Source organism: Neobacillus vireti, from assembly GCF_036962345.1.
In the GTDB taxonomy this organism is placed as follows: Bacteria; Bacillota; Bacilli; order Bacillales; family Cytobacillaceae; genus Neobacillus; species Neobacillus vireti_A.
The window spans coordinates 57,672-483,815 of the sequence record NZ_JBALNB010000005.1; the positions used below are offsets into that span (position 1 = coordinate 57,672).

The window sequence follows — 426,144 nt, forward strand, 5'->3', positions numbered from 1 at the left end:
TCATTTAGCACGTTTGGAAAGCAAAGGACTAATTCGAAGAGATCCAACAAAACCAAGAGCAATTGAAATACTAGAATCGGATGCAATTGCAAATATCCCAAGAAATAATGTTGTTAACGTGCCGATTGTAGGTAAAGTTACTGCCGGACTTCCTATTACCGCTATTGAGAATGTAGAAGAGTTCTTTCCGCTACCTGAGAGTCTAGCACCAGCAGATGAACAAGTTTTTATGCTAGAAATCATGGGTGAGAGTATGATAGAAGCCGGAATTCTCGATGGAGATTACGTAATCGTGAGACAGCAGCAAACTGCGAACAATGGAGATATCGTTGTCGCCATGACAGAAGAAGACGAAGCGACATGTAAGAGATTCTTCAAAGAAAAAGATTTCATTCGCTTGCAGCCTGAAAATTCTACAATGGATCCGATAATTTTGAGAAATGTATCTATTCTGGGGAAAGTTATTGGGGTTTATCGTCATATACATTAATCATTTGGGAGCAGCCACGTTTGTGGCTGCTCTTTTTTATTTGGTGTTGTTATTGATTATTAAGACGGGAATTAATAAGAGACCTCCAGTTGTATAGGCCACAATCTCGAGGTGATTCTTACCTTAATTGTAAATTTCCAGTTTTACGGGCACAATCATGGCGTGATTCTTACCTTAATTGAAGAATATCACTTTTACGGGGCACAATGGTGAAACAATCCACTTACATTAACAAAAAACAACCCAGTATGGACTATATCCACACTGGGTTTGAGTATTTTAGTACATGCTCAAATACTGGTCGCGTTCCCAAGGGTGTACTACTGTGCGGAACATATCCCACTCAATCTCTTTTGCTTCAACAAAGTGTTCGAAGATGTGCTCTCCTAAACCTGCAACAATCACTTCATCAGCCTTTAATTGTTCTAAAGCTTCTGCTAGAGTTGCTGGAAGATCGAGGATCCCTTCTTCAATTCTTTCTTCCTTACTCATTACATAGATGTTACGGTCAACTGGAGCAGGAGGAGTCATTTTATTTTTAATTCCATCTAAACCAGCTTTTAATAGTACAGCCATCGCCAGGTATGGGTTAGCGGCTGGGTCAACGCTTCTTACTTCTACACGAGTGCTTAATCCGCGAGAAGATGGAATACGAATTAATGGTGAACGGTTTCTAGCAGACCAAGCAACATAGCAAGGTGCTTCATAGCCAGGAACCAGACGCTTATAAGAGTTTACTGTCGGATTGGTAATAGCTGTAAAGTTCGGTGAATGCTTAAGGATACCAGCGATAAATTGACGAGCTGTATCACTCATTTCAAGGTCGCCTGTTGGCTCATAGAATGCGTTTTTGCCATTGGTAAATAATGAAAGATTCATGTGCATTCCAGATCCATTCACTCCGTATAATGGTTTTGGCATGAACGTCGCATGTAAGCCGTGTTTACGAGCAATTGTTTTAACTACTAATTTGAATGTTTGAATTTGGTCACATGCTGTTAAAGCATCAGCATACTTAAAGTCGATTTCGTGCTGACCTGGTGCTACTTCATGGTGAGAAGCTTCAATTTCAAAGCCCATTTCTTCTAACTCTAGTACGATATCACGACGGCAGTTTTCACCTAAATCAGTTGGAGCTAGATCGAAGTATCCGCCTTGGTCGTTCAATTCTAATGAAGGCTCACCTTTTTCGTCTAATTTAAATAAGAAGAATTCAGGCTCAGGTCCTAAGTTAAAGTCTGTAAATCCTAGTTCTTCCATTTCTTTTAATACTCTTCTTAAGTTACTTCGTGGATCGCCATCAAATGGTTTTCCTTCTGGAGTGTAGATATCACAGATTAAACGAGCAACTTTTCCTTTTTCAGCTGTCCACGGGAATACTACCCAAGTATTTAAATCAGGAACAAGGTGCATATCAGATTCTTCAATACGCACAAATCCTTCGATAGATGAACCATCAAACATCATTTTATTATCTAATGCCTTTTCTAATTGGCTGACTGGAATCTCTACATTTTTAATCGTTCCTAAAATATCAGTAAACTGCAACCGAATAAACTTAACATTTTCTTCTTGTGCTAACTGCTTAATATCTTCTCTTGTATACTTTGCCATCCTTATTACCTCCAAAATTTAATTTTAACTTAATGGAAAAATCGTGACATATCTCCTTGTCTGAGCGACGAACGATTGAATCTTCCAGAATGTTGTAATTCGTGTCGGAGCAAATTTCGCAACTGATCGTCTGTTAACTCCTGCTTGGCTTTTTCGGCCTGTTGCTGAATCACATTGGACTGTTGATCTTTTATGAAGATAAGCTGTTTAATTCCAGCCATATTCACACCTTGATCAATGAGATCCTTAATTTCTAATAGTCTATCAATATCGTTTAAACTAAAGAGTCTTCTATTCCCATCAGTTCTAGCTGGAGAAATCAATTGGTGCTCTTCGTAATATCGAATTTGTCTGGCAGTTAGTTCAGTCAGCTGCATAACAGTTCCAATTGGGAATAAAGGCATCGAGCGGCGTATTTCTTTTCCACTCATTCAATTTCTCCTCTCCTCTTACTGATTTATATTGTTATTATATTTCGTGTAAGAAAAGATGTCAATCTTATGTAAGGTTTTCTAACATGGTTTTTTCAAAAAGAAAGAATAACTACGTTAGTTATTCTTTACTTCCATTACTATTTCAATTCAAATTAGATTTTTTTGTATTAAAGAGTCTACAGCAATACAAACGGCCATTTTGACATGTGCATAGGTTAGCCCGCCTTGAACATAAGCTACATAAGGAGGTCTTATTGGTCCGTCTGCTGTCAACTCGATACTTGCACCTTGGATGAATGTTCCCGCAGCCATGATCACATCATCCTCATATCCTGGCATGTACGCTGGATAGGCTGTTACATGAGAATTAATCGGCGAAGCAAATTGAATAGCCTGACAAAAAGCTATCATTTTATCTTTATCATCAAATTGAACCGATTGAATTAAATCCGTACGGTAAGAATCCCATTTAGGAGAAGAATTCATCCCTAATTTTTCTAGAAATGCTGCTGTAAAAACAGCTCCTTTTAAGGCTTGACCAACAACATGCGGTGCTAAAAAGAAACCTTGATACATTTCTTGAAGGCTGTAAATGGAAGCACCAGCCTCAGCACCGATGCCTGGCGAAGTCATTCGGTAAGAACAGGCTTCAACATATTGTTTCTTCCCTACAATATACCCACCAGTCTTCACAATTCCTCCGCCAGGATTTTTAATTAATGAACCTGCCATCAAATCGGCTCCCACGTGACACGGTTCCAATTCCTCAACGAATTCTCCGTAGCAATTATCTACAAAAACCACGACATCTTCTTTTATTTCCTTTACAAACGAAATCATCTCTTTGATTTCAGCAATCGTAAAGGAAGGACGGGTTGCATAGCCCTTTGAGCGTTGGATGCCGATCATTTTGGTATTACTTTTGATTTTGTCAGCAACCTGATTCCAGTCAATCGATCCCTTATCCGACAGCTCCACACTATCATAGGAAATTCCAAACTCCTTTAACGACCCCACTCCATTGCCGCGAATTCCAACAATCTCCTCAAGCGTGTCATACGGTTTGCCTGTTATATAAAGAAGTTCATCGCCAGGGCGAAGGATACCAAACAAAGAGATTGATATTGCATGCGTCCCTGAGATAATTTGCGGACGAACTAGACCTGCTTCTGCACCAAATACATCTGCATAAATAAGTTCTAATGTATCTCTGCCGATATCATCATAGCCATAACCCGTTGAAGGAATAAAGTGAGAATCGCTGACTCGGTGCTCTTGATAACTTTTCAAAACTCGAAATTGATTGCTTTCAATTCTTTCATCTATCTCTTTATGTACGTCACCAATTTGTTGTTCTACACCACGTACAATTTGTTGAAGCTTTTCCCCATTTTTTAACTGTTGAAACATACTGTTACTCCATTCTCGTTTTGTATTTCAGTAATTGTCCGGAAATTTGATGATCTGGCAATGCAAATCCTCTGCATTGATAAAGCTCATTTTCTTCATCAAAAACCAGTTCTCTTACAATTGTCTCATTCTTTAATTGTGCAATCAGCTTCCCTTCTGTTGAAGGAATCCTGACTTGATACTGATCCATCATTTCAATCATTACTTTTTCAATTTTTCTTTTTAATTCATTGCGGTCCTCTTTGTCGAAGGCACTTACGAAAATAAGAGGATGGTTCGTTGTTGGTACAAAATCAGGATGTTTAATATCTCTCTTATTATAAACCGTTATCTGAGGGATGTCCTTCACTTCTAAGTCCTCAAGCAGCTTATTTACTGTTTTTTCATGCTGAAAGTAGTCCGCATTTGACATATCAACGACATGTAAAAGCAGATCTGCTTCTTTTACTTCTTCCAGAGTCGAACGAAATGCTGCAATAAGTGCAGTTGGAAGGTCTTGAATGAAACCTACAGTATCGGTAACTAAGGTTTGAAAACCACTCGGTAATACCAACTTTCTTGTCATCGGATCCAAGGTAGCAAATAATTGATTCTCCTCATAGGAATCCGCTTCGGATAGACGATTAAAAAGAGTTGATTTACCTGCGTTCGTATAGCCGACAATCGCAATTTGGAATGTTTTGTTTTTCTTCCTTCTTTCACGGTAACGATCCCGATGTTGAACAATGACCGCCAATTGATTCTTAATTTCATCAATTCTACGTCGGATATGACGACGGTCCGATTCTAATTTTGATTCCCCAGGTCCTCTCGTCCCAATACCAGCTCCCAATCGAGATAACGCGGTCCCTTGACCAGCAAGACGCGGCAATAAGTATTGAAGCTGGGCCAATTCAACCTGGAGCTTACCCTCTTTAGACCTTGCTCTTTGAGCAAAGATATCTAATATTAACTGCGTCCGGTCAATAATACGGGCATCTAATTCAGAAGCAAGATTTCGTTTTTGGCTTGGTGATAATTCATCATTAAAAATGACTATATCCGCTTCTACCTCTTCTACAAGCGCTTTTAGTTCTTCAACTTTACCTTTTCCTATGTATAGCGCTGAGTGGACGCGCTCTCGTTTTTGAACCACAGTCATTAGAACTTCACCTTTAGCTGTTTCTGTTAAGGATGCAAGTTCTTCCATCGAATACTGGAATCGACTATCGTCTTCTGTTTGCGTTTGGCAGCCAACTAAGATTGCTTTTTCTAAGCTTACTTCTTGTTCCATACCAACACCTGCTTTCATAAATTTCCTTACACTATCATACCAAAAAAGTGGTCAACACCATAATTTCATCATTTTTTAGAATTAATAGGAGAAAATACGCTCGGAGGGAGTAATAAACTCCCATAGTGAATTATACTCACGCATAGCGAAAATTACTCACGCATAACAAATAATACTCACATTGAAAAATCGGCGGTATCCATATCCGCCGATTTTTTTATTGATCTTCTTCAAAAATTAAATCGTTACTTCTTAATGTCATTAATTCATGTTTGTCAAAGCTATTTTGTAGCAGCAGCCTCATGGCCTGGGCACGTATTGATTTTTCAATAATATTTCGAACATACCGTCCATTTGAAAAGCTATTCGGACTCAAGACAGCCTTGACCCAAATTAAATGGTCTTTCAGCTTTTTTTCCGCCTCATGACTTAAACTATATTCTCTTTCATCGAGCATTCGGCCGGCAATCTCCATTAATTGATCAATCGTATAATTAGGAAAATCAATGACTAATGGAAAACGGGAGTGCAGCCCTGGATTCAAAGTTAGGAAATATTCCATTTCACGTGAATACCCCGCAAGAATAAGTATAAATTCATGCTGTTTATCCTCCATATGCTTTACAAGTGTATCAATCGCCTCTTTCCCAAAATCCTTTTCTCCGCCGCGCCCTAATGAGTAGGCCTCATCAATAAACAAAATTCCACCCTGTGCTTTTTTGATTAAATCACGCGTTTTCTGTGCGGTATGGCCAATATATTCCCCAACAAGGTCGGCCCGTTCCGCTTCAATTAAGTGGCCCTTAGAAAGGACATTCATCTTTAAGAACAGCTTGCCAATCAATCTAGCTACCGTTGTTTTCCCTGTCCCAGGGTTGCCCTTAAACATCATATGAAGCGCTTGCTTTCTCGCCTTCATCCCCACTTCTTCCCGTTTCTTATTCACAAAAATCCACGCATAAATTTCTTTTATCATTCGTTTCATTTCTTCCATACCCACTAATGCCCCGAGCTCGTCTTCTATTTCCTTTAATGCCGCGTGCTCCGGGGGAATTTCCTTTGGAACAACTTGAGGAATTGGAAGCTCTTTCGAAAGCGTCTTCCTCTTATGCGAGTTAAGCGAAACAGTTATCTGTCCATTACTTTTCATGCGAATCGGTTGATCCAAAGCCTTCACCTCTCATTCTGCAAACATTATACGTTAAGCAGCTTTATTCGCTACTGAGAAATAATTTACCATTCTGACAAATAGCGAGAGGAAATCGCAAATTCAATTACTTGTTGCTTTTCACGCGTTTTCCATAACAATACTCCTTCATTTATGTGTATTCATTTAATAATCATTTCATTATTAAAAATAAAAAAGAGTCCATGGATGATGGACTCAGGGTAGTTATAAGATTATTGGGCATCCAGGTCAAGCTGAACATTTCTTTGCGGTGCAAAGGTTGAAATGGCATGCTTGTAAACCAATTGTTGCTTTCCTTCTGATTCGAAAAGTACTGTGAAATTATCAAAGCCTTTGATTTGGCCTCGTAATTGGAACCCGTTTAATAAGAATACCGTTACATGGGTATTATCCTTACGACACTGGTTTAAAAATTGGTCCTGAATGTTGATGGTGGTTTTCATTTGTATATCCTCCTCTTTTATCTCTACTAATATGTATTCGATTTTACTTGTAGCTTTCCTTCAATGTAATGAGAAATTTCGGTTATTTTTTTTGACAAATTTGAGACATCGGTTACATCAAACCACTCAACGTCCATTTTGTTCCGAAACCAGGTTAATTGTCTTTTTGCATATCGGCGAGAATTTTGTTTTAAATTTTCTACCGCGTTTTGAAAGCTAACCTTCCCATCAAGAAAATCATAAATTTCTTTGTAGCCTATTGCTTGAATCGATTGGCAATCACGAATATTTCGCTTATGTAAATCGCTCACTTCTTCGATAAGCCCTTCTGACATCATCATCTCAACACGGATGTTAATCCGTTCGTATAGCTTTTCCCTCTCCATCGTTAAACCAATTAAAGCTGTATCGTAAAGAAGGTCGGGCTGTTGAGCATTTTGATATTCACTCATAATCTTACCAGTACAGTGAAAAATTTCAAGTGCTCGAATCACCCTTCTCACATTATTGTGATGAATTTGGCTTGCACTCTCAGGGTCCACCTTTTTTAATTCATCGTGCAGCGCTTCATTTCCAATTTCTTTTGCCCTATCTTCAAGGTGCAGGCGAAATACTTCATCTGCAGGTGCCTCAGAAAACTGATAATCATAGATGACGGCCTGAATATAAAGCCCAGTCCCGCCAACAATGATTGGAAGTTTTCCTTTCGAGGTGATTTCAGATATTTTGGCCCGAACAAGTTGTTGAAATTCAGCTACTGAAAAACCTTCATCCGGCTCCTTAATATCAATCAAATGATGGGGAATTCCTTCCATTTCTTCATTTTTTATTTTGGCAGTCCCGATATCCATTCCACGATAAATCTGCATAGAATCACCGCTAATAATTTCGCCATTATACCGTTTAGCCAGCTCAATGCTTAACTTTGTTTTTCCAACGGCTGTTGGACCAATAATGACTAATAATTTCTGTTTTGAATCCACTAATTTCACACTGCCCTTTTTTCATTTTTACGTGATGGCAGGAACCAATTCACATTTACATCCTATCATATATTTTTAAAGCAGTTGAACATCAACTAAGTATAATCAAAAAATATCTTTTCTATGCATTTCTTGGATATAGAATTTATTATCCATTTATTATCCAAAATCATTACATTCCGATAACGTTTCATTTACAAACCGCCTTTTCCCCCAAGTTCATGGTAGGCTTAATCGTAGCATATTTTGTATGAAATTAGGGAAATGTGGTGAAAGTTATGTTTTCAAACTTTGAAATTGGAATTGATTTGGGGACTGCAAATATATTAGTTTATAGTAAAAATAAAGGGATCGCAGTAAATGAACCTTCCGTGGTGGCCATTGACACCGATACAAAAAAGGTTGTGGCTTTTGGAACGGAAGCAAAAGAAATGATAGGAAAAACTCCTGAAAAAATTATTGCGATCCGTCCCTTGAAAGATGGGGTCATAGCCGATTATGACCTTACAACTGAGCTTCTGAAGCATATTATGCATAAGGCTTCAAAATCTGTCGGCTTTGCCGTTCGTAAGCCAAATGTTGTCATCTGTACACCTTCTGGTTCAACAAGCGTTGAAAGACGAGCGATTCATGACGCTGTGAGAAATGCCGGCGCAAAAAAAATCCAATTAATTGAAGAACCAGTTGCCGCTGCTATTGGCGCCGGAATGCCTGTGGACGAGCCGGTAGCCAATGTGGTGGTCGATATTGGCGGCGGTAATACAGAGGTAGCGATTATATCTTTCGGTGGTGTTGTTTCCTGCCATTCTATTAAAATTGGCGGTGATCGCCTTGATGAAGAAATTATTCAGCATGTCCGTAAAGAATATAATGTTTTGATTGGTGAAAGAACAGCAGAGAAGGTCAAAATCGAAATTGGTTATGCGTTGGTGGATCACGAAGAGCTTACCATGGAAGTTCGAGGTCGTGATCTTGTGACAGGTTTGCCAAAAACTGTTACATTATCATCCTATGAAATTCGCAATGCTTTGAAAGAATCATTATCCCATATATTAGAAGCAATTCGTGCAACCCTTGAGGACTGCCCTGCAGAATTAAGTGGTGATATCGTCGATCGGGGTGTGATTCTAACAGGTGGCGGTGCCTTAATGAAGGGAATGGAAGAATGGTTGAGTAACGAGATCTTTGTTCCAGTTCAACTTGCTGAGGAGCCTTTAGAATCCGTAGCAATTGGAACAGGAAAAGCCCTTAAATACATGCATAAACTGCCAGCTACAGTGAAATAAGTTCTAAAGAGCAATTAAAGACAAGGTAAAGAGTTCTAATTATATATAAAATAAACTGGCTCAGTCCACTTTACTGAGCCAGTTGCTCATTTAACTCATGATTATAATTCTTTATTTATGTCGTTTATAATGGATTATTAACGTTTAACTTTATATCACCTATCGTTTCGATATGGACCTTTTCTTCCTTAAGAGTTTCTATAACTTGTTTTAGTTCTTCATATTGGTTCTTATATATTTCTACATCCTCAAGGAGAGTTGGATGTAAGGTAACCTCAATACGATCTTCCCTTAAAGGAATACGAATCGTTTCAATATTTTCATCCGTATTTCCTTCTGAATTAAGTATCTTTTTCTCAATGATTAACTCCTCACGGCGAACAGGAACGATAATTTGCTTCTCTTCCGTATAATTTTTCTTATAAACCTTAACGTTAGCTGTTTCAATCCTCTTTTTACTTACCTGCAACTCTTCCTTATGTAATTTGATTGTTACATCATCAATGTGGTTATTTGTCTTTTTAGGATGCTCAGGCACCTTAATCCTCCTCCACGGAAAAAGATTGAAAACACCTTTTCATTAAGAAGGATGAAAAGGTGTTTTTATTTTTTAGCTGTTATTTATATCTTCAAAACCCGTTGTATCGGAAACAAAGTCTACACTTCCAGTTGTATTCACATTAGCCGTTTCATGTTTAAGAGTTTCCTGAACTTGCTGTGTTTCCTCAACTTGGCGTTTGGAAGCAGAGACTTCCTCCGTTGTTACCGTGTATTTGTTTACCTGAACTTGCTCCTGACTGACAGGAATATGAATGGTCTCCTCAGCACTTATCGATGCATTACTACGTTCGTTCACTGGCGTTCTCTTTATTACAACTTCCTCATGCATAACAGGAACTTCTACGTTTTTTTGTTCTTCGACAACCTCTTTTGAAAGGACAACTTCACCAGCATCGACTTTATTTTTGGTAATGTCTAGCTCTTCCTTATGAAGTTCTAAGGAACCATTAGTTTGAGTATCTTGGGTACTTGAGGTAGTGCTATTTCCTTGAGATCCTGAATTATTTTTGCTATCTTGATTATTATTATTTTGTGAATTGTCATCATCACCAAACAAATTAAAAATGTTACCCATAAGAATTCCTCCCCGCAAATTGATTTAAAGTAATGCCTTTATATAATCTACTTAAAAGGTATTTTTATTCTTTATGTATTAATAAACCTTTTCCAACCATATTTGTTAAAAAACTGAAAATATCGTCCAACAAACTCACTGGTGCAATTCATTTTTGATTACACTTTTACGGAACTAAAATGCCTACCAAATTTTTTATTAAGACTGGCCAAAGTTCCCTAAAAATTGCAATATTCAATAAAAAAATGACTATCGTTTTAAATGCATTTTGATAGTCATTTCCTTTATTTTATTATGTTTGGAATATATAACTAAACCTGTTTAGTAATAGGGATACTCTATTTAATCCTATCTCCTCTAAATTTCACTTTGTCGTTTCCTCATATTGTTGAAATAAAGGAAAATCGGAAGTGGAATGACGATAAATCCTAGGCTTTTAATAATTTGGTTTTTTGCATTTTCTCTTGCACGATTCTTTTCATCTTTTACCATTTGATCATATCTTTGACGAATCTCATCATCAGATAATTTTTGACTTTCTTGCGGTGGAACTTTTCCGTCATGGTAAACTTGCTTAAAATCTTCAAAATTTTGATAATAGCCTGGCGGACTTACTAAATCTGCTGCAGCCATAAAGATTGAAATCCCCCCGCCAATTACCATCATTAGCGTTGCAAACAAGACTAAATACGTATACAAATGACGAATCACTACTTCATCCCCCTTCTCTTTGTTTTTCGCAGCGTAAACGACCACAAAAATTATAATGACGATCGGTAAAAACATACTTAAGAGCCCAAAAGACACCACAGCCTCACCTCCTGAAAATCTCCCTTATAGTGTAATTTTACACGATAATTCGATCGGATATAAGCCCTCTAAGAACATTTATACAAAAAAAGAATGTTCTCTTTTTAAAAGAAAACATTCTACATCACGCGTTTAAACATTTTTTCCATCTCGTAAGACGAATAATGGACAATTATCGGCCTGCCATGTGGACAGGTGAACGGATCTGAAGCTTTTCTTAGGTCGTCTAGTAACGTCTGAATTTCATCATTACGCAAATGACGATTCGCTTTAATGGAAGCCTTACAACTCATCATAATCGCTGCTTCTTCACGAAGTTTTTTAATATCGACTTTTTTCATCGCAAGAAGCTGTTCAATCATTTCTTCAATGAGCTGTTTCTCCTCGCCTTTTGGAAACCATTGTGGATGGGAGCGAACGATATAGCTGTTCATTCCAAATTCCTCAAGGAAAACACCGACCTTTTCCAATTCCAAACGGTTTTCATTTATTTTTAGATATTCATCCGTAGAATAATCCAGTGTAATTGGAACGAGTAATTCCTGAAGCTCAGCATGAACCTGCCCCACCTTTTCACGGAAATACTCGTATTTTAGTCGTTCCTGGGCAGCGTGCTGGTCAATAATGTATAAACCATTTTCATTTTGTGCAAAGATATACGTTCCATGCATTTGCCCAATTGGATATAGTCGAGGTATTCTGCTTTCAATTTTGTCATCCTCCAGCGTTCTCGCTGTTTCATCCTCTTGCTCTGTTGGTTCAGTTTCAGGTTCTTCGAATTTCCATTCTCGACCTTGGTTCTCCACTTCTACTTTTGACTGATAATTAGGTTCGAAATTTACCTTCAAAGGCTCCGCCTTTTCTTGTATAGTCGTGCTAGAAAAGGATGGCCGCTCCCATTCCATTTCTTTTCTAACCGGTATATCATTGGTTCTTTCATCAAGAACCAATGTAGTCTGTTCCGATTTAGCTACCTCGCGTTTTTCCTGGGTATAAGCTGATGGAATCAATATCTTTGATTTAAACGCATTTTTGATGATATCTGTAACCAATTCATATAGTTCTACTTCTTTACTGATACGAACCTCCATTTTTGATGGGTGTACATTGACATCCACCAATAATGGGTCCATGTCGATATTGAGGAGAACAATTGGAAATCTTCCTATAGGAAGTAACGTATGGTATCCTTCCTGGATTGCTTTTGCTAAGGCATAATTTTTAATGAAACGGCCATTAATCATCGTAGAAATATAGTTTCTTGACGCTCTCGTTACCTCAGGCATCGAGGCATAGCCGCTAATTTTGTAATCCAACGATTCCCCTGAAATCGGTACAAGCTGTTTAGCAATTGCCATTCCATAGATGGAAGCCAGCACTTGGCGGACATCACCATTTCCATTCGTTTGCAACAGCTTACGCTCGTTATGAATGAGTCGGATGGCTACCTCTGGATGAGAAAGCGCCAACCGGTTTACAACATCGGTAATATTTCCGAGCTCTGTATGGATGGTTTTCATATACTTCAAACGTGCAGGGGTGTTATAAAACAGATCACTAATGGTTATATCCGTTCCGCGTCTGCTTGAAGCTTTCTCAAAAACTTCAACCTTGCCGCCTTCAATCACCACTCGATTTCCTGCACCTTCACCTGTTGATGTCTTCATCTCCAGCCTCGAAACAGAAGCAATACTTGGAAGAGCTTCACCCCGAAATCCAAGTGTGCGAATCCGGAATAAGTCATTTTCATTCTTAATTTTACTCGTCGCATGACGATGGAAAGCGAGTAAGACGTCTTCCTCCTCAATTCCATTTCCATTATCGGTGATCCGAATTTTCGCCAGCCCGGCCTCTTCCACTTCAATTTCAATTACTGTACTGCCAGCGTCAATCGCATTCTCGACCAATTCTTTTACAACCGAAGCAGGACGTTCTACTACTTCCCCTGCGGCAATTTTATTGGATAGCATATCATCTAATTGGATAATCTTACCCATTTGTGTCACCTCCTAGCTTTTTAACTTTTTCTGAAGCTCGTACAAAAGATTAATCGCTTGAAGCGGTGTGATATCAAGTAGATCAATTTCCTTCATCTTATCTAAAACTCTTTTTTCTTTAGAGGAAAATTCTTGTTTTTTCCGCTCTTTCGGCTCATCGAAGAAAGAGAGCTGTGCCGGCTGCTCATTAATTTTCTTTTCTTCCTGTTTAACAGAAGATGTTTGTGTCTCAGGTTTTTCAAGAGAAGATAAGATTTCATTGGCACGATTGATTAATTCCTTCGGCAGCTCTGCTAATTGAGCAACGTGGATTCCGTAACTCTTATCCGTCGGACCTTCTTTGATTTTATGAAGAAATACAAGTTTTCCATTATGTTCAATCGCACTAACATGAATGTTCTTTAACTTATCAAGTTCTCCGTCCAGGACAGTCAATTCATGATAATGAGTGGAAAACAGTGTCTTGGCACCTATATGTTTATGAATATATTCAATAATCGCCTGTGCTAAAGCCATCCCGTCGTATGTTGACGTTCCGCGGCCAATTTCATCAAATAAAATCAAGCTGTTTTGCGTGGCGTTGGCCAAGGCATTCCTTGCTTCAAGCATTTCAACCATGAACGTACTCTGACCAGAAATCAAGTCGTCAGCTGCCCCAATTCTTGTAAACACTTGGTCAAAAATAGGCAGCACCGCTTCATCTGCAGGTACATAACAGCCAATTTGGGCTAAAATAGCTGTTAACGCAATTTGGCGCATATACGTACTTTTACCGCTCATATTCGGACCAGTTATCAGAAGAACCTCTCGCTCACTATCCATAAAGCAGTCGTTTGGTACGTATTCCTGTGCATTGAGCACTTTTTCAACCACCGGGTGTCTGCCTTCTTTCAAGACAACTTTGCGTTCAGTTGAAAACTTCGGTTTTACATACCGACGCTCTTCACTCACCTGGGCGAAGCATTGGAGAACGTCTAACTCACTAACCGCTTTAGCTGCTGCCTGCAAGCGTGGTATATGTTCTTTTACAATCTCACGGATTTCGGTAAATAGTTGATATTCTAATTCACCGCAGTTTTCTTCCGCCTGTAAAATTAATGCTTCCTTCTCTTTTAATTCGGGTGTAATAAAGCGCTCAGCATTTGATAATGTCTGTTTTCGCTCATACTGTCCTTCTGTTAAAAGATGAAGGTTCGCTCTTGTTACTTCAATAAAGTAACCAAATACTCGATTATAGCCTACTTTCAAGGATTTAATCCCTGTCTTTTCCCTCTCCTCGCGTTCAAGCTGGGCAATCCAGGTCTTGCCGTTGCGGCTCGCATCTCGGTATTGATCCAACTGGGCATTATACCCGTCACGAATGATATTCCCTTCTTTTATAGAAATGGGCGGATTTTCAACAATGGCTTGCTCTAATAAATCGGTAATTTCCTCACACGGATCCAGAGAGTCGGCAATTTTATTGACTTCTTCATGTCCCATCTCCTGGAGAATTTGTTGTAAAAAAGGAATTTGCTTTAAGGAGCTTTTTAATTGGACTAAATCACGGGCATTCACATTTCCAAAGGCAACACGCCCTGCAAGCCGCTCCAAATCATACACTTCGGTTAACTTTTCCCGAAGCTCCTGGCGTTCGAAATACTTGTTCATTAAAACTTCTACAATGGTTTGACGATGCTCAATTTGCTCACGGGAAAGCAATGGTCGATCAATCCATGTTTTCAGCATTCTGCCGCCCATCGCGGTAATCGTTTCATCTAATAGCCACAGCAACGAACCTTTCTTCCCTTTTGAACGAATCGTCTCCGTCAACTCAAGGTTTCGTTTGGAATAGTAATCAATTTTCATATACTGATGTATTTGATAAGTAGTTACTGGCTGAAGGTGGTCAAGACTGCGCTTTTGGGAGCGATACAAATAGTTAAAAAGTCTTGCAGTACTTTGTTTTAATTTATCTTGATTAAGATTTTCCAAGAGATGTGAAAAATTCATTTCTATTGAACTATTATCTTCAAATGAAATCGCCAGTACGTCACGCTCGCGCAGTTTCTTCTGTAATTCACCATCAAACTCACTTGCCACAACAACCTCTTTTGAGCTTAGTACCGCAATCTCATTTAACACATCATCAAAATTAGAGGAAAGCTGTGTAACCTTACTCTCACCAGTAGAAATATCCGTATAGACAAATCCAAAGGTATGGTCATCGAAATAAGAAATTGAAGCGATATAATTATTTTCCTTATCTGTTAACGATTTACCTTCCATGACGGTACCAGGGGTGATTAGTTGGACAACTTCCCTTCTAACCATGCCCTTTGTTTGTTTTGCATCTTCCATTTGTTCACATATTGCTACCTTGTAGCCTTTTGAAATCAACTGTTCAATATAATTAGGGGCAGAATGATAAGGAACCCCGCACATTGGTATTCGATCCTCACTACCGCCTTCGCGGCTCGTTAAGGTTATCTCTAATTCCTGAGATGCTTTAATAGCATCATCAAAAAACATTTCATAAAAATCGCCTAAGCGAAAAAATAAAAAGGCATCTTGATAGTCTGCCTTCACGGTTAAGTATTGCTGTATCATCGGCGTATAACCAGCCATAATGACCTCCATATGTTTAATCATTTCGAGTATCTTCGACAAACTATTATACCATAAATCAGGTAAACTTAGATTAGGTAGAAATTTCTTTTATCAAATAATGGTCGTTGATGATACATGCCTGCATATAATTTATAGTATTAAATAGAAATGGGTGGTCCATTGTGGGATGGTTTGGAGGTAATTACGAGGAATATGATTTTGAAATGTTTTCTTTCAGCCATTTTGTGATTATCGCCATCCTAGTTATCGTCTCAATAGTTATTTATAAATTTAGAGAGAAACTCAAAATTTATAAATGGAGACGGGCAGAGATTGGACTAGCACTTTCATTGATCTTGTTAGAGTCCTGTTATCATATTTGGATGTATGTAAACGGCGATTGGGATGTTAGCCATGCAATTCCATTAGAATTATGCAGCATCAGCTTAATTTTAACCGTCCTCTTATTGTTAACGCGCAAGAAGATTATATATGAAATCTTATTATTTACGGCTTTATTGGGGGCGTCACAAGCATTAATTACCCCATTATTAAATTTTGACTTCCCGCATTTTCGCTATTTCCATTTCTTCTATACTCATCTGATGATGATATGGGTTGTCCTTTATTTTACTTGGGTTCATGCTTATCGACCAACAATTTGGTCAGTCTTAAAACTTTTTATCTTCTTAAACGTTTTAATGCCGATTATTATGCTTATCAATAAGGCATTTGATGGAAATTATATGTTTTTGAGTTATAAACCCAAAAGTCCCAGCCTGCTAGACCTATTAGGTCCCTATCCCTGGTACATCCTTTCAATGGAGTTTTTATTGATCACTTTGAGTCTAATCGTGTGGTTAATTTTTAGAAATAAGAGGCACAAAAGTTAAATTTTATTGACCTTTTACCTTTAACTAATTATAATAAATAACGTTCCCTATAAAAGTGTCCCGATAGCTCAGCAGGATAGAGCAACAGTTTCCTAAACTGTAGGTCGGAGGTTCGAATCCTCTTCGGGACGTACAAAAGCCTTGATTTTTCAAGGCTTTTTCCATTTTTATTAAAAATAATTAGAGCAAGCGCTAGACAATAGCCTCCTCCTGCTGCAAATCCATGGACAGCGGAAATGACTAATTTATCCGTCCTTACCCCACAGCCATCAAGTAAAGATAAATTACTGGATTAATTTTGTATTTTAATAGCTTCCTTCCATAGGAATTAAATTATGATAGAGTGATCTCCTTGTGAATCAAATCTTAAAAGCCCCCTTTATTATGCCGGATGTTTGAACCCCTTCGGGACGTCAAAAAGCCTGATTTTTTTCAAGGCTTCTTTTGTTTGTATGAAAATCAAATGGCTCTTGCCGAAAAATTATTGAAGACCTAGTGGTTTATCTCCTTTTTGAAAGGATACAGATCAATAAACGACTGAGGATGCTTTTCTCTGTACTTTTTTGGTGTACATAATTTTATCTTTACAAAGTTGCGATTGAATGACCGTACGCTTTCATATCCACAAAGGAAAGCTATTTCTGTCATATTTTTTTCTGTATGGGTTAAAAGATAGCAAGCATAGTTTACTCTGGTTTCGTTTAAAAAATCCACAAAAGACATGCTAATATGAGTATTAAAATATTTCGATAAATAATTATAACTATAACCTAATGTACCAGCGATACTTCTTAAAGAAATAGATTCTGTAAAATGGTCATGTATATAGGTTAACAACTTATGGAGCAACTCTGGATCCTGTTTTTCACCTTTCATTAAACTCGTTTGATTCATTAGCTCTGACAATATTAAATAGAGACAGGCTTTTTGTTCTAGCAGATTTGAGTTATCTTTGAAAAGTTTCCTAGAAATTAGTGTATTAGCTTCCACAGATAGGGTGAAAACTGGATGTTCAAGTGAGCTATTTTCTATCATCTTTTGAAATGTTGGAACATAATCTGGCGAAAAAATACAAATTTTTGCTTGAGAATGGGATTTCGTAATAAACGAGTGAATTTCATACGGCAAAATAAGTAAAAATTGTCCAGTATTCACATGGTAACTTTTCTGACTAATAATGACTTCCATTTCCCCATCAACAAGGAATAATAATTCAAAACCACGATGGAGATGACTTGGAAAGTTTAAGTCCAATGTATGATAGTTTGATATGTAATCAAAATGGTGTGCCTCATATATTAACATCCTAAGAACATCCCCAGTAGAGAGTAAATTTTGTCTAGGATTATATAAGTTTTTACTTGTTGTGTCAAACCTATAAATGATAGATTTATTGATATTAGAGTTATCTTGATGACATAAAAAAAAGGAGATACGATATGGAAAAACTTAGAATTGGAATGGTCGGCTATAAATTTATGGGTAAAGCACACAGTCATGCATACCGGGATCTTCCACTCTTTTTCCCGAACACTGTTCATCCTGAGATGAAGGTTATTTGCGGCCGTGACCTAAACGGTGTGACTGTTGCAGCCAAGCAATTTGGCTGGGAGGAATATACAACGGACTGGAAAAGCCTGTTAGTAAGAAATGACATCGATTTAATCGATATTAATGCACCTAGTGATGTACATAAAGAAATTACCATTGCTGCTGCTCAAGCTGGCATACATGTTTTTTGCGAAAAACCGTTAGCGCTTACATTAAAGGACTCTAGGGAAATGCTTGAGGTTGTTGAGACTGCTGGGGTCAAACATATGGTTGGATTTAACTATCGCTTCGCCCCTGCTGTTATGCTTGCTAAAAAGCTAATTGACGAAGGAAGGTTAGGCGATATCTATCATTTCCGTGCCTGGTTTTTACAGGATTGGCTCGTGGATCCAAACTTCCCGCTAGCCTGGAGACTTCAGAAAGAAATTGCAGGTTCAGGCTCACACGGAGACCTCGGGGCTCATTTAATTGATCTATCGCACTATCTAATCGGCGATATTACCGAGGTAATTGGTATGAACGAAACGTTTATTAAAGAACGGCCAATTCCTTCTCAAATGACGGGCTTAACAGCAAAAGGCAGTAATAGTAATGAAAAAGGCGAAGTGACAGTCGATGACGCTACCCTATTTTTAGCTCGGTTTGCCAACGGAGCGTTAGGTAGCTTTGAAGCCACTCGCTTTGCTGCTGGACACCGCTGTACGAATTCATTTGAAATCAATGGCAGTAAGGGCAGTGTGATCTTTGATTTTGAGCGGATGAATGAACTCCAAGTTTATTTCGTTGATGACAGGGACGATGTCCAAGGCTTCCGCCGCGTCTTAGCAACAGACCCTGCGCACGCATATGCCGAAAACTGGTGGCCGCCAGGACATACGATTGGTTATGAACATACGTTTATTCATGAAATGGTCGAACTTATGGAGTCTTTCCGGGAAAATCGACAGCCTATTCCAAACTTCCGTGATGGCGTAAAGTGCCAGGAAGTCTTAGAAGCGGTGGATTTATCAATTGAAAAACGCAAATGGATCCGTATTTCTGAAGTATAAAAAAAGGAGTGCTTTTACCATGAAAAAAAGTGCATTGATTGTTTGGGGCGGATGGGATGGCCATCAGCCCGATCAGGTAGCTGAAATCTTTAAAGGGATCCTGGAGGAAGAAAACTTCGAAGTAGAGGTTTCCAATTCGCTCGATTCCTATACCGACAAGGAAAAACTAAAGCAATTGGATTTAATCGTTCCCCACTGGACGATGGGTGAGATTGAAAAAAAATATGTCCTTAATATCTCCGAAGCAGTCGCTGCAGGTGTTGGTTTAGCTGGATGCCATGGTGGAATGTGTGATTCTTTTCGAAATAATGTAGACTGGCAATTTATGACCGGGGGGAATTGGGTCGCCCACCCTGGAAATGATGGGATAGAATACATGGTCAATATCAAGCATTCTTCTAGCCCATTATTAGAGGGTATCTCTGATTTTAAAGTAGTGAGTGAACAGTACTACCTTCATTACGATCCGGCAGTTGAAGTGTTAGCTTCCACTCGATTCCCGGTTTTTCACGGACCGCACGCGCTTAATAAAGCAGTGGATATGCCTGTTGTTTGGACAAAACGATGGGGCTTTGGGAATGTGTTTTATAGTTCATTAGGACATCAAGCGAATATTGTCGCTATGCCTGAAGTTTCGCTAATCATGCGACGCGGATTTTTGTGGGCAGCTGAAGGAAAGAAACGGGCCAAAGAATGTGACGTTGCTTCTATTTATGGAAATGTACGAACCTATACTGGCATGGGAGATAGCCAATAAGGAAAGCGGAAAGAAAGCTAAGCCCGTAAAAATAAACTGGAGGTTCCTATGAAGAAACTAAAAATTGGTATTATTGGTTGTGGAAATATTAGTTCTATTTATATGGAAAATTGTCAGAAGTTCCCTCACCTCGAGCTGATTGCCTGTGCGGACTTAGATATACAGCGAGCACACTTACAAGCTGAAAAGTTCGCTGTCCCTAGGGCTTGTTCGGTAGAAGAGCTACTGTCTGACCCAGCGATAGAACTCGTCATAAATCTAACCATTCCTAAAGCACATGCCCCAGTATGTATCCAGGCACTTGAAGCAGGAAAGCATGTCTATACAGAAAAACCACTTGCTGTAACACGCGAGGAAGGAAGACAAATTTTAGAAACCGCTAAGAAGAAAAAACTTCTAGTCGGAAGTGCACCAGACACCTTCTTAGGTGCTGGTATTCAAACTGCTATTAATCTAATCGAACAAGGTGAAATTGGAGTTCCGATTGGTGTATCTGCCTTCATGATTTGCCGCGGGCACGAACATTGGCATCCAGACCCTGCCTTTTATTATGATACTGGCGGCGGGCCAATGTTTGATATGGGACCTTATTACTTAACAGCCTTAGTGTCTCTTTTAGGACCGATCAAACGAATTTCTGGTTCCACTCGAATCAGCTATCAGGAGAGAACAGTGCTTAGCACACCGAAAGCAGGTGCAAAAATTAAGGTATCAACCCCTACACATATCACAGGTGTGATCGATTTTGCTTCGGGTGTAATTGGAAGTATTACCACAAGCTTCGATGCCTTTGGCGGCACATCGCTGCCTCCTATTGAAATTTATGGCAGTGAAGGAACTTTACTTGTCCCTGATCCCAATACATTCGGCGGATCTGTAAAAATAAGGAGACGAGACGAAACAGAATTTAAAGAGGTTCCTCTTGCATATGGATATTCCCAAAACTATAGAGGGTTAGGTGTTGCCGATATGGCAAGAGCCATCCTCGAAGGCGGGAAATATCGAGCAAATAGCGAATTAGCGTATCACGTGTTAGAAGCAATGCATGGCTTCCATGATTCCTCAGATAGCGGTAAACATTATATAATGGAAAGTACATGTGAGCGTCCTGAATCTGTGTCTTTAGAATTACTTGCTTAAGGAATTTCGATTCTTATTGTAAGATATAATACTTCCAATACGATATAGAAAAATATTAGGGCTCCTTATTTTTGGAAAGCCCTTTTTATAATTAATTTGCATATAAATATTATATTTTAATAGCATTACTCTTTCACGTGGCCTTATTGTCTCAAGACGAAGAATTGGCCGAAATACGAAAGAACAGGGTCTAATATCTAGATACACTGTGGGATTACAGCGCTGGACCGAACAAGGATGCTTTACTAATCTACCGAGCAATGGCCTCAATCAAGGTTGATCTTAACAAGGTACAGATATTTCATACAGACAGAGGGATTGAGTATAAAATCAAGCTGATAAACGTAGCATTTGTATTTATGGAATACACCGTTATACACATAAAGATAAACCTTAGGTGTAGAACCCTAAGGTTTTACCTAGATCTATTTATTTAGCAAAAGCAAAAACGATTACTGCTATCACTCGATACAACCAATTGATTTCTACCATTCGATTTTGCCTTGTATAAAGCTTGGTCTGTTTTTTCAATAAATTGTTCAACTTTTTCTGATTTGTATTCGGTTAGTCCTAAACTAATTGTGATAGGTATTTGTTGTTTATTGTAAATAAACTTGGACTCTTCCACAGCCTCACGGACACGTTCTGCAATTTCACTACCTTCTTCTAAACTCGTTTCTTGCAGAAGAATCGCAAATTCCTCTCCTCCCATTCTAATAACCACGTCTGCCTCTCTAACGTTACTTTTAATAACGTCTGTAATATGCTTAAGTGCATAATCACCACATAGGTGACCATAAGTGTCATTAACTCTTTTGAAATGGTCTATATCAAACATGACTAGAATCAAAGACTTACTCATCCTTTTACTTAATGGGATTGCTTGTTCAATATAAAAATCAAAATACCTTCGGTTGTATACTCCTGTTAATGGATCCGTAATAGTCATTTCTTCAACTTTCCGTACCAACTTTTCAGTTTTTATTCGTAAGTATCCGACTGTTAAAAGGATCGACCAATTAACTATTATGCCTAGAACAAGGGTTATTACATCTAGAGCAAATTGAGTGAAGCCCTCTTGATTGAACTCAATTGTTAGTTCAAATAGGCTGTAAAAGATTGCTGTTCCGATTACTACACTCCAATTCGGGTACTTAAAGATAATAATGATACTTGGAATTAAAGTTATTGACCATATAAAAGGATCGTGGCTCCCATAGTCATCTGCAATGGTATCGATAATAATTGGTAAAACAGTCCCAACCAAAATAATTATCCAATTTATATATTTGTATTTCATAGGCTTCTTCTCCTTTAGTATCCATTACACTAACGTATCTTAATTGTAATTACAGTCCGGGACATTTGTATAGTACCAATCATTCTCAATTTACAATACATAATAACCTAGGAACAATAGGAATAGATTCCTATTGTTCCTAACTTATATTTAAAAATTTGAAAAATAAGCTATTCTGTAATAAATCTTCAACTTTTCTGAAGGTTTTTTCTTGTGTAACAGCATTCATACCAACTAAATATTCATAGAGACTATGATTATCCTGTTTAAAAATTGATTTGGGGGCTTTTCTTCCAATTTACTGCATAGAATGGAGACAAGCGTATGTGATCTCTCAATGAAAATAGTGAACCTGGAGGGAATAACCGAATGCATTTTATTGAAGATGTTAAAGAAGTGAAATTCAGTTTTTTGGAAAAGCCGCCGGCGTCGTCTATGACACATGCATTTGTTTATGTGAATCAACACAACGAATACTATGCAATTAAAAATGGAGAGCGTTTGTCACGTAGTGAACTGAGGATTGGTAAATATAAAAAGGTTTATACAATCAATATGCAACAGCACACTATCACCTACAAGGAGGAAGTCCCATCGGCAACACGAGGAAGAAGGTTTTCTGTCAATTTATCTATCGATATTGCCGTTGAACATCCCGAACGGTTAGTTCAACAAAACGCAGGAGAAATTAACACCATTTTTAACAATAACCTCCCCTTCTGGGTGGAGTCGGAAGCAAGATTTTATCCTATCGATGAGGATATGAGCTTTGCCCGGCACATTGAAGAGTTTTTTCAAACGTCGAAATTGTCCAAGGTGTTGAGAGAAGCTGGTATTGTCGTTCGAAATGTTCGTGTGTTGATCCGGCAAGGGATTCGCGACCAACGTCATGATGAGGAGATTGCCGATTTAGACCGGAACGCCGAACTATCTGCTTATCAAGAGGCACTGGACTTGGAGGAAGCCCGTCGGATATCAGCATCAATTAAAGAAGCACTGCAAGCAGGTGATTTTATCACTGCTGGGAAACTTGGAGAAAAGAATGAAATGGCAAAGCGGTTAGTCGAATCGGAATTTAGCCAAAATCAAGCCTTCAAATCTGAGGTAAACAAACAACTTTTTATCTTGATCAACGATCACTCTATTGACTCGTTTGAGGCAGAACAAAGATTGGCCAAGCTAAAAAAGCTATTCCCCTATCTCCCAGTCAACCTGGAAAACAGCAATGAAAAAAAACAGATATCTGGTCCACGGAGAGAACTTTCATCCTATTTTAATAAAGGAGACTAGTTATCGTGGAATCAATTTTAAATCAGATGTTTAGCTTCTGGTCACTTCTTTCTGTCCTGCCGGAATGGATGGGTATATTTTTGGCTCTTTTTGTGCTCCTGCAGCTCGCAAGGCTGATTTTGTTGTACTTTGTTCCTCCCTTCTTAAACTTGATATGCCGTTTGTTGAAAAAAATGCTTCAGCTTCTTTCTTACCCAATCATGGTACTTCTTTGCACGATGCAAAGAAGGCGGAGAGAAGCAGGAAAAGCTGACATACCTGTCTGGATTGATATCATCGAAGGAATGTTTGCCCTGTGGGAAAGATTTTTCAACAAAATGATTCAGCTTTTCATGAAACGGAAAAGGAGTAATAAAAGGATTAAAAGATGGACCTTCCATGCTGCCACAGCTATAGTGATCTTGCTTACTGCTGCCATCATGAACAATCCAAATGAGTGGTATACACAAAAATGGAAGATAGCTGAATTATGGTTAAGCAAAGATCAGATTCACATACAAGCATCTCAGATTTCACAGGATCAAAAAGAATTCATTTTAAATAAGAATTATGAAGATGGCGGAAATATCCGTGAAGCACCCGCACTAACTGCTCCCCATCTATACACGATTACAAATGGAGAAATCATGCACTTTTTGAATCAAGAACAAGTAGATTCCAAAGGGATCAAGTGGCTAAAAGTTCAAACACCAAACGGAATTGAAGGCTGGATTTCATCCTTAATTGTGGAGGAAAAATAATAAGTAGAGGGTATATTGCCCCTCTACTTATTTAACCCTCTTCCTAATTGGTATTAATTCATATAACGGTATTCTCTCAGACTATTCAAGATAGAGATTTCCTGTAATAATTTCTCTCCAACATTCGTTTCTCTAACCTTTTTTCTCTTTAACTCTTCATCTACCACTCTTTTTATTGATAAAACGTCTGTTCCGTTACGTAAAACATCTTCTTTTGAATTAAAATGCTTATGGGCGACCAGTTGCATACCGAAGGAATTATATAGTAAGGTATATCCTGCTATTCCTGTTGTGGATTGATAAGCTTTGGAGAAACCTCCATCGATCACGATCATCTTACCATTTGCTTTAATTGGATCTTCTCCCTCAATTTCTTTAACTGGTGTATGCCCATTGATAATATGACCCTGGTCAGGATTCAGATCAAATTCTGTTAGGATTTTGCAGCAAATCTCTTCATTTTCACGTAAATAGTAGTATGGGTTCTTTCTCTCTTTATGAGTTGCCTTGTCCTTTATAAAGTACCTCTCAAAAGTAGTCATTTCTCTTTTTCCAAAGAGTGATGAATATTCTCCTGTCCATAAATACCAGACCATGTCCGTCGCAAGATCATCTGACACTTCAGGGTGTGCAAAAGCATGCCGTAAATACCGTTCAAAAACATCGAGTAATTCACGTCCTGAAAAGGTATTATTTTCAATAACCATTTTTTCCATATTCCCGTCTTCATCTAAAGGAATACAACCATGAATTAATAGATTCCCGTTATATTTTAAATAAAGACTCCCTTTCTTCAAAAGAAAATTCATATGTCTGGCCAGCTTTTCTGAATGCTGCACTGAAAATAATAATCTTTCCATAACCTGCTTTTCTTCTTCTAATAATTGATCAGGCTGCTCTGGATTTACCGTTGCAAAACAAGTATTTTCTAGAGGGTAGGTTTTCCCATAAATCGTTATCTCGTTCTTATCATAATCAATTTTCTCCAGTAAAAGCCTTTCTGACATATTAAAATACGGGCGTCTCTTTATTATAGGCATTTCGAGTTTGAACTGGATCATCGCTATGGCTTGGTGAATTTTTGTTATTTGTAATATTTCATGATCAGGCTGCTTCTTATCTGAATGTACCTTAGGTCTGAAGGCCGGATTGTCCTGATAGTATTTTTCTGCAAGATTCAGGAGTGGCCTAAGATTGATTCCATATACATCTTCAATAATATCCAAATTGTCATATCTTGCACAGATACGAATGATATTAGCAAGACAAACCATTGAACCAGCAAAAGCACCTATCCATAGTACATCATGGTTTCCCCACTGAATATCAACGGAATGATAATTAATTAGAGTATCCATGATTTTATCAGGTTCGGGCCCACGATCATAAATGTCCCCCACTACATGAAGATGATCGACAACCAGTCTCTGAGTTGTATACGCAAGCCCTGTTATGAGTTTATCAGCCTGGCCTAAAGAGATAATCTGCTCGACAATTTCTTTATAATACTGCTCCTTATTTTCTGATTGATTGGTTTTGTATAATAGCTCTTCTATAACAAACACAAACTGACTCGGCAATGCTTTTCGTAGTTTCGAACGTGTATATTTGGAGGAAGCATGAGAAATTAGCCTTATCATCCGCTCAATGATTACGATATACCATTGGTTTAATTCTTGTTCATTGCCAAAATGACTTTTTATTAATTTTAATTTTTCTTCAGGATAATACACTAATGTCGCAAAATCATTTATTTCTTTTTCAAATAAAACATCTTGAAACAAGTCTCGAATTCTCTTTTTTACATTCCCTGAACCATTTCTTAGCACATGTTGAAATGCTTGATACTCGCCATGCAAATCACTGACAAAATGTTCTGTCCCCTTTGGTAGATTAAGAATGGCTTCCAGTTTGATAATTTCAGTTACCACTTTTTCTTCACTATCATATTTTTGGAGGAGTAAATCTAGATATTTTGAATTCAATACTATGTATCCCCTTTCAAAATTCACCATTTATTTTCTATGTAATAGTTTGGGATTAATTATGTATTATATCAGAAAAGACAAATAATCGTTATTGTAAAATTTAGAATTTGATAGATTTGACACACTAGTAAACTAATTATCAATGCGTCACATCTAGCATTATGTATTCTCATATAACTGCACCATACACTTATTAAAAATGCCCGGAGAAAATTTTTACCCCCGGGCAATGCAACATTAAAGCTAGCTATGAAGCATTTTCAAACTGACTATTGTAAAGCTCCGCATAAAAACCATTTTTCTGCAGTAATTCTTCGTGATTTCCACTTTCAATGATGTCTCCATCTTTCATAACTAAAATCAAGTCAGCATTTTTAATAGTTGAAAGTCTGTGAGCAATCACAAATGAAGTTTTGCCGACTGTCAGTTTATCCATGGCCTTCTGAATCAATACTTCCGTACGGGTATCCACTGAACTAGTTGCTTCATCTAAAATAAGTAATGGTTTATGCTCAATCATCGCTCTAGCAATGGTAATCAACTGTTTTTGACCGGCGGAAAGATTTGCTTTATCATCAAGAATCGTATCATAGCCTTTTGGCAGTGTTTTAATGAAGTGGTGAAGGCCCACTGCTTTACAGGCTTCTTCAATTTCATCTTCGTTTACTCCCTGTCTGGAATAGACAATATTCTCGCGAATGGTGCCTTCAAACAACCATGTATCCTGAAGAACCATACTGAACAGGTCGTGAATGTTTGCCCTGGTTAGGTTATTTGTTGATACACCGTCAATCAAAATCTCCCCGCCATTTACTTCATAGAATCGCATCAAAAGGTTGACCAATGTTGTTTTACCGGCACCGGTCGGACCAACAATCGCCACTTTTTGACCTGACTTCGCCGCAGCTGAAAAGTCATTGATTACTATTTTGTCCTCACTATAGCCGAAGCGTACATTTTTAAACTCCACATCCCCAATAGCGGTTTCAAGTCTTTCCATTTTTCCGCTCTCGTCTTTAAGTTCTTCTTCAGCAAGGAATTCAAAAACACGTTCACTGGCTGCAGCTGTAGACTGAAGGTTGGTAGCCGCCTGGGCAATCTGTGTAAGAGGCTGCGTAAAAAGTCGGATATAAATCATAAAGGCAACAATTACACCAAATGAAATGACATCATTCACGGCAAGAACAGCACCGACGATACTTACAACCACATAACCAAAATTACCAACAAACATCATTAAAGGCATCATCAGCCCTGACATAAATTGAGATTTCCAGGCGCTATCATAGAGTCTTGTGTTGATTTCATGGAAGGTTTCCTTCGCATTTTTTTCTCCATTATAAACCTTCACAACATGGTGACCAGAATAGATTTCTTCGATATGACCATTTAATTTACCAAGCTCTTTTTGCTGCTGAGCGAAGTACTTTTGCGACTTTGAGATGATGAAAGTCATCATAGCAAACCCAAAAAAAGTGGATAGTATGGCTGAGATCGCCATGATCCAGTTTGTATAAAACATCATAATCAAAGAGCCAAGGAACATGGTGACGGCCGAAACTAGTGCCCCTAAGCTTTGATTCATTGTCTGTCCAATCATATCCACATCATTCGTTATCCGGCTTAATACATCTCCGGTACTGGTCTTGTCAAAGTATTTCAACGGCAAACGATTGATTTTAGTTGAGATATCGGTACGTAAATTTTTGGACACACGCTGTGTAACGGTGGCCATAATGTACCCTTGAATAAAGTTGAACAAAGCACCTAAGCCATATAGAAAAGCTAGAATGGCTGCTACATTAACTACTGCATCAAGATCGATGCTGGTCATCATTCCTTCCGTAATCAAATCGGTAATCTGATTCAGGAACTCTGGTCCAATGATGTTGAAAATGGCACCTGCCATTGCTAGTAACAAGGCTATGATAATTAGTGGTAAAAAGACTTTGCAATAAGATATCAGCTGCCTAAACGTTTTCTTAAAATCTTTTGGTTTTGCGCCTGGACCACGAGGGCCTCCTCCACGCAGCGGGCCTGGTGGTGTCATTCTATTCTGTTCCTGACGATTTTCAGCCAATTTCAAGTTCCTCCTTTGACAACTGAGAATAAGCAATTTCCTGGTAAACTTCACAATCCCTCAAGAGTTCATGATGGGTGCCAATACCAACCACTTCACCATCATCGAGTACAACAATTCGATCTGCATCCTTAATGGTACCAATCCGTTGTGCAACAATTAATGTAGTCGCATCTTGCGTTTCTTTTTTTAGAACAGACCGCAATGTTCTATCTGTCTTATAATCTAGTGCTGAAAATGAATCATCGAAAATATAGATTTCGGGTTGTCTATACACCGCACGAGCGATCGATAGTCTTTGCTTCTGTCCGCCTGAGATATTGGTACCACCTTGAGCAATGGAAGCGTCATACTGGTTTTCCATTTTCTCAACAAATTCTGTACCTTGGGCTATTTCCACTGCCTTCATAATATGAGCCTTTGCTGAATTTTTGCCACTTTCTCCATAAGCTACATTGGAAGAAACGGTACCGCTGAACAATACGGCTTTTTGGGATACATAGCCAAGCTTATTCCGTAATGCTTCCTGCTGAAAATATTTCACATTGACACCATCAACCAATACTTCCCCTTCTGTTGCATCAAAATATCGAGGAATGAGGTTAAGCAGTGTACTCTTCCCACTGCCGGTGGAACCGATAAACGCCACTGTTTCTCCTTTGTGTGCTGTAAAGCTAACATTCCGAAGGATATAATCGGAAGCTTCTGGATATTTAAAACTCACATTCCTGAATTCAACCTCGCCAGTGTGATCTTTCTTTCCTTCTGTTTCAGTCCCATCAATGATAGTTGCCTCCGTATCGAGGACTTCATTAATTCGTCTCGCGGAAACCGATGCCCTTGGAAGCATGATAAACACGAAGCTAAGCATCATAAATGCCATAATTACCTGCATAGCATAAGAAGAGAAAACCACCATATCTGAGAACAAAGATAATCGATTGGGCAGAGCTGCATCATTAATCAAGTACGCACCAATCCAGTAGATGGCTAGACTCATACCTGACATAATGATACCCATTGTCGGCATGATGATGGCCATTGTCCGGCTGGTAAAAAGGTTCGTCTTCGTCAGTTCGTCGTTTGCTTTTTCAAATTTCGCTTCCTGGTACTTCTCGGCGTTGTAGGCATGAACCACCCTGATACCAGACAAGTTTTCTCTTGAAACAGTATTCAAATTATCTGTTAAACTCTGAATCACCTTAAATTTCGGCATGGCAACAAAAATAAGGATCGTTAACATGAGAATCAGGATGGCAACGGCAATCCCGGTAGTTGCCGTCCATTGCCAGCTTTTCCCCATAATTTTAAAGATTGCCCACACAGCTAAAATCGGTGCTTTGATTACTACCTGTAGTCCCATTGCAATCAGCATTTGAATCTGTGTGATATCATTTGTGGAGCGTGTAATCAAACTAGGTGTTGAAAAGCCATTGATTTCTTCCATTGAAAAAGACATGGTCTTCTCAAATACCATCGCACGCAGCCGAACGGAAAAACCAGCAGCTACTTTTGCTGCAAAGAACCCCACAATCATAGCCGCTACCATACTGCCCACAGCACATAAAATCATATAACCACCATTAAGGAGAACTTCGCTCATATTACTTCCTTCTGTCTGGACGAGTATGGTGACTTCGCGCATATAATCAGGCAGCTTTAAATCGAGATACACCTGGGTTACAATGAAAATTAAACTGCAAAAGATTAGTAGCCAATCCTTTTTCTCAAGATATTTAAAAATTTTCAGCATGTAATGTAAACCCTCCTAGGGATCGAATAAGAATAAACCTAATACTGTTAGATAACTTTCAAAAAAATACTATCTTACATGGCTACATAAAAAATCATCCATCATCCGTTGAAAATTCTGTAATTCTTTTTAAAATACGAACAAATTCTTTTGCATCTTTTTCGCCTAATTTTTGCAGTGTTTTCTCAAGCATGGATAATGCTTCTTCATATTCTTCCATAACATAGCTATGTCCAGCTTCTGTGATGGTGACGATGACAATTCGTTTGTCATGTTCATCCCTATTTCGTTCGATAAATCCTTTTTTGGATAAACTATTGAGGGCAGAGGCCACACGCGGAGTGCTGAGATACAGTTTTTCACTAATTTCGCCTGATGTCACTCCTTTTTTCCAAAGAGCTAGATGACCTAATATCCTCTTTTCTCCATTAGAAAGATCGTCTACTTTTTTCTGAAACGGCATTTTGGGATTTTTCGTCATATTAATAATCAGTTCATTTGCTAACGCTCTGTAATCCATGAAATTCACCTTTCGAATTATCTAATACTATTAGATAATATATTATGTGGGGAGTACCGTGTCAAGTTCTTTGGTTGGGGTTGACATGATTGCTGAAAATTTGCCGAAAAACTCAGTAAATGCATATTTATTTAATTGTTTTTGATTGAACGTAATTATCAAAAAAGCTTGAAAAATCAACAGATTTAATAAAAATTTAGTTACACAAAGACAAATTTCATACTTTTCCTAAACTGTTGATCGGAGGTTCTAATCCTCTTCGGGACGTAGAAAAACCCTTTGCCACAGCAAGGGTTTTTCTGTATTTTTCTTTTATATTCATACTTAATTTACAGCTATTAGTCTTTTATAAAAGTTAAAATATGATCAATGAACGGCTCTGTTTTTTCAATTTGAGTCCAATGACCACATTCATTAAATACATGTAATTCTGCATGCGGTAATAATTGAATTAATCGATAGCTTGTTTGTTCGATTGGGATTACTTGGTCATTTAATCCATGAAAAATTAATGTTTGAGTCTCAATTTCTTTAATTTGCTCATCCTCTAACGCCATTTCATCTAATTTCTTTTGGCGGGGTGCTGGAAACATTGCAGAAAAAGCCTCTTTTATATCAGGTCGAATACTCGCCTCATACCGCAAACGAACAAGCTCCTCATTGTTTGCTGCTTCTTGATTATAGGAGAATAATTTAATCAGATTTCTCATTGAATCCAGACTTGGCTCATAACCCCATACTGCTTCTAAACCTTCAGAAATAGGATGTTTTGTGCCAACACTACCCATCAAGATTAATTTTTTCACTAAATCTGGTCTGCGATAGGCAATTTGAAGAGATAATGCACCACCGAATGAATTACCAACTAAATAAACTGGTTCGTTGGAAACTGCTTCGATAAAACTAATTAAATGTCCTACCCATAAGTTAATATGATAATTATGATCTGATAATTTGTCTGTTTCACCGAAGCCAATAATATCTGGTGCAAAAACCTGATACGATTCACTTAAACGTGGAATGACTAAACGCCAGTTTGCAAATGCTGATACTCCTGGACCTGATCCATGTATTAAGATGATTTTTTCATTACCAGAACCCTCTTCATGATAATGTGTATTTATCCCATTAATATTTATATATTTTGAACGAATTTGCAAAACAATCTCTCCTTTTATTTCTCAACGAGTACATCAGACTTAACAGGTGTACCATATTTAAAGAATTCTTGAGGTAAGTTAGATCCATGCCAGATAATGGCCTTTTCTAAATCTTTACCTTTCCACTCAATTGTTCTCCAAGCAGGATCGAAAATCTGATAGCCTGGATCTCCGAATAATTCAACACGATTACCACCTGGCTCGACAACATATAAGAAGGCAGCTTGTGTTACACCGTGTTTTCCTGGACCAGCTTCAATTACATAGCCGCTTTCAATTAGTAAGTCTGCTACATCTGATAAATGTTGAGGATAACCATACCAGTAGCAAATATGGTGCAGACGGCCAGTTTCACCCAGTGCATCACCCATAATGGCAATGTCGTGTACTAAGTTGCTTACACTTAGCCAAGCAGCGATGTCAGAATTATCGTCAGCTAAAATACGCTCGCGTACTTTAAATCCTAGTACTTCCTCTAAAAACTCAACATTTTTGTTCGTTTCCTTTGCTAATACGTTGATATGATCTAAACGACGTACAGGTACTCCACGACTTGGACGCCTTTGCGGACGATTTAATAATGGAGTTTTTTGATCTTCAGGAGCCTCATAATACTCGACATCCCATAAAATTTCCATTTTGTGGCCATCTGGTGATGTGAATTGGTAAGCACGTCCGTGACCAATATCACCGTCAATCCAGCCAATGCCGCGTCCTGATTGTTCAATTGCAGCTACACGACGTTCTAATGCTTGAGGAGATGTTGCCCTCCAACCAATATGACCCAAGCCGGCTTCATTATTTTCAGTGATGATTAACGTGTTATGATAGTGATCTTCATAAGCGCGCATATAAACGGATTTTCCTTGACGATAGATCTCATCCATGCCTAGGATATTTTTAAAAAACGCTACAGACTGCTCTAATTTTGGGCTATAAATTTCAATGTGGGCAAGCTGAGCCACATCTAAAATAGGTTCTTTTGTCATTTGATCATTCCTCCAATTTTTTGTTTAAGAAAAGAGCCTTTAATTACCACGTTGCGTGACCTTTAAATCCGAGAATAGTTCTTCCGTAACCCGCCATTGCATCCTCGTATTGATGTGTTGGATGAGCTGCAACTGCAAGAATATCCCGAACGAATCTCTCACTTCCATCGCTTTTGTATACTGAATTACCACCGAGTGTAATCAAAATACGAGTGGCCATTTCTGAGGCTGTTTTCGCTGTATATCCACGAATCGCAAACAGCAATTCACGCTCTTCTTCCTCTAATACTCGGATACTGTTATCTTGATAATAATGTAATCGATCCGCATACTCTTTTGCTAATGCCTTTAATGCTGTTAACTGAATGTTTAATTCCGCAAGTGTACGTTGAGCAGACCCTGCATCTTTTTCGCTCGTATTGTTATTGAAGATTCGAATGCGATTTTCAGTTTTTTCTTTAAAGTTGCGAATCAACCGTTCAACTGCTCCAATTGCAATGTGTTGGAAGCCAGCCAAGAAGAATGCAAGATAGGGGACATTGAAAATTTGATAATCCTCTTCATAGTTGCCATCCTGTGCAGTAGCTCCATTCAGTACTCTTGTTAATGGGAAAACATAATGTGGTGGAACATATACGTTATCTACCTTAACTCCGTTACTGCCTGTACCGCGTAATCCAATCGTATCCCAGTTCTCAATAATTTCTGTATCTTTTTTATGAACAATAAATAAGCTAAACTCTGGTTCTGTACCGTCCTGCATTTTATGAACAGCGCCTAATGCAATCCATTCACATCCAGATACCCCGCTGCAGAAATTCCATTGACCTGACAACCGATATCCTTCACCGTCATCAACTACTTTTCCAATTGGTGCAAAAACATCAGCCATTAAAGCACCGCTATTGTATAACTCTTCACGGCCTTGTTTAGGTAGAAACGCTGGCCAAGTTTCATGGATAATTGCGAAGTATGTTAGCCATGCTGCCGAAACATTGTAGTTAGCTACAGTTCGAATAATATCTCCAAATGTATAGAAGTCTAAATTTTGACCACCATATTCTTTGGGTCTAAGTAACTTTTGAAAGCCAGCTTCTTTAATTTTTTCAAATACCTCATCTGGAAGTCTCGCATCTTGATCGGCTTGTGCAGCATGTTTCTCTGCCAGCTCTCCAACCTCTTTTGCTTTTTGAAGTAGCTCTTCTCGATTAATCGTTTTTTCAAGAACTGCTAAAGAATTAACTGCCATTTCAATTCCTCCCTCTTGTAAGCGTCATCACAATAATCAGCATGACCTGATTGAATTTTATTTTAATCGTCTGTAATGATTAAAAATAGCTACACAGGCTACCAAAAAACAGTTGTTTTTAGAATATTTAGACTAATTTGTTTTTTGGAATATTATAGAAAGTGCATGGTTACTGCTATTACCCGGTATTTACCCTATGAACATAGTGAAAATTATTTTCTTAGAAAAATAAAAAAACCTTAGAAAATAGTCTCATAAAAACTAGGTTTTAAGGTTTTTATCTATATTAATTGTTTTTCGGGGTTACTTAGACGTCAATTTTACCCTGTGCTTTTAAAATCTTTAATGCCATATAAATTGAAAAAATACGTTTTGTATCATCTAAATCAATATTTATAATCTCGCTAATTTTAGACATACGATATCTTAGTCCACTAATAGACATTGAAAGTACTTTGGATGTATTATTCAGATTATTTCCATTCTCGATATATGCGTATAAAGTCTTTGTTAAATCAAAATCCCTATCTGCTTCTATCAATCTACCTACCTGCTGATTTACAAAACGATCAATTAATATTTCATCTTGTATTTGAAATAAGACACTTTCAATCTCCAAATCCTCATAGTAATAAATATGCTTTTTCGGATTTTTTGCCTTTAAAGCAGCTAATGATTCATTATATAAAATAGTCAGCTGGGTGATATTTTCAACTACCGAGCTCGCACCTATATAAAATGCATATTTTACAAAACGGCGTAAACAATGCTTTAATAACTGATTTATGAATGTTTGTCGTTCTGTACATAACGATTTAAATGTTGAATATTCAATTAAAATAATAATTTTATCTGCTTTTTGGGATACAATGGCATTTATATTTCTTTCTTTTAAAAACAAATTAATATGTCTTATTAATTTTTCATTTACTTCAATCTCACGATTAATCTCGGATTGGTTAATCGTTCTTTCCAAGGTAAGCATCCAATAAGATTCGTCAGGAGGAAAATTAAGATAATAAGCAATTTGATAAGTTTCTTTTTGCTCTAATCGTCCTTCTAAAACATCACTTAAAAAACTGCGTTTTACATTTTGCTCGGTGTTAATCTTAATATTTTCATTTAGTAATATGACAGATACCGTTAATGAGGCTTTATCGATAATCATGTACTCCAAATCAGTCGGCTCGTTACGTCCTAAATAGAGAAATGAACAGTATCCCTTCACTTCTCTCTCAAATAAAATAGGTGTTCTAAGGATACCGATTTCAGGAGAAATACGGACAAATTCTGTATTCTTAGAATTTATTTTTTCTAAATCAACGTTCATCGACACATTCTTAGATTTCGCTATAATTTTGTTATATTCATTCTCTATAAAGGTTGGTAGTCCTGTTGTTTCAAATAATAGATCTACAATTCTGTGCAATCCTTGTTTTGCAAGTAATTCATGGGTCAATTTTTGTTGGACCTCATTTGCTTGCTTTAAATAATCACGTTCAATTTTTAGCTTTGCTGTTACCTCATCTAATTCTTGAATCATACTTGTTGATTGGTAATAGCTATATTCATTTTCTAGTTCTTCTCCCCAGTTTTCAATTGGCATACAAATGGCTTTACATTCCTTATACCCCATTGCACGACATTCAATTTCTTTTACCAGAATTGACTTTTGCAAAACAGTGGATAAATAGCCGCTTGCATATCCGCATAGTGTATGACAAATAGGTTTATTACTAAAAGCCCCATCCTTTAAAAATTCCTCTGCCTCAAATGAGTTAGTCCAATCTACATCAATTTTTTTTAATTGATTTTTTTCGTCATACTGAATATCTGTTATTTTCACATCCTCTAGGTACCCATGTAAAATATGAAATTTTGGTCCGCTATTAATTAATTCCAGTTCATTTTCCCATTGATATGTCATTGCCTTTTCCGCATCACTAACACCGCAGTGCCAGCCATATCGAACAAAAACTCCTTTCGTACGATCTTCCCCTATAGTTGTCACGAGTTCTTTTTTTAATGATGTTCTTGCAGTAAGGGGAATAGAAATCATCCGTTCATAAAATACTTTTAAAGCCTCGTCTTTAGGCAATTGAAAAACATCAATTATATTTGTTTGTCTTATATCCATCTGCATACTCATCCACCCCAATAATGAATTTTCTATTCTAAAAAACACTACTCGAATAAAACTTTTAAACTTTTGATAGACTATTTCAGGAGATTGGATTCAAACTACAAATAGTTTCATAGAACTGAAGTGTTAATCACAATAATTACCATATTTACGCTTATTATACAGAATACTATAACATCTAATGGAAAAGAGGTAAATAAATATGTAAGGGTTTTCAAACCAGGTGGTCATTATGGAAACCGCGGATAGAAGAAGTGTTTATACTGTTTATAAATCCAATACTGTAGTTGGAGGTTCGAATCCTCTTCTGGACGTCAAAAAGCCTTGATTTTTACAAGGCTTTTTATTTTATTAAACTTTTATTTACATTATCAAATTAAGAAGTTTGATGGGATAGGTTACTCTATTTCAACTAAAGAAACTTGCCTTTTTAATTATTACTTCCGGTACCTTTTAACCCGATTTTATCACCATCAGTGATAGACCTGATAACCCTACATGGTACACCTGCTGCAATCACATTTGCAGGTATATCTTTTGTTACAACACTCCCAGCACCAATAATTGTATTATCACCTATCGTCACTCCTGGAACAATCGTAACTGAACCACTTATCCAAACGTTATCTCCTATATTTATTGGAAGTGAACGCTCATAACCTTCTTTACGCTCATCTGCATTCACTGCGTGATTTGGTGTATACAAACTAACATTCGGACCGATTAACACATTGTTTCCAATGGTAACTTTGGCACAATCCAAAATTGTACAATTTGTATTTGCGTAGAAGTTATCCCCAACTGTAATATTATAACCATAATCACAGTTAAATGGTGATTCAATCCATGCATTCTCTCCTATAGAATGAAATAGTTTTTGAATAATTTGATTTCTTTCATAGCGTTTTGATGGTTTAAAATTATTAAACTCAAATAATAAATCCTTGGCTCTTTCTCTTTCTTCGACTAGCTCTTTGTCCCAACTTATATAGTATTCTTGATTTAACATTTTATCTTTTTCACTCATAGTATCTTCTCCTCTTTTCTTTAATTAATGATAGTATAAGAATAGTTTTAAAGAAAACTTTTATCTTACTTAGCTATTTGAGATTGAGTTGACCTAACTTCCAAGCCGGCTGTGTGTTTATCCATTACCTGGTGAATCAATACTTCCGTACGGTATCCACCGAACTTGTTACATCATCCAAACACGACAGGTATAATTTTTCCGGTCATGTTTTACATTACAAAAATATTTATTTAAAAAACTCTATAGCAGCTTTTTCGATTACAAGCCCCATGGTATAGCGATTCATAAATTGCTCAAATCCTGCTACATCCCTTGGATCAGGGGTCAACGTCATTCCAAGTTCACCTGCAAATACTTTGCGGCCTAAATAATCTTCCAACTTTTCATTATTTTCATATAAGATGCAAGTAAAGCAATTCCCCATGCTCCGCCTTCTCCTGCTGTTTCCATAACGGAAACAGGTACATTGAGTGCAGCAGCCATAATGCTTTGACCTACACCTTTGGTCTTAAATAGTCCACCGTGGGCCAGGATTTCATCCAGTTTCACATTTTCTTGTTTGAGGAGAATATCCATCCCAATTTTCAGTGCTCCCAATGCTGTAAATAAATGAACACGCATGAAATTAGCCAGGTTAAAATGGCTGTCAGCTGAACGAACAATGGGCGACCTTCATCAAAGTGGGTCATATGTTCGCCGGAAAGATAGCCATAAGCAAGTAAGCCTCCGCAATCCGGGTCACCTTGAAGAGCTAAATGATAAAGGGTACTATACAATTTATCCTTGTCAACTTCCAAACCCATTGCTTTTGAAAATTCGGCAAACATTCCCATCCATGCATTCAGGTCTGAAGAACAGTTATTGGAGTGCGCCATCGCTACCAAATTTCCAGTAGGTGTGGTAACTAGGTCAATCTCGGAGTAAACTTTGGAGAGTTCCTTTTCGAGTACAACCATTGCAAAAACAGAAGTTCCAGCCGAAACATTCCCCGTACGCTTTGCAACACTGTTTGTTGCGACCATTCCCGTTCCTGCATCCCCTTCTGGAGGACAAAGTGGAATACCAGCCTGCAGCTCTCCGGTTATATCCAGAAGCTTTGCCCCTTCTTCTGTAAGGACTCCGCCGTTTTCACCCGCTAGCAAAACTGTCGGCAAAATCTGTTCAAGTTTCCAGGGTAGATGGTAAGGGGCAATCAGTACATTGAATTGATCAATCATGGTTTGATTATAGTTCTTCGTATTCACGTCAATAGGAAACACACCAGAGGCTTCTCCAACTCCCAGAACCTTTTGTTCAATGGTGTCAGCACATCATTGGCATGTTCATTTAGGATGCCGATTTTCCTTGCAATAAAACCCAGCATCGCTATTCCGTAAAGGACAAGCATTTCTTGTAAAAAAAAGTCTGAAGACTGCATAACTACCCCTCCTAAATTAATCGTATGAACGAGAAACCTATAAGGTTAATAAAGATGAGGAAGGAATGGTTTTGATGGAAAATGCCTCCGTTTCTAAGCAATGTGAACGTTTTGAGGGTAAAAAAACAAGATATTGAAATTGCTTTTTTGTAATAATAATATAATGATTTTGGAGGTTAAATGTGGATGATAGAAAACACAATCGACTATTCGCAAAACGATAATGGGGATATTCTCATTAATTTACCAGGAGATTTTGATTTAAAAGCGAATCTCAGCTATTTAGAGCGGAATAAAAATGAATGTATGTTTGAAGTCGAAAACGGAATTATCACAAAGGTCATTTCTGCAGGAGAAATTAGATCCTTAGTACAAATAAACGTTAATAGCATTAATCAGATAATCGTACATTTTTTAAAAGACTCCAGTCCCCGTAAACAGTCAGATCGTGAGAAGGTCATCGGTTACATTCGTGAATGGTTTGATCTTGATCGTGAATTAACACCATTTTATGAAATGGCCACAGCGGACCCGCTCCTAAAGAAACCAATCCAAGAATTCTCCGGATTACGTTTGATTGGCGTTCCCGATTTATTTGAGGCCCTCTGCTGGGGGATTTTAGGACAGCAAATCAACTTAGCATTCGCCTATAAGCTAAAACGCCAATTCGTTGAAAAATTTGGCGATTCCATCGAGTCGAATGGCAAGAACTATTGGGTTTTTCCTTCCTTTGATCAAATTGCAATATTAACACCAGAAGACCTAGCAGATATTAAAATGACCAGGAAAAAAAGTGAATATATTATCGGAATCGCCAAATTGATGGTCAGCGGGGATTTATCAAAGGAGAAATTATTGAGAATGGACAGCCTTAAAGAAGCTGAGAAGAGTTTAGTTAAAATCCGCGGTATAGGTCCATGGACAGCAAATTATGTCCTAATGCGCTGCTTACGCTATCCCTCAGCCTTTCCGATTGATGACGTCGGGCTGCATAACGCGATCAAACTTCTAACCGGCGCAGAGAAAAAACCTACGAAGGATGAGCTAATGAAATTATCACTAAAATGGATGAATTGGCAAGCATATGCCACATTTTATTTATGGCGGGTTCTTTATTAAAAAATGTGGAACTTAAAAGGTATGAAGGTCATTTCTGTTTCCATCCATTCATTAATACCTTAAAAACATATTTTTAGAAAAATGGAACAGAATAGTGATGGAGGTGAAAAAAATGGATGAGAATACAAAAAGCTATCCTAACGTATCTTTAGGCGGAAAAAAGTCTAATGAAAAAGGTGAAGGTGATTCTGGTCATATGCGCTATGGCCAAGGTAACAAAGGTGAAAGCAAAGGTAACAATAAATAAGCTATTTTAAAATAAAGGCTCGTAATATAAAAAATTAAAATGTCTTAACAATAAAGAACAGGCACGCTCACACTCGAGCGTGCTCGTTCTTTCTATTGACGAAATGCTGGGTTTTGATAGTTCTGGAACTGCTGTGTTTGTAAGGCAGGATTTACAAAAGTTTGAGGTTGAAATCCAACCGACCCCACCTGGCCGGAAAGTTCACGCTCCAGCTGATTACACTGTGCAATGACTTCTTGGCATCTTTGAATCGCTAATTCATGCCCCTGGAGGCTTTGCTGAATCGTTTGAACTGCCAAACGTTCTTTTTGTATCATCTGCTCAAGCACTTGCGCATTTTGCTGCTCATTTTGCAGCATTTGCTGGTATTGATGGTTAGCCATTTGAGTTTGCTGAATTAATTGCTGAGCAAGCTGACGGCATTGTTGTACATGAGTAATAGAATGAGTTGTATTCATGCGAATATCCCTCCAGTTTTAGGATTCAAATTAGGTATTAAAGATTGAGGTATTCAACCCCTTACTAAATCCACATCTTGGTACCCTTTCATTCAATAAATACTTTGAATACGAATAAAAGACTTACCACAAAAGAAAGGAATCGCTAAGATTCCCTTCTTAAGGTTGGTTATTTTCCTATAAACATTTGTGTCCAGTGGTTTCCGGATTTTTCGTACCCAACTCCAATATGAGTGAAGTTAGCACTTAAAATGTTTTTCCTATGCCCTTCACTGTTCATCCATGCATTCACGACTTCTTGAGGCGTACGTTGTCCTTGAGCGATATTTTCACCTGCTGATTTATACGTCACACCGAAGTCCCTCATCATGTCAAATGGCGAACCGTAGGTTGGGCTTGTATGTGAAAAGTAATTGTTTTGCTGCATATCAACACTTTTCTTTTGTGCAACCCCGCTTAATTTTGCATCAGCTTTTAAAGCTGGTAACCCATTTTTAGTACGTTGAGCATTTGTTAAATCTATAACCTGCTGTACATATTGACTAACATCACCAGTAGTTGGCGCTGGTGCTGCTTGTTTTGGTGCTGGTGCTGCTGGCTTTGGTGCAGCCGGTGCTGGTGCAGCTGGCGCTGGTGCAGCCGGTGCTGGTGCAGCCGGTGCTGGTGCAGCCGGTGCTGGTGTAGCCGGCGCTGGTGCAGTTGGTGCTGGCGCATTTGGTGCTGGCGCATTTGGTGCTGGTGCCGGTACAATTGGAACTTGTTGTTGCCCTGGCGTTTGTCCTTGTTGATTTCCTTGGTACCATTGAACAGAACCAAATGGTATATATCTATACTGAGCATGTTGAATCAAGATCGCTTTAGTATGTGGGTAACTCTTACTATCCAAATTTGTACGGTCTGCCGATATATTTAGCGCGTCATTATTTGTATTCATGTTACGATTGTTATTGTAATTCACATTTCGATTATCAAAAATATGTCGATCTGTGTTACGGTTATTATTTACATTTAAACGGTTGTTGTTCACATTTCTATTATTGTTATTTCTAGTTCGATCATTATTTACATTTGTTATGTTACGGTCATTATAGTCTCGATCCCAATCCGGGTCATTATTGTCGTTATTGGTGTAATCTTCTGTTAACAAACCATTATGATCAATTCCATCATCCCTGTTATTACCGACATTCAAAGTTGAATTGTCTCTATCTATCCTGCTTGTACGGACTTCGTCAGCTGCATTATTGTTATTACATGCAGCCAGACCGATTGTTAACACCCCTGATAGCAATAAACCTAATGGCTTTTTTATCAAATTTATTACCCCCTTGCAAAAGTTAATGTTTTTGCCTTCTTATTATTGATTATTTCTAAAATAATATTGATGGAAATTACAGTGTATTTTTACATTAAAAAAACCGTATGGTAATGTAACCAAACGGTTTTTTCTTATTAATAAGGGCATATTACAATCAAAGCTTTTAAAAAAGAAAAATCCAAACTCAAACGATGAGGGATTTTTTAAATAACGTCTCCGATACTTAGACAAGTACCTTTTTCAGTTTTTCCGTTAGTGCTTGAATGACCGTTTTATAATCTGCTACAACACCAATATTGGCCCGTTTAAAGATAGGTGCTTCTGGGTCTGTGTTGATAGCAACCACCGTCTTTGCATTGGTGATTCCTGCAAGGTGCTGACTGGCACCAGAAATCCCAACTGCGATATAAAGATCAGGTGCAACCACTGCACCTGTCTGCCCGACCTGCAGATTTGAAGGAACCCATCCTGCATCACAAGCAGCACGCGAGGCACCAACTGTACCTCCTAGAAGATTTGCAAGCACATGAAGGTCATTAAAACCTTCCGGACCCTCGATTCCTCGACCACCGGAAATGATAATTCGTGCATCCTCCAGCCGAATATCAGATAATGCAGCTTGAATTTTTACTACCAGCTTGGTTACAATCATATCTTCTGATGGAGTATAGTTAACCTCAATAATTTCACCTATACGTGTCTCATCCGTAACATCTACATTCTGGCTCTTTTTACGGATACCAACTACTGCTTTAGAACGAGTTGTTGTATATTCCCCGAACGCCTTATCACCATAAATTGGACGAATCCAAGTTAATTTGTCACTGTTGGAATTGTAATCAACTACTTCTGTAATAGCAGATGCACCAGTACGCGCAGCTAGCCTGCCCACAAGGTCTTTCCCGATTCTGTCGAAAGAAAGGATAAGGATATCTGCTCCCGACTGTTGAAATACAGTTTCGATGCAGTTTACATAGAGTTCAACATCGTATTCAGTAAGAATTGGATTCGAAATGGTGTATGCAATGCCCGCCCCAAGGGAGATTGATTCCTTAGCCCCAGCCGCTGCTAAAGGTCCAAGCGAGACAGAACAAACTTCACCACCAGTGGAACTAGCCAAGCGGCTGCCAAAGAAAAGAGCTTCTTTAGCACCTGAACTCAAGCCTTCTTCCTGTTGATTTGTGAATACAAGAATTCTTGACATGGTTGTCTCCCCCTATAAAATCTTGAGAGCCACTAGCCTGCCCGCTAATTCACCAGCAAGGTCCACACCATCATTTCCAGGCAGTACCTCACAAGCGACTTCCCGATTCAGGACGTAAGCCCGCTCCAGCTTGACACCGGGCTGACAGCGCTCACTATCAAGATTAAGATCTTCTGATTCTAAAACCGTAATCGGTTTACTTCTTGCAAGTCGAATATCCTTTACCTTTGGCAGCCTAGGAACGTTCGTTTCAGCACTAATAATTGTGAAAATGGACGGAGTTGGTACACTTACAACTGCATAGCCGCCTTCAACTTCAAGCGTAGCTTTCACATTTCCCTCTTCCACCTCAAGGTCTGAAACGAGTGTTAAGCAAGGAACCCCTAATTCCTCAGCCATAACAGGTCCAACGAGACCTTCCTCGATATCACTGGCTTGGTAGCCTGTCAGGATAAGTTGTGCTCCACCCAATGATTTAATGGCTTGTGCAAGTATATGCCCAACAGCCTGACCGTCTAGATTTTCCCACTCATCATCCCATACCCTGACTGCCGCATTTGCTGTAAAAGCAAGTGCTCTCCGAAGGACATCCTCTGACTCCTCATCCCCTAGGCAGAGAGCGGTTACACTCGCTCCAGGTATTTTATCTCGAATTTGAATGGCCAGTTCAAGTGCGTTTTCAGCAAACGAGTCTAGTACCAAATCGGAGTCACTAATATCTGGACGATTTGTTTCAGGATCGATGTTAAAATATTTTGGTGTAATTTCAGGATCAATAACTTGTTTAAGGCAAACAACGATGTGCATATTTATTTCACCTCACGATTGTTAACGATGTTTGATTTCTTTTGATTCCCTTTAATGAGCTTTTTTGTATGTGAAGGGCATCAAAGACCTCCTTTGATTCCCTTTAGCGAGCCTTTTCCTATCTGAAGGGCACCAAAAATCTTCTTTGATTCCCTTAACTGTGCTCTTTCCTATCTGAAGGGCACCAAAGACTTCTTTTGATTCCCTTCAGTGAGCTTTTCCCTTTGCGAAGGGATCCATCAATTTTTAACTCCTACTCCCTTAACTGACAATCCATTATCATCCTTAGGATTTGGAGAAGGAATAAGTCCGTACATTTCCCTCAGTCTTTCCACTGCTTCAACAGGCGGCTTTGCATTATAGTAACCGCGCCGTGTCATGTAGACACCAGAGTTTTTGCGAAGATCTACTAGTGACTCACACATTTTTATTCCGGCTGCAAAGGAGTCAACCACTGGTACATCACCAATTCGAGAAATTCCCTGGGTTGCTAAAAAGACGTTCATCGGGCCCTCTCCCGGAATGATGACATCTGCACCATCTGCAATCGCCAGCTCTGCAGCTTTTTTGAAGGATTCAATAATCGGTTCTGGATCATTAAATCCAGCCATAATATCATCAAAGCCCGCTTCTGTCTGAACAATAGGTCCAAGCTTTCCTCCTAAACCATATTTATCAGCATTTTGACGAAGCTCATCTGCCAGCGGCGCCAAAAAATTCACCACGCCAATCCGGTCCCCAAGCATCGAAGCCATGTGAAAGGAGGCTTGACCATATCCCACTACAGGAATATCAACCAATGTTCTTGCCTCTAAAAGACCTACATCTGGAATAGTTGCTATGAACATCGCGTCATATCCAGCCTTTTCAGCTGTTAGGGCAGCCCGTATAAACTGTTCCCGGTGAAGGTTTTGTAAATAGGAATGAGTTATAAATATACCTGGGTAATGAGAAGGATATGTTTCTTCTGACACACCATGTAAAACAACCTCCACATCCGGGCGGGCGATCCTGCTTACATGTTTAATAATCGCATCCCGATAATGTGGAACTCGGTCAATGGTGGTAAGGCTTTGATGCCAGATTTTCATAGAATGACCTCCTTTTTTCGATTATTTATAAAATAGAACTTACCTCAATTTGCTTTCCGCCAGTTTTTCCGGCCATCTGCCAGATACAACCGGTTCCGATTAAACTACCGCATTCTCAGAAACCGCAGACTGTACAGCAATCCGTCCAAATACGGCTGCCTTTCCCAGCGAACTTCCTGTCATATAGCCAGCCCCGTGGAATCCGCCTGTTACTTCCCCCGCTGCATACAAACCTGGAATGGGCTCGCCGTAAGAATTCACAACCTGTGCATTTGCATTTACAGAAATACCTGCATAGGTAGCAAGCATGGCGACTGTTGATTCAAATGCATAGAAAGGCGCTGTTTCAATTGCTGTTGGTTTTCCGTAGTTATGTGTCAAAGACCTTCTGCCAAAATCAGGATCTTCCCCATTTTGAACGCCTTGATTGTATCTAGAAATGGTATCTTCTAGTACTTCTACTGGTACGTCAATACAGTCCGCCAGTTCTTCTAACGTATCTGCTTTGTACAGAAGTCTGCGCTTCTTTAGCAATTCAAAATCATAGAGGGGATCATCTAACACACCCTTTTTCATTACGGTCTGATCCCAAACTTGATAGCTGATCTGTTCAGGCTGTTCGAATGCCGCCTTACCTAAAAGTTTATACGAAATAGACTCATTCACGAACCGCTTCCCAAATTGGTTAACCATTATGGCCCCTTTATAAAATGCCAATCCCTGCGACTTTAACTTCCCGGCTGCACTTGGATGAAATCCATATGTTCCATTCAAATATGGGAGGTCCTTCACCCATGCACCATGCTCCCAGGCCATCCGAATCCCGTCTCCTTGATTGCCAGCACCGCCAATTCTTAAGGCACCTTTTAATTGTGGAGCAAACTGGCCAAGCAGCTCTTCACTTTTAGCAAAACCTCCAGAAGCAATTAACACTCCTTTACTAGCAACAGCCTTTCTTTCTTCCCCAGACGCCTCATATAAAACTGTATCAATTCTCCCTTCATCATTCTTCAGCAGTCTTCGTGCAGGAGCATTAAAATAAATCGTCACGTTCGCTAGCTGCTTCACTCTCCTGTAAAGAGACTGGATTGCCTGATGAGGATCGATAATATGTCCGCGTGGAACGCTATGACCACTTACTGCTTCCAATGATCTAAACTCGACATCGTGGTCAACCAGCCATTGATATGTCTCCAATTGATATCTGCCATATTCAGCTACCAATGTTGAATCATTTACCCCACCGCCAACCTCCGTCATATCAGCCAATAGAGATTCAGTAGAATCAGTTATTCCTGCTCGTTCCTGCATATCTGTACCCGCAAATGCCATATAACCTGAGCTGAGGACTGTACTGCCGCCCAGTTCATCCTGCTTTTCCAAGAGCAGGACATTAACACCCTGCTCCCCAGCCTCAACGGCAGCACACATACCCGCAAGCCCGCCGCCTAGAATGATCAAATCATAGCTTTCCATTATTCTCACTCCTCAGATTCAAAAGCTTTTAACACTTCTAACGCTGCTTCACATACCTGCATGTCGTGTGAATAATGACCTCCGCTTACTCCAATTCCACCAATTAGCTCATTATTGATTTTGATTGGATATCCACCGCCAAAAATAACTAATCTAGGCGTGTGAACAATGCCATGCAATAATGGAGGATCGTCTTTTAACCTGTCATACCATTCATGTGTTGCGCGGTTATAGGCTGCAGCCGAAAACGCCTTATTTTGAGCGATTTCAAGGCTAAGTACTGGTGCACCATCCATTGCATAAAATGCTTTTAAGTTACCAGGTTTGTCCACAATTGCAATACTGAATGGAATTCCTAGTTCTTGCCCCTTTGCTAATGCGGCTTCTAACATTTTATTTGCTAACGCTAGGCTAATATTTTTTGATTCAATTGCTGTTGTAAAGTTTTCCATTTTATTTCCCCTTTTCTATCAACAAATTAGTTTATAAATTTACTGGTCTTCCATTCCCAAATGCTTCAATTACTGTCGCGGATACGGCTTTCATTTTTGGCAGACACATGTCAACAATTACATTTGCCATGTCAATTGGATGCAGCCAATTATCTTTGTTAACATCCGGAGCAATATCTTCCATCATCTTTGTGTCAACTGGGCCTGGGCAGACCGCATTTACTCTAACATTGAATGGTTTTAGCTCTTCTCCTAATGCTTTTGTAAATCCAATTACTGCCCATTTAGAGGTAATATAGGCACTTCTGTCCGGACCGCCTTTTGTTCCCCAAATCGATGATACATTGATAATGACACCATTTCTTTTCTCTTTCATTTGCGGTACTACTGCATTCGCACATAAAAACACACCGCGGGTATTGATTTCTTGGACAAAGTCCCACTCTTCAACACTCGTTTCATCGAATGGCTTTAGTAGCATAACACCAGCATTATTAATTAAAATATCAATACTGCCGAGTTTTTCTACCGTCTCCTGAATTGCTTTGTTCACATCTTCCTCAGAGCGTACATCACCAGCAAGAGCGATTGCTTCGCCATCTAGTTCCTCCCTAATATAAGCAGCCGTTTCCGATATTTCTGCTAAACTACGAGAAAATACAGCTACTTTTGCCCCCTGTTTTGCTAAAAGCAAGCAGGTTTCCCTGCCAATCCCTCTGCCGCCGCCAGTTACAAACGCAACTTTATTTTTTAAATCCAAAAATCATCACCCCTTCATTACACCTCAAGTTTTTTATCACTACTAACGTAAGAAGCTGCATGCTCACCTGCACGTTTACCAAACACCAAGCCGCGAAGTACGGATGTGCCGCCAGGATATTTTCCATAGTATAGACCTGCAGTTTCACCTGCGACATACAATCCAGGAATTACATCATCATCCTGCGATAAAACCCTTCCTTTTGTATCAGAAGCTATGCCTCCATTCGTGAAAACATTGGAGCAGACTATAGGGTAGGCAATATATGGCGCCTTATCAATAGTTATGGCCCAATTTGATTTTGGCGGATAAATTCCAACAGCCTGTTTTCCGTCCTTCTTATCCCAGTGGAATTCTCCTGGCTGTACAGCAGCATTAAAGGATTCTACTGTTGCAATTAAATGATCTGCAGGCACCCCAATTTTCACAGCTAATTCCTCTAGTGTATCGGCCTCAATCGCCGGTTTATCCGTTTCGATTGCCCGTTCATAATTCGGAATTTCGTACATTTTTTGGTCACTGATCATATAGGCGATATGGTCAGGGAGGTCGTAGAAGATTTTGCGGGCTACTGCTTCATATTGCTCGTCAACCGTGGAAATTCCTTCATCGACAAAACGGTTGCCATTTTTATCAACCAAAATTGCATAAGGGTAGGTCATAACGGCTGCTTCTTCCCGCTTACTTCTAGGGTCAACTGGTTCAGCATGAAAGGCATCGAACTGACCCGCTCCTTTCGCCCCTATTTCCATTGCCATCCGAATACCTTCCCCTTTGTTATAAAGGCCGCCTTCGGCTACTGTACGAATCTTATGCGCATCTCTTCCGACATACTGTGCCATCATTTCTTGATTTCCTTGGAATCCTCCAGCTGCAAGAACAACAGCGCCGACTTTCAGCTGAAGAGAATTTCCACCCTTAACACGAACCATGAGTCCATTTATCGCACCTTCATCATCAAGGAGTAATTTCCAAGCAGTCGCTTCATAAATAATCTCGACACCAAGTCCGCCAGCACGGCGCGATAATGTATCAATGATTGCCCGGCCTCCGCCAACTGGGAGAAGCCGCGGTTTTGAAGAAGTTAAAAACATCGTTGGCAGGTAATCGAAATCTACCCCTTTTTCCTCGACCCAGCGCAGCGTACTTCCAGCGTTTTCTGCGAGAGTTTCTATGTACTCCCTATCGGAGAAATCATCTGAGAATGCCATCATATCTTCTACAAAGTTGTCTGCGATTTCATCAATATTCTTCATTCGCATGTAAGAGGCTGTCCATCTGGAATTTCCGCCCCGATGATCGTAATCCGTGCGTTCTAAGATCGCAATTCGTAAATTTCTTCCTTCCTTCTTGGCACTTTCCGCAGCGGACAAAGCTGCTGCTGTTCCTGCCACACCACAGCCAATTACTACAATGTCATAATCCAATTCTCTCTCCACTTTCGTAACCTCCTAGATTAATTATTATTTAAATACTTCTTTTCCCACTCTTTGATTTGATCTAGTTTGAAAAGTGATTGTCTTTCCTCCCAGGTACAAATTAAAGGTAATAAATTTTCCTGAGAGCCTTCTTCTTTTAAAATTCTTAAAGATTCAGTGATTCCTTTAATAGCGGAACGAAGTGCAGTATTTGCACACAGCATGATTTTAAAACCTATTTCTTCTGCTTCTTTTAAAGAAATAAGTGGGGTTTTGCCGCCCTCTACTAAGTTAATAACCTGTGGGATTCCTTTTAGTGAACTAGTAATTTTCCGTAATTCTTCAATGGTATTTGGTGCTTCGACAAAAATAATATCTGCACCCGCTTCGTAATAAGCAAAAGCCCTGTCTATGGCGTCTTCAAGGCCATTTGTAGCAATTGCATCAGTCCGTGCCATTATTGCCAGATTTTCATCTTTTCGGGCATCTAAGGCAGCCTTAATTTTTCCTACCATTTCTTCTTTCGAAATGACATCTTTTCCGTTAAAATGACCGCATTTCTTTGGTGATACCTGATCCTCCATCTGAATGGCAGCGACACCCGCACGTTCAAACTCTTTTACCGTCCGAATCACATTGATAGCATTTCCGAACCCAGTATCTCCATCTACTACGATCGGAACATTGGTAACATCGGCCATTCTGGCAACGATATCAACCACTTCCTTAAGAGAGGTAAGTCCTACGTCAGCCCAGCCAAGCTGTGCATTAGATATTCCAGCTCCCGTAGCATAAATCGCCTTAAAGCCAGTTTCTTCTATTAACTTTGCTGACATCGCATCATAGGCACCAGGAAGGATAAAGGAACCTGGTTCACGAAGCAGTTTTTGAAAAACTTGACATTTATTCATAGAGTTAATCCTCCAACTTTTAAAATAGGACGAGAAGAGGGAGCCTCCTCAGAGATACGATGATGCCAAACAACCGATAGCCTCCCAAACATATATAGCGGCAGTTCTGTAACAGGTTTAAGAGATTTTTCTACCACATTCACTTCTGTAAGCATTGATAAATTTCCTATATTAATGCTTGCCGCATACTTTCCGGGTGCAGGAAGTGTATAGTATGGATTCAGCTTGAATGTTTGACCATCCCACATTCCTTCTACTTCATAGCAGCAGCCAAGAAAATCTGGCAGTTCCTCTACATTGCCTGCAGCTAATCTTTCACGAATGCAGGTAGAGCTTATTTTCTCGCCGCGGCATGCTACTTTTTCCACTTTTGTCACATCAATGATTCCCCCTGAATCATTCATCAAACGCTCTAAATTTCCGATTCCCCTAGAACCATAAGTAAAATCAAAACCGGCGACTGCATGGATAACCCCAAGATTGACCAGATAATCTTTAACATATTGTTCAGGTGAAAGAGCGGCAAATTCCCTAGTGAATTCAACAATATAAAACGTATCAACACCAAGCCCCCGAAGAATTTTTTCCTTAACAGAAAGGGGGATTAAGTAATCAACTTGTTTTTCCCCATTGGACAAGACAGACTTTGGATGTGGAAAGAAACTCATAACAGCAAGCTGCACACCCTTTTCTTTCGCTATCCGTAAAGCCGTTTTAATTACTTCTCGATGTCCGTAATGGAGTCCATCAAAAAAACCAAGGGCCATTACACATGCATTTGCTTTTCCCTGCCAATCTGCCAAATTATCATGGTTAATATAAATCTTTTCCATACAGTCTCCTTTCTTCTTGATTAAGAATTTTTTGATAGATTAGGAGTATCCTAATATCTTAGTGCATTTGATTCTAGGCCTGCTAAAACGCGGCCATAATTTTCTTTGGTGATTAACGGTGAAATCGTTCTGTGTGAATAGAGCGTCCAAAAATCACGGAAAATTCTTTGCAGCGGGTGACCTTCATATACATAACCAGAACCGCTGGCTAGAATTAAAATATCGAGTGCTTCCTTACTTACTTGATTGGCATAACCGATATCTGCTAATGCCTTTACTCGTGCTGGCTTATCCATGAATTTACCGCTGGCAGCCCATGCATCTAGCTCATCCGCCACACGGTAATAATGCATGGAAGCGGTATCAATTTTCAAAGCAGCATCCGAAAGTAATGCATGGAGAGTCGGTGAATCAATTAAATTTTCTACACCAATATGGGCAGCTTTTCGATTAGGCAGCACTTGCTGGAAAAATTCTAACGCTGCCTTTACCAAACCTAAGCCCGGTAATGCCAAAGACAATGCTAAAGCTGGAAAAAGTGCCGTATTATAGAGCGGGATATCGCGTAAATGATCTGATTTAAATTGTCCATTTAGCACTTCTGCAAAAGAAACCACTCGGTGTTCTGGGATAAATACGTTTGTCATTTTCACACTGTTACTCCCTGTACCCTTCAAGCCCATAACATGCCAATCATCCATAATCTCAACTTCTTCAAATGGCACTGTCATTAAGGCTTGATCCACAAGGTTTCCTTCATCATCTCTGATTACCATACCGAAGTATCCCCAAGTCGCATGGAGCGAACCCGAGCAGAACATCCAGAACCCTTCTTCGATTAAATATCCACCGTCCACTTTTCGGGCAATACATTTTCTAGGTTCGTATACACCTGCAAAAAGGACATTATCTTCATTCTCTCCAAAGATTTCTTGGTGCGTTTTTTCTGTAAATGATTCCGCTACCATAAGTTCCCGAATTGCACAAAGCGAGAGAATCCAGCCCGTAGAAGCACAGCCGCGTGAAATTTCCACAATACAATCTGAATAGGTTCTCATACTTGTTTGATAACCGCCATAAATACTTGGGCGCAACAGCTTAAAAAGCCCCGCTTCTTTTAATTCATTGATCGTCGCCTCAGGTATTCGACGGATTTCTTCCGTTTCTTTTGCTCTTTCCTTTAGTTTTGGAACAAGAGATTTGGCTTTTTCTACAAGAAAAGTATCACTATGAGCAACATTTATCATTTGAAATTCTCCTTTTCAACTTTATTATTCCTCTTATTCGATTTAGATCTTAGTTAAATTTTAGAAAATTATAAAATTAATTTAAAGGGTAAAAACCTTTCAAGTTTGAAACATTTTCAGATAACTTTTATTGGTTTTCTAAACATAAATCTGCCGTTTTGTCCCAAAGAATAGAAATTAGTAAAGTTTTTTTACGAATTTATCGTTTCCTTTGTTTTGATAAAATGAGCTGCATGTTCACCTGCCAATTTTCCGAATACGGATCCTGCCATTAACCCTGCACCACCCGGGTAATTAAAATAAAATAGACCCCCTACCGCCTCACCAGCAGCATATAGTCCCGGAATGGACTCGGATAACACATTCTGAACCTCCGTTGCAGTATTAATTTTCAAACCGCCAAACGTAAAGGTTATACCGCAGGTAACCGCATAGGCCTCAAACGGGCCATCTTCCAATGTGTTCGCCCAATTTGACTTCTTGATTGCTAACCCTTCTGTGCATCTGCCGTCCTTGATATTTGGATTAAACGGGATATCTTTACGGACAGATGCATTGTATTCTTTAACATTTTGTAAAAAACCATCCGCGTCAACACCTTCAAGTTTTTCCGCTAATTCCTCTAACGTAGCGGCTTTTACTTTAGTCACTTGTCTGCCTTTATATTCCTCGCGAAGCAAATGAGAAACCTTTTGATCGAAAATCTGCCAAGCGAATTGTCCAGGCTGATCCAAAATTAATCTTCCATATTTCGCGTAGGTGTAATTGCGGAAATCAGCACCTTCATCGACAAAGCGTTTACCATCAGCGTTTACCATGATTCCAAAGGGATAACTTAATTTTTGAAAGCCTTCCGTAAAATCTGGCAGATAACGGTCGCCTCCGACTGAATGGCAGCCTGACCAGTTGCCAGCGGAAAGTGCACCAATATTTAGCGCCATTTGAATACCCTCTCCTGTGTTAAAACGGCTTCCCCTTGCATGGGCCAAGTCCCATTTTGGTCCTAAGTACCGGGTCCTCATTTCAGGGTTCGCATGAAAGCCGCCAGAAGCCAATATAACGGCTTTCGCAAGGATCTTTGTACTCTTGCCATTATGTTTAAAAATCACACCGTGTACACCATTGTCATCATGGATCAGTTCCACCGCCATCGCATCAAACAGAATCTGAACCCCTAAAGAGGACGCTTCTTTATGAAGCGCTTCGACCAATCCCGGCCCCCCGCCTACTGATTCAACAATCATTCCGCCCCAAAACTTAAATTTACCGTCTACTTTAAAGGCTTGCCGACCATATATAGGCACCCACCTTACCTTGTGGCCTGTAAGCCATTTCATGGTTTCAAAACTTTTTTCGGTAAGAATGGAGGCTAATTCTGGGTCAGTCCGAAACGAAGTAACCCGGCACATATCATCATAGAATTGTTCTTCGCTATAGACCCCAAAATCCGAAGAATCAATATCTTCTTGTGAAAGGTCGGGCATTATTTCTTTTAAATCTTCGACACCGTTATAGGCAAACCGAATCGAACCATGGGTGAAGGTGCTGTTCCCTCCTTTTTCAGCCTCAGGTGCCTTTTCAAGCACGAGGACATCGGCTCCATTTTCCCTTGCAGAAATGGCTGCGCTCATCGCAGCATTTCCTGCACCAATTACCACAATATCTGTCTCATAAATTTTGATGTCACTCATTCTATCTGCCTCTCTTCCCAAAAAATTCTTTTAAAAAAGCTGACTCGTTTACTTTTGAGTCAGCTTTCTCCAAATAAGTAAGTATAATTTTTGAACATAGATTACTGTCCAGCTCCAGCGCCCTAGCGGCTAGTGTCCTTCGCTCTCCGCGAGTAAAAATCCCTTCAGGATTTTTACCTACCTACGATAAGTCAAGCACGAATGCGTCTCCGGCTCTTCGTGTTTCCTTTATCTCAGTTGGAGCGCTCCAGGCCATACGCCGCTGACCAGGGCGCTTCCGCTTTTCTTTATGCCTCGATTGTTGGTTTGTTCATTTCCTTATCCATTACAGAGTCACCCCAATAGGTGTTGGCTATTGAATGATCCTCTTCTGTCCACTCAACAGGCTCCCAGTCAGGTTCAAAAATTAAATAAGAATTACTAAACAATTCAACACGGCAGCCGCTTCCAGGATCAATCACATATAGGTATAGAGCTTGAGAAACGCCATGTTTACCTGGGCCAATAAACTTAATGCCTTCTTCGCTTAAAATATCTGCTGCCCGTAAGACATCCTGTGCATTATCGAGCCAATATGAAATATGGTGAAGCTGGTTCGGTGTTTTTGCCTGTGGTCTCGTGATCACTGCTATATCGTGAACCAGCGGCGTAACACTCATCCAGCCCGCTAGGGTTTTTTCTTTGTTATATCGCACATATTCACGCAGTTTAAAGCCTAATTGAGCTCCTAGGTAATCAAGGATTTCTTGGACATCCATTGAAGTAGCAATATTTACATGGTCAAATCTTCTAGGTGAACAGCCACGGGCCCAAGCCTTGTATGTTTGGTTTTTCAAAACTGAACGTCTTTTTTCATCCGCTTGTGGTTTTTCTACATCATAATAGATTTCGAAGGAATGCTGACTTGGCAGTTTAAAACGAATTGCCCGCCCTTGACCCGCTTCTTCACCTGCTTCTATCCATTTTACTTCCGTTCCCGCTTTTTCGAGAAGCTGGGCAAAACCCTCTACATCTTCAGGGCGCTTCGTTCTCCAGCCGATGTGATCAACATACCCTCTATCCCCTGGAGTTAATGATAGGGAGTGATGTTCAAAATCACCCCAAGCACGTAAATAATACGTACCGTTTACCTCTTCCGTTACTTCTAGCCCAATCACATCACGGAAAAACCATAGTGATTTTTCAAGATCAGGTGTTACGAGTGCGACATGCCCTAACTTTGCAATTTCAGGTAAAGTCATTTTTTATTCCTCCTCAGATTATTAGATTTTATTAGAAAAATAGTTTTGAATTAAATGATTAAAGCTTTCCTGCTTTTCAATTTGTGTCCAATGTCCACAATTACCGTATACATGCAGTTGTGAATTCGGAATATGTGATAGAAAATAATAGCTGGACTCCACAGAGCAAACCATATCATCCCGTCCATGCACTAGCAGTACTGGATGTTGAATTCTTCTTAGGGCGGTCACAGGTACAGGGACAGCAGCTGTTGCGAAAATAGAATCATTGGAAATACGAACATCTGGTTTCATCGCTGTTTCATAGCGATAATCCGTTATCGCATCAATGATTGGGGCCATGGCCTCCGCATCATATACAAACCAGCTCATGATTTGACGTAATTTCTCTGGTGATGGATTATTATAAAACCCTTTGGCACGGGCAAGCTCAGCGCTTAATTTGGTATTTGGTGTTCCTCCAGGTCCCATCAACACCACGCGGTCAAATCGCTCTGGATGTTCTAATAAAAGTTCTAATGCAATCGAACATCCCAATGAATTCCCAACTAAATGAGCCTTTTGAACATCCAATTCATCTAAAAGCTCCATCAGTTGTTTGACCCATAAGTCCATCCATTCCTGTCTGTTTTTTGGCAGTGTCTCTGGATGGCTGCTGTTTCCAAAACCTAAAAGATCCGGTGCCAGACAGTCATACGTTTCGCTGCAGTCATTTAAGGCATAGCGCCAATTGGCGAAGGATGTAACACCTGGTCCAGAGCCATGTAGAAATAAAATCACTTCTGAATTCCCTTTTCCAGCTCGATTTAAAAATGTTTCAAAATTAGAAGTTTTAATAGATTGTTGAGTAATGTTTGTCAATTTATCATTCTCCTCCTTGTAAATAAAAATTTTTCTGCAAATCCCCCACGGATGAAATCCCTTACATTTTTTTTAATTAAACATTCGTACTTAGATAACTACTTTTTCATTATCTATGTATCTAGTGATGTTTATCTGTTACTGAAATTTTAGAAAATTTATTCACTAATTTCTAGAATAAAATCATTTGATTTTTAGATTTTTTTTAGTAGTTTTTTGTTGGATTTTTGACAGATTAACATTGAAATTCAAGTGAACTTGAGTGTATTTTCATAAAATACAGCCAGTATGGGTCCAAATAATTTTGGATTCGATGACTTATTACTTGAAGTCAATTCGGAATCTTTACTGCTCCCTGATCGACTATATCATTCTGGTCATTCTTCACTAATCCTAGGGTAAATAGAGTTACTAGACTGACAAGTAAACACCCAGCAATGATAAACATTGCTTGTTTAAATTCAAAAATACCCATTAACATTGGACCCAAGAAACCGCCAAGCGAAGAAAGTGTACTTACTAAAGCTATCCCAGCGGGTGCCGTAGATTCAGAAAAGAAAAACGTGATATAGGCATAGAATGTTCCGGATATCCCATAAAGTCCTGCTGAAGTAATCGACAGCATTAATACCATCAGCGGTACGGTTGAAACGGATGCACAACCAATGAATCCAATCATTGCTATCGTCACACATGCACCTAAATGCAATTTATGTGCTCCAGTTCTATCTGCATTCCATCCCGTAAAAAGTATGGCTGGAATTGCAATAATAGATGGAATCATAGCCAGCCAGCCAATTTGCAAATTAGTTGTAGCAGACGATGATAGTGATTTAATGATTGTAGGCATCCAATACGAGAGTGCATTCACCGCAACAAAACCAGCAATGTTAAATAAAGCTAATTTCCAAACCTTCGATTCCTTTAACATACCAAGATGTGATGATTTATTTAATTTTGCACTTAATTTTCTTTCTTTTATAAGCTCATCTTCAAGCCATGTTTTTTCCTTTTCTGTTAACCATTTGGCGTTAACAGGACGGTCAGTTAAGTAAAACAAAACCACAATTCCTAATAGAAATGCAGGTATACCTTCTAAAATAAACATCCACCTCCACCCCGCTAATCCTCCCCAAGACACTGTATCCATGATCCAGGTAGAAAGAGGCGCACCTATTAAAGCACTTAATGGCAAGGCAACGAAAAAGAGTGCAGTTGCCTTGCCTCTTTCACGGGCTCTAAACCAATAAGTTAAATATAGAATAATCCCTGGGACAAATCCTGCTTCTGCCGCCCCCAATAAAAAGCGTAAAATATATAAGTGGGTGGCTGATTGTATAAACCCAGTTAATACGACGACAATACCCCAAGTAATCATAATACGGGCAATCCAAAGCCGTGCACCAACTTTGTGCAAAATAAGGTTACTTGGGACTTCAAAGAGGAAATAACTGATAAAGAATAATCCAGACAATAATCCAAACGCCTCCGCCGTTAAGGCTAAATCGGCATTCATCTCTAAAGCTGCATATCCCAAATTCACCCGATCCAAGAAAGCAACGACATAGAGTATTAAAATAAATGGCAGTATTCTTTTCATTGTTTTCTTTACAGTACTTCTTTCAACAGTATTAATAGCAGTAGCCTGATTCAAAAAAATCCCTCCTAGATTCTTGCATTAAAGGGAAAACCCTTACAATTATAAATTTTAGAAAATTACAAATATATAAACCAGAGTAAAAAACATTGGACTTTCTACTATTTTCAACTAATTTATATTGGTTTTTGATATTTTCTCAGAAGAAAAGAGCAATCAAAACATGAATGCTCAACCAACAAAACTCTCTATTTTTATATCTCTAGCTCCCCTAAAGCTAAAAGTGAATCTAGAATCAGCAGTAACTGATAACTTTGTGATGAATCTCGTAAATCTTTATTGATTAATGTTTCAATCTTGTTAATTCGATACATCAGTCCACTCATTGATAAGGACAAATCATCCATAGTTTGTTGGAGTTTTCCGCCGTTTGATAAAAAAACATAAAGTGTTTTCAATAATTCTTTTTGTTTGCTCTCTCCCAATTTATAAAGAGGCCCTAATTCCTGTTTCGCAATTTTCTTTATCCCGCTGACATTTTTCGAATTAATTAGGATACCGACAATCCCTAAATCTGTAAAATGAATAATTTTCTTTTCCGTGGACATTCTCAGGCTGATTAGTGATTCATCCAAATTCTCCAAAACATTTTCAATTTCCTCCGATTTGTCACTAATCCCAATTTTATAATTGTAAGAGGAATGGGTGGTTTCAATATGTTTTAAGATTTTTTCCATATTTGGTAATATGTTGGACGACTCTGGTATCAGCATGATGATTTTACCTTCATATTGCCCGATTAGCGCCTTATATCCCTGAATGTCTAGGTACTTAGCAATAGATTCTAACATTTGGTCATAATGATCGGTGCTGTCTTTGGCACTCTTACCATTTCCTTTATAGTCGATGGCTGCAATAAAAAACGGAGTTTCAAGGTCAACCCCCATATAACGGCCGCGATTTATGATTTCCTCTCTAGAAGAATATTGACCCTTTAGAATTTGTTCCAAAAAATACCCTTTCATTTTTTCAAGCGCTTCAAAGCTGGTCTTTTCATTTAATAGGTATAAGGAGGCTGCATTGGCTACCCTCTCAATAAACATAATATTATTCTCAGAGCTTTTCTCTGCATCTTTTAAATATATAAATGTACAATATCCAATGATCTTTTTTTGAACGATGATTGGAGTGACCAGTCGTTCCTGGTTTTCTGTTATTAACCTTGTTGTTTCTTTAAATTGAGGAAGTGGTTTGTTGCTTTTTCGATTTTTTCGAATTAAACTTTCTTTCAATTCTTTACTCAAGACTCTATACTCGGCCTCTTCCATTCCCGAGAAAACAATTTTTTGAAAGCTCAAATCCTCGATTGATATTGGTATTTTTAATAATCCAAATGTAGAATCGGCAATATCCTGCAAATTGCTTCCATTTGATATACTTTCTGTTAATTTCTTATGAAATTTGGATACCTTATCGATATAATTGCGCTGCTCTAACAATTGTTCGTAGGTATACTCTAATTCTTCAATAATGTTTGATTCATGATAGAATTTTAGCTCTTCTTGAATCTCCATTCCCCAATCCTCTTTGAGCTTCATCTCGAAACGGCATTCTGGGTCCCCTTTGGCGATGCAGCTTATTTCCTTTACAATTACACTCTTTTTACAAATCGTAGACATATAGCCGCTTGCATAGCCTGTTAGAGTATGACATATAGGTGTATCTGATTTTCCATGATGTTTAAGATGCTCAAGTGCTTCAAATGAATTAATCCACTTTCCCTTTGCTCTGATTGTTTTAATATTTTCTGAATCAACCAATTCAATAAATCTTTCAGTCTGGACATCTCCAATATGCCCTGTACCTAAATGGAGAACCGAGGCTTGTTTAATTAGATATTCTATTGCGGTACTCGTTACCATTGCTTCTTCTGCATCACTGACGCCCAAGCTCCAACCATAACGAAGTAAAAACCCCTTGGCTCTCTTTGACCCTAAGTTCTCTATTATTCCCTTACGTAAAAGTCCAAAGGCTCCAGCAGTGGTTAGAATTTTTTTATTTCCATCTTCTATGTAGTTTGGTTCCAGTAGATTGCCTGAGTTATCCTTCATAAACTCACCTTTTTCCCCATTAAAGATTAAGTATTAATAAGATTGATTTCATATTGTTTGTTAATTAAATAAAGACTCCTTACATTTTACATACAAGGAGTCCTCATTTTTATACATGTTATTTCATTTCAGCACCATTTTCTGAAGAATTTGGATTAGATGGATTTAATATGTGTTAATTATACGGTTACAGCCTTTTCTTCGGCTAATGATCGGTACTTGCCACTGTAAAAAATTAGAGGTTCAGCATCTTCTAAATGAATATCTGTTACTCGTCCAATGAATAGCGTGTGATCGCCTTCAAGATGTTCAGCAGATACCTCACAAGCAATTTGTGCAACTGCACCCTTTAGAACCGGTTTTCCATCAAGACGGTCAAACTCCACTTCGCGGTGTTCCTTCAATTGTCCAGCAAAAATCATAGATAGCTCTTGCTGGTCTGCTGCTAAAATATTGACTGAAAACGTTTTGCTTTGTTTAATCTTTTCAAGAATCCGAGCTTTTTCACCAATTGAGATTACCACTAATTTTGGATCAAGTGAAACGGACATGAAGGCATTTGCTGTCATACCATGTACATCCCCATCCAACTCTGTTGCAATAACCGTTACACCTGTAGCAAATTTACCCATTGCAGTTCGAAATTGACGATCATCCATATATAGTACCTCTTTTCTGTTTAGTAGTTTTCTAGACACTTACCAATCTATTAAGCTTCAATCGTTGGATTATTTTCTGGTAAGGTGTCAGTTTGATCTCCCCAGAACGTAAAACCAACATCCATTTCATCTAAAGTCCAGACAATTGGCTCCCAATCTGGTTCAAAGATTAAATAACCATTCGTGAATAATTCTACGCGTACCCCACTGCCTGGGTCGACAACGTATATATACATCGCTTGGGAAATACCGTGCTTACCAGGACCTTTAAACTTGAGTCCATGCTCACTTAAGATATCTGCAGCTCGTAGAAGGTCTTGGGCATTGTCAAGCCAGTAAGACAAGTGATGAATCTGATGCGTTGATGGTGAGAACGGGTCATGGCTGACTGCAATATCATGAACAAGAGGTGTTACACTTAACCAAGCACCAAGCAAGGAATCATCTGGAGCCTGAACACATTCTCTCATTTTAAATCCAAGTTTCTCCATTAAGTAATCTGAAATAACATTCGCCTTTAATGATGATAGAATATTAACATGGTCAATTCTTCGCGGTGAACAGCCTTTTGCCCAAGATTTATAGGTCTGATTCTTTAACACTGATCGCTTAGAAGGTTCTGCTAATGTTTTTTCCATATCATAATAAAGTTCAAAGCGATGTTCGCTAGGTAATTTAAAACGAATGGCCCTGCCCTGACCAGCTTCTTCTCCAGCTTCTACCCACTTAACTTCTGTACCAGCTTGTTTGAGAAGGCTGGCAAATTGCTCTACATCTTCCGGACGTTTCGTTCTCCAAGCGATATGATCCACATGAGATTTTTCTCCAGCAGTAATGGAGAGTGTGTGGTGTTCAAAATCTCCCCAAGCACGTAAATAGTGAGTGCCATTTACTACCTCAGTTTCTTCTAAACCGATTAATTCCTTAAAAAACCAAAGGGACTTTTCAAGATCTGCTGAAACTAACGCTACGTGACCTAACTTTGCGATTTCTGGTAAACTCATGTTTACCCCTCCTATATATTGTTTTTTAAATATTTAGAAACTAGAAAGCCCTTTCATTTTGAATAATACGTAATTAAACAAAATAAGTATTTGGCTCTTGACCGCATAAGACTCTTCCATATGTTTCAATCAAACTCGAAGGTGTAATAAAACCATGTAAATGCATTGCAAAAAAATCACGATAAACTAACTGTAAAGGATTATTATGATAGGTAAACATGGAGCCGACTCCTGCAACTAAAAGATCGATTGCTTCTTTACATAATTGATTTACATACCCAAAATCTGCCTTCACCTTTACAATTTCAGCAGTATCCATAACCTCCCCGCGTTCAGCATAGCTATCAATTTTATCCACAGCACGATATAAATGCATTTCAGCGGAATCGATTTTCAACTGAGCTTGGGCAACTTGGTGATGTGTAATAGGTGCCTCATTTTGTTTAGCATAGAAGGTGTTTCCAATTCCAGCCTTCGGAAGCCTTTCCATATAGATATCCATAGCAGCCTTCGCGAGCCCTAATGCTGGCCCTACAATTGATAGTGTAAGGGAAGGTACAAAGGAGGATCTATATAATGAAACATCTTTTAGCGGATCAATTAGATAATGACCTTTGCTCGCTAACCGGTCCAGTGATACACGATGTTCTGGAACAAAAACATTTTGTATTCTGCAGCTATTACTGCCAGATCCTTTTAATCCCATAACATGCCAATCATCAATAATTTCTAATTCCTCGCGTGGTATGACCATAATGGCCATTTCCATACCGCCATTTTCATCTGCTAATGGAAAACCAAAGTAGCACCAGTCTGCATGAGGGCTTCCAGAAACAAATGGCCACTGGGCGTCCTCAACAAAATATCCGCCCTCAACCTTTTTGATATTGCACTTAATAGGCTTAAAGTTTCCAGCCAACACGGGGTCTTTGCCACCATTATAGATTTCATTTAAGGCTTTATCACCAAAGGTATAGGAAATCATATAATCACGAATATTACTGAGACATACGAACCAGCCTGCTGAGCCATTGCCGCGGGAAATTTCTGTAACCACCTCGGTAAACGCCCTCATGTTTGTCTGATAGCCGCCAAACATATGCGGCCGAAGTACTTTCAAGAGTCCATTGTTTTTCAAGTCCTCAACAATCTCATCTGGTATTCTACTATTTTTATCAATATCTTGACTAAACTCACGCAGTTTAGGAATAAGAGCCCTTGCTCTATCCACTAATTCATTTTTCGTTTCCAATACACTTTGGTTCATAAAAAGACCTCCCGTAAAATGGTTTGTCACACCAGGTTAACTTTCGTTAACCACTTCCTCAGTCGAATCCATTCTCTGATATTTCACGCTGACACTTTCTGCAATTCGCATTAAATGCTTTTCCGTTAGCTTTTTTGCTAGTTTAGTATCGCCCTCTTTTAAGCAATAATAAATTAACCAGTGCTCCGCCTGTGATTGTTTTCTACGATCACGTGTAAATAACATTTCTGGATTCCCAACATAATTTAAGTAATCCCATAACTGATTTGCAAGATTAAACGTAAACGACAACTTAGCGGCCCTATAAATGATTGAATGAAATTCTATGTTGAGGTTGGCGTACTCTTCTTCGGAGATTTCTAGATTATCCATCTTTGTCAATGTTTGAAACAATTGAGAAAGTTCCTGGTCGGTAATTTTTTTTGCAGCATGTTCTGTCAATAAGGCATCCAAATTCGCACAAACCAATAATCGTTCCAGTACTTCTTCCGTTTCTGGTCTTTTTACAAACACGCCAACTTGGGGAATGATAGATAAAAAGCCTTCCTCCGAAAGTTTTGTCAAAGCCTTGTGTACAGGGGTTCTACTCATTTTTAAATACTCGGTCACTTCATTGACATTGATTACGGTTTCAGGTTTCCAAACTCCATCAATAATTTGTCTTTTAATATAGCGATATGCCTGATCTATTTTCATCTAAATACACCCTTCAATTCTCAATTTGTTTTGTTACCCCTATAATATTAGTATTTACTCAGTGAGTCTACCATATTATAGGAGAAAAGTGAGATCAACGGTGTATCACCTTTTAACTTTCATTTAATGAACTATTTTTAAATTTCACCGCTGAAAAAATCATATGTTAGTTTGATAAATCTTTCCTTTTGCTCTACTTGTGCCCAGTGTCCACAACGCTTGAAAATATGTAGCTGTGCATTTGGTAAATAGTCCATTACGTAAAGACTGCTTTCAATCGGTACAAATCGATCCTGGTGACCATGAATGAGCAGCATTTCATTTTCCATTTGCTTAAGTGCAGAAGGAGGTACGAGCATATCAGATAAATGTGATTTTGAGAAATTTTCTAAATAAGATTTGCGCACATCAGGTCTTAAGAATAGTTCTAAACGTTCTGCAACGATTTTCTCCAATTTATCTTCTAGAATACTCTTATCATATAAGAACCAGCTCAATAAATTTTTAAATGCAACAGGGTTAGGATCTTTATGGAAATTTGCTAATTTAGCAAGTTCTGGGGTAGGTTCTTTCAAACCGCCTCCTGCTCCCATTAAAACTACGCGGTCGAATCTTTCTGGTGCGTACATGAGAAGGTGAAGTGCAATCACACCGCCTAAGGAATTTCCAACTAAATGGGCTTTTTTAACTTCTAATGCATCCATTAATGAAAGCACTTGGTTAACCCGAATATTCATCCACTCTGCGCCATTTTGTGGATATTCTTCAGGATGATCTGTATTTCCAAAACCAAAAATATCTGGTGCTACCACATGGAATTTCTCTTGAAAACGAGGTAAGATCTCTTTCCAATTCGACTCTCCGCTTACTCCTGGCCCACTGCCGTGTAGAAATATAATGGTTTCTGATGATCTACTATCTCCAGCTTCATTAATAAGAGTTTGATAGTTTCCGGTTTGAATTTTTCTTTTTATAACTTCAGCCATTTTTCATTACCCTCTCTTTCTAAAATGAATTTTTAACTAAAATTTCCCAACTAAAATTTTAGTCTCTTCATTTACACCATCTAAACAGTGTTAAACTATTAAAAAAGCGTTTTCATTAATCTACTGTAATTTTACCTGCCGTTTTCTATTTTGTCAATTAATTCTAAATATTTTTTATTTCGTTTTTTACTCCAGTTAAATCTTTTAAATCTGATTTTTTGAATGGATCATCTTTTAACAATAAGCGGTCTTTTTATGACCTCCATAACTTCAGCGGCAGGCAAACCATTTTCAATTAGTTGTACCATTACCTTCATATATCTATGAATATGGTGGAAGTATTTTTTGTAACCTGCACACAAGTAGTTTAACCCTGGTTCACCATCGGGTGTTAATAGGAAGCGTTGTTTTAGGCATTCTCCATTGCAAGCGAAACGAACTTCACAGGTTTGGCAGTATTTTGGAAGTGATGTTTTCTTATTTTCTCCGAACGCCAGTTGCTTATTTGAATCAATCATCTCATTAAACGTGTCATCAAAAATATTGCCCAGCTTATATTCTGGATACATAAAGTGATCACAGGGATAAACATCACCATTGTGTTCAACAATTCCTGCCCTTCCACATGTTTCAGCAAAAAAACATGTGGAAGGGCAGGAAGTCCTAACCATGAGGTTATAGCGTGCTCAAAGTTCATTACATGGATTTTACCAACATCTTTTCTGACCCACTCATCGAAAATAGCAATAAGAAAGTCTCCATATTTTTCTGATTCTACGGTCCAGCTGGAAACCTCTTTCTGGGCTTCTTCCTGTTTTACAGAAGGTGGGGCGGCATGACGGAGCCCAAGTCTTATCGCCTCAATAAGCTTCTTTTTCTGTATAAAAGCAGTACTGGCAATCGAGGTTACAAATAGGGCCAGATGGTTTCGCTAGAATATGAAAGCCTTTTGTTTGGGTTTTCGTTATCTCCATTTTTTCAACCCTCGTTTCTTTAAAATAAAAGCCAGTAACACAGATGGATGTTACTGGCTTTTTTACTTTTCCTGGACCCTAAATTTTTTATTTTAGTTCGTAAACCACTTTTTCGAGTTCCCCCGAAAATTTAAATTCCCCTTCATTTTCATAAGCTGGACTCACAGGATAATGTGTATCTCTACCGATGTCCAATCCTTCAAAACTTATTTTAAATTTATGAGTTTGATCGATCGTGACTTCTCCTGTTTTCTCCCCGTTAATATAAAGACTGCCTGTTCCTTTGTGAAGTCCGGTAGGGGTAAACTCATATTTAATGGTTGATTGGCCATTAGGAGCAACAGCTTCAATCCGATAAACTTTTGTCCCTATGTTATACTCATAAACTAGTTTGTTATCTTTAATATAAAGGGTATAACCGCCCTCATAGTTTCCTAGTGCCACTAGTACCCCTTCATTAGAAGAGCTTTCCCGATTAATTGGAACTGTAATCGAATATGGACGGTTTATGATAAAGGGTGCTGCCCCTTCTGGCAGCAGTGACATGCCGGGATAGAAGGTGAAGGTATTACGATTACGATTAGAATCACTAGGCATAACTAAAAACCCGTCACCCATTATGTCAGTCATCGGGATAACATCATATTTCTTTGCCTCTTTATCCCATAAATTTTGAAGTTCTTTTAATTTTTTTGGCTCTTTTGCTGCCAGGTTATTTGTTTCAGAAGGGTCTTCAGCTAAATGATAAAGTTCCCAAACATCATTTTCGTACGGCTGTCCTTTTGTATGACGAGCGATTGCTTTCCAGCCATCATGGTACATGGCACGCTGCCCATTGTTTTCGAAATATTGGGTTTTCTTACCAGGAGCTTTTGCATTTTCAAATGTTTCAGCAAAACTCTCACCTTGAAGCGGTATTTGTTTTACTCCCTTTATTTCTTGCGGCAATTCTATTCCGGCTATATCATAGACAGTCGGCGTGATATCACTTACGTGAACATACTGATCTCGGATTTCCCCTTTATCCTTAATGCCTTTCGGATAATATACAATCAGCGGTGTTCTGATTCCAGCTTCATACATTGTTGACTTATATAATTTAAATGGAGTGTTACTTACCTGAGCCCAGCCAGCCGGAAATTCAACTTTTGCTTTATCCGTTCCAAAATTATCAATATTTTCGACCACATAGTCGAGTGTTTCCGGCATATCGTTGTAGGCCATTGTATGATTTATCGAACCTGTAGCCTTGCCCATTGAACTTGCTCCATTATCGGATAAAAAGACAATCATCGTATTATCCAATTCTCCAACAGAACGCAGATTATCAATAAATCGGCCAATTTGTTCATCTGTATGCGTTAAAAAACCAGCATAAGTTTCCTGGAATCGTGTGAACGTTTCTTTTTCGACTTCCGTAAGTTGGTCCCATGGTTTCACTCCTGGGTTAAGCGGTGCAAGCACGGCATCTTCTGGAATAATTCCTAGTTCTTTTTGCTTCTTAAACCTTTGTTCCCGGATTTTATCCCAGCCTTCATCGTATTTTCCATTGTACATATCAATGTATTTCTGCGGCACCTGAACAGGCTGATGCTGGGCGCCAAACGCTAAATTCAAGAAAAAGGGCATTTCTGGGTTCACAGATGCATGATCGGTAACATACTGATTGGCTTTGTTAACGATATCCTCCGAGAAATGATAGTTCTCCTTTTCCGGGACATCAATAAAACTATTATCCTGAACAAGCTCTGGCCTATATTGATCACTAGAGTCTTCTAGTATTCCGTAGAACCGATCAAAGCCTTTCCCAAGCGGCCAGTTTTCATATGGACCGGCAGGAGTTAACTGATGAGATGGTGCTAGGTGCCATTTCCCTAATGTATAGCTATTGTAGCCTTCCTCTTTAAGTACCTCGGCTATTGTGCCAGCCTCAGGATAGATTCGTCCTCGTTTATTCGGATATTCTGGACCCATATCAAAATTGGCCACAGTAGACATTCCAATATCATGAGGATTGCGCCCTGTTAATAAAGCAGCACGGGTTGGTGAACAAACTGGTGTAACATGAGAATTGTTGTAGCGCAGCCCGTTCTCCGCTAACCAATCTAGATTGGGTGTTTGGATTTCGGAACCATAACTTCCAAGGTCGGAAAACCCTGAATCATCTAATACAATATAAACGATATTTGGTTTCGAAGAGTCTTCCCCCTCCTTCTGCGTCCCTTTATTATTCTGTACATTTGTTTTATTTGTTTCTGCTTTTACTTCCTGCTCCATAAAGTTCTTATATGAACATCCTGATAATAATGCCAAGGCAGACGCCAATACGGTTAACTTTTGAAATGGAGATTTATTCAATACTTTTAATCGGTTATCCAACGTGTTTCCCCCTCTATTCAGTAAGTCTAGCACCAGCCATAGTGCCGCCATCAATTACTAATTCGGAGCCCGTCACAAATGCAGATTCGTCTGAAGCCAGCTATAAAACACCGTATCCAACATCCTCTACCTTCCCAAATCTTTGTAGTGGAAGTTGATCCATTAGATTCTTTCTAACAGCTTCATTTGCAAGCGCAACTTCTACAGGCCCGGTAATGATTGCTACCTTTCCTTTTAATCTAGTCACTATCATTCTTCTTTTCTATCAAATGCTTCGTTAAAATGTTACATATATCCAAGTCTTACTATTTATTCACTTGTTTATTTTCATCTGATGAAAGGAAAGTAGAATTATGTGAAATGATGTTCCCCATACCTCCGCCAACATTAATTTTCTGGCCGGTTACATAATCAGATAAACTAGATGCTAAAAACAAACAGACTCCTGCAATATCTTCAGGCGTCCCCATTCTTTGCATTGGAACTTCTTTTTTAGAAAGAGCATCCGTAAACTGATCTCTCTCTGGACCCGGCGGCATGAGTTCATCCCAAAATGGAGTCATAATAGGCCCAGGTGATATCACGTTTACATGAATACCAAGTGGGGCTAGTTCGAATGCAAGATTATGAGTTAAACTCTCGACCGCGCCTTTTGCAGCATGATAGTGCAATACCACTGTATAGGCATTAAAGGCTCCCATAGAGGAAAAGTTTACGATTTTTCCATAGTTTTGTTTTTTCATATGCGGTAAAACTTCCATAATCGGGTTTAAGGTGCCATTTAGATTTAACTCGATTGTTTTATTCCAATCTTTCATATTAATATTCTCACTGGTACCGTTTGCGCCAAAGGTTCCACCCGCACAATTAATTAATATATCAATTCTTCCAAATTCCTCAATTGTTGCATCGGCCACACCCTTAATCGTGGCAGTGTCCGTTACATCAACTTGATTGTAGGCACGTGCTTGGCCACCCAACGAATTAATGTTAGAAGCAACTTTCATCGCAAGCTCAAAATCAAGGTCAGCTATAATAACCCTGGCACCTTGCTCAGCAAATCTTATACATATCGCTTCACCCATACCCTTTGCACCACCAGTAACAATCGCAACCTTATCTTTTAATAACATCTTCATTCCCCCATATTTTGTTTGTTAGATTCCTCTCACACCGCCGTCAGAAACGATGGACGTACCTGTCATATAGGAAGACTCATCAGATACAAGGAATAATAACGTTTTAGCTTGTTCCTCAGGGGTTGACATTCTGCCCATTGGAATAATTTTTTCCATATTCGGTGTATTTGGATTATCCGCAATCATATCCGTATATACGACCCCTGGTAATAAGGAGTTCACTCTAATGCCTTTACCTGCATATTCCGCTGCCACTACCTTCGACATATGCGTTACTCCTGCTTTCACAAAACTATAGAGAGCATGGGTTGGCATGACAGCTAAAGCCGCTAAAGACGTTACATTCACAATATTTCCAGTCTTCCTGCTCTCCATATGAGGGAGTACAAGCTGCATTGTACGGAAATAGGAGTATGCATCTAGTGTAACGAATTCATTCCAATCATTTTTTGTAAATTCTACAAATGGTTTTTCAATAATTCTCCCAGCGTTATTTACCAGAATATCAATTTGGCCATATGTTTCTAAAGTTGCCGCCACAAGGTTTTCAATTTGTTCATCCTCCATCATATCTGCGTGAATAAAAATGGCTTCTCCACCCTGTCTATGTATGGCTTCAACCACTTTTTCTCCTTTTTCTTTCCTTCTTCCTGATACAACAACTTTAGCTCCTTGAGCTGCAAATAGTTTAGCAGTTGCTTCACCTATTCCAGAAGTACTGCCAGTAACAATAGCAACTTTATTTTTAAGTCGTTTTATAATACTTTCCACCTTAATCTCCCCTTTCTCTTTAAAAATAGAGACACCTCTTTCAATTAATTAATAGTGAATAAATTAATTCACTAAAGTAAAAAGAATGAGATGTCTTCAATTTTAAATAGTTGTTTATGAGTTTAACGTAACCTCTAAATCCCTGTTCGGTTTCTTTACGGTTACCGCCCAAATCAGGGCCAAAATAATTAATCCTACTGCACTAATGGCTAATGGGAATCGACCAATATCTTGATTGAAAATATTCTGGACAACTTGAAATCCAAATGGTCCTAAGATACCGCCTAATCCCTGACCTACTACAACTAAACCTACTTGCGGAGGTGCACCGACAGGAGTAAGTTCCGAAACTTTAGTAAAAACACCAGGAATTCCAATTCCCATTGCAAAGCCGCCGATAACACTACCAATAAAAATCATGGTTAATGTTGGTGAATAATAACAGATGGCCATACCTAAACCAGTCACTAAAACTCCGACTGGAAGGTAGAAGTTTGGTAGTGCATGTTTAATTTTTCCAAACGCCATCCCAGCCAACAGTGTTCCAAATGTGAATACCGATATAGCCAAACCAGCCTCAGTCGCATTGCCTAATTGATCACCTTGAATAACAACAGAAATGTTTGTAACATAACCAAAAATTAGCCCTGAATAAAATACCTGTCCTAAGCATACCCAATAGATTGCTTTAGGCAGCTTAACCTTAGCGTTAGTTTTTGCTTCTGTTTGCTGTTTCTTCTTAGGTTCAGGTAGATATAACATGGTAATCGCCAGTATCCAAATTGGGAAAAGGTAAGTTAGGAATCCATATTGCCAGCCAAAGGAATCTGCTAATATACCACCGCCTAATTGGAAGAAAATCGCTCCAATACAAGCAATCGTGGAAGTTCCAAACCCGATGAGGAAATCTCTTTCCCTGCCCTCAAAGAAATCCGTGATAACATCTATCGATAATGGCATTGTTATCCCTACACCAAGCCCAAGAAGTCCTCTCATTGCAATAATTAATGGTAAGCTATCAATAAATGTAGGGAGGGTTCCCCCAACAATAAATAAAGTCAAACCAACCAATAATAGTGTTTTCTTTTTAAACGCTTTTGTAAGTTTTCCATAAAAAAGTGCTGGGACAATTTGAATTAATCCTGGGAAAGTAGCAACCAGCATGACAATCGTGGGATCGTACTCAGGAAATGCTTTAATAATATCCGCCATGATAGAACCGGCTACACCTGCAGCTACATCCTGGAAAGCTAGAATGACGACCAAAAATTTAAGCATATTTTTACTGATATTTTTTGTCATTTTTTATCCTCCCCTTATTTTGTATTAACATCTTTATTTAAACCGAGTAAATAAGATGCGTGAAACCGTTTTTATTTACAATTGAATAATTTCTTTGTTGCCATTGTGGCCAGCAATAACAACATGCTAAAATTTTAGTTTAATAAGTACTAAAATTTTAATTTTCTACTTTTTACGTTTTTACCGGTGAAAACCGTAAAAAGAGCGCTTTCTTTTGCTAACTGTAATTCTACAATTGCAAAATATGCTTGTCAATATTTTCATAATATTTTTTAAATTCCGAATAATTATTGATACATTATCCTTAATAAAACAAAAAAAACATTGGAATTCCAACGTTTTTTAGCTAATTTTTTGGATTCATCAAATTGTGAAGGTCAGATTGTATTCGTAATCTGTAATTTTATTATCAAGTATAGCGATACACTATATCAAAATAATAAAATAGACAAAGTGGCGTTTTGTTTAGAATGTAAACGCATTCAATAAAATACGTAAAAAACATTAATTTTTTTTACGTATTCTCATTTAAAATAATAGAAAATATGTTATATTCTAATAAATGAAATTTAGGAGTGAGAAAATGAATTCACTTATACAGCGCGCATACAATTTTAATGCCGGTCCTTCTGCTCTTCCACTTGCTGTTCTAGAAAAAGCGAATCAGGAATTAATTGATTTCCGCGGTACTGGTATGTCTATCATGGAGCTGAGCCACCGTAGTGCAGCCTATGAAGAAGTACATAATCATGCTATTGCACTTCTTAAAGAACTGTTATCAATTCCTGAGAATTATGAGGTACTTTTTCTGCAAGGAGGAGGCAGTCTTCAGTTTTCAATGGTTCCAATGAACTTTTTAAAACCAGGAGAAAAAGCAGGTTACATTATGACTGGTTCTTGGTCTGAAAAAGCATTTGATGAAGCTAAATTATTTGGGAATCCGTATCATGTTGCCAGCACCAAGGATGGTCAATATCGCAAAATTCCTCAATTTGATGAATTACAATACAATCCGACTGATGCCTATATCCATCTTACATCCAATAATACTATTTATGGTACTCAATGGAAGGACTTCCCGGATACAGGGGATGTACCACTAATCGCGGATATGTCTAGTGATATCTTGTCTAAGCCGTTTGATGTCAGCAAATTTTCCTTAATTTATGCAGGAGCTCAAAAGAACCTTGGACCTTCTGGTGTTACAGTTGCAATTATTCGGAAGGATTTAATTGAAAAAGGAAATCCAGCAATTCCAACTATGTTAAAATACAGCACTCATTCAAAAAACAACTCTTTATATAATACTCCTCCGACATTTGGCATTTATATGCTTGGTGAAGTTTTAAGCTGGATTAAAGAGTTAGGCGGAATAAATGCTCTTACCAATCGAAATGAAGAAAAAGCAAAAGTTATCTATGACGCGATTGACCAAAGCAATGGATTTTATGTTGGTCATGCTGAGGTTGAGAGCCGTTCTCTTATGAATATTACCTTCCGGGTAAGTAATGAGGAATTGGAGAAGAAATTCTTAGCAGAAGCGAAGAAGGAAGGTTTTGTTGGTGTAAACGGTCATCGATCCGTTGGTGGCTGCCGGGCATCCACCTACAATGCTGTACCGTACGAAACGTGTAAGGCTTTTAGTGAATTTATGATACAATTTCAAAATGCTAATCAATAAGGAACGAAAAAAGGGAAGAATATAATTTTATATACTTCCCTTTTTTATTTTTCTAAACAAACGATATCCTCTTCTTACATTGTTAACGATAAAGAATGGAATAGAAATATTATATTTATAGATAAAAGGTAAATAAAATTTGTAATAAGCCTTTTTTAAGTCATCCCACTTTTTGCATTTACCCTGTTTATAAAAATCTGAAACATCGACGATATACCCTCTCCCATTGCTCATCACTACATTTTTCCCGTGTACATCAAATGGGTTTAATCCAACCGACCTTGCATAGGCAATCCCCTCATCCACATCGTGTATAACCGACTCTGGAATACGGATTCCTTTTACGACAGCATCGAACAGATTCACACCATCTATCCGTTTTAAAATCAAATAATTATCTCCATAATCAATTAAAGAAGAAAAGGATGGATGACTCCCTAGTTTTTTATAAACCTCAACTTCTTTTTTTAAATCCTCGGGTTTTCTTCCATACACCTTCACAACCCACTTGGGGTTTGACCGATGTAAAAATACACCTGCATAATTCCCGCTTCCTATTGTTTTCCAGCTATCTGAGGAATTTTTTACAATAATGGGTTCAAATGGACCTTCTGTTGAAAGTTGGATATTAGGCAGTAATTCGGTTCCAATTAATTTCGTATATTTCTCAATTTTCATGCGCACCCCTCAAAACAAACACAAATAATTCTTACTTTCCTTTTAGTATACATCTCATATACACTAAGAATAGAGAAAATATTCTTTTTTTACTAAAAGTATATTACCTACTTAAGAAGAGGTGTTTAGTATGGTAGTTCCAATTTTAGAAACAAAGCGATTAAAGTTAATTGAAATTACTCGAAAACATGCTGAAAGCTTATTTGAAATTTTATCATTAGATGAGGTTATCAGATATTACGGTACTGACAGATTGACTTCTATCGAGGATGCTAAAAAGTTAATTGACTTGTTCCAGAAAAACATTTACGAAAAACGTGCTATGCGATGGGGAATCGTCATCAAGGAAAATAACCAATTTATCGGAACCTTAGGTTTAAATGGATTACAGCTTAAAAATAAAAAAGCTGAAATTGGCTATGAAATCCATCCCTCATATTGGAGAAAAGGCTACACTACTGAAGCTATAAAAGAAGTTTTGCGGTATAGCTATCTTGAGTTAGAATTAAACCGCATCGGTGCTGTGGTATATCTAGAAAATGAGGCTTCAAGTAATCTTCTTGAAAAGTTAGGATTCAAAAAAGAAGGGGTATTGCGTGATTATTTGCTTCAAAACAACTCCTTTCATACAACGAGTATGTTTTCTTTACTTAAGGGTGAATGGGAACTGCTTACAGCTGAATCTTTAGGTGTAGAAGTCCATTAAAAAAGCCAGGTAGATCCTGGCTTTATTCTTCAAAATAATCTCTAAAGGCTTTTGGATTACTTGTTTCTTTTCCTTGGTAATAAGGGTTGTTTTCTGTTGAATCCTGTGGGTCAAGGTTTGTCTTGATAATTAAACGAGGTTCCGAGGACTCTTCAGCAATTATTCTGTCGTTTAATTGTTGAAAATCAGGCATTTTATTATTTCCAGGTTGTCTTGGCTCCATTTCGATGACACCTCCTAAAAATAGGTTGCTGATTTTTGTTTTGTATCATACATCTTTTCATTCTAGTTCCATTATAAAAGAAACAAAAAGAAAAAACTAGGAAGTAAAGACTTCCTAGTGTGTTTATTCTTCTTCAACTCCGAGTAAGAAATCTGGGTTTAATTCCTCAAATTCTTCGTCGTCTACATCCATTCCCCAATCATTGTCATCATCATGGCAACCCTTTGGATTAACGGCGACACATACCTTTGTTTCACCAATGACCTCCACTAAGAATTCCTTTTCAACATGAACAATGATGCGATTTCCATTTGGGGAGATAACTGCTTCACAACAATTAGGCTGCTGCACCACTTTCGCACAGATTTCATTGTCATCCAAGCAATCATGATCTCGATATTTTAACTTGATGACATCTGTATATTGTACACGTTCTGTTACGACTTCTGTTCTGGTATTATCATTATATGAGTACCAAACATTGATATCATAAGAGCCGTGTATTTCAACAGTTTTGCCGACTTTTTTCGCGTTGTATTTATGGTTGATAATCCAACAGCCTAGTATACTGGTTGGACTATGTGCCGGGCTGATCGTATGATTGGAATTGGTGAATTTACGCCCTTTCGCTACTACGGCCTTTACAATTATCTCTCTGTATTCTCCCATTTCGCGCGAACCCTCCTCATTCATTTTCATTTCATCCTATGCTAGATTTTTGACCAGTGTGAGAAATATTTCTGTGAATACTGGTTAAAAGTTTAGTCATAATTCATTTTATGCGGAAGTTTAAGGTAGGTTCCAATTAGGCATGTACTTTACGCAAACGAGGATTAATTAATGAAGACAACAAAAAAGCCAGGCCTTTAACAGCCCAGCTTCCTTTTATTAATGCTCGTGGTCATGATCATGATTTCCACAAGATCCGCCATTTTGTAGACTTGCACCCGTCTCGCCCCTTAATACATCGCCGCCAGTTGATTCAATAATGACATCTGTTACTTTATTTGAGATTGTAGTGGCAATTAACTGAAGTAACTCATTTACTTCAATTTGAGATTGTTTAAATTCTTGAACAACTGGAATTTCATCGAGTTCCTGCTCAATAGAGGAAATTTTGTTTTCTACTTTTTTCAATGCCTCTGGTTTTCCATAATGCTGTAGATTAACGGCTTGCTTTTGTAATCCCTTAATATCCGAAATTAACGTACTTACCTTTTGATTGGCGTGAATTTGCGCTTCTGCGCGTTTAAAGAAATCAACCTCTTCTGTTTCTGCAATCATATGTGCAAGTTCTTGTGCACGACTGATAATATCGTCTTTTGTATATTTAGCCAACTTATTTCACCTCAACTGTTTCTACTTCTTCCACCATTTCACCGTTTAATGACCAAGTTTTAGCGTCAGTAATTTTCACCTTAACAATTTTACCAATGGCTGATTTAGGAGCGACAAAATTAACCAGCTTATTTCTAGATGTATATCCGGCAAGAACATCAGGATTGTTCTTGCTTTCCCCTTCGACTAGAACTTCGACAATTTGACCTTTGTGCTTTTTCATTGCTTCGGCAGACATTTCGTTAACCAATGCATTCAAACGCTGTAAACGTTCCTTCTTTACCTCCATAGGCACGTTATCCTCCATTTTTGCAGCAGGTGTACCTTCACGTGGAGAGTAAATAAACGTATAAGCTAGTTCATATCCCACTTCACGGTAAAGTGATAATGTTTCTTCAAATTGTTCATCTGTTTCATTTGGATATCCTACGATAATATCTGTAGTTAATGCTACATTCGGTATCGCGGCTTTAATTTTAGACACTAGCTCTAAATATTGTTCTCTTGTATATTTACGAGCCATAATCTTTAACACATCTGTTGAACCAGATTGAACTGGTAAATGGATGTGATCCATTAGATTGCCGCCCTTAGCAAGGACTTCAATAAGGTGATCATCGAAGTCACGTGGATGACTCGTTGTAAAACGAATACGCGGGATATCTATTTTGCGCAACTCATCCATTAGATCGCCAAGACCGTACTTCACGTCTTCAAAGTCTTTCCCATAGGCATTTACGTTTTGACCTAGAAGAGTGACTTCCTGATACCCTTGTGCAGCTAAATGACGTACTTCCTGGATAATATCTTCAGGTCGGCGGCTTCGCTCTTTTCCGCGTGTAAATGGAACAATACAATAGGTACAGAACTTGTCACAGCCATACATAATGTTAACCCATGCCTTAATATTACCACGTCGTACCTTCGGAAGGTTTTCGATGACGTCACCTTCTTTAGACCACACTTCAACAACCATTTCTTTAGACATGTAGGCTTCATTTAAGATATTTGGCAGCCGGTGAATGTTATGTGTACCAAATATCATATCGACTTGGTTATAGGTTTTTAAGATTTTATTGACCACAGATTCTTCCTGTGACATACATCCACATACTCCTAGTAGTAAGTCTGGCTTTTCTAACTTTAAATGTTTTAAATGTCCTAGTTCACCGAACACCTTGTTTTCAGCATTCTCACGGATTGCACATGTATTTAAAAGTATAACATTGGCTTCCTCTGTCTTATCTGTTGGCTCGTATCCTAAAGCCAGGAAGATCCCCGCCATTACTTCTGTATCATGTTCATTCATTTGACAGCCATATGTGCGGATATAGAATTTGCGCCCTTCTCCCATACCACGAAACTCTTCTGGAATGGAGAAATCGTTATGGTATTTCACTTCTTCTTTACCACGTTTTTTTGCATCTTTTAGGGAAGGAGCAGTAATTACCTGCTCAAAGTACTTGCTGTAATCCTTGGCGGATTTTTTGTCCGAAGAATTAGCAGTATCAATTTGTTGAGCTTCTAACCGTTGTTTTTCGTTCATGTGTATTTAAATCTCCTTTCGACCAAGTTGAATATTTGTCTATGAAAAGTAAATCTTTTCCTGTACTAGTGAATGAGGAACTACCCTAACACACTTCTGCACATTATAATAGTATAACGCTTAAAAGGCTTGAAAACAATAGAAAATCCCGTAGTCATCTGCTACGGGATACTCTATTTACTATTACATGAATTCGCCAACTAGTTTATCAAAATATTCTTGGTCAAGATTTAAATCAGCCTGCGATAAAGGAGTTTCAGAGAAACCATTGATTAATTCCTGATAAGATTGACGTTCTGTGTTTTGATAAATTAAACCAGTTACTAATCCATTATGCTTCATTAATGTTTGCATAGCCTCTTCACGATTTGAAGGGTCATATCCTTCAATATCGCTTAACTTAGTTAGATTTTCTTTAAACCAGTCATAAGTATTAACTTTGTTATAAGTTACACAAGGACTGTATACGTTAATTAAAGAGAATCCCTTATGTTTAATACCTGCTTCTATTAATGCAGTTAAATCTTTAAGATCAGTTGAGAAGCTTTGGGCAACAAATGTTGCACCTGCAGTTAAAGCCATCTCCATAGGTGAAATTGCTTGTTCAATCGAACCAAGTGGAGTAGATTTTGTTTTGAAACCTGCAGCTGAACGTGGTGACGTTTGTCCCTTCGTCAAGCCATAGATTTGGTTATCCATAACAACATAAGTAATGTCGATATTTCTACGAATCGCATGGATTGTATGGCCCATACCAATAGCAAAGCCGTCTCCATCACCACCAGAAGCGATAACAGTCAAATCACGGTTTGCCATTTTTACACCTTGTGCGATTGGTAATGAACGTCCATGAATGCCATGGAAGCCATATGAATTAATGTATCCAGAGATACGGCCTGAACATCCGATACCAGAAATAACAGCTAAGTTTTCAGGCTCTAGACCTACATTTGCTGCTGCACGTTGCATTGCCGCTTGTACAGAGAAGTCGCCACAGCCAGGGCACCAGTTCGGTTTTACATTATTTCTAAAGTCTTTAAAAGTGGCCATGTTTAGAACAACTCCTTACATTTTGTATATACTTCGTGTGGTAGGAACGGATTACCGTCATATTTTAAATGTTTAATAATCTTTTCAGCATGACCAACATTCATTTTCATAATGTTTGCCAATTGTCCAGTAGCATTATTCTCAACAACAACTACTTTCTTTGCTGAGCGAACAAGTGGTAATACTTCGTCTGATGGGAATGGGTGAATCAAACGAATATGAGCGTGATTTACCTTGATTCCTTCATTTTCTAAGCGAACCATAGCTTCTTCAATAACACCTCTAGTTGAATTAAAACCAACTAGTAAAATGTCAGCTTCTTCGTGCTTAACATTTTTATACACTGGTGTGTTAAAACGAATATTTTCAATTTTACGGAATCGCTTGTCCATTTGAGCGTTCCTGTTTACAGCTGATTCAGAAGGCTTTCCTGTTTCATCATGTTCAACACCCGTTACATGGTGAATACCATTTTTCATACCAGGAATAACACGTGGTGAAACACCATCTTGCGTGACTTCATAACGTTTGAAATACCCTTTATTTTCATTCTCAGGAATTTCACCTGTAACAAGCTTTCCACGTCTGATTTCCACTTTATCCATACCTAAAGGTTCAACTGTTTGCTTACCTAAAGATAATTGAAGGTCTGTTAAAAGAATTACAGGGCATTGATATTCTTCAGCAAGGTTAAATGCTTCAGTTGTATCATAGAAAGCCTCTTCCACAGTACTTGGAGCAATAACGATTTTTGGAATTTCTCCATGTGTGCCATAGATCATAGCCATTAAATCTGACTGTTCTTGCTTTGTTGGTAATCCTGTAGATGGACCGCCACGCTGAGTATCAACAACAACAAGTGGAGTTTCAGTAATACCTGAAAGACCAATTGCTTCCATCTTTAATGATAGTCCTGGACCAGCAGATGCCGTAATAGTACGAACACCAGCATAGTTAGCACCGATTGCCATTGTACACGCAGCAATTTCATCTTCCGTTTGAATAACCGTACCACCAAGAGCAGGAAGCTTCTTAATTAAATATTCCATTATTTCAGAAGCAGGTGTTATTGGGTATGCAGCCATAAAACGGCATCCAGCTGCAACGGCACCTAATGCAATAGCGTCATTTCCAATCATGAACATACGCTTCTTGCCGTCAGCCTTTTCAAGTTCCATTATTTCAACACCATCAACAAGCTGTTTCTTCATATAATCAAATCCAGCTTTAATGGCATCCATGTTTTTAGCTACAACCTGTGCACCTTTTTTACCGAAAATCTCTTGAACTACTTCTTCAAACACCTGAATATCAAGGTTCAAAACAGCTGAAGTTGCACCAATAGCTACCATGTTTTTCATTAAGGACGTACCTAACTCAGTAGCAATCTCAGTGAATGGAACCGCATACAATGAAGCTTCAGTATCTTCCGGCTTCTTTGGAGTGAATTTCGCATCGGCAAGGATTACACCTTTGCTATGCAGTTCTTTGTAATTTAAATCGATTGTTTCTTGGTCAAAAGCTACAAGAACATCTAGATCATCGGAGATAGAACGAACCTCAGTTGTGCTAACTCTAATCTTGTTGTTTGTATGACCGCCTTTAATACGAGATGAAAAGTGACGATAACCATACAAGTAATACCCGAGGCGATTCAATGCAATAGCAAATATTTCCCCTGTACTTTCAATACCTTCCCCTTGTTGTCCGCCAACTTTCCACGAAAGTTGATTGATCATGTCTTACACCCCTTTGGATATGTAAAAAATAGGTTTTTTTTATGAATCATTATTAGTGTAGCACTTTTCCAAGTCATTCACTAGAATTTAGCCTATTAAAGTCTAAAAGACTAAATAATATGAATTTAGAATGTACTAAACGCTTACAATTCTAGACCTCAAAACAAAAAATTGCAACCCTTTCAGTTAAAATATTGTCTAAAATATGAATATTTTTTTATAATTTAAAATTTGACATTTAATGGATTTAATAAGCAGGCGTCTAAACTGCATGGATACGCACTTTTTTTGATTATTCACCCACTATTTGTTTGTTTTTATTATATCATGGAAAACGTTTTCATCTATGCTAGAATAGTATTTATTTAAATTTAGAGCATAAAAATACCTGCTTTTGTGAAAGCAGGTAAACGTCTGTTTTTTTCATTTGTCTCACATTTTTGATTCTATCTCTTTCATCTTGGCTCAACAATAAGCTTAATAGCAGTGCGTTCTTCACCATCAATCTGAATATCAGTGAACGCAGGGATGCAAATCAAATCAACTCCGCTAGGTGCTACAAATCCTCTTGCAATCGCTACTGCCTTAACAGCTTGATTCAATGCACCTGCACCAATCGCCTGTATTTCTGCTGCACCTCTTTCACGCAGAACTCCAGCAAGTGCACCAGCTACAGAATTAGGATTAGATTTTGCTGAAACCTTTAATATTTCCATTCCTAGCTCCCCCTTGTATAATCCCGATCCTGGCATGAGCAGTTTCATGAGCAAATCAGGTATATAAGTTTCCACTGCTACTATATTCATTCTACAAATGACATATTCCGGCTTGGACAAAAAAAGTGCAATAAAAATAGAAAAGCGGAAGCGCCTTGTCCAGGAAAAATGCAGTTCAACTTTTCCTAGGGGCGACAGGCATAAGATAAGCCGACGAGAAGGTTGGTCTTTACCTTCTTGACGGTTTATCTTATGACCCCGAGTCCCTAGGCGCTGAAGCTGGACAAAAGAAAAACCTTCCAAGATTGGAAGGTTATGAATACCAAGGATTATCTTCATTTATTAAAATTCTTTCCATCTTTTTGCATTTTCCCGTTTTTCTATCTAGTTCCAAATAAACACCGCTTAGTTGGTTTTGACCGGATTTTGAAACTTCAAACCTCACCGGCAGGCTTGTCAAAAACTTGGTGATGACAGCTTCTCTCTCCATACCCAGAATTCCATCATATGGACCTGTCATCCCAACATCGGTTAAATAGCCCGTACCGTTTGGCAGAACACGACTATCTGCAGTTTGTACGTGTGTGTGTGTTCCTACGACAGCAGAAACTCTCCCATCAAGATACCAGCCCATTGCTTGTTTTTCACTTGTAGCCTCTGCATGAAAGTCCACAAAGATAAAAGGTGTTCGCTCTTGTGCGATTTCGACTAATTCATCTGCTTTTTTAAATGGACAATCTAATGGGGGCATAAAGGTTCGCCCCTGCAAATTGATGACAGCAACTTCCAAATCATTCACCTTAAAAAAAGCTAACCCTTTTCCGGGAGTACCTTCTGGAAAGTTTGCAGGACGTACCATATTTTTTGCTGTTTCGATAAATTCAAAAATCTCCTTGTTATCCCACGCGTGGTTTCCTAGGGTTACAGCCTGAGCACCGCTGCTTAAAAACTCTCGGTAAATCTTTTCTGTAATTCCCCGTCCTCCAGCTGCATTTTCACCATTAATAATCGTAAAATTAGGGCGATATTTTTCCTTAATTTTTGGTACATACTCTTTCACCATATCACGGCCTGGCGAGCCTACTACATCTCCAATAAATAATAAGTTCATTTGTTTTCCTTTCGCAAAGCTTATATTTAATAAGGCTCTTTTCTTAAAATATGTTGATTTTTGGAACAAACTTTATTAAGAAAAGAGCCTATAAACTAAATTCTAAAGGACAAAATAGATATTTCCACGTTAAAATCGGCATTAAGATTTTAACAACAATCTTTAGAATACAGCCTTTAATCATAATTGTATCACATTTTTATTTTATTTAATCGTAAGCTTACTTTTTCAAAGGCTGTATTGAATTAGGCTGTTGATTTCAACTGTGTAAGAAAAATAAACGGAAAAACTCCGGCTAAATTTGAAAATACCCCTATTTGCTTAAAAATAAGCGGAGTTTTTCCGGTTATTTTATCCAAATCATTGAATTTTGTCATATTTAGAGCAGTTAACCGGAATATCTCCGCTTATATCTGATCCTTCTGCTTCCCCATATACATTAGACGGAAATTCTCCGCCTATGAATTCTCATACCTTCACTAATAACAACAATGAATAATAACATGGCCAAAAAAATAGAGCGATGCTTAAGCATCGCTCTATTTTGCGTATTCTACAGCCCGTGTTTCACGGATAACTGTTACTTTAATATGTCCTGGATAGTCAAGCTCTTCTTCTATTCGTTTCCGAATATCTCTAGCCAAACGGTGTGCAGCTAAATCATCAACGGCATCAGGTCTTACAATAATTCGGACTTCACGTCCAGCCTGAATTGCAAAGGATTTCTCAACACCATCATAGGACTCAGAAATTTCCTCCAGCTTTTCTAAACGGCGGATATAGTTTTCTAAAGTCTCACTGCGTGCACCTGGTCTTGCAGCTGATAATGCGTCAGCAGCAGCTACCAGAACAGCAATAATCGATGTTGGTTCTGTATCACCATGGTGTGAAGCAATACTGTTGATTACAACAGCATGTTCCTTGTATTTTGTCGCAAGTTCGACTCCAATCTCAACATGGCTGCCTTCTACTTCGTGATCAATCGCTTTTCCAATATCGTGTAAAAGACCTGCACGACGGGCAAGCGTTTCATCCTCACCAAGTTCCGCTGCTAGTAAGCCCGAAAGCTGTGCAACTTCCATTGAATGTTTTAAGACATTTTGACCATAACTTGTACGGAACTTTAAACGTCCAAGGATTTTGATTAGATCTGGATGTAATCCATGAACTCCAACTTCAAAAGTCGTTTGTTCACCCACTTCACGGATATACTCATCCACTTCTCGACGAGATTTCTCAACCATTTCCTCAATGCGTGCGGGATGGATACGTCCATCTTGGACTAACTTTTCAAGTGCCAATCGGGCAGTTTCTCGACGAATTGGATCAAATCCTGAAAGAATTACAGCCTCTGGTGTATCATCGATAATCAAGTCAATTCCCGTAAGTGTCTCTAGAGTACGGATATTTCTTCCTTCACGGCCAATAATACGACCTTTCATTTCATCATTTGGAAGGTTGACTACAGATACAGTCGTTTCCGCAACATGGTCAGCAGCGCAACGCTGGATTGCTAGCGATAAAATTTCCTTTGCTTTCTTGTCTGCTTCTTCTTTCGCTCGGTTTTCACTTTCCTTAATCATTATCGCGGTGTCATAGGTTAATTCCTGTTCCATTTTATCGATAATGATGGTCTTTGCTTCCTCACGAGTCAAACTCGAAATACGCTCGAGTTCAGTTTGTTGTGTTCGTACCAGCTCGTCCACTTTGCTTTCCATCTGTTCAATATGCTGTTGTCTTTGGTTTAGAGAATCATCCTTCTTTTCTAATAGAACTTCTCGTTTATTTAACGATTCATCCTTTCGATCTAAATTCTCTTCTCTTTGCAGTAAACGGTTTTCTTGTTTTTGCAGTTCATTTCTTCGTTCACGAACCTCACGTTCGGCTTCAGTACGAAGCTTGTGAATTTCATCCTTTGCTTCTAGCAAAGCTTCTTTTTTCAATGAATCAGCATCACGCTTTGCATCTTCAAGAATCTGCTCTGCAGCATTCTTTGCTCCTGCTATTTTTGCCTCAGCAATGGATTTACGAACAAAATAGCCAACAACGGCACCGACGATAATGCCAAGCAAAATGGAGATGATAGTAATAGGTTCCATCGTTACACCTCCTCTTGCTATGAACTTTTTTCTTACACTTTTTTTAAGTGTCGGCATGTACATTGGTTTGGTTCAATATACAGCAAGCACCAAGCTTTTCATTGTAATATTAACAAAAATGTAAAATATACATTTTAATTGTAAATGTGTGTATATTCATTGTCAAGGGTAACTCCTGTTAGCTTTTTCAAATATTTGGACTTTGTTCAAATTTTAACAATTTGGAAATTTTGCATACCGCGAATTAAAATACAATTTAATGGATAAATATAAAGTTTTTTCAAAAAAAGAGCAAAACCTAAACAGGCTTTGCTCCTATTTCTTAGTCTATTAATTCAAACTGCTCATCATCATCAGCGGATTCTGTCACGACTTTTTCGCCATCTAATCCGAAATGTTCACGGATTTTTTGTTGAATTTCAAGACGAACACTTGGATTTTCTCGTAAGAATTGCTTGGCATTTTCGCGTCCTTGACCAATTCTTTCTTCATTATATGAATACCAAGAACCACTCTTTTGAACGATATCTAATTCGGAGCCAATGTCAACAATTTCCCCTTCCTTAGAAATACCTTCTCCATACATAATATCCACTTCAGCTGTACGGAACGGTGGCGCAACTTTATTCTTAACAATTTTAATTTTTGTTTTGTTTCCTACCACGTCTGTTCCTTGCTTTATCGCTTCTGCACGACGTACTTCAACACGGATAGTGGAGTAGAATTTCAATGCTCGTCCACCTGGAGTTGTCTCTGGGTTTCCAAACATGACCCCAATCTTTTCACGAACCTGGTTAATAAAGATTGCAATTGTCTTAGATTTATTGATGGCACCAGATAGTTTTCTGAGTGCTTGGGACATTAAGCGAGCTTGAAGACCCATGTGAGAATCTCCCATTTCACCTTCAATTTCTGCTTTTGGAACTAGTGCTGCAACAGAGTCGACTACAAGAATATCAATTGCGCCGCTTCGAACAAGTGCTTCAGCGATTTCAAGTGCTTGTTCCCCTGTATCAGGCTGGGATAGCAATAGTTCATCAATATTTACTCCCAGTTTTTGAGCATATGCTGGATCCAGCGCATGCTCGGCGTCGATAAACGCTGCTTGTCCGCCTGCTGCTTGAACTTCTGCAATTGCATGAAGGGCAACAGTTGTTTTACCAGAGCTCTCAGGTCCATAAATTTCAATAATTCTTCCTCTTGGATATCCACCCACTCCAAGTGCGGCATCAAGTGCCAACGAGCCACTTGGACTAGTTAAAATCCTTGTATCAGTTTTTTCGCCCATTTTCATAATGGAGCCTTTTCCAAATTGCTTTTCAATCTGTTTTAGCGCCATTTCTAAGGCAGCTTTACGATCACTCACTACTAGTTCCTCCCTTATATATAAACCAAAAAGTTAATAGCCAAAATCTATTTAATTAAATCCTATTAATAATATAACCTCTTTTAAGACTTTTGTCGAGTAAAAAATCGAACATTCATTCGACTTTTTTAGAGCAATAAGTCATGTAAAAAAAGGTAATTCACCCAGACATTTATCTTCTTTCCATTCGTTTTTTTCTCCAATTTATGATTTTGTCTCATTTTCAGACAATATCATTGGATAAAAAAATCACAGAGAGCTTAGTTAGCTCTCTGTGATTCCTTCAAATGCTTTATTAAATAATAACATCCAAATTTTACCGAACGGCTCCGGATTGCTTCCCTTGAACCGCCTAGTTCCAGTTTTTCCACCACTGTAGGCTTTCCCTTTATTGAAATCCCAATGAAAACTGTACCCACAGGTTTTCCTTCAAGCTCATCAGGCCCAGCAACTCCAGTAAAACTAATTCCTATATCAGCTGAAACCAATGCTGCAACATTCTCAGCCAGTTCTCTTGCACACTCTTTACTTACAACCCCATATTTTTCAATCGTTTCATGTTTAACTTTTAAAACATTCTTTTTAACCTCATTCGTGTAGCAAACAACTCCGCCCTTAAAGACTGCACTCACACCGGGGAAACTAGTAAGTTCCTCTTGAAACAATCCCCCTGTTAAACTCTCTGCTGCTGATGTCGTAACATTTTTTTCTTTTAACACCTTCATCAGTTCCGCTACTAACGAAGTATTGTTATACCCATATAAAAACTGCCCTACGCGAGAATTAATATTAGCCTCTACTTCGTCCAGCATTAACTCTGCTGTATCCAAATCCCGGTGCTTCGCTGTAAGGCGTAAGGTACATTCCCCATCCGCCGCAAGCGGGGCAATGGTTGGATTTGTTTGCTGCTCGATAAGATCATCGATTTCCGTTTCTAAAGCCGCCTCACCAATTCCAAAGAACCTTAAAACTCTAGAAACGATTTTCTCCTCTGTTTTTACTTGTTTTGACAAAGCAGCCGTCCCGAATTTAGAAAACATTGGTTCCATTTCTTTTGGCGGGCCGGGTAAAAGCATATAAAGACAATCTCCATTCCCGATCATCATGCCCGGTGCCATGCCGTGATGGTTTGGCAGAATCGTAGAGCCCTCAATAACAAGAGCCTGTTTCTTATTATTTTCAGTCATTACCCTATTTCCCTTTTTAAAATAGAGTTCAATAGATTCTAGTGCCTCTTGGTCCATGACAAGTGTTTTCCCGATATGCCGAGCAATCGTTTCCTTCGTTAAATCATCTTTTGTCGGTCCTAGCCCGCCGGTAAAAATGATCAAATTTGAACGCTTTTCCGCAATCTCAATCGCAGAACTTAACCGGTCAGGATTATCTCCAACTACTGTATGAAAAAAAACATTAATCCCCAGCTCGGCAAGTTGTTGCGAAATAAATCGAGCATTGCTATTAACAATTTGACCCAGCAGTAATTCAGAACCAACAGCAATTATTTCTGCATTCATTATCTATTACCCCAAATTCTATTTAGAATTTTTAAAAACATGCATATTCTTCGAGAAATAATCCCAGCCAGACCAGATAGTAAAAATTAATGCTACCCATAATGCTACATCATCAAACGGAAATCCTATCATTTCAAAAATAATATTATGTAATAAAAGTGCTGATATTGCGATAATCTGTGCCCAAGTTTTAATTTTTCCGAGGTTATTAGCAGCTACCACTTCTCCACCCTCTACCAATAAAAGCCGGAGACCGGTGACAGCGAATTCCCTGCTTATGATTGTAATCACAATCCAAGACGGTGCAAAGCCAAGCTCCACAAGGACAACCAGCGCTGCAGAAACTAGTAATTTATCGGCAAGCGGGTCGAGGAATTTCCCCATATTTGTAACAAGATTATATTTCCTAGCGTAATAGCCATCTACCCAATCTGTAGAAGCAGCAAAAATAAAGATTAATGCTCCAACAAAATGTGTTACTGGCAGGTCCGTCCCTAGTAAATGCATGGTTCCCCAATCAAAGGGTACAAGCATAATAATCAAGAAAAGTGGAATTAATAGTATTCTTGATATCGTTATTTTATTTGGTACATTCATATTCTTGCCTCCAGGTAATATTAATGCTCTTTTCTTAAACTTTGTTGCTATTTGAAACAAAATCAAATGATTGTGCTAAGTTTCCACAGAAAATAGAATAAATTTAATAAGAAAAGAGCCTGCAAACTAAATTCTAAAGCACAAAATAACTATGTCCACGTTAAAATCGGCTTTAAGATTTTAACACAATCGTTAGGTAAACTACCATTATTAAGAACGAAAAATAGTCATCACTCGATGACTATCCGTTCTTCGGAACATATTGAATCGTAATGTTCTGTTGAACCACATCAGCAGGTGCGATTGCATACTCAAGCTTTTGGTCATTTACGTAAATTTCAGTATCGACCGCTCTACCAACAACAATGACTGCTTTGGTGTCGCCTGTTAAATCTACTTCTGTACTTTGGGTACCAGTGGTTGATAATAGACCCTGAAACAAGGATTTACCACTGCTATTTTTAACATTAACCCATGTTTGCCCTGTTGAAACCAGTTTTACGACAAATTTATCTGTATTTTTCAAATCATACGTAGAGTTTTTTCCACTGTTTTGAACAGCTGTTAATTCTTGTTTTGGCGTTTCTACAGGATTTTCCTCAACAGTCTTTTCTTCTTCGTTCTGATTTTCTTCATCGTTTTGTTCTTTGTCGTTTTCTTTTTCTGAATCCTTTTCGGTCTCTTCCGCTTTTTCTAGATTTTCAGAGCGGATAAATTTTACTGGCTCATTCTCTTTATTAATCGCGTTATTTCCATTGCCTCCAACGTTATTAACAAAGAAGTAATATAATAGCCCGGCTGCACCTATAACAAAGACCCCAATTAAGACTTTGGGAATAATATCAAAAATTTTCGAGGAGCCTTCAGTAACAGTTTTTCGTGTTTTTACTCTTGATAATTGTTCGGGTAAATCCTCGTTATGTGTTGCTGGAATTTCATTCTTATATGTTTCAAAGATTTCTTCGGGATTAAGCTGAAGCGCTTCTGCATATTGTTTCACAAAAGCCCTGACATAAAAATTACCTGGCATACTAGAATAATTGCCTTCTTCGATCCCTATCAGATATCGTTTTTGAATCTTCGTGATAGATTGTAAATCCTCCAAGCTTAGTCCTTTGGCTAATCGCGCTTCTTTTAGTCGATTACCTAATTCTGTCACCTTTTAACACCTTCCAATTAATTAAAATCCAAAATCTCCAAAATCAGAGCCAGAGAATAAGTTATTTTGGTCAACAATGTCATATGTAATTTCTTCGTCTGCGTGGCTTCTCAACTCGATAATATAATCAAAGTCATCAAGAGTATACTCTGAATTTTGCACAAATATATCAGGATGCTCCACCACTTTAACGGCCGGTAAACGCATAATTTCACGTACCAGCTGCCAATGACGTTCACTTGCACGCTTTGTAGAAACTATACCATCAAGAATGAATAAATTATTTTCGTTGTATTCATCTTGAATCAGCTGATTCCGTATCGTTTGCTTTAGAAGAGTGGAAGATACAAATAACCATCTTTTATTTGCACATACACTGGCAGCTACTACAGACTCCGTTTTACCCACCCTTGGCATGCCACGAATCCCTATTAGTTTGTGCCCTTCCTGCTTAAATAACTCAGCCATAAAATCAACTAATACACCAAGTTCGTTCCTAACAAATCGGAATGTCTTTTTATCATCTGCATCACGCTGTATGTAACGTCCGTGGCGAACTGCCAGACGATCGCGAAGTTTTGGTTCTCTAATCTTTATAACTTTTATTGTGTCCATTGTATTTAAAATTGACTCTAAACGTTTTATTTGATTATCATCTTTTGATAACATTAATAAACCGCGTCTTCCTTCATCCACTCCGTTTATCGTGACAATGTTTATTGACAGCATACCAAGTAATGAAGAGATGTCGCCCAATAGACCAGGACGGTTTTTTTGAATCTCATATTCTAAATACCACTCTTTTTTCTCCATAAAAACCTCCTAATCGGTAACGACAAATTTTTCTTGATTTCACCTATCCATTATAATATATGATTTTGATTGAAGATGAAAGCAAAAACAAGTTCAATGCTTATTAAACTGATGCTCCACATACATAAATGTAGTGGATTCTAACTTCCTAGTCTTCGCCTATTCGTACACACACTTTTCTTTAAGAAGAAAACGGCTTTGGAAACAGGAACTGGAACTAGTTTTGTTAGAACATTTGTAGGCAAAGCAACCTTTGTTGCCATTGACGACTACATCTTTTGTTCTTTCGAACTCGGCTACATCAAGCCGCAATGAAATGGAATGTTAGACTGCACATCCTGCAGTCTTTTTTGCTTTCAATTTAATGCCCGAATTTAAAATTACCTCATTATCATTTTCAATTTTTTTAATTTCTTCTTCGTGAAATGTTAAAAATTGCTCAAATGTATTTAGGCAAGTTTCTCTATCACATTTCAATCCTAACAAATCTGAATTCATTAAAAGAAAGGCAGAATATAAATCACGTTGGACCTTGGTACCATCATCAAATATATGCCATCGTTCTTTCAATTCTTTCTTTTTGCATTTGTCTGCTTTGTGATCATATTGACTAGCTTTAAAAGAGGATGTTTTGACTTTGATGAAAGTCCCGTCCAATGCTGTGACTTTTCTTGAAAGTAGACTTACGAAGGCTGAGGGAGAACGACGTGCTATGGTTTTACCGAATCGTTTTTTCCTTTTATACTTACCTGTTTTTTCACTAACTTCTGTCTTTTTAGCACGTTTTTGGAGGGCTTTAAAATTCATTTCTTCGACAAAGAATCTGTCTCCTAAAATAACCATTCGATTGACTTCGTATTGATGGCTAAACTTACGATATAAAGCTAATTTTCGGTATATCTCTTTCAATTGAGCTTTTAGTTTCTTAAAGTTATTGGAAAACTTCCACTGCTTTTTACCTTTCCTAGTACGACCTGCTTCGTCGTAGTTCTGTGGATTAGTAGCACGTTTCGAACGGTCTAGTTTCCTATTGTATAATCTGATTTCTCGTTGTACATTTTCAACCTTTTTTATGTTTTCAGCCAAGTTTTTCAATAGAACCTTTGATGTACTTGATATTGCAATCGAGGATGTACCAATGTCGGTCCCAAGCGGACCTTTGCCTAAAGGATATTTCACTTGTCCTGTTTTCCGGTCTTTTTTTATGGGAGGATAACCCGTACAAACCAGTTGAGCATAGTACCGAACGGTCCCTCTTATGACTCGTTTTAAAATACGAACATATTTTACCCTAAAGAAGTCTGTAACAGTTTCTCCATCTTTGTTCTTGTATTGAAATGTCTGTTGGGAATTTAGTAGATGAAAAGCTTCTTTTAGATATATATCCATTTCTTTTACCTTCAGATCCAATAACACATCATTAGAAATTATTTTCCCATTTTTAAATCTCCAACCTGTTTCATTGTTTTTGCCTTCAAAAGAATCCATTTCTCCACGCTTAACAAATACCACTTTTTTCGCTTTGCCAAACAATTTTTGTTTGATCGTGTTCCATGCTCTTGTGGCTGTTTTTTGGGCGATGATTGAATTTATTTTACCGTTAAAGTGATTTCGAACTTCTTTTATGTATTCGTGCATTGAATACTCTGTTAGTCCAAATTCTTCTCTAAGTTTCTTGAATTCTTCAGAGATGTTTTTCTGTTCGTTTTGAAAATACTCCATCTTTTCTTTGTTACAATTTCTTGCTAGATGTGATTTTATAGCTCTTGAAATACGGACTAATTTTTTGTATCGTTTCGTCCTTTTCATTTGTTTTTCTCTCTTTAGATACTCACCGAGTGATGTATTATAAATCACTCGATTAATTTCCAATTCAGATTCGATGTTTAAAAAATCTCTATTCTTACCTTTTATCTCTACATCGATGATGAATGAAGGAGTTTTTACTTTCGCCATGTTTCACACCTACTTTCAGGTCTCGGACAAACGTATGTTCCTATATATTTTACCAAAAAACTCATAGATATGCAATAATAAAATCGGTTCCTAAAAGCAGGGGTTTTCCCGATTTAGCTTTGGTAAATTTAGATCTAAATACAAAAAAGAGAGGTTAACCCTCTCTCTTAGCGACTTCCATTATTTTGAACTAATTTAACCATAATATTCGCAATTGCTTGTTGTTCTTCTTTATCAGCAACAGACCATAGGTCAGCAAGGATTCTTTCCTGCTCATTTTTAGGTTCCACTTGTTCTGCTAAATAATCCCCAATTTGTAAAGCGAGTGCACTTATTGCTCCCTCACTCATCCCTTCATTTTGTGCTTGATGAAGACGATCAGCAAGAAAATCTTCCCATTGCTTCCAGTTATCTAAAACTGACATATTAAACCCTCCTTTTTATTGTACAGTATTATTTTGCAATGGTAGGGAAGAAATTATTCACGAAAATTAAATGTATAAATTATGTATGCCAGCCGCCGTTAATAGAAAGAACTTGGCCAGTTATATAGGAAGATTCATCTGATAGTAAGAATTTCACACCGTTGGCTATTTCTTCAGGAAGAGCCAGCCTGCCCATCGGGATTTCGTATTGAAGGATTTGTTTATCCTCTTCTGTAAACTGGCTCATCATCGGCGTTTCTACAGCACCAGGAGCAATGGAATTAACTCGTACACCGTTCAATGCCATCTCCTTACTTAATGCTTTTACAAAGGCAATCTGTGCTCCCTTTGCACTTGAATAAACCACTTCACATGCGGAACCAATTTGACCCCAAATGGAAGAGATAAAAATTACATTTCCAGATCGTTTTTTTATTAATTTCGGTAACAGTTCTTTCGTGATCATCACTGGATTCATCACATGAACTCTCATTAGGGATTCCATTTCCTCCTGTTTTAAATCAACCAGGAGTCCATACTGGCTATTACCACTACAATGGATGATTGAATCTAGTGAGAAAATTTGGGAACAAATTTTTTTATATCCATCTGGATTTTCTAAATCGGACTGTATGATTATGTATTCACCGCCAAATGGTTTAAGGCTTCTAAGTAATTTCTGTATTGATTGTTCATTTTGATTGAAATGCAGATACAAATGATACCCTAAAGAAGCTAGTTTTAAAGCAACCGCTTGTCCGATGCCTCCGCTCGCACCAGTAATTAGTGCATATTTTTCCATTTATCTCACTCTTTCCCTTTCTAACTACTATTCATTTTAAACGAAAGAAGCGCCGGCTAGCGACGCTTCTTCACTATTTTTTAGGTATGACTTGGCAAACTGAAAAACGTTCTTCTGAAATAACTTCCGAAGCCATTAATTTAACGTCATCCAGCGTAATTTTCTCTAATGTTGGAACGACATCAAATAGATTCATGTCATTAAAGGCATACCTTGTGAATTGATTTGCGATATATTCTGGTGAATTCACTGCACGCAAAAACCCGCCAATTTTCTTCTTTTTTGCTCGTTCTAATTGATCCTCGGTAAACGCTGTTCCGTTTTTGGCTTGAAATAGCATATCTTTTAGCTGCTCTGCAAGTTTATCAGGATTTTCCGTGTCTCCGCCTACCATCGCAAAACCGAATCCTTGTTCCTGGGTATAATCATAAGAGAAGGTTTCATCAATTAGTCCTTGGTTATAAAGTTGATTATAATTTTCCGAGCTTTTTCCAAATAACAAATCCAAAAGTACATTCATGGTTAACTCATTCTTTAATAACTGTGCACCACTTTGGTCCACATGTAGTGCTTTCATCCCAATTAAGCATTTTGAGGTTTGCACATTCATTTCTAGCACTTGCTTCTGTTGTGCTGCCTGAACTGGCTCATCTTCAAATTTACGCTGAATCTCTGGCATCTCTTTGTATTCTTTTTTTGCTTGGTTACCTCTGACTTGATCCATAAATTTATTGGGATCAACAGGTCCGACAATAAATAACAGCATATTACTCGGATGATAGAAGGTATTGTAGCACTCATAGAGCAAATCTTTTGTAATATGAGAAATCGATTCAATTGTACCAGCAATATCTATTTTAACGGGATGATTTTGATAAAGATTTTGAATCAGCCCAAAATAAAGGCGCCAATCCGGATTATCGTCATACATGGTAATTTCCTGACCGATAATCCCTTTTTCCTTTTCAACCGTCTTCTCAGAAAAATACGGGTCCTGAACGAAATCAACCAACGTTTCCAGGTTTTTCTCTACATCTGATGTACTAGAAAACAAATAAGCTGTTCTTGTAAAGGATGTAAAAGCATTTGCTGACGCACCTTGTTTACTGAATTGTTGAAAAACGTCCCCATCTTCCTTTTCAAAAAGCTTATGCTCTAGAAAATGGGCAATACCATCAGGAACTTTTACAAACCCCTCTTTTCCGAGCGGCACAAAATGGTTATCAATGGATCCATATTTCGTCGTAAAAGTTGCAAACGTCTTATTAAAACCCTTTTTCGGCAATATATAAACATTTAACCCATTAGATAACTTTTCATGGTAAAGTTCTTCCTGAAGTTGGTCAAAATTTATTTTTTCCATTATTTTGCCGCCTCCGTTCCTGTTAAGAAGTAGATAGTGTCAAGTTCAATTTTATTGGCAACCGCAACTATTTCATCCATTGTCGTTTTTTCCATATCATTGATCCACTGCTCAAGTTTAATGTCTTTGCCTGCAACTACATTATGATAAAGAATCTCCGTCAGTCCTCTGGAGGTGTCAATTGTTTCAAGAATTTGATTACGAATTACTGCTTTTGTTTGAACGAATTCCTGCTCCGTAAAATCACCTTTTTTCATTGCTTCTAATTGATCGCGGATAATTCCCACAGCCTGATCGTAATTCTTAAGGTCAATCCCAGACATGACCATCATAAGACCTTTATGGCTCTCAAGCCTGCTTGAGACATAATATGCTAAGCTTGCCTTTTCACGGACATTGATAAACAACTTCGAGTGAGAAAAGCCGCCAAAGATCCCATTAAACAATTGAAGAGCAAAATAATCACTGTCTCCATAAACAATATTCGTACGATAACCAATATTCAATTTTCCTTGCTTTACATCCTGCTCTTCTTTAATTTCTTGTACCTGCTCTTTTTTCAGAATTTCTTTTGACTGAAATTTTTTCGGTGTGCGGTTTTCAAAAGAAAGAAGTTCATTCGCAATGCTTTTTACCTCTTCTTCCTTTACATCACCAATTACATAAAGGTCCATTTCATCTTCGGAAAAGGCCTTTTTAAAATAGTCGTATAAATTACTTGCAGTGATAGCATCCACATCCTCGGCTTCACCATTCACTTGCAGAGCATATGGCTCACCTTTACACATTTCTTTCAGCAGGCGGACATTGGAATAACGCATTTTATCATCATACACAGATTGAATACGCTGTTTTAAGGTCCTCTTTTCTTTGTTCACTGTTTCCTGATCAAAAGCATTGCCGGAAACATTCGGTTTTGTTAAAACTTCTGAAAGAAGTTCGAAACCTTTTTTCATTAATGGGGCGGGGTCACTTAAAAATTTCTCATTTGCAATCTCAAGAGTAAAACTGATAATATGATATTCACCTTTTTTTGCTAAATCAATAAATAGTGTAGCTCCATATAATTCATCTAAATAAGAACGTAAAGCCGTAGTTGTCGGGTATTTCGAGGAGCTGCTTTGTAATACTTGAGGAAGCAATGCTCGTTTCGTTACATCTTCCTTTGTTAGTGGTGCTTTCATTTTCCAAACAAATGTATTTGTTTTGTATTTATTGGTTTCAATGACATGGAGTTTGTAGCCATGCATATTGGTGATTTTTTCCGTAGTTGAACCCATCTAATTGCCTCCTTTAGATTTCAAATCTTTCTTATTTATATATGTAAACATTCATCCGGTTATTTTACATCTTTTCCAATGTATTTAACACTTATTCTTACTATAATTTGCCAGGCTTGGTTTTTACAAGCTAAAACCCCTGCTATTAACAAAACAAAAAAGGCTGACAGATAAGCCAGCCTTTTCTACTTTACAAATCTTATCGTTTTCCTGGATCAAATGGTTCTCCTGCTGCTTTAGGTGCTTGTGAAGATTTAGAAAAGATAACTAAAGCAATTAATGTTACCACGTATGGGAAAATTTTTAGAATAATTGGCGGAATAACTGCCAATTCAGGGATAACCTGTGATACGTTAGCGATTGTGCTAGCAAATCCGAAGAATAATGTTGCTCCTAAGATTCCGAGTGGTCTCCATTGTCCAAAAATCAAGGAAGCCAATGCCAAGAATCCTAGCCCTGACACGGAACCAGTAAATTCACCTGCGTAGGTTAGAATAATGATTGCTCCGCCTAATCCTGATAGTGCACCCGATAGCATAACACCGATATATCGAATTCTCACTACATTAATCCCTGCTGCTTGAGCAGCCTGCGGAAACTCACCACAAGACTTTAAACGTAAACCAAATTTTGTTTTATTTAGTACAAACGCACTAATAAGTAGTACCACTAGTATAAACCAAGTTGTGGCATACGTTTTTGTAAACAGTAAATCTCCAATAATTGGAATTTGCGATAAAATTGGCACATCAAATGGTGTAAACCCACTAGTGATACGAATATTACCACTTCCAGTTATATTTCGAGCCAAGAATACGGTCAAAGCCATCGCAATCATGTTAATCGCTGTACCACTGATTACTTGGTCAGCACTTAAATTAATGCTGGCAAAAGCATGTAATAGGGAAAACAAAATACCGACTATTGCCGCTACTAATAACCCCACCCACAATACCGCTGATCCTGACATACTATCCTGCAAAAAGTTAACCGTTAGTGCACTCGCAAATGCTCCTGAAATCATTAAACCTTCTAATCCAATATTAACGATACCGCTTCTTTCACTAAAAAGACCGCCTAAAGCTGTAATGAGAAGTGGGATGGTAAAAACAATTGCGTAAGGGAATATTTGTTCAATTATGGTCCACATTTTATGCTTCTCCCTTCTTGCCAACAGGTCCATTTACATCATTTGAATTGGAACGAGTCTTACGGAATTTATTTAGCAGACGGTGAATTAGTACACTGGTAGCAGCAAAATAAATAATAATGGCAATAATTGTATTAGCAAGCTCTGGTGGGATTTCGATCATCGCATTCATAAAGCCTGTACCTGAATAAAGAATACCAAAAAGGAGTGCTGCAAAGAATACACCAACTGGTGAGTTTGCCCCAAGTAATGCAACGGCAATCCCATCATAGCCCTGAGTTGGCAGAATACCGATTTGCATGCTGGAAGCATTACCAGTATATAATGCTACCCCGCCAAGACCTGCAAGGGCACCAGAAATTAACATCGATAAGATGATATTCCGATTAACTTTCATACCTGCATATTCAGCTGCGTGCCGATTGAAACCAACCGCTTTTAACTCAAATCCTAATGTAGTTTTATTAACGATGAATGCAATGATAAGTACAGTAATAACTGCAAAAAACAAACCTAAATTAATGTAGGAACCCTGAAACATCTCTGTCAGCCAAGGCGTTCTCAAAGTAGAATCTTCCGCAAGTTTACGTGATTCAGTTTCTAGGAATTCACCTTTAAAATAACCAGGAACAACATAGTAAACTGTCCAATACGCAATCCAGTTCATCATAATTGTTGATACTACTTCATGCACATTGAATCTTGCTTTAAAATAGCCTGGAATAAATGCCCATAATCCTCCACCTACAATACCAGCTAGTATCATTACTAGGATTAGGATTGGTCTTGGAAAATCAAACGTTAACGCGACAGCAGTAGCACAAAGACCGCCAATTAACATTTGACCTGCTGCACCGATATTAAATAGACCTGTACGGAAGGCAAACGCGACAGCAAGCCCAGTAAAAATAAGTGGTGTTGCAGTTGCAAGAGTATCACCAATACGTGATATATTCTTTAATGCACCTTGGAATAAATACGTGTAACCTTCAATCGGACTTGCCCCTATGAAGAGCATCAATAAGCCGCCAGCTATTAGTCCTAAAATAATTGAAATTAAAGATACAATGGTGTTTCTCATACGCTTCTCTCCTTATTCACTCCAGCCATCATCAGTCCTACCTCATTTTCATTCGTTTCAGATGCATTAACCGTTCCAATGAGTTCACCATTATTAACGATAGCAATACGGTCTGAAAGCTGAAGTACCTCATCAAGCTCTAAAGAAACTAGAAGAACAGCTTTCCCTTTATCGCGATGCTCAATTAATCTTTTGTGGATATATTCGATTGAACCAACATCAAGGCCACGTGTAGGCTGAACTGCAATTAATAAATCAGGGTCTAATTCCATTTCACGACCAATGATAGCCTTTTGCTGGTTTCCGCCTGATAATGTCCTGGCAATGGAAACCCCGCCCTCTCCTGAGCGCACGTCAAAGTTTTCCAGTATTTTTTTAGCATATTTCCTAATAGCAGAACCATTTAATAATCCATATTTTGCAAATGGCGGTTTATTATAAATTTCTAAAACCATATTATTTTCTAATGTATAGTCAAGGACAAGACCTCGTTTATGTCTGTCTTCCGGAATATGCCCAATACCGCTTTCGATTCTTTTACGAATAGGAATATTCGTTATTTCATTTCCATTTAATAAAATCTTTCCGGATTCTGCCTTTCGAAGTCCTGTAATCGCTTCCACGAGTTCCGATTGTCCATTCCCTTCAACCCCAGCAATACCAAGAATTTCTCCTTTTCTTACTTCAACAGAGAAATTTTTAAGACCCATTACTTTTCTGCTGTTCTTAACTGATAAAGAATCTATTTGAAGTACAACATCTCCTGGTGTACTTTCTTTCTTATCCACTTTAAAGTTAACCTGACGGCCAACCATCATTTCTGCCATTTGTGCCTCGCTAGTTTCTTTTACGTTAACCGTTCCAATACCTTTTCCACGTCGAATAACGGTACAACGATCTGCGACCGCTTTAATTTCCTTCAGCTTATGTGTGATAATGATAATCGATTTTCCTTCATTAATTAGATTACGCATGATTTTCATAAGCTCTTCTATTTCATTTGGGGTTAGAACCGCAGTCGGTTCATCAAAAATTAGAACTTCAGCTTCGCGATAAAGCATTTTCATAATTTCTACTCTTTGCTGCATTCCTACAGAAATATCTTCGATTTTCGCATGTGGATCAACATTTAAACCATAATGCTTTGACAATTCCGCAATCCTTTTTGCAGCACTATCAATATCAAGGACCATACCTTTTAATGGTTCACTGCCTAGAATAATATTTTCTGTTACTGTAAAATTTTCTACTAATTTAAAATGCTGATGGACCATTCCAATACCAAGTTGGTTGGCTACGCTCGGATTTGCAATACGAACCTCCTCCTCGTGGATTTTTATGACCCCTTGCTCAGGTTGATACATACCGAACAATACGCCCATTAGAGTTGATTTACCGGCACCGTTTTCCCCCAGCAGTGCATGTATTTCCCCTTTTTTTAGTGTAAGGGTAATATTATCATTTGCTACAATACCAGGGAATTCCTTCCTGATATTCAGCATTTCAACCACATAACTCATAGTAGCACTCACCTTTTTATTTAGACTCGAATTTCTATGAAAATAGGGAGCCCCCTATCACAACAAGGTTATTGAAAAGAAATTTTTGCCAAATGCTATTTATTAAACCACTATTGTCACAAAAGTACATAAAAGAGACGGGAGATAAACCGTCTCTTTTATACTATTTTTACTTAAATAAGCTGCCTTGCTCACCTGAAACTTTAATATCTCCGGATTTGATCTTATCAAATGCTTCTTTTGCCTTAGCAACTGCTTCATCACTCAAGTTTGGATTTTCTTCTGGCAATCCAATACCGTCATTTTTCGCATCATACGTTAATGTCTCGCCGCCAGGAAAATTACCGTCTAATTCACGTTTAATGATGTCAAACGTTACAACGTCTAATTTCTTCATTGCGGAAGTTAAGATTGCAGATTTTTCACCTTCATAAATTCCATCCGCATATTGGTCAGAGTCAACACCAACGATCCAAATGTCGTCTCCAGCTTTCTTACGAGTTTTTGCTTCATTGATTGCTCCTACACCAACACCGCCAGCTGCTGCGAAGATAACATCTACACCACGGTCATACATTTGAGCTGCAATTTGTCCACCTGCAGCTACATTATCAAATGATCCTTGGTAAACTACGTTCTCAGCTTTAAGTGTAATATTTGTACCTAGGTTTTCGTTCGCGTATTTTAGTCCTTGTTGGAAGCCCCAGTTAAACTTTTGAACTGCAGGAATTTCCATACCGCCAATAAAGCCAGCTTCGCCTTCTTTTACTTCAACGGCAGTAGCTACACCAGCGATGAAACCTGATTCATGTTCTGAGAAGAAAACCGCAACTGTGTTATCCTTAACAACTGGTTTAAAATCACCAGAATGTGGATTACCATCAAGAATGACAAATTTTGCATCTTTATATTTATCTTGTGCGTGGAATATGGCAGTTTCGAATTTGAAACCAGGTGCTACGATAAATTTATAACCAGCATCATATAAGTTGCCCATTTCTTTTAGGTATTCAGCCTCTGTAGTACCAGCTGGCTTAAGATATTTTTCTTGGATTCCAAGTTCTTCTTTTGCTTGAAGAATCCCTTCCCAAGTACCTTGGTTAAAAGATTTATCATCAATTGTACCAGCATCTGTAACCATACCAATTTTAACTGCTTCTTTACCGTTATCCTTACCACCGGTATCTTTGTCACCGCCGCCACAAGCTCCTAGAATTGTGCCTGCAGCTAAAATAAATGACATAGCCAAGCCAAATTTACGTTTTTTCAAGACCTTTGACCCCCTATATATTGTTTGATTTAGTAGGAACTTTCAAAAAGCAGTGATTACGTTTTCATACCTGCAAAATAATTAAAATCTTTTTCGCAATACCCGAAAACTAAATTTATCTGCTTTAAAGTAGTTTACCGAGAAAAGGACAGGTTCATCCATTTCATCGAAATGCATTTGTTTCAAAACAAGCAAAGCTGTTTCTGGCTCGCATTCTAAAATTGGGGAAATTTTCTCATGATAACCAATTGGTTCAATCTGAGCAACCGCGTATGTAATTTTTCGGTTCGCCTCATCTTCCAAAATGGAAAAAATTGATTCCTCTCCATGGGAAAATGTTTCTGGCAAGATTCTTTGAGGTACCTTATCGATACAGTACACAACAGGCTCCCCGTTTGCAGTTCTAACCCGCTCCATGATTACAATTTCTTCATTTGTAGAACATGAGAAACGCCGAATATCCTCTTCTGTGGCCCCAACTGTTGATGAACTTAAAAAGATGGTGCCTGGTTTCATCCCTGCTTGAAGTATCATGTCTGTGACACTATTAAGTTGTTCAATCCCTGAGGTAAACAGTGGTTTTGCATTAACAAACGTGCCAACTCCATGGCGGCGAATGATGACATTTTCTTCCTCAAGTATTCGCAATGCTTCTCGAAGTGTGGCTCTGCTTACGCCAAGATGTTTGGCAAGATCGAATTCAGAAGGTAACTTTTCCTTTTCTTTATATACCCCTTGATCGATATCTTGCTTTAACCGATCGATTACTTGTAAATATAAATGTCGGTTATCTAGCTTTATAGACATGCAGGTACCTCCAGCTCTTTCATAAGACATCAGACATCTGATGTATAATCATTCCTACTAATCGAAGTTAATATACCATTTTTTCAGGCTAATGGAAATAGTATTTCAATATTTTGTCGAAAAAAGAAATTTTGTCGAAAAACTTTTGCAGTAATAAGTCTTTTTCCCTTTAAAATCAGCTAAATTTTATTATTCCCTATAATAGTTAGGTGTATTTATCAAAAAAAAAGAGCCAAATGGCTCAAAATTTAGTTAACTTCTTCATTTGTTTTGGATTGTAATACTGTTCTAGGTTTGCTGCCTTCATAAGCTCCTACAATTCCACGCGCTTCCATTTCATCAATTAAACGTGCTGCTCTAGTATAACCAATTCTAAATCGTCTTTGCAGCATAGATACAGAAGCTGTTTGCATTTCTATCACTAAATCAACCGCGTCTGAGTATAGTTCATCATCTACTTCACCAACTGCTTCAGGGGTATCATCCGGAATCATCTCATCTTGATATTGGGCCTTTTGTTGTCCAATTACAAAATTTACGGTTTCTTCTACTTCATTGTCAGATAAAAATGCTCCCTGGACCCGAACAGGCTTAGATGACCCAACAGGTAGAAATAGCATATCTCCTCTGCCCAACAGTTTTTCCGCACCACCCATATCCAAAATCGTCCTTGAGTCTGTAGCACTTGAAACTGCAAAGGCTATTCTGGAAGGAATATTGGCCTTTATAACTCCGGTGATAACATCCACAGATGGACGTTGAGTAGCTATAATTAAGTGAATTCCTGCAGCTCGAGCCATTTGTGCAAGTCTAGTAATCGAATCCTCCACATCAGAAGAAGCTACCATCATTAAATCTGCAAGTTCATCTACTATAACGACAATATAGGGTAAAAGTGGCTGCTTGTCATTTTCTTCCAAGTTATGTCTTTTAATTTGTTCGTTATACCCTTCAATATTACGGGTCCCGGTATGAGAGAATAAGTCATAACGTCTCTCCATTTCACTAACAACCTTTTTTAGCGCCTGAGATGCTTTTTTTGGTTCGGTAACTACCGGTGCTAATAAGTGAGGGACACCATTATAGACATTTAACTCGACCATTTTCGGGTCAATCATCATTAATTTTACTTCATGAGGTTTTGCCCTCATTAAGATACTCGTAATAATACCATTAATACAAACACTTTTTCCGCTTCCTGTTGATCCAGCTACAAGCAGGTGGGGCATTTTATTTAATTCTGCTACCACGGCCTCACCGGTAATATCTCTGCCAAGACCAATTAAAAGCTTTGCTTCAGGTTTATTATTCTGGGTTGCTTCTAGTACCTCTCGTAAGGAAACAACCGCTACTTCAGAATTAGGCACTTCAATTCCAATGGCAGACTTTCCAGGAATAGGGGCCTCAATCCGTATATCTTTAGCAGCAAGTGCCAATGCCAAGTCATCACTTAGACTGACAATTTTACTTACCTTAACCCCTACATCTGGATGAACCTCGTATTTGGTAACAGCTGGTCCAAGATGCACTTGGGTTACACGAGCCTTTACACCAAAACTCTGGAAGGTCCTTTCTAGTTTAGCCGCATTAGCATGTATGAGTTCATACTCACCACTCTGGTCGGTTTTCTTTGGCATCCTAAGGAGTCTTAACGGTGGTAGTTCATAAGCATCATTTTCTACTTCCGTAAACGTAATTGGCGGAGTGGAGTCCTCTTCCTCTATTGATTGATCATTTGCTTTATTTTTAGAATCCTCTTTTCTTCGTTTCGCTTTTGGTGGTTCTTCTTCGGGATATACACGATCGGCAAAACTTGAAATAAGAGGTTCTGGAGTTATTAATTCATCTTGAGTACCTGGTATGGGTGTAATGATTTCTGGTTGAACGGATGCTGACGCAGCACGGTTTTCTCGTTCGCGTTGTCGCTGCACACGTTTTTCTTCCTTTTTTTCCTGTTTCTTCTGTTTCCATTCTTCCATATCTAATTGAAAGGCACTCCATTGTCCCTTTGAAAATTCAATTATCGTAATTCCTACTTTTGCAACAAATTCTCCGAACGATTTTCCTGTAAGTAAAATAAATCCAATGAGGATAAAGATAAAAGCAATAATCTTCGTTCCCGTTTCTGCAAATAGATAATGAAACATTGCAAACAGAACAGCACCTATCATTCCACCGCCAAGATCAATAGTACTTGTTTCCCCTTTGACTTCCATTATGAAAATTTCCCATGTATTGCTTATCACACTAGGATTATTAAAGTTCCCATCATTCGTTAGTAAATGAAATAGGGTTACGTGGCTTAAAAGAAGAATGGCAGAAACAATAAAATATGAACCCGTTAATTTAATATGAAAGAAAAAGGGTATAGTTCGTTTCCACATTAAATATACACTCAATATAACTAGGCCTATTAAGCTTAGCATATACCATTCGCCCATCCAGAAGCGGAAAAATAATACTAACGCTTCACCCACTGCTCCCAATTTCGCTATAGCAATAATCGCAAGTGCTAATAGGATCAGTGCTGATAATTCGAATTTAAGTGTTTCTTTTAAATGATTATCCCTTTTCTTTGTTGACCTTCTCTTTCTTTTAGCCATTTAATCACCTGTCTATATAAATGTAGTACTAGCATTATCAACCTTATGCATTATCAAACTTAGATTTTAATTTCGTATAAAAATAATCCACAAAAGGAAGAAAGCAGCCTGAATGGCTGCTTATGCTTGGTATTCTGATTATACCATAATATCCTAAAAGTTTGCGGACAATCCTTGAATGCTTGCACAAGAAATTTTAGCACCAGGACATAATCGTTCGTCAAGATAATGCTGCGGATCACTGCTTAATACACGAACAACTTGTACATTTTGTGAGTCAATTTGTTCAACAATTAACGATACCCCTTGATAGGTTACTGTTTGCTGTTTCGTTAAGGATTCTGCCTCAGTAGGAAAGATTAATTCCTGCGGCATCATGGTATAGAGAATCATTGAATCAACCCCTCGTTTGACACTTTTGACTGATCAATCAATTCGTTGAGTTTCTTCATTGCTTGACCCAGCCCGCCAACCTCATCGATCAATCCATATTCCACTGCATCTGGACCTACGACATTTGTTCCAATGTCACGAGTAAGATTTCCTTTAGCAAACATTAAGTCTTTAAATTTTTCTTCAGGTATTTTCGAGTGCTTGGTTACAAAGTTAACTACTCGATCCTGCATCTTATCTAAATATTCAAAGGTTGCCGGCACACCAATTACTAGACCAGTTAAACGTATTGGATGGATGGTCATTGTGGCTGTTTCGGCAATAAAAGAATAGTCACATGAGACTGCTATTGGGACCCCAATTGAATGCCCGCCGCCTAAGACAATTGAAACAGTAGGTTTTGATAACGTCGCCAGCATCTCTGAAATCGCTAGTCCTGCCTCCACATCTCCGCCAACTGTGTTTAATATAATGAGGACTCCTTCAATTTTCGGGTTTTGCTCAATTGCGACTAATTGAGGTATCAAGTGTTCATATTTTGTCGTTTTATTTTGTGGAGGCAGAGCTAAATGACCCTCAATTTGTCCAATAATCGTCAAACAATGAATTTTCGAATCGGAGGATAGCTGCGGAACATTTGTTTGTCCGAGCTGCTGGATTTTTTCCATTAAAGAAGATGGCTTATCCTCTTTCTGAGGTTCTTGCCCTTCTTGATTTTCCGATTCGCCTTTTTGTAGCTCCTTATTCATCATAAGTCTCCCTTCACGCATGATAACGTTAGTATTGACCTATGAAACAATTTCATTCTTTGAAAGGTGGAATTATCAAAAGTTATAAGAAAAAGACATTGGGTCTCCCCAATGCCTGTGTGAAAGTTATCTTATACTTCCATAATTATTGGAAGTATCATCGGTCTTCTTTTTGTTTTTTCAAACAAATACCTGTTTAGTCCATCTCTAATATCCTGCTTTAAGCTTGCCCATTCAAAAGCTTCCTTAGAAATGTTCTTTTGCACGATTTCCAAAACCAATTTTGTAGAATCATCCATTAATTTTTCCGACTCACGAACATAGACAAAACCACGTGAGATAATTTCAGGCCCTGCTGCTATCCTTTTATCCTGGCGAGTTAAGGTAACCACTACGATTAAAATACCATCTTGAGATAAGAGTCTTCGATCTCGTAATACAATATTTCCGACGTCTCCAACACCAATGCCATCAATTAAAACGTTTCCGGAAGGAACTTTACCCGAGATATTTAACCTTCCATCCTTAAATTCTACTACATCTCCGCGGTCAGCAATGATAATATTTTCATCACTTATTCCACAATCAAGTGCTAGTTTACGATGTGCCTTCAACATACGATACTCCCCATGAACAGGAATAAAGTATTGAGGTTTCATTAAGTTAATCATAAATTTTAATTCTTCTTGGCTGCCGTGACTAGAAACATGTATGGTCCTTTTTCCTGAAATTACATTTGCTCCGGCTCTTAACAGCATATCAACTGTTCTTGATATTAATAATTCACTTCCCCTTAGTGGCGATGCGGCGATTAATACTGTATCACCTGGCTGAATATTAATATGCTTCGCTGTTTGCTTTGCCATTTTTTGTAGTGCCTCAATCGGCTCTCCTTGACTTCCTGTCATTAAAACTAGAATTTCCTTATTTTCATAGTTATTGATTTCGCTAAGAGGGATTATAAGATCTTCTTCTACCTCTAGGTAGCCTAAGTCTAGGGCAATATGATAAATTCTTTCTAGACTTTTTCCAACTACAGCTACTTTACGTCCATGATCCTTTGCAGCATTAAAGATATGCTGAATCCTGTTAATATCAGAGGCGAAGCAGGCAGCAATCATTCTCCCTCTAGTATTGTATAATGCAGTAGATAATTCACGTTCAACAATTGCCTCGGATATAGTGTAACCAGGTTTTTCGGCTTCTGTACTGTCCGATAATAAACACAATACACCTTTTTCCCCAATTGCAGCCATTTTCCCAATATCAGGCTTATACAGCTTTGTTGCTGCCTGATCGAATTTGAAGTCACCCGTATAAACAATGATACCTTCTGAAGTATGTATACAAACACCTACAGAATCTGGAATACTGTGATTCGTTCTGAAAAAGCTGACTTCAATCGAATCCATTTGAACAATTGTATCGGATGTCACTTCAATAAAATTTGTCTTCCCGCTATATTCCTGCTCCTTAAGCTTTGCATTGGCAAGCGCTAAGGTTAGTCTTGTTCCGTATACAGGAACATCCATTTGGCGGAGAAGATAAGAAAGAGCACCAATATGATCTTCATGACCATGTGTGAGGAAAACCGCCTTTACTCTTTCTTTGTTTTCAGTTAAATAACTAATGTCTGGAATAACGATATCAATACCGAGCATTTCATCCTCGGGGAACATTAACCCGGCATCAATAATAAAGATATCCTTGTCCACCTCGACTAGGTACATGTTTTTCCCGATTTCTCCAATACCACCAAGCGAGATGATCTTAATGGAACTATTTTTTCTATTTATCAATTTCCGTTTCCTCCTATGTTGATTGTCTATCTCAAGCGCCCTTCACTAGAGGTCTTCGACATTTCAATATTGCCCGATCGAAATCAGTTATGACTATTATACTTGATATCTGAAAACCTTTACAACCATTTTCCAAAAGGAGGATCATACATCAAAGAGAAGTATGGTACCGGAATGCAAAATAAAATGCCAATCAATTTAATTTGATTGGCATTTTTATTATTAATTCAATAACTTAATTAAAGTAGATCGCTCCAGTTCAGTTAATGGAACAAGAGGTAGTCTTACTGACCCTACATCGAGCCCTTTAATCTGTAGTGCTGTTTTAACGGGTCCAGGACTTGGAGCTGCAAATAATCCCAGCATAAGCGGAAGAAGCTTTTGGTGCAGCTTAGCTGTTTTTTCGTTATCTCCATTTAAATAAGCTCTGACCATTTCTTGCATTTCTTTTCCAACCACATGTGAAGCTACAGAGACAACGCCGGCTCCTCCGATGGATAGTACCGGAACGGTTAAAGCGTCATCACCGCTATAGAGATCGAAGTCACTATCCGTATTGGCAATAATACGAGTCATAGCATTCAAGTCTCCGCTTGCTTCTTTAACAGCTACAATATTTGAAATTTTTGATAACCGAATAATTGTATCAGGGTGAATATTTACTGCCGACCTGCCCGGAATATTATAAACCATCACTGGCAAAGAAGTGGCTTCAGCAACAGTCTTAAAGTGTTGATAAAGGCCTTCTTGATTTGGTTTATTATAATAAGGACCTACTAGCATAATCGCATCTACACCAAGCTGCTCTGCTTTTTTAGTCAGCTCTACCGTTGCATAGGTATTATTACCGCCTGTGCCGGCAATTACAGGAATTCTTTTTCCCACTACCTTCACGACATGATTAAATAATGCCAATTTTTCTTCCTTTGTCAGTGTTGGCGATTCACCAGTTGTCCCCGCAACTACAAGGGATTCCGTTCCATTATCGATGAGATAATTTACTAATTGAGTAGTCTTAGAAAAATCTATATGTCCTTTTTTATCAAAAGGGGTAACCATGGCAGTTGAAACCCGTCCAAAATGAACCATTTTACTACTCCTTTCAATTACGAATATCAATAAGACAATGGCAATTTGAGTTCAAACGCCATTATCAAATAACATTATTAGATATCAGTAATCTTTGTTTCAAGTGTTTCTTCTTCAAGATGAAAGGTGTCATGCAATGCATTCACTGATTTAACCAAGTCGTCTTGCTTCACAAGTACCCAAATCGTTGTATGGCTGTCAGCAGATTGTAAGATACGAACCCCATTCTCGGAAAGAGCAGTAACGATTCTAGAAGTAACACCAGGAACCCCAGCAATACCGGCTCCAACTACTGATACCTTTGCACAGTGACGCTCTACTACAGGTTCATGCCCTAATTCTTGCAGAACCTCAATGGCTCTTTTAGTCATTTCTTCTGTCACCGTATAAACAACGCTATTAGGTGATATGTTGATGAAATCCACACTGATTTTTTCATTCGCCATTGCTTTAAATACTTCAGATTGAAGATAGTACTGGTCTTTCTTTGCAAATACTTTGATTTGAGTCACATTCGAAACATGGGCGATTCCAGTAACCATTCTATCTTTGATATCACTGCCTCGTGATCCTTTCGAGATGGATGTAACCAATGTACCCAAATTATCAGAATAGGTTGATCGAATGCGAATCGGAACCTTAGCCTGCATAGCGATCTCTACTGCCCTTGGATGAATAACCTTGGCACCTTGATAGGCCATGTTACATAGCTCTGTATAAGTTACAACAGAAAGCCGTCTAGCATTTTCTGCAATTCTTGGATCTGCTGTCATGATTCCTTCCACGTCGGTAAATATATCTATCCATTCTGCATTTATAGCCGCACCTAAAGCAGCAGCAGAAGTATCACTGCCACCTCGTCCAATTGTGGTGATGTCACCGTTCTTGGCCGCGCCTTGAAATCCAGCAACTACCACAACATCATTCTGTTCGAGTTCTCGCAGCAAACGATCACATTTCATATCGATAATTTTTGCTTGTGAATGATCGTTATTGGTTCTAAATCCTGCCTGAGCCCCTGTCAAAGCAATCGCGTTGATGTTATTTTCCTTCAACATATTTGCAAAAACAACACTAGAGATGATTTCACCACAAGATAAAAGCAAGTCATGTTCTCGTTTACTAACCTTGCTTTGATTACCCCCAATTAATGAGAGTAGTGTATCTGTTGCATAAGGCTCACCACTCCGTCCCATTGCAGATACAACCACTACAACCTTATATCCATCTGCTAATGCATTTTCAATATGTTTCCTAGCATGTTTCCTACTAGCTTCATCCCTGACAGAAGTTCCGCCAAATTTTTGAACTATCATTTTCATATGACTTATAAACCTGCCTTTTTTATCAGACCTTTAATTTTTTTCTTTGATTAATCCTAGCTTTATTAAACTTTCTGCTATTTGAACTGAATTCCAGGCAGCACCCTTCAGTAAATTATCAGAAACAACCCACATATGGAAACCACGACTTTCATTTAAATCGTTGCGAATTCGACCTACAAAAACATCATTACTTCCGACGCAATTCGCAGGCATTGGATATAATTGATTTTCTGGATCATCCTGCAAAACTATACCCGGTGCTGTTTTTAAAAGTTCCTTCATTTCATTTGCACTAATTCCATCTGCTTCAATTTCAAAATAAACAGATTCAGAGTGACCAACTGCTACAGGCAATCTTACACAAGTTGCCGCAACTGGAAGCTCAGGCATATGCATAATCTTCTTCGTTTCATTTATCATTTTCATTTCTTCATATGTGTAGCCGTTTTCCGTAAATTTATCAATTTGTGGTATAGCATTAAAAGCAATTTGATAGTGGTTCTTGTCACCTTTTACAGGTAATATTTTTGGCTCTGCCGGCTCACCATTAAGAATCGCTTTTGTTTGATTCTGTAATTCCTCAATCGCAACAGCACCAGCACCAGAAACTGCTTGATAGGTTGAAACGATAACCTTCTTAAGTCCATATTTTTGTCTAACTGGCTCTAACGCAACCACCATTTGGATGGTAGAACAGTTAGGGTTAGCAATAATGCCATTATGCTTAAGCAGGTCATCTTCATTTACCTCAGGTACAACGAGCGGAATATCCTGATCCATTCTAAATGCACTTGTGTTGTCGACTACGATAGCACCGTGCTTTACTGCTTCAGGAGCAAGTTCTTTTGATATATTGCCGCCAGCCGAGAATAAAGCAATATCCACGCCAGCAAAGCTTTCAGGCTTAGCTTCTTGAATCGTATGCTCTACCCCATCAATTGTAACTTTCTTACCAGCTGAACGTGCAGAAGATAATAAGGTCAATTGCCTAATCGGGAATTTTTGTTCAACTAACGTTTGGATCATTTGTTGACCCACCGCTCCTGTAGCACCTACAACTGCAACATGATAACCACTAATTTGATTCATTTTCTAGTACTCCCTTCAATCTTGCATCTATTTATTGGTCTTTTCTGTTTCAATAGTATAAGAATCAGAAATAGTTAAAATAAATTCTCATCAGCGAGATCATAGGTCCCACTGATGATTGAATTATAAATATATTAACATATTCCTTGAAAGAAAAAACCATATTTAATGAAAGGAGTTTGAATTAGTCTATATCCTTGTATCTTTCTACTAGAACTGGTTGAATTTGCCTGCCAGAAAGAGCAGCCTCAACGGTTTCCATTAACATCGGCATTCTTGCCACCATCGAATTAGGCTTTTTGATAGGGTCATCCTGGCCATACGGTATAAAATAAATATTTTTTGTTGCCATTAATCTCATTAAGTTAACTCCATTTAATCCCAAAGCATCATTTGTAGAAATTCCGAGTACCACCGGTTTTAAATTTCTCAATGTGGCTTTTGCAGCCATTAATACAGGACTATCATTCATGGCGTTTGCAAATTTACTCATTGAAACACCTGTCATTGGGGCAATAACCATACAATCTAAAGGAATTGTAGGACCTAATGGCTCAGCCTTAACAATTGAGTCTATGACTCTGTTTCCTGTTAAATCCTCTATCCTTTGAATCCAATCCTCACCTTTTCCAAAACGTGTTTCTGTATTTTTTACCGTAAATGTAACGACCGGTAAAACCTCGGCACCTGCTAGAACTAACTTCTCGATCTCCGGAAATACAGCATCATACGTACAATGTGAACCTGTTAACCCAAAGCCTATCTTTTTCCCTTTTAAACTCATTTGATTTTCCCCTTTCGCTTGACTGAATCATCTTGAAGCAATTGGGCCAGAACATTAGCTAGTATTTGACCAGCTGTTTTTGGCGCGACTATTCCAGGTAATCCTGGTGCAAGCAGAGCTTTTATGCCCCTTTTTTCTGCATATCTAAAATCAGTTCCACCTGGTTTGGATGCCAGGTCAATGATCAGCGTATGAGCGGGCATTTTGGAAATAACGGAAGCACTCACAATTAAGAGAGGGATCGTGTTAATTAAAATATCTGTATCTTTAACCTCTTTATCTAATTCGTTTAAATGAAAAGGGGTTAAACCCATTTCGGTGATTCTAGCAAGGTGTTCACTTTTTCTTGCACCCACTTTTACTTTTGCTCCAAGTGCATGGAAGGTTCGTGCTACACTCATCCCCACTCTTCCTAGTCCTAATACAGCAATATTTGAACCATGAATTGTAAAATCTGTATGCTGGATAGCCATCATAATAGTTCCTTCCACCGTTGGAATGGAGTTGTAAATGGCCACATCATCTCTTTCAAAAAGCTGAATCAGTTGACGATTTGCTTCCTTCGTAATATCGTTTAAAAAAGCATTACTAATTCCTGAGTAAATGGTACAATGATCAGGTGTTTTCAAAAGCATTTCGGCTGTTAAAGTAACCTTTTCATTGGAAAAGATTGTTTCAACATGCCCCACTAAATTTGTACCGGGTACCGGTAAGATAATGGCATCCATATTTGTAAAATCGACTTCATCCAACTTTTCCTTCACAGCGCCAGTGAACGCGTGGTCAAGCTGCTCGAAGCCTATTAATGATAACCTTGCATCTAACTCGGTTAACTTCCGGATAATTTCCAGCTGTCTTGCATCTCCACCGATCACGGCTATCTGCATCCCTGTCAGCATGAAATCATTCACCTTCTTTTCAAAAAATCCAAACAGAAGTCTTTTTCTTCTTTTACTTCAACATATTATGTAAGAGAGGTTCAATCTGTGAGTTTTCCATCAACAGATAAATAAAAAAGCCCAAACAAATTTAATTTGCTTGGGCTTTTAAGTTTTGTTAACCATATGAAATTTACTCTTCTTCTTGTACATCAATAATAATCATATCAGATCCTATTTTCTTAATATGCTGCCAGGGCACTCTAATTTCTCCACCCTGCTTTCTAAATCCAAACCATTTTAAAGAAGATGGGATCAATAATGCCTGAATTTGTCCAGTGCTTTCATTGATTTCAAGGTCTGTTTGTCCAAGAACTCCTAACCGCTCTGCCTTTTTTACATCTACAATTTCTTTACCACTTAGTTCACTTAACCTCATTGTATAGTACTCCTCTCATAACATTCTTTACTATATGTTTATCGATGGAAGTCCTAATTTAGACTAAGAAAAGCGAAAGCGCCTTGAACAGGGGCTCGCTAGACGATAAAAGAAAAAACAGTTCACATTGAACTGTTTTCATCTGTTACCCTAAATTTTTTGGCAATTCTCCGTCAGGACTAATCAAGGATACTGAGTACTTGTCTGTAAACACAGAATTTGCCATACCATCCACACTTTGTTTTGTTACTTGATCAATTTGTTCAATAATCTCATCAAGAGAACGATGACGTTTTAAGAGTAGTTCATTTTTTCCATTCCGGCTCATCCTGCTATTGGTGCTCTCCAAACTTAACATTAAACTTCCTTTTAATTGTTCTTTACTATTGACTAATTCCTTTTCTGTGATACCATCTTGTTTTAATTTTCCAAGCGTTTCCTGAATTGTTTCGAATAATACATTCAGCTGCTTAGCTCCTGTCCCGCCATAAACTGTCACAACACCGTTATCCTGATATGCCGAATGATAAGAAAAAACAGAATAAGCTAAACCGCGCTGCTCACGGACTTCTTGAAAAAGCCTGCTGCTCATACTGCCGCCTAAAATATTATTTAAAATAATTAAGCTGTAGACATCTTCATGACCAATCTTTAAACCTTCGAAACCAATACACAGATGTGCTTGTTCCGTTTCTTTTTTACGGGATAATCGATTGGAATGGAAGGTAGGAATATTTTCGGTAATGGCACTGTTTCCACCTTCATACGATCCAAAATATTTCTCAACTTCCCTAATAAAATTATCAGAAACGTTACCAGCTATCGAAATCACAACATTTTCAGGTGTGTAATGATTGTGAATATATTCTTTTAAAGTATTGCTTGTAAACGTATTCAGTGTTTCTTCAGTTCCTAATATAGGGTACCCGAGAGGATGATTTTCATAAATAGCACGGCTGAGTAAATCATGAACAATATCATCTGGAGTATCATCATACATTTTAATTTCTTCAAGAACGACATTTCTTTCTTTATTTAATTCTTCTTCAACAAAGGTTGAGTTGAAGAACATATCAGCTAATACATCTAAAGCGAATTGTGCATGTGTATCCAGTACTTTGGCATAATAGCATGTGTACTCTTTTGAGGTAAAAGCATTCACTTGGCCGCCAATACTATCAAAGGATTCAGCTATTTCTTTCGCTGATCGTGTCTTCGTTCCTTTGAAGAACATATGCTCTAAAAAGTGTGAAATACCATTTGTTTGGGGATTTTCATTTCTTGAACCTGTACCAATCCATACTCCAATGGCTACAGATCTTACTGTTGGAATATTTTCTAATACAATTCTTACTCCATTTTTGCAAGAATATCTGTTAATCATCAAAATCCTCCTGTCTATAGAAAAGCGGAATTTAGCATAGCTATTTTCCTTTATTATCTGAAAACACCGTCCACTTTATTTCATGATTCTTTCTTCTTTCATTAATTCACTTACAGTACCAATGATTAAACCTTTTTCTTCAATCATTGTAATCAGCCGGTCAAGCGATTGGGCTGTAGATTCTGTTGGGTGCATGAGTACCATAGAACCCTTATCAATTTTTGAGATTACCCGATTTATTAATTGATCTGGTGTAGGTTTCCGCCAATCAATCGTATCTACTGTCCACATGACTGTCTTCATATTTAATTCAGCCGCTATTTTTACCGTCTCATCACGATAACTCCCACTCGGGGGAGCAAACCATTCACTTTTTTTCTCAGTTGCAGCTTTAATTACTTCGTTTGTCCTTATTAGTTGTTCCCTTGTTTGGGAGGCAGCTAACCTTTTCATATCAGGATGTGAATACGAGTGGTTTCCAACCTCATGGCCAGCGCTAACAATCATTTTTGCTAAATCGGGATTATTCTTCACCCAATTTCCTTCTAGGAAAAAACTTGCTGAAACCTGATGTTTTTTAAGGGCAGCTAGGATATCGGGCAAATATTCATTTCCCCATGCTACATTAATGATAAAGCTGACCATTGGCTTATCTGGATGTCCACGGTAAATTGGAGATGGAGGCAAATCATTTAGATGAACAGAGGGTTCAATTTGTTTATATACCAACTTTTTTTCATCAAAAGATCCAGTTTTCTTCATATTATTATAGGAAGCGTCAATATCAACAGTTACCCCATTATAACCTGGGATTGCTTTCCACACTCTATCGATTTTTGCATCGGAAGGTGGTATTTCATATGTAGAAGCATTTTTTACAATACTTTGATACAAAGGATTTTCTTGCTTTCCTACAGCCAGCACGTTATCTTTCAGTGAAGCCACGTATGTACCAACAAGATGATTGTTAACCGAAAACCATGCTGCTAATAAAAAGAAAGCGATTAAACTTAACTTCTTCATTTACCTTCCCCCTTCATACAGAATATATGAATAAAGAGGACAAGGTAGAACTAAAAGCGGAATCACCTTCAGAATAGCACAGATTGTTCCTGCGATGACTATTCGAAGGAGCTTTCCTTAGTGCGGGATAGAATTAACATTGAAAAAGTCAGGGTTACCCCTGACCTTCCTATTGTGCTTGCGAGACAGACTTATTGTTTTTCCGCTGCCTTCTCGGCTTTTTCACGTTGTTCCTTTAATATGGCTTTACGTGACAGGTTAACACGTCCTTGCTTATCAATTTCAGTAACTTTCACTAAAATTTCGTCACCAATTTTAACGACATCCTCCACTTTTCCAACTCGCTCTTCAGCCAATTCAGAAATATGGACAAGTCCATCTTTACCGGCGAAAATTTCCACGAAAGCACCGAATTTCTCAATTCTTTTCACTTTACCAAGGTACATTTGCCCAACTTCAACCTCACGGACAATATCTTCGATAATTTTCTTTGCTTTTTGATTCATTTCTTGATCACTTGAAGCAATGAATACTGTTCCATCTTGTTCGATATCAATCTTAACGCCAGTTTCTTCAATAATTTTATTGATTTGTTTACCACTTGGTCCAATAACATCACGGATTTTGTCTGGGTTAATTTTCATCGTTAAGATTTTTGGAGCAAACTTAGAAAGTTCACTTCTTGGTTCTGAAATGGTTGCAAGCATAGAATCAAGGATATGCATTCTTCCCTTTTTAGCCTGTTGAAGTGCTTCTTCTAAGATCTCACGAGAAAGTCCTTTAATCTTGATATCCATTTGTAAAGCAGTTACTCCCTTAGCAGTTCCTGCCACTTTGAAATCCATATCTCCAAGGTGATCTTCCATTCCCTGAATGTCAGATAATACCGTATAGTGCTCGCCAGATTTAACAAGACCCATTGCAATTCCAGCTACAGGTGCTTTTATTGGAACACCAGCATCCATCATTGCAAGTGTGCTTGCACATATACTTGCTTGAGAAGTAGAACCATTGGATTCAAGTACTTCAGAAACAAGACGAATCGTATACGGGAAATCCTTTTCTGATGGAACAATTGGTTCTAAGGCACGTTCACCAAGAGCACCATGTCCAATCTCACGACGACCTGGTCCACGAATAGGTCCAGTTTCCCCTACACTAAATTGAGGGAAGTTATAATGATGCATGAAACGCTTCTCTTCTTCAATACCAAGACCATCTAATATTTGCACATCTCCCATTGCTCCTAATGTACAAATACTTAAGGCTTGAGTTTGTCCACGAGTAAACAATCCAGAGCCATGGGTACGCGGCAAGATACCTATTTGTGATGAAAGTGGGCGTATCTCATCGATTTTCCGACCATCCGGACGAATCTTCTCAACTGTAATTAATCGGCGAACTTCACCTTTAACAATTTTGTCTAATATTTGTTTTACTTGCTTCAAATCATCGTCTGTTGCCTCATTTTCTTCAAATTTAGCAATGACACGATTTTTCACTTCTTTAATGGCATCTTCACGAGCATGTTTTTCTTGAACTTGAATGGCAGTTACCATATCCGCTTCGCACATTTCTCTTACTTCGGCTTCAAGCTCTTTATCAATTTCGTAAAGAGTTATTTCTCGTTTTGCCTTGCCCGCCTCAGCCATAATCTTTTCTTGGAAGGCAATAAGTCGTTTAATTTCTTCATGTCCAAACATAATAGCTTCCAGCATGACTTCTTCCGAAACTTCATCTGCTCCAGCTTCAACCATATTGATCGCATCTTTGGTTCCTGCAACAGTGAGGTGAATGTCGCTTTGTTCAGCTTGTTCTACTGTTGGATTGATAACAAAATCCTCACCAATTTTACCAACGACTACTCCTGCTATCGGACCTTCGAATGGAATGTCAGATGTACAAAGTGCTAAAGAAGATCCAAACATTGCAGCCATCTCTGACGAGCAGTCTTGATCCACACTCATAACAATACTAATGACTTGGACATCATTACGGAATCCTTCAGCAAAAAGCGGGCGAATTGGGCGGTCAATTAGTCGGCTTGCCAAAATTGCTTTTTCGCTGGGACGACCTTCACGTTTAATAAAACCCCCAGGAATTTTCCCTACTGCATATAATCTTTCTTCATAGTTACATGTTAATGGAAAAAAGTCTAAGTTTTTTGGTTCTTTTGAAGCTGTTGCTGTACTTAAAACTGCTGTATCTCCATAACGGACCATTACCGCTCCATTTGCCTGTTTGGCTAATTGGCCAATTTCAACGGTTAATTTACGGCCAGCCCAATCCATGGAATACTCATGTTTCGTTTGTTCCATTATTTTACCCCTCTCTATCCAAATCACACTAGAGGATATTGCGAAAAGTATCGCTCTAATTCTCTAATATAAAAGCTTTTTTAGCTTATGATATCAATACAAATATACTTATAGTATGCACAAAATTCTGCGACTTAAAATATGTATAAGAGATTATTTCAATCTAGTCCTGTTTTGTCTAGCTCCAGCGCCTAGCCCCTCTACGGTCTACAGCCAATCACTTCGGAAGGCAAAAAGCACGCCTTCTGCCAGCGCTTGACTTATGCTTGTCGGGGCTGTGCACTAAGGAAAGCTCCTTTGAATAAACTTCGCAGGAACAGGCTGTGCTTGTTCCGAAGGCGCTTCCGCTTTCCTTTTTAAACCTAACAAAAAAGCGGGAAAAATCCCGCTTCTTTTGATTATCGACGAAGTCCTAGCTTATTGATTAATACACGGTAACGTTGAACATCTTTGTTACGTAGATACGTTAAAAGATTACGACGCTTACCAACCATTTTCAACAGACCGCGACGTGAGTGGTGGTCCTTCTTATGAGTACGTAAGTGCTCATTCAAATTGTTGATTGATTCAGTAAGGACAGCGATTTGAACCTCTGCAGATCCAGTGTCGTTTTCATGAGTTTTGTACTCATTGATTAGTTCGTTTTTACGTTCTTGAGTGATTGCCATCCTATTCACCTCCTAAATTTACTATCCCCTGTTACTGAGCAAGCGTCGGTGACTCGACTTGCCAAGCAAAGGTTATTTTTAATACGTTAATAAGAATACAACGTTTCGCGGCAAAAAGCAAGTTCTAACCTAATAAAAAGCTATTTTTCGCAATCATTTAGTAAGTGTTTGTCGATTTTATTAAAATACTGAATTGCATTCTGTTTATCTCTTTCGATTTGAGAAACGAGTTCTTCTATTCCGGAGAATTTTTGTTCCTTACGAAGGTATTTGTGCCATTCAACAATGACATGTTCACCATAGATACTTTGGTCAAAATGAAAAACATTTACTTCCACTGATACCCTAAAAGCATCCATATTAAAGGTTGGTTTTGTACCTACATTACAAACACCTTCATACCAATTTTCACCTATCTTGATTCTTACTGCATAAACGCCAAGCGGCGGTAAAATATACTCATCAAATGTTTCAACATTTGCAGTTGGAAATCCAATCGTCCTGCCTCTTTTATCACCGTGGATGACCTCACCTGCCGTTATATAGAACCTGCCGAGCAGCCCTGGCAATTCAACAGTATTGCCTTCTCTAATAAATTGACGAATTCGTGTTGAACTTACCTTTTCAGCGCCGCAGGTCAATTTTTCAACAACTGTAAAATTGAATTTTTCTCTCGAATGGAATGGCAAGGTTTCCATCGTGCCTTTTCCCATACGACCATAAGAGAAATCAAATCCAGCAACGACATGTTTTACATTAAGGTCAATAACATACTGGTCAATAAACTCTTGCGGCAGCAAGTTAGCAAACTCTGAGGTAAAATGGACAATAAAAAGATAATCGATGCCTATTGCCTCAATTAGGTTAATTTTATCAGCTATGGGTGTTATATATTGAACATGCTTTTCACTTTTCCCTAACACGACAGATGGGTGAGGATCAAACGTCATCACTGCTGACAGGAGCCCTTTTTGATCAGCTTGCTGTTTTGCTTCAAGAATAACCTTTTGATGGCCGCGATGGACTCCGTCAAAATAGCCCAGTGCCATAGATAACGGTGGTAATCCTATTTTATTTAAATTTAATGGATAATTTAACTTTATTACTTCCAAATGAAACTCACCTTTTCTTGACCGTAACCTTTTTAACCTTGATCATTACGCAGCACTTTAACTGGTTTTAAGAGCCCTGGCTTGTTCGGGTGTGCCGAATAAATGGCAAGAGCTTTGCCTTCTTCTGTCTCAGCGCTAATAGGTCCGTTAGTATTTTTTAAATGCTCTGGTATTGGTAAAAGTGCGCCATTTTTCACTTTCTCTGCTACTTTATCATTTATTATGTATTTCGGCAAATGAGAAAGTGCCATTTCTAAGGGTCTTAAACAAGTCGAAATCGTGCCAGTTTCCATTAACTTTTCAATCTCTTCAAATGTCAAACAATCATCAATGGTAAATGCAGCGGATTGGACCCTGACTAAGTTTGACATATGTGCAGGGTATCCCAGACTTTCACCAATCATGACAGCTAGTGTCCTGATATATGTTCCCTTACTGCAGCTTACTCTAAACCGAAAGGTAATCAGCTCTCCTGAAAATTCATCACGATCATCCAGCAAATCAATTGAATAAATCGTCACCTTTCGAGTAGGACGTTCCACTTCTATTCCTTTACGTGCATATTCATATAGCCGAGTACCATTAACTTTTACTGCAGAATACATTGGTGGGGTTTGTTTGATTTCCCCTGTTAAAGAATGAAGGACTTGTAGTATTTCTGTCCTATTTATGGATCTTTCTACCTTCCTTTCTTCAACCTTTTCACCTGAAGCATCCTCTGTTGTAGTGGAGAAACCTATCGTTACTTCTCCTTCATAACTTTTTCCAGCATCTGTTATGTATTCAGCTACTTTTGTTGCTTTCCCTATACAAATAGGAAGAACTCCGGTTACATCAGGATCTAGAGTACCGGTATGTCCTACTTTTTTCGTCCTGAGAATCTTTCTAAGTCTAAATACACAATCATGTGACGTCAGCCCGGCAGGTTTGTACAAAGGTAATATTCCTTCCATCACAAACACCTCAATTTTATTTTATATCGAAAAAAATGGATAGACATGTGTCTATCCATTTATTCTTCTTCATTTTTTTCCATGCCTTTTTCTTCATGGTGCAATTGATGAATGAGGGAATTAATACGATTTCCATAATCCATTGATTCATCCCATTCAAAAAGGATCTCAGGTGTTTTACGTAAACGAATACGATGTCCAATTTCAGTTCGGATAAATCCCTTCGCTTTCGCAAGACCTTTCAATGTGTTTTCCTTTTGTTCTTCATCGCCCAAAACAGAAATATATACCTTAGCTTGTTGAAGATCTCCAGATACTTGAACATCTGTAACCGTAACAAAACCGATCCGTGGATCTTTGATTTTTCGGCCAATGATCTCACTTAGTTCTTTTTTCATTTGTTCTCCAACACGATTTGCTCTGTGACTCATCACTTCACCTCTTAACTTAAAGCCATTCTATATCGGTGATTGTTCTTTCTATTTCAGGAAAAGAATCAATTAATTTAAGTGCATTTTGAAGTTCTCTTTCAGTCATTACACGAGAGGACGTTACCGCTGCAATAGCAATTTTCGTTCTCTGCCACATGTCCTGATAGTCTACCTCTGAAACTGATACATTAAATTTTTGTTTTAACCTGGTTAGAATCCGCTGCAAAACGGCACGTTTCTCTTTTAAAGAATGAGCATCATAGATGATACATTCACAAACGGCTGTTCCTACAATCATTTACGTTCAATTTCTTCCATTATGAAAGCTTCAATAATATCTCCTTCTTTTACATCATTGAAGTTTTTAATGGTGATTCCACATTCATAACCTTGTGCAACCTCTTTAGCATCATCTTTAAAACGTTTCAGTGCATCGATTTGACCTTCGAAAACAACCACACCGTTACGAATTAAACGAATTCCGCTATCACGAGTAATTTTTCCGTCTGTTACATAAGAACCAGCTATCGTTCCAACCTTTGATACTTTAAAGGTTTGACGAATTTCCGCTTGACCAATTACTTTTTCTTTAAATTCAGGATCAAGCATACCTTTCATAGCAGATTCAATTTCCTCAATAACCTTGTAAATAATGCTGTGAAGCCTAACATCAACTTTTTCTTGCTCTGCTGCACGTTTGGCATTTACATCAGGGCGTACATTAAAGCCTATTACAATCGCATTAGAAGCGGAGGCAAGCGTAATATCTGACTCATTAATGGCACCTGCACCACTATGAATAATTCTGATATTAACACCCTCAACATCAATTTTTTGCAAAGAAGCTGCTACAGCTTCAGCTGAACCTTGAACATCAGCTTTTAGGATAATGTTTAAATCCTTCATTTCTCCCTGCTTTAACTGTTCAAATAAATTTTCTAAGCTGACAATTGATTTTTCACCGCGCTGTACTGCCAATGCCTGCTGTGCACGTGCCTCACCAACTTGACGAGCTGTTTTCTCATCATCAAATACGACGAAACGATCACCAGCCTGCGGAACATCACTTAGGCCAGTTATTTCAACTGGTGTTGATGGTCCAGCTTCTTTAACACGGCGTCCTAAATCATTCACCATTGCACGAACACGGCCATAAGTGTTACCAACAACAATTGGATCACCAATCTTCAGTGTTCCGTTCTGAACGAGGAGTGTAGCAACTGAACCGCGGCCTTTATCTAATTGGGCTTCAATAACGGTACCAACAGCTTTACGATTTGGATTTGCTTTAAATTCTTCCACTTCACTAACAAGTAGAACCATTTCAAGCAAACTGTCTATCCCATCACCATTTTTCGCAGAAATTGGAACGAAAATCGTATCTCCTCCCCAAGCTTCAGAAACTAATCCGTGCTCGGTAAGTTCCTGCATAACACGATCCGGGTTTGCAGCCTCTTTATCCATTTTATTAACCGCAACGATAATTGGAACCTCAGCAGCTTTAGCATGGTTAATGGCTTCAACCGTTTGCGGCATAACACCGTCATCAGCCGCTACTACTAGGATTGTGATATCTGTGATTTTTGCACCACGAGCACGCATCGTTGTGAAGGCTGCATGTCCCGGTGTATCAAGGAATGTTATCTTCTTTCCATTTTCAACAACTTGGTAGGCACCAATATGCTGGGTAATTCCACCAGCTTCACCTTCGGTTACCTTAGTGTGACGAATGGAATCAAGCAATGTTGTTTTCCCATGGTCAACGTGACCCATAATTGTTACAACTGATGGTCTTTCAATAAGGTCATTAGACTCATCTTCAGTAAAATAAACTTCAAGGTCGGTCGTATCAATTTTTACTTCTTCTTCAACCTCTACTCCGTATTCACCAGCGATTAATTCAATGGCGTCCTTGTCTAAGACTTGATTAATTGTCGCCATAACGCCTAGTAAAAAGAGCTTTTTAATAATTTCAGAAGGTTCACGGTAGATCTTTTTAGCAAGTTCACCTACAGTCAGAGATTCACTAAAAGTAATTTTAGCCGGCAGTTCTTTTACTTTCTTTACCTGAGGCTGTGCTTGCTGAACCGGTGTGTGGTTCTTTTTCCGGTTGTTATTATTATTGCGATTTTGATTATTATTATTAAAAGGTTTTTTATTCCCTTTACCAGCGCTGAACACTTTAGTTTCCTTAGATTGGAATTGTTGACTATTCTTTTTACTATCAACCGTTTTTGGTGGTGACACTACTTTCACCTTGCTAGGAGTTGCTGTCTTTGAGTCATCATCCTCAAAAGCTTTTGGGCTTGTTTTACTTTGCACTTGTGGTTTAACTCCCTGCTGTGGTTTCTGATTCTGGCGATTTTGCTGTTGCGGTCTAGCTTGATTTTGTTGTGGTTTGCTTTCATTCTTATTATAGGCTGCGTCTAGTTTTACAACCGCTGCATCCTCAATTGTTGCCATATGATTGGAAACCTCAATGTTCATTTCTTTTAATTTGGTAATTACATCTTTACTTGAAATATTGTGTTTCTTTGCATATTCGTAAACACGTATTTTACTCATATTTTTCACCCCCGCTAGAATTAATCGAGCAACGTCATCAGTTTTCTTGCAAATCCATCATCTAGTACAGCTACAACAACGCGGGCTTCTTTGCCAATCGCTTGGCCTAGAAGGTGGCGATCTTCCACTAGTTTATATGGAACTTCGTATGACTTACATTTATCTGTAATTTTTTTTGTCGTATTTGCAGATGCATCTGCCGATAATAAAACGAGCTTTGCTTTTCCGCTTCGTATCTCCTTAACAGAAAGCTCCTCACCCGATATGATTTTCCGTGCTCGATTGGCTAAGCCAAGTAACGACATCCATTGATTGGTATTCATATAGATTGCCTGTTTTCCTTCTCTATCAGTTCTAAAAGTTCTTCATATATTGTTTCACCTATAGAAACTTCTAGATGGTTCGATAGGATATTTTTTTTCTTGGCTAGTAGGACCGCTTCCTTGTCCTTAGAAAGGTATGCACCTCTACCCGACTTTTTCCCTGTTAAGTCGATCGATACTTCCCCTTCTTTTGAGCGAACGATGCGAACGAGTTCTTTTTTCGGCTTCATTTCACCGGTTGCGACACACTTACGCATAGGAACTTTTTTACGATTGTTCACGATCATTCACCTCACTTATTAATACTTTTCTTCTTCATCATTAAAGTCTACATCTGTTTGATCATCAAACAGTCGAATCATTTCTTCACGTGGATAGATTCCTATTTCACGTGCTTCTGTTTCAGATTTAATATCAATTTTCCAGCCAGTTAGTTTTGCTGCTAGACGGGCATTTTGTCCACGCTTCCCAATAGCAAGAGAGAGCTGATAATCTGGTACTACTACTGTTGTCGCTTTTTCTGATTCATTCACCATAACATCTAAAACTTTAGATGGACTTAAGGAATTAGCAACAAAGACAACAGGATTATCTGACCATTTCACAATATCGATTTTTTCACCTTTTAGCTCATTCACAACGGCTTGAACCCTTGTACCCTTTGGACCTACGCAGGATCCCACAGGATCAACTTCATTGTTTTCGGAATGAACCGAAATTTTCGAACGGTCACCTGCTTCTCGAGCCACTGATTTTATCTCGACTGTACCATCATATATTTCTGGGACCTCAATTTCGAATAATCGTTTTAGCAGCCCAGGATGCGTACGAGATACGAAAATCTGTGGTCCTTTTGTTGTCTTTTCTACTTTCGTAATAAAAACCTTTATACGATCATGAGGCTTATAACGCTCATTTGGCATTTGTTCATTTACAGGCAGCAGAGCTTCTATTTTCCCAAGACTGACATAAATAAATTTTGAATCAAGTCTTTGAACAATACCGGTCATGATGTCTTCTTCACGATCGATGAACTCAGAATAAATAATGCCTCTTTCAGCTTCCCTAACCCGTTGTGTCACAACTTGTTTTGCTGTTTGTGCCGCAATTCTTCCGAAATCCTTAGGCGTTACTTCCATTTCAACCACATCTTCAACCACGTAGTTTGGGTTAATGTTTCTAGCATCTGCTAATGAAATTTCAAGTCGAGGGTCAAAAACTTCGTCTACTACTTCTTTTCTTGCAAAAACTCTCATTGAGCCAGCTTGTAAATTTAAATCAATTCGAACATTTTGGGCTTGATTGAAATTACGACGATAGGCTGAAATCAGTGCAGCTTCAATCGCATCAATTAATACATCTCTAGAAATGCCCTTTTCTCTTTCTAGTATTGTAAGAGCATCTAATAATTCGCTGCTCATTTGATCATTTCCCCCAATCTTTCATGTATTTATCTTTTATTATGAAAAAACGATTGCAAGTCTTGCACTAGCTACTTTTTCAAAAGGAATTTCGATGACTTTTTTACGGGTTTTGATTTTCATCTCAATCTTCACGATTTCACCGTTATAATCCAGCAACGTCCCTTCAAATCCTTTTTCGCCATCAATTGGTTCATATGTTTTGATAAATACATTCTTACCAATTGCCTTTTCGAAATCTTTTGCTTTTTTAAGCGGTCGTTCAGCACCAGGAGAGGAAACCTCTAGAAAGTAATTTTGGGTTATCGGGTCAAGCTCATCGAGTTTTTCACTAAGCCGTTCACTGACAATGCCACAGTCCTCAATATCAACACCGTTTTCTTTATCAATATATACGCGCAGAAACCAGTTTTTTCCTTCTTTTACAAACTCAACTTCCACCAATTCTAACGCTAATTCTTGAATAATTGGCTGCGCTAGCTCTTCTACTACTTTCGTTACTTTACTCATTTTCAACCTCCTTTACCGACATTTTCACCCATATTATACGTATTTCACGGAAAGTTTTATAAATAACTCTGTAAAATTATCCAATACAAAAACGAAAGAGCGGGTTTCCCCACTCTTGTACACGAGAGTATTTCTTAGTATTTCCAATAAAACTATACCATAACCAAATTTTATATGCAAACAACAATAGCCGAACCACCCTTAGCGGGAAGACATGAACTTCTTTTTTCCTAGGGCGATAAGCAAGCTAGAATAGTGAAAGCTGATTTTGTTCTGGTAAGGCTCCAAGACACCCTTGCTTATCTAAATATTCTAGAATAGTTTTCGATACTTTACCACGCTGCTGTAAATCTTCTTTAGATAGAAACTCTCCATCCTGCCTTGCTTTTACAATGTTATATGCAGCATTCGTACCAAGCCCTGGTATAGAATTAAAAGGTGGAATTAATGAATTTCCTTCGATGATGAACTCTTTCGCATCTGATTTATATAAATCATAATTTTGGAAAGAAAAGCCCCTTTCCGTCATTTCTAATGCCAATTCAAGGACCGTTAGGAGGTTTTTCTCTTTGTTTGAGGCCTCCAACCCTTTTGCGTTAATTTCTTCTATTTTTGCACGAATAGATTCAGACCCTCTTGACATCGCTTCGATATCAAAATCTTCTGCACGAACAGTAAAATATGCCGCGTAGTAGAGAAGCGGAAGATGAACCTTGAAATAAGCAATTCTTACGGCCATTAATACATACGCTGCTGCGTGTGCCTTTGGAAACATGTATTTGATCTTTTTACAAGAATCAATATACCATTCAGGTACTTCATTCTTGCGCATTTCGGCTTCCATTTCTTCAGAGAGACCTTTCCCTTTACGTACAGATTCCATAATTTTAAAAGCAAAGGATGGATCTAGCCCCTGATAAATTAGGTATACCATGATATCGTCACGACAACCTATAACTTCACTTAAGGTACAGGTTTGATTATGAATTAATTCTTGTGCATTTCCGAGCCAAACGTCGGTTCCATGCGATAAACCGGAGATTTGGACCAATTCAGAGAAAGTCGTCGGTTTTGTATCTTCAAGCATTTGCCGGACAAATCGTGTACCGAATTCTGGTATCCCAAGCGTACCTGTTTTACACATGATTTGCTGTTCTGTTACACCTAGAGATTCGGTTCCACTAAATATCTTCATTACTTCAGGATCATCAGTAGGGATGGTTTTAGGATCGATACCGCTAAGGTCCTGAAGCATTCTTATTACTGTTGGATCATCATGACCAAGTATATCAAGTTTCAAGACATTATCATGAATTGAATGGAAGTCGAAATGAGTTGTCTTCCACTCCGAGTTTCGATCATCTGCAGGGAATTGAATCGGTGAAAAATCATAAACATCCATGTAATCAGGGATAACGATTATTCCACCCGGATGCTGACCCGTTGTTCTTTTTACACCCGTACAGCCAGAGGCAAGGCGTTCAATTTCCGCCCCACGTAATTGAAGGTTATTGTCCTGCTGATAGGCTTTTACATAGCCGAAAGCAGTCTTATCTGCAACGGTTCCAATAGTACCAGCTCTAAAGACATTGTCCTCACCGAAAAGAACTTTCGTGTAGTTATGAGCACGAGGTTGATACTCTCCGGAAAAGTTCAAATCTATGTCCGGAACCTTGTCACCTTTGAAGCCAAGGAATGTTTCGAACGGAATATCGTGTCCGTCTTTTTTATATTTACCGCCACATTGCGGACAATCCTTATCTTGTAAGTCAAAGCCTGAACCAACGGAACCATCATTGAAGAATTCCGAATGCTTACAGGTTGGACAAACATAATGTGGTGGCAAAGGATTTACCTCTGTAATTTCTGTCATAGTAGCTACTAAGGACGATCCGACTGAACCACGTGAACCGACAAGATAACCATCATCCAACGATTTTTTCACAAGCTTATGTGAAATCAAGTAAATAACGGCGAAACCATGTCCAATAATACTCTTTAATTCTTTTTCAAGACGTGCTTCTACAATTTCTGGAAGCGGTTCTCCGTAGATCTTCTTTGCCATTGAATAGCTCATTTCCCGCATTTCTTCATCGGCGCCTTCGATTCTAGGAGTATACAAATCGTCTTTAATAGGTTTTATGACGTCAATCATATCTGCAATTTTGTTTGTATTGGTAACGACAATTTCCTTCGCTTTTTCTTTGCCTAAGAAAGAAAAGGCATCAAGCATTTCATTCGTTGTCCTAAAATGAACATCGGGTAAATGATGTCGGTTTAGTGGATTGGCCCCGCCTTGAGAGTTCACCAATATTTTTCGATAGATTTTGTCGTTTTCATTTAAATAATGGACATTACCAGTTGCCACAACAGGAATGCCTAATTTATCGCCAAGCTTTACGATGTTCCCAATAATATCTTCTAACGCCTTTTCGTCACGAACTAATTCCATTTCTAATAATGGAGCATTTACTTCCTTAGGCATTACCTCAAGGTAATCATAGAACTGTGCAAAAGCTTCCACTTCATCAGGAGATTTTTGCATCATCCCCTCAAAAACTTCCCCTTTATTACAGCCAGATCCGACCAGAATTCCTTCTCGATATTTTTGAAGGACAGACCGGGGCAGTCTCGGAACTCGATAAAAATATTCAATATGGGAAATCGAAACAAGTTTAAATAAATTCTTTAAACCTGCTTCTGTTTGTGCAAGCAGTGTACAGTGGTAAGGACGTGCCCGCTGATAGGCATTTCCTTTCCCCATGTTATCGTTAAATTGATCATGGTATTCGATACCTTTATCAAGTGCATCTTTAAGCATTTTCAGCAACAAGTAACCTGTTGCTTCCGCATCATAAATCGCTCGGTGGTGCTGGGTTAATTCAATATCAAATTTCTTGGTTAATGTATTTAATCGATGATTTTTCATTTCTGGATATAGAAATCTACCCAGTTCGAGCGTATCAATGACTGGATTTTTTGCCTTTCCCAGCCCAATGTTTTTATATCCAACATTGAGGAATCCCATATCGAAGGAGGCATTGTGCGCAACTAGCACGTCGTCTCCTACCCAATCATGAAACCTTTGTATGACTTCTCCGACTTCAGGAGCATTTTGTACCATATCATCGGTTATTCCTGTTAAGTTAATCGTTGTAGCCGATAGTCGATGATGCGGATTAGCGAAGGACTCGAAACGGTCAACGATATCCCCATCTTTTATTTTTACAGCTGCAAGTTCAATAATCGTATCATAAACGGCAGACAGACCCGTCGTTTCAACGTCAAATACAACAAATGTATCTTCTGCAATTAAACGGTGAGCGTCATTATAGGTAATAGGAACACCATCATCAACAAGATTTACTTCAACTCCATAAAGGATTTTGATATCATTTTTCTTTCCAGCACCATACGCTTCCGGGAAGGATTGGGCAACAGCATGATCGGTTACCGCAATCGCTTTATGGCCCCACTTCTTCGCTTGAGTAATAAGCGCTCCTACTGGAGTGACAGCATCCATTGAGCTCATTGGTGTATGAAGATGAAGCTCCACACGCTTTTCATCCTCTGGAGCAGTATCCTTACGTCCCGGTGGTTTGATTTCGTTAATATCATTTCCAATCATGACTAAATCACGGACAAAGGTATCGTTTTGAATGCTTCCTCTAACTTTTACCCACATACCTTTTTTAACAAGCTGGTAAAGTGCTGCGTCTTCTTTATCCCGAGAAAACATTTTAACCATCAGTGAGCTTGTATAATCAGTAATCTTAAACGTTAACAGAGTTCGCCCACTTCTTAATTCTCTTGTCTCCGCATCAAAAATAAAACCTTCCACGGTGACTCGTCTCTCTTCGTCAACTATGTCAATCATGTTTCGAAGGTCGGAATCATCCTTAATTGTAAGCCCAATCGAAAGTGGTCCTTCTTGAATAACTCCTGAATCTTTCTCGGCCTCTTTCTTTTGCAAATCAGCCAATGCAGCGAGTCCGCGTTCCTGATCTTCCTTTTGTTTCGCGAGTAAAAATTGTTGATATTCGTCATTTTTTTCTACTGTACTTACATCCGTTTCAATGGTTAAGGTCGGAAATCCAAATGATTGATAGAGTCCTGTAATCAGGGATCCATATTTCCTTTTTAAAGCCATGCCCTCTGTTTCGTTACGGACAGAAATCGTTAGCTTATTCCCACTAATCATTGGTACCTGCTCATTTAATAGTTTTAACATCGGAGGTGAAATACCATCAATTTGCTGAATGCTATAATTCCAATAATCCAGAAGTAGTTCAGAGTTAAAGCTTGGCTCCGCTACTTGAATTTCATAGGAGATACTTGCAATATTTGAAAACTTTCTTTCTAGTTGGGTAGTGAAGCGAAGGTACAAACTAAAAGGAAGTATTTTTTCTAATAAAAATTGAAAATGCCATTTGCGTGCCTTTTTCCCGACAATAAATCTTTCAATTTGAGCATTTTGAAATTGTGCTACTACAGCGTCCTCTTTTAATTCTAGTTGCTGGAGCAAGAGTAAGAATCGCTCTTTTTTGCCTGAGGCATGTTCGCTCATCATTCCCTCTCCCATCTATATCTTTATCTATGTCAAAGAGTAATTATATCATATGATAGCTTTTCTTTCGGCTAAATTCGACAGAAAAATAAAACCAAAAAAGGGTTCCAGTGGAACCCTTAAATAATTGGATTTCTTATAGAAAAAACCTTTGGATGTCATTCCAAGTAACGACCAACATCAAAAGCATAAGCAGTGCAAATCCGATAAAGTGGACCATTCCTTCCTTATGACGATCTATTGGCTTTCCTCTAACTGCCTCTACTGCGAAGAACATTAATCTTCCACCATCAAGTGCCGGAATCGGTAAAAGGTTCATGATCCCTAAGTTAATACTTAATATCGCGGCCCATTTCATCACATAATATATTCCTGACTGTACGACTGTATCGGTGGAAGCATAAATGCCAACCGGTCCAGAAAGCATGTCTATGGAGAACTGGCCAGTGATTAGCTGCCCTAACATGACAAAAATTTGCTTTGTCCAAAAGTATGTCTCAGTAAACCCAGCAGTAATCGCTTTTAATGGTGATTTTTCAATCGGGCTATATACACCAATTAGACCTATTTTTTCACCTTCAACACTCTGCTCTTTTGGTGTTACAGAGATTTCCTGTTCTTGACCCTCACGGCTTATTGTAAAATCAAGGTTTTCATTTGGATTTTCCCTAATGATTTCTACCACATCCGACCAGCTTGAGATCTCAGCGCCATTAATACTTTGTACAATGTCACCTTCCATTAATCCAGCTGCATTTGCTGCACCATCCGGCGTGATTACACCTAATTTGGGTTCGTTCGTAGGAACTCCTTGCAAGAATGCAATGATAATGAATAAGAAGAAGGCCAAGACAAAATTCATCATCGGACCTGCAAAAATAGCCATTGTTCTTTGTGGCAGGGTTTTGGAAGCAAATTGACGATTATATGGAGCTAATTGAGTTTCAATTCCATTTTCAACTGTAACGGCTGTCGGACTAACGGAAAAAGTTTGCAAGTTCTCTTCCTCGTCCTCTGGATAACCTTTAATAAACAGCTTGTGTTCAATATCTGCATGTTCTACTTCAATAATGCGGCATTCAGGATATTTTTCTTTATTGTTTATAATGATTTTATTCACAGTATTATCTTTGTCGAATAATAAACCGATCCGATAACCTGGTTTTATTTCAACTACTTCTGGGTCCTCACCAGCCATACGCACAAACCCACCGATTGGCAATAATCTGATTGTATAGGTCGTTTCACCCTTTTTATGCGAGAAAACCTTGGGGCCAAATCCAATGGCAAATTCACGGCATAAAATACCAGCACGTTTCGCAAAAACCAAATGGCCCAATTCGTGGAAGAAGACGAGAGCACCAAAGATAACAATAAAGGCAATAACTGTACTCAAACTAAAAAACCCCTTTTTTATAGTAATGAATTAACATATTGTCTTGTTTCTTTGTCCACCTCTTGAATAGTGGATAAGTTAGGATTGTTTATCAAATCGTGCTTAGTTAATGCCTTCTCAATCAAATTCTCAATCTGTAAGAAACTAATACTTTCATTTAAAAATGCTGCTACTGCAGCTTCATTCGCTGCATTTAAAACAGTCGGCAGTGTTCCGCCTTTCTTTCCAGCCTCGTAAGCAAATTGCATACAGCGGAAACGATCGACATCCATTTCTTGAAAATGCAATTTACCAATTTGAGCCAAATTTAATCTTTGTGAAGATCGAAGCGGTAATCGGTCAGGATAGGATAGTGCGTATTGAATTGGTACCCTCATATCTGGTGTACCAAGCTGGGCTATGATACTGCTGTCATGAAATTCTACCATTGAATGAATAATACTTTCCTTATGTAGCAAAACATCAATTTTTTCATACGGCATATCGTATAACCAATGAGCCTCGATTACCTCAAGTCCTTTATTCATCATCGTGGCAGAGTCAATTGTTATTTTTGCACCCATTGACCAATTAGGGTGATTTAGTGCTTCTTTAACAGTTACGGATTCCAACTCGTTTCGTGAACGATCACGAAAACTACCGCCGGATGCCGTCAATATTAGTCTTTCAATGTTTTTTTCCTTTTCGCCCTGTAAACATTGAAAAATAGCTGAGTGTTCACTGTCTACTGGCAGTAATGACACGTTATTTCTCTTCGCGGCCTCCATTACTAGATGACCCGCAGTCACAAGTGTCTCTTTATTCGCGATTGCAATTGTTTTACCACTTTCAATCGCTTGTAAAGTAGGATGTAATCCCACACTTCCTAGGACTGCATTTACAAGAATATCAGCAGCAGGATATACAGCTACTTCAATTAGGCCCTCTTCGCCATAAGTAAACTTAGTATTGGGAAATTCCGATTTCAATGTAAGACAATCTTGATACTCTTGTACTGAAACAATCTCAGGACTAAATTCACTGATCATTTTTCTAGCTAATTCTAAGTTTTTCCCTATCGAGATGGCAACAACTTTATATTCAGATGGATGTTCTCTAACTATATCTAATGTTTGGGTGCCAATCGAACCTGTTGCTCCCAAAATACTAATCATTTTCAAAAAAATTCAACTCCGAACTTTGGTAACATCTACCATAAATGAAATAAATGCAATAATGGCAACACGAATAAGAGACTATCAAAGCGGTCAAGAATTCCACCATGACCTGGTAAAATATTTCCGGAATCCTTAACATTAAAATGGCGTTTAAAAGCTGATTGAACAAGATCACCGATTTGTCCAAAGATTGAAAGAACGATCGTAATTGCCATTAAAGAAATGATAGAGGCGTTAATTTCTGAAAAAATGGCAAATAAGACAGCAACCAGTAATGCACAAATCACTCCACCTAACGATCCTTCAACCGTCTTATTCGGACTTATTTCCGGCCAAAGTTTTGTTTTTCCTGTAGCTTTTCCAACAAAATAGGCACCTGAATCCGTCGCCCATATCATAAATAAAGAATAAAAAATATAGACAATACCCGCATCACGCGTTTCAATAAAGAAATAAAAGCCAATACCTACATAAATAGCTGATAAAATTGAGAACCCAGCATCTTCAAATGTAAATCGATTTTTAGTAATCACTGTATAGGCTAATAACAATAGGATAAGAACAATCCCAATTTCTGTTTTTGTATAATTAAAAGTATTTAATAGATCATCATACTGCTCTGGGTAAAGGATAACCCAAAGAAATAAAAGAGCCAGCAGTCCATGAACTGAAAAAATACTAAGTTTTTTCATTTTTAATAATTCAAACAAACCAACACTTGCAAGAAAGTACGTTAATAATACGAATGGCAGTCCACCATAAAAAACAATCGGTAAAAATAAAGCAGCTGCAACGACCCCTGTAATGATTCTTTGCTTCATCTAAGATTTCAACACCTTTAAAGTACTTGAGCGAAAAATTCTCCTATATACCTCCAAATCGACGTTGACGATTTTGATAGGCTTCAATGGCTTCAATTAAATGTTTTTCTCTAAAATCTGGCCATAATACATCTGTAAACCAAAACTCCGAGTATGCCAGCTGCCATAACATAAAATTGCTCAGCCGAATTTCCCCGCTAGTTCGGATTAGTAAATCGGGGTCATTTAGACTGGAAGTCATAAGATAGGAGGAAAAAACCTCTTCGTTTAGCTCGCTCTCTTTCAGTATTCCACTTTTGTAATCATTTAAGACTTTTTTAGTTGCATCAATAATCTCAGATCGACTTCCATAGTTAAGCGCAAAGTTTAAAATAAGACCATCATTATTCTTAGTCTTCTCAATAGCCTTATCAATTGCATTCAATGTATGTACCGGAAGTTGATCTTTATATCCCATCATTGTTACTTGAACATTTTCTTCTATTAATTCAGGTAAGAAGGTTCCTAGAAATTCCTCTGGAAGTTTCATTAAATAATCCACTTCATTTTTTGGGCGTTTCCAATTTTCTGTTGAAAAAGCATATAAGGTTAACGTTTTTATACCAAGGGCATTTGCCAGCTTTGTTATTTTTCGAACAACCTTCATACCTTCATGGTGTCCCGCGATCCTCGGCAAAGCTCTCTTTTTAGCCCAGCGTCCATTACCATCCATAATAATCGCAACATGTTCCGGCACCGGCAATTTTCTAACCTTTTCTATATTTTCTCGGAGAGTGGAAGAGTTATTATTTTGATTCTTCCAAAGCCTTATTTTATTAAACATGACAATGCTCCTCCAAATTAAGTTAATCATTTCCTCCGATAATAGATCATGCCCACAGAGCCTGTGTAGATATATATGAAGAATGCTGATTTTAACATGCTTTTATCATACCAAAAAAATGAAAATATATCTTCTACCAAGGTTGTTTTCATAATGTTTGATGTTAAAATCTTAAAGCCGATTTTAACGTGGAAATAGTAAGTCTCCGCTTTAGAATTAGTTTGCAGGCTCTTTTCTTATTAAATTTATCCTATTTTCTGAGGAACCTTAGCACAATCATTAAATTTTCTACCAAATAGCAACAAAGTTTAAGAAAAGCGCCTCTACTAAATAACTTATGAACTAGTACATGAAATAAGAATGATGTTTTATCTATTGATTAGATGAAATCTGAGCGTAAATAGTGAAAAAACCCCCTAAAAAGAGGGTTCTTCAAAATAATTAAACTTCCAAGATTTCTTTTTCTTTGTCTTTTGTTATTTGGTCAATCTTGCTAATATGTTCATCCGTAAGTTTCTGAATATCATCAGAATAACCACGAAGTGCATCTTCGGTAATCTCACCGTTTTTCTCTAGCTTTTTAAGATCATCGTTAGCATCACGACGAATATTACGGATGGCAATCTTCGCTTCTTCTGATTCTTTCTTCACTAATTTTACGAGGTCTTTACGACGTTCTTCTGTCAATTGTGGAATGGCAAGTCGAATAACCTGACCATCATTCGAAGGGTTTAACCCCAAATCAGATTTAAGAATGGCCTTTTCAATTTCTCCTAAAATTGATTTATCATAAGGTTGAATGACAAGAAGTCGCGCTTCAGGAGTTGAAATTCCAGCCATTTGATTTACAGGCGTAGGTGCTCCATAATAATCAATCGTAATTCTATCTAATAAAGAAGCACTAGCTCTCCCTGCTCGAATACTCGCTAACTCACGTGAATAAGCTTGAATAGCTTTTAGCATTCGTTCCTTCGTTGCGGAAATCACTTGTTTTGGCATTTAATTTTTCCCCCTAACAATCGTTCCTATTTTTTCGCCCATAACAGCACGTTTTATATTTCCTTGTTCCATGATAGAGAATACAATTAGTGGAATATCGTTATCCATACATAATGAGGATGCTGTTGAATCCATTACTGCTAATCCTTCTTTAATAACATCAAGGAAAGTGAGGTCTTCATATTTTGTTGCATTAGGATCTAGACGTGGATCCGCCGAATAAACACCATCAACATTATTTTTTGCCATTAAGATCACTTCAGCGTCGATTTCAGCTGCACGTAATGCAGCAGTTGTGTCAGTTGAAAAATATGGATTTCCAGTTCCCGCAGCAAAAATAACGACTCTCTTTTTTTCTAAATGTCTCATTGCACGACGTCTAATATATGGTTCTGCAACCTGACGCATTTCAATTGATGTTTGAACTCGAGATTCAATACCTAAGTGTTCTAAACTATCCTGCAGTGCTAAAGAATTCATGACAGTCGCCAACATTCCCATATAATCCGCTGTAGCTCTATCCATTCCCATCTCACTGCCTATTTTACCACGCCAAATATTCCCGCCGCCAACTACAACAGCTACCTCGACACCCAGTTCTGCAATTTCCTTTACTTGTCCAGCAATTGATTTAATAACGGATGGTTTAATTCCAAAGCTGGACTCGCCTGCGAGTGCTTCCCCGCTTAATTTCAGTACTACGCGTTTGTATTTAGGACCGCTCATATGAACCTCCTTGATATGTAATTAGTATAATAAAATTCTTTAAAAATAGGGAACACATCGTGTTCCCTATTCAAAACATATTTCTATCCACGTGCCTTACGTCTAATTACTTCTTATTAACTTGGCTCATAACTTCTTCTGCGAAATTGTCTTCACGCTTTTCGATACCTTCGCCTACTTCGTAGCGTACGAATTCGCGAACGGAAGCACCTTTTGATTCCACAAATTGACGTACTTTTTGATCAGGGTTTTTAACGAAAGTTTGGTCAAGAAGACATACATCTTCGAAATACTTACCAAGACGGCCTTCAACCATTTTTGCCACAATATTTTCAGGCTTTCCTTCGTTAAGGGCTTGTGTAGTTAGAACTTGACGTTCACGCTCAACTTCTTCTTGAGATACTTGGTCACGAGAAACATATAAAGGTCTCAAAGCAGCAATGTGCATAGAAACATCTTTGGCAGAATCCGAATCAGTAGTTCCTTCAAGAACAGTTAGAACTGAAATACGGCCTCCCATGTGAAGGTACGCACCAAAAGCATCATTATCAGTTTTTGCTAAAACTGCAAAACGACGAAGGGTAATTTTCTCACCAATTTTAGCAATTGCTGCATTGATATAGTCTGCAACTGTCACTCCATTGATTGTTTGTGCAGTAGCTTCTTCTACTGTAGCGGGCTTGTTAGCAAGCAAGTGTGCAGCTAATTCTTTAACAAGGTTTTGGAATGCTTCGTTTTTAGCAACGAAATCAGTTTCAGAGTTTACTTCTAAAATAACAGCATTGTTACCTTCAGCAACAACATATGTTAAACCTTCTGCAGCTATACGATCGCCTTTTTTCGCAGCTGAAGCAATCCCTTTTTCGCGTAAGAAGTCAATTGCTTTTTCCATATCTCCATTTGTTTCAGTTAGCGCCTTTTTACAATCCATCATTCCAGCGCCAGTTTTTTCACGTAATTCCTTAACCATTTGAGCAGTAACTGCCATTATAAATTCCTCCCTTAATCTATGTACTATACTATATCTTAGCCATTCCAACTTAAGATAAACATTTCTTAAAAAAAGGTGATAAAGGGTCTCCCTCTTATCACCTTTAAAAAAGTTACGATCTTATGCTTCTTGTGCTACTTCTTCACCTTGTTTAGCTTCTAGGATAGCGTCAGCCATTTTACCAGTTAAAAGCTTAACCGCACGGATTGCATCGTCATTCGCAGGAATAACAACATCGATTTCGTCTGGATCACAGTTTGTATCAACAATTCCAACGATAGGAATGTTCAATTTCTTAGCTTCAGCAACAGCAATGCGCTCTTTACGAGGATCGATAATGAAAAGTGCATCAGGAAGCTTCTTCATATCTTTAATTCCGCCTAAGAATTTCTCAAGACGTTCTTGTTCTTTCTTTAATTGAACAACTTCTTTTTTAGGTAATACTTCGAAAGTTCCGTCTTCAGACATTCTTTCAATATCTTTTAAGCGGCCAATACGCTTTTGGATTGTTTCAAAGTTTGTTAAAGTACCACCCAACCAACGTTGGTTAACAAAGTACATACCTGAACGAGCTGCTTCTTCTTTAACAGAATCTTGCGCTTGTTTCTTCGTACCAACAAAAAGGATTGTTCCGCCATTAGCAGCAAGATCTTTCACCCAGTTATAAGCTTCTTCAACTTTCTTAACTGTTTTTTGTAGGTCGATGATGTAGATACCGTTACGCTCCGTGAAGATATATTTCTTCATTTTTGGGTTCCAACGGCGAGTTTGGTGTCCAAAGTGTACACCAGCTTCAAGCAATTGCTTCATTGAAATTACTGACATGTTTTTTTCCTCCTATGGTTTCGTTTTCCTCCGCTTGTCTCGTTTTTAAACAGCAACTGTTTTCACAGCACCGGCTGCCTAAATCAACAAACGTGTGTATTAACACCGTTAAATAATATAGCACATGTGCTGATAACAATCAAGTTATACTTCAAAAAAAATCCCCAGTTTAACTGGGGACTACATTTTATTGTCTAGCTCCAGCGCCTAGCCCCTCGAGGTCAGAAGCCAATCGCTTCGGAAGGCAAAAAGCGCCTTCTGTCAGCGCTCGACTTCTGCTTGTCGGGGCTGACCAAGGCGCTTCCGCTTTTCGTATTAGTTAGATCTTAATTTATCAAGCTCAACTAGGAATTTATCATTTAGAACTTTGATATATGTTCCTTTCATACCGAGCGAACGTGATTCAATTACCCCAGCACTTTCAAGCTTTCTTAATGCATTAACAATTACCGAACGCGTGATACCAACGCGATCAGCAATTTTCGAAGCAACTAACAAGCCTTCATGGCCATTTAACTCTTCAAAAATATGTTCAATTGCTTCAAGCTCACTGTAAGATAATGAACTGATTGCCATTTGAACAACTGCCTTGCTTCGTGCTTCTTCTTCAATTTCTTCTGACTTTTCACGTAAGATTTCCATACCAACAACCGTTGCACCATATTCAGCAAGAATAAGGTCATCATCGTGGAACTTTTCTTGCAGCCTTGCAAGAATTAATGTTCCAAGACGTTCCCCGCCGCCAATAATAGGAACAATTGTGGTTAACCCTTCACGGAAAAGATCTTTGTTTTCAACTGGGAAGGCAGTGTATTGGCTATCCACATCTAAATTTGATGAAGTTTCTTGAATATTAAATAGCCCATTTGTGTATTCTTCAGGAAATTGACGGTCCTCTAACATTTTTTTCATCCGGTCATTTTCGATTTGCTGGTTAATCGCAAATCCTAAAAGCTTACCACGACGACTGAGAATGAAAATATTTGATTCAATAACTTCGCTAAGTGTTTCAGACATCTCTTTAAAGTTTACTGGTTTTCCTGCTGCTTTTTGTAATAACACATTAATCTTTCTAGTTTTTGATAGTAAATCCATTCTGTTTTTTCCTCCTAATTACTGCAACCATTATTAAGTTTTATTGTTTAATTATTACAAGATAAATTGACTTAAATCTTTATTTTTGGATATTGCTCCAAGCTTATCATCGACATATTGCGGAGTTATTGTAATCTTCTCCATAGAAATATCAGGTGCTTCAAATGACAAGTCCTCTAAAAGTTTTTCTAAAATGGTGTGAAGTCTTCTTGCCCCAATATTATCTGTATTCTGATTCACATCAAAAGCAATCTCAGCTAGCCTACGAATAGCATCGTCAGAAAATTCAATTTGTATACCTTCTGTTTCCAATAATGCTTGATATTGTTTGATTAAAGCATTATCAGGTTCGATTAATATTCTAAAGAAATCATCAACGGTTAATTTTGTTAACTCCACTCGAATCGGTAAACGCCCTTGTAGCTCTGGTATCAAATCTGATGGTTTTGACATATGAAAGGCACCAGCAGCAATAAATAAAATATAATCTGTCTTAATCGAACCATATTTGGTAACAACTGTTGATCCTTCAACAATTGGTAGAATATCTCGCTGCACTCCTTCACGAGAAACGTCTGCTGAAGAACCTCCGGAATTTTTACTAGCAATTTTATCAATTTCATCGATAAAGATGATACCTGTTTGTTCGGCACGGTACACCGCTTCCGTTGTCACTTCATCCATATCAATTAATTTTGCAGCTTCTTCATTGGTTAATACTTTTCTTGCTTCGCTGACCGTTAATTTTCTCTTCTTCCGTTTCTTCGGCATAAAACTGCTGAGCGCATCCTGCATGTTCATTCCCATTTGTTCCATCCCAGAACCCTGGAGCATATCAAACATGGAAGGTGTTTGCTCTTCCACTTCTACCGTTACGATTTCTTCCTCAAGTTGACCAAGAGCAAGCTTTTCTTTTACAATTTTTCTTTTTTCCGTAATGGAGTAATCTTCCTGATTGTTTTCTTGTTCTTGTGGTGCATTTCCACCGCCAAATAACATTTCAAGTGGATTTTTGTAATTTTGTTGTTTTTTTGCAGAAGGGACCAGTAAATCTACCAGCCTCGCGTTTGCATTTTGCTCGGCACGTTCTTTTACAGATAACATTCGATCTTCTTTAACTAACCGGACAGATGTTTCCACTAGGTCTCGAACCATCGATTCGACATCACGGCCAACATAACCGACTTCCGTAAATTTAGTAGCTTCCACTTTAACGAAAGGTGCACCTACCAACTTCGCAATTCTCCGGGCTATTTCTGTTTTACCTACACCGGTAGGACCGATCATTAAAATATTTTTAGGAATAATTTCTTCACGTAGTTTTTCGTTTAACAGCCCTCGTCTAAAACGATTTCTAAGTGCAACCGCAACTGCTTTTTTTGCGTCCTTCTGACCGATAATATATTGATCTAGTCTCTCAACTATCTGGCGCGGTGTTAAGTTGTCTTTATTAGCCATTGTAGGTCCCCTCCTGTTAGAGCTCTTCCACGATAATGTTGTGGTTGGTATATACACAAATTTCAGCAGCTATTTCTAAAGAAGCCTTTGCTATTTCTTTTGCAGTTAGATGGTCCCCTGCATATTTCTTTAGAGAACGTCCGGCTGCTAACGCATAATTACCACCTGATCCGATTGCTAGAATCCCATCGTCCGGCTCAATAACCTCTCCTGTTCCTGATACAAGGAGAAGATCTTCTTGATTCATAACAATTAGCATTGCTTCTAGCTTTCTAAGTACCTTATCACTTCTCCACTGTTTAGCAAGCTCAACAGCAGCTCTTTGGAGGTTCCCGTTATATTCCTCTAATTTTCCTTCAAACATTTCAAAAAGCGTAAACGCATCTGCAACAGATCCGGCAAAACCAGCCAATACTCTTCCATTAAATATCTTTCTAACCTTTTTTGCTGTGTGCTTCATCACTACAGCATTACCAAATGTGACTTGTCCATCACCAGACATTGAACATTGACCGTTATGATGGATTGCAAATATCGTCGTAGCATGAAATTGGTTCATCATTAATCCTCCTCTAGTATTTCACTAGCAAACTTATGTAACAGGAAATTGTCATAAATAGACAGGTGCATTACACTAGAATAGTATGAAAACTTTATTCATTTATTCCCTTTTATATATGGGTATATACTTTTAATTAGGCTTTTAAACCTCGCTTGTTCACCCATGAACAAAAAGGAAGTACGCTTAGCATATTGGGATAGTCCAATTGTATATTGTGATTAAGTTTTCCTCATTTGTAAACGGTTAGTTCTTAACGTTACTAAATTAGTCACATTTATTAGTATGTCAAACTCACAAAGGCTACTAAAGCTTAACACACTTCTTTTCTCCTTGCAATAAATTTTACAAAACCTTCACAAAGTTCTGAATTGTTTCTAAGGCTCTGTTTGCATGTTGTAAATTTCGTTCCTGTTTTCCTTTGATTTTTTCTGATAACTCTGGGAACAGACCAAAGTTAGCATTCATTGGTTGGAAATTCTTTGCACTTGCACTTGTGATATAACGTGCCATACTTCCAATCGCCGTTTCTACAGGGAATTCTAACGTTTCATTGCCCAGCGCTAACCTAGCAGCATTTATCCCTGCAACAAGTCCACTGGCTGCAGATTCAACATATCCTTCTACACCTGTCATTTGTCCTGCAAAAAATAAATTTTCACGTTCTCTAAATTGATATGACGATTTGAGAACTTTTGGTGAATTGATAAAGGTATTTCGGTGCATGACGCCATAACGGACAATTTCTGCATTTTCAAGTCCTGGTATTAACTGAATAACCTCTTTTTGCGGACCCCATTTTAAATGAGTCTGGAAACCAACAATATTATAAAGAGTTCCTGCGGCATCGTCTTGACGCAGTTGTACAACCGCATAAGGTCTTTTCCCTGTTTTTGGGTCTTCTAAACCGACTGGCTTTAATGGACCAAATAACATTGTTTTCTTTCCTCTTTGTGCCATAACTTCGATTGGCATACAGCCCTCAAAAAAGATTTCCTTTTCAAATTCCTTTAAAGGAACAGTTTCAGCTGCAATAAGCGCATCATAAAAACGATTAAACTCTTCCTCTGTCATTGGGCAATTTAAATAAGCCGCTTCACCTTTATCATAGCGCGATTTTAGATAGACTTTATCCATGTTAATGCTATCTTTTTCAAGAATAGGCGCTGCCGCATCGTAAAAATAGAGGTAATCCTCACCCGTTAAAGATTTTAGTTTCGCTGATAATTCTGGACTTGTCAGTGGACCGGTTGCAATGATTGTAATTCCCTCTGGAATTTCTGTTACTTCCTCGTTAATAACCGTAACATTTTCATGGTTTCTTACCATTTCTGTCACTTTAGCAGCAAACTCATGACGGTCAACAGCTAAGGCACCGCCCGCCGGAACAGAACATGCATCAGCAGCAGATATAATAACCGAATCGAGCAATCTCATTTCTTCCTTTAAAACACCGACAGCATTTGTTAATGTGTTGGCCCTTAAAGAATTACTACAAACTAACTCCGCAAATTTATCGGTATGATGTGCAGGTGTTTGTTTAACTGGTCTCATTTCATACAGCCGGACTTTTACACCACGTTTTGCAATTTGCCATGCCGCTTCACTCCCAGCCAAACCCGCACCAATTACATTTATTGTTACATCGTTCATCTTATACCTCCTGAATTTAAAAAGCACGAATCTAGTTTTCCTCTTACCATAATTACTTTTCCCTCTTTTTAGCCCATCTTGCATTGTACTATACGATTCAAAAACAAAAAAGTTTTATGTTTAAATAAAAAGCGGAAGCGCCTCCGGAACAAGCACAGCTTGTTCCGGAGGGGATTACTCTGGGAAGCTTACCCTAGTGAACAGGGGCTTATGACCCCGAGCCCCTAGGCGCCCCTCAGAAAAACTAACGCTTTTCTTTCGTGCGACGAATCGCTTTCGAAGCATACTCTCGTGGACTTGGATTTGAAAATATGAAAAGAGTGAGCTATGCTCACCCTTAACTTTGTGGTTCTTCTTTGTAATCACATTCTATACATTGCACTTGAACGCCTTTTTTTAATTTCTTTTCTACAAGAGGGCCTTCACACTTCGGACAAGGTCTTGGTATTGGTTTATCCCATGAAATAAAGTCACATTCTGGAAACCTATTGCAACCATAAAAGATCCTTTTTTTCTTGCTTTTACGTTCAATTATACTACCTTCTTTGCATTTCGGACAAGTAACTCCTATTTCCTTGACAATTGCTTTTGTATTTCTGCAATCAGGAAAATTACTGCAAGCCATGAATTTACCGTATCTACCCATTTTAAAAACCATTGGGTTGGAGCATAATTCACAATCTTCACCTGCAGGCTCATCTTTAATCTCAACAGATTGCATTTCCTCTTCTGCTTTGGCCAAATGCTTTTCAAAATCCTGATAAAATTCATCAATGATTTCAACCCAGCGGACTTTCCCTTCCTCCACATTATCTAAATCCTGTTCCATTTTAGCAGTAAAGTCTACATCAAGGATACCAGGGAAGAATTCAAGCATTAATTCATTACAGATTTCCCCTAACTCAGTGGGAACGAATCGTTTATTATCTAAAGCTACATAACCCCGTTTTTGTATGGTATCTAATGTTGGAGCATAAGTGGATGGTCTGCCAATGCCAGATTCCTCGAGAGTTTTTACTAATCTTGCTTCCGTATATCTTGGCGGCGGCTGCGTAAAATGCTGTTTGGGTTCTATATCTTTTTTGAAGACCTCATCGCCTTCTTTGAGGTCTGGCAGCATTTTATTCTTTTCCTCTACTTGATCATCTGTTCCCTCCACATAGATCTTCATAAAACCAGGAAACTTAATTTTTGATCCATTTGCCCGGAACAGTACATTGCCATTTTGGAGATCAACACTCATTGTATCCATGACAGCCTGGGCCATTTGACTTGCTAAAAATCTTTCCCAAATTAGCTTATAAAGGCGTAATAGATCCCTTGATAAGTATTGTTTTACACTGTTAGGGTCACGGAACGTACTTGTTGGACGTATGGCTTCGTGGGCATCTTGGGTATTACTTTTCTGCTTTTTATCTTTTCGCTCGACTTCCTTCAAATAAGTCTCACCGAACTCTTTTTGAATATATTCCGCAGCTTCTTTCTGTGCCACATCTGAAATCCGGGTAGAGTCTGTTCTCATATAAGTTATAAGACCAACGGTTCCTTCTGCTCCCAGCTCAATTCCTTCATACAATTGCTGAGCTAACATCATTGTTTTTCTAGCACGGAAATTAAGTTTCCTTGCGGCTTCCTGCTGCAGTGAAGAGGTAATAAAGGCGGGTGATGGGTTTCTTTTTCGTTCCTTTTTTGAAACAGAAACCACCCTAAACTTATCTCCCTCCATTTGCTTCAAGACAGCCTCAACATCTTGTTCCGATTTAAGCTCTAATCTTTCTTTACTCGCCAGTGAATGAAATGAGGCACTAAAATGGTCCTTCCCTTTTAGCAATTCACTTTCAATTGTCCAATATTCTTCAGGAACAAAAGCCTTAATTTCCTTTTCACGGTCAATAATTAATCGGACTGCAATCGATTGAACTCGTCCCGCACTTAATCCTTTTTTAACTTTCTTCCAGAGAAGCGGACTAATGTTATAACCGACTAGACGATCCAAGACCCTTCTAGCCTGCTGCGCATCTACTAAATCCATATTAATAGGACGGGGGTGTTTAAAGGATTCTTTAATTGCGTCCTTTGTTATCTCATTAAAGACTACCCGGCAATCGGAGTTAATATCAACATCCAGACTATGGGCTAAATGCCAAGCAATTGCTTCCCCTTCGCGATCAGGGTCAGCTGCGAGAAAAACTTTTTTAGCTTTTTTAGCTGCATTCTTTAGTTCTTTCAAAACTGGCCCTTTTCCACGGATTGTAATGTATTTTGGTTCAAAATTCGTTTCCTTCGAGACTCCCATTTGACTTCGCGGCAAATCACGGACATGTCCCATGGATGCTTTAACTTTATATTTATTTCCTAAATAACGTTCTATTGTTTTTGCTTTTGCTGGTGATTCAACAATAACCAGAAACTCTGCCATGCAAATAATCCTCCTCAAGGGGATATAAGAAGTGTGAAAGCACTTTAAAGCATACCTATTAAAGTAAGCTGTGCTAACAATTTGAGAAGTTTTCCTAATTTCCAAATTTATTATTCGGATCGGAGAAAATCCTTACAAAATCGCCTTATCCCTATTTATTTCTTTTTATATATTCATTCCTAAATAAAGTGGAAAGTGTATACATAATTAATAACTATTATTCTTAAACAAATAATCATTGATGTCAATGTTTCCGTAAACGTTTACAACTAGTTAATGATAATCATACGCCAAATTATTCCTATTTACACATTCTTTTTTCGATTATCTGTTGGAAAATGTATAACATATTTGAAATAATTTCAAGCTTTTTAAGCAACATTCTCCAATTATTTAGAAAAAACCCTCAAAAAGAGGTAATTATTTGTAAAAGCTATAGTCGGAGTTCTTCCAAAATATCTTCGCTGCTCATCACCAGTTTTGCCCCTTGCTGAATTAAATCATTGGTTCCCATTGAACAAGGATTAAAGATACTTCCAGGTAGTGAAAAAACCTCTCTCCCTTCATTTACAGCATAATTAGCAGTTATGAGCGAACCACTTTTCCGTTTTGCTTCTATTATAAATGTTCCATTGGACATCCCGCTGATGATTCGATTTCGGGCTGGAAAATGCCAGCGTAATGGTTTTGTATCAGGAGGGTATTCTGAAACCACTAGCTGGGTTTTCACCATTTCTCTTGCTAATTCATTATTTTCCTTCGGATATATATGATAAAGGCCTCCTGCTATTACCGCGATGGTATTCCCATTATTTTTCATCGCATATTCATGTGCCAATGTATCAATCCCACTAGCCAATCCACTGACAATAATTACTCCATTTTGAACCAATTTCGGGAACATTAATTGAATTGCACTTCTGCCATATTGGGTTGCATTCCGGGAACCTACCACTGCTAGTTTTGGCTGTCTTCTAAGCAAAGATAAATTTCCTTTTGCAAATAGCACCCATGGCGGCTGATAGATTTCTTTCAATAAACTAGGGTAATTTTCATCAAATAACGTTATAGCCTTTATGCCATCTTTTTCATATTGTCGGATTTTTTCCATTACCATATCGGTTTGTAAAGAAGTTTTGAAAGGAATAGTTGAATCGGATTTGGAAGAGAATAGGTTTTGTTGGATGTATTGTGGTTTCATTTGGAGAGATGAGTCTTTCTTTAAATAGTTAAATACTGCATTCCATGAGATACCGGGGTAATGCATTAATGCAATGAGTTTTTCTTTAAAATCATCCATTCACAGCCTCCATTATAAATTATTAAAAAGTAGAAAAAGCCCCTAATAAAAAGGGACTATTTCTACTATTCTTAGTGTGTTTTACATTTATCGTATATGCCTTGCTCTTTGAGAACTTCAATTAACGTTTCACCCATAACTGATGGTGTATCCGCAACTTTAATTCCGCATTCATTCATGACACGGATTTTTTCATCAGCAGTTCCTTTACCACCGGAAATAATCGCACCAGCATGTCCCATACGCTTACCAGGAGGCGCTGTACGTCCGCCAATGAAGCCGACAACAGGCTTGGTCATGTTCGCCTTCACCCACTCAGCAGCTTCTTCTTCAGCAGTACCGCCAATTTCACCAATCATGATGACAGCATAGGTTTCAGGGTCTTCATTGAATGCTTTTAACACATCAATAAAGTTGGTACCGTTAACTGGGTCGCCCCCAATACCAACTGCTGTAGTTTGACCGATACCTGCTTGTGTCAATTGATGAACGGCTTCATATGTTAGGGTTCCGGAACGGGATACAACCCCAACATGACCTTTCGTATGAATATAGCCAGGCATGATCCCAATTTTACACTCATCAGCAGTAATAACACCTGGACAGTTAGGACCAACTAAACGGGTTTTCTTACCTTCCATATAGCGTTTTACTTTTACCATATCCAATACAGGAATATGCTCTGTAATACAAATTGCAAGATCTAATTCCGCGTCAACTGCTTCGATAATCGCATCAGCAGCGAATGGTGCTGGAACATAGATTACGGAAGCAGTAGCACCTGTAGCAGCAACAGCCTCTTTCACTGTGTTAAATACAGGTACTCCCTCTACTTCCAAACCGCCTTTACCAGGAGTAGTACCGGCAACGATTTGTGTACCGTATTCAAGCATTTGTTTTGTATGAAAAAGGGCAGTTGAACCTGTAATCCCTTGAACAATTACTTTTGTATCTTTATTAATAAAAACACTCACGTTAATTCCCCTTTCTTTCGATCCTATTTCACTAATGAAACGATTTTTTGTGCACCGTCAGCCATTGATTCAGCAGGAGTGATGGCTAAACCAGACTCAGCAAGAATCTTCTTACCTAAGTCAACGTTTGTTCCTTCTAAACGGACAACAAGCGGTACGCTTAGTTGAACCTGCTTAGCTGCTTCTACTACACCCTCAGCAATGACATCACATTTCATGATTCCGCCAAAGATATTGACAAAAATTCCTTTTACATTTGGATCGGAAAGGATAATTTTAAATGCTTCGGTTACCTTCTCAGCTGTCGCACCGCCCCCAACATCTAGGAAGTTAGCAGGGTCGCCGCCATAATGCTTAACAATGTCCATTGTAGCCATGGCAAGACCAGCGCCATTAACCATACATCCGATATTACCATCTAAAGAAATATAGCTTAAATCATATTTTGAAGCTTCAATTTCCTTTGGATCTTCTTCTTCAAGATCACGGTAAGCTAGAACGTCTTTTTGACGATAAAGCGCATTCGAATCAAAGTTTAATTTTGCATCCAATGCCATAACTTTTCCGTCACCAGTAACGACTAACGGGTTGATTTCTGCAATTGAGCAATCCTTTTCGATGTAGGCATTATATAATGCCATCATAAACTTAACAGCTTGATTCACAAGCTCTTTAGGAATGTTGATATTAAATGCAATACGACGTGCTTGGTATGGCATTAAGCCAACAACCGGATCAATTTCTTCTTTAAAGATTTTTTCCGGAGTTTTCTCTGCAACCTCTTCAATTTCTGTTCCGCCTTCTTCTGAAGCCATTAGAACAACACGTGAAGTCGCACGATCTAAGACAAGACCAACGTAATACTCTTTTTTAATATCGCAGCCTTCTTCAATAAGAAGACGCTTCACTTCTTTTCCTTCAGGACCTGTTTGATGTGTAATCAAAGTCTTACCTAGGATTTCACTCGCGTATGTACGGACTTCCTCAAGGTTTTTCGCAACTTTAACCCCGCCGGCTTTTCCCCTTCCGCCTGCATGGATTTGTGCTTTTACTACGCATACTTGTGTACCTAATTCTTTCGCGGCTTCAACTGCTTCTTCAACTGTGAATGCCACTTTTCCATTAGGAACAGCTACCCCGAAACTCTTGAGGATCTCTTTTCCTTGATACTCATGGATATTCATTTCCCATCCTCCTATCAAACTCTTCAAAAAATTGACTCCGTTTTCATTTTATATAATGACAGATACCTTGTCCACCATTATGCGTAAAAAATTATATTCATCTTAATATTTCGAATACTTTTTTGGTTATTAAAGCGCTTTCAATGGTATATTACCCAAAATTAACATGTATTTATTTTGCGGCTATAGCAAAAACAGGCCCTGAAGCCTGTTTTTATTGTTCGTAAACCATATCTTTAATGGGCGCAAAACTCTTTCGATGATAGGGAGTAATGCCATATTTTTGAATCGCTTGAATATGCTCTCTTGTGCCGTATCCCATGTTATGTTGAAACCCGTATTCCGGAAAATCTTTGGAAATCTCCATCATTAGATTGTCTCTTGCAACCTTTGCAACGATAGATGCCGCAGCAATTGACACACTCTTCGCATCACCTTTAATAATCGACTCAAAAGCATAAGGTGTTTCAAGTTTCATAGCGTCAATTAGTAAAAAGTCAGGTTGAGAGCTAAGAGAAACGATGGCTGCCTTCATCGCTTTTTTTGTCGCTTCGTAGATATTGATGGTGTCAATTTCTTTAGAATCAATCTCTGCAACACTTACAGCAATTGCTTCCCTCTTTATTATTTCAGCATATTCAATCCGTTTTGCCTCTGAGAGCTTCTTTGAGTCATCAATACCTGCTAAGAAAAAATCTTTGGGCAGAATAACAGCTGCTGCCATCACCGGTCCAGCAAGAGGCCCTCTGCCAACTTCATCGACACCTGCGATACATTCATAGCCCCTGGCACGCCACTTGTTTTCATAGGTATTCATTTTAATAAATTTTTCTTGCAGCTGTCTCTCGTGTTCCATTCGCTTACGCCATTTATGTATGAGATGTTGCACCCCTTTGCGTTCATCCTGCTGAATGCTTAAAAAAAAGGGGTCACTTTCATTCTTTATGTTTATAAGCTGTTGTTCAATTTCAGAAATTGTTTGTACTTTCATTATCTTCACCCGTTGTAATGATACCTGTTGAATTAAGTAATTTCAATGACAAAAATAAACAAAAAACCTCTTAAAGGGAAAGGATTTATTTTAAACTAATTGTTACCATAATTTACGATTCGCCGATTTATCGGCACAATCTCGACGGGATTGTTACCATAATTTACGATTCGCCGATTTATCGGCACAATCTCGACGGGATTGTTACCATAATTTACGATTCGCTGATTTATCGGCACAATTCCGTCTGGATTGTTACCATAATTTACGATTCACCGTTTTATCGGCACAATCTCGACCGGAATGTTACCATAATTTACGATTCACCGATTTATCGGCACAATCTCGACCGGAATGTTACCATAATTTACGATTCGCCGATTTATCGGCACAATCCCATCTGGATTGTTACCATAATTTACGATTCACCGATTTATCGGCACAATCTCGACCGGATTGTTACTGAAATTTAAGGACGAAAAGTCAAAACCAAAAAAACCCTCAAGGTTAGAGAGTTTTTTTAACTATTATTTGATTCATCTTTTAAGTCTATTGGTCTTTCAAACGTCAGCGGGCCAAATTTCTCGGTTCGAATGTCTCTGATGACTAGCTCTGATACTTTATCATAATCTACGATTCCACCGGCTCCAAGAGCCCCTCTAAGCTCACCAATTTGATCAAACATTTCGACTACATTTTCAGGCACAGAATCGAGCTTATACCGCTCTTTCAGTCTCTCTGGATAATGCTCTGATAAAAACTTAATGGAAAAGACTACAAGGTCCTGTAAATTTAGGAGAGTATCTTTGATTGCCCCTGTTACAGCCAGTTTCTTTCCTACCTCTTGATCTTCAAACTTTGGCCAGAGAATACCAGGAGTATCTAATAATTCTAACTCTTTCCCTACCTTGATCCACTGTTGGGCTTTGGTTACTCCCGGAGTATTTCCTGTCTTAGCAATATTTTTCTTTGCAAGCCGATTAATTAATGTTGATTTTCCTGCGTTTGGAATCCCTACAATCATTGCTCGAATAGCTCTTGGGTTGACAACTCCCTTTGCCCGAAGCCGATCGAATTTTTCTTTCAAAATTTCATGGGAGGCCCGAACAATCTCTTTCATTCCGACTCCTGCATGGGAATTGATGGCCAGAGCTTTGATTCCTTTCCCAGCAAAATAGGAAATCCACTCTTTAGTAATTGCGCTGTCCGCCATGTCTGCTTTATTTAAAAGAACAATTCTTGGTTTATGCTGAATAATTTCATCAATCATTGGATTACGAGAGGAATAGGGAATTCTAGCATCCACTAATTCATAGATAATATCTACTAATTTTAATTTTTCCGTGACTTCTCTTCGAGCTTTAGCCATATGGCCTGGAAACCATTGGATTGTCAAAGCAGTCACCTCCTAGTTCTATTTCACAATGTGTGCGTCTTTTAATGGCCAGTAGACAATACTTGTTTTACCGATTATTTTGTCCATCGGTATGGTCCCAATATGCCTGCTATCTTTGCTAAAACGACGGTTATCGCCCATTACAAATAATTCACCTTCTGGCACTGTCTCCGTACCTGCTGGTGTTTCTTCTAATGTAAAAGGATCAGTTAATGGACCTTCTACCTTTTTCTTATACTCATCCAAATACGGTTCCTCAAATGCCTTACCATTTACATATAAGGTGTCATCTTTATATTCAATCCGATCGCCAGGAAGACCAATGACTCTTTTAATGTAATCCTTCTGTTCGGGCGCATGAAAGACGATAATATCAAACCGTTTTGGTTCACCCATATTATAGCTTAGCTTGTTCACTATCATACGGTCTTGATGCTGAAGAGTCGGCATCATTGACAACCCATCTACCACGATTGGTGCAAAAAGAAAGTAACGAATAACTGCTGCCAGAGCTACTGCAATTAAGAGCGCCTTCGTCCATTCCCAAAGTTCATTCTTCTTTTTTGTCATATCTTTTCCCCGCCAATCACAAAAAAATAGTTGCTATCTTCTTATTTTACATAAAAGTCATAGATTAAACATGTGGGGGATAACTTTTCTATTCGAATTCAACATGATAAGTACGAAAAAAGAGCTTGCACAGCAAGCTCTTTCTTTATTATCGAATTTCTTTAATACGAGCTTTTTTACCACGTAGCTTACGTAAGTAGTATAGCTTAGCACGGCGAACTTTACCGCGGCGCAATACTTCAAGCTTCGCAATTTTAGGTGTGTGTACAGGGAAAGTACGCTCAACGCCTACTCCGTAAGAAATCTTACGAACTGTGAAAGTTTCGCTAATTCCACCACCACGACGCTTAATCACTACACCTTCGAATAACTGAATACGCTCGCGAGTACCCTCGACAACCTTAACGTGTACACGTACAGTATCACCAGGACGGAACGCAGGCAGATCAGAACGAAGTTGTTCTTTTGTGATTTCTTCAATTAAATTTTGCATCGTTTTCAACTCCTTCCAACAGACGCTCATGCATATCTACTATCCATTTCCATTGCAGCGGAACATCTTTATAAGACCGCACTGAGTTTGTACTCAGCTCAAGTCACAAGAAATATCTTACCATAAAAGACAACTCCATGCAATAACTACTTAGATTCTTTTTTAATTTCATCAAGCCATTTTTCCTGTTCTTTGGTTAATTCTATCTTTTCTAATAAGTCCGGCCTTCTGAGCAATGTTCGCCGTAGAGCTTCTTTGTTTCGCCACTCTTCGATTAATTTATGATTACCTTGTAAGAGGACATCAGGGACCTTCATGCCGCGAAAGTCGGAAGGACGGGTGTAGTGAGGGTGCTCCAGCAGCCCCGTACTAAATGAATCTTTCATATGTGATTCTTGATTACCCAGAACTTCTGGCAAGAGACGGACAACGCTATCTATCACTACCATAGCTCCAAGTTCGCCGCCAGTTAAGACATAATCACCTATAGAGATTTCATCGGTAACCACGTGTTCACGTATTCTTTCATCGTATCCCTCATAATGACCGCAAACAAAAATAAGATGCTCTTCTTTTGCTAATTCCTCCGCAATTTTTTGATCATATCGTTTTCCTTGCGGGCAAAGTAGAATCACTCTTGTTTGATCACTTTCTGCTTTTTCCTTTAATGCTGCAACTGCATCGAATAACGGCTGCGGCTTTAATACCATTCCCGCTCCGCCCCCGTACGGATAGTCATCTACCGTCTGATGTTTATTATCAGCATAGTCCCTGAAATTGACAACATTATATTGAACAGCAGATTTCTCAGAAGCCTTATGTAAAATGGAATGGCCAAAAACTCCCGAAAACATCTCAGGAAATAACGTTAATACATCAATTTTCATCATGAAAGCAGCCCTTCCATTGGTTCAATAAGAATGACCTTTTCCTTTACATCGACTTTTTTGACAACATCTTCAATATACGGAATTAATATTTCCTTGCCGTCTTTTGATTTTACCACCCAAACATCATTTGCCCCAGGCGAGAGAATTTCTGTAACCTTGCCAATTTCCTCTCCTTGAGTCGTAGCAACAAGGCAGCCAATAATCTCATGGTAATAAAATTCATCTTCGTCTAAATTACCAAGCTGTGATTCTGGAACCTTAAGGATTCCATCCCTAAACTTTTCAACTTCATTGATATTTTCAAGCCCTTCAAAGGTTAGCAGATTAAAATTTTTGTGGGTACGGTGGGTTTTTACGGTTAATTCAATCGGTTTATTAGACCCTGGCATAAATAAATACAATGTATTCCCAACTTTGTAGCGCTGTTCAGGGAAATCAGTTTTAGAAATAACCCTGACCTCACCTCTAATACCGTGAGTATTGACGATCTTGCCAACATTAAACCATTTTTCCATTTTAATTGTCACCTCTATCTTATTTCCTCGATAATACCGTCTTTGATTATGATTGTACGCTGCCCTTTTATTCCATCCCAATTGTCCCCAACATTTACTTCAACAAGAGCTTGCACTTCTTTTTCCTTTAATTCACTGCCTAATGGTAGCATATGTAGTTGTTCAATTTGAAACTCATATTGCTTTTCTTTTTCAAAGCGTTTTTTCAGTTCTTTTTCAAAGTGATTTTTAAGTGCGCTAGGTTGATACTTTTTCGCCTTTTCTAGCTTTTTTAACTCAAATTGTAGTTGTTCATATTCTTTCTGCATCTGAAGCTTACCTGCAAAATATTTTTCAAGCAGCTTTTGTTTGCTTTTCTCCGTTAAGATTTGCTTTACGATAACAGTTTGAATCAGTTGCATGTATTTGCCCCCTTCTCCGTTCTGCTTTTACGATAGCAAAAAAGGGAGGAATTTCATTCCCCCCTTAATCTAGATGCAAAAAGCTATTCACCAATTTCTAAGAAAATTTTCTTTTGTTGTGATGATCCTGCAGCATAAACAACAGTCCTAATGGCCTTTGCAACACGCCCTTGTTTTCCTATCACTTTCCCCATGTCTGTCTTATTAACAATCAGGTGATAAGTGATTCGATGATCTTCTTCGTTAACTTTCACACTCACATCTTCTGGAAAATCAACAAGGGGTTTTACAATACTTTCAATTAATTGCTTCATAGCAATTACTTGCTTAGCTTAGCATTATGGAATTTTTCCATGATGCCTTGGTTTGAGAAAAGGTTACGTACTGTATCAGATGGTTTCGCACCATCTTGTAACCATTTAAGAGCTAATTCTTCGTCGATTTGGATTGCTGCTGGTTGAGTAACTGGGTTGTAAGTTCCAATAACTTCAATGTAACGTCCGTCACGAGGAGAACGAGAATCTGCTGCTACGATACGATAGAAAGGAGTTTTCTTTGCTCCCATACGCTTTAAACGAATTTTTACTGCCATTTTAAATAAGCACCTCCGAATAGTTTCACACAAGATAGTATAATATCAATATTTTTTTCATTTGTAAAGGGTTTTTTCTTTACAGATAGTATTACCAATTTAATACACCTTAAAACAGGTTAGAAAGGCTTGAATGGAAATTTAAATCCGCCTTTTTTCTTGCCTTTTTGCTGCATTCCTGACATTTGCTTCATCATCTTTTTCATGTCCTCGAACTGTTTTAAAAGCCGGTTTACCTCTGGAACTGTTCTGCCGCTCCCTTTAGCAATCCTTCTTTTACGGTTTGAATTCAAGATCTCCGGATGACTTTTTTCCTCTGTGGTCATGGACCTAATGATGGCTTCAACATGTGCAATTTGTTTCTCTTCAATTTGAATATTATTCAAACCTTTAATTTTATTTGCACCAGGCATCATTTTTAATAATTCATCCAGCGGTCCTAGATTACGTACTTGTCCAAGCTGTTCCAAAAAATCATCGAGCGTAAAAGATGCCGTCCGCATTTTCTGTTCAAGCTCTTTTGCCTTTGCCTCATCAACATTTGCCTGCGCTTTTTCAATAAGGGTAAGCACATCACCCATGCCGAGAATTCTAGACGCCATTCGTTCAGGATGGAAAGGTTCTATGGCGTCCATTTTTTCTCCTAGACCGACAAACTTAATTGGAGTTTGGGTTACAGCACGAATGGACAGCGCAGCTCCACCTCGTGTGTCACCGTCAAGCTTCGTTAAGACAACTCCAGTCAAACCAAGCTGTTCATTAAAGCTCTGTGCTACATTAACCGCGTCCTGTCCTGTCATTGCATCAACAACGAGAAAGATTTCATCTGGTTTCGTAAGCTCTTTAATGTCCTTCAACTCACCCATTAGGTTTTCATCAACATGCAAACGACCAGCTGTATCAATTAGGACATAGTCGTGGTGTTCTTCTTTTGCTTTCGCAATCGCTTGCTGAGCAATTTCCACTGGGCTTACTTGATCGCCCAAGGAGAATACAGGCATGTCTAGTTGTTTCCCAAGGGTCTCTAGCTGCTTAATCGCCGCAGGACGATAAATATCAGCTGCTACAAGCATCGGCTTCCGGTTATATTTCTTACGAAGCAGGTTGGCTAGCTTACCCGTGGTCGTTGTTTTACCAGCACCCTGTAATCCAACCATCAAAATCACAGTAGGAGGACGACTAGAAGCAGCAATTTTGCTTTGCTCACCGCCCATTAATTCAGTCAATTCTTCATTAACAATTTTAATAATCTGTTGTCCAGGGGTTAAGCTTTTAAGTACTTCTTTTCCAACTGCACGTTCACTGACTTTTCTAACAAAGTCCTTGACGACCTTAAAATTAACGTCGGCTTCAAGTAGTGCAAGGCGGACTTCACGCATCATTTCTTTTACATCCGCTTCAGAGACTTTTCCTTTTCCACGGATTTTTTGGATTGTATTCTGCAGTCGGTCGGCTAATCCTTCAAACGCCATTCATGCCGCCTCCTAATCTAATTTCTCAAGCTCGGCAACCACTTCCATCATTGCCTGCTTTGAAGGGTGTGCTTCATTTAGCAATTCTTTCGCATGTCTTAATAGCTTGCTGCGCTCTTGAAATTTCTGAAATAGTAATAGCTTTTCTTCATACTCCTCTAGCATAGCTTCCGTACGTTTGATGTTATCGTAGACAGCCTGGCGGCTGACATCATACTCTTCAGCGATTTCTCCAAGTGAGTAATCATCTAAATAATAGAGAGACATATAGCTTTGCTGCTTTGGTGTTAACAACGAATAATAGAAATCATAGAGGTAATTTATTCGAGTTGTTTTCTCAAGCATGCCTTTACCTCCCTTTGTTAAGTGAAAAGCCTTTACAAATGTAGTTTACACAGTCATTACCAGTCTGTCAAGAAAATATCTTTACATCAATTTTCCACCTGATCTATTTGGTCCGCGAATAACCCATAAACATATTGCTCAGCGTTAAATTCCTGAAGGTCGTCCATTTTTTCTCCCAGACCGACAAATTTAACTGGAATCTTTAATTCGTTACGTATTGCCAGCACGATACCTCCCTTGGCGGTTCCATCTAATTTGGAAAGAACAATACCGCTCACATCTGTTACCTCTTTAAAGGTCTTTGCTTGAATAAGAGCATTTTGACCAGTTGTTGCGTCCAAAACCAGCAGAACTTCATGAGGTGCACCTGGCACTTCACGTTCAATTACCCGTTTTACCTTTTCAAGTTCCTTCATAAGGTTCACTTTATTTTGTAATCGTCCAGCTGTATCACAAATCAAAATATCCACTTTCCTTGATTTAGCTGCTTTAATTGCATCATACATAACAGCTGCTGGGTCAGAGCCTGCTGCCTGTTTAATTACGTCAACACCGACTCTTTCTCCCCATACCTCTAACTGCTCAATGGCACCAGCACGGAAAGTGTCACCTGCTGCTAATAATACAGATTTCCCTTCACTTTTAAACTTATGACCAAGTTTACCAATCGTTGTTGTTTTACCCACTCCGTTAACACCTACAAATAAAATAACCGTAAGTTCATCTTCTTGAATATTCAACTTAGATGATTGTTCCTCACCTGCATTATAAATATCGACCAACTTTTCGGAAATAACACTTTGAACTTCCTGTGGGTCTTGTATATTTCGGCGTTTGACTTCCAGTTTCAACTCATCGATGAGTTTCATTACCGTATCAAAGCCTACATCTGCCTGTATTAAGATTTCTTCTAATTCCTCGAAGAAATCTTCGTCTACTTTGCGATATCTAGCGACAAGGTCATTTACCTTACCAGAGAAATTATTTCTCGTCTTCGAGAGGCCGTCTTTAAATTTTTCCGTAACTGTCTCTGTTTGCTTTGTTATTTTTTCTTTTAACTTTTTAAAAAAACTCATTTTTTCACTTCCTATGCTTAAGTTTCAACAAGCTCCTTTGTATCCTCGAGACGTACAGAAACAAGCTTAGAGACACCAGATTCCTGCATAGTCACACCATATAGAACATCTGCTTCTTCCATCGTACCTTTTCTGTGCGTGATCACAATAAACTGCGTTTCTGTACTAAAACTCTTTAAATATTGGCTAAAGCGAAAAACGTTTGCTTCATCTAATGCAGCTTCAACCTCATCTAGAATGCAAAATGGAACAGGGCGAACTTTTAAAATTGAAAATAGAAGAGCGATTGCCGTTAATGCCCTTTCCCCACCCGATAATAATCCTAAATTTTGTAGTTTCTTTCCAGGTGGCTGGGCAACAATTTCTACTCCGGTATTTAGTAAATCCTCAGGATGAGTTAGTTTTAAATCTGCTCTCCCACCGCCAAATAAAGCTCGAAATACAGGTTCAAAGTGTTCACGAATTCCATTAAATGTCCACTCGAAACGTTTTTTCATTTCTGTATCCATTTCGTCAATAACCTGATAGAGGGTATCCTTCGCCTCTTTTAGGTCATCTTTTTGTTCGTTCAAAAACTCATAACGTTCAGAGACTCTCTCGTATTCTTCAATTGCGCCTATATTAACACTGCCTAGTTCTTCGATGGCCAGTTTTATTAACTTCACCTTTTTTCTAGCCTCTTCCACTGGCAAAGTTAGTGGGTATTGTTCTTTTGCTCCATCAAAGGATAGTAAATATTCCTCTCTTAAATGCGCGAGTTTATTTTCAAGTTCTACATCTAAGCGGTTCGTTTTTACCTCTTCATCTTTAAGTACCTCAACCATTCCCTTATGAAGCCTTTTTATTTCCTTTGCTTCAATTTCAGCATCTTCTAGGACAGCATGTAAGTTAAGTCGCTCCTGCCGCCTAGACGATATGAGCGCTAAGGTTTCTTCCTTGTCACTTTGTTTTTGTCTAGCTAACTCTTCTAATTGCTCTTCACCTGAAGTACTCCCCTCCATTTCAGAAGTTAGCAGCATTAAGTCCTCGCTATAAAGTGCGAACCTCTCTTCACTTTCATTTAATTCTGCAGCGATTAAAGAGAGACGTTCTTTTGAGTTTACAAATTGCTCATTTTTTGCCGCAAACTCTACCTTTAGATCCGTTATTTCCTTGGTTAACGTTTCTTTCGATGAGAGATCATTCGTTTTTTGTTGAGTTAATCTGGTAATTTCATCATCAAGCGCTGCAATCTTATCCTTAAAATTTGCCATCGCTTCAATAAGTTCATTTTTACGGTTTGTTAAGGTTTTCTGTTCCTCATTAGATTGACCTTTTTCAAGGTCATACAGTTTCAGGCGGTCATTAATATTATTTGCCTGGAACTCTGCTTCACGGAGGTCACCTTTTAAGGTTTGTTCCTGTTGACGAAATTCTTCCCCAGACTCACGCATTGCTTCTAGCTCTTGTTCATGTGTTTTAACATCTTCCTTTAATGACTTTACAACCTTCTCTAAATTCGATGTTTTTTCGCTCATCACTACCAGCTTATCTCTCAACTCTTCAAGCTCGCCTTTTCTTGTTAATAAAGAGCTTGTCTTTTGCTTCTGAGCGCCGCCCGTCATCGAGCCGCCAGGATTAACAATATCTCCATCTATAGTTACCAGCCGGCAGCGATACTGAAGAATCTTGGCCAATTCATTAGCACCCTTTAAATCTTTTGTTATGACAACATTCCCCAGAAGGCTGCTGATAACATCTGCATATTTTGAATTGAAAGAAACCAAATCAACGGCAGTTCCAACCAATGAAGGGTGATTTTGAATGGATGATAATTGTGACGAGGACAATACTCTGCCTTTAACTACGCTTAATGGTAAAAAGGTCGCCCGTCCGAATGAATGTTGTTTTAAGTATTGGATGGCCATTCTGGCATGTTGCTCTGTATCAACAACAATATGCTGTAAGGCACCGCCTAACGCAGTTTCTAGCGCTGTCTCATATTCTTTCGGTACCGTAACAAGCTCAGCGACAGCTCCCTCAATACCCTGAAGCTTTTTCCCTCGGGCTTTTAATACCTCTTTTACCCCTTGAAAAAATCCAGAATAATCCTCTTCCATTTCCTCAAGCATTTCTTTTCTTGACTTGGCCTGCTGCAGAATTTGATAAGCCTGGTATAACGTTTTTTCTTGCTTCTGATAATTATTTTTTGTATTTTCAAGCTTTCGTTGTTTCTCTCTGAAACTGGCAACTTGATCGGAAAGAGTCCTTTGAACTTCCTCCAATGCAGCTTTAACGTGCAACATCTTTTTTTGAGCTATTTGTCTTTCCTCAATGAATTTTACATTTTCAGCATCGAGGCGGGAGCTCTTTGTTTCCTGTTGCTCAAGCTGCTGATCAATATATTTAAGCTCATTTTTTGCTCCAGCCTGATCATTTAACCTTTCAATATATTCACTTTTTAAGGATTCAATTTTTTCATCCATGTTTTCTGTGAATAACGCTAGTCTTTCTTGCTTTTCCTTTAATTGATTTTTGAGGTCATTTACTTGTTCCGTGAGTTTAATTACTAGGTCAGACTGTATGTCACGATTATTTTTTAATTGGGTGATTTTTTCACTAAGTTCACCGATACTCTTTTCGAGCTGATCCCTATTTTGAGCTGCGTTTTTCTTTCGTTCCTTTAAAACTTCTTTACGGCCTTCTAACTTTTCTAATTCTTCACTGGCATGTAGGAGTACATTTTGCAAATCCGTAATTGAATCATCAAGGGCAGCAATGTTATCCCTTGTTTCTTCTATTTTTGCTTCCTTTAGCTGCATCCCCGCTGCAAGCTTAATTTCTTCCTGTTGGTGTTCTGCAAGCTGCTGTGAAAGAAGTGTCCACTTTTGATGTAAATCTTCAATATCGTATACCGTTAATGCTACTTCAAAGTTTTCGAGTTCCTCTTTTTTCTCTAAATAATCTTTTGCAATGGAAGCCTGTATCATCAACGGTTCAACTTGACCTTCAAGTTCATGTAAAATATCATTGACTCGATTTAAATTATCCTGTGTTTCTACTAGTTTCACTTCTGCTTTTTTCTTGCGATTTTTATATTTTAAAACCCCTGCTGCTTCTTCAAAGATCGTTCTTCGATCCTCAGCCTTACTGTTTAGAATTTCTTCTACTTTCCCCTGACTGATAATGGAGAACGCTTCCCTGCCAAGACCTGAGTCCATAAACAAATCAATAATATCTTTAAGCCTGCAGGGTTGTTTATTAATTAAAAACTCACTATCCCCAGACCGCGTTACCCTTCTCGTCACACTTACTTCATTGTAATCTATCGATAACCCTTCATCTTGATTATCAAGTGTTAAGGTTACTTCTGCATAATTTAAGGGCTTTCTTGTATCGCTCCCCGCAAAAATGATGTCTTCCATTTTAGAGCCTCTAAGTGATTTAGCAGATTGCTCCCCTAAAACCCAGCGAATCGCATCTGTTATATTACTTTTCCCACTTCCGTTTGGACCAACTACAGCAGTGACTCCTTTAACAAAATCCACCCCAATACGATCGGCAAAAGATTTAAAGCCAATGATATCCAACCGTTTTAAAAACATATTTTTTCCTCCCTAGAGCTTGGCCGGAGTCTTTCCTTAGCATTCTATTGTTGTTTAACTATGATGTTTTGCTTTTAATACCTCCAATGCCATTTGGGCGGCATGCTGTTCTGCTTCTTTTTTTGATTTTCCTGTACCGATACCTAATTCTTCACTATTTAATGAAACTCTTGAAACAAATTCTTTGCTATGGGCAGGACCTTTTTCAATAAGCACCTTATATTCAATCACGCCTGTCCCATCTCTCTGGATTAATTCTTGAAGTTGGCTCTTAAAATCCATCACATGAGAAAAAGCACCTTCATTAATTTTAGGAAATACTACTTTATCTAGAAATTCAATTACGGCCTCTAGTCCCTTATCCAAGTAAAGCGCACCAATAAATGCTTCAAATACATCCGCCAGCAATGCTGGCCGCTCCCTGCCCCCAGTCATTTCTTCTCCTTTTCCTAACAAAATTAATTGTCCAAAGGAAAGTTCGTTTGCCAAGATTACAAGTGATGGCTCACACACGATTGCTGCTCGCAGCTTCGTCAGTTCTCCTTCACTCATCAATGGATATTTCAGAAACAAGAATTTTGAAACCGTGAGTTCTAGAACTGCATCCCCTAAAAATTCAAGCCTTTCATTATCTTCATAAGGCTTTCTGCGATGCTCATTCACATAGGATGAATGAGTAAAAGCTTGTTTAAGTAATTTTTCATTTTCAAAATGAATACCGATCTTCGTTTGAAAATCTTTAAATTGATTTTCTTTTGCGCGATTGTTCATTTCTTTTTCTTTCCCTTTTCTGCGCATTAAAGTCTCCACCTTGCATATTTTTTACACATACCTATCAATAGTTTAAGTAAACTACGAACAAAACGCAAAGAAACTTGGCAGATTATTAAAACTACCAAGTTCTATAATACAGAAAGAAGCTCCGTTTGAAAACGGAGCTTTCCAAGAAATCTAACGAATTACTTTTTGCTATTTATGTAATTAACAGCATCACCAACTGTGCCGATTTTTTCAGCATCATCGTCAGAAATTTCCATATCAAACTCATCTTCTAATTCCATAACTAGTTCAACTACGTCAAGGGAATCAGCACCAAGATCATCTTTGAATGAAGCCTCAAGCTTAACTTGTGACTCATCTACACCTAAACGGTCAACGATGATTTTTGTTACACGTTCTAATACCTCTGCCATTCTAGTTCACCTCCCCTCAAGCTATTATAGAGTATTTCAGTAAAATAATAAATGTATTTAAAAATTATTCTACATTACCATACCGCCGTTTACATGAATCGTTTGTCCTGTAATATAAGATGCGTCATCTGAAGCAAGAAATGCAGTCATCTTAGCAATGTCCTTAGGTTCGCCTAAACGAGCTAATGGAATTTGTTTTAACATTTCCGCAGTGACTTCTTCAGACAATTTATCTGTCATATCGGTGGTGATAAACCCTGGAGCAATGGCATTTACCGTAATACTTCGAGAAGCAAGTTCCTTCGCTGTTGTTTTCGTCAAACCAATGACGCCAGCCTTTGCTGACACATAGTTGGCTTGTCCAGGATTCCCGCTAACACCAACTACAGATGTAATATTAATGATCCGCCCTACACGCTGCTTCATCATTTGACGAGTTACAGCTTTGGTACATAGGAAAACACCTTTGAGATTAATGTTAATCACATCATCCCATTCATCTTCCTTCATTCTCATTAATAAATTATCTTTCGTAATCCCAGCGTTATTTACAAGTATATCCAACTTTCCAAAGCGATCTACCGTTTCTTTCACCATAGCAGTAACTTCTTCTGTATTGGATACATCACACTTTATCACAAATGCCTCCGTACCAATAGCTTTAATTTCATCCACTACTGCATTTGCTTTTTCTTCATTGCCGGCATAATTGACTGCGACATTCGCCCCTTGTCTGGCAAGCTCGAGGGCAATCTCTCTGCCAATCCCTCTTGACGCACCGGTAACTAATGCAATCTTTCCCTTTAAACTCATAGATTTCCCTCCTTCAATGCCTCGATAACAGATTGACAGCTTTCTTCATCTGAAATCGAATATATTTTAGCATTACGATTGATTTTTTTAATCAATCCTGAGAGTACCTTACCAGGACCAATCTCAATAAATGTATCAACACCTAAATCAATCATTTTCACAACTGAATCTTCCCACAATACAGGTGAATAAAGCTGTTCAATTAAATTTTCTTTTATTTCATGTGCTAAAGTCATTGGTTTAGCGGATACATTGGCAATGACAGGAATAAGGGCATCCTTCATGTCCAGTTCATCTAAAACCTCACGTAATTGTCCTGCAGCAGGCTTCATTAATGAAGAATGAAATGGACCGCTGACTTCTAAAGGAATTGCTCTTTTTGCTCCTGCTTCCTTTGCCTTTTCCCCGGCAAGTTCTACGCCTTTACGCGTTCCGGAAATAACAATTTGTCCAGGGCTATTCAAATTTGCTAACGATACTGGAAAACCAGTCTCGCTAACTTCAGCGGTTACTTTAGAAAGAGGTTCACGGTCAAGTCCTAGAATCGCGGCCATTGAACCTTCGCCATTTGGAACTGCACTTTCCATAAATTCTCCCCTTTTTCTAACAGCAAAGACACCCTCTTCAAAAGTGAGAGCACCAGCAGCAACAAGTGCAGTATATTCACCAAGACTGTGCCCTGCAACAAAATCAGGCTTTATAGCTGATTTTTGAAATCGTTCTAGTATGGCAATACTCGTTGTTAATAATGCTGGCTGAGTATTAACAGTCTTTGTCAATTCCTCTTGAGGTCCCTCGAATATAAGTCTGCTTAATTTAGATGAAAGGGTTTCATCCGCCTTGTTGAAATATGCCATAACTTCAGGATATTGGTCAGCTAGCTGTTTTCCCATTCCAACACTTTGTGAGCCCTGCCCTGGAAATACGAATGCAATCTTTCCCATTTTGGCACTCCTTCCTATACTTCTATTTTTGAAATATTTACTTCTTCCATCGTCTTTTTAATTAGTCCTACTACATCCTTTTCGACCATTTCTCTGGTTTGACGAATCGAACTAAAGATGGCCTGGCCATTTGATGATCCATGAGCCTTAATAACCGGAGCCTTTAATCCAAATAAACCTGCTCCACCATATTCTGAGTAATCCAATGTATTTTTTAAAGTCGTGAATTCAGGCTTTAAAACTGCTGCAGCTAATTTGCTTTTCAAACTGCTCATCAAGGTGCTTTTTAGCATTTTAAACATAGATAGGGCAGTTCCTTCTACGGTTTTTAACACCATATTTCCAGTAAACCCATCGGTAACAACTACATCCGCGACACCGGTAAGCAAGTCTCTAGCTTCAATGTTCCCAACAAAATTAAGATTGGCATTTTTTAAAAGCTCAAATGCCTGCTTCGTCAGGTCATTTCCCTTTTTCTCTTCTGTACCAATATTTAATAAACCCACTCGTGGTTTTCCCGTTCCTCTAACTTTCTCACTATAAATCGAGCCCATGATCGCATACTGCAATAAATGTTCTGCCTTTGCATCCACATTTGCCCCTACGTCTAATAGAAGAAACCCTTCCCCTCCAATAGTAGGTAAAGTTGGTGAAAGTGCAGGGCGGTCTATTCCCTCAATCCTGCCAACAACAAACAATCCGGCAGCCATTAAAGCACCAGTATTTCCTGCTGATATACATGCGTCTGCAAGGCCATCAGCTACTTGCTGTGCCGCCAGCACCATGGAGGCAGTTTTTTTCCTGCGAACAGCCCTGACAGGTTCGTCAGTACCAAGGATTACCTCGGTTGTATGTAAAATGTTGATTCGATCCTCTTTTACTAAGTATTCTTTAATTTTGGATTCATCACCGACTAAAGTTATATGTATATCTGGAAAAGCTTCCACCGCTCTCATTGCACCGATAACGATTTCTTTAGGAGCATGGTCGCCCCCCATTGCATCGATTGCTAACTTCATAATTTCTCATCCTTTAATGATTTTTCTGAACGGTACATTTCGAATTCGCCTTTAAATACAAGTTCGTTATTAACATAACTTGTTACTTCAACAATCGTCCTGCCAATACCATCATCTATTTTAACAACCTTAGCTTTGGCAATCACACGCTCACCCTGTTTTACTGAGCGCTTAAATTGTATATTCGCTTTTGCTGTTAACGCCAATTCATCATTTATTACCGCTACTGCCAGCGAATTTGCCTGTGCAAAAACATGGTGGCCACGAGCTATCTTGTTCCGGATAAAAACATGCTCTTCTCTTACATCAAAAATTGAAATGGCACTCTGATCTAAATCAATATCAATGATTTCTCCAATTACTTCTTCTAGTGGTAAGGACCGAACCTCGTCTTCGAATTTCTTCTCTGCAACATATTTAATCCTTTCCCGTAGTTCGGGAATGGATAACTCCAAACGATCTAGGCGAATGGTTTGCACACTAACTTGAAATTTTTCTGAAAGGTCTTCATCCGTAATAAATGGATTTTCTTTAATTGTCTCTTTTAACAGTTGCTGTCTGTCTTTTTTCGTTCTTCTCATATCACACACCGTCCGAGATCTTATGACTAGGTACTAATAGTAGTATAAAATTAGAAAAAGCAGATTGCAAGAATAAGTTTTTATTCTTGCAATCTGCCTCCAATGATTTTAATGATTAATCGAGTTTTTCCCCTTCTAATACACCTGTATCATCAAGTTGGTTTCTTAAGTATTCATACTCTTGTGCCTGCCAAAAGGATTTTGATTGGATCATTAAGGCCGCATCATTTCTAGCAGTTTCAAGTGTACGGTAATCATGAACCATATCCGCAAGTTTAAATTCAGGGACGCCGCTTTGTTTTTTCCCAAAGAAATCTCCTGGGCCCCTTAATTCAAGGTCCTTTTCACTTAATACAAAACCATCATTAGTTTCGGTCATAATTCGCATTCTTTCCTGACCTACTTCAGATTTTGGGTCGGCTAGTAAGATACAATAGGATTGGTCACTGCCTCTTCCTACCCTCCCCCTGAGCTGATGGAGCTGGGAAAGGCCAAATCTTTCTGCATCATAAATGACCATCATTGTGGCATTCGGAACATTGACACCTACCTCCACAACTGTCGTTGACACTAACACTTGTACCTCATTTATACTAAAAGCCTTCATGATTGTATCTTTTTCTTCCGAGATTAATCGACCATGCATGAGGCCAACCTTATAGCGGTTTTGAAAGTGATGAGTTAATGTGGTATGAACATCAATTGCATTTTGAACATCCAGCTTGTCTGATTCTTCAATTAGCGGACAAATTACATAGGCCTGATGCCCCTTAACCAGTTCTTTTTCTACAAAAGACAGCACTCGTCCCAACATTTCAGGCTTCGCCCAGTAGGTTTCAATCGCTTTTCTTCCTGCAGGCATTTCATCAATAACTGATACATCCATCTCTCCAAATACAGTTATGGCGAGCGTTCTTGGAATAGGGGTTGCTGTCATAAACAAAACATCGGGGTTTTCACCCTTTTCCCGTAATACTCTCCGTTGTTCAACACCGAACCGATGCTGTTCATCCGTTATGACAAATCCTAGTTTTTTAAAAGTTACCTCATCTTGGATCAGCGCATGTGTCCCAATTAATATATCCACATTACCGTCAGCTAGATTTTGAAGGATTTCTTTTCTTCGCTTTCCTTTAATCGAACTCGTTAACAGTTCGCATCTAAGTCCAAAGTCTCCTAAAAGTCCTTTGAGTGATTCAGCATGCTGCTCTGCTAGAATTTCTGTTGGCACCATTAAAGCTCCTTGGTACCCAGCAGTCACACTTGCATATAAACCAATTGCAGCAACAACCGTTTTCCCTGAGCCAACATCTCCTTGCAAAAGACGATTCATTCTGAGGGGTGATTTGAGATCACTCAATATCTCAGAAACCACTCTTCTCTGCGCATTCGTTAATGGAAATGGTAATGATTGAATGAAATTCTCTACTTTCGTTTCTATATAGTTTTGTTCTATTCCTGGTGCATGTTCCCGTTCAAATTTTCGTAGAGCTTGCATTTTCAACTGAAATAACAAAAACTCCTCATAAACTAACCGTCGTCGAGCTTGCTTAACGTCATCCTGGTTAACAGGGAAGTGCATGGCATATAAAGAATCCTTTCGGTTTAGTAACCGATATTTACTTACCAGAGCCAGCGGCAGGCTTTCCTCAATTTCTTTTCCATATTGTTGGAAAGCAATCGAAATAAATTTTCTCATGCCTTTGGTTGTAATTTTTCCTTTTAAGGAGTAGACAGGCTCAAAATCCTTACCCTTAGCATTTTGACCATTCTGCATTTCATTTGCCGTAATGGTTTGTCGATGGGCATCCCATTTACCTGTTACGGTAATGGTTTCATTCATAATGATTTTATTCTTTAAATAAGGCTGATTAAAAAAAACAACCTTAATAAGGTATTGCCCAATGAACATTCTGAACATCAGCTTGGATTTCTTTCGGCCAAAATATGTAAGAGAAGGCTCACTATGAACCTTCCCTTCTACGGTAATTTTCTCTTCATGCTTAACTTCCGAGAGTTCGCGGAGACGGTAATCTTCGTAACGGTATGGAAAATACTCTAATAAATCTTGGACCGTATATATTTTCATTTCTGCTAAACACTCAGCTGTTTCTTCCCCAATACCTTTTAATACAGTAACGGATTGTTTCAGATTTACGTTCACTTATACGCGCGGAATACCGAAGATCTTCGCTTCGAGTTCACGACCTGTCGGAGTTGCCGCTAACCCTCCTTGTGCTGTTTCTTTTAATGCTGTCGGCATCGACTGCCCAATTTTATACATCGCATCGATGACTTCGTCACATGGAATTCTGCTTGTAATACCTGCTAAAGCCATATCTGCAGCTACCATCGCATTTGCTGCACCCATAGCATTTCGCTTAACACACGGTACCTCTACTAATCCTGCGACAGGATCACAAACAAGGCCAAGCATATTTTTAAGTGTAATCGCCATTGCTTCTGCACATTGTTCTGGTGATCCGCCCGCCATTTCGACAATTGCTGCAGCTGCCATTCCAGAAGCAGATCCAACCTCTGCTTGACATCCGCCGGCTGCTCCAGAAATCGAAGCATTGTTAGCCACTACAAAACCGAAAGCACCCGCCGTAAAAAGAAAGGCAATCATTTGCTCTCTTGTTGGGTTGAGTTTATTTTTCACAGCAAAAAGAGTGCCAGGCACCACCCCGGCAGAACCTGCCGTCGGTGTAGCACATATCGTTCCCATTGCCGCATTCACTTCATTGGTTGCTACAGCTTTGCTCACTGCGTCAAGGACAGTTTTACCTGATAAGAAATTCCCTTTTTCGATATATTTCTGTAAAAGGACCGCATCCCCGCCGGTTAACCCAGAATGGGACCTTACCCCTTTGATACCGCGCTCAACCGCTTCTTCCATAACGGTTAAATTACGGTCCATAAAGGCTAGCACTTCTTCTCTAGAGCGGCCAGTAACGTCCATTTCTTGTTCAATCATAATTTCTGATATTTTTTTATTTTTACTCACTGCAAGCTCTACTAACTCTGCAACATTACGAAACAATTGCCTTCCCCCTTGTTGTTATTGTCCAGTTCCAGCGCCTAGCCCCTCGAGGTCACTTCGGTCCTGCAGATGAAGTCGAAATGCGTGACTTCATCCACAGGCCCTCCAGTGCTTGTCGGGGCTGACCAAGGCGCTTCCACTTTTCTATTTAATCAACTATTTTGGTAACTTTTAATATGTTTGCTAATTGTTCCAATTCATGAAGGACTTTTTCATCTATATTTTGGTCAACCTCTATGGTCATGAGGGCAAGCTTTCCTATTTCTTTCCTTGAAACTTCCATATGGCCAATATTAATCTCATATTTCGCTAACACATTAGATACACTTGCTATCGTACCAAAACGATCATTATGGACAACCAATATGGCTGGATGGTTACCTGATAATTTCAATTCAAAACCATTTAACTCTATAACTTCAATTTTGCCTCCGCCAATAGAATTTCCAACTAACTCTAATTCACCTTTATCATCACCAATGATAACTCTAGCAGTATTTGGGTGGTCTGTAATCGCATCTTCTTCGATAAAACGGAGTTTAATCCCCCGTTCCTTTGCTATTTCAATCGCTTTTATGATTCTTACATCATCGGTTTCAAAATCCAATAAACCACCAACGAGGGCAACATCCGTACCATGTCCTTTATACGTCTTCGCAAAAGACCCGTATAAAGAAATATTTGCCCATTTTGGTTCCCTGCCAAATAAACTCCTAGCAACTCTGCCTATTCTCGCAGCCCCAGCCGTGTGCGAACTAGATGGTCCAATCATTACGGGACCGATGATATCAAATACGCTTCTATATTTCATCCGATTTCTCCCCCTAGGACGAATCAATCTTTATTTAATCTCCATCTATATTTATAATACAGAAAAAAATAGAAGGGTTTCCCCTTCTATTTTATCACTTATTCAATTGCAAAGATAAATGAATATAATGGTTGTTTTCCATTATGAAGTTCAACTTCAACATCCTCGAAATTCTCTTCAACAAACTCCGTCAGAGCTTTTACCTCTTCATCCGTAACATCCTCACCATAAATAATGGTTAAAATTTCAGAATCATCATCGAGCATTTGAGAAAGCAAGTCTTCGGCAACCTTACTCTTATCTTTGTTTTTAACTACAATTTTGCTTTCAGCAATTCCCATAAAATCATCTTTCTCAATTTCCAAGCCATCAATTTGTGTATCACGTACCGCAAAGGTAATTTGACCCGTTTTTACATGTTGCATGGCGTCGGACATGGCCGCTTCATTTGTTTTAACATCTCCAGCTGGATTAAATGCTAAAAGTGCAGAAAGACCTTGAGGGACAGTTTTTGAAGGAATGACATAAATTTCTTCATCCGAAACATCCGCAGCTTGTTGTGCAGCCATAATAATATTCTTATTATTAGGAAGAATAAACACTTTTTTCGCATTTACTTCTTTAACGGCTTTTACAATATCCTCTGTACTTGGGTTCATGGTTTGCCCGCCTTCAATGACTGCATGCGCACCGATGCTTTTAAATAATTCTGCAATCCCAGAGCCCATTGAAACAGTAACAATCCCATACTCTTGCTGTTCTTTAGGTACATGCGGACGACCCGAAACTAAAGGTGTGTGGGTTTCTCCAACGATATTAGAATGCTGCTGTCTCATGTTTTCAATTTTAATATTGATTAAACTTCCGTACCGCTGACCGTAGCTTAAGCAATCGCCTGGTTGTTCAGAATGGATATGCACCTTCACAACCTCATCATCTGCAATAACGAGCAAGGAGTCACCAAACTCACTTAGGTCATTACGATAAACTTCCTCATCAAAAGGGTGCTTCCTTAGCTTGGCCTCTTCAAACTTCACCATAAATTCAGTACAATAGCCAAATACAATATCTTCTGTATTTATATGTCCTTGGACGCTTTTATGATGTTCAGCACTAACCAACTCATCCATTGAAGGGTATGCATCTGGCGAATCCGGAAGCTGCTCGCCTTTTAGTTCAGCAAGAAATCCTTCATAAACAAAAACAAGTCCCTGTCCGCCGCTATCCACGACTCCAACTTCTTTTAGAACTGGCAGCAGATCAGGTGTACGCTTAAGCGAAGCCTTAGCCTCATTTAACACTTCTTCCATAATCTCGATAATATTATCAGATTTTTGGGAAGCAAGGACACCCTTTTTTGCTGAATCCTTTGCTACAGTTAAGATCGTTCCTTCAACTGGTTTCATAACTGCTTTATACGCAGTTTCTACACCAGACTCCAAAGCGGCGGCAAAGTCTTTACCGGAAATTGCAGCTTTTGATTCGATTGCTTTTGAAAATCCACGAAACAATTGAGAAAGAATAACCCCTGAGTTTCCTCTTGCCCCCATTAGTAATCCCTTTGAAAGAGCAATCCCTACCTTACCAATATGTTCTTGAACATTATTTTTAACTTCCTTTGCCCCTGAGGTCATTGATAAGTTCATATTTGTTCCAGTATCACCATCGGGCACAGGAAAAACGTTTAACGCATCCACCATTTTTGCATTGGCACCTAAATGATTCGCACCTTGAATCACCATTTCTGCAAAACGTTTTCCATCTAAAGCTGTTATTGACACAAACTTTCCTCCTCTACTATGGTTCGTCATACGAACGAATGGTTCGTTTAACGAACTTAAGGGTTCGTCACACGAACTCCCTGAACGTAAATATTTACCGAGTCAACGGCAAGTCCAACCGTCTTATCAAGTGTGTATTTCACCTTTGATTGAACGTTATGGGCAACCTCGGAGATTTTCGTTCCATAGCTGACGATTATATACATATCAATATGTACTTCTTCATTCTCTTGTCGAACAATAACTCCACGAGTAAAATTTTCTCTTCTTAATATTTCAGTAAGACCGTCTTTTATTTGACTCTTGGAAGCCATACCGACAATTCCATAACAATCGATAGCGGCACCTCCAGCGATGGTGGCGATTACTTCATTTGAAATATCAATTTGTCCGTACTTAGTTTTTAATTCGATGGACATGAATCGTTCCCCCTTTTTGGATATTGCTCCTTGACTAGGCTCTTTATTAAGAGTTGCATACTAAACTCTAATGCGCGAAATAACTATTTCAAAGTTAAAATCGGCTTTATGATTTTAATAAAAAATATTTTGGACACTACCATGACTAAAGACATTTTACTATAGTCAAGAAAAATTTGAAAGTGATACTTTTTTCTTCCTGGCTTCCATAGATACTAATTTTCCATGTCAAGGTATTTTTCTTGAAAGGTTTCGTAATCACTATTGCAATCAAACTTGTTGTGTGATAAATTATTAAGGTATCTTTAGACAATAACGTAAATGCTGTATAAAGCTTTGGGTATTAAGGAGGGAATCATTATGCCACGTAAATGTGTTGTAACTGGAAAGAAAACCACAACTGGTAACGCACGTTCTCACGCTATGAACGCTAATAAGCGTACATGGGGTGCTAACCTACAAAAAGTACGTATTCTTGTTGATGGAAAGCCTAAGCGTGTTTGGGTTTCTGCAAGAGCGTTAAGAGCTGGTAAAGTAGAACGCGTTTAATATGTCAGGGCATCCTTTTGCAGGGTGCCCTTTCTTATTATCCTTCCCATAATTACAAAAAATAAAAAAGCACCCATTTTTAATAGGTGCTTAGACATTATTTCTATTCATTCTTTTTAAATGCACCAATCATCGCTCGGACAAGTCCACCTAAAAATTTTGGCAGTTTAATTGTATAAAACTTCATTTATGTCCCTCCTCACCATCTCACACATCTAACTTCTCTCGTACGCCCTTACTATTTTATTCACACGGACGAAATCAGTACCTCTAAATTTAGCGTTTAATCATTGCTTCTTATCACTAATAATATGCCTTCAGAAAATGAAAAAGTACCACTATCACTAATAAGTTCATTACTAATACATAATGTAGAGCCGATAGCGATATGACGGTTTTCTAATGGATATTTGAAGCCCTCCAGAGTGAGACCTTTTACATTAAAGGTTAATGGAACAAAAGAAACATACTTTTTATCTGCCCTCTTTTTAATTTTATAACATCCCGGACCTTTTAATGATAAAATATTTTGATTATCAATAATAAAAATATCTACGTCATTATCTTTCATTAAAGGTTTAATCAATAATTGGACATTCGCCATGAGATGATCTAATCGCCCGCCAGTTGCTCCAAAAATCCGGATTAGAGCAGGCTTTTGTTCAATCGCCCAATTCAAAGCAAGCTCCATATCGGTTTCATCTTTTTCTGGCCTAAACCGTTTCATTTCCTTAACATGTTCTTCGATAACCAAAATTTCATTCCTAGAAACGGAATCGAAATCCCCAAATGCTATTATTGGTTTGATATTTTTTTCTATTAGCGTAAACACTCCTCGATCAACACCAACCCAAATTTCATTCTCTTCAGTATATTCATTGAAGTTAGGAAGAAGCTCTTCTGGACCTCCTGCTAATATATTTATCATCATGTAAAGTCCCCCTTATTGCTACACAAAAAGCCAGCATTTAAGCCGGCTTTGTACTTTTCTATTTACCCTCTTATTAAACTTATTGCTGCAGCGTAATCCTCTTGATTGTAAATAGCTGATCCTGCAACTAAAACAGTTGCCCCTGCTTCTATACATAATTTAGCTGTTTCTGAATTTACTCCGCCATCTATTTCTATTTCAATTTCTTTACCTATTGTCTCAGCCATTTCTTTAACTTTCCTAATTTTAGGAAGGACTTCAGGTATGAATGTTTGTCCGCCAAATCCTGGATTTACTGACATTAATAAAACCATGTCAATGTCTGCAAGTATATGTTGAATGGTGTCTACTGGGGTAGCTGGATTTAACACTACACCTGCTTTAATTCCAAAGGATTTTATGTGATGAATGGTTCGATGCAGATGCCTGCATGCTTCAACATGGACTGTAATGTAATCCGCCCCTGCTTTAGCAAAATTCTCAATATATTGGTCTGGGTTTTCAATCATTAAATGGACATCTAGTGGAAGTTGTGTAACAGGACGAATCGCTTCCACAATTAATGGTCCTATTGTAATATTTGGAACAAAATGACCATCCATAACATCAACATGGATAAGGTCAGCTCCTGCCCTTTCAACAGCAACTATTTCTTCCCCTAATTTAGCAAAATCTGCAGAAAGGATTGATGGTGCAATTTTCACCATAGTTAATACCTCGGCTTTCTATCTTTTATTTCTTGAAGGAAATCTACATAATGTTGATAACGATATTGGGTAATTTCCTCTGATTCTACTGCTGCTTTTACCGCGCATTTTGGCTCACTAATATGTAAACAAGCTCTGAATTTACAATTTTCGCTTTGCCTGGCTATTTCCGGGAAACAAAAAGTCAGCTCTTCAGCTTCGATATTTGTGAATTCCAAAGAACTAAATCCAGGTGTATCTGCGATGAGACCATTTCCAATACTAATTAATTCAACATGTCTCGTAGTGTGTTTGCCTCTTCCTAAATGCGACGAAATAATATCCGTTTTTAGGTCCAGATCAGGCCGTAATACGTTTAACAGAGAGGATTTTCCGACACCTGATTGCCCGGCAAAAACAGATATTTTATCCTCAACATGCGGGCTTAATCCTTCAATACCCGCTTCTGTCTCTGATGATGTTAATAATACATCATAACCAATCTTTCTATAATGATCAGCATACTCTGTAATGATTTGTTTTTCGTTGTCATTCGTTAAATCCATTTTTGTAATACATATGAGGGGCTTAATATGATTATATTCTACGAGAACAAGAAACCTATCCAAAAGAACCGTACTAAAATCCGGTTCAACTGCGGAAAAGACTAGAATGGCTTGGTCAACATTTGCAATAGGCGGTCGAACAAGTTCATTCTTTCGTTCCTTTACTTCCATAATATACCCTTCACGGTCATTTTCGGCCTGAAAAACCACTTCATCACCGACAAGAGGTGTAATTTTGTTTTTCCTAAATACACCTCTTCCTCGGCATTGGATCAGTTCCTTTTCATGTAAAACATAATAAAAACCACTTAATGCTTTTACAATTTTCCCTTCAGGCATAGCCACACTCCCTGCCATTTCTTAGCATTACTTTGGATAAGGTACAGACTTATTTTCAACAACAGTATCCTCTCTTACTACTTGATAGCCAGCTTCACCTTCAAACGGGACCAAGACTTCAAACGACTCTCTGGTTGTTTTAGAGATGAGAAAAGTACGGACTGGTGTAGTCATACTTTGATGCACCGCATCTTGAATATAGATGCGTACCTCTTGTTCTTCATTAGGCTCGGTTCCTGTGTACGGGATTTCTATGTCAACTGTAACCGGTTTAGGTGGTTTCTCTTCTTTTCCTTTTGAAATAACAACCGAAACCTTGTCACCCTTTTTCATTTCGGTATATGGAGCAGGCATCTGAGAGATAATATTTCCTGCAGGAATGTTATCATCAAACTTTTCCTCTGAAACATCAAGAGTCAGACCAACAGACTCGACATAATCCTGTGCACCTTTTAAATTGGATTGTGATAAGTCCTTAAGGATAATTTTCTGTAAACCTTTACTAACCTCAAATTCTAATACTGTATCTTCAGGGACAACTTCTTCACCGCTCCCAGGTTTTTGACTTAAAATGGTACCAGGCTCACTATCATCAAAAACTTCCGTAATATCTATATCCTTAAAGTTCTGGTTAGCCAATAATCGGATGATATCATCATAATTGCGGCCGGTATAATCAAGCAATTTTAACTTTTCTTTTCCAATGCTGAAATATACCGTTATCCCGGTATTCTCCTTAACGGTACTGCCCTCTTCAGGCTTAGTCCTTATGACCTTGCCTTCTTCTATTTCATCATGTGTACTTTCGACTTCTTCCTCAACCAAGAGTCCGGCAGATTCTATTTTTGCAACTGCCTCATCTAATTCCAAACCGCTCACATCTGGGATGATGACATCCTTAGGTGAAAGCAGGTCAGGTAATACTGTAACAGTAAACAAACCTAATAATGAAAGTACTAAGAAAGTTGTAATTAAAATAGCTGGCCACTTTTTACGTTTTTTCTCGTCATTTCCTTTTTGGGAGGCAGCAGCATTTCCTTTGGTTTGATTATGTACTAATGTTTCATCAAGATTTTGGAGTGGACGATCATTGGTAATCACCGGGATGGCTTTTGTAGCCTCATCATCATCGGGAATAACAAATTTTGGTTCATTTATTCTATCCACATCAAGCGCTGACCTTAAATCCAATTCCATTTCTTCAACACTATTATAACGATGAAAGGAATCCTTTGCGGTTGCCTTTAAAACAATGTTTTCCACACTTTGTGGAATATTAGGGTTCCATCTTCTTACTGAAGGAGTTTCTGATTGCAAGTGCTTCAGGGCAATTGAAACAGCAGATTCACCAGAAAACGGAAGTCTTCCCGTTAATAGTTCAAACATAACAATCCCTAAGGAATAGACATCAGATTTACTATTTGCCATGCCTCCACGTGCTTGTTCTGGTGACAAATAATGGACAGAGCCGAGTACAGAATTAGTTTGTGTTATACTTGTTGCACTTAATGCCATTGCGATACCAAAATCAGTAATTTTCACATTACTAAAACGGTCAACAAGAATATTCTGAGGCTTAATGTCTCTGTGAATAATATGATTCTGATGAGCGTGAGATATAGCTGAAGTCAATTGCTTCATAATTTCAATTGTTTTTTCAACTTGTAAGGGTGAATGCTGTTGTATGTATTGTTTTAATGTTTGACCTTCAACATATTCCATTACAATAAAATAAAGATCATTCTCTTCACCAACATCATAGATGTTTACGATATTAGGGTGAGCTAAACTGGTTGCAGATTGGGCTTCTCTACGAAACCTGCGTATAAATTCTTCATCATTCGCAAAATCGAGGCGAAGCATTTTGACGGCAACATCACGGTCCAAAATCATGTCGTGGGCTAAGTACACATTTGCCATACCGCCTCCGCCAATCATTTCTAATATTTTATAACGACCGCTTAAGCGTTTTCCTATCAACATTATTCATCACCCTCGCTAAATTCAAAAAACTCCACAATTGCAAGAGTAATGTTGTCCTCGCCGCCATTTTCATTTGCAAGGCTGATAAGGGTGGCTGCCTTTTGCTCTAAAGAATCTTCGTTCGTTAGTATAGCGCTCATTTCTTTTTCATTGACTTTATTTGAAAGACCATCTGAACATAATAATAGAAGGTCCCCTTCTTCAAAAATAATCGTTTTAATATCCATTTCTACGGCTTTTTCTGTTCCCAGCGCTCGTAATAGTACATTTTTTCTTGGATGATGCTCAGCATCTTCCCGCGATATTTGTCCAGTCCGTACAAGCTCGTTTACTAATGAATGGTCTTCGGTTACCTGTTTAAAACCAGACTCATTTAGTAAATAACAACGGCTGTCACCAATATTTGCAATACTCACAAAACGGTCGGTACTAACGGCTGCCACTATGGTCGTCCCCATACCATCACATTCAATATGGCTCATTGCATGATGAAACAAAAGGTTATTTACCTCTGTTATTTGGTTTCTTAACCAACTCTCTGCTTCACCCGCAGTCGAAATGCCACTTGAATCTTCCCATACGTTTTTCAACTGAGTAATGGTCATCTCACTGGCTACATCACCAGCACGGTGACCGCCCATGCCATCTGCGACAACAGCTAAGCGGTGACCATCCTTGTTTACAAATATCCCTCCAGCATCTTCATTATGCTGCCTGACCCTGCCTTGGTCAGTCAAGAAAACTGCTTTCAAACCTTTCACCTCGTCTCTTCTTTCCGCTCCTTTGCACGAAGTTGTCCACATGCTGCGTCAATGTCGTGACCTTGCTCCCTGCGAATCGTAACATTAATCCCACGGTTTTTAAGCGTTTTTTCAAATGCAAAAATTTTGTCCCTTGGAGTACGCACATAATCCCTCTCTGGAACATAATTAACAGGGATTAGATTAACATGGCATTTAATTCCCTTTAACAAGCTGGCCAACTCTTCCGCATGTTCAACAGAATCATTTACACCGCCAAATAGTCCGTATTCAAAGCTAATTCTACGCCCCGTCTTATCAATATAATACCTGACAGATTTCATTAAATCATCCAATTTATATGCCCTGTTGATAGGCATTAAGCGGGACCTTAATTCAGTGTTCGGAGCATGTAGTGAAATCGCAAAATTTATCTGCATACTTTCATCGGCAAATTGATAAATTTTAGGAACAATACCGCTGGTGGATACGGTTATATGGCGTGCGCCGATCGTCAATCCTTTATCATGATTGATAATTTTTAGAAACGCCATCATATTATCATAATTGTCAAATGGTTCGCCTATTCCCATAATGACTACTGAGCTGACACGCTCATCTGTTTCGTCAAGAGCTTGCTGCACCGTTACAACCTGTGCAACAATCTCCCCTGCTTCTAAGTGACGCTTCAGCCCTCCAAGTGTGGAAGCACAGAAGGTACACCCAATCCTGCATCCCACCTGCGTAGTAACACAAACGGAGTTGCCATAATCATGCCGCATTAAAACAGTTTCAATAGAGTATCCATCATGTAGTTCGAATAGAAACTTAATTGTTCCGTCAGAAGAAGATTGTTTAATAACCGTTTTTAATGTGGTGATTTGAAAATTCTTGGATAGTTTGTCACGTAAGCTTTTTGAAAGATTATTCATATCTTCAAATGAAGTTATTCTTTTTTTATATAGCCAATCAAAGATTTGTTCCGCCCGGAAAGGCTTTTCATCATTATTTGTCAGCCACTCCTTGAGTTCTTGAAGCTCCAGGGAATATATAGATGTTTTCTTCGTTTCCAATGTTGTGTTCGTCTCAGTTGTATTTAGTTGTTCCAACTGTTACACCTTCTTTCTTAAGCATGCGATAAAGAAACCGTCTGAGCCAAAATCCTGCGGAAAAATTTGCAAATATCCGTCTGTTACAAGCGGTTGGATTGCCTCAGGCATTCTTTCCTTCATCGTAACATCCAGCTCAAATTCCGGGTGCTCTTGTAAAAATTTACTGACTGTATTTTCATTTTCGTCTTTATCTACTGTACACGTACTGTAGACAAGAATTCCACCTTTTTTTACTAAATGGGATACTGCTTCCAATAAATTTTGTTGAATCGTACTTAATTGATAAATATCTTGCTCTTTTTTGGTATATTTCATATCCGGCTTTCGTCTCATAACCCCGAGTCCAGAGCAAGGTGCATCAAGGAGAACTCGGTCAAAAGATTCTTTCTCCAGATGTTCGCCTGCTTTTCTTGAATCCATTACCATTGTTTTTATATTCCCCAAACCTAAACGGCTTGCGTTGGAATTTATTAATTTTACTTTGTGCTCATGTAAATCTAGGGAATAAACGACTCCAGTCAACTCCATATTTTCAGCAATATGGGTACTTTTTCCGCCAGGTGCTGCACATGCATCGAGAATCCTTTCGTTCTTATTGGCATTTAAGGCATAAGATACCAGCATTGAACTCTCGTCTTGAATGGTAAGCAAACCTTTTTTATATGCTTTTGAGAGAGCAATATTCCCCTTTAGTGCCCGAATAGCCTCAGGAATAATTGGACTTTTTTCAATCTGGAAACCTTCTTCGTCAAGATCTTCAATACATTCACGCACTGTCGTTTTTGTAAGGTTCACTCTGGCCGTTTGTAACGGTGCCGTTAAGTTTATTTCACACATTTCTCTCGTTCTTTCATATCCAAATTGGCTCGCCCACCTCTTAACGAGCCATTCTGGATGACTAGTTTCAATTGAAAGTCTTTCAATAGGATCACTTACCTCATCCAAAGATGGCAAGCCCTCACGCTGTATACTTCTTAATACACCATTTACCATTCCTGCAATTCCCTTGTGGCCACGCTTTTTAGCAATTTCCACTGCTTCATAAATTGCTGCCCTATCCGGAATTTTATCAAGGTAAACCATTTGATATAGGGTAATCCGTAACAACTGGTGCACCCAGCTTTCGGTCTTTTTACTATTTTTAATGAACGGCTTAAGGAAGTAGTCTAACGCCATCTTCCGTTGTAATGTTCCGTAGGTTAATTCCGTCAATAACCCAGTGTCAATCGGAGAAAGTTTGTTTTTCTCAATTGTACTATTAAGAAGCAGGTTACTATAGGATTGGTTCTTCTCAATTGCTTCGAGTAAATCCATTGCGGCTTCCCGCACATTTTTTCTTTTATTGGTCATTTGATTCTCCTAGTCTTGTTCCTACTAAGATTTTTGCACCAGCACCTCTGTAAAACTCTTCACTGGTCATTTTGGTTTTACCCGCTGGCTGCAGCTCTTTAATCTTAATAGCCGTATCATTCCCTGTTGATACCGTAATTCCATCGGATTCGTTTTTTATAATCGTCCCAGGGAGCTCATTTCTTAAAACCGTAACCTTTTCAGATTTCCATACTTTTACAGTTTGGTTATCCAAGGTTGTAAAGGCAACTGGCCATGGATTTAAGCCGCGAATATGATTATAGATTTCTTCACCTGTTTTGGTCCAGTCTATTTTTTCCTGCTCTCTTTTAATATTATATGCAAACGTTGCTTCCTCATTATTTTGAGGGACAGGGGTTAACTTTCCTTCTAGCAGCATAGGAAGTGTTTCTGACAAAAGAGCAGCGCCAGCTGCACTTAGTTTATTATGAAGAGTTCCGACATTATCTTCTTCCGTAATCTCTACCTCAACCTGCGTTAATATATCACCTGCATCCAGCTTTTCTACCATATACATAATGGTAATACCTGTCTTCTTCTTACCTTGGATCAGGGCATAGTGAATAGGTGCACCACCGCGAAGTTCTGGAAGAAGCGAGGCATGGACATTTATGCAGCCGTGGCCTGGAGCGTCAAGTATCGCCTTTGGCAAGATTTGTCCAAAAGCAGCTGTGATAATTAAATCTGGATTCAAAGAAAGGATTTTCTCCAGCTCATTCCTTTGACTTATTTTTTCAGGCTGATAGACTGGGATTCCGTGCTTTACTGCCGCAACTTTTACAGGCGGCGGTGTTAGGATCTTTTTTCTTCCTACCGGTCTGTCTGGCTGGGTAACCACTCCAATGACCTCGTAACCGTCATCAATTATTTTTTGTAACACGGGGACTGAAAAATCTGGCGTACCCATAAAAACGATTTTCGTCATTCACTTTCTACTCCTTTTAACTCATCTTCTTCGAGATATCTACTAACTTTTGAAGTGAATAATATCCCGTCTAAATGATCAATTTCATGTTGAATTGCTCTAGCCAGGAATTCCTCCGCTTCTAGGGTGTATTTTTTTCCTTTACGATCGTATGCCTCAATCTTCACATAATTTGGTCTTGTCACCTCACCAAAAAGATCTGGGAAGCTTAAACACCCTTCTGGTCCGGTTTGTTCTCCAGATGTCTTTAGTATGATTGGGTTAATCATTTCAATCGTTCCTAATTCGTTCTCAATATCGACGATAGCGATTCTTTCATCTATACCAATTTGTGGAGCAGCTAAACCGACCCCGTCGTGTTCAATCATCGTGTCATACATATCATTAAGTAATTTTGCTAGTTTCTTATCGAATTTGTTAACTTCTCTGCATTTTTTTTCAAGTACCTCTGCTGGGTACGTAACGATTTTTTTTATTGCCAAAGGTGTTCCTCCATCTATCTGGTCGTTTTCAAATTATTATTTATAATTAATATTTATTATACATTTTCACCCAAATAACCTCATCATAACCTTTCGTATCAAGGATATTTCAGCATCTTACATCAAAATAAACGGGTTTATATCAATAGAAACCAGTAATCCACTTTTCGGATCAGTCTGATATTGGTCAAGTATGGTTTTTAGTGTTTTGGTTAGCTCTGGTTCTCGCTTATATTTAATCAAACAATGATAGCGATATCGATTATTTATTCTTGGAATTGGTGATGCCGCTGGTCCCAGTATTACTGCATGTTGCGAAAGACGCGACCTGACAAAAGCTGCAATTTTTTCTGTAGCAGAAACCACAGTCATTAGCTGTTCATGACTAATTGTAATGAGGGCCAAATAATAAAAGGGTGGATAGTGATGTGCTTTACGCATGATCATCTCTCTATTATAAAAACGAAGATAATCCTGTGTTCCAGCTAATTCAACGCTATAATGCTCTGGGGTATAAGTTTGTATGATGACTTCCCCAGGTAATTCATGACGCCCTGCCCTTCCGCTAACCTGTGTTAGTAACTGAAATGTTTTTTCAGAGGATCGGAAATCCGGTAAATGGAGCATGGTATCTGCTGAGAGGACACCCACTAGTGTGATATTTGGAAAGTCTAACCCTTTTGCTATCATTTGTGTTCCTAAAAGAATATCTGCTTTCCCTTCATGAAATTCTTTTAATAGTTTCTCATGAGCTCCCTTTTGGCTGGTAGTATCCACATCCATACGAATAACTTTCGCCTCTGGAAGAATCTTACCGAGTTCATCTTCCACCTTTTGTGTGCCCGTACCAAAATAACGGATATAATCACTCGAGCATTCAGGGCATTGATTTGGCACGTAACTCTCATATCCACAGTAATGGCATTTCATTTGCTCCTTCACCTTATGGTAGGTTAAAGAAATATCACAATTAGGGCAATTCATTACATAGCCGCAATCCCTGCACATAACAAACGAAGAATGTCCTCTTTTATTTAAAAATAATACGGACTGCTCTTTTTTCTCGATTCTTTCCTTTAACAATTCAAACAACTTCCTTGAAAACATGGAACGGTTTCCCGCTCTTAACTCTTCACGCATATCAATAATTTCAACCTCAGGAAGTGCTCTCTTATTCATTCTGTTTGGAAGAGATAACAGTTTGAATACTCCTTTTTGTGCTCTTGCAAAAGTCTCTAACGCAGGTGTAGCACTCCCGAGCACTACAGGGCAGTTGTTTTTCTGGGCGCGTTCAATAGCCACATCTCTAGCGTGATAGCGCGGCATTTCTTCTTGTTTATAACTGGTCTCGTGCTCTTCATCTATAATGATAATTCCCAGATTTTCAAAAGGAGCAAAAATAGCTGACCTTGCACCAACAACAACTTTAACTTCCTTCCGTTGTATCTTCCGCCATTCATCGTATTTTTCACCCGCTGAAAGCCCACTGTGCAATACAGCAACTAAATTGCCGAATCGGCCTTTAAAGCGATTTACCATTTGTGGAGTAAGTGCGATTTCTGGAACAAGAACAATCGCCTCTCTGCCTTTTCCAATTACGTCTTGGATGGATTGTAAGTAAATTTCCGTTTTTCCGCTGCCCGTAACACCATAAAGCAAAAAGACCTCATGGAGATTATTTTCAATAGAACTAAGAATCGGGCCAATCGCACTTTGCTGATCGTCTGTTAATCGCATCGGCTCAGTCCGTGTAAAGGTCCGGTTTTCATAGGGATCACGATAAACTTCCATGAACTTCTCAACGAGAAGTTTCTTTTCCACGAGCGATTTGACCGTTGCAGATGAAATATTTAAGTCTGCTAATAAATGTCTCAGCTCGACTGGTTCTGGATTCTGCACAAAATAACGTAAAACTTCTTTTTGCTTTTCAGCTCTTTGTGGCAATTCATTAAGTTCAGCTTCCAAATCAGCTGTTGATAGGAGCGGGCGGACAAACTTTACTTTCTTTTTATTTAGTTTTCCTTTAACTAAATGAATTACCTCTAGGATACCTTTAGCTGCTTCTCTCTGGAGTATAGGTACGAGCCCCTTCTTCAGAGCCTCATCCCAAGATATCGCTTCCTCATTCGTAAAAATCTCTTGAAGCTGTATCGGTAGATCATTTATCAAAACACCTGCAGAAAGCCTTACCTTCTTTTCATATTTTGCCTTTAATGCTGCTGGGAGCATCGCCTGATAGGCATAAATTTTAAAACATAAGGTGTTTTCTGTCAGCCAATTCCCAAGTTCAAGTAATTCCTGATTAAGAACAGGTTCTAAGTCCATCGGCTCACAGATTTCACGAAGCTTTTTGAAATCAGATTCAGCTTTTATCTCAGTAACAAAGCCTTGAATTTTTCTTGGACCAAAAGGGACTACCACCCTCATGCCAGGCTGTATCGTTTCAAGCCATTCATCCGGAATGAGATAATCAAATGACCTATCTGTTTGTTTAGCTGGCACATCCACAACTACACTAGCAATTTTCATTCCATTTCCAAATCCTTTGAGAACGCACCGATTTCTTTGATAATCTTATTTGCAACCTCTTTTTTAGACATCAATGGTAATTCTATTTTACTGCCATCACGTTTAATTAAAGTTACAATGTTTGTATCCATTCCAAATCCAGCGCCTTCTGTTTTCACATTATTTGCCACGATCATATCCACATTTTTTGCCGCTAATTTTTTTCTAGCGTATTCTTCAACATTTTCTGTTTCAGCAGCAAAACCGACTAGGATTTGATTCATTTTCAATGTTCCAAGTTCGAATAAAATATCCTTTGTTCGTTCCAGTTCGATTACCTTGTCCCCAGGCTGCTTTTTCATTTTATGATCGAAGGAAACCTTAGGACGGTAATCCGCTACTGCTGCTGTTTTTATAATAATATCCGCACACTTATAGCTGTCCATGACTGCATGATACATATCATCCGCACTTTCGACCTTAACCAGCTCGATACCTTGTGGTGCTGAGATATTTACAGGGCCTGAGATCAACTTGACACTCGCACCCGCATTCTTTGCAGCTTCTGCTAAAGCATATCCCATCTTCCCTGTGGAATGATTGGTAATAAATCGTACAGGGTCGATTCTTTCTCTTGTTGGACCCGCTGTAATCAAGACGTTTTTCCCTTTTAGCTCCTGAGTGTTTTTTTTCATAAAATGCAGTTTGATTATTTCTACGATTTTCTCGGGTTCCTCTAAACGTCCCTTCCCCACATAACCACAAGCTAGATAGCCTTCACTCGGTTCGATAAATTGATAATCGTAAGAGGCTAATATGGAAATATTCTTTTTTACAGCTGGATGGTCATACATGTGTACATTCATCGCCGGAGCAATCCAAACTGGCGCAGTTGCTGCTAATAAAGTAGTTGTAATCATATTATCACCAATCCCATTTGCTAGCTTTGCGATCGTGTTGGCGGTCGCAGGTGCTACTAGGATTAAATCCGCCCAATCAGCTAAATCTATATGTGCAATCACATTCGGATTTTTTTCATCAAAGGTATCCGTGTACACTTCGTTGCGGGATAACGCCTGAAACGTTAACGGGGAAACAAATTTTGCTGCAGAGTCACTAAGTATTACTTTAACCTTTGCTCCAGTTTGGACAAGTTTGCTTGTTAAGGCTGCTGCTTTATATACAGCTATTCCACCAGTTACACATAATAATATCTTTTTATCCATTGATATCCCCCGCTTCTATTCCACAATTATCTATCCTTTATTATGCTAGAATTACTATATTTTTTCATCTTTTTCATCTATTTTCGACAAATACTATTTTCGTAACAATTGTTGTTAAAATTCTAAAACCGATTTTAACGTGGAAATTATTAATTTGCACCATTGAATTTAATTTGTTAGCCCTTTAGAAAAAAGCCTCCGACAAAAAATAAAAAAGGCTGACATTTTACTTTTGTCAGTCCTTTCCAATTTACTACTTACCTATTGAACTGTCTTTTCCGTAAATTGCACCTGTTTCAGATTTTTTTGGTACTCGATAGGTAAGTTCGCCGCTGTAAATTTCCTCTAATGCTTTTCCTACATGCTTATAAGAAACGTATTTAGGTAATCTCTCATCCTTGGCTTGCTGCATGGATCGAGCACGTTTGGCCGCAACTGAAACGAGTGAGTATTTTGAATCAATTTTATTAAGTAATGAATCAATCGAAGGATATAACATTTATTCGACCTCCAGTAATTTTTTATATCGATGTTCTACACGTTCTCTGCGGCAATGTTCAGCCACAACGATTGCTTTTACACGTTCACAAGCCGACTCTACTTGGTCATTTTCAACTACATAATCATATAATTCCATCATTTCAATTTCTTCCCGTGCCGACAGCATTCGATTGTTAATTAACTCTTCTGTTTCAGTACCTCTGGTAACGATCCGATTCTTTAGCTCGGTGAGACTTGGCGGCATCAGAAAGATAAACAAACCTTCTGGAAACTTTTCCCTTACTTGACGTGCACCTTTCACTTCAATTTCCAAAAAGACATCTTTCCCAGCATCGAGGGTTTCACGTACATAATCCACAGGTGTCCCATAGTAATTACCTACGAATTCCGCATATTCTAAAAGTCTACCTTGTTGTATTAGTTCTTCAAATTCTTCCCTTGACTTAAAAAAGTAATCTACCCCGTTTACTTCACCTGGGCGAGGTGCACGTGTTGTTGCTGAAATTGAGTATTCAAAAGCCGTGTCCGGATGGGAAAATATTTCTTTTCTTACTGTTCCTTTTCCGACACCGGATGGACCAGAAAATACGATAAGTAATCCTTTTTCCTGCATTTTCTATAATCCTACCCTTCATCCATAATTTCATCACGGTCAGCCAGTCGATGGGCAACCGTTTCAGGCTGTACGGCTGATAAAATGACATGGTCACTGTCCATGACGATTACCGCACGAGTACGTCTTCCATATGTAGCATCAATCAACGAACCCCGATCTCGAGCATCTTGAATAATTCTCTTTATCGGAGCAGATTCAGGGCTTACAATTGAAATTATCCGATTGGCAGATACGATATTTCCAAATCCAATATTTATCAATTTAATCGACATGATTATCATCCAATCATCAATAATATATTTTTGCCTTGTCAAACATTTCCTAAACACTGTTATTCAATATTTTGAACCTGTTCCTTCAGCTTCTCAAGCAAACTTTTTATATCTACTACCTTTTTTGTAATACTTGAGTCATTTGCTTTTGATCCAATGGTATTAGCTTCCCTATTCATTTCTTGAACAAGGAAATCAAGTTTTCTGCCAATTGGTTCTTGTTCGTTTAACGTTTGCCTAAATTGCTGAATATGGCTTTTTAACCTGGTTAATTCTTCATTGATATCAACCTTATCAGCAAAAATAGCGACCTCAGTTAAAACACGTGATTCATCAAATTGTCCCTGTACGATTTCCTCAATTCTTTTTAACAATCTTTCTTTATACGCTGAGACCACCACGGGTGCTAATTCCTTAAGTTCATCGGTATGTGCATCGACCTGCAGTAACGAAGTGAGCAAATCCTTCCCTAATTCTTCTCCTTCTGTTACTCGCATCTGTTTACATAGTAAAACAGCCTCTTCTGTTGCTCTAAGTACTAGTTCTTCTAATTCTTCGCTGCCTTCATCGATTTCTTCGATATGTAAAAAATCATTGCGAGTTAATAAATCCTGAAGCAATACCTTTCCTTCAAGATTAAATCGATCTCGTGCTTGTTTGATAAAAAGGTAGTATTCCTCCAGAAGTTTCCAATCCACTTGGATATTCCGTGTAACAGCACTTTCGCCTTCGAGCATGATATAAACTTCAGCCCTGCCGCGACGGAGATGCTCATTCACTTTTTTCTTTATCTTATCTTCAATCTTTAGCAGCTGTCTGGGCATCCGAACATTAATTTCGCTAAACCGATGATTGACTGTTTTTACTTCAACATTTACAGAAAAAGAAGCTGTGACAATTCTGCTTCTCCCAAAGCCCGTCATACTTATTACCATTAAGTACACTCCAATCTATTGAAGATGAGCGGCTAACCTATGTAAAGTATATGGTATTATTCTAAAAATGAACAAAAGGTAATAGAGCCAACTCTACTACCTTTTGGATTATAACACACTTTATTTTGTTTTTCTTAACAAAAATGTTCCGGCTAGTAAAAAAGTTGGAATCGAAGACAGTCCAATAATCAAAAGCCAATCTTTTGCTATGATTGGAAGGGTATGAAAAATGGGTTGTAAAGGCGGATAGTATATCACTGCAATCATTAATGCAAGTGATGAAATAACTGCCCAGACCAAATACTTATTCCCAAATGGATTTCTTGATAAGACAGACTTCTCACTTCTACAATCAAAAACATGAATAAGTTGAGCCATTACCAATGTTGCAAATGCGATTGTTTGGGCATATTCAAGATTAGCAGGATTCTGATCATATACAATGATAAACGCAAGCAATGTTATGATTCCAATGAGAAAACCCCTTGAAACAACTTTCCATCCGAGTCCTCGGGCAAAAACACCTTCATTTGGACTTCGTGGTTTACGCCTCATTACATCCTCTTCTGGACGGTCTAGTCCTAATGCCATTGCCGGTAAACCATCGGTTACTAAATTTACCCAAAGAATTTGAATCGGTACGAGTGGCAGCGGCAGTGCTAATATCATCGCAAATAACATAACCAATATTTCCCCAACATTCGAAGCAAGTAAATATCGAACGAATTTTCGAATATTTTCATAAATATTTCTGCCTTCTTCTATTGCTGCTTTTATCGTTGCAAAATTATCATCTAATAATACAAGTGAAGATGCTTCTTTTGCCACATCCGTACCAGTAATTCCCATTGCAACACCGATATCAGCCGCTTTAATAGCTGGTGCATCGTTGACCCCATCACCTGTCATTGCAACAATATGTCCTCTATTTTGCAAAGCTTTGACAATCTTTAATTTATGTTCTGGTGACACGCGGGCAAATACAGAAACGTCATCCACTACATCCTCAAGTTCGTCAACGGTCATCGTTGATAATGCATTACCATCAAGGACCTTACTTTTTTTCGTTAAAATACCGAGCTGGGCTGCGATGGCCTTAGCTGTAATAATGTGATCTCCAGTGATCATTACCGTTTTGATACCTGCATCATTACATTCTCGTACAGCCTCTTTAACCTCCGGCCTAGGCGGATCGATCATCCCTTGAACACCGATGAATGTTAATTTCTTCTCTGCTTCTTGCTCGCTAAGAATTACTGTATTAGCGGGAATAGGTTTAAATGCAATCGCAATGGTTCTGAGCGCTTTGGAAGCAAGGTTATTGATTGCTTCTTGAACCTGACCTTGGACATTTTGACTAAGATATTGTGTTTTTCCATCCCAAAGAATAGATTCACTCTTTCCTATAATTACATCTGGTGCACCTTTTGTAACAATAAAATTTCTGCCTTGCTTATCTTTAACATGCATACTCATCATTTTTCTCGATGAATCAAACGGAAACTCCTTTATTATGGTGAACTCATCTAATAGATTTGTTCGATCAAACCCTGCTTTCATCGCACTAACCAGTAAAGCCCCTTCTGTTGGATCCCCATCGAGAATATAGTCTTCATCCTTCATGACTAATTCTGAATGGTTACAAATCATTCCAAATATAAGCATTTGCTGCAGGGCTTTCTCATCTTTAGGATGAACATGAGTATTATCGCGATAAAAAGCTCCCTGAGGTTGATAGCCTACTCCATCTACGGTCCATGTATTTCCACCGCTCCATAAATGGGTAACCGTCATTTTGTTTTGTGTCATTGTTCCTGTTTTATCCGAACAGATAACGGACGCACAGCCAAGTGTTTCTACTGCTGGCAGCTTCCTTACGATAGCATTTCTCTTAATCATTTTTTGGACTCCGAGCGATAAAGCAACCGTTACAATCGCTGGTAATCCCTCAGGTATTGCCGCAACTGCAAGGGAGACCCCTGCTAAGAACATGGTATAAAGTTCATGTCCCTGTAAAATTCCAATCCCTACAACGAGAACGGTTAAAATTAATGCAACGGTTATTAAAATCTTACCTAGCTGCTCTAAACGGCGCTGCAAAGGTGTATCTTGGGACTCCGCATTTTGAAGCAAATCTGCAATTTGCCCCATCGCCGTTTTCATTCCTGTTGCAATAACTACTCCAATGCCGCTTCCTCTCGTGATCATGGTCCCCATAAAAGCAATATTTTCCATATCACCAATTCCAGGATTAATCGCTTTTAAGCTATCAGTATGTTTAGACACAGGCACAGATTCACCAGTAAGGGCGGACTCCTCGATTTCTAAACTCCTAGATTCAATAATTCTTACATCTGCACCAATTCTGTCTCCACTTGAAAATTTAACAATATCCCCGACGGCAATTTCTTTTGAAGGAACTTTCATCCACTGTCCTTCTCGTAAAACAGAAACCTGTGGAGCAGATAATTCCTTTAAAGCCTGCAGCGATTTCTCTGCTCTTCTTTCTTGATAGAAGCCGAGAATACCGTTAATAATGACAATTGCAATAATCGCTACTGCGTCAATGTATTCACCAAGTAGTCCAGATAATAACGTTGCAGCCAGCAGCACCAAAACCATAAAATCTTTAAACTGACTAAAAAATAAGAGTAAAGCAGATTGCTTTTCTCCTTCTTGCAGTTCATTAAGCCCGTGTTTGGTTAGTCGTTTCTTTACTGTTTCTGGTGATAACCCAGAAGAAAAGTCGGTATCTAAGGCCTTTTCTACTTGATTGATCTCCATCTCATGAAATTTCATCCGACCATCTCACTTCCCCCTTAAGTAAATTACTCTAAAGAAAGCTTATTCAGCCTCGTCCCAAAAAATGCTATGATAATTTATATGGGTTATGATAATCTTGTAAACTATATGTAAAGAATAAATATGTTTGAAGTAAAGGATGTTTTCCATGTCATTTGATGGTTTATTTACAAAAGCAATGGTGCAAGAACTTTCACTTTCATTAAAAGGCGGAAGAATTAATAAAGTACACCAGCCCTATAAAAATGAGGTTATCCTAACAATTCGTGCAAATGGGGTAAATCAAAAATTATTATTTTCTGCACATCCCAGCTATGCACGTGTACAACTCACAAATGAAGCATACGATAATCCCAGTGAACCGCCTATGTTCTGTATGCTGCTAAGAAAGCATATTGAGGGCTATATATTAGAGGATGTCTATCAAGTAGAAAATGATCGGATGATTATTTTTGAAATCAAAGGACGCAATGAAATTGGCGATGTCAGCTACAAACAGGTAATTATCGAAATAATGGGCAGGCACAGTAACATTGTACTGATTGATAAAAGCAGGAATATGATTCTCGACAGTATTAAGCATGTTTCGTTTGCAGTAAATAGTCACAGAGCCATATTACCGGGTCAACCTTATATTTTCCCGCCCGAACAAAACAAACAAAATCCATTCTTGGCAGTTGAAGATGATTTATTGAGAAGAATTGACTTTAATAGCGGCAAGATAGATCGGCAAGTAGTCGAACAATTTGCTGGAGTCTCACCACTCTTTGCCAAAGAAGTCATTACCCAAAGCGGGATTGCCAATCGGACAACAGTCCCAAAAACTTTTATTCAAATGATTCACAGAATTCAAAGAGGTGAGTTAAATCCCACCATCATGTCCACAGGGAATAAGGAAGTTTTTTACCTTTTTCCTCTTGAACATGTAAAAGGAGAAGGCAGAAGCTTCTCAACGCTAAGCGAAATGCTTGACCGCTTTTATTTTGGCAAGGCTGAGCGGGACAGAGTAAAACAGCAAGGACATGATATTGAGCGGCTGATCGTAAATGAAAAAGAAAAGAATACAAAGAAAATTGAGAAACTGGAAGATACATTGAGAGAAGCTGAAAAGTCAGACCAGCTCCAGCGCTATGGAGAACTATTAACAGCCAATCTCTATGCTGCCAAAAAAGGAATGAAAGAAATAGAAGTGATTGATTATTATGATGAAACTGGCGGTACCGTAACCATCTCGCTGGATCCTCGGAAGACGCCATCAGAAAATGCACAAAAATATTTTTCTAAATACCAGAAGGCAAAAAATTCAGTTTCCATCGTAATCGAACAAATTGAAAAGGCACGTGAGGAAGTCTTATACTTTGACAATTTGCTTCAACAGGTACAGTCTGCGTCACCTAAAGACATTCAAGAAATTCGTGATGAGCTAATTGAAGGCGGATATATCCGTGATCGGCAAAAACGCAATGCTAAAAAGCTCACCAATGCCAAACCGGTACTTGACTATTATCTATCTTCAGATGGGACAGAGATTATTGTCGGTAAAAATAATAAACAAAATGATTATTTAACCAACAAACTTGCAGCACGAGATGAAATTTGGCTTCATACAAAAGACATTCCTGGCTCGCATGTTGTCATTCGCAGCAAAGAACCATCGGAAACGACTATTCACGAAGCAGCAAAGCTAGCTGCTTATTATAGCAAAGCACGCAGCTCAAGCTCGGTTCCAGTCGATTTTACAAAGGTCCGCCATGTTAAGAAGCCAAGCGGTGCAAAGCCTGGTTTTGTTATCTATGACAATCAACAGACTGTATATGTAACACCAGAAGAGGAGCTTGTTCTAAGACTTAAGAAGAAATAAGAAAAGCGCAAGCAACCTGGTCAGCGGCGTATGGCCTCCTCGAAAAAGCTAACGCTTTTTCTTCGTGCGAAGCCTATGCTGCAGAAGTTTTCCTTGTGGAGCCCTCCAACTGAGATAAAGGAAACACGAAGAGCCAAGCCGCTACCTGAATTACTTCCTTGCAGCTTTGCGACGAGCTGAACGCCGCTACTCTGAATCTGCTATGGCGCAGGAGCAGATTTGGCGCATTCGTGCTTGACTTATCGTAGGTAGGTAAAAATCCTGAAGGGATTTTTACTCGCGGAGAGCGAAGGACACTAGCCGCTAGGGTGCTGGAGCTAGACAAGAAAATGCCCCGGGGTTTCCGGGGCATTTTTAATTTATTCGAATTGCTTACTCCATTCTGCTGGTGCTTTACTCCAAGAAAGCAAACTCTCCTGATTATCTTGGCTTATGTAACCTTTTTCAATGGCTACTTCAACAAGTGTTGGAAAATCAGTAAGCGATTCACTAATAATTTCTTCTTGTATGAAAGCCTCTTTCCCTTTTTCAAGTCCATATGTAAATATGGAAACCACTCCAAGGACTTCACAACCAGCTTCTCTAAGTGCTTGAACGGCTGTAATGACACTGCCTCCAGTAGAAATTAAGTCTTCCACCACCACAACCTTTTGTCCTTTTTCGACTTTCCCTTCAATCTGATTCCCTTTACCATGGCCCTTCGCTTTTGAACGGACATAACACATTGGTAAATTTAGCAGCTCACTGACCCATGCAGCATGCGGGATTCCTGCAGTTGCTGTTCCAGCAATGATTTCTGCTTCGGGATAGTTTTCTTTAATCAAAGCTTGCAGACCTATTGCAGCCTCTCTTCTGACTTCCGGATAAGATAGTGTTAGGCGGTTGTCACAATAAATCGGTGATCGTAATCCTGATGTCCACGTAAACGGTTCATTCGGCTTCAACGCAACCGCATGGATTGATAATAATTTTTCAGCAATAATTTTTTTCATACTCGTCATCTCCTCCATGCCTCTTGCCATTTTTCATAGCTTTTCACTGGATTATTCGATCTTGTAATCGAGCGTCCAACAACAATCGACGTCACGCCAGCATCTCTTGCAAATTCAGGTGTGGCAATTCTTTTTTGGTCTCCTGAATTGTCTTCCTCCATTCTTATACCAGGGGTAACGGTGTAAAAAGTTTTACCGAGTGCTTCCCGAATAGATATTGCCTCCCAAGCGGAGCAAACAACTCCATCTAAACCTGATTCTTTTGCTAATGAGGCATAATGAAGAACAGATTGTTCAAGTGAAGCAGAAATTAGCTGTTCTTTATTCATTTGCGCTTCAGATGTGCTTGTTAGTTGTGTAACAGCAATACAAGCTGGACGCTTCCTTCCCGCAGCTGTCCCTTCCTCTAAGCCCTCTAATGCAGCTGACATCATTTCTCTGCCACCGGCAGCGTGTACGTTTACAAGATCACATTCCAGCCTGGCAAGACCCTTCATTGCACTTTTTACTGTATTGGGAATATCATGAAGCTTTAGATCTAAGAAAATCTGGTGACCATTCTCTTTTAAGTAATGAATGATTTCAGGACCTTCCTGATAAAATAGCTCCATTCCAACTTTCACAAAAAGTTGTTTGCCTGTAAAAGGCTGTAAAAACTTCTCTACTTCATTACGATTTGGAAAATCAAGCGCGATGATGAGTGAGTTGTTCATGGTTCCGCCAGCTCCTTCCAGTACATTCACTGATGTGTTCATAACCTAATTGATCTAACAGTAATGGTAATTCTTCGATGATGGCAGGACAAACGAACGGATCCACAAAATTTGCTGTACCTACTGCAACAGCACTTGCTCCCGCATAAAAGAATTCAATTACATCTTCTGCATTCTCAATTCCGCCCATTCCAATAATCGGGATATTTACAGCCTGACTTACCTCATAAATCATTCGTAATGCAACCGGTTTGATTGCTGGGCCAGATAGTCCCCCCGTACGGTTTGCTAAAATCGGCTTACCTGTTTTAAGATCCAGTCTCATCCCAACAAGCGTGTTAATCATGGTTAATCCGTCCGCCCCGCCATCTTCTACCGCTTTTGCCATTTCTACAATATTGGTTACGTTTGGTGAAAGCTTAACATATACCGGGACTTCGGAAACTTCCTTAACTTTTTGTGTTAACTGTTTGGCAACTTCTGGAATCGTCCCAAAAGCAATTCCCCCTGTTTTCACATTAGGACAGGAAATATTTAATTCTAATGCGTGAACATTTGGTGCTTTAGAAATGGTCTCGGCAACCTTGACATAATCCTCTTCTATAGAGCCTGCAACATTTGCAATAATAGGAACATCATACTGGGAAAGCCAAGGCAATTCATTGCTTATTACTTTATCTAAACCAGGATTTTGCAGACCAATGGCATTCAGCATCCCTGCGGAAGTTTCTGCAACCCTTGGGGTTTGATTTCCAAATCTAGGCTCAACCGTTGTAGCTTTAATCATAATCGCGCCAAGTTTGCTCAAATCATAGAATTGGCTATATTCCTTGCCAAAACCAAAGCACCCGGAGGCAGGCATGATAGGGTTTTTCAATTTTAAACCAGGTAAATCCAGGCTCAATCTGCTCACAATACTACCTCCCCGGCACGGAAAACTGGACCGTCACTGCAAACTTTTTTATAGGAAACATCATCTAGCTCATTGCTGGTTTTACATACACATGCAAAGCATGCTCCGATTCCGCAGCCCATTCTCTCTTCTAATGACAAAAACATTTTTTTATGAGAATACCCTTTTTCAATTGCCTTTAACATTGGGGTTGGCCCGCAAGTAAATAAGCAATCAAAATTCAATTGGTTGATAACATCGGTTACAAAACCTTTTTTCCCGTATGAACCATCCACAGTAGTAATATACGTCTCTCCATTATTCAAAAATTCTTTTTCATAAAATACAGCCGATTGTGTTTGGAAGCCAAGAACATGAATCACCTTAACCCCCTTGGCTTTTAACTGATTGGAGAGCTCATAAAGGGGAGGGACACCAATCCCTCCGCCAACAAGTAACGCCGTTTCTCCTAAATTCACTTCATTAACAGGAAACCCATTTCCTAAGGGACCGAGAATATCTAGGTCCATCCCCTTACCCTTTTCAGACAAAAGCGACGTCCCTTTTCCTTCTTTTCGATAAATCATGGTAAATTGCGAATTCAATTTATTAAACGATGAAATACTTATTGGTCTTCGTAAAAGTGGATCTAGTGCCTTATCAACCCGAATATGAACGAATTGCCCTGGTGCTGAAATCTCTTTTACAAAACCGGCTTCCACCGTTAATTCAAAAATATCTTTCGCAATTTCATCTTGGGAGACGATTTTGCATAATTCTTTTCTAATCATGCAAAAACAGCCTCCTTTTCCTCAACAGTCATTGCTTCAGCAGAAAAATTCATTGATTCAATCACTTTCAGAATCGCGTCTGCTGTATCTAAAGATGTTAAACATGGAACGCCATTTTCAACTGCTTCACGACGGATTCTAAATCCATCACGTTCCGGCTGTTTTCCTTTTGTAAGGGTGTTGATGATGAATTGAGCTTCTCCATTATGAATTACATCGAGCAATGTTTTTCCTTCTGAACCAATTTTTCCGATTACTTTTACCCGCAGTCCTGCAGATTCAAGTACAGCCGCTGTACCCCCCGTAGCCATTAATCGGTATCCATTTGATGCAAAACGTTTTGCAAGATTTAATGATTCTTGTTTGTCTTTATCTGCAACTGTAAACAAGACAGTCCCAAATTTTTGAATCTTCATTCCCGAAGCTACTAGTCCTTTGTAGAGTGCCTTTTCCAGAGTACTATCTTTTCCCATTACCTCACCAGTTGATTTCATTTCAGGTCCGAGTGTGATATCAACATTTCTTAACTTAGCAAAAGAGAAGACTGGAACTTTTACAAAAACTCCTTTCTTTTCAGGAACAATTCCTGGTTTATAACCTTGTTCAATGATAGAAACTCCCAAGATCGCTTTCGTGGCAATTTTAGCCATTGGAACATTGGTTATTTTACTTAAAAACGGAACCGTCCGACTTGAACGCGGATTAACTTCTAGAACATAAACTTGACCTTTAGATAATACATACTGAATATTTAACAGACCTACAATATTTAAACCTAAAGCCATTTTTTCAGTATACTCAACAAGTGTTTGTTTCACGCTGTCTGATAATGTCTGTGGAGGATATACGGCAATCGAATCCCCAGAATGGACTCCTGCACGTTCAATATGCTCCATAATTCCAGGTATCAATACATTTTTTCCGTCACAAATGGCGTCCACTTCAATTTCCTGGCCCGTTAAGTATCGATCAATTAAAACCGGATGTTCCGGATTGATTTTAACGGCATTTTCCATATAATGAAGCAATTCTTCTTGACGATACACAATTTCCATCGCTCTTCCGCCAAGTACATAAGAAGGACGCACAAGGACTGGATAGCCGATTTCATTCGCAATCTCTACTGCCTCAGCTACGGACAACGCCGTTTTTCCTAGTGGTTGAGGAATATTCAGCTTGTCAAGAGCTTGTTCAAATTTATCTCGATTCTCGGCACGGTCTAAATCCTCAAGGCTTGTTCCGAGAATTTTAACACCATTTTGTTCTAATTTTGCAGCAAGATTAATGGCTGTCTGCCCGCCAAATTGAACCACTACCCCCATTGGATTTTCTAGATCAATAATACTCATGACATCTTCAATGGTTAAAGGTTCGAAATAAAGCTTATCAGAAATACTGAAATCAGTTGATACAGTTTCTGGATTATTATTGATAATAATCGCTTCATAACCTGCTTCTTTAATTGCCTTAACAGAATGTACAGTTGCATAATCAAACTCGATCCCCTGTCCGATGCGGATCGGACCAGAGCCAAGGACAATAACACTCTTTCTCTCCGTTACAATCGACTCATTTTCTTCTTCATACGTTCCATAATAATAAGGTGTTTCTGACTCGAATTCAGCTGCACAGGTATCCACCATTTTATAAACTGGAATCAACCCATACTCTTTGCGAAGGCTGTAAATTTCCGCTTCTTGTTGTTCCCAAAGCTCGCCAATCTTTTTATCAGAAAAGCCCTTTTGTTTTGCTTCCTTAAGAACTTCCATATTCATTGGGTTAGAAGAAATTTTTGTTTCCAGTTCGATGATTCCCTTAAACTTGTGTAAGAAAAATAAGTCGATTTGGCTCCATTCGTGAATGGTCTCTACTGTTATACCTCGCTTCATTGCTTCCGCGATGTAAAAGAGTCTTTCATCTCCAGCTTTGCAAATTCGTTTTTCTAGTAATTCATCGCTAATCTCCGCCGCTCCATTTAATTCAAAATGATAGACACCAGCTTCAAGGGAACGAATCGCTTTTAATAATGATTCCTCAAACGTACGGCCAATCGCCATAACTTCTCCCGTTGCTTTCATTTGCGTTCCAAGTGAACGGTTCCCTGATTCAAACTTATCAAAAGGCCACCTTGGAATTTTAGTTACGATGTAATCTAGAGCAGGTTCAAAGCTTGCGTATGTTTTCCCTGTTACTGGGTTGAGCATTTCATCTAATGTTAAGCCGACTGCAATTTTTGCTGCAAGCTTAGCAATTGGGTAACCTGTTGCTTTTGATGCAAGTGCCGAAGAACGGCTTACCCTTGGATTTACTTCAATAATATAGTAGTTAAAACTATATGGGTCTAGAGCAAGCTGAACATTACAGCCGCCTTCTATACCAAGCTTACGAATTATTTTCAGCGAGACATTTCTTAATAACTGATATTCTCGATCACTTAATGTTTGACTAGGTGCAACTACAATCGAGTCACCAGTATGAACTCCAACCGGGTCAATATTTTCCATATTACAAACAACAATGGCATTGTCATTTCCGTCACGCATTACTTCGTATTCAATTTCTTTATAGCCGGCAATACTTTTCTCAAGCAAGCATTGAGTAACCGGGCTGCTTTTTAATCCGCTTGCTACAATTTCGTTAAGTTCTTCTAAATTATGGCAAATCCCTCCGCCGGTACCGCCAAGCGTATAAGCAGGACGTACAATGACTGGGAATCCAATTTTTTCAACAAATGCATAGGCTTCAGCTAATTCATGGATAATTTCACTATCAGGTACAGGCTCACAAAGTTCGTTCATCAAGCTCCGAAATAAATCGCGATCCTCTGCTTGTTTAATCGCTGATAATTTCGTTCCTAGAATTTCAACCTCACACTCTTCTAATACACCGGATTCAGCCAGTTCAACTGCAAGATTAAGACCTGTTTGACCGCCAAGGGTTGCTAAAAGTGCATCGGGACGTTCCTTACGAATGATTCTGCTAACAAATTCTTCGGTTAATGGCTCAATATAGACAGCGTCTGCAATTTCAGTATCCGTCATAATTGTGGCTGGATTCGAATTGACTAGTATGACACGGTACCCTTCTTCTTTAAGGGCAATACAAGCTTGTGTGCCTGCATAATCAAATTCTGCTGCCTGACCTATTACAATCGGACCGGAACCAATGACTAATATGGAGTTTATATCTGTACGTTTAGGCATGTTGTGTAACCTCCTGTTTCTCAGACTCTATCATTGCTAGAAACTGATCGAATAAATGGTTTGCATCTTCTGGCCCTGGTGAAGCCTCCGGGTGATATTGAACAGTAAAGGCTGGATATTCAATATGCTTTAGGCCTTCAACGGTACCATCATTTAATGCAATATGCGTAACAACAAGATTTGTATCTGTTAATGACTTTTCTTCAACAGTAAACCCATGATTTTGTGCCGTTATTGCAATTTTTCCGGTTGCTAAATCTTTAACAGGTTGGTTTGATCCTCGGTGACCGAATTTCATTTTGATGGTGTTGGCACCACATGCCAGAGCGAACAATTGGTGCCCAAGGCATATTCCAAAAACCGGTACTAAGCCCAATACCTGCTTAATCATATGAATGGCTTCCGGAACATCTTTTGGATCCCCAGGTCCATTCGATAACATAATTCCATCTGGACGTAATTGAAGAATTTCATCAGCCGTTGCATGATAAGGAACTACTACAACATCACAATTTCGTTTATTTAATTCTCGTAAAATCCCGTGCTTCATCCCAAAATCAACCAGCACAATTCTTTTTCCGCGCCCTGGGCTTGGGTATGAATTTTTTGTCGATACCCTTCTTACTTGATCAATCGGAAGCTTCGTCTGTTTAAGCTTACTGATGACTTCATTTGGATCACTTTCAATCGAGCAGATTGCTCCTTTTAATGTTCCATACTTACGGATAATCCTTGTTAATTTACGTGTGTCAATCCCTGCTATTCCGGGAATTTTTTTCATTTTAAAATATTCATCTATCGTAAATTCACTTCTCCAATTGGATGGAAATTCTGTTGCGTCTTTCACAATAAATCCCTTTACAGCCGGGTTAATGGTTTCAAAATCGTCTCGATTGATACCGTAATTTCCAATCAAAGGGTAGGTCAACATAACAATTTGCCCGCAATAAGATGGATCGGAAAGAATCTCTTGATAGCCGGTCATACCTGTATTAAAGACGACTTCTCCGATTGTATCCATATGACTTCCAAAACCCTCACCAATAAATATCGTTCCATCCTCTAAAATTAGCTGTGCTTTCATGCTGTTACACTTCCTTTTTCCCAAACTATTTTGCCGTTCGCAATTGTCATATGCGGCCATCCCTTACAAGTCCAGCCTGTAAATGGTGTGTTTTTCCCTTTCGATAAAAACTCTTGCGGATTAATATCTTTTTCTTCATCTAAATTCAAGAGAACAATGTCTGCAGGTGCTCCAACTTCAATTCTTCCAAAAGGAAGTGAAAAGCTCTCTGCTGGTTTTATCGTCAAATACTCAATTAACTGTTCAAGCGTCATAATATTCTTTAAGACAAAATGTGTATAAAGCAGTGGGAACGCTGTTTCTAAACCAACAATTCCGAAAGGCGCAAGCGTCATTCCCTCATTTTTTTCATCACTTGTATGTGGTGCATGATCGGTTGCAATAAAATCAATGGTTCCGTCCAATAATCCTTCAATTAATGCATCCCGGTCAGCAATATCGCGAAGAGGTGGATTCATTTTATAATTCGGATCAAGTCCTGGGATATCGTCTTGTGTTAATAAAAGGTGGTGCGGGGTTACTTCCGCCGTGACATTAATTCCCGCTCGCTTTGCGTCCCGTATCACTCTGACAGATTCTTTTGTACTAACATGGCAGACATGATAATGGCAGCCAGCTGCCTCAGCAAGTAATACATCTCTAGCAATTTGAACAGACTCGCAAACGGATGGAATTCCGTTTAAGCCATTTCTTTCAGAAAAAGAACCTTCATGAACACTACCTCTATTTATTAATGTGTCTTCTTCACAATGGGCAACGATGGCTACATTCGCTTTAGCCGCCTTCCTCATTGCTTTTAACATCATCTCTGCAGACTGAACCCCTACACCGTCATCGGTAAATGCAAATGCTCCTGAACTTTTTAATGCCTCAAAATCGGTTAATTCTCTTCCAAGTTGTCTTACTGTAATGGAGGCATAAGGTAAAACCCTAACGTTCGCGGTTTCTGCGATTCGTTTCTGCACCCATTCCATTTGTTCTTTAGAATCTGGAACTGGCCTTGTATTCGGCATAGCTGCTAATGTGGTGTATCCGCCTCTAGCCGCAGCAAGTGTGCCTGTCGCAATGGTTTCTTTTTTCTCGCCTCCAGGCTCGCGGAGATGGACATGTAAATCAATAAACCCAGGTGATACCAACATACCGGCAGCATTCACTTTTTGGTCTGCAATTTCTTCTATTTTCTTTTCTATTTTTGCAATAATTCCATCTTGTATTAAGATATCAGCATTTTTGGTTTCCCCATTAAATGCTATGTAGCTGGCGTTCTGAATAAGTAATTTCATTCCCATACACTCCTTTTATACTTTCTAATGATCTCTTTAAGACAGCCATTCTTATATAAACTCCGTTTTCCATTTGCTTAAAGATTCTTGATCGTTCACATTCGACTAAGCTATCTGAAATTTCAACATTTCGATTTACTGGTGCGGGGTGCATAATAATACTATTTGGTTTCATATTTTGTTCTCTTTCCAAAGTAAGACCAAACTGTTTATGGTAATCTGCTGCTGTATAGCTTCCCTTCTTTTGGTGGCGTTCATGTTGAACACGAAGAAGCATGACGACATCAGCCTCGGCTATCGCTTCATCAATGGGTCTAAATCTTTGAGCACTTAGACTATGATGATCAAACCATTCGTCTGGACCTGAGAAAATTACCTCTGCGCCTAATCTTGTTAGTGTATCTGCATTGGACCTTGCAACTCTGCTATGCCTTATATCACCAATGATAGCAATTTTCAATCCAGAAAAACGGCCAAATTCTTGATAGATGGTTAAAAGGTCTAGGAGGGATTGTGTTGGATGATGCCCACACCCATCTCCACCATTAATAATTGGAATGTTTATTCTACCGACGAGGTCATCAAAATAACGATCTTGCCCGTGTCGAATGACGATGGTATTTACGCCGATCGCTTCTAGTGTTTTTACTGTATCATATAGGGTCTCACCTTTTTGAACACTCGAAGTTTGTACTTCAAATGGAATTACGTTCAGACCTAACCTTCTTTCTGCCAATTCAAAACTTGATTTTGTCCTTGTACTTGCCTCAAAAAATAAGTTAGCAGAAAACATTTGACCTTCAGGGCGCCATTTCATTCCTTCTGCAAAACCCTGTGCGACTGATAGAATTTGATAGATCTCTTCCACTTTTAGTTCATTTGTGGTTAGCAAGTGATTTAACATGCTATTCCCCCCACTTCTCGATTTGATAAAAAAAGTCCCTGTTCATCTTTGAACAGGGTGTGATTGAATCTAACCAAGCCCATAAAGTAATGTGCTGACACATTTTTATGGAACTCAGTATTACACCCTTATAGCCTCACTGGACTACTTTTAAAAGGTTGATTATTTTATGCAGTTTTTTCGTTTTTATTTTCTTCTGACCGTACAAACATATCTTCATTTACAGGTTCTTTACCAGGCAGGATTAAGTGTAAAAGAACACCGGCAATTGCAGCAAATGCCATTCCTTGGATTTGGAAGGATTCTGATACTTTTATAAAGGCACCGCCAATTCCGATAACTAGGATGACGGATGAAATCACTAAGTTACGATTGTTTCCAAAATCGACTTTACTGTCAACAAGCATACGTAATCCGGATGAAGCGATGATTCCAAAAAGGAGAATGGAAATGCCGCCCATTACTGGTGTTGGAATCGTGCTAATTAACGCAGTTATTTTTCCGATAAAGCCAAAGATTGTAGCGAGAACGGCAGCACCGGCAATGACATACACACTGTATACTTTCGTAATGGCAAGAACACCAATGTTTTCTCCATAAGTAGTTTTAGGAGGCCCGCCAATCAAAGCCGAAATAATTGTTGCTGTTCCGTCGCCTAATATTGAACGGTGAAGTCCTGGTTCTTTAATGTAGTCACGTCCAACTACTTTACTTAGTACAAGCTGATGACCAATATGTTCTGAAAGCGTAACGATTGCAACAGGGACCATTAGAAGTGCTAAGTCCCACGTTATTTTTACTTCGTAGCTAACAAATGGGATAATAAATTGTGGCATTTCAAACCAAGAAGCTTCTAATACTGGTTTAAAATCAACAATACCAATTGCAAAGGAGTATAGATACCCAATTACGATTCCTGCCAAGATTGGGATTATGCTTAACATTCCCCGCATGTAAATCGTAAAAATAATGGTTGCTGCTAATGTTACCAGTGCTGCAGAGAAATGAAGCAAGCTATATTCACCTGCAGGGTTGTTCATTGCCATGCTTACTGCTGTGCCAGCTAAAGCTAAACCGATTACGATAATCACTGGACCTACAACAATCGGAGGTAGTAAATTCATAATCCAGCGATGTCCAGCTTTACTTATAATCAGTGCGACAATACCATATACAAGTCCTGCTAGAAAGGAGCCTATCATTGCTCCGCCTGGACCAACAGTTGCTTTTGCCGCGATGACAGGGGCAATAAAAGCAAAGGAAGAACCAAGGTATGCAGGGACTTGCCATTTTGTAATCATTAAGAAAGCAAGTGTTCCTAAACCACTGGATATTAAGGCAATCGCTGGGCTTAATCCGACAAGATAAGGTACAAGAATCGTCGCTCCAAACATAGCGAATAAATGCTGTAAACTTAACGTAAGCCATTGGCTTGGTTTAGGAATCTCATGTACATCTAAGATGGGTTTGTTCATTTCTTCTCCTCCAAAACGATCTATTTATATTTTGTGCTTTTATTCATAAAAAAACCCTCATCGTCCATAGAGGGACAAGGAGGGTTTATCCAGACCGAAAAACATATGACGGCCGCTCCCCCCTTTTCAGCCTCACAGGACTGTATTTAAAAGGGTAACTATTTACTTTTCAAAGATACTTACTTGGTCGACCTTATCAACATCTTGTAATTCAACCACTACCTTTTCACTGCTAGAAGTTGGGATGTTTTTACCTACATAATCTGCTCGAATTGGCAGCTCGCGGTGACCGCGGTCAACCAGCACTGCTAGCTGTATCGTTGAGGGGCGCCCAAGGTCCATAATTGCGTCAAGTCCTGCACGAACGGTTCTGCCTGTATATAAAACATCATCTACAAGAATTACTTTTTTATCTTTTAATTCAACCGGAATATCTGAACCCTTAACAAGTGGTTCTTGATCATCGGTCTTCTTGGTTAAATCATCACGGTAAAGGGTAATGTCCAATTCACCTACTGGTATCGGTTTACCTTCAATCTCTTCGATTTTTACAGCAAGTCTTTCTGCAATGAAGATTCCTCTGGTCCTGATACCTACCAGTACACAATTTTCAATCCCTTTATTTTTTTCAATGATTTGGTGGGCAATCCTTGTTAATGCTCTTCCAATCGCTTGTGCGTCTAATACTACTGCTTTTTGATTCACGTATCTCACCCGCCTACTAGTAATAAAAAAACCTCTCACCTTAAGGTGAGAGGTATAAGAGTTTATTAGTATGGGCATAGGTATCCCAACTAATTATCCGTTTCCTTCTCAGCCTCACAGGACTGTTTTAAAGGCATATTCAACTGTTATCATCGTACTTTAATTCGACAAATATGTCAACGACTTTTTCGAAGCTGATCTAATACCATTTCGAATTCCTCAGGCAATGGTGCTTCAAATTCTAAATACTCGTTCGTTCTTGGATGATCAAATCCTAGTACCCCGGCATGAAGCGCTTGTCCATTTATATCTAACGTTTTTTTCGGACCATACTTTGGATCCCCAGCAAGCGGGTAGCCAATATATTTCATATGGACACGGATTTGATGCGTTCTTCCTGTTTCCAATTGACATTCAACAAAGGTAAAATCCTTAAACCGTTCGATGACATGGAAATGTGTTACTGCATGCTTGCCATTATCTACAACCGTCATACTTTGCCGGTCCCTTGTATCTCTTCCAAGCGGAGCATCAATTGTTCCAAAATCGTGTGGAATCACTCCATGCACAATAGCCCTATACTTTCGAGTAACTGTTTTTTCTACTAATTGGTTGACTAACTTTTCATGAGCCATATCATTTTTTGCTACCATTAAGAGACCCGAAGTATCTTTATCAATGCGGTGTACGATTCCTGGCCTTAATACACCATTGATCCCGGATAAATCCTTACAATGGGCCATTAAGCCGTTTACAAGTGTACCTGTTAAATGACCAGGTGCAGGATGAACGACCATGCCGCTTGGTTTATTAACAACTAAAACATCCTTATCTTCAAAATAAATATCTAAATCCATCTCTTCTGGAATTACATCAAGTAACTCCGGGGCCGGAATGTTGATTTCAATTACATCATTTAAACTACATTTATAATTGGTTTTTATCTTTTGTCCATTTACAAGGACATTTCCATCCTTTATCCATTGCTGAACTTGAGTTCGTGACCATTCTTCATTTAAAGTTGAAATAACCTTATCAATCCGGTCGCCTTTTTGTTGTTCAAGAATGGTGTGTTCCATTTTCTCCATATGATTTCTCCTTTGTTTCTCGCTCATCGCGCAGCATTTGAATCATTAATAATACTACGCCAATGACTAAAGCCGAATCCGCAATATTAAATACTGGGAAGTTATAATTGAAAATATACGTATGAATAAAATCAACAACTTCTTTTCGAAACAGGCGGTCAATAAAATTACCTATTGCTCCTCCCAGCATAAATGCCAGAGAAACACCTAACAGCCATTTACCTTTTGCTTCTTTTTGAATGTAATAAACGATCGCAATAATTACTATAGCGGTAATCACATAGAAGAACCACATTTGTCCCTGCAGGATACCCCATGCCGCTCCACGATTTCGATGAGAAGTGATATATAAAAAATCCTCAATAATCGGGATACTCTCACCTAAATACATTTTCGTGACAATCAGCCATTTCGTGGCTTGGTCTAATAAGATAATAAAAATTGCGATTAAGTAATATAACACTAAGGAATACCCCCATCTAACGAAGACTTCCTTAGCATTTTAGCATAATCTTGAACCAAACAACAATGGAAGGTTATAAAAAGGAGGAATTAATTGGTTTTCTATAATAATGCTCTAAATTTTCAGAATCCCTTGAGGATTTTATCGTTGGCATAATCTTCAACAGATTTTCTGGTAATGGCTCACCTGACATTTCACATTGTCCAAATTTCCCATCCTCTAGCTTTTGAATAGCTGTGGTAATATCTGCTAATTCGTCTTTCAAAATAGGGATCATCCACTCGTTTTCTTGTTTATTTTTTAATGAACTTTCAATTTCTTCTTGTGTTTTACGGAGTTCCAAAATCAGCTCTTCCTGCATTGCATTCATAGTTGTAACCTCCGTTAATGTGATTTCTACTATTATTCTCCGCTTAACAAGGACTGACCCGGGAAAAGATTTGACAACGACAACAACAATTAACGGAAAAGGTTAAAAAATGAAAAAACCCCATGATTTTATCATGGGGCATACTGTAAAAATAATGATGTAAAAGTTTTAGAACCTAGATTACTGTCCAGCTCCACAAGAGTAAGCTTCGGAAGCATTACCTCGCACGAAAGAAAAGCGTTAGCTTTTATGAGGAGCTCCCTAACGGCTAGTGTCCTTCGCTCTCCGCGAGTAAAAATCCCTTCAGGATTTTTACCTACCTACGATAAGTCAAGCACGAATGCGCCTCCTGCTCCTGCGCCAAAGCATATTCGAGGAAGTGGCTGTTCAGCTCGTCGCAAAGCTGCAAAGGAGCTTACTCAAGTAGTACTTGGCTCTTCGTGTTTCCTTGATCTCAGTTGGAGCCCTCCACAAGGAACGCTTCGGCAGCATAGGCTTCGCACGAAGGAAAAGCGTTAGCTTTTACGAGGAGGCCATACGCCGCTGACCAGGGCGCTTGCGCTTTTCTATGCTAAATGTGTATAGTTCTCTTTCACTACATCTGCACAACGCAGGCAAAGTGTTGGGTGCTCTTTGTCCTGACCGACTTCCGGAGTCAATGTCCAGCATCTTTCACATGTTTCGCCTTCTGCTTTGGTAACAACAATGGCAGCAGTATCTAATTTTAGTACATTTTCAGGTGCTTGATCATAGCTTCCTGCAATTTCAAATGCGGATATGATAAATAGCTGTTGAACATTCTCGTTAATCGAGGCTAACAAGTCTTTGGTATTCTCATTCACATATAATGAAACCTTAGCCGTTAATGATTTACCAATAACCTTTTGATTTCTAGCTTCTTCAAGTGCTTTTAATACATCATCACGCAGCTTCATGAATGCCGTCCATTTTTCTTCCAAAGCTTTTGCATTATCATGCTCCTGATATTCAGGCATATCTGTAAGTTGTACACTTTCTTCAGTAACTGCAGGAATGAATTTCCATACTTCATCTGCAGTATGAGGAAGAATCGGTGTAACCAGCTTTGTTAATGCAATTAATGATTCGTAAAGAACTGTTTGAATGGCACGTCGTTCATGGTTATTAACTGACTCAATATAAAGAACATCCTTCGCAAAATCAAGGTAAAATGCACTTAAATCAAGTGTACAGAAATTATTAACAGCATGATAAATCCCTGCGAATTCGTAATTTTCATAGGCATTTAAAGAATATTTGATTAGCTTATTTAATTTTACAATCATAAATTGATCCACTTCACGAAGGTTTTCATAGGAAACCCTATCACTTGCAGGATCGAAGTCGGACAAGTTACCTAATAAGAAACGGAAGGTATTACGGATTTTACGATAAACCTCTGCAACTTGTTTCAATATCGCGTCGGATACACGAACATCCGCCTGATAATCAACGGAAGCTACCCAAAGCCTCAGAATATCTGCTCCTAATTGTTTCATGACTTTCTCAGGAATAACAACATTTCCCAAAGATTTACTCATCTTTCTTCCTTCACCATCTAAGGCAAATCCGTGGCTTAAGACTCCTTTGTAAGGCGCTTTACCAGTCACAGCTACCGCTGTTGATAACGAAGAGTTAAACCAGCCGCGATATTGGTCTGAACCCTCTAGATAAAGATCTGCCGGACGTACTAAGTCATCTCTTTCTAAGAGTACCGCTTGGTGTGAAGAACCGGAATCGAACCAAACATCCATGATATCTGTTTCTTTTGTAAATAATCCATTTGGACTTCCTGGATGGCTGAAGCCTTCAGGCAATAGGTCCTTTGCTTCTCGTTCAAACCAAACATTTGAACCGTGTTCACGGAATAAATTGGAAACATGGTCAATCGTTTCGTCTGTAATGATTTCCTCACCATTTTCAGCAAAGAATACTGGGATTGGAACTCCCCAAACACGCTGACGTGAAATACACCAATCACCGCGGTCACGAACCATATTAAATAGTCGTGTTTCCCCCCATGCTGGTACCCACTTTGTTTCTTTAACAGCTTCCAGCAGGTCATCTCGGAAATCTTTTATAGATGCGAACCATTGTGCTGTAGCTCTAAAGATTACAGGCTTTTTTGTTCTCCAATCATGCGGATAGGAGTGCGTGATAAACGAGAGCTTTAAGAGAGCTCCTGCCTCTTCCAACGCTTCTCCAATCGGCTTGTTTGCACTTTCGTAAAATAATCCTTCAAAGCCTGGCGCTTCACTTGTCATTACCCCTTTATCATCTACAGGGCAAAGTACTTCAAGTCCATACTTTTGTCCAACCTGGAAGTCATCTTCCCCGTGTCCCGGAGCTGTATGAACGCAGCCTGTTCCCGCATCTGTTGTAACATGTTCACCTAACATTACTAAAGAATCCCGGTCATATAATGGGTGTGCGGCAAGAATATTCTCTAATTCATTTCCTTTTACCTTTTGAACAACAGCGGCATTTTCCCAGCCAATTTCCTTCGTAACGGCTTCTAGAAGAGCTTCCGCCACTAAGTATTTGTTGCCATTCACTTCAACAACCACATAGGTTAGTTCGGGATGAACGGAAATTCCTAAGTTAGCAGGAATCGTCCAAGGTGTAGTCGTCCAGATGACAATTTGGACGTCCGTATCAAGAACTCCTTTTCCATCCTTTACTTTAAAGCCTACATAAATCGAAGGTGACCTTTTATCTTGATATTCAATTTCAGCTTCAGCAAGAGCAGATTCACTTGAAGGGGACCAATATACAGGCTTGAGACCTTTATAGATATAGCCTTTCTTCGCCATTTCCCCAAAGACTTTAATCTGCTGCGCCTCATATTCTGGTTTTAGCGTGATATATGGATTTTCCCAATCACCACGAACTCCGATGCGTTTAAATTGTTCCCGCTGATTGCTTACTTGTTCAAGGGCGTATTTTGTACAAAGCTGACGGAATTCTGCTACAGTCATCTCTTTACGTTTTACTCCCTTATTTGTTAACGCCTGCTCAATTGGCAAACCATGTGTATCCCAGCCTGGAACATATGGTGCATGAAAACCATTCATTGATTTAAAGCGGACAATCATGTCTTTTAATACTTTGTTTAGGGCGTGACCCATATGAATATCTCCATTGGCATATGGAGGACCATCATGAAGCACAAACATTGGACGACCGGCTGTACGCTCCTGAACCCTCTTGTAAATATTCATTTCTTCCCACTTTGCCTGCATTTCAGGTTCTCTTTGTGGAAGATTGCCACGCATTGGGAATTCAGTTTTTGGCATTAATAACGTATCTTTATATTCCATATTTATTCCTCCTGTACACTTATCATAAACAGAATAGCCATTAGACAAATAAAAAAACCCTCTCATCCCATAAAAGGGACGAGAAGGTTTTATTCCCGCGGTACCACCCTGATAGATAGTACGTATAAGTACTATCCTCTTGAAGATTCGTAACGTGAATAACCCGCCACAACCTACTCTTCTATAGAATAGAGTTTCAGTCTGGGACTCAAGGGTGATCTTCCAATTCCTCTCTTTTACCAGGCTTCCACCATCCCCGGCTCGCTAACAAAAGTTTTTGAAAAATTGTACTGTCCCTGTCATTGTCATTTAACATTCTTTATAATCTATTAAGAAATTATATGCGAATTAATACCATTTCGTCAAGCTAAGGAATCTTCTTCTTCATGGATTTTAAGTTCCGTGGCGTCAACTTCATACTCTAATAGATGATCCCAATCATCCGTGTTCAACATATCCAGCTGAGCTTCGATTAACATTTTGAAACGAGTACGAAATACTTTAGATTGTTTCTTCAAATCTTCGATTTCAAGTGCAATTTTTCTAGCTTTTGAAAGTGATTCATTAACAATGCGGTCAGCATTCTTTTCAGCTTCCTTGATGATAAGCTTTGCTTCCTTTTGTGCATTGCGTTTTACATCTTCACCCGCTTCTTGAGCAATAATAATCGATTTGTTTAACGTTTCTTCAATATTTACAAAGTGACCTAAACGGTCCTTCATTTCATTTAAACGCTCTTCCAATTCTTTTTTTTCACGAAGAACTAATTCATAATCCTTTATAACTTGATCTAAAAATTCATTAACCTCATCTTCATCATATCCTCGAAAGCCTTTATTAAATTCTTTGTTGTGAATATCTAACGGCGTTAACGGCATGATGCCACCTCCATGTATCTTCTTCAAATGTATGTATAGCTGTTTTCTTAATGATTGTTGTTAAAATCCTAAAGCCGATTTTAACGTGGAAATAGTTATTTTGCGCTTTAGGGAAAAAGCCAAACCACTTTTTCCTAGAATTTAGTTTGCAGCTCTTTTCTTATTAAATTTATTCTATTTTCTGCGGAAACTTAGCACAATCATTAAATTTTGTTCTAAAAGAAACAAAGTATAAGAAAAGAGCCTATGTATAAGCAAAAATTCGACAAAGTTTTTGAAATTCCTGCTAAATGCACAAATTTATTTTTGCTTTCCAACTACTATTCGCCATTTATCCTTTTTCGTTTTTCCTTCAATGGACAAAATCTTCACCCTGCCGAAGCCTCTAACCGATAACAAATCACCTTCCGCACACTCAAATGAATGATTTTCAATTGCAGTCCAGTTTACTTTCACTAATCCTTGCTGAATAAAAAGCTGAGATTTTTGCCTAGATAAATGATGGATACCAGAGATTATCGTATCAATACGCAGGGATGAAACGGTGATGTCCTGTTCCATCCATAATTCATCTGTATTAAGTGCATTTTCAAGTGTTGTCTCTTTTAATCGTACTGTGGCCCTGCCAATCGATTCTAAATTGATTTTAATGTAGTCACTTATTTCTGCTGAAGCGAAAAATTGAATTTTTCCATCTTTGATAAGGATGTCACCAAATTTGCCACGTTTTAACCCTAAAGACATAAGTGAACCTAGCACCTGGGGATGCTCAATCGTAACAAATTTAATGGGATAATCGATTTCAAAGAGGCTGATTTGAAATTCTTCCTCAGTAGTAACCAAATAGTCAGGCATGATTAACGCCCTTTTTCTTTCACATTCAGATATCCCGCCAAAAAGCTGAACCTTCACACTTCCATGCTCACCAATTAAAACCTTTAAGATATGCTGCTCTCTTGGATCCAAGAAGTCCGTTAGTTTAGGTGAATAACTAGATTCAACAAAATCCTTCCAGGATAATACTTGATCAATGAAATCCCGTTCCTCCGGGCGAAAATGCTGATAAATATTCATGTTAGCTCCTTAGACGTGCTTTGCTTTAGGAAATTAGGCTTTGTAATACTCTTAATCCCTGAGGGGCAAAAGATAAAACAAAAAATGCAGCTAGTGGAGAAAGATCCATCATACCGATTGGTGGAATGATCTTTCTGAAAGGCTCTAGGAATGGTTCACATAACTTACCAAGAATGGCCCCGATCTGTGAGTCCCTCATATTTGGAAACCATGACAATAGAATATAAATGATAAGCATCCATTTATAAATTCCAAGTAATTGGACTAAAACGTTAAAAATCATATCCATTTCTAGTTACCACCTCGTATCTTGAAATTCTTGTTCCTTGACTAATTCGGAAATATTACCTGAAATCTCAACATTATCAGGTGTACATAAAAATATGCTTGAGCCTATCTTTTGGATGTCTCCACCTAATGCATAAACCGCTCCACTTAAAAAATCGACAATTTGTCTGCCTTCTTCGTGTGCAATACGTTGAAGATTAACTACAACAGCACGTCGGTTTTTTAAATGATCAGTAATATCCTGCGCTTCGGCATAAACTCTAGGCTCTACCAAAATTACTTTTGATGATTTTTGTATACTTTGTAAACTTACAACATTCTGAGGCTTCGAAGGCTGCTTCTGAGGCTTAATTGGTTCAACCTTTTCAAAGTCATCTTGATTATTATCATCAAAGTCATCATCTAAAAAGAAAAATGTTTTTAATTTAGATTTAATCGTCATTTCTTTTCCTCCTCACCAGCCTCACCAACAAGTGCAGTTCCAATTCTAATCATCGTGGCACCTTCTTCAATTGCAATCCCAAAGTCATTAGACATTCCCATAGAAAGCTCGGTACAAGGGGCATAATCCAAATTACAATTCTGGATGTGATGGCGAAGTTCATTTAACCTGCGAAAACAATTTCTTAGTTGGGTTTCATCATCCGTGAAAGGAGCCATCGTCATTAATCCTTCAATCATGATATTCTCATAAGGACGAAGACTTTTGATAAAGTCCAGAACTTCTTCAGCTGCTAATCCATGCTTGGATTCTTCCTGTGAGACATTCACTTGGACAAGACATTTTATTTTTTTCCCTGCACGTTTATTAATCTCCTCGGCAAGTGAAATTCGATCTAAAGAGTGAATATACTCTACCTTATCAATGATGTTTTTAACTTTACGTGTCTGCAGTGTTCCAATAAAATGCCATTTAGGCTTGTCCCCTAAAACGTCCCACTTTGCTAAAAGCCCTTCATCACGATTTTCACCTAAATTTACTATACCAGCCTCCATGGCCTCTTTGGCTCTTTCGGTACTGACATATTTCGTCACTGCAATCAGTTTCACTTCATCTGGAGCCCGATTTACCTTTTGGCAGGCATGGCTTATTTGCTGATTAATATGTATGAGATTTTCTGCTACCTTCATTCGGAGCTCTCCTTCCAACCAATATAACTTAACATCCTTCCTGTTTGTCCTTGGTCCCGGCGGTGTGAAAAAAATTCAGTTTTATCACAACTAGAGCAAAGTTTTGAAATTTGTATATTTTTCTCTGGGACCCCTGTTTTAAGAAGAATTAATTTGTTCGTTTCTTTCAAGTCTAATGTATATTGACCAACACTAATTAAATTATATGGTTTTTTTTCGACATCTACTAGTGTATTTTCTACAAAGTTAATTACATAATCATTAACAATATAACATTTTTCACAAATAGACGGACCAATAACTACAAAAATTTCGTTTGGCGCAATTCCTTCTCTTTCCCATTTCTTAATCATTTCCCCTGCAATTTCATTAACGGTTCCCTTCCAGCCAGCATGTGCGGCACCAATCATCTTGTGTTCTGGAGAAATAAAAAAAAGAGGGACACAATCTGCGTAGCAGAGAGTTAACAATATCCCCTCTTCATTTGTATAAAAACCATCTGTCCCCATAAAAGCTTGATCATAGGAATCCGCCCCCTTACCACGGTCACTCCTGGTAATTTTTCTAATTAGGGTTTCATGGGTTTGTTCTGCTCCTACCCAATGCTGAACTGGAAATTGAATAAGATTTGCTAGCTTGTTCCGATTTGAACAAACATCCTTAATTTGATCTCCAACGTGAAAGCCAAGGTTTAAATTTTCATAATTCCCTGTACTGCTGCCACCTTTTTTGGTAGTAAAACCTGCAACCAGACCGGGGTTGTGCTCCATCCAGTTTTTAATGGAAAAATAGGATTCATTTTCAAATGCAAAGGGTTCCATATTTCAACCTCATTTGTTTTTTTCTAGTTTACCATGAATCCTTTAAATGGTCACCGTTGATATAAAGGTTTCTATACTTCCATTTCTTCCGTTGTTTTCTCTTCTACAGATTTAAATCTTACCAAAATGACATCCTGACCAATTTTTATTATATTTTTCCATGGGATAATGATATCTTCTTCCCGCCCAAAAAAGCCCAAAACTTTCCCATTACCGGAAACAATAACAGCTTCAATTTTACCTGTAGTGAGATTGATTTCAATATCACCTATATTTCCAAGTTTTTTGCCATCAGACACATTCACTACATCTTTAATCTGAAATTCGGAAATTTTAACCATAGCTCTCACTCCCACTATTTTATCCTATTGAAACTATATGATTTGTTTCGGTATTTTATCTGTAATAAATCGAAAAAATAAAGCAGTCCTGCAGAGGAAATTGCAAGCACAAAATAAAAAGGGTGAACAGCTACTTATTGTAGCGTTCACCCTGTGTACCGTCCCAAGTATTTGCAGTTTCCTCTTGGACAGCTTTAACTTTGAATATTCTTATTCATTTGTTTGATTGCAGCTTTCTCTAAACGTGATACTTGTGCTTGGGATATTCCAATTTCGTCGGCGACTTCCATTTGTGTTTTACCTTGAAAGAACCGTTTTCTTAAAATCAACTTTTCACGGTCATTTAATCGCCGCATACCTTCTTTTAAGGCAATTTCTTCAATCCAATGGATATCTTTACTTCGTTCATCGCTTAATTGGTCCACTACGTAGATAGGGTCTCCGCCATCATTATAAATGGGTTCGAACAAGGACACTGGATCCTGGATTGCATCTAATGCAAATACTATTTCTTCGTGTGGGACTTCTAATACTTTTGCAATCTCCTCAGCTGTTGGTTCCCGTGAAGTTTCACTCATTAAACGTTCCCTTACTTGGAGTGCCTTATAAGCGATATCTCTTAAGGACCTTGAAACGCGGATAGGATTGTTATCGCGCAGGTACCTGCGTATTTCGCCAATAATCATTGGTACGGCATAAGTGGAAAACTTTACGTTTTGACTTAAATCAAAGTTATCAATCGATTTCATAAGCCCAATACAGCCAACCTGAAACAGATCATCAACAAACTCGCCTCGGTTGTTAAACCGCTGAATAACACTTAGAACAAGTCGTAAATTTCCGTTGACGAGTTTTTCTCGTGCTGTAATATCGCCCTCTTGCATTTGCTTGAAGAGTAATCTCATCTCTTCATTTTTTAATACAGGAAGTTTTGATGTATCTACGCCACAAATTTCAACTTTATTTCGAGTCAATCCCTTTTCCCTCCTCATAGGAGTTGCTGTACAAAAAACAGTATTTCCTTGAGCAGGAAAAATATGCACTTGTACTTTTGCAGGAATCGACACGAAATTGTCAAAAATTGCTTAAATGTCTTTACTCATAAAGGAATTTAAGATATAAAAATTTCTTTTTAAAAAGGCTTTTTTCGCATATATTGTTGTTAAAATCTTAAAGCCGATTTTAACGTGGAAATATCTATTTTGCGCTTTAGAATTTAGTTTGCTGCTCTTTTCTTAATAAATTTTTGCTGCTTTTCTGTGGGAATTTATCAAAATCATAAATTTTTGTTCTAAAAAGCAACAAAGTTTAAGAAAAGAGCCTAAAAACATTACACCATTTTATTAAATTCTTTTCGTAATCTTTTAATTATTCTTTTTTCTAGACGGGAAATGTAAGATTGTGATATGCCCAGCATATCGGCCACATCTTTCTGTGTTTTTTCTTCCCCATTTGTCAAACCAAAGCGGAGCTCCATGATTTGCTTTTCCCTATCCGTTAATTGGTGCAACGCCTTGGACAATAACTTTCTATCAACATTTGCTTCTAAATCCTTCGTAATAATATCATCATCTGTCCCTAATACATCCGACAATAATAATTCATTTCCATCCCAATCAATATTTAATGGTTCATCAAATGAGACTTCTGAGCGTATTTTGTTGTTTCTTCGTAAATACATAAGGATTTCATTTTCAATACACCTAGATGCGTATGTAGCCAGCTTAATTTTTTTCTCAGGATTAAACGTATTGACCGCTTTAATTAAGCCAATGGTACCAATACTAATTAGGTCTTCAATATTAATCCCGGTATTTTCGAATTTTCTTGCGATATAGACAACAAGTCTCAGATTACGTTCAATTAATATCGATCTAGCTGCTTTATCACCGCCAGGAAGCTTATTTAACAAAAGTTCTTCTTCATCCTTACTTAAAGGAGGCGGTAAAGCTTCGCTGCCGCCAATATAATATACTTCATCACTTTTAATTCCTAGTTTGATTAAGATCTTATACCAGTAGTAGGATAAGCGAAGTCTCCATTTTTTCATGCAAGTTCCTCCTTCTAAAATATGATTTTCTGAGTATAGTATAATTAGCTTACTTTCACCGAATCGTCGTGTTGTTTCGGTCCGGTGAGCATTTTGGGATGAACAATGCATTGAAAGGCATCATCTGAAGATAATTGCTGCATAGTAAACGATACAAGACCCTTTTCGCATAAATATCTTTCTCCCTTTGTTTCAAACAGAATTGATTCAGGCTTTACAGCCACAATAAGCTGGTTCTCTTGTCCGACCACCCGACAAGGTACAATCCTCAGCCTATTTTGCCACTCAACGGGTAACTCTACAGTTCCAAAAATCAAAGCATCTGGATCCATTGCGATTTTTTGAATTGGTTCGCTCATTCCCTCCATCATATTTTTTATGGAGACAAACATAACAGGAAGTTTGGTTAATGGATCATAAAGCTGATTACCACTATCAACAAGCCCCTTAACCGTTAATGATTCACCATTTATTATCAGCGTAACATCAACAAGTTGATCAAATTGAATTTTGGTCATTTCCATACTTTCAATATTCCTTTTTGAGAAGTGCCAAGCAATTGGAAAGCCTAATAAAACAAAAAGCCAGCTGATTGGATCTCCAAACCCAGTTACATTTGCGATCATTACTTTTGTTGACATTTCAGCATCAAACTGAACAAAAAAATGGGCTCCTATGAGTGCTCCTCCTATAAGAAATGTTGTGACATAAAGAGTCATTAATGCCTTAATGAAAAAAGAGAAGCGTTTATAACCAAATACGACTAATACCATTACAACCGAAAAAAGCAGCTTTGAAATCGGATGATTGGAATAGGTATGTAAAGGTGTAAATGAAAATAATATGATTAATGAACCAATAAAACCGCCCGCTATTAACCTCCATATCCGAATACGTCTTTTTAGAAAAATAGCTGTTAGATACAGGAGAAGGCTATCAAATAGCAGATTCAGGGCCCAAATAACATCTAAATATATTGACAAGCAACTTCCCCCTTTTAATGTCTCCAGTTACTTAGTAGCTTAATGGATTTTACATTAGGGTGCATTTCCATACTTTTCTATTTCTATTATTCTGTTTACGGAAAAGTATAACCTACTTGAAGGTTTGAAGTGTGTCACTTTCTGTAATCAAAAAAGCAGAAATTTTCACTATAAACAACGTATTTTGTCTAATAAAATTACAACAAAAAAGGCATAGTCCTTTGGGACCATGCCTTTCTAAATTATCTTCTACGGTTTCTGTTACGTAAGAAAGTTGGAATATCTAATGCTTCCTCTTGTGTTACATTGTTGCTGCGAACAGGTTCTTGTGGAACTTCTTCGCGTTTTGGCTCTCTCTTAACTGTACCCATCGTACTCATCTGTGGTTTTGCTTGTCCAAATGCCGGGCGTGTTGATTTAGGCTGCAATACTTCTTCATTAAAGCCTGTTGCAATAACAGTTACAATAATTTCATCTTTATGATTTTCATTAATAACGGAACCAAAAATCATATTTACTTCTGCATCAGACGCTGTTGCGACAATATCAGCTGCTTCCTGAACTTCATATAAACTCAAGTTACTACCGCCTGTGATATTCATTAGAACGCCCTGCGCACCATCAATCGATGTTTCTAACAAAGGAGAACTAATGGCCTTCTTAGCAGCCTCAGTAGCACGATTTTCACCCGTTGCCATACCAATTCCCATTAAAGCAGAACCTTTGTTAGACATAATCGTCTTGACATCTGCAAAGTCTAAGTTAATTAAACCAGGAACAGCAATTAAGTCAGAAATACCCTGAACCCCTTGACGAAGCACATTGTCAGCTTCACGGAATGCTTCAAGCATTGGTGTACTTTTATCTACAATTTCAAGAAGTCTATCGTTCGGAATAACAATTAGAGTGTCCACTGCTTCTTTCATAGCATCAATACCGCCAGCAGCTTGGTTTGAACGTTTTTTCCCTTCGAATGTAAACGGACGAGTTACTACTCCAACTGTTAACGCACCTAGATCCCTTGCAATTTGAGCAATGACTGGAGCAGCACCCGTACCTGTTCCACCACCCATACCAGCCGTTACGAAGACCATGTCGGCGCCGCGTAATGCATCCTCTAATTGCTCTTTACTTTCTTCTGCCGCTTTCTTACCAACCTCGGGGTTAGCTCCGGCTCCGAGACCCCTAGTTAATTTTGACCCAATTTGCATTTTTACTTCTGCTTTTGAAAGGTTCAATGCTTGTGCATCGGTATTAACCGCTATAAATTCAACACCTTGAACTCCATGTTCGATCATTCGATTTACTGCGTTGTTTCCTCCGCCGCCAACCCCTATAACCTTTATTGTTGCAAGAGAATCTAAATTTGTATCAAACTCTAACATGACAAATCCTCCTAATTCGTCGATATTCTTTTTCGTATTTTTCTATTCGAAAAAGAGACCAAGGAATTTTTTTACTTTTGATGACATCTTATCTTCCGGATGTTTTTCTACTTTTGCTTTTGGTTGTTGTTGTTGTTTTTGAACTTTCTTCTCGATTGGTTCAGCTACAGGTGCTGAAGCGACAAAGGTCCCACCTGGTAATCTAGCATTCTTGTAGGCATACTTAATTAAACCAACCGCAGTTGTATACTGAGGCTCTCTTACTCCAATATAATTAGGAACGGCTTTGCGAACTGGGCTTTGGAAAATCGATTGAGCTAGCTCTAATACACCTTGCATATTGGCGGTACCACCTGTAAAGACAAATCCTCCAGGTAAGTCATCGATACCTAATCGTTTTAATTCATGAGCAATTAATTCAAAGATTTCTTCCATACGGGCTTCTATTATTTCGGATACATATAGCTGATTAAATTGTTGATGCTGATCACTTCCGATAATCGGAACACTAAAGAACTCATCTTCTGAAGCATCATCATAAAAAGCATGTCCGTATTTTACTTTAATTTTTTCAGCATCTTCGGTGGAAGTGTGTAACACTTTGGAAAGGTCATTCGTGATTAAATCGCCGCCTACTGGTATTACACTCGTTGCTGCCAAGAATCCTTGTTCAAAATAAGCAATGGTTGTTGATCCACCGCCTAAGTCAACTAAAGCAACACCCAAATTCTTTTCATCTTTTGATAGGGCGTACTCCCCAGCTGCAAGTGGCTGCAGAATAATATCTGTTATTTCCAAACCGGCACGTTCTACACATCGCAATGTATTCGTAATAATCGCATTAGAACCAGTAATAAGTGTCCCTTCTACTTCCAATCGTACACCTATCATTCCACATGGGTTATTTATTTCATCTTTTCCATCTAGGATAAACTGTTTACGGATAACCCCGATAATTTCTCTATCTTGAGGAATTGAAACAACCTGTGCCTCGTCTATAACACGTCTAACATCTTCATTCGTAATTTCACGATTTTGACTGGAAACTCCTACTATTCCACGACAAGGTTCCAAAGCAACCTGATTGCCAGATATTCCAACAATCACTTGTCGTATTTCCATACCAATCATTCTTTCAGCTTCTTCAATTGCACGTTTAATAGAATGAACCGTATCATTGATATCAATGATAGAACCTTTTCGTAAACCTTCCGATTTAACGTTTCCAACACCAATAATATTAATTGAGTCGTTGACAATTTCACCAATGATTACCTTTACACTGGATGTACCGATGTCAAGACTTACATATATTTCATTGCTGTTCATTCTTTGGCACCTCCTTAGCATTCCTTCAGTCGAACAACAATTATTCTTCACAAGATATATAATAAATAGAAAACATACCTATATCTTATAAAATTATTCGTCACAACTAAATAATTCCCTTTAAAAAAATCAATTTTTTTCTAATTTTTCTTTGTTTGTTGACCATTTTGTCAATAATATCCGTCTAATTACTGCAATATTTTGAAATAAACGAACACCAAATGCAAAAACAGCTGCTAGATACAAGTCTACACCAAGATGAACACCTAGAAAAGCTAAACTTGCAGCTAGTAAAATATTAAAAAAGAAACCAGATACGAATACTTTTTCATCATAAATATTTTGCAGATGAGCCCTTATTCCACCAAATAAAGTATCTAGCGCAGCCAAAACTGCAATTGATAGATAATTAGAATATTCGTCAGGAATTCTTATATCTGTTAAAAGACCAAGAAATATTCCCACTATCAACCCTAAAAAAGGGAGCCACATTATGCATTCCCTCCTTCATTCGCTTTTAATGACTCTAAATACCGAATCTGGATAGAATGGTCAAAAGCTGGAATTGTTATTTCAGATTTTGGTTCTGAAATAATAAGCTTTAGGTTTTCGATGAAAAATTCCTCAGTTGCCTTGGAGGCTTTTATCTGATTATATAGTTTTTCAGCTGTTTCTAAATTATCTACGACGACCTTTACATCAATCGGTAAACTGGTTAATGCGTGACCGTCAATTTTTGTTTCATTATTAATATCTCTTATGACAGTTGTATTGATGATACGCTGCTCATCGACAGATACATATTTGGCGTCATACATGTTCAACTCGTTCAATAATCTCTTCAGGAGCTCGGGTGACACTCCACTAAATATAGGTTCCCCAATTTGGATTTCCTCAAGTATTGGTGTAATTCTTAAGGTTAAGCCAGGTCCTTGTATTTCTGTCAGTCCCGCCTCAATCTTCAATTCTTGAATAGTGTCACGTAATGCTTGTTCTTTACTTTGCTTTTGTTTTGACTCATATGCTTGTAACTTTTCTTCAATCGAACGGATTTCACTCAATAACTCAGATTGTAATTCTTTTTCATGAAGTAAAGCTTCACGAAGCTGCCACAAATCACGAGTATCACGTTCAACGGGTTCTTTTACAGTTTGAAATTGAATAGCAATCATAAAACCTATCACGGCTGAGATAACAATAAAGCTAATATTTTTTTTATGCTTGTCCACTTTTTTCACCCTACCTTATCTATTATCATTACGTGGACATTTTGATTACCTTATGATTTAGCTAAAATTGGATTTAGAATGATTTCGTTCATTTTTTCCAACGAAAAGACAATATTATCGTTAACAAGCTGATCTTTCACACCACCAGTTAGGTTAAGTGCAGAAGTTAATACGTCAGGGTCTCCAATCGCTGTGATGACAAATGGCGCCGGATGTTGAATGCCATCGACAGTGATAACAGGTCCATTACATATTATATATGACTGGCTGGTTAATCTTTGACCATTAATAGCGACCGCAGCCGCACCCGAAATATATAACTCATTAATTACTTTAAAAACATGGAACTCATGAACAAGATAGTTATTAATGTTTTTTTCTTTTGGGTCGTAAGCACCATCTGAAAGCTGAACCTTTACACCTTGCCCCTTTACCTTGACTTTTCCAAGAAACATCCGATATTTTTCAGCGTCTTCAGCAAGAGTGGAATATGCCTCGGCTACTTTTGAAAGGTCCTTTTCATTTTCAAATACCTTATCTTGTTTTTCATTTAATTCCTTCTGCAGCTTTCGGTTTAATTCCTCTGCTTCGATCAGTTGATTTCTAAGATCTAAGGTTTTTTCCCATTGTTTACTTGTCAGATTTGTTTTATTTTGATTAATTTCTTTCTGAGTAAAATGATAGGAAAAAGCAATGATAAACCCAAGAACAAGGCAGACTAGGGATAAAATAACATGCTTACCCTTCACCTTTATCATTCTCAATTTCAGTTTCCTCCGCTTCCAATTCATAGGCCTTAAAATATGAACCTACCTCTAAATCAATAATCCCCTTAATGCTCGGATCTAATTGGCTTATGATCGAAGGATAATGTATCATTTTTTCCGAAAAGCTTCGTAATGTTGCACTAACCTCAAAGCCATCGTTCATAAATAATGAAATATGATATTCATCCGCCTTTTTAGGTGTATGGTGTATTTCTGATATAGCATTTCGAACCTCATCCGGAAGTTCTTCTAATGAAGAGACCATTTCTTTAAGAATTGTACCTTCTTTAAATTTAAAAAGAATGGGTGCATTTACTGGTAATTCAGTAACTTCTCTATCCATTAGAACTTTTCCGTTTTCCATTACTGGATAATAGGATTTATCTGATTTAATATAAGCAATTTTATTACGTTCTTCAATTTCAATGATGACCGAATTAGGCCATTTAATTTTTACATTCGCATTTTTTATGACATTCTTCTGTTCAAGGTCTACAGCAATGATGTTTTTCCTAACACTCCAAATGTTCGTTTCTTTGGAGATTTTTGCGGTTTCAATTACTTCATTTGTTGAAAGCAATTCATTCCCTTTAACGGTTACCTTTTTTACATGACTTAATGGTGACTGTACATAAGCGACAACGGCAATCATGGTAAAGAACAAAAACAGGAGAAAAATAAGCCTTTTGTTGGCTTTGCGCCTTCTTTGCTCTTTTAGTTTCGGAATCCGATCCTCAAGTGCAACAATCTTACCTTTATCCATACACTTCCCTCCATTAAGAATAACGCTTAGCATGTCCTAAAAGAAAACCGTGAATTACCTTTTTGCCTTTACTGCCAAAAAAGCCAAAACAACGGCACGAAAAGTCATGCCGTCATTCATTTTCTCAGTTTTTTCCGATATTTATAATGTGTAATTATAACACAAAATTTGTAATTCGTACGACAAATTATTTATTGCCGTCCAACAATTTCTACCTCTGTTTCCATCTTAATCCCATATAAATTTTGAATTGTATCTTTTATATACTGAATTAAATCAAGAACATCCTGAGCTTTTGCATTTCCGGCATTGACAATAAAATTCCCATGCATTTCCGAAATTTTCGCACCGCCAATCTGGTGCCCTTTTAAGCCAGCATCTTCGATCAATCTTCCTGCGTAATTTGGCAGTGGATTTCGGAAGATGCTTCCTGCACATGGAAAATTCCATGGTTGTGTTTCTTTACGATAATCCTTATTTTTTTGCATTTGCGAAACGATCGCAGTCCTATCCCCTTTTGCTAAACTGAATTCTGCTTCCAAAACAATCCCTGGGCGTTTCTTTTGAAGAACAGAGGTTCTGTATGTGAATTCCATTTCGTCCTTGGACAACCACCCAATTTCTCCGTCTTCAAACAAGATGTGGGCTTTTGTTAAAATTTCACTAATATCAGAACCATGTGCACCCGCATTCATATATACTGCGCCGCCCACTGAACCAGGGATTCCACTCGCAAATTCAAGTCCTGATAAACCTTTTTTTGATATTAAGGTAGATAAACTTACTAAGGAATGACCGCCCCCAACCGTAATAGTAGAATCATGAATGGATAGATGGTTCAGCCCAGCGCCTAATTTAATTACCACACCTTCAATTCCCTTATCAGAGACAAGAAGATTTGATCCCCTGCCAATCACCCTCCAAGGAAGTTGATGGTCCTTAATAAAGCTCATAACTTTTTGAATACTTTCTATTGATGATGGTTCAATAAAGATGTCAGCAGGACCGCCAATTTTCATGGTAGTATGATGTGATAATCGTTCATTACTTTTTACTATGCCAATATTTAATTTTTGAATTTCAGTTAATAATTCGTCCATTCCTATCACCCTATCTTTCAAAACAAACGTATAGTTTTAGTTTATGCTAAAAACCTTTATGGGCTACTTTTGTTTTCCTCGTACTAGCTGTTTCATAAGTTTATATAGTCTATCTGCAGAGTCTGGCACGCCCAACTTTTTTGCTTTCATTTTCATAGCATTTAGGTTTTCATCTTCTAACAGAATTTTGTCTATATGCTGAATAAGGCTTTTGCTATTTAAGTCTTTTTCAAGGAGTAATTCTGCTGCACCATGGTCACTAAGGGACCTGGCGTTTTTTTCTTGATGATTATTTGTAACATATGGACTTGGAATGAGTATACTCGGAATACCTAATGAGGTAATCTCAGCCAGTGTTGTAGCACCTGCTCGTGAAACAACTAAATCAATTCCCGCCAAAATCTCAGGCATGTTATGAATAAACGGTTTAATCACTACATTTTCCGGATTCCCAATTAGTTCCACTTCATTCTGGACATCCTTAAAATGGACATCACCAGTGATATAGAGTACTTGATATGGTTTTTCGGCAAATTCGGAAAGTCCTTTAACAACCGCATCATTTATTGGTCTTGCACCCCGGCTGCCACCGAAAATTAGTACCGCTGGCATCGTCGTACTTAAACCTGCGGAAAGTCTTCCTCTAATCCCATCTTTCCCGATGACTTCAGAAGCCCTTGGATTCCCGGTAAACTCCACTTTCCCATTTGGAAAATGTTCTCGAGCCTCCTCGAAACAAATAGCTACCTTGTTTACATATCTGCTTAAGAATTTGTTTGTTAACCCAGGCACACTATTCTGCTCGTGAACAATCGTTGGGATATTTAATTTCGAAGCTGCATAGACAACAGGCCCGCACACATACCCGCCTGTACCGATCACAATATCAGGCTTAAATTCTTTTAACATCTTTTTACTGTCCTTAACACCTTTAAAAAATCTTAAAACCGTTTTAATATTATCCAAGGATAACTTTCTCTTAAAACCGGTAATATGGATTGATTTGAATGGAATCTTCTCCCTTGGTACAATACTGCTTTCCAAGCCGTTCTTTGTCCCTATGTATAGAAATTCTGCGTTTTTATTTTCTTTTTGAATTTCTCTTATTAGTGCAAGAGCTGGATAAATATGTCCGCCAGTCCCCCCGCCGCTTACTACTATTTTCATAATTCCACCCCAAATAAAAACTAAAAGTTCATTTCTTATCCTATCTTACTATAAAATTAACAGAAGGTAATGAATGATAAAAGAATGTTATCTAATTGTAAACTTCAAATGGTAAAAAATAAAAAGAACCCTGCCTCAAAACAGGGTAATTTAGTATCTCGAATAACGGCTAATATTCAAAAGAACACCTATTGCCATTAGCATTAAGGTAAGAGAAGATCCTCCATAACTTAGGAACGGCAATGTAATTCCGGTAACAGGCATTAATCCGGTTACGACACCAATGTTTATCATTACTTGAATGGCAACCATAGAAATTATGCCAACTGCCAGGAAACTTCCATATAAGTCCGGTGCCCCTAAGGCGATGCGGATCCCCCTCCATAATAATAGTGCAAATAAGAGTATGATAAAGGAGCCGCCAATAAACCCAAGTTCTTCAGACAAAATAGCAAAGATAAAATCTGTTTGTGGTTCAGGCAAATAAAAGAACTTCTGCCTGCTTTCACCGAGTCCAAGACCGAATAATCCGCCTGGTCCAATCGCATATAGTGATTGGATGATTTGAAATCCACTTCCTAACGGGTCCTGCCAAGGATCTAAAAATGAGGTTATTCTTTTTATCCTATACGGAGCTGAAGCGACTAAGCCCACAAATCCAGCTAAACCAATTAACCCTAGTAAAGCAAAATGGCCGACTCTTGCACCCGCAATAAAAATCATAACTACACAGGTCCCAATCATAACAGTCCCTGTACCTAAATCCGGTTGGAGCATAATTAAAGCAAATGCGATAAACACTAGACCTAATGAAGGAACCAGCCCTTGCCTAAAGGAGGTTATGAGTTTCTGTCTCTCAGATAGAAACTTAGCTAAAAAGGCAATCATCGCAAGCTTCATGAACTCTGATGGCTGGATGGAAAAAGCACCTACTCCAATCCAGCTTCGTGAGCCATTTCGGACATTTCCCACCCCAGGGATAAGTACAAGTATGAGTAAAACAAAACAAACAATTAATATAACCTTAGACCACTCTCTCCATGTCCAATAATTAATGTTCATAATAAAAAACATTGCTGCTATCCCAACACCAGCAAAAAGGGTTTGTCTCTTAGCAAAGAAGAAGGAGTCATCAAATTTATATTCTGCCCAAATCGCACTGGCACTATAAACCATGATAAGCCCTACTGCCAATAGTGTAAATGTAACTAGTAATAATATGAAATCAGGAGTTGTTCTCTTTGTCGGCACACCTAACACCTCGAGTAGCAAGTTTTAGGGCCTATGCTGCGTAAATTAGGTTTAACCCTAGTTGTACAAGCCCTTACTTAAGCTTATGCACCGCTTCGATAAAAATGTCTCCCCTGACTTCAAAAGTTTTATATTGATCCCAACTTGCACAAGCAGGAGATAACAAAATCACGTCGCCTGGCTCCGAATATTGAAAAGCAACAGGCACGGCCTTTTCAACATTATCGACAGAGGTTATTTGTTTTATTCCTGCCTCTCTTCCTACACGTTGAATTTTAGGCGAGGTTTGGCCAAAGGTTATTAATGCTTTTACATTTTTCAAATATGGCAGTAGTTCATCAAATTCATTTCCACGATCAAGTCCTCCAGCCAGCAGAATGATTGGAGCCTTAAAGGCCTGTAATGCATTAACCGTCGCTAGAATATTTGTTGCCTTTGAATCATTATAAAATTTTCTATCAACTACGTCTGAAACATATTGGAGCCGATGTTTTACACCCGTAAACGTTCTAAGAACAGTCTGAATCGCTTCATTCCTAACTCCGCTTAACTTTGCGGCAGCCATTGCAGATAAGATATTTTCTAAATTATGGACCCCAGGCAGGGCGATTTCGTCCACTGACATTACTTTTTCACCATTAAAACAGATCCAGTCTTCGTTAATATAAGCACCATCACGAAGTACTTGTTTGGTTGAAAATGGAATAAGTGCAGCTTGGGATTGCATTGCAATTTCCAGCACATCCTGCTGATCAGCATTATAAATAAAGTAATCTGCTTCCGTCTGATTTTTGGTAATATTGGCTTTTGCATTAAAATACTCATTCCGGGTTCCGTGATAATCTAAATGGGCATCATAAAGATTTGTAATTACTGCTATTTTAGGTTTAAAGGTGTCAATCCCCATTAATTGAAATGAAGATAATTCAATAACAATATGATTATCTTTAGTCGCCTCTTGGGCTACACCTGAGGCTACAGTCCCAATATTCCCAGCAATTAAAGGATTTTGCTTACCTTCACGCAGCATTTCAAATACAAGTGTTGTCGTGGTTGTTTTGCCGTTTGTCCCTGTTATTCCTATAAAAGGTGCTTCCGAAATTTGATAGGCAAGCTCCACCTCTGTTAATACTGGTATTCCTTTCTTAAGAGCACCTTCAACAATTGGATTTTGATAAGGAATTCCTGGATTTTTAACGATAAGTTCGAAACCTTCATCGAGAAGTTCAACAGGATGTTCGCCACAAATGACCTTTATCCCTTGTTCCAATAACCCTTGAGCTTCAGGATTTTCAGATAATGATTTTTTATCATTTACCGTTACAAATGCACCAAGCTTATGTAATAGTGCTGCTGCTGTTACCCCGCTTTTTGCCAATCCTAGGACTAGAATTTTTTTATGAAGATACGTTTCAATCTGCTTCAATTATAACCACACCTCAATATAGATACCTAGTATCGCTAATAGTAAACCAACGCTCCAAAACGTTACGACAACTTTCCATTCTGACCAGCCAAGTAATTCATAATGGTGATGGAGTGGACTCATTCGAAATATTCTTTTTCCTGTTGTTTTAAACGAAATGACCTGTAATATCACCGACAGTGTTTCTATAACAAAGACTCCACCAATAATCACTAACAATAACTCTAACTTTGTTAGGATGGCAATGGTTGCAATCGCTCCACCAAGAGCTAGTGAGCCGGTATCACCCATAAAAACTTTTGCAGGATGGGCATTGAAAACGAGGAAGCCTAAAACAGCTCCTGCTACAGCAACAGAAAAAATAGCAACTTCCATCTGCGATTGGTTCCAAGCTAAGACTGCATATGCACCAAATGCAATAGCCGCTGTCCCAGAAACTAAACCATCCAGACCATCTGTTAAATTGACTGCATTAGAAAATCCAACCAGCCAAAATACAATAAAAAAGACAAAAAACCAGCCTAATTCTAAAGAGTAACCAGTACCTGGGACTGAAATATCCGTTGGATACCCGTTTTGTTTATAAACAAGATAAAAAATAACCGAAATAATAATCTGCCCTAATAACTTTTGTCTAGATGTTAAACCTAAATTACGTTTTAACGCAACCTTGATGAAATCATCTAAAAAACCAAGTAATCCAAACCCAAAAGTGACAAGAATAAGTAAATATGTTTTAACAGTCGGTTCCGAAAACTTACCTGTCATCACTAGAGTGGTAATAATAATTGAAAATAAAATCATGATTCCGCCCATCGTTGGTGTACCCGTTTTTACTTGATGGGATTTGGGACCTTCCTCCCGAATGCTTTGTCCAAATTTCAACCTTCGCAAGAAGGGAATAAAAAATGGAGAAAGAAGAACCGTGATAAGAAATCCCATTAAAATTGTGAAAAAAATAACTTGCTCCAGCATTTTATCCCCTCCTCTCATCATTGTTATTCGTATTTTTCATTGACAGATTTTCCAACATTACAGCTATATCATATGTTTCTTTATTTTCTTTGAGAAGTTTTTTATTTAAAAATACGAATTTGGTCACATTCATGTCCTTAACTTTATCTCCATCAATTTTTTTAAAGTAAAATCGCAGTAACTCACCTGCTGCATTTAGAGGGGTTTCCGTAAAAAAGATCGGAAAATGATTAGGTGTATACCTAGGTACAGGTTTTTCTTTATCCCAAATAGCTGCAACAGCTCCGTTGGTGATTGCGTCTAATAGTTCACCTGAATCATCACTTAACGGTATAAACAAACCTCGCGGCTGATCTTCAGCCGCACTGTCAGTAACCGTCATATAAAAATGATCCGCCTCTCTTACCCCCTTAAAATCAGAGAGTAATGCTACTAAATCATTAAACATTAAATACATTTCTATCTCCCCTCGATAGCTTCCCGAGCAACCACCCGGTCATCAAAATCATAAACATTATCGCCAATAATCTGGTACGTTTCGTGACCTTTACCTGCAATTAAGATCACATCTCCGGCAGCTGCTTGGTTTATAGCAGTTACAATAGCTTCTTTTCGATCAGGAATGGTAATATAGCTTTTTCCTGCTACGCCGTCTTTCATTTCTTTTAGAATTGCTAATGGATCTTCACTTCTAGGATTATCCGAGGTAAATATTGGATCCGAAGCATACTGGCAAGAAATTGCCGCCATTAAAGGACGTTTGGTTTTATCTCTGTCTCCACCGCAGCCTACAATGACAAAAATCCTTTTAGTAGCAAAACTCTGTATAGTTTTCAATACATTTTCCAAGCTATCTGGTGTGTGGGCGTAATCAACAATTACCGTAAAATCTTGACCAGCATTTACCAATTCAAATCTTCCATCTACTCCTTTAACACTCTCAATAGATTGAATTATTGCTTCCATTGGTATGTTTGAAATAAATGCAGCTGCGACGCTGGCCAACACATTATAAATACTAAACTTTCCGATTAACTGCATATTAATGAAATATCTCTTATCTTTCATTGCTATTTCAAAAGTCGTCCCGGCTGAAGTTATTTGAATATTTCTAGCCTGGAAATCTGCTTCATTGTCAATTCCATAGGTAACAACATGAGCTGCTGTCGATTTCTGATAAAGTTCAGAAGCCGCATCATCAGCATTTAAGACGGCAAACTTAGGTTTATCAGCGTCAAATGTATTTCCTAACTGAGAAAACAATAAGCTTTTTGCATGCCTATAGTCCTCCATGGTTTTATGATAGTCTAAATGATCTTGGGTAAGGTTGGTAAAAACGGCTATATCGTAGTCACAACCATGCACTCTCCCCAAATGCAGAGCATGCGATGAAACCTCCATGATAGCTGTATCAACACCATTTTCAAGCATTTGGTGGAATCTTTTTTGTAGGACCAGGCTCTCTGGAGTTGTATTTTTCGTTTCAATCTTCAAATTGCCGATTTTTGTATACATGGTTCCAATTAACCCTGTAGTTCTGTTTGCATCAGATAATATTTTTTCAATAAGATGACTGGTGGTTGTCTTTCCATTCGTACCGGTTATACCAATTAATTGCAGTTTTTTAGTGGGATGATTATAAAAAGTATTCGCAAGTACTGCCATAGCTCTAGTTGTATCTTTAACGATAATGACTGGCACAGAAAGAGCGAGTGGCTTTTCTGCAAGAACTGCCGCGGCACCATTTTTCACTGCTGAATCAGCAAAATCATGGCCATCAACCGTATATCCTTTTATACAAATAAATAAGCTTCCCACTTGCACCTTACGATTGTCGTTTTCAATCGAAGTAATTTCAGGATTCGCCCCTTGATAAGGAACGAGCAGGTGCAATGGTTGAAGTAATTCCTGTAGTTTCATATTCTCAAATCCTCTCTTGCCGTTAAAAAATGACCATTTTTTACATAAAAAAATAACCTCATAAAAGATTCACCTTATTTTACAGCAAATCACAATAGAATGCTATTATCCTTGAAATTCTGCTTCTTTTTTTTTCAAAGAAACAGGCGGCGGAAATTATTCCGGCCGCCTGAATCTAATTCTTTTAACTATTTATTCATCTTTATCAAAATAAAGTCTAATGGTTGAACCTTCTTTTACTTTTGAACCAGCTTCAGGAGACTGTCTTACGACTATATTACCTTCACCACTAGCATCAATTTTAAGATTCAACAGTTGTTCTGTGATTTCTAACTTGGTTAAACCCGTTAAATCAGGCAGTGTAATCAATGGCTTATCAGGCCATTTGATTTCTTTTTCAATTTGATCTTTCCGAGGTTCTACCCCCAATGCCATGAGTCCATCCTTCATAATACTTCCGACAATTGGAGCAGCTACTGTTCCACCGAAAATAAGTCCACCTTTAGGATTATCAACCGCAACATATACTATAATTTGAGGATCATCTGCCGGAGCAAATCCCATAAACGAAACAATAAAGTTATTTTCTAAATATCTGCCGTTTTGAGCTTTTTGAGCTGTTCCTGTTTTTCCCCCGATTCGATAGGAATCAACAAATGCCCTAAACCCTGAACCTTGAGCGACTACAGTCTCAAGCGCATGACGGATTTCTTTCGACGTTTCCTCAGAAATTACTTTTCTTTTTGCAACTGGAGTATTTCTCATCACTACTTCCTTGGTAACTGGGTCAATTAATTCTTGTGCTATATATGGCTTATAAAGTGTCCCGCCATTAACCGCAGCTGCAACTGCTGCAACCTGTTGAATTGGAGTCACTGATACCCCTTGACCAAAAGCAGTGGTTGCTAATTCTACAGGACCAACTCGATCTAAATTAAACAAAATCCCTGAGCCTTCGCCCGCTAAATCAATCCCTGTTTTCTGTCCAAAGCCAAATTCTTTTATATATTTGAACAAGGTATCTTTCCCTAATCTTTGTCCCAATTCCACAAAACCTGGGTTACATGAATTTTGCACGACTTCCAAGAAGGTTTGACTTCCGTGACCGCCTCTTTTCCAGCATTTCAATCTTGCTCCGGCAACTTCTACTGAACCTGAATCATGGAAATGTTCCTTTTCTAAATTAACTTTTCCTTCCTCTAAAGCAGCCGCCAAAGTGATGATTTTAAAAGTCGAACCAGGCTCATAGCTTGACCATACGGGGAGGTTTCTATTGTATACCTCTTGTGGAACGTTTCGAAATTCAGCTGGATCAAAGGTAGGGCGACTGGACATCCCTAATATTTTCCCATTATTCGGATCCATTGCAATTGCTATGATTCCATCAGGATTATAGGTTGCCTGAGCAATATCCAGCTCTCTCTCCATAATGGTTTGAATTCTTGTATCAATCGTAAGCTTTAAATCAAGTCCATCAACTGGATGTTCATAATCGTCAGCCATATCATCCATTCTTTCTCCTTTAGCGTTGGCATAAAACTTAACCGAACCTCTTTCACCGCTCAGTTCTTTATCATAATAAAGTTCTAATCCCATTAAACCCTGGTTGTCTACCCCAGAAAATCCTAGAACATGAGACAGATAGCTGCCGAATGGATAATGCCTTTTTGAGTCTTCGCCGATATATACCCCTTCAAGCCCTAAGGCTCTAATTTCCTTAGCTTTTTCATGAGAAATCTTTCTTCCTTCTTTTATCCTGATAATGGATTGACCTTGGGTAATTTGTCGATAAACATTTTCCTTTGGAGTATTTAATGCCTTAGAAAGTTCCTCGGAAGTTCCAGCAGGATCCTTAATCTGTCTTGGTACAACATATACGGTTGGAGCACTTATATTTGTAGCTAAAGGCACACCATTACGGTCTATTATCTCGCCGCGTTCAGGTTCGAACGGTATATTTCTGCTCCACAAACCCTTAGCTTGACCAGTCAACTTATCACCCAGCACAAACTGTACATAACCAAGTCGGACATCAATAATTAGAAAAACTAAAATTCCAACGAATAGTGCAATCATTAACCTTTTACGGACAGTTACATTTGAAACACGCATAAAATGAACGAGCCTCCTTTATCCTACTCGTTCATTTATATGCTTGTACCTATTTTATTAGAACAGTACAGAGTTAGTTCTAATCCTTACCCACCCAGCGGAACCGTTTCAGTTTCCTCAACAGATTTATCGGTATTTTCTTCGGATTCTATTTGTTCTAATTCCATCTTTCTTCTTTCTTCCGGGGTTTTTAAATCTACAATTAAAAACTTCCCTTTGCTTAAGGCAGATCCTTCTTCAATATTTTGCTTTACAACATAACCACTACCTGTAGAACTTAGTTTCACTCCCGATATTTTTGCCACCTTCATTACGTCTCTTAAGGACCATCCAGTCATATCAGGGGCAATTAAATTACCTTCTGTTTGGATAATTATTTTTTCACCTTCAAGGACATTGGTACCCGCCGCTGGAAGCTGACCCATCACTTTTGATCCATTCCCTAAAACAACTGCCTCTAGTTTTTGCTCCTCAAGTTTTTTTACAGTTTCCGTTACAACTTGATTCGATAAATTAGCTAATTTTGTTGTAGTGGCCTTTTCTTGTTGTGAAGGCTGAATATTTAAATACTGCAGACTATTTTTCATTACAGGATTAAAAACCATTGAAACTGGTATTGACCCCATTGAATAGTGGTCTATCTCTGGCTGTTGAACAGCAACATATACAACTAACTTAGGATCATCTGCAGGAGCCATACCTAAGAATGAGAATATATAATCTTTTTGTCCAACTAAATAACCACCCTTTGGATCAGGAATACTTGCAGTCCCTGTTTTCCCAGCAACACTATATCCATCTATTTGATAGCGGTTCCCTGTGCCCGTTTTTTCGTTAGAGACTACAGTTTCCAGTATATCTAGGACTTGTTTTGCTGTATCCGCTGAAATAGGTGAGGAAACCACCTCTGGTGTAACATCACTAATTACTTCTCCAGTGTCGTGATTGACGATTTTATCGATTACTTGAGGCTTCATCATTTTCCCATTATTTGCAATCGCTGTTGCCGCCTGAATTTGCTGAATGGGTGTTATCGCTGTACCTTGTCCATATGAGGTTGTTGCTTTCTCAATCGGCCAGGTATATTGGATTTTACCAGAGGTTTCATTCGGAAGGTCGATACCGGTCGCTTGATCCAATCCAAATTTTGTTAAATATTCACGGAACTTTTCAAAACCGATTTTTTCATTGGCAAGTTTTGCAAACGCTACGTTGGATGAGCGCTGAACACCCTCAAGATAGGAAATGCTTCCCCAGCCAGATCTATTATGATCATGTATTGCATTATCTTTTGAAGTTACCCTATAGGAGCCAGACTGGAAAAATTCATTGGGGTCAAATTTATTTTCTTCAATCGCTGCTGCAAGGGTAAAAATCTTCATCGTTGAACCAGGTTCAAATGAAGTTTCGATTGCTTCATTATGCCAACTGTTATTTATACCTTCTTTTGTTTTAGGATGAAAGGAAGGTCTTTGACCCATCGCTAATATATCCCCTGTTTTAGGATCAGCCACAATGGCAATGATTTTTTTCGGTTTATATTCCTCAACCACTTTGTTCATGGCGTCTTCTAGGAATGTTTGGATCTTTTTATCTATCGTTAGGTAGACATCATTTCCGTTTTGAGCAGGCGTAACCTTCTGTTCTCCATTCGGAAGCAAATATCCCCATAAATCACTTTCATAATTAATTTTTCCGTCCTTACCTGTCAACTCTTTGTTTAATGTCTTCTCAATTCCCATTTTTCCGACGTAATTATAACTTCCATCCTCCTCATCCACTCTGTCAGCATAACCAACTAGGTGAGAGGCAAAGATTCCATTCGGATAAAATCTTTTTGAATCACGTTTAAACGTAATGCCAGGAAGCTTTAGGGCCTCTATCTCTTTCTTCGTTTGGTGAGATATATCTCTTCCTGCTTTACCGAATTCGACCTGAAACTGATCCTTCGTCAAAATGTCGTAAATCTCGGATTCTTTCATTTCCAGAAACTTTGCTAATTCTTTAGCGGTTTTTTTGATGTCTACCACATGATTAGGCTTTTTGGGATTTGTTGTCATCTTTTTATCAAGGATTGCAATCAGGGTATAAGCGGTTGTATCCTCAGAAATAACTTCCCCTTTTCGGTCATAAATCACACCTCTAGTTGCATCCATCGTCCCTGTCCTGCTATATTTTTGCTCAGCTTTTGCCGCAAGCGGCTGTGATCCGACTTCGCCTGTAATTTGAATTGAAAAGTATCTAAGAAGCAATATAAAAAAGAGCAGGCCGAATACTACAAATAGTCCAGCTGCTCCGAAATTCATATGTGGCTGTTTTTGGCTCATTTCTCGTGCACAACCTTGACGTTATTTTCGTTTATGACAAGCCCCAATTGTTTAGCCTTTTCCCAAATCCGCTCATACGTACTTAGTTCGCTAACTTGTACCTTCAAATCATTGTTTATCTTTTCTTGTTCCTTAATAGTCGTTTGAACTTCCTGTATTTCCTTATTTACCTGGTAAATTTCTGCTTGATTCGAGATGAGGTGGACGGCACCAAAACAAATCAACCCTGTAAATACGATACCTATTATTTTCTCCCCAGGTGTAAGCCAGTGCTTTTTTGTTTTTACAATACTTTGTTCCTGTATTGTCCGTTCTACTTGTTGCTGTTGCTGAAATTTCCTGGCAAGATTGCTCATTCTTTCCCCTCCACATCATTTTTTTGATTTCTATTTATAATTTTTCCGCGATTCTTAGCTTTGCAGATCGAGCACGATTATTATGTTCCAGCTCTTCTTCTGATGGAAGAATAGGCTTTCTAGTAATTAACTTCATAATAGGCTTAAATTCTTCTGGAATAATGGGTAAACCCGGAGGTAAATTTGGTGTTTCACTTGCCTTCTTAAAAGTAGCCTTACATATCCGGTCTTCTAAAGAGTGAAAAGTAATAACGCTAATTCTTCCTTCTGGATTTAGAATATCAATCGCTTTTTGCAATGACTTTTCAAATACTGCTAATTCATCATTCACTGCAATTCTTACCGCTTGAAAGACCCTTTTTGCCGGATGCCCGCCCTTCCTTCTAGCAGGTGCCGGAATTCCTTCTTTGATAAGTTCTACTAGCTCAAATGTTGTTTCAATTGGCTTACTTTCTCTTCTTGCCTCTATTTTGCGTGCAATTTGTTTAGAGAATTTCTCTTCTCCATAGCGAAAAAAGATTCTCACTAAATCTTCGTAGGACCAATGGTTAATAACATCGTAGGCTGAAATATCCGCATCATTGTCCATTCTCATGTCCAGAGGCGCGTCATGATGGTAACTGAAGCCTCTTTCTGGAGTATCTAATTGCGGTGATGAAACACCAAGATCATAAAGGACGCCATCGACTTTTTCGATTCCAAGCTTTTCAAGTTCTTCCTCAAGATATAAGAAATTGCTTTTGATTATTGTAAGTTGCTCACCATAGACGGACAATTTCTCTTTTGCATTGGCAATAGCTATTTCGTCTTGATCGAAGGCAAACAATTTTCCATTTTCAGTAAGTTTTGAAAGTATTAGGGAACTGTGACCAGCACCGCCTAATGTACAATCAACATAAATGCCATCTGGTTTAATATTTAATCCATTAACAGCTTCATCTAATAACACAGTTGTATGTTCAAACATCATTAATCACCTTTTCCAATCGAACGATAAAATATGAGTTATAGTTATAATAGAATAACTTGTCCATTATATATCAAAACCAATCATATTTTCTGCAATTTCAGCAAAAGAATCTTCGGACTCTGAGAAATAGTCTTCCCAAATCTGTTTGCTCCAAATTTCAATTCGATTGGATACTCCTAAAACTACACATTCTTTTTCTAGTTTTGCATACTGAAGTAATGGGGCAGGGATATTGATTCTTCCTTGTTTATCTAGTTCGCTTTCTGTTGCGCCAGAGAAGAAGAATCGGGTAAATGCACGAGCATCTTTTTTTGTCAGAGGAAGACCTTTCAGTTTTTCTTCAATCAGTGCCCACTCTGATAATGGGTAACCAAATAGACATTGATCCAACCCGCGGGTGATGATGAACATCTCTCCAAGATCATCGCGGAATTTGGACGGCACGATCATCCGGCCTTTATTATCAATGCTATGATGGTATTCACCCATAAACATACCCGGTACCCCCACTTTCTATATAAAATGTACCACATTCCCCCACTTTCCTCCACCTATTTTTTAATAATTCTTGTTTACTCCCCCAAATCCTTTTTTATCCAGTAATTTTCTTTTTAAAAAAAGGAAAAACTTCACCCCTGGTGAAGTTCCTCAAAAAAAAAAGAAACTTCACCCCTCGTGAAGTTCCTCTATAATTTTATTACTTTGTGTTTGCCATCAAACTCAAATTCAAGTTCCATTAATTCCTTAATAAAACTCGTTCCATACTTATTTAGATAAAGGAAAATATTCCATACGCGTTCTTGTGGAAAACCATCCGGACGTAATGCTAAATCAATACGGTTAAACTTACTTAGAATCACATCAAACCTTGATTGCACGGATAATTCAAGCTTCGTTTCCATGAATCCAATTTGCTTTAGAAGGAAGTTTTCATTTTTCTTCAGAAGTGGCAGTAAACTTCTATCCACTTGATTTGTTTTCACTTCAATATGCTCATATTGATTTTGTATTTGTGACTTAAGTGTAGAAAAAAGCTCAGAAATTTCTCGATCTTTAATAGTTTCAAGATAATGCTCCTTTTCCTTGCCACTTCCCCGGCTCAAAACATCTGAAAGTTCTAATTTCAACTCATTTAGGTCACTATCTATGGCTCTCTCCAACAAGGTTATATTTAATCTCGGTACTATAGGCGGCATTTTAATTTTAAAATGCTCAAACACAAGCTTTAATTCAGCCCAATAAGAAATCTCACCTGGTCCGGCAATAAAAGCAAGTGTCGGGAAAAGCCATTCTTGCATTAATGGCCGAGTCACCACATTGTTACTTAGTTTACCAGGGTCTTGAAAGGCAATTTCAATTAATTCTTCTTTTGAGAAGGAAACAGCTCCACTTTTCCCCACAAAACGATTGCTTTCTAAATCAAATTCAAGCAAAATTCGTTCATTTAACTTTGGATGGTAATAAAACAAGTTTGCTGCCTTCTCATTTGAATCGATTGTAATCGGAAATCCATTCTTCCCTATGACATCTTGCTGTTCTAACAAATAATTCGTAATTTCTTTATGTTGTTCAATTTGATGTGAAAAATTTGCCTTTTGTAAAAGACGGAAATTACGGTCACCTGAATCCACAATTAATAAGCCATAATCTTTGAATAGCTCCATCACCATATGAGCAAAAAAATCAACAAAAGTAGCTGATTTCAAAATTGCATTATCCGCAAAGTTTATTAGCTCTTTGGTATGATTGGTCTCGCCTAAATTTTCAATTAAATTATTCACCCATATCTGACAAACTTCTTTATTAAGGGGAATATCCGACACCATTTTCTTTTGTTTAACCCTTTCTGGGTAAGTCCGTTTGTCAACTTTTTGCTCAATTGGAATAAACACATGATTCACTTCATCATAGTCATGGTCCTCTCCTGCTATCCAAAATACAGGGATGACGGGTACTCCAAGCTGCTTCTCTTTTTCTTCGGCTAATTTAATAATGGATATGATTTTATGTATTGAATAAAGGGGGCCGGTAAGAATACCTGCTTGTTGACCGCCAATGACCACAACACTATTTGATTGCTTTAGCTTAGCTAGTGAATTATGAACTGCTTCTGTTAATGGAAAACGTTCCATATATTTCTCAATATGATCAGCTACTTTTTCGCGAGGAAAGTGTCGATTGCTTAATTCATCTAACCTTTTTTGATCTTCGGCAAAGTCATTGAACCGATAATGGAAAAAAGGCAGAATATCTGGAGATTGTTGTAAATAATTTGAAGCAAACCGATTTGTTGCTGATAAAGAGAGATTCAAAATCTCCATTTACGTACTTCCTTTCTAATCAACTTCATTCCATATGAGTATAGCATCAACCCTCCTAATAAAAAAAATCTTTGCTTAAGAAAATGTAAAAGTTAATGCACTTCGAAGTATTCCAAAAATCATCAGCGAAATATAGGTCAAGAAAAAAACTAAGAAATTAAATCTCCAAAATCCTTTAAAAACCTTAGTAAATTCAATTTCACCTTTTACTTTCCAATTTATAAGTACAAAAACCATTGCAATGATTATTAATACTAAAAAAATTAACCAAAAAAAAGATTTTTCCCAAATGGTTATCAATAAAAAATGGACAGCAAATATAAATAAAACAGTAGAATAGTCCAGTGCCTTATGAAATGACTTTTTCGTATTCTTTGTAATCAGCTTATATATTATATAAATGATTAAAAAACCGAGTAGAGGAATAGTTAAGAAAATCGTGATGATGGATGAAATAAATGAATTCAATTAACTCTCCTCCTGTGTTCTTTCCCTTTAATCAACAGATAATAAGTTTTAATATTACTCGCATTCTTTTTTTGGATTGCAGCTTCATCTAATAAAAATCCAAGTATTGCATCAATTTCTGTCTTACTTCCTGCCTCAATATCCTTTAGCATCGACGACCGATTAGCAGCTGTTTTTTTACAAATTCTAATCATATCCCTAAACTTTCGAATAGGATTTTGAAGATTAAGTACATAGGAGATTTCAAGAAATAGTTTCTTCACAGCCGCAAAATAATGAGGATTAGAAATTAATTCGCCATTTTCAACTTGCAAGATTGCTGTTAAAGGATTAATGACAGCATTGGCAATTAGTTTATTTATCAACATCTCATAATAATCTTCTTGCATATTTATTTGAAAATTGACGGAAGCACCAGCTTCACTAAACTCTTTTAATCTAAAAGAATCTCCTTTGAATAAGGCTACATTGATAGAGCCTTCACCATTATGACGAACAGTATAAGAATTAATCTTACTGGCTCCATGCTCAACGGAACCAACAAAAATATTGGGTACAGGAATACTTTCTAGATATTTTAAGTGTCCCATTCCATTTTGTAAAAATAATAGGTTTTGAGGAAAGGAATCGAATTTATGTAATAGATCCAAAATAGATGGAAGTTGATATTGTTTTACCGCTATTATGGTTAAATCTTCTTTTCCAGTCCACTTTGATATAGGGAATGCCGTAACGTTAACTCTTTTTTCCTTCAATTCTTTTTGGAGAAGAATTCCCTTTTTATTGATCTCTTCTGCTTGTTCAAACGTCCTCGTATAGATCCTTATAGGAAAAGAATTGTTTAAATAAGACGCGAATAATAATCCAACCGATCCGGCTCCGATAATACCAATTTCCATAATATCCACCCATAATTGTCCTTTTTATAGATATTTTAGCAGATACTTTCTCTTGAAAGTTAAATTATTCAAAAAAAATAGAACCCGTTTCACAAATATCGAAACAATAAGTTCTGAGACCCCTCCCAAAATATAAAACGCTTTCTTGCTAATATATAAAGAATTTTTTGTATGTTTGTTATATAATAATATTAATTCATTTTGAATAATTAGAAATTTTTATTCCAATTCATATTATTCAGTATTAAATGAATATATACAGATGATAAGATAATCATTTTTTTAGGGAGGCATATATCGTAATGAAAGTTCAAAGATTAAAAGTAAATTTTAAAACTCTAGAGGAATTTAAAAAATTTAAGGAATATGGAATTCAAGAGCTTTCTATGATTGAGGATTTAGAAGCAAATATGGTTGATAATGATAGTGACTCACCATTTTACGGAATATATTTCGGAGACAAACTAGTAGCACGTATGAGTTTATATCAAACAGAGGCGAAGTTTGATCGTTATTTCTATCCTCCACAGAATTATTTAGAAATATGGAAACTTGAAGTATTACCAGATTACCAAGGCAAAGGATATGGTAAAACGCTTGTGGAATATGCCAAAAGCTTAGGTCTTCCAATTAAAACGAACCCTAGAGTACAATCTAGAAGCTTTTGGGAGAAAATGAACTTTACAAATGTAGAATACGATATGGAACGTGACCGTGGCGAGAACCCGCTTGTTTGGTATCCTGAAGGTGTAGAAGCACAACACAATTAAATCCTGAACAAAGTAAAAGCGGACATAATGTCCGCTTTTTACTATTTCTCTATTCTTTCTAGATTACCGTTTTTATCCATTTGAAATTTTACCTTTTGCTGTCTATCTTCTTCTTGTAAGACAACCATTTTTCGTGCTCTTTCCATAATTTCAATTAAAGAACTGTAATCCTCTTCAATCGCTTTTAAATTTTTTGATAATCTTTCATTTTCTGCTGCAAGCGAATAAGCTTGCTTTTCAAGATCTTTTAATTTTTGAATAGTTTTTTCCTTTGCTTCTTCAATAGCTGTTGCAGCAGAAGCCCTCTGATTAAGGTTTTCTAAAAAGTGAAGAACAGCTTGGAATGTTATTCCTTCACTTGCAGCGGAGTTGACTGCAGGTTCTTCATTTACTAACTCTTCTTTTGGATAATCTCTTTCAGATGGTATACTTTGTTTTTTTAATTCTTTACGCTGTTTTTTGGCCAGATCGATACCTGATTTATATTGCTTCCTAACAAATGAGTTCCAGCGGAATCCGCAGGCCGCAGATGTTCGCGAAAGTTGTTTTCCAACTTCCTCAAATGCTTGCAGCTGTGTCCCACCCTCTCGAATATGTCTTAACACAACTTCAGCAAGCAATAAATCTTCATCTTGGGACCATGCATCTTGGCGAGTTGGCGACATTTACTATCCCTCCTAGTGTTTTTATTCATACATATGCATCTACTAGAAAAGATAGACTGATTACAGTTTGTCTTTTATTCCTTAATCCTGTGTTTTTTTACTAATAAAGCTTTTCACATATTTATGATGTGACTCACTTTCCCATAGTACACTGCAATTCCGGACTTCTTCTTCTATTCTTTCTCTAAGCCGGCTTTCTTCCCACTTTCTAATCCACATCATTTTATATGATTCTAATACCTTTAAATCAATGGTTAATAGCTTCTCCAAATAGTCCTCGCACGCAGCGATTGGGCTGGAGGAATAAATATGATCTATATAACCCACTTCTTGTAAAAATTCAACGGAATGAATTTCAGCTTCCATCAATAGCTTCATGCTGCTTCCAACTGGTAGTTTTTCAGCCAAAATCGTGCCTCCGCCCCAGCCAGTAGTTATAGCCTGTTTCCCTTGTACAAAGCCCGCTTTGATACCTTCTCTTGCCAAACGAAAATCGCAAGCAGCAGCTAGTTCGCACCCACCGCCAACTGTCGTACCATTTATTAGCGCAATGGTGGGTTTCTTTAGTATTAGAAGCGAATAAAGAATTTTTGACATATTGGATAGCATTACATATGCCTCTTCTTTTGTTTCAAGCTGATGAAATACGGTTAAGTCTCCACCCGAACAAAAAGCATTGTCCCCTTCCCCAGTAATTACAAGTGCTTTTACACCAGGGTCCTCTGCCATTGATATAGCCTCCATTAATCCTTCCATTACCTGATAATTAATTGCATTTCTCTTTTCGCTACGAGTTATAGTGAACAATAAATAACCCATATCCTGTTTTTCAATGGTATATGACAAGCGGTTTCCCTCCTATTGGTACTGTATTATGTATTTTTTTTGAAACGACAAAAGCACAAGGGCATGTTGCTCCTTGTGCTTTATCCAAATGGAAATTAGTCGTTAACAACTTCTTTTCCTTTGTAAGTACCGCAAGCTTTACAAACACGGTGGCTAAGTTTCATTTCACCACAGTTTGGGCAACTTACCATACCAGGTACGTTTAGTTTAAAATGTGTACGACGTTTTCTTTTAACAGTTTTAGAAGTCCTTCTAAAAGGTACAGCCATTCTTCCCACCTCCTTAAAGAGTATTAAGAAAGTAATGAAGGCCAGGAATGCTGGGTCTTCACTTTGCTTCTTGTTTTTTGCTGATTATGATTCGGAAGAAGAATTGTTTTTGTCAAAAAACTTTGCAAGACCTGCTAGTCTTGGATCAATCTTCTTAGATTGTTCTTGATCATGAACAACTTCCCAGTCCTTACCGGATTGTGGAGCAGCATCTTCATGATTAACATCATCGCAGAAAACCTGCATTGGAACTTCTAGTAAAAGGATTTCTTTAATGACTGGCATTAAATCAATTACATCCCCTTTTACTTGATATACTTCCTCGTCAGTTTCATAAACTGAACCTTGTAAAAGGAAAGTTTCAGTTGTTTCGACATTAATCGGAAGTTTTACATCCACTAAAGTACGAGAACAAGGCAGGATTAAATGACCTTCTATTTTCAAATGAAATGTCACTTTCGTTGAATCAATATCTCCCCGACCGGTAATATGCATCGGTGATACGTCACGAATCGATGGATCCGTTTCTCTAATTTCATCAACTCGAATGGTATCATCTATCAGAAAATCCTTGTTTCGATGTTTTTGTAATTGGCTTAATGTCCATTTCAATTGAATCACCCCAAGGCAACAAAGGTAATTATAGCCTTCGATTAAATTTTTGTCAATGTTTTTTCTTTACACCCAAAATAGTGATTTTTCATTTTGCGATTTTACTAAAAACAGTTTCTTCATGCTAGTTTACCCAGTTAAATCAGATTACAATCGCATTAAAAATGAATCATCAAAATTATCTAATGATGGTAATTTTTGTTATAATACGATTTATTGTAATATTATTCGCTATTCTAACAAATAAGGAGATCGTTTTGATGAAAGCTGTTGGTGTAATTGTCGAATATAACCCTTTCCATAACGGACATGCCTATCATCTACAAGCAGCAAAAGAATCTGCTCAAGCAGATGTAGTTATTGCCGTAATGAGTGGAAATTTCCTGCAACGAGGAGAGCCTGCTCTCGTTTCTAAATGGTATCGAACCAAAATGGCACTCCTAAACGGGGTCGATATTGTTCTTGAACTTCCCTACCAATTTGCTGTTCAAAAAGCAGAGACATTTGCAAATGGTGCAGTTGCTATTTTAGAAGCAATTGGGTGTCACTCACTTTGCTTTGGCAGCGAAAGTGGTGATATATCATCCTTCATACAGACCGTTGATTATTTGGATAGGCATAAAGACCGCTTTGACGAAAATATTAAGATGAATATCAAAAAAGGTGTTAGTTTCCCTAAAGCATTATCGTTGTCTTTCGAATCATTGTCAAGTAATGAAAATCTAGTGAGTCTAGATAAACCAAATAATATACTTGGTTTTCATTATGTAAAAGCATTAAAACATCAAAAAAGCCCAATTATTCCTCTAACAGTAAAAAGAAAAAGTGCTGATTATCATGATGAACATTTTGCTGATGAAACGATTGCAAGTGCAACAAGCATTAGAAAAGCAATCTTTGCAGCAGAAGAAAACAATAGCTCCATTGAACAATATATTCCGGATGCCACAAACCGACTCCTTAGAGAGTATCTAGATGTCTATGGGAATTTTCATGAATGGGAAAATTACTGGAGTTATTTGCGTTACAGCCTGCTTCATTGCAGTCCAGAAGAGCTAAGAGAAATTTACGAGGTAGAAGAAGGAATCGAGCACCGTCTGATAGCCGCTGCACTAGATACCTCAAGTTTTAAAAAATTTATGGAAAAAGTTAAAACAAAACGCTATACCTGGACGAGATTGCAAAGAATCTGTGTGCATATCTTGACCAATACAAAAAAAGAGGAAATGATAAGTACTATCGAAAAGGACGCATATTTAAGACTGTTAGGGATGACAAAGAGTGGTAAAGAGTACTTAAATAAGTATAAAGCTCAATTTACACTTCCGTTTATTTCCAAACTATCTTCCTATAAGGAAAAAGATATTTTTCTGGATATTAGGGCCTCACGAGTTTATTCTTTTGGTTTAGGAAATCAAACCATGGACAAACTTCTTAAACAAGAATACAACCAACCTCCGATATATATTCAGTAAAAAAGATGATGCCTAGAGGCACCATCTTTTTTTATTTTTCAGGTAATTTCTTTAGATAATTAATTGCATCATCGATACCATCCACTGGAACAATCTTTATTTTTGACTTAATCTCGCGGGCTGTTTTCACAGCAAGGTTATAATTTGAATCTTTGCTGCCTTTTTCATTAGGTGCAAAAAAGATTTCTGCTCCTGCCTTGTCTGCAGCGACAATTTTTTGGTCAATTCCCCCGATGGGGCCAACAGTTCCTTCTGAATCAATGGTACCTGTTCCAGCAATTTTGTACCCTTTAGTAAAATCCTCATCCATTAGCTGATCATAGATTTCTAAAGTAAACATCAAGCCAGCAGATGGTCCCCCGATTTCGTCTGTCTTAACCGTAACTTTCGGGTCAACGGTAATCTCCTTATCATCAACCAAAGAAATCCCGATCCCAACCTTACTGGGGTCCTCTTTGAAAGGCTGAACAGTTATTTTAACTGATTTGTTTTTCTTATTTCTCTCAACACTTAATTCAATTTGGTCTCCCGCCTTTTTCTTGCCAACATAAGCAATAAAGTTTTCTGAGGATGTAAATTTTTGACCATCAACTTTGATAATTCGATCACCTGGCTGAAGTTTTCCCTCTGCTGGCATTTCAGGTACCACCTGGACAACGTAAACGCCTTTGTATTGGTACTCGACTGGATACCCAGCTTTTTTATAAGCTACTTCGATAGCATTCAGCTTTGAGCCTGCCATCATATGAAGCTGTCTGGCATTATATTCATCTTGTGTTTCTGTTTCATGCAGGATTGCCTCCACAGGGTAGAGTTCAACATAATCAAGGAGCTTTGCCTCAACATAGGAATAGATATTTGCCCTTCCCATTCTTACTGTTGTCAACATAAAACTGCCCTTTCCCTCACTGCCATCCTCTACTTGAATGATGGGGCCTAGTTCTTTTGCTATACCTGGCTTCGAAACATAATAAGGTAATGAAAAAAATACTCCCGCGATCATCAATAATGTTATAACAATGGAAGTACCCACAAATATTTTTTTCCTCATCGAACTCTTTACCCCTTCCATCCCTCTATAACATTTTTAATTTGATCTAATTGATTTTTTGCTTCTTCTTCTCCAAGTGCAATAATTTCTTCGATATTTGTGAATGCACGGGAACTATAGACCTCAACATGAGGTCGAATCATGATATCAGAAGCAATTTCACGATTATTAATAATTTCTGTTTGCATGATATCAATACTTTGCATAATAACATCGTATATGGAGGTAATTTCAGCATTTCGTTTTACTCTGGAAACGTCTACTGCGATCACAATATCGGCTCCCATTTCTTTTGCAACAGATACAGGCACCCTATCTGATACGCCGCCATCAACTAAAACTCTCCCATTATATTTTTCAGGTACAAATATTCCTGGAATCGCAATGCTTGCTCTAACAGCCTCAGCAACTGGACCTTGTTTAAAAACAACTTTTTCACCTGTTAGTAAGTCGGTTGCGACGATTCCTAATGGTATGGATAATTCTTCAATATTTTTACCATGAGTAAAAACCCTAATGAAATCCTTCACACGTTTCCCAGCTATAAACCCCATTTTAGGAACAGTAAAGTCCAAAAAATATTTTCTTTTAAAGGCAGTTGATAATTTATATAAACGTTCCATTTCTAGTCCAGCTCCATAAAAACTTCCTACTAGAGCTCCCATACTGCTGCCGGCAATCATATCAATGGGAATACCCGCATCCTTTAGAACTTTTATTACCCCTAGATGGGCAAATCCCCTTGCACCCCCTGAGCCAAGCGCTAAGCCTATTTTAGGCTGCTCCATAGCGTTCCCTCCCTTTTCATAAGCTAAATAGCATTATGACGATAAACCCTATTGTTAGGAGAAATCTTGTTCAATCTTATGGTCTAAATTAGCGTTCTATGAGTATATTTGGATTATATGGGGACAAGTCGAATCAATAAATAAAAATGATAATCCTTATTTTAACATTATTTTTTTATACAGCATAACAAAACCCTCGTGAAGGAGGCCCATTCTTTGTTTCGTTCCAAATTAAAAACAATATTTTTAGCTATATGTTCTATCATTTTAGCTGGATCCTTGATCTCTTTTCCTCAGGAATCTTTAGAGGCTTCTATCCGCGGCTTAAATATGTGGTGGGAAATTGTTTTCCCTTCCTTGTTGCCGTTTTTTATTGTATCAGAAATGTTAATTGGTTTTGGTGTTGTCAAATTTATTGGGGTAATATTGGAGCCATTTATGAGACCTCTATTTAAGGTCCCAGGTGTAGGGGCATTTGTTTGGGCTATGGGAATGGCATCAGGGTTTCCAGCTGGTGCCAAGCTGACAGCAAGAATGCGGCAGGAAGGGCAATTAACGCAAATTGAAGCTGAAAGACTTGTATCCTTTACTAATTCCTCCAATCCATTGTTTATCTTCGGCGCAGTGGCTGTTGGTTTTTTTCATAACCCCCATTTAGGGGTAATATTAGCCTTAGCCCATTATTTAGGAAATATTTGTGTGGGTATTATTATGCGGTTTTATGGGAACGAAACCCCGGATAAAGTAAAGGACAAGCAAGGAACATTTATTTTAAAGAACGCTTTATCTAGCCTGCATCAAACTAGAATAAAAGACAAACGGCCAATTGGCAAACTTCTTGGAGATGCTGTAAATTCATCCATTCAAACACTGCTAATGGTTGGAGGATTTATTATTCTATTCTCCGTTATCAACAAGTTGCTTTTTCACCTACATATTACGGCTGCCCTCGCAAAAGGTTTTGATATCATTCTTTCAGGACTTTCATTTCCTGAAATGCTCAGCATTCCATTTATTTCTGGATTATTCGAAATAACACTTGGAAGTGATTTAACAAGCTCCGTTCAAGACGCTACACTCCTTCAACAAGCGATTATTACCAGCTTTATTTTAGGCTTCAGCGGTTTTAGTGTTCAAGCACAGGTCGCTAGTATCTTAGCCCAGACAGATATTCGGTTTAAACCTTTCTTCTTTGCCAGGATTGCACAGGGTTTATTCGCCAGTGTGTTTGCTTTAATTTTATGGAAACCAATTTACATCCGTTTTTATCAAACGGAGCAGCCATCTAATGCAGTACCTGTTAGTTTTTTTGAAGAAGGTACATTTCTCCATTCTTATTTTAATAAACTAATGGAAATGGGTCCTCTGATTACTATTTTTACCCTTAGCATATATGTCCTCGTATTATATAATCGATTGCGTAAAAGTCATTAGGTACAAAAAAAGCCTTGAAGATCAAGGCTTTTTCGTAGTTACCGATTAAATTTTTTATTCAATGCCGCTTCAACCATTGGTGGCACCAGCTCTGATATCTTGCCATTATACTTTGAAACTTCCTTTACAATACTAGAACTTAAGAATGAATACTGACTGTTTGTCATGATAAAGAAGGTTTCTATTTCATCATTCAGTACTCTGTTCATTGAGGTAATTTGCATTTCATATTCAAAATCTGAAACGGCACGCAAGCCGCGAATAATAGCATTAGCCTTAACAGATTTAGCATAGTCAACAAGGAGTCCGGAATGTTCATCAACCGTAACATTCGGAAGATCCTTTGTTACCTCTTTTATCAGATGAATCCGCTCCTCTACACTAAATAGCGGGTTTTTTGATGAATTATTCATAACGCTTACATAAACCCTATCAAATACCTTTGCTCCTCTTCTGATGATATCTAAATGACCATATGTGATTGGATCAAAACTCCCTGGACAAACGGCAATACTAGCCACGAAAGACTCCCCCTATTCCTCATTAGCACGTGAATAAATTGTTATTGCAATGATTCCATACTTTTCATGCTTAAGTTGTATAAACTCCCCTATTAATAGTGGTAATTCTACATCATGGCCGTGCTCACAGATTATGTATCCACTATTTTTTAATAATCTTTTTTCTGATATTTCTTTCATTAAACTAATTAGCTGCTGTTTTTTATACGGAGGGTCTAAAAATATGTAATCAAAATAAATTCCCCTTTTTATTAGGGCTTTCAGGGCTCTTTCTGCATCATTTCGATAAACTTCCGCCTTTTCCTCCATTTTACATGCTTGGATATTCTCATGAATCGTTTGAATTGCCTTTTTTTCCCGATCGACAAAAATGACTTTATCTAAGCCTCTGCTTAACGCTTCAAGTCCTAATCCACCACTGCCGGCAAAGAGATCTAGTCCTGCTCCACCATCAAAATAGGGTCCAATCATATTAAATAAAGCTTCTTTAACTTTATCCGTAGTTGGTCTAGTTGAATTTCCCGGAACCGCTTTTAATGGCCGGCCTTTACAAACACCTGAAACGACTCTCATTAGTTATCACCACAATTTTTTTAAAAAACTTTTTAACAACATTATCCTATCATAATTGAATAATCTAGCCAACTTGTCTGTTTATTTTGGAAAAAATATTTTAGATACGTATAAGCTTGATGGTTGTGGAGATAATGTTATTAACAACATCAATTCGAGGATGTTGTTGCCAACCGCGGAGAAGACTTACGTTTCCCCATAAGTTCTTCCTCCGGTTTCTCCTCTCCCTTTGCCTTCTATCCTTAATAAAGGATGTAGAAGGACCCTGCAGATTGATCTGCAGGGTTTTTTTCGTTTGTATGAGCAAAAAATTAAAAAGTATGATAAAGTATGGAATGAATTCTAGGGCAAAGGGGAGTTTTATTTGATTCAACGCTTTATTGAACTAGGTGAAGGTTATTCGGATTTATACGAGTTAATTGAAATAGCAAAAGCCAACCAACACAGACTGTTACATTTGATGGCATTCCATACAGAACTTAATGGGAGACAAGTGACATCTTTAGCGGTGGTTTTGCAACTTACTGATCCTGGTAAATTCCAGGCTTTATATATCTGCCGGGAAGGGATCCCAAATCCAAACTTTAGACCAAATAAAAGGTATGATCTATTTAAGCAAACTGCTGAAGAGCTCGGCAAGGAAATTATTCAACTGTCTGTTAAACCTTCGAACCTCTTTCATGAAAAAGAATTATACTATCAGCATTTAATCGCGATTTTAAGATTAAACCATTATATAAAACCTTTACATTAAAAAAGCTCCAGCGTATAATGCGCTGAAGCTTTTTTAAATACCCATTTTATAATCATATTCTTTTGCTTTATCTGGTGCAGAATTTTCAAATTCCATTTTTAAGAAAGGCTTATATGACGGTTCAACTTTCTTAACAAATGAAAAGGAATTGATTTTTTCCATTATCACTTCAAGCTCGTCTTGATTACAATAAAGTACGACATATTTTAATTTTTTTGAAACATAATGAACATTGCCAAAACGCCTTAACATTTTCGCTTGTTTTAAAGAATAAAGCCAAATAACCAAACCTTGCCTTTGAACGAACATACTTTTTTCCCCTTCAATAAACCATCATTTTAATAAGTCTAGCATATTAAAACACTCTATTTCAATTCAAACTTGCAAAAAAACACCAAAGGTTAATGGTGATTACTATGGATTTAGAGCCAATCTGGCAGAGATTTATAAATCAACTTACCTTAAATGAATGTATTACGAATGTCCATTGGAAGAAAATAGCTGGAATCCCGTTTATATATATTACCATAACCCCGCATTTATCTCAGCGCTCTCTAGAGGATACAATTAATAAGTGTTCACAAACCGTTATGAAAGGCAAACCCCTGCACTGCGAAACCATATTCGTACGGAAGGATGAATGGTTATATGTGTATAGGCACAGATTTTATGTACCACAGGATAAAATGTTCTGCTGCGGAAATCTTTGTGTAGACTGCACACGCTTAAAAGGAATAAAAAAACGGCTTAATGATTAATTAAGCCGCTGTTCTTATGCAGAGCATCCACAACTTCCACCGGTACCGCATCCAGCTCCATGAGAACCAGTCTGGAAAAAAGGGTTTCCTGAAGGCACCTTAATATGTTTAGAAACTGCCCCACCGACAAGTAAACTAATTTCATCTAACAAAGTTTGTAAGTCATTTTCCGCTAATTTGAATTCAGCCACATGTGTATCTAAATCCATTTCCCGCTTGGACTCACGGATTTGGCTCATTACCCTTTTATAGTCAGGGTGATATTTACCAAAGCGCTGTACTTCTTCGTAAAGCTCTTTAAGTTCCACAAAGGTGTTAATTTTCCTCTGTGTTTCTTTGTTAGTTTGCATTTTATATAAACAAATCTGATATTGTTCCACGATATCGGATTCTAAGACCATTTGTGCTAATTGCTCAGCGTATTCCAATAGTTCAACTCTTTCTGATGTAGCAATCATTCACGCCCACCTCCATTCACATTTTATCATGAATGATCCTGAATGTGAATAAACCTCACTTAGAGATATTTACCATGAACTCATTGGTTAATCCGTATGGTTTGTTATTTAAGTCTACTACCTCAAGTTTAATCTCATGCCTCCCTGGTGACAGGTCCTTAATGATAAAAGCTGCTGAGTTAACCTCTTGACTTCTTTTCCCATCCAGCCAAACAACAAACTTCCCCACTTTCTGAAATTTTTGATCTGATTCCCGAAAGCTGATTCCAGTTACTATACATTCTACAAATACATTATTGTCCTTTGTTTTAGATTGTACGAATAATGAAGGGCTTTGGTTAGCATATTGATGAAATCCGGACATAATTCCCACTATAAAAAAAGATAGAAGGATAACACTTACGAACCTTTTCAATACAATCACTCCTTTTAATTGTATTGTTTGCCAGGATTATTCTTTTTACTCACAGCGAAAAAGACCACATCAATGTGGTCTTTAGTTTTGGTCTTTCATGGACTGAAGCATATAAAACATCATAGATGCCATTTGAACATTATTTGTAAATTTCTCTACCCTATGCGGGATTGTCTTCTTAAAATAATGCAGCGATTCAATCTCTAGTGTCTGTACATCATAAGGATTCCTCGATAGCTTTCTATACCAAAGAGGCTGTTCTCGGATAAATTTTTTTAATTCCTTTTGGCTATTAATATAATCAAGTACATCTCTTCTCATGAATTTTTTCCCTTCTGTTAGTCTTTACGAAATGAAAATGGATGTTTTTGTTCAATTTTTGGTGTTTTCTGTTGGGGTTGATTTCCTTGAAATTGGGAAATTACTCCCTGAATGGCTCCTAGCGCTTCACTTAAATTATTAATATAGTGCTGAATTTGGTTCGGGTCCATTTTTTGAACACTTCCAAGGATGGTTGATACCCAATCCCCTTTTTTCTCTTCCTTTGATTCGGAACTTGTAACCTTTTTTGCTCCAATCGTCTCCCAACGATTATCTTCCTCGCCCAGCAGATACCAGTCCTCATATAATTCCTGCCAAGTTGCATTTCCATTTCGTACTTCCTTAATTACCGAAGGGTTATTTTTCACAAACTCTTTAAATTGAATCACAGAAGGATGTAAATTTTTCTGCATCGTACCTCACCCCTGCCCAAATCAAATGCCTATTATACGATATGTGCTAAATAATGAATTGGTGAACATCCTACTGCTGTAAAAATTGTTTTTTTAATGGTAAGATGTCTTCAAAACAGAAATGAGAGGGATTACGGATGAAGGACAGATTGTATCAAATATTAGACCAGTGTATTGAAAAAGGGTCCGAAAGAGATTTAGATGCCATTGCCCACATATTAGAAGGATTTCAAAAAAAAATAGATATAGGATATACGCAATATATCGATGGACTATTTCATATGGAGAGAAAAATTGATAAGGAAAAAATGATTTTTGAAATCACTGTTCCATTAAATGATGTCTGGAATAATTCTTTAGCTATTGTTCATGGCGGGTTTACTGCTACTTTGCTTGATACTGCAATGGGAACAGCAGCAAATGTTATTCTTCCTGAAGGATATGGGGCAGTAACCAATCAATTAAATATTCATTACATCGCACCAGGTACAGGCGATAGCCTGCATTGTAAGGCTGAAATCATTCATCACGGAAGCAAGACTGTCGTAGTTTCAGGAGAAGCTTACCGTTCTGATGGTAAAAAAATTGCATATGCAACAGGGACATTTTTTATCATTCAAAAATAGAGGTGGATGAATAAAATGGTTACAGCTGTTGTTATACCCATAATTTGCGTTTACTTTTACTGGATTACTAGGAAAGAAATGAAAATAAATGATCTCAAATGGCTGGCTTTAGCTGAAGTAAAAAAAGAAGCAGTTGTTATGGGGGAAATTAAAAATATCCGCCATGAGAAACAACGTTTTTATTACCACCGATATATTTTTGTAAATGAACTGCTGCTTCAAACAGAAACAAAATCAATTAGAGCGAAAAAGATAACCCCTATTCGAAACAAAATGATGGTTGACTCCTCCTTTTCCATAGGAGAGGTAATACGTATATATGGAAGTTGGGAAGGGAATCATTTTCATTTTAGTGAATACGAGGTAATAAAAAGAAAAGAAAAAGGTGATTAATTCGTCACCTTTTTCTTAATTTGTTTTTTGTATAAAGTTTTGTGTATAATATTTTTGATAAACCCCTACGCCTAAATGAGTGAATTCTTCATTTAACAGAGCCTCTCGGTGCCCTTTACTATTTAACCATCCCTCTACCACTGCAGGCCCATCTGTATAATTTGCCGCAATATTCTCACCTGCAGACTTATATGCGACTTTTGCTGCTTCTAGTCTATTAGAAAGACTGCCAAATCTCTTAGAAGTATGTGAAAAGTCTTCGCTATCGGACATATCCTTACTATGGCCATAGGCAACCTCTGAGGTCTCTTCGTCCCATAATAGTGTCTTTACATTATGCCTTAACCTCATAATGTTTGTAATATCTAGTATTTCCTTCTCTGTACCTTGTTCAATCAAATTCCACTGTTCTTCATTAGGTTCAGAAGGCTCCATTAATTCCCCGCTATAGACGAGTTCATAAGGACGTTGCTGAATTAAAGTTTCATCATTTAGAAAACGTACGCTTGAAAGACTACCAGTAAATTGATCAATATATAATTGGACATAAACATCACCTAATTTAATTAATGGACGAATATTGAGGTCCATATCATTTAATTCAAAGCGATAAGAGTTCCCATTAAACTCAATATCTATATTTGTTGCGATTAATTGTGAATTAAAGATTTCTTCAATTGGCTGTCCAAGTTTAAATGGCGAGACATCCACATTTTCTCCTATAGCAAATACTGTTACGATTTTATTGTTTTTAACTCCAACCTGAACATAATTCGCGTAATCGGAATTATAAATATACCATTGATAATCATATAAGGATTCATCGATTCTTTGTGGATTCCCTAGTGTCTCTTTTAAATACTCTAGATCTTGTCCTATTAATAATCCCATACCACTGTTCGGAGGATCAGTGGGGGCTTTCTCCTGAATACCTTTTCCCTGATTTTGATATAATGATTCATTCATTTCTAATGAAGGTTCATCCGTTATTAAAACCTTATTATCATCATCTTCATTAACGCTCACATAAAAACCAATTGTAACGAAAATAGACGCTAGGATGAGAATTCTGAAGAGAGTACGCAGATGTATTCACCCTCTCTACTACTTTTTATTTCTGTATATGTATTTTGTATATTAATAATAATTATATCACCATTGTCTTTGCTAGTAACAGAGATAAATGAATTCGTCAAATAAATATATTGCTTAAAAAAAAACAGATACACCATTTGATGTATCCATTTTGATTTATTAAGGGTTATTTATTAATGTTGTACTCCATTATAATTTTGCTCAGAAATTTCGGTGAGTGCTACTTTTGCTTGATCATCGCTCATTTTTCTAATAGCAAAATCCCCAAGAGAAACAATTCCAATGAGTTTATCTCCCTCTACTACTGGCAGTCGCCGGATTTGGTGCTCTGCCATTAAACTAGCAGCTTCCTTAGCAGTCGCATCAGCAGAAATAGTAACAAGCTTACTACTCATGACTTCTTCCACTTTTGTTGACCCAGGGTGCTTTTCAGCAACACCTCGGACAACAATATCACGGTCCGTTATCATACCAACAAGCTTATCACCATCGACAATCGGAATGGCCCCTACATTTAATTCTTTCATTTTCACCGCAACCTCAAAAACATTATCCAACAAAGTACAACATTCAACGTCATCTGTCATTATGTCTCGGATCTTTTCCATTTCTTCGCCCCCAGCATGATAAATATATTCTTCAACATTTTCTTATGGTTACCAAAAGGCAATGAATTATTCGATGATGTATGCATTGCAAGTTTAAACATTTTCAACTATTATTAAATTGAATTAATTTAATTGGGTAAGGCATTGTTTTTAGGAGGGACTATTTATGAAATTTGAAAATACCGGTTTGGAAAAGATGAAAGCTGAAATAAACCGTTTAGATGATGTTATGATTGAATACGGTTTAGTGCGTGCAGAACAGTGGGATTATGAGCGTCTTACATATGACCGTAAGTTTGAGTTAAAAGAAGGGGTATTCTACTTACGTGTCCGCGGTCATGCAGTTGAAGGGGTTGTTGATTCTAATAAAGCAGTTATTCAGTTAATGACACCTTTATTAGGAAAGCACTATTACCCTCATGGAGTGGAATATGGAGAGGGAGAAAACTTCCCAACTTCTCTAGTAAATCAATGCAAAAAAATTCTTGAAGAAGTAAAGACAGAAGTAGAAAAATTCGCATTATAAAGTATAAAACGACGCATATAATCAGCATGCGTCGTTTTTATCTTTAAAAAAAATCATAAAAGAAAGGTTTGCTATGTGGAATTAGTTTTTCCAAAACTGCTATTTCCGATTCATGGCCCTTGATATACCCTAATTCATATAATTCAACAGGTCGTTTATAGCCAAATAATATCGCAGTCAATGAATTAATATCTAACCTAATTCCTCTTAGAGGAGGCTGTATGCAGGTACTTCCAGGCTTATCCTTATAAACCTTCGTTTCTCCATTACCAATTAAATAACTTCCAATATTCCAAGGTGCAAATTCATCCTCAATATGTAAGAAAATCTTAGTAGGCAGGTTATTCAACTGGAATTTTTTCAAACATTTCTCTGCATCAACAATTCTAGCCATAAAATATGGAGTTACCTCCATCTTTACTTTTGGCTGTTGCAAGGTATATTGTAATAGTTCATGATTGGAAGTCAAAATCGTGACATTTTCCACCATAGAATCATGTTGGCAAATAAAATTCCACAATCCGAACCTAGCCTCTTGTGTTAACGTTACAAACTCCTGAACGTCCATTTTCCGGTCTTTAACTTCATATAAGAGGTATCCTAATGCTTCGTTTGTTTCACTGTAATAAACTGCAATCTGACCGTCACCATAAATACTGTTCTTCCACCAATTTAATTCTCGGACAAGCATTCCCGTATATTTATGACTAAACCGAGAATAGACTTTCTCAATATCAGGATGATGATTTTCTTTTGCAAATCGCTTAACAGTTCCAGGCTGAGTCTCTAAAAATTTCAGATCCTTTTTCTCAATCAGAAGCTTCTTATTTTCTGTAAATACTTCCCACCCAAATTTCCGATAAAAACCGATGTCAAATGGATGTAAGAATGAAACAATTTGTTCCTCCGACCGCATGATCTCGAGTCCATGGAATATTAGTTTTTTTACAAAGCCAGTTCTGCGATATTCAGGATAAGCTGCAACACCTGCTAAACCGCCCATTTTCCACTCTTGACCATTTACATAGACTTGGTGAGGAATAATATGGAGTTTTGCTGCAAGATTATTGTCCTTCCAAGCACCTATTAATCTTTGACTCTTTAACAATTCTACTCTTGCTGCCTTGCTCTCTTCAGGTATTTCATATTGAAATGCATACATCGATAGCTTCATTGATTCTACGTAATCTTTTTCAGTTACGTCCCTTATTTCCAAGATGATCACACTCCCCTGCTACTTTATTTCGATTTATGAATATAAATTCCTTTAAAAAAACAAAAAAAGTGTCTAGTGAGACACTTTAAAATTTAAAATCCTAAGATAGCTTTAATAACAGAGGTAGTTTCTCCACCGCTAAAGAATACATACAGTAATAAGTAGACAGCAACACCAGTAATTGCGGTAAAAAACCAAATCACACTAGTAATCGGACCCAGTTTCTTATGTCTTGAAAGATTATTCTTATACCCAGTATATAACGTCACAACTCCGAAAATTGCGCCAGTAGTTGCAAGGAAGATATGAAAAACTAAAAACAAAGTGTAATATATTTTAAGTTGATCCGGTCCGCCAAAGGCAGTGTTTCCTATAAAAATTGTTCTCGACATATAAATGATAAAGAAAATAAGTGCAAAAATTGCAGCAACAAACATCGCCTTTTTGTGTGCTTCTATTTTTCTTTGAGTAATCAGCCACCAGCCTATTGCAACAGTTACAGCACTTAAAACGATAAATGTCGTACTAATGGTCGGTAAAATGGGTAGGGAATTCATAATTATCCTCACTTTTTATATATTCTACTATAATTTTAATTTAGTTCATCCATATTTTCAATAAAAAAGAAAATCTCCCAGTGCAATGGGAGATTTATTCAATCAGTGACGGCTTTAAAGTCGTGCTAATTTCCTTATCAGATTCTGCCTGGTCCTTCCGATACCATTCAAAGAAAACATGAGCTAAGAGAACTCCATATACAATTTCTTGAATAATCTTCATTAATACACCGCCAAGCTGCTGATCATGTACCAATGACATCGAACTAAACAATTCAGGTCCACTTATGTCTAAACCCGCAAATGTTGCAGGACCCACACAAAGACTCATTACTTGAGCCCAAACTTCTGGGTCAGAATAGGTGGCATAAATTGATTCAGGAGCAAAAATGATTAATGCACAGGCAGGGGTGATTAATATTCCGTCTGCAAAAATATACCCTACCTTCTTAAGCCCGCTTAACCTTTGCTGTTCCGGTACAGGATTAATAATTGGCCACCACATAAAGATCGCGACAATAAACAAAAGTGTCGAATACCCAGCATGTAACCAGAAGCTTTGCATAACTTGGTCAAAAACCAATGGAACATGATAGAAGGAAAACAATCCATTAAAAACAATTAACGCAATAAGTGGTTTGGTGAAAAAAGTAAATAAAGAATGAATCACTTTAATATTTAAAAACTTTCTCCAAATCCAAACAGGAATACCAAATATAAAGATTGGTGGAATCACAAGAACTAATAGTGCCATTGAAACCATATGGACATAAAACATTAAATGAGCCATTAAATCCAGTGGAGAGCCTTTAATTGCATAAATCAATGCCATCGAAAACAAAAATAACCCAGCCTGCTTTTTTGTCAGCGGCTCACTATCTGCAAACTTGCTGCGGAATTTAATTGTTATTAAAAAGTATACTGCTATAATTGCTAGTAAACTTAATAGGAAGTACGGGCTCCAAAGTGCTTTAAAGCCAAAGATATCTAATGTAAGCACCGCATATCACCTCTTAATAAATTCTTAATCATAGTTTGATTATATACCTTAGAAAAGTAATCAGCAAAGCAATGACTTCATTATAAAAAGAAAATCGGCATAACGCCGATTTCCTTCAATGATTACCACCAAATAATAGTAGTGAAAGCTAATATCGTAATTAAGCCAACAAGTAATCCAGAATATATAAACATTGTAGGTGCTTCATGTCCCTTATGCTTCATATGCATAAAATAGTATAGCTGGAATACAACTTGAACAACCGCTAATAGGATAATAAACGGAACTATAAACCACGCAGAAGCTTTCATAGCTACAACTGCAAAAGCAATTAACGTTAAGAAGATCATCATGGCAAATGATACCACTTGATGTTTCATTTCTTCTGCGCTTTTTTTCTTACGATATTCAATGTCAACTCTTGGGTTACCTGAATTTAATTGTGAATTTGCCATCAGTTTATCCCACCATCCCCATTAAATATACAACTGTAAAGATGAATACCCATACAACGTCAATAAAATGCCAGTAAAGGCTTGCTGTATAAAACTTCGGTGCAGTGTAAAGGTCCAAGCCGCGTTTTGAATTGCGAATGATTAATGTAAGAATCCACACTAGACCGAAAGCAACGTGCGCTCCATGGAATCCAGTCAAAGTGTAGAAAGCAGATCCAAAAGCACTGCTAGTAAAAGTATGATTGTACTCATGAACATAATGTGAAAACTCATAAACCTCTAATGCAAGGAATGCAGCACCTAATAAAACGGTTATGATTAACCAAGTGTTCATCTTTTTTGCATTAAAGTTTTTCATGTGATGCATTGCATAAACGCTTGTTAAAGAGCTTGTTAATAACAACATGGTAGCAACAAACGTTAGCGGCAAATCGTATAAATCCTTTGCCAATGTATGTGTCGAATCAGGCACTTTATCCTTTAATGCTAAATAGGTAGCAAAGAGAGAGGCAAAAAGCACAGTCTCTCCACCTAGAAAGAACCAGAAGCCTAAAAATTTATTTTTTGCTTCAAGGGTTGATTTTTCAGGCTCAGCAGGCCAAGTTTCTAACGTTAATTTTTCTTCTGCATGCATTATGCCTTAACCCCCTTATCCTCATCATCCATTAATTCTTCTTTATGAATATGGAATCCGTGGTCATCTTTTACTGAACGTATGAACATTGAGCCGAATGTAATCAATAAGCCAAATACAAGAACTGGTATTGACCATGCTTTATCATCCATATTGAATAATGCGCCGAACGCAGCCACAAATAATCCAAATGACATCATAAATGGCAGGAATGAAGAGTTTGGCATATGGATATCACCGAGTGGTTCAGCAGGTGTCATCCCTTTTTTGCCTTCCATTTTTTCTAACCAATAAGCATCCAATCCACGCACTAATGGGAGCTGCTTAAAGTTATAGAAAGGCGGCGGTGATGGAAGCGCCCACTCAAGCGTTCTACCGTCTCCCCAAGGATCATTTCCAACTCGGACATTTTTCACTGAAGTCATAATGATGTTGTATAAAAGAACTAAAACACCTAATGACATAAATACTGCACCGAATGAACTGATTAAGTTAGACATTTCAAATCCTTGACCTGGCAGGAATGTGAATACACGACGCGGCATACCCCAAAGACCTAGGAAATGCTGGATAAAGAACGTCATATGGAAACCGATAAAGAATAACCAGAAAGTGATTTTACCTAATGTTTCATTTAACATTGTTCCGAACATTTTCGGCCAGTATAAATGTGTACCTGCAAGAAGTGCAAATACAACACCACCGACAATTACATAATGGAAATGCGCGACAACGAAATACGTATCATGGTATTGATAGTCAGCCGCTGCAACTGCAAGCATAACCCCTGTTACCCCACCCGCAACGAATGATGGAATGAATGCTACAGCATAATGCATTGGAGTCGTAAATTTAACACTTCCACCCCACATGGTTAATAACCAGTTAAAGATTTTAATACCGGTTGGTACTGCAATCGCCATAGTAGCAACAGCAAAAATCGCATTTGCAACTGGTCCTAAACCAGTTGTGAACATATGGTGAGCCCAAACCATGAATCCTAGGAAACCGATTAATACGGTTGCAAATACCATGGATGAGTATCCGAAAAGGCGTTTTCTTGAAAACATAGGCATGATTTCTGAAAAAATACCAAAAGCAGGAAGTATTAAAATATATACTTCTGGGTGTCCGAAAATCCAGAATAAATGTTCCCAAATTACTGTATTCCCACCCATGGTGGTAACAAAGAAATTAGAACCAAACATACGGTCAAACATCATCAAAACTAGACCCACAGTTAACGGCGGGAATGCAAATAAAATAAGTGCTGAAGTAACGAAAGTTGTCCATGTAAACAATGGCATTCTCATATAAGTCATTCCAGGTGCACGCATATTGATAATCGTTACTAAGAAGTTAATACCACCAATTAGTGTCCCTAAACCTGATATCTGTAATCCCAGTACATAGAAATCAACCCCATGACCTTTTGAGGCCATTGCGAGTGACGCGTATGAAGTCCACCCAGCGTCAGGTGCACCATCAAAAAACCAAGAAAGATTTAAGAATACTCCTCCGAAAAAGAATAACCAAAAACCTAAAGCATTAAGAAATGGAAACGCAACGTCACGCGCACCAATTTGTAACGGCATTACCGCATTCATAAATGCAAAGACAAGCGGCATAGCTGCAAGGAATATCATCGTCGTTCCATGCATCGTGATAATTTCATTAAATAAACCTGCACTAACAAAATCATTATTTGGTACTGCAAGCTGAATGCGGATAAAAACTGCTTCAAGTCCGCCAATTACAAAGAAAAATCCACCTGCAATAAGATATAGGATAGCGATTTTTTTATGGTCAACTGTTGTTAAAAAGTCCCATAAAGTTGCGCCAAATCCCTTTTTTTGAGCGTAGGTACTCACAATTTTACCTCCCTTTCAACCAATTCCCCTTTTATTCCTGGACTTTTAATCCCATTAAATATGCTGTTAAAGCGTCAAGCTGTTCTTCACTTAATTGTGGATATTTATCAGTCATTAAATTTCCTGGCTTGTATTTTTCAGGAGTACGAAGCCAATTCTTAAGCTCTTCTTCGTTATGATCCAATACACCTGCAATACGAGAGCGTTCACCAAAGTTTGTTAAGTTTGGTGCTAACCTTGCTTCTGGAGGTGTTGTATTTCCTGGTGTTACAGCGTGACAGCTTAAACAACTCTTATTAAAGAGATCTTGACCTTGCTGCGCTAAAGCTGTATCTGCTTTGGCAGGTTCTTTAACAACCTTCATATCAGCCACCCAGTTATCAAAGTCAGCACGGCTCATGGTTTTAACTTTAAAGTCCATTAAAGCATGAGATGGTCCACAAAGTTCAGCACATTTACCGTAAAATAAATCTCCAGCTTCTTTAGCCCTCTCACTATCAAACTCCAGCCAAAATTTATTAACGTTTTCGGTGTTGGTATCAAGCTTTCCACCTACTGCAGGTACCCAAAATGAGTGTTTTACATCGGAGGAAATTAAATTAAAATAAACCTTTTCATCTGTTGGTACAACTAAATCCTGTCCTGTCACAATTCCTTCGCCAGGATATTCAAATTCCCACCAATATAAGTTGGAGCGTACATTGATAACCAACGCGTCGGAATCTTCTTTCTCCATTGGTGAAACATCAGCCAATTTAAAAGTGGCAGAAACGGTAGGAACAGCTAAAATCAAAAGTAATAAAATAGGTACAACTGTCCAAATAATTTCTAGTTTGTGGCTTCCTTCTACTTGTTTTGGTATCCTATCATCTTTTCTTCTAAACTTAAACAAGACAATAAAAAAGATTACCATTACAACTACAATTACCCCTACCATTATCAATGTGCTTAGTTTCATCAGATCATATTGAATGTCTGCAACTTCACCAGCTGGCCTTAATGCCGATACGAATGGTTCGCCACATCCTGAAAGGATAAGCGAAAGAATCGCAAATATCGAAATTAACCGCCATTTCGCAAGCCTTTTCATAGCTTAATCAAACCCCTCTTTCGCCAATTAAATTCTTTAATTTTATGTGATCAAAAATGTATGTAGAAATATTCCTCCTTAAATATTTAAAACATGGAGGCAGCTGGTCAAATTGCCTCCATATTTTTTTGTAAGAATAATTTTATATTCCCCTTTTTTAAGGAAAGAACATCCCAGCTAGACTAACGTAACTATAACCATTGCGACAAAAATAATCGTTAAATATTGCAACGAATATACAAACATTAGCTTTGCCCACTTAATATCATCTTTGATCTTATATCCATAAATCCCTAATACAAGCCAACCGATATTTAATACGGTTGCCAAAATTAGAAATGGGATTCCTAAAGAAGTAAGTAATATGGGGGTCGGCAGTAAAGCTGCTACCCATATTATGATGTGTTTCTTAGTAGTTTTAAAACCCTTCACCACAGGAAGCATAGGGATTCCAGCAGCTCTATATTCCTCTACTCTTCTCATTGCTAGTGCATAAAAATGTGGAGGCTGCCAAATAAACATTAGAATAAATAAGGACCAAGCGATAATATCTAGGTTTCCATCGACAGCAGCCCAACCGATTAACGGTGGAACCGCACCAGAAATGCTGCCTATAATTGTATTTGAAACCAATTGACGCTTAGACCATAAGGAGTACAAGACTACATAACTAAAAACCCCAAGCAGTCCAATTACTGTTGCAGTCATGGTAGTAAACATGAGAAAAATTGTACCTAGCGTGATTAAGACTAACCCAAGCCACAATACCTTTGAAGGAACTATTTTTCCAGTAACCGTTGGTCTTGCTTTGGTTCTTTCCATTAAATGATCAATATCACGGTCAATGTAATTATTTATACTGCATGAACCCGCAATAATAAGGGAGGAACCGATAACCGTAAATAAAACGATATCTAAGTTATTTAAAAAACTTTGACCGCTAAAATGTAAAGCAAGCCATATTCCTGTAAAAGTTGTGATTAAATTTGAATTGACAATACCAATCTTAATAAGTGCGGTAAAATCTTTCCACATCGAGGCTTTTTCTATTTGTGAATTAAGACTGGCTGTACCAGTTTCGATCGTTGCTTCACCGTATGCCTTTGAATTTGGCATCTTTCCCCCTCCTAAGTATGTTGTAATTATTATTATAAACGCGATAGATAACTTTTCCAAATTATAATAGTTATTTAAAAGCTATTATTATTTTATAATATTGTTATTTAAGGAACACTTTCTCTGTATATTAAATCACACTTTGGAGTACTTTTGTGAATTTTTTTCGAATAATTTATGTCTAAATTGTGTCCGTCACTAATTATAATACATTATACTATAAATTAGAATGTTTAGATAATAAAATACACTTTAATTTAAATAAGAATTTAATCATTTCCTAGTGTTGTACAGTAGAGTCCTTTTTAAAATGTTGTTATATAGAAGTATAAAGGACTTATTCAATTTTACCAATTAGTTTTAACCCTATTCAACGATAGTTTTCACTATAATAATAGTGAAAACGTAAAGTTATTCATTTTTTTTAATGTAATCTAAAAATCTAAGTTTTTAATCTGTTCTTTTTCTCATGTATTCGTTATGATATATAGGTACTTTTATCTGGTTCATTCACATTTATTATATTGACATTAATATCCAACAGCAAATTAATAAATAAATACTTAAGAAGGTGATCTTTTGCGACGTTCTTTAAAGTGGTTAGCCGTTGCCACTACTATTGGAATGATCCTAGTTTTACTAGGCGGAGCACTTGTAACAAAAACGGAATCTGGAATGGGCTGCGGGAGATCCTGGCCGCTTTGTAATGGTGAATTTGTACCAACAGACATAACTCCAGAATTAATTATTGAACTTGCTCACAGGCTTGTGTCTGGTGCTGTCGGTTTTATGGTGCTAATCTTATCCATTTGGACTTGGAAAGCAATTGGGCATATTAGGGAGACCAAATTCCTATCTTTTCTTTCTTTTTTCTTTTTAGTTTTACAAGGATTAATTGGGGCAGCTGCTGTAATATGGGAACAATCCGACTTTATTCTTGCACTTCACTTTGGAATATCTTTAATTTCTTTCGCAGCTGTCTTTTTACTTACTTTACTAATCTTTGAAATCGATAAAAAGTTTGATGCAGATAAACTCATCATTGATAAAAGAATGGGCTTTCATATTATCTCTATATCCATTTATAGCTACTTTGTTATTTATACTGGTGCTTTAGTACGTCATACCAAATCAAGCTTAGTTTGCCGTGATTGGCCGTTATGTATTAATGATAGCCCAGCGCTTCCAACTAATCTATATGAATGGGTTCAAATGGGGCACCGCGCAGCTGCAGGTATTATATTTATTTGGATATGTTACGCTGCATACTTATCTATAAAAAAGTATCGAAATCAAAAAGTGATTTATTGGGGCTGGATAAGTGCGTTTGCACTCGTATCCCTTCAAGTTTTATCGGGAGCTTTAGTTATCTTTACCCGGCTAAATCTATACATCGCTTTACTGCATGCTCTATTTATTACCTGCTTATTTGGTGTACTAAGTTATTTTCTTTTATTATTATCCCGATCACGAAAAAACAAATAAAAAAAGTTGCCAGCTGATGGCAACTTTTTTATTTGTTTATTTTTCTAATTCAAGTAGTAAATCTCCTGTTTGAATGGCATCATCATTTTTTACATAAATATCTTTTATTACTCCTGAAAAAGGTGCCTGTACAGTCGTTTCCATTTTCATAGCCTCAGTAATCAAGAGATGGTCGCCTCGTTCTACCATTTCCCCTTTTTCTACCAATAGTTTTACAACAGTCCCAGGCATCGTTGCAGAAATATGCATTTCATTCTTAGGGTCTGCTTTTAGTCTAGAAACAACTGTTGATTTAATACTTTCATCTTTAATATTTACCTCACGCGGTTGTCCATTGAGTTCAAAATAAACAATACGTGTTCCATCTGACTGTGGCTGGCCAATTGAGACAAGTTTTACAATAAGTGTTTTTCCTGTTTCAATTTCTACTTCTATTTCTTCACCAAGCCGCAGACCATAAAGGAATGTTGGAGTATCTAGGAATGAAATATTTCCATATAGATTTACCGTATTCATATATTCTTTGTAAACCTTTGGATAAAGTGCATATGAAATAATATCAGTATCCGAAATGTCTTCTCCGAATTCATTCACTAACTCTTCCTTTAATTGCTTGAAAGAAACTTTTGGAAGCATTTCTCCCGGACGGACCTCCAATGGTTTTTTTCCTTTTAAAATAACACTTTGCAATTTTTCTGGGAAACCTTGATGAGGTTGACCAAGATACCCTTGAAATAATTCAACTACGGAATCAGGAAAATCTAATGCGTCCCCACTATTTAGAACATCTTCTTCCGTTAAATTATTTTGCACCATAAACAGCGCCATATCACCAACCACCTTTGAAGACGGTGTGACCTTAACGATGTCTCCAAACATATGATTTACTCGTGTATACATTTGTTTGACTTCATCCCACTGCTCACCAAGACCAACTCCCTTGGCTTGCTGCTGAAGATTACTATATTGCCCTCCAGGCATTTCATGCTGATATACCTCTGAATGCGGTGCTATCATTCCACTTTCAAAATCATGATAATATTTCCGTACATCCTCCCAATAGTAGGAAAGCTGTTCCAAAGCATCTATATTTACATTTGCTCTCCTATCTTTTCCCTCTAATGCATAATAAAGAGAGTTTGCACTGGGTTGTGAGGTAAGCCCTGCCATCGTACCCAATGCGGTGTCTACAATATCCACTCCGCCATCAATGGCGCGTGCATAAGTGAAAATTCCATTTCCACTTGTATCATGCGTATGAAGATGAATTGGAATATCAATCGTTTCTTTTAATTCAGATATCAATCTATACGCTGCTTCTGGCTTAAGTAAGCCCGCCATATCCTTTATTCCTAATATATGTGCGCCTTGGTTTTCTAGTTCTTTTGCTAGGGCTTTATAGTAGTTCAAATTATACTTCACTCTAGTCTGGTCAAGAATATCCCCTGTATAGCAAATGGCTGCTTCCGCAATCTTTCCGCTATCCCGTACTGCCTCAATGGCAATTTCCATACCAGGTACCCAGTTTAAACTATCAAATACTCTAAAAACATCTATCCCTTCTTCGGCAGATTTACTAACGAATTCACGGATAAGATTGTCAGGATAATTTGTATAACCAACTGCGTTAGAGCCACGGATTAACATTTGAAACAGAACATTAGGAATTTTCTCACGAAGCAGCCTCAACCGCTCCCATGGATCCTCTTTCAGGAATCGATACGCCACGTCAAACGTTGCACCTCCCCACATTTCAAAAGAAAACAGGTTAGGCAGCAGCTTGGCTGTCGGCTCTGCGATATGGAGAATATCTGTTGTTCTAACCCTTGTGGCCAACAAGGACTGATGAGCATCCCTAAAGGTGGTATCGGTTAATAATACTTTGTTTTGATTCTTAATCCATTGAACAAGACCTTCTGCACCACTATGGTCAAGAATCTGTTTCGTACCGTCTTGATAAGGAAAATCATACCTTAATTTAGGAATACGAGGCTTTGTAAAAACAGGTCTTTTCTTCTTTTCTATTCCCGGAAAACCATTCACGGTTACATTTCCGATATAGGAAAGCATTTTGGTTCCACGGTCTTTACTTACTGGGAAAACAAATAACTCAGGGGTTGAATCGATAAATGAAGTATCGTATTCTCCTCGTCTAAACTTCTCATGTCTTACAACATTTTCAAGGAACGGAATATTGGTTTTAATTCCTCGAATTCTAAACTCCCTTAGGTTCCGTACCATTTTGGACGCAGCCTGCTCAAAAGTTAATGCCCATGTTGAAAGCTTCACAAGCAAAGAGTCATAATAGGGTGTTATTACCGCACCTTGAAAACCATTTCCCGCATCTAGACGAACACCAAATCCACCGCCGGAGCGATACGCCATAATTTTTCCAGTATCAGGCATAAAGTTATTTAAAGGGTCTTCTGTTGTAACACGAGACTGAATAGCATAACCGTTAACCCTGATTTCATCCTGAGGAGGTATTCCAACAATTGGACTGTGTAAATCCTGACCTTCAGCTATTAAAATCTGGGTATGTACAATATCAATCCCAGTTACCATTTCGGTTACTGTGTGTTCAACCTGTATCCTTGGATTTACTTCAATAAAATAAAAGTCCTCGCCTGAAACAAGAAATTCAACCGTCCCTGCGTTTAAATAACCTACATTTTTCATTAATTTAACGGCTGCAGTACAAATTTTCTCACGCAATGAATTGGAAATGGATACGCTCGGGGCAACTTCCACCACTTTTTGATGACGGCGCTGTACAGAACAATCCCGGTCATATAAATGGACGATATTACCGTTTCTATCCCCAAATATTTGCACTTCTATATGTTTTGGTTTCTCAATTAATTTTTCCAAGTAAACTTCATCACTGCCGAAAGCTGCCTTCGCTTCTGATCTAGCTCGGTCGAAAGCTTCTTGCATTTCCTCTACTTTATTAACAATCCTCATACCACGGCCGCCGCCGCCAAGGGCTGCTTTAATGATAATCGGGAAACCATGATTTTGAGTAAATTCTTGCACATCAATCAGGCTGCTAACTGGACCTTCACTGCCTGGAATGACTGGTATCCCGGCCAATTCTGCTTGTTTCCTTGCCTTGACCTTGTCACCAAACATATCTAGATGATCGGAGGTTGGACCAATAAAAATAATCCCCTCTTCTTCACAGCGTCTAGCAAAATGGATGTTCTCCGATAGAAAACCATAACCTGGATGGATTGCATTGGCACCACTAAACTTTGCGATTTCAATAATTCCATCAATATCTAGATAGGCATCAATTGGTTTTTTCCCTTCGCCGATTAAATAAGCCTCATCGGCTTTGTAGCGGTGATAGGCACCACTATCTTCCTTGGAATAAATCGCCACCGTGTTAATATTTAATTCGGAACATGCCCGAAAAACTCGAATCGCGATTTCCCCTCTGTTTGCGACTAACACTTTATTGACTTGTCTTGACAATGTAAGCACCTCTTTTTCCCTTTATTATATTAATGCGCAGGGAACTATATTTTACCCTAGCGCTATGTTCGAAATTGATATACATTTCCATCTTGTTGTTTGACTGTTTCCCCTTTTTCTGCTTGCTTCTTTTTATATTTACTTTCATATTTCACAAACATCGAAACATTTACTAGAATACCAGCAGCAATTGATAATTGTAATAATGAAGATCCCCCATAGCTTACGAATGGTAATGGTACACCTGTCAGCGGCATAACACCTGAGATACCGGCTAAATTAATAAATGACTGTATCCCAATCATACTTGAAATACCTATGGCCAATAAACTGCCAAAAGGGTCTTTACAACGAAGTCCGAGATAAATACCACGTAAAACAATATAGGCTAGTGTAATAATGACGAAGCCAACACCCCATACACCTAATTCCTCTGCAATAACTGCCATAATAAAGTCAGTATGAGATTCAGGCAAATATCCCAATTTCTGAACACTTTTACCTAAGCCTAGACCATTTACACCGCCTGAGCCTATCGCAATATATGAGTTTGCCAGGTGGAATCCTGAATCCAATTCATCTTGAAATGGGTCACTCAAGACTTGAAATCGTTCCATACGTTTTTCTGAGAATATTTCATCTTGTAATACTAAAAAAACAGGTGAAATTAGAATCATAACAAGCAAAAGCAGTTTAGTAATATTTTTGAAATTCATACCTGAAGAGATAATAATCGTACTAGCAATTAAACCAATAATAAGTGCAGTACCAAAGTCTGGTTGAAAGGCAATTAATCCCAGAACAATTACTAGGTAAGCCAGTGGTGGCAAAACCCCGTGATTGAATTTGTTAATATATGCCTGTTTTTTTGCATATACAGCTGACAAATAAATGATTAATGATATTTTTACGAACTCTGCCGGCTGAATACTGATAAAGCCAAAATCATACCAGCTTTGCGCATTTCCTCTAACTTGTCCAAATGCGAAAAGGCCCATAAGACTCAGAATAGATAATCCAACCATCGGGAGTAAAAATTTAGTATTCTGCATAATTTTATATGGAAATAAAGCAATAAACAAAAAGATAACACCCGAGGCAATTAAATACAGCTTTTGTTTTTGATAAAAGTAATCACTTGGAACGTGATATCTTTGTACTGCCGATGCCATACTAGCACTATAAACCATCACTAATCCAAATAAAGCCAATAAGATAATTGCAATAATTAATGAGTAATCATAGGATTTTAAAATTTTTTTTAACATGTGATAACTTCCTCGTTTTTAAAATTGTAGTTATTGCTATTATAATAGAAAACGATACGAATTAGGTGAGGAAAAGTTACATTACTCCAATCTTTTGAATAGGAATATTCTGATAATGGAAATAGTTAATAAAAAACTCAAACAATTCTTCACCATTGTTTGAGTTCTTTAGCTATTTTCTAATGGATGCATCATGAAGCGCAGATAATTCTCTTTCTAATTTATCTAGAATCGCTTTACCATCCTTGACATCAATTAAGCCTAATCTAACAGCAAATTCTATTTCTCTTGATAAACCGAACATTTGCGTATCCAATACCTCTTCATATAGCGGGCATTGAGGCATCGTGAGATTTTCCATTTGCACCTTAATAAGCTTTAATATTTTTTCAGCGTCTGCCTGTAATAAGGCATAAGCTTTTTCCTGATGATTTACAATCATTTCAGACGCCAACATTGATCCCCCCATTCAGAGCGATAACCCAACTTATCTATAAATTTTACCTTTTACTACAGAAAAATGCAAGAACAATAACGAGCGGGGTTATGGTTTCAGCATATTCCTTATATGACATCCACTCTATTTCACGTTATACTTTAATAGACATGAACTGGAGGAATGAATGGATGGAAAACATAATAATACTATCAGGTAAGGTTAAATATACGATTACTCTTGATCCTACTGTTTGGATTTTTGACGATCGGAAAATTGATTTGAATACTTACTTCTCTACAACTAATGAAAAATCAGATGAACTTGAGAAATATACAAAATCGATTTCAAAACACTGGGACCGTGAAATAATGGAAGGTGCGATCTACCCGCCAACCTTAAAAACGGAGAAGAAATACGAGAAAGAAAAGATGTTAACTGGAAGTTTCGGTATTCCATTTCAGCCATTTATAAAAAATGCAGAACCGGACGAAAATGCTTCTAGTTTAATCATTAGAACAGCTTCATCAGAACATGAAATATCACTTGATATCGCAAAGGATCTAATTCTTGGTTTTTCAGTATCCGGGAAACCACTTTCTGAAGACGGACCTGTCCACGTTTATTATGGAGATGGTTCTAACCAACAAAACCCAATTAAATCTGTTAGAGAATTTATTATTAAATAAGGCTCTTTTCTTATACTTTGTTGCTTATATTAATAAAATTTAATGATTGTGCTAATTTTCTGCAGAAAATTCCATAAATATAATAAGAAAAGAGCCTGCAATCTAAATTCTAATACGCAAAATATCTAATTCACGTTAAAATCGGCTTTAGGATTTTAACAACAATCATTATTACAAACACAACCTTAAATAGGAAACAACGGGTGCCAGTATGGTACCCGTTTCTGCGTATTATCTTATATAGGATCATCCTCGGTTTACAGTAAGTCTGCAGCTAACCTTGCTAAACCAGACCGCTCCCCTTTTAAAAGCTTAACATGTCCTGAAATAACTTGGTCCTTAAAACGTTCGACTACATAGGTTAAACCATTATTGTAGGCGTCTAGGTATGGATGATCGATTTGTTCTGGGTCCCCCATTAAAACAATCTTACTTCCCTCGCCTACCCGAGTTAAAATTGTCTTTACCTCATGTTTAGTTAAATTTTGCGCTTCATCAATAATGATAAATTGCTTTGGCAAACTTCTTCCGCGAATATAGGTTAGTGCTTCTACCTCTATTGATCCCATCCCCGCTAGGATTGCGTCTAATTCACCAGGTTTTTTTGTGTTAAAAAGATATTCAAGATTATCAAAAATAGGCTGCATCCATGGTCTTAGTTTTTCCTGTTTCTCACCAGGCAAATACCCTAAATCCTTACCGACAGGTACAATCGGTCTTGCTACTAACAACTTTTTAAACTCTCTGAAGTCTTCTGTTTGCATTAAACCAGCTGCCAAAGCAAGAAGGGTTTTACCTGTTCCAGCTTTACCTATTAAGGTTATTAGTGGTATGTCCTTCCGCAGTAATAACTCAATTGCCATAGTTTGCTGGACATTTCTTGGGTGAATCCCCCAGACATGATCCTGATTAATCGCAAGTTTTTTTACAATTTTCCTTCCTTTATCCACCATTCCTAATGCTGAAGCTGAACCTCCCAGTGCATCTTTCATAATTAGAAATTGATTTGGATAGAAAGAATATTTTCCAATTTCAGTTAAAGGCAATTCTCCTTTTTCATAAAAAGCCCCTAGCAGCTCACCAGTTAAATATACTTCCAAAAAGCCGGTGTAAATATGGTCAATTTCAACCACCCTGTCGCTCAAAAAATCCTCTGCTGTTAACCCTATTGCGTCAGCCTTTACTCTGACCAATGCATCCTTGCTAACAAGAATTACAGGCTTTCCATTTTCCTTCAGTTGTTCTTCTGTTGATAAATTTTTTGCTACTGCAAGAATTCGATTATCATTTGTTTTCTCAACAAAAATTTCCTGCAATTCATGAAATGCACGATGATTAAGCTCAATTCTAACCGTTCCACCATTTTCTAGAGGAATCTTTTCATGAAGCTTTCCTGCTGCTCTTAATCCATCAATTAATCTTGATACATGGCGTGCATTTCTTCCTATTTCATCCATGTACCTCTTCTTTGAGTCCACTTCTTCAAGGACAACTGCAGGAATGACTACTTCATTATCTTCGAAAGAAAATATGGAATACGGGTCTTGTAATAAGACATTTGTATCTAACACGTATATTTTACTCAAAGCGACGCCTCCACTTTTTCTAGTTGATTAGGTTAGTTAATGGGGTTGGACTAACACATTGCTAGATAGGACTTTGGTAAAATATATGTTTGTTCGAATAAAGATAGAAGGATTTCCGCACAATAATTGTAAGTTGAATATAGCTAACGTATAAATCGCACAGACAACTCTTTTTGGAGGTGGATCTTTAAATGAAAAAGCTTTTGATATTTACAACCTTAGTATTAGTCTTAACAGCTTGTAACAACACAAACAATGCTCAAAACAATGAGAAGCAATCATTAGTTAAAGTTAAGAACAGTAATATTGAGAATGTCGACCGGAAAACTGGTCAGGAAATTTCCAAACGCTTGGTTGAGCTTGCCACCAGTATTCCAAATGTTAATGATGCAACAGCTGTAGTAATAGGAAGGTATGCGATAGTTGGAATTGATGTAAATTCAAAGATTGAACGTTCTCAAGTCGGAACCATAAAGTATTCAGTAGCTGAAAGTCTAAAAGAAGACCCGTATGGAGCGCGAGCCATTGTCGTAGCTGATGCAGATACAAATCAGCGATTAAAAGAAATTTCAGCAGACATCCAAAAAGGAAGACCGATACAAGGAATTATGGAGGAACTCGCGGACGTTGCAGGCAGATTAATGCCCGAAATACCAGGGGATATCATAGACCCAAATCCTAAGAATGCTCCAGAAGAACCAAAGAAAGAACTACCTAATGACCAAAAGAAAAGCCTAGAGAAAGACCAGGAAGACCAATCGAACCATTATAAATAAAAGCCTAGTCCATCATGGACTAAGCTTTTTTCATTGATTCCATTACTTGCTTATCTAACCTGGCAGCTGCATTTTTATCATAGGTTTTGTCATACTGGGGCTCAGTAACAATTTTAGAACCATAGAACATTACGTCCCTAACCTCACCGATTTTTATTTCTACTAATGCCAGCTTTAAAGGAACATCTTGAAGTCTTTCTTCTTTTAAAGTCGCATTTCCCTGTATGGAATATGTAGATTCATTTGCAATTAAATTGATTACCACATTACTATTTTGTGTAATATTTTGAATAATTCTTGATTTATTATCAACAGCAAAATAGATGGTTTCTTCATCTTTCGCTAATACCCAAGAGATTGCACTTACATTCGGACCACCAGTTTCAAAATCCACTGTTGCTAATGTTACAAACCTTTCTTTTTGTAACTCATCAAATAATGGCTTAATGAGTTTTGGTTCTACTTGATTCGCCATCTTTACATCCCCTTCATTCTATTCCTGTTAAAAAACAGATATTCTCATAGTACTATTATCTGTTTTTTTCAGCAACTTAATCAGATTGATTTAACAGTATCTATATTTGCATGATATACTAGGTATAATAAAGCAAGACTAGAATTGACTGGGGTGCATTATGAGAGTAAAATGCGTTATCTGTGATAAAATTGAATCGATAGAAGATGAATCGTTTATAGCAAAACGGCTCCGAAATCGTCCTATCCATACATATATGTGTCAAGACTGCAGCAGTAGAATTTCCGAAAAGACCAAAGCGAGAATTGAAACTGGAAACTTTAGATTATATCGAACGCAGTCTGAAAAGGATGAATGGTAAAAAAACAACATGCCGATGGGCATGTTGTTTTTTAATCTTCAAATGGAAAGTTACAATATTTATCTGGCTCTTGATTAATTTGGTTGAGCATAACCTCGATTAGTTCACGGGGAAACCGTGTCTTCTTTGATTCCCCTTCGTGAATATAGGAAACATAATACATCACTTCATCAGTAGTAACTTCAACGTTTGTAAGATGTTGTTCATCCTTAATGATCCCATCAAAAAGGTCTAATGTTTCTCTTGCGGCCGTATCCTCAGGTCGTGCGTCACAAACAATCTTAATCGAAAGCCAATTATAAAGTGCATCCTGTACCGATCGCATGTTTATTATCCCCCGTTACTTTGCTTCAGTTTGCTGCTTTTTAGACTGATGCAGGCGAATTTTGTAAATAATCAAAATTAATGCCGCCACAACCAGTCCCTCTGTTATTGGTAAAAAAATTCCTAGCGCAGTTAAGATCGTACATCCTGCCGCTAAAAAGATATAAATCATGATTGATTTTGCGATTGGCAGCTTCTGAGCAAAGCCAAGTTTATAAACCAATATGGATAGAGCTACAATCGTTAAATAAAGCAGCCACATTCCCATTTTTGGATTTTCGGTTACGTTGTAGAGAGCTGGAAAAAAAGAAAGCCGGTCCGCCACATTCACTCCTATTACCTCCCCCGAAAAAAGATATTAGCTTAATTCTGCAACTTTTTTCTTTTTGGCCATTCTTTCTCGTTCATTTTTATCTAAGATTTTCTTACGTAAGCGGATAGACTCCGGTGTAACTTCACAATATTCATCTTCGTTTAGATACTCCAGAGCCTCCTCTAATGTCATGATTCTTGGTTTTTTAATAACGGAAGTTTGGTCTTTGTTCGCTGAACGAATGTTTGTTGCTTGCTTTACCTTTGTGATATTGACGGTAATATCATTTTCACGGGTGTGTTCGCCAACAATCATTCCTTCATAAATTTCAGTCCCAGGTTCGACGAAAATTGTTCCACGATCCTCAACATTCATAATACCATAAGTAGAAGCTTTTCCTGATTCCATTGATACTAGCACACCTTGACGTCTTCCTCCTACTTGGCCTTGAACCATTGGCTGGTAGCTGTCAAATGTGTGATTAATAATTCCATAACCACGAGTCATTGTTAAGAATTCTGTGGTGTAGCCTATTAGTCCACGTGCTGGGACATTAAAGATTAATCTTACTTGGCCAGAGCCATTATTAATCATATCAATCATTTCACCTTTTCGTGCACCAATTGATTCCATTATGGAACCTGTATGCTCTTCAGGTACATCAATTTGAACCCTTTCAATTGGCTCACAACGGACACCATCAATTTCTTTAACAATAACTTCAGGCTTAGAAACTTGAAGCTCATAGCCTTCACGGCGCATGTTTTCAATTAAAATGGATAAATGCAGCTCACCACGTCCTGAAACAATCCATGCATCCGGAGAATCAGTATTTTCAACACGTAAGCTTACATCTGTTTGCAGTTGAGCGAGCAGTCTTTCCTCAATTTTTCTAGAAGTTAAGTACTTACCTTCTCTACCTGCAAATGGGCTGTTATTTACAACAAAGGTCATTTGTAATGTTGGTTCATCAATTCTTAGGATTGGCAATGCTTCCTGATGTTCAATTGGACAAACTGTTTCACCAACATTAATATCTTCCATCCCTGAAACAGCAATTAAATCACCAGCAACTGCTTCTTGAATTTCCTGACGTTTTAATCCAAAGAAACCAAAGATTTTTGTTACACGGAATTGTTTTACAGAACCATCTATTTTCATTAATGAAACCTGCTGTCCAACATGCATTTTCCCGCGAAATACGCGACCAATTCCGATTCTGCCTACGTAATCATTATAATCAAGAAGTGCTACTTGAAATTGAAGAGGCTCATCGCGATTGTCAATTGGTGCTGGTATGTTTTCTACGATAGAATCATAAAGACATTGCATGTTTTCTTCTTGTTTTTCTGGATCAGTACTAGCTGTCCCATTAATTCCTGAGGCATAAATAACTGGGAATTCAAGCTGTTCTTCATTCGCATCAAGCTCAATAAATAAATCAATTACTTCATCAACTACTTCTAATGGACGAGCAAAGTCACGGTCAATTTTATTAACAACCACTATTGGAGTTAAATTTTGCTCTAATGCCTTTTTTAGCACAAAACGGGTTTGTGGCATTGTTCCTTCATATGCATCAACAACGAGTAAAACACCATCAACCATTTTCATGATACGTTCAACCTCGCCGCCAAAATCAGCATGTCCAGGTGTATCTAAAATATTGATTCGTTTATCCTTATATTGAATCGCTGTATTTTTAGCGAGAATCGTTATTCCGCGTTCTCTTTCAATATCGCCTGAATCCATTGCACGTTCCTCAACGTGCTCGTTTGTACGAAATGTTCCAGACTGCTTTAATAATTGGTCAACCAAAGTCGTTTTCCCGTGGTCAACGTGTGCGATGATCGCTATGTTACGAATATCTTCTCTAATTTTCAAGTAATTCACTCCTGCCTCTATTTCAAAAATTTAAGCTATTTATAGTTTCCCATATACGGCTAAAGTATTATACCACATTAATGATGGAAAACTAAACGCATTTTATGTAGAATAAAACTATAAAAAATATTACCATAACGATTACTCTATTTAAAAAACAAAGGGGACAGAGCAAAATGAAGCAAATTAAATGGATTTTTGTCGTTTACGCGATACTAGCTGCATTCAGCATTATGGGCATAGGAGTTGCGATTGGAGAAGAAAGTATTTTAGGGATAGTTGGCTGCATTATTGCAGTAATGGCAGTAATGGGATTAGGATTTAAAACAAAAGCAAAGCTACGTGCAAAAGGTGAGATGTAAAAAAGAAGCCTCGTTTTGGCTTCTTTTTTTACCATTTTCCTTCTTTAAGATAATCGTTTAATATGGTTTGATGCAATCCTGGCTTGGCTGTAAGCAATGAATCTTGTGATAGAAAGTCAAGCTTCTCTCCTCTTAAATTCGTTACCACACCACCTAATTCATTAATTATTACTGCACCTGCAGCTACATCCCAAGGCGACAACCTCATAGAAATATAAGCATCTACTCTGCCAGTTGCCACAAATACCATTTCAAGTGCAGCTGTACCATATGACCTTGTCCCTCTCGCGTCTCTGACTAGGGGGATAATGAGGTTATGGTCAATTCGGCGATTTTCCATTACCCAAGTAGCATTTAAAGCTATGATTGATTCCTTAACAGTCTTCTTGCTCAAAGAAGGCAGCTGCATGTCGTTCATAAAAGCACCTTTGCCATCAATGGCATGATATAGTTCGCCATGAACAACATCATAAATAATTCCAATTTTCCCTATTCCCTTTTCATAAACTGCAAGGGATATGGCAAAATTTCTTTGTTGGTGAATAAAATTCATCGTTCCATCTATGGGGTCAATGATCCATACTACACCGTCAAGATCACTAACTGCATCGCCAAACCCCTCTTCACCTAAAATTCTATGATTTGAAAAAGTTCCTCTGATTTTACCTATAAAAAATTGTTCAATTTCTTTGTCAATATTCGTTACCAAATCGTTAGGATCGGATTTGGTTTGAATATTTAATGTTTTATTGAAAGAATCTCGGATTTTATCTCCAGCTTCCATTACCCATTGCTTGGCATGAAGATCAATGTATTCCCAGTCCATGTCTTCCCTCCAAATTCTTATCTATGTTCATTATATGTAAAAGATTAGCCAACTATCTCAAGCTTAAACAAATAAATGATAGCCATCAACTTTTAGACAACCCTTTTACCGTTTTTCTTATAAGAATGGCTCACTGTCGGGCAAAACAATAAACGAACTCTCTACATCCTCACAGAGTTCGTTTTATAATTTCAATTTACTTTTCTGTATTTTCATTCTATATAGAATCCCCTTTGAAAGAAATTTATCAAAGAGCCTTTAGTTTTACTAACTCTTGGCGGATTTTTTCTAATTTTTGTTTACATTCCTTCATTTTCTTCTCATTTTTTTCCTCAATGGCTTCAAATAGCGTTGCAAGCTCATAATCCATTTCTAAACGTAAATAAGCAGTTCTTTCTTTCTCTCCAACTTTTTTTAGTGAAGTATTCATTAGTTGTTTCATTTCGGCTTTCTCCTTTCATTTGTTATTTAATTTTTCTGACTATTTTTAGTAATATAATATGAACCAGCATGTAAGGTTGCAACAAATTTGTGCGTTAACCTATATAAGCATGTTGTTTCTTGATCGTTTGCTTGTATGCTACAATTAATGACAAATGCTGCAATTGGGGGAAGTAGAAATGGAGTTTAACGGCTTTGAAAATGGAGATTTCAATGTTTTTAAAATAGATGGTTTAGAGGCAAGGATGGAAGCTTTGATTGATAATATCCGACCTAAATTAGATATTCTAGGACAATATTTTACACCGGCATTAACAACATTAACTGGTGATGAAATGTTTGCTCATGTGGCAAAACACGCAAGAAGAACGATCAACCCGCCAAAAGATACTTGGGTTGCCTTTGCAAATAATCCCCGTGGGTATAAAATGCTTCCACATTTTCAAATAGGACTTTGGGAAACCCATTTATTTATATGGTTTGCAGTCATTTATGAGGCACCAAAAAAACAGGAAATGGCTGCAAGATTTACAAAAAAAATAACCAAAATTTATAAAGAAATCCCGAAAGAATTCGTTTGGTCAGTGGATCATATGAAGCCCAATTCCGTACAGCATGGAGACCTATCTAAAGAAGAATTAAAAAACATGTTTGAACGATTGGGAACGGTAAAGAAAGCCGAATTATTATGTGGATATGAAATTGACAGGGAAACAGTAACAAAAATGGATCCAGAGGAGTTCCTGCAGCTAGTAGATCATGTATTTAAAAAAGTTGCACCTTTATATAAAATTGCACAAAATAGTAAATAAAAAACTCTGAACAAAAGTTCGGAGTTTTTTTATTGTTTCATCATGATGTTATCTCCAGACGAAAGGTCTTTCGCTTTTTTTATCACCCTGTATGATGAATAGCCACTTATGTCTTCAAACTCACCACAAAGGGTTTTCTCTTCCGCTTTACTCGGAACGATTTCCTTAAAACGGCGATAAATGGTCAAGAGTTCGTCACGCTCTATTCCTTTTTCATAAGCCCTTTCAATTGCCTCATAGAATTTAATAACGTCGACAATTTCATCTGTTGTCCAATGATAATCTATCGGGTATTGATATTCCAAATTTTCACCTGCTTATTTTAGTTACTTAACGGCTCTTTTCTTAAACTTTCCTACTTTTTTGAACAAAATTTAATAAGAAAAGAGCCTGCAAACTGTATTCTTAAGAGCAAAATATATTTTGGCACGTTAAAATCGGCTTTAAGATTTTAACAACAATCTTTTTAAAACAGCCTGCTATATGTATAATACCCTTATTTTGCCCATTTTTCACGAATTTGTTCTGCATCACTAATCATTCGATGAAATAACTGAGAAACTGTAGGTACATCTTTAATTAGTCCCATTACCTGTCCTGCCCACGCAAAACCTTCGTCTTCTATTCCATCATAAATATATCGCTTGTTGGCGATTCCGCTGATGTATTCCTTCAACTGTTCGTAATTCCCATTTTCTTTTTCAATTTCAAGAATATTTTCTGTCCATTTATTTGCAATAGCACGAGCCGGACTCCCTAGTGTACGTTTAATTACTACTGTATTTAATTCGGAGCCTTCAACTAATCTTTTTTTATATAATTTACTCGCATGGACACACTCTCTAGTTGCAATAAATCGTGTCCCCATTTCAATTCCCTCTGCTCCTAGACAAAGTGCTGCCATTAACCCTCGGCCATCTCCAATACCACCTGAAGCTATTACCGGTATAGAAACTGCATCAACTACCTGTGGGATTAATACCATGGTTCCAATATCATCCCTTCCTAAGTGTCCACCACCTTCTTGTCCTACAACCATAACTGCATCAGCACCAAGCTCTTCCGCCTTCTCAGCTTGCCTCCTAGCAGCTACAAGAACTAATTTTTTTATTGAGGTACCTTTTAACTGTTCAAAGATTGCTGCAGGATTCCCTCCTGTCATTGATACTACAGGGACATCTTCATCAATTGCTACTTGAAGCATTTCTTCAAAGGGTCTGTTATGCTGTCCAATTGCGTAATTAACACCAAATGGTTTATTTGTCAGCATTTTAACTTTTCTTATTTCCTCTCGAAGCTGAGACGGATTATCAAGGGACATGGCTGTAATCTGACCAAGGCCGCCAGCATTGGATACAGCTGCAGCAAGCTCAGAATAAGCTAGATAAGCTAACCCTCCCTGAATAATTGGATACTTTATATTAAGTACTTCAGTTACTCTCGTCTGCCAATTCAACAAAACCCCTCCTAAATTATTGTTACCATCTTATTTCTCCACCAAAGGTTAAATTTCCTGTTTTAAAGGGAAACTAACATAACATGTTAAAAGCTGGTTCACCAAAGATAAAAAATTCTATGCAAGCAAAATAATTAGTGCTATAATTCATTTGTTTTGAATTTATATAAATGCATTTTGTAAATAAAGAGGTGTGGAAATAAATTGTCTCAAAATCAAACACCGTTATTCAGCGGTTTATTAGAACATGCGAAGAAAAATCCAGTACAATTTCATATTCCTGGTCATAAAAAAGGAGTTGGAATTGACCCTGATTTTCGAAATTTTATTGGTGATAATGCATTATCGATTGATTTAATTAATATTGGTCCGCTTGACGATCTCCATCAGCCCAAAGGCATCATTAAACAAGCACAAGATTTAGCAGCTGAGGCATTTGGTGCAGATAGAACCTTCTTTTCTGTTCAAGGAACAAGTGGAGCTATTATTGCAATGATTATGGCCGTGTGTGGACCTGAAGACAAAATAATTGTCCCTAGAAATGTTCATAAATCTATTATGTCAGCCATTGTCTTCTCAGGGGCCATCCCGGTTTTCATTCATCCGGAAATAGATAAGGATTTAGGTATTTCACATGGTATTACGATTGATTCAGTTGAAAAAGCTCTTACACAGCATCCTGATGCAAAAGCAATCTTAGTGATAAACCCTACCTATTTCGGAATTTCCGCTGATTTAAAAAAGATTGTAGAACTAGCGCATTCCCATAATGTCCCTGTATTAGTGGATGAAGCCCATGGAGTTCATATTCATTTTCATGATGAACTGCCGCTCTCAGCCATGCAGGCAGGTGCGGATATGGCTGCCACCAGCGTTCATAAGCTTGGCGGCTCAATGACACAAAGCTCTATTCTAAATGTAAAAGAGGGTCTAGTCTCTGCCAAACACGTTCAAGCCATTCTAAGTATGCTGACTACCACCTCAACCTCCTATTTATTACTTGCTTCCCTAGATGTTGCAAGAAAACAATTAGCAACAAAAGGGAAAGAATTAATTGATAAAACAATAAATCTGGCGCAAATGATTCGTAAAAGAATTAATGAAATCGATCATTTATATTGCGTTGGAGAAGAGATTCTAGGTTCAAAGGCAACATTCGATTATGATCCAACAAAATTGATTATTTCAGTTAAGGAATTAGGTTTAACTGGATATGAAGTCGAAAAATGGTTAAGAGAAAGACATAATATTGAAGTAGAAATGTCAGACTTATACAACATACTTTGTATCGTAACAATTGGTGATACAGATCGAGAAGCAGAATTATTAGTTAATGCCTTAAAGGAACTTGCGGAGGAGCAAGAACACCGGGAAGAAAAAATCGAACCGATTCAAGTTTTATTACCAGAAATCCCTATTCTTGCATTAACACCAAGAGACGCATTCTATGCTGAAACAGAAGTGATCCCTTTTGATGAATCTGAGGGTAGGATTATTGCAGAGTTTATTATGGTATACCCGCCTGGAATACCGATATTTATACCTGGTGAAATTATCACAAAAGAAAACCTTCATTATATTAAAGAAAATGTTGAGGCCGGATTGCCTGTTCAGGGACCAGAAGATGAAGAAATCAAAAACATCCGGGTAATTAAGGAATATAAGGCTATAAAATAAAAATACAGGATTCCCTTGAGGAATCCTGTTTCTATTTAGAAAATTTTTTTATACTTCTTCTTCGGAATGATGACCATCGCAGCAATTACATCTTGAATAGAGAACTGTTACTTTTTCATCTTCAAAATGATCAATTGTTGAGTCACAGGCTTGGCAAACGATTGTACCCATCTTTTCAATCCCCTTTTCATTATGAAATGTGCATTACTTTGAAAGCGTATTATTGTTGTTAATTTAATAATAATATAACACATTATATATTTCAAGCCTAAATTGTATGTCACATTTAATTATTTTTCACACATTAAAGATCTTATTAGCTAAAACCTCATCTGTATATCTAATTGTTGTCAAATTTGATTTTACAATGCTAGAATAAGAGAGATAATAAATGTAACGAATAGGGGGGCTAATGATGGCTGAAAACGCATTCATTAAACTAGTTCCTTCATCTGCAAAACAAACGATTACTGTGGACGAAGTAAAGGAACTCTTTTATTATTATAAAGATATTACTGGAAAAACAGGTAATCAAGTGGATTGGGAATATGGTGAAAATGCATTTCCATATGAAATCATGGAAAAGAATGAAGCAAAAGGAAAATGGTTTTATTTGAGTTCCACTAACGATAGGTATTTTGCTATTTTAATCGGTGTCGATAAGGAAAAGGTACGTGATGAAGATGGTACTGAAAGAATTCAAACATACATACAGGTTACCCTTCCAGAACAGTCAACGTTTGGGGATAAAGGGAAAGCAAATGAATTCTGTAAATTTCTAGCTAAGAAGCTGCAAGGTGAACTTCATCTTTTCAACGAACGTATCATGTATTATTATCCAAGGAAATAATATCTTCTGACTCCCATCCTGGGAGTTTTTTTAATGGGTAATTAGAACAAGTGTATAATGAATCGACGTATAGATCACAAGACTTAAGGAGGTTATAAAAAGTGTTTTCCCCGTTGAGTTGGTGATTTTGTTACAAAGTACAAAGGCTAAATAGAAAAAGACAAAAAACATTATTACTTTGTATAATAGTTGGTCATGCTTTGATAACCATTCAATTAGAGTAAAAGCACTCCAAATGATTAATTGCAATATTATAATAATGTATACCCGCATTATTCATCACCACTTAAGAACATTTTTGAAATTAATAACTAGCATTGTTTTAAATATATGAATAAAATGGGTAGATATATTATTTTTTTAAAAAAAGGCTGTGTTTAAACTTGGCTGTTGATTTGCCTTAACACAGCATCAAAAAAAGTCCTTTCCAATTAAGTACGGAAAGGACTTTTTTTTTCTATTTCAATACATGGATAGGAGTACCAAGTGCCACTTCAGCAGCCTCCATGGTAATTTCTCCTAATGTTGGATGAGCATGGATAGTCAATGCTAAATCTTCGACTGTCATTCCAGCTTCAATTGCCAACCCTAGTTCAGCAATCATATCAGATGCGCTTGCACCAGCAATTTGGGCACCGATTATGACTCCATCTTCTTTACGTGAAACTAATTTAACAAAACCATCTGCGCTGTCAAGTGAAAGAGCACGTCCATTTGCTGCAAATGGGAATTTTGCGGAACTAGCATCAATTCCTTCTTCTTTTGCTTGCGCTTCAGTATAACCAACGCTCGCAAGTTCTGGATCTGAGAATACTACTGCAGGAATACCTAGGTAGTCGATAGCAGCATTATGACCTGCAATCGCCTCCGCAGCGATTTTCCCTTCATACGATGCTTTGTGAGCTAATTGAGGACCTGCCACAACATCACCGATCGCATAAATATTCGAAACACTAGTACGACACTGCTTGTCAATCTCGATAATTCCACGATCTGTAAGCTTTACACCAACTTGTTCAAGACCCATTTCGTCTGTATTTGGTCGGCGTCCAACCATAACAAATACGTAATCAGCCTCAATTTTCTTTTCTTCGCCTTTAACTTCAAATGTGACAACAACACCATTTTCAGTTTCTTCTACACCTTTAGCCATAGCCTTTGTATAGAATTCAGCGCCTTTTTTCTTCATGGTTTTCTTAACAAGTGCAGCCATTTGCTTTTCAAATACGCCAAGACCCAAGATCTCATCTGCACCTTCAAGAATCGTTACTTGTGTACCAAAGTTTGCATAGGCACCGCCAAGCTCGATTCCGATAACACCGCCGCCAATAACAACGATTTTTTCAGGAAGTTCTTGTAAATTTAGGGCGCCAGTTGAATTAAGAATTCGTTTTGAGTATTTAAAAGTTGGCAGCTCGATTGGCCGAGAACCTGAAGCAATAATCGCATGTTTGAAATTGTATGTTTGTGCAGAGTTTTCACCGATTACTCGTAATGAATTCCCGTCCACAAAGTATGCTTCACCACGAACGATTTCTACCTTATTTCCTTTTAATAAGCCTTCTACGCCACCAGTTAACTTTTTCACGATTCCAGCTTTCCATTCTTGAACCTTTGAGAAATCAACTGTTACATTTTCAGCTTTAATTCCGAATGAATCGGAGTGTTTTGCTACTTCGTAACGATGACCAGCAGCAATTACAGCCTTTGACGGGATACAACCTACATTCAAACAAACGCCGCCAATATATTCTTTTTCTACAATCGTCACCTTTTGACCTAACTGGGCTGCACGAATTGCAGCCACGTAACCGCCAGGACCAGCACCGATGACTATAGTATCTGTATCAATTGCAAAATCTCCTACTACCATTTGTTACGCCTCCATTAACAATAGTTCTGGATCGTTCAATAATCTCTTAATGTGATTTAATGCATTTTGAGCTGTCGCTCCATCAATCATTCTGTGGTCAAAACTTAATGACAATGCTAATACAGGAGCTGCCACAATTTCACCATCACGTACGATTGGTTTTTCTGCAATTCTTCCTACACCAAGTATTGCTACTTCTGGATGGTTAATAACAGGTGTAAACCATTGGCCGCCAGCTGAACCAATATTCGAAATCGTGCAAGACGCACCCTTCATTTCATTAGGAGCAAGCTTGCCATCACGTGCTTTTCCAGCTAATTCATTGATTTCATTTGAAATTGAGAATACTGATTTGCGATCAGAATCTTTAACAACCGGAACCAATAAGCCTTTTTCCGTGTCAGCTGCAATTCCAATATTATAGTAATGCTTATGGATAATTTCACTTGTAGCGTCATCAAGTGATGTATTTAGCGCAGGGAACTCGCGTAATGCACTTGTTAATGCTTTTACGATATATGGTAAGAATGTTAACTTAATGCCCTTAGCTGCAGCCACTTCTTTGAATTTTTTACGGTGTGTAACAAGTTTGGTTACATCCACTTCATCCATGAGCGTTACGTGTGGTGCAGTATGTTTTGAATTAACCATTGCTTTTGCAATTGCTTTTCGAATTCCACTCATTTTTTCTCGCGTTTCAGGATATTCTCCTTGTGGAATTTGGGCAGTTGCAGGTGCTGCTTCTTCCGCTGGAGCTGCTGTTGCTTGTGGTGCCGTAACTGCAGCACCGCCGCTTAAGAATGCATCAATATCGTTTTTCACGATCCGTCCGTTTTTACCAGAACCTGGAACTTGTGTGATTTCCACACCTTTATCACGAGCATATTTACGAACAGATGGCATCGCAATAATTTTACGGTTAGGGTCTACTACTCCTTGTCCTTGTGGTTCTGTAACGCCGATTCCATATGCAGGTGGAGCTGGCGGTGGTGTGGCTGGAGTTTCTTGAGCTGCTGGTGCAGGTGCAGCTTCTTGCTTCGGTGCTTCCTCAGCATGGTCGTCACCTTTGAATTGCAGGTTTTCATAACCTGGAGCATCAAATGTTACTAGTACCTGTCCAACTGTTGCAACTGTTCCTTCTGCTACTAAAACTTCTGTTACTGTACCTTCAACAGGTGAAGGAATCTCTACAACTGCTTTGTCATTTTGTATTTCGCAAAGTACGTCATCTTCCTGGACTTTATCGCCTGGCTTAATGAACCATTTAACAATCTCGCCTTCATGAATACCTTCACCAATGTCAGGCATTTTAAATTGGAATGTGGTTGCTGTTGCGCTCACTGGGATTCATCCTCCTATTTTTGCATAAATTTCTACCGATCTAGATAAGAAAATAAAAGGGAAACAGTCCTACTATTTCCCAACTTATATTAGAATGTTAATACTTTTTTCGCTGTTTCAATAATGTCTTTATAGTTTGGAAGCCATACCGCTTCAGCCTGTGGGAATGGGTAAATCGTATCAGGTGCTGCTACACGCAAAACCGGTGCTTCTAAGCTTAAAATAGCACGATCATTAATTTCAGCTACAACGTTGGCACCTACACCAGCTTGCTTTTGTGCTTCTTGAACAACAATGGCACGGCCTGTTTTTTCAACAGAAGTAATAATCGTTTCGATGTCAATCGGACTGACTGTACGTAAATCAATAACTTCAGCAGAGAATCCTTCTTTTTCCAGCTCTTCAGCAGCTTTTAAGGACTCATGAACCATTGCACCGTAAGTAATGATGGAAATATCTGTACCTTCACGTTTTACATCAGCTTTCCCAAGTGGAATCGTATATTCACCTTCAGGAACTTCTTGACGGAAAGAACGGTATAATTTCATATGCTCAAGGAAAATAACTGGATCATTATCACGAATAGATGAGATAAGCAGACCTTTGGCATCGTATGGTGTTGATGGTATAACCACCTTTAAACCTGGCTGTTGTGCCATTAAGCCTTCTAAGCTGTCAGCGTGCATATCTGGTGTATGTACGCCTCCTCCGAATGGTGAACGGAATGTGATCGGAGCACTGAATTTCCCGCCCGTACGGTAACGAAGACGAGCTGCTTGTCCGGAAATAGAATCCATTACTTCATAAACGAACCCAAAGAATTGGATTTCTGGAACGGGACGGAAGCCTTGCAGGGCTAGACCTATCGCCAAACCACCGATTCCTGATTCTGCTAAAGGTGTATCAAATACACGATCCTCGCCAAATTCATTTTGCAATCCTTCAGTTGCACGGAACACACCGCCGTTTACACCAACATCTTCACCAAAAACTAAAACATTGGGATCATTTTTTAATTCCACACGCATTGCATCTGTAATTGCTTGAATCATTGTCATTTGAGCCATGACTTACTTCGACTCCTTTGCTGAATAAATTTCATATTGCTCTTTTAAGCTGTCTGGCATGTCGGTATACGTAATGTTCATTAGATCCGTTACCTTTTGCTTAGGAGCAGCATCTGCCTTTTTAAGCGCCTCTTTAATTTCTTCTTTTGCTTGTTCGATCACTTCGTTTTCTTTTTCCTCATTCCATAAGCCTTTCTTTTCAAGGAATTTACGGAAACGTACAAGCGGATCTTTCTTTTCCCATTCGTTATCCAGCTCAGCTGTACGATAACGTGTAGGATCATCTCCAGCCATCGTATGTGGGCCATACCTATATGTTAAAGTTTCTATAAATGTTGGTCCTTCACCGTTAATTGCACGCTCACGAGCATCTTTAACTGCTGCATACACTGCTAATGGATCCATACCATCTACCTGGATACCAGGGATACCGGCAGCCACTGCCTTTTGAGCAAGTGTTTTAGCAGCAGTTTGCTTATCAACAGGGGTTGAAATGGCAAAACGATTGTTTTGAGCAATAAAGATTGCTGGTGCTTTGTATGCACCTGCAAAGTTCATACCTTCATAGAAATCACCTTGAGAAGTTCCGCCATCACCTGTATATGTAAGCGCAACAGCCTTAACTCCACGTTTTTTAAATCCTAGCGCAACACCAGCTGTTTGAACGTACTGTGCACCAATAATAATTTGTGGAATAGCAACATTAACTCCCTCAGGAATTTGTCCGCCTTCAAAATGTCCTCTGGACCATAAAAACGCTTGGTATAAAGGAAGACCATGCCAGACAATCGGTGGCACATCACGATATCCAGGTAAAATGAAGTCTTCTTTTTCAAGAGCAAATTGAGAAGCTAACTGAGAAGCTTCCTGCCCTGCTGTTGGTGCATAGAAACCAAGACGTCCTTGACGATTTAACGAAATAGAACGTTGGTCTAGAATACGTGTATAAACCATACGGCGCATTAATTCCTGCAGTTGGTCATCACTTATATTTGGCATAGCTGCTTCATTTACAACTTCGCCTTCTTCATTTAAAATTTGAAGCGTTGTAAATTGATCTTCTACTACTTCAAGTACTTTCTTAGCATCGACTTGAGCGTTCTGAGTTTTAGAAGCCATTCGTCACATCTTCCTTTCTTCCATTACAAAAATGTAAAATAAATTCCTCATATTAGATTACCCAAAACCCTAAAACAACATGAAGGATAAAATTCCCTTTTAGTCTGTTGTTCTGTACCATTTTTTCTAAAAAAATTAATAGTACAATAAATAATTCCATATTGAGTTTACATCAACAACATTAACTCGTCAAATACTATGTTTTATTATTTTACAACATGAATATATAATTAACTTATCATCAATAAATCATTTCTGTATCACTACCCACTCTCCCCTGTTATATTAAAATACCTTTGATTTTCTGCAAAAAAAACCAGCCATTGCAGGCCGATTTTTACTATCATTTTTCAAGTTTAAGTCCTGCCTCTTCATAATACTCTAGTTTCAACTTATTATATTGTGTAGTTAGTTTATTAAATTCTTCATTGGCCTCAGAAACATCTTTATACGTAGTATTTAATTCCGTTACCTGAGATTCAAGATTCTCAAAAGTTATATTTTTATCTTTTAACATTATATATAATTCTTTATCTAATTCTAAAGCATGGGTATATTCTTGAGAAAGTTGGTTATGAACTTTGTATCGAAGGGTCATAATTTCAAATAATTCTTCAGCTTTTCTCTTTTGTTGAGTATCTTTTATTTTACTCTTTATTTCTTCTGCTTCTTTAAATTCCGTTTTTGAAGCTTGAATACTATCGACTTCTTTTTGTAAATGTTCTCGTCTTTTTTCATTTATTAAAAGTGCTTCTTCAGAAAGCTTCACAATTTCATCATGCTGTTTTAAACCGATAGACATAATCTGATTATACATTTCCTTTTCTTGCTTTTCTAAAGCTGCAAGTGGCTGTTGCTGCTCTTCAAATTCCTTCTCTGCTTCGACAACTTTTTCTAAAACTTGATACATTTCTTCAGCTGGCCTCTCCTTTTTAACACAGCCAGTTAACAAGGAAACACCTGCAAAAACGGATAAAACGACGAGACTAATTCTACTAATAGACAAGTGGCAACCCCCTAACTGATTACAATTCTTACTATATCTATACTTTATATTCTTGACAATAACTGTTTGAAATTATCTTTAAACAACTGTGAAGAATGATTATTCTCCAATTAACTTTTCTGGAATAGTCTGATAGACTATTGAGTATCAATATCTTTAGTTTATAAACAGGAGTGAATGGAATCATGTTAATGATGGATGATATCATTCGAGACGGCCATCCGACACTTAGAAAAGTAGCAGCAGAAGTATCAATGCCGCCATCGGAAGAAGATAGAGAAATCCTAAAAAGTCTTTTAGAATATGTACAAAATAGCCAAGACCCTGAACTTTCCTCAAAATATAAATTACGTCCTGGAATCGGGTTAGCTGCACCACAAATTAATGTTTCAAAGCGGATGATTGCTGTTCACCTCCTTGATGACAAAGGTAACTTAATTAGCTACGCATTATATAATCCAAAAATTGTCAGTCATTCTGTTGAAAAAGCTTACCTTGTTTCAGGAGAAGGCTGTCTTTCAGTGGATGAAAATTTCCCAGGATTCGTGGAACGATTTGCTCGAATTACAGTAAAAGGCATTTCCTTGGAAGGAGAAGAAGTTAAACTCCGATTAAAAGGACTTCCAGCAATTTGTTTTCAACATGAAATTGATCATTTAAACGGAATTATGTTTTATGATCATATTAACAAACAAGATCCGTTCAAACCAATTGAAGGTGCAATCGCAATAGAGCGATAGAAATAGCGGTAGAGCTCTTAAGCTCTACCGCTATTTTCATTAGATTAACTGTAATTCTTTTAACCCATTCCAAATTCCATTTTGGGAAACATCAGAAGTAACTAAATCAGCAAGTGCTTTTGCCTCAGAAACCGCATTGCCCATTGCAACACCTGTTCCAACGGCTTTCAGCATTTCTAAATCATTCATGCCATCACCGAATGCATAAACGTCCTTCAAATCAAACCCCAGCCTATCAATCATTTGCTTTATTCCCTCCGCTTTTGAACCACCTTTTGGTAATACATCGACGGAATAGGGATGCCATCTAATAAAATCAAATTCAGGAAATTTCTCAAAATATTGTTTTTCTTCATCTTGGCTGCAGAAAAGTAAGGACTGATATATTTCCTTATCGATATAAAAAGATGCATCTTCCTCCGGATGGGGAAATAAAAGGCTCCCCAAACTTGTCTCAATATAAGAATGGTATTCAGTCGTCGCCTTCATCGTGGATTCGTTCATAAATATTAAGGGATGATCATTAGCATTCGTAACATGGAGGAATTTGTTTAACTCTGATTGATTTAACGGATTTCTATAAATCGCTTCATTTTCGAATACTACATATTGACCATTAAAACTTACAAAAGAATCAACATCTAATTCTTTCTTCAAATTTAAGAACATGAAAGGTGCTCTTCCAGTTGCAATTGCGACGAACACACCATTCTCCTTTAATATACGAATTGCCTTTTTTGTACTTGCTGGGAGCTGTTTTTCATGGTCAAGCAAAGTTCCATCTATATCAAAAAAAACTATTTTCTTCATAATAATTCTAACTCCTCTTTACGGTTTTATCATTTATTTCACTATTCAATAATTTTCTCAAATAAACACTAACATAACAGGAATAAATGTCAATTTATTAAACTTTCACACTTCTTCCATGTTTATCCATGATAGAATTCTTGTTTATACCATATAATATCAGTATAAAAAGCTTATTTTTAAAAAAATCTTTAATAAATCTACATGGCTTGCTTTACATTGGACAAGGATCGTTTAAAATAGTAAGTAAGGAGATGATCCACTATGTTAAAGAAGCTAAGAAAGAAGCTTTTAAAACAGTGGAAAGATTTATTACGAAAAAAATCGATTGCCTAACAACACTTTTTTCGAGCCCTTCAAACTTGCGAAGGGCTCCTTCCTTATTGTAAATTGATTATCAGTGTATTTTTTACATATTTTTTCTATAGTTCCAAGTGTTTACTTTCTAGGTGAAAAGTGAATTTAAATGAAAAAAATGTAATTATTTTATATAATAGAAAAAGTCATGATCGATTAAGGAGCGAATGAATTATGGTATTTAAAGTTTATTTTCAGGAAACAAACAAGGAAGTTCCTGTAAGAGAAAAAACAAAGGTTCTTTTTGTGGAAGGAGAATCTGTAAGGGATGTTAGAAAAAAAATAAATGACCGTGGCTATAACGTTGAATTTGTACAAGCAGTAACAGGAGCATATTTAGAATACGAGCAACAAAATGAAGATTATAAAGTATTGGAGATTTGATAATTTATGAAATTTGTAAAAAATGACCAAACAGCAGTTTTTGCTTTAGGCGGTTTGGGTGAAATTGGTAAAAACACATATGCTGTGCAATTTCAGGATGAAATTATTCTGATTGACGCAGGAATAAAATTCCCAGAGGATGAGCTCCTAGGGATTGATTACGTTATCCCTGATTACACCTATTTAGTAAAAAATGAAGATAAAATTAAGGGATTGTTTATTACCCATGGACATGAGGACCATATTGGCGGTATTCCTTATTTGCTAAGAGAAGTAAATATTCCTATCTATGGCGGAAAACTTGCTTTAGGACTTATAAAAAATAAACTTGAAGAGCACGGCTTACTAAGAAACGCAAAGCTTATTCCGATCCAAGAAGATGATGTGATTAAATTCCGTAAGACATCTGTTACCTTTTTCCGTACCACACATAGTATTCCAGATTCATACGGTATTGTTGTTAAGACCCCACCAGGACAAATCGTCCATACGGGCGACTTCAAATTTGATTTTACTCCAGTAGGCGAACCTGCCAATTTAACCAAGATGGCTGAAATTGGAAAAGAAGGCGTATTGTGTTTACTATCTGATAGTACAAATAGCGAAATCCCTGAGTTTACGATGTCCGAGCGGTTGGTTGGTGAGAGCATTGATGATATCTTCCGGAAGGTTACTGGCCGTCTCATCTTTGCGACCTTTGCCTCTAATATTTATCGATTGCAGCAAGTAGTTGAGGCAGCAGTAGCGAATGGTAGAAAAGTAGCTGTTTTTGGCAGAAGCATGGAATCGGCGATTACGATTGGTCAGGAACTTGGCTACATTAATGCACCAAAAGAAACATTTATCGAAGCGAATCAAATTAATCGACTGCCTGCTGACAAGGTTACCATTTTATGTACAGGTAGTCAGGGTGAGTCAATGGCTGCTTTATCTAGAATTGCGAATGGTACCCATAGACAAATTCAAATTATCCCTGGTGATACAGTAGTCTTCTCCTCTTCACCAATACCTGGGAACACCATTAGTGTTAATCGAACAATCAATAGTTTATTCAGAGCGGGTGCTGAAGTTATTCACGGTAAACTTAGTAACATCCACACATCTGGACACGGTGGTCAAGAAGAACAAAAATTAATGCTTCGTTTAATAAAACCAAAATTCTTTATGCCAATACATGGTGAATATAGAATGCAAAGAATGCATGCTAAACTAGCAGTGGATTGTGGCGTTAACGAAGAAAATTGTTTTATCATGGATAATGGTGAAGTTTTAGCGCTATCTGATAACAGTGCGCAAGTGGCCGGCAAAATCCCTTCAGGCTCAGTTTATATTGACGGAAGCGGAATTGGCGACATCGGAAATATTGTTTTACGCGATCGAAGGATTCTTTCAGAAGAGGGATTAGTCGTTGTTGTCGTAAGCATTAACATGAAAGATTTCAAAATTGCTTCTGGACCTGATCTTATCTCAAGAGGATTCGTCTACATGAGAGAATCTGGAGATTTAATAAACGACGCTCAAAATTTAATAACTAAACACTTAAATAAAGTTATGGAACGTAAAACGAGCCAATGGTCAGAAATAAAAAATGAAATAACCGATACATTATCACCTTTCCTTTACGAAAAAACAAAACGCAGACCCATGATCTTACCTATCATTATGGAAGTATAGTAAAGAAGAAGCGCCTTTATGGGGCGCTTCTTCTTTATTGTCAAGCTTTAACGCTAAAGACATAGGCTAAGATATTTCCTATTGCATTACTTTCCGCTCAAATCGATCAATGTCTTCATCTGCACCAATTACGATCAATACATCGTTTGCACGAATATCTTCATTTGCTTTTGGAGAAACGATAATATCCATTCCTCTTTTTATCGCAACAATATTTAGCCCATATTTTTTTCGAATGTCTAAATCAAGTATTGTATGACCACTTATCCTACTATTTGCGAAAATTTCAACGATACTATGTTCATCAGATAGTTCCAGGTAATCCAATACGCTGCTTGAGGACATATTATGAGCAATTCTTCTTCCCATATCTCGTTCCGGATGGACAACTTTATCTGCGCCGATTTTCATAAGAACTTTTTCGTGATAATCATTTTGGGCTTTTACCGTGATATGATTTACACCAAGCTCCTTTAGAATTAAAGTTGTTAGAATACTGGATTGAATATCCTCACCTATTGCAACGATTACATGATCGAAATTTCGAATGCCGAGACTTTTAAGTACTGCCTCATCGGTGGTATCACCAACAGCTGCATGTGAGGCAATCATGGCGTATGAGTTTACTCTTTCTTCGTTTTTATCAATCGCAAGTACTTCAAAACCTTCATCGGAAAGAGTACGACAAATACTCCCGCCGAACCTGCCTAAACCGATTACTGCAAAATTTTTCTTCACTATTACTCCCCCAGCAAAAGTCATTAATCAATTTTATCATAGCATATCCAAAATAGTTGAATATACAAGTTTTACTCCTTGTCTTTTCTTTTGATTACTTTCTTTACATTAAAATAAATGATAACAGCAATTACACCAATCATCCCTAAGATAGGTAGATTACCTAACAGGAAAACAATGAAACCTGAAATAGCTGTTAACAATAGGTTTGTACTTTTCATGAATTGTTTTTTCGTTTTATCCCAAGTTTTAAGGTCTTCATCTTCTAAATTTGGAACAATCACTTTATTTTCATAAAGAGATATATGGACGGTTGACAGTGAAGTTTGATTTTCTAAATATTTCATTCGCCCTTGTATGGTTTCAATTTCCTCCTGAACTGCAGCAAGATCAGCTGAAATCTTCAAAAGGTCTTCTGTTTTCTGCGCAGCTTCCATAAAAGACGTTAATCGTTCTTCCACGACCCTTTTAGATTTTAATCTAGACTCAAGATCCACATATTCTTCGGTTACATCAGTGCCAGAAATGTTTCTTTGTAAAACCTCTGCAGCCAGACCTTCGGCGTCATGCAAAAATGACTGGAAGTTCTGCTGGGGAATGCGAACACTGATTCTCCCGCTTACTTGTTCTACTCCATCCTTAGATACACTAGATTCAGCGATATAACCACCATATTTCTCTACCTGTGCTTCAAGACTTTCCAACGTTTTTTCAAACTTCTTCACACGTAGTTGTAAATCGGCTTGATAGATCACCATTTGATTAGGGACGTCTATCTCTGCTGATAAAGTTTGGTCTTGTGCTGCGTTATTATCCAACGCTAATGATTCTGACTTTTCCACTTTATTATCCTGTACCGAATCAAATTCTGCAGTATTGTCACTACTTATCTTCGCCTCATCACTCTTACTGCTTGAACTGCAGGCAGCCAGGGAAAGAGTCAGCATAATCGGAATAAAAAAAAGTAGTACTTTTTTCATAAAGCAAACCCCCTTTTTGTCTATTATTAATACCGACGGTAATAATTTCAGATGGTTACAAAAAAGAATAAAAAGTCTGTTTCTTGCCAAAGGTTTAGAAAGAGCCATTAAAAAAGACTGCTCGTGATGAACGAACAATCTCGTAAAATCTGCCTAAAAAGTCTTTTCTAATTCTTCTAATATGCGGTTTACTCTTTTATCCAGCATATTCAACCCTCTGGCGCCCGCTTGGAAATGCCTGAGTTTTCCAGCGTGATCAAATAGATAATAAGCAGGAACGTATTGGTTGTCAAATACCGCTGCTAATTTATGTTCACTATCAACAAAAATAGGCTGATTTATACCATGTTCCGCAGCAACAGCTTTGATTTGAGCGATATCTAAGTCTTCTTCGGATCTTGGCATATGAACGGCAACCACATTTAATTCATCTTTATAATGGTCACGGAACTGGTTAACCTGTGCCATGGCTACTTTACACAAGTAACAGCTGACTGACCAGAAATGAATAAGAGTCGGTTTATCACCAACTAAATCCTCTCTTTTAACTTCTCCATTTAACCATTCCTCTGCACCAGTTAAATCTGGCATTGGCTCAAGTAGTTCCATCTTTTAACCCCCTTTTTTTAAAAATTAACGATTACCTTGATATGTTATATAACTAGACAGAATGTCGATGGCAACTTTAATCGCGTCTTCATTCGGATTTAACTTTGAATGGTGAAGTCCGTATTTCGAATCTACTCCAAGCCAAAACATTAAGCCTGGAATCTCCTTCAGCATGTATCCGAAATCCTCTCCAGTCATTGCTTCCTTGCATTCAATCACATTAACAGATGTATTTTTTTTGATGTAATGAATGAAATCCCGCGTAATTTCCTCATTATTGTATACCTGGTGATACATCGCACCGTAATCAATTACCGCCTCACATTCAAAGCCTGTCTCAATCCCTTTTACCACAGCATCAATTCGATGTTTAACATGATCCATTGCCTCATCGGAAAGAGTTCGAATAGTTCCTTCGAGCCTAGCCTTTTCAGCAATAATATTTTGAACAGTCCCACTAGCGATTTTGCCAATGGTAATGACCGCACTGTCTAATGGATTTATATTACGAGATATGATCGTTTGCAGCTGACTCACAAGCGAACAGGCAGCTATTACCATATCATTCGTTAGATGTGGATAGGCTGCATGGCCCCCTTTTCCTTTCAGATCGATAAACAGTTCTGAGGTATTCGCAAATAATAGCCCTTCTCTTAATGCAATCGATCCTACAGGGTATTCAGGTGCGATGTGTAGAGCAAAAATAACATCCGGCTTCCATTCCTGCATGGTATCAGATTTCAGCATTGGCTCAGCACCACCTGGTCCCTCCTCAGCTGGTTGAAAAATAAACAAAATGTCATCTTCAATTGGGTTTTGAACAAAATAGGTTAGTACTCCCAGCGCGATACTCATATGAAAGTCGTGTCCACAGGCATGCATTTGGTCCATATGAGTGGAAGAGAATTCCAATCCTGTTTCTTCAACAATGGGTAGACCATCAATATCTGCTCGATAGCCGATTGTTTTCCTTGGATTTGTACCATGAACTTTTACAAATAGTCCTGTTCTCCATTTTCTAATAGCTATTCTCTCTTGTGATAAGGTTTCTATGTAGGATAATAAATAAGCTTGGGTTTTATATTCTTGAAATCCTAATTCTGGGATAAGATGCAAATCACGTCTGATTTTTATAAAAGGGTTCACATTTTTCACTCCTTAATTAGAAATCGCAAGCGCCCTGGTCAGCGGCGTATTGCCTAGAGCGCTCCAACTGAGATAAAGGAAACACGAAGAGCCAAGCCGCTACTTGAATTACTTCATTGCAGCTTTGCGACGAGCTGAACAGCCGCTACTCTGAATTTGCTATGGCGCAGGAGCAGATTTGGCGCATTCGATGTTGACTTATCGTAGGTAGGTAAAAATCCTGAAGGGATTTTTACTCGCGGAGAGCGAAGGACACTAGCCGCTAGGGCGCTCCTCATAAAAGCTAACGCTTTTCTTTCGTGCGAAGTAACGCTTCCGAAGTTTACTCTAGTGGAGCTGGACAGTACTAGAAAGAAAGCGTGGAAAAATTCCACGCTCTCTAATTGTTTAGGTCTATAGTTGGCGAAGTTCTTGCATAATTTCTGTTTTTGATTTTGTTTTTTCATCAATATCTTTAATTTTTTTCGCCGGGGTTCCCGCTACCACTGTATACGGCGCTACATCTTTAGTAACAACCGCACCTGCAGCAACTACAGAACCTTTCCCTACTCTAACACCCTCTAGCACCACGGCATTTGCACCAATTAAAACATCATCTTCGATAATGACAGGCTGTGCGGATGGTGGTTCAATAACACCTGCCAAAACTGTACCGGCACCAATATGACAATTCTTACCTACAGTCGCTCTGCCGCCAAGAACAACCCCCATATCAATCATTGTTTTTTCACCAATAACTGCTCCAATATTAATAACAGCACCCATCATGATAACAGCATTATCACCAATTTCTACTTGGTCACGAATTGTAACACCTGGCTCAATACGGGCATTAATATTTTTCGTATTTAATAATGGAATCGCAGAATTTCGACGATCATTTTCAACTACATAATCTTCAATTTTTGCTTGGTTTGATTCTAAGGCTGGATTAATGTCAGACCATTCTCCAAACACGACACCGGTATTACCGTTTATAAATGTTTTAGAATTGCTTCCAAAATTGATACCTTCCAAATCTCCTTTTACATACACCTTTACTGGCGTTGATTTCTTGCTGTTTTGAATAAAAGAAATAATTTCATTGGCATCCATCATTTTCATGGTAAAACCCCCAAATATAATTAAAATTACTTTACCAAACAAAAGTATTGAAAACAAGAAAAATAAACATAATCATTTGCCGCTTTGACCGCAATATTCTTTAATTAAATCCACAAAAGCCTGCACCTGTTTTAGTTGAAAAGAAGATTCATACGCTAATAACCATGTATCACGTTTGAGTGATTCACCATTTTCATCAAGTAAAGGAACTTTATAAATTTCCTTTTCAGTGCTATTTAAAGTTATTCCAGGCAAGATAGAATACCCTAAACCATTAAAGGTTAATTGTTTACATGTTTCAATTTGATCGACAACGATTGTTCTTTTAGGTGAAGCTTTGAATTGCCGCATCCACCAATCTTGAATTTCCTGATAATAATTTGAATCACTCTTAAATTGGATAAAAGGCCTATCAGTTTCTAATAACTGTTCAGGTCTGGTGATGTCTCGATCAACCAAATAAAGTGGATCACTGAATAGTTTAATTTTTACCCCTTTCCAATCTGGCATTCCCCTTATAATACCGATATGTACTTGATCTTCATATAGACTTTTCAGTATTTCACTGCTCCAACCAGTAATTAATGAAATTTTTGCTTGAGGATAAGTATTACTATACTTTTTTAACACTGGCGGCAGCCAATTTTGACCTACTATTGAAGCGACAGCTATTTTTAATGTACCAAATACACCGGATTGTAATGAGTTAATCGTTTCACGTACCTTTTCTTCCTTAACCAGTACCTCATTAACAAATTGGATGACATGCTCTCCAGCGGGAGTAAGTGATAATCCTTTTTGAGAGCGGATAAATAATTTCGTTCCCCACTCCTTCTCTATTGTTTGTAAGCGCTGAGACAGCGCAGGCTGTGAAACAAATAGCCTCTCTGAAGCTTTACGCATATTCATTTCTTGAGCCAAAACGGATAATAATTGATATTCAGATATTGAGGACAAAACCATCCACCTTTTATTCTTTAGTAAGATGCCGCGCTTTACTATTATATATAGAAAATTAAATCATTTCATTAAAAAGCTAAACTTATAATAAAAAATAGCCCTGCAGCTTAAGCTGCAGAGCCTGGTTTTCTTTTAGGGATAAAGCTTATCAAAAGTAAACTAATAAGTGCAAAGAATAATACCACATAATATACCCAATGCAAGGATTGAGTAAGCCCTTCCTGAAGGAGTTCCCGCGCTGATTCTGATAAATTTGACTGCTCATTTTCTTTTAATAAAAGAGTTGCAGAATCAACAGTTAATGGTTCTTCTGATTTACTTGCATGCTCCCTTAGAAAGATACCTAATCGATTATTAAGAATTCCTCCAAGCAAAGCTGCTCCTATTGTATTTCCTAGATTTCTCATGAACATATTGGCAGCAGTTGCGATTCCCCTTTGCTGCCAGCTTACCGTACTCTGTATGGAAACGATAAAAGCAGTAGACGTTAATCCCATCCCTATACCAACAATAAAGGAGCCTAAGGCTGCCCACAATGGGCCTGAAGAGGCATTCATGGTTACAAATACAAAGCTTCCAATGAGTAAGGCTGCTCCTCCAATCAAAGAAGTTTTACGATATCCAATAGAGTTTAGCATTTTCCCAGAAAATGTTGACGCTATCGGCCAGCCAATGGACATGGCTGTTAATGTAAAACCTGCAACTATTGGGGTTTGTTCCATTACCCCTTGCACAAAAGTAGGAAGAAAGCTTGAAATCCCGATTAACATTATTCCAGTCGTTAACGATGTCACATTGGCAACAAATATAGATCGTTCCTTCCAGATTTCAAATGGCATAACAGGTTCTTTGGCTCGCCCTTCATGAAAAACAAACAAAGTAATTGTCACTAAAAACAGGACAATCAAGCCTAATACCTGCCAAGAGAACCATGTCCATCTGCCTCCGCCTTCAACTAGCAAGAACATTAAAGTGGAAACCGATACCATTATTAAAAATGCCCCTATGTAATCAATCTCATGTTTTTTCTTTTCAACATTTTCATGCAGGAATAATCCTAAAGCAATGAGAGAAAGAATTCCAAGTGGAATGTTAATCCAAAAAACATAATGCCAGCTTACGTACTGAACGAGTAATCCACCAACTGCTGGTCCCGTAACAGCGGAAATCCCCCATACACTTGCAAGATACCCTTGAACTTTTGCTCTTTCCTCAGCGGTGTAGATATCGCCCACAATAGTGGTAGCAATTGGCGTAACTGCTCCAGCACCAAACCCCTGGATTAAACGAAAGATAATTAGGGCTTCCATCGATGTTGCAAAGCCGCAAAGAATAGATCCAATTAGAAAGACGATAATCCCAAAAAAAAGAATAGGTTTTCTGCCAAATAAGTCAGATAATTTACCATAAATAAGGACTGTTACCGCGTTCATTAAAAGGTACGCAGAAAAAACCCAACTGTAAAGAGTAAATCCTCCCAAGTCAGCAACAATGGCGGGCATTGCGGTAGAAACAATTGTGGCTTCAATTGCTCCCATAAACATAGCGAGCATTACTGCTGCTAACACAAGGGGTCTTTTTGTCTTCCCTCTTTTTGATTTGGAAATTGGATCACCCATTTTTACACCTCAAATAGAAAATAATACAGCCCCCTTCTGGGAGCCTATTTATCACTCTTATTCATCTTGTTTACGTCTAAATTTAACTGCATTAACACTGTACTTCTTGGTAATATTCCTTCAAAATACCCTTCCTCTGTATCAACACATAGAAAAGGGTGATTTACTAAGAGCCTAAGACAAGTTCTTATGGAAGCCGTTACCTTTACTCGTGGAACAGAAACAATCATTACCTCTTCTACTCTTTTTTTTTCAAGTTGTTCGAATTCGATTCTTTCAAGTCCGAGTATGGAATCCATAATAATTGGAGTACTAATTAAACCATGTAATTTATAATTCGGATCTAGTACGGGTATGGCTGTATAGCCACTTTTTGTTAAGACCAATAATGCATGTTCAAGATTATTTCCAACTTGTACATGAGCAACTCGCTCGGATGGAATCATTAATTTTCGAATATCTATCTCTAAAAATTCTCCACTGTGAAGACTTATCATCGCCGAAAACTCCTCAATGTTTGTTATACCACATGTATATTCTACCATAGTTTTCGGAAAACTGGGTTTTTTTATGAAAACGTTAAAATGCGACCTTCTGAGACGACAGAAAAAAGATAGGAACCGTTGCCGGCTCCTATTGAATTAGATCAAATATCTCAATGGTAATCATGTCTACATTATCAAATTGATAACGCTTTGGTTTTTCCTTTTCATTATATATTTCTAATTCAAATGTTTCTGTTTTCGGATGAAATGTTACCTGACACTTTCTTTCGCCATTTACTTCGAAATAGCGTTGTGCCGGTTCACCTCCACTAGACTGTTCCTGAAGGTTTTTTAACCGGGTTAGTATTCCTTGAAGCTGTGACATATGCTCCGTCTCCTTTCAAACACAAGCAAACTTTCTACTGTTATGTTTCTCTTTTAGCATATTTCTATCCTGATGGATTTTTTCCAGAATATTATCCGCAGGTTTTTATGCCAATAGTAAAAGAATAAAATAACAGACAGCATTTGTCCAAATAAAAATGAAAAAAATGGGTCTTTTTTTTTCAAATCGCTCAAAATGCTTTCTCCAAGACAGAATCAGGAATATTATTATATAAAAATTGGTCCACTTTCCACCCACCGTTAACCTTGTTTAATAATACCCCCTCATAATGTTCGTCATAACCAACAGGACCATCTGTCGACGCAGGGAAAAATTCAAAAACATAAATACGGTCAGAAGAAATGACTACTTTAGTTTTATTTGAATATTGAAAAAAGGGAATATAATATTGTGCAAAATCCGAGCCATATGTAACAAATTCCCCTTCTTCTTCAAAAATATTTTCATTCCAAAATAATTCTTGATAGACTTTTGAAAAATAAGGATCTAATAATTCGATTATTTCTTTTTTTGTCCTAGTCTTTTCACTTAAAGAAATCTGAGTTTCAAATGCTTCCTGCAACAGGCTGAACACCTCAGTTTTCGTGTTTAGTTTCATATTTGCATTTGGAGACAAGGGTATTAATAATAGAACTACGAATAGTAAAAATAACATTTTCTTCATTTCCTTTTTCCCCCTATTCAGTAAAAAGCATTCGTTCTATTCATTTTATCAACAAATATTCTTAAAAATCTTAAAAATAAATCGCAAAAAACCACCAGCAATAGACATAAAACCCCAAATTCCTTATATGCCTTTTTGCGTGTTTCTAAGAAAATTGTATAAAAAATAGACCTCAATTGAGGCCTATCGTAAAAAAGTCATAGCAACAAAAAGGATGATGAATAGAAGCAATGCAAAAAATATACCCCAAGCCAAAAAAATCGGATTGCCTAAATAAACATGTTTTTGTACTGGTTTAGGGATCTGTGTATCTATTTCTCCTTCAACAGCCTTTTGTTGTCTTCCAACAGATAATGTATAGATAAGCGAACCCGCAAGAATTCCAACAATAGCAATCGAAAGTGCATTAACAAATAGATTCATGAGCGATTTTCTCCTTTAATAAGGTTATTATTAAATTCCCACTCAATGACCTTTCCTATACTCTATTCGTTATAACAATTGATCATTGTCAAATAAATATTGATACGAGATGTCGATAAACAAATAGTCATTTCCACTTATAGGAATGGAGAATGTCCGAATCGTCTCCCCTGTTTCAATATCGCTATATAGATCAGACAATATTCCTTTACGATCATTTCTCATTTTAATAATATTTTCTAAAAAGTATGGACGCCAGCTCCAATTCTTTTGAATATATTCCTGTTGGGAGTACCAGCCGCTTTCCCCTTTAAAAATATTTGAGGATATTTGAAAGCCATCCTCATCACAAACATACATCCGGAATGCAATTTGATCCATTTCTTTTACAATCAAAGATATTAACTCTTCATACTTTGCCTTTTTATTCCTCACTAAAATATCTTGAATCTTATCTTGAAAATATTCTGCTGCCGAATAAAGTGCTTCGAGCTTCTTTTTCTCATACGTGATAAATTCATGGAATTTTCCCTTAAGACGCTCTTTAAGTATGTCACGCTCGATAAACATCTCTGCAGGAGGGTGGAGATAGTACCCCTGGTAATATCTCCCTCCATTTTTCCAAGCGAATTGAAGCTGATAACTCATTTCTATATTTTCAAAAAGTAATGTCGCTCCAACCTTTCTTGCTAATAATGACAGAGAAAATAATAAATCCGTAAAGCTTGCAGCCGCTGCATTTGATTTTAATGGCTGTAAATTAATTTTTATAATTTCAGGATTAAGCTGACCAATTCGTTCAAAATAATTGGTATCACTATCAATACTTGCAATGGCAATTTTTATACCATATGTCCGGTAGTATTGTAATAAGTGATCCAATTGACCAAAATCACCTTTATAATTTCCTTCAGAAATTTCTAGGACAATCCTCTTTAAATTCAATCCTCTTTTTTCAAAAGCCAAAAGTTCTTGTAAAAATGGCTCTCCATGCCCGTACATGAGTAAATCGGCATCTCGATTCAAAAAGATACTAATATCATCTTCAAGCTTTAATACAAGTTCTAAAGCCTTTTGAACGAGCAAAAGATCAACCTCATACTTATATTCCTCTGGAATTTGATCATCAAGAAAAAAATTGCCTAAGCTGACGATGTTACCTTCTGACTGATATCTGCCTAAAACCTCATACCCAATGACACGCTGCTCATCTGCACTAAAAATTGGTTGAAAATAAGGAATGACATTTTCAAGATCCGTTAGGATATCCAATGCATCCATTCAAGTACCCTCCAGCAAAAGATTTTCCTCATTATACCATACCCTTATATACAATACGCTTAACTCGGATAACTTGTTCTTTTCCAAAATGATACCATTATAGACCTATTCAAACATTCAAAGGATAAATACCAAGTCCATTTGAAATGGAGGGATTCCGTTTGAAAAAACTTTACCTATTGGTTTCCATTCTTCCACTGTTTGGATGGAACAATACGGATGAGAGTGTTACACCGCATGCTGATAAACAGAACTATACACAAATATACGAGCAAGTACCGAGTCCTGCTATTAAGAAAACCGCAAACCCATCCAGCTCCACTACAGAAGTGAACCAAAAGCCAGCCAAAAAGGAATCTGTGTTGCTGGATGTTGTATTAATTAATCAGCTGCCCGAGTTAAGATATGGATGCGAAGTAACAAGCCTGTCGATGGTATTAAATCATGCAGGTGTGAAAACTGACAAAATGGAGCTATATCGCTCGATTAAAAAAGATCCTGACCCCATCACTAGAGCTCCAAACGGGGATATAATAAGTTGGGGAAACCCAGATGATGGGTTCGTTGGAGAGATGACGGGTAAACAGGCGGGTTATGCGGTCTTTGATAAACCGATGGAAGCTCTCGTCAACCAAAAGCTGCCAGGCAGTGCTGTAAATTTAACAAATCAGCCATTTGAAAAAGTACTGGACCATGTTTCTGCTGGTTATCCCGTAGTGGTTTGGACTACAGGAGATTATCGCTTACCAGATCGTTGGGAGCAATGGAATCATGGGCAACAAGTAATAAAAACACCACTTGACCTGCATGCTGTTGTACTTGTAGGGTATAATGCAAACTATGTATATTTAAATGACCCTCTGTCTGGAAAAAAACAAGTAAGAGTAGGAATAGATCAATTTATTGAATCCTGGAAAGCATTGCAAAGCCGTGCAATTAGTTATCGATAGAAAAGCTAATGACACCGAGCCCCTAGGCGCTGGAGCTAGACACATAAAAATTAGGAAGCAGCCAAAAGGCTGCTTTTATGAATTTTTTTGACATTTTTGAATATGAACTAATGTAGATCTTTTTTGCTGCAGGATTTTCCGACATATTACTTGCAAAATTGACCATTATTAAAGAAAATACAAGTTGACTCGTTTTTAATAAAGAGAAAACAATGGAGATAGGTTGGTAATTCATTATGCCCCAAAAATTGAAAAGGAGAACCTTCCTGAAACGCATATTTGGCACATTTCTCACCGTTCTCGGTCTTGGTTCAGGCGGTTACTTTTATGCAAAACGAATCGAACCTTCACTTCTTGAAATAAATAAATTGGAGATTAAACATTCTTTAATACCCAATAGTTTTAATGGGATTAAAATTGTCCAATTTAGCGATACTCATTTAGGTTTTCATTATAATTTGAACCAACTAAAAAATTTGGTTAAAAAAATTAATCATTTACAGCCTGACATAATTATTTTTACTGGCGACTTATTGGACGAGCCTAATAAATATAAGGAAATTAATAAAGTAGCTCCTATTTTACAGCAGCTAAAGGCGAATATGGGGAAATATTGTATTTACGGAAATCATGACCACGGTGGTTATGGTTCTGAAATCTATAAAAATCTAATGGAACTATCGAACTTTACTGTTTTACTAAATGAATCCCTTAGGATCAAACAAAATGATGGAAGCTTCATTTCACTGCTAGGTATAGATGATCAGATGTTGGGGAAACCTGATTTGTCACTAGCTATGAAGCAGGTAACAGAGGATTCGTTTAAACTTTTATTATCTCATGCACCGGATATTGCAGATGAAGCCTCCGCTTATCAAATCCATTGGCAGTTAAGCGGTCACAGTCATGGGGGTCAGGTAAAAATACCTTTTATCGGTGCACTCGTTATTCCCCCTTTTGCAAAAAATTATCCCGAAGGTTTTTATTCAATTGGTACCAGTAATCCTTTATCCTTGTATGTAAATCGAGGAATTGGAACTACCCGGCTTCCTTTTCGTTTCATGGCAAAGCCCGAAATAACTGTATTTACATTGGTCTCAGCAAAAACAGATTAAAAATTATCCCTTTACCATGTTGGATAGGGATTTTTTAATTTGGTGGATATAAGTCTTTTTTTTCCACAATAATGTTTTTACATTCTTGAATTTCTGTTTTACAATTAAATAATAATAAAAGAATGACCTAATATCAAACTTGGCTTTACGAAACGTAAGCTAGGAAGGAGAACATATTTTGACTTATGTTAGAAAACACCCCTATACAAAAGAAATGCTAACCATTGATCACCTCTCACAAGCTCTCTTTATTGTTAATCGCCATGCTAAGACCGCTCCAAACCCCAAATTCTTATACAAATTAAAGCATGAAACATTAAAGAAACTAATAGAAGATGGAAAAGCAAAGAAAATAGGACTTCATTTTTCTGAAAATCCTCGCAATAGTAAACAGCAATCTGATGTTCTCGTCGAATGTGGTCTTTATACTTTTCATATACCACCTTCAAAGACAGATTTTACAGAGCTTCCCCATTTAGGGAAATTGGACGGCAGTGTTAGAAATCCCAGAACCTCGCTTTCGCTTACCCAAGCAAAAACCATATTACAAACATACACCGGGATAACAGAAGTGGAACCACCGCCCTCCAATCCACGGAAAAACCGACCATATCAAAAACCAATTTTTAAAAAGCTAGGAGAAAGATATACGTAAAGAAACCAGGTTATCCGGCTTCTTTTACGTATATCTTTGTAAGATTTTTGCTACAGTTTTGCGAAAATAATTTTAAACTCTTTCACTAGACATAGACCACGCTGTTTTTTTACTTTGTTTCTAGGCATGCTTGCCATTAATTAATAATTATTCTATAAATCAGAGTATTCATGAAAGCAACGGAAGGATGAACAAAGGGTGGAGCATTTAATTAATAACAAGGTTCAAAATATAGAGGTATCAGGGATAAGGAAATTTTATAATATGGTTTCACACATTGACGATGTTATTTCATTAACGATTGGACAGCCAGATTTCCAAACACCCGAACATGTTAAGAAGGCTGGACTCCTTGCTATAGAGGAAAATTTCACTTCTTATACTCATAACGCTGGTATCATCGAGCTTCGAATGGCTGCTTGTAATTTCGTTGCCAAGAAATATGACCTTACCTATCAACCAGAGTCTGAAGTAATCGTAACAATGGGGGCAAGTGAAGCAATTGATATTGCCTTTAGAACGATCCTTACGGAAGGCTCAGAGGTTATCCTGCCTGGACCAATTTATCCTGGATATGAACCTATCATTACTATGTGTGGCGCAGTTCCGATTCATGTCGATATAAGGAATAATCAATTCCGATTTAATTTAGAAATGATAAAAACTTATATTACCGATAAAACTCGCTGTATTGTGCTCCCTTATCCTTCTAATCCAACCGGGGTAAGTCTAACAGATGTCGAGTTAAAGGAAATTGCAGATTATCTGCGGGACCGAGATATTTTTGTACTTGCTGATGAAATTTACAGCGAGTTAGTCTATGATCAGCCCCATACTTCAATTGCTTCTTTTCTAAAAGAAAAAACGATTGTCATTAATGGTTTATCAAAATCTCATGCGATGACTGGCTGGCGTATTGGCTTCTTATTTGCACCTGAATACATCACCAAGCACGTGTTAAAGGTTCATCAATACAATGTATCCTGTGCAAACTCAATTGCTCAGAAAGCAGCTTTAGCTGCCTTAACAGAAGGAATTGATGATGCACTTCCAATGAAGAAGGAATATAGCAAAAGACGTGACTATGTTTATAACCGTTTAACCGCGATGGGTCTAAATGTAGTCAAACCAGATGGGGCCTTTTATTTCTTTGTAAAAGTACCAGTTTCAAATCCATTAAATAGTTTTGACTTTGCACTTGAAATGGTTCATCAAGCAAAGGTAGCTGTGGTTCCTGGGAGTGCCTTCTCAGAATATGGTGAAGGTTACTTTCGACTATCCTTTGCCTGTTCACTAGAAACTTTAGAAAAAGGGTTAGACCGAATGGAACAATACCTAAAAAATAAAAACCCTCACTCCTAAAGTGAGGGTTTTTCATCTTTATTATCCTTTATATTGGCCGTTATTTTTAGATGCTTTTTCTTTTTTTGCTTTATCCTTATGGATTTTATTAGTTGCTGCAGAGCCCATCTCATGAGCAAATTCTTCATTTAAGACTGCAGAGTCAAATCCCTTTTTATTTTTTTGCTGCGGGTCATTCTTTTTTGTTCGTTTAGCCATCAAGATTCCTCCTAATTTTACTTCTATCCTAGTTTTTGATAGCTGGAGGAATTTATACGAGTGGTATTAAGACTTCCAATATTTATAAAGAGCCTGGGTTCCACTATTTTCTTCGCCCATTTCGGCGAGTTGGCTATAAAGTGATTTTGCCAGTGCTAGACCTGGAACCTTCATTTCCATTTGCTGGGCTTCATCTAAAGCAATTTTCATATCCTTAATAAAGTGTTTTATGTAAAATCCTGGTTCAAAATTTCCGTTTAGCATACGTGGAGCGAGGTTACTTAAGGACCAGCTTCCGGCAGCTCCGGTTGTAATACTTTTTAATACAGCTTCAGGGTTTAACCCTGCCTTTTCAGCATAAATGATGGCCTCACAGACACCTATCATGTTTGAGGCAATCGCAATTTGATTGCACATTTTTGTGTGCTGTCCTGCGCCGGCTGTTCCTTGATATACGATATTAGTTCCGAGCAGGTTTAGTAATGGCTTTATTGCTTCAAAATCTTCTTCCTGTCCACCAACCATGATCGACAGCTTCGCTTCCTTTGCACCTACATCACCTCCAGAAACAGGGGCATCAATCGTATGAATGCCTTTTTCCTTAGCAGCTTTATATATTTTCAGCGCGAGAGATGGTGCTGAGGTCGTCATATCGATCAAAAAGTTTCCTGCCTTACCATTCTTTACAAGTCCATTTTCTCCTAAATAAATCTCCTCTACATCAGTTGGATAGCCAACCATAGTAAAGATAACATCAGCTTTTTGAGCCATTTCCTTTGGTGTATCCACCCAAACAGCGCCTTTTTCTACTAGCTCTCCTGCTTTTTCCTTGGTCCTTGAATATACGATTAGTTGAAAACCAGCTGATAATAAATGTCCTGCCATACTTTTTCCCATAACACCGGTACCAATAAATCCAACCACTGTATTTTCTGTTATAAACAAATGCATCAATCCCCCACTCTTTTATTTTCTCGTCTTAATTATATAATTGATAACGTAAAAAAACCGGAACTAAGTACTTTCCGGTTCTCGTGCTCAATCTCCAAATTTATGCACAAATATAGTTTCTCCTAGATAAAATCGTAATAAACTATATTCTAAAGCTCTGACGAAAAATTTGTTAAGAAAACACGGCCAAAAACTTCTTGATTATTGTATATTTCGATTGAAACTGCATTATTTTTTTCAATCATTTGCTGCAATTCATGAATGTGTAAGTCCTCTTTTAAAGGAAGCGGATCCATGAAAATATATTTTTCACTTTTTCCCTTTACTTCTAAATATTCTCCATTTAAAACCTGATCCTCACCATAGATGATTTCACGTTTACCTATTGCCGCAGCTAATTGATCATCGTGAATCGTTACTTTGACTTTATATAATTCTTGTCTATCTAAAATTTCATTATTAATCCTAAATCGAAATTGAAGTTCATTGTTTTTTGTTAATAAGGCATCCGCGTAACGGTTTACAATTAATTCTTTAGAAAGTGGAAGCCCGCATCCTGCAATCGTGGTTCCTATTACTAGAATACTGATCAACAAAAACACCATTTTTATACTTCTCCGCATCTTTAAACACTCCTTTATGTTTTTACCTTAACCATAAATTATTGGTAATAAACGTAAAATGAGGTCGATCAGTGAAGAATAACAGAGAGGTTAAATCGCTTTAATCATGCCCCCATCAACTAAAAACGAACTTCCGGTCATATAAGTATTGGCATCAGAAAGGAGGAAGGCTGCAACATTCGCAAATTCTTCCGGAGTTCCATATCTCTTAAGAGGAATGCCTGCTTTCATGGTCAATTCAACTGTTTCGAGATCGATCCCCTGTTTATCTGCATTTATTTGATCTAAATGCTTAACACGATCTGTTGCAATTCGTCCAGGTGCAATTGTATTAATTAGGATATTATACTGAGCTAATTCAGAAGCTAATGTCTTGGAGAGACCAACAATTCCTGTACGAAAGGTATTGGAAAGGATTAACCCTGGTATAGGCTCTTTAATCGAAGAAGAAGCGATATTAAGAATTTTTCCTCCTTGCTGTTTTAAAAAAGGTAATGCCTCACGAATAATACGCACATAGGATAATAAATTTAGTTCAAATGAGTTCTGCCAATCATCATCTGTCAAGTCTTCAAAAGTCCCTGCTGGCGGGCCGCCTGCATTATTGACAAGTAAATGGAGATTTCCAAATACTTCGATGGTGTTTGCTACGAGACGTTTAATATCTTCCGTATTTGTTATATCTGTTCTTTGGAAAGCAACCTTTCCTTTGCCAATTGATTCAAGTTCAGCCGCCTTCTTATTGAGTTTTTCCTCATCACGTCCTGAAATCATTACATTGGTTCCTTCTTTTACCAACGTTTGAGCAATAGCAAATCCCAAACCTTGGCTCGAAGCTATTACAAGTGCTGTTTTCCCGCTAAGATTCAAATCCATCCTTACATCCCCCTTTAATCTGTCTATTACTATTATACTAAAAATTTCCTATAAAAAAGAGACAGATTGTCCTGTCTCTCTAAATAATCTTATTTTGTAGCAGCGTTCACGGCTTCAATTACTTGATCAGTTGTTTGCATATTTAAAACTTGCTTGGCTAGGTTCTCCATTTCGGCTTTGCTCAACTTCTTAATTTGGGAACGTGCTTTTAAAATCGATGTTGCGCTCATTGAAAATTCGTCTAATCCAAGACCAAGAAGAAGAGGAATCGCCGTTTCGTCTCCAGCCATTTCACCACACATACCTGCCCATTTTCCTTCAGCATGTGCAGCATCAATAACCATCTTCACCAATCGAAGAATCGATGGGCTATACGGCTGGTACAGATAGGAAACACGCTGATTCATCCGATCTGCAGCCATAGTATATTGAATTAAATCATTTGTGCCAATACTAAAGAAATCAACTTCTTTTGCAAATTGGTCAGCTAGAACTGCTGTTGATGGGATTTCGACCATTATTCCCAGTTCAATATTATCTGAGACCTTTTGCCCGGAGGCAATAAGTTTTTGTTTTTCATCATCAAGAATACTCTTTGCTTCACGGAATTCATCCAATGTTGCAATCATTGGAAACATAATCTTTAGATTTCCGTAACTGCTTGCTCTTAGAAGCGCCTTAAGCTGGGTACGGAAAATATCCTGTTCTTCTAAACATAAACGAATTGCTCGGAAACCTAAAAATGGATTAAGTTCTTTTGGTAATTGAAGATACGGAAGCTCTTTATCACCGCCGATGTCTAATGTACGAACAACAACCGGCTTCCCCTTCATACCTTCTAATACCGCTTTGTAAGCTTCAAATTGTTCTTCCTCGGTAGGAAGCTGATCTCTTCCCATATAAAGAAATTCAGTTCGGTATAGACCTACGCCTTCACCGCCGTTTTCCACTACTCCCTTTAAATCATTGGGTGTACCAATATTAGCTGCCAATTCAACTTGATGGCCGTCTGCAGATATCGTTTTTTCATTCACTAGCTTTGCCCATTCCATCTTTTGAGCTTCATATTGTTGATGGATGGTACGGTATTCCTCCACTAGTTCAGGAGCAGGGTTAATATGTACTTCACCTTTTAGACCATCGACAATAACTAAATCACCATTTTTAATTTCTTCTGTTGCCGTTTTTGTACCTACTACCGCGGGAATTTCCATAGATCGAGCCATGATAGCAGAATGGGAAGTACGTCCACCAATGTCAGTCGTAAAACCTAAAACGTATTGACGGTTTAATTGGGCTGTGTCAGAAGGAGTTAAATCCTCTGCCACAATAATTACTTCTTCAGCAATCATACTTGGATTTACTAAATGAACACCTAGTAAATGTGAGAGTACCCGTTTTGTAACATCTCGAATATCTGCTGCACGCTCTTTCATATACTCATTTTCCATTTGCTCGAACATCATTACAAACATGTCTGCAGTTTCCTTTAATGCAGCTTCTGCATTCACATTTTCGGACTTAATCTTATCTTCAATCGGACCGTTTAATTCTGGGTCAGTCAGAACCAGTAAATGTGCTTCAAAGATAGCAGCTTTATCTGCACCTAACTCGATTTGGGCACGATCCCGAATGGCTTCCAATTCTACTTTAGTTTTCTCAATTGCTGCCTTATAACGATTTACCTCAGATGTTATGTCTTCTACTGAGTGTTTCTTAAAGGATAAATCTGGTTCAACTAACCGATATGCCTTTGCTATGGCAATGCCATTTGAAGCAGCAATCCCCTGTAGTAATGTCATTACTCAGCCAATCCTTCTTTGTTCAATAATTCTTCTAGACTTCTAAGAGCTTCTTCACTGTCACTTCCATCCGCAGTGATTGAAATATCTGCACCTTTTCCAATACCTAATGACATAACGCCCATAATTGATTTTAAGTTAACTTTTTTTCCTTTATATTCTAAATTGATTTCAGAATCAAATCTGCTTGCCGTTTGTACGAGTAAAGTTGCGGGTCTAGCGTGAATTCCAGTATCAGCTGTTACTTTAAATTGTTTTTCTGCCATGTTAAATCAAACTCCTTCTCATATAGTAAAAAAATATAAAATGGTGCTGGCTAATTACATAAATAACAGATCTAGTCAGGTCAATACTACTGAACTAATTGTTATATTTTCTCCAAAAGGATAGGAAGTATGTAAGCTAGAGCCTCATTTTATTATTGAAATCATACAATTGCTAGGATAACATTTCCATTCTTTACAGACAACCAATAACCATTAAAAAATTGACATTTGGCATTTTAATAGGATCCACCATTTGAAACCACTTTTTATATGATCAAATTTAGCTTCTAGGTTCTTCTAGGTATTGATACAGTACATCCCCGCCACGTTGACCAATACCCCGAAAATGTTTAAAGTCCTCTCTTTTGACCAGGACTTCACGAAATATCATAAAATCTTCCTTTTTTACATAAAACTCTGTTAGCTCGCCAGATTTTAATTTTTCTAAAACATCTATAACAAATTGATCATTCATACTTCTGCACCACCTTATTCATATTTTATAATAACCTATATCGTAGTCAAACATTGAACTCTTTTGTAACCGATTCCATTTTTCTTTTAAATTTTTAAGAAATTAACAAAATTGTCAAATAAAATCCTTTACGAATCATAAAAAGTAGTGCAAACTGTTAGATAAATGAATATATATAGTTTGTCAAGTAAAGGAGAGAGGGATAATTGAGAAAAGCTGAAGTAGGGAATATCATCGAATTCCGCGGCGGGCTAAAAGGGATAGTGGAAAAGGTAAATGAAAATTCTGTAATTGTCGATCTAACTTTAATGGATAATTATCGAGATTTGGAATTGGATCAGCGGACTGTAGTTAACCATAAAAATTATAAAATTGTAAAAGAAAGCGCTTATTAAATTAATAGCTTCATAGAAAAGGCAGCGATTTGCTGCCTTTTCTTATTATTCCTATTTAAAATTTATCTTCCTTTACCAGCTTCTTTTGAAAGCTGTTTAAATGATTTTACTTTTCCGTGCGGGTTTTGGTCTTGTTTACGAACGGTCCATTCACGTTCATGCTGACTTTGGGATTTACTCATTTATTATCCTCCTTCCTTTCTCATTACTATTTTTTTCGATTTTCTTTTGAATTATGATAAAAATCGATCAAAATTGGATTGTAAACATTTCCTTTCATAAATCATTTTTGCTAAAATAAGTTCTATTGTTAGAAAGGAGCTTATTTATAAATGAAGAATCGCTTCTTTGACTTGAGGCTTATTATTGGGTACGTTCTTGCCCATGCTCTTATGTATTTTACTTTCTACGATAGAGCGATATTCTGGTATATCTTTACAGGTTCTCTTCTGGTTTTAATCACTTTTGCGATGTTCCAAGAAGATGTTGAAGATCAAGCGTCATTTTTTGTATATATTTCTATAGGTGCTTTTTCTGGAATCCTTCTCTATTTTATATTCTGGCTGGGTGTACAAGGTTTCGACCTCTTAAATCTGCCATTTGAAAAAAGCATTAAGAAGCTCTACCGTTGGTTCGCGCCATCATTATTTTGGCAATATCTTGCACTCATTTTAGTGGCAGCACCTGGTGAAGAACTTTTTTGGCGAGGATTCGTTCAGAAGAGACTCCTGCGTTTTTTTCGTCCATTTGTAAGTATTGTTTTTGGGGCCCTTCTCTATGCCTCAGTCCATATTTATTCAGGAACCTTTACTTTAATGCTGGCAGCATTCCTTTCCGGCCTTATGTGGGGTGCACTATATTTGTGGAAAAAAAGTATGCCCCTGGTGATTGTTTCACATATTGTTTTTGACATCATGATTTTTATTATACTGCCATTAAAATAGAAAAAGCATCAGTCTATAAATTGGACGATGCTTTTTCTATTTATGGTGTTTTTTTATTATTTAATGGCTTCATCCATAAGAGGACGAAAAAGATAAGACTAATATAGCCAAACAATGGATACAGATTAGACAATAGTTTACTATAGTTAACTAGGCTTATGATATAAGAAACGATGAAAATGGCTGATATGGTAATAGTAGTAGGAACCGTAACGAATTGTTTTAACTGTCGGTCAAGTCCAAATACGTTTCCAATGACAGATGTGAAAATTTCACCATAAATCACTAGGACAAATATCCAATAAAAAAAAGGTGCTACTTGCTTCATAATAATTGCCATCGGTATCTCATAAATCTCTAGATTTGGAAGCATGATTAAGGTTAAATGGCTTGATATTAAGATAAGTGTTAAAGCGGCCCCACCTAATATTCCTCCCCATTTAATCGTCCAATCATCCTTAATTTCATTTGCAATCGGAACTAAGACAGCTTGTGCTAACGCAAGATTTAATGCTGTATATGAAAATGGTGCTAGTATACTTTTCCATCCATCCTCAGCATAAGGAATAAATAATAAGTGATGAATAAAATCTTGCTGTTTAATGGAAAGTACCATTAGCATTAGACTAAAACAAACCATTATAGGAACAACAAATGAATTAACTGCAAATATACCCTTTGTACCTACTAGCATTACTAAAAAGGATAAAATTATCGTGATAAAAACGCCTAAATTCTTCGATAGTCCTAATTGCTCTTCAAATACTGCTCCGGCACCAGCAAGCATAACGGCACATACTCCAAGAAGCATAAATAGCATAATTATATTAATACCCCTGCCTGCCCATTTCCCAAACAAGTGTACATTAAATTCCTGGTACGATACTGCATTTATTTGAGCAGCAATTCTCATCAACTTTGAACCTAATACAATAAGGAGATAGCCGCTCAGTAATATGCTCAAAAACCCAATGAAGCCAAATCGTGAGAAAAACTCAACAATCTCTCTTCCTGTAGCAAATCCCGCACCCACAACTGTACCCACGTAAACTGCGGCGATTTGAAAAGCTGCTGACCAATTCTTTTTCAACTCATCTCCCCCTCAAATACAATATATGAGCAAGGGGACAAACAAAGACGAGCTTTTTTTAATTACGAGCCTTTTTGCAACAGAAAAAATTACCATAGGCATACGACTTGAAAGTCAAAGAAGGTCAAAGTATACTATGTTCATAAGGTCAAATATAGTCAAAGTCAAATAAATATAATTAGGAGGTTTTATATGATGCTGTGTCAATTGTGTAAAGAAAACCAGGCTAATGTTCAACTAAATTTAAATATTAATGGACAACACAGCAATATGAAGCTGTGCCATAAATGTTATACAAACAATAAAAACACTATTCATTCAGGAATGGATCCAAAGATGAACTCCTTTTCTGGTTTTCCATTTAATGATTTATTTTTTAATATGAAGGGCACTGAAAATAACCATTTTAATGGCCAGGCACCCTCTCCACAAAATGGTCTGAATGGAATGGGAGGTTTTATTGATCAATTTGGACGAAATTTAACTCAATTGGCCAAAGCTGGTCTCATTGATCCTGTGATTGGCCGTAATGAAGAGGTTAAAAGAGTCGTTGAAATATTAAATCGTCGTAATAAAAACAATCCGGTCTTAATTGGTGAACCAGGTGTCGGGAAAACCGCTATCGCTGAAGGCCTAGCGATGAAAATTGTTGAAGGAAAGGTACCTGGTAAATTAAGAAATAAAGAAGTTTATTTACTAGATGTTGCTTCCTTGGTCGCGAACACAGGTATACGCGGGCAGTTTGAAGAAAGAATGAAGCAGCTGATAGCAGAATTACAAGATCGTAAAAATATCATTCTTTTCATTGACGAAATACATCTCCTAGTTGGAGCAGGTTCTGCTGAAGGTTCTATGGATGCAGGAAATATATTAAAACCAGCACTTGCACGCGGTGAACTTCAACTTGTCGGTGCAACAACTCTGAAAGAGTACCGTCAAATCGAAAAAGATTCGGCACTAGAACGTCGATTCCAGCCTGTTCAAGTAGCAGAACCTACACCTGAAGAGGCCATTGAAATCCTAACAGGAATTAAGAATAAATATGAGGATTATCATGAAGTAACCTATTCTGAAGCTGCGATTAAAGCATGTGTACAGTTGTCACACCGCTATATCCAGGATCGATTCTTACCTGATAAGGCGATTGACTTACTAGACGAGGCTGGATCTAAATTAAATCTTACTTCAGATGGAAATAGCGTCGAACAGGTGAAGAACCGTTTAAAGGAAATCACAATTCAAAAAGACAGTGCACTTAAAGCCGAAAATTATGAGCTTGCAGCAGCACTTCGGGATGAAGAAACTGAGCTTGAAAAATCCTTAAATGAATCTTCAGAAACCAACAGACCCGTTGTAGATATTTCACATATTCAAGAGATTATTGAACAAAAGACTGGTATACCTGTTGGTAAATTACAAGAGGATGAGCAGCATAAACTTAAGCACTTAGAAGAGAACTTAGCTAAAAAAGTTATTGGTCAGAAGAAAGCTGTCGAGAAGGTCGCTAAGGCTATACGTCGAAGCCGCGCTGGCTTAAAACCAAAGAATCGTCCGATAGGATCATTCCTATTTGTCGGTCCAACTGGGGTCGGTAAAACCGAGCTTACAAAAACACTTGCAGAAGAACTGTTTGGTTCAACTGAGTCAATGATTCGCCTTGATATGAGTGAATATATGGAAAAACACAGTGTTTCAAAATTAATTGGATCACCACCAGGATATGTTGGTCATGACGAAGCAGGACAACTGACTGAAAAGGTCCGCAGAAATCCATATTGCATTATATTATTGGATGAAATTGAAAAAGCGCATCCTGATGTGCAGCATATGTTTTTACAGATTCTTGAGGATGGACGTCTTACAGACAGTCAAGGAAGAACAGTAAGCTTTAAGGATTCTGTTATCATTATGACAAGCAATGCCGGGGTAGGACACAAAACCATTCATGTTGGCTTCGGGACAAATGAAGCAATCGAAGAAGCTTCTATCCTAGATTCTTTGGGCAGCTTTTTCAAGCCAGAGTTTTTAAACCGTTTTGATAGTATTATTGAATTTAACACACTTGAAAAAGAACATATCATGCAAATTGTAGAGTTAATGGTGATTGATCTACAAGAAACCTTAAAAGAACAAAATCTCGAATTTACGATTCACCTAGATGCAAAAGAGAAACTGGCTGAGTTAGGCTATCATCCAGCTTTTGGAGCACGTCCGCTCCGCAGAGTGATTCAAGAGCAATTAGAAGATAAGATTGCGGACTTTATACTGGAGCAGCCGGACGCAAATCGATTATCAGCAATCTTAGAAGACAATGTTTTGAAGGTAATAACAACAGAGACTGCCAACGTATGATAATGAATGAAAAAAGCGAAGCCGCTTAGCTTCGCTTTTCTTTATGATTATAACTTCTGATCTTCAACTGAATTTAACCAGGCTTCAATTTCACCAACAACAGATTGTACACAGCCATCCTCAAAAGGAGAAATTAAATTCGCTTCTTTCACCAGCTTTGTAAATGACATGCTGCCGCCAAGCTTACAAAGACTTACATAATCGTCCCATGCCTCTTCTTGGTTTTCTCTAGAACGCTTCCAGAATTGGAAGGCACAGATTTGAGCTAACGTATAATCAATATAATAGAATGGTGAATTGAAGATGTGGCCTTGGCGCTGCCAGAATCCGCCATTCTCTAAATACGTATTCCCGTCATATTCTTTATGAGGCAAGTACTTTTTCTCTATTTCTCTCCACTGCTGCTTCCGCTCTTTAGGGGTTGCTTCGTAATTTTCATACACCCAATGCTGGAATTCATCAACGGAAACTCCATATGGTAGAAATAATAAAGCATCACTCAAATGTGAGAATTTATATTTATCGGTATCTTCCTTAAAGAAAAGCTGCATCCATGGCCAAGTGAAAAATTCCATACTCATCGAATGAATCTCACACGCCTCATATGTTGGCCAATAATATTCAGGGATTTCAAAATTCCTGCTTGAATAAACCTGGAATGCATGCCCTGCCTCATGTGTCAGCACATCAATATCCCCGGAGGTTCCATTGAAATTAGAAAAAATAAATGGTGCTTTGTAGTTTTCAATATAGGTACAATAGCCGCCGCCAGCTTTTCCCTTCTTCGCGACAAGATCCATTAAGTGGTTATCTTGCATGAATTTGAAAAACTCTCCTGTTTCCTTAGAAAGTTCTTCATACATCTGTTGACCATTTTCAATAATCCATTCAGGGGTCCCTTTTGGTACAGCATTACCTGTTTTATAGTTAAATCCTTCATCAAAATATTTTAGTTGTTCAACCCCAATACGTTCCTGCTGCCGTGCTTTTAATTTGGTCGCTATTGGAACAATAAAGTCCTTAACCTGCTGACGGAAGTTTGCCACCATTTCCGAATTATAGTCAGTTCTCATCATTCGATAATAACCTAGTTCAACAAAGTTTTTATAGCCTAACGTATGAGCAATTTCAGTTCTCACCTTAACAAGGTCATCATAGATTGTGTCAAGCTCTGCTTCATGCTCAGCAAAAAAGCCAAACTTTGCCTCAGATGCCAGTTTTCTAGTTTCTCTGTCTGTAGATTGGGTAAAGGGCTCTAATTGTGCAAGTGTTCTTTCTTCCCCTTCGAAAGGTATCTTTGCTGAAGCAATTAGTTTTGTATACTCTGTTGACAATCGATTTTCCCTTTGAAGCAAAGGTACTATTTCAGGTTTAAAGGTCTTTAATTGTCCTTCAGCAAGCGCGAATAATTGTTTGCCAAATTTAATCTCCAATTCATTGCGGAATTTAGAATTTACAAGAGCCTGATAATATTTCGTCACAAGCCCTTCTATTTCAGGCTGCAGTTCATCCATATAATCCTGTTCGGTTTTATAAAACTCATCGTTTGTATCAACAGAATGGCGAATATAGCACAGATTAAACATCGTTCCAATATCATTTCTTACCTGATTCACTTCGTTCATTGCCAAGATTTGTTCTTCTACTGAAGGTGCACTTGTAAATTTTTGAAGTGCTGATTCAATTCTAGCTTTTACTTCGTCAAGGTTTGGACGGGTATATGTATACTCTTCAAATCTCATTCAAAACATCCCCTTAAAATCAAACTTTTCCACCTATTTCTTTCAACACTAAACATTAATATTCCTTTATGTAAAGGCTCTTTTCTTAAACTTTGCTATTTTTTGGAACAAAATTTAATGATTTTGATAAAATTCTGAGAAAACAGCAAAATTTAATAAGAAAAGAGCCAGCAAACTAAAATCTAAAGCGCAAAATTTCTGTTTGCACGTTAAAATCGGCTTTAAGATTTTAACAACATATTTTAAAAGCCTAATTAAAAAAATACGGCAGATGCCGTATTAAAATTTCCCTGCAGGCAACCCCAGTTTTTTTAATAGTTCAATCGCATCCTGTTTTTCAGAATCGGTCAAACTAGACATCAGTGAATGGATCTGCTGGGCATGCTCAGGGAAAATTTCTTGAATAAATTCTTTCCCTTTATCCGTAATTTGGGCATATGTTACCCTTCTATCGTTTGGGCAGGCGATTCTCACTAACAGCCCTTTTTGTTCCAGCTTATCCACCACATAGGTGATACTGCCGCTAGCAAGTAATATTTTGCCGCCAATTTGCTGCATAGGCTGATCACCTTTGTGATATAGAAGCTCTAATACTGCAAATTCTGTTGGGTTTAATCCACTTGCTTGAATAACTTTATTCACATGCTCATTAATCGCTTTAAAAGCCCTTGATAGAACAATAAAAAGCTTCAACGATTGTGATACAGAATCATTTTCCATACGAATCATCCTTTTTTATTAAATCTGAAATTTTCCAGCCCCAGCGCCAAAGAATACAAGATCAAGGCGCTCCCACTTTTCTATTTATCTCGACTTCAAGATTATTATAAGAAATTTTTCAAAGCCTGTCAATTTAGCTCCCACAATTGAGCTTAACGATTTCGGCAATCCATAGCTATTCCTACTTTGACCATGTCACTTTTCACCTTTATTATAATAAAAAATGGAGATAAAGCAATCCAGTTCTCATTTACTAAAAAATTATGTAAGATAGGTTTATTGAAAGATTTATATTTTAAAAACGAGGTGTAATGATGAGTCAACCTGCTGCTGTGTCTGCAAAATCACCGAAAGCTACCGATTCGACCATGTTTAATATTCTTTTTATTATCGGGATTTGTCATTTACTCAACGACTCCATTCAGGCAGTTATCCCAGCCATGTTTCCAATTTTAGAAAAATCAATGGGTTTATCGTTTACCCAGCTAGGCATTATCGCATTTTCTTTAAACATGGTGTCTTCTGTACTGCAGCCAGTGGTTGGAGTCATTACAGATAAGAAACCAATGCCTTTTGCTTTGCCCATTGGACTTTCATTAACGCTATGCGGTGTTCTTGGATTAGCTTTTGCTCCTTCCTTTGGTTTAATTGTGATCTCTGTTATATTTATTGGTCTTGGCTCCGCAGTATTTCATCCCGAAGGATCAAGGGTAGCCTATATGGCTGCAGGAAACCGCAGAGGTTTGGCACAATCTATTTATCAAGTAGGCGGGAATACAGGGCAGGCGCTGGCACCTCTTATCACAGCACTTATCCTTGTTCCCCTTGGCCAAAGAGGTGCTTCTTGGTTTACCATTGTTGCAGCAATCGCAGTTTTGTTATTAATCTATATCGCTAATTGGTATAAAAATAGGTTAATTGAAAACCTTCCTTTATTGAAAAAGAAAAATACAATGTCCACAAAAAACAGTGGTATTTCAAAAAAGGTAAAACAGTCACTATTATTAATTCTTCTGCTCATTTTTGCACGATCATGGTATATTTCGGGTATGACTAATTTTTACGCTTTCTTTGCAATTGAAGAATACTCTTTATCAATTAAGGAATCACAATTTTTTTTATTTGCCTTTTTAATTGCCGGAGCATTTGGCACCTTTTTTGGCGGCCCGCTAGCTGACAGGTTCGGAAAGAAAAAATTAATCTCTGTCTCTATGTTACTGACCATTCCTTTTTCCATACTAATTCCCTTCGTACCATCAGTTATTGCATTTATCTTTCTTACGCTCACAGGTTTTATCTTAATGACCAATTTTTCAGTTACAGTCGTTTTTGCACAAGAGCTTGTACCTGGAAAAATTGGAACTATGTCAGGATTAACCGTGGGGCTGGCATTTGGAATGGGGGCTATCGGCTCAGTGGGACTTGGATATATTGCAGATTTATTTAGTATGTCCGCCATGGTATCTTCGATTGGATTCTTGCCATTACTAGGCTTACTTGCATTCTTACTTCCTAGTGATGAATTAGTCAGAAAGTTGAATCAAGAAGGTTAGAAAGAGGATGGGCATTGCCCATCCTCTTTTTAACGAATGTTAAATTTTCGAAAAGTTTTAACATTTTTACTCAAATAATCTTGAAAACTATCATATAATATAGTTAGAACATAAAAGGGAGGGCTAGAATAATGAAAACCCCAAATTATCATGATTTTTATCAAAAGGCTTTAATCCCAATTGGTTTTAATGATTTACTAGCACTTAACGAAATTAAATCATTTGAGGTTGGTGCACCTGCTACTCACTGGCTCATTGCAGTTGAAGGAGTCCAGCTCTCTCAGGCTAAAATATACTTCCAATGGAAAGTAAGTGTTTACCCGTCCAATTGCAATGGTGATTTTAACTGGAAGAAACCATTTTATTGTTCTCCAATCATGGAATCGATGGACAGTGCTCATGATATTGCTTGCTCTATCGTTGCACTGAGTAAACAAGATCAACTTTCTGCCTTTAACCTTGAAGAGAAAATATCTTAATCCACAAAAAAATTATCCCCTTTTGCTTCACCTTCTTTTTACCCTCACTTGTGAAAAAACCTACATATAGTGAAAATCAAACACAGTTACCTATTTATTCTTATAAAAACGATCTCTAACCCTTTTCAACCTTGCATGATAGTTTAGGATGTCAAGTCTAGCCTTTTCCGCTTCTGGTGCAATTGGTCTTAATTTTTCCAGCTCCCAATAATCCACAATCACATCTAAAACTTGATCAAAATATTCCAATGGACCATAGTTTGCTTCTTTTGCAATAATTGCCATTCGATCTTCGAAATCAGGCATAACTGTTCCTGGCATTTGGAAGTTCTTAATAACATGTCCTAAATGATAACAGTAATTAGGCTCTAATTGGAGATGAAATTTAATGACATCCCGATAAAAGGCATAATGCAGCGTTTCATCCTTCGCCAACCGACGAAGAAGACTTGCTAAATCCTTATCATACGGACCAGCCGTTTTAGCAACGTTATAGTAAAAGACCATTGTCGCTAGTTCTTGTAATGAAGTATAAACCATGGTTTCAAAAGGTGTATGATAATCAGGATTCCAGCCATTCTCAACCGTTTGTTTGTGTAATTGATGAAGACGCTTAGGATCCACATTCCGCGTGAGTAATAGATACGTTTCAAGCAGGTTAGAATGCTGATCTTCTTCTGAAGTCCAAGTATGGACAAAATCTTTAATAACTGTTAATGATCCCTTAAACGTTTGATCTAAATGAGAGGTAAACCATGGCAGATTGACTTCAGTTAAAAGGGCTGTTTCAACAGCAGTAATAATGGCTGGAGGCAGTGTGACCTGACTTTCATCCCAAGGGACGCGCCTGAAATCTTTCCCCTTATCCCACGGTAAGAAATCATGATAGCCCCAATCTATTTTTTCAGACCGCTTCTTATGTTCTTCATATAACTCTATTAGTTTAGGCTCTAATCGAAAGTCCAAATCATTTGTTAACATCTGTATCCTCCATTATTGTAAAAATTCGGCATTAACTTGGAAAATTGAATTAAATTTATGTCAGGTATTAGTACCAAATACTAAGTGGATTATATCACAACTATTCAGAATTAAACTAACAAAATAATTTTACAAAAAAAGGCAGCACAACCGATTCAACGGTGAAGTGCTGCCTCTGTTCTATCAAACTCAGTTAATTTTACCGTTTTTGTAACCACAACTTCTTTATGCTAATCTAAAAACTATTCCATGCCCGCCTTTTGGATATTCCCACTTGATGTTTTGATGCGGGCAGCCTATTCGGCAGCTGCCACATTCGTGGCAGCCTTCATACCCGACCTGCATCCGTAATCCTTCCCATTTGTACACTTCAGCAGGGCAGAAAATCGTGCAAATCTTATCCGGGCATTTTGTCATACAAATATCGTTGTCCATAACTGTAAGATGTGACTTCGTATCAGCTTTAAAACGAAGAAGGTACTGTTTTTCTTCGATATTCTTAGTTGACATTATTTCACCGCCTTCCAAGCACGATAAATATCTTGTATAACTTTAATCGTTCCTCTTTCTGCTGTTACACTCTTCATAATCTCCTTTTGTTTCTCTCTCTTAGGAGTTCCATCAACGGTGAAGAATTTGCTCATCGCTTTGTTCATCATTGGTACATATTCTTTGAAATATTGTGGATTATTCTCAAACGTATGTGTTGCGTCTTTGTATTTCTCTAAATCTTTGATTATGAAGCTATCATAAAGCTTTTGACGGTAAAGATTTAAACCAGATTCCGAAAAGTCTCCACGGTGCTTCGCCTCAATAACCGTTTCAGCAGCAAGCAGGCCAGAGTGCATTGCCATGTTTGAACCTTCACGATGAATCGCATTGACTAGCTGTGCAGCGTCTCCAACTACCACTACACCGTTCCCAGCTACTTTTGGTACCGAACGATAACCTCCCTCTGGAATTAAGTGGGCAAGATACTCAGCTGATTCACCACCAGCCATCATCGGTTTAACCATAGGATGAGTTTTTAAATAGTCTAGAAGATCATAAGGCTTCATTTTTGATTTGATCATACTAGACAGAGTGGTGCCTACTCCGATGTTCAAACTATCTTTATTCGTATATAAAAATGCAGTTCCTAGGTTTCCTTTTGTTGAATCACCGAATATTTCAATCGTACATCCTTGATTATCCTCTAGATTAAAACGATCATTAATTTTCTCTTTAGGTAAATTTATAACTTCCATAACGGTTAAGGCTACCTCATCCGGCCGGAATTCTTTATGGAAACCTAGCTGTTTGGAGAGAAGTGAGTTTACCCCATCTGCAAGAACAACTACATCTGCATATACTTCGCCGTTTGGGCGGTCAGTCCGAATACCTATAACCTTTCCGTTTTCAACAATACACTCTGTTACAACTGTTTCATTTATCAGAAGCGCACCTGCTTCAACTGCTTTTTTGGCAAACCATTGATCAAATTGCGCCCTTAGGACAGTAAAGTTATTATAGGGTTCAACACCCCATTCAAGACCTTTGTAACCAAATTGAACAACGGATTCCTTATCCATCATCCAAAAACGCTGTTCTATTACCGGCCTTTCGAGTGGAGCTTCTTTCCAAAATTCAGGAATTAGCTCTTCCATTTGCTTTCGATATAACACTCCGCCCATTACGTTTTTACTTCCAGGATATTCTCCTCTTTCAATTAGCAACACGTTTAAACCGTTTTGGGCACAAACAAGTGCACAAGATGTTCCTGCTGGTCCTGCCCCAACAACAATCACATCAAATTTTTCTGGCATAGCTCACTTCACCGCCTTTTTCATTTCGCTGCTGTTTAAATTGCTGAATTAATTTAGGTACAATTTCCAATGCATCTCCTACAATTCCGTATGTGGCTACATCAAAAATTGGTGCATTGGGATCCTTATTAATAGCGATGATTAAATCTGAATTTTTCATACCCACTACGTGCTGGATAGCGCCAGATAGAGCAATAGCAAAGTAAATTTTTGGGGTTACAGTTTCACCTGTCTGGCCGATTTGCAGCTCATGCGGCAGCCAGCCTGCTTCTACCACATCTCTGGTACCGCCAACGGTTGCTCCAATTGTATCTGCAAGCTCATAAAGAATTTGGAAGTTTTGAACATCCCCCATTCCTTTACCGCCACAAACAATCACATGTGCATCAGCTAAATTTGCCTTTTTTGTTACGTCATTCACAATTTGCAGTACTTTGGTGCGCATATCTTCTTCTCTAAGCGTAATGCTTTCTTCAATAATTCTACCTGTTCTTCCTGTATCTGGCTCTAGGGCTTTCATTACTTTTGGCCTTACAGTTGCCATTTGCGGCCGGTGCTTTTTACAGAGAATCGTAGCCATAATATTACCGCCAAATGCAGGTCGGCTCGCCTCCAGCAAACGGTTACTCACATCAACATCGAGCATCGTTGTATCAGCTGTTAAACCCGTTACTAAATCCGTTGCTACAGCACTTGCTAAATCTTTTCCATTTGGAGTTGCGCCGTATAGAATGATCTCAGGCTTGTATTTTGGAACAAGCTGCATAACACCCTTCATGTACGATTCTGTCCGATAATCTTTTAATACCGGGTGATCAACAAGATATACTTCATCTGCACCATAAGCGATTAATTGATTAGCCAATGGTTTGATTCCGCTCCCAAGTAAAAAACCGGCTAATGGAACTTCTAATTTGTCCGCAAGCTTTCGACCTGCTCCCAGAAGCTCGAGTGAAACGCCTTCAATTTTACCGCCATTTTGTTCAATAAATATCCAAACCCCACGGTATTCATCAAAATTCATATAAACCCCTCCCTACACCAAAAAAATAATCTTATTGTTTAGATGACTGTAATGTTAAAACGTCTTTTTGCTCGAGTAAGATATCCATGAGCTGTTTAACCTGCTCATCCGGGGAACCTTCAATTCTCTTTCCGCCTTCAGGACGTGGAGGAGTAAACATTTTTCCAACTATTGTTGGTGAACCTTTAAGACCGAGCTGCACACGGTCAACATTTTCTAGATCACTAACAGCCCAAATGATTGGTTCATATCTTGCAGCTTTAATCATATTTGGCATTGGTGAGTATTCAATCTGGTTTATTTCTTTTTCAACGGTAAGAAGACATGGCAATTCTGATTGAATTAATTCATAGCCGCTAGATAATTTTCTTTTGATTAAGACGGTTTTTTCTTCTAAGTTGACCTCAGGTACTTCAATTACATTGGTTACTGGTGGAATGTCCAACCTTCTGGCAATACCAGGCCCCACCTGACCAGTGTCTCCATCAATGGCATGTTTACCGCAAATAATCATATCAACAGGAATTTCCTTATTGATTTTTTCTAATGCCTTGAATAAGGCATAACTGGTTGCCAATGTATCTGCCCCAGCAAAGGCACGGTCGGTGATTAAATATCCTCGGTCTGCACCAATTTCAATACTTTTTTTAATAACAGCAGTTGCTTGCGGCGGTCCCATCGACAATACTGAGATTGTACCCCCAGTCTTTTCCCTAATGCTTACAGCCTCTTGAACAGCATGAGCATCGTAAGGATTTAAAATGGCCGGTGCGCTGCGGCGGTCGAGTGTGTTTGTTTTTGGATTGATTTTTATGATTTTTGTATCTGGAACTTGTTTGACACATACGACAATGTGCATGTAGGAAATACCCTCCCCCATATTTGCTATGTTTGTTGTGAAAGCGCTTGCCTTCATTGGTTATTAAAAATGCCATATTACGATATATGAATCGCAACACAAGCATAGTACCAATCTTTGATAGATTTCTTTTTAAAATAGATAAATTTATGGATTATGGTAAATTCTAGAAGTATGAAGTTGAAGCATTTCGTGATGTGAGTGGTTATGATAAAAAAATAGGGTTAATTTAACTATAAAAAATATTCAAATATAAACAATGATAAAAATCACAGTTTCTGTCAAATTGTGTAGATAATTTTATTTTTACCGATGAAAGGTTGAGGATGATATGGTAGAAGTAGTAGTAGGGAGTGTTCTTTCTGCTTTATCTACTGGCGCAGGTGCCCTAATTATTCTTTTTATTCATCAATCGGTTACACACCGGTGGATGGATATACTTTTAGCCTTTAGTGCAGGGATTATGATGGCTGCCTCAACCATTGGGCTTATTCCTGAGGCAATGAAACTTGGAGGTTTTTTATCACTTGCTATTGGAGTGTTCTGTGGGGTTTTGGCACTAACAACCCTTGAAAAAAAAATTCCACATATTGATCTAGAACACAATAAGGTTGGGATACAATTTGACGAAAAAGCTTTGCTCATTATTGCAGCAATCACTCTTCATAATATTCCGGAGGGCTTATCAGTGGGGGTTAGTTATGCTTCACATACCGAAGATACGGGGAATTTAATCGCGTTAGCCATTGGATTTCAAAATGCTCCGGAAGGCCTTCTTGTTGCCTTATTTTTAGTCAATCAAAAAATCAGCAAATTTAAGGCCTTCGTACTCGCGACTTTAACTGGAGCCATTGAAATTGTCACTGCATTCATTGGGTTTTATTTAACTTCATTTGTTCAGGGGCTTGTCCCATATGGTCTTTCTTTTGCAGCAGGTGCTATGTTGTTTATCATTTATAAAGAGTTAATCCCAGAAAGCCACGGTGATGGGAATGAGAGGGTTTCTACGTATGCATTTATTATCGGTCTCTTATTAATGGTCTTCCTGATTGATATTTTTTAAAGATGGAATCTTTTTTACTAAATGCATACCTTCGGATATATCATAATCATTTGCTTAAACGCAAATCTAACTTCTTCCTTTGAACCTGAAAATTGCTGGGAGGCTTTTTGATACTCGTTAATTAAAATATCAAGCTCCTGGCTGTATTTTATTGTTTCCTCACTTGTATAACCTTTTGTGTTTGCACAATTTATCATCATTTCGCGTTTTACTTTTATCGCATCAAGCATCTCAGAAGGGTTATTACCATCCATGTACAATTTTCTCCACCTACTCCTTACTCTTTTAAACTAATATGCTAATTAATTTGTTTACCTGATGAATTATATCTAAGATTTCAGATAAAAGTAAACACTTTCGCAAAAGTAGACAAAATAAGCATTTTTCGACATAATTTGCATGTTTTTTATAGTTTTTGCGACAATCATTCTCCATATCGACGGATTGTTTCAAAAAAGAAAAACTGACTGCAGCTGCAGCCAGTACTTAACTTTTGAAAATTCCTAGCTTACTTATTCTTCTAACTACTTCATTCAGGCGATCTTCTGATGTGAGCAAGCCAACACGAACATAGCCTTCTCCAAGCTCGCCAAAGGCTACTCCTGGCGCGACTGCAATATGAGCTTTATCTAGTAAGATATCAGCAAATTCAGTCGAAGTCAGCCCTTCAGGAACTTTTAGCCAGGCAAAAAATGAACCCTTTGGCGCCGTCACATTCCAGCCTAATGAACGAAGACCAGTTATCAAAACATTTCTCCTCCGCTCATAAAGCTTATTTAATTCTCGTACACAATCTTGTGGTCCTGTTAATGCTTCGGCTGCTGCTTCCTGTATTCCTCCGAATAAGCTGCAATACAGGTGATCTTGTAAAAGCTCAATAGCAGAAATAACACTGCTATTCCCCACAGCGAAACCGACACGCCACCCCGCCATATTGTAGGTTTTTGATAACGTATAAATTTCTACACCAACTTCTTTAGCCCCTTTTGTTTGCAGAAAGCTTATCGCCTGATTTCCATCAAAACCCAATGCACCATAAGCAAAGTCGTGGACAACACATATATCATGTTGGCTTGCAAGTTTGACGGTTTTTTCAAAAAACTCTTTTGTTGCAATAGCACCAGTTGGATTGTTAGGATAATTAAGAAACATTAATTTTGCTTTTTTAATCAACTCTGCAGGGATTTCATTATAGTCTGGAAGAAAGTTATTTTGTTCCCGTAATGGCATTATGACCATTTCTGCTTGTGCCAGTTCCACCCCAGACAGGTAATCTGGATATCCTGGATCAGGAACAAGAATGGTATCTCCTGGATTTAATAAGCATTGCGGTATTTCTACCAATCCAGCCTTACCGCCAAACAAAATAGCCACTTCTTTTTCCGGATCAATTTTCACATTATATTCACTTTGATAATAATCAGCAGCTGCCTGCTTTAAATAGCGATGTCCCTGAAAGGGAGAATACTTATGGTTCGCTGGGTTCGCTGCGGCTTCTTGCATTTTTTTTACTATATGCTCAGGAGTAGCCTGATCTGGATTCCCCTGCCCTAAATTAATGACATCATAGCCTTGATCAATGTATTTTCCTACCTTTTTAACCAATGAAGCAAAGAACTGTTTGGGAAGATTATTTAATCTCTGCGATGTTGGAAATTGTTTCATTATGTCACCTGCTTTATTTATTTCTCATAATTGTTGAATTCTAGTCACAAATGATATAACTTTTAATACATCTTGTAAAGCAAAAAATTCTGAAATTTTAAATGAGGTGAAGTTTGGTGAAAGTTAAAATATCTTGTCTGCAAATGGATATTGCCTTTGGAGATCCAAATAAGAACTATCAAAATGCAGAAAAACTAATTAAAGAAGCGATGAAAGAAAAACCAGATATTATTGTCCTTCCAGAGTTGTGGACAACCGGCTATGACTTAACTCGACTTGATACCATTGCCGATAAAGGATCAGCCAAGACGATTGATTTTTTGAAAAATGCTGCAAAGAAATATAAAGTACACTTTGTCGGGGGATCAGTCGCAAATCAGAGTGATAATGGAGTTAAAAATACTCTTATTATCATCGATAATAACGGCCAGCTAGTTCACTCTTATAGTAAACTACATCTTTTCAAATTAATGCATGAACACCTGTATCTAAAAGCAGGAGATGAAAAAGGACTATTTCAATTAGATAATCGTAACTTTGCAGGAGTCATCTGCTACGATATTCGCTTTCCAGAATGGATTCGTGCACATACATCTGAAGGCGCGGAAGTACTATTTGTGGTTGCTGAATGGCCTTCTCCTCGTTTATCGCACTGGCGGTCATTGCTCATTGCAAGAGCAATAGAAAACCAGTGTTTCGTCATTGCCTGCAACCGCTCAGGTCATGATCCAAATAATGAATTTGCTGGACATTCCATGTTGATAGACCCATGGGGAGCCGTAATTGCAGAAGCCGGAGCAAAAGAAGAAATATTGTCAGCTGTTATCGAATTAGATCTTGTAAAAGATATTCGTAAGCAAATTCCAATATTTGAAGATAGAAGACCAGATTTCTATTAACCAATTATTAACCAATAAAAAACCACTACTAATTAAATAGTCAGTGGTTTTTCTACTTATGATTCATGTCTATATGGTAAAACAATCTTAAATATCGTTCCTATTCCTTCTTCACTTTCAACGTGAATATACCCATTATGTTCCTCTATAATTCTATAACTAACCATTAAACCAAGTCCATTACCTGTTTCTTTCGTCGTATAAAATGGTTCTCCAAGCTTGTTTAACTTTTCCTTTGGAATTCCTATTCCCGTATCTCGGATCGAGATTTGTATAAATTGATCATCAAATTGATTTATTTTGATGGTAATAGTTCCACCGCTAGGCATTACTTCAATCGCATTTTTGATTAGATTAATAAAAACCTTCTTAAGTTGATTAGGTTCACAAAAAATGGATGGCAGAAAGTCTTCATAAAAAGTACTGAATTGAACATTATAAAGAACTGCTTGGGCACTAAGTAAATCAACGGTTTCCCGCATAATTTGACAAATATCTTTCTCTGTGAATCTAATTTCTTGTGGTTTTGCAAGTATTAAAAACTCATTAATAATAGAATCAATTCTTGCTAACTCTGATGTAATGACATCGTAATACATCGAATGCTCCGCTCTGATACTCGGCTCTAGTAATTGGATAAACCCTTTCAAAGCCGTCATTGGATTTCTTATTTCATGAGCAATACCCGCTGCAAGTTCACCAATAATATTCAGCCGCTCTGATTTCCTCAGTTGTTCCTGCATATCAGCCTTTTCGGTAACATCAATAATAACTGTAAGATTTAGTCCCTCTAGAATCCCACGCTTAGTGGAGTAATCAAAGTGCCTCAATCTCCCGTCATTCCATTTGATGACAATTGTTGAATATTGTTCACCTTTTTTTGTTACCTGCTCTATATGATTAATTATTTCCTGTTTTTTCTCTCCTACCTGATTAAATAAATCAAGCAATGACTGACCGAGCAGCCTATCTTTTGGAAGACCGAATATTTTTTCTGCTGAACCATTGATATCCACAATTTGATTGGCTTCATTCCATAGAATCAGTCCTTCAATAGAATTATCAAATATTATTCTGAATTTTTGTTCGTCTTCTCTTAAGTTCTGGTTCTGTTTCATTATTTTTTCCAGATTCTATCACCCGCCCCAAGAACCCCAAAATAAGGTAAAATCATTAATCCTATATTCTACATTATAATATAAATTCCTTTTTACTTGACTAAAAAAAAGAAATATGTTGGATATATGGCTTGGGAAATTATTAAAAAACCCAGCAAGGAAACCGATCACCTAGCTGGGCTCAACAAATTTACTTTTATTGATTTAAGGCCCGAAAAACCGCTTTAAGATGCGATACGCAGGATAAGAATTCCTACAAAAGCCATAGAAAGGCCGGTTATTTCACGTTTGGTCCAATTTTCCTTTAAATAAAAGCGGGCATATAAAATTACAAACGCGACGTTCATCGCCACAATCGCCGAGACAATTCCGGTAATTCCATCACGAAATGCAGGGAAAATTAGGATCATACCAACTGCATTTGTAATTCCTACGAACATCCCCCAAACGATTGTTTTTTTCACGCTCCACCTTTCAAGTGACTTTTCCTTATCTAATGATTTTGCAGCATTTTTCCTGGCAATTGCCCATGAAATCCCGAAAAGAATACTGCCAGTGGTAAACATAACAGTTAAGACCGGCAGGGTTGATGCCCCGGAAAGAGTTGCCTGTTTCACCGATACGTCGGTAAATCCGAAGAAGAGCATTGTTAAAATTCCCCATTGAATTCCTTTTAATTGATCGAGCTTTAAGTCCTGTGAATATTTAACCAGAAGCAACCCAGCCAACACAATGAAAAATGCTATAAATTGCCAGCCAGTTAGTCCTTCACCCCAAAGGAAATAGGCAACAATCATGACGACCAACGGGGGCAGTCCAGTAAATAAAGCAACAATGGAGGCCTTTCCGACAGCATACCCTTTATACATTGAAGCATTCGCAACAAACGAAAATGTCCCCATTAAGACTCCAAACAACGCCTCTGCTGTCCATGATTGTCCGATGAAAATATTCCCAGCCACCGTAATGAGGGTACCAGATAAATAGACACCTAAGAGCAGTAAATTACGATCGATCGGTCTTTGTGACGTCCAATGATATAAAATTCCCCTTAAGCCAAAGCAACTGGCAGCGGCGACAGCAAAAATAAACCACATAGCTTCCTTCTCCTAATCTTTGTTATAATCCTAACCATAAAAGCAGTTGGACTTGCTAGTAATCTAGCAACCTCCTGCTTTGACTATAAAATAATAAAAACAAAATTATAGCAAAGATTATCATGGAAATGGAATTGTTGCAATCTTTTAAATTGAATCGACGAATCTTTTGGAGGAAAATCACCCTTTTATAAAAATGGATTTTCGTGTTTTGCTTTTAGACGCTGCCATCTCTTTTCGACTTCTGCTTCAAATTCTTCTAAGATTGATTGGTTTTCGTCTTTTAGAAGATGTTTGGTTTTCCCCATATATTTTAGCCAGTCCGAAATAGGAACACGTTTGTTTTTATCTTCTGGATTGTACGTGATGCTGGTAACGCCTTGTTCTACTTCATATAACGGGAAGAAACAGGAGTTTACAGCCTTTTCAAGTATGGTTGCTCCGTAGCGGTCTTCAGATTTCCAGTTTAACGGACATGTGATTAAAATTTTTCCATAAACAGTACCTACATTTTGTGCGTACCACTGTGCTTTAGCACCTTTTTTAATTAAGTCTTGCGGGAAAGCTTCCGCACCTGTAAATACGTAAGGAATATTAGTTGCCGCCATAATTTGAGCTGTATCCTTATGATGGAATCCTTTTCCTTTCTGTGCCTTACCCACACCTGATGTGCTTGTCATATGACCAATTGGTGTAGAATAAGACATCTGAGAACCTGTATTCATATAACCTTCGTTGTCATATTCGAGCATGATGAGCTTATGGCCGCGAAGGGCTGTACCAATAGCAGACCCCATTCCAATGTCCATACCGCCATCTCCAGTAATCATCACAAACGTTGCATCTTCTGATACTTCTATTTCACCGCGGCGCTTTAATTCTAGGAATGCCTCTAGTGTCCCAGATAATGTTGCAGCACCATTTTGGAATAGGTTATGAATCATCGTTTGTTTGTGAGATGTGTGCGGATATGATGTAGTCGTTACATATGCACATCCCGTTTGGAATAATGTGACGATGTCACCTTCAATTCCTTTAAAGAACAATTCAAGTCCAGCAAATATACCACAGCCCGGGCATGCCCCGTGTCCTGAGGCGATTCGCTTCGGTTTTGTTGTTAGTGCACGAAGAGGTGGTATTTTCACCTTTAGCTTATTTGTTTCTTCATCCATTTTTACATCTATTAATCCTGTTTTATACACATCACCGTGCTGTGGTGTAATTACCGGTTTCAGGACCTTTTCCGAATCCCCTGGAATATGGCCATAATAATCAAATGGCTTTTCAGCAAAACCTTTTTCCATAGCATCAATTGTCATATCAAAGAATTTATGGGCATCAGTAGCATAAAAATCCTTGCCTCCCAGTCCAAATACACGACTTAGGACAATCGTTTGATTGTTTCGGTCTTCTTGAAGTGCTGATTTCACTTCATGCGTTAAATTCGGACCATTTGCGCCATACGAATCAGCGCGTTCACCTACTAATAATGCTTTAACATTTTTCAGTGCCTCACGTATTTCCTTGGCAGGGAAAGGACGAATAATATTTGGACTAATGATGCCAGCCTTAATACCTTGTGCACGTAATTGATCGACAACATCTTTGGCAGATTCAGCAGCTGAGTTTAATAGGAATAATGCTACCTCTGCATCTTCCATTTTGTATAGATCAAGAACCGGATATTCTCGACCAGAAATTCGTGCATATTCAGCACCAACCTCTTTGAATACCTCACCTGCTGCGTAAATAGCTTCAGATTGTTGGAAATGATTATTAATCAGATCATCTCCATTCATATGTGCACCTATGGTCACTGGTCTTTTCGGATCTCTGGCAAAATGGTAATCAGTTGGACATTCGCCAACAAACTGCTGAACTACCTTTCGATCTCTAAAGTATTCTACTCGACGCTTTTGATGGGACGTAAAGAAACCATCATAAGCAACGATAACTGGCAAGCGAACCTTTGAATGTTCAGCGATTTTAAGCGCCATAATATTCATATCATAAACAGCCTGAGGTGTTCTGGCCGTTAGGATTACCCAGCCCGTATTTAATGCAAAGTAAAGGTCAGAATGATCCCCTCTAATATCTAGTGGTCCACTTACTGCACGTGTTACCAGATTCATGACCATCGGAAAACGTGTTCCTGCTTGTACAGGGAGCTGCTCGATCATATATAATAATCCATTTGCACTCGTTGCGTTGAAAACCCTGGCTCCAGTAGCTGCAGCACCATAGCAAATACCAGCAGAACCATGCTCACCGTCCGCTGGGATTAATTTAATATCATGTTCACCGCGGGCTTTCATTTGGTCTAAAAATTGCGCAACCTCAGTTGAAGGGGTAATTGGGAAATATCCCATTATATGATAATTGATTTGTGCTGCTGCCATAGCAGCCATTTCATTCCCTGATTCAAAGGTTGAAAGCTGTTCAGCAACAGACGTTTTGGTTATTTGATCTTCTAACATTGCCATTAAGAAATCCCCCCTGCAAGATATGGAAAGTTCTGTTTTACGCGGTTCGCTTCAGCATATCCAATCATTTCACGAAGATCACCTAAAGCATCAGTTGGACAAGCTTCAACACATTTTAAACATCCCTTACAATATTGATAATCAATTCCTTTTAGGAACATCTGCTTTCTGCCCTTTTTATCTTTACCAGCTTCCCAGACGAAACAGTAATCCGGACAGACATTATCACAAGCAGCACAGTGGATACATTTATCTTGTTGTAACTGTGGAAGAAATCCTTGTCTTGAGCCGCTTAAATCTTTCAAGATACTGTTTCCCTGCGCGTTCATTACTCCGCCAATTTCCTGAGTCAGGTATCCTAATTGCGGGAGCGGGCGGGTAAAACTTTTACCATCTGCTCCTTCCGGGACTTCATAGGTTTTAAATTGAACTTCATTATATCCGCGATCAAATGTACGAATATTAGGTTCTACTAAATGTGGATATTTCTTTTCAAATGTTTTTCGAATGACATTTCTCATTGATTTTGGATCAAGGAAATCACAAATACGATATAATGCACCAAGCATCGCAGTGTTTACCTTTGTTTTTTCCTCAACAGCAATGGTTAAAGCGTCTACAAGGGCAAGTTTTCCATATTCTAACCTTAAATCTTTTCTAACATCATCAAACTCTCTTGCTGTATTTACAAGTGCAATTCCATCAGCATTCAATCCGCTGACTACATCAACTGTTTTATATAGTGCTTCATGAAAAACCGCAACGATATGGGGTTGTTCAATTGGACTATGATCTCTTATTTCTACATCTGGATCACAATACCGGATAAAGCTTTTTACTGGTGAGCCTTTCTTTTCTGAACCATATGATGAAAAGTTCGATCCGTTCAAACCCAGACCTAGAACTCCAGCTTCTGCGAGCATTTTTCCTGCTAAGTTAGCTCCAAGACCCCCTATAGATTCAAGACGGATTTCAAAGAATCCAAGCTCATTTTTATTTGGTAAAATAGACATTATGTCCCTCCCCTTCCTTGATAAAAAGACAGAAAATACATAAAATATAATTTCTCTTTACTCATTGTAGGATATATCATTTTTTTAGGCTGTGATAAAAATCAAACATCCTTAAAAAAATTATGTAACACATTTCAAAAATTTAAATAAAATGCCAATTTGTATGCGTTTGGCAATACATTTTAATTATATAACAGTTTATTTTCTGTATTATAACAATCTTGTGATTATCATTTCTATGAAAAATGGGCTATAATATACTATTGTTTTTAATTTGTTGAAGGAGTTTTACTATGAACGTTATTTGCTGTACCTTAAATGCTAAATATATACACACGAACCTAGCGATTCGTTACTTAAAGGCTTATGCAGCCCCGGAATTTAACATCCACCTAAAGGAATATACAATTAAAGATCCGGTAATAAACATTGTCTCTGACCTCTATCAACAAAAGCCAACAGTCATTGGTTTTAGCTGCTATATCTGGAATATTGAAGAAACCATTAAAGTGGTCAACATGATTAAAAAAATCGATCCTTCGATCCAGATTGTTTTCGGCGGTCCCGAAGTAACCTATGATATAAATGAATGGATGGAAAAACTACCGAGTGTGGATTTTATTGTTATGGGGGAAGGAGAATATACCTTTAAACAACTTCTTTCCGAAATAAACGGAGAAAGAAACTATAAAAATGTTCACGGAATTGCATACCGTGATAATGGACAGGTAAAAATCACCCCACAGATGAATAAACTTGACCTAAGGGAACTCCCATCTCCTTATCGTTTTACCGAAGATAAAACTCATCTAGGTAAGCGTGTTACGTATATCGAAACAAGCAGGGGCTGTCCGTTTAGCTGCCAATTTTGTCTCTCATCCATCGAAGTGGGGGTACGCTATTTTGATAGAGAAAAAATTAAAGATGATATCAGATATTTAATGGCTAATGGTGCAAAGACCATTAAGTTTGTTGACCGAACATTTAATATAAGCAGAAGCTATGCGATGGAAATGTTCCGCTTTTTAATTGATGAGCATCTTCCAGGAACTGTTTTTCAATTTGAAATTACAGCCGATATCATGAGACCAGAAGTCATAGAATTTTTAAATAATGAGGCACCGAAAGGACTATTCCGATTTGAAATTGGTGTCCAATCCACAAATGATTACACCAATGAGCTAGTGATGCGGAAACAAAATTTCGCAAAACTAACCAGAACCGTGACGATGGTAAAAGACGGCGGAAAAATTGACCAGCATCTCGATTTAATTGCTGGCTTGCCTGAGGAAGACTACTCTTCTTTCCGTAAGACATTTAATGATGTTTTTGAATTGCGTCCTGAAGAACTTCAATTGGGTTTTTTGAAAATGCTTAGAGGAACTGGTTTAAGACTTCGAGCAGAAGACCATGATTATGTTTATATGGATCATTCACCCTACGAAATTTTGGGAAATAACATTCTTCCTTTCGATGATATTCTTAGAATCAAACAAGTCGAAGATGTGTTAGAAAAATATTGGAATGACCATCGCATGAACCATACCATTGAATATTTAGTAACGAAGGTGTTTCCTTCTCCTTTTGATTTTTTCCAAGAATTCGGAGCATATTGGGATATGCAAGGCTGGTCTAGAATCGGGCACCAATTAGAGGATTTATTTCTGAGATTGTTCGCTTTCCTAGAATCCCGGTCGGTAAGTAACTTGGAGATTATTACAGGACTGATGAAATACGATTATTTAATTAATCATAAGTACAAGCCCCGAAAGCCTTGGTGGGAGCAAAGCTTAAATAAAAAGAGCAGAACGGAAGTTTATAAACAAATTGTTGAAAACCCATCACGTTTGGGACAGTCCTATTTGGAGCTTGAGCTCGATGAGAAGGATTTATATAAGCATACGATGGTAGAGGATCTTGCCTTTGATCTGGATGTTTATTTATCATCAGGAGAAATTATAAAACATCCTTCAAATTTATTAGCCTATTTTGACCCAGCAAATAAAGGGACATTAATCTTTTCTTTTATAGAGAATTAAACTAGCCGGCGTGGTACGCCGGCTTATCTTTCTTTTTTAGATGATTTTTTTTCGTTTTGTTTTGCCTGAAGTACTTCATATAGCTTTATTCCATTTACGTCACCAAATTCAATGCTAAATTCCTCGCGTGTGTTTTCCACACTTTCCTTTTTTTTCATTTAACTTCTTCCTTTTTTCCCTAGCTTTGAATTGCGGTTTGCAAACCGAATGGCATTATTATTATCTGTAAATTCCGCTGAAAATTCACTTTCCTGAACATTTTTATGAGGCGTTTTTGAATACTTTTCTACTGCATTATATTCAGCTTTTCGTTTAGCCACTCTAATCTCCTCCATTCATTGATGATACGTTGTTAGTTTCACCAAAAGCCAGGATTCAATCACTTCCTTATTTTTCATAAATAAAATTGTTCATCCCGCAAAAAATAAGAAAAAACAGGAGTGAGATATATGACAAAAAAAGATAAAAATACACCCGAAAATCTAAGTGTTAATGAAACCATGCCCCACCAAATCAATGCACCAAGTTTTGAGGGAACAGGAATCAAAATGCAGCCGCCTTTCACCAATGAACATGGTGTTGTGATTGGGGACAGTAAATATGCTTCCCAAAACTCACCATTAGAGAATTGGAGTGAAAATACAGACCCTGCCATTATGGCTGGCGACAAATGGGTTCACCCGACAAATGATATCGGCTGGAATACAAGCGAAAATCGCGAATTACTAGAGAGTAAAAAGAAACCACAAGCCTATCCCTTTATGCATCCAACGATTGATGTAAGTAAGGGCAGTGATTAATGTTATCTAGCATCCAGATTCGCAAAACATTACCACTTATGAAATAGCTGATTTGAATCATAATACAATTACAGAGAAAAAATTCTCTGTATAGATACGAAGGAGTTGAAAACAATGGCTAACAGCAGCAATAAATTATTAGTTCCTGGAATCGAGCAGTATCTTGATCAAGTTAAATATGAGATTGCACAAGAGTTTGGTGTTAATTTAGGCTCTGATACAGTATCCCGCGCGAATGGTTCTGTTGGCGGCGAAATCACTAAAAGGTTAGTAAAGCAAGCCCAAGCGCAAATGTCGGGCCAATTTCCACAGCAATAATCTAACTAAATAACATGGAAAAAGTCCGGCACAAATGCCGGACTTATTTTTTATTCTCTTTACCATTATTAGTATTGTGATGATTTTGTTTATTCTCATTTTCTTGTTTATTTATTTTTTTGTTGTTCCCATTTTGATTCTGGTTTACTTGCTCTTTATTGTGTTTTTCATATTGATTCGGGTTCTCTTGCTCTTTATTTTGTTTTTTATTTTGATTACCAGGTGAACCTTGATTTCCATTTTTTTGCTTATTTACGACTGGATTATTAATGTCGTTTTGGCTGTTGACACTTTGATCTATGTTATCGTTTGTTATTGTTTGACTTTGTTCATTATGGTTGGTGTTACTTGGATTGTTGTTTGTTTCATCCTGCTTTTTTATTTGCCCTGGCGGCAATTTTGCTTCAGTAGAAGTTCCTGAAGGAGCATTACTTTTATGTTTTATTTTCTCCGTTTTTGTTGATTTCTTATTTTTTGCAGATTTATTTTTTTGTGCTGATTCATTTTTTGTCTGATAATAGATTCCAACTGACTTACCCGAATTTTTGGCTTTCTCAATTTCTTCTTGCGTAGAAGTATACATTTTTACTTCTACGAGGTTTTTATCGTCATTTTGTTTGATGCTTTCAATATTGTCCTGAAGTTTTGCTGCCACTGTTTCTTTTAATTGGTCCGTCTTTACCGTTGAAATTACTACAGGTTCGGTTTTATGAATATAACCTTCGTCCTTTAACTCTGATAGAATAATCAAAGTTAATTCGGAGGCATCTTTTTTCTTCCAATCCTCTATCTGAGAAATGATATGTTTTGCCTCTTTCGTAAACCCCTTTAATTCGACAACTTGCATTCTTTTATTAAGTCCCATTTCAATATTCGTACCGGCATCTATGGTCATATATGCGTAGGCCTTATTACTTTGGTATACCGGAATCATTGAACCAATACAAATAACTAATACCGCAATGGACATCCAAACTTTTTTTAAAGTAAAAAAGTTTTTAAAAGGATTATTTTTTTTGCTGCTCAAATAATCGGTAACTGGGGAAAAACAGATTTCTTCACCTATTGAATAGTGCTGATCCATTTTGCGGGCACGCAGGAATTCACCCTCTGGAGTTAATAGAGTCAGATAAGGATCATTAACCTCCAGTACAATTCCTTTCCTCATGTCTCTAGCACCCCCTTTAAATAATCGTTTAAGTATACAAATTCGCTAGAAAGTATAAGTGCAATGGCAATGATATACTTCCTGTTCCGTTCAATCGTCTTTCTGCTGACATCTACTAATTTTTCTAATTGTTTAATTGGAAGACGCTTTTTTTCAAATAAAAAGTCCTTTAATTCCTTTTTCTCCACTAATACCTTTGCAATTAATATAGCATTTTCCCTTGCATCTATATGCTTGGGAGAATTTTCAATCAAATCACTAAAGCTTAAGTCAAATGACGATAATAATTGGATAAATTGGATGATTTCTTCTTTCCTTTGTTCCTCATCCGATTTTTTCTTAAAATCCTCTAATGACAGCTCATTTACAATTACCATGCCTGCAGACTCTTCTTCGAGTGTTGAATAGGTTAAATCTATACTGACATGCTGGTTTTTTGATTGTTTTCGAATATAATCTATAACTCTTCTTTTAATTATTACTTCAGCAAACCTGAGTAGGGAATTTCCCTGCGCAGGTGAATATTTCTCAATAGCTTCATTAAATGCAATAAGACCAATGCTAAATTCATCATCGGTTTCAAAAATATATCGTTTACATACTGAAGAAACGTTTTTTGCAATAAATGGTTTATAAGAATCGATCATTTCATTTAAGAGTGAGCGGTCCCCCTGTTGGATTAACAGAACCGATTCTTCTAAAGTTCGCTTTTTATTTTTGGTTAAAAACAATAAACCTAGCACTGCCCTCACCTCTTTACCCATTCAATTATACCATACGGATAATAATGTGAGTTTTTTTGGGGGTGAAAGCATTGGTAAAAGTAGACCCAAAAAAGGCTATCTTTACTAAAGAAATACGCCTGCTAGTATTCGGTTATGGGGGTACAATAAGAAAGTTCAACAAAAAAAGCTTCAAATCATGGTCAGATTTGAAGCGATTTTAAAATTTATTCTATTTGCAGTACATGTTTAAAAGGAAAAATAATATTATAATATTTGTATATGATACTTTGGGTTATCCTTTTGTTTTAAGTAAAAGGATGTCATCGGCTTTAAGCCGGCCTTAAAATCCGGACATTCAATTTCTGAACCCTTTAAATCATTTAATGCCTGCGTACAATCAAAATGACCCAGCCAAGTAAAATAATCCAATGCCTCTTTTTCTACCCCTAGATATTTTCTTAATGGTTTGATGGAAAGGAACCATTTCCCAACTGATAACGGCAATGTCCCCTTTGGTTTCTTGTTCATTAATTCCAACATTAAAAAGCTATATATTTCAACTGCACGATAAGGATGAGGATCTGTCAAATGATAGGTCTTGCCAGCACCTTTTTCTAAAAAGCTCAGATAAGTTGTTGCCTGGATAATATAGTCAATTGGCACTAAATTTACAAATGCTTCCCCTTTTCCCAATTTCGGAAGAAGAGGGAGAAATCTCAATCGCTCCAGGAAGTTCATCATAAAATATGGTCCATCAAATTTAATCGTTTCACCTGTCTGTGAATGGCCTTTAACGATTCCTGGCCGGATGATTGTAATAGGGATTTCTTCTTTAAGTTTATCAACCAAAACCTCTGCCTCATATTTTGTTTCTTCATAATGATTTTTGAAGCTGCCTGGACGAATCAGTTCTGTTTCATATAGAGTTCCTTCTCGTTTTCCTACAACATATGCGGTACTAAAATATACATAACGTTGTAGATGTGTCAGCCCTTTTACCAAGCCATTCACATTTTTCGTGCCAGTAACATTAATAGTAAAGGCAATATCTCTTGGAACAGCTAAATCATAAATGGCTGCAAGATGAAATACATGGGTTACTTTTTCATTTAGCCATTCAAGGTTATCTTTAGCTATCATTAGGGAAGGCTGAGTGATGTCACCTTCTATAATGACAAAAGCCTCATCCTTTAGGCCTAATTCTGAAATAATAGCTTGACGTTCCTTCACCGCTTTATCCATCATGCTTTGTAGAACAAGTACGTAAACAATACAATTTAACTCATTCCGTTTCAAAACTTCTCGAATCAGCTGGTTACAGATAAAACCCGGAAACCCAGTAAAGAAATACCCATATTCCATCATACCCCTCCCAAAAAATGTTAATTAGGCATTGTACTAATTTTATGTTGTTACAAAAAGAAATGTCAAGATATTAATCTGAATTTTCAGTATTTTATACATATAAAATAGGGCGGGATCCGAATCCCGCCCATAGATTAATCATGTTGGTCCATTGGGTTATAAAGCTTAACATCTGGATTTTTTTCTTGGAACCATCGAAGAGCAAAATCATTTTCAAACAAAAACACATACTGACCAAAGCGATCCTTTACAAGCATACTTCTAGAGCTCGAAAGATTTTCATCCAAGACATCACCCTCAACCCATCTTCCAATCTTCGACCCCATCCGTTCCATCAAGACATCAGAATTATATTCATTTTTCATCCGATGTTCAAAAACCTCGAATTGTAACTGTCCTACTGCACCTAACAAATAATCATCTGTTTTTAAAGTTTTATAAAGCTGAATGGCTCCTTCTTGAACGAGCTGCTGAATTCCTTTATAAAATGACTTTTGTTTCATGACATTCTTAGCAGAAACCCTGACAAAGAGTTCAGGTGTAAATTGTGGAAGTCTTTCAAATTGGAAATTGTCCTTCCCTGATGTGATTGTATCACCAATTTGGTAAGTACCAGTATCATAAAGACCGATAATATCCCCGCTCACAGCCTCATCAACAGTACTTCTTTCCTCAGCCATAAAAGATGTTGACTGAGAGAGTTTTATTTGTTTCCCTAATCGAGGAACATTTACCGTCATTCCTCGTTCAAATTTCCCTGAACAAATTCGAACAAAAGCAATCCTGTCACGATGAGCTGGATTCATGTTTGCTTGTATTTTAAAGACAAAACCTGAAAACTGCTCACCAAGTGGATTAATTTCTCCAACCGAAGAATTACGAGCCATCGGAGGTGGAGCAAATTGCAAGTAAGTCTCTAGGAATGTTTGAACCCCAAAAGTAGTTAATGCACTGCCAAAGAAAACAGGGGTAATCTTCCCTTCTTTCACTTTCTCAGCAGAGAAATCATTCCCTGCTTCGTTTAAAAGCATAATCTCTTCAAGTGTTTGGTCATACAGTCCAGTAGCCTTTAAAGGATGGTTCCCTTCAATTTCTCCATCCGCATTCAAAGGAATAAATCGATCTTTTTCGTCTACTCTAAACTGTTCAACTCGATTATAAAACCGGTCATATATTCCAAGGAACTCTTTTCCCATCCCGATTGGCCAGTTCATTGGATAGGACTCAATCCCAAGTACCTCTTCTAGTTCAGCTAGGAGATCTAGAGGTGCTTTCCCTTGACGGTCAAGTTTATTAATAAAAGTGAAAATTGGAATACCGCGCATCCGACAGACTTTGAATAGCTTTAATGTTTGTTCCTCTATCCCTTTGGCTGAGTCGATAATCATAACCGCACTATCTACGGCCATTAAAGTACGATAGGTATCTTCACTAAAATCCTGATGTCCAGGAGTATCCAAAATATTGACACGAAAATCATTATAGTCAAATTGCATAACGCTGGATGTAACAGAGATTCCCCTCTGTTTTTCAATCTCCATCCAGTCACTTGTCGCAAACTTACCTGTTTTTTTTGCTTTTACCGTTCCAGCGTCACGTATTGCGCCGCCAAATAATAATAATTTTTCTGTAAGTGTAGTTTTCCCGGCATCCGGGTGAGAGATAATCGCAAAAGTCCTACGCGATAATACTTCTTCTTTAAAATTGTTACCCATTTCAAAATCCTCTCTTTTGACAATCAAAAAATTTTTCTCGTACCCTTAATCTTATAGTCTTACGGTAAAATTTGCAATCCTACAATTTCTAATTTATGCATTTGGAAAGCTGAATGGAAATTTATTTCCACCCATTCCCACATCCCCTTATCGTTTTTTCATTTTATAATAGAATAAGATTCAGTAAGGGAGATGACGAATGATGAATCAAAGTAAAAAGCTAGTCTCAAAGATTATTCCGCTGATAACAGCGTTTATATTGATTATTGCCGGGATTGTTTGGGTCATCAAAACTTCAAGTGAAAAGATTGATATTCCCTTCTCCTCTGTAGAAGAAACCATACAAAGCCAAAATGGGAAACCAGTGGTACTGACTGAGCACTCTGATGGCCGTATTTTATTAGAAATTGACAGTCTAAAATATGTATCACAGGTACCCCCGAATAGTCAAATGATTGACAAACTTGTTGAAAAATACAATATCCATTATTCCTTTTCGAATAGCAGCCGCTATGGAAAATGGACCATGGCAGGCGTATTACTCGCCCTTGTTGGCGCAGCTTTTGTTTTACAAAAAACAAAAGGAAGCTTTGGGCTTTCTAACTCGATGAAAAACAGCCTTTCTCAGGCACGGCCTCTCCCGTCCATTCGTTTAGAAGATGTCGGCGGGATTGGCGAAGAAATGAAGGAAGAGATCCTCCAAACTCTTACTATCCTTAAGGAACCTGAGAGAGCACTTAAAATGGGGATTAAACCACCAAAAGGCATCCTTTTATATGGTCCCCCAGGTACAGGAAAAACATTATTAGCTCAAGCGATTGCACACGAATTAAATGCCTCCTTCTTTTCAGCCAGCGGTTCTGCATTTAATGAACTATTCGTGGGAATTGGGGCAAGCAGGGTTCGCTCTTTGTTTCAAGCTGCCAGAAAACAAAGCCCTGCTGTTATCTTCATTGACGAAGTAGACGCCTTAGCAGGCAAAAGAAAGGCTCATGGCGGTGAAGAATCCGAAAAAACGTTAACAGAATTGCTTGTTCAGTTAGATGGCGGCCATTCTAATGATGGAATCCTGTTTATTGCTGCAACCAACAGAAAAGATATGCTTGATGAAGCGTTTTTAAGACCAGGAAGAATAGACTTTACATTCCAAGTACCCTTGCCTGATACGAAAGGCAGGAGAGAGATTATTGATATTCATACAAAAGGTAAAGCTCTTAGTCATGAGGTTCATTCTTTTTTAGATGAATTAGCTGAAAGTACTTCAGGATTTTCTGGTGCCGAGCTGCAATCTCTATTTGAAACAGCAACCAGACGTGCAGTTCGAAATGGTCAGGATGTATTAATGAAAGATGATCTTAATTATGCTCTTGACAGAACAATCTTAGGCAGCACTTCTAGGTCTTTACAAGATAGCGAAACGAAACAACGTGTGGCCATACATGAAGCAGGACATGCGATTATAGCCTCATTAACAAAGCCAGGTTCGGTAAGAAAAGCGACCATTATTCCACGCGGTGAGGCACTCGGATATGTAGCCCCTATCCCTAAAGAGCTTCATTTATCTACCGCCAGTGATTTGCTAGACAGAGTCGCAATGATAGTAGCAGGAGGCGTAGCCGAAAGAATGTTTCTTGGCGAGCATAGCATTGGCGTCAGTGGAGATGTACAGCAAGCAAAGCAAATGATCGAACAAATGGTGGATACCGGAATGCTGCAAGGTAGTTTCACTCTCACCTTTAACAAACAAGATAAAGAAGCAAAAATGCAGGAACTGTTCGAAAAAGGTTTAGAAATAGCTGAAAACCTTATTAAGAAGCATCATGAACAATATCAGCTATTAGTTGATTGCCTATTGAAAAAAGAAACACTTGAAGGATTTGAGGTTGAGGAAATTGTCTGGGGAAAGTCAAAGGAGTCGGATAAAATTGCTTTAGCGTAATTTGTACCGAGTGTATACAGCACTCGGTATTTTTTTGTTAATCTAAATGAATTTGAGGTAAACTAACTTTATGTATTTTATATAAAGGAAGTGAATGGAATGATTGATCCTGAAATCGATTTTGTAGTAAAGACGCATAGAGACCGAGCAAAGGGTTATCTCGACAATCCCCAAAAAACGGAAGGTCTACTAAAGAAGGCCATTCTTAAGGCAAAAAATAACAAAGGAACATTAGCAGATGCCTGGGAAAAGCTGCAATTATTTTTTGATTTGGTTCAAGCTTATACCAAAGGCGAATATCGGAACGTTGCTCCCTCTACAATCCTATCCATAATCGGGGCGATTCTTTATTTTGTTTCTCCACTTGACCTAGTTCCCGATTTTCTCGTTGGTTTAGGGATACTTGATGATGCAGCTGTAATAAGCTTTACTCTAAAAAAGTTATCAGCAGAAATTGAAGAATTTAAAAATTGGAAAAGCCCTCTTGCATAACAAGAAGGCTTTTGATTATTTTATTACTTATCTAAAACATGCTGCTCCTACGATAATCAATAGGATGAATAGAACAACGATTAAAGCAAAGCCGCCTCCAAATCCACAGCCGCCATAACCATAGCCGCCATATCCACAGCCGCCGTAACCATATCCAAACATAATTATACCCCCTTTTTTAAATTAATAGTATCCTCCTCGGCACCAAGAAGCCCCGATAATAATTAACAAAATGAACAATACAACTAGAAGGGCAAAGCCAGCGCCGTACCCGCCGTGTGAACCAGACATTTTTCATTACCTCCTTTTTTAATTCCATATATCCTATTCATAGGGTTAAAAATGTGCGATTGACACATATACAAATAACCCACTTTTCAAAAAAAAGAATAAGCCCATTCTGATGGGCTTAACATTTTGAATCCACAATAGGAAGAGGACGATTCACTAAACGAGGTGACAGTGGCTGCAGTGAAGTAAAACATGAGAGGTCTACGAAAACACAGTTTATTGTTGTTCTTAAAGAAAAAATATCACAAATATCTGTTGGACATCCATCCATATCAACCGGTTCAAGAAGAGAAAATGTTGCACAACATCCGTCAATATCTATCGCTTCTAATCTAAATACCTTTGTCGTAAAAAAGTTTCCATTATTTGACCAACCCCAGGCCTCAAATTGACACTCTTTCGTTGAGAGTATAAATGGAATGGTGTGAAATCCAAAATCCTCATTAATAAAACGAAAATCATCAAAAGATAATCTTTTCTGTTCTTCTAACAGTCTTTCTAGGTCTCTGCATATACATTTATCATTTTTATGTTCCCCCATAATCAAACCTCCTTTCAATATTCTATAAGGGGTGCAAGTAAAATTGAATTTGTTTCGCTCCCTTTATTGCACATACTTTTGCTTGCTCTTTTGAATCTGCGGCGGCTAAAACGTATCCATAACGATGTCCCATGGACCGAGGCGGAATTACAATTTGACCGTTCTCAGTCTTTGTATAAACCTCAACTACTCCTGATTGTTCTTGGGCGGAATCACACCCGGACACTTTTAATAATTTCCCAACGGAGCCAACGATTAAATAATGTGTATAAATTGCTTTTTCATGTTTTTTTATTAACTTCGGTTCTAGACCTGCGTACAACTTTAGTGTCTGTTCCGCCAGGTTATAACCAAAAGCTTCTTCAATCATCCGATTCATAGCTCCCCCAGCCATTCTCGGATTAATCTCAATCAACTTCCAGCCTTTATTTGTTAATTTCATCTCTAAATGGCAAGTACCATTTCTTAGCTTAAAATCCTGGATAATAGAAGTGACAGTTTCTTTAAGCCCTGGCAATTTTTCTACTGATATACCTGGGCTGATAGAATAACCTGTAATAATAAATCGTTCACCCTTCGTTATTTCCTGTTCAACAATAGCCGCAATTATAATCGTTGAATTAAATACAACCACTTCAATTAAATATTGGGGGCCCTCTAAATACTCCTCTAGTAATATTGGTAGTTCGGAATTTTTACGCAGAAGATGTTTGATCCCTTTTTGAAATCCCAAAATATCTTCTACAAGTATTACATCCTTAGATCCATTTGATTGAGGTGCTTTGAGGATGAATGGAAATGGGTACTCACTTATTTCTTTCATCATCGCTTCGGATGAACTCAGTACCTTAAAAAAAGGATTGTACTCCTTTCCAGATAAGTACCTTCTTGTTAGAATTTTATCAGTCATGATTTTCAATGGTTCAAAGCAAAGAGGTGAACTGCAAATCATATTTGTCAACATGGCGGCTAAATAAACATATTCATCTAAAAAACTAATAAAACAGTCAATTATTTTCCCCTCAACAATAAGTTCCGTTATCGTTGTAAAAATTTCATCTGTATCTGACATATTTATCAGCCTTACATCATCTATTTCTTGAAAACCCTCCCTTTCCTCTACAAAAATGGTGCGATTTGTGAAGAGAATTGTCTCGTAACCCAGCCTTTTTGCTGCTTTTATTCCTTCATAGCTTGATCCAGATTTATTTGTTCCTAAAAAAATAATTGATTTCATCTACTGCACCCACCAAAAATTCATCACCTTTTTGCGTTAATTTACCTGTTAAAATAAAATATTCATTTTTAGTTAGTTGGTGTAGGCATGTTCATTATGTACGAACAGTTATTTGACCATTAAATTTAGAATGTGACAGACGCCTGCAAAAAATAACGAGGACAAGTGTTTAGAAAAAAGAAAAACCATCTCTTTCAAGGTCTTATACCTGTCAAGAAATGGCTTGCATGATTATTTTAATTCGCTTAATAAACTTTTGGTACGAATTCCAGATCTCCTCAAATTAATGTTCACATCAACATTGACAAGAGCATTTTCGAAATATTGATCCCAATTCTTTTCAATTCGTTTGTAGTTCTGATAATCTTGACGATGAAGGATTTCTCCAAAACCAAAAATATCCGCCTTGTACTCTTGTTGCAGCTTTTTAATCGTTGCTTCCAAAGTCCTTTTAATTTCCTTCTCTGTTTTTCTTGCGAACTTTTCGTAGGTTTTAATTTGAGTTAAATCATCGGTGCATTGAGCACTGTCTAAATAGGCTTCTCCCCTCACCTTAAGATTGATTATCGCTTTCCCTTTGACTACCTTTGCTTTAGATTTAGTTATTGTATTGAAAATTCGAACGCCTAGGTACCTTTGTTTATCACATTTTACAGATAATACCGTTTTATCTAATTTATTAATAAGCCATAAATAATTTCGTGTATCTTCAAGTGGCAAGAAATCTAGAAGTTCATCTTTTTTAAATATCGCTAAGGAATCAACAACAACCATAGCGTCAGGTGTTGTCTTATTCATATTATTTACACTAACACCTTTTTCAGGCTTCCCATGTATGGTTAATGCAGTCATCACACCTCTTCTGCCGCTAGAAGTATAGGCTTGAACAACATCCCTTAGGCGAATGTCCGGGTCACCGCCCCAGCTCTTCACAAGGGTATTTAACTGTGTATGCAGTTTCAAAGAAGATGATTTCTGTGTCTGATAGGTTACTTTTAAGATATCAGCCGCTTTTACATGGCGGGCTATCACAATGTTAAAATCATCTCTAATTTCACGATTTCTTTCTAAAAAATCGAAAAAATATATCATTCCATCTTTAAAAATTTCTTCGCTAATGACTAAGACCTTCATATGTGAGTAAATTAAATTCTTTGATATACCAATATTCATTTTCCTAGCTAATTCCGCTAATGTTTCTCCTTCAAGCGTGAAAACGATGGAGGGAGCATTTCCAGAAGCTGTTTTATCACTTAATTCCTTGGCGTTAACCCCTTCAACGGTTAGTTCGTATTTATTATCTTGACTTTATCAACAGCCATGCCGACGACAACGGTTATTTCTGATAACTCACGATGATCCCAACAGCCGCTCACTATCATCATTAATATTAAAATGAATACCAGACTTTTAAATTTCAACTGCTGTTTCCACCTTTCATTGGAGGCGGTGATGGCGGTGATGAAGAAAATACTTTTTGTTCCGATTCAGCTCTTAAATATTTCGGTCTCTGTTTCATTTTCCAAAACGGAAATCTAAGAAAGACATCCTTTTGGTCTTCAATGATAAACGGAGCAATCGGAGCTAAATATGGAACTCCAAACGAACGAAGCGAACTTAAATGTGCAACCATCGCAACTAGTATAAGCAAAACCCCATAAAGGCCTAAAACAGCAGCAAAAATGATTAACATAAAACGCAAAAGTCTAGATGCTGCTGCAAAACTGTATACCGGGGATACGAAGTTAGCGATTGCCGTTATAGAGACAATGATAATCATAATGTTTGAAATGATACCCGCCTCCGCTGCTGCTTGACCAATTACAAGTGCACCGACGATTGAAACCATTTGTCCGATAACCCTTGGCATTCTTACCCCTGCTTCTCTCAAAATTTCAAAAGTAATTTCCATTATTAAAACTTCCACAACAGCAGGAAATGGTACTCCCTCTCGCTGGGCAATAACACTTAATAATAAGGTAGTTGGCAGTAATTCATGATGATACGTTAGTACACCCACATATAAAGATGGTGTTAACAATGCAATCATAAAGGAAAGATAGCGAATCAATCTTACGAAAGAGCCTAAGAAAAAAGACTGATAGTAATCCTCAGCCATTTCAAAAAAATTCACAAAAACAGCAGGAACAAGTAAGGCAAAGGGTGTACCATCAATAAGAATAACAATTTTCCCTTCCATTAAGTTTGCAGCCACGGTATCCGGCCGCTCAGTATTTAATGCCAGTGGAAATAAAGTAAACGTCTTATCTATGATTAATTCTTCAATATTCCCAGATTCAAAAATGGCGCTAACCTTTATTTTCTTTATTCTGTTTCGAACCTCTTGAAGGATTGCCTCGTTTACAATTCCTTTTACAAATCCTATATAAACGGGTGTTTGAGTTGCTTCACCGATGGTATATTGTTCAAAATGTAGATTTTGATTGCGGATCCTTCTTCTTATAAGACTGACATTCGTCGAAATCGACTCAATGAACCCATCTTTTGGACCTCTGACTACTGTCTGCGAGGATGGTTCTGTAACTGACCTTTTTTCATCTGTCAACATATTAACTGAGATAGCTTTGTCCAAGTGATTGATTGAAATTACCAGACTGCCGTTAATAATAGCAGAATAAATTTCATTCGTTGTGCTGATCATTTGATAACTTGCTCCGCCAAAGATTTCCTTACAATAAGAGGTTAACTCATCTACAGTTTCCAAATTATCAATGAAAATATGATTTGGGGACAAGAATTTTGATATTGTTTCATGTAAACTTTTTGAATTAACCATAGTTTCTAAATAAAAGATTAGTACATCTTTATCAGCAGTTCTGCCTTCCAATACACGCAAATCCGCAGACATCCCGAAGGCACTTTCCACTTCCGCCCTCACGTTTTCAAATGGGTAATCTAAAATGCCCTTGTCCATTCCCATTTCGTTGTCATTGTTTGCAACAATTTCTTCTATTTTTATTGGTTTCTTTTTCAAACGGCGAAATGGTTTAATTGGAGTCATCCTACTCTCCTTTAAAATTTCGACTTACTTTTCCGCTGTTTCCAAAGGACCAGTAGAAATAAAATAAATGGTACAACATGCTGTAACGGAAAGTGTAGCAAGTACGGTACCATTTGAATGCCCTCCTGGATATGGTCAGCAAAATCTACGGACACCATGACAGAAATAAATGAAATAATCATTGAAACTGGAAGGGCGAAATATCGATATGGTAGTTTAAAAATATATTCTAGTCCTTTTAAACCAGCATAAAAAAACATCGATCCTTTTATAAAAACCCCTAACATGATAATAAAAACCACGAGGGCATCAATTCTTTCGATAAATTCTCCAATCGATACAGCTCTGGCAGTACTTAAAAGCGGAAAGTTGGAGCGCTCGGTAGAGTCCACCCCAAGTGTAATGATCATTAAAAAGGAAGAGAGCATAAGAAGTATGGTAGCAATTCCTATACCAGTGATGGAAACCCTGAGACTATATTTTTTATTTGTTAAACTTGCATAAATCACACTGAAAGCTATGAGCTCCCCAAATGGAAATAAAGATAATTCCATAAACGCCGTTTTGAATACAGGAACAATTCCTTCACCAAATATAGGCTGAATTTGATTGACTTCAGTCGTTCCACTTGCGAATAGGAAGACGGTTAATAAAAATAAAAAACCGAAGATATAGGGTGTAAATATTTCCGATGTTCTAGCTAAAACCTCAATTCCTAAATAAAGGATATATCCCATTAAAAGGCATAAAGTGAGTGACATCATTTCAATCGGAGTGTTTGGTAAAATGGCCGTGACCATTAATTCTCCAAAATCTCTGATAACCCGCGAAGATATGTAAAGGAAATAAACAATATAAACGAAAGTAATGATAATGGTTCCTTTTCTCCCAATACAAAATTCAAATACTTGAAAAATATTCTTATCAGGAAACCGCAGGATAAAGAAATGATAAAATGATATAATTCCGATCCCTATCATTCCGCCGAGTGCAATCGCCAGCCATGCATCGTTTCTTGCTTCGCCTCCGATACCAACAACAATGGCACTTCCTAATAGAAAATTGATAATCAAGGTCAGCAGCTGACTTAATGAGATATTCTCCTTTTCAATTTTCATCATTAATTTCTCTCACTTTTAGGTTTTTCTGTTTGGCACGATAAATACGAAAATCCACAACTACACTCCATATCAAACCAAAAAATGCTCCTGACAATGAAATCGTCCTTCCAATTGCGATTTCTGAATAAAATATCTTTACGATGGATTCAAAAAAGGAGATTTCATAAAGTTTCATATCGAATAATGCTAAAAGTGTTGATAGAAATATAATCAATAAGAAAAAAGACAATGTTACCATTTTGTTATTTACCTCAAGACTGTATTTACCTTATGTTTCCAAAACAAATCTTTTTTTATCCAGAAAAAACCACAAAGCATAAAAATAGACAGCAACCTCATGGTTGCTGCCTGTTAAATATTATAAATAGACAATAAAAATGATGAACGCTAAAAGAATTCGATAAATAGCAAAAGGTACGAGTTTTATTTTATCAATAAGTTTTAAGAAAAACTTTATCGATATTAATGCAAAAATGAAAGCACTAATAAATCCTGCAATAAAGAATGGCAAAGCATCCACTGTTATATACTGCCAGTTCTTTAATAATGAAAGAAAGCTTGCACCAGCCATAATTGGAACGGCCATAATAAATGTAAAATCAGCTGCCGCTCGGTGACTCATTCCAATTAAGACACCTCCGGAAATAGTTGAGCCTGAACGAGAAAATCCTGGCCATAAGGAGAAACATTGAATCAAACCAATCGTAAGAGCTTGTTTATACGTTATTTGGTCAACACTTTGGATTTTGGGAAGTTTCGGACCAAAGCGATCAGCGATAATCATAAATATAGCACCAATTACTAATCCAATTAAGACCGTTTCAGTCGAAAATAAATGCTCATCGATATAGTCTTCAAAAAGGACACCAAAAATACCAGCAGGAATTAACCCCACAATTACTTGGGAAAGCTTAAGACGACCGCCTGTCCGGTTCTGGACAGAAAGTTTACTTTTTATTCGCCCCATGCCTAATAAGTCTATAAATCTGTCTTTAAATGTGATTACAACAGCTAAAATTGAACCTAATTGGATCACTACTTTAAAAGTATTGGCCCCATATTTTCCTATAAAATCCTCTGACTTGAGCCACATATCATCAACAATAATCATATGACCTGTTGATGATACTGGAGCAAATTCAGTTAGCCCCTCTACTAATCCTAGAATAATTGCCTTAATTATCAATAATAAATCCATTTTTTTGTAACTACTCCTAACTATTTCTTCTATTTTAACTAAAAAAATGAGATAACTTTTTAATTGTACTCAATTACTATCGCCTTTAGCAAGAACTAAACAAAAAAGGTGGAGCTAATAAAAGCCGCACACCTCTTTTATTCAGATATGATTCGGTTTACACGGCCATTAAATTTTTCTAACCAATATCCATTCGTCATATCTGCAATCGCAACACCAGTGGAACTTTGTGAGCCTAAGAACATCCCAGCACCAAGATAGATACCAACATGCCCATCTTTTTTATAAGTATCAAAAAACACAAGGTCTCCTGGCAGCATTTCATTGATACTAACAGGTGTTCCTGTATTCTTTAAGACTTCTGTACTTGCACCGATTTTTATTTCTACCTGAGCAAATGCCCAGCTGACAAATGCTGAACAGTCAAATCTTCCATTGGCAATATCGTATTCATTTCGACCTCCGCCAAATACATACACTGAATTTCCTATATACTTAAACCCTTCAGTAATTAGATTTTGAACAGTTACATTAGAAGTCAATGATGAATCATGATTAAATTCAATTGGTACAATAACACTTTTGTCACCTAATGTTGTTAGAGTAGAATCCTGTTGCATTAATCCAGCCTGTTCGGCTAGTTTATCTTGCTCCTTTCTCTCTAACTCTGATCTTAGTTGTTCATTTTGTTGTTTTTGTTCTAAGATTTGTGTTTGCATACCTTCTAATTCCACTTTCATATTCTGAAGCTCAGATAATTTATCTTGCACATAAACCTGCTTCTCTTTCACTTCCTGTTTTTCCGATTCATGTTGTTTAACAAGATTTTGATCTGCTTCAACAAAAGAGGCTACTGCACCGACACGGTCTACAAAGTCCTTAAAACTTGAGGCACCAAGTAAGACATCAAGGTAATTTACTTTTCCACCTGATTCTTGAAAAGTAAGAGCACGCTTTTTCAAGATTTCATTCCGTTTTTTTACTTTATCATTTAAAGTTTCAATCTCAGATTCTAGTTCCTGTATTTCTATTTGTGAAGCACTGATTTTTTCCTCTGTTTCTAAAATGATTGCCTCGTTATCTTTTATTGCTTGCTCAACACGAGCAAGTTGTTCATTTATTTGGGCAATTTCATCCTTAACTTGGTTAAGCTCCAACTTTCCTTTCAAAAGTTCTAATTGTAGTCTTGTACGCTGTTCATCAACAACTTGGTGACTGTTGTCATTATTATTCTCTTCTGCTTCAACTTGAAGTAATACAGTTGAACTTCCTAAGGTGATTATGGTACAAAATGCGATAATCTTCTTATTCAAAGCTTTCCCCTGCTTTCCTTCATTGCAATAGAAATACAATTTAATAGTTTAACTATGTAATTTTATAAAATTTACCAATTCCATACTTTATACCCACTTTAATCCTATTCAATTGCAACTAGAAGTATAGCATGAAATTCTGTTTTTTCAATATTAGTAATATTAAATTTTTGTTTCAGGATTTTATATTCCTTCATATTCATTGAATAAAAAAAATAGCAGGCCAATTAGTATTGGTCTGCTAATCATTATTATTGTTTTTAGTTAGTAAATTTTAAAAGCTCTTTAAAACTGTTTGTTCCACGATTCACAATTTCATTGTGAGTATTTCTAGCCACTTTCAAATACTCATTGGTAACCTGCTGCCAAGCATTAAGTTGTTCACGACCAAAACCGATGTTTGCCTCGGTACTCTTTTCAAAGTTATCCTCTAACTGGTCAATAATTTGGAAAGCAGACTTAATTGGTGTAAGTGCTAAGTTTTCTAATTGATTAGAAACTTCCTTAAACTGCTGCTGAAGTAGCTCCTTCTCACCCATCATTTCTTCTTCCTTCACAAATGCTTCCCTGCGTGCATTTATTTGCTGCACAACTCCGGAAACTACTTCTTTGTTTGTATTCTTCGTTTGCTCAAAAAGATTACCTAGTGATTTTCTATATTGTTTGTTAAACTTGATGACTTCTCTTAATGCGTTCATATACGCATCTTCTCGGGTTTCGTGCAATTGTCTAGACCTCTCTAGTGATTGCTCAAACTGATTCCAAAGTGTATCTACAAATAAACCTTCATTATTAGTCTCTTCAGCTGTAGGAATCATCTTAACTTCAACAGCTTGAACAGCTTCATTCTTTTTCTGTGCCATCGTCCTTCCTCCTCTTATTACTATTTTCTTTCTCTATCGAATCCCTCTTCTGAAATGAAGGAATATAGAGCTCAAAGAAACCTGAATACATTTTGAAGAATTGGTCCAGCATCGATTGGTACGATTCTAGTTGATTGGCATAGCCTTTTAAGTATGTAATACCAGCTTGAGTTACTGAATATCTTCTTTTCGCGGGACCACTTCCGTTTGTATCCCACTCTGATGATACGAGTTCTTCCTTTTCTAGCTGTCTTAACAGTCGGTAAAGATTACCTTGATCAATCGTTTTAAATCCAAATGTTTGCAATTTCTGACTTAACTCATAGCCGTGAAGAGACATCCTGCTAAGAAGCAATAGAATAAATGGCAGAACAAAATTTTTTGATGGATTTACCGATTGATTCTCTTGATTTACCATTCTCATCACCTCACCTATATGTATTTTACACCTATCGGTAATATTTTGTCAACCTGACAAATAAATGTTAATATATGGATTAACATCACGTTTACAATTTTAATACATTGGTAATAAAATTAATAAAAAATTGAAGGTGGTGTCAAATGGATAAAGCAAAGATTAGCATGTTTGGGATGCCTTATTTTCATTTTGGCAATGGGGAACCGTTAGTATTCATTCATGGATTAGGCGAGGTGAAGGAAAGCTGGCAGTCGCAATTTGAATTAGCTGATCAATACGAATTAATTATTCCTGATTTACGAGGGCATGGAGAATGTACGAAAACAGAAGGAATCTCGATTCAAAACTTTGCTGCAGACGTGATTAATTTATTAAATGAGTTAAAAATTGAAAGTGCCCACATTTTAGGACTTTCTATGGGCGGTGCAGTTGCTCAAGAAATTTATCGCCAAGCTCCCCACCTAGTCCGCTCTCTCATGTTAATTAGTACATTCCACTTTTTCCCGATAGCACTTAGAAAACCTTTGTTTCTATTAAAGAAAGTGAGGCTGGGTGCTGCTGCAACAGAAGACAACCTTAAAGAAACTGCTGCCAAAATGAGTCTATACTCTTGGTCAGAGGATAATATGAACCAGTTTAAACACTATTTCCAGCCTAAAAGGAATATCTTCTTAAAATCTCTTAAAGCTTGTTTTCAAGTTAACAATATTTCTTTATTAACTACTATTAAAGTCCCTACTTTAATCATTGGATGCCAGTATGACTCTGTTTTACCCGTTTGGATTCAATATTGTATGCACAAGCTCATCCCCCAGTCAGAATTCATCATTATGAGAAACTCGGGACACTTAGCAAAATTAGAAGCAACAAACCGGTTTAATCAACTCCTTAGAAAGTTCTTAAATCGGCAAAAAGCTGCTGCTTAATTCGATTAGCGGGAGAGACATAGATCCTTCCCGCTTATATCCCTTTTTATAAAACCGTTTTCTCCTCTCTGATTATATTGTTGCAGTTAGCTCTTTTTCTTTTTCCTTGCTTTTTGGACTTTCTTTTGCCATAAGTCCCTTTAATAAAGCCAAGTCATCTTTAATTTCAGTTAATTGGCCAAGTCCTAACTTAACTTCTTCAATTTCAGAATGAGTGGTTTTGTTGCCGTTCTGTCTATACATTTCGGCTAGTTCCTTCTGCGTTTCATTTATTTCCTCAAGCTCCTCCCTGATATCTCGAAGGTTTACTTGGATAATCTTAATGTCCACGAGGTCTTTTCTAATTTCCTGAAGGTCATCTTTTATTTTACTTATTTCAGTAACTTCATGTATCGTTTTTTGAAACTCTCCCTGCATATGCTTTACCATTTTACCCATTTCTTGAAACAACTCTAGATTTCCCTTATTTATTCCACCAAGAGTCTCCTGTACGTTCCAAATTTGTTCTTCTAAACTATCCATTTTCCCTTCAGCTTGTATCGATAGATTTGCTACATTTGCAACATCTTTTTTTGTTGGAATGTTCATTAATCCAGCCAAAAGCTCTTGGTTTTTCTTTAATAGTTCAATAGAGCGTGAATGAAAACCCAAGCCAGCAGTGGCTAAGCGCACGAATTCATTGTTATCTGCTGCCATATATAGCAGACTATTAATTTGTTTTTCCCACATGTCACTAATTTGTTTAATGCCTTCAAAGGGATTATTCATCTTTTCTTTGGACATTCTTTATCATCCTCACTCTTATGATTTTATATCCTCTTCTTCTACCGTTTCCATGAAATTATTTAATGGAAACATCAATCCTTTGATTTGCCCGCTAAAAAAATCAACAAATCTTTTTTGATTAGCGGAGATAACAGTGGCAGCTTGTTTTATTGATTCAATATACTGTTTTCTTCCTTTTTTTCGAAATGCAATATATTTATCTATCATTTGGAGATATTGATCCATCATTTGATTATTTGTGACAATTTGTAGAGACGAACCAAGGATGGATGAAGTTCGGGATTTAATTTGATCAATCTGCTGGTTTACCTCTTCATAAGACCTTTTTGGAAATAAGTGTTGCAGTGCAGTAGTAGACATCAAAAATTCTTCTCTGGCTGTTCTTTCCCACTTTGCTATTTCATTATTAAACCGTTCTTTAACAGATATAATATTTTCCTGGTTTCTCTTTATGCCATCAGCAAAATACATCGCTTCTTTCACTAATACATCATCTCGAAAATCTGCACGCTTTGCCCATTGATCTAACTCACGAAACGCATGCTCCCAGAGAATGTCCAAAGTTGAAATGGAGTCTTGCTCTCCTGTCTTTTTAGTTTGTTCAGTTGAATGCAGCGCCTCCTCATGGACAGGCTCCTGAACCTTGGATTTCTTTTTATCAGTCATTTCATTTTCCTCCTACTTATCTGCTTCGAATCCTTTATACGCCTGACGGTAGATATTTACAAGTTCAGAAACAAGTGGTTGTTTTGGATTTGCAATGGTATCCTGATCATCAAAAGCATGTTCAGCTAGGATATTTATCTTTCCTTCAAACTCAGTCTTATTTATATCCATTTCTTCAATGGACAATGGTAATTCTAATTCCTTCATTAACCTATATACGGCTTCTATTAAACTGTTTACTCCTTCTTCAGTTGTCTCCGCAGCCAGTCCTAACATTTTTGCAATCTCGGCATATCGTTGATCAGCAATAAAGTATTCATATTTAGGGTAGGTCATGAATTTATTCGGATTTGCTGCATTATAACGAATTACGTGCGGCAACAATACAGCATTTGCTCTACCATGTGCAATTGTATACTCTGCACCTAGTGCGTGTGCGAGGCTATGGTTAATACCTAAGAATGAATTAGCAAAAGCCATACCAGCTATGGTTGAGGCATTGTGCATTTTTTCACGGGCTAAATCATCGCCATCCTTGTACGCCTTTGGTAAGTATTCAAATACTAACTGGATTGCTTTTAATGCAAGCCCATCGGTAAAATCATTCGCAAGTACTGATACATACGCCTCAATTGCATGTGTTAAAACATCCATTCCCGTATCTGCTGTAACATGCTTAGGAACAGTGTTAACAAACTGTGGATCCACGATAGCAAAATCTGGTGTTAGTTGAAAGTCAGCCAGCGGATATTTAATATTTGAACTTCTATCTGAAATCACTGAGAAGGAAGTAACCTCAGAACCTGTCCCTGATGTTGTCGGAATCGCAATAAAAATTGCCTTTTCTCTAAGTTTAGGGAATTTAACGACTCTTTTACTCGGATCGAAAAATTTTTGCTTCAAGCTATTGAAATCAGCTGCTGGATGTTCATAGAAAAGCCACATCGCTTTTGCTGCATCCATTACTGAGCCTCCTCCTAATGCAATAAGACAGTCTGGAGCAAACTTCCTCATTCTCTCCGCACCACTCATAACCGTTATCATGTCTGGTTCAGGTTCAAGATCATACAACACTTCATACTTAATATTTTCAGGGTTCTTCTCCAATTGATAAAGTACTTTTTCAACGGAGCCATTCTTCATTTGACTTCGGCTTGTTACAATAAACACTTTTGAAATTCTAGGTATGGTAGCCAATACTTGTACCGAGTTTCTTTCAAAAAAGATTTGTGATGGTACCTTAAACCATTGTGTCATATTTCTCCTCTTTGCAATTTTCTTAATGTTTATCAAATTAGCCACACCTACATTCTGAGACACTGAGTTCCCTCCATATGTTCCGCACCCTATAGTTAAGGATGGTAAAGATGTGTTATAGATATCTCCAATGGCTCCTTGGGTCGATGGTGTATTAACAATTATTCTCCCGGCTTTCATTCGAGCGGAAAAAGTGTCAATCACATTTTGGTCAGTTGTATGAATAGCAGCAGAGTGTCCAAGCCCGCCATACTCTAGTGTTTCTTCAGCAATCAGCAGCCCTTCGGCTAAACTATTTACCTTATAGCATGCAAGAATTGGGCTTAATTTTTCACATGAAAGCGGAAATTTAGGTCCTACCCCTTTTAATTCAGCAATTAATATTTTGGTGTTTACAGGAATATTGACTCCAGCCATTTTTGCAATCATAAATGCAGGTAATCCGACGATCATCGGATTTAACGAAGCACTATTTTTATCGATTGCCGCCTTCTCAATCAATTGTTTCTCTTCATTATTTAAGAAGTAACAATTATTTTCGATTAATTCCCTTTTTACTTCGTTATATACCTCGTCGTCAATAATTAGGGCTTGTTCTGAGGCACAAATCATGCCATTATCGAATGTCTTTGATAGAATAATGTCGTTGACAGCACGCTTAATATTTGCGCTCTTCTCGATGTAACAAGGGACATTCCCTGCTCCAACTCCAAGTGCAGGCTTTCCTGAGCTATAAGCTGCTTTTACTAAATTAGGTCCCCCTGTAGCTAGGATGAGTGAAATCTTGGGATGCTTCATCAAAGTCTGAAAAGCTTCATGAGAGGGTATATCAATCCACTGGATACAATTTTCTGGCGCCCCTGCTTTTAACGCAGCTTCCTTAAGAAGTTTTGCGGCAGCGACACAGCATTTTTGGGCATATTTTGGAAAGGCAAAGATGATTGGATTCCTAGTTTTCAACGAAATCAATGATTTAAAGATGACAGTTGACGTTGGATTAGTAATTGGTATAATACCAGCGATTACACCTACTGGTTCAGCCATTTCAACCATACCCTCATGCTCGTTTTCTCGAATAAAACCAACTGTCTTTAAATCTCTAATATTGTTATAAATAAACTCAGTTGCAAACATATTTTTGAATACCTTATCTTCATATACACCTCTTCTGGTTTCTTCTACTGCTAGTTTTGCCAAGTCTTTGTGGTGATCCAGGGCAGTATAGGCGATCTGCTTGACAATTTCGTCTACCATTTCCTGATTGTAGCAGCGGAATTCAGCTAATGCCCTTGCACCATTTTTAGCCAAAGTATCAATCATGGCTGCAACATTTTGTTTTTCCTTTACTGCTTTTTCTTCAATTGCCATATTCAAATCCCTCCAAATCAATCCTCTCAAGCAGGAATGTTTTTGCATCTATTAATCATATCTGGCTAAAATATATCATGATGAACACCAAGGATTTTGTCGAATCCTGCCAAAAACGAATGAATGTTCATTCATTCTTCAAAAATTCATAAATTGTTCAAAACTGAACTTCTAACAAAATAAAAAACCGCACCTCCCTGAAGGGGTGCGGTTTTCAATATCAACCTGTATTACGTAATCCTGCTGAAATTCCACTAATCGTGAGAAGTACTTCAGTTAATAATTCTTCAGATGGCTCGTCCTGTGTTCGTAAATGCTTAATTAATTCAACCTGTAAGAAATTTAATGGATCCACATAAGGATTTCGACGATAGACTGAGTCCTTAATGTTAGGTGTGTGATCTAACAATTCTTTATCACCTGTAATTTTCAGAAGAATTTCTTTCGTTCTCTCATATTCTTCAAGGATGTTCGAAAAAATCCTCTCAGCAATTTGCTGATCTTCTACAAGTGATAAGTATTCTTTCGCTGTTGTGATATCAGCTTTCATTAAAGCCATTTGGAGATTATCAATCGTTGACCGGAAGAATGGCCATTTTTCATACATTTGCTTTAATTGCTGTAAATTTTGTTCACTTTTTGAAGCAAAGCTTTCTAATCCAGTCCCTGCTGCATACCATCCAGGCAGGAGCTGTCTGCTTTGTGTCCATGCAAATACCCATGGAATCGCTCGTAAATCTTCAAAACGACCACGATTCTTTCGGCTCATTGGTCTTGAACCAATGTTTAAATCACCGATTTCTCTTAATGGAGTTGCTTCATTGAAATAAGTTAGGAAGCCTGGATCTTCAAATACAAGTGAATGATATTTCTTTTGGGCAGCACTGGAAATCTCTTCAATAACCGACTCCCATAATTCATCCCTCAAGTTTCCAGGCTCTGCCTCTTTGGATACACGGGCTGTTGCCAGTATAAGTGTCGAAGTGGCTTGTTCCAAGCTTCGATAAGCGATGTCTTCAAGCAAATATCGGGAAGAAAGTACTTCACCCTGTTCGGTAATTTTCACTCCATCTCCTATGGTTTCTGCTGGCTGCGAAAGGAGACTTTTGTTTAAAGGGCCGCCGCCGCGTCCAAGTGAACCGCCGCGTCCATGGAAAAACTTCAAACCTATTTGATATTTGCTTGCCATCTCATGAATTTCAAGCTGCGCTTTATACAACTTCCAGTTAGCTGTCAACGTACCACCGTCTTTACTTCCATCTGAATAACCAAGCATGATTTCTTGTTGGTCGTTCATTACTTTCAAATGGTTACGATAGACTGGCATTTGGAATAAAGTTTCCATGATTTTAGGTCCTGCTGTTAAATCATCAATCGTTTCAAGCAGCGGAGCCACATTTAATTGGCTTTCAAGCGTTCCATCCGCATGTAGTCGATAAATTCCTGCCTCTTTAGCCAATACAAGAACTTCAAGTAGGTCACTTGGAGATTTTGTCATACTGACTAGATAAACGGAAATGGAGCGCAAACCGAATTCCTTTTGTGCATTTCGAATCATCTGAAACACCTGAATCATTTGCTGTGTTTCTTGCGAATAATCTTCATTTAATAAAAGAAGCGGTCGTGGGTCCTTTAAAATACCTTCCAATATACTCATCTTTTCTTCTTCAGAAAGCTGAGCATAATCTTCCGCGATACCTACTTTACGCAGGATTTCTGTCATCGCTGCCTCATGCTCCCCGCTATGATTTCGTATATCGAGTGTAGCCAAATGAAAGCCGAAAAGCTGTACCTGACGAATCAACTTTTGAATGGTTTTTAATTCATGGTCTGCAGGATGATGATTTTTTAAACTTCTTTTGATTACGTATAAATCTTCTAACAATTCTTCGGATTTACGATAGCCTAAATCAGATTTACCCACTTCTTTTAATCGTTCAATAATAATAGCAAATTTACGTCGATAAACTTCTGTTTTAACTGGCCATTTCCTATCCTCTGGTAAGAACTTGTCCTCTTCTTCCTCTAAGTTGTGGATTATTTCTTGACTAACTTCTACTCTAGTTGTGGAATGACTGTAGCGTTTCATAAGATCGATAAGGACATTTTTATATTTTTTTATGACCAGCTTTCGCTGCTTGCGTAAGGTCTCCCAAGTGATCTCAGGAGTAACGTTTGGATTGCCATCCCGGTCGCCGCCAATCCACGATCCAAACCTTAGAAAATTAGGGACATCCCATTCATTGTCAGGATAATTCTTTTCCAAACAATCTTCTACTTCACGGTGAATTTCCGGAAGAACTTCAAATAGCGTTTGATCAAAGTAGTACAGCCCGTTCCGCACTTCATCTAATACAGTCGGCTTATTATGACGCAGTTCATCTGTCTGCCATAGAATCGTAACTTCATTAAACAAACTTTCTTCTAGCTTCCTGCGTTCACTTACTGTTAACAAAGGATGATCAAGCTTTTTTAATACCGCTGCAATACGTTGTTGTATTTCTAAAATGGATCGCTTCGATGCCTCTGTAGGATGCGCTGTAATGACTAATTCAAGTGACAATTTATTTATAACATCTTGAATCATATTCTCACTGATCTGGTTTTCCTTTAGAGATTGAAATGCACTCTCGATGGAATCTGGCTGATTAGTATCGACTTCTAGCTGGTATTGGCGTCTTCTTCGAATGCGATGATTTTGTTCGGCAATGTTTATCAAATGAAAATACATAGAAAATGCTCGGATTACCTGCATTCTCATTGGGCTGCTGAGATCAGCAATCTCATGCTTTAATTGAGAATAAATTTCCTGATCGAAATGGATTCTAAGTGTTTTGCTCATCAGACGGATTTTTTCAACCTTATCTAATAGTTCAGTCCCACCATGACTGACAAGGATTTCACCAAGTATTTGACCAAGTAATTTAACATCGCGGCGAAGTGGAAGACTGCTGTCGTTTACCTTTAATTCTGTATTCATGCTTTCACCTTCCCTGTACTAGTTAATAATTAAATTTTTATTTTTATTAATATAACATAATTTTTAGTCATTTGTTAAAAGTTTTTTTAATTATTAAAAAAAGCAATCCAGAATTTACCCCGGATTTGCCTGTTTTAATCTTTATCTTTGGCTAAATTCTTCAAGCTTTGATGAGATGGCCGCTGTCACTTCTTCTGTTGATTTGGGCACCGCGTTTTTAAAGAGCGAATTTGCCAATGAACCTAATGGACCACTTGCATTAATTTCAAGAAATCCAATCAGTAAAGTTTTATTCTTATTAATCGCTTGGGCTTCAAAATAACCTTCTCCAATATATTTTTCATTGGTACGCTTTAATTCAAAGCTTACCCTGGCTGGTTCATTCCACTCTTTAATATCGATGACTAAACTTACCTTTTTTTTCATTATGCCAAGGTCGCTTTTAAATTCCCAGGTAATTAAGTGATCATTTATTCTCTCATGCTTAATATAACCGGGTACGAGTGGGGCCCAATTATTTTCATCCCTGATGAAGTCCCAAATTACATTTATGGGGATAGCTAATTCTATTTGTTGCTTTTCGCTCGGCATCTGTTATCCCTCTTTCGTTTCAAATGTAAAAGACCTTCAAGTGGCCGAAGGTCTTTTTTTAGATTTATATGATTAATCGTACGGTAATAGAAGGAGGGATTTTTTATTTAGGCTTTGCCAAGAATTTGTGAATCCTTTCTGCTGCTTCCGAAAGTCTCTCTGCTGGCTGTACTAATGCAATTCGGACGTATCCTTCACCTTGTTTTCCAAATGCATCACCAGGGATTACAGCTACTCCAGTGTTATTAATTAATTCAAAAGCGAACTGTCTTGATTTCCATCCTGCAGGGATTTTGGCCCATAGAAACATCGTTGCGGGCGACTTTGATAACTTCCAGCCGCTTTTTTCTAGGCCAGCCATTAGTGTATCCCTGCGAAACTCGTACTCTTTCACCTGCTCTTGCAGGAGTGTGTAATCTGATGTAAGAGCAGCAGTGGCTGCTTTCTGAATCGGATAAAACACCCCATAGTCAATTTGTGATTTAAACATTCCCAGGATATTTAGAGCCTGTTCGTTACCAACAGCATATCCAATCCGACAGCCTGCTAAATTGAAAGTTTTAGATAGTGAATTAAATTCTATTCCCACTTCTTTCGCCCCTGGAACAGACATGAAACTAATCTGCGGATTGTTATCGAAAATCAATTCTGAGTAGGCAAAATCATGAACAACTAAAATATTATGACGTTTAGCAAAATGGACAACCTCTTCAAAAAAGCTGCTATCAGCCAAGACAGGTACAGGATTGCCCGGATAACTAAGAATCATCATTTTTGTCTTTTCCAAAATTGGCAGTGGTATATCATCAAGAACCGGCAGGAAGTTATTTTCAGCTAATAAGGGTAAAGGAAACAGAACACCACCGGCAATGGTAACACTAGCCTCATAAATAGGATAACCAGGGTCTGGTACTAATACATAGTCTCCTGGGTTAATGATGGCGGTTGCTAAATGAGCAAGTCCATCCTGTGACCCCATTAATTGGAGAACTTCATGTTCTGAATCGATGTCTGCTGCGTAACGCTGCTTATAGAAGAATGAAACAGCCTCATGAAATTCTGGTATTCCTTTCAAGGTATATCCGTAATTTGCTGTGTCACTTGCATATTTTACAAGTTCTTCAACAACAAATGCTGGAGGCGGTAAATCAGGGCTTCCGACACTTAAATCAATAACATCCAGCCCCCTGTTTAGGGCTTTTCGTTTAAGAACAGCTACCTCCTGAAATATACTTGCTGTTAATTTTTGAACTTTCTTAGAAGCTGTAAGATTCATAGATTATCCCCTCAATCAAATATTTAAATGCAAATATGGTATTTCATTAATTATTTTAGCAAAATTTCAATTCTTAATAAAATTCTAAAAAGAGACAAAAAAATTAGAGGAGACGTGTATTTTCAAAAACACGTCTCCTCTAGTTTAACCTATATTACTTCTACCCTATCAGTGCTGAAATCGCGATAATAACTTGAGTGAGCTAACTCGTTCATATCCCTATTTGTCACAGCAAAGTAAGCTGATAATTTCCCCTCATACATTAATTCCAAAGAAGAGGACTCTTTGATGTCATCTGGAGTAACAAGCGAAAGCGGCTTTTGTTTATTGATCTTTACTCCGGATTCCTCAAGAAGAGCAGCAACAAAATGTGAGCAAAAGAATGCATTTTTCCGATCTAACTCTAAATTGAACAGAACAGCAAAAAGACCTAATAGATTGTAGCGATATTCCCCTTTATTTTTTTCAATTTCATCAATCTTTTGACAAATCTTATCATACTGTTTCTCTGATATAGTACAGCAGTAAATAGCACAATCAGCATTCCGAAATATTCCGCCACGGATATTCTCCCTTACAAAGCCGGCTAGGAAAGGGTTCCGTGGTCTTTTTCTTCCAAAGCTATAAACATCCCAAAGTTGATCATCTAGTGCAATGGAAGCATGATTATGCGGCTTCTTAGTATATAGTTTTATAATTTTTGTTAAGACTGTCCCAGTATCAGTAAGAAGTACGTAAATCTTCCTCATCCTATATTCCCCCTTCATTTATCTATAGGAAGGGATTTATTTCGCATCATCCCTTGATTATTTTCTCATTCGCCCACTTAAAATAGATCAATAGTATCGTTTCTATTTATATCATACAGCGTAGAACTCCCGTTATAAACAATCTTGAGAATTATCTTCCACTAAGACCTCAGACTTATCTTAAATGTGATTACTCTTAATGCTCATATATTATAATTTACTAAATATAATTCCTCATAGAAACACATTTTTCCTGTTTTTTGATAAAAATTTCCCATTTTTAACATTTCAAGCATAAAATAATACATTCACTAATGATTAGGGGTGTAATAAATGGGATTATATATCAATAAAGGAAAACATCCTGCTGTATTTAAAAACAACCGAAAAATAACCGAACCAAATCAAAAGCTGCTGAGAAGGGATTATCTTACAGAACTAATAGACGAACAACAGCAGGCGAATGTTTCACTTATTAATGCTATCCAAGATATGAAGCATCAGTTTCTTAACCAAGAGGTCGTACAAGCCGGTCATTTGGATAAGATTACAAGCCAATTAAATGAGCTTAGAACAAGTAACCTAAGACATAAAGAATATGAAGAAGTAATTATTGATCTTTTAAAAACACAAGAACAGCTACAAATACAATTATCGGAAAAAATTAGTAAACATGAAGCGTTTCAGACAGAGGTATTAACTCGATTGGATCAACAAGAGGCATTGACCGAAAAAATTTTCCGGCAAATCAATCATATTCGCTCAATCCTTTTTGAGCGAACAAATTATTTGGCTGAAAAAATTGATGAGGGCTATAAAATGACCTCTTCTTATGTTTATAAATTGATGACTGGTTCTGAACAGCCAATTGCCTTTTATCTAATGAATAACAATAAACAAAAGAATAAATGAACAACAAAAGAAGCCCTTTCAAATGAGAAAAGGGCTTCCAATATGAGAATAATGTCTGTTAAGTAACATTCTATGAGATTTTCTTTAATTCCTCTGTTAACTGGAGGAAAGCTTGCTTATTTCTTTCTTGTAAGGAGATGTCGATTTCCTTACGGAGCACTTCTCTTCTAAATTCAATCAAGGCGTGGTTTAAAAACATTTCAGCAAGTGCAGAATCGTTGTTTTCATCTGTGTGTTGTGGTGAATTTAATAATCTCTTTTCCATGGAAATCAACTCCTTGAGCTTTTTTTTATTATACATGTAATTTTCTAAAAATTCAAATATTTTATTTATTTTAATTTAAAAATTTTCTTCCCCGTTAATTTAAGAAAAATTTAATAGTTTCTTTAGATTGCTTTTATAACTTCACAGTAGACTAGACTTGTATCAAAATCATGAATGGGGGCAAAGAAAATGAATAAGAAGCTTTTTGCAGCAATCGGGATAAGTGGAACGCTAATGTTAGGCAGTGTCTATTCAATTTCGGCAAATACATCTGGTTACGACCTTTACAAGGAGGCATTAAAGAAAACTCACACAGCTGATAGTGTGACTATGAATGTTCACTTTAAAATGGAAGACAACAACAAGTCGCTACTATCATCAGAGTCTGTTTTCAATTCTGATTCAGAAAATCAAGTAAGCTCCATCTCCACTCGTTTATCCAATGAAACTGAAGTTAGCACGATGAACCTGTATAAGCAGGATGGGAATTGGTTTGTGATGAAAGACGGATTTGATACAGTTTATAAAATGGACACCTCTTCTCGTCCGCATCACAGTAAAACTGCCGAACTAAAAGATGATTTTGAAAATCTGATTGATGTCATGACCAAAAATCTTCAACAGCAAATTACGGTATTAGAAAAACAAAATGGCAACCAATTCATTGAGCTCGATTTAACTGGGAAGGAAGTCCCTTTGACCGCAAATGCATTAAGTACTTTGATCATTAAACATGCAGTCATGATTCAGGACAATAGCGCAACTGAAAGCTCAGACTTTCACATTAAAGCAAAAGTACCAGAGCTGGATCATGACATAACCATTAAAAAAATTAAATTAACTGCACAGGTGAACAAGGAAAATTATATTGAAGAACAGACTGTCAAAGCCGTTGTGACTGGTAAAGATAAAACAGGTACGGGCCATGAATTAGTTTTAACGATAGACTTGAAGGTTACGGACTATAACCAAACAACTGTAGCTCCTGTTGAGATTCCTGAAGATATGGTAATTGAATTTAATCACGGTAAAAAATAAAGGTTATGAATAGAAGGTGACTAGTTTGGAAAAAGCAGTGGTTATTACCGGAATGACAAAACAATACCCTAATGGCAGAGGAATACAAAATATTAATTTAATTATTAATCAAGGAGAAATAATGGGGATACTCGGTCCAAATGGAGCTGGGAAAACAACATTATTAAAATGTATTACCGGTCTAAGTTCCCTGGATAGTGGGAAAGTCGAGTTATTTGGGGTTGACCTTCTTAATTATTACAAAGAGGCGATACGCCCTGTAGGAGCATTAATTGGACCGGCCGCCGCCTATGAAAATATGACACCTTATAAAAATCTCAAAATGATATCCCGCTTCTATTCCGGTGTATCCCCTTCTGATATTAAGGAAGTCTTAAACATAACAGGGTTAACGCCCTATAAAAATGAGAAAATATCTTCCTTTTCAATGGGAATGAAACAACGCTTTGGGATAGCCTCAGCACTCATTTCCAAGCCGCGTTTGATTATTTTAGATGAACCAACAAACGGTTTGGACATTGACGCTTTGCTGATGTTGAGAAAAACCATCCAGGAGATATCAAGCACTTCCGGAGTAACCTTTGTGATTTCCAGTCACCATATTTCTGAATTAGAAAAATTATGTGATCGTTTTTGTTTTCTCATACAGGGTCAGGTCTCATTTTATGAGGAAGGCAGCGAGCCGTTGGAAGATGTCTACATCAAAAAGGTGGGGGGCTTAGTAGGATGAACACAATCAAAGCAAATAGTCTTAATGAAATAGAAAAGCTGCTGGCAAAAAAGATAACCAAATTTGTTTTTTTATCTGCTTTGCTCATACCCATTCTTACTAAGCTCCTGGTAAATTATTTATTTATTACTGATTGGATGGCTTTACCAGCGGAAAACATTAACTTTACATTGTTAGATCTATTCTTGACCATTCTTATGCCTTTATTTATTTTTATTGCTGTAACAGATATGTTCACAGGTGAAGGAGAGTCTGGTACTTTATTACAAGTAAGGCCTATCAGTAGAATGGAACTTTACCTTTCAAAAATAATAGCCATTAGTATTTTAAGCTTGGTTATTCTTTTAATTGAATGGTTGGCAGTAATCATTAGCAGCGCTGTTATTGATAAGACCTTTGAGTACACGATGATTCCAACAAGTTTTGGAGCCTTTTTCGTATCATGGTTTCCCATCATTTTAATCTCTATATTTGCTATCCTGTTGGCACTTTTTTTCAAATCTAGTGTTCTCGCTATTTCTAGTATGATTTTTATGTATTTGATGATGATATTTATTCCTTATATATTCCCTGCAACCATGTATCTCCTGCCTTCAACTTATTTGGATTGGTATATGCAGTGGCATAGTAATGTATCTATTCAATGGATTTTACAAACTGTCACCTATTTGTGCTCTTCCTTCGGATTGTTTTTTTCATTAGGCTATTATATGTTTAATAGAAAAGAAGCATAACTAAAGGATGTTAATCCAATGTCTATCAAACTTCGCCTGATCTTATCAAATATTGCGATGATCACGGTTCCTATCTTCTTGTTTATACTTACATCTTTACTATTGATGATTGTTTTTCTCGGTGACATCAGAGAAATGACCAATTTTTTACCTGAAAGTCACAATTACCATCAAACAAAGCAAACGGATACCGTGCTCTTCCTTGGTCTTAAGAAAAAATCAGCAGTTAATCCGGATGAATTGATGAGTCAAGAGTATTTACAATCCAAAAAACAGGATCTAATTGCCATTGATTCAGGTTTATTGATTCGAAAAAACAATGAGATATACTATTCAACTTCCGACCTTGAAAACGTGGATACGAAAAAGCTGCCGGAGTTTGGTACAGAAAGAAGCTTTCGCAACTTAGAAAAAATTGGTGATCAGACGTTTTCCATCAAACAGCATGATTTCTTCCTACAAGACGGCAGCGAGGTTTCACTCTTTTTAATGAGAGATGCCAGCCCTTGGAATAAGTTTGTAAGAACCTTTTTTCCTATTCTATTCGGAATCTGTTTATTGATTTTAATTGCAACAAATGGACTATTGGCTTATTTTGTTTCCAAGAGTATTATCAAGCCCATTAACCAATTAAAAAAAGCGGCTCAGTTTATAAAGAACGGAAATCTTGAGCATTCTATTCGGGCAACTAGAAATGATGAGATTGGGCAATTAACACAATCATTTGAAGAGATGCGGATTCAATTAAAAGAGTCTCATAAGATTCAAAAACAATATGAAGATAATCGTAAGGAATTAATTGCACATATTTCCCATGATTTAAAGACGCCAATAACCTCTATAAAAGGATATATAGAAGGTATCCGTGATGGAGTCGCAGATACACCTGAAAAGCGGGCACGCTATATTCAAACCATTTATACAAAAGCAGTGGATATGGATCATCTGATCGATGAATTATTCTTATTTTCGAAGCTGGATTTAGGCAAATTACCTTTTGATTTTGAGGTAATCGATATAAAAGATTATTTAACCGATTATTTCGAAGAATTAAGCTTTGACTTAAGAAAACAGAATGTAGATTTGAATTTTCAATTTTCACCAAATGGTGTTTACCATGTACTAGCTGATAGGGAAAAACTGAAACGAGTTCTCGCAAATATTATTAATAATAGCTTGAAGTATATGGATAAAGCTAAAAAGGAGTTAAAAATAACTCTCCATTCAACCGCTGAAAATGTAGAGATTTCCATCGCTGATAATGGACCTGGCATTCCCGATGAGTCAATTTCCTTCATCTTTAATCAATTTTACCGAGCAGAGCAATCAAGAAATAAATTAACAGGCGGAAGCGGTTTAGGTCTTTCAATAGCAAGAATGATTATTGAAGAGCATAATGGCGAGATACAATTAGAAAGTACACTTCTGATTGGCACAAAAATTACCATTCATCTTCCCCACCAAAGTCTAAAGGAGGCCTCATCATGAAGAAGATTTTGATCATTGAAGATGAAAAGAGTATTGCGGAGCTAGAACAGGATTATTTAGAGATCAACGGCTTCCAGACAGAAATGGCTCATACAGGGGATATTGGTCTTCAAAAGGCTATGTTACAGGATTACGATTTAATTTTACTTGACGTTATGCTCCCAAACATTGATGGGTTTGAAATTTGTAAAAAAATTCGAAGTCAGAAAGACGTACCCATTATTATGGTGACCGCTAAGAAAGAAGAAATCGATAAGATTAGAGGTCTTGGCCTAGGAGCAGATGATTATTTAGTAAAGCCTTTTAGCCCAAATGAAATGGTTGCCCGAGTGAAAGCACATATTTCCCGTTATGAGCGATTATCAATGAAACAAAATACGGAAAACCAAGGAATCTATATCCGTGGATTATTTATTGATAGGTCATCCAGAAGACTCTTTGTTAACAATCAAGAAATCACCTTAACTACAAAAGAGTTTGATGTACTCACCTTTCTAGCCTTGAACCCAGACCAAGTCTTCAGTAAAGACCACCTATTCGAGCGAATATGGGGCTACGACAGCAACGGAGACGTCTCAACCGTCACCGTCCACATCCGCAAAATAAGAGAAAAAATTGAACAAGACCCATCAAACCCAGAATACATCGAAACCGTATGGGGATCAGGCTATCGGTTTCATTAATTTTAGTGACAATTTTAGTGACAGGCACCACAAAAAGACAGTGTCCACCCCAGGTGGACACTTCTTTGTGTTTTAGTGAATTTGGCTTTGGAATAGTGTGTTGCGGTTGTTGAATTTTGTGACTAGTTTTATTAGGAAGAGGTTGGCTATTAAGAGACCTACTCCTATTACGAATAAAATGAATGGGCTTAGAAAAAAGAGGCCACTAGCTTGTGAAATGATTATTCCAACGATTGGTAATACTAGCAGCCCGCCAAATTGCTGGGCCTCTTGAAACGTTTTTACCTTTGCTGAGATCAATACATTTAAAATAATATTAAACATGACCAATAATGGAATTACCCAAAACATTAATATCATCCAAGTAGAATTAACATATAGGACCACTTCAAAATATGGATAGGTGATTATATTTACAATAATTAAACTGACAATAAATGAAGCAAATGAGATCCCTAAGGTTGGAATTAGAGAGGCAAGCACTTTACCAAGAAATAAATCGGTAATAGATATGGGTGCGAACAACAAAGTCTCTAATGTATTTCTTTCCTTTTCTCCTACAAAACTATTTGAAGAAGTAACCATTGAATTAATAATCGCTACCATTAAGAAAAAGGGAATCATCATAAAGGTTAAGAAAAAATAAACAAACTTATAGCCAATTGTCGGCAATGCTATGAGTGTATTTTTCATATCTCCACTTGGAAAGTTTTCAATAAAAGAATTTATAGGCTTTTCAATATCTTTTGAAGAAGTACCAACCATATCAAAATGAATCCCGAAATAGGCAATTCCAGCTGGAACAACGATACATAATAATAAGGCAACGATGATCATTGGAACCCAAACCTTTTTGGATGAAAAGGTTGCTTTCATATCTTTCCGCGCAATGGTTAAGACTGTAGCTTTATTCAAAGTCTTTCTCCCCCTTAATATTAAAATAAAGAGCCTCGAGACTTCTATTGGTAATTTCACAATTATGAACCCATGTTTCCTTAAGAATGTTGGCTAATAAAGGAGTGATCTGATCCTTTGAATCAAGGATAAACTCCAATTGGATCTGCCCCTTTCTACTGTACGGATACCCCATGTAAGTTTGACTAGCAGGCCTAAGGTCCGTCTCCACTAGAAATCTAATTTCTTTTAAGTACCTATCCTCCAATTCCTTCTTTGTACCTTTTTCTACGATCCTGCCTTCCTTTAGAAATAAATATGAATCACAAATGTTTTCAAGCTGGTGGAGCACATGCGAGCAAATCAGAATGGTTACCCCTTCTTCTTGATTTACTTTTCGTAAATAATGGATGACTTCATTAATTCCTTCCGGATCTAAACCATTTGTGGGTTCATCTAGAAATAGAAGCTGTGGATTATGCAATAAAGCTTTTGCAAGTGAGATCCTTTTTTTCATTCCTGTTGAAAAACTACCAACGTGTTGGTCCTTAAATGACAGCATATCAAACTGCTCCAGTAAATAAGTAATTCTATTTGAATCGTATTTTCCATATATTTTAGAGAAAAAGACCAGATTGTCCCATGCACTCATATCATGATAGAGGCTTGCACTTTCCGTAACAATACCTGCTCTTTTTCTAATTTCATCACCATGTTGTTTTGGATTAAAATTCAGCACGCTCATCTTGCCGCTGGTAGCCTCTATTACTCCATTTAACAAACGAATAATCGTTGTTTTTCCTGCTCCATTTGGACCAAGCAGCCCATTAATACTGCCTTCCTTAATGGTAAAAGAAACACCTTTTAATATTTCACGATTATTAAACTGTTTGCTTACGCTATCGACTTCAATTATATTCTTCAAGATTTCTCCCCCTTACCTCTATCCATATTTATAACGATTCATAATAGGTTTTCGTTCACGCAAAGTTAATTTTTTTTTGATAAACTTGTATTTAAAGTATGGACCATATTTTCTAAAGGTTTTTATCACAATCATGACGAATAGGGTTGTAGGAATAAATAATGGAGGAGAATCCAAATGTCTTTAAATAAAGGGACGATTCTAGTCGTAGAAGATGAAGAAAAGATTGCAAGAGTATTAGAACTGGAGCTTGAATACGAAGGTTATTCCGTTACAAAAGTAATTGATGGACTCGAGGCTCTGGAGGCATATCGTACTGGAAGCTGGGATTTAATTTTATTAGATGTCATGCTGCCGGGATTGAGCGGGATTGAACTTCTCAGGCGTATTCGAAACAATGATGTGCTTACGCCTGTCATCCTATTAACGGCAAAAAGCTCGGTTGAAGACAAAGTTTCAGGTCTGGATCTCGGGGCTAACGACTATATTACAAAACCCTTTCAAATTGAAGAACTGCTGGCAAGGATTCGTGCTGCCTTAAGAATTAAGCAAGTGGAGCAACCCGAGCAAGATAACGAAGATCTACTGCGTTTTGCTGATTTAACCATAAATCAAAAATCAAGAGAAGTCATAAGAGCTGGAGAACACATTGAATTAACTCCAAGAGAATTTGATTTACTTGTTTATCTGATGATGAATAAACGGCAAGTGTTGAGTAGAGACCAAATCTTAGAAGCAGTATGGGGTTATGACTTTTTCGGTGACACGAATGTAGTCGATGTTTATATTCGCTATGTTAGAAAAAAAATAGACATCCCACAATTACCAGCATTGATACATACAGTTCGAGGTGTGGGTTATGTTTTGAAGGATGTCAAATGAAACTAAGGAATAAAATCAATCTGTACACTGCATTCTTGTTCGCACTGTTGCTTCTCCTCATCAATATTACTGTGTATTATTCATTTAACAAATTAATTATTGATAGTGAAATTAGTACTGCAAATAAGGAAATCAAAAAAATCTCCGAAAATATCGGTCTGTCCCTTGGTTCAATTCCCGAGGGTGCCCTCTTACGTTCTTACGTTCCAGTCAATGGGATGATTCAAATCGTGACTGCAGATAATAAAAGTTTGCCTGCAGTGACTAGCCCTGGAGAGCAAAATTTAAGTAAACGCAAAGCAGAGTTTTTTAACAGTGAAGTAAGCAAAACGATTAAATATCAAGGCCTTCAATATACGTTTGAATCAATGCCAATTATTTTGCAGGACGGGAGTATTGCGAATCTACAGATAACCAAAAGTATGGACACTGCAACCGACAATTTATCCATCCTTCGTATAGTTTTATTTATGGTAACACTCCTGGCGCTGATTCCTGTATTAATATCGAGCCGGTTTCTTAGTAATCTCATTACAAAGCCAGTCACATCTATGATTAGAACGATGACAGAAATAAGACAAAGCGGTCGTTTTAAAACCATTAAGCTTGAAGGTAAGTCCAAAGACGAACTTTTTCAAATGGGCGAAACCTTTAACCATATGATTGAGTTATTGGAAGTTAACTTTGAAAAACAACAGCAATTTGCTTCAAATGCCTCTCATGAGCTTAAAACGCCATTAACGATTATTGAAAGCTATGCCAGCTTGTTAAAAAGACGAGGCTTAAAAGAACCGCAACTATTTGCAGAGTCGATTGAAGCCATTCATTCCGAGGCAATTCGAATGAAGGAAATGACCGAACAGCTGTTATTGATAGCAAGGAATCAGGAACAATGGAATATCGAAGTAAACCAGTTAAATCTTCACGAACTAATTACCCAAAGTGTTAATGCATTCAAGAATGCTTACAACCGAGAGATTAAATGGGTAGAGGAAATTGATCCCCCCATTATCATTCATACTGACGAAAAAAAGCTTAAGCAGCTGCTTTTTATTTTTTTAGATAATGCAAGAAAATATAGTGATGAAGAAATAGTGGTTACCGCAGGAATAGAGAAGGAAGAGTTTTTTATCAAAATTATAGATTGTGGAATTGGCATTCAAGAAGATGAACTGCCAAAGGTGTTTGATCGTTTCTATAGGGTAGATAAGGCCAGGAGCAGAAAACAAGGTGGATCAGGTCTTGGGCTATCGCTTGCAAAGGAAATTGCTAATGCCATTGGCATTAGCATACATCTTGAAAGTAAATTAGGTGTTGGAACAACAGCCACACTTTTTTACAAAAAGAAAATGAAAATCTAATTGATTTCTCATCTTTTTCTAATTTTCATGTAAGAAAATAAATGTAAAAAAGGTGGTGAATACGTATGAAAAAAATCTCTAGGTTTTGGGCAGCAATATGCTCCCTACTCCTAATTATTGTATTTATCGGTTGGCAGCAGTTTGGAAAACTCAATCCCTCTGCCGACATGTTATCGGAACAAGAGGCTCAGAAGCTTGTTCAAGAACGCTATCAGGGCAAAGTTTCATTAATAAAGTTAACCAGTCAACAATACCATATAGAATTAGAAAAACAGAATCGTCTTTATGTCATCAAGTTAGATGCTGAAAGTGGGAAAGTTTTATCTTTTGCAGAAATCGGATCTACAGGGAAGGCAACGCCCCCTGCTCCTCCTACTGAAGTGGAGTTAACGGAGGAAGAAATAAAAAAGATCGTTCTTACAGCAGCAAATGGCTCGCTAGTATCCTTAGAAAAAATCGTTACGAATCAGGAAACAACATTTAAGGCAATTGTGAATGAGGCCGATAAACAGACTACCATAATCGTAGATGCCATTTCAGGTACCATCCTCTCCTCCACATCAACTGCAGTCAATCAACCGCCCAAACGATTGACAGAGCCTGAGGCTGTTCAGGTTGCCAGTAAACAAGTTCTAGGCGAAGTGGATGATATTTGGTTAGAAACAGAGGGCGACCGAACCTATTACTTTGTTAAAATCGAAACAAAGGATGACCGTGAAGCTACAGTCCAAATTCATGCCATAACTGGAGAGGTGCTATCTGTTACCTGGGATGATCATGACAGTGACAATAATGACAAAGACGACGACGACTAGGAAGTGAGTAGTAACCAAGCATTTCTCATCAATTTCTAATGTTTCTATCCTTTTTCTCTCATTTTAGCTGGATATACTGTAATTATAGGAAGGTTACTAATAAAAAGGAGGAAACAATAATGAAAAAAAAAGTATTAATTGGTGCGTTGGCAGGCTTACTTGTTATGGGAGGTGCAATTGCAGTAGGTGCCTCAAAGAATGATGATAACCGTCCAGATGATTCCATTCATGCAGAAGACAAAACGTCCATCATAAATCTTGATTCACAAAACATCCCTGAATTAAAGGCAGGTCAGGAAGTGGAGCTAGAAACAGAGCATGGTCAAACATTTTACAAGATTGAATCCGATGATGATGACAACAACAGTCCATCTTCAGCTTCCCAACCGTCAAACACTTCAACACTCTCAGTGGAAGAAGCAGCAAAAATAGCGACAAATGAAGTGAGCGGAAAGATTACAGAGATTGAAAAGGAATTGGAGCATGGCAGACTGGAATACAAATTTGAAATTCAGTCAGACAGGGGCGAAGCGGACGTACGAGTCGATGCTGAAACAGGAAAAATCACCAGAGTAAAGTTCGATGATAGATATGATGATGATCACGACAATGATGATGATGACAAGGGAAGCGATGACAACGGAATTGATGGTTAAGCTGGGAAAGGACAATCGTAAAGTCGATTGTCCTTTCTTTTGTCCTAATAAATGTAATATACACCTATTGGTTATAATCAGCATTTTATATTTATATAATTGGTTAATTAAACATTAAACCTGTTTATACTATCCGAATTATGGCAAAAAAAGGTTTTTATCACAAACCATAGGAGGTAGTTTAACTTGGGTGAGTTATTCTCTGGGATACCCTTTTTACGTTTGGGTGCTGGTGAACCTTTGGTTTTTATTCATGGTCTCGGTGAAATAAAGGAAGGCTGGGCGAACCAGTTTGAATTGGCAGAACAGTATGATCTCATTATCCCGGATTTACGAGGACACGGGGAGTATCTTACAAATGAGGAAATATCCATTTCGAACTTTGCACATGATATTATTTACTTATTAAAGGGGTTAGGGATTAAAAGTGCTCATATTTGCGGGCTATCAATGGGTGGAATGGTTGCACAAGAAATCTATCGTCAGGCACCGGAAATGTGCCGGTCTCTTATCCTTGTAAGCACTCTTCATTTCGCACCAAAACATTTTGGTGATTTTTTACTAACATTCAAGAAATACGGTATAGAAAAGCTTTCTATAAAAGAGGAAAAAGATATCGCGGCAAGAGTTTGCTTATACTCTTGGTCTGAAAGTAACCTTGAGGCCTTCCATAAATTTTATCAGCCAAACCGTAAATTTTATCTTTTATCTCTTAAAGCATGTCTTGAGGTTAATAACCTCTGTTTACTCCCCAAGATAAAAGTTCCAACGTTAATAATTGGCGGCCAGTACGATTCCGTAACTCCTGTTTGGTTACAGCTATGGATGCATAATCAGATTAGACACTCTGAATTTATCATTTTCAGAAATACAGGACATATTGCTAAGCTTGAGGCCAAAGAAGCATTTAATGATGTGTTGAAAAAGTTTTTAAACAAAAATAAAATCGCAAGTTAAGGGAAGAATCTCTTCCCTCTTTATATTCATTATATAACCTTGTACTCACTCGTAGAACCATAAATTAGAGTAGTTTCGAACGTGTTGATGCCCATTCATCGATAACAATAGCGAACAAACCAGTTAATGCTAAAGATACATGACCTGCTTCAACTATTTTGTAGGTTTTATCCTTACTAGAAACCAAATCCATGATTGGCAAGCTTTGTGCCTCTAATACTAGTTGATCCTTAGAGGAAGAAATAACCAATAGATTTGATTTAATATTTTTCAAATCTGCAGTTTTATTTTCAATAATTAATTCGCCTTTAACAAGCTTATTCTCTATAAAAAGATCATTTATGAGTTGTTTAAATGCTTCACCCGCAAAGGAGACATGATCGGACGTCCATTTATTCATTCGACGCCATTTATCCACATATTTTTCGTCATCTGCCCGATTTAATAGCGAGGCATAGTGACTAAAATAAATTGGCGTAGTAACCGCCTGAAAGATAGCTTCCACATATGATGACGGTACATTCCCGTAAACTTCGATGAAACGGTCGATATTAATATCTCCATTCCTTAGTCCTTCAGCCCATTTATCTGGGCCCACCATCGTACTGAAGTCAATTGGAACTGTTGCCGCAATCAAGTTTTTAATTGGTTCTTCTGCAATGGAGGCATAGATTGAGGCAATAGTACCTCCTAAGCAATAACCAACAAGCGTTAACTCGTCTGCTCCTGAGTGGCGAAGCGCGCGCCTGACTGCCTGTCTTAAATATTTTTGGATGTATGTATCTAAACCGATATTTTTATCTTCATATCCCGGTGTCCCCCAATCCAATAAATAAACATCATATCCTCGGTTTGTTAAACCCTCCATTACACTTACCTTTGGGGCAATATCAAGAATATACGGTTTATTAAATAAGGAATAGACAAAAAATAAAGGGATTCCATATTTTTTTTGTTTTGCCGGGTAATGCCATAGTATTGATTTATTTTTTCTCCAAACCTCAGTTCTAATAGTATGACCAACCTTCGGTTCCGGTTCACTCAATACTTTACCAACATGCTTCCAACGCCGCATATCTTTCTCATAATCCAAGGCTTGAACGAACTCCCTAAAGAGTGCTTCTACTGCCACCGTTCACACTTCTTTTCTATTATTTTGACGAATCCACTCCTGCGATAAGAGGTTCTGCTGGTGTGTCCTTTTTAAGTAACTCTTTAATCATGTCAAATTCTTCTTTAAAATGACTAAGTTTATTTAATTCACTCTTCATCTCCTGCAGTTCACTTTGTAAATCCTTTGTATAAACGAGCTCTTTATTCGTTTTAACTAACTCAGTTTTTAGTTGTTTTGTCAGTTTAATAATTTCCTTGGCTACCTCTACAACAGTCTCTATTTCTTTATTTTGGATTTGAATGGAATCCTGTAATTTCAAGATTTGTTCCTCTAAGGTCTCAATTTTTTCTTCTGTCTGAAGCGTTAGGGAAGCAACATTCGTTAAATCGCTTTTAGTTGGAATATTAAGGATACCCGCAAGAGCCTCTTGGTTTTTTCTAAATGCTTCAAGATAACGAGAGTTTGCTTCTGTACCGACAGGGGACATTCCGGCGAATTCCTGGTTGTTTGTCCAGAGTTGGATAAAGTCATTTATTAATTTTTCCCAAATTTCACTGTACTTTTTAAAAGAATCATATGGGTCGTTTGGTCCTATCACTGCCATTCTATTTACCTCCGTTAAGATTTTGTTGGTTCCGTAACATTTTTGATATATTGCTGAAATGGAAAAAGAGCTGACTTCACTTGCTTATCTAATTGATCCACAAATAATTTTTGATTTTCATATAATACATTCGTTATACTTTTTAGATTTTCTACATAATCCTCTCTGCTTTTCTTTCTAAAGGAAATACATTGTTCAACCGTATCTATGTATTTATCCAGCGCTTGACCATTCATTAAAGTACGAATAGGTGTTGTTAGAAGGTATGTAGTTTTATTTTGAATATCATCAAATACTTGGTTTATCTCCTCATAGGACGTAATAGGAAAAAATTGCTGTATAGTAGTGGTGGCCATTAGTAATTCTTCACGTGCATATTTTTCCCATTCAAGAAGCTCTCTCTTAAATTGCTCAGTAATGGCATGCCCATTTTCCTGACTTCGTCTCATATTCTCAACAAATTGTTTAGTAGTATTCAAGAATAATTCATCAGACTGGTTTAATTTTTCAGCCCACGCATCTACTTGTTCAAAGGCAGCTTTCCACAATAATTCATAACTTGATACTGATTCATTTTTATTTACCATCTCTTTTTCCTCCTCAATTTTTGTTAGTAAATAATTTTTTCAATTCCTCAAGTTCCATTTCCAATGTCTTCATCTTGTTAACCTTTACATTTTTTACTTCATCTTCAAGAAATTCAAGGTTTTCTTTTAGACAGTTCGTAAGTTTTTTTAACTCAAAATTATTCTTTTTTAAATCCATTTGGAGTATATAGATTGTTTCTTCTAGATTATCTATCTTCTCCTCACAATCTATTTTTCTTAATGCAAGGGCAGCGATATCATCTTTATTTGGGATATCAAATACTGTTAACCATTTTTTGATTATCTTCTGTTGGGTCTCAACATGGTTTAAGTGCCGCTCCATTGCACTTCCAAGTGCTTCTGTAAAGTCTAGACTATTGGTAATGGTGTGGATTTTCTTGTTACATTCTCTTTCAAATTCCTTATAAAGTGTTACTGGGTCTTGATATTTTGTTTCCATAAATGTCCTCTGCCTAACCAGTTGTATAATTGTTTTGAAATAGGCTGTGTAATACTGGCCGTTAATTTGCACAATAGGTACGCACATCGCCACATCGAAACAAGCTCTATAATCAACAGTATCATTAACACAGCCTAAGAATAAAGAATTAATAGTTTTTAGTCAATGTAAATTTGATAATTTCTCAAAAAAATTTGGCAATTCTGTAATCTTATCATGTACAATCATCATTCTACAATAATATCAATCGTTTTATAAGCAATGAAAAAGGCGGCTAATGAAAATACAGCTTCTTTCAATCCGAATATAAAAATTGAACTTCCCAAAATAAAAAAATTAATAAACATAACAATTTTTCCTATTGAGAAGGGTGATCTTTTACTTAACAAAATGGCTAAAACCTCTGTCCCGTCTAAAGAGCCTCCAAATCGAATAACAATCCCTACACCCAACCCTAAAATACCCCCTCCTAAAACAATCACTACCACAGGATTTTCAGATAATGGAGGATATGGCTCTAATATAAGGGTACCAAATGATAAAATAAAAATGGCAAAAATACTAAGAATAATAAACCTTTTTCCAAGATAGGAATAGCCTAAAAAGAGGAATGGAGTATTAAGTAATAAAAGAAATAAACCAACTTCAATACTAGTGTAATGAGAGAGTATAATGCTTACCCCAACGATACCGCCGTCTATTACGTTATTCTTTACTATTAATAACTGTAATGAGATCGCAACCAAGGATGCACCAAAGAAAATGTATAATAATCTTTTTTTAATAGATATATAATTTGTTCTGCTGTAGCTTAAATAATAGTTTATTCTCTTTTTATACATATTTCACCCCTTTGGCCTATTACGTTACACTCGAATATAATTGGTTTAGTATATTCTGCTTAAAGTAAAAAAATGCCCGGCGATTCGGCCAGGCACGGAGTTTTAAAATCTCCCTGATTTAAAGATAGAGTATAAAAGTAAGAGGAACATGATGGCCGCGATACCGAATCCTATTTCTATCATTGGGATTTTCGATAATAGAATCGATGTTTGTCCTGATAGGGAGGCACCAATGATCACCCCTACCAAAATAATGCTAAAAGCTAACAATACAATACTAAATGAGAGCCTATTACTAATAGTATTAAGTTTCTTAAGGACTGATTCTATTTCAGGAGTAGAGATCTCAATCTGCATTTTACCTTTTTTCATGACAGAGGTGAAATCTTTTATCGTTTTTGGGAATTCATGAAGGATATTGCCATATTCGGTGAAGTTAGACCATGCAAACTCAGCCATATTTTTCGGTTTAAAACGATCAATGAGTAGTTGTCGTCCAAAAGGTTCAGCCACTGCTAGTATACTAATTTCATGGTTTAGTTTTTCAACGGTCCCTTCCAAAGTCAGCAGTGTCTTTCCTAATATCGTTAAATCTGTTGGAATCTGAATCTTATGGCGATATGCAACAGAAAAGAGCTCATTCACGGCCATTCCAACACTCATTTGACTAAAAGGGACATCCAAATACTTTTCCCGAAGCTTGTCTATATCTGAATGTAACTGTTTAACATTCACATCATCAGGTACAAGCCCCATATTTGTAATTGCCTTCACAACTTCACTCGTATTTTTTCGCATTAAGGCAATGACAAAGGAGGCGATGTGACTCCTCATGTCAGGAGTGATTCGTCCAACCATACCAAAATCCATAAAGGCAATGACTTGACCTGGCAGTGCCACTATATTCCCTGGGTGGGGGTCACCATGGAAGAATCCATCTATTAGTATTTGATGAAATATAGCATTTACTACTTTTTCACCTAATACTTTTGTATCAAATCCTTCTTCTTCAAGCTTTTCGACTTCATTTAATTTAATCCCATCAATAAATTCCATCGTCAATATCTTTTTGGTCGTGTATTCCCAATATACCTTTGGAATGTGAACTTTTGGATCCTCCTTGAATTGCTTAGAAATCTTCTCGGTATTTCTGCCTTCATTTTCATAGTCTAATTCTTCACGAAGTGACTTTGATAATTCTTCTATAATCGTTCGAATTTGGTATCTTTCGACCCAATCGATTCTACTTTCTGCCAGTCTGGCCAGATCCTGCATAATTTCTAAATCCGTTTCAATCACACCCATAATATTAGGCCGCTGAATCTTAATGGCTACTGGCTCTCCTGAAAGCAAGACTGCATAATGAACTTGTCCAATCGATGCAGCGGCTAACGGCGTTTCACAAAATTCAGCAAATGAATTTTCCAGCGTATCAGCCAATTCTAGTTCTAAAATTCTTTTTACTTCATCAAAGGAAAAAATAGAAACACGGTCTTGAAGTTTTACCAACTCTTGTAGAATTTCAGCAGGAATAACATCGGGTCTTGTACTGGCAATTTGTCCAATTTTCACAAAGGTTGGACCCAGTTCCTCGAGAAACAACCTAATCCGTTCACCTGTTGTTCTGCTATTGAGCGATTTGTTTCCTTCAACAAATACACGCTTTGGTACTGATAATAAATCGATAAGCCCTAATTCCTTCATAATAAACCCAAATCCGTGCTTCGTAAAAGCATATACAATGTCACGATAACGCTGGATATGGCGAATTTTTTTCTTAATCATCTGCTTCACTCCTGAGGAGTATTTTATTTAAGGTTGTTTCGTAAAGATTGTTGAAAGGTTAAGAAAAGAGCCCTATATACCAAGATTCTCACTTTTTCCTGGGATTTACAAGTTCAATCCGGTATTGTTCGTTTAAATAACAAAAAGACGCATCGATGATCGATACGTCTAATTCACTGAAATTACTTTTTTAACATATTAAATACCTGCTCAACATCTTTATCACCGCGGCCTGATAAGTTTACAATCAGAACATCATCTTTTGGTAATTCCTTTGCTAGTTTTATAGCGTAAGCAACAGCATGAGAGCTTTCTAATGCAGGTATAATCCCTTCCGTTTTACTTAGCAGCAAAAATGCATTTAACGCTTCCTGGCCCGTTACGGTTACATATTCAGCTCTTCCGCTTGTTTTCAAATGGCTATGCTCTGGTCCAACGCCTGGATAATCCAAACCGGCTGCGATCGAATAAGTTGGCTGCGGATTTCCATTTTCATCTAACAATGTTAAGCATTTAAAGCCATGGATAACCGCAGGGGTTCCTTCTGTTAAGGTAGGAGCTTCTTTCGGCTCCACTCCGATTAGGCGCACATACTTTTCGTCAATATAATGGGCAAATGCTCCAATGGCGTTACTGCCGCCTCCGGCACAGGCAATTACTGCAGTTGGAAGCCTTCCTTCTTTTTCAATAATTTGGCGTTTCGACTCTTCACTTATTATAGATTGAAAGTATTTTACCATAGATGGGTATGGGTGCGGTCCAACAGCTGATCCTAAAAGATAAAAGGTATTTTGATAGTTTTGAATTAAGTCTGCTAACGCCTCATCGACTGCGTCCTTTAATCGCCCTTGGCCTTTTTCAACTGGGATTACTTTAGCTCCTAATAGTTCCATTCTAAAGACGTTAAGCGCTTGACGTTCCGTGTCTAGCTTACCCATATAAATAATACATTCCATTCCAAACATGGCACATGCAGTTGCTGTTGCAACACCATGTTGCCCCGCACCAGTTTCAGCAATAATTCGCTTTACACCCATTCGTTTCGCTAACAATATTTGACCAATGGCATTATTTATTTTGTGGGCACCGGTATGGTTTAAATCTTCTCGTTTTAAATAGACTTTTGCGCCGCCAAGTTGCTTTGTTAAATTTTCTGCAAATGTCAGCGGATTTTCACGGCCAACATATTCCTTAAGATAATAGTTGAATTCTTCTATAAAGTCCTCGTCATCCTTATACTTTAAGAATTGAGTTTCCATCTCATCTAATACTAGCTGCAGCTCCGGAGGGACAAAACTTCCCCCAAATTCACCATAATATCCTTTTTTATCTACTCTCACTTTTTCCATACTCGGCTCGTCTCCCTTAATTCTATTATTTAAATTGCATAAACTATCTAAGTTTTAAACTATTATAAAATAGCATGGCAGAATATTCAAATAATTCTTTTTTCAAAAAAAGAGGGATGACAAATGATTGTCCCATCCCTCCTTCGAATCTATTCATATCTCAAAGACTCGATTGGGTCTAACTTTGATGCCTTGTTTGCTGGAAGCAGTCCAAATACAATACCAATCACCATTGAAAAGACCACACCACCTACAACGACCTGCCAAGATATTAAGGATGGCCAGCCCGCAAAGAAACTTACGATACTAGCTGTTCCCCAGCCAAGAAAAATCCCAAGGACTCCGCCAATTAATGTCAGCGTCATCGATTCGATCAAGAATTGTGTTAAGACCTGTCCTCTTGTAGCACCAAGTGCCATACGAATTCCAATCTCTCTTGTGCGTTCTGTAACTGAAACGAGCATAATATTCATAACGCCAATGCCGCCGACAAATAAGGAGATCCCTGCGATACTGCCAATAATAAGAGTCATGATTCTGGTAATCTGACCAATTCCCGCAGCGATTTCTTCCATATTGAGTACCTGATAGGAATCATCTGTATTATGCATATTATTTAGCAGGTTAGCAGCTTTTTTCCCAGCTGTTTGAAGCTGGTCTGAAGACTCCGCTTGCAGTGTTACCTGTGTATAGTCACTACTTCCGTAAATCATCCGCCAGGTTTGAAAAGGAAGATAAACTTCCATAGAACTAAATGAAAGGAGACCTGTTGGTTTCTCTAACACACCGATAATTTCAACCGGCTGATTTGCCAAAGTGATCACTTTTCCAACCGGATTTTCACCTTTAAATAATTCTTCCTGGATTACCTGACTAACCACCCCAACACGACGACCGCCTAGAAAGTCTGAAGTTGAAAAACTTCTCCCCTTTTCTACTTTGATATCATTCAGCTGTATGTAAGCTTGATTTATTCCTGTTGACGAGACGTCTGCAGTCTCCTGTCGAAATCGAACGGATGACATCTGAGTACTAGAGGCTACAACGCTTTTTATCTCTGGTATTTGTTCAAGAGCACGTATATCCTCTTGTTTAAATGGAGCCTGCATAAATATATTTGGGTTTGACCGGATTTCTTCATCTGAAGGCTGATAAAATAGCTCTACCGTATTACCCGGACCGGTGATTTGTTTTTTTAACATCGCTTCTCCGCCTTGCCCAATTGCCACTACAATGATAACCGCTCCAACACCAATAATAATTCCCAGCATGGTTAAGATACTTCGCATTTTATGGGCTTTCAGTGAACTTAACGCCATCAAAAGGTTTTCCATAAAACTCATTCAGACGCCCCCCTCGATTGTGAAGAGGGTTGCTGAATCATTCCGTCACGAACAAATATAGTACGCTTCGCATATTCCGCTACTTCTGATTCATGGGTAACAATAATAACCGTAACGCCTTCTTCCTCATTAAGCTCCCTAAATTGCTCCATAATGTCTATGCTCGTCTTTGAATCCAATGCCCCTGTCGGCTCATCCGCTAGAATAATTTTGGGTTTATTCACAATCGCTCTTGCAATTGCCACACGTTGCTTTTGTCCCCCTGATAAAGCATTGGGAAGGTGGTCCATTCGGTCAGCTAACCCCACTTTCTTCAAAGCTTCTTCCGCTCTAGACTGCCGTTCAACTTTAGAAACGCCTGCATATATCATCGGAAGCTCTACATTTTTCAAGGCAGTCAGCCGGGGTAATAGATGAAATTGCTGAAAAACAAATCCAATAGATTGGTTTCGAACTCTTGCTAGTTCATTTTCACTATAATGAGAAACATTTTCTCCCCCTAAGAGGTATTCACCAGTTGTCGGCTTATCCAAACAGCCAATCATATTCATTAGTGTGGATTTACCGGAACCAGATGGACCCATGATGGCTACAAATTCGCCTTGTTCAATGCTTAAACTAATATGATTTAATACATTTACACTCTCTTTTCCTAGCAAATAGGATTTGGTGATAGATTCTAGCTGGATCATTTTACAGTCACTTCCATGCCATCCTTGATTGAATCAGGACTGTCAATGATGACTTTGTCTTCTTTTGATAAACCTTCTAAAATCTCAATCTTTGTTCCAGAAGTGATGCCTGTTTTAACATTTTTCTTACTCGCTTTGCCATCTTTAATAATAAAAACATATGGCTGGTCTCCATCATCATGTAAGGCGTTGATTGAAAGAACATTTGCTTGTTTTTTGTCTGTTTCAATTTCCATGATTACTTGGAAACCAGGCTTCAATGCTTTTATGTCCCCTGTCAGCTTCATTGTTACTGGATACTGCACTGCCTGATTTCCGCTTTGGAGAGCAGTTTGATTTTGCTCTGGAAGAAGAGAAATTTTTGCAATCTCACCCTGCCATTCTTGTTCCGGCAATGCATCTGACCGAAGGATGACTTTCTGTCCTGTGCTCACTTTCAATGTGTCATATTCAGACAATAAACCGTTTGCTATCAATGCATCCAATTTACCGATATGTACGATAGGTTCTGCCATACTGTTTTCAAGAGAAGTTGTATCTGGCTTCTTAGTGGTTAAGACGACACCGTCGATCGTACTCTTAATCTCTAATTCACTTTGGCGCTTATCAATCATGTTCTTTTGCAGTGTTGTTTGCTTTAACTCAAGATTAGCCAGCTTTTTTTCCATCTCGAGCTGTTCATATTCTGGGTCAAGCTGCTTTTTCGCTTCCCCCTTACCCAGCTGTTCAGTCAGGGTCTTTTCTTTATCCTTTAATTGCTTAAGTTGTTTATCAAGTTGATTGATTCTAAGATTAGCAGATTCGATTGAGAGTTTATTTTGCTCCAATTCCAGTTCAAGCTGAGGGTTATGAAGAGTGGCTACAACTGTGCCGCTCTTGATTTCCTGTCCTTCTTCTACTAGCAGCTCTTTCAACTCCCCTTTTTCTGGGGAAGCATAAATAATTTGTTCCTCTTCCAGTTTTATTGTCCCTGGGATCATTAGAAGAGATGAGATTTCCTCCTCCTTCATCTCAGTAGTTTCAACGGAAGGTCCTTTTGCAAGGACCTCCCGATAAACACTGACAGAAATCATAATGATGACCAAGCTGATTACACTTATTATTATCCATGTTTTCTTTTTCATTACAGCACCGGTGCTCCTTGCAGCAGACTGCCAATCATGGCAAAGCCAATTCCGATTAAGAAGAAGACAATTGCAATCGTCCAAGCCAGCCCTTTTGAAAATTGTGCTGTTTTATGTAGTCCAATTGCCGTGACAATCATTGTCCAGATCGTGAATACCTCAAATGATCCTAAGATACCCACTTTATCTTGATTTAGTAACCCTGCTAAACTAGTAACATATATTTCTGGATTTCCGCCAATTGCATATCTAATTGCAGTATTTAGAATAACTCCCGCTGCACCGATTACCATGATATAAGTATTCATAGAGAAAAGTTGTTTAAACGTAACCGGAGAACTAGCTATTTTGCCAATAATCAGGTGGATTGCACTGCTAATGAGAACACCGATAATTGGTGTTATAATTCCAGTTATGGCGACTGTTACCTTCGTAATTCCCAAAACAATATCTACTTGATCCTCTGGAACCCCCTGATCAATTAATGTTAAGGCGTCCATGGATAATGCCATTAATGTCATTCCAATTGCATAAAGAACACTGATTATTATCAAAGGCACCCAAATTTTTGGCACCCTCTTAATCCTCTCAAACTGTTCACCCGGACTCGTGAACATTCCTAATAATGAAGGCTTTTGTTCTTTTGTAATGATTTCTGTTTGATTTTCCATCCATAACACTCCATTCTTCAATTGTGTAAAATTTCCCTTTTAATAATACGATAGATTAGGAAGAAGGTTTCATTTATCGCTAATGCTCTACGAATACTTTACCATTACTTTACTACTACTTTACACTTAGAAAGAAATCGGTTAAAAAACAATTAAAAAAAAGTTCTTTGAAAATGAATTACGTTCATGTTAGTGATACTATTAATACTGACTTGAAAGGAGAGATATTCATGAAAATCGTAGCACTTGTGGGTAGTAATCGGAAGGAATCGTTTAACAAAAAACTAGCAGTATATATGCAAAATCGTTATAAGACTGCTGAGATTGAGATTTTGCCTATTGAAAAACTGCCGATGTATAATCAAGATGATGAGTTAACACCTCCTGAAATCGTAACGGAAATTAAGAAAAAGGTGGCAGAAAGCGACGGGGTACTGTTTGTTACACCTGAGTATAACCACTCTATTCCGGCTTTTTTAAAAAATGCCATAGATTGGTTTTCTCGTGTTGATAAAGTAATGACCGGTAAACCTGTTATGATCGTCGGAGGCACCCCAGGAGCATTAGGAACCGCACGTGCTCAAATGCACTTGCGCCAAATATTAAATTCTCCTGGAATATCTGCACTAACTTTACCGGGAAATGAAGTATTTATCGGTGCAATCCATGAAAAGCTTGATGAATCCGGAAAGCTAGTCCATGAACCAACTGTTCAATTCATCGATACAGTAATGGACAATTTTATCAATTGGATAAACAAACAAAAATAATAAAAAACAACGCATGGATTTTTCTGATCCCTGCGTTGTTTTTTGGTTTAGTTTGAAATTTTCATTTCTTTTTCTAATTGTTCGATTCGCGAATCAATTGTTGATTGATTGTATTTTCTATTTACTTGATTCTCAAGAGTGTCGATATAATTTTCAATCTCTTCGAAACGTGTGATTGATTTATTAGAATAAGTGTTTGTTTCTAGTACATGGTTGATTCGATGGTTCGCTCTTGTAACATTTTCACGACCCATCAGCTCCATTCGGCGAAGCTGCATATCTTTGAGTTTATTTTTCATTTCTCCATGTTTTCTTTCAAGTTCGCCTAATTGACCATTTACTTGTTCTAGAGAGGATCTTACTCTTTCAGCCCGGTCGGAATAAACCTGCTGTTCATCTGCAGCAAATTGATACAGTTCTGTTTCTCCTGCCTTCAAGGCAACCTCTGCCTGATACTTTCTTTTTCCCGCCATTTCCTCCGATTGTTGCAGTTCTTTTGTAAATTCATCTTTTAGTGAAGTTTGACGGTCTATCAGCTTTCCGACTTTTTCGGTTTCCTGTTCGCATTGGCGAAGGTATTGATTAAGCAATGCGATTGGATTTTGGTTTTCTTTTTTATCAAGTGCCTCGTTTAAATCTGCTGTAATCGTATTTTTAATTCTTGTGAAAAGGTTAGTCATTTTTTTCTCCCCTTTGTTTAATAATTTTTTAATTCATTCCATTGCTTTTCAAAATTTACAAATGGATCTGATTCTTCATTGGTTACTTTGTGTTTACTTGAATTCCAGTTTTTATAAACCAGATAAAGAATGTAGGCAGCAACGACACCAATAATGGCTGGTGCATTAGAGATGGAAGCCATTAGAAGAATAACTCCGATAACGCCAAGTGCAATTCTTCCTCCTGTCGATTCTGTTTTAAGAAACTGTTTATAGATGAAATATAGAAGCGCCATACTTACTAATAACCCCACCATCGGACCAATTGTAGAAAGTAAGATGATGGCAGCAATTCCACCTGCAATAACTAAACCAAACTTTTTCATTTTGTTTTCCTCCTTCGTTTATCTTGATATCATCTTACCTTTTTTCTCAGTTTCATATAATTGAGCCTGAGCTTGATTTTCAAATAGGTCTGAAGACGTAGAAAGGGTCAGTCCTCTAAAAGGACTGACCCTTTACAAAAAAAATCCTAACATCAAATTGATGTTAGGATTAGTGATGACCTGTGAGGGATTCGAACCCACGCCCCCTTCCCTGTCAAGGAAGTAAAGTTAATCTGATTATAACAGTTTTGTTATGAAATGCCTGATTTAATAGGCAACAGTTCCAGCGTAAAAAGGTTTAGGCTGATTAAATTGGTGGCAGGATATTGGATTTTGCCCCCACCATGCCACCAACTCAACACCAGAGTGTTCCCGCATTCGATATGTCTGGACTGCTGACTGTAGACGCATTAATTGATGTAGCATTGTTCACCTTTCCTTTATCACCGTTACGGTCATCTAGTTGATTACATCATGCCGCCCATTCATGACTAAATATAATAGTATGAAATCAAAAGTAAATTACGGATTATTATCAGGGTTTTACTAATCTTGTGTTAAGGCAAGGGTGTTAGATAACGGTCCTGACTATAATGTTAAAACCTGCCCCGGTACTGGATTTTTTGGAGGCAATACAACAACTAGTGCAATAAATAATTTTTACCCGCTAGTGTCCCGTAAAGTACAAGAAATAATAAATTCAAATCAATGAGAAAAACTAATAAACCCGCATGATGAATGCGGGTTTTATTAGTGCACACTTGTTTTTCCTAGCTAATCAAACTCCCTTTTAACCAGGCGCGGGGACGGTATGGACCGACCGGGATTTGGATTAGGCTTGTTTTTCCTTTCGAATTGATCCCATAAAGTCCATCACATCGGTTCGCATCAAATCCTAATAGCGGGTGCCCTCCCATTCCTAAAGCACACGATACCAAGAGCAATCGTTGCAAGAGTATGCCCGCTTCCATTTGTTGAATGCGGTATCCTCTATATCCCAATTCCTTTTTGAGATGTTCCCTGTCTCCAACAATATGCAGTACTAGCGGAACTTGAAACAGATTTACATTGGGCATTGTTAATCCATTTTGTAAAAACTCTCGAAAATCTCCCTGAGTTATTCTTCGAAGTGCATGAGTGGCATTGTCATAAGAATAGGCACCATTTGGAACTCCTTCCACGTTGTAAAAACTACCATATAAAGAAACAGGACTCTCCACATTCCCTTGTGTACCATCAAGGTCATTCTGATACGAGAAGGAAAAGGTCTCTTTTAACAAAATGGATAACTGCGTTTGACGGACTTGACCCATCATAAAATCGATATCTGGAGAATGCCGCTCTCTGCAAACGGATGCAAGATCGTATGAAAATCGCTCTGCAAAGGGAAGCAGGATCATTTCCGAATCTAAGGAAACTTTCACACTACTATCTTTCTTTATCTTCACAAACGACTCTGTTGTTTCAAACATGGATGCTTCATTAAATTTTCTCAAGCTTGGATAATCTATTACCCTCTTTGAACGGTTATAGGAGGTATGCTCCAACAGCGGCACTTCCCGGCACAATTCAGCGGCAGAAACAATTTCCATTTGATTATGATTGTTGCCTGCACTATTGACATTTTGATTAACAGATAAAGGAATTACGGCATATACACTTTCATCCTGATCAGACAGCCCAAGCAAATGATTAATAGTCCTATCAAGAAATTGGTAGCATACCCGCGAAGAAAACCCTATTCGTTTGGCCACTTCTAAAGATTGCCCAATTAACACACCTGCATCTAACCCTTGGAGCCTGTAGGAAAAATTATTGTATTTATAGAAATTTTTCCAAAATAGCGTCGAGACAAAAACAGTACAGAAACAGTCAGAAAGATCAGAGCTATTCCCAAGGCTTCTTGATAAGTATGAATCGTAATTTCCTTCTCGCAGCAAGAGGAGGCGATGGTGAGCCGCATCATAATGGTAAATTCCCATTGGTGTGTCCTTCAGCTTCACATACACATATAATTCATTGGGATATAACGCCCCGCCAGAAGGTACAAATCTGCGTAATAACTGGGCATAGCTCACAGCACCTTTTTCCTCGGTGTCCTCGATTAAAGCGATTTGCGAGTATTGCGTAAGGCCGTATACATACCATAAGAAATGTCCTAGCTCCTCCCTGCTGGGTTCAGCCTTAGCTTCCCGTCCGCTGAGTGTTAACGGTACATCTGCGTTCAGCGGAATCTCTGGCAAGCCCCGGTACAGTTTATAGGGAAGTGGTGCATCCTCCCAATCCACTTGCCAATCTGGAGGAGCAACTTTTTCCGTATCAAAGTGAAGATGATGTACAAATGTTTCTAGTTCCAATTTAACACCTCCTCCTTTTCAATTATGGGAATGGGTGGGGATCAGAATTAAGCTGTTCATACGATAACGGCTGTTCCATAAATCCAAGTTTCATTGGCACTTTAAGGACCCTCTCCAACCCTTTTACACGGGTCAGGTGATGTCCGAATGTCATCGGTAACATACCAGGGATCAATACCTTCACACAGAATAATCCATTCCGTTTGGTTATCGATGTCGTTTGATCCACCACAATGACCTCCATATCTAACCGGTGGAACCTCTGAAGAATATCCTGAAGATCCTCCTTCAAATCAGTAGTTGCAGGCGTCTCATTAAATTCTTCTGCAAATGTACGTAATGGACGTTGATCATCCAGTAAAAAATTCAGCCGTTCCTCTGCTTCCCGCAGCCCGTAGAGCATACCATGGTCCTCCATGGTACGTACTTCGTACGGATTCTGTAACATATGTTGATATTTCTGCTCGTTTGCCTCCAGTTTTTCGTCATGCACCATCATTCCCGCAAGCTCGTAAATTGCGCTTTTTACAGCCCTTAAAGGATCAGGGTTAGCTCCGGCTGCACAAATGAGGTTTACCCCTTTGGATCTTCTGTTTTTTGCTACTGCCCACACACTTGGAATTCCATGCTCCATCGTCGAATTGAAAAAATGAAGGTCATATCCCGCCGCCTCACGCATACGGTCGACCATCAGCTGTAATTCTTTATCGTTAGCCGAACTAAGGTCAAGACGTGGAAGGGGAAGTTTTGCATACCAGGTTAACAAGAAAGAATCTCGCTCGACAACCTCCATAATGGCATGAAAAATGGCTTCTTCTAAACTACCCCCTAATGCACATCCATTGGAGGTTTCATAAACAAAGCCCTCCCCATGCCCCAAACTGTAATAGGCGAGTAACTGCGGAACCAATACAGAACGTTCTTGTAAAAACGAATAGCCCCAGACCCAATTCATTGGAGTATCAGGATCAAACGGTTTAAAGGGAAACTGAGGCTTTGTATATTGTTCCTTTTCATGCAAACCTACTCTTTCAGGGTTTAGTGCATTTTGCTTTAAATTATGATAACTATCACGAACTACCGTCCTTTTGCCTCGAGGCTCGATTCCGCAATATCGTTCCAACCCCTCTAAAATGGCAGTCAGCTCACTCATTTCATAAGAATTAGACCGGCCAGCGACTCCCTCGTCCGCTTCAAATAAAGGCATGTTTACATAAACATCAGCAAATGGCAGGGTGATATCCTGCATTTTTCCATTCATGATACCAGTACGGTAATCCAGATAGTCTTTGACCAGTACTGTTTTAAATTCATCCATCGAACGGCTGCGATAACCACTGCTATTAAATTTAGGACTAGATTCTAACCTAATTTGAGCTAATTCTGGTGTATCTTCAGGTAATGGACAGCAAATTGGACATGAGGGATTAGGCAGGAAATAGTGAATAAAATTAGTTAACGTTCTTAAGTTAGTAATGAACACTCTTTCTTCTAAATTGCAGGGTTCTCCTTGAAGCACCCTCTGCACCTCGTTACATATCAAAGCTGCCATTTGTGATAGTCCTGTTCTTGATGTCCATGCATCTTGCATGATATCTACTCCTGCTGCCATCTTTAGCTGTAGCTGCCACATTTCTTTCCGATCGGATCCAGCTATCATGCGCCGGATGTCAGCGCAGAATGAACATCCCGGTGTATCGGGGCGAACTAAAGGACCAATGATTCCCTCTCCAAACGAAACGAAACCTCGAAGCCACGGAATCCCAGTGTTCCTGTATTTTTCTTCTGCTTTTTGATGAATGGCTGGATTCCAGGCATCGTGCAGCACCAGAGCTAATTCTGTTTCTGCGGGTACCTCTTCTAATAGGCTTTGACGCCTAACGAGATAATTGCCGGACAATTGATCAAAAACATAATCCGCTAATAAACCCTCTCCGTCAATGAGAATATGGGCGGCCATTAGGATTCCTCCTCTCGAACCTGCACACCATAGACCCCTGCTAATTCCTGTTTTAAAAGAGGTTCAAACGCAAGATCATAAACGATTAGACGTTTGCTGTTTTGGTTCAAAACCTGAATGGAAGATTGTAATAGCTCCAATTGTGTTATTTCTTCACAAGAAGGGACGTCAAGTTTAAATTCCTTTTCTTTCAAAAAAACAGCTGACTCCGATATTCTTTCGGTTGCATGCACCTGATTTTGTTCATCCATAAGCACTTGTTGTAATGCATTCCGTAAAGCCATCGTTGTATTTAAACCTATACGAGTGTAGCGACGTCCCTGCGACTTTACCCAAATTACGGGGAAGCCTAGTATTTCACTTTCTAAACCGATGGTCGGTGTACCATTTAAAGTAGTCAGGGCATTTAAATAAAATCTGCAGCGTTGATCTTCAATTTGTCCCAATTGTACGCGAAAAACAGGATTCAATGGATCGTCCTTTTTATTTCTCAATTCTTTCTCTAAATAGGCTTGCAAGCCGCGACAAACTGCCTCTTCGATTGTTTCACCCGCACCAATGCCGATCAAATCCCCTGCTATGTTTTCACCAGCCTTATCTTTTAGATCACTACATTCCTTGAACATTTGTAAAACATACATTTCAATACCAGTCAGTCCCGCTTCCCTCTTTGCCTCCTCATGTGTAAAACCCGAACAGACAACCTCTGGCAGTAAGTCTGCTGGCCCCTCTGACACTGGATTAGCCGCCTGAACATAACATTGCGAAAGAGGAAGCTGTGTCAAATTTCGCTCCTCCCAGGTATGGAAAATTCCTGTTTCTTCCGAAGTTAATAGACTGAAATATTCCAAGAGGTTACTCGAAGGTTCGTTTTTACTCTTTTCTTGCTTTATCCTTGCATCAAGATCTTCCACCAGTTCAGAAGGGGCAGGTTTATTGGAAACCAATGGATGTGTGATGAATGAAATCCAGTCTCCTTCAAGCGTTTCAAGATCAAGTTTGTAAATTTGGTTACTCTGATTTGACTCTTCAATTCCTGTAGCCTTCTTAAAATATTCGAATACGGTGACATTGGCCAGAATGGCTCCGGCAGTTGTAGAGAAAGATTGGGGCTGCCGATCTAATTGCAATGAAGATTGATGGATTCTGCGCCATGCTGACTCCCAGCATCCCTCTGATTCCGGATGAACCAATGGACCAGCAAGCCCTACTTGTTCTAAACATATGGCAGGAAAAAATGTTTTCTTTTGCTCTTTACAAACCATATTCAGATCCCTAAGTTCATTTACATTTCCATCCGGTGTGACATATAGAATCCAATCATACGGACGCAAAGCTTCTTGCCAAAAACTCCTTCCCTCCCTTTTTTCAAATCGTACCTGCTCAACCTCCACGTCAGCATCAGCATAGTAGGCATTACGCACTAACTCATTTATCCGCAATTGATTTGATGGTACTGAATCAGTCAACATGAAATGGAATTTGGGAAGTCCCGATTCAAGTAATGCGGCAGCCAATGAAACCATAAAGGCTCCAGAACCGATAGCCAGGACTTTCGTTTGACGGTATTCTTGAAAACGGTACGCACCAGAATCTACAAAATTCTCGATAAATTCAATTTGTGAAACATACTTTTCTAGGACTTTTGGGTTTAATTCATGTGTCTTATCTTGGCTAACATCTCGAACAAAGCCACTCTTGTACAAGGTTTCTCCGAGCTCATATACCCTGTTGCGATACTGCTCCGTTAATCCCTCTGTTATATCTCCCAATGAATGCTCTCCGTTAAACAGCGGCATTAATTTTTCAATCCATTGATAGATTGTATTTCCTTCCATTCGGAATGAACTTACGTTATTTCGAAAATACACACCACCCTTTGGATCTGGCAGATAAAATGAATCCCTTTTGACCTTCAAACGTGTGGACGAGGTAAGTTTTGTCATTCAGCTCCTCCTTCATTCAAAGCTATCCTAATTATGCACTATCATTATATGTTCATTTATTTGTCCATTATGAATTTAAAAACGGAAGCGCCCTCGGACCAAGCCAGAGTGCAGTTTGGTCTTGCGATGATTATTCAAAGGAGCTTTCCTTAGTGGTCAGCAGAGTAATCATATTATTTCTGATATTTCCCCCAAAAAAGAAGTGCCTCCTGCGGCACATATCCATGCAGGGGGCACTTCCTTTTTTTAAAATAACGTATTTTTTTCTGAGATTCCAAAACGACTAAATAAAACCGAAGCCAAAACAGCCAAAACCCAAACCGAAACCTAAACCGAAACAGCTAAAACCGAAGCAGCCGCCGCAACCGCCGCAACCGCCACAGCCTCCACAGCCTCCACAACGGAAGCCTCCACAACGGAAACCGCATCCTCCGCAACGGAAACCGCATCCCCCGCAACGACCAAATATACGCATATCTTGGCTGTAAGAATCTATAGGCATTAATTCACCAACTTGGTAATGATCCATCCCTAATGATTGTAACCCATTCATGCATTTTTCCTCCCCTTTGTATTTATTTAACAGGTTGCACCTGCCAAGAGAGTGGAAACGAAGGTAATTTGCCAGTTTTGAGTAACCCAAACTTTAAAGTACCACGAGTACTCTCTTCAACAAAATATGATTTTTTTAGGTTGTTGCCACTGATTTAACAGCCTATTTTACGTTGAAGGTGTGAATAGAAGAAGCATTTCCTAGTCATTGGCTATTTTAGAGCAAAAAAAGACCTCAACCAAATCGGTTGAAAGCCTTTGAAACGCCAATAATTAACGTTTTGAGAACTGAGGTGCACGACGAATTTTACCTACTTTTGGGCACAAACGTATGGACCAAATAAACACCATGCAAATTTTAAATTTTTTAGAAATATTAAGCCAGGATGGGATGAGGTCTGATGGAAAAACAAGCCATTTATCATCTGCAACAATTCAGTTTTACCATAGAATTTTGAAAAACACTTTTAGTAGAGTGGTTGATTGGAAGGTAATAAAAGAGAATCCAGTTGCCAGCATAAAAAAACCAAAGGTAGAATCAAAAAAAGCTAAAGTTTATACCGAGGAACAGGTTAGTACCCTTATGAACCATATTGTACATGAAGATCCAAAATGGCAAATGATTATAACCATAGCCATTACTACCGGGATGCGTAGGGGTAAGATTTTAGCACTAGAATGGGACCATGTGGATTTAGAAAGAGGTAAAATTTACATACAGCAATCACTTACTTATACGAAAGGAAAAGGCTACATTTTCAAGGAGCCAAAAACAAAAAATTCAATTCGGACAATATCATTGGCACCAAGTGTGACAGAACAATTACGGCAGTATAAATTACATAAGAACAAGGAAAAATTAAGTTTGGGAGATAAATGGAATGGTAAAGAACGTTTTTTGCTATTTACTACTTGCGATGGCGAACCAATGTATCCATCGTCAATTTCTTCGTGGTGGAGGAAGCGATTAAAAAAATATGGGCTACCGCAAATTACCTTCCATGAACTTAGACATACATCGGCAACCCTTTTAATAAACGAAGGCGTGCATATGAAAACGATTAGCGCTAGGCTTGGCCAATCAAAAATCGGCATAACCATGGACTTGTACGAGCATGCACTGGATAGTGCTGATGAGGCAGCAGCAAATAAATTTGATCACTTGTTTCAACCAAAGAAAACAGGAAAAGTTATAGGACCAGTATAGTAAGAAATAATCTGCCACCAATTCATCTGTACTAATTAAAAAATGAATCTATAACAATAGATAAAGCCTTGATAACTCAACGTTACCAAGGCTTTGTTTGATGACCTGTGAGGGATTCGAACCCACGACCCCTTCCCTGTCAAGGAAGTGCTCTCCCACTGAGCTAACAAGTCGAATTAAGCTACAAATATAATTATAGTAAAAACGCGAAAAAAGTCAATAGTTATTTATTAGAACACCTATTCTGAAAATAATTGAATAAAGAACAAATGTTCGGATATAATAATACTATATGATTAAGAAAGGCGGGATAGGCATGGATGGGCTTTTATTACGTTCTATAGAAGAACATATGCCGTTAGAGATGATTTATCTATCGGAAGATCAGCAAATTTCACAGCGCCAATTACTTGTGAAAGAAATCAATGATGATTACATTCGAGCTTATTGTCTGCTTCGAAAACAAATTCGTACCTTTCGCCGGGAAAATATCTTATCCATTATGCCAAATACTCGTTCAAATAATCATTTCCTCCATTACCACACCTACCATCCTTCTTCCCTATTGAGCATTTCCTCCATTGTTATGATAAAATGCTGTTGTATATCGAACATTGGGGGAATGGTCACATGGAGATACTAAAAGGCACAATAAAAGAACTGACAATGAAAAGCGTTGAACTTGGGGAAGAAATCCTTCTTCTTATCTATTTGCCTGCAAATTTCTCACCATTATTTAAATACTCCCTGTTGATTGCCCAAGATGGCAGAGATTATTTTCAACTTGGCAGAATTGGACGATTAGCAGATGAGTACCTTTTTGAGCGCGAAATTGAAAAATTAATTATTGTTGGGATATCCTATAAAGATGTAGAGGATCGCCGCAGGAAATACCATCCTGCTGGTAATCAGAATCAGGCATATATTCGCTTTCTAGCTCATGAATTAGTTCCATATCTGGATAAAGAGTTTCCAACCTATCATATGGGCTCCACCAGAGCTCTAATCGGGGACTCTTTAGGAGCAACCGTATCATTAATGACAGCTCTTCACTACCCTCATACCTTTGGAAAAGTAATTCTGCAATCACCATTTGTTGATGAGCAGGTACTTGGTTTAGTCGAAAACTTCACAGAAACAGAGCTTTTAGAAATATATCATATCGTTGGTAATCAAGAAACAGAAGTTCAAATGACAAATGGCAAGACAAGTAACTTTTTAACTCCAAATCGGAAGCTCTCTTCTATCATAAAAAACAAGTCCATTACATATTTCTATGAGGTGTTCGATGGCAATCATACCTGGACCTATTGGCAGCCGGATTTAAAAAGGGCACTAAAGATGATGTTTTAACTGTCATTTCATATTTTTTGAAAATTTGCTATAATAACAAGAAGTTCTTAAGGCAGCACTATTCTAATCGCTGAAAAAATTCTTTTTAATGGAGGTTTATCATATGAAATTTGGGGTTGTAATATTTCCATCAAAAAAACTGCAAGATTTGTCCAACTCGTATCGTAAGCGCTATGACCCGCATTATTCACTCATAACTCCGCACTTAACGTTAAAAAATGCATTTGAAGCAACCGAAGAAGAAGTTGTAACGATCGCAGATAAATTAAGACAAATTGCTGGCAAAACCAATGCCTTCCCATTAAAAACAGAAAAAATCAGTTCTTTCCAACCAGTAAATAATGTTATTTACTTTAAAGTAGAGCCGACTGAAGAGCTAAGTAAATTGCACCATGAAATCAATCAAGAATTTAGTGAACAGAATTTAGAATATGCCTTTGTTCCACATATTACGATTGGTCAAAAACTATCCAATGACGAACATTCAGATGTTTATGGATCATTACGGATGAAAAGATTCGACCATGAAGAAACAATTGACCGCTTCCATTTGCTATACCAATTAGATAATGGTTCTTGGACGGTATACGAAACATTTCGTCTTGGAAAGGAATAATGAATTGTGAATGTAAAAGTTGTAGAAAATGATAAAGAACTAGAAGATGCTTTTTCTGTTAGAAGAACTGTTTTTATTGAAGAGCAAAATGTCCCTGCTGAAGAGGAGATTGATGAGTTAGAAAATGAAGCTGCCCATTTTGTAGCCTACTCGGAAAATTCTCCGATTGCTGCAGGCCGGTTCCGTATTGTTGATGAGTATGGAAAAGTAGAAAGAATTTGTGTGGTAAAAGAAGCAAGAAACACTGGTTCTGGAAAAGCAATGATGAATGAAATTGAGGCTTATGCTCTAAAACAGGGGCTGCATAAATTGAAGCTAAATGCTCAAACACATGCTATCCCATTTTATGCTCGTCTTGGGTATGAGGTTGTTTCGGAGGAATTTTCAGATGCAGGAATTCCCCATAGAACCATGATAAAAAAAATATAATTACATGCACTTGCCTCTTACACGGCAAGTGCTTTTTATATTCTTTCAAAGTTCAAGGCCTTTTCGATTTAATTCAGTTTTGATATGATGGAATTTGTCGTATTTCAGAAAAAAGAGGCTAAAAAATGAAAACTGCTATGAATCATAATCAAAGGATTGTTCTTGAACAGGTATCCAGAGAACAATATCAACGAATCTATTTACAAGGAAAAAATGGTGACTTAACTTGTCCTGTTTGCCTTGGAAAAGTACGTTTGTTTCTGGGAATACAGGAACAACCTCATTTTTATCATATAAAATCCCCGGAGAGGGCATGTCCGGAACCAGTTATAGAAGAACGTGAACCGATTATCGTCGAGCGGAATGGATTTCGTATTCCCCAAGGAAGAACGATTATTGAAACAACCAAAAGTACCGGTTTATTCCAACCTGCGAAAAGGATAGAATGCACGATACCCTTTAATAAAACGAATAACGCTTTCCTACTAAAAAATGACTCCTATTTACTCCAGCTGGCTTCCAATGGAGTAGTTCTTGATGACAATCAGGCAGCTGCTGTGATTGAAACAGAAGGTTCCTTATTAGTCCTGGCCGGTGCTGGGAGCGGCAAGACAAGAGTCTTAACTGCAAGAACTGCCTATATGCTATATGTAAAAAATATCGATCCGCGCACCATAATGCTTGTTACCTTTACTTCTAAAGCGGCCGGAGAAATGAAAAATCGTTTACTTTCGTATCCCGGTATTAGGAAGGATCAAATAAATCAGTTGGTGACAGGTACCTTCCATAGTATTTTTTACCGAATTCTAATGTTCCACGAAGGGAGTAATTGGTCTTCGGAACGTCTTTTGAAAAAGGATTGGCAGCGGGATAAGATTTTGAAAGAAGCAGGAAAGGAACTTGATTTGTCTGAGAAAGAATTTGCCTATGATTTAGCGCTTCAGCAAATTGGTTTTTGGAAGAACTCGTTACTTTTTCCACAGAATGTAAAACCGACATCCGATTGGGAAGAAAAAGTTGCCTTCCTCTATAAAAAATACGAGGAATATAAAGCAAAAGAAGGTCTGTTTGATTTTGATGATATGCTGATCGGCTGCTATCAGCTTCTGAGTTCCACCCCAGCTCTTCTCGAATTATATCAAAACCGGTTTCACTATTTTCTAATTGATGAATTTCAGGACATCAATAAAGTTCAGTATGAACTGATAAAGCTGTTATCAGGCAAGCACAAAAATGTCTGTGCTGTAGGGGATGACGATCAGTCTATCTATTCCTTTCGAGGTAGTGACCCAAGTTATCTGCTGGATTTTGAAAAGGACTTTCCCTATGCAAAGATGGTGACACTTGAACAAAATTATCGGTCATCTCATGAAATTATCTCTGCTGCCAATGAAATGATTTCGAAAAATAAAATTAGAAGAATCAAGAAAATGAAGGCACAATTTGAATCGGCAACACCCCCCCTTCTCTTCTTCCCCTTTGATGAGGAAGAGGAAGCAACGATGATTGTAACGGACATTCAAGAGAAAATTTTGCAAGGTGCAACCCCATCTGATTTTGCGATTTTATTCCGGACTAATGCAGGTTCACGTGCTGTATTCGAACGCTTAGCAAGTTCGAATCTGCCTTTTAAAATTGATTTGGATTCAGAAGCTTTTTACGGACGTCGAATTGTAAAAAGCGTTCTATCTTTTCTAAAATTAAGCTTAAATGAGGATGAACATCAGGCAATATCTGATATTTTGCCTATTCTTTTTTTAAAGCAGACAGTCATAAAAGACTTAAAGGCTGAAAGCATACTTAACGATTGTACTTATCTAGAGGCGCTTTCGCATGTAAAAACAAAGCATTCATTTCAGGAAAAAAAACTAAAACAAGCTGTACAATTGATTCGATCTTTGAAATTTACTTCTCCTCTTAAGTCAATTGAAATCATTGAAAAGGAACTAGGTTTCCTTGACTTTTTGAAAAAGAGAGGAAATGAATCGAATAAGCAGGAGAAAGGCTCTGATGATTTAAAGGATTTAAAGGTGGCGGCTAAAAGCTTTGATAACATTCAAGCTTTATTGTCACATGCAGAACATATGTCAGCGATGAATAAAGAAATTAAAAATTTAAGCAAGCACTTTACAGAAGCAATTAGCCTTAGTACCATTCACCGGGCTAAAGGCTTAGAATACAAAAACGTGTATATCATTGGATCGGTTGATGGCAGCCTCCCGCATGATTATGCATTGGATAGCAGTAGGAATGGTGATTTTACAGCACTTGAAGAAGAAAGACGGCTTTTCTATGTAGCGATGACCCGGGCTAAGCAATGGCTCCATATCTCTGTTCCTCAGAATCGAAGAGGCAAAAAGGCTCATCCCACCCGTTTTATAACACCATTACTGAAAAAGAAGAAAAGGTAATAGATCTATGGCCAGTTTCCATTAAGGGAACTGGCCATTTTTATTAATGTGTAGCTTAAGGACCTATGCTACCACTTTGCTTATTTCTTATTGATCATCTTAGATATGGTATTGAAATCTAGTTGTTTACCATCGTTAATGATGGATTGAACAATTTTATCTTCCATTTCTTGATTCACTGGCTTATTCGCAATTTGCGACACACGACGAATAACATTTCGAACGGTTTTTTCATCTTTAAAATTTGCATTTTGTAAGGAATTAGCTAATTCAAAAATATCTTTCATATTAACGCCAGTTTTCTTCTCGACGTTTTTAAAGAATCCATTATCCATGATAAATATCACACTCCCTCATAAACTACTCATAGTGTATGAAGGAAGTAAAAAAATGTGAAACAAATGTCAAAAGAAAAGGCTGGCCTCTGAAATGGCCAAACCCTTTCTTTTCCACTGCAAGTTTGTGCAGTTTTTTAATAAAAGCTTGCACCAACGATGATTAAAAGAATGAATAACACAACGATTAAAACAAATGTTGAACCGCCGCCGTATCCACCACCGTAGCCATAGCCGCCATAGCCGCCATATCCACAGAACATAGAGTGTCACCTCACTTTGTAAGTCTCATTTATAACATATGAGATATAGCTTCAAAGTGTACCGGGCTCTCCCCTAAGGACAACCTGTGAAAAGTGTAAAACTTTTTACCCCTTTGGTTTAAAGAGTAACGCACCGATAAATCCAAAAATAATAGCTGCTGAAATTCCTGAACTGGTTACTTGAAACATACCTGTTAACACACCAATCAGCCCATGCTTCTCTGCGTCCTGAAGTGCCCCGTGCACCAAGGAATTACCAAAGCTTGTGATTGGTATAGTAGCTCCAGCCCCAGCAAAATTCATGAGCGGCTCATACAGACCGAAACCATCTAAAATGGCACCTGCTACAACAAGCAGGCTTAATGTATGCCCAGGTGTAAGCTTAGCAACATCAAATAAAAGCTGCCCAATAACGCAAATGATTCCTCCAACAACAAATGCCCAAAAAAACATTGCAAACAACGAAATTACCTCCCCTCTTACATCATTTCAATTGCTACTGCATGTGCAATACATGGAATGGATTCCTTTTGTTGAAAACTAAGAGGCGACAACAAAGCACCTGTTGCAACAACTAATATTCTCCTATACATTCCCTTTTTCATTTGATTCAATAAATGACCATATAAAACGGTTGCTGAGCAGCCTGCGCCGCTTGCCCCAGCCTGAACCGGCTGATCCTCTTTATAAATCAATAGGCCACAATCTTGAAATTGCTTCCTATCTAATTTAAGCCCGCTTTTGCAAAGTAATTCAAAGGCAGTATCATGTCCAATTCTACCCAAATCACCAGTAATAATTAAATCATAGTGGGAAGGATCTAATTCCATATCCCGAAAATGTGCCATAATCGTATCCGCAGCGGCCGGTGCCATGGCACCTCCCATATTAAAGGGATCCGACAATCCCATGTCCATAACTTTTCCAATCGTTGCAGAAGTGGTAACAGGCAGTTGTTGTTCAGGAGTGTTCTCTGTAATAAGTGCCACCCCAGCTCCAGTAACCGTCCATTGAGCTGTTGGCGGCTTCTGCCCTCCATACTCAGTTGGATAACGAAATTGTTTTTCCGTTGCAGCATTATGGCTGGAGGCACCTGTTAATACATTTTTAGCGCCTTGGTAGTTGATGACAAAAGAGGCTAATGCCAACCCTTCCATTGAAGTTGAGCATGCACCAAAAAGTCCAAAATAAGGTATTTGCATGGTTCTTGCAGCAAAGCTGGTAGGAGTGATTTGATTAATTAAGTCTCCAGCAAATAAAAATTCAATTTGTTCTTTCTCCATTTTGGCTTTTGCTAATGTTGTTTTAATGGCTTCCTCAAGCAGCACCCGTTGTGCTTTTTCGTATGAATCCATCCCCATCCATAAATCTTCATGTAAGATATCAAAATCATCAGCTAAGTTCCCATTAGCCTCAAAGGGCCCCCCGGAAACACCTGTAGCTGCTATCATTGGCCGATTATGAAAGACCCAAGATTGATGCCCTTTTAACAATTACAAAACCCCCCACATTCCCAGTAACGTTTTAATTAGCGCAACAACAAACGCAGAGAATACTCCAAAAAGAATAACTGAGCCGGCCAGTTTAAACATATTGCCGCCAACACCCAATACAAACCCTTCCGTTCGGTGCTCAATTGCAGCCGAAATCACAGCATTACCAAATCCGGTGACAGGCACCGCACTCCCTGCACCTGCAAATTGTCCAAGACGGTCATATATACCGAAGCCAGTTAGCAGCATCGATAAAAATACCATTGTCGCAACGGTCGGATTCCCGACATTTTGTTCAGTAAAGTCAAAAAAGTAAATATAAAAATAACTAATTGCTTGACCTACAACACATATTAACCCGCCAACCCAAAAGGCCTTTATGCAATTTTTTAGCACTGGCCTTTTCAATTCATGCTTTTGTTGGAGTTGTTGATATTTTTGTTGCTGCGGCGTCATATTTTTTTGCTTGCTCGCCATATATTGTCATCCCTTCTCACTTCATATCTGATGTCATCTTAACAATTTCGTTTAGCCTTTTCTCAGCCTGTTTATCGGAAAGGGTTCCATTTTTCTTCCTTTCTATAAGCCGGGTAGCTTCTAAAAATATCTTATAATCACTCGAAACAGTAAATTCATCTTTTGGATATTTATCTTCCAGTGATTTGGTTAGGTTCTTTTCGATTTTCTTCATGTTGAAACGCTGCATATGCTTTACTTTATAAACGACAAGTGTTGCCTTTTTGCCCTTCACTACTGCTACATCATAAATTTCATCATAATCGCTGACTTCCTTCTTAATCTTTTTTACGTTGTCCTCACTGTTATTATCCACTGTAACAGTTGGGTTAGGATTGGTCGTTTTCATGAGAGCCATATTGCTTTCCTTCAGCTTTTGATCTTGACTACAGGAGCTCACGAAGAGAACGCTAGTGATTAATATAAATCGTATTATGTAGACCATTTTATTTCCTTCCCTTATTCAAATTATAGGAATTACACTATGGGTTAGTTTTTTCGAGTTTAAGCTAAATTATGACTAGACGGTACTAACATTTTTTTACTTGTTTTTTGAAAAAGAAAAACTGCCAATATGCACTGGCAGTTTACCCGATTATCTTTTAGTTTTTTTATTACAACCGCAACCTTTTTTCCGCCCTTGCTTATTCGTTTGAGAAGGCTTCGTAGCTTGGGTTTTCTTATTCTGACTGTTCATGAATCACCACTCCCATAAAGAATTTTCTCCTACTTCTAAGATATGAGAGCTTGACAACCTTGTCTAAGGCGGACGACTATTTCCACTAAATTTTCTATAACCATAGCTGGATTAATGTTTCCAATATCGCTGCTATACCGGCTACAGCAAGAATAAGAATTATAGGGACAAAAATGATTGGTAACCAAAGGTATCCTGCGACGACAAATACAGACATCCATACTCCTGTACACCAATAACAGCTAAGAAGCTCCCCAATAAATTTTCTCATTGGTGTCTCTTTAGGAACATAATATATTTCCATTGTCCCCTCTTCATTTTCTTCCCTGACTTCATCAAAGAATGGAGCACGGATAAACTCTGTTATTTTATCAAAGACAAATAGCCTGGTCAGCCGGAAACTGGCTAAGGCCAATAGTAAAAAATCGAAAAGGTCAACATTCATTAAATTCTAGTCCTTTCCTTAAATTTTCGCCTAATTTACTTCAAAAAGGCGATTGTCCGTTACCCAATAGGTACTGTTGAAATATGTTAGTAATGTAAGATATATATCACAGATAGGAGGAGTAATTAATGGGTTGTGGCCGAAATAGTGACGAGCGCAGCACCAGTGGCTGTGTATGCGATGTCGTTCGTGCAATAAAAGACATCCAGGATAATGCTGTACAAGATGATGATTGCCTAGATTGCCCAAGTTGTTTCTTGGAACCACTTGGTACATTGGTTTCACCGGCTAGAGATCGCGCTGATACACGTGTTTTTATATTAAAAAACGCTGATGGATCACCTTTCCACGCGTTCTTTATGCCAACAAACGGAGCATGCGTTTCAATTTACTTCCGCGTTGAGGATGTATTTGATAATTGCTGTGCAACACTTCGTGTTTTAGAGCCAGGAAACAGGGCCAATGGTAGATTTACGCCGGTTGACCTCGTTGGCGGAGGCGAAGTATGCTGTATTAACCTTGAAAGAGTATGCCAGGTTAACGCATTTCGTTCTACCAATGACTGTATTACGGTTGATTTAAATTGTTTCTGTGCTATACAGTGTATTGCTGATGTAGACCTTGGACTATGCGATTAATAATTGGGTATAAAATGAGCCAGTCGATAATCCGGCTGGCTTTTTTTAATAGTTAAGATAAGTTTTTAGACCTAGATTACTGTCCAGCTCAAGACCATACCCCGCTGACCACTAAGGAAAGCTCCTTCGAATAATCATCGCAGGACAAAGCCGCACTTTGGCTTGGTCCGAGGGCGCATGTGTTTTACTTATTACCTTTTTATCCCAATCAAAATGATGTCTTTTATATTTTTGACTGGTATGGTTTCTGTTGTTTGATTTGGAATTCTAATGGTTATTTCTTGTTCGTTGTATTCTACTAAATAACCTTGGTAACTCTTTTCTTCCGTATAAAAAACGCATGGAACAGGCGGCAATGCCTTAGGGAAGTTAGCCAGGTATTCTAAACGTTCAATCAGGTTCATTTCCTTAAAGCCTTTTACTCGGTTGAAATTTCGTTGTTTTTCTTGATTTGTTTGAGCTTTATTCTCCTTTTTCACTTCTTTTTTCTTAGACACTTTAGGTAGATCAGTCTTGGCCAGTGAGACCTCGAATACCTCTTTCTTTTCTTTTTCCTCCTCTAGCTGTGGTTCTTCGATTGGCAGCTGGACCTCCTGTCTATTTGTAAATATTTCCTGATTATTTTTTACAGGTGTATTTAGAAAAGTCTGAGATACATACAATAACGGTCCCTTTTTTGTGTTTTTCTCCACCCAATTCACCTCCATTTACATAGCCCTACACTTTATATGTATGCAAATTGGGTATCCTCGTTCACAAAATTTGGCATAGAAAAAGCCCGCTAATCAATTATTAGCGGGCATTACAATTATTTAATGTGAAATCCGGAATCAACGTGAATATTTTCACCCGTGATTCCACGAGAAAGGTCGCTGAATAAAAATAGTGCTGTGTCACCGACTTCTTCTGGCGTTGTGGCTCTACGTAACGGAGCTTTTTCTTCAATCAATTTTGTAATTAAATTAAAATCACTGATACCTTTTGCTGACAAGGTTCTTATAGGACCAGCTGAGATTGAATTGACACGAATTCCTTCCTTACCTAGGTCTTCAGCCAAATAACGAACACTTGCATCCAGTGAAGCCTTTGCAACTCCCATTACATTATAATTCTGAACGACTCGTTCTCCACCTAAATACGTTAGTGTTACGATACTTCCGCCTTCTGTCATCAATCCTCTGGCCTCTTTTGCTACAGCCGTTAACGAGTAAGAACTAATATTGTGGGCCAGCAAGAAGCCTTCTCTGGTTGTGTTTAAGTATTCTCCGCTTAATTCTTCTTTATTAGCAAATGCGATACAGTGTGCAATACCGTGGATCGTTCCAACAGTTTCTTTAATCTCAGCAAAGCACTTAGCCACTTCCTCATCAATCGTTACATCACATGGAAGTACAAGTGTTCCTTCAGCTTCTAATGATTCCGCTAATTCACGGACACTGCTTTCCAGCCTTTCCCCTGCATAAGTAAAAATTAAACGCGCACCTGCACTGTGCAAGGAGCGAGCAATTCCCCAAGCAATACTTCGTTTATTTGCTACACCCATTACCACGTATGTTTTTCCTTTTAAAGAAAGATTCATAAAGAAAAAGTCCTCCCATTTAAAACTTTATATTAGTTATTAGTACTTGGTACTAATTTTACACTATTTCTTAAAAAATTGAAAGTATCTGCTTTACAGCTTGGATTTTTTAATTAGAATTCAAATTCTCTTTTTAACTCATCCACATATTCTTTAGATCCAGTAACAATTAAACGGTCATTTAATAAGAGTTCCGTATCACCATGAGGAACAATGGAGTCCTTTCCGCGGAAAATTCTTACAAAGATAACATCTCCTGTAAAAGGGAATCTTCTTAACGTCATTCCATCAAACTGTTCATTCTGCATTTTTATTTCATAAAGTGAGGTGTCTTGATTTGTTAATATGTTGATTACACTTGGAGTTTCAATTAAAGCACGAAGCAATGTTTTTGTAGACATGAATGACGAGAAAACTTCAATTTCATTTTCCCTTAAGGTTTGCTCTATTTCAGGAGTTTCAATACGCGTAATGATCCTTGATACGTCCATTGTTTTCGCTTTTAGAGATAAATCCGCATTTTTTTGATCATCACCTGTTGATATAACGAGTATATCTGCTTCAAAAACCTTATTCTCCTCAATTGTTTCCATCTTATAATCAGGAATTTCAACAATATCAAATAATGAATTGGAAATCAGTTTATCTGATTTATCTATTTTCGTATGATACAGGGTAGGTTCATATAAACTTGACTTTAGCTCCCTCGAAACAGGGAGTGTTACTTGGTTTGCTCCTAAAAAGGCAATTCTAAGTTTTCGTTCAACAGCCACTTCTCTTGGAAACAATTTCTTAAAGGCAATCGGCGTAAATATCGAACTGATGACTGCTACCAAAATAAGTGTTCCACTCATTGCTGGAGTAATCACCTTCATACGCTCTCCAATTGTCGCCGCTGCAATGACTAACGATAGTGTAGAAGTAAGCAAAAAACCTGAAGCAAAAACTGTTTTCGTATCATACCAGAATTTTAATAAATAGACCGGAACAAGCTTTGAAAGAAGGAGTCCCAATAATAAAAGCGGTATTAATAACAACAGCTTTTTATCTGCAAATAGCGACCAAACATCTAACTCCACTCCAATCATCACGAAAAAAATGGGAATTAAGAAACCATAACCAAAGGAATCCAGTTTATGAACCAGTTCCTGATTTGGTGATAGAAGAGAAACAAGTACACCAGCTAGGAAAGCTCCAAGTATGTTTTCAGCTCCTACACTTTCTGAAAGCCCGACTAAAACAATAATGAGCATAAATACCGCACGGGTACCGATTTGTATCGTTCCTCTTGACATTGATTCCAGTAAAGGTCGATTCTTAAACACTTTTCCTACAAAATACAAGATAACTCCTGCCGCAAACAAAATGAGAAGCAGCCAAGTATTCCCCTGTCCTGGGTCATATATAGATACGAAGACTGCCAAGAGGATCATCGTGACTAAATCCGCTATGACCGCCACTAATAAAATAATTTGACCAATATTAGATTTCATCAGATTTGCTTCTTTTAATGTTGGTACAACCACCCCTAGAGAAATGGTTGAGATAATAAGGGTCATTAAAAAGGCATTGTCAATAAAGCCAGCAAATACAAATACATAAGATAATACCAATGAAAAAACAAATATTCCTAAAAAAATTATAGCTGAGACCAAGAAGGTGTTCGGTTCCTTTTTGCCACTAGGAAGTGTATTTTTCTTCTTTCCTCCACTAAAGGCCGTAAAGTCAATTTCTAGTCCGCTTAAAAACATTAAGAAGATAAATCCTAATGTGGATAGCGTGGATAACCACATATCTTCATGAACGACATTAAAGCCGCTTTTCCCAATCACAAGCCCCATAATAATTTCCGCAACCACGACTGGAATAAAATTTAATTTTAACCGATGTAATAAAATAGGCGTTACAAAGGCAACTGTTACTACTACTAATAAAGAAATTACAGAAGCATGCTGCTCCATAAATCAACCTCCTTTGTTTCTCTTATAAAAACATAAACTCGGGCAAAAATATAATGAAAGGGGGCACGATTCCAATGAAAATTGATATTATCGGTGATATACATGGCTGTTTGCCTGAATTTAAAGCTCTAACACAGGAATGCGGTTACGAATGGAAGGACGGACTTCCGGTTCATCCAGATAATCGCCTGCTAGGATTTGTAGGTGATTTAACTGACCGCGGACCATCTTCTCTAAAGGTTGCTGATATAGTATGGCGACTGGTAATGGAGCAAAAAAGGGCTTTTTACACACCCGGAAACCATTGCAATAAATTGTATCGCTACTTTATGGGGAACAAGGTTCAGGAAACCCATGGACTAGAAACAACCGTTGCTGAATATAAATCATTACCGAAAAAAGAGCAGCAAACGATTCGAAACAAATTTATCGACCTTTATGAAAAGTCACCGTTGCATGTAGTATTAGACGAAAATAGACTGGTTATCGCACATGCTGGAATAAAGGAAGAATTTATCGGGAAGACAAACTCTAAAATGAAGACATTCGTTTTATATGGTGATATTACCGGTGAAAAACACCCTGATGGTTCACCCGTCAGAAGGGATTGGGCAAAAAAATATCGCGGCAAAGCAATTATTGTTTACGGCCATACTCCTGTAAAGGAACCTAGAATCATCAATAATACCTATAATATTGATACTGGTGCGGTTTTCGGCGGAAAGCTTACTGCACTCCGATACCCTGAGATGGAAATCGTTTCTGTAGCTTCTACTATGCCATACATAGGTGAAAAATTTAAAGACTTTACTTAGAAAAAGGGAAAATAAGCCTAAAACTGCATCGACAAATTTCCTAGGAAATCATCAAATTACGCAATATAGGCTGACACTTTGGTGAGTCAGCCTATGTTTCGTAATTCATTCATATCTAATGGAAGTTCTGCCGTGAAACTCAATTGCATACGAGTAAACGGGTGATAGAATTGTATCTTTTTGCAATGAAGTGCCTGGCGTTCAATAAGATTGAGACTGCCGCCATATAGGTCATCTCCTAATAATGGGTAACCAATAAAGGACATATGAACGCGAATTTGGTGGGTCCTTCCAGTTTTTAACTGCAATTCAACATGTGTAAATTCTTTATATGTTTTTAGTACTTTGTAATCAGTGCGGGCATATTGCCCATCACTTCGAACTTCTCTCTCTATTATGCTAGCACTATTTCTTCCAATCGGTTCCTCTATTGTACCTATTTCTTGGGTAAGAATGCCCTCAGCAAAAGCTTCATAGGTTCTTTTAACATTACCTTTTTGTTGCTGCTTGCTAAATAAATGATGGATATGACGATGTTTAGCAATTAACACAATCCCAGACGTATCACGGTCCAAACGGGTGACGATATGTGCAGTTGCCATAATCCCAATTTCTTCATAGTACCCAACCAAAGCATTTGCCAGGCTGCCAGTCGGATGTTCCCTCGAAGGAATAGTACTCATCCCTGCAGGTTTGTTTACTACGAGTAAATATGGGTCTTCGTAAAGAATCTCCAAAGGAATTCTTTCCCCTGCTATTCCTTCACTAGGCTTTTCTGGAGGAAAGATAACCGTTAAGGTTTCTCCTTCTTTTAATACATAACGAACATTCACTTCCCTGTTATTTACCACTATATTTCCGCCCCTGAATTTTATATCGGTTAAGGCAATGCGAGATATTTCCTCTTCTTTCAGGAATTCCTTGATTGTTTGTCCAGCATGTAATAGATTAATTTTCCACTGAAGTTGAAAACGAGAATTCATGTTGTTTCCTCCAGCTATTAGGATTAGTCGGAATCTGAAATAAATGAATCATGGACTCTTTTCCAAAAAGGAAATGGACGGAAACGTGCAAAGCGGATTTTTTCGTCAGGTACCCTAAATTGTATGGATTTTACGTCCTTATGAAGCAAAGTAAGATGATCAACAGTCACTTGGAAATCAACATGATTGACTGGTTTTAACATACAACTATGATGGGATGGCAGAATAAGCGGCGATCCGACTGTTCGAAACACACGGTTGTTAATTGACGCCATTTCAGCAACCTGCAGAGCAGAAATAGATGGATGGATAATTGCTCCTCCAAGCGCTTTATTATAAGCAGTGCTGCCGGATGGAGTTGATACACACAGGCCATCACCTCGGAATCGTTCAAAATGCTGTCCACGAATTTCGACATCCATAACCAAGGTCCCTTCTACACTTTTAACAGTGGATTCGTTCAACGCAAGGTATCGTGACTCCTTACCAGCATGTTGATAACGAATAATCACTTCAATTAAGGGATATTCCACCACTTGGTAAGGGGTTTTCGCTATTGCAATCACTAATTTCTCAATCTCATCAGGGGTCCAATCAGCATAAAAGCCTAAATGACCGGTATGGATTCCGACAAAAGCAGTTTTATCCAAGCGGCTGCTATATCGGTGAAAAGCATATAGAAGTGTTCCGTCACCGCCGATGGATACAACAATATCTGGTTGGTCCTCATCATAAATAAGATCAAAATCAAGTAAATACGTCCGCATCTTGTGCATTAAGATATTCGATTTCTGATCTCCTTTTGATGTAATGGCAAATTTCATAATCGTATGCTCCTCATACTGATATGCTTACAAAAAAACTATCAGCTTTTTTCCTCTTGCTTAAACTCCTTATTTCTTGTAAAAAATGCTTGTGCTTCTTGAATCTCACCACGGATTAATGACATTTCTTCATCTAACCGAAATGCAGCTTCCGAAGCTCGTTGTAATCTGATTTTAATATCCGTTGGGAAAGCCCCTTTATACTTATAATTTAAAGTGTGCTCAATTGTCGCCCAAAAGTTCATGGCTAATGTTCTTATTTGTATTTCAGCAAGAATCTTTTTCTCACCATGTATGGTTTGTACAGGGTACTGAATAACTACATGATATGAGCGATAACCACTTGTTTTTGTATGTGAAATATAATCTCTTTCTTCCAATATATCAAAATCATTCCGGTTTCTTAATAAGCTGACAACCCGATGAATATCGTCCACGAATTGACACATGATTCGCATTCCAGCAATATCTTGCATTTCCTCTTCCAATTTATCTAGTGCAATCCCTTTCTGATTTGCCTTATCAAGAATACTTGCAATTGGCTTAACTCTGCCTGTCACAAATTCAATAGGTGAATGGCTAGAATCTAACTCAAATTGCCCCCTCATTCCTTTTAATTTTATTTTCAGCTCCGATACTGCTTGTTTATATGGAGCTAAAAATTGGTCCCAATGCTTCATCATTCCACCTCAATAAAACTAAAATATATTAAAAAATTGCTTCTACTTTAGCAACCATCTCTTCACCATAATTACTGTTTCCTTTAATGTTGTTTATTAGAAAGACTAATTCCTCATAAAAATTAGTTAACTCTAATTCATCATCTTTAAATTGGACCCACACTGGAGTAGTCATTTCTAATGAATTTTTTATGAATGGCCAAATACTTTCTGGAATATCGAGATATGTATAACCATCTTGATTCTCCAATAAGTAAACAAACGAGAATTGCTTAGAATCAACAAGAATTTGTTCAGATGGCATGAATCCATTTATCGATTCGCTTGCCTGTAAAAGTAATTTGTTATCCGTAATACTAGCTTTTTGAATTGATATTCTTTTTTTCATTATGATTACCTCCACTATTTACTCTTCCATTTTAGCATAATCTATCCAATTCCCCCAAGAATTGCGATTCAAACTAAAGCTAAGATACAATAAATGAATGAAAAGAAAGGAATGGATCTAGATGAGCGAAACCATTGAAATAGAATTTAAAAATTTACTCACGAAAGACGAATACCAAATTCTTCTCGGAGCATTTAAAGTTGAGGAAAGTCAAATCAAAAGCCAAAAAAATCATTACTTTGACACCCCAAATTTTGCATTAAAAAAATTAGGCTCCGCATTAAGAATTAGAGAAAAGGGTAATCACTTTGAAATGACATTAAAACAACCTGCAGCTGTTGGATTATTAGAGACCACTCAACTTTTAATTGCAAATGAATTCCAAGCGGCTATTCAATATGGAACACTCCCTAAAGGAGAAATTCATGATCGCATCCAACAACTAGACGATATCTCTTTTAGCCTTATTGAATATTTCGGATCATTATTAACAAAAAGAGCTGAATTCCAATATAAAAATGGAATACTAGTATTAGACCACAGCCTTTATTTAAAAACAGAAGACTATGAGGTTGAATACGAAGTAGAAGACTTTCAACTAGGTCAAGCAGCATTCCAAGAACTGTTGCATCAATTTAGAATTCCAATTCGAAAAACACAAAATAAAATTGAACGGTTTTATCAGCAAAAATATTTTTTATAAGCGGTTTATTTGAGATATCAAAACTCCATTGATAGAATATAAACAACCAACATAATTAAAGGAGTTGTCAACATGTTTGAGAAAAAGCCTACTCCATATGAGGCCATTGGCGAAGACACCTTACACAGCCTAGTGGATAACTTTTATGGTCTAGTTGCACAACATCCTGATCTTGCTCCGATCTTCCCAAATGATCTTACAGAAGTTGCTAGAAGACAAAAGCAATTTTTAACACAATATTTGGGAGGTCCGCCAATCTACACGGAAGAGCATGGTCATCCTATGATGCGTGCACGACATTTGCCTTTTCCCATAACTCCTACCCGTGCAAAAGCATGGCTTTCTTGTATGAAACAAGCGATGGACAAGACTGGTCTTCGTGGTCCGCTAAGGGAAGATTTTTATTCTAGGCTCTATCTTACTGCACAACACATGATTAATACACCTGAGACACGTGAGATATCAGGTGAAAATTCGTGAGTTACCCAGGATTCAATTCAAAACCGCCATTTACTAATCATGACAAGAAGCCACTTGAAATATATATGTTCATCGATCCTTTATGCCCTGAATGTTGGGCACTTGAACCGATTTTAAAAAAGCTGTACATTGAATTCGGTCAATATTTTTCCCTGAAGCATGTGTTAAGTGGTCGTATCGCAAATTTAAATGTCAGCAAAAAGAAGAAGTATGAGGTCATTGCAGATTTATGGGAAAAAACAGCAAGCAGATCTGGAATGTCCTGTGATGGAAGCCTTTGGCTGGAAAACCCTGTTGCTTCTCCATATATTGCTTCCATTGCAATAAAAGCAGCAGAACTGCAAGGCAGACGAGCTGGAATTAGGTTTCTCCGTAAGCTCCAAGAAAATCTTTTTATTAATAAACAAAATATTTCTCATTTTGATGTACTAAAAACTTGCGCAAAAAGTGCAGGCTTAGATGTAGAGGAATTCATTTCTGATTTCCATTCAGAAAGTGCGGCTAAAGCATTTCAGTGTGACTTAAAAATCACTACTGAAATGGAGGTCCAGGAAATTCCAACACTTGTATTTTTTAATGATAATGCAGAAGATGAAGGGATAAAAATTACAGGACCATACCCTTACGAAGTCTATGTACAAATTCTTGAAGAAATGTTATCCGAACAGCCTGTAAAAAACCAGCCTCCCCCTATGGAGTCATTTTTAAGGTATTTTAAAGTAGTCGCTTCGAAGGAGATTGCAGTTGTTTATAATATGACCATCTCTCAGGTAGAGCGTGAAATGAAAAAACTACTTTTACTTCAAAAGGTCGAACAGCTCCCAGCAAAATATGGTACGTTTTGGCGCTATATTGAGGACTAATATTATCGCTTTCTTTAAAGATACGAAAAGACCTTGCAGCAAACTGCAAGGTCTTTTTCTATTAATACGAACAAAGGGGATGGGAGAAATTTTTCACGGTCAAACAAAGGGGTATATGTTTGTTGTGATTAACTTCACGTATAAAATATATCATGTGTGTGAACCATTGACAATATGATTGTGTATGATTTCACAATATTGTCAAAAACATATTTTTTGATATTGGACAATAAACTAGCTACTAGGTTGAAATGTACTATAACAAAAAGGTGGCATGCTTTCATGAAGAATTTACCGATATTCCTGATGGTTCTGTTTATTGTTTTAGGATTTTGTCTTCATATCCTTGCCTTATTGAAGGTCTTTCCCTTAGTCATTAGCATTCCGCTGTTGTTCATTGGAATCCTTACACTTCTTTTCTACCTGAATGACAGAAAAAGATTTAGAGGTTTTTAAAGGGATAGCACCGTTAGGTACCATCCCTTTACATCTTATGATAATAGCTGTTCTAATTCATTTAACTTTTCTTCAAATACCTTACATGCATCCTTAATTGGGTCTGCGCTCGTCATATCTACGCCAGCTTTCTTAAGTACTTCTATTGGGTAATCTGAGCTTCCAGAACTTAAGAAATCAATATAGCGTTTAACAGCAGGCTCCCCTTCCTCGAGGATTTGTTTACTTAATGCGGTAGCGGCACTGAAGCCGGTAGCATATTGGTAGACATAATAATTGTAATAGAAATGAGGAATTCTAGCCCATTCCAAACCAATTTCTTCGTCAATCACAATATCCTCTTCTCCGAAATACTTCTTATTTAATGCATAATATTCACTCGTTAATAAGTCGGCAGTCAGCGCTTCATTATTTTGAGCCTTTTGATGAATTAAATGCTCGTATTCAGCAAACATGGTTTGACGGAATACAGTGCCTCTGAAACCCTCTAAATAATGGTTTAATAAATAAATCCTTTTTTGTTCATCATCAATCGTTTTCAATAAATAATCATTTAAGAGTGCCTCATTACACGTAGAAGCAACTTCTGCTACAAAGATCGAATAATTCCCATACGGATATGGCTGATTTTTTCTTGTATAGTAGCTATGAACAGAATGCCCAAATTCATGAGCCAATGTAAATAAATTATTTACATTATCCTGCCAGTTCATAAGAATATAAGGGTTTGTTCCATATGCTCCGGAAGAATAAGCTCCACTGCGCTTTCCTTTATTTTCGTGAACATCTACCCAGCGGTTCACAAATCCTTCTTGTAAAATTTGTGAATACTCTTCACCTAATGGAGCAAGACCTTTAATAACAAGCTCTTCAGCCTCTTTGTACGGTATTTCCATCTTCACGTCTTTCACTAGTGGAGTATAAAGATCGTACATATGCAATTCGTTTACGCCTAACACCTTTTTCCGAAGTTTCACGTAACGGTGCAATAAGTGTAAATTTTCGTTTATGGTGTTAACTAAATTATCATAAACACTTTCAGGAATATTATTGGCTGAAAGTGCTGCATGCCTCGCTGAATTATATTTTCTGATTCTTGCATTAAAATTATCCTTTTTCACATTTCCACTAAGCGTGCTGGCAAACGTATTACGGAACTTTCCATATGTTTCATATACCGCTTTAAAGGCATCACGACGGACTTCTTGTTTTCCACTCTCAAGGAATCGGATGTAACGTCCATGTGTGATCTCAACCTCTTCACCATTTTCATCTTTAACAGTCGGAAACTTTAAATCTGCGTTGTTTAGCATCCCAAAAGTATTACTGGATGTGTCCATAACTTCACTCGCTTCTGCTAACAATGCTTCCAACTCCGCAGACAAGACATGTGGCCTCTGAATGTTTATTTCCTCAATCGCATGTTCATAAAGTTTTAATTCAGATTTCTCTTTTAAAAATCCATTCACCTTGCCTTCGTCAAGCGATAGGATTTCAGGGACAATGAATGCTAACTGACTGCCAGCCTGGGAGTAGAGGTTTTTCATTCTGTCATCTAATCCCTGGTAAAAGGAATTCGTCGTGTCTTGGTCATAGCGCATGTGGGCGTATGTATATAGCTTACCAATTCTTTCAAGAAGCTTATCTTGAAATTGAAGGGCATTATAAAGTGTATCAGCACTCTCACCTAGTTTACCTTCAAACTCTTTAATCCCAGAAATTTGATTTTTTACCTCTTTAAACTCTTTTTCCCATTCATCATCACTAGCAAAAATATCTTCTAATCTCCATGTATCCTCAACTGGAATTTCACTTCTTTGTGGCAGTGCCTTCACCGTAGAAGTTTCGTTAGCCATCTTTCTTCCTCCATTCAACATTTTTTCGGTTTACACTAAAGTTTTACAACCCTGTTAAATATTCTCCTTTTTCCTGCAATTTCCTCTTAAAAAAGGCTCTTTTCTTAACCCAAAATACTTTATTGAACAAAATTTTATAAGAAAAGAGCCTGCAAACTAAATTCTAAAGCGCAAAATAACTATTTCCACGTTAAAATCGGCTTTAAGATTTTAACAACAATATTTCGAGAATATTCCATCTTATTTAGATTTACCCATTATATTATGCCCCAAACTAATATTTCATTTATCTTTTTGCAAGGATAGAAGAATTTTTTTGAAAAAATGCCTGCTTACGTTCTTCCTTTTCCCTGTTAGAATTGGGGACCATGAATCCTTGTTGCATTTGATAAACAGATTCGTCCCTTTTTATAATGATTCCGAGTCTCTCTAGTAGTTGAAAATACTCCCTCACCACCATAAAAGGATTTACACTTGTGAGTTGTGGTAAATTCCGGATGATAATATTATTCATTTTTATTCTATCGTTAAATATTCTTTCCACATCCCTCAAATCAATATGGGTATTCGGTGATTTATTCTGGAAAACATCTACATACAAATACGTTTGCCAAATGATAGGTGGTGTTTGAATGAGAAGAGCATGACGAACTGGTAACCCGATTTCAGGTGGAAGCAAATATAAGTTGAGGTTATGAGGATATATTTCGTGAAGAAAATGATTTAATTCGGGACTAGCGTGAAGTGAAGAGTTAATCATAGATTTCTCCATTTCATTTGCCCATTTCGTAAAGTTAATTGGATTGAACAGTGTTGGTTCTAGAATTTCTTCGATCTTTGTCTTGTGAATAGAAAGAATACGGCTGCTTGCGGTTGTATTTTTTATAGAAAATGGGTGAATTTTACTGAGGATATGAAACCTTTTTTCTTCGGAGCAATAAGAAGGAAGGACCAATTGCCTGCTCGGTGTTTTTCTTAAAAAGAAATAATTAAAGTTTGATAAGGAAAAAACATTACCCCTTTTCGCTTTGATATGTTTGCCGCCTAAAATCCAAAAGGGAATGTAATGATGGTGGATGTAATTCTCTGTTCGTTTAACAAATATTTCTTCAGGTATTGGCGAACACTGATATTCCAATGCGTATTTGTTTCCTCTAAAATGGAACATGATATCAGGACGCTGCCCAATCAACGAATCATAATACTCTAATTTTGCGGAAATCCCCTGCATATGTAACCACTGAAAGAGCTGAAGTTTTCCTTCTAAATGATACAGAGATTCACTTTCATGAAAATCACTGCAAAAAGTGCCGCTTCGATGAGCGAAATGGTAAATACGTTGATTTCCTAATTTAAGAGAAACCGCTTCTCCGCAAACCGGACAGAAAAATTCCTCATTGTTTCGAAGAATTAATAAATTTTCTTTTTCATAATGATTACTTAAGCTAAATATTGTTCCTGATTTTGTTCGTGCTGTCAGCAAATGAAAACCAACCTCCTTTTGTACCTTACATTCGTGTTAACAGACTAGAACTCCTTTTTTTACTCAAAAAGAAAACTCGCCATTATGGCGAGTTTGTGAACTTAAAGAAGCGGTGACAGTAACCTTGCTGTTGACTCAAGCAACCGTAAGCCAATATGCCTTTTCCTAAACGATATTAATTCAAGCTGCTTTGCATATTCAAGGTCATTAATGTATTCAGCCACCAGCTTTTGGGTACTTTTTGTACGAAATAGGAAGGCATTTACCTCAAAGTTCAAATGGAAACTGCGCATATCCATATTTGATGTTCCAATAGAGGCAAGTTCATGGTCAACAATTACAATTTTACTATGCATAAACCCTCGTTCATACTCGTAAACCTTAACACCTGCTTCTAATAGCTCCGGAAAATAAGAGCGTGAAGCATGAAAAACAATCCGTTTGTCTGGACGGTTGGGTACTAGTAATCTCACGTCAATCCCGCTCAAGGCGGCCACCTTAATCGCAGAAAAGATGTCATCATCAGGGATGAAGTACGGAGAGGCAATCCAAACAGATTTTTTTGCGGAAGTAATCATTGAGAAAAAAATATTTTTTATGACACTCCATTCATTATCCGGACCTCCGGCAATTAATTGGACTCCTCCATGGTTTTTTTCATCAATTTGTGGTGACAAATATTCAGCCGTTAAAAAGCTATGGTTTGTCATATAATACCAGTCTTGTAAAAATATTAGCTGTAGAGACCGAACAGCTTCACCTCTTAACAATAAATGGGTATCCCGCCAAAACCCATATTGTTGATTCCTGCCTAAGTATTCATCACCAATATTAAGTCCGCCAACAAACCCAACCATACCATCAATGACAATAATTTTCCGGTGGTTTCTAAAATTAAATTTATTATTTAAAAATGGCAGCTTAACAGGACCAAAACAAACTATTTCTACACCGGCGGTTTTCAATTCATTTATGTATTTTTTCGATAATTTCCAAGAACCCACTGCATCATATAAGAATCTAACCTCTACCCCTTGTGCCACTTTTTCAACTAAGATGTTTTTTATTTCCTGCCCGATATGATCATCCCGGACAATATAATACTCCATATGGATATGATGTCTCGCTCTTTTCAATTGTTCAAGAATATGATGGAATGTTTCCTCCCCATTGGTTAAAACTTTGGTTGAAGTATCGAAGGAAATCGGGCTGTTTCCTAACTTTTGTGCCAACATAAATAATCTTGCTTGGTGCTCCCCCATTAAACTAAGCTTCTCTTCGCTTCTTGGGTCATTATCGCCCTCCACTGTTAAAAAAGCTTGTTTATCAAGAAAATACTTCTTCCGATACATTTTCTCCTTGCGATAGTTCCTTCCGAAAAGTAAATAGAAAAAGAATCCGACTAAGGGAAAACTGCCTAAAACCACTAACCAGGTTATCGTCTGGGTCGGATGACGATTCTCTAGGAAAATAACAAAGGCAATAAAAATGACAGATAACGTAATTAGCAGGCTTAGGAAACCAAATATGCCGCCATCTAAATACCCCTTAAAGAAAAATAAAAGGATGGAAAGAACCAGCACAAACAAAATAACCCTGACTGTGTTTTTCATTCTTATCACCGCCATTGATAATCAACCTATGTAAAAAATACCGATTTCAATAATAGAAATCGGCACAATTATTTAAAATGTTTTCTAATTTCAGCAAACACATTTTTAGAAATTATTTCTTTTCCATATTCTTGAATTCGATGGATCGTTAATTGCGTTTCATATCCATATTCAAGCAGAATACTTAATATATCGTCAATTTCGTCCTCACCAAACAAATCTTCAGGGAACTCAGTATATAAATAGTATTTATTATCAAAGTTGTACAACACGGTGATTAATTCATCTAGACCGCCACGATTCGATAACATGATGACATCTTCAAAATCCTTGAAGGCAATTAAAAATTCTAAAGATTCCTCTTCAAGTAAAAGATCTTCTTCATCACGAGGTGAATGGAAGTGCTGATCCAGGATATCTTCAATATTATTATCAACTGGTAAATCCTTTAATTTATCATTTGGAATAGGAAGCTCGAACTTTTGTCCATCCTTTGAAACCTGAGCTTTTGTTACAAGAATTTCCAACCCTTTTTCTAAAGCCTGTACTTGGATCCATAGTGGACCTTCCACAACAAACTCTTCCTCTTGATGGACCTCATCCATCATTTCCCAGAATAGTTCCTCACTTCGTTCCCGATTGTACCAAATTTCCTCACGATCAAAGCCTCGTTCTTCTATATCACCATAAGAAATGTAAAACTTAACAGTATTCTCATTAATTCTTTCAATCTCCATCTTTACCTCTCCCTTCCTTTCATATTGAAGGGACTAAATACCCCCAAACAGACAATGCTTTTTAGCAATTCCCCAAAGTAGAAAGGCTTTCTTTGTTGTGAAGAAACAAGGGTATAATCCTTGTACCTTCATTTTATGACAAAAGTATTAAATTGGGAAATAAATTTGCCCTTTATTGTAAAAACCATTCATTTGCCTATTAATTAGATATTCCTTACATTGTAACAAAATGACATAGAAATCTCAAACTTATTGAAACGGGAGGGTAAAAAAAAGCCTTCTAATGAAGGCTTTCATCTTTTTGTTAATTAACCATGCGCTGGGCTTCTCTTAATTGGAAAGTACGAACTCTCCTTGGCAGGAACCGTCGAATTTCATCCTCATTATAACCAACCTGCAATCGTTTTTCGTCAATAATAATTGGGCGGCGCAGCAGTCCAGGATTAGCTTTAATTAATTCAAATAAATCTTGAAGCGGCATTGTATCTAAGTTTACATCTAACTTTTGAAAAGTCTTTGATCTTGTTGAAATAATTTCATCCGTACCATCTTCAGTCATGCGAAGGATTTCTTTAATTTCTTCGATCGACAAAGGCTCAGAAAAAATATTTCTTTCCGTATATGGGATTTCATGTTCCTCTAACCATGATTTTGCTTTCCTGCATGATGTGCAACTTGGTGAAGTGTATAATGTAACCATTCTTCTCCACACTCCTCTTTTAATTACTATTCAAATTTATAGTAAGCCATCTATATATTGATTGATTGTTGATCGTTGATTAAAATAATTATAAATAAGTAATTTATATCATTAATTATACACTACTGATACTAAAAAAGGTATCATTTTTTCAAAATTTATTGAATGTCAAACTTTTCGCCTATATTGGATATTTTCATTATATTAGACGAATATATGACAAAAAGGTTTCAATCTTTTTTTGTTTTCATCTAGAATTTTTCTATAACAACATCTTCACAACAATAGAATCTTTGAACCAGTAGACTTTATTGTATTTTTCTCAGAACTTTTTTAAGCAATGGTTACAGGTTGTTTTTCACTGAACAGATCCCATCTATTACACCTATGGATATTCTCAATTAAAAACCAATAAATGAAAACGCATTCAAATTTTATAATTATTATCGGTTTTATTCGTTTTCCTCTTTCAAAACCAGAGGGCTTCTTATAAAATAATGATAAGGGGATGTACAAAACAAACAGTTCACTAACTTTTGAATTGAAAATGGAGGTTTTATCATGGGTGGTTACATAGCTGATTTATCAATGGTTGCACTATTAATTATTGGAATTACTGCATTTATGGGTGTATTGACAAATGGATTCGGTGAAAAGGTTCTTGGAGGAAAAAAACGTTCTGAATTCGTTGACCAAAGCGCAAGGTTTCAAACCAGCTGGAAAAGCGTTGGCGGCAAGAAGAAGTAAACCTTATCCGACTTGATTACCATTATACATTTAATTATAATATAAATAAATAATTTATTAGCTTAAGCGATGATAAAGAATAGTACGTATTTTTAACCGATTCAGAGAGTTTGTGGCTGGTGAAAACAAACACGGAAAAATACCGAATGGACTTTTGAGCTTCTTTCTGAACTTCTATTTGATAAGTAGGAAAAGACGTTCCCTTGCGTTAAAAGGTTCCCTGATGATCAAGTTAAGATTCTCAGGAATAAGTGACTCTTTTGAGTAATTTAGGGTGGTACCGCGAACCATTCGTCCCTATTGTTGTGGGGATGAATGGTTTTTTTATTTTATATATATAATTTAGGAGGAATTAGGTCATGCAAACCATTTTTTCAGGAATTCAGCCAAGTGGCACGATTACACTTGGAAACTATATTGGGGCAATGAAGCAATTTGTAGAATTGCAGAACGATTATAATTGCTACTTTTGTATTGTCGACCAACATGCAATAACGGTCCCACAGGATCGGTTAGTACTTCGAAAAAATATTCGCAGTTTGGCAGCTCTTTACTTAGCTGTAGGCATTGATCCAGAAAAAGCAACCTTGTTTATCCAATCGGAAGTTCCAGCACATGCTCAGGCGGGATGGATGATGCAATGTATCGCTTATATTGGGGAATTGGAAAGAATGACTCAATTCAAAGATAAATCTGCTGGTAAAGATGCTGTATCTGCAAGTTTATTAACGTATCCGCCATTAATGGCTGCAGACATTTTATTATACAACGCCAACCTAGTACCTGTTGGAGATGATCAGAAGCAACATATGGAATTAACCCGAGATTTAGCGGAAAGATTTAATAGGAAATATGGGGATGTATTAACGATTCCTGATATTCGGCTTCCTGAAGTTGGTGCACGGATTATGTCGCTGCAGGAACCAACAAAGAAAATGAGTAAATCCGACCCAAACAGTAAAGCTTTTATCACTCCAATAGATGAACCAAAACAAATTGAAAAGAAAATTAAAAGTGCAGTTACAGACTCTGAGGGCATCGTTAAATTTGATCAGATCAATAAGCCTGGAATATCAAATTTACTTTCGATTTACTCTATTCTTGGAAATAAAACCATCCCTGAACTTGAGGCATTGTATAGTGGTAAAGGATATGGGGATTTCAAAGGTGACTTAGCCAATTTGGTTGTAAATGTATTTAAACCAATTCAAGAAAAATATTTTAACTTAATGGAATCGAGTGAACTTGACAGAATATTAGACGAGGGTGCTGAAAAAGCAAACCAAGTTGCAAGTAAAACACTTAAAAAAATGGAAAACGCCATGGGATTAGGAAGAAAGAGAAGATAAAAAGAAAAGCGCAAGTGCCCTCGGACCAAGCAAAGTACAGCTTGTTCCTGCGATGTTTATTCTAAGGAGCTTTCCTTAGTGGTCAGCGGCGTATGGCCTCCTCGTAAAAGCTAACGCTTTTCCTTCGTGCGAAGCTTATGCTGCCGAAGCGTCCCTTGTGGAGGGCTCCAACTGAGATAAAGGAAAC

The 426,144-nt window shown here is 37.8% G+C and carries 416 protein-coding genes, 2 tRNA genes, 5 pseudogenes and 2 other annotated features (1 of these 425 cut by a window edge); of the genes and pseudogenes, 76 read left to right on the plus strand and 347 right to left on the minus strand.

Features of this window, described 5'->3' with window-relative positions; all coding sequences use genetic code 11:
• Positions 1 to 490, plus strand: the 3' portion of a protein-coding gene (gene lexA, locus V7108_RS04170; RefSeq protein WP_335567422.1) for a transcriptional repressor LexA. The gene continues 134 nt to the left of window position 1, outside the view; the window shows 490 of its 624 coding nt (coding positions 135–624); its start codon lies beyond the left edge, outside the window; its stop codon occupies positions 488 to 490.
• Positions 491 to 769: 279 nt separating this feature from the next.
• Here the strand turns inward: lexA and glnA are convergent, their stop codons facing one another.
• The 7 genes from glnA to miaA all read right to left on the minus strand — a co-directional run bounded on the left by glnA (position 770) and on the right by miaA (position 7,836).
• Positions 770 to 2,104 carry a type I glutamate--ammonia ligase gene (gene glnA, locus V7108_RS04175; RefSeq protein WP_335514120.1) on the minus strand — a complete coding sequence of 445 codons (1,335 nt, stop codon included), beginning with the start codon at positions 2,102 to 2,104 and terminating at the stop codon, positions 770 to 772.
• Between the two features lie 29 nt (positions 2,105 to 2,133).
• Positions 2,134 to 2,535, minus strand: a complete 402-nt coding sequence (locus tag V7108_RS04180; RefSeq protein ID WP_335567423.1) for a MerR family transcriptional regulator — start codon at positions 2,533 to 2,535, stop codon at positions 2,134 to 2,136.
• 150 nt (positions 2,536 to 2,685) lie between these two features.
• Positions 2,686 to 3,948 carry an aminotransferase class I/II-fold pyridoxal phosphate-dependent enzyme gene (locus V7108_RS04185; RefSeq protein ID WP_335567424.1) on the minus strand — a complete coding sequence of 421 codons (1,263 nt, stop codon included), beginning with the start codon at positions 3,946 to 3,948 and terminating at the stop codon, positions 2,686 to 2,688.
• A 4-nt stretch (positions 3,949 to 3,952) separates the two neighbouring features.
• Positions 3,953 to 5,221 carry a GTPase HflX gene (gene hflX / locus V7108_RS04190; protein WP_335567425.1) on the minus strand — a complete coding sequence of 423 codons (1,269 nt, stop codon included), beginning with the start codon at positions 5,219 to 5,221 and terminating at the stop codon, positions 3,953 to 3,955.
• Positions 5,222 to 5,438: 217 nt separating this feature from the next.
• Complete coding sequence (gene spoVK, locus V7108_RS04195) at positions 5,439 to 6,389, minus strand: stage V sporulation protein K (protein WP_335514131.1); 951 nt, start codon at positions 6,387 to 6,389, stop codon at positions 5,439 to 5,441.
• Positions 6,390 to 6,622: 233 nt separating this feature from the next.
• Complete coding sequence (gene hfq / locus V7108_RS04200; protein ID WP_034672853.1) at positions 6,623 to 6,853, minus strand: RNA chaperone Hfq; 231 nt, start codon at positions 6,851 to 6,853, stop codon at positions 6,623 to 6,625.
• 26 nt (positions 6,854 to 6,879) lie between these two features.
• A complete protein-coding gene (gene miaA, locus V7108_RS04205; protein WP_335514133.1) occupies positions 6,880 to 7,836 on the minus strand; it encodes a tRNA (adenosine(37)-N6)-dimethylallyltransferase MiaA in 957 nt (318 codons plus the stop codon).
• A gap of 278 nt (positions 7,837 to 8,114) precedes the next feature.
• On the opposite strand from miaA, the gene mreBH reads away from it, so the two are divergent.
• Complete coding sequence (gene mreBH / locus V7108_RS04210) at positions 8,115 to 9,122, plus strand: rod-share determining protein MreBH (protein WP_335514136.1); 1,008 nt, start codon at positions 8,115 to 8,117, stop codon at positions 9,120 to 9,122.
• Positions 9,123 to 9,246: 124 nt separating this feature from the next.
• Here mreBH and V7108_RS04215 read toward each other — a convergent pair whose 3' ends face one another.
• The 5 genes from V7108_RS04215 to mutS all read right to left on the minus strand — a co-directional run bounded on the left by V7108_RS04215 (position 9,247) and on the right by mutS (position 15,671).
• Complete coding sequence (locus V7108_RS04215) at positions 9,247 to 9,660, minus strand: YsnF/AvaK domain-containing protein (RefSeq protein WP_335567426.1); 414 nt, start codon at positions 9,658 to 9,660, stop codon at positions 9,247 to 9,249.
• A gap of 72 nt (positions 9,661 to 9,732) precedes the next feature.
• A complete protein-coding gene (locus tag V7108_RS04220; protein ID WP_335514141.1) occupies positions 9,733 to 10,257 on the minus strand; it encodes a YsnF/AvaK domain-containing protein in 525 nt (174 codons plus the stop codon).
• A 357-nt stretch (positions 10,258 to 10,614) separates the two neighbouring features.
• Entirely contained in the window at positions 10,615 to 11,067 is a 453-nt protein-coding gene (locus V7108_RS04225; RefSeq protein WP_335514144.1) for a hypothetical protein, read from the minus strand.
• Between the two features lie 119 nt (positions 11,068 to 11,186).
• Entirely contained in the window at positions 11,187 to 13,064 is a 1,878-nt protein-coding gene (gene mutL / locus V7108_RS04230) for a DNA mismatch repair endonuclease MutL (protein WP_335514147.1), read from the minus strand.
• 12 nt (positions 13,065 to 13,076) lie between these two features.
• Positions 13,077 to 15,671, minus strand: a complete 2,595-nt coding sequence (mutS, locus tag V7108_RS04235) for a DNA mismatch repair protein MutS (RefSeq protein WP_335514163.1) — start codon at positions 15,669 to 15,671, stop codon at positions 13,077 to 13,079.
• 164 nt (positions 15,672 to 15,835) lie between these two features.
• On the opposite strand from mutS, the gene V7108_RS04240 reads away from it, so the two are divergent.
• Together V7108_RS04240 and V7108_RS04245 are read left to right on the plus strand one after the other, a co-directional pair.
• Positions 15,836 to 16,546 carry a YwaF family protein gene (locus V7108_RS04240; protein ID WP_335514149.1) on the plus strand — a complete coding sequence of 237 codons (711 nt, stop codon included), beginning with the start codon at positions 15,836 to 15,838 and terminating at the stop codon, positions 16,544 to 16,546.
• A gap of 57 nt (positions 16,547 to 16,603) precedes the next feature.
• Positions 16,604 to 16,677: transfer RNA gene (locus V7108_RS04245), tRNA-Arg, on the plus strand.
• Positions 16,678 to 17,038: 361 nt separating this feature from the next.
• On the opposite strand, the gene V7108_RS04250 is transcribed toward V7108_RS04245, so the two are convergent.
• The gene (locus tag V7108_RS04250) at positions 17,039 to 17,851 is read right to left on the minus strand and encodes a helix-turn-helix domain-containing protein (protein ID WP_335514152.1); all 813 of its coding nucleotides are present in this window, start codon (positions 17,849 to 17,851) and stop codon (positions 17,039 to 17,041) included.
• A 134-nt stretch (positions 17,852 to 17,985) separates the two neighbouring features.
• Between V7108_RS04250 and V7108_RS04255 the strand changes: the two genes are divergently transcribed.
• The 4 genes and pseudogenes from V7108_RS04255 to V7108_RS26855 all read left to right on the plus strand — a co-directional run.
• On the plus strand, positions 17,986 to 19,146 hold the full coding sequence (locus tag V7108_RS04255) for a Gfo/Idh/MocA family protein (RefSeq protein ID WP_335514156.1): 1,161 nt from the start codon (positions 17,986 to 17,988) through the stop codon (positions 19,144 to 19,146).
• Between the two features lie 19 nt (positions 19,147 to 19,165).
• On the plus strand, positions 19,166 to 19,903 hold the full coding sequence (locus tag V7108_RS04260) for a ThuA domain-containing protein (protein ID WP_335514157.1): 738 nt from the start codon (positions 19,166 to 19,168) through the stop codon (positions 19,901 to 19,903).
• A gap of 48 nt (positions 19,904 to 19,951) precedes the next feature.
• Positions 19,952 to 21,043 carry a Gfo/Idh/MocA family protein gene (locus V7108_RS04265; RefSeq protein WP_335567427.1) on the plus strand — a complete coding sequence of 364 codons (1,092 nt, stop codon included), beginning with the start codon at positions 19,952 to 19,954 and terminating at the stop codon, positions 21,041 to 21,043.
• Between the two features lie 136 nt (positions 21,044 to 21,179).
• Positions 21,180 to 21,393: pseudogene (locus V7108_RS26855) on the plus strand (hypothetical protein); the annotation flags it as partial.
• Positions 21,394 to 21,476: 83 nt separating this feature from the next.
• Here V7108_RS26855 and V7108_RS04270 read toward each other — a convergent pair.
• Positions 21,477 to 22,343 carry a GGDEF domain-containing protein gene (locus V7108_RS04270; RefSeq protein ID WP_335567428.1) on the minus strand — a complete coding sequence of 289 codons (867 nt, stop codon included), beginning with the start codon at positions 22,341 to 22,343 and terminating at the stop codon, positions 21,477 to 21,479.
• A gap of 369 nt (positions 22,344 to 22,712) precedes the next feature.
• Between V7108_RS04270 and V7108_RS04275 the strand changes: the two genes are divergently transcribed.
• Both V7108_RS04275 and V7108_RS04280 read left to right on the plus strand, forming a co-directional pair.
• The gene (locus V7108_RS04275; RefSeq protein WP_335516354.1) at positions 22,713 to 23,633 is read left to right on the plus strand and encodes a hypothetical protein; all 921 of its coding nucleotides are present in this window, start codon (positions 22,713 to 22,715) and stop codon (positions 23,631 to 23,633) included.
• 5 nt (positions 23,634 to 23,638) lie between these two features.
• Positions 23,639 to 24,373, plus strand: a complete 735-nt coding sequence (locus V7108_RS04280) for an SH3 domain-containing protein (protein ID WP_335516357.1) — start codon at positions 23,639 to 23,641, stop codon at positions 24,371 to 24,373.
• A gap of 53 nt (positions 24,374 to 24,426) precedes the next feature.
• On the opposite strand, the gene fbp is transcribed toward V7108_RS04280, so the two are convergent.
• The 11 genes and pseudogenes from fbp to V7108_RS04335 all read right to left on the minus strand — a co-directional run bounded on the left by fbp (position 24,427) and on the right by V7108_RS04335 (position 38,702).
• Positions 24,427 to 26,358, minus strand: coding sequence for a fructose-1,6-bisphosphatase (gene fbp, locus V7108_RS04285; protein ID WP_335516360.1), 1,932 nt, complete (start codon positions 26,356 to 26,358; stop codon positions 24,427 to 24,429).
• A 250-nt stretch (positions 26,359 to 26,608) separates the two neighbouring features.
• Complete coding sequence (locus V7108_RS04290; RefSeq protein WP_335567576.1) at positions 26,609 to 28,411, minus strand: ABC transporter ATP-binding protein; 1,803 nt, start codon at positions 28,409 to 28,411, stop codon at positions 26,609 to 26,611.
• A gap of 22 nt (positions 28,412 to 28,433) precedes the next feature.
• A complete protein-coding gene (locus V7108_RS04295) occupies positions 28,434 to 30,194 on the minus strand; it encodes an ABC transporter ATP-binding protein (RefSeq protein WP_335567429.1) in 1,761 nt (586 codons plus the stop codon).
• Positions 30,195 to 30,288: 94 nt separating this feature from the next.
• Positions 30,289 to 30,714: a MarR family winged helix-turn-helix transcriptional regulator gene (locus V7108_RS04300; protein ID WP_335567430.1), complete on the minus strand. Its 426-nt coding sequence runs from the start codon at positions 30,712 to 30,714 to the stop codon at positions 30,289 to 30,291.
• A gap of 338 nt (positions 30,715 to 31,052) precedes the next feature.
• Positions 31,053 to 31,874, minus strand: a complete 822-nt coding sequence (locus V7108_RS04305) for an alpha/beta fold hydrolase (protein WP_335567431.1) — start codon at positions 31,872 to 31,874, stop codon at positions 31,053 to 31,055.
• A 14-nt stretch (positions 31,875 to 31,888) separates the two neighbouring features.
• Positions 31,889 to 32,863, minus strand: coding sequence for a catechol 2,3-dioxygenase (locus V7108_RS04310; RefSeq protein WP_335517028.1), 975 nt, complete (start codon positions 32,861 to 32,863; stop codon positions 31,889 to 31,891).
• Positions 32,864 to 32,906: 43 nt separating this feature from the next.
• Positions 32,907 to 34,112: an acyl-CoA dehydrogenase family protein gene (locus V7108_RS04315; RefSeq protein WP_335517032.1), complete on the minus strand. Its 1,206-nt coding sequence runs from the start codon at positions 34,110 to 34,112 to the stop codon at positions 32,907 to 32,909.
• A 307-nt stretch (positions 34,113 to 34,419) separates the two neighbouring features.
• Positions 34,420 to 36,255 carry a XylR N-terminal domain-containing protein gene (locus V7108_RS04320; RefSeq protein ID WP_335567432.1) on the minus strand — a complete coding sequence of 612 codons (1,836 nt, stop codon included), beginning with the start codon at positions 36,253 to 36,255 and terminating at the stop codon, positions 34,420 to 34,422.
• Between the two features lie 430 nt (positions 36,256 to 36,685).
• Positions 36,686 to 37,282: a sugar O-acetyltransferase gene (locus V7108_RS04325; RefSeq protein WP_335515817.1), complete on the minus strand. Its 597-nt coding sequence runs from the start codon at positions 37,280 to 37,282 to the stop codon at positions 36,686 to 36,688.
• Positions 37,283 to 37,511: 229 nt separating this feature from the next.
• Positions 37,512 to 38,574: pseudogene (locus tag V7108_RS04330) on the minus strand (FGGY-family carbohydrate kinase); the annotation flags it as partial.
• Positions 38,526 to 38,702, minus strand: coding sequence for a hypothetical protein (locus V7108_RS04335; RefSeq protein ID WP_335567433.1), 177 nt, complete (start codon positions 38,700 to 38,702; stop codon positions 38,526 to 38,528). The pseudogene V7108_RS04330 and the gene V7108_RS04335, both read right to left, overlap by 49 nt.
• A 186-nt stretch (positions 38,703 to 38,888) precedes the next feature.
• On the opposite strand from V7108_RS04335, the gene V7108_RS04340 reads away from it, so the two are divergent.
• Both V7108_RS04340 and V7108_RS04345 read left to right on the plus strand, forming a co-directional pair.
• A complete protein-coding gene (locus V7108_RS04340; protein ID WP_335567434.1) occupies positions 38,889 to 39,821 on the plus strand; it encodes a DNA-3-methyladenine glycosylase family protein in 933 nt (310 codons plus the stop codon).
• Positions 39,822 to 39,933: 112 nt separating this feature from the next.
• On the plus strand, positions 39,934 to 40,068 hold the full coding sequence (locus V7108_RS04345) for a hypothetical protein (protein WP_335512627.1): 135 nt from the start codon (positions 39,934 to 39,936) through the stop codon (positions 40,066 to 40,068).
• Between the two features lie 92 nt (positions 40,069 to 40,160).
• On the opposite strand, the gene V7108_RS04350 is transcribed toward V7108_RS04345, so the two are convergent.
• The 28 genes and pseudogenes from V7108_RS04350 to V7108_RS04485 all read right to left on the minus strand — a co-directional run bounded on the left by V7108_RS04350 (position 40,161) and on the right by V7108_RS04485 (position 70,721).
• Positions 40,161 to 40,526: a hypothetical protein gene (locus V7108_RS04350; RefSeq protein WP_335512625.1), complete on the minus strand. Its 366-nt coding sequence runs from the start codon at positions 40,524 to 40,526 to the stop codon at positions 40,161 to 40,163.
• Between the two features lie 169 nt (positions 40,527 to 40,695).
• A pseudogene (locus tag V7108_RS04355) lies at positions 40,696 to 41,229 on the minus strand (CAP domain-containing protein); the annotation flags it as partial.
• 838 nt (positions 41,230 to 42,067) lie between these two features.
• Positions 42,068 to 43,048, minus strand: a complete 981-nt coding sequence (locus tag V7108_RS04360; protein ID WP_335512623.1) for an electron transfer flavoprotein subunit alpha/FixB family protein — start codon at positions 43,046 to 43,048, stop codon at positions 42,068 to 42,070.
• A gap of 12 nt (positions 43,049 to 43,060) precedes the next feature.
• On the minus strand, positions 43,061 to 43,855 hold the full coding sequence (locus V7108_RS04365) for an electron transfer flavoprotein subunit beta/FixA family protein (RefSeq protein WP_335512621.1): 795 nt from the start codon (positions 43,853 to 43,855) through the stop codon (positions 43,061 to 43,063).
• A gap of 239 nt (positions 43,856 to 44,094) precedes the next feature.
• Positions 44,095 to 44,946: an aspartate/glutamate racemase family protein gene (locus tag V7108_RS04370; RefSeq protein WP_335512619.1), complete on the minus strand. Its 852-nt coding sequence runs from the start codon at positions 44,944 to 44,946 to the stop codon at positions 44,095 to 44,097.
• A gap of 99 nt (positions 44,947 to 45,045) precedes the next feature.
• Positions 45,046 to 46,422 carry an FAD-dependent oxidoreductase gene (locus V7108_RS04375; RefSeq protein ID WP_335567435.1) on the minus strand — a complete coding sequence of 459 codons (1,377 nt, stop codon included), beginning with the start codon at positions 46,420 to 46,422 and terminating at the stop codon, positions 45,046 to 45,048.
• Between the two features lie 5 nt (positions 46,423 to 46,427).
• On the minus strand, positions 46,428 to 46,874 hold the full coding sequence (locus V7108_RS04380; protein WP_306072802.1) for a GlcG/HbpS family heme-binding protein: 447 nt from the start codon (positions 46,872 to 46,874) through the stop codon (positions 46,428 to 46,430).
• A 31-nt stretch (positions 46,875 to 46,905) separates the two neighbouring features.
• On the minus strand, positions 46,906 to 47,634 hold the full coding sequence (locus V7108_RS04385) for an SDR family NAD(P)-dependent oxidoreductase (RefSeq protein WP_335512613.1): 729 nt from the start codon (positions 47,632 to 47,634) through the stop codon (positions 46,906 to 46,908).
• Positions 47,635 to 47,651: 17 nt separating this feature from the next.
• Entirely contained in the window at positions 47,652 to 49,073 is a 1,422-nt protein-coding gene (locus V7108_RS04390) for an FAD-binding protein (protein WP_335512611.1), read from the minus strand.
• Between the two features lie 17 nt (positions 49,074 to 49,090).
• The gene (locus V7108_RS04395; RefSeq protein WP_335567436.1) at positions 49,091 to 49,963 is read right to left on the minus strand and encodes an isocitrate lyase/PEP mutase family protein; all 873 of its coding nucleotides are present in this window, start codon (positions 49,961 to 49,963) and stop codon (positions 49,091 to 49,093) included.
• A complete protein-coding gene (locus tag V7108_RS04400) occupies positions 49,960 to 50,796 on the minus strand; it encodes an FAD synthetase family protein (RefSeq protein WP_335567437.1) in 837 nt (278 codons plus the stop codon). The genes V7108_RS04395 and V7108_RS04400 overlap by 4 nt, the downstream gene beginning before the upstream one ends.
• A 50-nt stretch (positions 50,797 to 50,846) precedes the next feature.
• Entirely contained in the window at positions 50,847 to 52,043 is a 1,197-nt protein-coding gene (locus V7108_RS04405) for an acyl-CoA dehydrogenase family protein (RefSeq protein WP_335512605.1), read from the minus strand.
• A gap of 191 nt (positions 52,044 to 52,234) precedes the next feature.
• Complete coding sequence (tcuA, locus tag V7108_RS04410; protein WP_335567438.1) at positions 52,235 to 53,734, minus strand: FAD-dependent tricarballylate dehydrogenase TcuA; 1,500 nt, start codon at positions 53,732 to 53,734, stop codon at positions 52,235 to 52,237.
• 287 nt (positions 53,735 to 54,021) lie between these two features.
• Entirely contained in the window at positions 54,022 to 54,975 is a 954-nt protein-coding gene (locus tag V7108_RS04415; RefSeq protein WP_335512601.1) for a VOC family protein, read from the minus strand.
• 21 nt (positions 54,976 to 54,996) lie between these two features.
• The gene (locus V7108_RS04420) at positions 54,997 to 55,836 is read right to left on the minus strand and encodes an alpha/beta fold hydrolase (RefSeq protein ID WP_335512599.1); all 840 of its coding nucleotides are present in this window, start codon (positions 55,834 to 55,836) and stop codon (positions 54,997 to 54,999) included.
• A 331-nt stretch (positions 55,837 to 56,167) separates the two neighbouring features.
• Positions 56,168 to 57,490 carry an MFS transporter gene (locus V7108_RS04425; RefSeq protein ID WP_335512597.1) on the minus strand — a complete coding sequence of 441 codons (1,323 nt, stop codon included), beginning with the start codon at positions 57,488 to 57,490 and terminating at the stop codon, positions 56,168 to 56,170.
• A gap of 197 nt (positions 57,491 to 57,687) precedes the next feature.
• Positions 57,688 to 59,544 carry a V4R domain-containing protein gene (locus V7108_RS04430; RefSeq protein WP_335512595.1) on the minus strand — a complete coding sequence of 619 codons (1,857 nt, stop codon included), beginning with the start codon at positions 59,542 to 59,544 and terminating at the stop codon, positions 57,688 to 57,690.
• A gap of 179 nt (positions 59,545 to 59,723) precedes the next feature.
• Entirely contained in the window at positions 59,724 to 60,203 is a 480-nt protein-coding gene (locus V7108_RS04435) for a flavin reductase family protein (RefSeq protein ID WP_335512593.1), read from the minus strand.
• A gap of 50 nt (positions 60,204 to 60,253) precedes the next feature.
• Complete coding sequence (locus V7108_RS04440) at positions 60,254 to 61,207, minus strand: VOC family protein (RefSeq protein ID WP_335512591.1); 954 nt, start codon at positions 61,205 to 61,207, stop codon at positions 60,254 to 60,256.
• 73 nt (positions 61,208 to 61,280) lie between these two features.
• Entirely contained in the window at positions 61,281 to 62,474 is a 1,194-nt protein-coding gene (locus V7108_RS04445) for an acyl-CoA dehydrogenase family protein (protein WP_335512589.1), read from the minus strand.
• A gap of 36 nt (positions 62,475 to 62,510) precedes the next feature.
• Positions 62,511 to 63,170: a GntR family transcriptional regulator gene (locus V7108_RS04450; protein WP_335512588.1), complete on the minus strand. Its 660-nt coding sequence runs from the start codon at positions 63,168 to 63,170 to the stop codon at positions 62,511 to 62,513.
• A gap of 137 nt (positions 63,171 to 63,307) precedes the next feature.
• A complete protein-coding gene (locus V7108_RS04455; RefSeq protein ID WP_335567439.1) occupies positions 63,308 to 64,156 on the minus strand; it encodes an alpha/beta fold hydrolase in 849 nt (282 codons plus the stop codon).
• A gap of 227 nt (positions 64,157 to 64,383) precedes the next feature.
• Positions 64,384 to 64,725: an SPASM domain-containing protein gene (locus tag V7108_RS04460; protein ID WP_335567440.1), complete on the minus strand. Its 342-nt coding sequence runs from the start codon at positions 64,723 to 64,725 to the stop codon at positions 64,384 to 64,386.
• Between the two features lie 492 nt (positions 64,726 to 65,217).
• Positions 65,218 to 67,509: an arylsulfatase gene (locus V7108_RS04465; protein WP_335512854.1), complete on the minus strand. Its 2,292-nt coding sequence runs from the start codon at positions 67,507 to 67,509 to the stop codon at positions 65,218 to 65,220.
• A 100-nt stretch (positions 67,510 to 67,609) separates the two neighbouring features.
• Positions 67,610 to 67,756: a hypothetical protein gene (locus V7108_RS04470; protein WP_335512856.1), complete on the minus strand. Its 147-nt coding sequence runs from the start codon at positions 67,754 to 67,756 to the stop codon at positions 67,610 to 67,612.
• A 58-nt stretch (positions 67,757 to 67,814) separates the two neighbouring features.
• The gene (locus tag V7108_RS04475) at positions 67,815 to 68,642 is read right to left on the minus strand and encodes an SDR family NAD(P)-dependent oxidoreductase (protein ID WP_335512857.1); all 828 of its coding nucleotides are present in this window, start codon (positions 68,640 to 68,642) and stop codon (positions 67,815 to 67,817) included.
• A gap of 24 nt (positions 68,643 to 68,666) precedes the next feature.
• Positions 68,667 to 69,419: an SDR family NAD(P)-dependent oxidoreductase gene (locus tag V7108_RS04480; RefSeq protein ID WP_335512859.1), complete on the minus strand. Its 753-nt coding sequence runs from the start codon at positions 69,417 to 69,419 to the stop codon at positions 68,667 to 68,669.
• Between the two features lie 114 nt (positions 69,420 to 69,533).
• Positions 69,534 to 70,721 carry an MFS transporter gene (locus V7108_RS04485; RefSeq protein ID WP_335512861.1) on the minus strand — a complete coding sequence of 396 codons (1,188 nt, stop codon included), beginning with the start codon at positions 70,719 to 70,721 and terminating at the stop codon, positions 69,534 to 69,536.
• A gap of 583 nt (positions 70,722 to 71,304) precedes the next feature.
• On the opposite strand from V7108_RS04485, the gene serC reads away from it, so the two are divergent.
• Positions 71,305 to 72,402: a 3-phosphoserine/phosphohydroxythreonine transaminase gene (serC, locus tag V7108_RS04490; RefSeq protein ID WP_335567441.1), complete on the plus strand. Its 1,098-nt coding sequence runs from the start codon at positions 71,305 to 71,307 to the stop codon at positions 72,400 to 72,402.
• Between the two features lie 27 nt (positions 72,403 to 72,429).
• On the opposite strand, the gene V7108_RS04495 is transcribed toward serC, so the two are convergent.
• Complete coding sequence (locus tag V7108_RS04495; protein ID WP_335567442.1) at positions 72,430 to 73,080, minus strand: serine/threonine protein kinase; 651 nt, start codon at positions 73,078 to 73,080, stop codon at positions 72,430 to 72,432.
• A gap of 130 nt (positions 73,081 to 73,210) precedes the next feature.
• Between V7108_RS04495 and V7108_RS04500 the strand changes: the two genes are divergently transcribed.
• Positions 73,211 to 73,786, plus strand: a complete 576-nt coding sequence (locus V7108_RS04500) for a GNAT family N-acetyltransferase (RefSeq protein ID WP_335517767.1) — start codon at positions 73,211 to 73,213, stop codon at positions 73,784 to 73,786.
• A 22-nt stretch (positions 73,787 to 73,808) separates the two neighbouring features.
• On the opposite strand, the gene V7108_RS04505 is transcribed toward V7108_RS04500, so the two are convergent.
• The 88 genes from V7108_RS04505 to V7108_RS04940 form a co-directional block, all read right to left on the minus strand.
• Complete coding sequence (locus tag V7108_RS04505; protein ID WP_335517770.1) at positions 73,809 to 74,009, minus strand: hypothetical protein; 201 nt, start codon at positions 74,007 to 74,009, stop codon at positions 73,809 to 73,811.
• 123 nt (positions 74,010 to 74,132) lie between these two features.
• A complete protein-coding gene (locus tag V7108_RS04510; protein ID WP_335517773.1) occupies positions 74,133 to 74,678 on the minus strand; it encodes an outer spore coat protein CotE in 546 nt (181 codons plus the stop codon).
• 219 nt (positions 74,679 to 74,897) lie between these two features.
• Complete coding sequence (locus V7108_RS04515) at positions 74,898 to 75,347, minus strand: RicAFT regulatory complex protein RicA family protein (protein ID WP_335517776.1); 450 nt, start codon at positions 75,345 to 75,347, stop codon at positions 74,898 to 74,900.
• A gap of 1 nt (position 75,348) precedes the next feature.
• On the minus strand, positions 75,349 to 76,893 hold the full coding sequence (gene miaB, locus V7108_RS04520; RefSeq protein ID WP_335517779.1) for a tRNA (N6-isopentenyl adenosine(37)-C2)-methylthiotransferase MiaB: 1,545 nt from the start codon (positions 76,891 to 76,893) through the stop codon (positions 75,349 to 75,351).
• A gap of 183 nt (positions 76,894 to 77,076) precedes the next feature.
• Positions 77,077 to 77,943 carry a 2-oxoacid:ferredoxin oxidoreductase subunit beta gene (locus V7108_RS04525; RefSeq protein WP_335517782.1) on the minus strand — a complete coding sequence of 289 codons (867 nt, stop codon included), beginning with the start codon at positions 77,941 to 77,943 and terminating at the stop codon, positions 77,077 to 77,079.
• 2 nt (positions 77,944 to 77,945) lie between these two features.
• A complete protein-coding gene (locus V7108_RS04530; RefSeq protein WP_335517785.1) occupies positions 77,946 to 79,682 on the minus strand; it encodes a 2-oxoacid:acceptor oxidoreductase subunit alpha in 1,737 nt (578 codons plus the stop codon).
• A gap of 455 nt (positions 79,683 to 80,137) precedes the next feature.
• On the minus strand, positions 80,138 to 80,398 hold the full coding sequence (gene spoVS / locus V7108_RS04535; protein ID WP_003181955.1) for a stage V sporulation protein SpoVS: 261 nt from the start codon (positions 80,396 to 80,398) through the stop codon (positions 80,138 to 80,140).
• Positions 80,399 to 80,711: 313 nt separating this feature from the next.
• Positions 80,712 to 81,509 carry a TIGR00282 family metallophosphoesterase gene (locus V7108_RS04540; protein ID WP_335567443.1) on the minus strand — a complete coding sequence of 266 codons (798 nt, stop codon included), beginning with the start codon at positions 81,507 to 81,509 and terminating at the stop codon, positions 80,712 to 80,714.
• A gap of 539 nt (positions 81,510 to 82,048) precedes the next feature.
• Positions 82,049 to 83,608, minus strand: a complete 1,560-nt coding sequence (gene rny, locus V7108_RS04545; protein WP_335509424.1) for a ribonuclease Y — start codon at positions 83,606 to 83,608, stop codon at positions 82,049 to 82,051.
• Between the two features lie 322 nt (positions 83,609 to 83,930).
• A complete protein-coding gene (recA, locus tag V7108_RS04550) occupies positions 83,931 to 84,974 on the minus strand; it encodes a recombinase RecA (protein WP_335567444.1) in 1,044 nt (347 codons plus the stop codon).
• A 260-nt stretch (positions 84,975 to 85,234) separates the two neighbouring features.
• A complete protein-coding gene (locus tag V7108_RS04555) occupies positions 85,235 to 86,488 on the minus strand; it encodes a competence/damage-inducible protein A (protein ID WP_335567445.1) in 1,254 nt (417 codons plus the stop codon).
• Positions 86,489 to 86,506: 18 nt separating this feature from the next.
• Entirely contained in the window at positions 86,507 to 87,085 is a 579-nt protein-coding gene (pgsA, locus tag V7108_RS04560; protein ID WP_335509419.1) for a CDP-diacylglycerol--glycerol-3-phosphate 3-phosphatidyltransferase, read from the minus strand.
• A 241-nt stretch (positions 87,086 to 87,326) separates the two neighbouring features.
• Positions 87,327 to 88,244, minus strand: coding sequence for a helix-turn-helix domain-containing protein (locus V7108_RS04565; protein WP_335509417.1), 918 nt, complete (start codon positions 88,242 to 88,244; stop codon positions 87,327 to 87,329).
• 21 nt (positions 88,245 to 88,265) lie between these two features.
• On the minus strand, positions 88,266 to 89,057 hold the full coding sequence (locus V7108_RS04570; RefSeq protein WP_335509414.1) for a YmfK family protein: 792 nt from the start codon (positions 89,055 to 89,057) through the stop codon (positions 88,266 to 88,268).
• Between the two features lie 324 nt (positions 89,058 to 89,381).
• Positions 89,382 to 91,013 (minus strand): transposase, encoded by a 1,632-nt coding sequence (locus V7108_RS04575; RefSeq protein ID WP_335567446.1) that lies wholly within the window; start codon positions 91,011 to 91,013, stop codon positions 89,382 to 89,384.
• A gap of 167 nt (positions 91,014 to 91,180) precedes the next feature.
• Complete coding sequence (locus V7108_RS04580; RefSeq protein WP_034676717.1) at positions 91,181 to 91,438, minus strand: DUF3243 domain-containing protein; 258 nt, start codon at positions 91,436 to 91,438, stop codon at positions 91,181 to 91,183.
• 79 nt (positions 91,439 to 91,517) lie between these two features.
• Positions 91,518 to 92,240: an elongation factor P 5-aminopentanone reductase gene (gene ymfI / locus V7108_RS04585; RefSeq protein ID WP_335567447.1), complete on the minus strand. Its 723-nt coding sequence runs from the start codon at positions 92,238 to 92,240 to the stop codon at positions 91,518 to 91,520.
• 73 nt (positions 92,241 to 92,313) lie between these two features.
• Positions 92,314 to 93,603 (minus strand): EF-P 5-aminopentanol modification-associated protein YfmH, encoded by a 1,290-nt coding sequence (gene yfmH / locus V7108_RS04590; protein WP_335509405.1) that lies wholly within the window; start codon positions 93,601 to 93,603, stop codon positions 92,314 to 92,316.
• A complete protein-coding gene (gene yfmF / locus V7108_RS04595) occupies positions 93,603 to 94,883 on the minus strand; it encodes an EF-P 5-aminopentanol modification-associated protein YfmF (protein WP_335567448.1) in 1,281 nt (426 codons plus the stop codon). Before yfmF ends, yfmH begins: the two co-directional genes overlap by 1 nt.
• A 199-nt stretch (positions 94,884 to 95,082) precedes the next feature.
• Complete coding sequence (locus V7108_RS04600) at positions 95,083 to 96,033, minus strand: ABC transporter permease (RefSeq protein WP_335509402.1); 951 nt, start codon at positions 96,031 to 96,033, stop codon at positions 95,083 to 95,085.
• 1 nt (position 96,034) lies between these two features.
• Complete coding sequence (locus V7108_RS04605; RefSeq protein ID WP_335509400.1) at positions 96,035 to 97,114, minus strand: ABC transporter permease; 1,080 nt, start codon at positions 97,112 to 97,114, stop codon at positions 96,035 to 96,037.
• Positions 97,111 to 98,634: an ABC transporter ATP-binding protein gene (locus V7108_RS04610; RefSeq protein ID WP_335567449.1), complete on the minus strand. Its 1,524-nt coding sequence runs from the start codon at positions 98,632 to 98,634 to the stop codon at positions 97,111 to 97,113. The genes V7108_RS04605 and V7108_RS04610 overlap by 4 nt, the downstream gene beginning before the upstream one ends.
• 169 nt (positions 98,635 to 98,803) lie before the next feature.
• Positions 98,804 to 99,877: a BMP family lipoprotein gene (locus V7108_RS04615; RefSeq protein ID WP_420489007.1), complete on the minus strand. Its 1,074-nt coding sequence runs from the start codon at positions 99,875 to 99,877 to the stop codon at positions 98,804 to 98,806.
• Positions 99,878 to 99,985: 108 nt separating this feature from the next.
• The gene (locus V7108_RS04620; RefSeq protein WP_335509393.1) at positions 99,986 to 100,711 is read right to left on the minus strand and encodes a GntR family transcriptional regulator; all 726 of its coding nucleotides are present in this window, start codon (positions 100,709 to 100,711) and stop codon (positions 99,986 to 99,988) included.
• Between the two features lie 248 nt (positions 100,712 to 100,959).
• Entirely contained in the window at positions 100,960 to 103,314 is a 2,355-nt protein-coding gene (locus V7108_RS04625; RefSeq protein ID WP_335509391.1) for an FtsK/SpoIIIE family DNA translocase, read from the minus strand.
• A gap of 153 nt (positions 103,315 to 103,467) precedes the next feature.
• Complete coding sequence (locus tag V7108_RS04630; RefSeq protein WP_335509389.1) at positions 103,468 to 103,707, minus strand: YlzJ-like family protein; 240 nt, start codon at positions 103,705 to 103,707, stop codon at positions 103,468 to 103,470.
• Positions 103,704 to 104,459 carry a ClpP family protease gene (locus tag V7108_RS04635; protein ID WP_335509387.1) on the minus strand — a complete coding sequence of 252 codons (756 nt, stop codon included), beginning with the start codon at positions 104,457 to 104,459 and terminating at the stop codon, positions 103,704 to 103,706. Before V7108_RS04635 ends, V7108_RS04630 begins: the two co-directional genes overlap by 4 nt.
• Before the next feature lie 128 nt (positions 104,460 to 104,587).
• Positions 104,588 to 106,255 (minus strand): ribonuclease J, encoded by a 1,668-nt coding sequence (locus V7108_RS04640; protein ID WP_335567450.1) that lies wholly within the window; start codon positions 106,253 to 106,255, stop codon positions 104,588 to 104,590.
• 222 nt (positions 106,256 to 106,477) lie between these two features.
• On the minus strand, positions 106,478 to 107,344 hold the full coding sequence (gene dapA / locus V7108_RS04645) for a 4-hydroxy-tetrahydrodipicolinate synthase (protein WP_335509384.1): 867 nt from the start codon (positions 107,342 to 107,344) through the stop codon (positions 106,478 to 106,480).
• Positions 107,345 to 107,421: 77 nt separating this feature from the next.
• Complete coding sequence (gene dapG / locus V7108_RS04650; RefSeq protein ID WP_335567451.1) at positions 107,422 to 108,666, minus strand: aspartate kinase; 1,245 nt, start codon at positions 108,664 to 108,666, stop codon at positions 107,422 to 107,424.
• A gap of 33 nt (positions 108,667 to 108,699) precedes the next feature.
• Entirely contained in the window at positions 108,700 to 109,758 is a 1,059-nt protein-coding gene (gene asd, locus V7108_RS04655; RefSeq protein ID WP_335509379.1) for an aspartate-semialdehyde dehydrogenase, read from the minus strand.
• Between the two features lie 184 nt (positions 109,759 to 109,942).
• The gene (gene dpaB / locus V7108_RS04660) at positions 109,943 to 110,542 is read right to left on the minus strand and encodes a dipicolinate synthase subunit B (RefSeq protein WP_335509378.1); all 600 of its coding nucleotides are present in this window, start codon (positions 110,540 to 110,542) and stop codon (positions 109,943 to 109,945) included.
• Positions 110,539 to 111,441 carry a dipicolinic acid synthetase subunit A gene (gene dpaA, locus V7108_RS04665; RefSeq protein ID WP_335567452.1) on the minus strand — a complete coding sequence of 301 codons (903 nt, stop codon included), beginning with the start codon at positions 111,439 to 111,441 and terminating at the stop codon, positions 110,539 to 110,541. Before dpaA ends, dpaB begins: the two co-directional genes overlap by 4 nt.
• A 172-nt stretch (positions 111,442 to 111,613) precedes the next feature.
• Positions 111,614 to 111,859: a YlmC/YmxH family sporulation protein gene (locus tag V7108_RS04670; protein WP_335509374.1), complete on the minus strand. Its 246-nt coding sequence runs from the start codon at positions 111,857 to 111,859 to the stop codon at positions 111,614 to 111,616.
• 145 nt (positions 111,860 to 112,004) lie between these two features.
• Complete coding sequence (locus V7108_RS04675) at positions 112,005 to 113,243, minus strand: M16 family metallopeptidase (protein ID WP_335509372.1); 1,239 nt, start codon at positions 113,241 to 113,243, stop codon at positions 112,005 to 112,007.
• Positions 113,244 to 113,318: 75 nt separating this feature from the next.
• Positions 113,319 to 114,266: a polysaccharide deacetylase family protein gene (locus V7108_RS04680; protein WP_335509370.1), complete on the minus strand. Its 948-nt coding sequence runs from the start codon at positions 114,264 to 114,266 to the stop codon at positions 113,319 to 113,321.
• A gap of 191 nt (positions 114,267 to 114,457) precedes the next feature.
• The gene (gene pnp, locus V7108_RS04685) at positions 114,458 to 116,584 is read right to left on the minus strand and encodes a polyribonucleotide nucleotidyltransferase (RefSeq protein ID WP_335567453.1); all 2,127 of its coding nucleotides are present in this window, start codon (positions 116,582 to 116,584) and stop codon (positions 114,458 to 114,460) included.
• A 398-nt stretch (positions 116,585 to 116,982) separates the two neighbouring features.
• On the minus strand, positions 116,983 to 117,252 hold the full coding sequence (gene rpsO, locus V7108_RS04690; RefSeq protein ID WP_335509366.1) for a 30S ribosomal protein S15: 270 nt from the start codon (positions 117,250 to 117,252) through the stop codon (positions 116,983 to 116,985).
• Between the two features lie 140 nt (positions 117,253 to 117,392).
• Positions 117,393 to 118,364, minus strand: coding sequence for a bifunctional riboflavin kinase/FAD synthetase (gene ribF / locus V7108_RS04695; RefSeq protein WP_335567454.1), 972 nt, complete (start codon positions 118,362 to 118,364; stop codon positions 117,393 to 117,395).
• 32 nt (positions 118,365 to 118,396) lie between these two features.
• Positions 118,397 to 119,317 (minus strand): tRNA pseudouridine(55) synthase TruB, encoded by a 921-nt coding sequence (truB, locus tag V7108_RS04700; protein WP_335509362.1) that lies wholly within the window; start codon positions 119,315 to 119,317, stop codon positions 118,397 to 118,399.
• 59 nt (positions 119,318 to 119,376) lie between these two features.
• Positions 119,377 to 119,748: a 30S ribosome-binding factor RbfA gene (gene rbfA, locus V7108_RS04705; protein ID WP_335509360.1), complete on the minus strand. Its 372-nt coding sequence runs from the start codon at positions 119,746 to 119,748 to the stop codon at positions 119,377 to 119,379.
• A gap of 16 nt (positions 119,749 to 119,764) precedes the next feature.
• Complete coding sequence (locus V7108_RS04710; protein WP_335509357.1) at positions 119,765 to 120,046, minus strand: DUF503 domain-containing protein; 282 nt, start codon at positions 120,044 to 120,046, stop codon at positions 119,765 to 119,767.
• Positions 120,043 to 122,313, minus strand: a complete 2,271-nt coding sequence (gene infB / locus V7108_RS04715; protein ID WP_335567455.1) for a translation initiation factor IF-2 — start codon at positions 122,311 to 122,313, stop codon at positions 120,043 to 120,045. Before infB ends, V7108_RS04710 begins: the two co-directional genes overlap by 4 nt.
• 20 nt (positions 122,314 to 122,333) lie before the next feature.
• On the minus strand, positions 122,334 to 122,636 hold the full coding sequence (locus V7108_RS04720; protein WP_335509353.1) for a YlxQ family RNA-binding protein: 303 nt from the start codon (positions 122,634 to 122,636) through the stop codon (positions 122,334 to 122,336).
• Positions 122,633 to 122,917 carry an RNase P modulator RnpM gene (rnpM, locus tag V7108_RS04725; protein WP_335509350.1) on the minus strand — a complete coding sequence of 95 codons (285 nt, stop codon included), beginning with the start codon at positions 122,915 to 122,917 and terminating at the stop codon, positions 122,633 to 122,635. The genes V7108_RS04720 and rnpM overlap by 4 nt, the downstream gene beginning before the upstream one ends.
• An 18-nt stretch (positions 122,918 to 122,935) precedes the next feature.
• A complete protein-coding gene (gene nusA, locus V7108_RS04730; protein WP_335567456.1) occupies positions 122,936 to 124,057 on the minus strand; it encodes a transcription termination factor NusA in 1,122 nt (373 codons plus the stop codon).
• Positions 124,058 to 124,096: 39 nt separating this feature from the next.
• Entirely contained in the window at positions 124,097 to 124,567 is a 471-nt protein-coding gene (gene rimP, locus V7108_RS04735; protein WP_335567457.1) for a ribosome maturation factor RimP, read from the minus strand.
• Between the two features lie 247 nt (positions 124,568 to 124,814).
• Positions 124,815 to 129,134 carry a PolC-type DNA polymerase III gene (locus tag V7108_RS04740; protein WP_335567458.1) on the minus strand — a complete coding sequence of 1,440 codons (4,320 nt, stop codon included), beginning with the start codon at positions 129,132 to 129,134 and terminating at the stop codon, positions 124,815 to 124,817.
• Between the two features lie 136 nt (positions 129,135 to 129,270).
• The gene (rseP, locus tag V7108_RS04745; RefSeq protein WP_335567459.1) at positions 129,271 to 130,530 is read right to left on the minus strand and encodes an RIP metalloprotease RseP; all 1,260 of its coding nucleotides are present in this window, start codon (positions 130,528 to 130,530) and stop codon (positions 129,271 to 129,273) included.
• Positions 130,531 to 130,547: 17 nt separating this feature from the next.
• A complete protein-coding gene (dxr, locus tag V7108_RS04750; protein ID WP_335567460.1) occupies positions 130,548 to 131,690 on the minus strand; it encodes a 1-deoxy-D-xylulose-5-phosphate reductoisomerase in 1,143 nt (380 codons plus the stop codon).
• Between the two features lie 29 nt (positions 131,691 to 131,719).
• Positions 131,720 to 132,508 (minus strand): phosphatidate cytidylyltransferase, encoded by a 789-nt coding sequence (locus V7108_RS04755; protein WP_335567461.1) that lies wholly within the window; start codon positions 132,506 to 132,508, stop codon positions 131,720 to 131,722.
• 43 nt (positions 132,509 to 132,551) lie between these two features.
• The gene (locus tag V7108_RS04760) at positions 132,552 to 133,331 is read right to left on the minus strand and encodes an isoprenyl transferase (protein WP_335518162.1); all 780 of its coding nucleotides are present in this window, start codon (positions 133,329 to 133,331) and stop codon (positions 132,552 to 132,554) included.
• A 441-nt stretch (positions 133,332 to 133,772) separates the two neighbouring features.
• Positions 133,773 to 134,330, minus strand: a complete 558-nt coding sequence (gene frr / locus V7108_RS04765) for a ribosome recycling factor (protein ID WP_335518165.1) — start codon at positions 134,328 to 134,330, stop codon at positions 133,773 to 133,775.
• Complete coding sequence (gene pyrH / locus V7108_RS04770; protein WP_335518170.1) at positions 134,331 to 135,056, minus strand: UMP kinase; 726 nt, start codon at positions 135,054 to 135,056, stop codon at positions 134,331 to 134,333.
• Between the two features lie 106 nt (positions 135,057 to 135,162).
• Positions 135,163 to 136,044 (minus strand): translation elongation factor Ts, encoded by an 882-nt coding sequence (tsf, locus tag V7108_RS04775; RefSeq protein WP_335518173.1) that lies wholly within the window; start codon positions 136,042 to 136,044, stop codon positions 135,163 to 135,165.
• A gap of 123 nt (positions 136,045 to 136,167) precedes the next feature.
• The gene (gene rpsB, locus V7108_RS04780; protein ID WP_335518176.1) at positions 136,168 to 136,872 is read right to left on the minus strand and encodes a 30S ribosomal protein S2; all 705 of its coding nucleotides are present in this window, start codon (positions 136,870 to 136,872) and stop codon (positions 136,168 to 136,170) included.
• Positions 136,873 to 137,187: 315 nt separating this feature from the next.
• Positions 137,188 to 137,967 carry a GTP-sensing pleiotropic transcriptional regulator CodY gene (gene codY / locus V7108_RS04785; protein WP_335567462.1) on the minus strand — a complete coding sequence of 260 codons (780 nt, stop codon included), beginning with the start codon at positions 137,965 to 137,967 and terminating at the stop codon, positions 137,188 to 137,190.
• 54 nt (positions 137,968 to 138,021) lie between these two features.
• Positions 138,022 to 139,425, minus strand: coding sequence for an HslU--HslV peptidase ATPase subunit (gene hslU, locus V7108_RS04790; protein ID WP_335518181.1), 1,404 nt, complete (start codon positions 139,423 to 139,425; stop codon positions 138,022 to 138,024).
• Between the two features lie 16 nt (positions 139,426 to 139,441).
• A complete protein-coding gene (hslV, locus tag V7108_RS04795) occupies positions 139,442 to 139,984 on the minus strand; it encodes an ATP-dependent protease subunit HslV (protein ID WP_335518184.1) in 543 nt (180 codons plus the stop codon).
• 345 nt (positions 139,985 to 140,329) lie between these two features.
• On the minus strand, positions 140,330 to 141,637 hold the full coding sequence (gene trmFO / locus V7108_RS04800) for an FADH(2)-oxidizing methylenetetrahydrofolate--tRNA-(uracil(54)-C(5))-methyltransferase TrmFO (RefSeq protein ID WP_335517096.1): 1,308 nt from the start codon (positions 141,635 to 141,637) through the stop codon (positions 140,330 to 140,332).
• 337 nt (positions 141,638 to 141,974) lie between these two features.
• The gene (gene topA, locus V7108_RS04805) at positions 141,975 to 144,056 is read right to left on the minus strand and encodes a type I DNA topoisomerase (RefSeq protein WP_335517098.1); all 2,082 of its coding nucleotides are present in this window, start codon (positions 144,054 to 144,056) and stop codon (positions 141,975 to 141,977) included.
• A gap of 433 nt (positions 144,057 to 144,489) precedes the next feature.
• The gene (gene dprA / locus V7108_RS04810) at positions 144,490 to 145,356 is read right to left on the minus strand and encodes a DNA-processing protein DprA (protein ID WP_335567463.1); all 867 of its coding nucleotides are present in this window, start codon (positions 145,354 to 145,356) and stop codon (positions 144,490 to 144,492) included.
• A 71-nt stretch (positions 145,357 to 145,427) separates the two neighbouring features.
• Entirely contained in the window at positions 145,428 to 146,330 is a 903-nt protein-coding gene (sucD, locus tag V7108_RS04815; protein ID WP_335520610.1) for a succinate--CoA ligase subunit alpha, read from the minus strand.
• Positions 146,331 to 146,353: 23 nt separating this feature from the next.
• Positions 146,354 to 147,514, minus strand: coding sequence for an ADP-forming succinate--CoA ligase subunit beta (sucC, locus tag V7108_RS04820; RefSeq protein WP_335520607.1), 1,161 nt, complete (start codon positions 147,512 to 147,514; stop codon positions 146,354 to 146,356).
• Between the two features lie 214 nt (positions 147,515 to 147,728).
• Positions 147,729 to 148,505: a ribonuclease HII gene (locus V7108_RS04825; RefSeq protein ID WP_335520604.1), complete on the minus strand. Its 777-nt coding sequence runs from the start codon at positions 148,503 to 148,505 to the stop codon at positions 147,729 to 147,731.
• Positions 148,506 to 149,025: 520 nt separating this feature from the next.
• Positions 149,026 to 149,901 carry a ribosome biogenesis GTPase YlqF gene (gene ylqF, locus V7108_RS04830; protein WP_335567464.1) on the minus strand — a complete coding sequence of 292 codons (876 nt, stop codon included), beginning with the start codon at positions 149,899 to 149,901 and terminating at the stop codon, positions 149,026 to 149,028.
• An 18-nt stretch (positions 149,902 to 149,919) separates the two neighbouring features.
• A complete protein-coding gene (lepB, locus tag V7108_RS04835; protein ID WP_335513484.1) occupies positions 149,920 to 150,471 on the minus strand; it encodes a signal peptidase I in 552 nt (183 codons plus the stop codon).
• Between the two features lie 148 nt (positions 150,472 to 150,619).
• Entirely contained in the window at positions 150,620 to 150,964 is a 345-nt protein-coding gene (gene rplS / locus V7108_RS04840) for a 50S ribosomal protein L19 (RefSeq protein ID WP_335513558.1), read from the minus strand.
• 146 nt (positions 150,965 to 151,110) lie between these two features.
• Positions 151,111 to 151,854 carry a tRNA (guanosine(37)-N1)-methyltransferase TrmD gene (gene trmD / locus V7108_RS04845; RefSeq protein WP_335513485.1) on the minus strand — a complete coding sequence of 248 codons (744 nt, stop codon included), beginning with the start codon at positions 151,852 to 151,854 and terminating at the stop codon, positions 151,111 to 151,113.
• Positions 151,851 to 152,369 carry a ribosome maturation factor RimM gene (gene rimM, locus V7108_RS04850; RefSeq protein WP_335567465.1) on the minus strand — a complete coding sequence of 173 codons (519 nt, stop codon included), beginning with the start codon at positions 152,367 to 152,369 and terminating at the stop codon, positions 151,851 to 151,853. The genes trmD and rimM overlap by 4 nt, the downstream gene beginning before the upstream one ends.
• A gap of 14 nt (positions 152,370 to 152,383) precedes the next feature.
• Positions 152,384 to 152,770 (minus strand): YlqD family protein, encoded by a 387-nt coding sequence (locus V7108_RS04855; RefSeq protein WP_335513489.1) that lies wholly within the window; start codon positions 152,768 to 152,770, stop codon positions 152,384 to 152,386.
• 83 nt (positions 152,771 to 152,853) lie between these two features.
• On the minus strand, positions 152,854 to 153,084 hold the full coding sequence (locus V7108_RS04860) for a KH domain-containing protein (protein ID WP_335513491.1): 231 nt from the start codon (positions 153,082 to 153,084) through the stop codon (positions 152,854 to 152,856).
• A 5-nt stretch (positions 153,085 to 153,089) separates the two neighbouring features.
• The gene (rpsP, locus tag V7108_RS04865) at positions 153,090 to 153,362 is read right to left on the minus strand and encodes a 30S ribosomal protein S16 (protein ID WP_335513493.1); all 273 of its coding nucleotides are present in this window, start codon (positions 153,360 to 153,362) and stop codon (positions 153,090 to 153,092) included.
• Positions 153,363 to 153,481: 119 nt separating this feature from the next.
• Positions 153,482 to 154,834, minus strand: coding sequence for a signal recognition particle protein (ffh, locus tag V7108_RS04870; RefSeq protein ID WP_335567466.1), 1,353 nt, complete (start codon positions 154,832 to 154,834; stop codon positions 153,482 to 153,484).
• A gap of 12 nt (positions 154,835 to 154,846) precedes the next feature.
• Entirely contained in the window at positions 154,847 to 155,179 is a 333-nt protein-coding gene (locus tag V7108_RS04875; RefSeq protein WP_335513498.1) for a putative DNA-binding protein, read from the minus strand.
• A gap of 86 nt (positions 155,180 to 155,265) precedes the next feature.
• The gene (ftsY, locus tag V7108_RS04880) at positions 155,266 to 156,255 is read right to left on the minus strand and encodes a signal recognition particle-docking protein FtsY (protein WP_335567467.1); all 990 of its coding nucleotides are present in this window, start codon (positions 156,253 to 156,255) and stop codon (positions 155,266 to 155,268) included.
• Between the two features lie 17 nt (positions 156,256 to 156,272).
• Positions 156,273 to 159,839 (minus strand): chromosome segregation protein SMC, encoded by a 3,567-nt coding sequence (gene smc, locus V7108_RS04885; RefSeq protein ID WP_335567468.1) that lies wholly within the window; start codon positions 159,837 to 159,839, stop codon positions 156,273 to 156,275.
• Between the two features lie 54 nt (positions 159,840 to 159,893).
• Positions 159,894 to 160,637 (minus strand): ribonuclease III, encoded by a 744-nt coding sequence (rnc, locus tag V7108_RS04890; RefSeq protein ID WP_335567469.1) that lies wholly within the window; start codon positions 160,635 to 160,637, stop codon positions 159,894 to 159,896.
• 161 nt (positions 160,638 to 160,798) lie between these two features.
• On the minus strand, positions 160,799 to 161,032 hold the full coding sequence (gene acpP / locus V7108_RS04895) for an acyl carrier protein (protein WP_335513506.1): 234 nt from the start codon (positions 161,030 to 161,032) through the stop codon (positions 160,799 to 160,801).
• 69 nt (positions 161,033 to 161,101) lie between these two features.
• On the minus strand, positions 161,102 to 161,845 hold the full coding sequence (gene fabG / locus V7108_RS04900) for a 3-oxoacyl-[acyl-carrier-protein] reductase (protein WP_335567470.1): 744 nt from the start codon (positions 161,843 to 161,845) through the stop codon (positions 161,102 to 161,104).
• Entirely contained in the window at positions 161,842 to 162,789 is a 948-nt protein-coding gene (gene fabD / locus V7108_RS04905; protein WP_335567471.1) for an ACP S-malonyltransferase, read from the minus strand. The genes fabG and fabD overlap by 4 nt, the downstream gene beginning before the upstream one ends.
• Positions 162,790 to 162,803: 14 nt before the next feature.
• Positions 162,804 to 163,808, minus strand: a complete 1,005-nt coding sequence (gene plsX / locus V7108_RS04910; RefSeq protein ID WP_335567472.1) for a phosphate acyltransferase PlsX — start codon at positions 163,806 to 163,808, stop codon at positions 162,804 to 162,806.
• Entirely contained in the window at positions 163,805 to 164,389 is a 585-nt protein-coding gene (gene fapR, locus V7108_RS04915) for a transcription factor FapR (RefSeq protein ID WP_335513515.1), read from the minus strand. Before fapR ends, plsX begins: the two co-directional genes overlap by 4 nt.
• A 115-nt stretch (positions 164,390 to 164,504) precedes the next feature.
• Entirely contained in the window at positions 164,505 to 166,553 is a 2,049-nt protein-coding gene (gene recG, locus V7108_RS04920; protein ID WP_335513517.1) for an ATP-dependent DNA helicase RecG, read from the minus strand.
• Entirely contained in the window at positions 166,554 to 167,432 is an 879-nt protein-coding gene (gene sdaAA / locus V7108_RS04925) for an L-serine ammonia-lyase, iron-sulfur-dependent, subunit alpha (RefSeq protein ID WP_335513519.1), read from the minus strand.
• A gap of 148 nt (positions 167,433 to 167,580) precedes the next feature.
• On the minus strand, positions 167,581 to 168,243 hold the full coding sequence (gene sdaAB, locus V7108_RS04930; protein ID WP_335567473.1) for an L-serine ammonia-lyase, iron-sulfur-dependent subunit beta: 663 nt from the start codon (positions 168,241 to 168,243) through the stop codon (positions 167,581 to 167,583).
• A 98-nt stretch (positions 168,244 to 168,341) separates the two neighbouring features.
• Positions 168,342 to 170,024, minus strand: coding sequence for a DAK2 domain-containing protein (locus V7108_RS04935; RefSeq protein ID WP_335513523.1), 1,683 nt, complete (start codon positions 170,022 to 170,024; stop codon positions 168,342 to 168,344).
• 56 nt (positions 170,025 to 170,080) lie between these two features.
• Positions 170,081 to 170,443 carry an Asp23/Gls24 family envelope stress response protein gene (locus V7108_RS04940; RefSeq protein ID WP_179160882.1) on the minus strand — a complete coding sequence of 121 codons (363 nt, stop codon included), beginning with the start codon at positions 170,441 to 170,443 and terminating at the stop codon, positions 170,081 to 170,083.
• A 360-nt stretch (positions 170,444 to 170,803) separates the two neighbouring features.
• On the opposite strand from V7108_RS04940, the gene rpmB reads away from it, so the two are divergent.
• A complete protein-coding gene (rpmB, locus tag V7108_RS04945; RefSeq protein ID WP_149869555.1) occupies positions 170,804 to 170,992 on the plus strand; it encodes a 50S ribosomal protein L28 in 189 nt (62 codons plus the stop codon).
• 103 nt (positions 170,993 to 171,095) lie between these two features.
• Here rpmB and spoVM read toward each other — a convergent pair whose 3' ends face one another.
• The 17 genes from spoVM to V7108_RS05030 all read right to left on the minus strand — a co-directional run bounded on the left by spoVM (position 171,096) and on the right by V7108_RS05030 (position 188,984).
• Positions 171,096 to 171,179 (minus strand): stage V sporulation protein SpoVM, encoded by an 84-nt coding sequence (spoVM, locus tag V7108_RS04950; RefSeq protein WP_035445740.1) that lies wholly within the window; start codon positions 171,177 to 171,179, stop codon positions 171,096 to 171,098.
• 96 nt (positions 171,180 to 171,275) lie between these two features.
• Positions 171,276 to 171,923 (minus strand): thiamine diphosphokinase, encoded by a 648-nt coding sequence (locus tag V7108_RS04955; protein WP_335513527.1) that lies wholly within the window; start codon positions 171,921 to 171,923, stop codon positions 171,276 to 171,278.
• A gap of 62 nt (positions 171,924 to 171,985) precedes the next feature.
• Positions 171,986 to 172,630, minus strand: a complete 645-nt coding sequence (gene rpe / locus V7108_RS04960) for a ribulose-phosphate 3-epimerase (protein WP_335513530.1) — start codon at positions 172,628 to 172,630, stop codon at positions 171,986 to 171,988.
• A 2-nt stretch (positions 172,631 to 172,632) separates the two neighbouring features.
• Complete coding sequence (rsgA, locus tag V7108_RS04965; RefSeq protein WP_335567474.1) at positions 172,633 to 173,514, minus strand: ribosome small subunit-dependent GTPase A; 882 nt, start codon at positions 173,512 to 173,514, stop codon at positions 172,633 to 172,635.
• Between the two features lie 27 nt (positions 173,515 to 173,541).
• The gene (gene pknB / locus V7108_RS04970; RefSeq protein WP_335567475.1) at positions 173,542 to 175,497 is read right to left on the minus strand and encodes a Stk1 family PASTA domain-containing Ser/Thr kinase; all 1,956 of its coding nucleotides are present in this window, start codon (positions 175,495 to 175,497) and stop codon (positions 173,542 to 173,544) included.
• Positions 175,497 to 176,249 (minus strand): Stp1/IreP family PP2C-type Ser/Thr phosphatase, encoded by a 753-nt coding sequence (locus V7108_RS04975; RefSeq protein WP_335567476.1) that lies wholly within the window; start codon positions 176,247 to 176,249, stop codon positions 175,497 to 175,499. The genes pknB and V7108_RS04975 overlap by 1 nt, the downstream gene beginning before the upstream one ends.
• Positions 176,250 to 176,254: 5 nt before the next feature.
• Positions 176,255 to 177,346: a 23S rRNA (adenine(2503)-C(2))-methyltransferase RlmN gene (rlmN, locus tag V7108_RS04980; protein ID WP_335513538.1), complete on the minus strand. Its 1,092-nt coding sequence runs from the start codon at positions 177,344 to 177,346 to the stop codon at positions 176,255 to 176,257.
• 3 nt (positions 177,347 to 177,349) lie between these two features.
• Positions 177,350 to 178,699 (minus strand): 16S rRNA (cytosine(967)-C(5))-methyltransferase RsmB, encoded by a 1,350-nt coding sequence (gene rsmB / locus V7108_RS04985; protein WP_335513540.1) that lies wholly within the window; start codon positions 178,697 to 178,699, stop codon positions 177,350 to 177,352.
• A complete protein-coding gene (gene fmt / locus V7108_RS04990) occupies positions 178,689 to 179,645 on the minus strand; it encodes a methionyl-tRNA formyltransferase (RefSeq protein WP_335567477.1) in 957 nt (318 codons plus the stop codon). Before fmt ends, rsmB begins: the two co-directional genes overlap by 11 nt.
• Complete coding sequence (gene def / locus V7108_RS04995; RefSeq protein WP_335513544.1) at positions 179,642 to 180,127, minus strand: peptide deformylase; 486 nt, start codon at positions 180,125 to 180,127, stop codon at positions 179,642 to 179,644. The genes fmt and def (V7108_RS04995) overlap by 4 nt, the downstream gene beginning before the upstream one ends.
• A 117-nt stretch (positions 180,128 to 180,244) precedes the next feature.
• Positions 180,245 to 182,656, minus strand: coding sequence for a primosomal protein N' (gene priA, locus V7108_RS05000; protein WP_335513546.1), 2,412 nt, complete (start codon positions 182,654 to 182,656; stop codon positions 180,245 to 180,247).
• The gene (gene coaBC, locus V7108_RS05005; protein ID WP_335513560.1) at positions 182,653 to 183,867 is read right to left on the minus strand and encodes a bifunctional phosphopantothenoylcysteine decarboxylase/phosphopantothenate--cysteine ligase CoaBC; all 1,215 of its coding nucleotides are present in this window, start codon (positions 183,865 to 183,867) and stop codon (positions 182,653 to 182,655) included. The genes priA and coaBC overlap by 4 nt, the downstream gene beginning before the upstream one ends.
• A 247-nt stretch (positions 183,868 to 184,114) precedes the next feature.
• Positions 184,115 to 184,360: a DNA-directed RNA polymerase subunit omega gene (rpoZ, locus tag V7108_RS05010; RefSeq protein WP_335513548.1), complete on the minus strand. Its 246-nt coding sequence runs from the start codon at positions 184,358 to 184,360 to the stop codon at positions 184,115 to 184,117.
• A complete protein-coding gene (gene gmk, locus V7108_RS05015) occupies positions 184,361 to 184,975 on the minus strand; it encodes a guanylate kinase (protein WP_335513550.1) in 615 nt (204 codons plus the stop codon). It lies immediately after the preceding gene.
• Between the two features lie 11 nt (positions 184,976 to 184,986).
• A complete protein-coding gene (gene remA, locus V7108_RS05020; RefSeq protein WP_090758253.1) occupies positions 184,987 to 185,250 on the minus strand; it encodes an extracellular matrix/biofilm regulator RemA in 264 nt (87 codons plus the stop codon).
• A gap of 59 nt (positions 185,251 to 185,309) precedes the next feature.
• Positions 185,310 to 186,185, minus strand: coding sequence for a YicC/YloC family endoribonuclease (locus tag V7108_RS05025; RefSeq protein ID WP_335513552.1), 876 nt, complete (start codon positions 186,183 to 186,185; stop codon positions 185,310 to 185,312).
• A gap of 120 nt (positions 186,186 to 186,305) precedes the next feature.
• Entirely contained in the window at positions 186,306 to 188,984 is a 2,679-nt protein-coding gene (locus V7108_RS05030) for a calcium-translocating P-type ATPase, SERCA-type (protein ID WP_335567478.1), read from the minus strand.
• A gap of 151 nt (positions 188,985 to 189,135) precedes the next feature.
• Between V7108_RS05030 and V7108_RS05035 the strand changes: the two genes are divergently transcribed.
• Positions 189,136 to 190,848, plus strand: a complete 1,713-nt coding sequence (locus V7108_RS05035) for an Rqc2 family fibronectin-binding protein (RefSeq protein ID WP_335567479.1) — start codon at positions 189,136 to 189,138, stop codon at positions 190,846 to 190,848.
• Positions 190,849 to 191,207: 359 nt separating this feature from the next.
• Here the strand turns inward: V7108_RS05035 and pyrE are convergent, their stop codons facing one another.
• The 45 genes from pyrE to V7108_RS05260 form a co-directional block, all read right to left on the minus strand.
• Positions 191,208 to 191,840 carry an orotate phosphoribosyltransferase gene (gene pyrE / locus V7108_RS05040; RefSeq protein ID WP_335567480.1) on the minus strand — a complete coding sequence of 211 codons (633 nt, stop codon included), beginning with the start codon at positions 191,838 to 191,840 and terminating at the stop codon, positions 191,208 to 191,210.
• Between the two features lie 5 nt (positions 191,841 to 191,845).
• The gene (pyrF, locus tag V7108_RS05045; protein WP_335567481.1) at positions 191,846 to 192,553 is read right to left on the minus strand and encodes an orotidine-5'-phosphate decarboxylase; all 708 of its coding nucleotides are present in this window, start codon (positions 192,551 to 192,553) and stop codon (positions 191,846 to 191,848) included.
• Positions 192,525 to 193,466, minus strand: coding sequence for a dihydroorotate dehydrogenase (locus V7108_RS05050; RefSeq protein WP_335567482.1), 942 nt, complete (start codon positions 193,464 to 193,466; stop codon positions 192,525 to 192,527). Before V7108_RS05050 ends, pyrF begins: the two co-directional genes overlap by 29 nt.
• Complete coding sequence (locus V7108_RS05055; protein WP_335567483.1) at positions 193,463 to 194,236, minus strand: dihydroorotate dehydrogenase electron transfer subunit; 774 nt, start codon at positions 194,234 to 194,236, stop codon at positions 193,463 to 193,465. The genes V7108_RS05050 and V7108_RS05055 overlap by 4 nt, the downstream gene beginning before the upstream one ends.
• Positions 194,233 to 197,439 (minus strand): carbamoyl-phosphate synthase large subunit, encoded by a 3,207-nt coding sequence (gene carB / locus V7108_RS05060; RefSeq protein WP_335567484.1) that lies wholly within the window; start codon positions 197,437 to 197,439, stop codon positions 194,233 to 194,235. The genes V7108_RS05055 and carB overlap by 4 nt, the downstream gene beginning before the upstream one ends.
• Positions 197,432 to 198,523 carry a carbamoyl phosphate synthase small subunit gene (locus tag V7108_RS05065; RefSeq protein WP_335567485.1) on the minus strand — a complete coding sequence of 364 codons (1,092 nt, stop codon included), beginning with the start codon at positions 198,521 to 198,523 and terminating at the stop codon, positions 197,432 to 197,434. The genes carB and V7108_RS05065 overlap by 8 nt, the downstream gene beginning before the upstream one ends.
• Positions 198,520 to 199,806: a dihydroorotase gene (locus V7108_RS05070; RefSeq protein ID WP_335512876.1), complete on the minus strand. Its 1,287-nt coding sequence runs from the start codon at positions 199,804 to 199,806 to the stop codon at positions 198,520 to 198,522. The genes V7108_RS05065 and V7108_RS05070 overlap by 4 nt, the downstream gene beginning before the upstream one ends.
• Complete coding sequence (locus V7108_RS05075) at positions 199,766 to 200,710, minus strand: aspartate carbamoyltransferase catalytic subunit (RefSeq protein WP_335512878.1); 945 nt, start codon at positions 200,708 to 200,710, stop codon at positions 199,766 to 199,768. Before V7108_RS05075 ends, V7108_RS05070 begins: the two co-directional genes overlap by 41 nt.
• A gap of 167 nt (positions 200,711 to 200,877) precedes the next feature.
• Positions 200,878 to 202,185, minus strand: coding sequence for a solute carrier family 23 protein (locus tag V7108_RS05080; protein ID WP_335567486.1), 1,308 nt, complete (start codon positions 202,183 to 202,185; stop codon positions 200,878 to 200,880).
• A 162-nt stretch (positions 202,186 to 202,347) separates the two neighbouring features.
• On the minus strand, positions 202,348 to 202,890 hold the full coding sequence (pyrR, locus tag V7108_RS05085) for a bifunctional pyr operon transcriptional regulator/uracil phosphoribosyltransferase PyrR (RefSeq protein WP_335512882.1): 543 nt from the start codon (positions 202,888 to 202,890) through the stop codon (positions 202,348 to 202,350).
• 176 nt (positions 202,891 to 203,066) lie between these two features.
• Positions 203,067 to 203,978 (minus strand): RluA family pseudouridine synthase, encoded by a 912-nt coding sequence (locus tag V7108_RS05090; protein ID WP_335567487.1) that lies wholly within the window; start codon positions 203,976 to 203,978, stop codon positions 203,067 to 203,069.
• Complete coding sequence (lspA, locus tag V7108_RS05095; protein ID WP_335512886.1) at positions 203,950 to 204,441, minus strand: signal peptidase II; 492 nt, start codon at positions 204,439 to 204,441, stop codon at positions 203,950 to 203,952. The genes V7108_RS05090 and lspA overlap by 29 nt, the downstream gene beginning before the upstream one ends.
• Positions 204,442 to 204,514: 73 nt before the next feature.
• Entirely contained in the window at positions 204,515 to 204,811 is a 297-nt protein-coding gene (locus tag V7108_RS05100; protein ID WP_335567488.1) for a hypothetical protein, read from the minus strand.
• Positions 204,812 to 205,377: 566 nt separating this feature from the next.
• Positions 205,378 to 208,149: an isoleucine--tRNA ligase gene (gene ileS / locus V7108_RS05105; protein WP_335567489.1), complete on the minus strand. Its 2,772-nt coding sequence runs from the start codon at positions 208,147 to 208,149 to the stop codon at positions 205,378 to 205,380.
• A 71-nt stretch (positions 208,150 to 208,220) separates the two neighbouring features.
• Positions 208,221 to 208,461, minus strand: a binding site (T-box leader).
• A gap of 50 nt (positions 208,462 to 208,511) precedes the next feature.
• A complete protein-coding gene (locus tag V7108_RS05110) occupies positions 208,512 to 209,027 on the minus strand; it encodes a DivIVA domain-containing protein (protein WP_335510189.1) in 516 nt (171 codons plus the stop codon).
• A gap of 300 nt (positions 209,028 to 209,327) precedes the next feature.
• Complete coding sequence (locus V7108_RS05115) at positions 209,328 to 210,101, minus strand: RNA-binding protein (protein ID WP_335567490.1); 774 nt, start codon at positions 210,099 to 210,101, stop codon at positions 209,328 to 209,330.
• 25 nt (positions 210,102 to 210,126) lie between these two features.
• Entirely contained in the window at positions 210,127 to 210,390 is a 264-nt protein-coding gene (locus tag V7108_RS05120; RefSeq protein ID WP_335510235.1) for a YggT family protein, read from the minus strand.
• Positions 210,391 to 210,396: 6 nt separating this feature from the next.
• Positions 210,397 to 210,831, minus strand: a complete 435-nt coding sequence (locus V7108_RS05125) for a cell division protein SepF (RefSeq protein WP_335510233.1) — start codon at positions 210,829 to 210,831, stop codon at positions 210,397 to 210,399.
• On the minus strand, positions 210,828 to 211,520 hold the full coding sequence (locus V7108_RS05130) for a YggS family pyridoxal phosphate-dependent enzyme (RefSeq protein WP_335567491.1): 693 nt from the start codon (positions 211,518 to 211,520) through the stop codon (positions 210,828 to 210,830). The genes V7108_RS05125 and V7108_RS05130 overlap by 4 nt, the downstream gene beginning before the upstream one ends.
• Complete coding sequence (pgeF, locus tag V7108_RS05135; protein ID WP_335567492.1) at positions 211,517 to 212,341, minus strand: peptidoglycan editing factor PgeF; 825 nt, start codon at positions 212,339 to 212,341, stop codon at positions 211,517 to 211,519. Before pgeF ends, V7108_RS05130 begins: the two co-directional genes overlap by 4 nt.
• Positions 212,342 to 212,412: 71 nt before the next feature.
• Entirely contained in the window at positions 212,413 to 212,682 is a 270-nt protein-coding gene (locus tag V7108_RS05140) for a YlmC/YmxH family sporulation protein (protein ID WP_335510228.1), read from the minus strand.
• A 194-nt stretch (positions 212,683 to 212,876) separates the two neighbouring features.
• A complete protein-coding gene (gene sigG, locus V7108_RS05145) occupies positions 212,877 to 213,656 on the minus strand; it encodes an RNA polymerase sporulation sigma factor SigG (RefSeq protein WP_335510226.1) in 780 nt (259 codons plus the stop codon).
• 356 nt (positions 213,657 to 214,012) lie between these two features.
• A complete protein-coding gene (sigE, locus tag V7108_RS05150; protein WP_335510224.1) occupies positions 214,013 to 214,732 on the minus strand; it encodes an RNA polymerase sporulation sigma factor SigE in 720 nt (239 codons plus the stop codon).
• A gap of 44 nt (positions 214,733 to 214,776) precedes the next feature.
• The gene (spoIIGA, locus tag V7108_RS05155) at positions 214,777 to 215,715 is read right to left on the minus strand and encodes a sigma-E processing peptidase SpoIIGA (RefSeq protein ID WP_335510222.1); all 939 of its coding nucleotides are present in this window, start codon (positions 215,713 to 215,715) and stop codon (positions 214,777 to 214,779) included.
• A gap of 242 nt (positions 215,716 to 215,957) precedes the next feature.
• Positions 215,958 to 217,100, minus strand: a complete 1,143-nt coding sequence (gene ftsZ, locus V7108_RS05160) for a cell division protein FtsZ (RefSeq protein WP_335510220.1) — start codon at positions 217,098 to 217,100, stop codon at positions 215,958 to 215,960.
• 42 nt (positions 217,101 to 217,142) lie between these two features.
• Entirely contained in the window at positions 217,143 to 218,429 is a 1,287-nt protein-coding gene (gene ftsA, locus V7108_RS05165) for a cell division protein FtsA (RefSeq protein ID WP_335510217.1), read from the minus strand.
• 129 nt (positions 218,430 to 218,558) lie between these two features.
• The gene (locus tag V7108_RS05170) at positions 218,559 to 218,921 is read right to left on the minus strand and encodes a small basic family protein (RefSeq protein WP_335510215.1); all 363 of its coding nucleotides are present in this window, start codon (positions 218,919 to 218,921) and stop codon (positions 218,559 to 218,561) included.
• Complete coding sequence (locus V7108_RS05175) at positions 218,921 to 219,658, minus strand: DUF881 domain-containing protein (protein ID WP_335510213.1); 738 nt, start codon at positions 219,656 to 219,658, stop codon at positions 218,921 to 218,923. The genes V7108_RS05170 and V7108_RS05175 overlap by 1 nt, the downstream gene beginning before the upstream one ends.
• Before the next feature lie 50 nt (positions 219,659 to 219,708).
• On the minus strand, positions 219,709 to 220,416 hold the full coding sequence (locus tag V7108_RS05180; RefSeq protein ID WP_335510239.1) for a DUF881 domain-containing protein: 708 nt from the start codon (positions 220,414 to 220,416) through the stop codon (positions 219,709 to 219,711).
• Positions 220,397 to 221,188: a cell division protein FtsQ/DivIB gene (locus V7108_RS05185; RefSeq protein WP_335510211.1), complete on the minus strand. Its 792-nt coding sequence runs from the start codon at positions 221,186 to 221,188 to the stop codon at positions 220,397 to 220,399. Before V7108_RS05185 ends, V7108_RS05180 begins: the two co-directional genes overlap by 20 nt.
• 191 nt (positions 221,189 to 221,379) lie before the next feature.
• Complete coding sequence (gene murB / locus V7108_RS05190; RefSeq protein WP_335567493.1) at positions 221,380 to 222,288, minus strand: UDP-N-acetylmuramate dehydrogenase; 909 nt, start codon at positions 222,286 to 222,288, stop codon at positions 221,380 to 221,382.
• A 63-nt stretch (positions 222,289 to 222,351) separates the two neighbouring features.
• Positions 222,352 to 223,455, minus strand: coding sequence for an undecaprenyldiphospho-muramoylpentapeptide beta-N-acetylglucosaminyltransferase (murG, locus tag V7108_RS05195; protein ID WP_335519204.1), 1,104 nt, complete (start codon positions 223,453 to 223,455; stop codon positions 222,352 to 222,354).
• A gap of 150 nt (positions 223,456 to 223,605) precedes the next feature.
• Entirely contained in the window at positions 223,606 to 224,706 is a 1,101-nt protein-coding gene (gene spoVE, locus V7108_RS05200; protein WP_335567494.1) for a stage V sporulation protein E, read from the minus strand.
• A gap of 73 nt (positions 224,707 to 224,779) precedes the next feature.
• Positions 224,780 to 226,132, minus strand: a complete 1,353-nt coding sequence (gene murD / locus V7108_RS05205) for a UDP-N-acetylmuramoyl-L-alanine--D-glutamate ligase (RefSeq protein WP_335513441.1) — start codon at positions 226,130 to 226,132, stop codon at positions 224,780 to 224,782.
• The gene (mraY, locus tag V7108_RS05210; protein WP_335513439.1) at positions 226,133 to 227,107 is read right to left on the minus strand and encodes a phospho-N-acetylmuramoyl-pentapeptide-transferase; all 975 of its coding nucleotides are present in this window, start codon (positions 227,105 to 227,107) and stop codon (positions 226,133 to 226,135) included.
• A 1-nt stretch (position 227,108) separates the two neighbouring features.
• Positions 227,109 to 227,564: a hypothetical protein gene (locus V7108_RS05215; protein WP_335567495.1), complete on the minus strand. Its 456-nt coding sequence runs from the start codon at positions 227,562 to 227,564 to the stop codon at positions 227,109 to 227,111.
• A gap of 2 nt (positions 227,565 to 227,566) precedes the next feature.
• Complete coding sequence (locus V7108_RS05220; protein WP_335567496.1) at positions 227,567 to 229,027, minus strand: UDP-N-acetylmuramoyl-L-alanyl-D-glutamate--2,6-diaminopimelate ligase; 1,461 nt, start codon at positions 229,025 to 229,027, stop codon at positions 227,567 to 227,569.
• 192 nt (positions 229,028 to 229,219) lie between these two features.
• Positions 229,220 to 231,139: a stage V sporulation protein D gene (locus tag V7108_RS05225; protein WP_335567497.1), complete on the minus strand. Its 1,920-nt coding sequence runs from the start codon at positions 231,137 to 231,139 to the stop codon at positions 229,220 to 229,222.
• An 86-nt stretch (positions 231,140 to 231,225) separates the two neighbouring features.
• Positions 231,226 to 233,466, minus strand: coding sequence for a penicillin-binding protein (locus V7108_RS05230; RefSeq protein WP_335513433.1), 2,241 nt, complete (start codon positions 233,464 to 233,466; stop codon positions 231,226 to 231,228).
• Positions 233,463 to 233,822 (minus strand): cell division protein FtsL, encoded by a 360-nt coding sequence (ftsL, locus tag V7108_RS05235; RefSeq protein ID WP_335513431.1) that lies wholly within the window; start codon positions 233,820 to 233,822, stop codon positions 233,463 to 233,465. Before ftsL ends, V7108_RS05230 begins: the two co-directional genes overlap by 4 nt.
• A gap of 34 nt (positions 233,823 to 233,856) precedes the next feature.
• Positions 233,857 to 234,789, minus strand: coding sequence for a 16S rRNA (cytosine(1402)-N(4))-methyltransferase RsmH (rsmH, locus tag V7108_RS05240; protein ID WP_335513428.1), 933 nt, complete (start codon positions 234,787 to 234,789; stop codon positions 233,857 to 233,859).
• A 66-nt stretch (positions 234,790 to 234,855) separates the two neighbouring features.
• Positions 234,856 to 235,287 carry a division/cell wall cluster transcriptional repressor MraZ gene (gene mraZ / locus V7108_RS05245; protein WP_132085910.1) on the minus strand — a complete coding sequence of 144 codons (432 nt, stop codon included), beginning with the start codon at positions 235,285 to 235,287 and terminating at the stop codon, positions 234,856 to 234,858.
• A gap of 191 nt (positions 235,288 to 235,478) precedes the next feature.
• Positions 235,479 to 237,113 (minus strand): bacillithiol biosynthesis cysteine-adding enzyme BshC, encoded by a 1,635-nt coding sequence (bshC, locus tag V7108_RS05250; RefSeq protein ID WP_335567498.1) that lies wholly within the window; start codon positions 237,111 to 237,113, stop codon positions 235,479 to 235,481.
• Between the two features lie 75 nt (positions 237,114 to 237,188).
• On the minus strand, positions 237,189 to 237,581 hold the full coding sequence (locus V7108_RS05255) for a DUF3397 domain-containing protein (RefSeq protein WP_335567499.1): 393 nt from the start codon (positions 237,579 to 237,581) through the stop codon (positions 237,189 to 237,191).
• On the minus strand, positions 237,578 to 238,480 hold the full coding sequence (locus V7108_RS05260) for a 2-dehydropantoate 2-reductase (protein WP_335567500.1): 903 nt from the start codon (positions 238,478 to 238,480) through the stop codon (positions 237,578 to 237,580). The genes V7108_RS05255 and V7108_RS05260 overlap by 4 nt, the downstream gene beginning before the upstream one ends.
• A 302-nt stretch (positions 238,481 to 238,782) precedes the next feature.
• Between V7108_RS05260 and V7108_RS05265 the strand changes: the two genes are divergently transcribed.
• Positions 238,783 to 239,250: an N-acetyltransferase gene (locus V7108_RS05265; RefSeq protein WP_420489083.1), complete on the plus strand. Its 468-nt coding sequence runs from the start codon at positions 238,783 to 238,785 to the stop codon at positions 239,248 to 239,250.
• Positions 239,251 to 239,291: 41 nt separating this feature from the next.
• Here the strand turns inward: V7108_RS05265 and V7108_RS05270 are convergent, their stop codons facing one another.
• The 4 genes from V7108_RS05270 to V7108_RS05285 form a co-directional block, all read right to left on the minus strand.
• On the minus strand, positions 239,292 to 239,915 hold the full coding sequence (locus tag V7108_RS05270; RefSeq protein ID WP_335516213.1) for an RsfA family transcriptional regulator: 624 nt from the start codon (positions 239,913 to 239,915) through the stop codon (positions 239,292 to 239,294).
• 81 nt (positions 239,916 to 239,996) lie between these two features.
• Entirely contained in the window at positions 239,997 to 240,761 is a 765-nt protein-coding gene (locus V7108_RS05275; RefSeq protein WP_335567501.1) for an enoyl-CoA hydratase/isomerase family protein, read from the minus strand.
• 95 nt (positions 240,762 to 240,856) lie between these two features.
• Positions 240,857 to 241,030, minus strand: coding sequence for a 50S ribosomal protein L32 (rpmF, locus tag V7108_RS05280; RefSeq protein ID WP_132085898.1), 174 nt, complete (start codon positions 241,028 to 241,030; stop codon positions 240,857 to 240,859).
• 84 nt (positions 241,031 to 241,114) lie between these two features.
• A complete protein-coding gene (locus V7108_RS05285) occupies positions 241,115 to 241,642 on the minus strand; it encodes a YceD family protein (protein ID WP_335516207.1) in 528 nt (175 codons plus the stop codon).
• A 260-nt stretch (positions 241,643 to 241,902) separates the two neighbouring features.
• Between V7108_RS05285 and V7108_RS05290 the strand changes: the two genes are divergently transcribed.
• Positions 241,903 to 243,117 carry a nucleotidyltransferase gene (locus V7108_RS05290; protein WP_335567502.1) on the plus strand — a complete coding sequence of 405 codons (1,215 nt, stop codon included), beginning with the start codon at positions 241,903 to 241,905 and terminating at the stop codon, positions 243,115 to 243,117.
• A gap of 31 nt (positions 243,118 to 243,148) precedes the next feature.
• On the opposite strand, the gene V7108_RS05295 is transcribed toward V7108_RS05290, so the two are convergent.
• Both V7108_RS05295 and V7108_RS05300 read right to left on the minus strand, forming a co-directional pair.
• Positions 243,149 to 244,168, minus strand: a complete 1,020-nt coding sequence (locus tag V7108_RS05295) for a SepM family pheromone-processing serine protease (RefSeq protein ID WP_335567503.1) — start codon at positions 244,166 to 244,168, stop codon at positions 243,149 to 243,151.
• A gap of 8 nt (positions 244,169 to 244,176) precedes the next feature.
• A complete protein-coding gene (locus V7108_RS05300) occupies positions 244,177 to 244,956 on the minus strand; it encodes a patatin-like phospholipase family protein (RefSeq protein ID WP_335519142.1) in 780 nt (259 codons plus the stop codon).
• 216 nt (positions 244,957 to 245,172) lie between these two features.
• Between V7108_RS05300 and ylbJ the strand changes: the two genes are divergently transcribed.
• Positions 245,173 to 246,390, plus strand: a complete 1,218-nt coding sequence (gene ylbJ / locus V7108_RS05305) for a sporulation integral membrane protein YlbJ (RefSeq protein ID WP_335519138.1) — start codon at positions 245,173 to 245,175, stop codon at positions 246,388 to 246,390.
• Between the two features lie 38 nt (positions 246,391 to 246,428).
• Here ylbJ and coaD read toward each other — a convergent pair whose 3' ends face one another.
• Positions 246,429 to 246,911 carry a pantetheine-phosphate adenylyltransferase gene (coaD, locus tag V7108_RS05310; RefSeq protein WP_335519135.1) on the minus strand — a complete coding sequence of 161 codons (483 nt, stop codon included), beginning with the start codon at positions 246,909 to 246,911 and terminating at the stop codon, positions 246,429 to 246,431.
• A 12-nt stretch (positions 246,912 to 246,923) separates the two neighbouring features.
• Positions 246,924 to 247,484: a 16S rRNA (guanine(966)-N(2))-methyltransferase RsmD gene (rsmD, locus tag V7108_RS05315; RefSeq protein ID WP_335519132.1), complete on the minus strand. Its 561-nt coding sequence runs from the start codon at positions 247,482 to 247,484 to the stop codon at positions 246,924 to 246,926.
• 364 nt (positions 247,485 to 247,848) lie between these two features.
• Here rsmD and V7108_RS05320 point away from each other — a divergent pair, with 364 nt between their 5' ends.
• Positions 247,849 to 248,238, plus strand: a complete 390-nt coding sequence (locus tag V7108_RS05320; protein ID WP_335519129.1) for a DUF7147 family protein — start codon at positions 247,849 to 247,851, stop codon at positions 248,236 to 248,238.
• A gap of 33 nt (positions 248,239 to 248,271) precedes the next feature.
• Here V7108_RS05320 and V7108_RS05325 read toward each other — a convergent pair whose 3' ends face one another.
• From V7108_RS05325 to V7108_RS05345, 5 genes are all read right to left on the minus strand, one after another.
• A complete protein-coding gene (locus V7108_RS05325) occupies positions 248,272 to 248,547 on the minus strand; it encodes a YlbG family protein (protein WP_335567504.1) in 276 nt (91 codons plus the stop codon).
• Positions 248,548 to 249,010: 463 nt separating this feature from the next.
• Positions 249,011 to 249,454 carry a YlbF family regulator gene (locus V7108_RS05330; RefSeq protein WP_335519123.1) on the minus strand — a complete coding sequence of 148 codons (444 nt, stop codon included), beginning with the start codon at positions 249,452 to 249,454 and terminating at the stop codon, positions 249,011 to 249,013.
• Positions 249,455 to 249,509: 55 nt separating this feature from the next.
• Positions 249,510 to 249,869, minus strand: a complete 360-nt coding sequence (locus tag V7108_RS05335) for a hypothetical protein (RefSeq protein ID WP_335519120.1) — start codon at positions 249,867 to 249,869, stop codon at positions 249,510 to 249,512.
• 81 nt (positions 249,870 to 249,950) lie between these two features.
• Positions 249,951 to 250,190 (minus strand): YlbE-like family protein, encoded by a 240-nt coding sequence (locus tag V7108_RS05340; RefSeq protein ID WP_335519117.1) that lies wholly within the window; start codon positions 250,188 to 250,190, stop codon positions 249,951 to 249,953.
• A gap of 17 nt (positions 250,191 to 250,207) precedes the next feature.
• Positions 250,208 to 250,603, minus strand: coding sequence for a YlbD family protein (locus V7108_RS05345; protein ID WP_335519114.1), 396 nt, complete (start codon positions 250,601 to 250,603; stop codon positions 250,208 to 250,210).
• Positions 250,604 to 250,740: 137 nt separating this feature from the next.
• Between V7108_RS05345 and V7108_RS05350 the strand changes: the two genes are divergently transcribed.
• Together V7108_RS05350 and V7108_RS05355 are read left to right on the plus strand one after the other, a co-directional pair.
• Positions 250,741 to 251,229 carry a PaaI family thioesterase gene (locus V7108_RS05350; protein WP_335519112.1) on the plus strand — a complete coding sequence of 163 codons (489 nt, stop codon included), beginning with the start codon at positions 250,741 to 250,743 and terminating at the stop codon, positions 251,227 to 251,229.
• A gap of 15 nt (positions 251,230 to 251,244) precedes the next feature.
• Entirely contained in the window at positions 251,245 to 251,622 is a 378-nt protein-coding gene (locus tag V7108_RS05355; protein WP_335519110.1) for a hypothetical protein, read from the plus strand.
• Between the two features lie 15 nt (positions 251,623 to 251,637).
• Here V7108_RS05355 and V7108_RS05360 read toward each other — a convergent pair whose 3' ends face one another.
• Both V7108_RS05360 and V7108_RS05365 read right to left on the minus strand, forming a co-directional pair.
• A complete protein-coding gene (locus V7108_RS05360) occupies positions 251,638 to 252,648 on the minus strand; it encodes a CAP domain-containing protein (RefSeq protein WP_335519108.1) in 1,011 nt (336 codons plus the stop codon).
• A gap of 242 nt (positions 252,649 to 252,890) precedes the next feature.
• Positions 252,891 to 253,325, minus strand: a complete 435-nt coding sequence (locus tag V7108_RS05365) for a CBS domain-containing protein (protein ID WP_335519106.1) — start codon at positions 253,323 to 253,325, stop codon at positions 252,891 to 252,893.
• 166 nt (positions 253,326 to 253,491) lie between these two features.
• Between V7108_RS05365 and V7108_RS05370 the strand changes: the two genes are divergently transcribed.
• Positions 253,492 to 253,851, plus strand: coding sequence for a YugN family protein (locus tag V7108_RS05370; RefSeq protein WP_335519103.1), 360 nt, complete (start codon positions 253,492 to 253,494; stop codon positions 253,849 to 253,851).
• A 43-nt stretch (positions 253,852 to 253,894) separates the two neighbouring features.
• Here V7108_RS05370 and V7108_RS05375 read toward each other — a convergent pair whose 3' ends face one another.
• The 8 genes from V7108_RS05375 to cyoE all read right to left on the minus strand — a co-directional run bounded on the left by V7108_RS05375 (position 253,895) and on the right by cyoE (position 261,790).
• The gene (locus V7108_RS05375; protein ID WP_335567505.1) at positions 253,895 to 255,067 is read right to left on the minus strand and encodes a GNAT family N-acetyltransferase; all 1,173 of its coding nucleotides are present in this window, start codon (positions 255,065 to 255,067) and stop codon (positions 253,895 to 253,897) included.
• Between the two features lie 92 nt (positions 255,068 to 255,159).
• Entirely contained in the window at positions 255,160 to 255,624 is a 465-nt protein-coding gene (locus V7108_RS05380) for a DUF420 domain-containing protein (RefSeq protein ID WP_335519097.1), read from the minus strand.
• A 94-nt stretch (positions 255,625 to 255,718) separates the two neighbouring features.
• Positions 255,719 to 256,624, minus strand: coding sequence for a cytochrome c oxidase assembly factor CtaG (gene ctaG, locus V7108_RS05385; protein ID WP_335567506.1), 906 nt, complete (start codon positions 256,622 to 256,624; stop codon positions 255,719 to 255,721).
• Positions 256,625 to 256,746: 122 nt separating this feature from the next.
• Positions 256,747 to 257,079: a cytochrome c oxidase subunit IVB gene (gene ctaF, locus V7108_RS05390; RefSeq protein ID WP_335520497.1), complete on the minus strand. Its 333-nt coding sequence runs from the start codon at positions 257,077 to 257,079 to the stop codon at positions 256,747 to 256,749.
• 4 nt (positions 257,080 to 257,083) lie between these two features.
• Positions 257,084 to 257,713, minus strand: a complete 630-nt coding sequence (locus tag V7108_RS05395; RefSeq protein ID WP_335520499.1) for a cytochrome (ubi)quinol oxidase subunit III — start codon at positions 257,711 to 257,713, stop codon at positions 257,084 to 257,086.
• A complete protein-coding gene (gene ctaD, locus V7108_RS05400) occupies positions 257,713 to 259,584 on the minus strand; it encodes a cytochrome c oxidase subunit I (protein ID WP_335520501.1) in 1,872 nt (623 codons plus the stop codon). Before ctaD ends, V7108_RS05395 begins: the two co-directional genes overlap by 1 nt.
• A gap of 31 nt (positions 259,585 to 259,615) precedes the next feature.
• Positions 259,616 to 260,674: a cytochrome c oxidase subunit II gene (coxB, locus tag V7108_RS05405; protein ID WP_335520503.1), complete on the minus strand. Its 1,059-nt coding sequence runs from the start codon at positions 260,672 to 260,674 to the stop codon at positions 259,616 to 259,618.
• Between the two features lie 177 nt (positions 260,675 to 260,851).
• The gene (gene cyoE / locus V7108_RS05410; RefSeq protein ID WP_335567507.1) at positions 260,852 to 261,790 is read right to left on the minus strand and encodes a heme o synthase; all 939 of its coding nucleotides are present in this window, start codon (positions 261,788 to 261,790) and stop codon (positions 260,852 to 260,854) included.
• 579 nt (positions 261,791 to 262,369) lie between these two features.
• Between cyoE and V7108_RS05415 the strand changes: the two genes are divergently transcribed.
• Positions 262,370 to 263,275, plus strand: coding sequence for a COX15/CtaA family protein (locus tag V7108_RS05415; RefSeq protein WP_335519059.1), 906 nt, complete (start codon positions 262,370 to 262,372; stop codon positions 263,273 to 263,275).
• A gap of 36 nt (positions 263,276 to 263,311) precedes the next feature.
• Here V7108_RS05415 and pyc read toward each other — a convergent pair whose 3' ends face one another.
• The 3 genes from pyc to V7108_RS05430 all read right to left on the minus strand — a co-directional run bounded on the left by pyc (position 263,312) and on the right by V7108_RS05430 (position 268,474).
• Positions 263,312 to 266,752 carry a pyruvate carboxylase gene (gene pyc, locus V7108_RS05420; RefSeq protein ID WP_335567508.1) on the minus strand — a complete coding sequence of 1,147 codons (3,441 nt, stop codon included), beginning with the start codon at positions 266,750 to 266,752 and terminating at the stop codon, positions 263,312 to 263,314.
• A 62-nt stretch (positions 266,753 to 266,814) separates the two neighbouring features.
• A complete protein-coding gene (locus V7108_RS05425) occupies positions 266,815 to 268,020 on the minus strand; it encodes an FtsW/RodA/SpoVE family cell cycle protein (protein WP_335567509.1) in 1,206 nt (401 codons plus the stop codon).
• 172 nt (positions 268,021 to 268,192) lie between these two features.
• Positions 268,193 to 268,474 (minus strand): YlaN family protein, encoded by a 282-nt coding sequence (locus V7108_RS05430; protein WP_289340470.1) that lies wholly within the window; start codon positions 268,472 to 268,474, stop codon positions 268,193 to 268,195.
• Positions 268,475 to 268,647: 173 nt separating this feature from the next.
• Between V7108_RS05430 and V7108_RS05435 the strand changes: the two genes are divergently transcribed.
• Positions 268,648 to 269,145, plus strand: coding sequence for a peptidyl-prolyl cis-trans isomerase (locus tag V7108_RS05435; protein WP_335510167.1), 498 nt, complete (start codon positions 268,648 to 268,650; stop codon positions 269,143 to 269,145).
• A gap of 257 nt (positions 269,146 to 269,402) precedes the next feature.
• Here the strand turns inward: V7108_RS05435 and V7108_RS05440 are convergent, their stop codons facing one another.
• Positions 269,403 to 270,731 carry a PhoH family protein gene (locus V7108_RS05440; protein WP_335510165.1) on the minus strand — a complete coding sequence of 443 codons (1,329 nt, stop codon included), beginning with the start codon at positions 270,729 to 270,731 and terminating at the stop codon, positions 269,403 to 269,405.
• Between the two features lie 191 nt (positions 270,732 to 270,922).
• Between V7108_RS05440 and V7108_RS05445 the strand changes: the two genes are divergently transcribed.
• Positions 270,923 to 271,507, plus strand: coding sequence for a YhcN/YlaJ family sporulation lipoprotein (locus V7108_RS05445; RefSeq protein WP_335510164.1), 585 nt, complete (start codon positions 270,923 to 270,925; stop codon positions 271,505 to 271,507).
• Positions 271,508 to 271,526: 19 nt separating this feature from the next.
• Here V7108_RS05445 and V7108_RS05450 read toward each other — a convergent pair whose 3' ends face one another.
• Entirely contained in the window at positions 271,527 to 271,982 is a 456-nt protein-coding gene (locus tag V7108_RS05450) for a pyridoxamine 5'-phosphate oxidase family protein (RefSeq protein ID WP_335510162.1), read from the minus strand.
• A 160-nt stretch (positions 271,983 to 272,142) separates the two neighbouring features.
• Here V7108_RS05450 and V7108_RS05455 point away from each other — a divergent pair, with 160 nt between their 5' ends.
• Complete coding sequence (locus V7108_RS05455) at positions 272,143 to 272,343, plus strand: YlaI family protein (RefSeq protein ID WP_335510160.1); 201 nt, start codon at positions 272,143 to 272,145, stop codon at positions 272,341 to 272,343.
• Between the two features lie 31 nt (positions 272,344 to 272,374).
• Here the strand turns inward: V7108_RS05455 and V7108_RS05460 are convergent, their stop codons facing one another.
• From V7108_RS05460 to typA, 3 genes are read right to left on the minus strand one after another with little or no spacing between them, the layout of a single operon-like run.
• Positions 272,375 to 272,668 (minus strand): hypothetical protein, encoded by a 294-nt coding sequence (locus V7108_RS05460; protein WP_335510158.1) that lies wholly within the window; start codon positions 272,666 to 272,668, stop codon positions 272,375 to 272,377.
• Between the two features lie 15 nt (positions 272,669 to 272,683).
• Positions 272,684 to 272,998 carry a YlaH-like family protein gene (locus tag V7108_RS05465; protein WP_335510155.1) on the minus strand — a complete coding sequence of 105 codons (315 nt, stop codon included), beginning with the start codon at positions 272,996 to 272,998 and terminating at the stop codon, positions 272,684 to 272,686.
• Positions 272,999 to 273,025: 27 nt separating this feature from the next.
• Entirely contained in the window at positions 273,026 to 274,864 is a 1,839-nt protein-coding gene (gene typA / locus V7108_RS05470; protein WP_335510153.1) for a translational GTPase TypA, read from the minus strand.
• A gap of 176 nt (positions 274,865 to 275,040) precedes the next feature.
• Here typA and V7108_RS05475 point away from each other — a divergent pair, with 176 nt between their 5' ends.
• Entirely contained in the window at positions 275,041 to 275,226 is a 186-nt protein-coding gene (locus V7108_RS05475; RefSeq protein ID WP_335510151.1) for a YlaF family protein, read from the plus strand.
• Between the two features lie 28 nt (positions 275,227 to 275,254).
• Here V7108_RS05475 and V7108_RS05480 read toward each other — a convergent pair whose 3' ends face one another.
• A complete protein-coding gene (locus V7108_RS05480) occupies positions 275,255 to 276,052 on the minus strand; it encodes an inositol monophosphatase family protein (RefSeq protein ID WP_335510149.1) in 798 nt (265 codons plus the stop codon).
• 247 nt (positions 276,053 to 276,299) lie between these two features.
• Positions 276,300 to 276,494, minus strand: coding sequence for a hypothetical protein (locus tag V7108_RS05485; protein WP_335567510.1), 195 nt, complete (start codon positions 276,492 to 276,494; stop codon positions 276,300 to 276,302).
• Positions 276,495 to 276,672: 178 nt separating this feature from the next.
• Here V7108_RS05485 and V7108_RS05490 point away from each other — a divergent pair, with 178 nt between their 5' ends.
• Positions 276,673 to 277,305: a YktB family protein gene (locus tag V7108_RS05490; protein ID WP_335567511.1), complete on the plus strand. Its 633-nt coding sequence runs from the start codon at positions 276,673 to 276,675 to the stop codon at positions 277,303 to 277,305.
• Positions 277,306 to 277,334: 29 nt separating this feature from the next.
• Here V7108_RS05490 and V7108_RS05495 read toward each other — a convergent pair whose 3' ends face one another.
• Together V7108_RS05495 and V7108_RS05500 are read right to left on the minus strand one after the other, a co-directional pair.
• A complete protein-coding gene (locus tag V7108_RS05495) occupies positions 277,335 to 277,610 on the minus strand; it encodes a UPF0223 family protein (RefSeq protein ID WP_335510145.1) in 276 nt (91 codons plus the stop codon).
• Positions 277,611 to 277,801: 191 nt separating this feature from the next.
• Complete coding sequence (locus V7108_RS05500) at positions 277,802 to 278,761, minus strand: NAD(P)H-dependent flavin oxidoreductase (RefSeq protein ID WP_335510143.1); 960 nt, start codon at positions 278,759 to 278,761, stop codon at positions 277,802 to 277,804.
• A 204-nt stretch (positions 278,762 to 278,965) separates the two neighbouring features.
• Between V7108_RS05500 and V7108_RS05505 the strand changes: the two genes are divergently transcribed.
• Complete coding sequence (locus tag V7108_RS05505) at positions 278,966 to 280,438, plus strand: aminotransferase class I/II-fold pyridoxal phosphate-dependent enzyme (protein ID WP_335510141.1); 1,473 nt, start codon at positions 278,966 to 278,968, stop codon at positions 280,436 to 280,438.
• A 48-nt stretch (positions 280,439 to 280,486) separates the two neighbouring features.
• On the opposite strand, the gene V7108_RS05510 is transcribed toward V7108_RS05505, so the two are convergent.
• Positions 280,487 to 280,609, minus strand: a complete 123-nt coding sequence (locus tag V7108_RS05510; protein ID WP_335510139.1) for a GapA-binding peptide SR1P — start codon at positions 280,607 to 280,609, stop codon at positions 280,487 to 280,489.
• Positions 280,610 to 280,853: 244 nt separating this feature from the next.
• Between V7108_RS05510 and V7108_RS05515 the strand changes: the two genes are divergently transcribed.
• Positions 280,854 to 281,288 (plus strand): DUF1885 family protein, encoded by a 435-nt coding sequence (locus tag V7108_RS05515; RefSeq protein WP_335510137.1) that lies wholly within the window; start codon positions 280,854 to 280,856, stop codon positions 281,286 to 281,288.
• A gap of 457 nt (positions 281,289 to 281,745) precedes the next feature.
• Here the strand turns inward: V7108_RS05515 and lpdA are convergent, their stop codons facing one another.
• The 5 genes from lpdA to V7108_RS05540 all read right to left on the minus strand — a co-directional run bounded on the left by lpdA (position 281,746) and on the right by V7108_RS05540 (position 287,694).
• The gene (gene lpdA, locus V7108_RS05520) at positions 281,746 to 283,161 is read right to left on the minus strand and encodes a dihydrolipoyl dehydrogenase (protein ID WP_335510135.1); all 1,416 of its coding nucleotides are present in this window, start codon (positions 283,159 to 283,161) and stop codon (positions 281,746 to 281,748) included.
• A gap of 3 nt (positions 283,162 to 283,164) precedes the next feature.
• Positions 283,165 to 284,469, minus strand: a complete 1,305-nt coding sequence (locus V7108_RS05525) for a dihydrolipoamide acetyltransferase family protein (protein WP_335567578.1) — start codon at positions 284,467 to 284,469, stop codon at positions 283,165 to 283,167.
• 122 nt (positions 284,470 to 284,591) lie between these two features.
• A complete protein-coding gene (locus tag V7108_RS05530; protein ID WP_335567512.1) occupies positions 284,592 to 285,569 on the minus strand; it encodes an alpha-ketoacid dehydrogenase subunit beta in 978 nt (325 codons plus the stop codon).
• A gap of 3 nt (positions 285,570 to 285,572) precedes the next feature.
• Positions 285,573 to 286,688 (minus strand): pyruvate dehydrogenase (acetyl-transferring) E1 component subunit alpha, encoded by a 1,116-nt coding sequence (gene pdhA / locus V7108_RS05535; protein ID WP_335510131.1) that lies wholly within the window; start codon positions 286,686 to 286,688, stop codon positions 285,573 to 285,575.
• Positions 286,689 to 287,031: 343 nt separating this feature from the next.
• Positions 287,032 to 287,694, minus strand: a complete 663-nt coding sequence (locus tag V7108_RS05540) for a YkyA family protein (protein ID WP_335510129.1) — start codon at positions 287,692 to 287,694, stop codon at positions 287,032 to 287,034.
• 185 nt (positions 287,695 to 287,879) lie between these two features.
• On the opposite strand from V7108_RS05540, the gene def (V7108_RS05545) reads away from it, so the two are divergent.
• Positions 287,880 to 288,434: a peptide deformylase gene (def, locus tag V7108_RS05545; RefSeq protein ID WP_335567513.1), complete on the plus strand. Its 555-nt coding sequence runs from the start codon at positions 287,880 to 287,882 to the stop codon at positions 288,432 to 288,434.
• Between the two features lie 39 nt (positions 288,435 to 288,473).
• On the opposite strand, the gene V7108_RS05550 is transcribed toward def (V7108_RS05545), so the two are convergent.
• Complete coding sequence (locus V7108_RS05550) at positions 288,474 to 289,244, minus strand: Cof-type HAD-IIB family hydrolase (RefSeq protein WP_335567514.1); 771 nt, start codon at positions 289,242 to 289,244, stop codon at positions 288,474 to 288,476.
• Between the two features lie 531 nt (positions 289,245 to 289,775).
• Between V7108_RS05550 and V7108_RS05555 the strand changes: the two genes are divergently transcribed.
• Together V7108_RS05555 and rnjA are read left to right on the plus strand one after the other, a co-directional pair.
• Positions 289,776 to 289,985 carry a DNA-dependent RNA polymerase subunit epsilon gene (locus V7108_RS05555; RefSeq protein ID WP_335510250.1) on the plus strand — a complete coding sequence of 70 codons (210 nt, stop codon included), beginning with the start codon at positions 289,776 to 289,778 and terminating at the stop codon, positions 289,983 to 289,985.
• A gap of 6 nt (positions 289,986 to 289,991) precedes the next feature.
• Positions 289,992 to 291,659, plus strand: a complete 1,668-nt coding sequence (rnjA, locus tag V7108_RS05560) for a ribonuclease J1 (protein WP_335510248.1) — start codon at positions 289,992 to 289,994, stop codon at positions 291,657 to 291,659.
• Between the two features lie 78 nt (positions 291,660 to 291,737).
• Here the strand turns inward: rnjA and V7108_RS05565 are convergent, their stop codons facing one another.
• The 12 genes from V7108_RS05565 to V7108_RS05620 form a co-directional block, all read right to left on the minus strand.
• On the minus strand, positions 291,738 to 292,397 hold the full coding sequence (locus tag V7108_RS05565; protein WP_335510247.1) for a potassium channel family protein: 660 nt from the start codon (positions 292,395 to 292,397) through the stop codon (positions 291,738 to 291,740).
• A gap of 71 nt (positions 292,398 to 292,468) precedes the next feature.
• Complete coding sequence (locus V7108_RS05570) at positions 292,469 to 293,377, minus strand: DUF4349 domain-containing protein (protein ID WP_335567515.1); 909 nt, start codon at positions 293,375 to 293,377, stop codon at positions 292,469 to 292,471.
• A 153-nt stretch (positions 293,378 to 293,530) separates the two neighbouring features.
• A complete protein-coding gene (locus V7108_RS05575) occupies positions 293,531 to 293,986 on the minus strand; it encodes a TlpA disulfide reductase family protein (RefSeq protein WP_335510243.1) in 456 nt (151 codons plus the stop codon).
• Between the two features lie 24 nt (positions 293,987 to 294,010).
• Positions 294,011 to 295,141 (minus strand): N-acetyldiaminopimelate deacetylase, encoded by a 1,131-nt coding sequence (locus V7108_RS05580; protein ID WP_335510241.1) that lies wholly within the window; start codon positions 295,139 to 295,141, stop codon positions 294,011 to 294,013.
• A gap of 384 nt (positions 295,142 to 295,525) precedes the next feature.
• Positions 295,526 to 296,236, minus strand: a complete 711-nt coding sequence (gene dapD / locus V7108_RS05585) for a 2,3,4,5-tetrahydropyridine-2,6-dicarboxylate N-acetyltransferase (RefSeq protein ID WP_335518828.1) — start codon at positions 296,234 to 296,236, stop codon at positions 295,526 to 295,528.
• Positions 296,237 to 296,308: 72 nt separating this feature from the next.
• On the minus strand, positions 296,309 to 297,193 hold the full coding sequence (locus tag V7108_RS05590; RefSeq protein ID WP_335518829.1) for a LysR family transcriptional regulator: 885 nt from the start codon (positions 297,191 to 297,193) through the stop codon (positions 296,309 to 296,311).
• A 110-nt stretch (positions 297,194 to 297,303) separates the two neighbouring features.
• Complete coding sequence (locus V7108_RS05595) at positions 297,304 to 298,815, minus strand: MDR family MFS transporter (protein WP_335567516.1); 1,512 nt, start codon at positions 298,813 to 298,815, stop codon at positions 297,304 to 297,306.
• A 44-nt stretch (positions 298,816 to 298,859) separates the two neighbouring features.
• On the minus strand, positions 298,860 to 299,312 hold the full coding sequence (gene cbpB / locus V7108_RS05600; protein WP_335520669.1) for a cyclic-di-AMP-binding protein CbpB: 453 nt from the start codon (positions 299,310 to 299,312) through the stop codon (positions 298,860 to 298,862).
• Between the two features lie 136 nt (positions 299,313 to 299,448).
• Positions 299,449 to 299,685 (minus strand): YkuJ family protein, encoded by a 237-nt coding sequence (locus tag V7108_RS05605; RefSeq protein WP_263328189.1) that lies wholly within the window; start codon positions 299,683 to 299,685, stop codon positions 299,449 to 299,451.
• Positions 299,686 to 299,875: 190 nt separating this feature from the next.
• Positions 299,876 to 300,370, minus strand: a complete 495-nt coding sequence (locus V7108_RS05610; RefSeq protein WP_335518860.1) for a DUF3993 domain-containing protein — start codon at positions 300,368 to 300,370, stop codon at positions 299,876 to 299,878.
• A 183-nt stretch (positions 300,371 to 300,553) separates the two neighbouring features.
• Positions 300,554 to 300,793, minus strand: a complete 240-nt coding sequence (locus V7108_RS05615; RefSeq protein ID WP_335518858.1) for a hypothetical protein — start codon at positions 300,791 to 300,793, stop codon at positions 300,554 to 300,556.
• 69 nt (positions 300,794 to 300,862) lie between these two features.
• Entirely contained in the window at positions 300,863 to 302,074 is a 1,212-nt protein-coding gene (locus V7108_RS05620; RefSeq protein WP_335518855.1) for an EAL domain-containing protein, read from the minus strand.
• Positions 302,075 to 302,235: 161 nt separating this feature from the next.
• On the opposite strand from V7108_RS05620, the gene V7108_RS05625 reads away from it, so the two are divergent.
• The 4 genes from V7108_RS05625 (at position 302,236) to V7108_RS05640 (ending at position 306,156) form a co-directional block, all read left to right on the plus strand.
• Entirely contained in the window at positions 302,236 to 303,024 is a 789-nt protein-coding gene (locus V7108_RS05625; protein WP_335567517.1) for a C39 family peptidase, read from the plus strand.
• A gap of 236 nt (positions 303,025 to 303,260) precedes the next feature.
• A complete protein-coding gene (locus V7108_RS05630; protein ID WP_335567518.1) occupies positions 303,261 to 304,139 on the plus strand; it encodes a metallophosphoesterase in 879 nt (292 codons plus the stop codon).
• 214 nt (positions 304,140 to 304,353) lie between these two features.
• Positions 304,354 to 304,794, plus strand: a complete 441-nt coding sequence (locus tag V7108_RS05635) for a YkyB family protein (RefSeq protein WP_335567579.1) — start codon at positions 304,354 to 304,356, stop codon at positions 304,792 to 304,794.
• Between the two features lie 198 nt (positions 304,795 to 304,992).
• Positions 304,993 to 306,156 (plus strand): aminotransferase A, encoded by a 1,164-nt coding sequence (locus V7108_RS05640; RefSeq protein WP_335567519.1) that lies wholly within the window; start codon positions 304,993 to 304,995, stop codon positions 306,154 to 306,156.
• 21 nt (positions 306,157 to 306,177) lie between these two features.
• Here V7108_RS05640 and V7108_RS05645 read toward each other — a convergent pair whose 3' ends face one another.
• The 7 genes from V7108_RS05645 to V7108_RS05675 form a co-directional block, all read right to left on the minus strand.
• A complete protein-coding gene (locus V7108_RS05645) occupies positions 306,178 to 306,354 on the minus strand; it encodes a hypothetical protein (protein ID WP_335518845.1) in 177 nt (58 codons plus the stop codon).
• Between the two features lie 66 nt (positions 306,355 to 306,420).
• Positions 306,421 to 307,299, minus strand: a complete 879-nt coding sequence (locus tag V7108_RS05650) for an NAD(P)-dependent oxidoreductase (protein ID WP_335518842.1) — start codon at positions 307,297 to 307,299, stop codon at positions 306,421 to 306,423.
• Between the two features lie 155 nt (positions 307,300 to 307,454).
• On the minus strand, positions 307,455 to 307,928 hold the full coding sequence (locus V7108_RS05655; RefSeq protein WP_335518840.1) for a hypothetical protein: 474 nt from the start codon (positions 307,926 to 307,928) through the stop codon (positions 307,455 to 307,457).
• A 90-nt stretch (positions 307,929 to 308,018) separates the two neighbouring features.
• Complete coding sequence (locus tag V7108_RS05660) at positions 308,019 to 308,804, minus strand: SDR family oxidoreductase (protein WP_335518838.1); 786 nt, start codon at positions 308,802 to 308,804, stop codon at positions 308,019 to 308,021.
• Between the two features lie 89 nt (positions 308,805 to 308,893).
• Complete coding sequence (gene ptsP, locus V7108_RS05665) at positions 308,894 to 310,606, minus strand: phosphoenolpyruvate--protein phosphotransferase (protein WP_335567520.1); 1,713 nt, start codon at positions 310,604 to 310,606, stop codon at positions 308,894 to 308,896.
• Positions 310,606 to 310,872 carry a phosphocarrier protein HPr gene (locus tag V7108_RS05670; RefSeq protein WP_335567521.1) on the minus strand — a complete coding sequence of 89 codons (267 nt, stop codon included), beginning with the start codon at positions 310,870 to 310,872 and terminating at the stop codon, positions 310,606 to 310,608. The genes ptsP and V7108_RS05670 overlap by 1 nt, the downstream gene beginning before the upstream one ends.
• Before the next feature lie 280 nt (positions 310,873 to 311,152).
• A complete protein-coding gene (locus V7108_RS05675; RefSeq protein WP_335518834.1) occupies positions 311,153 to 311,347 on the minus strand; it encodes a hypothetical protein in 195 nt (64 codons plus the stop codon).
• A gap of 206 nt (positions 311,348 to 311,553) precedes the next feature.
• Here V7108_RS05675 and V7108_RS05680 point away from each other — a divergent pair, with 206 nt between their 5' ends.
• Entirely contained in the window at positions 311,554 to 311,742 is a 189-nt protein-coding gene (locus tag V7108_RS05680; protein WP_335515877.1) for a YkvS family protein, read from the plus strand.
• A gap of 62 nt (positions 311,743 to 311,804) precedes the next feature.
• On the opposite strand, the gene V7108_RS05685 is transcribed toward V7108_RS05680, so the two are convergent.
• Positions 311,805 to 311,924 carry a DUF6254 family protein gene (locus V7108_RS05685; protein ID WP_310192387.1) on the minus strand — a complete coding sequence of 40 codons (120 nt, stop codon included), beginning with the start codon at positions 311,922 to 311,924 and terminating at the stop codon, positions 311,805 to 311,807.
• 150 nt (positions 311,925 to 312,074) lie between these two features.
• Between V7108_RS05685 and V7108_RS05690 the strand changes: the two genes are divergently transcribed.
• A complete protein-coding gene (locus tag V7108_RS05690; RefSeq protein WP_335515871.1) occupies positions 312,075 to 312,686 on the plus strand; it encodes a CPBP family intramembrane glutamic endopeptidase in 612 nt (203 codons plus the stop codon).
• A 40-nt stretch (positions 312,687 to 312,726) separates the two neighbouring features.
• Here the strand turns inward: V7108_RS05690 and V7108_RS05695 are convergent, their stop codons facing one another.
• Entirely contained in the window at positions 312,727 to 313,776 is a 1,050-nt protein-coding gene (locus V7108_RS05695; RefSeq protein WP_335567522.1) for a YkvI family membrane protein, read from the minus strand.
• 195 nt (positions 313,777 to 313,971) lie between these two features.
• Between V7108_RS05695 and V7108_RS05700 the strand changes: the two genes are divergently transcribed.
• Positions 313,972 to 316,128, plus strand: a complete 2,157-nt coding sequence (locus tag V7108_RS05700; RefSeq protein ID WP_335567523.1) for an ATP-dependent Clp protease ATP-binding subunit — start codon at positions 313,972 to 313,974, stop codon at positions 316,126 to 316,128.
• 47 nt (positions 316,129 to 316,175) lie between these two features.
• Here the strand turns inward: V7108_RS05700 and V7108_RS05705 are convergent, their stop codons facing one another.
• Together V7108_RS05705 and V7108_RS05710 are read right to left on the minus strand one after the other, a co-directional pair.
• Positions 316,176 to 317,870 (minus strand): M3 family oligoendopeptidase, encoded by a 1,695-nt coding sequence (locus V7108_RS05705; RefSeq protein WP_335515864.1) that lies wholly within the window; start codon positions 317,868 to 317,870, stop codon positions 316,176 to 316,178.
• A gap of 279 nt (positions 317,871 to 318,149) precedes the next feature.
• Positions 318,150 to 318,590: a MarR family winged helix-turn-helix transcriptional regulator gene (locus V7108_RS05710; RefSeq protein ID WP_335519946.1), complete on the minus strand. Its 441-nt coding sequence runs from the start codon at positions 318,588 to 318,590 to the stop codon at positions 318,150 to 318,152.
• A 314-nt stretch (positions 318,591 to 318,904) separates the two neighbouring features.
• Between V7108_RS05710 and V7108_RS05715 the strand changes: the two genes are divergently transcribed.
• Complete coding sequence (locus tag V7108_RS05715) at positions 318,905 to 320,143, plus strand: MFS transporter (RefSeq protein ID WP_335567524.1); 1,239 nt, start codon at positions 318,905 to 318,907, stop codon at positions 320,141 to 320,143.
• A 131-nt stretch (positions 320,144 to 320,274) separates the two neighbouring features.
• Entirely contained in the window at positions 320,275 to 320,622 is a 348-nt protein-coding gene (locus V7108_RS05720; protein ID WP_335516758.1) for a hypothetical protein, read from the plus strand.
• A gap of 90 nt (positions 320,623 to 320,712) precedes the next feature.
• On the opposite strand, the gene V7108_RS05725 is transcribed toward V7108_RS05720, so the two are convergent.
• The 5 genes from V7108_RS05725 to V7108_RS05745 all read right to left on the minus strand — a co-directional run bounded on the left by V7108_RS05725 (position 320,713) and on the right by V7108_RS05745 (position 325,291).
• Positions 320,713 to 321,603, minus strand: coding sequence for an acyl-ACP desaturase (locus tag V7108_RS05725; RefSeq protein WP_335516756.1), 891 nt, complete (start codon positions 321,601 to 321,603; stop codon positions 320,713 to 320,715).
• Positions 321,604 to 321,828: 225 nt separating this feature from the next.
• A complete protein-coding gene (locus V7108_RS05730; RefSeq protein WP_132085730.1) occupies positions 321,829 to 322,113 on the minus strand; it encodes a 4Fe-4S dicluster domain-containing protein in 285 nt (94 codons plus the stop codon).
• Positions 322,113 to 323,408, minus strand: a complete 1,296-nt coding sequence (locus V7108_RS05735; protein ID WP_335567525.1) for an FAD-dependent oxidoreductase — start codon at positions 323,406 to 323,408, stop codon at positions 322,113 to 322,115. The genes V7108_RS05730 and V7108_RS05735 overlap by 1 nt, the downstream gene beginning before the upstream one ends.
• The gene (locus V7108_RS05740) at positions 323,392 to 324,432 is read right to left on the minus strand and encodes an electron transfer flavoprotein subunit alpha/FixB family protein (RefSeq protein ID WP_335516750.1); all 1,041 of its coding nucleotides are present in this window, start codon (positions 324,430 to 324,432) and stop codon (positions 323,392 to 323,394) included. Before V7108_RS05740 ends, V7108_RS05735 begins: the two co-directional genes overlap by 17 nt.
• A gap of 31 nt (positions 324,433 to 324,463) precedes the next feature.
• A complete protein-coding gene (locus V7108_RS05745) occupies positions 324,464 to 325,291 on the minus strand; it encodes an electron transfer flavoprotein subunit beta/FixA family protein (protein ID WP_335516747.1) in 828 nt (275 codons plus the stop codon).
• Positions 325,292 to 325,622: 331 nt separating this feature from the next.
• On the opposite strand from V7108_RS05745, the gene V7108_RS05750 reads away from it, so the two are divergent.
• Positions 325,623 to 326,354 (plus strand): ZIP family metal transporter, encoded by a 732-nt coding sequence (locus V7108_RS05750; protein WP_335567526.1) that lies wholly within the window; start codon positions 325,623 to 325,625, stop codon positions 326,352 to 326,354.
• Between the two features lie 17 nt (positions 326,355 to 326,371).
• Here the strand turns inward: V7108_RS05750 and V7108_RS05755 are convergent, their stop codons facing one another.
• Positions 326,372 to 326,608 (minus strand): aspartyl-phosphate phosphatase Spo0E family protein, encoded by a 237-nt coding sequence (locus V7108_RS05755; RefSeq protein ID WP_335516741.1) that lies wholly within the window; start codon positions 326,606 to 326,608, stop codon positions 326,372 to 326,374.
• A gap of 232 nt (positions 326,609 to 326,840) precedes the next feature.
• Complete coding sequence (locus V7108_RS05760) at positions 326,841 to 328,019, minus strand: pyridoxal phosphate-dependent aminotransferase (protein ID WP_335516738.1); 1,179 nt, start codon at positions 328,017 to 328,019, stop codon at positions 326,841 to 326,843.
• A gap of 116 nt (positions 328,020 to 328,135) precedes the next feature.
• Between V7108_RS05760 and V7108_RS05765 the strand changes: the two genes are divergently transcribed.
• Entirely contained in the window at positions 328,136 to 328,918 is a 783-nt protein-coding gene (locus tag V7108_RS05765; RefSeq protein WP_335516735.1) for a carbon-nitrogen family hydrolase, read from the plus strand.
• Between the two features lie 56 nt (positions 328,919 to 328,974).
• Here the strand turns inward: V7108_RS05765 and V7108_RS05770 are convergent, their stop codons facing one another.
• From V7108_RS05770 to V7108_RS05785, 4 genes are all read right to left on the minus strand, one after another.
• Positions 328,975 to 330,036 carry an ATP-binding protein gene (locus V7108_RS05770; protein WP_335567527.1) on the minus strand — a complete coding sequence of 354 codons (1,062 nt, stop codon included), beginning with the start codon at positions 330,034 to 330,036 and terminating at the stop codon, positions 328,975 to 328,977.
• A 224-nt stretch (positions 330,037 to 330,260) separates the two neighbouring features.
• Positions 330,261 to 331,133 carry an EamA family transporter gene (locus tag V7108_RS05775; protein WP_335567528.1) on the minus strand — a complete coding sequence of 291 codons (873 nt, stop codon included), beginning with the start codon at positions 331,131 to 331,133 and terminating at the stop codon, positions 330,261 to 330,263.
• Between the two features lie 188 nt (positions 331,134 to 331,321).
• A complete protein-coding gene (locus tag V7108_RS05780) occupies positions 331,322 to 333,616 on the minus strand; it encodes a thiamine pyrophosphate-dependent enzyme (protein WP_335567529.1) in 2,295 nt (764 codons plus the stop codon).
• Positions 333,616 to 334,629 carry a 2-oxoacid:acceptor oxidoreductase family protein gene (locus V7108_RS05785; protein ID WP_335567530.1) on the minus strand — a complete coding sequence of 338 codons (1,014 nt, stop codon included), beginning with the start codon at positions 334,627 to 334,629 and terminating at the stop codon, positions 333,616 to 333,618. The genes V7108_RS05780 and V7108_RS05785 overlap by 1 nt, the downstream gene beginning before the upstream one ends.
• Before the next feature lie 293 nt (positions 334,630 to 334,922).
• Here V7108_RS05785 and V7108_RS05790 point away from each other — a divergent pair, with 293 nt between their 5' ends.
• Positions 334,923 to 336,668: a B12-binding domain-containing radical SAM protein gene (locus tag V7108_RS05790; RefSeq protein ID WP_335567531.1), complete on the plus strand. Its 1,746-nt coding sequence runs from the start codon at positions 334,923 to 334,925 to the stop codon at positions 336,666 to 336,668.
• Positions 336,669 to 336,691: 23 nt separating this feature from the next.
• Here V7108_RS05790 and V7108_RS05795 read toward each other — a convergent pair whose 3' ends face one another.
• Complete coding sequence (locus V7108_RS05795) at positions 336,692 to 336,826, minus strand: hypothetical protein (protein ID WP_335517914.1); 135 nt, start codon at positions 336,824 to 336,826, stop codon at positions 336,692 to 336,694.
• The gene (locus tag V7108_RS05800) at positions 336,827 to 336,988 is read right to left on the minus strand and encodes a hypothetical protein (RefSeq protein ID WP_335517910.1); all 162 of its coding nucleotides are present in this window, start codon (positions 336,986 to 336,988) and stop codon (positions 336,827 to 336,829) included.
• A gap of 129 nt (positions 336,989 to 337,117) precedes the next feature.
• On the opposite strand from V7108_RS05800, the gene V7108_RS05805 reads away from it, so the two are divergent.
• Positions 337,118 to 337,468, plus strand: coding sequence for a DUF3905 domain-containing protein (locus V7108_RS05805; protein ID WP_335517908.1), 351 nt, complete (start codon positions 337,118 to 337,120; stop codon positions 337,466 to 337,468).
• 114 nt (positions 337,469 to 337,582) lie between these two features.
• On the plus strand, positions 337,583 to 337,786 hold the full coding sequence (locus V7108_RS05810; RefSeq protein ID WP_335517904.1) for an alpha/beta-type small acid-soluble spore protein: 204 nt from the start codon (positions 337,583 to 337,585) through the stop codon (positions 337,784 to 337,786).
• Between the two features lie 43 nt (positions 337,787 to 337,829).
• Here the strand turns inward: V7108_RS05810 and V7108_RS05815 are convergent, their stop codons facing one another.
• From V7108_RS05815 to V7108_RS05830, 5 genes and pseudogenes are all read right to left on the minus strand, one after another.
• A complete protein-coding gene (locus V7108_RS05815) occupies positions 337,830 to 338,870 on the minus strand; it encodes an anti-sigma-I factor RsgI family protein (protein WP_420489159.1) in 1,041 nt (346 codons plus the stop codon).
• 15 nt (positions 338,871 to 338,885) lie between these two features.
• A pseudogene (locus tag V7108_RS26860) lies at positions 338,886 to 338,954 on the minus strand (anti-sigma factor domain-containing protein); the annotation flags it as partial.
• The gene (gene sigI / locus V7108_RS05820) at positions 338,951 to 339,706 is read right to left on the minus strand and encodes an RNA polymerase sigma factor SigI (protein WP_335517921.1); all 756 of its coding nucleotides are present in this window, start codon (positions 339,704 to 339,706) and stop codon (positions 338,951 to 338,953) included. The pseudogene V7108_RS26860 and the gene sigI, both read right to left, overlap by 4 nt.
• A 237-nt stretch (positions 339,707 to 339,943) precedes the next feature.
• Positions 339,944 to 341,041 (minus strand): SDR family oxidoreductase, encoded by a 1,098-nt coding sequence (locus V7108_RS05825; protein WP_335567533.1) that lies wholly within the window; start codon positions 341,039 to 341,041, stop codon positions 339,944 to 339,946.
• A 137-nt stretch (positions 341,042 to 341,178) separates the two neighbouring features.
• Positions 341,179 to 342,759, minus strand: coding sequence for a peptide chain release factor 3 (locus tag V7108_RS05830; protein ID WP_335567534.1), 1,581 nt, complete (start codon positions 342,757 to 342,759; stop codon positions 341,179 to 341,181).
• A 202-nt stretch (positions 342,760 to 342,961) separates the two neighbouring features.
• Between V7108_RS05830 and V7108_RS05835 the strand changes: the two genes are divergently transcribed.
• Both V7108_RS05835 and V7108_RS05840 read left to right on the plus strand, forming a co-directional pair.
• Positions 342,962 to 344,698, plus strand: a complete 1,737-nt coding sequence (locus V7108_RS05835) for an AAA family ATPase (protein ID WP_335567535.1) — start codon at positions 342,962 to 342,964, stop codon at positions 344,696 to 344,698.
• A gap of 99 nt (positions 344,699 to 344,797) precedes the next feature.
• Entirely contained in the window at positions 344,798 to 345,190 is a 393-nt protein-coding gene (locus V7108_RS05840) for a YkvA family protein (protein WP_335517891.1), read from the plus strand.
• A gap of 27 nt (positions 345,191 to 345,217) precedes the next feature.
• On the opposite strand, the gene V7108_RS05845 is transcribed toward V7108_RS05840, so the two are convergent.
• The 12 genes and pseudogenes from V7108_RS05845 to phaQ all read right to left on the minus strand — a co-directional run bounded on the left by V7108_RS05845 (position 345,218) and on the right by phaQ (position 355,194).
• Complete coding sequence (locus V7108_RS05845; RefSeq protein WP_335517889.1) at positions 345,218 to 345,352, minus strand: YjcZ family sporulation protein; 135 nt, start codon at positions 345,350 to 345,352, stop codon at positions 345,218 to 345,220.
• Between the two features lie 21 nt (positions 345,353 to 345,373).
• Positions 345,374 to 345,481, minus strand: a complete 108-nt coding sequence (locus tag V7108_RS05850) for a YjcZ family sporulation protein (protein ID WP_335517886.1) — start codon at positions 345,479 to 345,481, stop codon at positions 345,374 to 345,376.
• 118 nt (positions 345,482 to 345,599) lie between these two features.
• Complete coding sequence (locus tag V7108_RS05855) at positions 345,600 to 346,022, minus strand: CotY/CotZ family spore coat protein (RefSeq protein WP_335517883.1); 423 nt, start codon at positions 346,020 to 346,022, stop codon at positions 345,600 to 345,602.
• Between the two features lie 22 nt (positions 346,023 to 346,044).
• Complete coding sequence (locus V7108_RS05860; protein WP_335567536.1) at positions 346,045 to 347,259, minus strand: ATP-grasp domain-containing protein; 1,215 nt, start codon at positions 347,257 to 347,259, stop codon at positions 346,045 to 346,047.
• A 231-nt stretch (positions 347,260 to 347,490) separates the two neighbouring features.
• A pseudogene (locus tag V7108_RS05865) lies at positions 347,491 to 348,504 on the minus strand (Ger(x)C family spore germination protein); the annotation flags it as partial.
• 172 nt (positions 348,505 to 348,676) lie between these two features.
• Positions 348,677 to 350,281 (minus strand): spore germination protein, encoded by a 1,605-nt coding sequence (locus tag V7108_RS05870; protein ID WP_335517873.1) that lies wholly within the window; start codon positions 350,279 to 350,281, stop codon positions 348,677 to 348,679.
• Positions 350,282 to 350,292: 11 nt separating this feature from the next.
• The gene (locus tag V7108_RS05875; protein WP_335567537.1) at positions 350,293 to 351,402 is read right to left on the minus strand and encodes a GerAB/ArcD/ProY family transporter; all 1,110 of its coding nucleotides are present in this window, start codon (positions 351,400 to 351,402) and stop codon (positions 350,293 to 350,295) included.
• The gene (locus tag V7108_RS05880; RefSeq protein WP_335517867.1) at positions 351,389 to 351,640 is read right to left on the minus strand and encodes a hypothetical protein; all 252 of its coding nucleotides are present in this window, start codon (positions 351,638 to 351,640) and stop codon (positions 351,389 to 351,391) included. Before V7108_RS05880 ends, V7108_RS05875 begins: the two co-directional genes overlap by 14 nt.
• Positions 351,641 to 351,760: 120 nt before the next feature.
• The gene (locus V7108_RS05885; protein WP_335567538.1) at positions 351,761 to 352,600 is read right to left on the minus strand and encodes an undecaprenyl-diphosphate phosphatase; all 840 of its coding nucleotides are present in this window, start codon (positions 352,598 to 352,600) and stop codon (positions 351,761 to 351,763) included.
• A gap of 137 nt (positions 352,601 to 352,737) precedes the next feature.
• A complete protein-coding gene (locus V7108_RS05890) occupies positions 352,738 to 353,913 on the minus strand; it encodes a C40 family peptidase (protein WP_335567539.1) in 1,176 nt (391 codons plus the stop codon).
• Between the two features lie 260 nt (positions 353,914 to 354,173).
• A complete protein-coding gene (locus V7108_RS05895) occupies positions 354,174 to 354,776 on the minus strand; it encodes a hypothetical protein (RefSeq protein WP_335567540.1) in 603 nt (200 codons plus the stop codon).
• The gene (phaQ, locus tag V7108_RS05900) at positions 354,757 to 355,194 is read right to left on the minus strand and encodes a poly-beta-hydroxybutyrate-responsive repressor (protein WP_335517856.1); all 438 of its coding nucleotides are present in this window, start codon (positions 355,192 to 355,194) and stop codon (positions 354,757 to 354,759) included. The genes V7108_RS05895 and phaQ overlap by 20 nt, the downstream gene beginning before the upstream one ends.
• Before the next feature lie 146 nt (positions 355,195 to 355,340).
• Here phaQ and V7108_RS05905 point away from each other — a divergent pair, with 146 nt between their 5' ends.
• Positions 355,341 to 356,123 (plus strand): alpha/beta fold hydrolase, encoded by a 783-nt coding sequence (locus V7108_RS05905; protein ID WP_335567541.1) that lies wholly within the window; start codon positions 355,341 to 355,343, stop codon positions 356,121 to 356,123.
• A gap of 72 nt (positions 356,124 to 356,195) precedes the next feature.
• On the opposite strand, the gene V7108_RS05910 is transcribed toward V7108_RS05905, so the two are convergent.
• From V7108_RS05910 to V7108_RS05940, 7 genes are all read right to left on the minus strand, one after another.
• The gene (locus V7108_RS05910) at positions 356,196 to 356,906 is read right to left on the minus strand and encodes a hypothetical protein (RefSeq protein ID WP_335567542.1); all 711 of its coding nucleotides are present in this window, start codon (positions 356,904 to 356,906) and stop codon (positions 356,196 to 356,198) included.
• A gap of 18 nt (positions 356,907 to 356,924) precedes the next feature.
• Positions 356,925 to 357,575 (minus strand): hypothetical protein, encoded by a 651-nt coding sequence (locus V7108_RS05915; RefSeq protein ID WP_335567543.1) that lies wholly within the window; start codon positions 357,573 to 357,575, stop codon positions 356,925 to 356,927.
• Positions 357,576 to 357,587: 12 nt separating this feature from the next.
• The gene (gene adhE / locus V7108_RS05920) at positions 357,588 to 360,200 is read right to left on the minus strand and encodes a bifunctional acetaldehyde-CoA/alcohol dehydrogenase (protein ID WP_335567544.1); all 2,613 of its coding nucleotides are present in this window, start codon (positions 360,198 to 360,200) and stop codon (positions 357,588 to 357,590) included.
• A 220-nt stretch (positions 360,201 to 360,420) separates the two neighbouring features.
• Positions 360,421 to 363,180 (minus strand): phosphoenolpyruvate carboxylase, encoded by a 2,760-nt coding sequence (ppc, locus tag V7108_RS05925; protein ID WP_335567545.1) that lies wholly within the window; start codon positions 363,178 to 363,180, stop codon positions 360,421 to 360,423.
• A 141-nt stretch (positions 363,181 to 363,321) separates the two neighbouring features.
• A complete protein-coding gene (locus V7108_RS05930) occupies positions 363,322 to 363,771 on the minus strand; it encodes a CoxG family protein (protein WP_335517840.1) in 450 nt (149 codons plus the stop codon).
• Positions 363,772 to 363,874: 103 nt separating this feature from the next.
• Positions 363,875 to 365,047: an LL-diaminopimelate aminotransferase gene (locus V7108_RS05935; RefSeq protein WP_335567546.1), complete on the minus strand. Its 1,173-nt coding sequence runs from the start codon at positions 365,045 to 365,047 to the stop codon at positions 363,875 to 363,877.
• A gap of 149 nt (positions 365,048 to 365,196) precedes the next feature.
• The gene (locus V7108_RS05940; RefSeq protein WP_335517836.1) at positions 365,197 to 365,796 is read right to left on the minus strand and encodes a hypothetical protein; all 600 of its coding nucleotides are present in this window, start codon (positions 365,794 to 365,796) and stop codon (positions 365,197 to 365,199) included.
• A 333-nt stretch (positions 365,797 to 366,129) separates the two neighbouring features.
• Between V7108_RS05940 and V7108_RS05945 the strand changes: the two genes are divergently transcribed.
• On the plus strand, positions 366,130 to 366,708 hold the full coding sequence (locus V7108_RS05945; protein WP_335567547.1) for a hypothetical protein: 579 nt from the start codon (positions 366,130 to 366,132) through the stop codon (positions 366,706 to 366,708).
• 70 nt (positions 366,709 to 366,778) lie between these two features.
• On the opposite strand, the gene V7108_RS05950 is transcribed toward V7108_RS05945, so the two are convergent.
• Complete coding sequence (locus V7108_RS05950) at positions 366,779 to 366,973, minus strand: IDEAL domain-containing protein (RefSeq protein WP_335567548.1); 195 nt, start codon at positions 366,971 to 366,973, stop codon at positions 366,779 to 366,781.
• Between the two features lie 189 nt (positions 366,974 to 367,162).
• Here V7108_RS05950 and V7108_RS05955 point away from each other — a divergent pair, with 189 nt between their 5' ends.
• The 5 genes from V7108_RS05955 to V7108_RS05975 are packed head-to-tail and all read left to right on the plus strand — an operon-like array spanning position 367,163 to position 371,646.
• Complete coding sequence (locus V7108_RS05955) at positions 367,163 to 368,011, plus strand: hypothetical protein (RefSeq protein ID WP_335567549.1); 849 nt, start codon at positions 367,163 to 367,165, stop codon at positions 368,009 to 368,011.
• A 25-nt stretch (positions 368,012 to 368,036) separates the two neighbouring features.
• Positions 368,037 to 368,741: an ABC transporter ATP-binding protein gene (locus tag V7108_RS05960; protein WP_335516963.1), complete on the plus strand. Its 705-nt coding sequence runs from the start codon at positions 368,037 to 368,039 to the stop codon at positions 368,739 to 368,741.
• Positions 368,738 to 369,475 (plus strand): ABC transporter permease, encoded by a 738-nt coding sequence (locus V7108_RS05965; RefSeq protein WP_335567550.1) that lies wholly within the window; start codon positions 368,738 to 368,740, stop codon positions 369,473 to 369,475. The genes V7108_RS05960 and V7108_RS05965 overlap by 4 nt, the downstream gene beginning before the upstream one ends.
• 18 nt (positions 369,476 to 369,493) lie before the next feature.
• Complete coding sequence (locus V7108_RS05970; RefSeq protein WP_335516969.1) at positions 369,494 to 370,963, plus strand: sensor histidine kinase; 1,470 nt, start codon at positions 369,494 to 369,496, stop codon at positions 370,961 to 370,963.
• Positions 370,960 to 371,646: a response regulator transcription factor gene (locus V7108_RS05975; protein ID WP_335516972.1), complete on the plus strand. Its 687-nt coding sequence runs from the start codon at positions 370,960 to 370,962 to the stop codon at positions 371,644 to 371,646. Before V7108_RS05970 ends, V7108_RS05975 begins: the two co-directional genes overlap by 4 nt.
• 72 nt (positions 371,647 to 371,718) lie before the next feature.
• On the opposite strand, the gene V7108_RS05980 is transcribed toward V7108_RS05975, so the two are convergent.
• Together V7108_RS05980 and V7108_RS05985 are read right to left on the minus strand one after the other, a co-directional pair.
• Positions 371,719 to 372,561 carry an ABC transporter permease subunit gene (locus V7108_RS05980; RefSeq protein WP_335516975.1) on the minus strand — a complete coding sequence of 281 codons (843 nt, stop codon included), beginning with the start codon at positions 372,559 to 372,561 and terminating at the stop codon, positions 371,719 to 371,721.
• Positions 372,554 to 373,465 carry an ABC transporter ATP-binding protein gene (locus tag V7108_RS05985; protein ID WP_335567551.1) on the minus strand — a complete coding sequence of 304 codons (912 nt, stop codon included), beginning with the start codon at positions 373,463 to 373,465 and terminating at the stop codon, positions 372,554 to 372,556. The genes V7108_RS05980 and V7108_RS05985 overlap by 8 nt, the downstream gene beginning before the upstream one ends.
• A gap of 177 nt (positions 373,466 to 373,642) precedes the next feature.
• Here V7108_RS05985 and V7108_RS05990 point away from each other — a divergent pair, with 177 nt between their 5' ends.
• The 5 genes from V7108_RS05990 to V7108_RS06010 all read left to right on the plus strand — a co-directional run bounded on the left by V7108_RS05990 (position 373,643) and on the right by V7108_RS06010 (position 378,136).
• Positions 373,643 to 374,347 (plus strand): response regulator transcription factor, encoded by a 705-nt coding sequence (locus V7108_RS05990; RefSeq protein ID WP_335515113.1) that lies wholly within the window; start codon positions 373,643 to 373,645, stop codon positions 374,345 to 374,347.
• Positions 374,344 to 375,708, plus strand: a complete 1,365-nt coding sequence (locus V7108_RS05995) for a sensor histidine kinase (protein WP_335567552.1) — start codon at positions 374,344 to 374,346, stop codon at positions 375,706 to 375,708. The genes V7108_RS05990 and V7108_RS05995 overlap by 4 nt, the downstream gene beginning before the upstream one ends.
• A gap of 65 nt (positions 375,709 to 375,773) precedes the next feature.
• A complete protein-coding gene (locus V7108_RS06000) occupies positions 375,774 to 376,523 on the plus strand; it encodes a PepSY domain-containing protein (protein ID WP_335567553.1) in 750 nt (249 codons plus the stop codon).
• Positions 376,524 to 376,642: 119 nt separating this feature from the next.
• Positions 376,643 to 377,179, plus strand: coding sequence for a PepSY domain-containing protein (locus V7108_RS06005; RefSeq protein ID WP_335515105.1), 537 nt, complete (start codon positions 376,643 to 376,645; stop codon positions 377,177 to 377,179).
• Between the two features lie 186 nt (positions 377,180 to 377,365).
• A complete protein-coding gene (locus V7108_RS06010; RefSeq protein WP_335515102.1) occupies positions 377,366 to 378,136 on the plus strand; it encodes an alpha/beta fold hydrolase in 771 nt (256 codons plus the stop codon).
• Between the two features lie 64 nt (positions 378,137 to 378,200).
• On the opposite strand, the gene V7108_RS06015 is transcribed toward V7108_RS06010, so the two are convergent.
• The 11 genes from V7108_RS06015 to V7108_RS06065 all read right to left on the minus strand — a co-directional run bounded on the left by V7108_RS06015 (position 378,201) and on the right by V7108_RS06065 (position 388,707).
• Complete coding sequence (locus V7108_RS06015; protein WP_335567554.1) at positions 378,201 to 379,268, minus strand: alpha/beta fold hydrolase; 1,068 nt, start codon at positions 379,266 to 379,268, stop codon at positions 378,201 to 378,203.
• A gap of 19 nt (positions 379,269 to 379,287) precedes the next feature.
• Complete coding sequence (locus V7108_RS06020) at positions 379,288 to 379,854, minus strand: polyhydroxyalkanoate biosynthesis repressor PhaR (RefSeq protein ID WP_335515098.1); 567 nt, start codon at positions 379,852 to 379,854, stop codon at positions 379,288 to 379,290.
• Positions 379,855 to 379,868: 14 nt separating this feature from the next.
• Complete coding sequence (locus V7108_RS06025) at positions 379,869 to 380,441, minus strand: hypothetical protein (protein ID WP_335515095.1); 573 nt, start codon at positions 380,439 to 380,441, stop codon at positions 379,869 to 379,871.
• Between the two features lie 13 nt (positions 380,442 to 380,454).
• Positions 380,455 to 380,901, minus strand: coding sequence for a hypothetical protein (locus V7108_RS06030; RefSeq protein WP_335567555.1), 447 nt, complete (start codon positions 380,899 to 380,901; stop codon positions 380,455 to 380,457).
• Between the two features lie 227 nt (positions 380,902 to 381,128).
• Complete coding sequence (locus tag V7108_RS06035; RefSeq protein WP_335567556.1) at positions 381,129 to 381,743, minus strand: YitT family protein; 615 nt, start codon at positions 381,741 to 381,743, stop codon at positions 381,129 to 381,131.
• Between the two features lie 102 nt (positions 381,744 to 381,845).
• Positions 381,846 to 383,528 carry an ABC1 kinase family protein gene (locus V7108_RS06040; RefSeq protein ID WP_335567557.1) on the minus strand — a complete coding sequence of 561 codons (1,683 nt, stop codon included), beginning with the start codon at positions 383,526 to 383,528 and terminating at the stop codon, positions 381,846 to 381,848.
• Between the two features lie 182 nt (positions 383,529 to 383,710).
• Positions 383,711 to 384,877 carry a tryptophan synthase subunit beta gene (gene trpB / locus V7108_RS06045; protein ID WP_335567558.1) on the minus strand — a complete coding sequence of 389 codons (1,167 nt, stop codon included), beginning with the start codon at positions 384,875 to 384,877 and terminating at the stop codon, positions 383,711 to 383,713.
• A gap of 149 nt (positions 384,878 to 385,026) precedes the next feature.
• A complete protein-coding gene (locus V7108_RS06050; RefSeq protein WP_335515973.1) occupies positions 385,027 to 386,220 on the minus strand; it encodes an ABC transporter permease in 1,194 nt (397 codons plus the stop codon).
• Positions 386,217 to 386,912: an ABC transporter ATP-binding protein gene (locus tag V7108_RS06055; protein ID WP_335515976.1), complete on the minus strand. Its 696-nt coding sequence runs from the start codon at positions 386,910 to 386,912 to the stop codon at positions 386,217 to 386,219. The genes V7108_RS06050 and V7108_RS06055 overlap by 4 nt, the downstream gene beginning before the upstream one ends.
• Positions 386,909 to 388,036, minus strand: coding sequence for an efflux RND transporter periplasmic adaptor subunit (locus tag V7108_RS06060; RefSeq protein ID WP_335515979.1), 1,128 nt, complete (start codon positions 388,034 to 388,036; stop codon positions 386,909 to 386,911). Before V7108_RS06060 ends, V7108_RS06055 begins: the two co-directional genes overlap by 4 nt.
• A complete protein-coding gene (locus V7108_RS06065; protein WP_335567559.1) occupies positions 388,036 to 388,707 on the minus strand; it encodes a Yip1 family protein in 672 nt (223 codons plus the stop codon). The genes V7108_RS06060 and V7108_RS06065 overlap by 1 nt, the downstream gene beginning before the upstream one ends.
• 230 nt (positions 388,708 to 388,937) lie before the next feature.
• Between V7108_RS06065 and V7108_RS06070 the strand changes: the two genes are divergently transcribed.
• Positions 388,938 to 389,477, plus strand: a complete 540-nt coding sequence (locus V7108_RS06070) for an NADPH-dependent FMN reductase (protein ID WP_335515984.1) — start codon at positions 388,938 to 388,940, stop codon at positions 389,475 to 389,477.
• Between the two features lie 47 nt (positions 389,478 to 389,524).
• On the opposite strand, the gene V7108_RS06075 is transcribed toward V7108_RS06070, so the two are convergent.
• From V7108_RS06075 to V7108_RS06105, 7 genes are all read right to left on the minus strand, one after another.
• Positions 389,525 to 390,157, minus strand: a complete 633-nt coding sequence (locus V7108_RS06075) for a PspA/IM30 family protein (RefSeq protein ID WP_335567560.1) — start codon at positions 390,155 to 390,157, stop codon at positions 389,525 to 389,527.
• Between the two features lie 17 nt (positions 390,158 to 390,174).
• Positions 390,175 to 390,522, minus strand: a complete 348-nt coding sequence (locus V7108_RS06080; protein ID WP_335519415.1) for a flagellar basal body rod protein — start codon at positions 390,520 to 390,522, stop codon at positions 390,175 to 390,177.
• A 267-nt stretch (positions 390,523 to 390,789) separates the two neighbouring features.
• Entirely contained in the window at positions 390,790 to 390,948 is a 159-nt protein-coding gene (locus V7108_RS06085) for a hypothetical protein (RefSeq protein WP_335519412.1), read from the minus strand.
• 344 nt (positions 390,949 to 391,292) lie between these two features.
• Complete coding sequence (locus V7108_RS06090; RefSeq protein WP_335567561.1) at positions 391,293 to 392,879, minus strand: SagB/ThcOx family dehydrogenase; 1,587 nt, start codon at positions 392,877 to 392,879, stop codon at positions 391,293 to 391,295.
• 22 nt (positions 392,880 to 392,901) lie between these two features.
• Positions 392,902 to 394,839: a TOMM precursor leader peptide-binding protein gene (locus tag V7108_RS06095; RefSeq protein WP_335567562.1), complete on the minus strand. Its 1,938-nt coding sequence runs from the start codon at positions 394,837 to 394,839 to the stop codon at positions 392,902 to 392,904.
• Positions 394,839 to 396,785, minus strand: coding sequence for a putative thiazole-containing bacteriocin maturation protein (locus tag V7108_RS06100; protein WP_335519001.1), 1,947 nt, complete (start codon positions 396,783 to 396,785; stop codon positions 394,839 to 394,841). The genes V7108_RS06095 and V7108_RS06100 overlap by 1 nt, the downstream gene beginning before the upstream one ends.
• Before the next feature lie 283 nt (positions 396,786 to 397,068).
• Positions 397,069 to 397,338 carry a heterocycloanthracin/sonorensin family bacteriocin gene (locus V7108_RS06105; RefSeq protein ID WP_335515962.1) on the minus strand — a complete coding sequence of 90 codons (270 nt, stop codon included), beginning with the start codon at positions 397,336 to 397,338 and terminating at the stop codon, positions 397,069 to 397,071.
• Positions 397,339 to 397,668: 330 nt separating this feature from the next.
• Between V7108_RS06105 and V7108_RS06110 the strand changes: the two genes are divergently transcribed.
• Complete coding sequence (locus V7108_RS06110; RefSeq protein WP_335567563.1) at positions 397,669 to 398,544, plus strand: tyrosine-type recombinase/integrase; 876 nt, start codon at positions 397,669 to 397,671, stop codon at positions 398,542 to 398,544.
• A 101-nt stretch (positions 398,545 to 398,645) separates the two neighbouring features.
• Here the strand turns inward: V7108_RS06110 and V7108_RS06115 are convergent.
• A tRNA-Val gene (locus V7108_RS06115) sits at positions 398,646 to 398,717 on the minus strand.
• Positions 398,718 to 398,860: 143 nt separating this feature from the next.
• On the opposite strand from V7108_RS06115, the gene V7108_RS06120 reads away from it, so the two are divergent.
• The 5 genes from V7108_RS06120 (at position 398,861) to V7108_RS06140 (ending at position 403,353) form a co-directional block, all read left to right on the plus strand.
• Entirely contained in the window at positions 398,861 to 399,187 is a 327-nt protein-coding gene (locus tag V7108_RS06120; RefSeq protein ID WP_335567564.1) for a hypothetical protein, read from the plus strand.
• The gene (locus V7108_RS06125; protein ID WP_335567565.1) at positions 399,175 to 399,897 is read left to right on the plus strand and encodes an alpha/beta hydrolase; all 723 of its coding nucleotides are present in this window, start codon (positions 399,175 to 399,177) and stop codon (positions 399,895 to 399,897) included. Before V7108_RS06120 ends, V7108_RS06125 begins: the two co-directional genes overlap by 13 nt.
• 103 nt (positions 399,898 to 400,000) lie before the next feature.
• The gene (locus tag V7108_RS06130; RefSeq protein ID WP_335515949.1) at positions 400,001 to 400,513 is read left to right on the plus strand and encodes a YjcG family protein; all 513 of its coding nucleotides are present in this window, start codon (positions 400,001 to 400,003) and stop codon (positions 400,511 to 400,513) included.
• Positions 400,514 to 400,519: 6 nt separating this feature from the next.
• Positions 400,520 to 400,942, plus strand: coding sequence for a GNAT family N-acetyltransferase (locus tag V7108_RS06135; protein ID WP_335567566.1), 423 nt, complete (start codon positions 400,520 to 400,522; stop codon positions 400,940 to 400,942).
• A 125-nt stretch (positions 400,943 to 401,067) separates the two neighbouring features.
• Positions 401,068 to 403,353 (plus strand): UvrD-helicase domain-containing protein, encoded by a 2,286-nt coding sequence (locus V7108_RS06140; protein ID WP_335567567.1) that lies wholly within the window; start codon positions 401,068 to 401,070, stop codon positions 403,351 to 403,353.
• Positions 403,354 to 403,433: 80 nt separating this feature from the next.
• Here V7108_RS06140 and V7108_RS06145 read toward each other — a convergent pair whose 3' ends face one another.
• The 7 genes from V7108_RS06145 to V7108_RS06175 all read right to left on the minus strand — a co-directional run bounded on the left by V7108_RS06145 (position 403,434) and on the right by V7108_RS06175 (position 407,102).
• Positions 403,434 to 403,688: a stage VI sporulation protein F gene (locus V7108_RS06145; protein WP_335515944.1), complete on the minus strand. Its 255-nt coding sequence runs from the start codon at positions 403,686 to 403,688 to the stop codon at positions 403,434 to 403,436.
• A gap of 137 nt (positions 403,689 to 403,825) precedes the next feature.
• Positions 403,826 to 403,951: a YjcZ family sporulation protein gene (locus V7108_RS06150; protein WP_335515941.1), complete on the minus strand. Its 126-nt coding sequence runs from the start codon at positions 403,949 to 403,951 to the stop codon at positions 403,826 to 403,828.
• A 105-nt stretch (positions 403,952 to 404,056) separates the two neighbouring features.
• Positions 404,057 to 404,413: a stage V sporulation protein AE gene (gene spoVAE / locus V7108_RS06155; protein ID WP_335515938.1), complete on the minus strand. Its 357-nt coding sequence runs from the start codon at positions 404,411 to 404,413 to the stop codon at positions 404,057 to 404,059.
• A gap of 17 nt (positions 404,414 to 404,430) precedes the next feature.
• Positions 404,431 to 405,444 (minus strand): stage V sporulation protein AD, encoded by a 1,014-nt coding sequence (spoVAD, locus tag V7108_RS06160; RefSeq protein ID WP_335515935.1) that lies wholly within the window; start codon positions 405,442 to 405,444, stop codon positions 404,431 to 404,433.
• Complete coding sequence (spoVAC, locus tag V7108_RS06165) at positions 405,445 to 405,921, minus strand: stage V sporulation protein AC (protein WP_335515932.1); 477 nt, start codon at positions 405,919 to 405,921, stop codon at positions 405,445 to 405,447.
• A gap of 16 nt (positions 405,922 to 405,937) precedes the next feature.
• Positions 405,938 to 406,318 (minus strand): sporulation protein, encoded by a 381-nt coding sequence (locus V7108_RS06170; RefSeq protein WP_335515928.1) that lies wholly within the window; start codon positions 406,316 to 406,318, stop codon positions 405,938 to 405,940.
• Between the two features lie 433 nt (positions 406,319 to 406,751).
• The gene (locus V7108_RS06175; RefSeq protein ID WP_335515926.1) at positions 406,752 to 407,102 is read right to left on the minus strand and encodes a DUF1360 domain-containing protein; all 351 of its coding nucleotides are present in this window, start codon (positions 407,100 to 407,102) and stop codon (positions 406,752 to 406,754) included.
• 128 nt (positions 407,103 to 407,230) lie between these two features.
• On the opposite strand from V7108_RS06175, the gene V7108_RS06180 reads away from it, so the two are divergent.
• The gene (locus V7108_RS06180) at positions 407,231 to 407,740 is read left to right on the plus strand and encodes a CotY/CotZ family spore coat protein (RefSeq protein WP_335515924.1); all 510 of its coding nucleotides are present in this window, start codon (positions 407,231 to 407,233) and stop codon (positions 407,738 to 407,740) included.
• Between the two features lie 191 nt (positions 407,741 to 407,931).
• On the opposite strand, the gene V7108_RS06185 is transcribed toward V7108_RS06180, so the two are convergent.
• The 3 genes from V7108_RS06185 to V7108_RS06195 form a co-directional block, all read right to left on the minus strand.
• Positions 407,932 to 408,432: a CotO family spore coat protein gene (locus V7108_RS06185; RefSeq protein ID WP_335515919.1), complete on the minus strand. Its 501-nt coding sequence runs from the start codon at positions 408,430 to 408,432 to the stop codon at positions 407,932 to 407,934.
• A 116-nt stretch (positions 408,433 to 408,548) separates the two neighbouring features.
• Positions 408,549 to 409,319, minus strand: a complete 771-nt coding sequence (gene fabI / locus V7108_RS06190) for an enoyl-ACP reductase FabI (protein ID WP_335515917.1) — start codon at positions 409,317 to 409,319, stop codon at positions 408,549 to 408,551.
• Positions 409,320 to 409,432: 113 nt separating this feature from the next.
• Positions 409,433 to 411,280: a monovalent cation:proton antiporter family protein gene (locus tag V7108_RS06195; RefSeq protein ID WP_335567568.1), complete on the minus strand. Its 1,848-nt coding sequence runs from the start codon at positions 411,278 to 411,280 to the stop codon at positions 409,433 to 409,435.
• Positions 411,281 to 411,354: 74 nt separating this feature from the next.
• On the opposite strand from V7108_RS06195, the gene prpE reads away from it, so the two are divergent.
• A complete protein-coding gene (gene prpE, locus V7108_RS06200; protein WP_335515910.1) occupies positions 411,355 to 412,095 on the plus strand; it encodes a bis(5'-nucleosyl)-tetraphosphatase PrpE in 741 nt (246 codons plus the stop codon).
• Positions 412,096 to 412,181: 86 nt separating this feature from the next.
• Here the strand turns inward: prpE and V7108_RS06205 are convergent, their stop codons facing one another.
• From V7108_RS06205 to V7108_RS06220, 4 genes are read right to left on the minus strand one after another with little or no spacing between them, the layout of a single operon-like run.
• Entirely contained in the window at positions 412,182 to 413,078 is an 897-nt protein-coding gene (locus V7108_RS06205) for an RluA family pseudouridine synthase (protein ID WP_335567569.1), read from the minus strand.
• A 23-nt stretch (positions 413,079 to 413,101) separates the two neighbouring features.
• Entirely contained in the window at positions 413,102 to 413,902 is an 801-nt protein-coding gene (locus V7108_RS06210) for an NAD kinase (RefSeq protein WP_335515906.1), read from the minus strand.
• Between the two features lie 41 nt (positions 413,903 to 413,943).
• The gene (locus V7108_RS06215) at positions 413,944 to 414,582 is read right to left on the minus strand and encodes a GTP pyrophosphokinase (RefSeq protein ID WP_335567570.1); all 639 of its coding nucleotides are present in this window, start codon (positions 414,580 to 414,582) and stop codon (positions 413,944 to 413,946) included.
• A 28-nt stretch (positions 414,583 to 414,610) separates the two neighbouring features.
• Positions 414,611 to 414,970 (minus strand): hypothetical protein, encoded by a 360-nt coding sequence (locus V7108_RS06220; RefSeq protein WP_335567571.1) that lies wholly within the window; start codon positions 414,968 to 414,970, stop codon positions 414,611 to 414,613.
• Between the two features lie 121 nt (positions 414,971 to 415,091).
• Here V7108_RS06220 and V7108_RS06225 point away from each other — a divergent pair, with 121 nt between their 5' ends.
• The 3 genes from V7108_RS06225 to V7108_RS06235 all read left to right on the plus strand — a co-directional run bounded on the left by V7108_RS06225 (position 415,092) and on the right by V7108_RS06235 (position 417,016).
• Entirely contained in the window at positions 415,092 to 415,673 is a 582-nt protein-coding gene (locus tag V7108_RS06225; protein ID WP_335515899.1) for a CYTH domain-containing protein, read from the plus strand.
• Between the two features lie 72 nt (positions 415,674 to 415,745).
• Complete coding sequence (locus V7108_RS06230; RefSeq protein WP_335515896.1) at positions 415,746 to 416,153, plus strand: globin; 408 nt, start codon at positions 415,746 to 415,748, stop codon at positions 416,151 to 416,153.
• The gene (locus V7108_RS06235; RefSeq protein WP_335515891.1) at positions 416,150 to 417,016 is read left to right on the plus strand and encodes a ClpXP adapter SpxH family protein; all 867 of its coding nucleotides are present in this window, start codon (positions 416,150 to 416,152) and stop codon (positions 417,014 to 417,016) included. Before V7108_RS06230 ends, V7108_RS06235 begins: the two co-directional genes overlap by 4 nt.
• A 491-nt stretch (positions 417,017 to 417,507) precedes the next feature.
• On the opposite strand, the gene pepF is transcribed toward V7108_RS06235, so the two are convergent.
• The 5 genes from pepF to spxA all read right to left on the minus strand — a co-directional run bounded on the left by pepF (position 417,508) and on the right by spxA (position 423,861).
• On the minus strand, positions 417,508 to 419,328 hold the full coding sequence (pepF, locus tag V7108_RS06240) for an oligoendopeptidase F (RefSeq protein WP_335567572.1): 1,821 nt from the start codon (positions 419,326 to 419,328) through the stop codon (positions 417,508 to 417,510).
• A 286-nt stretch (positions 419,329 to 419,614) separates the two neighbouring features.
• The gene (locus V7108_RS06245; protein ID WP_335567573.1) at positions 419,615 to 420,811 is read right to left on the minus strand and encodes a competence protein CoiA; all 1,197 of its coding nucleotides are present in this window, start codon (positions 420,809 to 420,811) and stop codon (positions 419,615 to 419,617) included.
• Between the two features lie 101 nt (positions 420,812 to 420,912).
• Positions 420,913 to 422,424, minus strand: coding sequence for a cardiolipin synthase (cls, locus tag V7108_RS06250; protein WP_335567574.1), 1,512 nt, complete (start codon positions 422,422 to 422,424; stop codon positions 420,913 to 420,915).
• Positions 422,425 to 422,492: 68 nt separating this feature from the next.
• The gene (gene mecA / locus V7108_RS06255) at positions 422,493 to 423,161 is read right to left on the minus strand and encodes an adaptor protein MecA (RefSeq protein WP_335515880.1); all 669 of its coding nucleotides are present in this window, start codon (positions 423,159 to 423,161) and stop codon (positions 422,493 to 422,495) included.
• Between the two features lie 304 nt (positions 423,162 to 423,465).
• Positions 423,466 to 423,861 (minus strand): transcriptional regulator SpxA, encoded by a 396-nt coding sequence (gene spxA, locus V7108_RS06260; protein ID WP_045519743.1) that lies wholly within the window; start codon positions 423,859 to 423,861, stop codon positions 423,466 to 423,468.
• A gap of 561 nt (positions 423,862 to 424,422) precedes the next feature.
• Between spxA and V7108_RS06265 the strand changes: the two genes are divergently transcribed.
• On the plus strand, positions 424,423 to 424,608 hold the full coding sequence (locus V7108_RS06265) for a hypothetical protein (protein ID WP_335519418.1): 186 nt from the start codon (positions 424,423 to 424,425) through the stop codon (positions 424,606 to 424,608).
• 60 nt (positions 424,609 to 424,668) lie between these two features.
• Positions 424,669 to 424,910: a binding site (T-box leader), on the plus strand.
• 57 nt (positions 424,911 to 424,967) lie between these two features.
• The gene (gene trpS / locus V7108_RS06270) at positions 424,968 to 425,957 is read left to right on the plus strand and encodes a tryptophan--tRNA ligase (RefSeq protein WP_335519420.1); all 990 of its coding nucleotides are present in this window, start codon (positions 424,968 to 424,970) and stop codon (positions 425,955 to 425,957) included.
• Positions 425,958 to 426,144 lie beyond the last annotated feature (187 nt).

What these genes read in the sequence shown, in the direction of transcription:
- glnA (WP_335514120.1), bottom strand. Translation starts at nt 2,104, where the DNA reads ATGGCAAAGTATACAAGAGAAGATATTAAGCAGTTAGCACAAGAAGAA.
- V7108_RS04180 (WP_335567423.1), bottom strand. Translation starts at nt 2,535, where the DNA reads ATGAGTGGAAAAGAAATACGCCGCTCGATGCCTTTATTCCCAATTGGA.
- V7108_RS04185 (WP_335567424.1), bottom strand. Translation starts at nt 3,948, where the DNA reads ATGTTTCAACAGTTAAAAAATGGGGAAAAGCTTCAACAAATTGTACGT.
- hflX (WP_335567425.1), bottom strand. Translation starts at nt 5,221, where the DNA reads ATGGAACAAGAAGTAAGCTTAGAAAAAGCAATCTTAGTTGGCTGCCAA.
- hfq (WP_034672853.1), bottom strand. Translation starts at nt 6,853, where the DNA reads ATGAAAACCACCATCAACATTCAGGACCAATTTTTAAACCAGTGTCGT.
- mreBH (WP_335514136.1), top strand. Translation starts at nt 8,115, where the DNA reads ATGTTTTCAAACTTTGAAATTGGAATTGATTTGGGGACTGCAAATATA.
- V7108_RS04220 (WP_335514141.1), bottom strand. Translation starts at nt 10,257, where the DNA reads ATGGGTAACATTTTTAATTTGTTTGGTGATGATGACAATTCACAAAAT.
- mutL (WP_335514147.1), bottom strand. Translation starts at nt 13,064, where the DNA reads ATGGGTAAGATTATCCAATTAGATGATATGCTATCCAATAAAATTGCC.
- mutS (WP_335514163.1), bottom strand. Translation starts at nt 15,671, where the DNA reads ATGGCTGGTTATACGCCGATGATACAGCAATACTTAACCGTGAAGGCA.
- V7108_RS04250 (WP_335514152.1), bottom strand. Translation starts at nt 17,851, where the DNA reads ATGTTAATATATGAGGCACACCATTTTGATTACATATCAAACTATCAT.
- V7108_RS04255 (WP_335514156.1), top strand. Translation starts at nt 17,986, where the DNA reads ATGGAAAAACTTAGAATTGGAATGGTCGGCTATAAATTTATGGGTAAA.
- V7108_RS04260 (WP_335514157.1), top strand. Translation starts at nt 19,166, where the DNA reads ATGAAAAAAAGTGCATTGATTGTTTGGGGCGGATGGGATGGCCATCAG.
- V7108_RS04265 (WP_335567427.1), top strand. Translation starts at nt 19,952, where the DNA reads ATGAAGAAACTAAAAATTGGTATTATTGGTTGTGGAAATATTAGTTCT.
- V7108_RS04270 (WP_335567428.1), bottom strand. Translation starts at nt 22,343, where the DNA reads ATGAAATACAAATATATAAATTGGATAATTATTTTGGTTGGGACTGTT.
- V7108_RS04275 (WP_335516354.1), top strand. Translation starts at nt 22,713, where the DNA reads ATGCATTTTATTGAAGATGTTAAAGAAGTGAAATTCAGTTTTTTGGAA.
- V7108_RS04290 (WP_335567576.1), bottom strand. Translation starts at nt 28,411, where the DNA reads ATGACACCACCAGGCCCGCTGCGTGGAGGAGGCCCTCGTGGTCCAGGC.
- V7108_RS04295 (WP_335567429.1), bottom strand. Translation starts at nt 30,194, where the DNA reads ATGCTGAAAATTTTTAAATATCTTGAGAAAAAGGATTGGCTACTAATC.
- V7108_RS04300 (WP_335567430.1), bottom strand. Translation starts at nt 30,714, where the DNA reads ATGGATTACAGAGCGTTAGCAAATGAACTGATTATTAATATGACGAAA.
- V7108_RS04310 (WP_335517028.1), bottom strand. Translation starts at nt 32,863, where the DNA reads ATGACAAAAGAACCTATTTTAGATGTGGCTCAGCTTGCCCACATTGAA.
- V7108_RS04315 (WP_335517032.1), bottom strand. Translation starts at nt 34,112, where the DNA reads ATGGCAGTTAATTCTTTAGCAGTTCTTGAAAAAACGATTAATCGAGAA.
- V7108_RS04320 (WP_335567432.1), bottom strand. Translation starts at nt 36,255, where the DNA reads ATGCAGATGGATATAAGACAAACAAATATAATTGATGTTTTTCAATTG.
- V7108_RS04325 (WP_335515817.1), bottom strand. Translation starts at nt 37,282, where the DNA reads ATGAGTGAAAAAGATAAAATGTTAAATCAAGAATACTATATAAGTTGG.
- V7108_RS04335 (WP_335567433.1), bottom strand. Translation starts at nt 38,702, where the DNA reads ATGCAGTCTTCAGACTTTTTTTTACAAGAAATGCTTGTCCTTTACGGA.
- V7108_RS04340 (WP_335567434.1), top strand. Translation starts at nt 38,889, where the DNA reads ATGATAGAAAACACAATCGACTATTCGCAAAACGATAATGGGGATATT.
- V7108_RS04345 (WP_335512627.1), top strand. Translation starts at nt 39,934, where the DNA reads ATGGATGAGAATACAAAAAGCTATCCTAACGTATCTTTAGGCGGAAAA.
- V7108_RS04350 (WP_335512625.1), bottom strand. Translation starts at nt 40,526, where the DNA reads ATGAATACAACTCATTCTATTACTCATGTACAACAATGCCGTCAGCTT.
- V7108_RS04360 (WP_335512623.1), bottom strand. Translation starts at nt 43,048, where the DNA reads ATGTCAAGAATTCTTGTATTCACAAATCAACAGGAAGAAGGCTTGAGT.
- V7108_RS04365 (WP_335512621.1), bottom strand. Translation starts at nt 43,855, where the DNA reads ATGCACATCGTTGTTTGCCTTAAACAAGTTATTGATCCTGAAATTACA.
- V7108_RS04370 (WP_335512619.1), bottom strand. Translation starts at nt 44,946, where the DNA reads ATGAAAATCTGGCATCAAAGCCTTACCACCATTGACCGAGTTCCACAT.
- V7108_RS04375 (WP_335567435.1), bottom strand. Translation starts at nt 46,422, where the DNA reads ATGGAAAGCTATGATTTGATCATTCTAGGCGGCGGGCTTGCGGGTATG.
- V7108_RS04380 (WP_306072802.1), bottom strand. Translation starts at nt 46,874, where the DNA reads ATGGAAAACTTTACAACAGCAATTGAATCAAAAAATATTAGCCTAGCG.
- V7108_RS04395 (WP_335567436.1), bottom strand. Translation starts at nt 49,963, where the DNA reads ATGAATAAATGTCAAGTTTTTCAAAAACTGCTTCGTGAACCAGGTTCC.
- V7108_RS04400 (WP_335567437.1), bottom strand. Translation starts at nt 50,796, where the DNA reads ATGGAAAAGATTTATATTAACCATGATAATTTGGCAGATTGGCAGGGA.
- V7108_RS04405 (WP_335512605.1), bottom strand. Translation starts at nt 52,043, where the DNA reads ATGATAAATGTTGCTCATAGTGATACTTTTCTTGTAGAAAAAGCCAAA.
- tcuA (WP_335567438.1), bottom strand. Translation starts at nt 53,734, where the DNA reads ATGAGTGACATCAAAATTTATGAGACAGATATTGTGGTAATTGGTGCA.
- V7108_RS04415 (WP_335512601.1), bottom strand. Translation starts at nt 54,975, where the DNA reads ATGACTTTACCTGAAATTGCAAAGTTAGGGCATGTCGCACTCGTAACA.
- V7108_RS04430 (WP_335512595.1), bottom strand. Translation starts at nt 59,544, where the DNA reads ATGAAGGATAACTCAGGCAATCTACTGGAACCAAACTACATAGAAGAT.
- V7108_RS04435 (WP_335512593.1), bottom strand. Translation starts at nt 60,203, where the DNA reads ATGGATGATCGTCAATTTCGAACTGCAATGGGTAAATTTGCTACAGGT.
- V7108_RS04440 (WP_335512591.1), bottom strand. Translation starts at nt 61,207, where the DNA reads ATGAGTTTACCAGAAATCGCAAAGTTAGGTCACGTAGCGTTAGTTTCA.
- V7108_RS04445 (WP_335512589.1), bottom strand. Translation starts at nt 62,474, where the DNA reads ATGAACCAAAGTGTATTGGAAACGAAAAATGAATTAGTGGATAGAGCA.
- V7108_RS04450 (WP_335512588.1), bottom strand. Translation starts at nt 63,170, where the DNA reads ATGAAAATAGATCAGGCATATCGCTATATTAAAAGACAAATTATTGAT.
- V7108_RS04455 (WP_335567439.1), bottom strand. Translation starts at nt 64,156, where the DNA reads ATGGCTGAAGTTATAAAAAGAAAAATTCAAACCGGAAACTATCAAACT.
- V7108_RS04460 (WP_335567440.1), bottom strand. Translation starts at nt 64,725, where the DNA reads ATGTATCCAGAATATAAGCTGGGCAATATTTTTGATGACACGTTTAAT.
- V7108_RS04475 (WP_335512857.1), bottom strand. Translation starts at nt 68,642, where the DNA reads ATGTTATTAAAAGATAAGGTTGCGATTGTTACTGGTGGTGCAAAGGGT.
- V7108_RS04485 (WP_335512861.1), bottom strand. Translation starts at nt 70,721, where the DNA reads ATGACAAAAAATATCAGTAAAAATATGCTTAAATTTTTGGTCGTCATT.
- serC (WP_335567441.1), top strand. Translation starts at nt 71,305, where the DNA reads ATGAATTCACTTATACAGCGCGCATACAATTTTAATGCCGGTCCTTCT.
- V7108_RS04495 (WP_335567442.1), bottom strand. Translation starts at nt 73,080, where the DNA reads ATGAAAATTGAGAAATATACGAAATTAATTGGAACCGAATTACTGCCT.
- V7108_RS04500 (WP_335517767.1), top strand. Translation starts at nt 73,211, where the DNA reads ATGGTAGTTCCAATTTTAGAAACAAAGCGATTAAAGTTAATTGAAATT.
- V7108_RS04505 (WP_335517770.1), bottom strand. Translation starts at nt 74,009, where the DNA reads ATGGAGCCAAGACAACCTGGAAATAATAAAATGCCTGATTTTCAACAA.
- V7108_RS04510 (WP_335517773.1), bottom strand. Translation starts at nt 74,678, where the DNA reads ATGGGAGAATACAGAGAGATAATTGTAAAGGCCGTAGTAGCGAAAGGG.
- miaB (WP_335517779.1), bottom strand. Translation starts at nt 76,893, where the DNA reads ATGAACGAAAAACAACGGTTAGAAGCTCAACAAATTGATACTGCTAAT.
- V7108_RS04525 (WP_335517782.1), bottom strand. Translation starts at nt 77,943, where the DNA reads ATGGCCACTTTTAAAGACTTTAGAAATAATGTAAAACCGAACTGGTGC.
- V7108_RS04530 (WP_335517785.1), bottom strand. Translation starts at nt 79,682, where the DNA reads ATGATCAATCAACTTTCGTGGAAAGTTGGCGGACAACAAGGGGAAGGT.
- spoVS (WP_003181955.1), bottom strand. Translation starts at nt 80,398, where the DNA reads ATGGAAATATTAAAGGTTTCAGCAAAATCTAATCCTAATTCTGTAGCT.
- V7108_RS04540 (WP_335567443.1), bottom strand. Translation starts at nt 81,509, where the DNA reads ATGAACTTATTATTTATTGGAGATGTAGTAGGCTCGCCAGGCCGTGAT.
- rny (WP_335509424.1), bottom strand. Translation starts at nt 83,608, where the DNA reads ATGGAACCTATTACTATCATCTCCATTTTGCTTGGCATTATCGTCGGT.
- V7108_RS04555 (WP_335567445.1), bottom strand. Translation starts at nt 86,488, where the DNA reads ATGAATGCAGAAATAATTGCTGTTGGTTCTGAATTACTGCTGGGTCAA.
- pgsA (WP_335509419.1), bottom strand. Translation starts at nt 87,085, where the DNA reads ATGAATGTACCAAATAAAATAACGATATCAAGAATACTATTAATTCCA.
- V7108_RS04570 (WP_335509414.1), bottom strand. Translation starts at nt 89,057, where the DNA reads ATGGAGAAAAAAGAGTGGTATTTAGAATATGAGATTCAAAAAAACCGT.
- V7108_RS04575 (WP_335567446.1), bottom strand. Translation starts at nt 91,013, where the DNA reads ATGGCGAAAGTAAAAACTCCTTCATTCATCATCGATGTAGAGATAAAA.
- V7108_RS04580 (WP_034676717.1), bottom strand. Translation starts at nt 91,438, where the DNA reads ATGTCAGTTTTAGATAACTGGAAGCAATGGGAAGATTTTCTTGCTGAT.
- ymfI (WP_335567447.1), bottom strand. Translation starts at nt 92,240, where the DNA reads ATGGAAAAATATGCACTAATTACTGGTGCGAGCGGAGGCATCGGACAA.
- yfmH (WP_335509405.1), bottom strand. Translation starts at nt 93,603, where the DNA reads ATGGAAAAAATAAATTTTGACCAACTTCAGGAAGAACTTTACCATGAA.
- yfmF (WP_335567448.1), bottom strand. Translation starts at nt 94,883, where the DNA reads ATGGGTTCAACTACGGAAAAAATCACCAATATGCATGGCTACAAACTC.
- V7108_RS04600 (WP_335509402.1), bottom strand. Translation starts at nt 96,033, where the DNA reads ATGTGGACCATAATTGAACAAATATTCCCTTACGCAATTGTTTTTACC.
- V7108_RS04605 (WP_335509400.1), bottom strand. Translation starts at nt 97,114, where the DNA reads ATGAGAAACACCATTGTATCTTTAATTTCAATTATTTTAGGACTAATA.
- V7108_RS04610 (WP_335567449.1), bottom strand. Translation starts at nt 98,634, where the DNA reads ATGAGTTATGTGGTTGAAATGCTGAATATCAGGAAGGAATTCCCTGGT.
- V7108_RS04615 (WP_420489007.1), bottom strand. Translation starts at nt 99,877, where the DNA reads ATGTCATTTATTTTAGCTGCAGGCACAATTCTAGGAGCTTGTGGCGGC.
- V7108_RS04620 (WP_335509393.1), bottom strand. Translation starts at nt 100,711, where the DNA reads ATGTCTATAAAGCTAGATAACCGACATTTATATTTACAAGTAATCGAT.
- V7108_RS04625 (WP_335509391.1), bottom strand. Translation starts at nt 103,314, where the DNA reads ATGGCTAAAAGAAAGAGAAGGTCAACAAAGAAAAGGGATAATCATTTA.
- V7108_RS04630 (WP_335509389.1), bottom strand. Translation starts at nt 103,707, where the DNA reads ATGATTCTCTATACCATGATGCCGCAGGAATTAATCTTTCCTACTGAG.
- V7108_RS04635 (WP_335509387.1), bottom strand. Translation starts at nt 104,459, where the DNA reads ATGATGAATAAGGAGCTACAAAAAGGCGAATCGGAAAATCAAGAAGGG.
- dapA (WP_335509384.1), bottom strand. Translation starts at nt 107,344, where the DNA reads ATGGTTCATTTTGGACGGGTTTCAACTGCCATGGTTACCCCTTTTGAT.
- dapG (WP_335567451.1), bottom strand. Translation starts at nt 108,666, where the DNA reads ATGAAAATGATAGTTCAAAAATTTGGCGGAACTTCTGTCAGGGATGAA.
- asd (WP_335509379.1), bottom strand. Translation starts at nt 109,758, where the DNA reads ATGAATCAAATTAGTGGTTATCATGTTGCAGTTGTAGGTGCTACAGGA.
- dpaB (WP_335509378.1), bottom strand. Translation starts at nt 110,542, where the DNA reads ATGAGTTTAAAAGGGAAAAAGATAGGCTTTGGGTTAACAGGTTCACAT.
- dpaA (WP_335567452.1), bottom strand. Translation starts at nt 111,441, where the DNA reads ATGCTGACAGGGATGCAGATAGCCGTGATCGGTGGAGATGCAAGACAG.
- V7108_RS04670 (WP_335509374.1), bottom strand. Translation starts at nt 111,859, where the DNA reads ATGAGGTTAAGTGAACTAAGTGGTAAAGAAATTGTAGATGTAAAAAAG.
- V7108_RS04675 (WP_335509372.1), bottom strand. Translation starts at nt 113,243, where the DNA reads ATGATTAACAGATATTCTTGCAAAAATGGAGTAAGAATTGTATTAGAA.
- V7108_RS04680 (WP_335509370.1), bottom strand. Translation starts at nt 114,266, where the DNA reads ATGAAGAAGTTAAGTTTAATCGCTTTCTTTTTATTAGCAGCATGGTTT.
- pnp (WP_335567453.1), bottom strand. Translation starts at nt 116,584, where the DNA reads ATGGAACAAACGAAACATGAGTATTCCATGGATTGGGCTGGCCGTAAA.
- rpsO (WP_335509366.1), bottom strand. Translation starts at nt 117,252, where the DNA reads ATGGCAATCACTCAAGAACGTAAAAACGAACTAATCAATGAGTACAAA.
- truB (WP_335509362.1), bottom strand. Translation starts at nt 119,317, where the DNA reads ATGGAAGGAATATTACCTTTGTACAAACCTGCCGGGCTGACGTCACAT.
- rbfA (WP_335509360.1), bottom strand. Translation starts at nt 119,748, where the DNA reads ATGAGTCACAGAGCAAATCGTGTTGGAGAACAAATGAAAAAAGAACTA.
- V7108_RS04710 (WP_335509357.1), bottom strand. Translation starts at nt 120,046, where the DNA reads ATGATTGTAGGAACAGCCGTTTGTGAATGTATCATCTATGATGCTCAT.
- infB (WP_335567455.1), bottom strand. Translation starts at nt 122,313, where the DNA reads ATGAGTAAAATACGTGTTTACGAATATGCAAAGAAACACAATATTTCA.
- V7108_RS04720 (WP_335509353.1), bottom strand. Translation starts at nt 122,636, where the DNA reads ATGAATACCAATCAATGGATGTCGTTACTTGGCTTAGCCAATCGAGCA.
- nusA (WP_335567456.1), bottom strand. Translation starts at nt 124,057, where the DNA reads ATGAGCAGCGAATTATTAGATGCTCTTACAATACTAGAAAGAGAAAAG.
- rimP (WP_335567457.1), bottom strand. Translation starts at nt 124,567, where the DNA reads ATGAGTAAAGTAACGAAAGTAGTAGAAGAGCTAGCGCAGCCAATTATT.
- V7108_RS04740 (WP_335567458.1), bottom strand. Translation starts at nt 129,134, where the DNA reads ATGAGCGAACATGCCTCAGGCAAAAAAGAGCGATTCTTACTCTTGCTC.
- V7108_RS04755 (WP_335567461.1), bottom strand. Translation starts at nt 132,508, where the DNA reads ATGAAGCAAAGAATCATTACAGGGGTCGTTGCAGCTGCTTTATTTTTA.
- V7108_RS04760 (WP_335518162.1), bottom strand. Translation starts at nt 133,331, where the DNA reads ATGTTTAATAAAATAAGGCTTTGGAAGAATCAAAATAATAACTCTTCC.
- frr (WP_335518165.1), bottom strand. Translation starts at nt 134,330, where the DNA reads ATGCCAAAACAAGTGATTTCCGCAACGAAGGAACGAATGCTAAAAGCT.
- pyrH (WP_335518170.1), bottom strand. Translation starts at nt 135,056, where the DNA reads ATGAGCGGTCCTAAATACAAACGCGTAGTACTGAAATTAAGCGGGGAA.
- tsf (WP_335518173.1), bottom strand. Translation starts at nt 136,044, where the DNA reads ATGGCAGTTACTGCTCAAATGGTTAAGGAATTACGTGAAAAAACTGGC.
- rpsB (WP_335518176.1), bottom strand. Translation starts at nt 136,872, where the DNA reads ATGTCAGTAATTTCAATGAAGCAATTGCTTGAAGCTGGTGTACACTTT.
- codY (WP_335567462.1), bottom strand. Translation starts at nt 137,967, where the DNA reads ATGGATTTACTATCAAAAACTAGAAAGATTAATGTGTTATTACAAAAA.
- hslU (WP_335518181.1), bottom strand. Translation starts at nt 139,425, where the DNA reads ATGGCTAATAAAGACAACTTAACACCGCGCCAGATAGTTGAGAGACTA.
- hslV (WP_335518184.1), bottom strand. Translation starts at nt 139,984, where the DNA reads ATGAACCAATTTCATGCTACGACGATATTTGCAATCCATCATAACGGT.
- trmFO (WP_335517096.1), bottom strand. Translation starts at nt 141,637, where the DNA reads ATGAACGATGTAACAATAAATGTAATTGGTGCGGGTTTGGCTGGGAGT.
- topA (WP_335517098.1), bottom strand. Translation starts at nt 144,056, where the DNA reads ATGGCAGAGTTTCTGGTTATTGTTGAATCACCAGCAAAAGCAAAAACA.
- dprA (WP_335567463.1), bottom strand. Translation starts at nt 145,356, where the DNA reads ATGGATGATTTTAAAGAAAAACTCATTGCATTAATGCATTACCCCGGT.
- sucC (WP_335520607.1), bottom strand. Translation starts at nt 147,514, where the DNA reads ATGAATATCCATGAGTATCAAGGAAAAGAGATCCTCAAGAGTTTCGGG.
- V7108_RS04825 (WP_335520604.1), bottom strand. Translation starts at nt 148,505, where the DNA reads ATGAAAGTACAAACAATTTCTGAAATTGAACAACAGCTTATAAACATA.
- lepB (WP_335513484.1), bottom strand. Translation starts at nt 150,471, where the DNA reads ATGACAAAAAAGAAGAATGAACTTTGGGAATGGACGAAGGCGCTCTTA.
- rplS (WP_335513558.1), bottom strand. Translation starts at nt 150,964, where the DNA reads ATGCAAAATTTAATTGAAGAAATCACAAAAGAACAACTTCGTTCTGAT.
- trmD (WP_335513485.1), bottom strand. Translation starts at nt 151,854, where the DNA reads ATGATGAAAATTGATGTATTAACGTTATTTCCTGAGATGTTTTCGGGA.
- rimM (WP_335567465.1), bottom strand. Translation starts at nt 152,369, where the DNA reads ATGGAAAAATGGTTTAATGTTGGCAAGATCGTCAATACTCACGGTATT.
- V7108_RS04855 (WP_335513489.1), bottom strand. Translation starts at nt 152,770, where the DNA reads ATGCAACTGATTCAAACTGTTATCGTAAAGCAAATCTTAACGGAGAAA.
- V7108_RS04860 (WP_335513491.1), bottom strand. Translation starts at nt 153,084, where the DNA reads ATGAAGCAATTAATTGAAAGTATTGTAAAACCCCTTGTTGATTTTCCA.
- rpsP (WP_335513493.1), bottom strand. Translation starts at nt 153,362, where the DNA reads ATGGCAGTAAAAATTCGTTTAAAGCGTATGGGAGCAAAGAAAACTCCT.
- ffh (WP_335567466.1), bottom strand. Translation starts at nt 154,834, where the DNA reads ATGGCGTTTGAAGGATTAGCCGACCGACTGCAGAATACAATCCAAAAA.
- V7108_RS04875 (WP_335513498.1), bottom strand. Translation starts at nt 155,179, where the DNA reads ATGCTTGAGAAAACAACTCGAATAAATTACCTCTATGATTTCTATTAT.
- ftsY (WP_335567467.1), bottom strand. Translation starts at nt 156,255, where the DNA reads ATGAGTTTTTTTAAAAAGTTAAAAGAAAAAATAACAAAGCAAACAGAG.
- smc (WP_335567468.1), bottom strand. Translation starts at nt 159,839, where the DNA reads ATGTTTTTAAAACGGTTGGATATCATTGGCTTTAAATCTTTTGCCGAT.
- rnc (WP_335567469.1), bottom strand. Translation starts at nt 160,637, where the DNA reads ATGCGCAGAAAAGGGAAAGAAAAAGAAATGAACAATCGCGCAAAAGAA.
- acpP (WP_335513506.1), bottom strand. Translation starts at nt 161,032, where the DNA reads ATGGCAGAGGTATTAGAACGTGTAACAAAAATCATCGTTGACCGTTTA.
- fabG (WP_335567470.1), bottom strand. Translation starts at nt 161,845, where the DNA reads ATGAGTTTAAAGGGAAAGATTGCATTAGTTACCGGTGCGTCAAGAGGG.
- fabD (WP_335567471.1), bottom strand. Translation starts at nt 162,789, where the DNA reads ATGGGAAAGATTGCATTCGTATTTCCAGGGCAGGGCTCACAAAGTGTT.
- plsX (WP_335567472.1), bottom strand. Translation starts at nt 163,808, where the DNA reads ATGAAGTTAGCAATCGATGCAATGGGGGGCGACCATGCTCCTAAAGAA.
- fapR (WP_335513515.1), bottom strand. Translation starts at nt 164,389, where the DNA reads ATGAGAAGAACGAAAAAAGACAGACAGCAACTGTTAAAAGAGACAATT.
- sdaAB (WP_335567473.1), bottom strand. Translation starts at nt 168,243, where the DNA reads ATGAAATATAGAAGCGTATTTGATATCATCGGTCCCGTAATGATTGGA.
- V7108_RS04940 (WP_179160882.1), bottom strand. Translation starts at nt 170,443, where the DNA reads ATGTCCATCGAATTAAAAACTAAGTACGGACAAATTGATATTTCAAAT.
- rpmB (WP_149869555.1), top strand. Translation starts at nt 170,804, where the DNA reads ATGCCACGTAAATGTGTTGTAACTGGAAAGAAAACCACAACTGGTAAC.
- spoVM (WP_035445740.1), bottom strand. Translation starts at nt 171,179, where the DNA reads ATGAAGTTTTATACAATTAAACTGCCAAAATTTTTAGGTGGACTTGTC.
- V7108_RS04955 (WP_335513527.1), bottom strand. Translation starts at nt 171,923, where the DNA reads ATGATGATAAATATATTAGCAGGAGGTCCAGAAGAGCTTCTTCCTAAC.
- rpe (WP_335513530.1), bottom strand. Translation starts at nt 172,630, where the DNA reads ATGGTGAAAATTGCACCATCAATCCTTTCTGCAGATTTTGCTAAATTA.
- rsgA (WP_335567474.1), bottom strand. Translation starts at nt 173,514, where the DNA reads ATGCCTGAAGGGAAAATTGTAAAAGCATTAAGTGGTTTTTATTATGTT.
- pknB (WP_335567475.1), bottom strand. Translation starts at nt 175,497, where the DNA reads ATGTTGATAGGAAAACGCTTAAGCGGTCGTTATAAAATATTAGAAATG.
- rsmB (WP_335513540.1), bottom strand. Translation starts at nt 178,699, where the DNA reads ATGACCAATAAAAGAAAAAATGTGCGGGAAGCCGCAATGGATTTACTC.
- fmt (WP_335567477.1), bottom strand. Translation starts at nt 179,645, where the DNA reads ATGACGAAAATCGTTTTTATGGGTACGCCAGATTTTTCAGTCCCCGTG.
- priA (WP_335513546.1), bottom strand. Translation starts at nt 182,656, where the DNA reads ATGAAAATTGCTAGTGTAGTTGTGGATGTGCCAGCTAAACAAACAGAT.
- rpoZ (WP_335513548.1), bottom strand. Translation starts at nt 184,360, where the DNA reads ATGTTATATCCTTCGATTGATTCATTACTTAATAAAATTGATTCAAAA.
- gmk (WP_335513550.1), bottom strand. Translation starts at nt 184,975, where the DNA reads ATGCAGGAAAAAGGATTACTTATCGTATTTTCTGGTCCATCCGGTGTC.
- remA (WP_090758253.1), bottom strand. Translation starts at nt 185,250, where the DNA reads ATGTCGATTAAATTGATAAATATTGGATTTGGAAATATCGTATCTGCC.
- V7108_RS05025 (WP_335513552.1), bottom strand. Translation starts at nt 186,185, where the DNA reads ATGGTAATAAGTATGACGGGCTTTGGGAGAAGCAGAATTGTCACAGCT.
- V7108_RS05030 (WP_335567478.1), bottom strand. Translation starts at nt 188,984, where the DNA reads ATGAAATTTCATGAGATGGAGATCAATCAAGTAGAAAAGGCCTTAGAT.
- V7108_RS05035 (WP_335567479.1), top strand. Translation starts at nt 189,136, where the DNA reads ATGTCATTTGATGGTTTATTTACAAAAGCAATGGTGCAAGAACTTTCA.
- pyrE (WP_335567480.1), bottom strand. Translation starts at nt 191,840, where the DNA reads ATGAAAAAAATTATTGCTGAAAAATTATTATCAATCCATGCGGTTGCG.
- pyrF (WP_335567481.1), bottom strand. Translation starts at nt 192,553, where the DNA reads ATGAACAACTCACTCATCATCGCGCTTGATTTTCCAAATCGTAATGAA.
- V7108_RS05055 (WP_335567483.1), bottom strand. Translation starts at nt 194,236, where the DNA reads ATGATTAGAAAAGAATTATGCAAAATCGTCTCCCAAGATGAAATTGCG.
- carB (WP_335567484.1), bottom strand. Translation starts at nt 197,439, where the DNA reads ATGCCTAAACGTACAGATATAAACTCCATATTAGTCATTGGTTCCGGT.
- V7108_RS05065 (WP_335567485.1), bottom strand. Translation starts at nt 198,523, where the DNA reads ATGAAAGCACAGCTAATTTTAGAGGATGGAACGATATTTATTGGTGAG.
- V7108_RS05070 (WP_335512876.1), bottom strand. Translation starts at nt 199,806, where the DNA reads ATGAAATTACTTATTCAGAACGCCAGCTACATAGCATTTAATGGGGAA.
- V7108_RS05075 (WP_335512878.1), bottom strand. Translation starts at nt 200,710, where the DNA reads ATGTTAAATCACTTGCTAACCACAAATGAACTAAAAGTGGAAGAGATC.
- V7108_RS05080 (WP_335567486.1), bottom strand. Translation starts at nt 202,185, where the DNA reads ATGAACAAACCCATCTTAGATGTACATGAGATTCCTAAACCAAGCCAA.
- V7108_RS05090 (WP_335567487.1), bottom strand. Translation starts at nt 203,978, where the DNA reads ATGGAGAAAATGGAACACACCATTCTTGAACAACAAAAAGGCGACCGG.
- V7108_RS05100 (WP_335567488.1), bottom strand. Translation starts at nt 204,811, where the DNA reads ATGAATGCAATGCAGGAAGAGCTGATTTTGGAACTCCGTAAAACACAA.
- ileS (WP_335567489.1), bottom strand. Translation starts at nt 208,149, where the DNA reads ATGGAATATAAAGATACGTTATTAATGCCAAAAACTGAATTCCCAATG.
- V7108_RS05110 (WP_335510189.1), bottom strand. Translation starts at nt 209,027, where the DNA reads ATGCCGTTAACGCCGTTAGATATTCACAACAAAGAATTTAATAAAGGC.
- V7108_RS05115 (WP_335567490.1), bottom strand. Translation starts at nt 210,101, where the DNA reads ATGAATATTTATCAGCATTTTCGCCCGGAGGAACGGGATTTCATTGAT.
- V7108_RS05120 (WP_335510235.1), bottom strand. Translation starts at nt 210,390, where the DNA reads ATGGATATGATTTTTAACGTTTTAGTCCAATTACTTGGAATTTATAAA.
- V7108_RS05125 (WP_335510233.1), bottom strand. Translation starts at nt 210,831, where the DNA reads ATGACGATTAAATCTAAATTAAAAACATTTTTCTTTTTAGATGATGAC.
- V7108_RS05130 (WP_335567491.1), bottom strand. Translation starts at nt 211,520, where the DNA reads ATGAAGGTAGCAGAAAATCTCATACATATTAATCAGCAAATAAGCCAT.
- pgeF (WP_335567492.1), bottom strand. Translation starts at nt 212,341, where the DNA reads ATGGAACCCTTTGCATTTGAAAATGAATCCTATTTTTCCATTAAAAAC.
- V7108_RS05140 (WP_335510228.1), bottom strand. Translation starts at nt 212,682, where the DNA reads ATGGTTAAAATTTCCGAATTTCAGATTAAAGATGTAGTGAATGTGTCT.
- sigE (WP_335510224.1), bottom strand. Translation starts at nt 214,732, where the DNA reads ATGAAAAAATGGAGACTTCGCTTATCCTACTACTGGTATAAGATCTTA.
- ftsZ (WP_335510220.1), bottom strand. Translation starts at nt 217,100, where the DNA reads ATGTTAGAGTTTGATACAAATTTAGATTCTCTTGCAACAATAAAGGTT.
- ftsA (WP_335510217.1), bottom strand. Translation starts at nt 218,429, where the DNA reads ATGAACAGCAATGAAATATATGTAAGTCTTGACATCGGTACATCCAGT.
- V7108_RS05170 (WP_335510215.1), bottom strand. Translation starts at nt 218,921, where the DNA reads ATGTGGCTCCCTTTTTTAGGGTTGATAGTGGGAATATTTCTTGGTCTT.
- V7108_RS05180 (WP_335510239.1), bottom strand. Translation starts at nt 220,416, where the DNA reads ATGATAAAGGTGAAGGGTAAGCATGTTATTTTATCCCTAGTCTGCCTT.
- V7108_RS05185 (WP_335510211.1), bottom strand. Translation starts at nt 221,188, where the DNA reads ATGGATAAAGGTAAGATTGTTGCACTTGAGGATCGGATTCCGAAACTA.
- murB (WP_335567493.1), bottom strand. Translation starts at nt 222,288, where the DNA reads ATGGACGAATTATTAACTGAAATTCAAAAATTAAATATTGGCATAGTA.
- murG (WP_335519204.1), bottom strand. Translation starts at nt 223,455, where the DNA reads ATGAAAATAGTAGTAAGCGGCGGGGGGACTGGCGGACATATTTATCCA.
- mraY (WP_335513439.1), bottom strand. Translation starts at nt 227,107, where the DNA reads ATGCTGGAGCAAGTTATTTTTTTCACAATTTTAATGGGATTTCTTATC.
- V7108_RS05215 (WP_335567495.1), bottom strand. Translation starts at nt 227,564, where the DNA reads ATGTATTTAATGTTTAATGATTTAGTAGCATTACTCTCTGATTTTAAG.
- V7108_RS05220 (WP_335567496.1), bottom strand. Translation starts at nt 229,027, where the DNA reads ATGAAACTACAGGAATTACTTCAACCATTGCACCTGCTCGTTCCTTAT.
- V7108_RS05225 (WP_335567497.1), bottom strand. Translation starts at nt 231,139, where the DNA reads ATGCGTGTTTCAAATGTAACTGTCCGTAAAAGGTTAATGATTGCACTA.
- V7108_RS05230 (WP_335513433.1), bottom strand. Translation starts at nt 233,466, where the DNA reads ATGAGCCAAAAACAGCCACATATGAATTTCGGAGCAGCTGGACTATTT.
- ftsL (WP_335513431.1), bottom strand. Translation starts at nt 233,822, where the DNA reads ATGAGCAATCTTGCCAGGAAATTTCAGCAACAGCAACAAGTAGAACGG.
- rsmH (WP_335513428.1), bottom strand. Translation starts at nt 234,789, where the DNA reads ATGTTTGAACATACAACTGTGTTATTAGATGAAGCTGTTAATGGATTA.
- mraZ (WP_132085910.1), bottom strand. Translation starts at nt 235,287, where the DNA reads ATGTTTATGGGTGAATACCATCATAGCATTGATAATAAAGGCCGGATG.
- bshC (WP_335567498.1), bottom strand. Translation starts at nt 237,113, where the DNA reads ATGGAGATTTTGAATCTCTCTTTATCAGCAACAAATCGGTTTGCTTCA.
- V7108_RS05260 (WP_335567500.1), bottom strand. Translation starts at nt 238,480, where the DNA reads ATGGAAATTGGTATTATCGGAGCCGGATCGGTTGGATTATTATTCGCG.
- V7108_RS05265 (WP_420489083.1), top strand. Translation starts at nt 238,783, where the DNA reads ATGAAAGTTCAAAGATTAAAAGTAAATTTTAAAACTCTAGAGGAATTT.
- V7108_RS05270 (WP_335516213.1), bottom strand. Translation starts at nt 239,915, where the DNA reads ATGTCGCCAACTCGCCAAGATGCATGGTCCCAAGATGAAGATTTATTG.
- rpmF (WP_132085898.1), bottom strand. Translation starts at nt 241,030, where the DNA reads ATGGCTGTACCTTTTAGAAGGACTTCTAAAACTGTTAAAAGAAAACGT.
- V7108_RS05290 (WP_335567502.1), top strand. Translation starts at nt 241,903, where the DNA reads ATGAAAGCTGTTGGTGTAATTGTCGAATATAACCCTTTCCATAACGGA.
- V7108_RS05295 (WP_335567503.1), bottom strand. Translation starts at nt 244,168, where the DNA reads ATGAGGAAAAAAATATTTGTGGGTACTTCCATTGTTATAACATTATTG.
- V7108_RS05300 (WP_335519142.1), bottom strand. Translation starts at nt 244,956, where the DNA reads ATGGAGCAGCCTAAAATAGGCTTAGCGCTTGGCTCAGGGGGTGCAAGG.
- rsmD (WP_335519132.1), bottom strand. Translation starts at nt 247,484, where the DNA reads ATGAGAGTCGTTTCAGGTGTTTGTAAAGGCCGGCCATTAAAAGCGGTT.
- V7108_RS05325 (WP_335567504.1), bottom strand. Translation starts at nt 248,547, where the DNA reads ATGTTCGTTCAAAGGCAAGGTTTGGTTATTTGGCTTTATTCTTTAAAA.
- V7108_RS05330 (WP_335519123.1), bottom strand. Translation starts at nt 249,454, where the DNA reads ATGATTGCTACATCAGAAAGAGTTGAACTATTGGAATACGCTGAGCAA.
- V7108_RS05340 (WP_335519117.1), bottom strand. Translation starts at nt 250,190, where the DNA reads ATGAGAAGAGATGTACTTGATTATATTAATAGCCAAAAGGAATTAAAA.
- V7108_RS05345 (WP_335519114.1), bottom strand. Translation starts at nt 250,603, where the DNA reads ATGCAGAAAAATTTACATCCTTCTGTGATTCAATTTAAAGAGTTTGTG.
- V7108_RS05350 (WP_335519112.1), top strand. Translation starts at nt 250,741, where the DNA reads ATGAAGGACAGATTGTATCAAATATTAGACCAGTGTATTGAAAAAGGG.
- V7108_RS05355 (WP_335519110.1), top strand. Translation starts at nt 251,245, where the DNA reads ATGGTTACAGCTGTTGTTATACCCATAATTTGCGTTTACTTTTACTGG.
- V7108_RS05365 (WP_335519106.1), bottom strand. Translation starts at nt 253,325, where the DNA reads ATGGAAAAGATCCGAGACATAATGACAGATGACGTTGAATGTTGTACT.
- V7108_RS05370 (WP_335519103.1), top strand. Translation starts at nt 253,492, where the DNA reads ATGAAATTTGAAAATACCGGTTTGGAAAAGATGAAAGCTGAAATAAAC.
- V7108_RS05380 (WP_335519097.1), bottom strand. Translation starts at nt 255,624, where the DNA reads ATGAATTCCCTACCCATTTTACCGACCATTAGTACGACATTTATCGTT.
- ctaF (WP_335520497.1), bottom strand. Translation starts at nt 257,079, where the DNA reads ATGGCAAATTCACAATTAAATTCAGGTAACCCAAGAGTTGACATTGAA.
- V7108_RS05395 (WP_335520499.1), bottom strand. Translation starts at nt 257,713, where the DNA reads ATGCATGCAGAAGAAAAATTAACGTTAGAAACTTGGCCTGCTGAGCCT.
- coxB (WP_335520503.1), bottom strand. Translation starts at nt 260,674, where the DNA reads ATGAAAAGGCTTGCGAAATGGCGGTTAATTTCGATATTTGCGATTCTT.
- cyoE (WP_335567507.1), bottom strand. Translation starts at nt 261,790, where the DNA reads ATGCCAAATTCAAAGGCATACGGTGAAGCAACGATCGAAACTGGTACA.
- V7108_RS05425 (WP_335567509.1), bottom strand. Translation starts at nt 268,020, where the DNA reads ATGTTAAAAAAAATTTTAAAATCCTATGATTACTCATTAATTATTGCA.
- V7108_RS05435 (WP_335510167.1), top strand. Translation starts at nt 268,648, where the DNA reads ATGGAAAACATAATAATACTATCAGGTAAGGTTAAATATACGATTACT.
- V7108_RS05445 (WP_335510164.1), top strand. Translation starts at nt 270,923, where the DNA reads ATGAAAAAGCTTTTGATATTTACAACCTTAGTATTAGTCTTAACAGCT.
- V7108_RS05450 (WP_335510162.1), bottom strand. Translation starts at nt 271,982, where the DNA reads ATGGCGAATCAAGTAGAACCAAAACTCATTAAGCCATTATTTGATGAG.
- V7108_RS05455 (WP_335510160.1), top strand. Translation starts at nt 272,143, where the DNA reads ATGAGAGTAAAATGCGTTATCTGTGATAAAATTGAATCGATAGAAGAT.
- V7108_RS05460 (WP_335510158.1), bottom strand. Translation starts at nt 272,668, where the DNA reads ATGCGATCGGTACAGGATGCACTTTATAATTGGCTTTCGATTAAGATT.
- V7108_RS05475 (WP_335510151.1), top strand. Translation starts at nt 275,041, where the DNA reads ATGAAGCAAATTAAATGGATTTTTGTCGTTTACGCGATACTAGCTGCA.
- V7108_RS05480 (WP_335510149.1), bottom strand. Translation starts at nt 276,052, where the DNA reads ATGGACTGGGAATACATTGATCTTCATGCCAAGCAATGGGTAATGGAA.
- V7108_RS05485 (WP_335567510.1), bottom strand. Translation starts at nt 276,494, where the DNA reads ATGAAACAACTAATGAATACTTCACTAAAAAAAGTTGGAGAGAAAGAA.
- V7108_RS05490 (WP_335567511.1), top strand. Translation starts at nt 276,673, where the DNA reads ATGGAGTTTAACGGCTTTGAAAATGGAGATTTCAATGTTTTTAAAATA.
- V7108_RS05510 (WP_335510139.1), bottom strand. Translation starts at nt 280,609, where the DNA reads ATGGGTACAATCGTTTGCCAAGCCTGTGACTCAACAATTGATCATTTT.
- V7108_RS05515 (WP_335510137.1), top strand. Translation starts at nt 280,854, where the DNA reads ATGGCTGAAAACGCATTCATTAAACTAGTTCCTTCATCTGCAAAACAA.
- lpdA (WP_335510135.1), bottom strand. Translation starts at nt 283,161, where the DNA reads ATGGTAGTAGGAGATTTTGCAATTGATACAGATACTATAGTCATCGGT.
- V7108_RS05525 (WP_335567578.1), bottom strand. Translation starts at nt 284,469, where the DNA reads ATGCCTGACATTGGTGAAGGTATTCATGAAGGCGAGATTGTTAAATGG.
- V7108_RS05530 (WP_335567512.1), bottom strand. Translation starts at nt 285,569, where the DNA reads ATGGCTCAAATGACAATGATTCAAGCAATTACAGATGCAATGCGTGTG.
- pdhA (WP_335510131.1), bottom strand. Translation starts at nt 286,688, where the DNA reads ATGGCTTCTAAAACTCAGAACGCTCAAGTCGATGCTAAGAAAGTACTT.
- def (WP_335567513.1), top strand. Translation starts at nt 287,880, where the DNA reads ATGTTAATGATGGATGATATCATTCGAGACGGCCATCCGACACTTAGA.
- V7108_RS05550 (WP_335567514.1), bottom strand. Translation starts at nt 289,244, where the DNA reads ATGAAGAAAATAGTTTTTTTTGATATAGATGGAACTTTGCTTGACCAT.
- V7108_RS05555 (WP_335510250.1), top strand. Translation starts at nt 289,776, where the DNA reads ATGGTATTTAAAGTTTATTTTCAGGAAACAAACAAGGAAGTTCCTGTA.
- rnjA (WP_335510248.1), top strand. Translation starts at nt 289,992, where the DNA reads ATGAAATTTGTAAAAAATGACCAAACAGCAGTTTTTGCTTTAGGCGGT.
- V7108_RS05570 (WP_335567515.1), bottom strand. Translation starts at nt 293,377, where the DNA reads ATGAAAAAAGTACTACTTTTTTTTATTCCGATTATGCTGACTCTTTCC.
- V7108_RS05575 (WP_335510243.1), bottom strand. Translation starts at nt 293,986, where the DNA reads ATGGAACTACTTGAGCCAATGCCAGATTTAACTGGTGCAGAGGAATGG.
- dapD (WP_335518828.1), bottom strand. Translation starts at nt 296,236, where the DNA reads ATGAAAATGATGGATGCCAATGAAATTATTTCTTTTATTCAAAACAGC.
- V7108_RS05595 (WP_335567516.1), bottom strand. Translation starts at nt 298,815, where the DNA reads ATGGGTGATCCAATTTCCAAATCAAAAAGAGGGAAGACAAAAAGACCC.
- cbpB (WP_335520669.1), bottom strand. Translation starts at nt 299,312, where the DNA reads ATGATAAGTCTTCACAGTGGAGAATTTTTAGAGATAGATATTCGAAAA.
- V7108_RS05605 (WP_263328189.1), bottom strand. Translation starts at nt 299,685, where the DNA reads ATGTCACAGCTTCAAGGAATACTAACCCGGTTAAAAAACCTTCAGGAA.
- V7108_RS05610 (WP_335518860.1), bottom strand. Translation starts at nt 300,370, where the DNA reads ATGAAGAAAATGTTATTTTTACTATTCGTAGTTCTATTATTAATACCC.
- V7108_RS05615 (WP_335518858.1), bottom strand. Translation starts at nt 300,793, where the DNA reads ATGAATCTATTTGTTAATGCACTTTCGATTGCTATTGTTGGAATTCTT.
- V7108_RS05620 (WP_335518855.1), bottom strand. Translation starts at nt 302,074, where the DNA reads ATGGATGCATTGGATATCCTAACGGATCTTGAAAATGTCATTCCTTAT.
- V7108_RS05630 (WP_335567518.1), top strand. Translation starts at nt 303,261, where the DNA reads ATGCCCCAAAAATTGAAAAGGAGAACCTTCCTGAAACGCATATTTGGC.
- V7108_RS05635 (WP_335567579.1), top strand. Translation starts at nt 304,354, where the DNA reads ATGCTAACCATTGATCACCTCTCACAAGCTCTCTTTATTGTTAATCGC.
- V7108_RS05645 (WP_335518845.1), bottom strand. Translation starts at nt 306,354, where the DNA reads ATGGCTAAACGAACAAAAAAGAATGACCCGCAGCAAAAAAATAAAAAG.
- V7108_RS05655 (WP_335518840.1), bottom strand. Translation starts at nt 307,928, where the DNA reads ATGCGGAGAAGTATAAAAATGGTGTTTTTGTTGATCAGTATTCTAGTA.
- V7108_RS05660 (WP_335518838.1), bottom strand. Translation starts at nt 308,804, where the DNA reads ATGGATTTGAATCTTAGCGGGAAAACAGCACTTGTAATAGCTTCGAGC.
- ptsP (WP_335567520.1), bottom strand. Translation starts at nt 310,606, where the DNA reads ATGACATTACTACAGGGGATTGCTGCTTCAAATGGCATTGCCATAGCA.
- V7108_RS05670 (WP_335567521.1), bottom strand. Translation starts at nt 310,872, where the DNA reads ATGGCAGAAAAACAATTTAAAGTAACAGCTGATACTGGAATTCACGCT.
- V7108_RS05675 (WP_335518834.1), bottom strand. Translation starts at nt 311,347, where the DNA reads ATGAATGATCAATTTGTTATAGATGTTTTAGAAAAATTAAAATCTGGC.
- V7108_RS05685 (WP_310192387.1), bottom strand. Translation starts at nt 311,924, where the DNA reads ATGAGTAAATCCCAAAGTCAGCATGAACGTGAATGGACCGTTCGTAAA.
- V7108_RS05690 (WP_335515871.1), top strand. Translation starts at nt 312,075, where the DNA reads ATGAAGAATCGCTTCTTTGACTTGAGGCTTATTATTGGGTACGTTCTT.
- V7108_RS05700 (WP_335567523.1), top strand. Translation starts at nt 313,972, where the DNA reads ATGCTGTGTCAATTGTGTAAAGAAAACCAGGCTAATGTTCAACTAAAT.
- V7108_RS05705 (WP_335515864.1), bottom strand. Translation starts at nt 317,870, where the DNA reads ATGAGATTTGAAGAGTATACATATACCCGTCCAAACCTTGACGAAGTA.
- V7108_RS05710 (WP_335519946.1), bottom strand. Translation starts at nt 318,590, where the DNA reads ATGGAAAATGATTCTGTATCACAATCGTTGAAGCTTTTTATTGTTCTA.
- V7108_RS05715 (WP_335567524.1), top strand. Translation starts at nt 318,905, where the DNA reads ATGAGTCAACCTGCTGCTGTGTCTGCAAAATCACCGAAAGCTACCGAT.
- V7108_RS05720 (WP_335516758.1), top strand. Translation starts at nt 320,275, where the DNA reads ATGAAAACCCCAAATTATCATGATTTTTATCAAAAGGCTTTAATCCCA.
- V7108_RS05725 (WP_335516756.1), bottom strand. Translation starts at nt 321,603, where the DNA reads ATGTTAACAAATGATTTGGACTTTCGATTAGAGCCTAAACTAATAGAG.
- V7108_RS05730 (WP_132085730.1), bottom strand. Translation starts at nt 322,113, where the DNA reads ATGTCAACTAAGAATATCGAAGAAAAACAGTACCTTCTTCGTTTTAAA.
- V7108_RS05735 (WP_335567525.1), bottom strand. Translation starts at nt 323,408, where the DNA reads ATGCCAGAAAAATTTGATGTGATTGTTGTTGGGGCAGGACCAGCAGGA.
- V7108_RS05740 (WP_335516750.1), bottom strand. Translation starts at nt 324,432, where the DNA reads ATGAATTTTGATGAATACCGTGGGGTTTGGATATTTATTGAACAAAAT.
- V7108_RS05745 (WP_335516747.1), bottom strand. Translation starts at nt 325,291, where the DNA reads ATGCACATTGTCGTATGTGTCAAACAAGTTCCAGATACAAAAATCATA.
- V7108_RS05750 (WP_335567526.1), top strand. Translation starts at nt 325,623, where the DNA reads ATGGTAGAAGTAGTAGTAGGGAGTGTTCTTTCTGCTTTATCTACTGGC.
- V7108_RS05755 (WP_335516741.1), bottom strand. Translation starts at nt 326,608, where the DNA reads ATGGATGGTAATAACCCTTCTGAGATGCTTGATGCGATAAAAGTAAAA.
- V7108_RS05760 (WP_335516738.1), bottom strand. Translation starts at nt 328,019, where the DNA reads ATGAAACAATTTCCAACATCGCAGAGATTAAATAATCTTCCCAAACAG.
- V7108_RS05770 (WP_335567527.1), bottom strand. Translation starts at nt 330,036, where the DNA reads ATGAAACAGAACCAGAACTTAAGAGAAGACGAACAAAAATTCAGAATA.
- V7108_RS05775 (WP_335567528.1), bottom strand. Translation starts at nt 331,133, where the DNA reads ATGTGGTTTATTTTTGCTGTCGCCGCTGCCAGTTGCTTTGGCTTAAGG.
- V7108_RS05780 (WP_335567529.1), bottom strand. Translation starts at nt 333,616, where the DNA reads ATGGCAATGTTAGAAGATCAAATAACCAAAACGTCTGTTGCTGAACAG.
- V7108_RS05785 (WP_335567530.1), bottom strand. Translation starts at nt 334,629, where the DNA reads ATGTCTATTTTACCAAATAAAAATGAGCTTGGATTCTTTGAAATCCGT.
- V7108_RS05790 (WP_335567531.1), top strand. Translation starts at nt 334,923, where the DNA reads ATGAACGTTATTTGCTGTACCTTAAATGCTAAATATATACACACGAAC.
- V7108_RS05795 (WP_335517914.1), bottom strand. Translation starts at nt 336,826, where the DNA reads ATGAAAAAAAAGGAAAGTGTGGAAAACACACGCGAGGAATTTAGCATT.
- V7108_RS05805 (WP_335517908.1), top strand. Translation starts at nt 337,118, where the DNA reads ATGACAAAAAAAGATAAAAATACACCCGAAAATCTAAGTGTTAATGAA.
- V7108_RS05810 (WP_335517904.1), top strand. Translation starts at nt 337,583, where the DNA reads ATGGCTAACAGCAGCAATAAATTATTAGTTCCTGGAATCGAGCAGTAT.
- V7108_RS05815 (WP_420489159.1), bottom strand. Translation starts at nt 338,870, where the DNA reads ATGGATCAGCACTATTCAATAGGTGAAGAAATCTGTTTTTCCCCAGTT.
- V7108_RS05825 (WP_335567533.1), bottom strand. Translation starts at nt 341,041, where the DNA reads ATGGAATATGGGTATTTCTTTACTGGGTTTCCGGGTTTTATCTGTAAC.
- V7108_RS05830 (WP_335567534.1), bottom strand. Translation starts at nt 342,759, where the DNA reads ATGGGTAACAATTTTAAAGAAGAAGTATTATCGCGTAGGACTTTTGCG.
- V7108_RS05835 (WP_335567535.1), top strand. Translation starts at nt 342,962, where the DNA reads ATGAATCAAAGTAAAAAGCTAGTCTCAAAGATTATTCCGCTGATAACA.
- V7108_RS05840 (WP_335517891.1), top strand. Translation starts at nt 344,798, where the DNA reads ATGATTGATCCTGAAATCGATTTTGTAGTAAAGACGCATAGAGACCGA.
- V7108_RS05845 (WP_335517889.1), bottom strand. Translation starts at nt 345,352, where the DNA reads ATGTTTGGATATGGTTACGGCGGCTGTGGATATGGCGGCTATGGTTAT.
- V7108_RS05850 (WP_335517886.1), bottom strand. Translation starts at nt 345,481, where the DNA reads ATGTCTGGTTCACACGGCGGGTACGGCGCTGGCTTTGCCCTTCTAGTT.
- V7108_RS05855 (WP_335517883.1), bottom strand. Translation starts at nt 346,022, where the DNA reads ATGGGGGAACATAAAAATGATAAATGTATATGCAGAGACCTAGAAAGA.
- V7108_RS05860 (WP_335567536.1), bottom strand. Translation starts at nt 347,259, where the DNA reads ATGAAATCAATTATTTTTTTAGGAACAAATAAATCTGGATCAAGCTAT.
- V7108_RS05870 (WP_335517873.1), bottom strand. Translation starts at nt 350,281, where the DNA reads ATGACTCCAATTAAACCATTTCGCCGTTTGAAAAAGAAACCAATAAAA.
- V7108_RS05875 (WP_335567537.1), bottom strand. Translation starts at nt 351,402, where the DNA reads ATGATGAAAATTGAAAAGGAGAATATCTCATTAAGTCAGCTGCTGACC.
- V7108_RS05880 (WP_335517867.1), bottom strand. Translation starts at nt 351,640, where the DNA reads ATGGTAACATTGTCTTTTTTCTTATTGATTATATTTCTATCAACACTT.
- V7108_RS05885 (WP_335567538.1), bottom strand. Translation starts at nt 352,600, where the DNA reads ATGGATTTATTATTGATAATTAAGGCAATTATTCTAGGATTAGTAGAG.
- V7108_RS05895 (WP_335567540.1), bottom strand. Translation starts at nt 354,776, where the DNA reads ATGGCACAGAAAAAGAATGAAGCTGTTCAAGCTGTTGAAGTTAAGATG.
- phaQ (WP_335517856.1), bottom strand. Translation starts at nt 355,194, where the DNA reads ATGGTAAATCAAGAGAATCAATCGGTAAATCCATCAAAAAATTTTGTT.
- V7108_RS05905 (WP_335567541.1), top strand. Translation starts at nt 355,341, where the DNA reads ATGGATAAAGCAAAGATTAGCATGTTTGGGATGCCTTATTTTCATTTT.
- V7108_RS05910 (WP_335567542.1), bottom strand. Translation starts at nt 356,906, where the DNA reads ATGTCCAAAGAAAAGATGAATAATCCCTTTGAAGGCATTAAACAAATT.
- V7108_RS05915 (WP_335567543.1), bottom strand. Translation starts at nt 357,575, where the DNA reads ATGACTGATAAAAAGAAATCCAAGGTTCAGGAGCCTGTCCATGAGGAG.
- adhE (WP_335567544.1), bottom strand. Translation starts at nt 360,200, where the DNA reads ATGGCAATTGAAGAAAAAGCAGTAAAGGAAAAACAAAATGTTGCAGCC.
- ppc (WP_335567545.1), bottom strand. Translation starts at nt 363,180, where the DNA reads ATGAATACAGAATTAAAGGTAAACGACAGCAGTCTTCCACTTCGCCGC.
- V7108_RS05930 (WP_335517840.1), bottom strand. Translation starts at nt 363,771, where the DNA reads ATGCCGAGCGAAAAGCAACAAATAGAATTAGCTATCCCCATAAATGTA.
- V7108_RS05935 (WP_335567546.1), bottom strand. Translation starts at nt 365,047, where the DNA reads ATGAATCTTACAGCTTCTAAGAAAGTTCAAAAATTAACAGCAAGTATA.
- V7108_RS05940 (WP_335517836.1), bottom strand. Translation starts at nt 365,796, where the DNA reads ATGAGGAAGATTTACGTACTTCTTACTGATACTGGGACAGTCTTAACA.
- V7108_RS05945 (WP_335567547.1), top strand. Translation starts at nt 366,130, where the DNA reads ATGGGATTATATATCAATAAAGGAAAACATCCTGCTGTATTTAAAAAC.
- V7108_RS05950 (WP_335567548.1), bottom strand. Translation starts at nt 366,973, where the DNA reads ATGGAAAAGAGATTATTAAATTCACCACAACACACAGATGAAAACAAC.
- V7108_RS05955 (WP_335567549.1), top strand. Translation starts at nt 367,163, where the DNA reads ATGAATAAGAAGCTTTTTGCAGCAATCGGGATAAGTGGAACGCTAATG.
- V7108_RS05965 (WP_335567550.1), top strand. Translation starts at nt 368,738, where the DNA reads ATGAACACAATCAAAGCAAATAGTCTTAATGAAATAGAAAAGCTGCTG.
- V7108_RS05970 (WP_335516969.1), top strand. Translation starts at nt 369,494, where the DNA reads ATGTCTATCAAACTTCGCCTGATCTTATCAAATATTGCGATGATCACG.
- V7108_RS05975 (WP_335516972.1), top strand. Translation starts at nt 370,960, where the DNA reads ATGAAGAAGATTTTGATCATTGAAGATGAAAAGAGTATTGCGGAGCTA.
- V7108_RS05990 (WP_335515113.1), top strand. Translation starts at nt 373,643, where the DNA reads ATGTCTTTAAATAAAGGGACGATTCTAGTCGTAGAAGATGAAGAAAAG.
- V7108_RS05995 (WP_335567552.1), top strand. Translation starts at nt 374,344, where the DNA reads ATGAAACTAAGGAATAAAATCAATCTGTACACTGCATTCTTGTTCGCA.
- V7108_RS06000 (WP_335567553.1), top strand. Translation starts at nt 375,774, where the DNA reads ATGAAAAAAATCTCTAGGTTTTGGGCAGCAATATGCTCCCTACTCCTA.
- V7108_RS06005 (WP_335515105.1), top strand. Translation starts at nt 376,643, where the DNA reads ATGAAAAAAAAAGTATTAATTGGTGCGTTGGCAGGCTTACTTGTTATG.
- V7108_RS06020 (WP_335515098.1), bottom strand. Translation starts at nt 379,854, where the DNA reads ATGGCAGTGATAGGACCAAACGACCCATATGATTCTTTTAAAAAGTAC.
- V7108_RS06025 (WP_335515095.1), bottom strand. Translation starts at nt 380,441, where the DNA reads ATGGTAAATAAAAATGAATCAGTATCAAGTTATGAATTATTGTGGAAA.
- V7108_RS06030 (WP_335567555.1), bottom strand. Translation starts at nt 380,901, where the DNA reads ATGGAAACAAAATATCAAGACCCAGTAACACTTTATAAGGAATTTGAA.
- V7108_RS06035 (WP_335567556.1), bottom strand. Translation starts at nt 381,743, where the DNA reads ATGTATAAAAAGAGAATAAACTATTATTTAAGCTACAGCAGAACAAAT.
- V7108_RS06040 (WP_335567557.1), bottom strand. Translation starts at nt 383,528, where the DNA reads ATGATTAAGAAAAAAATTCGCCATATCCAGCGTTATCGTGACATTGTA.
- trpB (WP_335567558.1), bottom strand. Translation starts at nt 384,877, where the DNA reads ATGGAAAAAGTGAGAGTAGATAAAAAAGGATATTATGGTGAATTTGGG.
- V7108_RS06050 (WP_335515973.1), bottom strand. Translation starts at nt 386,220, where the DNA reads ATGAGTTTTATGGAAAACCTTTTGATGGCGTTAAGTTCACTGAAAGCC.
- V7108_RS06055 (WP_335515976.1), bottom strand. Translation starts at nt 386,912, where the DNA reads ATGATCCAGCTAGAATCTATCACCAAATCCTATTTGCTAGGAAAAGAG.
- V7108_RS06060 (WP_335515979.1), bottom strand. Translation starts at nt 388,036, where the DNA reads ATGAAAAAGAAAACATGGATAATAATAAGTGTAATCAGCTTGGTCATC.
- V7108_RS06065 (WP_335567559.1), bottom strand. Translation starts at nt 388,707, where the DNA reads ATGGAAAATCAAACAGAAATCATTACAAAAGAACAAAAGCCTTCATTA.
- V7108_RS06070 (WP_335515984.1), top strand. Translation starts at nt 388,938, where the DNA reads ATGAAAATCGTAGCACTTGTGGGTAGTAATCGGAAGGAATCGTTTAAC.
- V7108_RS06075 (WP_335567560.1), bottom strand. Translation starts at nt 390,157, where the DNA reads ATGACTAACCTTTTCACAAGAATTAAAAATACGATTACAGCAGATTTA.
- V7108_RS06080 (WP_335519415.1), bottom strand. Translation starts at nt 390,522, where the DNA reads ATGAAAAAGTTTGGTTTAGTTATTGCAGGTGGAATTGCTGCCATCATC.
- V7108_RS06085 (WP_335519412.1), bottom strand. Translation starts at nt 390,948, where the DNA reads ATGCTACATCAATTAATGCGTCTACAGTCAGCAGTCCAGACATATCGA.
- V7108_RS06095 (WP_335567562.1), bottom strand. Translation starts at nt 394,839, where the DNA reads ATGGCCGCCCATATTCTCATTGACGGAGAGGGTTTATTAGCGGATTAT.
- V7108_RS06100 (WP_335519001.1), bottom strand. Translation starts at nt 396,785, where the DNA reads ATGACAAAACTTACCTCGTCCACACGTTTGAAGGTCAAAAGGGATTCA.
- V7108_RS06105 (WP_335515962.1), bottom strand. Translation starts at nt 397,338, where the DNA reads ATGAATGGGTTACAATCATTAGGGATGGATCATTACCAAGTTGGTGAA.
- V7108_RS06110 (WP_335567563.1), top strand. Translation starts at nt 397,669, where the DNA reads ATGGACCAAATAAACACCATGCAAATTTTAAATTTTTTAGAAATATTA.
- V7108_RS06120 (WP_335567564.1), top strand. Translation starts at nt 398,861, where the DNA reads ATGGATGGGCTTTTATTACGTTCTATAGAAGAACATATGCCGTTAGAG.
- V7108_RS06125 (WP_335567565.1), top strand. Translation starts at nt 399,175, where the DNA reads ATGGAGATACTAAAAGGCACAATAAAAGAACTGACAATGAAAAGCGTT.
- V7108_RS06130 (WP_335515949.1), top strand. Translation starts at nt 400,001, where the DNA reads ATGAAATTTGGGGTTGTAATATTTCCATCAAAAAAACTGCAAGATTTG.
- V7108_RS06140 (WP_335567567.1), top strand. Translation starts at nt 401,068, where the DNA reads ATGAAAACTGCTATGAATCATAATCAAAGGATTGTTCTTGAACAGGTA.
- V7108_RS06145 (WP_335515944.1), bottom strand. Translation starts at nt 403,688, where the DNA reads ATGGATAATGGATTCTTTAAAAACGTCGAGAAGAAAACTGGCGTTAAT.
- V7108_RS06150 (WP_335515941.1), bottom strand. Translation starts at nt 403,951, where the DNA reads ATGTTCTGTGGATATGGCGGCTATGGCGGCTATGGCTACGGTGGTGGA.
- spoVAC (WP_335515932.1), bottom strand. Translation starts at nt 405,921, where the DNA reads ATGGCGAGCAAGCAAAAAAATATGACGCCGCAGCAACAAAAATATCAA.
- V7108_RS06170 (WP_335515928.1), bottom strand. Translation starts at nt 406,318, where the DNA reads ATGGCTCTCATGAAAACGACCAATCCTAACCCAACTGTTACAGTGGAT.
- V7108_RS06175 (WP_335515926.1), bottom strand. Translation starts at nt 407,102, where the DNA reads ATGAATGTTGACCTTTTCGATTTTTTACTATTGGCCTTAGCCAGTTTC.
- V7108_RS06180 (WP_335515924.1), top strand. Translation starts at nt 407,231, where the DNA reads ATGGGTTGTGGCCGAAATAGTGACGAGCGCAGCACCAGTGGCTGTGTA.
- fabI (WP_335515917.1), bottom strand. Translation starts at nt 409,319, where the DNA reads ATGAATCTTTCTTTAAAAGGAAAAACATACGTGGTAATGGGTGTAGCA.
- V7108_RS06195 (WP_335567568.1), bottom strand. Translation starts at nt 411,280, where the DNA reads ATGGAGCAGCATGCTTCTGTAATTTCTTTATTAGTAGTAGTAACAGTT.
- prpE (WP_335515910.1), top strand. Translation starts at nt 411,355, where the DNA reads ATGAAAATTGATATTATCGGTGATATACATGGCTGTTTGCCTGAATTT.
- V7108_RS06205 (WP_335567569.1), bottom strand. Translation starts at nt 413,078, where the DNA reads ATGAATTCTCGTTTTCAACTTCAGTGGAAAATTAATCTATTACATGCT.
- V7108_RS06210 (WP_335515906.1), bottom strand. Translation starts at nt 413,902, where the DNA reads ATGAAATTTGCCATTACATCAAAAGGAGATCAGAAATCGAATATCTTA.
- V7108_RS06215 (WP_335567570.1), bottom strand. Translation starts at nt 414,582, where the DNA reads ATGAAGCATTGGGACCAATTTTTAGCTCCATATAAACAAGCAGTATCG.
- V7108_RS06220 (WP_335567571.1), bottom strand. Translation starts at nt 414,970, where the DNA reads ATGAAAAAAAGAATATCAATTCAAAAAGCTAGTATTACGGATAACAAA.
- V7108_RS06225 (WP_335515899.1), top strand. Translation starts at nt 415,092, where the DNA reads ATGAGCGAAACCATTGAAATAGAATTTAAAAATTTACTCACGAAAGAC.
- V7108_RS06230 (WP_335515896.1), top strand. Translation starts at nt 415,746, where the DNA reads ATGTTTGAGAAAAAGCCTACTCCATATGAGGCCATTGGCGAAGACACC.
- pepF (WP_335567572.1), bottom strand. Translation starts at nt 419,328, where the DNA reads ATGGCTAACGAAACTTCTACGGTGAAGGCACTGCCACAAAGAAGTGAA.
- cls (WP_335567574.1), bottom strand. Translation starts at nt 422,424, where the DNA reads ATGAAAAACACAGTCAGGGTTATTTTGTTTGTGCTGGTTCTTTCCATC.
- mecA (WP_335515880.1), bottom strand. Translation starts at nt 423,161, where the DNA reads ATGGAGATTGAAAGAATTAATGAGAATACTGTTAAGTTTTACATTTCT.
- spxA (WP_045519743.1), bottom strand. Translation starts at nt 423,861, where the DNA reads ATGGTTACATTATACACTTCACCAAGTTGCACATCATGCAGGAAAGCA.
- V7108_RS06265 (WP_335519418.1), top strand. Translation starts at nt 424,423, where the DNA reads ATGGGTGGTTACATAGCTGATTTATCAATGGTTGCACTATTAATTATT.
- trpS (WP_335519420.1), top strand. Translation starts at nt 424,968, where the DNA reads ATGCAAACCATTTTTTCAGGAATTCAGCCAAGTGGCACGATTACACTT.